At 63.8% G+C, this 452,380-nt stretch carries 429 protein-coding genes, 4 tRNA genes, 1 other RNA gene and 10 pseudogenes (1 of these 444 cut by a window edge); 229 read left to right on the top strand and 215 right to left on the bottom strand.

Translation table 11 applies throughout. The features are described from left to right. The 3 genes from L6639_RS07405 to L6639_RS07395 all read left to right on the top strand — a co-directional run. Positions 1-1,135, top strand: the 3' portion of a protein-coding gene (locus L6639_RS07405; protein WP_237860294.1) for an acyl-CoA carboxylase subunit beta. The gene continues 482 nt to the left of window position 1, outside the view; 1,135 of the gene's 1,617 nt are visible here — the last part of the coding sequence; its start codon lies off the left edge, out of view; its stop codon occupies positions 1,133-1,135. Continuing rightward, the gene (locus L6639_RS07400; protein ID WP_237860292.1) at positions 1,132-3,108 is read left to right on the top strand and encodes an acetyl/propionyl/methylcrotonyl-CoA carboxylase subunit alpha; all 1,977 of its coding nucleotides are present in this window, start codon (positions 1,132-1,134) and stop codon (positions 3,106-3,108) included. The genes L6639_RS07405 and L6639_RS07400 overlap by 4 nt, the downstream gene beginning before the upstream one ends. Positions 3,109-3,340: 232 nt before the next feature. Next, entirely contained in the window at positions 3,341-4,144 is an 804-nt protein-coding gene (locus tag L6639_RS07395) for a hypothetical protein (protein WP_237860289.1), read from the top strand. Here L6639_RS07395 and L6639_RS07390 read toward each other — a convergent pair. The 7 genes from L6639_RS07390 to L6639_RS07360 all read right to left on the bottom strand — a co-directional run bounded on the left by L6639_RS07390 (position 4,116) and on the right by L6639_RS07360 (position 12,667). Beyond that, on the bottom strand, positions 4,116-5,102 hold the full coding sequence (locus L6639_RS07390; RefSeq protein ID WP_237860287.1) for an ABC transporter ATP-binding protein: 987 nt from the start codon (positions 5,100-5,102) through the stop codon (positions 4,116-4,118). The two genes, L6639_RS07395 and L6639_RS07390, sit on opposite strands and share 29 nt — an antisense overlap. After that, the gene (locus tag L6639_RS07385; protein ID WP_237860284.1) at positions 5,099-6,106 is read right to left on the bottom strand and encodes an ABC transporter ATP-binding protein; all 1,008 of its coding nucleotides are present in this window, start codon (positions 6,104-6,106) and stop codon (positions 5,099-5,101) included. The genes L6639_RS07390 and L6639_RS07385 overlap by 4 nt, the downstream gene beginning before the upstream one ends. Beyond that, on the bottom strand, positions 6,106-6,999 hold the full coding sequence (locus L6639_RS07380) for an ABC transporter permease (protein WP_237860281.1): 894 nt from the start codon (positions 6,997-6,999) through the stop codon (positions 6,106-6,108). The genes L6639_RS07385 and L6639_RS07380 overlap by 1 nt, the downstream gene beginning before the upstream one ends. Positions 7,000-7,008: 9 nt before the next feature. Beyond that, positions 7,009-7,956: an ABC transporter permease gene (locus L6639_RS07375; protein ID WP_237860278.1), complete on the bottom strand. Its 948-nt coding sequence runs from the start codon at positions 7,954-7,956 to the stop codon at positions 7,009-7,011. Between the two features lie 42 nt (positions 7,957-7,998). Beyond that, positions 7,999-9,597 (bottom strand): ABC transporter substrate-binding protein, encoded by a 1,599-nt coding sequence (locus L6639_RS07370; protein ID WP_237860275.1) that lies wholly within the window; start codon positions 9,595-9,597, stop codon positions 7,999-8,001. Positions 9,598-9,942: 345 nt separating this feature from the next. Further along, positions 9,943-11,493: an AMP-binding protein gene (locus tag L6639_RS07365; RefSeq protein WP_237860274.1), complete on the bottom strand. Its 1,551-nt coding sequence runs from the start codon at positions 11,491-11,493 to the stop codon at positions 9,943-9,945. Between the two features lie 19 nt (positions 11,494-11,512). Beyond that, a complete protein-coding gene (locus tag L6639_RS07360; protein WP_237860272.1) occupies positions 11,513-12,667 on the bottom strand; it encodes an iron-containing alcohol dehydrogenase in 1,155 nt (384 codons plus the stop codon). 276 nt (positions 12,668-12,943) lie between these two features. Here L6639_RS07360 and L6639_RS07355 point away from each other — a divergent pair, with 276 nt between their 5' ends. The 3 genes from L6639_RS07355 to L6639_RS07345 all read left to right on the top strand — a co-directional run bounded on the left by L6639_RS07355 (position 12,944) and on the right by L6639_RS07345 (position 18,688). Next, on the top strand, positions 12,944-14,173 hold the full coding sequence (locus L6639_RS07355; protein WP_237860270.1) for an efflux RND transporter periplasmic adaptor subunit: 1,230 nt from the start codon (positions 12,944-12,946) through the stop codon (positions 14,171-14,173). Further along, a complete protein-coding gene (locus L6639_RS07350; protein ID WP_237860268.1) occupies positions 14,170-17,334 on the top strand; it encodes an efflux RND transporter permease subunit in 3,165 nt (1,054 codons plus the stop codon). The genes L6639_RS07355 and L6639_RS07350 overlap by 4 nt, the downstream gene beginning before the upstream one ends. Before the next feature lie 163 nt (positions 17,335-17,497). Next, a complete protein-coding gene (locus L6639_RS07345; RefSeq protein WP_237860266.1) occupies positions 17,498-18,688 on the top strand; it encodes an ABC transporter substrate-binding protein in 1,191 nt (396 codons plus the stop codon). Positions 18,689-18,791: 103 nt separating this feature from the next. Here the strand turns inward: L6639_RS07345 and L6639_RS07340 are convergent, their stop codons facing one another. Genes L6639_RS07340 through L6639_RS07325 form a run of 4 tightly spaced genes read right to left on the bottom strand, consistent with a single transcriptional unit; the run spans position 18,792 to position 23,391 of the window. Further along, positions 18,792-19,178, bottom strand: a complete 387-nt coding sequence (locus tag L6639_RS07340) for an MAPEG family protein (protein ID WP_237860265.1) — start codon at positions 19,176-19,178, stop codon at positions 18,792-18,794. A 28-nt stretch (positions 19,179-19,206) separates the two neighbouring features. After that, positions 19,207-20,289, bottom strand: coding sequence for a lipocalin-like domain-containing protein (locus L6639_RS07335; protein ID WP_237860261.1), 1,083 nt, complete (start codon positions 20,287-20,289; stop codon positions 19,207-19,209). Then, the gene (locus L6639_RS07330; protein WP_237860259.1) at positions 20,279-22,741 is read right to left on the bottom strand and encodes an ABC transporter permease; all 2,463 of its coding nucleotides are present in this window, start codon (positions 22,739-22,741) and stop codon (positions 20,279-20,281) included. Before L6639_RS07330 ends, L6639_RS07335 begins: the two co-directional genes overlap by 11 nt. Then, on the bottom strand, positions 22,738-23,391 hold the full coding sequence (locus L6639_RS07325; protein ID WP_237860257.1) for an ABC transporter ATP-binding protein: 654 nt from the start codon (positions 23,389-23,391) through the stop codon (positions 22,738-22,740). Before L6639_RS07325 ends, L6639_RS07330 begins: the two co-directional genes overlap by 4 nt. Before the next feature lie 144 nt (positions 23,392-23,535). On the opposite strand from L6639_RS07325, the gene L6639_RS07320 reads away from it, so the two are divergent. Then, entirely contained in the window at positions 23,536-24,885 is a 1,350-nt protein-coding gene (locus L6639_RS07320; RefSeq protein WP_237860255.1) for an MFS transporter, read from the top strand. Positions 24,886-25,073: 188 nt separating this feature from the next. On the opposite strand, the gene L6639_RS07315 is transcribed toward L6639_RS07320, so the two are convergent. From L6639_RS07315 to soxX, 11 genes are all read right to left on the bottom strand, one after another. After that, on the bottom strand, positions 25,074-26,789 hold the full coding sequence (locus tag L6639_RS07315) for an N-acyl-D-amino-acid deacylase family protein (protein WP_237860253.1): 1,716 nt from the start codon (positions 26,787-26,789) through the stop codon (positions 25,074-25,076). A gap of 70 nt (positions 26,790-26,859) precedes the next feature. Then, on the bottom strand, positions 26,860-28,068 hold the full coding sequence (locus L6639_RS07310; protein WP_237860251.1) for an MFS transporter: 1,209 nt from the start codon (positions 28,066-28,068) through the stop codon (positions 26,860-26,862). Between the two features lie 155 nt (positions 28,069-28,223). Beyond that, positions 28,224-28,385, bottom strand: a complete 162-nt coding sequence (locus tag L6639_RS07305; RefSeq protein WP_237860249.1) for a hypothetical protein — start codon at positions 28,383-28,385, stop codon at positions 28,224-28,226. Between the two features lie 88 nt (positions 28,386-28,473). Continuing rightward, positions 28,474-29,514 (bottom strand): MBL fold metallo-hydrolase, encoded by a 1,041-nt coding sequence (locus tag L6639_RS07300; RefSeq protein ID WP_237860247.1) that lies wholly within the window; start codon positions 29,512-29,514, stop codon positions 28,474-28,476. A 271-nt stretch (positions 29,515-29,785) separates the two neighbouring features. Further along, a complete protein-coding gene (locus tag L6639_RS07295) occupies positions 29,786-30,241 on the bottom strand; it encodes a DsrE family protein (protein WP_237860244.1) in 456 nt (151 codons plus the stop codon). A 5-nt stretch (positions 30,242-30,246) separates the two neighbouring features. Next, a complete protein-coding gene (soxB, locus tag L6639_RS07290) occupies positions 30,247-31,992 on the bottom strand; it encodes a thiosulfohydrolase SoxB (RefSeq protein ID WP_237860242.1) in 1,746 nt (581 codons plus the stop codon). Between the two features lie 105 nt (positions 31,993-32,097). Next, a complete protein-coding gene (locus tag L6639_RS07285) occupies positions 32,098-32,403 on the bottom strand; it encodes a hypothetical protein (protein ID WP_237860240.1) in 306 nt (101 codons plus the stop codon). A gap of 8 nt (positions 32,404-32,411) precedes the next feature. Further along, the gene (soxA, locus tag L6639_RS07280) at positions 32,412-33,275 is read right to left on the bottom strand and encodes a sulfur oxidation c-type cytochrome SoxA (protein ID WP_237860237.1); all 864 of its coding nucleotides are present in this window, start codon (positions 33,273-33,275) and stop codon (positions 32,412-32,414) included. After that, entirely contained in the window at positions 33,275-33,586 is a 312-nt protein-coding gene (soxZ, locus tag L6639_RS07275) for a thiosulfate oxidation carrier complex protein SoxZ (RefSeq protein ID WP_237860235.1), read from the bottom strand. The genes soxA and soxZ overlap by 1 nt, the downstream gene beginning before the upstream one ends. Positions 33,587-33,598: 12 nt before the next feature. Then, entirely contained in the window at positions 33,599-34,084 is a 486-nt protein-coding gene (gene soxY, locus L6639_RS07270; RefSeq protein ID WP_237860232.1) for a thiosulfate oxidation carrier protein SoxY, read from the bottom strand. Positions 34,085-34,106: 22 nt separating this feature from the next. Then, entirely contained in the window at positions 34,107-34,463 is a 357-nt protein-coding gene (soxX, locus tag L6639_RS07265) for a sulfur oxidation c-type cytochrome SoxX (protein WP_237860230.1), read from the bottom strand. A 225-nt stretch (positions 34,464-34,688) separates the two neighbouring features. On the opposite strand from soxX, the gene L6639_RS07260 reads away from it, so the two are divergent. Further along, complete coding sequence (locus L6639_RS07260) at positions 34,689-35,363, top strand: DUF938 domain-containing protein (protein ID WP_237860227.1); 675 nt, start codon at positions 34,689-34,691, stop codon at positions 35,361-35,363. A gap of 12 nt (positions 35,364-35,375) precedes the next feature. Here the strand turns inward: L6639_RS07260 and L6639_RS07255 are convergent, their stop codons facing one another. Then, on the bottom strand, positions 35,376-37,445 hold the full coding sequence (locus L6639_RS07255) for a prolyl oligopeptidase family serine peptidase (protein WP_237860223.1): 2,070 nt from the start codon (positions 37,443-37,445) through the stop codon (positions 35,376-35,378). A 187-nt stretch (positions 37,446-37,632) separates the two neighbouring features. Between L6639_RS07255 and L6639_RS07250 the strand changes: the two genes are divergently transcribed. After that, positions 37,633-38,880, top strand: coding sequence for an MFS transporter (locus tag L6639_RS07250; RefSeq protein WP_237860222.1), 1,248 nt, complete (start codon positions 37,633-37,635; stop codon positions 38,878-38,880). Between the two features lie 183 nt (positions 38,881-39,063). Continuing rightward, positions 39,064-40,299: an MFS transporter gene (locus L6639_RS07245; RefSeq protein WP_237860220.1), complete on the top strand. Its 1,236-nt coding sequence runs from the start codon at positions 39,064-39,066 to the stop codon at positions 40,297-40,299. 110 nt (positions 40,300-40,409) lie between these two features. Here L6639_RS07245 and L6639_RS07240 read toward each other — a convergent pair whose 3' ends face one another. Then, complete coding sequence (locus L6639_RS07240; RefSeq protein ID WP_237860218.1) at positions 40,410-40,904, bottom strand: VOC family protein; 495 nt, start codon at positions 40,902-40,904, stop codon at positions 40,410-40,412. A gap of 90 nt (positions 40,905-40,994) precedes the next feature. Next, a complete protein-coding gene (locus tag L6639_RS07235) occupies positions 40,995-41,540 on the bottom strand; it encodes a carboxymuconolactone decarboxylase family protein (RefSeq protein WP_237860216.1) in 546 nt (181 codons plus the stop codon). Positions 41,541-41,673: 133 nt separating this feature from the next. On the opposite strand from L6639_RS07235, the gene L6639_RS07230 reads away from it, so the two are divergent. Together L6639_RS07230 and L6639_RS07225 are read left to right on the top strand one after the other, a co-directional pair. Then, the gene (locus L6639_RS07230; RefSeq protein WP_377818584.1) at positions 41,674-42,873 is read left to right on the top strand and encodes an acyl-CoA dehydrogenase family protein; all 1,200 of its coding nucleotides are present in this window, start codon (positions 41,674-41,676) and stop codon (positions 42,871-42,873) included. Positions 42,874-43,020: 147 nt separating this feature from the next. Then, a complete protein-coding gene (locus L6639_RS07225) occupies positions 43,021-44,160 on the top strand; it encodes an acyl-CoA dehydrogenase family protein (RefSeq protein WP_237860212.1) in 1,140 nt (379 codons plus the stop codon). Positions 44,161-44,305: 145 nt separating this feature from the next. On the opposite strand, the gene L6639_RS07220 is transcribed toward L6639_RS07225, so the two are convergent. From L6639_RS07220 to L6639_RS07175, 10 genes are all read right to left on the bottom strand, one after another. After that, a complete protein-coding gene (locus L6639_RS07220; RefSeq protein ID WP_237861300.1) occupies positions 44,306-45,343 on the bottom strand; it encodes an amino acid ABC transporter substrate-binding protein in 1,038 nt (345 codons plus the stop codon). Positions 45,344-45,441: 98 nt separating this feature from the next. Then, positions 45,442-46,035, bottom strand: coding sequence for a L,D-transpeptidase family protein (locus L6639_RS07215; protein WP_237860210.1), 594 nt, complete (start codon positions 46,033-46,035; stop codon positions 45,442-45,444). A 197-nt stretch (positions 46,036-46,232) separates the two neighbouring features. Beyond that, complete coding sequence (locus L6639_RS07210; RefSeq protein ID WP_237860207.1) at positions 46,233-47,207, bottom strand: hypothetical protein; 975 nt, start codon at positions 47,205-47,207, stop codon at positions 46,233-46,235. Positions 47,208-47,292: 85 nt separating this feature from the next. Beyond that, the gene (locus L6639_RS07205) at positions 47,293-47,856 is read right to left on the bottom strand and encodes a thioredoxin family protein (RefSeq protein WP_237860204.1); all 564 of its coding nucleotides are present in this window, start codon (positions 47,854-47,856) and stop codon (positions 47,293-47,295) included. Between the two features lie 30 nt (positions 47,857-47,886). Then, positions 47,887-48,585, bottom strand: coding sequence for a cytochrome c biogenesis CcdA family protein (locus tag L6639_RS07200; RefSeq protein WP_237860201.1), 699 nt, complete (start codon positions 48,583-48,585; stop codon positions 47,887-47,889). 412 nt (positions 48,586-48,997) lie between these two features. Beyond that, the gene (locus L6639_RS07195; RefSeq protein ID WP_128954513.1) at positions 48,998-49,609 is read right to left on the bottom strand and encodes a sigma-70 family RNA polymerase sigma factor; all 612 of its coding nucleotides are present in this window, start codon (positions 49,607-49,609) and stop codon (positions 48,998-49,000) included. Between the two features lie 410 nt (positions 49,610-50,019). Then, entirely contained in the window at positions 50,020-50,757 is a 738-nt protein-coding gene (locus L6639_RS07190) for a response regulator (protein WP_194464964.1), read from the bottom strand. A gap of 23 nt (positions 50,758-50,780) precedes the next feature. Beyond that, a complete protein-coding gene (locus tag L6639_RS07185) occupies positions 50,781-52,526 on the bottom strand; it encodes an ATP-binding response regulator (RefSeq protein WP_237860198.1) in 1,746 nt (581 codons plus the stop codon). Continuing rightward, the gene (locus L6639_RS07180) at positions 52,496-54,526 is read right to left on the bottom strand and encodes a sensor histidine kinase (RefSeq protein WP_377803136.1); all 2,031 of its coding nucleotides are present in this window, start codon (positions 54,524-54,526) and stop codon (positions 52,496-52,498) included. Before L6639_RS07180 ends, L6639_RS07185 begins: the two co-directional genes overlap by 31 nt. A 54-nt stretch (positions 54,527-54,580) precedes the next feature. Further along, a complete protein-coding gene (locus L6639_RS07175) occupies positions 54,581-55,576 on the bottom strand; it encodes a TRAP transporter substrate-binding protein (RefSeq protein WP_237860194.1) in 996 nt (331 codons plus the stop codon). A gap of 199 nt (positions 55,577-55,775) precedes the next feature. Here L6639_RS07175 and ugpB point away from each other — a divergent pair, with 199 nt between their 5' ends. The 12 genes from ugpB to L6639_RS07115 all read left to right on the top strand — a co-directional run bounded on the left by ugpB (position 55,776) and on the right by L6639_RS07115 (position 68,127). Further along, complete coding sequence (gene ugpB, locus L6639_RS07170) at positions 55,776-57,101, top strand: sn-glycerol-3-phosphate ABC transporter substrate-binding protein UgpB (RefSeq protein WP_377807798.1); 1,326 nt, start codon at positions 55,776-55,778, stop codon at positions 57,099-57,101. Between the two features lie 231 nt (positions 57,102-57,332). After that, positions 57,333-58,364, top strand: a complete 1,032-nt coding sequence (locus L6639_RS07165; RefSeq protein WP_237860192.1) for a M4 family metallopeptidase — start codon at positions 57,333-57,335, stop codon at positions 58,362-58,364. Positions 58,365-58,395: 31 nt separating this feature from the next. Further along, positions 58,396-58,671, top strand: coding sequence for a protealysin inhibitor emfourin (locus tag L6639_RS07160; RefSeq protein ID WP_237860190.1), 276 nt, complete (start codon positions 58,396-58,398; stop codon positions 58,669-58,671). A gap of 24 nt (positions 58,672-58,695) precedes the next feature. Beyond that, complete coding sequence (locus L6639_RS07155) at positions 58,696-59,673, top strand: aminoglycoside phosphotransferase family protein (protein WP_237860188.1); 978 nt, start codon at positions 58,696-58,698, stop codon at positions 59,671-59,673. 352 nt (positions 59,674-60,025) lie between these two features. Next, positions 60,026-61,648 carry an ABC transporter substrate-binding protein gene (locus L6639_RS07150; protein WP_237860186.1) on the top strand — a complete coding sequence of 541 codons (1,623 nt, stop codon included), beginning with the start codon at positions 60,026-60,028 and terminating at the stop codon, positions 61,646-61,648. Between the two features lie 6 nt (positions 61,649-61,654). After that, positions 61,655-62,668, top strand: a complete 1,014-nt coding sequence (locus L6639_RS07145) for an ABC transporter permease (RefSeq protein WP_237860183.1) — start codon at positions 61,655-61,657, stop codon at positions 62,666-62,668. Between the two features lie 3 nt (positions 62,669-62,671). Next, a complete protein-coding gene (locus L6639_RS07140) occupies positions 62,672-63,571 on the top strand; it encodes an ABC transporter permease (RefSeq protein WP_237860182.1) in 900 nt (299 codons plus the stop codon). Positions 63,572-63,659: 88 nt separating this feature from the next. Next, positions 63,660-65,384 carry a dipeptide ABC transporter ATP-binding protein gene (locus L6639_RS07135; protein ID WP_237860181.1) on the top strand — a complete coding sequence of 575 codons (1,725 nt, stop codon included), beginning with the start codon at positions 63,660-63,662 and terminating at the stop codon, positions 65,382-65,384. Between the two features lie 29 nt (positions 65,385-65,413). Next, entirely contained in the window at positions 65,414-65,593 is a 180-nt protein-coding gene (locus tag L6639_RS07130; protein ID WP_128930863.1) for a DUF4089 domain-containing protein, read from the top strand. Between the two features lie 7 nt (positions 65,594-65,600). After that, positions 65,601-66,995 (top strand): AtzE family amidohydrolase, encoded by a 1,395-nt coding sequence (locus L6639_RS07125; RefSeq protein ID WP_237860180.1) that lies wholly within the window; start codon positions 65,601-65,603, stop codon positions 66,993-66,995. Positions 66,996-67,007: 12 nt separating this feature from the next. After that, complete coding sequence (gene hpxZ, locus L6639_RS07120; RefSeq protein ID WP_057747099.1) at positions 67,008-67,400, top strand: oxalurate catabolism protein HpxZ; 393 nt, start codon at positions 67,008-67,010, stop codon at positions 67,398-67,400. 4 nt (positions 67,401-67,404) lie between these two features. Then, a complete protein-coding gene (locus L6639_RS07115; protein ID WP_237860178.1) occupies positions 67,405-68,127 on the top strand; it encodes a GntR family transcriptional regulator in 723 nt (240 codons plus the stop codon). 8 nt (positions 68,128-68,135) lie between these two features. Here L6639_RS07115 and atzF read toward each other — a convergent pair whose 3' ends face one another. Together atzF and L6639_RS07105 are read right to left on the bottom strand one after the other, a co-directional pair. Further along, positions 68,136-69,956 carry an allophanate hydrolase gene (atzF, locus tag L6639_RS07110; RefSeq protein ID WP_237860177.1) on the bottom strand — a complete coding sequence of 607 codons (1,821 nt, stop codon included), beginning with the start codon at positions 69,954-69,956 and terminating at the stop codon, positions 68,136-68,138. 193 nt (positions 69,957-70,149) lie between these two features. Then, complete coding sequence (locus tag L6639_RS07105; RefSeq protein ID WP_237860175.1) at positions 70,150-70,644, bottom strand: MarR family winged helix-turn-helix transcriptional regulator; 495 nt, start codon at positions 70,642-70,644, stop codon at positions 70,150-70,152. Positions 70,645-70,793: 149 nt separating this feature from the next. Between L6639_RS07105 and L6639_RS07100 the strand changes: the two genes are divergently transcribed. Both L6639_RS07100 and L6639_RS07095 read left to right on the top strand, forming a co-directional pair. Beyond that, positions 70,794-72,644, top strand: coding sequence for a feruloyl-CoA synthase (locus L6639_RS07100; protein ID WP_237860173.1), 1,851 nt, complete (start codon positions 70,794-70,796; stop codon positions 72,642-72,644). 162 nt (positions 72,645-72,806) lie between these two features. Then, a complete protein-coding gene (locus tag L6639_RS07095; RefSeq protein ID WP_237860171.1) occupies positions 72,807-74,489 on the top strand; it encodes a tannase/feruloyl esterase family alpha/beta hydrolase in 1,683 nt (560 codons plus the stop codon). Positions 74,490-74,582: 93 nt separating this feature from the next. Here L6639_RS07095 and L6639_RS07090 read toward each other — a convergent pair whose 3' ends face one another. Further along, positions 74,583-75,380, bottom strand: a complete 798-nt coding sequence (locus L6639_RS07090) for a slipin family protein (RefSeq protein WP_237860169.1) — start codon at positions 75,378-75,380, stop codon at positions 74,583-74,585. Positions 75,381-75,495: 115 nt separating this feature from the next. Beyond that, the gene (locus L6639_RS07085) at positions 75,496-76,761 is read right to left on the bottom strand and encodes an NAD(P)/FAD-dependent oxidoreductase (protein WP_237860167.1); all 1,266 of its coding nucleotides are present in this window, start codon (positions 76,759-76,761) and stop codon (positions 75,496-75,498) included. Between the two features lie 314 nt (positions 76,762-77,075). Here L6639_RS07085 and L6639_RS07080 point away from each other — a divergent pair, with 314 nt between their 5' ends. Then, the gene (locus L6639_RS07080; protein ID WP_237860165.1) at positions 77,076-78,248 is read left to right on the top strand and encodes an ABC transporter substrate-binding protein; all 1,173 of its coding nucleotides are present in this window, start codon (positions 77,076-77,078) and stop codon (positions 78,246-78,248) included. A gap of 60 nt (positions 78,249-78,308) precedes the next feature. Here the strand turns inward: L6639_RS07080 and L6639_RS07075 are convergent, their stop codons facing one another. The 10 genes from L6639_RS07075 to L6639_RS07030 form a co-directional block, all read right to left on the bottom strand. Then, the gene (locus tag L6639_RS07075) at positions 78,309-80,180 is read right to left on the bottom strand and encodes a bifunctional sugar phosphate isomerase/epimerase/4-hydroxyphenylpyruvate dioxygenase family protein (RefSeq protein ID WP_237860163.1); all 1,872 of its coding nucleotides are present in this window, start codon (positions 80,178-80,180) and stop codon (positions 78,309-78,311) included. Continuing rightward, positions 80,177-81,235 carry a Gfo/Idh/MocA family protein gene (locus L6639_RS07070; protein ID WP_237860161.1) on the bottom strand — a complete coding sequence of 353 codons (1,059 nt, stop codon included), beginning with the start codon at positions 81,233-81,235 and terminating at the stop codon, positions 80,177-80,179. Before L6639_RS07070 ends, L6639_RS07075 begins: the two co-directional genes overlap by 4 nt. After that, positions 81,232-81,966 carry an ABC transporter ATP-binding protein gene (locus L6639_RS07065; protein WP_237860159.1) on the bottom strand — a complete coding sequence of 245 codons (735 nt, stop codon included), beginning with the start codon at positions 81,964-81,966 and terminating at the stop codon, positions 81,232-81,234. Before L6639_RS07065 ends, L6639_RS07070 begins: the two co-directional genes overlap by 4 nt. A 12-nt stretch (positions 81,967-81,978) precedes the next feature. Next, the gene (locus L6639_RS07060) at positions 81,979-82,722 is read right to left on the bottom strand and encodes an ABC transporter ATP-binding protein (RefSeq protein ID WP_237860157.1); all 744 of its coding nucleotides are present in this window, start codon (positions 82,720-82,722) and stop codon (positions 81,979-81,981) included. After that, on the bottom strand, positions 82,719-83,717 hold the full coding sequence (locus L6639_RS07055; RefSeq protein WP_237860155.1) for a branched-chain amino acid ABC transporter permease: 999 nt from the start codon (positions 83,715-83,717) through the stop codon (positions 82,719-82,721). The genes L6639_RS07060 and L6639_RS07055 overlap by 4 nt, the downstream gene beginning before the upstream one ends. After that, on the bottom strand, positions 83,714-84,589 hold the full coding sequence (locus L6639_RS07050) for a branched-chain amino acid ABC transporter permease (protein ID WP_194464941.1): 876 nt from the start codon (positions 84,587-84,589) through the stop codon (positions 83,714-83,716). The genes L6639_RS07055 and L6639_RS07050 overlap by 4 nt, the downstream gene beginning before the upstream one ends. Positions 84,590-84,682: 93 nt before the next feature. After that, entirely contained in the window at positions 84,683-85,813 is a 1,131-nt protein-coding gene (locus L6639_RS07045; protein WP_237860152.1) for an ABC transporter substrate-binding protein, read from the bottom strand. A 55-nt stretch (positions 85,814-85,868) separates the two neighbouring features. After that, positions 85,869-86,747 carry a shikimate dehydrogenase gene (locus L6639_RS07040; RefSeq protein ID WP_237860150.1) on the bottom strand — a complete coding sequence of 293 codons (879 nt, stop codon included), beginning with the start codon at positions 86,745-86,747 and terminating at the stop codon, positions 85,869-85,871. 155 nt (positions 86,748-86,902) lie between these two features. After that, positions 86,903-87,841: a LysR family transcriptional regulator gene (locus L6639_RS07035; protein ID WP_237860147.1), complete on the bottom strand. Its 939-nt coding sequence runs from the start codon at positions 87,839-87,841 to the stop codon at positions 86,903-86,905. Between the two features lie 247 nt (positions 87,842-88,088). Further along, complete coding sequence (locus tag L6639_RS07030) at positions 88,089-88,265, bottom strand: hypothetical protein (protein ID WP_237860145.1); 177 nt, start codon at positions 88,263-88,265, stop codon at positions 88,089-88,091. Positions 88,266-88,433: 168 nt separating this feature from the next. Here L6639_RS07030 and L6639_RS07025 point away from each other — a divergent pair, with 168 nt between their 5' ends. From L6639_RS07025 to L6639_RS06995, 7 genes are all read left to right on the top strand, one after another. Continuing rightward, the gene (locus L6639_RS07025) at positions 88,434-89,162 is read left to right on the top strand and encodes a helix-turn-helix transcriptional regulator (RefSeq protein ID WP_237860142.1); all 729 of its coding nucleotides are present in this window, start codon (positions 88,434-88,436) and stop codon (positions 89,160-89,162) included. Between the two features lie 82 nt (positions 89,163-89,244). Next, positions 89,245-89,904, top strand: coding sequence for an acyl-homoserine-lactone synthase (locus L6639_RS07020; protein ID WP_237860140.1), 660 nt, complete (start codon positions 89,245-89,247; stop codon positions 89,902-89,904). Between the two features lies 1 nt (position 89,905). Further along, complete coding sequence (locus L6639_RS07015) at positions 89,906-90,124, top strand: hypothetical protein (RefSeq protein ID WP_333909388.1); 219 nt, start codon at positions 89,906-89,908, stop codon at positions 90,122-90,124. 286 nt (positions 90,125-90,410) lie between these two features. Continuing rightward, complete coding sequence (locus tag L6639_RS07010) at positions 90,411-91,328, top strand: branched-chain amino acid ABC transporter permease (protein ID WP_092251677.1); 918 nt, start codon at positions 90,411-90,413, stop codon at positions 91,326-91,328. Then, positions 91,325-92,269 carry a branched-chain amino acid ABC transporter permease gene (locus tag L6639_RS07005; RefSeq protein WP_237860136.1) on the top strand — a complete coding sequence of 315 codons (945 nt, stop codon included), beginning with the start codon at positions 91,325-91,327 and terminating at the stop codon, positions 92,267-92,269. The genes L6639_RS07010 and L6639_RS07005 overlap by 4 nt, the downstream gene beginning before the upstream one ends. Continuing rightward, positions 92,262-93,029 (top strand): ABC transporter ATP-binding protein, encoded by a 768-nt coding sequence (locus L6639_RS07000; protein ID WP_237860134.1) that lies wholly within the window; start codon positions 92,262-92,264, stop codon positions 93,027-93,029. The genes L6639_RS07005 and L6639_RS07000 overlap by 8 nt, the downstream gene beginning before the upstream one ends. Next, positions 93,022-93,735: an ABC transporter ATP-binding protein gene (locus L6639_RS06995; RefSeq protein WP_237860132.1), complete on the top strand. Its 714-nt coding sequence runs from the start codon at positions 93,022-93,024 to the stop codon at positions 93,733-93,735. The genes L6639_RS07000 and L6639_RS06995 overlap by 8 nt, the downstream gene beginning before the upstream one ends. A gap of 146 nt (positions 93,736-93,881) precedes the next feature. Here the strand turns inward: L6639_RS06995 and L6639_RS06990 are convergent, their stop codons facing one another. After that, a complete protein-coding gene (locus L6639_RS06990; protein ID WP_237860130.1) occupies positions 93,882-94,316 on the bottom strand; it encodes a MarR family winged helix-turn-helix transcriptional regulator in 435 nt (144 codons plus the stop codon). Positions 94,317-94,495: 179 nt separating this feature from the next. Here L6639_RS06990 and L6639_RS06985 point away from each other — a divergent pair, with 179 nt between their 5' ends. The 7 genes from L6639_RS06985 (at position 94,496) to L6639_RS06955 (ending at position 101,968) form a co-directional block, all read left to right on the top strand. Continuing rightward, a complete protein-coding gene (locus L6639_RS06985) occupies positions 94,496-95,680 on the top strand; it encodes a substrate-binding domain-containing protein (protein ID WP_237860128.1) in 1,185 nt (394 codons plus the stop codon). 150 nt (positions 95,681-95,830) lie between these two features. Beyond that, entirely contained in the window at positions 95,831-97,345 is a 1,515-nt protein-coding gene (locus L6639_RS06980; RefSeq protein ID WP_237860126.1) for an amidase, read from the top strand. Positions 97,346-97,381: 36 nt separating this feature from the next. Further along, complete coding sequence (locus L6639_RS06975) at positions 97,382-98,239, top strand: branched-chain amino acid ABC transporter permease (RefSeq protein ID WP_237860124.1); 858 nt, start codon at positions 97,382-97,384, stop codon at positions 98,237-98,239. Between the two features lie 4 nt (positions 98,240-98,243). Then, complete coding sequence (locus L6639_RS06970; RefSeq protein ID WP_237860121.1) at positions 98,244-99,458, top strand: substrate-binding protein; 1,215 nt, start codon at positions 98,244-98,246, stop codon at positions 99,456-99,458. A gap of 6 nt (positions 99,459-99,464) precedes the next feature. Then, entirely contained in the window at positions 99,465-100,559 is a 1,095-nt protein-coding gene (locus L6639_RS06965) for a branched-chain amino acid ABC transporter permease (protein ID WP_237860119.1), read from the top strand. Then, positions 100,546-101,280 (top strand): ABC transporter ATP-binding protein, encoded by a 735-nt coding sequence (locus L6639_RS06960; RefSeq protein ID WP_237860117.1) that lies wholly within the window; start codon positions 100,546-100,548, stop codon positions 101,278-101,280. Before L6639_RS06965 ends, L6639_RS06960 begins: the two co-directional genes overlap by 14 nt. Further along, entirely contained in the window at positions 101,273-101,968 is a 696-nt protein-coding gene (locus tag L6639_RS06955) for an ABC transporter ATP-binding protein (RefSeq protein ID WP_237860116.1), read from the top strand. The genes L6639_RS06960 and L6639_RS06955 overlap by 8 nt, the downstream gene beginning before the upstream one ends. 140 nt (positions 101,969-102,108) lie before the next feature. Here the strand turns inward: L6639_RS06955 and L6639_RS06950 are convergent, their stop codons facing one another. The 4 genes from L6639_RS06950 to L6639_RS06935 all read right to left on the bottom strand — a co-directional run bounded on the left by L6639_RS06950 (position 102,109) and on the right by L6639_RS06935 (position 106,287). After that, entirely contained in the window at positions 102,109-103,620 is a 1,512-nt protein-coding gene (locus L6639_RS06950; protein WP_237860115.1) for a L,D-transpeptidase family protein, read from the bottom strand. A 386-nt stretch (positions 103,621-104,006) separates the two neighbouring features. After that, a complete protein-coding gene (locus tag L6639_RS06945; protein ID WP_128949359.1) occupies positions 104,007-104,969 on the bottom strand; it encodes an acetyl-CoA carboxylase carboxyltransferase subunit alpha in 963 nt (320 codons plus the stop codon). Between the two features lie 188 nt (positions 104,970-105,157). Then, the gene (gene xerD / locus L6639_RS06940; RefSeq protein ID WP_237860114.1) at positions 105,158-106,123 is read right to left on the bottom strand and encodes a site-specific tyrosine recombinase XerD; all 966 of its coding nucleotides are present in this window, start codon (positions 106,121-106,123) and stop codon (positions 105,158-105,160) included. A 17-nt stretch (positions 106,124-106,140) separates the two neighbouring features. Continuing rightward, positions 106,141-106,287: a hypothetical protein gene (locus L6639_RS06935; RefSeq protein WP_035669499.1), complete on the bottom strand. Its 147-nt coding sequence runs from the start codon at positions 106,285-106,287 to the stop codon at positions 106,141-106,143. A gap of 170 nt (positions 106,288-106,457) precedes the next feature. On the opposite strand from L6639_RS06935, the gene L6639_RS06930 reads away from it, so the two are divergent. From L6639_RS06930 to L6639_RS06920, 3 genes are all read left to right on the top strand, one after another. Further along, a complete protein-coding gene (locus L6639_RS06930; protein WP_237860112.1) occupies positions 106,458-107,069 on the top strand; it encodes a shikimate kinase in 612 nt (203 codons plus the stop codon). Next, positions 107,066-108,214 (top strand): 3-dehydroquinate synthase, encoded by a 1,149-nt coding sequence (aroB, locus tag L6639_RS06925; protein ID WP_237860109.1) that lies wholly within the window; start codon positions 107,066-107,068, stop codon positions 108,212-108,214. Before L6639_RS06930 ends, aroB begins: the two co-directional genes overlap by 4 nt. Positions 108,215-108,304: 90 nt before the next feature. Further along, positions 108,305-109,609, top strand: coding sequence for an HlyC/CorC family transporter (locus L6639_RS06920; protein ID WP_237860106.1), 1,305 nt, complete (start codon positions 108,305-108,307; stop codon positions 109,607-109,609). Positions 109,610-109,726: 117 nt separating this feature from the next. Here the strand turns inward: L6639_RS06920 and L6639_RS06915 are convergent, their stop codons facing one another. Continuing rightward, positions 109,727-109,996, bottom strand: a complete 270-nt coding sequence (locus tag L6639_RS06915; RefSeq protein ID WP_237860103.1) for a BolA family protein — start codon at positions 109,994-109,996, stop codon at positions 109,727-109,729. Positions 109,997-110,104: 108 nt separating this feature from the next. Here L6639_RS06915 and L6639_RS06910 point away from each other — a divergent pair, with 108 nt between their 5' ends. Continuing rightward, positions 110,105-110,737 (top strand): J domain-containing protein, encoded by a 633-nt coding sequence (locus tag L6639_RS06910; RefSeq protein WP_237860100.1) that lies wholly within the window; start codon positions 110,105-110,107, stop codon positions 110,735-110,737. 94 nt (positions 110,738-110,831) lie between these two features. Here the strand turns inward: L6639_RS06910 and L6639_RS06905 are convergent, their stop codons facing one another. Beyond that, a complete protein-coding gene (locus L6639_RS06905; RefSeq protein ID WP_237860097.1) occupies positions 110,832-111,935 on the bottom strand; it encodes a citrate synthase/methylcitrate synthase in 1,104 nt (367 codons plus the stop codon). Between the two features lie 83 nt (positions 111,936-112,018). Here L6639_RS06905 and L6639_RS06900 point away from each other — a divergent pair, with 83 nt between their 5' ends. Next, positions 112,019-113,287 carry a citrate synthase family protein gene (locus L6639_RS06900; protein ID WP_237860095.1) on the top strand — a complete coding sequence of 423 codons (1,269 nt, stop codon included), beginning with the start codon at positions 112,019-112,021 and terminating at the stop codon, positions 113,285-113,287. Between the two features lie 101 nt (positions 113,288-113,388). Here L6639_RS06900 and L6639_RS06895 read toward each other — a convergent pair whose 3' ends face one another. After that, entirely contained in the window at positions 113,389-114,048 is a 660-nt protein-coding gene (locus L6639_RS06895) for a DedA family protein (RefSeq protein ID WP_237860092.1), read from the bottom strand. Positions 114,049-114,345: 297 nt separating this feature from the next. On the opposite strand from L6639_RS06895, the gene cobS reads away from it, so the two are divergent. The 6 genes from cobS to L6639_RS06865 all read left to right on the top strand — a co-directional run bounded on the left by cobS (position 114,346) and on the right by L6639_RS06865 (position 121,104). Continuing rightward, positions 114,346-115,344, top strand: coding sequence for a cobaltochelatase subunit CobS (gene cobS / locus L6639_RS06890; protein WP_028175820.1), 999 nt, complete (start codon positions 114,346-114,348; stop codon positions 115,342-115,344). Between the two features lie 142 nt (positions 115,345-115,486). Continuing rightward, positions 115,487-117,391 (top strand): cobaltochelatase subunit CobT, encoded by a 1,905-nt coding sequence (gene cobT, locus L6639_RS06885; RefSeq protein WP_237860089.1) that lies wholly within the window; start codon positions 115,487-115,489, stop codon positions 117,389-117,391. After that, positions 117,388-118,449 (top strand): esterase-like activity of phytase family protein, encoded by a 1,062-nt coding sequence (locus L6639_RS06880; RefSeq protein ID WP_237860086.1) that lies wholly within the window; start codon positions 117,388-117,390, stop codon positions 118,447-118,449. Before cobT ends, L6639_RS06880 begins: the two co-directional genes overlap by 4 nt. Before the next feature lie 36 nt (positions 118,450-118,485). Beyond that, positions 118,486-119,181, top strand: coding sequence for a hypothetical protein (locus tag L6639_RS06875; RefSeq protein WP_237860084.1), 696 nt, complete (start codon positions 118,486-118,488; stop codon positions 119,179-119,181). A gap of 315 nt (positions 119,182-119,496) precedes the next feature. Beyond that, a complete protein-coding gene (locus L6639_RS06870; protein ID WP_237860082.1) occupies positions 119,497-120,609 on the top strand; it encodes an NADH:flavin oxidoreductase/NADH oxidase in 1,113 nt (370 codons plus the stop codon). 84 nt (positions 120,610-120,693) lie between these two features. Then, positions 120,694-121,104, top strand: coding sequence for a hypothetical protein (locus L6639_RS06865; protein ID WP_237860080.1), 411 nt, complete (start codon positions 120,694-120,696; stop codon positions 121,102-121,104). A gap of 119 nt (positions 121,105-121,223) precedes the next feature. On the opposite strand, the gene L6639_RS06860 is transcribed toward L6639_RS06865, so the two are convergent. Continuing rightward, a complete protein-coding gene (locus tag L6639_RS06860) occupies positions 121,224-121,475 on the bottom strand; it encodes a PilZ domain-containing protein (RefSeq protein WP_188108249.1) in 252 nt (83 codons plus the stop codon). A 477-nt stretch (positions 121,476-121,952) separates the two neighbouring features. Between L6639_RS06860 and L6639_RS43255 the strand changes: the two genes are divergently transcribed. Beyond that, positions 121,953-122,894 (top strand): IS110 family transposase, encoded by a 942-nt coding sequence (locus L6639_RS43255; RefSeq protein ID WP_237860078.1) that lies wholly within the window; start codon positions 121,953-121,955, stop codon positions 122,892-122,894. A 67-nt stretch (positions 122,895-122,961) separates the two neighbouring features. On the opposite strand, the gene L6639_RS06850 is transcribed toward L6639_RS43255, so the two are convergent. Beyond that, entirely contained in the window at positions 122,962-124,290 is a 1,329-nt protein-coding gene (locus L6639_RS06850) for a DUF2235 domain-containing protein (RefSeq protein WP_237860076.1), read from the bottom strand. A gap of 171 nt (positions 124,291-124,461) precedes the next feature. Continuing rightward, positions 124,462-124,809, bottom strand: coding sequence for a hypothetical protein (locus L6639_RS06845; RefSeq protein WP_237860073.1), 348 nt, complete (start codon positions 124,807-124,809; stop codon positions 124,462-124,464). Positions 124,810-125,358: 549 nt separating this feature from the next. On the opposite strand from L6639_RS06845, the gene L6639_RS06840 reads away from it, so the two are divergent. The 5 genes from L6639_RS06840 (at position 125,359) to L6639_RS06820 (ending at position 127,140) form a co-directional block, all read left to right on the top strand. Continuing rightward, complete coding sequence (locus tag L6639_RS06840) at positions 125,359-125,649, top strand: hypothetical protein (protein WP_237860071.1); 291 nt, start codon at positions 125,359-125,361, stop codon at positions 125,647-125,649. Then, the gene (locus tag L6639_RS06835) at positions 125,642-125,938 is read left to right on the top strand and encodes a hypothetical protein (protein WP_237860069.1); all 297 of its coding nucleotides are present in this window, start codon (positions 125,642-125,644) and stop codon (positions 125,936-125,938) included. Before L6639_RS06840 ends, L6639_RS06835 begins: the two co-directional genes overlap by 8 nt. A gap of 248 nt (positions 125,939-126,186) precedes the next feature. Further along, the gene (locus L6639_RS06830; protein ID WP_237860067.1) at positions 126,187-126,480 is read left to right on the top strand and encodes a hypothetical protein; all 294 of its coding nucleotides are present in this window, start codon (positions 126,187-126,189) and stop codon (positions 126,478-126,480) included. Continuing rightward, positions 126,477-126,773, top strand: a complete 297-nt coding sequence (locus tag L6639_RS06825; protein ID WP_237860065.1) for a hypothetical protein — start codon at positions 126,477-126,479, stop codon at positions 126,771-126,773. Before L6639_RS06830 ends, L6639_RS06825 begins: the two co-directional genes overlap by 4 nt. Before the next feature lie 88 nt (positions 126,774-126,861). Next, entirely contained in the window at positions 126,862-127,140 is a 279-nt protein-coding gene (locus L6639_RS06820; protein ID WP_237860064.1) for a DUF1488 family protein, read from the top strand. A 387-nt stretch (positions 127,141-127,527) separates the two neighbouring features. Here L6639_RS06820 and L6639_RS06815 read toward each other — a convergent pair whose 3' ends face one another. The 3 genes from L6639_RS06815 to rpmB all read right to left on the bottom strand — a co-directional run bounded on the left by L6639_RS06815 (position 127,528) and on the right by rpmB (position 128,932). Further along, on the bottom strand, positions 127,528-128,145 hold the full coding sequence (locus L6639_RS06815) for a phosphoribosyltransferase-like protein (RefSeq protein ID WP_237860062.1): 618 nt from the start codon (positions 128,143-128,145) through the stop codon (positions 127,528-127,530). Positions 128,146-128,151: 6 nt separating this feature from the next. Then, complete coding sequence (locus L6639_RS06810; RefSeq protein ID WP_237860059.1) at positions 128,152-128,445, bottom strand: P-loop NTPase family protein; 294 nt, start codon at positions 128,443-128,445, stop codon at positions 128,152-128,154. 175 nt (positions 128,446-128,620) lie between these two features. Next, positions 128,621-128,932 (bottom strand): 50S ribosomal protein L28, encoded by a 312-nt coding sequence (gene rpmB, locus L6639_RS06805; RefSeq protein ID WP_237860058.1) that lies wholly within the window; start codon positions 128,930-128,932, stop codon positions 128,621-128,623. A gap of 595 nt (positions 128,933-129,527) precedes the next feature. On the opposite strand from rpmB, the gene L6639_RS06800 reads away from it, so the two are divergent. The 5 genes and pseudogenes from L6639_RS06800 to L6639_RS06780 all read left to right on the top strand — a co-directional run bounded on the left by L6639_RS06800 (position 129,528) and on the right by L6639_RS06780 (position 136,347). Further along, positions 129,528-130,337 (top strand): DUF3108 domain-containing protein, encoded by an 810-nt coding sequence (locus L6639_RS06800; protein WP_237860055.1) that lies wholly within the window; start codon positions 129,528-129,530, stop codon positions 130,335-130,337. A 705-nt stretch (positions 130,338-131,042) separates the two neighbouring features. Then, entirely contained in the window at positions 131,043-134,435 is a 3,393-nt protein-coding gene (locus L6639_RS06795; protein WP_237860052.1) for a helicase-related protein, read from the top strand. Positions 134,436-134,444: 9 nt separating this feature from the next. Continuing rightward, a pseudogene (locus tag L6639_RS06790) lies at positions 134,445-134,714 on the top strand (RNA-binding S4 domain-containing protein); the annotation flags it as partial. Between the two features lie 132 nt (positions 134,715-134,846). Beyond that, positions 134,847-135,185: a ferredoxin FdxA gene (fdxA, locus tag L6639_RS06785; protein WP_128949385.1), complete on the top strand. Its 339-nt coding sequence runs from the start codon at positions 134,847-134,849 to the stop codon at positions 135,183-135,185. Positions 135,186-135,528: 343 nt separating this feature from the next. Continuing rightward, on the top strand, positions 135,529-136,347 hold the full coding sequence (locus L6639_RS06780; protein WP_237860047.1) for a CarD family transcriptional regulator: 819 nt from the start codon (positions 135,529-135,531) through the stop codon (positions 136,345-136,347). A 99-nt stretch (positions 136,348-136,446) separates the two neighbouring features. Here the strand turns inward: L6639_RS06780 and L6639_RS06775 are convergent, their stop codons facing one another. From L6639_RS06775 to cyoA, 8 genes are all read right to left on the bottom strand, one after another. Further along, positions 136,447-137,823, bottom strand: a complete 1,377-nt coding sequence (locus tag L6639_RS06775; RefSeq protein ID WP_237861297.1) for an adenylate/guanylate cyclase domain-containing protein — start codon at positions 137,821-137,823, stop codon at positions 136,447-136,449. A 137-nt stretch (positions 137,824-137,960) separates the two neighbouring features. After that, on the bottom strand, positions 137,961-138,494 hold the full coding sequence (locus tag L6639_RS06770) for a response regulator transcription factor (protein WP_092233395.1): 534 nt from the start codon (positions 138,492-138,494) through the stop codon (positions 137,961-137,963). Next, positions 138,484-139,869, bottom strand: a complete 1,386-nt coding sequence (locus L6639_RS06765) for an ATP-binding protein (RefSeq protein ID WP_237860045.1) — start codon at positions 139,867-139,869, stop codon at positions 138,484-138,486. The genes L6639_RS06770 and L6639_RS06765 overlap by 11 nt, the downstream gene beginning before the upstream one ends. After that, a complete protein-coding gene (locus tag L6639_RS06760) occupies positions 139,841-140,680 on the bottom strand; it encodes an SURF1 family protein (RefSeq protein ID WP_237860043.1) in 840 nt (279 codons plus the stop codon). Before L6639_RS06760 ends, L6639_RS06765 begins: the two co-directional genes overlap by 29 nt. 8 nt (positions 140,681-140,688) lie before the next feature. Then, a complete protein-coding gene (cyoD, locus tag L6639_RS06755; protein WP_237860041.1) occupies positions 140,689-141,069 on the bottom strand; it encodes a cytochrome o ubiquinol oxidase subunit IV in 381 nt (126 codons plus the stop codon). Then, positions 141,066-141,695 (bottom strand): cytochrome o ubiquinol oxidase subunit III, encoded by a 630-nt coding sequence (gene cyoC, locus L6639_RS06750; protein WP_237860040.1) that lies wholly within the window; start codon positions 141,693-141,695, stop codon positions 141,066-141,068. The genes cyoD and cyoC overlap by 4 nt, the downstream gene beginning before the upstream one ends. Then, the gene (gene cyoB / locus L6639_RS06745) at positions 141,696-143,693 is read right to left on the bottom strand and encodes a cytochrome o ubiquinol oxidase subunit I (RefSeq protein ID WP_237860038.1); all 1,998 of its coding nucleotides are present in this window, start codon (positions 143,691-143,693) and stop codon (positions 141,696-141,698) included. It lies immediately after the preceding gene. 11 nt (positions 143,694-143,704) lie between these two features. Then, on the bottom strand, positions 143,705-144,865 hold the full coding sequence (cyoA, locus tag L6639_RS06740; protein ID WP_237860036.1) for a ubiquinol oxidase subunit II: 1,161 nt from the start codon (positions 144,863-144,865) through the stop codon (positions 143,705-143,707). A 182-nt stretch (positions 144,866-145,047) separates the two neighbouring features. On the opposite strand from cyoA, the gene L6639_RS06735 reads away from it, so the two are divergent. Together L6639_RS06735 and L6639_RS06730 are read left to right on the top strand one after the other, a co-directional pair. Next, positions 145,048-146,385, top strand: a complete 1,338-nt coding sequence (locus L6639_RS06735) for an MFS transporter (RefSeq protein WP_237860034.1) — start codon at positions 145,048-145,050, stop codon at positions 146,383-146,385. Between the two features lie 56 nt (positions 146,386-146,441). Further along, positions 146,442-146,834, top strand: a complete 393-nt coding sequence (locus L6639_RS06730; RefSeq protein ID WP_237860031.1) for a c-type cytochrome — start codon at positions 146,442-146,444, stop codon at positions 146,832-146,834. 9 nt (positions 146,835-146,843) lie between these two features. On the opposite strand, the gene L6639_RS06725 is transcribed toward L6639_RS06730, so the two are convergent. Together L6639_RS06725 and L6639_RS06720 are read right to left on the bottom strand one after the other, a co-directional pair. Next, a complete protein-coding gene (locus L6639_RS06725; protein WP_465251686.1) occupies positions 146,844-148,343 on the bottom strand; it encodes a M48 family metalloprotease in 1,500 nt (499 codons plus the stop codon). A 27-nt stretch (positions 148,344-148,370) separates the two neighbouring features. Next, complete coding sequence (locus tag L6639_RS06720) at positions 148,371-149,222, bottom strand: thermonuclease family protein (protein WP_237860029.1); 852 nt, start codon at positions 149,220-149,222, stop codon at positions 148,371-148,373. 281 nt (positions 149,223-149,503) lie between these two features. Here L6639_RS06720 and L6639_RS06715 point away from each other — a divergent pair, with 281 nt between their 5' ends. From L6639_RS06715 to L6639_RS06705, 3 genes are all read left to right on the top strand, one after another. Continuing rightward, a complete protein-coding gene (locus tag L6639_RS06715) occupies positions 149,504-150,709 on the top strand; it encodes an ABC transporter substrate-binding protein (protein ID WP_237860027.1) in 1,206 nt (401 codons plus the stop codon). Between the two features lie 136 nt (positions 150,710-150,845). Beyond that, complete coding sequence (locus L6639_RS06710) at positions 150,846-151,634, top strand: enoyl-CoA hydratase (protein WP_237860025.1); 789 nt, start codon at positions 150,846-150,848, stop codon at positions 151,632-151,634. A gap of 2 nt (positions 151,635-151,636) precedes the next feature. Further along, on the top strand, positions 151,637-152,386 hold the full coding sequence (locus L6639_RS06705; protein WP_237860023.1) for a VOC family protein: 750 nt from the start codon (positions 151,637-151,639) through the stop codon (positions 152,384-152,386). Between the two features lie 172 nt (positions 152,387-152,558). Here the strand turns inward: L6639_RS06705 and L6639_RS06700 are convergent, their stop codons facing one another. The 3 genes from L6639_RS06700 to L6639_RS06690 are packed head-to-tail and all read right to left on the bottom strand — an operon-like array spanning position 152,559 to position 155,630. Next, positions 152,559-153,377: an enoyl-CoA hydratase/isomerase family protein gene (locus L6639_RS06700; protein WP_237860021.1), complete on the bottom strand. Its 819-nt coding sequence runs from the start codon at positions 153,375-153,377 to the stop codon at positions 152,559-152,561. A 15-nt stretch (positions 153,378-153,392) separates the two neighbouring features. Beyond that, positions 153,393-154,553, bottom strand: coding sequence for an acyl-CoA dehydrogenase family protein (locus L6639_RS06695; protein WP_237860018.1), 1,161 nt, complete (start codon positions 154,551-154,553; stop codon positions 153,393-153,395). A gap of 15 nt (positions 154,554-154,568) precedes the next feature. Next, on the bottom strand, positions 154,569-155,630 hold the full coding sequence (locus tag L6639_RS06690; protein ID WP_237860016.1) for an acyl-CoA dehydrogenase family protein: 1,062 nt from the start codon (positions 155,628-155,630) through the stop codon (positions 154,569-154,571). A gap of 245 nt (positions 155,631-155,875) precedes the next feature. Here L6639_RS06690 and L6639_RS06685 point away from each other — a divergent pair, with 245 nt between their 5' ends. Next, positions 155,876-156,661, top strand: coding sequence for an SDR family NAD(P)-dependent oxidoreductase (locus L6639_RS06685; protein ID WP_237860014.1), 786 nt, complete (start codon positions 155,876-155,878; stop codon positions 156,659-156,661). 103 nt (positions 156,662-156,764) lie between these two features. Here the strand turns inward: L6639_RS06685 and L6639_RS06680 are convergent, their stop codons facing one another. Both L6639_RS06680 and L6639_RS06675 read right to left on the bottom strand, forming a co-directional pair. Next, a complete protein-coding gene (locus tag L6639_RS06680) occupies positions 156,765-157,037 on the bottom strand; it encodes a GlsB/YeaQ/YmgE family stress response membrane protein (protein WP_206733196.1) in 273 nt (90 codons plus the stop codon). Positions 157,038-157,079: 42 nt separating this feature from the next. Beyond that, the gene (locus L6639_RS06675; protein ID WP_237860012.1) at positions 157,080-157,688 is read right to left on the bottom strand and encodes a YidB family protein; all 609 of its coding nucleotides are present in this window, start codon (positions 157,686-157,688) and stop codon (positions 157,080-157,082) included. Between the two features lie 183 nt (positions 157,689-157,871). Here L6639_RS06675 and L6639_RS06670 point away from each other — a divergent pair, with 183 nt between their 5' ends. Next, entirely contained in the window at positions 157,872-158,879 is a 1,008-nt protein-coding gene (locus tag L6639_RS06670; protein ID WP_237860010.1) for a 2-dehydropantoate 2-reductase, read from the top strand. A gap of 18 nt (positions 158,880-158,897) precedes the next feature. Further along, positions 158,898-159,113, top strand: a complete 216-nt coding sequence (locus L6639_RS06665) for a hypothetical protein (RefSeq protein WP_237860008.1) — start codon at positions 158,898-158,900, stop codon at positions 159,111-159,113. A 107-nt stretch (positions 159,114-159,220) separates the two neighbouring features. On the opposite strand, the gene L6639_RS06660 is transcribed toward L6639_RS06665, so the two are convergent. Beyond that, a complete protein-coding gene (locus L6639_RS06660; RefSeq protein ID WP_237860006.1) occupies positions 159,221-159,829 on the bottom strand; it encodes a hypothetical protein in 609 nt (202 codons plus the stop codon). A gap of 209 nt (positions 159,830-160,038) precedes the next feature. On the opposite strand from L6639_RS06660, the gene L6639_RS06655 reads away from it, so the two are divergent. The 4 genes and pseudogenes from L6639_RS06655 (at position 160,039) to L6639_RS06640 (ending at position 163,329) form a co-directional block, all read left to right on the top strand. Further along, a complete protein-coding gene (locus tag L6639_RS06655) occupies positions 160,039-161,058 on the top strand; it encodes an alpha/beta hydrolase (protein ID WP_237861295.1) in 1,020 nt (339 codons plus the stop codon). Positions 161,059-161,183: 125 nt separating this feature from the next. Then, entirely contained in the window at positions 161,184-162,701 is a 1,518-nt protein-coding gene (locus tag L6639_RS06650) for an AMP-binding protein (RefSeq protein ID WP_237860004.1), read from the top strand. 22 nt (positions 162,702-162,723) lie between these two features. After that, positions 162,724-163,160: pseudogene (locus L6639_RS06645) on the top strand (RraA family protein). A gap of 92 nt (positions 163,161-163,252) precedes the next feature. Continuing rightward, a tRNA-Arg gene (locus L6639_RS06640) sits at positions 163,253-163,329 on the top strand. Here the strand turns inward: L6639_RS06640 and L6639_RS43250 are convergent. Together L6639_RS43250 and L6639_RS43245 are read right to left on the bottom strand one after the other, a co-directional pair. Further along, positions 163,330-163,686, bottom strand: a complete 357-nt coding sequence (locus L6639_RS43250) for a hypothetical protein (RefSeq protein ID WP_338076527.1) — start codon at positions 163,684-163,686, stop codon at positions 163,330-163,332. It lies immediately after the preceding tRNA gene. After that, on the bottom strand, positions 163,683-164,156 hold the full coding sequence (locus L6639_RS43245; protein ID WP_338076526.1) for a dienelactone hydrolase family protein: 474 nt from the start codon (positions 164,154-164,156) through the stop codon (positions 163,683-163,685). Before L6639_RS43245 ends, L6639_RS43250 begins: the two co-directional genes overlap by 4 nt. A gap of 279 nt (positions 164,157-164,435) precedes the next feature. On the opposite strand from L6639_RS43245, the gene L6639_RS06630 reads away from it, so the two are divergent. Then, complete coding sequence (locus tag L6639_RS06630; RefSeq protein WP_237860002.1) at positions 164,436-165,575, top strand: amidohydrolase/deacetylase family metallohydrolase; 1,140 nt, start codon at positions 164,436-164,438, stop codon at positions 165,573-165,575. 9 nt (positions 165,576-165,584) lie between these two features. Here L6639_RS06630 and L6639_RS06625 read toward each other — a convergent pair whose 3' ends face one another. Further along, on the bottom strand, positions 165,585-166,310 hold the full coding sequence (locus tag L6639_RS06625; RefSeq protein WP_237859999.1) for an alpha/beta hydrolase: 726 nt from the start codon (positions 166,308-166,310) through the stop codon (positions 165,585-165,587). A 157-nt stretch (positions 166,311-166,467) separates the two neighbouring features. Here L6639_RS06625 and L6639_RS06620 point away from each other — a divergent pair, with 157 nt between their 5' ends. Then, positions 166,468-167,448 (top strand): helix-turn-helix domain-containing protein, encoded by a 981-nt coding sequence (locus L6639_RS06620; RefSeq protein WP_237859998.1) that lies wholly within the window; start codon positions 166,468-166,470, stop codon positions 167,446-167,448. A 3-nt stretch (positions 167,449-167,451) separates the two neighbouring features. Here L6639_RS06620 and L6639_RS06615 read toward each other — a convergent pair whose 3' ends face one another. Then, the gene (locus L6639_RS06615; RefSeq protein WP_237859996.1) at positions 167,452-168,597 is read right to left on the bottom strand and encodes an acyl-CoA dehydrogenase family protein; all 1,146 of its coding nucleotides are present in this window, start codon (positions 168,595-168,597) and stop codon (positions 167,452-167,454) included. 120 nt (positions 168,598-168,717) lie between these two features. Between L6639_RS06615 and L6639_RS06610 the strand changes: the two genes are divergently transcribed. After that, entirely contained in the window at positions 168,718-169,416 is a 699-nt protein-coding gene (locus L6639_RS06610) for an alpha/beta hydrolase family protein (protein ID WP_237861294.1), read from the top strand. 3 nt (positions 169,417-169,419) lie between these two features. Here L6639_RS06610 and L6639_RS06605 read toward each other — a convergent pair whose 3' ends face one another. Continuing rightward, on the bottom strand, positions 169,420-170,394 hold the full coding sequence (locus L6639_RS06605) for a ketopantoate reductase family protein (protein ID WP_237859995.1): 975 nt from the start codon (positions 170,392-170,394) through the stop codon (positions 169,420-169,422). A gap of 156 nt (positions 170,395-170,550) precedes the next feature. Here L6639_RS06605 and L6639_RS06600 point away from each other — a divergent pair, with 156 nt between their 5' ends. After that, positions 170,551-171,354, top strand: coding sequence for an enoyl-CoA hydratase-related protein (locus tag L6639_RS06600; RefSeq protein ID WP_237859993.1), 804 nt, complete (start codon positions 170,551-170,553; stop codon positions 171,352-171,354). 32 nt (positions 171,355-171,386) lie between these two features. On the opposite strand, the gene L6639_RS06595 is transcribed toward L6639_RS06600, so the two are convergent. After that, positions 171,387-172,271 carry a LysR family transcriptional regulator gene (locus L6639_RS06595; protein WP_237859991.1) on the bottom strand — a complete coding sequence of 295 codons (885 nt, stop codon included), beginning with the start codon at positions 172,269-172,271 and terminating at the stop codon, positions 171,387-171,389. A 110-nt stretch (positions 172,272-172,381) separates the two neighbouring features. On the opposite strand from L6639_RS06595, the gene L6639_RS06590 reads away from it, so the two are divergent. The 4 genes from L6639_RS06590 (at position 172,382) to L6639_RS06575 (ending at position 176,503) form a co-directional block, all read left to right on the top strand. Then, positions 172,382-173,746, top strand: coding sequence for an FAD-dependent oxidoreductase (locus L6639_RS06590; protein ID WP_237859988.1), 1,365 nt, complete (start codon positions 172,382-172,384; stop codon positions 173,744-173,746). Between the two features lie 35 nt (positions 173,747-173,781). Continuing rightward, positions 173,782-174,786, top strand: a complete 1,005-nt coding sequence (locus tag L6639_RS06585; RefSeq protein ID WP_237859987.1) for an ABC transporter substrate-binding protein — start codon at positions 173,782-173,784, stop codon at positions 174,784-174,786. 132 nt (positions 174,787-174,918) lie between these two features. Beyond that, the gene (locus L6639_RS06580) at positions 174,919-175,692 is read left to right on the top strand and encodes an ABC transporter ATP-binding protein (protein ID WP_237859985.1); all 774 of its coding nucleotides are present in this window, start codon (positions 174,919-174,921) and stop codon (positions 175,690-175,692) included. Beyond that, the gene (locus L6639_RS06575; RefSeq protein WP_237859983.1) at positions 175,685-176,503 is read left to right on the top strand and encodes an ABC transporter permease; all 819 of its coding nucleotides are present in this window, start codon (positions 175,685-175,687) and stop codon (positions 176,501-176,503) included. The genes L6639_RS06580 and L6639_RS06575 overlap by 8 nt, the downstream gene beginning before the upstream one ends. Positions 176,504-176,624: 121 nt before the next feature. On the opposite strand, the gene gtdA is transcribed toward L6639_RS06575, so the two are convergent. Further along, positions 176,625-177,665, bottom strand: a complete 1,041-nt coding sequence (gene gtdA / locus L6639_RS06570) for a gentisate 1,2-dioxygenase (RefSeq protein WP_237859980.1) — start codon at positions 177,663-177,665, stop codon at positions 176,625-176,627. 189 nt (positions 177,666-177,854) lie between these two features. Here gtdA and maiA point away from each other — a divergent pair, with 189 nt between their 5' ends. Beyond that, positions 177,855-178,487, top strand: coding sequence for a maleylacetoacetate isomerase (gene maiA, locus L6639_RS06565; RefSeq protein WP_237859977.1), 633 nt, complete (start codon positions 177,855-177,857; stop codon positions 178,485-178,487). Beyond that, entirely contained in the window at positions 178,477-178,992 is a 516-nt protein-coding gene (locus tag L6639_RS06560) for a MarR family winged helix-turn-helix transcriptional regulator (protein ID WP_237859974.1), read from the top strand. The genes maiA and L6639_RS06560 overlap by 11 nt, the downstream gene beginning before the upstream one ends. Positions 178,993-179,130: 138 nt before the next feature. Here L6639_RS06560 and L6639_RS06555 read toward each other — a convergent pair whose 3' ends face one another. From L6639_RS06555 to L6639_RS06535, 5 genes are all read right to left on the bottom strand, one after another. Continuing rightward, positions 179,131-180,744: a benzoate-CoA ligase family protein gene (locus L6639_RS06555; RefSeq protein WP_237859971.1), complete on the bottom strand. Its 1,614-nt coding sequence runs from the start codon at positions 180,742-180,744 to the stop codon at positions 179,131-179,133. Further along, complete coding sequence (locus L6639_RS06550; RefSeq protein WP_237859968.1) at positions 180,741-181,895, bottom strand: FAD-dependent monooxygenase; 1,155 nt, start codon at positions 181,893-181,895, stop codon at positions 180,741-180,743. The genes L6639_RS06555 and L6639_RS06550 overlap by 4 nt, the downstream gene beginning before the upstream one ends. Positions 181,896-182,088: 193 nt before the next feature. Further along, positions 182,089-182,304 carry a hypothetical protein gene (locus L6639_RS06545; protein ID WP_237859965.1) on the bottom strand — a complete coding sequence of 72 codons (216 nt, stop codon included), beginning with the start codon at positions 182,302-182,304 and terminating at the stop codon, positions 182,089-182,091. 120 nt (positions 182,305-182,424) lie between these two features. After that, positions 182,425-183,276, bottom strand: coding sequence for a cysteine rich repeat-containing protein (locus tag L6639_RS06540; protein WP_237859962.1), 852 nt, complete (start codon positions 183,274-183,276; stop codon positions 182,425-182,427). A gap of 215 nt (positions 183,277-183,491) precedes the next feature. Then, positions 183,492-184,493 (bottom strand): NADP-dependent oxidoreductase, encoded by a 1,002-nt coding sequence (locus tag L6639_RS06535; RefSeq protein WP_237859961.1) that lies wholly within the window; start codon positions 184,491-184,493, stop codon positions 183,492-183,494. Positions 184,494-184,703: 210 nt separating this feature from the next. Between L6639_RS06535 and L6639_RS06530 the strand changes: the two genes are divergently transcribed. Beyond that, positions 184,704-185,999: a dicarboxylate/amino acid:cation symporter gene (locus L6639_RS06530; RefSeq protein WP_237859959.1), complete on the top strand. Its 1,296-nt coding sequence runs from the start codon at positions 184,704-184,706 to the stop codon at positions 185,997-185,999. A 12-nt stretch (positions 186,000-186,011) separates the two neighbouring features. Next, positions 186,012-186,932 carry an amino acid ABC transporter substrate-binding protein gene (locus L6639_RS06525; RefSeq protein WP_237859957.1) on the top strand — a complete coding sequence of 307 codons (921 nt, stop codon included), beginning with the start codon at positions 186,012-186,014 and terminating at the stop codon, positions 186,930-186,932. Between the two features lie 143 nt (positions 186,933-187,075). Here the strand turns inward: L6639_RS06525 and L6639_RS06520 are convergent, their stop codons facing one another. Further along, entirely contained in the window at positions 187,076-187,906 is an 831-nt protein-coding gene (locus L6639_RS06520) for an ATP-grasp domain-containing protein (RefSeq protein WP_237859955.1), read from the bottom strand. A 372-nt stretch (positions 187,907-188,278) separates the two neighbouring features. Between L6639_RS06520 and L6639_RS06515 the strand changes: the two genes are divergently transcribed. The 3 genes from L6639_RS06515 (at position 188,279) to L6639_RS06505 (ending at position 191,477) form a co-directional block, all read left to right on the top strand. Then, positions 188,279-189,052 (top strand): ferredoxin--NADP reductase, encoded by a 774-nt coding sequence (locus tag L6639_RS06515; RefSeq protein ID WP_237859953.1) that lies wholly within the window; start codon positions 188,279-188,281, stop codon positions 189,050-189,052. 474 nt (positions 189,053-189,526) lie between these two features. Next, entirely contained in the window at positions 189,527-191,149 is a 1,623-nt protein-coding gene (locus L6639_RS06510; RefSeq protein ID WP_237859951.1) for an FMN-binding glutamate synthase family protein, read from the top strand. Positions 191,150-191,234: 85 nt separating this feature from the next. Continuing rightward, positions 191,235-191,477, top strand: a complete 243-nt coding sequence (locus L6639_RS06505) for a PilZ domain-containing protein (RefSeq protein WP_194465759.1) — start codon at positions 191,235-191,237, stop codon at positions 191,475-191,477. Positions 191,478-191,499: 22 nt separating this feature from the next. Here the strand turns inward: L6639_RS06505 and L6639_RS06500 are convergent, their stop codons facing one another. The 4 genes from L6639_RS06500 to L6639_RS06485 form a co-directional block, all read right to left on the bottom strand. Continuing rightward, positions 191,500-192,798, bottom strand: a complete 1,299-nt coding sequence (locus tag L6639_RS06500; RefSeq protein ID WP_237859949.1) for a hemolysin family protein — start codon at positions 192,796-192,798, stop codon at positions 191,500-191,502. Positions 192,799-192,927: 129 nt separating this feature from the next. After that, on the bottom strand, positions 192,928-194,859 hold the full coding sequence (locus L6639_RS06495) for a carbohydrate porin (RefSeq protein WP_237861293.1): 1,932 nt from the start codon (positions 194,857-194,859) through the stop codon (positions 192,928-192,930). Positions 194,860-195,289: 430 nt separating this feature from the next. Next, positions 195,290-195,553 carry a hypothetical protein gene (locus L6639_RS06490; RefSeq protein WP_237859947.1) on the bottom strand — a complete coding sequence of 88 codons (264 nt, stop codon included), beginning with the start codon at positions 195,551-195,553 and terminating at the stop codon, positions 195,290-195,292. A 139-nt stretch (positions 195,554-195,692) separates the two neighbouring features. Then, the gene (locus L6639_RS06485; protein ID WP_237859944.1) at positions 195,693-196,499 is read right to left on the bottom strand and encodes a creatininase family protein; all 807 of its coding nucleotides are present in this window, start codon (positions 196,497-196,499) and stop codon (positions 195,693-195,695) included. A gap of 139 nt (positions 196,500-196,638) precedes the next feature. Here L6639_RS06485 and L6639_RS06480 point away from each other — a divergent pair, with 139 nt between their 5' ends. The 7 genes from L6639_RS06480 (at position 196,639) to L6639_RS06450 (ending at position 202,835) form a co-directional block, all read left to right on the top strand. After that, positions 196,639-197,661: an ABC transporter substrate-binding protein gene (locus tag L6639_RS06480; RefSeq protein ID WP_237859940.1), complete on the top strand. Its 1,023-nt coding sequence runs from the start codon at positions 196,639-196,641 to the stop codon at positions 197,659-197,661. 11 nt (positions 197,662-197,672) lie between these two features. Next, on the top strand, positions 197,673-198,503 hold the full coding sequence (locus L6639_RS06475; RefSeq protein WP_237859938.1) for an ABC transporter ATP-binding protein: 831 nt from the start codon (positions 197,673-197,675) through the stop codon (positions 198,501-198,503). Continuing rightward, a complete protein-coding gene (locus L6639_RS06470; protein WP_237859937.1) occupies positions 198,500-199,318 on the top strand; it encodes an ABC transporter permease in 819 nt (272 codons plus the stop codon). Before L6639_RS06475 ends, L6639_RS06470 begins: the two co-directional genes overlap by 4 nt. After that, positions 199,318-200,307 carry a 2-hydroxyacid dehydrogenase gene (locus L6639_RS06465; protein WP_237859935.1) on the top strand — a complete coding sequence of 330 codons (990 nt, stop codon included), beginning with the start codon at positions 199,318-199,320 and terminating at the stop codon, positions 200,305-200,307. The genes L6639_RS06470 and L6639_RS06465 overlap by 1 nt, the downstream gene beginning before the upstream one ends. Beyond that, positions 200,307-200,999, top strand: coding sequence for a protease inhibitor Inh/omp19 family protein (locus L6639_RS06460; protein WP_237859933.1), 693 nt, complete (start codon positions 200,307-200,309; stop codon positions 200,997-200,999). Before L6639_RS06465 ends, L6639_RS06460 begins: the two co-directional genes overlap by 1 nt. A 125-nt stretch (positions 201,000-201,124) precedes the next feature. Beyond that, a complete protein-coding gene (locus tag L6639_RS06455) occupies positions 201,125-201,532 on the top strand; it encodes a YciI family protein (RefSeq protein ID WP_237859931.1) in 408 nt (135 codons plus the stop codon). 31 nt (positions 201,533-201,563) lie between these two features. Next, positions 201,564-202,835 carry an RNA polymerase sigma factor gene (locus L6639_RS06450; RefSeq protein ID WP_237859929.1) on the top strand — a complete coding sequence of 424 codons (1,272 nt, stop codon included), beginning with the start codon at positions 201,564-201,566 and terminating at the stop codon, positions 202,833-202,835. Positions 202,836-202,968: 133 nt separating this feature from the next. On the opposite strand, the gene L6639_RS06445 is transcribed toward L6639_RS06450, so the two are convergent. Further along, positions 202,969-204,369 (bottom strand): peptidoglycan-binding protein, encoded by a 1,401-nt coding sequence (locus L6639_RS06445; protein ID WP_237859928.1) that lies wholly within the window; start codon positions 204,367-204,369, stop codon positions 202,969-202,971. A 259-nt stretch (positions 204,370-204,628) separates the two neighbouring features. Between L6639_RS06445 and L6639_RS06440 the strand changes: the two genes are divergently transcribed. The 3 genes from L6639_RS06440 to L6639_RS06430 all read left to right on the top strand — a co-directional run bounded on the left by L6639_RS06440 (position 204,629) and on the right by L6639_RS06430 (position 205,867). Then, positions 204,629-205,003, top strand: coding sequence for a hypothetical protein (locus L6639_RS06440; protein WP_237859927.1), 375 nt, complete (start codon positions 204,629-204,631; stop codon positions 205,001-205,003). A 95-nt stretch (positions 205,004-205,098) separates the two neighbouring features. Further along, positions 205,099-205,419, top strand: a complete 321-nt coding sequence (locus L6639_RS06435) for a hypothetical protein (RefSeq protein WP_237859925.1) — start codon at positions 205,099-205,101, stop codon at positions 205,417-205,419. 142 nt (positions 205,420-205,561) lie between these two features. After that, positions 205,562-205,867 (top strand): hypothetical protein, encoded by a 306-nt coding sequence (locus L6639_RS06430; RefSeq protein WP_237859923.1) that lies wholly within the window; start codon positions 205,562-205,564, stop codon positions 205,865-205,867. Positions 205,868-205,944: 77 nt separating this feature from the next. On the opposite strand, the gene L6639_RS43040 is transcribed toward L6639_RS06430, so the two are convergent. Then, positions 205,945-206,076 carry a hypothetical protein gene (locus tag L6639_RS43040; RefSeq protein ID WP_271608057.1) on the bottom strand — a complete coding sequence of 44 codons (132 nt, stop codon included), beginning with the start codon at positions 206,074-206,076 and terminating at the stop codon, positions 205,945-205,947. Positions 206,077-206,215: 139 nt separating this feature from the next. Between L6639_RS43040 and L6639_RS06425 the strand changes: the two genes are divergently transcribed. Next, entirely contained in the window at positions 206,216-206,620 is a 405-nt protein-coding gene (locus tag L6639_RS06425) for a VOC family protein (protein WP_237859921.1), read from the top strand. Positions 206,621-206,645: 25 nt separating this feature from the next. Here the strand turns inward: L6639_RS06425 and L6639_RS06420 are convergent, their stop codons facing one another. Next, the gene (locus L6639_RS06420) at positions 206,646-206,783 is read right to left on the bottom strand and encodes a bestrophin-like domain (protein ID WP_237859919.1); all 138 of its coding nucleotides are present in this window, start codon (positions 206,781-206,783) and stop codon (positions 206,646-206,648) included. 22 nt (positions 206,784-206,805) lie between these two features. Further along, the gene (gene radC, locus L6639_RS06415) at positions 206,806-207,519 is read right to left on the bottom strand and encodes a RadC family protein (RefSeq protein WP_237859917.1); all 714 of its coding nucleotides are present in this window, start codon (positions 207,517-207,519) and stop codon (positions 206,806-206,808) included. Between the two features lie 236 nt (positions 207,520-207,755). On the opposite strand from radC, the gene L6639_RS06410 reads away from it, so the two are divergent. The 3 genes from L6639_RS06410 to L6639_RS06400 all read left to right on the top strand — a co-directional run bounded on the left by L6639_RS06410 (position 207,756) and on the right by L6639_RS06400 (position 210,525). Then, positions 207,756-209,000 carry a serine hydrolase domain-containing protein gene (locus L6639_RS06410; protein WP_237859915.1) on the top strand — a complete coding sequence of 415 codons (1,245 nt, stop codon included), beginning with the start codon at positions 207,756-207,758 and terminating at the stop codon, positions 208,998-209,000. Positions 209,001-209,101: 101 nt separating this feature from the next. After that, complete coding sequence (locus tag L6639_RS06405; protein ID WP_237859913.1) at positions 209,102-209,542, top strand: antibiotic biosynthesis monooxygenase family protein; 441 nt, start codon at positions 209,102-209,104, stop codon at positions 209,540-209,542. 62 nt (positions 209,543-209,604) lie between these two features. Continuing rightward, a complete protein-coding gene (locus L6639_RS06400) occupies positions 209,605-210,525 on the top strand; it encodes a sigma-70 family RNA polymerase sigma factor (protein ID WP_276575768.1) in 921 nt (306 codons plus the stop codon). 18 nt (positions 210,526-210,543) lie between these two features. Here L6639_RS06400 and map read toward each other — a convergent pair whose 3' ends face one another. Next, positions 210,544-211,362: a type I methionyl aminopeptidase gene (map, locus tag L6639_RS06395; RefSeq protein WP_237859911.1), complete on the bottom strand. Its 819-nt coding sequence runs from the start codon at positions 211,360-211,362 to the stop codon at positions 210,544-210,546. A gap of 121 nt (positions 211,363-211,483) precedes the next feature. After that, entirely contained in the window at positions 211,484-212,800 is a 1,317-nt protein-coding gene (locus L6639_RS06390; RefSeq protein WP_237859909.1) for a mechanosensitive ion channel family protein, read from the bottom strand. Between the two features lie 211 nt (positions 212,801-213,011). On the opposite strand from L6639_RS06390, the gene L6639_RS06385 reads away from it, so the two are divergent. Continuing rightward, positions 213,012-214,805, top strand: a complete 1,794-nt coding sequence (locus L6639_RS06385; RefSeq protein WP_237859907.1) for a potassium/proton antiporter — start codon at positions 213,012-213,014, stop codon at positions 214,803-214,805. A 167-nt stretch (positions 214,806-214,972) separates the two neighbouring features. Here the strand turns inward: L6639_RS06385 and modC are convergent, their stop codons facing one another. From modC to mepA, 5 genes are all read right to left on the bottom strand, one after another. Next, positions 214,973-215,635: a molybdenum ABC transporter ATP-binding protein gene (gene modC, locus L6639_RS06380; protein WP_237859905.1), complete on the bottom strand. Its 663-nt coding sequence runs from the start codon at positions 215,633-215,635 to the stop codon at positions 214,973-214,975. 2 nt (positions 215,636-215,637) lie between these two features. Then, complete coding sequence (gene modB / locus L6639_RS06375) at positions 215,638-216,333, bottom strand: molybdate ABC transporter permease subunit (RefSeq protein ID WP_237859902.1); 696 nt, start codon at positions 216,331-216,333, stop codon at positions 215,638-215,640. A 6-nt stretch (positions 216,334-216,339) separates the two neighbouring features. Further along, positions 216,340-217,119: a molybdate ABC transporter substrate-binding protein gene (gene modA, locus L6639_RS06370; protein WP_237859899.1), complete on the bottom strand. Its 780-nt coding sequence runs from the start codon at positions 217,117-217,119 to the stop codon at positions 216,340-216,342. Positions 217,120-217,310: 191 nt separating this feature from the next. Then, on the bottom strand, positions 217,311-217,817 hold the full coding sequence (locus L6639_RS06365; RefSeq protein WP_237859897.1) for a hypothetical protein: 507 nt from the start codon (positions 217,815-217,817) through the stop codon (positions 217,311-217,313). A gap of 237 nt (positions 217,818-218,054) precedes the next feature. Then, entirely contained in the window at positions 218,055-218,999 is a 945-nt protein-coding gene (gene mepA, locus L6639_RS06360; RefSeq protein ID WP_237859895.1) for a penicillin-insensitive murein endopeptidase, read from the bottom strand. A 466-nt stretch (positions 219,000-219,465) separates the two neighbouring features. Between mepA and L6639_RS06355 the strand changes: the two genes are divergently transcribed. Further along, the gene (locus L6639_RS06355) at positions 219,466-221,631 is read left to right on the top strand and encodes a putative bifunctional diguanylate cyclase/phosphodiesterase (protein WP_237859893.1); all 2,166 of its coding nucleotides are present in this window, start codon (positions 219,466-219,468) and stop codon (positions 221,629-221,631) included. A 190-nt stretch (positions 221,632-221,821) separates the two neighbouring features. Here the strand turns inward: L6639_RS06355 and L6639_RS06350 are convergent, their stop codons facing one another. The 3 genes from L6639_RS06350 to L6639_RS06340 form a co-directional block, all read right to left on the bottom strand. Continuing rightward, positions 221,822-222,304, bottom strand: a complete 483-nt coding sequence (locus L6639_RS06350) for a hypothetical protein (protein ID WP_237859891.1) — start codon at positions 222,302-222,304, stop codon at positions 221,822-221,824. Positions 222,305-222,426: 122 nt separating this feature from the next. Continuing rightward, a complete protein-coding gene (locus L6639_RS06345; RefSeq protein WP_237859889.1) occupies positions 222,427-224,391 on the bottom strand; it encodes a methyl-accepting chemotaxis protein in 1,965 nt (654 codons plus the stop codon). A 213-nt stretch (positions 224,392-224,604) separates the two neighbouring features. After that, positions 224,605-225,759: an acyl-CoA dehydrogenase family protein gene (locus L6639_RS06340; RefSeq protein WP_237859888.1), complete on the bottom strand. Its 1,155-nt coding sequence runs from the start codon at positions 225,757-225,759 to the stop codon at positions 224,605-224,607. A gap of 200 nt (positions 225,760-225,959) precedes the next feature. Between L6639_RS06340 and L6639_RS06335 the strand changes: the two genes are divergently transcribed. Then, positions 225,960-227,570 (top strand): amidase family protein, encoded by a 1,611-nt coding sequence (locus L6639_RS06335; protein WP_237859886.1) that lies wholly within the window; start codon positions 225,960-225,962, stop codon positions 227,568-227,570. Between the two features lie 30 nt (positions 227,571-227,600). Continuing rightward, a complete protein-coding gene (locus L6639_RS06330) occupies positions 227,601-228,347 on the top strand; it encodes a hypothetical protein (RefSeq protein WP_237859884.1) in 747 nt (248 codons plus the stop codon). A gap of 4 nt (positions 228,348-228,351) precedes the next feature. Here L6639_RS06330 and plsY read toward each other — a convergent pair whose 3' ends face one another. After that, on the bottom strand, positions 228,352-229,020 hold the full coding sequence (gene plsY, locus L6639_RS06325; RefSeq protein ID WP_237859880.1) for a glycerol-3-phosphate 1-O-acyltransferase PlsY: 669 nt from the start codon (positions 229,018-229,020) through the stop codon (positions 228,352-228,354). Positions 229,021-229,142: 122 nt separating this feature from the next. On the opposite strand from plsY, the gene L6639_RS06320 reads away from it, so the two are divergent. Continuing rightward, positions 229,143-230,498 carry a serine hydrolase domain-containing protein gene (locus L6639_RS06320; RefSeq protein WP_237859877.1) on the top strand — a complete coding sequence of 452 codons (1,356 nt, stop codon included), beginning with the start codon at positions 229,143-229,145 and terminating at the stop codon, positions 230,496-230,498. Positions 230,499-230,631: 133 nt separating this feature from the next. Next, a complete protein-coding gene (locus tag L6639_RS06315) occupies positions 230,632-231,657 on the top strand; it encodes a serine hydrolase domain-containing protein (RefSeq protein WP_237859875.1) in 1,026 nt (341 codons plus the stop codon). A 75-nt stretch (positions 231,658-231,732) separates the two neighbouring features. Here the strand turns inward: L6639_RS06315 and L6639_RS06310 are convergent, their stop codons facing one another. Next, positions 231,733-232,848 carry a hypothetical protein gene (locus tag L6639_RS06310; RefSeq protein WP_237859873.1) on the bottom strand — a complete coding sequence of 372 codons (1,116 nt, stop codon included), beginning with the start codon at positions 232,846-232,848 and terminating at the stop codon, positions 231,733-231,735. Between L6639_RS06310 and L6639_RS06305 the strand changes: the two genes are divergently transcribed. From L6639_RS06305 to L6639_RS43240, 5 genes are all read left to right on the top strand, one after another. Beyond that, positions 232,781-233,743 (top strand): tetratricopeptide repeat protein, encoded by a 963-nt coding sequence (locus tag L6639_RS06305; RefSeq protein ID WP_237859871.1) that lies wholly within the window; start codon positions 232,781-232,783, stop codon positions 233,741-233,743. The genes L6639_RS06310 and L6639_RS06305 overlap by 68 nt on opposite strands. 69 nt (positions 233,744-233,812) lie before the next feature. Beyond that, positions 233,813-234,343 (top strand): hypothetical protein, encoded by a 531-nt coding sequence (locus L6639_RS06300; protein ID WP_237859869.1) that lies wholly within the window; start codon positions 233,813-233,815, stop codon positions 234,341-234,343. A 191-nt stretch (positions 234,344-234,534) separates the two neighbouring features. Continuing rightward, positions 234,535-234,951, top strand: coding sequence for an SRPBCC family protein (locus L6639_RS06295; RefSeq protein ID WP_237859867.1), 417 nt, complete (start codon positions 234,535-234,537; stop codon positions 234,949-234,951). A gap of 280 nt (positions 234,952-235,231) precedes the next feature. Next, the gene (locus tag L6639_RS06290; protein WP_237859866.1) at positions 235,232-235,486 is read left to right on the top strand and encodes a DUF3551 domain-containing protein; all 255 of its coding nucleotides are present in this window, start codon (positions 235,232-235,234) and stop codon (positions 235,484-235,486) included. Further along, positions 235,393-235,803 carry a DUF3551 domain-containing protein gene (locus tag L6639_RS43240; RefSeq protein ID WP_338076525.1) on the top strand — a complete coding sequence of 137 codons (411 nt, stop codon included), beginning with the start codon at positions 235,393-235,395 and terminating at the stop codon, positions 235,801-235,803. The genes L6639_RS06290 and L6639_RS43240 overlap by 94 nt, the downstream gene beginning before the upstream one ends. 45 nt (positions 235,804-235,848) lie before the next feature. Here L6639_RS43240 and L6639_RS06280 read toward each other — a convergent pair whose 3' ends face one another. Together L6639_RS06280 and L6639_RS06275 are read right to left on the bottom strand one after the other, a co-directional pair. Next, positions 235,849-236,094: a hypothetical protein gene (locus L6639_RS06280; protein WP_237859864.1), complete on the bottom strand. Its 246-nt coding sequence runs from the start codon at positions 236,092-236,094 to the stop codon at positions 235,849-235,851. 130 nt (positions 236,095-236,224) lie between these two features. Next, on the bottom strand, positions 236,225-236,434 hold the full coding sequence (locus tag L6639_RS06275; protein ID WP_237859862.1) for a hypothetical protein: 210 nt from the start codon (positions 236,432-236,434) through the stop codon (positions 236,225-236,227). A gap of 189 nt (positions 236,435-236,623) precedes the next feature. Here L6639_RS06275 and L6639_RS06270 point away from each other — a divergent pair, with 189 nt between their 5' ends. Next, positions 236,624-237,316: an aspartate/glutamate racemase family protein gene (locus L6639_RS06270; RefSeq protein ID WP_237859859.1), complete on the top strand. Its 693-nt coding sequence runs from the start codon at positions 236,624-236,626 to the stop codon at positions 237,314-237,316. 273 nt (positions 237,317-237,589) lie between these two features. On the opposite strand, the gene L6639_RS06265 is transcribed toward L6639_RS06270, so the two are convergent. The 4 genes from L6639_RS06265 to lepA all read right to left on the bottom strand — a co-directional run bounded on the left by L6639_RS06265 (position 237,590) and on the right by lepA (position 240,598). Next, a complete protein-coding gene (locus L6639_RS06265) occupies positions 237,590-237,775 on the bottom strand; it encodes a hypothetical protein (protein WP_237859856.1) in 186 nt (61 codons plus the stop codon). Positions 237,776-237,815: 40 nt separating this feature from the next. Next, positions 237,816-237,989 (bottom strand): hypothetical protein, encoded by a 174-nt coding sequence (locus tag L6639_RS06260; RefSeq protein WP_237859855.1) that lies wholly within the window; start codon positions 237,987-237,989, stop codon positions 237,816-237,818. Between the two features lie 318 nt (positions 237,990-238,307). After that, positions 238,308-238,601 carry a hypothetical protein gene (locus L6639_RS06255; RefSeq protein WP_237859853.1) on the bottom strand — a complete coding sequence of 98 codons (294 nt, stop codon included), beginning with the start codon at positions 238,599-238,601 and terminating at the stop codon, positions 238,308-238,310. Between the two features lie 185 nt (positions 238,602-238,786). After that, a complete protein-coding gene (gene lepA / locus L6639_RS06250; RefSeq protein ID WP_237859851.1) occupies positions 238,787-240,598 on the bottom strand; it encodes a translation elongation factor 4 in 1,812 nt (603 codons plus the stop codon). Positions 240,599-240,711: 113 nt separating this feature from the next. Here lepA and L6639_RS06245 point away from each other — a divergent pair, with 113 nt between their 5' ends. Continuing rightward, on the top strand, positions 240,712-242,337 hold the full coding sequence (locus L6639_RS06245; RefSeq protein ID WP_237859849.1) for a glycosyltransferase family 39 protein: 1,626 nt from the start codon (positions 240,712-240,714) through the stop codon (positions 242,335-242,337). Positions 242,338-242,431: 94 nt separating this feature from the next. Here the strand turns inward: L6639_RS06245 and L6639_RS06240 are convergent, their stop codons facing one another. The 5 genes and pseudogenes from L6639_RS06240 to L6639_RS06220 form a co-directional block, all read right to left on the bottom strand. Then, positions 242,432-242,749: an HPr family phosphocarrier protein gene (locus tag L6639_RS06240; protein ID WP_237859847.1), complete on the bottom strand. Its 318-nt coding sequence runs from the start codon at positions 242,747-242,749 to the stop codon at positions 242,432-242,434. Further along, positions 242,746-243,147 carry a PTS sugar transporter subunit IIA gene (locus L6639_RS06235; RefSeq protein WP_007597752.1) on the bottom strand — a complete coding sequence of 134 codons (402 nt, stop codon included), beginning with the start codon at positions 243,145-243,147 and terminating at the stop codon, positions 242,746-242,748. Before L6639_RS06235 ends, L6639_RS06240 begins: the two co-directional genes overlap by 4 nt. 189 nt (positions 243,148-243,336) lie before the next feature. Continuing rightward, a pseudogene (locus L6639_RS06230) lies at positions 243,337-243,804 on the bottom strand (HPr kinase/phosphorylase). An 11-nt stretch (positions 243,805-243,815) separates the two neighbouring features. Continuing rightward, positions 243,816-245,606 carry a sensor histidine kinase gene (locus tag L6639_RS06225; protein ID WP_237859845.1) on the bottom strand — a complete coding sequence of 597 codons (1,791 nt, stop codon included), beginning with the start codon at positions 245,604-245,606 and terminating at the stop codon, positions 243,816-243,818. Between the two features lie 112 nt (positions 245,607-245,718). Then, positions 245,719-246,420 carry a response regulator transcription factor gene (locus L6639_RS06220; protein WP_027535781.1) on the bottom strand — a complete coding sequence of 234 codons (702 nt, stop codon included), beginning with the start codon at positions 246,418-246,420 and terminating at the stop codon, positions 245,719-245,721. A 240-nt stretch (positions 246,421-246,660) separates the two neighbouring features. Here L6639_RS06220 and L6639_RS06215 point away from each other — a divergent pair, with 240 nt between their 5' ends. The 3 genes from L6639_RS06215 to L6639_RS06205 all read left to right on the top strand — a co-directional run bounded on the left by L6639_RS06215 (position 246,661) and on the right by L6639_RS06205 (position 251,975). Beyond that, a complete protein-coding gene (locus L6639_RS06215; RefSeq protein WP_237859844.1) occupies positions 246,661-247,407 on the top strand; it encodes a HugZ family pyridoxamine 5'-phosphate oxidase in 747 nt (248 codons plus the stop codon). Positions 247,408-247,483: 76 nt separating this feature from the next. Next, positions 247,484-250,078: a CHAT domain-containing protein gene (locus L6639_RS06210; protein WP_237859841.1), complete on the top strand. Its 2,595-nt coding sequence runs from the start codon at positions 247,484-247,486 to the stop codon at positions 250,076-250,078. 280 nt (positions 250,079-250,358) lie between these two features. Beyond that, positions 250,359-251,975 carry a phosphoenolpyruvate carboxykinase gene (locus L6639_RS06205; protein ID WP_237859839.1) on the top strand — a complete coding sequence of 539 codons (1,617 nt, stop codon included), beginning with the start codon at positions 250,359-250,361 and terminating at the stop codon, positions 251,973-251,975. Between the two features lie 159 nt (positions 251,976-252,134). Here L6639_RS06205 and L6639_RS06200 read toward each other — a convergent pair whose 3' ends face one another. Then, on the bottom strand, positions 252,135-252,950 hold the full coding sequence (locus tag L6639_RS06200) for an acyl-CoA thioesterase (RefSeq protein WP_237859838.1): 816 nt from the start codon (positions 252,948-252,950) through the stop codon (positions 252,135-252,137). A 95-nt stretch (positions 252,951-253,045) separates the two neighbouring features. Then, positions 253,046-255,571: a glycogen/starch/alpha-glucan phosphorylase gene (locus tag L6639_RS06195; protein WP_237859836.1), complete on the bottom strand. Its 2,526-nt coding sequence runs from the start codon at positions 255,569-255,571 to the stop codon at positions 253,046-253,048. 225 nt (positions 255,572-255,796) lie between these two features. On the opposite strand from L6639_RS06195, the gene L6639_RS06190 reads away from it, so the two are divergent. Further along, positions 255,797-256,024, top strand: coding sequence for a hypothetical protein (locus tag L6639_RS06190; protein ID WP_237859834.1), 228 nt, complete (start codon positions 255,797-255,799; stop codon positions 256,022-256,024). Positions 256,025-256,099: 75 nt separating this feature from the next. Here the strand turns inward: L6639_RS06190 and L6639_RS06185 are convergent, their stop codons facing one another. Next, complete coding sequence (locus L6639_RS06185; RefSeq protein WP_271608031.1) at positions 256,100-256,252, bottom strand: RNA polymerase sigma factor region1.1 domain-containing protein; 153 nt, start codon at positions 256,250-256,252, stop codon at positions 256,100-256,102. 168 nt (positions 256,253-256,420) lie between these two features. Here L6639_RS06185 and L6639_RS06180 point away from each other — a divergent pair, with 168 nt between their 5' ends. Beyond that, positions 256,421-256,852, top strand: coding sequence for a hypothetical protein (locus tag L6639_RS06180; protein ID WP_237859829.1), 432 nt, complete (start codon positions 256,421-256,423; stop codon positions 256,850-256,852). A gap of 58 nt (positions 256,853-256,910) precedes the next feature. Here L6639_RS06180 and L6639_RS06175 read toward each other — a convergent pair whose 3' ends face one another. Together L6639_RS06175 and pyrE are read right to left on the bottom strand one after the other, a co-directional pair. Then, complete coding sequence (locus tag L6639_RS06175) at positions 256,911-257,690, bottom strand: DUF2865 domain-containing protein (protein ID WP_237861290.1); 780 nt, start codon at positions 257,688-257,690, stop codon at positions 256,911-256,913. A 153-nt stretch (positions 257,691-257,843) separates the two neighbouring features. Continuing rightward, positions 257,844-258,407, bottom strand: a complete 564-nt coding sequence (gene pyrE, locus L6639_RS06170) for an orotate phosphoribosyltransferase (RefSeq protein WP_237859827.1) — start codon at positions 258,405-258,407, stop codon at positions 257,844-257,846. 199 nt (positions 258,408-258,606) lie between these two features. On the opposite strand from pyrE, the gene L6639_RS06165 reads away from it, so the two are divergent. Beyond that, the gene (locus tag L6639_RS06165) at positions 258,607-259,233 is read left to right on the top strand and encodes a glutathione S-transferase family protein (RefSeq protein ID WP_237859824.1); all 627 of its coding nucleotides are present in this window, start codon (positions 258,607-258,609) and stop codon (positions 259,231-259,233) included. A 150-nt stretch (positions 259,234-259,383) separates the two neighbouring features. On the opposite strand, the gene L6639_RS06160 is transcribed toward L6639_RS06165, so the two are convergent. From L6639_RS06160 to L6639_RS06145, 4 genes are all read right to left on the bottom strand, one after another. After that, positions 259,384-260,019 carry a LysE family translocator gene (locus L6639_RS06160; RefSeq protein WP_237859822.1) on the bottom strand — a complete coding sequence of 212 codons (636 nt, stop codon included), beginning with the start codon at positions 260,017-260,019 and terminating at the stop codon, positions 259,384-259,386. A gap of 91 nt (positions 260,020-260,110) precedes the next feature. Then, positions 260,111-260,650, bottom strand: coding sequence for an NADPH-dependent FMN reductase (locus L6639_RS06155; protein ID WP_237859820.1), 540 nt, complete (start codon positions 260,648-260,650; stop codon positions 260,111-260,113). Positions 260,651-260,660: 10 nt separating this feature from the next. Next, positions 260,661-263,711: a DNA polymerase I gene (polA, locus tag L6639_RS06150; protein WP_237859819.1), complete on the bottom strand. Its 3,051-nt coding sequence runs from the start codon at positions 263,709-263,711 to the stop codon at positions 260,661-260,663. 81 nt (positions 263,712-263,792) lie between these two features. Then, positions 263,793-264,635: a LysR family transcriptional regulator gene (locus L6639_RS06145; RefSeq protein WP_237859817.1), complete on the bottom strand. Its 843-nt coding sequence runs from the start codon at positions 264,633-264,635 to the stop codon at positions 263,793-263,795. A 96-nt stretch (positions 264,636-264,731) separates the two neighbouring features. On the opposite strand from L6639_RS06145, the gene L6639_RS06140 reads away from it, so the two are divergent. Beyond that, the gene (locus L6639_RS06140) at positions 264,732-265,703 is read left to right on the top strand and encodes a quinone oxidoreductase family protein (protein WP_237859815.1); all 972 of its coding nucleotides are present in this window, start codon (positions 264,732-264,734) and stop codon (positions 265,701-265,703) included. 6 nt (positions 265,704-265,709) lie between these two features. Here the strand turns inward: L6639_RS06140 and L6639_RS06135 are convergent, their stop codons facing one another. Then, positions 265,710-266,777, bottom strand: coding sequence for an acyltransferase family protein (locus tag L6639_RS06135; RefSeq protein WP_237859813.1), 1,068 nt, complete (start codon positions 266,775-266,777; stop codon positions 265,710-265,712). Positions 266,778-266,971: 194 nt separating this feature from the next. Between L6639_RS06135 and L6639_RS06130 the strand changes: the two genes are divergently transcribed. The 4 genes from L6639_RS06130 (at position 266,972) to L6639_RS06115 (ending at position 273,144) form a co-directional block, all read left to right on the top strand. Further along, positions 266,972-268,288 carry a UDP-glucose dehydrogenase family protein gene (locus tag L6639_RS06130; protein WP_237859811.1) on the top strand — a complete coding sequence of 439 codons (1,317 nt, stop codon included), beginning with the start codon at positions 266,972-266,974 and terminating at the stop codon, positions 268,286-268,288. Positions 268,289-268,355: 67 nt separating this feature from the next. Beyond that, positions 268,356-270,830, top strand: a complete 2,475-nt coding sequence (gene hrpB, locus L6639_RS06125) for an ATP-dependent helicase HrpB (protein ID WP_237859809.1) — start codon at positions 268,356-268,358, stop codon at positions 270,828-270,830. 121 nt (positions 270,831-270,951) lie between these two features. Continuing rightward, the gene (locus L6639_RS06120) at positions 270,952-271,464 is read left to right on the top strand and encodes a TIGR02281 family clan AA aspartic protease (RefSeq protein ID WP_237859806.1); all 513 of its coding nucleotides are present in this window, start codon (positions 270,952-270,954) and stop codon (positions 271,462-271,464) included. Between the two features lie 180 nt (positions 271,465-271,644). After that, positions 271,645-273,144: a phosphomannomutase/phosphoglucomutase gene (locus L6639_RS06115; RefSeq protein ID WP_237859805.1), complete on the top strand. Its 1,500-nt coding sequence runs from the start codon at positions 271,645-271,647 to the stop codon at positions 273,142-273,144. A 160-nt stretch (positions 273,145-273,304) separates the two neighbouring features. Here L6639_RS06115 and L6639_RS06110 read toward each other — a convergent pair whose 3' ends face one another. The 5 genes from L6639_RS06110 to L6639_RS06090 all read right to left on the bottom strand — a co-directional run bounded on the left by L6639_RS06110 (position 273,305) and on the right by L6639_RS06090 (position 276,732). Next, the gene (locus L6639_RS06110; protein WP_237859804.1) at positions 273,305-274,774 is read right to left on the bottom strand and encodes a methyl-accepting chemotaxis protein; all 1,470 of its coding nucleotides are present in this window, start codon (positions 274,772-274,774) and stop codon (positions 273,305-273,307) included. A gap of 31 nt (positions 274,775-274,805) precedes the next feature. Continuing rightward, positions 274,806-275,093: a hypothetical protein gene (locus L6639_RS06105; RefSeq protein ID WP_333909391.1), complete on the bottom strand. Its 288-nt coding sequence runs from the start codon at positions 275,091-275,093 to the stop codon at positions 274,806-274,808. Positions 275,094-275,272: 179 nt separating this feature from the next. Next, positions 275,273-276,112 carry a sterol desaturase family protein gene (locus L6639_RS06100; RefSeq protein ID WP_237859802.1) on the bottom strand — a complete coding sequence of 280 codons (840 nt, stop codon included), beginning with the start codon at positions 276,110-276,112 and terminating at the stop codon, positions 275,273-275,275. 9 nt (positions 276,113-276,121) lie between these two features. Continuing rightward, the gene (locus tag L6639_RS06095) at positions 276,122-276,433 is read right to left on the bottom strand and encodes a cysteine rich repeat-containing protein (RefSeq protein ID WP_237859801.1); all 312 of its coding nucleotides are present in this window, start codon (positions 276,431-276,433) and stop codon (positions 276,122-276,124) included. Between the two features lie 77 nt (positions 276,434-276,510). Next, a complete protein-coding gene (locus tag L6639_RS06090; RefSeq protein WP_237859799.1) occupies positions 276,511-276,732 on the bottom strand; it encodes a hypothetical protein in 222 nt (73 codons plus the stop codon). Between the two features lie 182 nt (positions 276,733-276,914). Here L6639_RS06090 and L6639_RS06085 point away from each other — a divergent pair, with 182 nt between their 5' ends. Continuing rightward, positions 276,915-277,631 (top strand): response regulator, encoded by a 717-nt coding sequence (locus L6639_RS06085; RefSeq protein WP_237859797.1) that lies wholly within the window; start codon positions 276,915-276,917, stop codon positions 277,629-277,631. Then, positions 277,631-278,980 carry a sensor histidine kinase gene (locus L6639_RS06080; protein WP_237859795.1) on the top strand — a complete coding sequence of 450 codons (1,350 nt, stop codon included), beginning with the start codon at positions 277,631-277,633 and terminating at the stop codon, positions 278,978-278,980. Before L6639_RS06085 ends, L6639_RS06080 begins: the two co-directional genes overlap by 1 nt. Before the next feature lie 65 nt (positions 278,981-279,045). Here L6639_RS06080 and L6639_RS06075 read toward each other — a convergent pair whose 3' ends face one another. The 9 genes from L6639_RS06075 to L6639_RS06035 form a co-directional block, all read right to left on the bottom strand. Then, complete coding sequence (locus tag L6639_RS06075; RefSeq protein WP_063693182.1) at positions 279,046-279,555, bottom strand: Lrp/AsnC family transcriptional regulator; 510 nt, start codon at positions 279,553-279,555, stop codon at positions 279,046-279,048. Positions 279,556-279,652: 97 nt separating this feature from the next. Further along, positions 279,653-280,576, bottom strand: a complete 924-nt coding sequence (locus L6639_RS06070; RefSeq protein WP_237859793.1) for a sugar kinase — start codon at positions 280,574-280,576, stop codon at positions 279,653-279,655. 8 nt (positions 280,577-280,584) lie between these two features. Then, positions 280,585-281,523 (bottom strand): NAD(+) diphosphatase, encoded by a 939-nt coding sequence (nudC, locus tag L6639_RS06065; RefSeq protein ID WP_237859791.1) that lies wholly within the window; start codon positions 281,521-281,523, stop codon positions 280,585-280,587. Positions 281,524-281,534: 11 nt separating this feature from the next. Continuing rightward, the gene (locus L6639_RS06060; RefSeq protein ID WP_237859789.1) at positions 281,535-281,954 is read right to left on the bottom strand and encodes an HIT domain-containing protein; all 420 of its coding nucleotides are present in this window, start codon (positions 281,952-281,954) and stop codon (positions 281,535-281,537) included. A gap of 178 nt (positions 281,955-282,132) precedes the next feature. Beyond that, a complete protein-coding gene (locus L6639_RS06055; RefSeq protein WP_237859788.1) occupies positions 282,133-283,260 on the bottom strand; it encodes a muconate cycloisomerase family protein in 1,128 nt (375 codons plus the stop codon). Beyond that, complete coding sequence (locus L6639_RS06050; RefSeq protein WP_237859785.1) at positions 283,257-284,012, bottom strand: SDR family NAD(P)-dependent oxidoreductase; 756 nt, start codon at positions 284,010-284,012, stop codon at positions 283,257-283,259. The genes L6639_RS06055 and L6639_RS06050 overlap by 4 nt, the downstream gene beginning before the upstream one ends. Next, complete coding sequence (locus L6639_RS06045) at positions 284,012-284,818, bottom strand: amino acid ABC transporter ATP-binding protein (protein WP_237859783.1); 807 nt, start codon at positions 284,816-284,818, stop codon at positions 284,012-284,014. The genes L6639_RS06050 and L6639_RS06045 overlap by 1 nt, the downstream gene beginning before the upstream one ends. Next, the gene (locus tag L6639_RS06040; RefSeq protein ID WP_129275997.1) at positions 284,815-285,477 is read right to left on the bottom strand and encodes an amino acid ABC transporter permease; all 663 of its coding nucleotides are present in this window, start codon (positions 285,475-285,477) and stop codon (positions 284,815-284,817) included. Before L6639_RS06040 ends, L6639_RS06045 begins: the two co-directional genes overlap by 4 nt. Positions 285,478-285,602: 125 nt before the next feature. After that, positions 285,603-286,457 carry a transporter substrate-binding domain-containing protein gene (locus tag L6639_RS06035; protein WP_237859780.1) on the bottom strand — a complete coding sequence of 285 codons (855 nt, stop codon included), beginning with the start codon at positions 286,455-286,457 and terminating at the stop codon, positions 285,603-285,605. Between the two features lie 183 nt (positions 286,458-286,640). On the opposite strand from L6639_RS06035, the gene ffs reads away from it, so the two are divergent. From ffs to L6639_RS06010, 5 genes are all read left to right on the top strand, one after another. Next, an RNA gene (ffs, locus tag L6639_RS06030) (signal recognition particle sRNA small type) lies at positions 286,641-286,737 on the top strand. A 95-nt stretch (positions 286,738-286,832) separates the two neighbouring features. Then, positions 286,833-288,668 (top strand): DNA polymerase III subunit gamma/tau, encoded by a 1,836-nt coding sequence (locus L6639_RS06025; protein ID WP_237859778.1) that lies wholly within the window; start codon positions 286,833-286,835, stop codon positions 288,666-288,668. A 24-nt stretch (positions 288,669-288,692) separates the two neighbouring features. Continuing rightward, positions 288,693-289,013 (top strand): YbaB/EbfC family nucleoid-associated protein, encoded by a 321-nt coding sequence (locus L6639_RS06020; RefSeq protein WP_194465837.1) that lies wholly within the window; start codon positions 288,693-288,695, stop codon positions 289,011-289,013. Position 289,014: 1 nt separating this feature from the next. Then, positions 289,015-289,617: a recombination mediator RecR gene (recR, locus tag L6639_RS06015; RefSeq protein WP_027561562.1), complete on the top strand. Its 603-nt coding sequence runs from the start codon at positions 289,015-289,017 to the stop codon at positions 289,615-289,617. Positions 289,618-289,641: 24 nt separating this feature from the next. Next, on the top strand, positions 289,642-290,079 hold the full coding sequence (locus L6639_RS06010; protein WP_237859775.1) for a hypothetical protein: 438 nt from the start codon (positions 289,642-289,644) through the stop codon (positions 290,077-290,079). Positions 290,080-290,222: 143 nt separating this feature from the next. On the opposite strand, the gene L6639_RS06005 is transcribed toward L6639_RS06010, so the two are convergent. From L6639_RS06005 to L6639_RS05995, 3 genes are all read right to left on the bottom strand, one after another. After that, positions 290,223-291,587, bottom strand: a complete 1,365-nt coding sequence (locus L6639_RS06005) for an AmpG family muropeptide MFS transporter (RefSeq protein ID WP_237859773.1) — start codon at positions 291,585-291,587, stop codon at positions 290,223-290,225. 181 nt (positions 291,588-291,768) lie between these two features. Beyond that, positions 291,769-292,071, bottom strand: a complete 303-nt coding sequence (locus L6639_RS06000) for a GIY-YIG nuclease family protein (protein WP_237859771.1) — start codon at positions 292,069-292,071, stop codon at positions 291,769-291,771. A 128-nt stretch (positions 292,072-292,199) separates the two neighbouring features. After that, positions 292,200-293,399, bottom strand: coding sequence for a DNA recombination protein RmuC (locus tag L6639_RS05995; protein ID WP_237859769.1), 1,200 nt, complete (start codon positions 293,397-293,399; stop codon positions 292,200-292,202). Between the two features lie 170 nt (positions 293,400-293,569). Between L6639_RS05995 and def the strand changes: the two genes are divergently transcribed. Genes def through truA form a run of 3 tightly spaced genes read left to right on the top strand, consistent with a single transcriptional unit; the run spans position 293,570 to position 295,773 of the window. Next, entirely contained in the window at positions 293,570-294,094 is a 525-nt protein-coding gene (gene def, locus L6639_RS05990) for a peptide deformylase (protein WP_237859767.1), read from the top strand. 6 nt (positions 294,095-294,100) lie between these two features. Further along, the gene (gene fmt / locus L6639_RS05985) at positions 294,101-295,036 is read left to right on the top strand and encodes a methionyl-tRNA formyltransferase (RefSeq protein WP_237859765.1); all 936 of its coding nucleotides are present in this window, start codon (positions 294,101-294,103) and stop codon (positions 295,034-295,036) included. Next, a complete protein-coding gene (gene truA / locus L6639_RS05980; RefSeq protein WP_237859763.1) occupies positions 295,036-295,773 on the top strand; it encodes a tRNA pseudouridine(38-40) synthase TruA in 738 nt (245 codons plus the stop codon). The genes fmt and truA overlap by 1 nt, the downstream gene beginning before the upstream one ends. Before the next feature lies 1 nt (position 295,774). On the opposite strand, the gene dapE is transcribed toward truA, so the two are convergent. The 11 genes from dapE to rpmH form a co-directional block, all read right to left on the bottom strand. After that, positions 295,775-296,941, bottom strand: a complete 1,167-nt coding sequence (dapE, locus tag L6639_RS05975) for a succinyl-diaminopimelate desuccinylase (protein WP_237859761.1) — start codon at positions 296,939-296,941, stop codon at positions 295,775-295,777. Next, positions 296,938-297,561, bottom strand: a complete 624-nt coding sequence (locus L6639_RS05970; protein ID WP_237859759.1) for a DUF805 domain-containing protein — start codon at positions 297,559-297,561, stop codon at positions 296,938-296,940. The genes dapE and L6639_RS05970 overlap by 4 nt, the downstream gene beginning before the upstream one ends. Before the next feature lie 126 nt (positions 297,562-297,687). Continuing rightward, entirely contained in the window at positions 297,688-298,533 is an 846-nt protein-coding gene (gene dapD / locus L6639_RS05965) for a 2,3,4,5-tetrahydropyridine-2,6-dicarboxylate N-succinyltransferase (protein WP_237859756.1), read from the bottom strand. A gap of 187 nt (positions 298,534-298,720) precedes the next feature. Next, complete coding sequence (locus L6639_RS05960) at positions 298,721-299,416, bottom strand: pyrimidine 5'-nucleotidase (protein ID WP_237859754.1); 696 nt, start codon at positions 299,414-299,416, stop codon at positions 298,721-298,723. Between the two features lie 83 nt (positions 299,417-299,499). Next, positions 299,500-300,486 (bottom strand): DUF1036 domain-containing protein, encoded by a 987-nt coding sequence (locus L6639_RS05955; protein WP_237861288.1) that lies wholly within the window; start codon positions 300,484-300,486, stop codon positions 299,500-299,502. Positions 300,487-300,623: 137 nt separating this feature from the next. Next, positions 300,624-301,511, bottom strand: a complete 888-nt coding sequence (argB, locus tag L6639_RS05950) for an acetylglutamate kinase (protein WP_237859752.1) — start codon at positions 301,509-301,511, stop codon at positions 300,624-300,626. Positions 301,512-301,621: 110 nt separating this feature from the next. Continuing rightward, complete coding sequence (locus L6639_RS05945; protein ID WP_237859750.1) at positions 301,622-301,984, bottom strand: DUF423 domain-containing protein; 363 nt, start codon at positions 301,982-301,984, stop codon at positions 301,622-301,624. Next, on the bottom strand, positions 301,984-302,637 hold the full coding sequence (yihA, locus tag L6639_RS05940) for a ribosome biogenesis GTP-binding protein YihA/YsxC (protein WP_237859748.1): 654 nt from the start codon (positions 302,635-302,637) through the stop codon (positions 301,984-301,986). The genes L6639_RS05945 and yihA overlap by 1 nt, the downstream gene beginning before the upstream one ends. A 136-nt stretch (positions 302,638-302,773) precedes the next feature. Continuing rightward, entirely contained in the window at positions 302,774-304,630 is a 1,857-nt protein-coding gene (gene yidC / locus L6639_RS05935) for a membrane protein insertase YidC (protein ID WP_237859747.1), read from the bottom strand. Between the two features lie 16 nt (positions 304,631-304,646). Continuing rightward, positions 304,647-305,054: a ribonuclease P protein component gene (gene rnpA / locus L6639_RS05930; protein ID WP_237859745.1), complete on the bottom strand. Its 408-nt coding sequence runs from the start codon at positions 305,052-305,054 to the stop codon at positions 304,647-304,649. Positions 305,055-305,082: 28 nt separating this feature from the next. After that, positions 305,083-305,217: a 50S ribosomal protein L34 gene (gene rpmH, locus L6639_RS05925; RefSeq protein ID WP_008542748.1), complete on the bottom strand. Its 135-nt coding sequence runs from the start codon at positions 305,215-305,217 to the stop codon at positions 305,083-305,085. Positions 305,218-305,578: 361 nt separating this feature from the next. Between rpmH and L6639_RS05920 the strand changes: the two genes are divergently transcribed. The 3 genes from L6639_RS05920 to L6639_RS05910 all read left to right on the top strand — a co-directional run bounded on the left by L6639_RS05920 (position 305,579) and on the right by L6639_RS05910 (position 309,076). After that, positions 305,579-307,117, top strand: coding sequence for a sensor histidine kinase (locus L6639_RS05920; RefSeq protein ID WP_377802985.1), 1,539 nt, complete (start codon positions 305,579-305,581; stop codon positions 307,115-307,117). Positions 307,118-307,384: 267 nt separating this feature from the next. Beyond that, a tRNA-Arg gene (locus L6639_RS05915) sits at positions 307,385-307,461 on the top strand. 352 nt (positions 307,462-307,813) lie between these two features. Further along, a complete protein-coding gene (locus L6639_RS05910) occupies positions 307,814-309,076 on the top strand; it encodes an O-antigen ligase family protein (protein ID WP_237859743.1) in 1,263 nt (420 codons plus the stop codon). On the opposite strand, the gene L6639_RS05905 is transcribed toward L6639_RS05910, so the two are convergent. After that, positions 309,045-309,767 carry a glycosyltransferase family 25 protein gene (locus L6639_RS05905; protein ID WP_237859741.1) on the bottom strand — a complete coding sequence of 241 codons (723 nt, stop codon included), beginning with the start codon at positions 309,765-309,767 and terminating at the stop codon, positions 309,045-309,047. The two genes, L6639_RS05910 and L6639_RS05905, sit on opposite strands and share 32 nt — an antisense overlap. 589 nt (positions 309,768-310,356) lie before the next feature. Here L6639_RS05905 and L6639_RS05900 point away from each other — a divergent pair. Beyond that, positions 310,357-311,361 carry an SGNH/GDSL hydrolase family protein gene (locus tag L6639_RS05900; RefSeq protein WP_237859738.1) on the top strand — a complete coding sequence of 335 codons (1,005 nt, stop codon included), beginning with the start codon at positions 310,357-310,359 and terminating at the stop codon, positions 311,359-311,361. Positions 311,362-311,375: 14 nt separating this feature from the next. On the opposite strand, the gene L6639_RS05895 is transcribed toward L6639_RS05900, so the two are convergent. Then, a complete protein-coding gene (locus L6639_RS05895; protein WP_237859736.1) occupies positions 311,376-312,311 on the bottom strand; it encodes a sensor domain-containing diguanylate cyclase in 936 nt (311 codons plus the stop codon). Positions 312,312-312,467: 156 nt separating this feature from the next. Then, positions 312,468-314,237, bottom strand: a complete 1,770-nt coding sequence (locus tag L6639_RS05890; RefSeq protein ID WP_237859734.1) for a tetratricopeptide repeat protein — start codon at positions 314,235-314,237, stop codon at positions 312,468-312,470. 297 nt (positions 314,238-314,534) lie between these two features. Here L6639_RS05890 and L6639_RS05885 point away from each other — a divergent pair, with 297 nt between their 5' ends. Together L6639_RS05885 and L6639_RS05880 are read left to right on the top strand one after the other, a co-directional pair. Next, a complete protein-coding gene (locus tag L6639_RS05885; RefSeq protein WP_237859731.1) occupies positions 314,535-315,398 on the top strand; it encodes a copper chaperone PCu(A)C in 864 nt (287 codons plus the stop codon). A 24-nt stretch (positions 315,399-315,422) separates the two neighbouring features. Beyond that, positions 315,423-316,031 carry a DUF2478 domain-containing protein gene (locus tag L6639_RS05880; RefSeq protein WP_237859728.1) on the top strand — a complete coding sequence of 203 codons (609 nt, stop codon included), beginning with the start codon at positions 315,423-315,425 and terminating at the stop codon, positions 316,029-316,031. Here the strand turns inward: L6639_RS05880 and L6639_RS05875 are convergent. The 5 genes from L6639_RS05875 to L6639_RS05855 form a co-directional block, all read right to left on the bottom strand. After that, on the bottom strand, positions 316,021-319,119 hold the full coding sequence (locus L6639_RS05875) for an efflux RND transporter permease subunit (RefSeq protein WP_237859726.1): 3,099 nt from the start codon (positions 319,117-319,119) through the stop codon (positions 316,021-316,023). The genes L6639_RS05880 and L6639_RS05875 overlap by 11 nt on opposite strands. Then, on the bottom strand, positions 319,116-322,301 hold the full coding sequence (locus tag L6639_RS05870; protein WP_237859724.1) for an efflux RND transporter permease subunit: 3,186 nt from the start codon (positions 322,299-322,301) through the stop codon (positions 319,116-319,118). Before L6639_RS05870 ends, L6639_RS05875 begins: the two co-directional genes overlap by 4 nt. An 8-nt stretch (positions 322,302-322,309) precedes the next feature. Beyond that, entirely contained in the window at positions 322,310-323,542 is a 1,233-nt protein-coding gene (locus tag L6639_RS05865) for an efflux RND transporter periplasmic adaptor subunit (RefSeq protein WP_237861286.1), read from the bottom strand. Between the two features lie 203 nt (positions 323,543-323,745). Beyond that, positions 323,746-324,843, bottom strand: a complete 1,098-nt coding sequence (locus L6639_RS05860) for a glycoside hydrolase family 3 N-terminal domain-containing protein (RefSeq protein WP_237859722.1) — start codon at positions 324,841-324,843, stop codon at positions 323,746-323,748. 191 nt (positions 324,844-325,034) lie between these two features. Next, the gene (locus tag L6639_RS05855; protein WP_237859720.1) at positions 325,035-326,345 is read right to left on the bottom strand and encodes an MFS transporter; all 1,311 of its coding nucleotides are present in this window, start codon (positions 326,343-326,345) and stop codon (positions 325,035-325,037) included. Positions 326,346-326,432: 87 nt separating this feature from the next. Here L6639_RS05855 and L6639_RS05850 point away from each other — a divergent pair, with 87 nt between their 5' ends. The 3 genes from L6639_RS05850 to L6639_RS05840 all read left to right on the top strand — a co-directional run bounded on the left by L6639_RS05850 (position 326,433) and on the right by L6639_RS05840 (position 327,921). Next, positions 326,433-327,029, top strand: a complete 597-nt coding sequence (locus L6639_RS05850; protein ID WP_237859718.1) for a TetR/AcrR family transcriptional regulator — start codon at positions 326,433-326,435, stop codon at positions 327,027-327,029. 204 nt (positions 327,030-327,233) lie between these two features. Continuing rightward, the gene (locus L6639_RS05845; RefSeq protein WP_237861285.1) at positions 327,234-327,452 is read left to right on the top strand and encodes a hypothetical protein; all 219 of its coding nucleotides are present in this window, start codon (positions 327,234-327,236) and stop codon (positions 327,450-327,452) included. A gap of 10 nt (positions 327,453-327,462) precedes the next feature. Beyond that, positions 327,463-327,921, top strand: a complete 459-nt coding sequence (locus tag L6639_RS05840; RefSeq protein WP_237859716.1) for a hypothetical protein — start codon at positions 327,463-327,465, stop codon at positions 327,919-327,921. Between the two features lie 82 nt (positions 327,922-328,003). Here the strand turns inward: L6639_RS05840 and L6639_RS05835 are convergent, their stop codons facing one another. After that, positions 328,004-329,026 (bottom strand): LLM class flavin-dependent oxidoreductase, encoded by a 1,023-nt coding sequence (locus L6639_RS05835; protein WP_237859714.1) that lies wholly within the window; start codon positions 329,024-329,026, stop codon positions 328,004-328,006. Positions 329,027-329,056: 30 nt separating this feature from the next. Next, positions 329,057-329,980: a LysR family transcriptional regulator gene (locus L6639_RS05830; RefSeq protein WP_237859711.1), complete on the bottom strand. Its 924-nt coding sequence runs from the start codon at positions 329,978-329,980 to the stop codon at positions 329,057-329,059. A gap of 106 nt (positions 329,981-330,086) precedes the next feature. On the opposite strand from L6639_RS05830, the gene styA reads away from it, so the two are divergent. The 4 genes from styA (at position 330,087) to L6639_RS05810 (ending at position 334,186) form a co-directional block, all read left to right on the top strand. Beyond that, positions 330,087-331,337, top strand: coding sequence for a styrene monooxygenase subunit StyA (gene styA / locus L6639_RS05825; RefSeq protein ID WP_237859710.1), 1,251 nt, complete (start codon positions 330,087-330,089; stop codon positions 331,335-331,337). 12 nt (positions 331,338-331,349) lie between these two features. Then, entirely contained in the window at positions 331,350-331,835 is a 486-nt protein-coding gene (gene styB, locus L6639_RS05820; protein WP_237859708.1) for a styrene monooxygenase NADH-dependent flavin reductase subunit StyB, read from the top strand. Between the two features lie 633 nt (positions 331,836-332,468). After that, positions 332,469-332,945 carry a histidine phosphatase family protein gene (locus L6639_RS05815; RefSeq protein WP_237859706.1) on the top strand — a complete coding sequence of 159 codons (477 nt, stop codon included), beginning with the start codon at positions 332,469-332,471 and terminating at the stop codon, positions 332,943-332,945. 77 nt (positions 332,946-333,022) lie between these two features. After that, positions 333,023-334,186 carry a hypothetical protein gene (locus L6639_RS05810; protein ID WP_237859704.1) on the top strand — a complete coding sequence of 388 codons (1,164 nt, stop codon included), beginning with the start codon at positions 333,023-333,025 and terminating at the stop codon, positions 334,184-334,186. Between the two features lie 201 nt (positions 334,187-334,387). Here L6639_RS05810 and L6639_RS05805 read toward each other — a convergent pair whose 3' ends face one another. After that, positions 334,388-335,743: a hypothetical protein gene (locus tag L6639_RS05805; RefSeq protein WP_237859701.1), complete on the bottom strand. Its 1,356-nt coding sequence runs from the start codon at positions 335,741-335,743 to the stop codon at positions 334,388-334,390. Between the two features lie 136 nt (positions 335,744-335,879). Then, positions 335,880-336,557 carry a hypothetical protein gene (locus tag L6639_RS05800; RefSeq protein ID WP_237859699.1) on the bottom strand — a complete coding sequence of 226 codons (678 nt, stop codon included), beginning with the start codon at positions 336,555-336,557 and terminating at the stop codon, positions 335,880-335,882. Positions 336,558-336,912: 355 nt separating this feature from the next. On the opposite strand from L6639_RS05800, the gene L6639_RS05795 reads away from it, so the two are divergent. Together L6639_RS05795 and L6639_RS05790 are read left to right on the top strand one after the other, a co-directional pair. Then, complete coding sequence (locus L6639_RS05795; RefSeq protein WP_237859697.1) at positions 336,913-338,001, top strand: FAD-dependent oxidoreductase; 1,089 nt, start codon at positions 336,913-336,915, stop codon at positions 337,999-338,001. Between the two features lie 436 nt (positions 338,002-338,437). After that, complete coding sequence (locus tag L6639_RS05790; protein ID WP_237859693.1) at positions 338,438-338,731, top strand: DUF718 domain-containing protein; 294 nt, start codon at positions 338,438-338,440, stop codon at positions 338,729-338,731. Between the two features lie 17 nt (positions 338,732-338,748). Here L6639_RS05790 and L6639_RS05785 read toward each other — a convergent pair whose 3' ends face one another. Continuing rightward, a complete protein-coding gene (locus tag L6639_RS05785) occupies positions 338,749-340,770 on the bottom strand; it encodes a YgiQ family radical SAM protein (protein ID WP_237859690.1) in 2,022 nt (673 codons plus the stop codon). 210 nt (positions 340,771-340,980) lie between these two features. Here L6639_RS05785 and L6639_RS05780 point away from each other — a divergent pair, with 210 nt between their 5' ends. Then, positions 340,981-341,208, top strand: a complete 228-nt coding sequence (locus tag L6639_RS05780; RefSeq protein WP_237859686.1) for a hypothetical protein — start codon at positions 340,981-340,983, stop codon at positions 341,206-341,208. Between the two features lie 4 nt (positions 341,209-341,212). Here L6639_RS05780 and L6639_RS05775 read toward each other — a convergent pair whose 3' ends face one another. Together L6639_RS05775 and L6639_RS05770 are read right to left on the bottom strand one after the other, a co-directional pair. Next, positions 341,213-341,893 carry a GntR family transcriptional regulator gene (locus tag L6639_RS05775; RefSeq protein ID WP_237859684.1) on the bottom strand — a complete coding sequence of 227 codons (681 nt, stop codon included), beginning with the start codon at positions 341,891-341,893 and terminating at the stop codon, positions 341,213-341,215. A gap of 7 nt (positions 341,894-341,900) precedes the next feature. After that, the gene (locus L6639_RS05770) at positions 341,901-343,313 is read right to left on the bottom strand and encodes an FAD-binding oxidoreductase (RefSeq protein WP_237859682.1); all 1,413 of its coding nucleotides are present in this window, start codon (positions 343,311-343,313) and stop codon (positions 341,901-341,903) included. Between the two features lie 177 nt (positions 343,314-343,490). On the opposite strand from L6639_RS05770, the gene L6639_RS05765 reads away from it, so the two are divergent. After that, positions 343,491-344,375, top strand: coding sequence for a dihydrodipicolinate synthase family protein (locus L6639_RS05765; protein WP_237859680.1), 885 nt, complete (start codon positions 343,491-343,493; stop codon positions 344,373-344,375). Here the strand turns inward: L6639_RS05765 and L6639_RS05760 are convergent. Both L6639_RS05760 and L6639_RS05755 read right to left on the bottom strand, forming a co-directional pair. Beyond that, on the bottom strand, positions 344,372-345,613 hold the full coding sequence (locus tag L6639_RS05760) for an MFS transporter (protein WP_237859678.1): 1,242 nt from the start codon (positions 345,611-345,613) through the stop codon (positions 344,372-344,374). The genes L6639_RS05765 and L6639_RS05760 overlap by 4 nt on opposite strands. Continuing rightward, positions 345,610-345,939: a hypothetical protein gene (locus tag L6639_RS05755; RefSeq protein ID WP_237859676.1), complete on the bottom strand. Its 330-nt coding sequence runs from the start codon at positions 345,937-345,939 to the stop codon at positions 345,610-345,612. The genes L6639_RS05760 and L6639_RS05755 overlap by 4 nt, the downstream gene beginning before the upstream one ends. A 175-nt stretch (positions 345,940-346,114) precedes the next feature. Here L6639_RS05755 and L6639_RS05750 point away from each other — a divergent pair, with 175 nt between their 5' ends. The 8 genes from L6639_RS05750 (at position 346,115) to L6639_RS05715 (ending at position 358,103) form a co-directional block, all read left to right on the top strand. Next, complete coding sequence (locus L6639_RS05750; protein ID WP_237859674.1) at positions 346,115-348,439, top strand: TonB-dependent siderophore receptor; 2,325 nt, start codon at positions 346,115-346,117, stop codon at positions 348,437-348,439. A gap of 2 nt (positions 348,440-348,441) precedes the next feature. Further along, positions 348,442-349,632 carry a PepSY-associated TM helix domain-containing protein gene (locus L6639_RS05745; protein ID WP_237859673.1) on the top strand — a complete coding sequence of 397 codons (1,191 nt, stop codon included), beginning with the start codon at positions 348,442-348,444 and terminating at the stop codon, positions 349,630-349,632. 37 nt (positions 349,633-349,669) lie between these two features. Further along, positions 349,670-351,076: a DUF1963 domain-containing protein gene (locus tag L6639_RS05740; protein ID WP_237859671.1), complete on the top strand. Its 1,407-nt coding sequence runs from the start codon at positions 349,670-349,672 to the stop codon at positions 351,074-351,076. Between the two features lie 105 nt (positions 351,077-351,181). After that, the gene (locus tag L6639_RS05735; RefSeq protein WP_237859669.1) at positions 351,182-352,414 is read left to right on the top strand and encodes a rhodanese-like domain-containing protein; all 1,233 of its coding nucleotides are present in this window, start codon (positions 351,182-351,184) and stop codon (positions 352,412-352,414) included. A gap of 115 nt (positions 352,415-352,529) precedes the next feature. Then, a complete protein-coding gene (gene serA, locus L6639_RS05730; RefSeq protein ID WP_237859667.1) occupies positions 352,530-353,774 on the top strand; it encodes a phosphoglycerate dehydrogenase in 1,245 nt (414 codons plus the stop codon). 110 nt (positions 353,775-353,884) lie between these two features. Then, positions 353,885-354,904 (top strand): patatin-like phospholipase family protein, encoded by a 1,020-nt coding sequence (locus L6639_RS05725; protein ID WP_237859664.1) that lies wholly within the window; start codon positions 353,885-353,887, stop codon positions 354,902-354,904. A 3-nt stretch (positions 354,905-354,907) separates the two neighbouring features. Further along, positions 354,908-356,362 carry a GntP family permease gene (locus L6639_RS05720; RefSeq protein ID WP_237859662.1) on the top strand — a complete coding sequence of 485 codons (1,455 nt, stop codon included), beginning with the start codon at positions 354,908-354,910 and terminating at the stop codon, positions 356,360-356,362. 79 nt (positions 356,363-356,441) lie between these two features. Next, positions 356,442-358,103, top strand: coding sequence for a tannase/feruloyl esterase family alpha/beta hydrolase (locus tag L6639_RS05715; protein WP_237859660.1), 1,662 nt, complete (start codon positions 356,442-356,444; stop codon positions 358,101-358,103). 115 nt (positions 358,104-358,218) lie between these two features. On the opposite strand, the gene L6639_RS05710 is transcribed toward L6639_RS05715, so the two are convergent. Continuing rightward, on the bottom strand, positions 358,219-359,844 hold the full coding sequence (locus L6639_RS05710; RefSeq protein ID WP_276575747.1) for an MDR family MFS transporter: 1,626 nt from the start codon (positions 359,842-359,844) through the stop codon (positions 358,219-358,221). Beyond that, positions 359,786-361,048 carry an HlyD family secretion protein gene (locus L6639_RS05705; RefSeq protein WP_237859657.1) on the bottom strand — a complete coding sequence of 421 codons (1,263 nt, stop codon included), beginning with the start codon at positions 361,046-361,048 and terminating at the stop codon, positions 359,786-359,788. The genes L6639_RS05710 and L6639_RS05705 overlap by 59 nt, the downstream gene beginning before the upstream one ends. Positions 361,049-361,189: 141 nt before the next feature. On the opposite strand from L6639_RS05705, the gene L6639_RS05700 reads away from it, so the two are divergent. The 5 genes from L6639_RS05700 to L6639_RS05680 all read left to right on the top strand — a co-directional run bounded on the left by L6639_RS05700 (position 361,190) and on the right by L6639_RS05680 (position 366,360). Continuing rightward, positions 361,190-361,798: a TetR/AcrR family transcriptional regulator gene (locus L6639_RS05700; protein WP_237859655.1), complete on the top strand. Its 609-nt coding sequence runs from the start codon at positions 361,190-361,192 to the stop codon at positions 361,796-361,798. A gap of 47 nt (positions 361,799-361,845) precedes the next feature. Continuing rightward, positions 361,846-362,319 (top strand): MarR family winged helix-turn-helix transcriptional regulator, encoded by a 474-nt coding sequence (locus L6639_RS05695; protein ID WP_237859653.1) that lies wholly within the window; start codon positions 361,846-361,848, stop codon positions 362,317-362,319. Positions 362,320-362,331: 12 nt separating this feature from the next. Next, a complete protein-coding gene (locus tag L6639_RS05690) occupies positions 362,332-363,102 on the top strand; it encodes an enoyl-CoA hydratase (RefSeq protein WP_237859651.1) in 771 nt (256 codons plus the stop codon). 124 nt (positions 363,103-363,226) lie between these two features. After that, the gene (locus L6639_RS05685; RefSeq protein WP_237859650.1) at positions 363,227-365,308 is read left to right on the top strand and encodes a methyl-accepting chemotaxis protein; all 2,082 of its coding nucleotides are present in this window, start codon (positions 363,227-363,229) and stop codon (positions 365,306-365,308) included. A gap of 113 nt (positions 365,309-365,421) precedes the next feature. Further along, positions 365,422-366,360: a dihydrodipicolinate synthase family protein gene (locus tag L6639_RS05680; protein ID WP_237859649.1), complete on the top strand. Its 939-nt coding sequence runs from the start codon at positions 365,422-365,424 to the stop codon at positions 366,358-366,360. A 137-nt stretch (positions 366,361-366,497) separates the two neighbouring features. On the opposite strand, the gene L6639_RS05675 is transcribed toward L6639_RS05680, so the two are convergent. Genes L6639_RS05675 through L6639_RS05665 form a run of 3 tightly spaced genes read right to left on the bottom strand, consistent with a single transcriptional unit; the run spans position 366,498 to position 369,067 of the window. Then, on the bottom strand, positions 366,498-367,202 hold the full coding sequence (locus tag L6639_RS05675; protein WP_237859648.1) for a DUF1045 domain-containing protein: 705 nt from the start codon (positions 367,200-367,202) through the stop codon (positions 366,498-366,500). Positions 367,203-367,220: 18 nt separating this feature from the next. After that, positions 367,221-368,414 carry an alpha-D-ribose 1-methylphosphonate 5-triphosphate diphosphatase gene (locus L6639_RS05670; protein WP_237859647.1) on the bottom strand — a complete coding sequence of 398 codons (1,194 nt, stop codon included), beginning with the start codon at positions 368,412-368,414 and terminating at the stop codon, positions 367,221-367,223. After that, positions 368,411-369,067 carry an LbetaH domain-containing protein gene (locus L6639_RS05665; RefSeq protein ID WP_237859645.1) on the bottom strand — a complete coding sequence of 219 codons (657 nt, stop codon included), beginning with the start codon at positions 369,065-369,067 and terminating at the stop codon, positions 368,411-368,413. The genes L6639_RS05670 and L6639_RS05665 overlap by 4 nt, the downstream gene beginning before the upstream one ends. A gap of 175 nt (positions 369,068-369,242) precedes the next feature. On the opposite strand from L6639_RS05665, the gene phnC reads away from it, so the two are divergent. The 4 genes from phnC to phnE (L6639_RS05645) all read left to right on the top strand — a co-directional run bounded on the left by phnC (position 369,243) and on the right by phnE (L6639_RS05645) (position 372,837). After that, a complete protein-coding gene (gene phnC, locus L6639_RS05660; RefSeq protein WP_237859643.1) occupies positions 369,243-370,052 on the top strand; it encodes a phosphonate ABC transporter ATP-binding protein in 810 nt (269 codons plus the stop codon). 57 nt (positions 370,053-370,109) lie between these two features. Continuing rightward, a complete protein-coding gene (gene phnD / locus L6639_RS05655; protein ID WP_237859640.1) occupies positions 370,110-371,039 on the top strand; it encodes a phosphonate ABC transporter substrate-binding protein in 930 nt (309 codons plus the stop codon). Between the two features lie 71 nt (positions 371,040-371,110). Then, positions 371,111-371,995 (top strand): phosphonate ABC transporter, permease protein PhnE, encoded by an 885-nt coding sequence (gene phnE / locus L6639_RS05650; protein ID WP_237861283.1) that lies wholly within the window; start codon positions 371,111-371,113, stop codon positions 371,993-371,995. Further along, complete coding sequence (phnE, locus tag L6639_RS05645) at positions 371,992-372,837, top strand: phosphonate ABC transporter, permease protein PhnE (RefSeq protein ID WP_237859638.1); 846 nt, start codon at positions 371,992-371,994, stop codon at positions 372,835-372,837. The genes phnE (L6639_RS05650) and phnE (L6639_RS05645) overlap by 4 nt, the downstream gene beginning before the upstream one ends. A gap of 134 nt (positions 372,838-372,971) precedes the next feature. Here phnE (L6639_RS05645) and phnF read toward each other — a convergent pair whose 3' ends face one another. Then, a complete protein-coding gene (gene phnF, locus L6639_RS05640) occupies positions 372,972-373,700 on the bottom strand; it encodes a phosphonate metabolism transcriptional regulator PhnF (RefSeq protein WP_237859636.1) in 729 nt (242 codons plus the stop codon). Positions 373,701-373,859: 159 nt separating this feature from the next. Here phnF and phnG point away from each other — a divergent pair, with 159 nt between their 5' ends. The 9 genes from phnG to L6639_RS05595 are packed head-to-tail and all read left to right on the top strand — an operon-like array spanning position 373,860 to position 380,800. Further along, positions 373,860-374,273, top strand: a complete 414-nt coding sequence (phnG, locus tag L6639_RS05635) for a phosphonate C-P lyase system protein PhnG (protein ID WP_249798114.1) — start codon at positions 373,860-373,862, stop codon at positions 374,271-374,273. 4 nt (positions 374,274-374,277) lie between these two features. Beyond that, positions 374,278-374,886: a phosphonate C-P lyase system protein PhnH gene (phnH, locus tag L6639_RS05630; protein ID WP_237859632.1), complete on the top strand. Its 609-nt coding sequence runs from the start codon at positions 374,278-374,280 to the stop codon at positions 374,884-374,886. Positions 374,887-374,889: 3 nt separating this feature from the next. Continuing rightward, positions 374,890-376,005, top strand: a complete 1,116-nt coding sequence (locus L6639_RS05625; protein WP_237859630.1) for a carbon-phosphorus lyase complex subunit — start codon at positions 374,890-374,892, stop codon at positions 376,003-376,005. After that, positions 376,002-376,898 (top strand): alpha-D-ribose 1-methylphosphonate 5-phosphate C-P-lyase PhnJ, encoded by an 897-nt coding sequence (locus tag L6639_RS05620; protein WP_237859628.1) that lies wholly within the window; start codon positions 376,002-376,004, stop codon positions 376,896-376,898. The genes L6639_RS05625 and L6639_RS05620 overlap by 4 nt, the downstream gene beginning before the upstream one ends. Further along, entirely contained in the window at positions 376,891-377,688 is a 798-nt protein-coding gene (gene phnK / locus L6639_RS05615; protein ID WP_237859626.1) for a phosphonate C-P lyase system protein PhnK, read from the top strand. Before L6639_RS05620 ends, phnK begins: the two co-directional genes overlap by 8 nt. Positions 377,689-377,710: 22 nt before the next feature. After that, on the top strand, positions 377,711-378,409 hold the full coding sequence (gene phnL / locus L6639_RS05610) for a phosphonate C-P lyase system protein PhnL (protein WP_237859624.1): 699 nt from the start codon (positions 377,711-377,713) through the stop codon (positions 378,407-378,409). Between the two features lie 12 nt (positions 378,410-378,421). Then, entirely contained in the window at positions 378,422-379,573 is a 1,152-nt protein-coding gene (locus tag L6639_RS05605) for an alpha-D-ribose 1-methylphosphonate 5-triphosphate diphosphatase (RefSeq protein ID WP_237859622.1), read from the top strand. Beyond that, positions 379,570-380,166 carry a phosphonate metabolism protein/1,5-bisphosphokinase (PRPP-forming) PhnN gene (gene phnN, locus L6639_RS05600; RefSeq protein WP_237859619.1) on the top strand — a complete coding sequence of 199 codons (597 nt, stop codon included), beginning with the start codon at positions 379,570-379,572 and terminating at the stop codon, positions 380,164-380,166. The genes L6639_RS05605 and phnN overlap by 4 nt, the downstream gene beginning before the upstream one ends. Before the next feature lie 22 nt (positions 380,167-380,188). After that, the gene (locus L6639_RS05595) at positions 380,189-380,800 is read left to right on the top strand and encodes a pyridoxamine 5'-phosphate oxidase family protein (protein ID WP_237859617.1); all 612 of its coding nucleotides are present in this window, start codon (positions 380,189-380,191) and stop codon (positions 380,798-380,800) included. Positions 380,801-380,969: 169 nt separating this feature from the next. Here the strand turns inward: L6639_RS05595 and L6639_RS05590 are convergent, their stop codons facing one another. The 5 genes from L6639_RS05590 to L6639_RS05570 all read right to left on the bottom strand — a co-directional run bounded on the left by L6639_RS05590 (position 380,970) and on the right by L6639_RS05570 (position 384,975). Continuing rightward, positions 380,970-381,701, bottom strand: a complete 732-nt coding sequence (locus L6639_RS05590) for an SDR family NAD(P)-dependent oxidoreductase (RefSeq protein ID WP_237859614.1) — start codon at positions 381,699-381,701, stop codon at positions 380,970-380,972. A gap of 24 nt (positions 381,702-381,725) precedes the next feature. Then, positions 381,726-381,977, bottom strand: coding sequence for a hypothetical protein (locus L6639_RS05585; RefSeq protein WP_237859612.1), 252 nt, complete (start codon positions 381,975-381,977; stop codon positions 381,726-381,728). A 25-nt stretch (positions 381,978-382,002) separates the two neighbouring features. After that, positions 382,003-382,785 carry an alpha/beta fold hydrolase gene (locus L6639_RS05580; RefSeq protein ID WP_237859610.1) on the bottom strand — a complete coding sequence of 261 codons (783 nt, stop codon included), beginning with the start codon at positions 382,783-382,785 and terminating at the stop codon, positions 382,003-382,005. Between the two features lie 4 nt (positions 382,786-382,789). Further along, positions 382,790-384,085 (bottom strand): O-acetylhomoserine aminocarboxypropyltransferase, encoded by a 1,296-nt coding sequence (locus L6639_RS05575; RefSeq protein ID WP_237859608.1) that lies wholly within the window; start codon positions 384,083-384,085, stop codon positions 382,790-382,792. Between the two features lie 86 nt (positions 384,086-384,171). Further along, positions 384,172-384,975, bottom strand: coding sequence for an IclR family transcriptional regulator (locus L6639_RS05570; protein ID WP_237859606.1), 804 nt, complete (start codon positions 384,973-384,975; stop codon positions 384,172-384,174). A 128-nt stretch (positions 384,976-385,103) separates the two neighbouring features. Here L6639_RS05570 and L6639_RS05565 point away from each other — a divergent pair, with 128 nt between their 5' ends. The 5 genes from L6639_RS05565 (at position 385,104) to L6639_RS05545 (ending at position 389,001) form a co-directional block, all read left to right on the top strand. Beyond that, a complete protein-coding gene (locus L6639_RS05565; RefSeq protein WP_237859605.1) occupies positions 385,104-386,069 on the top strand; it encodes a Bug family tripartite tricarboxylate transporter substrate binding protein in 966 nt (321 codons plus the stop codon). Next, on the top strand, positions 386,069-386,686 hold the full coding sequence (locus L6639_RS05560) for a flavin reductase family protein (RefSeq protein WP_237859603.1): 618 nt from the start codon (positions 386,069-386,071) through the stop codon (positions 386,684-386,686). The genes L6639_RS05565 and L6639_RS05560 overlap by 1 nt, the downstream gene beginning before the upstream one ends. A gap of 54 nt (positions 386,687-386,740) precedes the next feature. Further along, positions 386,741-387,601, top strand: coding sequence for a fumarylacetoacetate hydrolase family protein (locus tag L6639_RS05555; protein ID WP_237859601.1), 861 nt, complete (start codon positions 386,741-386,743; stop codon positions 387,599-387,601). A 118-nt stretch (positions 387,602-387,719) separates the two neighbouring features. After that, positions 387,720-388,112, top strand: a complete 393-nt coding sequence (locus L6639_RS05550) for a RidA family protein (RefSeq protein WP_237859600.1) — start codon at positions 387,720-387,722, stop codon at positions 388,110-388,112. Between the two features lie 13 nt (positions 388,113-388,125). Continuing rightward, entirely contained in the window at positions 388,126-389,001 is an 876-nt protein-coding gene (locus tag L6639_RS05545; RefSeq protein ID WP_237859597.1) for an amidohydrolase family protein, read from the top strand. Between the two features lie 81 nt (positions 389,002-389,082). Here L6639_RS05545 and L6639_RS05540 read toward each other — a convergent pair whose 3' ends face one another. Together L6639_RS05540 and L6639_RS43235 are read right to left on the bottom strand one after the other, a co-directional pair. Beyond that, positions 389,083-390,087, bottom strand: a complete 1,005-nt coding sequence (locus tag L6639_RS05540; protein ID WP_237859593.1) for an LLM class flavin-dependent oxidoreductase — start codon at positions 390,085-390,087, stop codon at positions 389,083-389,085. A 92-nt stretch (positions 390,088-390,179) separates the two neighbouring features. After that, positions 390,180-391,085, bottom strand: coding sequence for an AraC family transcriptional regulator (locus L6639_RS43235; RefSeq protein ID WP_237859591.1), 906 nt, complete (start codon positions 391,083-391,085; stop codon positions 390,180-390,182). A 353-nt stretch (positions 391,086-391,438) separates the two neighbouring features. On the opposite strand from L6639_RS43235, the gene L6639_RS05530 reads away from it, so the two are divergent. The 4 genes from L6639_RS05530 to L6639_RS05515 all read left to right on the top strand — a co-directional run bounded on the left by L6639_RS05530 (position 391,439) and on the right by L6639_RS05515 (position 393,921). Then, a complete protein-coding gene (locus tag L6639_RS05530) occupies positions 391,439-391,795 on the top strand; it encodes a hypothetical protein (protein WP_237859590.1) in 357 nt (118 codons plus the stop codon). A gap of 158 nt (positions 391,796-391,953) precedes the next feature. Next, positions 391,954-392,457 (top strand): peptidase associated/transthyretin-like domain-containing protein, encoded by a 504-nt coding sequence (locus L6639_RS05525; protein ID WP_237859588.1) that lies wholly within the window; start codon positions 391,954-391,956, stop codon positions 392,455-392,457. 11 nt (positions 392,458-392,468) lie between these two features. Beyond that, a complete protein-coding gene (locus L6639_RS05520; protein WP_237859586.1) occupies positions 392,469-393,077 on the top strand; it encodes a ferric reductase-like transmembrane domain-containing protein in 609 nt (202 codons plus the stop codon). A gap of 367 nt (positions 393,078-393,444) precedes the next feature. After that, positions 393,445-393,921 (top strand): Crp/Fnr family transcriptional regulator, encoded by a 477-nt coding sequence (locus tag L6639_RS05515; protein ID WP_237859584.1) that lies wholly within the window; start codon positions 393,445-393,447, stop codon positions 393,919-393,921. Between the two features lie 250 nt (positions 393,922-394,171). On the opposite strand, the gene L6639_RS05510 is transcribed toward L6639_RS05515, so the two are convergent. Next, positions 394,172-394,921, bottom strand: coding sequence for an alpha/beta hydrolase family protein (locus L6639_RS05510; protein ID WP_237859581.1), 750 nt, complete (start codon positions 394,919-394,921; stop codon positions 394,172-394,174). Positions 394,922-395,724: 803 nt separating this feature from the next. Beyond that, positions 395,725-395,799: transfer RNA gene (locus L6639_RS05505), tRNA-Thr, on the bottom strand. 312 nt (positions 395,800-396,111) lie between these two features. On the opposite strand from L6639_RS05505, the gene L6639_RS05500 reads away from it, so the two are divergent. The 13 genes from L6639_RS05500 to L6639_RS05440 all read left to right on the top strand — a co-directional run bounded on the left by L6639_RS05500 (position 396,112) and on the right by L6639_RS05440 (position 404,736). Then, positions 396,112-396,294 (top strand): hypothetical protein, encoded by a 183-nt coding sequence (locus L6639_RS05500; protein ID WP_237859578.1) that lies wholly within the window; start codon positions 396,112-396,114, stop codon positions 396,292-396,294. Between the two features lie 87 nt (positions 396,295-396,381). Then, positions 396,382-398,046 carry an FAD-dependent oxidoreductase gene (locus tag L6639_RS05495; protein WP_237861281.1) on the top strand — a complete coding sequence of 555 codons (1,665 nt, stop codon included), beginning with the start codon at positions 396,382-396,384 and terminating at the stop codon, positions 398,044-398,046. A 122-nt stretch (positions 398,047-398,168) separates the two neighbouring features. Beyond that, positions 398,169-398,477, top strand: a complete 309-nt coding sequence (locus tag L6639_RS05490) for an EthD family reductase (protein WP_100175035.1) — start codon at positions 398,169-398,171, stop codon at positions 398,475-398,477. A gap of 195 nt (positions 398,478-398,672) precedes the next feature. Then, complete coding sequence (locus L6639_RS05485; RefSeq protein WP_237859577.1) at positions 398,673-399,182, top strand: hypothetical protein; 510 nt, start codon at positions 398,673-398,675, stop codon at positions 399,180-399,182. A gap of 27 nt (positions 399,183-399,209) precedes the next feature. Next, entirely contained in the window at positions 399,210-400,034 is an 825-nt protein-coding gene (locus L6639_RS05480; protein ID WP_237859575.1) for an alpha/beta fold hydrolase, read from the top strand. 160 nt (positions 400,035-400,194) lie between these two features. Next, complete coding sequence (locus L6639_RS05475; RefSeq protein WP_237859573.1) at positions 400,195-400,644, top strand: DUF2948 family protein; 450 nt, start codon at positions 400,195-400,197, stop codon at positions 400,642-400,644. A gap of 139 nt (positions 400,645-400,783) precedes the next feature. Beyond that, positions 400,784-402,079, top strand: a complete 1,296-nt coding sequence (gene hisD / locus L6639_RS05470) for a histidinol dehydrogenase (RefSeq protein ID WP_237859571.1) — start codon at positions 400,784-400,786, stop codon at positions 402,077-402,079. Then, positions 402,076-402,573: a UPF0262 family protein gene (locus L6639_RS05465; protein ID WP_057759780.1), complete on the top strand. Its 498-nt coding sequence runs from the start codon at positions 402,076-402,078 to the stop codon at positions 402,571-402,573. The genes hisD and L6639_RS05465 overlap by 4 nt, the downstream gene beginning before the upstream one ends. A 6-nt stretch (positions 402,574-402,579) precedes the next feature. Continuing rightward, entirely contained in the window at positions 402,580-403,047 is a 468-nt protein-coding gene (locus L6639_RS05460; protein ID WP_237859569.1) for an arsenate-mycothiol transferase ArsC, read from the top strand. A gap of 149 nt (positions 403,048-403,196) precedes the next feature. Next, positions 403,197-403,826 carry a Maf-like protein gene (locus L6639_RS05455; RefSeq protein ID WP_188098821.1) on the top strand — a complete coding sequence of 210 codons (630 nt, stop codon included), beginning with the start codon at positions 403,197-403,199 and terminating at the stop codon, positions 403,824-403,826. A 125-nt stretch (positions 403,827-403,951) separates the two neighbouring features. Further along, the gene (yacG, locus tag L6639_RS05450; protein WP_237859567.1) at positions 403,952-404,134 is read left to right on the top strand and encodes a DNA gyrase inhibitor YacG; all 183 of its coding nucleotides are present in this window, start codon (positions 403,952-403,954) and stop codon (positions 404,132-404,134) included. A gap of 174 nt (positions 404,135-404,308) precedes the next feature. Then, a tRNA-Phe gene (locus tag L6639_RS05445) sits at positions 404,309-404,384 on the top strand. Between the two features lie 25 nt (positions 404,385-404,409). Continuing rightward, entirely contained in the window at positions 404,410-404,736 is a 327-nt protein-coding gene (locus L6639_RS05440; protein WP_237859565.1) for a hypothetical protein, read from the top strand. A 153-nt stretch (positions 404,737-404,889) separates the two neighbouring features. Here L6639_RS05440 and L6639_RS43445 read toward each other — a convergent pair. From L6639_RS43445 to istA, 3 genes and pseudogenes are all read right to left on the bottom strand, one after another. Beyond that, positions 404,890-405,948, bottom strand: a pseudogene (locus L6639_RS43445) (recombinase family protein); the annotation flags it as partial. 539 nt (positions 405,949-406,487) lie between these two features. Beyond that, positions 406,488-407,351 (bottom strand): IS21-like element helper ATPase IstB, encoded by an 864-nt coding sequence (gene istB / locus L6639_RS05435; protein ID WP_194462901.1) that lies wholly within the window; start codon positions 407,349-407,351, stop codon positions 406,488-406,490. Then, a pseudogene (gene istA, locus L6639_RS05430) lies at positions 407,281-408,850 on the bottom strand (IS21 family transposase). Before istA ends, istB begins: the two are co-directional and overlap by 71 nt. Positions 408,851-408,958: 108 nt before the next feature. Here istA and trbE point away from each other — a divergent pair. The 8 genes from trbE to L6639_RS05390 all read left to right on the top strand — a co-directional run bounded on the left by trbE (position 408,959) and on the right by L6639_RS05390 (position 416,710). Further along, complete coding sequence (gene trbE / locus L6639_RS05425) at positions 408,959-411,142, top strand: conjugal transfer protein TrbE (RefSeq protein ID WP_237859562.1); 2,184 nt, start codon at positions 408,959-408,961, stop codon at positions 411,140-411,142. Further along, complete coding sequence (trbJ, locus tag L6639_RS05420; protein WP_237859560.1) at positions 411,139-411,867, top strand: P-type conjugative transfer protein TrbJ; 729 nt, start codon at positions 411,139-411,141, stop codon at positions 411,865-411,867. The genes trbE and trbJ overlap by 4 nt, the downstream gene beginning before the upstream one ends. Continuing rightward, a complete protein-coding gene (gene trbK-alt, locus L6639_RS05415) occupies positions 411,867-412,238 on the top strand; it encodes a putative entry exclusion protein TrbK-alt (protein WP_237859558.1) in 372 nt (123 codons plus the stop codon). Before trbJ ends, trbK-alt begins: the two co-directional genes overlap by 1 nt. Then, a complete protein-coding gene (gene trbL, locus L6639_RS05410) occupies positions 412,235-413,458 on the top strand; it encodes a P-type conjugative transfer protein TrbL (RefSeq protein ID WP_237859556.1) in 1,224 nt (407 codons plus the stop codon). The genes trbK-alt and trbL overlap by 4 nt, the downstream gene beginning before the upstream one ends. Before the next feature lie 79 nt (positions 413,459-413,537). Beyond that, on the top strand, positions 413,538-414,221 hold the full coding sequence (gene trbF / locus L6639_RS05405; RefSeq protein WP_237859554.1) for a conjugal transfer protein TrbF: 684 nt from the start codon (positions 413,538-413,540) through the stop codon (positions 414,219-414,221). Continuing rightward, positions 414,218-415,252, top strand: coding sequence for a P-type conjugative transfer protein TrbG (gene trbG / locus L6639_RS05400; protein WP_237859552.1), 1,035 nt, complete (start codon positions 414,218-414,220; stop codon positions 415,250-415,252). Before trbF ends, trbG begins: the two co-directional genes overlap by 4 nt. Next, positions 415,249-416,460, top strand: a complete 1,212-nt coding sequence (locus L6639_RS05395; protein WP_237859549.1) for a TraB/TrbI/VirB10 family type IV secretion system protein — start codon at positions 415,249-415,251, stop codon at positions 416,458-416,460. Before trbG ends, L6639_RS05395 begins: the two co-directional genes overlap by 4 nt. Before the next feature lie 4 nt (positions 416,461-416,464). Continuing rightward, the gene (locus L6639_RS05390; RefSeq protein ID WP_237859547.1) at positions 416,465-416,710 is read left to right on the top strand and encodes a DUF2274 domain-containing protein; all 246 of its coding nucleotides are present in this window, start codon (positions 416,465-416,467) and stop codon (positions 416,708-416,710) included. Here the strand turns inward: L6639_RS05390 and L6639_RS05385 are convergent. The 3 genes and pseudogenes from L6639_RS05385 to L6639_RS05375 all read right to left on the bottom strand — a co-directional run bounded on the left by L6639_RS05385 (position 416,677) and on the right by L6639_RS05375 (position 419,163). Then, positions 416,677-417,635: pseudogene (locus L6639_RS05385) on the bottom strand (LysR family transcriptional regulator). The gene L6639_RS05390 and the pseudogene L6639_RS05385 overlap by 34 nt on opposite strands. Before the next feature lie 82 nt (positions 417,636-417,717). Further along, positions 417,718-418,350: an acyl-homoserine-lactone synthase gene (locus L6639_RS05380; protein ID WP_237859545.1), complete on the bottom strand. Its 633-nt coding sequence runs from the start codon at positions 418,348-418,350 to the stop codon at positions 417,718-417,720. An 84-nt stretch (positions 418,351-418,434) separates the two neighbouring features. Then, the gene (locus tag L6639_RS05375; RefSeq protein WP_237861280.1) at positions 418,435-419,163 is read right to left on the bottom strand and encodes a LuxR family transcriptional regulator; all 729 of its coding nucleotides are present in this window, start codon (positions 419,161-419,163) and stop codon (positions 418,435-418,437) included. A gap of 311 nt (positions 419,164-419,474) precedes the next feature. Between L6639_RS05375 and L6639_RS05370 the strand changes: the two are divergent. After that, positions 419,475-419,723, top strand: a pseudogene (locus tag L6639_RS05370) (dihydrolipoyl dehydrogenase); the annotation flags it as partial. Between the two features lie 988 nt (positions 419,724-420,711). On the opposite strand, the gene L6639_RS05365 reads toward L6639_RS05370, so the two are convergent. From L6639_RS05365 to L6639_RS05355, 3 genes are all read right to left on the bottom strand, one after another. After that, a complete protein-coding gene (locus L6639_RS05365) occupies positions 420,712-420,876 on the bottom strand; it encodes an alpha/beta fold hydrolase (protein WP_237859543.1) in 165 nt (54 codons plus the stop codon). A gap of 60 nt (positions 420,877-420,936) precedes the next feature. After that, positions 420,937-421,332, bottom strand: coding sequence for a cupin domain-containing protein (locus tag L6639_RS05360; protein WP_237859541.1), 396 nt, complete (start codon positions 421,330-421,332; stop codon positions 420,937-420,939). 206 nt (positions 421,333-421,538) lie between these two features. Continuing rightward, positions 421,539-422,546 carry an NAD(P)H-dependent flavin oxidoreductase gene (locus L6639_RS05355; protein ID WP_237859539.1) on the bottom strand — a complete coding sequence of 336 codons (1,008 nt, stop codon included), beginning with the start codon at positions 422,544-422,546 and terminating at the stop codon, positions 421,539-421,541. A gap of 255 nt (positions 422,547-422,801) precedes the next feature. Between L6639_RS05355 and L6639_RS05350 the strand changes: the two genes are divergently transcribed. Together L6639_RS05350 and L6639_RS05345 are read left to right on the top strand one after the other, a co-directional pair. Continuing rightward, the gene (locus tag L6639_RS05350) at positions 422,802-423,563 is read left to right on the top strand and encodes a molybdate ABC transporter substrate-binding protein (protein WP_237859537.1); all 762 of its coding nucleotides are present in this window, start codon (positions 422,802-422,804) and stop codon (positions 423,561-423,563) included. Between the two features lie 409 nt (positions 423,564-423,972). Next, positions 423,973-425,303 (top strand): annotated as a pseudogene (locus tag L6639_RS05345) (transposase). Between the two features lie 758 nt (positions 425,304-426,061). Here L6639_RS05345 and L6639_RS05340 read toward each other — a convergent pair. Beyond that, a complete protein-coding gene (locus L6639_RS05340) occupies positions 426,062-427,597 on the bottom strand; it encodes a winged helix-turn-helix domain-containing tetratricopeptide repeat protein (protein ID WP_237859535.1) in 1,536 nt (511 codons plus the stop codon). A 121-nt stretch (positions 427,598-427,718) separates the two neighbouring features. Between L6639_RS05340 and L6639_RS05335 the strand changes: the two genes are divergently transcribed. After that, entirely contained in the window at positions 427,719-428,165 is a 447-nt protein-coding gene (locus L6639_RS05335; protein ID WP_237859533.1) for a cupin domain-containing protein, read from the top strand. A gap of 430 nt (positions 428,166-428,595) precedes the next feature. On the opposite strand, the gene L6639_RS05330 is transcribed toward L6639_RS05335, so the two are convergent. From L6639_RS05330 to L6639_RS05315, 4 genes are all read right to left on the bottom strand, one after another. Beyond that, positions 428,596-428,985: a response regulator gene (locus L6639_RS05330; protein ID WP_237859530.1), complete on the bottom strand. Its 390-nt coding sequence runs from the start codon at positions 428,983-428,985 to the stop codon at positions 428,596-428,598. Then, positions 428,982-432,128: a GAF domain-containing protein gene (locus L6639_RS05325; protein ID WP_237859528.1), complete on the bottom strand. Its 3,147-nt coding sequence runs from the start codon at positions 432,126-432,128 to the stop codon at positions 428,982-428,984. Before L6639_RS05325 ends, L6639_RS05330 begins: the two co-directional genes overlap by 4 nt. A gap of 139 nt (positions 432,129-432,267) precedes the next feature. Next, positions 432,268-433,767 (bottom strand): MmgE/PrpD family protein, encoded by a 1,500-nt coding sequence (locus L6639_RS05320; protein WP_237859526.1) that lies wholly within the window; start codon positions 433,765-433,767, stop codon positions 432,268-432,270. Positions 433,768-434,329: 562 nt separating this feature from the next. After that, positions 434,330-435,739: an alpha/beta fold hydrolase gene (locus L6639_RS05315; protein ID WP_338076522.1), complete on the bottom strand. Its 1,410-nt coding sequence runs from the start codon at positions 435,737-435,739 to the stop codon at positions 434,330-434,332. A 197-nt stretch (positions 435,740-435,936) separates the two neighbouring features. Between L6639_RS05315 and L6639_RS05310 the strand changes: the two are divergent. Both L6639_RS05310 and L6639_RS05305 read left to right on the top strand, forming a co-directional pair. Beyond that, positions 435,937-436,386, top strand: a pseudogene (locus tag L6639_RS05310) (ATP-dependent DNA ligase); the annotation flags it as partial. 113 nt (positions 436,387-436,499) lie between these two features. Next, positions 436,500-437,258: a glycosyltransferase family protein gene (locus tag L6639_RS05305; protein ID WP_237861322.1), complete on the top strand. Its 759-nt coding sequence runs from the start codon at positions 436,500-436,502 to the stop codon at positions 437,256-437,258. A gap of 81 nt (positions 437,259-437,339) precedes the next feature. On the opposite strand, the gene L6639_RS05300 is transcribed toward L6639_RS05305, so the two are convergent. Next, a complete protein-coding gene (locus L6639_RS05300; protein ID WP_237859525.1) occupies positions 437,340-438,290 on the bottom strand; it encodes an ABC transporter substrate-binding protein in 951 nt (316 codons plus the stop codon). A gap of 123 nt (positions 438,291-438,413) precedes the next feature. Between L6639_RS05300 and L6639_RS43030 the strand changes: the two genes are divergently transcribed. Then, the gene (locus tag L6639_RS43030; RefSeq protein ID WP_276576225.1) at positions 438,414-438,539 is read left to right on the top strand and encodes a hypothetical protein; all 126 of its coding nucleotides are present in this window, start codon (positions 438,414-438,416) and stop codon (positions 438,537-438,539) included. 420 nt (positions 438,540-438,959) lie between these two features. On the opposite strand, the gene L6639_RS05295 is transcribed toward L6639_RS43030, so the two are convergent. Further along, positions 438,960-439,934 (bottom strand): ABC transporter substrate-binding protein, encoded by a 975-nt coding sequence (locus L6639_RS05295; protein ID WP_237859523.1) that lies wholly within the window; start codon positions 439,932-439,934, stop codon positions 438,960-438,962. 209 nt (positions 439,935-440,143) lie between these two features. Here L6639_RS05295 and L6639_RS05290 point away from each other — a divergent pair, with 209 nt between their 5' ends. The 5 genes from L6639_RS05290 to L6639_RS05270 all read left to right on the top strand — a co-directional run bounded on the left by L6639_RS05290 (position 440,144) and on the right by L6639_RS05270 (position 443,407). Further along, positions 440,144-440,491 (top strand): DUF1236 domain-containing protein, encoded by a 348-nt coding sequence (locus L6639_RS05290; protein WP_237859521.1) that lies wholly within the window; start codon positions 440,144-440,146, stop codon positions 440,489-440,491. Between the two features lie 90 nt (positions 440,492-440,581). After that, on the top strand, positions 440,582-441,004 hold the full coding sequence (locus L6639_RS05285) for a hypothetical protein (protein WP_237859519.1): 423 nt from the start codon (positions 440,582-440,584) through the stop codon (positions 441,002-441,004). Positions 441,005-441,312: 308 nt separating this feature from the next. Further along, entirely contained in the window at positions 441,313-441,513 is a 201-nt protein-coding gene (locus L6639_RS05280; RefSeq protein WP_237859517.1) for a hypothetical protein, read from the top strand. Positions 441,514-441,529: 16 nt separating this feature from the next. Further along, a complete protein-coding gene (locus L6639_RS05275) occupies positions 441,530-441,937 on the top strand; it encodes a hypothetical protein (protein WP_237859515.1) in 408 nt (135 codons plus the stop codon). A 441-nt stretch (positions 441,938-442,378) separates the two neighbouring features. Beyond that, positions 442,379-443,407 (top strand): glycosyltransferase family 4 protein, encoded by a 1,029-nt coding sequence (locus L6639_RS05270; protein WP_237859513.1) that lies wholly within the window; start codon positions 442,379-442,381, stop codon positions 443,405-443,407. Positions 443,408-443,617: 210 nt separating this feature from the next. Here the strand turns inward: L6639_RS05270 and L6639_RS05265 are convergent, their stop codons facing one another. Continuing rightward, complete coding sequence (locus L6639_RS05265) at positions 443,618-443,845, bottom strand: hypothetical protein (RefSeq protein WP_038383553.1); 228 nt, start codon at positions 443,843-443,845, stop codon at positions 443,618-443,620. A 796-nt stretch (positions 443,846-444,641) separates the two neighbouring features. On the opposite strand from L6639_RS05265, the gene L6639_RS05260 reads away from it, so the two are divergent. From L6639_RS05260 to L6639_RS05250, 3 genes are all read left to right on the top strand, one after another. Continuing rightward, complete coding sequence (locus tag L6639_RS05260; protein ID WP_237859510.1) at positions 444,642-445,754, top strand: DUF1236 domain-containing protein; 1,113 nt, start codon at positions 444,642-444,644, stop codon at positions 445,752-445,754. Between the two features lie 24 nt (positions 445,755-445,778). Further along, positions 445,779-446,096 carry a hypothetical protein gene (locus L6639_RS05255; RefSeq protein WP_237859508.1) on the top strand — a complete coding sequence of 106 codons (318 nt, stop codon included), beginning with the start codon at positions 445,779-445,781 and terminating at the stop codon, positions 446,094-446,096. Between the two features lie 66 nt (positions 446,097-446,162). Next, positions 446,163-446,333 carry a hypothetical protein gene (locus tag L6639_RS05250; RefSeq protein WP_237859506.1) on the top strand — a complete coding sequence of 57 codons (171 nt, stop codon included), beginning with the start codon at positions 446,163-446,165 and terminating at the stop codon, positions 446,331-446,333. A gap of 139 nt (positions 446,334-446,472) precedes the next feature. On the opposite strand, the gene L6639_RS05245 is transcribed toward L6639_RS05250, so the two are convergent. Next, positions 446,473-446,922 carry a response regulator transcription factor gene (locus tag L6639_RS05245; RefSeq protein ID WP_237859504.1) on the bottom strand — a complete coding sequence of 150 codons (450 nt, stop codon included), beginning with the start codon at positions 446,920-446,922 and terminating at the stop codon, positions 446,473-446,475. 162 nt (positions 446,923-447,084) lie between these two features. Further along, positions 447,085-447,450, bottom strand: a complete 366-nt coding sequence (locus L6639_RS05240; protein ID WP_237859503.1) for a hypothetical protein — start codon at positions 447,448-447,450, stop codon at positions 447,085-447,087. A gap of 124 nt (positions 447,451-447,574) precedes the next feature. On the opposite strand from L6639_RS05240, the gene L6639_RS05235 reads away from it, so the two are divergent. Continuing rightward, a complete protein-coding gene (locus L6639_RS05235) occupies positions 447,575-448,018 on the top strand; it encodes a sensor histidine kinase (RefSeq protein ID WP_237859501.1) in 444 nt (147 codons plus the stop codon). Here the strand turns inward: L6639_RS05235 and L6639_RS05230 are convergent. Both L6639_RS05230 and L6639_RS05225 read right to left on the bottom strand, forming a co-directional pair. Beyond that, entirely contained in the window at positions 447,987-448,181 is a 195-nt protein-coding gene (locus tag L6639_RS05230) for a hypothetical protein (protein WP_237859499.1), read from the bottom strand. The two genes, L6639_RS05235 and L6639_RS05230, sit on opposite strands and share 32 nt — an antisense overlap. Positions 448,182-448,613: 432 nt before the next feature. After that, positions 448,614-449,423, bottom strand: coding sequence for an alpha/beta fold hydrolase (locus L6639_RS05225; RefSeq protein ID WP_237859497.1), 810 nt, complete (start codon positions 449,421-449,423; stop codon positions 448,614-448,616). A gap of 469 nt (positions 449,424-449,892) precedes the next feature. On the opposite strand from L6639_RS05225, the gene L6639_RS05220 reads away from it, so the two are divergent. Further along, positions 449,893-450,528, top strand: coding sequence for a class I SAM-dependent methyltransferase (locus L6639_RS05220; RefSeq protein ID WP_237859495.1), 636 nt, complete (start codon positions 449,893-449,895; stop codon positions 450,526-450,528). Positions 450,529-450,730: 202 nt separating this feature from the next. After that, positions 450,731-451,561, top strand: a complete 831-nt coding sequence (locus L6639_RS05215; protein ID WP_237859493.1) for a class I SAM-dependent methyltransferase — start codon at positions 450,731-450,733, stop codon at positions 451,559-451,561. Between the two features lie 5 nt (positions 451,562-451,566). Here the strand turns inward: L6639_RS05215 and L6639_RS05210 are convergent. Continuing rightward, positions 451,567-451,835: pseudogene (locus tag L6639_RS05210) on the bottom strand (hypothetical protein). Positions 451,836-452,380: the final 545 nt, after the last annotated feature.

Genomic DNA, 452,380 nt, shown 5'->3' with positions numbered 1-452,380 from the left:
TGTCCGCGGCGGCAACATCTTTCGTAATCTCGCGCGCCTTTCGGCGGCCGGCCTGCCCGTCGTCACCGTGACGCACGGCTCGTCCACAGCCGGCGGCGCCTACCAGACCGGCTTGTCCGATTACATCGTCATGGTGCGCGGCCGCACCCGTGCCTTCCTTGCGGGGCCGCCGCTGCTGAAGGCCGCGACCGGCGAGATCGCGACCGAGGAAGAGCTCGGCGGCGCCGAGATGCACACGCAAATCTCCGGTCTTGGCGACTATCTCGCCGAGGACGATCGCGACGCATTGCGCATCGCGCGCGAGATCATGGCCGCGCTGGAATGGGAGCGGCCGGGCAGGGCGGCTGCACAATTCAAGCCGCCGCGCTACGACCAGGACGATCTGCTCGGCATCATGCCGATGGACCACAAGCGTCCGGTCGACATGAAGCAGGTGATCGCGCGCATCATCGATGATTCCGATTTCACCGAGATGGCGCCGAATTACGGCCCGGCCACCGTCTGCGGCCATGCTCGCATCGAGGGCCAGGCGATCGGCATCATCACCAACAACGGCCCGCTCGATCCTGCCGGCGCCAACAAGGCGACGCATTTCATCCAGGCGTGCTGCCAGACCCGCACGCCGATCCTCTATCTCAACAACACCACCGGCTATATGGTCGGCAAGGCCTATGAAGAGGCCGGCATGATCAAGCACGGCTCGAAGATGATCCAGGCGGTGACGTCTGCGACGGTGCCGCAGATCACCATCTATTGCGGCGCCTCGTTCGGTGCCGGCAATTACGGCATGTGCGGCCGCGGTTTCCATCCGCGCTTCTGCTTCTCCTGGCCGAACGCCAAGACCGCGGTGATGGGCGGCGAGCAGGCTGCCGAGACCATGGCGATCGTGACGGAAGCCGCCGCCGCGCGACGTGGCAAGCCGGTCGAGAAGGAAAAGCTTGACGCCATGAAGGCGCAAATCGTCGGCGTGTTCGACGGCCAGATGGACGTATTCTCAACCAGCGCCCGCGTGCTCGACGACGGCGTGATCGATCCGCGCGACACCCGCGCGGTGCTGTCCGAAGTGCTCGCGATCTGTCGCGAGGGCGATGCACGCATGCCGCAGCGCATGCAGTTTTCAGTGGCCCGCCCATGAGGAACGGATCAGTGCAGCACCGGCCGTTCTTCAAGGTCTTGATCGCCAATCGTGGCGAGATCGCATTGCGCGTCATGCGCAGCGCGCGGCAGCTCGGTCTTGGTGTCGTCGCGGTGTATTCGGACGCGGATCGCGATGCGCTCCACGTCAAGCAGGCCGATCAGGCCGTGCGGATCGGCGAGGCCTTGCCGGCGCAATCCTACCTCAACATCCCCGCGATCATCGAAGCTGCCAAAGCGAGCGGCGCGGATGCCGTGCATCCCGGCTACGGCTTCCTTGCCGAGAACGAGGATTTTGCGCAAGCCTGCAGGGATGCCGGTCTCATCTTCATCGGCCCGTCGCCACAGGCGATCGAGGCGATGGGCAACAAGGCCGGCGCCAAGGAGATCATGAAAAAGGCCGGCGTGCCAATCGTGCCCGGCTACCAAGGCGCCGACCAGGGCGACGAAGTTATGCTTTCGGAGGCCAGAAAGATCGGCTTCCCCGTGATGATCAAGGCCGTCGCCGGCGGCGGCGGTCGCGGCATGCGGCTTGTCGTCGACGCAGCGTCGTTTCCGGATGCGCTGCGTAGCGCGCGGTCGGAAGCGAAGGCGGCTTTCGGTGATCCCACGGTCATCCTCGAGCGCGCGATTCAAAATCCCCGGCACATCGAGATCCAGGTGTTCGGCGACAGCCATGGCAACGCCATCCATCTCGGCGAACGCGATTGTTCGGTGCAGCGGCGACACCAGAAGCTGATCGAGGAGGCGCCGTCGCCAGCGGTGACACCGGAGCTGCGTGCGAAGATGGGCGAGGTCGCGGTCGCTGCCGTCAAGGCGCTGCGCTACGAGGGCGCCGGCACGCTGGAATTTCTGCTCGATACCAGCGGCGAATTCTATTTCATGGAGATGAACACGCGCCTCCAGGTCGAGCATCCCGTCACCGAGGCGATCACCGGTCTCGATCTCGTCGAGCTGCAATTGCGTGTCGCGCGCGGCGAAGCCTTGCCGGTGAAGCAGCAGGACATCAAATTCTCAGGTCACGCGATCGAGGTGCGGCTTTGCTCGGAAGATGCCGCGCGGGATTTCATGCCGCAATCCGGCCGTATGGCGCGCTGGCAGGTGCCTGATGGCATCCGCGTCGAGCATGCGCTGCAATCGGGGGCGGAGATCCCGCCGTTCTACGATTCCATGATTGCCAAGCTAGTCAGCCATGGTGCGACGCGCGAGGAGGCAAGGGGGCGGCTGATCGTCGGGCTGGAGCAGCTCACGGCGCTTGGCGTGACGACCAATCAGGCGTTCCTGATCTCGTGCCTGCGTCATCCCGGCTTTGCCAAAGGCGAGGCGACGACGGCTTTCATCGGTGCGCATCGCGACGAGCTGCTGGCGCCGCGTCCGGACGCTGCATTCAATGCGGCGCTGGCCGGCCTGTTGCTCTACGTCACCAATCCGCGCGCGCCGGCATGGCGAGCTGGCCGCAGCCTATCGGCGACGTTTCCTCTGCCCGCGATGATCGAGATCGCCGGTCACGCGCATGAGCTCGAGGTCACCCGCGAGCGCGATGGCAACTACATCGTCGCCACGGGGGCACGGCGGGACAGATTCGAGATCGCGCAGCTCGATTCGGAAATGATCCGCTTCCGTCATGATGGCGTGATGGACGGCGCAAAATTCCTGCGTGAGGGCGACCGATTTTACGTCCAGCATCGGGGCATCCCGGTCTCGGTGAATGATCTGACGCTCGCTGCGCCCAAAGCTGCAGCAAGCAACGGCGGCGACGGCAAGGTCCGCGCCGCCATGAACGGCCGCGTTGTCGCCGTGCTGGTCAAGCCGGGCGATCGCGTCACATCAGGTCAGCCGGTGCTGACGCTGGAAGCGATGAAGATGGAGCACGTCCATAAGGCCGGCATCGACGGTGTCGTCGCTGCGATCGACGTCGCCGAGGGCGAGCAGGTGACGACGGGCCGGATCGTTGCGGAGATCGGGGCACCATAGCGCGGCGAACGCAGTCTCGTTGGGTGGGCAAAGGCGCAAAGTGCCGTGCCGGCTTCGCTCTTCGAGCACGGCGGAAAGTCGCTTTGCCCATCCTGCGGGACCGCCTCCGTCTCGATCAGAGTGTAAATAATCTCAATAAGATAAAGCCGTATCAGGTTCGCGCGCGAATCCTATTGAACAATGTTCAATTTTGGTCTAGTAGTATTGAACTATGTTCAATTCGGAGGCCTGCATGCTGCGCCCAAGTGACCAAGCCCAAGCGACCGAGGCCCCGCTGCTGTCGATGCCTGGTCGGCTCCTGCCGACTGTCCGCGAAAAATATCTGCTCGCGGCGCTCTCTGTGCTCGGACTTGCGGCTTTCCTCGCCCCCGCGCTGCCGGCCGCCGGCTGGCACATCCCGCATTTCGTCGACACGCGCGCCTGGCTGGGTGTGCCCAACGCCGGCGACGTCCTGAGTAATCTCGCCTTCCTCGCGATGGGTGTCTGGGGCACGGAGCGGCTGCGCGGCAGCAATGACGCCCCCGTGGGTGCAAGCTGGTTCTTCGTGGGACTGATCCTCACATGCGTGGGTTCGGGCTTCTATCACCTCGACCCCGACATGCCGCAACGGCTCGTGGCCGATCGTCTCGGCATGGCGGTGGCGTTCGCTGGCTTTCTCGGCATTGCGGCCAGCGAGCGCATCGGCGTGCGCGCAGGCGAGGCCGTGCTGGTGCTGATGATGGTTGCCGGCCTGCCCGCGGCCTGGGTCGCGCGCGAGAACCTCACGCCATGGGTGGTCGTGCAGTACGGCGGCATGGCGCTGGCTGTGGGACTGGCGTTGACGCGGCCGCGGCCCGGCGCGATCGGCGTGCCGCTCGGCGGCGTGATTGTCTTCTATGTCCTGGCCAAGCTTTTCGAGCTGGGCGATGTGACCATATTCGAAGCGACCGGGCACCTTGTCTCGGGTCACACGCTCAAGCATCTGGCTGCTGCGTTGGCGGCCTGGCCGGTGATCCGGGCGTTGCGGCCTACTGGCTTCGGCCTGTCCCGTCATTGAGCAAGCACGCCACCTGGTGCCCATCACCCGCCTCCATCAGCACCGGACGCTCCGTCTTGCAACGCTCCATCGCAAACCGGCAGCGGGTGTGAAACGCGCAGCCGGGCGGCGGATTGACGGGACTAGGCACGTCGCCGTCCACCAGCGGCGCGAGCTTCTTCGCCAACGGATTGGCGATCGGCACCGAGGCGAGCAGCGCCTGCGTGTAAGGATGGCGGGGGTTACGGAACAGCTCATCCTTGTCGGCGATCTCGACGATGCGGCCGAGATACATCACCGCGACGCGATGGCTGATATGGGCGACTACGGCGAGATCGTGGGCGATGAAGAGATAGGAGAAGCCGTGCTGCTTCTGCAGGTCGATCAAGAGATTGATCACCTGCGCCTGGATCGATACGTCGAGCGCTGACACCGGCTCGTCGCAGACGATCAGGCGCGGCCCCAGCGCCAGCGCGCGCGCGATGCAGATGCGCTGGCGCTGACCGCCGGAGAATTGATGCGGGAAGTTGCGCATCTGGTCGGGCCGAAGGCCGACCTGCTCGAACAGCTTTGCAACGCGCGCCTCTAGTGCCTGGCCGGTCGCGAGCCCGTGGACCGCAATCGGCTCGCCGACGATATCGCCCGCGGTCATGCGCGGATTGAGCGAGGCGAACGGATCCTGGAATACGATCTGCATGGCGCGGCGATGCGGCCGCAGCGCCGTCTTGGACAGATGGGTAATGTCTTCGCCGTCGAGCCGGATCTGGCCTGACGTCGGCTCGATCAGCCGAAGCACGCTGCGCGCCACCGTCGACTTGCCACAGCCGGATTCGCCGACAAGGCCGAGCGTCTCGCCCGCACCAACGGAGAACGAGACGCCGTCGACCGAATGCACGGTGCCGACCTGCCGGCGCAGCACGCCGGCGCGCACCGGATAATATTTCTTGAGGTCGGTGACCTCGAGTAGAACCTCGCTCATGCCACCTCCGCCACGTCAGCTGCGCGCCAGCAGGCGGCGAGGTGGCCGCCGCCCCAATCGGCCAGCGGCGGATATTCGGCTTCGCAGCGCTTCACCGCGAGCTTGCAGCGTGGCGCGAAAGCGCAGCCTGCGGGTAGCCGCACCAGCGAGGGCACGGTCCCCGGAATTTCGTTCAGTCGCTCCTGCGCCGCGGCGCCGGACGCCGGCACAGCCGGGATCGAGGCCATCAGCCCGCGCGTGTAGGGATGCTTCGGCGCAGCGAACAGCGCCTCGACACTGGCTTCCTCGACTTTCCGTCCCGCATACATCACGATCACGCGCTGCGCGGTTTGCGCGACGACGCCGAGATCGTGCGTGATCAGCACGAGACCGGTACCAAGCTCTTTCTGCAGATCGAGGATCAGGGCCAGGATTTGCGCCTGGATGGTGACGTCGAGCGCGGTGGTCGGCTCGTCCGCGATCAGCAACGCCGGCCGGCATGCCAGCGCCATCGCGATCATCGCGCGCTGACGCATGCCGCCGGAGAGTTGATGCGGATATTCGCGCGCGCGCCGCGCCGGCTCGGGGATGCGCACCAGGTGCAGCATCTCGACCGCAATGTTACGCGCCTCCTTGGTCGACAAGTTCCGATGCAGCCGCACAGCTTCGACGATCTGATCGCCGATGCGGATGACAGGATTGAGCGATGTCATCGGCTCCTGGAAGATCATGGAGATGCGATTGCCGCGGATCTTGCGCATCGCCGCTTCGTCCAGCGCCAGCAGATCGGTGCCTTCGAGCATGATCGAGCCACCAACGATACGACCGGGCGGATCGGACACCAGCCGCATCAGGGACAGCGCGGTGACGCTCTTGCCGCAGCCGGATTCGCCGACGATGGCCAGCGTCTCACCGCGCTTCACGGTGAAGGAGACATCGTCGACGGCTTTGAAGAGGCCAGAATTGGTGAAGAACACGGTCTTCAGGTTCTTCACGTCAAGCACGAGATCGGAGGTATCAGCCATCAGCCGCGCTGCCGGGGATCGAGGATGTCGCGCAGGGCGTCGCCGAACAGGTTTGCACCGAATACGGCGAGGCTGATGGCGATGCCCGGGAAGATCACCAGCCACGGTGCGGTGCGGACATATTCGGCGGCGGACTCCGAGAGCATGCGGCCCCATGACGGATAAGGCTCGGGGATACCGAGGCCGAGGAAGGAGAGCGAGGCCTCGGTGAGGATCGTCGAGCCGAGCTGAGCGGTGGCGAGCACGATCAACGGTGCCAGCGTGTTCGGCAGCACGTGGCGCAGCGCGATGCGCACCTCGCTCATGCCGATCGATTTCGCGGCTTCCACGAATGGCTGCTCGCGCAGCGCCAGCGTGTTGGCGCGGGTGACGCGCGACACGGTCGGGATCAGCGGAATGGCAATCGCGAGAATGACATTCGGCAGCGACGGGCCGAGGGCGGCCGTCATGATCAGGGCCAGCACCAGCAGCGGTAGCGCCTGCAAGATGTCTGAGACGCGCTGGAAGATGAGATCGACCCAGCCAGAGAGATAGCCGGAGGTCAGCCCGACGATCACGCCGATCGTGCCGCCGAGCGCGGTCGAGCCGATCCCGACCGCGAGCGAGATCCGCGCGCCGTGGATGATGCGGCTGAAGACATCGCGGCCGAAGGAATCCGTGCCCATCCAGTGGGCAAGACTCGGGCGCGCCAGCGCGTGCGCGGCATCGACCGTCAGGGGATCGTAACGCGCGATGAAATCGGCAAAGATCGCGGTGAGCACGAACACCGCCATGATGGTCAGTCCGGCCGCGCCCAGCACGTGCCGCTGCGCCAGGAACAGCACGCGCCGCCAGCCGCCGGTCGCATGGGCGCCGGCCCGCCTCAGTTCAACGTCGAAGTCGATCGCGGCCAAGCTGATCTCCTAATCCGTGTACCGGATGCGTGGGTCGAACACCGCGTACAGCATGTCGACGATGAAATTCGCGCTCACCACCACGACGGCAATCAGCATCACGAGGTTCTGCACGATCGGATAATCGCGCCAGCGGATCGCCTCGACCAGGAAGCGGGCGACGCCCGGGATATTGAACACGGTCTCGGTGACAATGAGGCCGCCGATCAGGAACGCCGCCTCGATGCCGATCACGGTGATGACCGGCAGAATCGCGTTCTTCAGCGCATGGTGATAGTTCACCGCGGCGTCGGAGGCACCCTTGGCGCGGGCGGTGCGGATATAGTCCTGCCGCAGCACCTCAAGCATCGAGGATCGCGTGATCCGCATGGTCAGCGCTGAACTGCGGAAACCGACCACCATCGCAGGGATACAATAGGTTGCGAATGCCTCGCCAAGACTCTGCGGATTGGGATTGAAGATCGGCATCTGCCCAAACATGGCGACAGACGCGGTCAGAACCAGCAGGCCAAGCCAGAACGAGGGCAGCGACAATCCGCTCAGGCTCACCACGCGCAAGGCGTAGTCGATCCGTGAGCCCTGCTTGACCGCGCTGATGACGCCGAGCGGAATGCCGATCGAAGCCGAGAACAGCAATGCGAGGCCGGCGAGCCGCGCGGTGATCGGGATTCGCGGCAGGATCTCCTGCAGCGCCGGCTTCTCCGAGACATAGGAGTAACCGAGATCGCCATGCAGCAAGCCGCCGATCCAGTGCAGATATTGCACCACCAGCGGCTGGTCGATGCCGAGCTGCTTCTCGAGATCGACCTTGTCGGCGGGATCGACATAGCCGGCCGCGGCGAACAGGATGTCGACGATGTTGCCGGGAACGATGCGCAACAGGAAGAAGATGACGATCGAGATCCCAAACAGGGTCACGAGCATCAGCAACAGGCGCCGCACCAGATAGGCAAACATCCCGTGCTCTCCTGTCGAGCCGCTAGTCTTCAGCCTGTCGCACTATTTGTCGAGCCAAACGTCCTCGTAGCGAAATCCGTTATAGGAGCTGTTCGACATGATCGTGATCCCCTTGACGTAAGGCTGCCAGCAGGTGCCGGCCCGTGCGTGGAAGATGATCGGGCGGGCGACGTCCTCCTGCAGCTTCTTGTCGATGTCCCAGACCAGTTGCTTGCGCTTGTTCGTGTCGATCTCCTGCGACTGCACGTCGAACAGCTTCTCGATCTCCTTGTTGCAGTAATTGGTGTAGTTCCGCTCCGAACCGCAGGAATAGTTCTCGTAGAAGGACTGGTCCGGATCGTCGACGGAATTGCCGGTCAAATTGAGGCCGAGCATGTAGTCCTTGCGCGCGACCTTCGGGAACCAGTTCGCAGTCTCGACGACATCGAGTTCGCCGTCGATATAGATGCTCTTGAGCTGGTCGATCAGGATCACCGCAGGATCGCGATATTCCGCGAGATTGCGTGTCGAAACCTTTACGGCGAGATGCTTGTCGGGGCCGTAACCGGCCCTCTGCATCAGCTTCTTCGCTTCCTCGCGGTTCGCGTTCACGTCCGGACCGTAACCCGGAATGGTCTGGAGCTTGTCCTTGGGCATGCCCCAGATGCCTTGCGGCGGCGGCAGCATGGTGCCGCCGACGTCGGCCTGACCCTCGAACAGGATATCGACGAAGGCCTTCCGATCGAGTGCCAGCGACATCGCGCGGCGGATATCGATGTTGTCGAACGGCGCCGAGCTCGAATTGACGATGATGTTGGTCGAGACGTTGGTCGGCTCGACGACGCAGACCGCGTTCGGCGCCTGCGACTTGATGTCCTTGAGCAGCGGGATGGTGATATGCGTCGGGAAAGTCATGTCGAACTTGCCGGCGACGAAGGCGAGAATCGCCGTCGAGCGGTTCGGGATGATCGTGTATTCGATGCCGTCGAGATAGGGCAGGCCCTTCTTCCAGTAGTCCGGATTCCGCGTCAGCTTGATCGATTCATTGGCCTTGAACTCGACGAATTTGTACGGCCCGGTCCCGATCGGATGGGTGCGCATGTCCGCCGGCGAGACATGGCAGGGATAGATCGGCGTATAGCCGGAGGCGAGCATCGCCAGCAGCGAGGGCTGCGGCCGCTTCAGGTTGAAGGAGATCTCGAAGTCGCCGTTTGGCGTGACGTCGTCGACCTCGCTGTACCAGGCCTTGCGCGGATTCTGCCGAAGCTTCTGCTGCGACTTGCCCATGAGCAGATCGAATGTGCATTTGACGTCGGCCGACGTGAACGGCTTGCCGTCATGCCATTTGACGCCCTGGCGGAGCTTGAACGTCAGTTTCTTGTTGTCACTGCTCCAGGACCAGCTCTCGGCCAGCTCAGGCCTGAGTGTATCAGGACTGTTCTGCGCAATGTGCTGATCGTAGATGACGAGATTGTTGAACACGCCCATGAAGGGCACGTTGACCGAATAGGTCGCGCCCTCGAGGATCGACGCATTCGCCGGGCTGTCGCGGTGATACATCCGCAGGATTCCGCCCTGCTTGGGCTCGCCGGCGAATGTCGTGGTCGAAAACGCCAGCAAAGACAACGCCGCCGTCGCGGCGAGCGCCCACACGCTCCGCATCCTCGGTCCTCCCTGGACATTAGTCTCTTGGGCCGCTTTTGGCCTGTTTGACCGGACGATAGCCGAGCCGTGTGGAGGGAGGCAACCGGCAAGGGCTCGTACTGTCTTGGTAATTCGGATGACGAAAAGCCGCGGGGTGATTCTCTCACATTGTGAGAGTGCAGGTGCGAACGCACGGTTCCCGTGCAGATGTTGGAGGTCGCATCAACAAACTCCGCCGGAAAGCCAGGACCCGCTACCCCAGGGAGATGTTTGGCGAAGATTGGTCGTTTGGTACTGCTACCTTCTGCAAATCGACATATCACGGGTATGGGTCCTGGCTTTCGCCGGGACGACATCGGGGCCTCACACGATCCTTGACGTCTTGTTGCCCCAGTACCGGTCCCTCAGCAGACGCTTGTACAGTTTTCCCGTCGGCAGCCGCGGCAATTCCTTCTCGAAATCCACCGAGCGCGGCACTTTCTGCCGCGACAGCGATTTTGCGCAAAAGGCGATCAGCTCTTCGGCGAGCGCCTCGCCGGGCATTACGCCCGGCATCGGCTGCACCACGGCCTTCACCTCCTCGCCGAGATCGGCATTGGGCACGCCGAACACTGCGGCATCCGCGACCTTCGGATGGGTGATCAGCAAATTCTCGCATTCCTGTGGATAGATGTTCACGCCGCCGGAGATGATCATGAAGGTGGCGCGGTCGGTGAGATAGAGGAACCGGTCCTCGTCGACATAGCCGACGTCGCCGACCGTGCTCATGCTGCCGTCGGCCGAGCGCGCCTCCTTCGTCTTCTCCGGGTCGTTGAAATATTCGAACGGCGAGCCCGTCTTGAACCAGACCTGGCCGGGCGTGCCGGTCGGGCACGGCTGCATGTTCTCGTCGAGAATATGGAGATCGCCGAGCAGCACCTTGCCGACGGTGCCGCGATGGCTAAGCCATTCCTCGCTGTTGCAGGCGGTAAAGCCGAGGCCTTCGGTGGCGCCGTAATATTCGTGGATGATCGGGCCCCACCATTTGATGATGTCGTCCTTCACCAATGCGGGGCAGGGCGCGGCGGCATGGATCGCGATCTCGAGCGAGGATAGATCGTAGCGCTTGCGCACCTCTTCCGGCAGCTTCAGCATCCGCGAGAACATCGTCGGCACCAGCTGGGTGTGGGTGATGCCCCATTGTTGCACCAGCTGGAGGTAACGTTCAGGGTCGAAATGCTCCATGATGATCACGGTGCCGCCCATGCGGATCGTGAGATTCACGGCGGCCTGCGGCGCGGAGTGGTAGAGCGGCGCCGGCGACAGATAGACCATGCCCTCGCGGTAGTGCCAGAGCTTGGTGAGGAAATCGAACAGCGGCAGATTGTGCTTTGGAGGCTCCTCCGGGAGTGGCCGCAAGATTCCTTTTGGGCGTCCCGTCGTGCCGGAGGAATACAGCATCGCAGTGCCGAGCCATTCATCCGCGATCGGCGTCTTCGGCAGATCCGCGTTGACGTCGGCAAGGCCCACAATGCGATCGCTCTCGCCGGGGCCGTCGGCGACGATGCAGAGCTTGACGTCGGGGCAAGCCTGGATCGCCTCGCGCGCGATGTCGAGCTTCGCCACTGATGTGATCAGGATCTTCGACTGGCTGTTGACGAGGAGATAAGCGAGTTCGCCCGGCGTCAGGAAGGAGTTGATGCAGGTGTAGTACAGGCCGGACCGCTCGCCCGCGGCGCAGGCTTCGAGATACCGGGAGTTGTTCTCCATGAAGATCGAGTAGTGATCGAGCCGCTTCAGGCCATGCTTACGAAACAGATGCGCCAGGCGATTGCTGCGCGCATCGAGTTCGCGATAGGTGACCGCCTCGCCGGTCGCCGCCATGATGAAGGCGGGTTGCAGCGGGCGCAGGCGGGCATGCAGACCTGGGTACATCAGTCCTCCGGCTTGAAGATCATGCGGCGAGATCGAGGATTTCGCGAATCTGCGCCGGGCTCTCGATCTTGCGCGGATTGCGCGGGATCCAGTTCGTGCGCATGGCCTGTTCGGCGATGACGTCGAAATGCTCCGGCGAGACGCGGACATCGGCAAGGCGACGCGGCATGCCCAGCGAGCGGATGAAGGCATCGAGCACGTCGGCGGCGTTATGGCCGGGGAAGCCCATCGCGGCGGCGACGATCATCTGCTGCTCGGCATTGGCGCTCGCATTCCAGCGCATCACCGCCGGCAGCATGACGCAGGAGGTGTGGCCGTGGGGCACGTCGAAGGCCGCGCCCAAGACATAGCCGATGCCGTGGCTCGCGCCCATCGGCACACCGGCCGCGAGCGCGCCCATCGACAGCCAGGTGCCGATCTGCGCGTCCATCCGCGCGTCCAGATCTCGGGGGTCGGCCTTCACCCGCGGCAGCGCGTCGGCGAGCATGGCAAGGCCCTTCACCGACTGTGCGTCGGCATAGGGATGCGTCTCGTGCGAGCAGATCGCCTCGACGCAGTGATCGATGGCGCGGATGCCGGTGGAGAGAAACAGCCATTCCGGCGTGTGCACGGTGATGGCAGGGTCGAGGATGGTTGCGCGCGGCACCGCCAGCGGATGCCGCAGCATCTGCTTCACATGCGTGATGCGGTCGGTCACGCCGGCGATCGATGAAAACTCGCCGCCTGCAATCGTGGTCGGCACGCTGATCTGCCGCACGGTCGGTGCGGTCATCTCGGGCGCGATGCCCTTGTGCACACGGATGCGGTCGATGCCGGCGATATCGTCGATGCCATTGGCAAGGCAAAGCTGCACCGCCTTGGCGCCGTCGGTGATCGAGCCGCCGCCCACGGTGACGATCAGGTCAGCGTCGACCGCGCGCGCGGCATTGGTGGCCGCGACCACCGCCTCGCGCGGCGTGTGCGCCGGCATCGCATCGAACAGCCCGGCGCAGCGCGCACCGAGCGCCTTTACGATCTCAGTGATTTCGTCGGTCTCTCGGTTCAGCGTCCCCGAGACCATCAGGAAGGCGCGGCGGGTTCCCAGCCGGTCCATCTGCGCGACGATGGCCTCCGCCGCCGGATGGCCAAACACGACCTCCTCGATCGCACCATAAACGACACGTCCCTGATGCACGCCTGTCCTCCCCGGACAATTCGTCTTGTTTTGTAAGGGGTAGTCTAGCCAAGCCGGCCGCCTCAGTCATGTGCGAAGACGCTGGCGCTTCTTCTCCCTCTCCGCAGGCGGGAATAGGCGAAGAGAGCGCGTGTCAACTCGCCATCAGGCCAGGGCATCCTGCCGAGCATTGTGCGCGAGGTAGTCTTGAAGATTTCATCATCGCCACCCATCTTGTGGCGCCCGCGGGTAGAGGACTACCCTGCATTTTCCGCGGCTTTCATGCGAGGACCTGGGATGAGTGGACCGGACGGAAGCGAGCAATTTGTCAAAACGCACGATTTCGTTCAGCTCCGGCCTTATGCGCTAGCCGGTCTTCTTGCTGCGGCCGTCGCCCTCAGCGGTTGCGGACAACCGACCTCGCAAGCGGCCGCGCCGCCGCCTCCGCCCGTGACCGTTGCCCAGCCGGTCAAGCGCACCGTCACCGATTGGGACGAATACACCGGTCGCTTCGAGGCGGTCGAGGAGGTGCAGGTGCGCCCCCGCGTCGGCGGCTTCGTCAACTCGGTCGAGTTCCAGGATGGCGCGATCGTGCATCAGGGCGATCTGCTTTACGTCATCGACCCGCGGCCGTTCGAGGCGGTGGCCGAGCAGGCCGACGGCCAGCTATCCGACGCCCGCGCCAAGGTAGAACTTGCCAAGCGCGAGCTCGACCGCGGCCTGAATCTGGTGCAGACCAGCGCGGTCTCCGAGCAGGTCGTCGACCAGCGCCGCCAAGCCTTGCAGGCCGCGCACGCTGCCGAGACCCAGGCCGAGGGCGCGCTGAAGGCCGCCCGGCTCAACATCGAGTTCACCCATGTCACCGCGCCACTCACCGGCCGCGTCAGCCGCCATCTGGTCAGCCCCGGCAACCTCGTGCAGGGCAGCGACACCGGCACCTCGACGCTGCTGACCTCGATCGTCTCGCTCGACCCGATCTACATCTATTTCGACATGGATGAGACGACCTTCATCAAATACAGCAAGCTCTGGTTCGAGGGAAAACGCCCAAGTTCGCGCGACACCGCAAACCCCGTGCAGGTGACGCTCGCGGGCGAGACCAAGCCGTCGCATGATGGCGCCATCAACTTCCTCGACAACCGCCTCGATGTTTCCACCGGCACATTGCGCAGCCGCGCCGTGGTCAAGAACACTGACCTCTCGATCCTGCCCGGCCAGTTCGGTCGCGTCCGCCTGATCGGCAGCGCGCCGTACGAAGCGCTGCTGATCCCGGATACCGCAATCGCCACCGACCAGTCGCGCAAGATCGTCTTCGTGGTGAAGTCCGACGATACCGTCGAAGCGCGGCCCGTCGTGCTCGGACCGCTCGATGACGGCCTGCGCGTCATCCGCGAGGGGTTGAACGCGGATGACCGCGTCATTGTCAACGGCATCCAGCGCGCGCGTGTCGGCGCCAAGGTCGCCCCATCTCCTGCTCAAGCGCCGGCAGGTGGCAAGACCGGTGCGAAGGCTGGTGACAAGTCATGAATCTTGGCCGTCTGTCCATCAACCAGCCCATCCTGGCGATGGTGCTGTCGATCGTGCTCCTGATCGTCGGCACGCTCGCTTATTCGACGCTGCCGATCTCCGAATATCCGCAAGTGGTGCCACCGACCGTCGTCGTCACCACGCAATATCCCGGCGCCTCGGCGCAAACCGTGTCCGACACCGTCGCTGCTCCGATCGAGCAGCAGATTAACGGCGTCGAGGACATGCTGTATCTCTACAGCCAGGCCACCTCGAACGGCCAGCTCACCATCACCGTCACCTTCAAGCTTGGCACCGATCTCGACAAGGCGCAGGTGCTGGTTCAAAACCGGGTAGCGATCGCGCAGCCGCAGCTTCCGGATGAAGTGCAGCGCAACGGTGTCGTCACCCGCAAGAACTCGCCCGACATCCTGATGGTCGTGTTCATGCTGTCGCCGGACGACACGTTCGACCAGCTCTATATTTCCAACTATGCACTGCTGCAGGTCCGCGACCAGTTGCTCCGCATCGACGGTGTCGGCGACATCCAGATGTTTGGCGCGCGCGACTATTCGATGCGGCTGTGGCTCGACCCTGATCGTATCGCCAATCTTGGCCTGACCTCGACCGAGGTGCTGGCCGCGATCCGCGCCCAGAACGTGCAGATTGCCGGCGGCCAGATCGCCGAGCCGCCGATTGCCGACCGCGCCTTCCAGCCAAACCTCGTCTTCACCGGGCGGCTGAAAGACCAGAAACAGTTCGAGGACATCCTGATCAAGGCCGGCTCGGACGGCCGCACGGTGCGCCTGCGCGACGTCGCTCGCATCGAGCTCGGTGCGCTCGCTTATTCGACCAACAGCTTCCTGCTGCGTAAATCCGCGGTCGCCATGCTGGTGACGCAGCGGCCGGGATCGAATGCGCTCGCGACGGCCAAGAACATCTCCGACACGATGGCGAAGCTCAAGCAGGGCTTTCCGAAGGGCCTCGACTTCAACATCGGCTACAACCCGACCGAATTCATCGCGCAGTCCGTCCACGAGCTGATCAAGACCATCTACGAAGCCATGCTGCTCGTGGTGGTCGTCGTGCTGGTGTTCCTGCAGGGATGGCGGCCGGCGATCATCCCGATCATCGCCATTCCGGTGTCGCTGGTCGGCACCTTTGCAGTGATGGCGGCGCTCGGCTTCTCCATCAACAATCTGACGCTGTTCGGGCTCGTGCTTGCGGTCGGCATCGTGGTCGACGACGCCATCGTCGTGGTCGAGAATGTCGAGCGGCATCTCGAGCACGGGCTCAGCCGGCGCGACGCGGCGCTGAAGACGATGGAGGAGGTCGGCGGCGCGCTGGTCTCGATCGCCCTGGTGCTCTGCGCGGTGTTCGTGCCGACGGCGTTCCTCGGCGGCATCTCCGGGCAATTCTTCCAGCAATTCGCGGTGACCATCGCGGTTGCGACCGCGATCTCCTGCTTCTGCTCGCTGACGCTGTCGCCGGCATTGGCTTCGCTGATCCTCACGCCCCACGCCGAGAAGCGGCCGCCTGCCGCGTGGAATCTGTTCGCGCGCGGATGGAATGCCTTCACCGGCGTCTTCAACCGCGTATTCGACCGGCTCTCGCACGGCTATGCCGGCCTCGCCAATTTCGTCATCCGGCACTCCGTGGTGATGATCCTGATCTATGTCGTGCTCATCGGCAGCGCAGGCTGGCTGATCGGGACGACGTCGCAGGGCTTCATCCCCGCGCAGGATCGCGGCTATGTCATCATCTCGGCGCAGCTGCCGGGTGCGGCATCGCTGGCGCGGACCACCGAGATTGTCCGAGAGATCGAGCGGATCTCGCTGGATACGCCAGGTATCGTCCGCGTCGCGGCCTTCGCCGGCTTCTCCGGCGCGACGCGCACGCAGGCCGGCAATGCGGCGGCGCTCTTCCCTGTTTTCGATGAGCCCGAGGTGCGGCTGAAGAAGGGCTTGACGGCGAATGCCATCACAGCCGAGCTGCGCAAGCGATTGGCTGCGATCCAGGGCGCCTTCATCATCGTGATTCCGCCGCCGGCCGTGCCCGGCATCGGCACCGGCGGTGGCTTCACCATCCGCATCCAGGATCGGCAGGGGCGTGGACCGGAGCTGCTGGCGTCCGCAACCGATGAACTCGTCGCCGCGGCGCGCAAATCGCCAGCGCTCCTTGCCCCCACGGTGTTCTCGCCGTTCTCCGCCAATACGCCGCAGCTGTTCGTCGACATCGACCGCACCAAGGCGCAGAAGCTTGGCGTGCCCATCGCCAACATCAACGACACGATCCAGACCTATTTCGGATCGACCTATGTCAACGACTTCAATCTGTTCGGCCGTACCTATCACGTCACCGCGCAGGCTGACTTCCCGTTCCGGAAGGAGCCCAGCGATCTCGCGCGCCTGCGCACGCGCAACGCCTCCGGCGACATGGTGATGCTCGGCAGCGTGGTCGACTTCAGGGATGTCTCGGGACCCGATCGCGTGGCGCGCTACAATCTCTATGCGGCGTCGGAGCTTCAGGGCGAGCCGGCGCCGGGCACGAGCTCGACCACCGCGCTCAATGCCATCAAGAAGCTCGCCGACGACACTTTGCCGAGCGGCTTCACCTTCGAGTGGACCGACCTGTCCTATCAGCAGATCAACGGCGGCAATGCCGGCCTCTATGTGTTCCCGATCTGCGTGCTGTTCGTCTATCTCGTGCTTGCCGCGCAATATGGCAGCTGGACACTGCCGTTCGCGGTGATCCTGATCGTGCCGATGTGCCTGCTCGCTGCCACGATCGGCGTGCGCATCATGGGCCAGGACGTCAACATCCTCACCCAGATCGGCTTCGTCGTGCTGGTGGGGTTGGCGGCGAAAAACGCGATCCTGATCGTCGAGTTCGCGCGCGACATCGAGAAGGAGGGCAAGCCGCGGCTGGAGGCCGTGATCGAGGCCTGCCGCCTGCGCCTGCGGCCGATCCTGATGACATCCTTCGCATTCATCCTCGGCGTGTTGCCGCTGGTGATCTCGTCCGGCTCAGGTTCCGAAATGCGCCAGGCCGTCGGCGTTGCCGTGTTCTTCGGCATGATCGGCGTCACCCTGTTCGGGCTGCTGTTCACTCCGATCTTCTATGTCGTGGTGCGGAACCTGGCCGAGGGCCGGAACGAGAAGGGGGCGGTCTCGTCATCTTGACCACCAACGTATCCAAAATCTCGACGTCGTCCCGGCCTTCGCCGGGACGACAGTTTTTGCTTGGCGCCCCTGCCAACGATCAGCACGAAACCCATGGGCACGCCCCCCGTTCTTCACTAATATCCGCGCGATTTCAAAACAGAACACTGCTGGGAGATAACGAATGAAATCAGGACTTTTGGCCGCTGTCGCAACCTCGGCCCTTTTGCTGGCCGCGCCGGCTTTCGCGCAAGGCGTCAAGATCGGCATCCTCAACGATCAGTCCGGCGTTTATGCCGATTACGGCGGCAAGTACTCCGTCGAAGCAGCGAAGATGGCGATCGAGGATTTTGGCGGCGAGGTGCTCGGCCAGAAGATCGAGATGGTCACCGCCGATCACCAGAACAAGCCTGACCTCGCCACATCCATCGCGCGCCGCTGGTACGACGCCGAGAACGTCGACATGATCACCGAGCTGACGACCTCGTCGGTCGCGCTCGCAGTGCAGGAGCTGTCGAAGGAAAAGAAGAAGATCGACATCGTGGTCGGCGCGGCGACATCGGCCATAACAGGCGCTTCATGCGTGCCCTACGGCTTCCACTGGGCCTTCGATACCCACGCGCTTGCGGTCGGCACCGGCGGCGCGCTGACCAAGGCCGGCGGCGACACCTGGTTCTTCCTCACCGCTGATTACGCGTTCGGCTATGCGCTGGAGAAGGACACCAGCGAGATCGTCACGGCCAGCGGCGGCAAGGTGCTGGGCTCGGTCCGCGTGCCTCTCAACTCGTCGGACTTCTCGTCCTTCCTGCTGCAGGCGCAGAGTTCGAAGGCGAAGATCGTCGGCCTCGCCAATGCCGGTCAGGATACCACCAACTCGATCAAGCAGGCGGCTGAATTCGGCATCGTGCAGGGTGGCCAGAAACTTGCCGGCCTGCTGATGACGCTCGCCGAGGTGAACGGTCTTGGCTTGCAGGCGGCGCAGGGCCTGGTCCTGACCGAAGGCTTCTATTGGGATCATGATGATGCCTCGCGTGCCTTCTCCGAGCGTTTCTTCAAGCGCACCGGCCGGATGCCGAGCATGATCCATGCCGGCACCTATTCGGCGACGCTGAGCTATCTGAAGGCAGTGAAAGCCGCCGGCACCAAGGACACCGACGCGGTCGCCAAGAAGCTGAAGGAATTGCCGGTCGATGACGCCTTCGCCAAGGGCAAGGTGCTCGCCAACGGCCGCATGGTCCACGACATGTATCTGTTCGAGGTCAAGAAGCCCTCGGAATCGAAGAAGCCGTGGGACTATTACAAGCAGCTCGCCGTCGTCCCCGGCGACCAGGCGTTTTCGACAGCCAAGGACAGCGGCTGCCCTCTGACGAAGTGAGGGGTTGAGCTAGCGCTACAAGCCCCAATGTCGTCCCGGATCGGCGCGCGCCTAGGGGCGCGCTTGTCCGGGACGACGGCTGAGATTGAGGCGCGATCTTGCCTCACACCACCCTCAACACCACGACCCACAACGCCCCCGCCCACAGCGCGATCGCCGCGGTCGCCTGGATCGCAAATCCCGGGCCGCGCTTGGCGGCGGCTTGCGAATAGCCGATGAAATACACGATGCGGCCGATGATCCAGACCGCGCCGATTGCGGCTGCAATGGCATCGCTGATGTAGATCGCGAACAGCCACAGCGACGGCAGGAAGATCGGCATCCATTCCAGCGTATTCATCTGGATGCGGAAGGCGCGCTCAAAATCCGGATGGCCCGACATCGCCGGCACCTTCACGCCGGTCCTGGTCCGGGACCGCGAGACGTTGATGCAGGTGAAGAAATAAAACGCAAGCGCAAGCAGCGTGACGAGGGCGGTGAAATGATACATCGCAAGATCCCTTCAAACAGGTCGCGCTTCAATAGCCGGTCAGCTCGAGATAGCCAACGCCGTCATGCGTGCCGGTAAAGCTGATCGGTCCTTCCCAGTAAGAGAAGCCGGTCCCCATCCACGCCTTCGGATTGAGCGGCTTGCAGGAAATCGAGAACGAGTGCGACGGGATCGCGATCTGCCATTCCACCGGCAGCTTGCGGCCCGCCACGTCCGCCGTCGCCTTTGGCGTCATCTGGATGTCGCCTCCCGCAATCATCTGCGTCTCGCCGGCGGCGCTGATCCAGTTGCCGAACGGGTAATCCTTGCCGTCCTTCTGGCGCAGCCGGTACAGCATCAGCTTGTCGCCGGAGACGAGATGCAGCGACAGCCAGTCCCAGCCGGTCTGATCAGTGTCGAGCGGCTGGCTGCTCCATTCGCGGTCCATCCAGGCCTGGCCTGAGACCTCGATCGGCTTGTCGTCGATCGTGAGCGTGCCGCGCGCGCGGTAGAACGGCTGGCTGTAATAATAGGACGCCTGCCCGCGCTCGGATTTGCGGCTGTAGCCGCCGTCACCCTGCAGCACGACCGGACGATCGGTCTCCAGTGTCAGCGCGTAGCTGAAGTCGGTGCCCGAGGCTTTCAGAGTCACCGGCGACAAGGTCCGGTCGTCGGTGCGCTCGGACCCCTTCATCTCCCAATCATCGATCCACGAAGCAAACGGTTTTGCCTCGACGCCCGCCTGTCCGATGCCGCCGCGAGAAAACAGCTCGCTGAATCGATGCGTGTCGGCGCGCGTCACCGCGGCATGTGCCATCCAGATCTGCTGATTGGCCCAGCCTTCTCCTTGCGGTCCCGGCTTTGCAGCCTGGCGGAACAGCGTCCATTGCAGCCCGCATGCCGCGCCACTGACGTCGACGAGATTTGCGGTCAGATACCACCACTCGATGCGAAAGTCCGGATGCGGCCCGTGATCGGCAGGGAACGTGAACGTCTTTCCGGGCGTGACCTTTGCGAAGCCGTCGGCGGTCTCGCCGAGCCCGGCATAGCCTTGCGCGGCGGCGCGGCGCGCGAGAGCAAGGGCTGCGATACCGGCAGCGAACGCGCGCCGCGAGAGTTTGTCAGCGCTCATTGGCAAACACCTTGACGAGACTCGCCGGCTGCATCCGCGCCAGCCGCAACACCGGCAGCAGCGCGGCCAGCAGCGAGGCGACAAGCGCGACCGCGACCAACTCGATCAATTGCAGCGGAAACACATGGAACGGCAGCCGCCAGCCGAACGCCTTCACATTGACGATCGCGATCAGGCACCACGCCACCAGCAACCCAAGCGGCACCGCGAGCAGCGACGTGAACAGCGCGACCGACAGCGTCTTGGTCAGCTCGATCGCGGCGAGGCGCGGCCGGGTGATGCCGATCGCCCAGAGCGGCGCGAGCTGTGGCAGGCGCGAGTTTGCCAGCGTCAGCAGGCTGGTGAGGAGCGCGATGCCGGCGACGCCGAGCGTGAAGGCATTGAGCGCGGAGGTCACCGCAAAGGTGCGGTTGAAGATGCGGATCGATTCCGCCTTCACCGTGGCCTGGTCGGCCACCGCGCGGTCGTCGAGCGCGAACTGCTTCTGCAAGGCCGCGATCAGGCCGGGAATCTTGTCACGCGGGACAATCAGCCCGATCCGTGTCTGCGGCGTCTGCGGAAACTGCCGGATCAGCGCCGCGACGTTGACGGCAAGCTGCCCTTTGGGATTGCCGTAATCGGCATAGATGCCGACGATGTCGAGCTCCCAGGTTCCGCCTGGCGCTGGCACCTCGATGACGTCGCCAACGCGGATATTGAGGCGGCGGCTCAGCTGCTCGCTGATGAAGGCGGCATTGCCCGGGACCAACTGGGTCCAGGCGCGCGGCGCGGTCTCCAGCAGCGGCCAGCGCTCGCGATAGAGCGCGTGATCGGGCAGGCCGAGCAACTCCACCGGTTGGCCCTGAACCTGCGTCTCCGCGCGGCCGCCCGACAGGATCGCCTGTACCTCGCTGCGGTCCTTCAGCCAGTTGCGGATCGCGATGCTCTGCGCGTTGTCGGCAGCGCTGATGTAGACGTCGGCGGCGAGCCGTCCGTCGAGCCAGCCGACAAAGGTGCGGCTGAAGGTTTCTACCATGGTCGAGACGCCGACATTGACTGCCAGCGCGAGCAGCAGAGCCATCAGCGCCAGCGAGAGTCCCGAGAGCTGCTGCCGGCTGTCCGCCCAGAACCACAGCGCCAGCGGCCCGCGCGCAAGCCGCTGGCCGGCAAGCAGGAGGATCTCGAGGAGGGCCGGAAGGATCAGCGCCGCGCCGAGCATCAGCGCAGCCAGCAGGGCGAAGCCGGCGATCAAGGACTGTCCGTAATAGAGCAGCAGCAGCGCGACCGCGAACACGGCGCAGGCAGCGAAGCTTTGCAGGATCAGCCAGCGGCGCTGTCGCTGCTGCCAGGCCCGCGGCTGCGCGGTCGCCAGCACCGGCATCCTGATCGCCTTGATGAGGCTGGTCGCAGCCGCCACGATCGCGCCTAGAACGCTGATGCCGATGCCGGCGAGCCACCACTCGGGCCGCAGCGTCAGCTGCCCCGGAATCTGCGCACCATAGAGTCCGCGCAGCGACGCCGCGACGTCTGGTAGCAGCGCTGCTGCGATGACATAACCGCAGACGAGCCCGATCAGCCCCGCGACCAGCGCCAGCGCCACCAGCTCGACGACCAGGACGGAGTTGACCAGCCGTGCCGAGGCGCCGCAAGCGCGCAAGGTCCGCAGCATCGGCAGCCGCTGCTCGAAGGCGAGGCCGACGGCGGAATTGACGATGAACAGACCGACGAAGAACGACAGCAGGCCGAAGGCGGTGAGGTTGAGGTGGAAACTGTCGGTGAGTCGCTCCAGCTCCGTCTCCGCGGTCGGCTCTTTCAGCTTCAACTCCTCGCCGACGACGCTTTGCAGCGGTGCCGGCTTGCCTCTCGCCCTGCCGATCAGCAGACGCGAGACCTGATCCGGCTTGTTGAGGAGCCGCTGCGCCACGCCGATATCGACCACCAGCACATCAGGCACCAGCTGCGGCTGCACATGCAGCGGCGGCAGCTTTGCGCCGCTGCTGATCGACGGCGTCGTTCCTTCGCTCTCGTGCAAATCGCTCAGCGTCTCCCGCGCCACTAGCGTCTGTCCGGGCGCGGCGACGAAGCTGCTGAGGTCCGCGGCTCCGAGGCGCGGCGCATTGCCGACGTCAACTGGCAGCGTCACCGGCTCGATGCCAAGCAGCCGGATCGAGCGTCCGTTGATCTGGACCCGGCCTTCCAGCACCGGCGAGACCGGCCAGCCCGCGCGGCGAAGCTTTATGAAAAGCTCTTGCGGGAAGGTCGCCGTATTGGGCGAGATCAGCGTCGCCGTGCGCACGCCGCCAAACGTCGCCGCCGCACGGTCATAGGCCGTGCGGGCTTGCTGGTTGATCGCCTGCACGCCGCTCCACAGCGCGGTCGCAGCGATCAGCCCGATCAGCAGCGTTGCGAACTGCATCCTGTGCCGGCGCCAATGGCTCAGCAGCACCGCCAGCACCCAGAGCGCGCGCCTCATGCGATCCGTCCCGCATGGAGGACGATGTGGCGGTCGAGCGTGCCGGCCAGATGCAGGCTGTGCGTCACCATCAGGAAGCCGCAGCCGGTGCGCGCGACGAGGTCGCGCGTCAGCGCCAGCACGTCGTCGGCGGTGGCTTCATCCAGATTGCCGGTCGGCTCGTCCGCGAGCAGCAGCGACGGTTTTGTCGCCAGCGCCCGGCCGATTGCGACCCGCTGCTGCTGGCCGCCTGATAATTGCTCGGGATAACGCTTGAGCAGGCCGCCGAGGCCGAGCCGCTCGACCAGCTCCTTGGTCCAGGGCGCGTCGTGCCGACCGGCGATGCGGGCCTGGAAAGCGAGATTGTCGGCGACCGACAGGCTTGGGATCAAGTTGAACTGCTGAAACACGAGACCGATCCGGTCGCGCCGCAACTCGGCGCGGCCGGCGTCGGCAAGCTCAGTGATCTCGGTGTCCTCCAGGCGGATCGAGCCGCCATCGGCGGCATCCAGCCCTGCGATCAAATGCAGCAGCGTACTCTTGCCGCTGCCGGATTCGCCCGTGAGCGCGACGCGTTCGCCGGCTTTGAGGTCGAGGTCGACGCCGCGCAGCACATGCACGGGCTCGCCGGCCGAGGTGAAGGTTTTGGAGAGGTTTCGGATACTCAGCAAGGTCTGTTCGCCGGACGGAATTAACTCCGTGCTGCGTAGCACACTTGCCGCGGAAATGCCGGGGTTGCGTTGCCGTTCAAGCCGTTGTTAGCTCCCAAGACGGCCAAATCAAAAGTGCCGACAAGAAGACATACGGGGAGAATGATGAGCGCTCAGGGAACGCCGTCCGCGGCAGCCAGGATGGCAGGGACGTCCAAGCAAACGTCCACGGCGACGCCGAAGGGCGCCTGGACCATTGTTTTTCTCCTTTTTCTCCTGATGGTGGTGAACTTCGCGGACAAGATCGTCGTCGGCCTCGCCGGCGTGCCGATCATGACCGACTTGAAGCTCGAGCCTGCGCAATTCGGCCTGCTCGGCTCCTCGTTCTTCTTCCTGTTCTCGATCTCGGCCATCGTGGTCGGCTTCCTCGTCAACAAGGTGGCGACGCGCTATGTGTTGCTGACGCTCGCCGTGGTCTGGGCGCTGGCGCAGTTTCCGATGGTCGGCACCGTCAGCTTCAGCACGCTCTTGATCTGCCGCATCGTGCTCGGTGCGGGCGAAGGTCCGGCGGCTTCGGTCGCGACGCACGCAATCTACAAATGGTTCCCCGACGAGAAGCGCACGCTGCCGACCGCGGTCCTGACACAGGGCTCGGCCTTCGGGGTCATCCTGGCCGTGCCGGCGCTGAACTGGGTCATCGTCAATCACTCCTGGCACTATGCCTTCGGGGCGCTCGGCGTGGTCGGCCTGATCTGGGTCTGCGCCTGGCTGGCGCTGGGCAAGGAAGGCCCGCTCGAGGACACGCAGGCGCTCGCCGTCAGTGAGCCGAAAATTCCCTACATCCGCCTTCTGACCTCGCGCACCTTCCTCGGCTGCGTGATCGCAACCTTCGGCGCCTATTGGGCGCTGTCGCTCGGACTCACGTGGTTTACGTCCTTCATCGTCAAGGGACTTGGCTTTTCGCAGAGCGACGCCGGCTGGATCTCGATCCTGCCCTGGGTGTTCGGCGCCACCATCGTGATTCTGACCGGCTGGATCTCGCAGGTGATGATGGTGCGCGGCTACACCACGCGCATGTCGCGTGGCGTGCTGGGCTCGGTGCCGCTGATCATCGGCGGCCTCATTCTCACAACGATGCCTCACATGCAGGGTGCGGGCTTGCAGATCGCGCTCTTGGTGGTCGGTTCCGGTCTCTGCGGCGCGATCTATGTCGTCTGCCCGCCGATGCTCGGCGAGTTTACCCCGGCCTCGCAGCGCGGCGCGATCCTCGCGATCTACGGCGCACTCTATACGCTCTCGGGCATCATCGCGCCCTACGTGATGGGCAAGGTGATCGAGCGCGCCGGCAGCATGATCGACGGCTACATGACCGGATTTACCATCAACGCCGTGATCATGATCGGCTCCGGTGTGGTCGGGCTGCTGCTGCTCTGGCCGAACTCGGAAAAGGCGAGGCTGACGCGTGGTGCGGCGGTGCAGACGGCGCCGCTGAAGCGCGCAGTGTCGCCGACGTAGGTCTTCCAAAGCCTGCCACGAAACAAGTGTCGTCCCGGCGAAGGCCGGGACCCATACCCCCAGGGAGCAGTTTGGCGAAGACTCGGAGTGGGAGCCCTGCGCTCCAACTCCTTTTCGTGGTTATGGGTCCCGGCCTTCGCCGGGACGACGCCTACATTGCGGAAACATCGCGCTCAACATGCGCCCGCTTACTGCATCCCCTGCGCACCCCGAATCAGCTTCCCCGGCCTTCGCCCCGTCGCCTCGCCCTGCCGCCGCGTCACCACGCCCGAGACGATCGTGGCCTCATAGCCGTCGACATCCTGCAGCAGCCTGCGACCACCGACCGGCAGGTCGTAATGCACCTTGGGTGGATGCAGATGCAGGCGGTCGTAATCGATCACGTTGACGTCGGCCTTGCAGCCCGGCGCGATCAATCCGCGATCGGTCAGCCCCACCGACAACGCCGTCTTGCGCGACTGCGCTGCGACCACGAAGGGGATCGACAGCTTCTCGCCGCGCTTGCGGTCACGCGTCCAGTGCGTCAGCAGATAAGTCGGGAAGCTGGCATCGCAGATGATGCCGCAATGGGCGCCGCCGTCGGAAAGGCCGGGCACCGATTGCGGATCGATCAGCATCTCGCGCGTCGCGTCGAGATTGCCGTCGGAATAATTGAGGAACGGCACGTAGAGCATGCCGCGGCCCTCGTCCGACAGCATCGCATCATAAGCGAGCTCCTCCGGCTGGCGGTCCTGCTTGCGCGCCTGCGGCCCCAGCGCATTCTCCGGCGGCTGCTCGTAGTCGGGGGGATCGCCCAGCAGGAACATCTTGTCGTAGTTCGGGCGGAAGAACAGCGGATCGTCAGTCGCAGTCGCGCTCTCGCTCAGGATCGCCTTGCGCACATCGGCTTGGCGCAACCGCGCCAGCCGTTCCTTCAGAGGCAAATGCGCGATCGCCTTGTAGCTGGGATGGGTCTGGAACGGATTGCGTGACAGCTCGAGCCCGAGCAGCAGACCGACCGGGCGCGCCGCGATCTGCGCGGTGATGGACAGCCCGCGCTTCGCCGCCGCATTGATCTCGTCCAGCGTCTGGCGCCAGCGGTTGGGTGATCTGTCATTCTGCGTGATCGAGAACGAGATCGGGCACTTTGTGCTGTCGGCCACCCGCAGCATCATCGGCAGGTCTTCATGGATGGTGGAAAGATCGAGCACGAATTGCAGCACGCTGCGGCCCTGGCTGTGCATCGCGCCGGCAATCGCGGTGAGCTCGTCCTCGCCCGCTTTCAGCGTTGGCGTGAAATCGCCGGTCGAGGTGCGGTGGTTGAGCGTGCGCGAGGTCGAGAAGCCGAGCGCGCCGGATCGTACCGCTTCGCCCGCAAGCTTGGCCATCGCCGCATTGTCTTCCGCCGTCGAGGGATCGCGGCGGGCGCCGCGCTCGCCCATGACATAGACCCGCAATGCCGCATGCGGCAGCTGCGCGCCGACATCGATGTCGAAATCGCGCTTGGACAGCCAGTCCATGTAATCAGGGAAGCTCTCCCAGGCCCAGGGAATGCCGGCGCTCAGCACCGGCTCGGGAATGTCCTCGACGCCTTCCATCAGCTGGATCAGGCGGGTGTGATCGGCGGGCTTGCACGGTGCGAAGCCGACGCCGCAATTGCCCATGATCGCGGTGGTGACGCCGTTCTGCGACGACGGCGTGATGTCCTGGCTCCAGGTGACCTGCCCGTCGTAATGGGTGTGCACGTCGACGAAGCCCGGCGTCACCAGCTTTCCGCGCGCGTCGATTTCTTCTTTGCCCTTGGCCGCGACCTTGCCCACCTCGCTGATCTTGCCACCGGTGATGGCGACGTCAGCCTCGAACAGCTCGCCGCCGTGGCCGTCCGCGACGGTGCCGCCACGGATCACGAGATCAGGGGTGCTCATGGTGTTTCGTCCCGGTTTGTTTTGCTTCTTGTCGTCCCGGCCTTCGCCGGGACGACGGTAAAACTTCTCGCTAAGCCTTGGCTCGCGTCTTCCGCTCGGTGAACGGCGACAGCATCACGGTAGCGACCATGAAGATCACTGACGCCCCGAACACCCAGTGCGGCGCGCTTTGGTCCATGATCCAGCCGAACAGCAGCGGTGAGACGATGCCGCCGAGATTGAAGCCGGTGGAGACGATGCCGAACGCGCGGCCCGCGGCACCGGGAGGCGCGGCGTTGCGCACCAGCATGTCCCGCGACGGCGCGATCACGCCCGAGAGGAAGCCCGCGGTTGCCATCGTGGCAGTCAGGGCCCAGGCCGGCAACGTCACCAGCGCGATCAGCAGCACGATGGCGGCATTCGCGGCAAAGCAGGCGGCGGCGACATAGCCGTGGCGCTCGGTGTGGTCGGCGAGGAAGCCGCCCGCGAGCACGCCCGCGGCGCTTGAGCCGAGGAACGCGGTCAGCGCCACATTGGCCACGGAATAGGTTGCGCCGTAGCCGCTCATCAGCGCCACCACGCCGAAATTGTTGATGCCGGCCACCGACAGGCTCAGCAGCATGAACAGCGCGGTCAGCGTGATCAGCGCCGGCGTGATGACGGCCTGCTTCGGTGCATCGGCGTTTCCAGGCTTGGCCTTGTGCGCGCCGGCATCGGGAATGCTCATCATCACCAGCAGCAGCGCCACCAGCACGCCGATCGCGCCCGAGGCGAGCAGCGCACCGACGCCGCCGGACACCGTGATCAGTGCGGCGACGATCGCCGGAGCGACGGCGCCGCCGAAATAGCCGGCAAAGGTGTGGACCGAAAACGCGCGGCCCATCCGCGCCTCGTCCATGTGCTCGGCGAGAATCGCGTAATCGGCCGGATGATAGACGCTATTGGCGAGCCCGAGCAGCACGGCGCAGGCGATCAGCGAGGCGTAGCTCAGATGTAGCCCGAGCAAAACAAGCGCGAGGCCGCCGAGCGTCAGTCCGCCGAGCAAAATCTTGCGCGCACCAAAATGGTCGACGAGATAGCCGGTCGGTGCCTGCGTCAGACCGGAGACCACGGCCGACACGGTCAACGCGAAGCCGAGCTCGACATAGCCGACGCCGAGTTGAACTTTCAGGAATGGAAACAGCATCGGCAGGACCAGCAGATGAAAATGGCTGACCCAGTGCGCGATCGAGATCCCGGTCAGCGTGCGCAGCGCGCTGTCCGCCTTGCCTTGTTGCGGTGCGGCGAGAACATCGACCATTGCGGTTCCGTTTGACTCCCTGAGGGCGTGCAAACTATCGGGGTGTCCGGCTATTTGTCCATGATCGCAGGCGCATGGCAGGTAGTGCGGGTGGGGTGTGAGGGACGCCGGTATCCACATCGTCGTCCCGGCCTAGTTGTCAGCGCCATCACGCCTTACAACGGCTCGTCGTCATTCCCATAGCGATCGCGCTTCGGCGTGGCGATGTCGCCGTCTTCGTAATCGTCGTCGGTGTCGCGTGGCGGCGGTGGCTTCTTGGCCTTGTCGGCTGCGGTTTTGGTCTTCGGCGGTTCGCTCGGTTTGGCTGAATTGGCCATGGCTGGTCCAGGATGGTGAAGCGTCATCCGCTTCTAGCCGAAGAATCTATGCGGTTGCTGACTTATCTCAAGGCAGTTGACGCTGCCGTCAGGCTTGCACCACCGGCCCACCCGCCTTCTTCCAGGCATCGATGCCGCCGGCGATATGAGCCGTGTTGGAGAGGCCGGCCTGCTTGGCGGCAGCAACAGCCATGGCCGAGCGCTCGCCGAAGGCGCAGAAAAACACGACGCGGCGGCCGGTCGCGGCCGCAACCTCGCGCAGCATGCCGCCGGGCTTGAGACTTTCCTCGATGCTTGGATAGGGCGTGTGAAGCGCGCCCTCGAGCATGCCGTGCTTGATCCGCTCGTTGGCCTCGCGCAGATCGACCAAGAGGATGTCGGGCCGATGCAGCGAACGGATCGCCTCGACGGCGCTGAGCGCACGGCCCTCTTTCTCCAGCTCCTCCTGATGCAGGCCGACGCGCATGTTGGCGGGCACCGCCACGTCCATCATCTTCGGATTGGGCAGCTTCAAATTGGCCATCAGCTCGATATATTCGTCGACCGAACGCACCTGGAGCCTGGGATTGTAGCGCCTCTCCTCGCCGATGGTGGAGACGGTGTCGCCCTTGTAGTCATGCGCAGGGAACACCATCGTCTCGTCAGGCAGCTTGAGCAGGCGATTGAATATTGAATCGTACTGTGCGCGCGACGAGCCATTCTGGAAATCGGTGCGGCCGGTGCCGCGAATCAAAAGCGTGTCGCCAGTGAAGACGCGGTCGCCCATGAGATAGGAATAGGAATCGTCGGTATGGCCCGGCGTGTACATCACGTCGAGCGAGAGGCCTTCGATCGTCACCTTGTCGCCGTCGGCAACGCGCATCGCCACCACGTCGGCCTTGGTCTGGTCGCCCATCACGGTCATGCAATGGGTGCGGTCGCGCAGCTCCCCGAGGCCGGTGACATGGTCGGCGTGCAGATGAGTGTCGACCGCCTTGACCAGCTTGAGATCGAGCTCGCGCAATAGCTGGCAGTAGCGATCGACCTTCTCCAGCACGGGATCGAGGATCAGCGCCTCGCCGCCGGGGCGGCTGGCCAGCAGATAGCTGTAGGTTCCCGAAACGCTGTCGAAGAGCTGGCGGAAGATCATGGCAGGACCCGGCGTGGAGTGATTTCGAGGATTCTACTACGCCGGAGGGTAGAAGGAGAAGTAATGTGCTGTTGAAATAAGAAAATTTAGAAGATTTTTATTACGACGCGATGGCCGCCCCACCCTCTGCTGCCTTCGCCCGCGAAGGCGGGCGATCCAGTATTCCAGAGGCGATGAGGGGTACGGAGAGGCCGCGGCGTACTAGATTCCCCGCCTACGCGGGGAATGACGCTGAGTGAGGCGCCGCGGAGAGCCCAAACTTGGGACGTCCCTACGGCCGCACCAGCGTGTACCCATTCTCCGCCAGAAACAGGATCTGCCCCACGCCCACCTGCACCGGCGTCGCTGCGGGAATGAACTCCGGCCGCCTGCCGGTCTCCCGCTCGATCGTGTCGACGGTGTTGAGGCAGATGTCGAAGCGCACGCCTTGCGCGATCAGGCTCTCGACCTGCTTGCGGCGCTCGCTGCCGGACAGCAGCAGATCGATGCCGGGGCCGAAGGTGACGACCTCGACCGCAATCTTGTCGGGATCGTAGGCCTTCAGCAGATTGTTGGCGACGCTCAGCACCAGCGCCTGCTTCTTCGCGTCGCTATCCGAGAGTTGCAGCACGATCTTGTGCTCGGCGAACGGCTTGTCCTGCAACGGCACCTGTTGTGCAAACGTTGCTGGCACCGCGGCCCAGGCGAGCAGCGCCAGCATGATCGTGCGGAAAATTTGCGCCCGCATCGTCGCTATCCCGCGATGCCCGGATTGCCGTCGACGCCTTTCAGCGTGACGCCGCTGCCCAGCCGCTCCTGAAACATCCGGCCCGAGCGCAGATGTTTTGCGACGACGTCCCACACCGCCGCGCCCTGCTGGCCGTTGACCGAGGCCCAGCCTGCGACCTTGTAGCGATGGCTGGCGCTGATCGCCCTGCCATTGTCGAGCTTCAGATCGGAGATGCGGCTGCCGATCGCGCTGGCCGGGCTGCAGGCATAGCTCAGCCCGCCGGCGCGCACCATGTCGCCGCCCTGCTGATGATAGGGATCGGCGTTGAAGAGATTGTCGCAGATGTCTTCCAGTACGTCCTTGATCTCCGCGCCCGTCATCTCCTGCACATAGGTTTCGGGATAGGTGATCGCGGTCTCCGCGAGCACGTCTTCCATCGTGATCGGCTGGCCTGATAACGCGGTGACGCCCCAGCGGAAGCCGGGCGATAGCGCGATCTCGGCATCGAGCTCGTTGCGCAGCGCGGTACAGATCAACTCGTCGACGGGGCCGGCGAAATTGTCGCGGCGATAGAGCAGCCGGTCCGGCGTTGCGATCTTCTCCGACCAGTCGGTGACGTATGGCGCGCGCAGCTTTCCGATCAGCTCGGCCATGGCAGGATCGGGCTTCAAGAGCTCGGAATAAACCGGCAGCAGATGATATCTGACGTCGCTTACCTTGCCCTTGTCGAGCGCGAGATCGAGCACGGCAAGAAATTTCCCGTTGGAGCCGGCATTGGTGACGAGTGTGGTGCCACCGGGATTCTTCACCGCGATCGGCTGCGGCACGGCATCGTGGGTGTGTCCGCCGAGAATGACGTCGATGCCGGTGACACGGCTTGCGAGCTTGAGGTCGACATCCATGCCGTTATGCGAGAGCAGAATGATTGCATCGACCTTATCGGTGCCGCGCAAGGCATCGACATGCGTCTGCAGCTCTTCCTCGCGGATGCCAAAGGTCCAGTCCGGCGTAAAGCGCTTGGGATGCGCGATCGGCACGTAAGGAAAAGCCTGGCCGATGATCGCAACGCGATGGCCACTGAGCTCCTTGATGATTGACGGCTTGAACACGCGCCCGCTGGCCTTGTCGAAGGCCGGGGCGTCGTTGAACGCGGCCTCCTCGGTCAGGAAGACATTCTGCGCCAGAAACTCGCCCTTGAAGTGCTCGAGATTGTCGCGCAGCGCTTGCTCGCCATAGGTGAACTCCCAATGCCCGGTCATCGCCTCGATGCCCAGCAGATTGGCAACCTCGACCATGTCGCGGCCGTGCATGACGTTGGCAAGGCCCGTGCCCTGCCAGAGATCACCGCCGTCCACCAGCATGGCGCGCCTCTCGCCGACATCGTTACGCAAGCGGTCGATCAGTGTCTTCAAATGAGCGAAGCCGCCGAGCTTGCCGAACCGGCCGGCGGATTTCTCGAACTCGACTGAGGTGAAGGCATAGGCATCCGCGCTGTCGGGCCGGATCCCAAAGTGCTCCAGGAACGCGCGGGCGACCAGGTGCGGCGGTCGCCCCGCCATCTCGCCAATACCGATGTTGATACTGGGCTCGCGGAAATAGACTGGATTGAGCTGCGCATGCGTGTCGGTGGTGTGCAGGATCCGCGCATTGCCGAAGCGCTCGATGTCGTAAATGCTGGCGGCCTCGGCACCACGCGCAAGCCGCGGCAGCACGACAGACGCGGCAGCAACGGCTGAGCCCCTCAGGAAATCGCGGCGGCGGATCGCCATCACACATTCTCCGCGCCGGTTATCGGCAGTTCTGCGAGTATGATCAGGAAAAGTGTGTAGCCGTTTTCCGACAAGATCATGCTCAAACAATAGCTGGGATCTAGCTTAGCGGATTTCCATCGCCTTCCAGGCCTCTTTTTCAGAGGTCGCCTGGAAGACCGAAGCCTTCGCCAGCGCTTCGGCCTCTTTGGCTGCAGCCACGGCGCCATCGTAATCGCCGCCGTCGCCCGCCTTTTTGGCGGTCGCCAGCGTCGAGACGGTCGTGGTCCACTGGTTGCGCATGCCGGCCGCCTCCTTGGACGCAGCCTCCGCGGCGGCGTAGGCCGCCTTGTACTCTGCTTCATTTGACGCGCGCGCCGATGGCGCGAGGCTCAATGCAAGCAACATGGTCAAGGTAAGTGTCCGCTTCATGGCCGCGCTCATGGTCGTGCCCCCGGGCCCGAAATCGGCAGGCCGTTGGCGACGTAGGACAGGAAGTATTCGACGTCGCGATATTCATCCGACTGCGGCTCCAGCGGGACCGCGCGGGTCTGGCTGTTGCAGGTCATGAAGCGGCGGCTGATCGTGCCCATGCCGCTCCACTCGGAGCGGTAGATGGGCATCGCATTGAGGATGCCGAGCGCCGGCGCCAGCACCTCGGCGCGGATGCGCTCGCCCGGGCTCTGCACATGGCAACTGGCGCAGGAGAAGTTCAGCTGACCGCGGCGGGTGTAGAAATAGCGCTTGCCGCTTTCGAACGCCTCCAACGCGCGCGGATCATCGGGAATCTTGATGTCCATCGGCTTGCCGCGCGAGGTGAAGGCCATGTACGCCGTCAGCGAGGCCATCTCGTCCTTGACGTAGGAGTAGGGCTGTTCGCCATTGGCCTCGCGGCAGCGGTTGAGCGCGAGCTCCAGCGTGACGACCTTGCCCTCCTTGGTGTCGAAATAAGGATAGTTCTGGCGAATGCCGAGGCCGCCGTTCGGGAAGCAGTCGGCATAGGTCTTGCCGTTCTTGAACGGCGTCGCAAACATCTCCTTGCCGGCGTCGAGCGCGAACTCGTAAGGCGGGAATTCTTCCTTCTCCAGCCATTGCCGTTTCATGCCCTCGTTCAGGGAATAAGGACCGTTGACGAAATCCTCGTGCTTCACGTTGGGAAACTTCTGGAAGTAGAAGTTCTGGAAAGCCTTGGCGTCAGCGACGGGATCGACCTTGTCGGCCGCAACAACTGAGGGAGCGGTGAGCGCGAACGCGACAAGCGCGGCGCTCAACGAGGAGAGCAGGAGGGCGAAGCCGGGCTTCATCACGCGATCTTCGCGGTGGTCTGGTCGGAACCGCCCTTGTTGTCGGTCCAGGAGATCGCGAGGTCGTCGCCCTTCTTGGCGCCCCTGAAGCTGAACTTGATGTAGGGATCCTTGGAAATCGCGGTGCCCCAATTGGCGACGAAGACGTCCTTGCCGTTACATGCGAACTTCACTTCCTGGATGTAGTGCGCCGGGATCAATTCCCCCTTGGGGTCCTTGACGAGGCCGGTGTCCATGGGGTGCTGGATCAACGTCTGCACCTCGGTGATATCGCCATTGGATGTTGCGCGGACGCGAATGCTGGATGCCATCTCCGATCTCCTTTAGCCGCCGCAGCCGCCGACAGTGACCTTTACTTCCTTGGTCGCGCTGTAGAGCTTGCCGTCGGCTTCCACGATCGCGGTCACATTGCTGGTCTTCGCCATCTTCAGGCGGTTGGCGACAGCGGGGATCGTTCCCTCGGGAAGCTTGTAGCTTGCCGCCAGCGCGTTCGGATTCTCGGCGACGAAGAACGAGATCGAGGTCACCTTGTCGAGCGTCGTCGTCACCGACATCGGCACCACGCCGCCGTTCTCGGCGATCTCGGGCGCGTCGAGCTTGATCTTGTCCGACGGTTCGGCGGTCCTGCCATAGAGCGCCTTGATCGCATCCGCTTCGTTCTTCAGCTTGAACGCCTCTTCCGGATATTTGTCGTTGGCCGCGGCACGCGCCGGCACGAACGGCAGATTGCCGAGGCCGATCAGCGCGACCGAGGCCGCGCCCTGCAGGATCAGGCGCCGCGTCGGATGAGTTCCAGTGGTCGTGGTCATCGAAGGTCTCCTGGGCCCGCCATTACAGCGTCTGCAGGAAATCAACGATCGCGTTGATCTCCCGCTCCGTCAGTATGCGGTTGCGGCCGAATGGCGGCATCATGGTCTGCGGATTACGTTTGGTCTCGTCGAACAGGATCGCGGCCAGCTCGTTGCGATCAGGGTATTTTGCCTTGAGATCCCTAAGCTCGGGACCGATCGTGCCGGGCAGATCGCCGCCCTTGATAACGTGGCAGGTCAGGCAATTGCCCTTGCCGCGGTCGAAGGCGAGCTTTTGGCCCTCGGCAATCGCGGACTGCGCCCACGCCGGGGGCGCGGCGAGGCCCGTGAGGGCGACCAGCGCGAGGAGCAGGGCGGGCTTGCGGGGAAAGGCGGTCAAAGCAACGTTCCGAGGCTTATGATGTCTGCAAAAGATAGTGTTCAAAAGCACAAAGGACATGCCCTGACAATCAAGACTATGCAGGCCGCAAAATGGCGTTAATATCTTCCGCATTGCAACTGAAGGGATAGTTCGTTCATCAAGCCGGCATTGTCCGGCGCTGTTTTGGGGGCGTTTTGCCGTCGGTGCGTTTTCGACTGATTTCTCATTTTCCGGGGACATGAATTGGCTGAATATGTCGTTGAATTTGGCAGGGATGGCGGGCGGGTCGAGTCTGACGGCCGTCTCGATGCACCGGCCTTCCATCGCAATCACGAGCCGCTCTGGGCAGCGCTCGAAAAGCACCTCGCTGGCCGGTCCGGCGACGTCGTCGAGGTCGGCAGTGGAACCGGCCAGCACGTGGTTTATTTTGCCCGCCACGCGCCTGATCTCGTCTGGTGGCCGAGCGACCTCAACCAGCGCCATGTGAAGAGCATCGAGGCTTGGCGCGTGCATTCGGGCCTGACAAACATCCGCAGCCCGTTGCGAATCGATCTGTCTGATTCCGGCTGGTGTCCGGAGATGAAGAGCGGGCAGGGGCCGAAGGATCTCGCGGCCGTGTTCTGCGCCAATGTCATTCACATTGCGCCTTGGACCGTGGCCGAGGGCCTGTTCGCGGGCGCGGTGCGCTACTTGCGGCCCGATGGCGAGCTGTTCCTCTACGGCCCGTTCAAGCGTGACGGCAAGCACACCGCGCTGAGCAACGCGGTGTTCGACACGTCGCTCCGCGAAGGCAATCCCGAATGGGGCGTCCGCGATATCGGCGATGTCGAGACCCTCGCGCGCAGTGCGGGCCTTCGTCTGATCGACACGATCGAGATGCCCGCGAACAATCTGACGCTGGTGTTTGCGCACGGGTAAAGCGCGAGGCCGTCAGGCCTCGCCATCTACCCAGCCGATCTTCTGCTTCAGGAACTGAAATCCCAGCACCTGGAAGCCTGCGCGCTCCTTGTTATCTTTGCCGTAGCCGTGGCCGCCGGCGGCCGGCTCATAGAACCAGGCCTCATAGCCCATCGCCTGGAGCTTTGCCGCCATCTTGCGCGCGTGGCCGGGATGGACGCGGTCGTCGCGCCGCGTCGTCGCAATCAGGATCGGCGGATAGGGCTGACCCGGCTGTGCGTTGTGGTAGGCCGAGTAGGTCTTCAGCCACTCCCACTCCTCCGCCTTGTCGGGGTCGCCATATTCGGCGATCCAGCTCGCGCCCGCGAGCAGCTTGGTGTAGCGGCGCATGTCGATCAGCGGGATGGTGCAGAACAGCGCACCGAAGCGCTCGGGGTAGCGCACCAGCATGTTGGTGATGAGGATCCCGCCGTTCGATCCGCCCTGCGCGGCGATGCGCTTCGGCGTGGTCACGCCGCGGCGGACCAGGTCGGCGGCAACGGCGGCGAAATCGTCATGCGACAGCTTCTTGCCGGCATAACGGCCGGCATCGTGCCAGCGCGTGCCGAACTCGCCGCCGCCGCGCAAATTTGCCTGCACCGTGGTGCCGCCGCGCTCCAGCCAGAGCTTGCCGAGCGACGAATTGTATTCCGGCTTCACCGCGAGACCGAAGCCACCATAGGCGCTCATATAGACCGGCGCATCGCCTGACCCGCCGGCGGGGCCAGTCTGCACATAGGGAATGCGCTCGCCGTCGACAGAGATCGCCTCGTGCTGCGTCACCACGAGGCCTTCGGCGTTGAAGATCTTCGGCGCCTGCTTCAGCACGACAGGGCTTTCGACGCCGCGCTCGATCAGCATCAATGACGGCGGCGTCAGCGGGTCCTGCACATTGGCGAGCAGGTCGCCATTGCTTTGGGATTCGTGGCGGTCGAGGCTCCAGACATCGACGACGCCGATATCGGGCAACCCTTGCAGCCGCTGTTTGCTCCAGTTTGATGGCGATGGCGTGCAGATCTCGAAGATTGGCCGCAGTTCGTCGAGGATCGAAAGCACGAGCTTGCCGCCGGTCCAGAAGAAGCCCTGCAACGCCCGCCGTGACCCCGGTTCGAACAACAACGTGAAGTCGCGGCTTCCTGCGAGGAATGCGGACAGCGACATGCCGAGCATCGCGTCGGCGGCGTACGTGTGTCCCGCGACCGACCAGGTCTGGCGTGGCTTGACCGAGAGCCAGTCGCCATGAACCTGCATCCAGATGTTGCTGGGCAGCTCGAGCTTCGTGGTTGCACCGGATGCGGTGCCGAGCAAGGTGCTGAAATTGAAGAAGTCCGACTGGTCGATGAACCAGACGCGCTGTGTTGCCGCGGTGTCGTCGACATAACTGTAGGCCCGCATATGGTCGGCGGTCGTCTCGAAGATCACGGCGGCCTGCTCGACGCTGGTCCCGCGCCGCCACAGCCGCACCGTTCTCGCGTAGCCGGAATTTGTCGCCATGCCCTCGCCGAGCGCGCTCGACAGCAGCAGCGTGTCGGCATCCGCCCAATCGACGCTGCTCTTGGCTTCCGGCAGGACGAAACCATCGGCGATGAATTGCTTCGTCGCGATATCGAACTCGCGCAAGGTGACGGCATCGCTGCCGCCGCGCGACAGGCTCAGGATGACGCGCGTGCTTCCGGCTCGCGTGGATGCCCCACCGAAAAGCCAGTCCGCGCCATCGGTCGCGGCGAGCTGATCGATATCGAGCATGATCTCCCAGGCCGGTTCGGCCTTGCGAAACTCCGCGAGCGTGGTGCGTCGCCACAGGCCGCGCGGGTTCGCGGCGTCCTTCCAGAGATTGTAGAGATAACCGTCGCGCCGGGTGACATAGGGGATGTTGTCCGATCGGTCGTAGATCGCCGCGAGGATGGCGGTGTCGCGATCGAACGCGGCGCCGCCGAATTCCTGCAAGGTCAGGCGATTCTGTTTCTCGACGAAATCGAGCGCGCGGGCGCCGTCGATCTCCTCCAGCCAGAGCCAGGGATCGTCATCGGGAGCGCCGAGCGTGGGCCTGTCGTCGACGGACATTTACGAAACTCCCAAGACATCGCCGCGGATAGGATTTGATCGAGCGCAAGCCGTCAAGAGCGTGGGCCGGTATCATTGGCCCAATTGCGTCAGAGGCATGGCCTGCGCCCGTTTGCGCCGGTTGCCCGGCCCCTTCGGCCCCTCCATAGTGCCGGGAATCAACAAGGCCCTCTGGGCGGAAATGCCGATGATTGACGTGACTGCCAGCAACGAGATCGCCGATGATGCCCGCGCGCGTGCCAATGTGGTGCGCCTTGCCGCCGCGCAGGCCCTGACCGGCGCCAACTCGGCGGTGATCTTCGCTACCGGCTCGATCGTCGGCGCCACGCTTGCACCCGACATGTCGCTCGCGACCGTGCCGCTGTCGATGTACGTCGTGGGCCTCGCCGCCGGCACGCTGCCGATAGGCGCGATCTCGCGCCGTTTCGGCCGCCGCGCGGCTTTCATCACCGGCACCGGCCTCGGCGCGCTCACCGGTCTCACCGGCTCGTTCGCGATCCTGCACGGCTCGTTCGCGCTGTTTTGTCTCGCGACCTTTCTCGGCGGCCTCTACGGCTCGGTGGCGCAATCCTATCGCTTCGCCGCGGCCGACGGCGCCAGCGCGGCTTATCGACCCAAGGCTGTCTCGTGGGTGATGGCGGGCGGCGTGTTCGCCGGCGTGCTCGGTCCGCAGCTGGTGCAATGGACCATGGACGTGTGGTCGCCCTATCTGTTCGCCTTCAGCTTCCTGGTGCAGGCCGCGGTCGCGCTTGTCGCGATGGGCATCGTTGCCGGCGTCGATATGCCGAAGCCCGCGCCGGCCGATCTGCATGGCGGACGGCCGCTGCTCACCATCGTGAGCCAGCCGCGCTTCATCGCGGCCGCACTCTGCGGCGTCATCGCCTACCCCATGATGAATCTGGTGATGACCTCGGCGCCGCTGGCCATGAAGATGTGCGGCCTCAGCCTGTCCGATTCCAATTTCGGCATTCAATGGCACATCGTCGCCATGTACGGTCCGAGCTTCTTCACCGGTGCGCTGATCGCCCGCTTCGGCGCGCCGAAGATCGTCGCCGTCGGATTGCTGCTGGAAGCCGGCGCCGCCAGCATCGGGCTATCGGGCATCACCGCGATGCATTTCTGGGCGACGCTGATCGTGCTCGGCGTCGGCTGGAATTTCTCCTTCGTCGGCGCCTCCGCCTTGGTGCTGGAGACACACCGGCCGCAGGAACGCAACAAGGTGCAGGCCTTCAACGATTTCCTGGTGTTCGGGATGATGGCGATCGGCTCGTTCTCCTCGGGCCAGCTGCTCGCGAATTATGGCTGGTCCGCGGTGAACATGGTGGTGTTTCCGCCAGTTGCGCTCGGCCTCGTCGCGCTCTCGCTGGCGTCCTGGGCCCGCCGCCGCAAGGCGCGGATCGAGGCGGCCATGGGCGAGTTCCCGGACGCGATCTGAGCGCATGATCCGGAAAAGTGTGCAGCGGTTTTCCGACAAGGTCATGCGCACTAGAATGGCAGGAGGCTGTCAGCAGCGTCGATACTTCGATCCAGGTCGAAGTGATTTTCTGCTTCCACATCGATACATGATGGTCGTCATGGACAGACAATCACAACGCGGGAATGCGAAGGAGAAGCGCGAATGCTCGACAATCCTCAACACCGCATGATCGATGAATCCTCGCTCCGCTACGAAGGCTGGCGCATCGTCGCGGTCTGCTTCCTGCTCGCAACCTTCGGCTGGGGCCTCGGCTTCTATGGCCAGAGCATCTATGTCGCCGAGGTGCAGCGCGCGCGGGGCTGGCCGACATCGCTGGTCTCGTCGGGCACAACGTTCTTCTATCTGTTCGGCGCGCTGCTGGTCGTCTTCGTCGGCGAGGCCGTGCGAAAATATGGCCCGCGCCTCTGCCTGATATCGGGCACGCTGGCGATGGCCGCCGCCGGCGTCGCGATCGGCGCGGTGCGCGAGCCATGGCAGCTTTATCTCGCGGACGCTGTGCTCGCCTTCGGCTGGGCCGGCACAAGTCTGGCCATGATCACCAACACGATCAGCCTCTGGTTCGACCACAAGCGCGGCATGGCGATCAGTCTCGCGCTGAACGGTGCCAGTTTTGGCGGCATCGTCGGCGTGCCACTGCTGGTGGTGATGATCAGCCATATCGGGTTTGCGAACGCCATGTTCGCGACGTCAGGCGCGATGCTGGTGCTGCTTGTGCCGGTCATTCTCGTCGTTGTCGGGCGGCCGCCGGATCTTCACGGTTGGAAGGCGGCAGCAAAGACAAAACCGCAATCCTCGACGCAGATCCGTAGTTGGGCGCTGCGCGATGTCGGCTTCCTCACGGTGACGGTCGCGTTCGCGCTGGTGCTGTTCGCGCAGGTCGGCTTCATCGTGCACCTGATCTCGTTCCTCGATCCCGTGATCGGTCGTGAGCGCGCGGCCGTGGCGGTCGCGGTGCTCACCGCGATGGCGGTGGTCGGCCGCGTCCTCTTCTCGATGGTGATCGACCGGCTCAACCAGCGGCTGGCATCCGCGCTGTCGTTCCTCAGTCAGGCGGCCGCACTGTGCGTCGTGATTAACATACACAATGACTATGTGCTGATCGCGGCCTGTGCGGCGTTCGGCTTCTCCGTCGGCAATCTCATCACGCTGCCGTCGCTGATCGTGCAGCAGGAATTCGACAGTGCCGCGTTCGGCGTGCTGATCAGCCTCAACACCGCGATCAACCAGGTGACCTATGCGTTCGGCCCCGGCGTCGTCGGCTTCTTGCGCGATTGGTCCGGCGGTTACGCGCTGCCGTTCTATCTTTGCATCGCGCTGGAGGTGGCGGCGGCGGCGCTGATCATGGTGCGCGGGAGGCCAAGAACAAGACTCCCGTAGGGTGGGCAAAGGCGCAAAGCGCCGTGCCCACGCATCTGTCTCTACGTCGCGAGAATGCGTGGGCACGCTTCGCTTTGCCCACCCTACGAGACAACAAATTCACCGCGGCATCACGCCTCGCGTTGTCGCAAGAGTGCTTCAACATCCAACCGCTTGGTAAACATCGCGAGCTTCCCATCCGGCCCTGTTGGCCACTGCTCCCGCGGCTTGTCCCAGTACAGCTCGACGCCGTTCTGATCAGGGTCGCGCAAATACAGCGCCTCGGACACGCCATGATCGCTGGCGCCATCCAGCGCGATGCCCGCCGTCAGAACCCGGTGCAGCGCATCCGCCAGCGCCGGACGCGTCGGATAGAGGATCGCGGTGTGAAACAGCCCTGTCGTGCCGGGCGGCGGCGGCGAGCCGCCCTTGCTCTCCCAGGTGTTGAGCCCGATGTGGTGATGATAGCCGCCAGCCGAGATGAAGGCCGCGCCCGAGCCCATGCGCTGCATCAGCTCGAAGCCGAGCACGCCGCAATAGAAGCCGAGCGCACGATCGAGATCGGCGACCTTGAGATGGACATGGCCGATGCGCGTGCCGGCGGCGACGGGTGATGTTTGCGACATGTGGCTGCTCCGTTGATGTACGTCAGATAGGCCCGGCTTCGGGGCAGCGCCATTGGCCTATCCCGAAACCCATCGTTTCCGAATACGAAACTATGTCAGTTCCGGCACCTCGCCCTCCGGCAGCTCGAACTCGAACGTGTTCAGCGTCATCGACACCATGGTGTAATAGCCGCACAGTCCGATCACCTCGACCACGCCGCGCTCGCTGAGCAGCTTCACCGCCTCATCGTAGAGCCCCTTCTCGACGCCGTGCCCCTCATGCAGCGACTTCGCGAGGTCGTAGATCATCTTCCCTTTGGGATCGTCGAATTCGGGCGTGCGGCGATCGCGGATCGCGTCGATGATCTCAGGCTTCATGCCGCCCGCCAGCGCGAGCCGCTTGTGCGCATACCATTCGTAATGCGCGCTCCAGTGCCGCGCCGTCACCAGGATCGCGATCTCCGAGAGTTTTGCCGGGAAGATGGTGTCGTAGCGGAGCACTTCGCCGAGCCGCGTGGCGTGACGGGCCATGTCGGGGCTGTTGAGCCAGGCCATCATCGGCGCCGGTGGCTTGCCGCGTTTGCCGGCAATCGACTCGTCATAGGTCTGCCGCTGGCTCTCGTTCATTTCGCCAGGCGAAAGAAGCTTTAGGCGCATTCGCGTTTCCTCTTTGTTTTCAAGCACCGTCGCGCTGCGACTATAGCCGACAACGGACTGCGGAAGTGGTTGAATTCCGCGAGGGCTTGGCCCAGAGTCGCGCCCAACAAGTTTTTTGATGATGGAAACGACCATGAGCGAGTCTGAAACCGCAGATCTTGCGAAATTCCGCAGCGAGACGCGCACCTGGCTGGAGGCGAACTGCCCGCCGGAGATGCGCAAGCCCGCGACGTCGGATGCCGACGTGTTCTGGGGCGGGCGTAATGCAAAATTCTCGTCCGAACCGCAGCGCATCTGGTTCGAGCGCATGCGCGACAAGGGCTGGACCGTGCCTGACTGGCCGAAGGAATATGGCGGTGGCGGCCTCAGCGCTGCCGAGCACAAGGTGCTGCGCTCCGAAATGGCGAGGATGGGCGCGCGCCCGCCGCTGTCGAGCTTCGGCATCTGGATGCTCGGGCCGGCGCTTTTGAAGTACGGCAACGAGGCGCAGAAGAAGGAGCATCTGCCAAAGATCGCGGCGGGGCTGATCCGCTGGTGCCAGGGCTATTCCGAGCCGAACGCGGGCTCCGATCTCGCCTCGCTGCAGACCCGCGCCGAAAGCGACGGTGACGATTTCGTCATCACGGGGTCGAAGATCTGGACCTCTTATGCCAATTACGCCGACTGGATCTTCTGTCTGGTGCGCACCGATCCCACGGCCAAGAAACACGACGGCATCAGCTTCATCCTGTTCGACATGACCTCGAAGGGCGTGACGACCAAGCCGATCCTCCTGATCTCCGGATATTCGCCGTTCTGCGAAACCTTCTTCGACGGCGTCCGCGTGCCGAAGTCGCACGTGGTCGGCACCGTCAATCGCGGCTGGGACGTCGCCAAATATCTGCTGCAGCATGAGCGCGCGATGATCTCAGGCATGGGCGAGCGCGGCGTCGGCCGTCCTCTCGGCCAGATCGCGGCTGATTCCGTTGGTGCCGATGCGCAAGGCAAGCTCGACGATGCGATGCTGCGTGGCCGGATCGCGACCTTCGATGTCGATGAAGCAGCGCTTGCCGCTTGCGCCGAGCGCGCGGTCGATCTCGCCAAGGCAGGCCAGGCGCATCCGGCGTTCTCGTCGGCGATGAAATATTACGGCACCGAGCTCAACAAGCGCCGCTACGAGATCCTGATGTCGGCCGGCGGCGTCGATGCGCTGGAATGGGAGAGCGAGCGTTCGCGCCAGGGCGCCCGCCCACGCGCCTGGCTCCGCACCAAGGCCAACTCGATCGAGGGCGGCACGACCGAAGTCATGCTCGGCATCGTCGCCAAGCGCATCCTGGATCTGCCGGGGGCGTGAGGCTTCTGTCATTCCGGGGCGCGACGAAGTCGCGAGCCCGGAATCCATTCCTCCACCGACTCTGCCGCCCGATGGATTCCGGGCCTGGCCCTTTGGGCCATCCCGGAATGACCAAGGCAAAATAGATTTCGAATCGGAAACACATCCATGGCCCTCGTCCTCACCGAAGAACAATCAATGCTCCGCGATTCCGCGCGCGGGCTGATCAGCGACAAGGCGCCGGTGTCGCACCTGCGCGCCTTGCGCGACAGCAAGGATCCCACCGGCTTCTCCAAGGAGCTGTGGCATTCCTTCGCCGAGATGGGCTTTGCCGGCCTGCTCGTGCCGGAAGAATTCGGCGGCAGCGGTCTTGGTTTCATGGAAGCCGGTGTCGTCATGGAGGAAATCGGCCGCACCTTGATGCCGTCGCCGTTCCTCGCCACCTCTGTGGTCGCAGCCTCCGCGCTGAATCGGGGCGGCAATGCCGCGCAGAAGGCGGAATATCTGCCAAAGATCTCCAATGGCTCGCTGCTCGCAACGCTCGCAATCGACGAGGGCGCCAAGCACCGCCCGCTCCAGACCGCCTTGCAGGCCGTGCGTGCCGGCAACGGTTTTAAACTTTCCGGCGCCAAGGCGCTGGTGGTCGACGGTCACGTTGCTGACCTGTTCATCGTCGCCGCGCGCACTTCCGGTTCCGCCGGCGAGCGCGATGGTCTGACCTTGTTCCTGGTCAACCCGAAGGCCAAGGGCGTGTCGATCGAGCGCACCATCATGGTGGACGCGCACAACGCGGCGCGGATCGAGCTTGCCAATGTCGAGGTCAACGCCGACAGCGTGCTTGGCGAGGTCGACCAGGGCGCCGCTTTGCTCGATAGTGTGCTCGATATCGGCCGCGGCGCGGTCGCCGCCGAGATGGTCGGCCTCAGCGACGAGGTCTTCAGCCGCACCGTCGAATACCTCAAGAACAGAAAGCAGTTCGGCAAGCTGATCGGCGAATTTCAGGCGCTGCAGCACCGCGCCGCCGAGCTCTATGTCGACATCGAGATCACCCGCGCCGCCACGATGAAGGCGCTGCAGGCGCTGGATGCCGACGTTGTGAAGGCCACTTCAAGCGTCGCGGTCGCCAAGGCACGCGCCGGCACCACCGCCACCCGCGCGGTGCAGGAAGGCGTGCAGATGCACGGCGGCATGGGCATGACCGACCAGTTCGACATCGGCTTCTTCATGAAGCGCGCACGCGTGTGCGAAGAGTTGTTCGGCGACGCCAACTACCACACCGAGCAGCTGGCGCGCGCGCGGGGGTATTGAGGCGAACTGAGGCGCGAGGAGCCCGCCTCATACGCGGTGTCGTCGCCCGGCAAGCCGGGCGATGACAGTTGAGAGTGTTGGGAGCGCTTACCTCAAGCCCGTCATTGCTTCGCTTCGCTCGCAATGACGGCGGAGAGAGCTGACCCTACCTCATCGGCGGTGCATACTGCACGCCGCCCGCATTCCACAGCTGGTTCATGCCGCGCGGGATCTTCAGCTGCGACTTCTCGCCGATATTGCGCTCGTACATCTCGCCGTAATTGCCGACATGGCGGATGATGCGCACGGCCCAGTCCTTGGTGAGGCCGAGTTGTTCGCCGTAATTGCCCTCGGTGCCGACCAGACGCATCACTTCCGGCTTCTTCGACTTCAGGGCCTCGTCGATGTTCTGCGAGGTGACGCCGAGCTCCTCGGCGTTGATCATCGCGTAGAGCGTCCACTTCACGATCATCATCCAGTCGTCGTCGCGCTGGCGCACGACGGGGGCGAGTGGCTCCTTGGAGATCATGTCGGGCAGGATCATGTGATCGCCGGGCTTGGACAGGTTCAGCCTGAGCGCATAGAGCTGCGAGACGTCGGCGGTGAGCGTATCGCACTTGCCGGTGTCGTAGGCCTTCACCACGTCTTCCAGCTTGTCGAACTTCATCAGCTCATACTTCATGTTGTTGGCTTTGAAGTAGTCGGCGAGGTTGAGCAGCGTGGTGGTGCCTGATTGCACGCAGACCTTGCTGTCGGCGAGGTCGAGCGAGGTCTCCTTGGTGCGCGAGCGCGGCACCATGAAGCCTTCGCCGTCGTAATAGGCGACAGCAGGGAAATAGAGATCGTATTCGAGCTCGCGCGACATGCTCCAGGTGGAGTTGCGCGAGAGGATGTCGACCTTGCGGCTCTGCAATTCCTTGAAGCGCTCGCTGGCGTCGAGCGGGATGAACTTCGCCTTGCCCGGATCGTCGAAGATCGCCGACGCCACCGCGCGGCAGAAATCGACGTCGAAGCCGGTCCAATTGCCCTTGTCGTCGGGGATCGAGAAGCCCGGCAGGCCCTTGTTGACGCCGCACAGCACTTCGCCGCGGCGTACGGTGCGCTTCAAGGTGCGGGTGTCGTAGAACTCGTAGGTGATGGCCAAGGCAGCGACCACCACGGCGACCGCGAGCCCGATCAGCAGGCCGCCTCGAAATGTGCGCATCATGTTGCTCTCTCGAAAAAATCGGGAAAAGGAATTCTGGAAGCGGCGGGACGCATGATCCCAAGGAAATTCCAAGGGATCATGCTCGGAGCAAGAACTTAGAGTTCGGGCTTCTGACGGATGACCACTTTGGTCCCGACAGGGACGCGATCGTAGAGATCGGCGACGTCGTTGTTGACCAGGCGGAAGCAGCCCGAGGACACCTTGGTGCCGATCGTGTCGGGACGGTTGGTACCGTGGATGCGATAGACCGTCGTGCCCAGATACATGGCACGGGCGCCGAGCGGGTTGCCGGGGCCGCCCGCCATGAAGCGCGGCAGGTAAGGCTGGCGCTGGATCATCTCCGGTGGCGGCGTCCAGTCCGGCCATTCCTTCTTATTGGTGATCTGCACCAGGCCCTGCCACTGGAAGCCGTCGCGGCCGACGCCGATGCCGTAGCGGATCGCGCGCCCACCAGGCTGGATCAGATAGAGGTGGCGCTCGGCAGTCGAGATGATGATGGTGCCCGGCGCTTCGGTGGTGCGGTAGTACACGACCTGCTTCTGCCATTCCGGATCGAGCTCGTAGCTGTCGTCGGCGATCAGGCCGGGCTCGTCGCCGCGGTCGGGCTGCTGGGCGAAAGCTTGTGGCACGGACAGGACCAGGCCCATCGCAGCCAACAACGCCCCGGTCAGGCGACGAAAATCCGTCATTTCAAGCTCTCCCCGCTGCCACAGCGCAAATCGTTAGGGTCCATCTGAACTCAGGGGCAGCTTCGTGGCAAGTTCAAGGCGCGCCCGGTTGGTATGTCACGAGAATGCTTTGGTTTTTTGACGAGGATCAACACCATGAACAGGGTGGGTTGGCGCGAAAAGCCGCATCGGCCACCTCGCCTGTCGGTTGAGGTGTCCTAAATCTGGTTAGCCTCCGGCCCGATCCCCAGCCGCCGCACGATCTCGGCGCCCACCGCGCGGGCCTCGTTGCGCGAACCGATCCGGGGGCTGCGAAACCGCCGTCCCGAGCGGAGGCGGATCCTCACAATGCAATGCTCGTCCTCGGAGCGGCCGCGGCGATCGACCGTGATCGCTTTCACGTCGTGCCCTTCGATTTGATCCACGCGCGGCTGGCCGTTGCCCCAGAGGCGTTCGACACGAATATCGCCCTCGCGGATGACCCAGAACGCGCCGGTGACCAGATTGGCGAATCGGTAGACGCCGAACGCCGCGATCAGACCGAGCGGCAGCAGCAAGTAGTCGATCCATTGGGGCGGCAGGCCACGCCAGAGCCTGTAGGCATAGGGTGCGACACTCAGCGCGACGACGATCAAGGCCGCAATCCTGAGGTCTCGCTGCGAAAATGGCTCGACGGGATCGCCAAGACGCATCTCGGAATTGCTGGCATCGAGCGGATTGACGGGGGCCTCGACATCAGGGACGTCGAACTGCGTCGCGATCCGCGCCACGGTGTCATGAACATGGGTGACGTCGGACAGGGGCGGGGAGGTCAGGCGTTCGCCCGAGGCCAGCGTGAAGGCGAGTTGGAAGCGGGCCTTTGCGGTCTTGCTGCCGGGAACCTGTAATCCCGTGATGTCGTCCTTCGCGACGATTCGCGTCTGGAGCTTTCCGAACGGACGCTGCCGTCCGATCAGGATCTCATCCGGCGTGATGATCCACACCACCGCCGGCGTCAGCATGACCACGCCAACGAAGGCGGCCCCTGCCAGCAGCGCGACCACCGAGATGACGATCTCGAGGGCATCGTGGGTGAACAGCCCGGGCGTGAAGCAGAGCGCAACGGCCGCCGCCGAGCCGGCCACGACCAGCCGCTGCGCGATCGAGGAGCCCTCGCGAAGGCGGATGTCGTTGCTGGTGGTCGCGTCGTTCATTGCGGCGGCTGATTGCGTCGCGCGCGAAACTCCACGGACGGGTCCGTGGAGTCAAGCGGCAACGGCAAAGCCGCCGCAGGTTGGCCTAGCTGCTGGCGTTCAGCAACTTCGCGACGGTACGGTCGATCTCGTCGTAGCGGCCTTCGCCTTCGTGTTGGAACACGATCTTGCCGGTCTGGTCGATCAAATATTGAGCCGGCCAATACTGGTTGCGGTAGGCATCCCAGGTCTTGGAGTCATTGTCCTGTGCCACCGGATAGGTGATGCCGTGGCGCTTCAGCGCGGCCTGCACGTTGGACGCCGAGCGCTCGAACGGGAATTCCGGCGTGTGCACGCCGACCACGACGAGGCCCTTATCCTTGTACTTGGCATAGAGCTCGGTGACGTGCGGCAGCGTGTTGACGCAGTTGACGCAGCCATATGTCCAGAAGTCGACCAGCACGACCTTGCCGCGCAGGTCAGAGATGTTCAGCGGCTTCGAGTTGAACCAGTTGCTGATGCCGGCGAAGTCGGGCGCGGTCACCGCTTGGCTCGCTGCGACCTTGACCGGCACTGCGGGCGTGGCCTCGTCGCAGATGCCGGGGATCACAGCGCCGGTGACGGCGAAGCCGATCAGGGCGGCGGAGACGGCGAGCAGCTTGAAAGTCATGTTCATGTTCTCCGTTCGAGAGGTGAGGGATCACAGGCCGATCTGGCCGGTGGGATAGAAGCCGGTGAGCCACGCCACGATCAGCGTGTCGTATTGGAAGTAGGCCGCGAGCGCGAAAGCGATCACGACCACGCCAAAGCCCTGCTGCAGGCGCGGCGAGATGCGCGCCAGGCTGCGCACGCGCGTGGTCGCGGCCTGTCCGCCATAGGCGATCGCCAGCATCGGGATCGCTGCGCCAATCGCATAGGCGACCAGCAGCGTGCCGGCCCAGGCCAGATTCTTCGACGTCGCGACCAGCGTCAGAATCGAGCCGAGCACGGGGCCGGCGCAGGGTGTCCAGACGAGGCCGAGCGTGGTGCCGAGAACGAGCCCCCCGAGTGCGCCCTCGCGCTGTGCGCCGCCCACTGCGCCGAGATTGAGCCAGCCATTGAGCCGGATCGAGAGCCATTCGAACGGCGCCGGCCACAGCATCAACAGGCCAAAGCCGAGCAGCAGCACCGCCGCCGCCTCGCGCAGCACATTCGGATCGAAATCGAACAGTTTCGTCAGCGCACCGAGCAGCAGCGCCACCGCGGAGAACGAAACGACGAAGCCGAGCGCGATCAGCGCGGGGCGCGCACGCGAGGAATGCCCGATCGAGGCGCCAAGCAGGATTGGCAGCATCGGCAGCGTGCACGGCGCGGCGATGGTGAGGATGCCGGCGAGGATGGCGAAGAGAAGCTCGAGCATGACAGGCCACTCGTGAAAGAGGTCACGAGGGCAGTTCGCGATGGAGGCGTGGATCGTTACGCGGTGTCACGCGCTCGTGACGGGGGAGGAGAGCAACGGTGTCGGCGACAGCGGCAGTGCGCTCCCTCCCCCACAAGGGGGGAGGGAATGATGGAGCATTGGCCGCCTCACTGAGGAGCAGCCACGAACATCGCAACTTGGCCTCCCAAATACAAAACGACCCGGAGGGGGGCATCCCGTCCGGGTCGCTGGAGGTCTTGGGAGGGTTTAACGAAACCGTATGTGATCTTTATAGGGACGAAGTTTTTCCGCCTGATGTTGTGCTTTGTTTCATTTGTTTCGTCGGCGGTAACGCTTTCGTGTCCCGGGAAGGGACCGGAAATCCGGTCCTATCCCATTGAAATCATTGGCTTTAGGCGGCGAAACGGTCGACACCGCAAGTCTTAAGCAAATCGGCGAGTTGCTTGCGGGCGTAGAACATCCGGGTCTTCACCGTGCTCTGAGGGATGCCGATGATCTGTCCGACCTCCTCCACCGACTTCTCGTGGTAGTAGACGAGGTTGATGATCTCGCGATGCGCGGGTGAGAGCTTCTGGACGCAGGCGCGCAGGATGGCGCTGGTGTCGCTGCGGTCGAGCGAGGTCTCCGGCGTGTCGCAATCGTCGGGGATCTGGCGCACGTCCTCCTGGTCGATGTCCTCGAAGCGGCGCTGGCGCATCGCGGTCAGCGCCTTGAAACGGGCGATCGAGAGCAACCAGGTCGAGACCTGCGAGCGGCCCTGGAACTGGCCGGCGGTCCGCCACACGTCCAGAAACACCTGGCTGACGAGATCTTCGGCGGTGGTGGCGTCACGCACGATACGCAGGATGAAGCGATAGACCCGCACATTGTGACGGCAATAGAGGATGTGCATGGACGTCCGGTTGCCGTCGGCAATGCTTTCGAGAAGCATGTCGTCCGAGGTCGCCTGGGCAGCGATGATGCTCTGGCTGGCTTGGGCGTTGATGGCGATGACGTTCGGCATTGACTTGGCTCCCCGGTGACGCCGCAACCGAGCGGCGTTTCCTTGGACCAAAGTGTTAATCAGCCATCGTTTCGGGACGTCTGCACGAAAAGGGGAAAATGGTTTCGTGCGCCGCTAAATTGTTTCGTCGAAGAAATTGCGACGAAACATTCGGACCAAAAAAGCGTGGAATTTCAAGGCTTGGAAAATACGGTACTGCGGAATGGGACTGGGAGGAACGAATTTCCGGGCCTTGCGTTTGGTCGCGTTACACCCATCGGCGTCGTCACGACGCAGGTCCGGCTCCAAGCACCGTGCTGTGGGGTGGGCAAAGACGCCCTTCGCGCCGTGCCCACGATCTTTTTGTAATACTGCGAGAATGGTGGGCACGCTCCGCTTTGCCCACCCTACGGCACCTGACGAGGCGCGGTCTACGCCTTCTCGCCCTGCGGCGAGAACAAATAGCCGCCGCCGCGGATGGTGCGGATCACGGCGGGCTTGGTCGGGTCGGGCTCGATCTTGCGGCGGATGCGCATGATGCGCAGATCGACGGCGCGGTCGAAGGCTTCGGCGTCGCGCGCATTGGCGAGCTCCAGCAGGCGCTCGCGCGACAGCACGCGCTTCGGATTGGCTGCGAAGACCTTGAGCAGCCCGAACTCGGACGCGGTCAGCGGATGCTCATTGCCCTCGTCGTCGCGCAGGGCCTGGGCTTCGAGATCGAGCCACTTTGTCCCAAAGCGTACCAATTGATCCTTGTCCGATTTCGCCGGCGCTGCGTCGCTGCCTGCTGATTTCGCCGGCGTGCTCCGCCGCAGCACCGAGCGGATGCGCGCCATCAATTCTCTGAGCTCGCAGGGCTTTGCGACGTAATCGTCGGCGCCGAGCTCGAGGCCGACGACGCGATCGATCGGGCTCGCGGTTGCCGTCAGCATGATGACAGGCACGTTGATGCGGCTCTTGAGGTCGCGGATGATCGAGAGGCCGTCTTCCTCGGGCATGTTGAGGTCGAGCACGACGAGATCGGGCATGCTGCCGTCGATCGCGGCGCGCAAGGATTTGCCGCCGTCGCAGAGCGTCACGGTGAAGCCGTGCATCTTGAGGTAATCGCCGACCATCTCCCGGGCCGGGGCCTCGTCGTCGACGATCATGATGTGCTGGCTTTGTGTCATGTCACTCAGATCTCGTACTCAAATCACGGCATTTCGGTCGCGGGCAGGGTGATGGTGAAGGTCGAGCCCTTGCCCGGGCCGTCGCTGTCGGCGGTTACCTCGCCGCCATGCATGTCGATAATACGCTTGACGATGGACAACCCAAGCCCCGTCGAGCTCTCACCCGCCGTCGGCTTTGCGGAGAGCCGCTGGAACCGGCCGAACAGGCGGCCGAGATCCTCCGGCGACAGGCCGGCGCCCTCGTCGCTGACGCGGATGATGGTGTCGTTGCCCTCATGGCTGACCGCGACGGTGATCTTGCCCGCGATCGGTGAGTATTTGATGGCGTTGCTGATCAGATTGTCGATCGCCTCGCGGATGCGGTCGGTGTCGCACATGGTGACGATGTTGGCGGGCGCGCTGACGCTGATCGCCTGCTGCTTGTTGACCGCGAGCGGCTGGTTGGCCTCGGCGACCTCCTTCACCAGCGCGGCGACGTCGACCGGCTCGCGGCGGATGGTGATGTCGAAGGCATCGGCCATCGCGTCAGAGATCAGATGATCGACCATCGTGGTCAGGCGCTTGGTGGCGTCGCGGATATGATCGACCTGGGCGACCACGCCTGACGACGAGGCGCCGGTCGAGATCAGCTCCTTCAACATCTCGGTGCGGCCGAGGATGACGCCGAGCGGGTTCTTGAGATCGTGCGCGACGGTGCCCAGGATCTCGTTCTTGAAGCCGTTGGCGCGCTGCAGCCGCAGCCATTGCGCCGAGAGCCGGCGGTTGGCCTGCATCAGGGCGCGGGTGCGCTGCGCGACGCGGTCTTCCAGCTGCGTATTGGCGTCCTGGAGCTGCTGATACAGGATGACGTTGTCGAAGGCGATCGAGAGCCGGCTCGAGAAGATCTCCACCAGCGAGCGGTCGGTCTCGGACAAATCGCGCTCGGACTGCAGCAGCACCACGACCTCGCGCCCCGAGCCGGTGCGCAGATAGATCACGCTGCGGTGGTCGGCGAATTCGTTCTTGCGGCGCTGGAAGGCGTCCTCGACCAGCTGGCGCAGATCGGGGTCGAGTGCCTTCGACGAGGTCGTGCCGATAAAGCGGCTGTAGCAGCCGCTGCCGGCGAGCACCGAGAGCTCGGCATCGACGCCGCCATTGTCGCGCAACACGAGGATGCCGGCGCAGTCGACATTGAGCAGCGAGGCGAGCTGGGTCAGCACGCCCTCGGCGAGCCGCTGCATCGACTTGAAGTCGTACAGCGTCGAGGCCGCATCGATGATGATCTCGAGCCCGCGCCGCGTCTGCACCATGCGCTCGAGCTGCTGGTAGGAGCGCAGCGCCGCGGTCAGCGAGGTGAACAGCTTGTCGGCGGTGAGCTCGGTCTTGGCCTTGTAGTCGTTGATGTCGTACTGCACGATCACGCGCCGCTCCGGCGCCTGGCCGGGCTGGCCGGTGCGCAGGATGATGCGCACGGTCTCGTTCTTGAGCACGTTGCGGATGTATTCGACGAGCTCCAGGCCCGCGACGTCGGTCTCCATGATGACGTCGAGCAGCACCGCGGCGATGTCGCTGTGCTCCGCCATCAGCTTGCGACCTTCCGCCGCGGAATGGGCGGAGAGAATCTCCAGACCCTGGCCGTTCAGGCTGTAGTCCGAGAGCGCAAAACGGGTGCCGTCATGCACGGCCGGATCGTCGTCGATGACGGCGATTTTCCATTTCCGGGCATCCGTATCCTCCGACGCGGTACCGGTGTCGTCGATCAGGTGGAGGACATCGTCCTGTTCGGCCATTGAGAAGTCCCGTCACTTTCTGTGCTTTGCGCGCCGCCCTTGGCGATCCGCGGCATGATAATCCGAAAAGTAGTGCCTTGTCCCAGCTTGGATTCCAGCATCATCCGCCCGCCGAGCTGCTGGGTGACAAGGTTATAGACGATATGCAAGCCCAGTCCCGTGCCACCTTCATTGCGCCGGGTGGTAAAGAATGGGTCAAAGGCCTGGCGCTGCACGTCCGGGGTCATCCCGGCTCCGTCATCGGCGAAGATGATCTCGATATCCTCGGTGCCGCGCGGCCGGGCCGAGATCGCGATGGTGCCGGCACGCCCGTCGGCGAAGGCGTGGTTGGCCGCGTTGAGGAACAGATTGGTCAGGATCTGGCCATAGGAGCCGGGATAGCCGTCGAGCAGCAGCCCCTCGGGCACGTCGACCTGGAGCGTGATCGGCGAGCGCTTCAGCACCGGCCGCAAGCTCGCGATGATCTGGTCGGTCGCTTCGCTGAGTGAGAACTGCCGCCGCTCGGCATGGGAGCGGTCGACCGCGACCTGCTTGAACGACTGAATCAGCTCGCCGGCGCGGGTGAGGTTGGCGACGAGCTGCTGCGAGGCGTCGCGCGAGGATTGCACGAATTCCTCGAGCTGCGAGCGGCGCAGGCCGCCGTCACCCTTTAGCTGCGCCTCGAAAATCTCGGTGCGCCTCGCAAAGCTCGACGCCACCGTCAGGCTGATGCCGATCGGGTTGTTGACCTCGTGCGCGACGCCGGCGACGAGGCCGCCGAGCGCCGCGAGCCGTTCGGCGTCGATCAGATTCTGCTGCGCGGCGTTGAGCTCCAGCAGGGCGCTTTCGGCCTTTTCCTTGGACGCGCGCAGCTCGTCCTCGGTCTGGCGCTTGGCGATCGCGTTCTCGCGGAACACCTCCACCGCGCGCGCCATGGCGCCGACCTCGTCGCGCGCGCGCGTGCCCTGCACCTCGCGGCCGAGATCGCCGAGCGTGATCGCGCGCATCGCGGTCATGATCTGTTGCAGCGGCAGCCGGATCGACAGCGCGATCAGCACGCCGGCGGTAAGGATGATGCCGAGGAAGATCACCGCGATCGACAGCACCCGCCGCGAAATATCCGCCAGCGTGCGGTCGAACGTCTCCTGCGCCTTCTGCTCGCGCTGGCGCATCTTGGTCGAGAGATCGTCGATGGCGCCGATCGCCTCGGCCTGGCTGGCGTCGATGGTGTTGCGCAGCAGCTCGGTGCGGTTCGTCAGCTGCTCGGAGAGTTTGGCAAAGCCCTCGCGCAGCGCCGTGGTGCGGATTGCGAGCTTTTGCAGCGCCATCTTCTGCAAATCGTTGTCGGCGAGATCGATCATCACGGGAATGGTCTTCTCGATCGTCTCGGTGTGGCGGCGCGCGTCGTCAGCCGCATCGACCGATTGCGACAGATAGTAGGAATTGGCCGCAACCAGCATCGCGGTGAAGGCCTCGCGCGACTTGCCGAGCGAAGGCCAGATCAGCGCGTCGCGATGGCCGGTGGCGCCCTCGATGATGGAGTAGAGGCCGGCCATGTCCTTGGCGGGGCCCTGCACCTGCTCCTCATAGGTCTTGGCGATGGTGGCCTGAACGCTGCGCAGCTCGCCGAAGCCGTTGAGGAAGCGGTCGGTGGTGCGCTCCAGCTCCTCGACCGACCCTGACAGCATCGGGTCCTTGGCGGCGCGGTCGGTCAGCGTGCCCAGCACGGCCTCGCGCAGCAGCAGGATCTCGGCGAACAGGTCCGGGCTCGGCTGGTTGATGTAGCGGTGGATCAGGTTCTGCAGCCGCCCGGTCTCGCTCTCGAGCAGGGCCAGGATGCGGTCGGATTCGCGCACCTGCCGCACGTCGTCCCAGGCTGAGCTCAGCACCTGCGCGCCGTTCCAGATCATCGCCACCAGCACGATCACCACGGCGGAGTTCAGCGCCGCGATCGAGAGGATGCGCCAGCGGATCGGCACCGCCCGCAGCACGCCGACGAGGCGCGCGCGCAGCCGCCCGATCGGGCCGGCCGGCCGTTCTGCGCTCTCGCTGGTGCCGGGCGCGATCAAGTGGCGTCACTCCACCTTGCGAATGCGTTCGATCAGCGCGGCCGCAGCGGGATCCTGCGCGGCCTTGGCGTAAATCGGCGCCATCGCATCCTCGAACGGCTTGCGGTCGATATCCCTGGTCACGACGATGCCGGCGGCCTCCGCCTTGCGCTGCGACTGCTCCTCGAGGTCGCGCCATTTCTCGCGCATGTAGAGGCTAGAGCGCGCCGCGGCTTCCCTGAAGATGGTCTGGTCCTCGGCCGACAGGCTCTTCCAGGCCTTCAGCGAGATCACCAGCACCTCCGGGCTCATCGTGTGCTCGGTGAGGGTGTAGTAACCGGCGTGCTTGTAATGGTCTGTGGTCACGAAGGATGGCCAGTTGTTTTCGGCGCCGTCGATCAGATGGGTCGAGAGCCCCGTCAGGACCTGCCCATAGGGCAGCTCGACCGGCTCGGCGCCGAGCGCGCGGATCATGTCGCTCATCAACTCCGACTGCTGCACCCGGATCCGCAACCCCTTGAGGTCGGCGATGCTCTTGACCGGGCGAACGCTGTTGTAGATCGAGCGGGCCCCGGAATCGTAGAAGGCGAGCCCGACGAAGCCGTAGGGCTCGAAGCTGCCCAGGATTTCCTTGCCGATCGGCCCGTCCAGCACCTTCTGCATGTGCTCGATGGACCGGAACAGGAACGGCATGGCGAGCACGTTCATCGCCGGGACGAAATTGCCGATCAGGGCCACATTGGTCCGGTTGAGGTCGATCGCGCCGGCGCGGGTCTGCTCGATCGTCTCCTTCTCCTCGCCGAGCTGGCGGGAGTGAAACACCTTGATTTCGTGCCGGCCGCCGGTGCGCTCGGAGATCAGCGCGCCCATGTAGCGCAGCGCCTGGACGGTTGGGTAATCCTCGGCCTGGGTGTCGGCGGCGCGGAATTCGCGCGCAGCTGCGCTCGTCGCGCCGATGGCGAGCAGAAGCGCGACGAAAATCACCCCGGTCCGTGAGAGTTCGGCACGGTTTAACACTGGCACACTCAACCCCTCGGAGATGGAGTCTATGACGGGACCAAAAGGTTCAACGCAATCTACCAGATGGTAAAGGGAAGGCCATCCCGCCCGGGGGGCGGCGGATTGTGCGGTGCCGCCGCCGTCATTCCCGGTTGAAACCGCTTCTCGCGCGCCTTAAGCAGGGTGCGGTCGCCTTTTGCCGCGTCATACGGGAAGAGCCATCGTGACTTCAGCATTGCGCCTCTTGCAGGTCGCCGCCGCCACCTTGGCCCTTGCCTTGAGCTGCGAGGCGCGCGCCACCACCGACATCGCGCTGTGGCACGCCATGTCGGGCGAGCTTGGCAAGCAGCTCGAGAAGCTCACCTCGGACTTCAACGCCTCGCAGTCGGACTATCGCATCGTGCCTGCCTACAAGGGCAATTACACCGAGACGGTGACGGCCGCGATCTTTGCCTTCCGCTCGCGCAGCCAGCCTGCGATCGTGCAGGTCAACGAGGTCGCCACCGCGACCATGACCGCCGCCAAGGGCGCCATCTATCCCGTCTACAGCATGATGCGCGACATGGGCGAGCCGTTCTCGCTGAACGACTACCTTCCGGCGGTCTCCGGCTATTACACCGATGCCACGGGCAACCTGCTGTCCTTCCCGTTCAACTCGTCGACGCCCATCCTCTATTACAACAAGACCATGTTTCGCGACGCCGGCCTCGACCCGGAGACGCCGCCGAAGACCTGGCCCGAGCTTGGGCTGGCGGCAAAACGGCTGCGCGACCGCGGCGCCGTGTGCGGCTTCACCACGTCGTGGCCGTCCTGGATCCACATCGAGAATTTTTCGGCGTTTCACAATCTGCCGGTGGCCACGCGCGGGAATGGCTTTGCTGGCCTTGATGCGGAATTGACCATCAACAATCCGGTCGTGGTCAAGCACATCGCCCAGCTCGTTGAATGGCAAAAGACAAAGCTGTTCGACTATGGCGGCCGCGGGCAGGCGGCCGAGCCGCGTTTCCAGAACGGCGAATGCGGCATCTTCATCGGCTCGTCGGCGACGCGCGCCGACATCAAGGCGAATTCGAAATTCGAGATCGGCTACGGTATGATGCCGTACTGGCCGGATGTGAAGGGCGCACCGCAGAATTCCATCATCGGGGGCGCCACGCTGTGGGTGCTGCGTGACCGGCCGCGCCAGGAATACAAGGGCGTGGCGCGGTTCTTCGCCTATCTGTCGCAGCCCGGCGTGCAAGCCGCCTGGCACCAGAACACGGGCTATTTGCCTGTGACCCGCGCCGCCTTCGAGCTGACGCGCGCGCAAGGCTTCTATGAGCGCAATCCGGGCTCGGCGATCTCGTTCGAGGAGATCACGCTGCATCCGCCGACGGAGAATTCGAAGGGCATAAGGCTCGGCTCCTTCAACCTGATCCGCGGCACCATCGAGGAAGAGCTCGAGCGGGCATTTGCCGGCCAGAAAAGCGCGCAAGGTGCGCTCGATGCCGCGGTCGAACGCGGCAACAAGCTGCTGCGCCAGTTCGAGCGCGCCAGCCCCGAGCGATAGCGGTCGGCCTGCGCGCGGGGCGTGGGTCCGTTCACCGGCCAAGTCCCATCCGTCGCCACACAACCTGAAATATGTGCGCGAGTTCACACACACCGCGCCATGCACCTGCAATAATCGCAGACGGCCTGTCACCCAAGCTGGTGGCAACGCTTGTCGCCGCCGATCGGCGGCGATGAAACTTGTAGCTGTTTCGCCCTTTCATTTTTCAGAAAATCGCATTGGAGGCTATCAATGCCCTGCTCATGCTTCATCATCCCGAATGATGTTCTGACCAAGCTCTCCCAGGACAAGAAGCTCTCGGCTTCGGTCCGCAAGCGGATGGTCGACACGGTCCAGATCAGTCATGAACTGCGCGAATTGCGCAACCAGGCTGCGAGATTCACCAGCGTCGCTGCGACGCGTGCCGATGGGTTGGTCACGCTTGCCGCGGCACCATCAGTCACGGTCTACGACTGCAAGCACACGCAGACGCTGCCGGGCACCCCGATTCCGAAGCCGAAGACGTCGGCGGACGGATCCGTCAAGCGCAGCTTCAACCAGACCAGCAAGGTGGCAAAGTTCTACGAGCAGGTCTTCAACCGGAACTCGATCGACGATCATGGCATGACCATGATGTCGTCGGTTCATTTCGGCCAGAGCTACAACAACGCGATGTGGAACGGGTCGCAAATGCTCTATGGCGACGGTGACGGCAGCATCTTCGTCGATTTCACCAGAGGCAACGACGTCATCGGTCATGAGCTGACCCATGGTGTGACCCAGCATAGTCTGCAGCTGGCCTATAGCGGCGATGCCGGCGGCCTGAACGAGAGCATCTCGGATTGCTTCGGCTCGATGTTCCGGCAGTGGGAAGCCAACCAGAACGTCAAGAAGGCGGACTGGCTGATCGGGCGCGACATCATGGGGCCGGGTTCGAAGAAGAAAGGTTTCACCTGCCTGCGCGACATGGCCGATCCCGCAGCCAAGCACTGCCTGGCGCCGCAACCGACCAAGTACTCCCAGATCACGCCGGGCATGGATCCGCACTATTCGAGCGGGCCGCCCAATCTGGCTTTCTGCACGGCTTGCGTGACGCTGGGCGGTAATAGTTGGGGCCCGATCGGGCAAGTGTGGTATCGTTCGCTCACGGGGTTCGGCCCGACGCCGAACATGACGATGAAGGCATTTGCCGCCCGGACCCGTCAGGTGGCGCACACAATGTATCCGAGTACGGCTGCCGTCTCCGCCGCCGTCAACGCCGGGTGGACGAAGGTGGGGCTGTAATCGCTGCAGCACGCCGCGAAAGGATGAGAGCGTGGATCGTTTGAAGATCGAGCGCGTAGGTGGGGTCGCCGGCTTCGGCGGCCCTCACCTCAAGAGCCGGGGTGAATTGGCATTGTCGGATCTGTCGCCCGCCGATCAGAAGACGGTGGAGTCGCTCTTTGCCGATCCAAAGAAAGTTCCCGCCTCGCATCCAGGACAGGCTGACGCGTTCAGTTACCGGATCACCCGCGGTTCCCAGACGATCGAAGTGCCCGAACATGCGGTCCCCTCGACCATCAAGAGCAGCGTCAAGGATGTGCTGGAGTAGGGTCAGGCCGAGCCGGGGACTCTGATGGAAGAGACATTGTCGCCGGATGCGGCCGGCGCTTGGGGGCCGTCGGCTTCGACGAACCTTGCGGCCTATCGTGCCTTGCGTGCCGACCGGTCACGATGGCTGCCGATCGCGCTCGATATCGCTCGCAGCCACGGCATCGATGCCGGCGCGCCGCATGTGTTCTCGACCGGCACCAATCTTGTGGTTGGCCTCGGCGATCGCCTGATCCTGAAAATCTTCCCGCCGCTGCTGCAGGCGCAATTCGTCTCCGAACGCGGCTCGCTGATGCAGCTCGCGGGCCGGCTTCATTTGCCGATCCCCGAGATCGTCGCTGAGGGGGAGCGCGACGGCTGGCCCTATCTGATCATCACGCGGCTATCTGGCACGCTCGGATCGGAGGTCTGGCCATCCTTGCCGGAAGCGCAGAAAGAGCGCGTGCTGCGCCAGATCGGCGAGACCATCGCCGCCGTCCAGCGCGCGCCGCTCGGCCCGCTCGCAGGGCTCGAGCCGCGCTGGGATGTTTTCATGCGCGCGCAGATGCAGGGCTGCCGTATGAGGCACACGCGTCTTGGCCTCGCGCCGAAATTTCTTGCTGGCCTCGACGATCTCCTGCGCGACGCGGCGACGCTGATCCCGATGGACGCGCCGCCGGTCATCTTGATCGGCGAATACATTCCGGAAAATTTTCTGCTCGCCAGCCGCGACGATCAATGGTCGCTCGCCGGCCTGTTCGATTTCGGCGACGTGCGCGCGGGATGGCGCGACTACGATCTGCTCGGCCCCAGCGCCTTCATGTCGGCGGGCCGGCCGGGCAGGGTGTGCAGCCTGCTCGAAGGCTTTGGCTACGCGAAGCCTGATTTCGCGCTGAAGCGCCGCCTGATGGCATTGATGCTGCTGCACCACGCCAGCGACCTCAACAGCCACATCTGCATCGAGGGCTGGCAGGACAAGGTGAGCGATCTGGTCGAATTGCAGGAGCTGATCTGGGCGGAGTGATTATTTGGCTCCGTCCCTCTCCATCATTCCGGGGCGCCGCGAAGCGGCGAGCCCGGAATCCATTCTTCGGCATGTTCTGCGGCCCGATGGATTCCGGGCTCGATGCTGCGCATCGCCCCGGAATGACAGGCGTTGCCTATTGGGCGTGCCGGCCTCAAACTTGGCCTATTAAATAAGCAAATGTTTCTCTTTGCATGCAATGCTTGGAGCTTGAGCTTCGATCCCTCGTCCGTGTATTCGATAATAAACAAGTAATATCAAATATTTATTCTTGATTTGGCTTCCCCATAACCTTGGCATGAACCTTGCGAATCCGGTTCCAACCAGAAACTTCTGAGTTGGAGCACCCGCCATGAAGCGCCGCGATTTCCTCAAATCCGTCTCCGGATTGGCCGCTGGCGCGGCGCTTCCGGCCGCGCCCCAAATCATCTCCTCGGCCTATGCCGATGCCCGCTCCGAGACGCTGCTGATCGTCTCGGAAGGCGGTCCCAACAATCTCGACATCCATGGCGTCGGCACCAACGTGCCCGGCTATGAGGTGTCGTGGAATTGCTACGACCGCCTGATCAGCCACGAGATGAAGAGCGGTCCCGGCGGCGTGCCCTATTACGACCGCGACAAGTTCAAGGGCGAGCTCGCCGAGGAGTTCAAGATCGACGACATGTCGGTCACCTTCAAGCTGCGCAAGAACGCCAAATTCCACGATGGCGCGCCTGTCACGGCGAAGGACGTGAAGTGGTCGCTCGATCGCGCCGTCAGCGTCGGCGGCTTCCCGACCTTCCAGATGAGCGCGGGCTCGCTCACCAAGCCGGAGCAGTTCGTCGTCATCGACGACTACACCGTGCGTGTCGACTTCCTGAAGAAGGACAGGCTGACCGTTCCCGATCTCGCCGTCATCGTGCCCTGCATCGTCAACTCCGAACTGGTGAAGAAGAATGCCAGCGAGAAAGACCCCTGGGGCCTCGAGTTCACGAAGCAGCAGACCGCGGGCTCCGGCGCCTACAAGGTGACGAAGTGGACCGCCGGCACCGAAGTGATCATGGAGCGCAATGACGATTGGGTCTGCGGTCCGTTGCCGAAGATCAAGCGCGTGATCTGGCGCATGGTGCCGCAGGCCGGCAACCGCCGTGCGCTGCTGGAGCGCGGTGACGCCGACATCTCCTACGAGCTTCCGAACAAGGATTTTCAGGAGATGAAGGCCAACGGCAAGCTCAACGTCGTCTCGCTGCCGTTCTCCAACGGCATCCAGTATATCGGCATGAATGTCACCAAGCCGCCCTTCGACAATCCGAAGGTGCGCCAGGCCGTCGCCTACGCGCTGCCCTATCAGAAGATCATGGACGCCGTGATGTTCGGGCTCGCCAACCCCATGTTCGGCGCGCCGAAGGACAAGCCGACCGAAGTCGCCTGGCCGCAGCCGCACAAATACAACACCGACATCGAGAAGGCGAAGGCGCTGATGGCGGAAGCGGGCGTCGCCGGCGGCTTCGAGACCACGATCTCGTTTGACCTGAATTTTGCCGGCGTCAACGAGCCGCTCTGCGTGCTGGTGCAGGAGAGCCTCGCGCAGATCGGCATCAAGACCACCATCAACAAGGTGCCGGGTGCCAACTGGCGCACCGAGTTGAACAAGAAGGAGATGCCGCTCTTCACCAACGTGTTCTCGGGCTGGCTCGATTACCCCGAGTACTTCTTCTACTGGTGCTATCACGGCAACAATTCCGTCTTCAACACCATGAGCTACAAGTCGGCGGAGATGGACAAGCTGATCGACGGCGCGCGCACCGCCGCCGCGGCCGGTGACACCGCAACCTACGATGCCGACGTGAAGGGATTCGTCGATCTCGCCTTCACCGACATCCCGCGCATCCCGCTGTATCAGCCTTTCGTCAACGTCGCGATGCAGAAGAACATCTCGGGCTATCAGTACTGGTTCCACCGCAGGCTCGATTACCGCGCGATGGCGAAGGGGTGAGCCGTCATGCTCACCATGATCGGCAAGCGCCTGATGTTCGCGATTCCCTCGCTGATCGGCGTCGTCATCGTCACCTTCCTGCTGACGCGCGCGCTGCCCGGTGATCCCGCCGCGTATTTCGCCGGTCCCGCCGCGACCAAGGAGGCGGTCGAGCAGATCCGCAAGAAGCTCGGCCTCGACAAGCCGCTGATCGAGCAGTTCTTCCGCTACACCAACGATCTCGCCCATGGCGATTTCGGCAATTCGCTCACCACGGGACAGCCGGTCGCGACCGAGATCCGCAATCGCCTGCCGGCCTCCGCCGAGCTCACACTGCTCGGCCTCATCGTCTCCATCGTCATCGCCATTCCGCTCGGTGTGCTGGCGGCAACGCGGCCGGGCTCGTGGATCGACCATCTCTGTCGCATCACGACGACAGCGGGCGTGTCGCTACCCGTGTTCTTCACCGGCCTGATGCTGGTCTATCTCTTCTACTTCCAGCTCGGCTGGTCGCCCGCGCCGCTCGGCCGGCTCGACGTCTTCTACAGCGCGCCGCCGACGGTGACCGGGTTCTATCTGATCGACACGCTGATCGCGCGTGACTTCGAAGCGTTCCGCTCGGCGTTGAGCCAGCTCATCCTGCCGGCGACGACGCTTGCGATCTTCTCCCTGGCGCCGATCGCGCGCATGACCCGCGCCTCGATGCTGGCGGTGCTCGCCTCTGAGTTCGTCCGCACCGCGCGCGCCAGCGGACTGTCGCCGACGACCGTCATCGTCACCTACGCTTTCCGGAATGCGATGCTGCCCGTGATCACCACGCTCAGCATGGTGTTCTCGTTCCTGCTGGGCGCCAACGTGCTGGTCGAAAAAGTCTTCGCCTGGCCCGGCATCGGCTCCTACGCCGTGGAAGCGTTGATCTCCTCGGACTTCGCGCCGGTGCAGGGTTTCGTCCTCACCATGGCGGTGATGTACGTGCTGCTCAATCTCGTGATCGACATCCTCTACGGCGTGATCGATCCGCGCGTGCGGTTGGAGGGCTGAACCATGAGCTCTGTTGCGCCTGCTGTTGAGCCTGTTGGCCCCGCACGCACCTCGGGGCTGTCTGCGATCCTCGAACAGACTCGCTATGTGCTGGGCGAGAACAAGGTCACGGGCTTCGCTTTCGCTCTGCTGATCCTGATCCTGATCGCGGCGATCTTCGGTCCTTATGTCGTGCCCCACGATCCGCTCGCCTCCGACACTGCCACGGCGCTGAAGCCGCCGTCGGCCGCGCACTGGTTCGGCACCGATCAGCTCGGTCGCGACATCTTCAGCCGCGTCGTGGTAGCGACGCGGCTCGATACGTTCATCGCGGTCGCTTCCGTCGTGCTGGTGTTCCTGATGGGCGGCCTCGCCGGCATCGCGGCCGGTTATTTCGGCGGCTGGACCGACCGCATCGTCGGCCGCATCGCCGACACCATCATGGCCTTTCCGCTGTTCGTGCTGGCGATGGGCATCGTCGCCGCCCTCGGCAACACTGTACAGAACATCATCCTGGCCACGGCCATCGTGAACTTCCCGCTCTATGCTCGTGTCGCGCGCGCCGAAGCCAATGTCCGCCGCAACGCCGGCTTCGTGCAGGCCGCGCGGCTATCAGGCAACGGCGAATTCCGCATCCTGCTGGTGCATATCCTGCCGAACATCATGCCGATCATGATCGTGCAGATGTCGCTGACCATGGGCTACGCCATCCTGAATGCCGCGGGTCTTTCCTTCATCGGGCTTGGCGTTCGCCCGCCGACGGCCGAATGGGGCATCATGGTCGCCGAAGGGGCGGGCTTCATGGTCTCGGGCGAGTGGTGGATCGCGCTATTCCCCGGCCTCGCGCTGATGATCGCCGTGTTCTGCTTCAACCTGCTCGGCGACGGCCTCCGCGACATCGTCGACCCGCAGCGGAGGACGTGATGGTCTGGAAGAAATTCTCCAATGATTCCGGTGCCACTTCTACTGTGCATGGGGTTGTTTTCGACCTCTTGAGCGACGGGAGGCATTCGTGACCGCCCAGCCGCTGCTCGACGTCCAGGATCTCACGGTCGAATTCACCACCCGCCGCGGCATCGTCAAGGCCGTGCAGCACGTCAACATCTCCGTCGCCAAGGGCGAGACGCTCGCCATCGTCGGCGAGTCCGGCTCCGGCAAGTCCGTGACTTCCTATGCGGTGATGCGCATCCTCGACCGGGCGGGGCGGATCGCCGAGGGCTCGGTGATGTTCTCCGGCATCGACGTCAAGGCCGCGAGCGAAGACCAGATGCGCGACCTGCGCGGCCGCGAAGTCTCGATGATCTTCCAGAACCCGCGCGCCGCGCTGAACCCGATCCGCAAGGTGGGTGACCAGATCGAGGACGTGCTGCGCACCCATGTTCAGCAGGCCCAGGTTGCCGATCATGGCGAGAAGGCGATCGAGGCGCTGGAGCAGGTCAAGATTGTCCGCCCGCGCGAGCGCTATCATGCCTATCCGTTCGAGCTCTCAGGCGGCATGTGCCAGCGCGTCGTCATCGCGCTTGCGCTCGCCTGCAATCCGCAGCTGCTGATCGCGGACGAACCGACCACCGGCCTCGACGTCACCACGCAAAAGGCGGTGATGGATCTCATCGTCGAGCTGACCAAGCGCCGCGCGATGTCGACCATCCTGATCACCCACGACCTCGGTCTCGCCGCCGCCTATTGCGACCGTGTCGTGGTGATGGAAAAGGGCCGCGTGGTTGAGACCGCCAAGGCCGCCGATATCTTCGCGAACCCGCAGCACCCCTACACCAAGAAGCTGATGCGCGCGACGCCGCGGCTCGGCGTGAGCTTGCGCGATCTGCTGCCGGAGGAGGAGGGCGCCTTAGCCGCCGCGCCCGCGGAGGCCGCTCCGGCGCCGACTGCAAGTGCGGAGAAGCAGCCCCTTCTGCTCATCGAAAAGCTGGTCAAGGAATATCCCCGCCAGGGCGCCACGGCCACGCTTGGCAAATTGTTCGGCCGCAAGCCGCCCGTCGAGCCGGACGTGTTCCGCGCCGTCGACGGCATCAGCTTCTCGATCGGCCATGGCGAGAGCGTGGGCCTCGTCGGCGAATCCGGCTGCGGCAAATCGACCACGTCGATGATGGTGATGCGCCTGCTCGACCAGACCTCCGGCCTGATCCAGTTCGACGGCGAGGACATCGGCGGCATTCAGCCTGCCGCCTTTGCCCGGCTGCCGCAACGAAGCCGCATCCAGATGGTGTTCCAGGATCCGACCGACAGCCTCAACCCGCGCTTCACCGCGGTGCGCGCCATCGCCGATCCGATCATGCAGCTTGGCGACGTCAAGGGCCGCGATGCCCTCCGCGCCCGCTGCGAGGAACTGGCCACCATGGTCGGCCTGCCGCATAATCTGCTGGATCGTTTCCCGCACCAGCTTTCCGGCGGCCAGAAGGCCCGCGTCGGCATCGCCCGCGCCATCGCGCTGCATCCCAAGCTGGTGATCCTGGACGAGCCGACCGCGGCGCTCGACGTCTCGGTGCAGGCGGTCGTCCTGAACCTGCTTCAGGACCTCAAGGCGCGGCTAGGTATGAGCTATCTGTTCGTGTCGCATGATTTGAATGTAGTGCGCTTGTTGTGCGATCGTGTCATTGTGATGCGGACGGGGCGGATCGTCGAGGAAGGAGCTTCCGAGAAGGTCTTGAGCGATCCGCAGGACGACTACACCAAGGAGCTGCTGACGGCGATCCCGCATCCGCCGTTGCAGGTCCACTAAGAGTGCACTGAAATCAGCTTGAGAGAGTGATGGCCGAGCCGCTGGACGACTATATCGACGCCGTATCGAAAGCGCTGGCGCTGCCGGTCGAGGAGGCCTGGCGGCCTGCGGTGCGCGCCAATCTCGAGGTGTCGCTGCGGCTTGGCCGCCTGGTCGACGAATTCGCGCTGCCGGACGAGACCGAGCCGGCGCCAATCTTCACCGCCTGATGCTGCCATGACCTCCAAGCCAGAAATGACGGCCTCGGAAATCGCGGGCGCGGTTACGAGCCGGAAGGTGTCGGCCCTCGACGCCACCGAAGCGGCGCTTGCGCGCATCAAGCAGCGCGACACCATCCTCAACGCCTTCACCAACGTCACAGCCGATCGCGCCCGCGCCAAGGCACGCGCCATCGATGCCGATATCGCCGCTGGCAAGGCCGTCGGCCCGCTCGCCGGCGTGCCCTTTGCTGTGAAGAACCTTTTTGACGTTGCCGGGCTTCCGACCCGTGCCGGCTCGAAGATCAATCGCGACCTCGCACCCGCAAAGCGTGACGCGACCCTGATCGAGCGCATGGAGGCCGCCGGCGCCGTCCTCGTCGGCGCGCTCAACATGGGCGAATACGCCTATGACTTCACCGGCGAGAACATCCACGACGGTCCCTCGCGCAACCCGCATGACGCCACGCGGATGAGCGGCGGCTCCTCCGGTGGTTCCGGTAGCGCCGTTGGCGGCGCGCTGGTGCCCATTGCTTTGGGCTCCGACACCAACGGCTCGATCCGCGTGCCGTCGTCCTTCTGCGGCATCTTTGGCCTGAAGCCGACCTATGGCCGGCTGTCGCGAGCGCGCTCGTTCCCGTTCGTCGCGAGCCTTGATCATCTCGGCCCGTTCGCACGCTCGGTCACCGATCTCGCGCTCGCCTATGACGCGATGCAGGGCTCGGATGCCGACGATGGCGCTTGCACGACGCGCGGGCTGGAGCCGACCCTGCCGCTGATCGCCAATCCGGTGTCGGATCTGCGCATCGCGATCGCCGGCGGTCACTTCCAGAAGAACGTCTTTCCGGAAGCCGTCGAAGCCGTCAGCCGCGTTGCCAGGGCGCTGGGCGCGACTGACGTCGTGGACGTGCCCGAAGCCTCGCGCGCTCGCGCGGCAGCTTACGTCATCACCACCACCGAAGGTGCCTCGCTGCATCTCGATCGCTTGCGCAAGCGCCCGAACGATTTCGATCCGGCCGTGCGTGACCGGCTGATCGCCGGCGCGATGGTGCCGGCGGCGCTGGTCGACCGCGCGCAAAAATTCCGCCGCTGGTATCGCGCGCAGTTCGCCGAGATCTTCAAGTCGGTCGATGTGCTGCTCGCACCGGCGACGCCCTGCACGGCGCCAAAGCTCGGCCAGATCAATTTCAATCTCGACGGCGTCGAGCTGCCGGTGCGAGCCAATATCGGCATCCACACCCAGCCGATTTCCTTCATCGGCTTGCCGGTGGTTGCCGTGCCGGTGCCGCTCGAGCCGCTGCCGATCGGCGTGCAGATCATCTGCGCACCTTGGCGCGAGGACATCGCGCTGCGCGTCGCGTACGCATTGGAAAAGATGGGCGTGGCCGCCGCGCCAGCCCCAAGGGGACTTTAAGAGGTTTTTGAGATGGAGATCGATCTCCCCGACGTGATCGCGGAAGTCAAAGCCGCATTCGAGCGCTATGAGCAGGCCCTCGTCAGCAACGACGTCGCCGTGCTCGGCGAGCTGTTCCGCAACGATCCCCGTACACTGCGCTACGGCATCGGCGAGAACCTCTACGGCTACGAGGCGATCGCAGGCTTCCGCGCCGGCCGCTCGCCGGTCGGTCTCAACCGCCGCAGGGCGAAGACCGTCATCTCCAGCTATGGTCGCGACACGGCGGTTGCTTCCACCTTGTTCTATCGCGACACGGCTCCCGGCAAGGTCGGCCGCCAGATGCAGACCTGGATTCGCTTCCCGGAGGGCTGGCGCGTCGTCGCTGCCCATGTCAGCATCATCGACGAGTCGAAAGAGACCTGACCGTATGACGCTTGACGATTTTCCGCCCGGGACACTGCCGGCCGAACCGATGGTGCCGCGCGTCGACCGTGCCTCGCCGTCGGTGCAGAAGGTCACGCGCGCGGAGGAGCTGCGTCTCCAACTCGCCGACGAGATCGTGCGGGGAACTCTGGCCCCTGGCGCGCCACTGGACGAGACTGACATCGCGCGGCGCTTCAGCGTCTCGCGGACGCCGGTGCGCGAAGCGCTGCGTCAATTGGTCACGAGCGGCCTGGTCGAGGCGCGGCCCCATCGTGGTGCCGTGGTCGCGCAGCCGTCGATCGAGCGGCTCAAGAGCATGTTCGAGGCGATGGCGGAGCTTGAGGCATTGTGTGCCGGCCTTGCGGCCGAGCGCATGTCGGCCGCCGAGCGTCACGGTTTGGAGGCCATTCACGAAGAGCTGCGCGTTCTCAGCTACGCCGGCAATCCCGATCGCTTCCACGAGGTCAATGAGCGCTTCCACAACGCGATCTATGCGGGATCGCAGAACGGCTACATCGCCGAGATCACGCTGGCGACGCGCGTGCGCGTGCAGCCGTTCCGTCGCGCCCAGTTCCGCAATCTCGGCCGTCTCGCCAAGTCACAAGCCGAGCACGACCGCGTCGTCGTCGCCATCATGCGCGGTGACAAGCAGGGCGCCGCCGCCGCGATGCGCGCCCATATCGAACTGGTGCGCGGGGAGTATGAGATTTACGCGGTGTCGGTGTAGGGCGCCGCCTACGTCTTGGCGGCTTCCGCCATGAACTTTCGCCAGCCGCCATACGCCGTGATATCGCGCGCCTCGCCCAGCACCTCCGGCTCGACGAGAAACCCTTTCACGCTACGACCATCCGTTAGCCTGATCGTCCCGATCGCCATCGGCGCAGGAATCGCATTCACGAACTTGCCGAACGCAGACGACGACAACGTCCAGATTTCGAGCTCAATCGACGCGCCCTTGCCCGCCTCGACGCGCAACATGCCGGGCTTCGGCGGTGCGGTCGGAATCGCATAGAGCTTGTAGTCCGGTGCGGTCTTGGTCACCTCGATCAGCTTCGCATTCAGTGCCTTCAATTCCCCGTTCAGCGCCATGCCGGAGAGGTGTGCGCCGACGACGGCAATCGGAATCTCGTCGCTACTGTTCGTGGGAAGGGCCGCAAGCGGTGCCTGCGCCACGCCCTTCGCGCCAACGGTCAGTTTCGTATCTGCATGGAAGACGCGGCCGATGCTCGCGAGCATCCCATCGCGTCCTGCCGGCGCCAGCAGCGTGATGCCGAACGGAATGCCGTCCGCGCGCATCGATGCCGGCACAGCGAGGCCGCAGAGATCGAGCAGGTTGACGAAATTGGTGTAGGTGCCGAGCCGGCTGTTGAGCTCGATCGGATTGGCCAGCACCTGCGCGGTCGTATAGGCCGTCGGCGCCGTCGGTAGCACCAGCGCGTCGATGTTGGCAAACGTGCGCTCGGCGATCTTGCGCAGTCCCTGGAGACGATAAAGCGCCGAGAAGGTCTCGGCTGCCGTCAGCCGCGCGCCGGCCGCGGTGATCTCGCGCGTCACCGGATGAATCGAATCGGGCGCGGATGCCAGCAGATTCTTGATCACGAGATAGCGCTCTGCGACCCACGGGCCCTCATAGAGCAACCGGGCGGTCTCGTAGAACGGCTCGAGGTCGAATTCAACCAGCGTTGCCCCAAGTGCGGTCCAGCGCTTCAGCGCATCGGCGTAAGCGGCTTCCGATTTCTTGTCGCCAAAGAAGATCAGCTGCCCGTTGCGCGGCACGCCGAGGCGCAGCTTGGTCGGGAAGGCGGTGATTGGCTCAAATGGCCGGTCGCGCGAGAACGGATCGGCCTGGTCGGGGCCGGCCATCACCGAGAGCGCGAGCGCCGCATCATCCACCGTCAGTGCGAACACCGAGATGCAGTCGAGCGTGCGGCAGGCTGGCACCAGGCCCGCGGTCGAGATCATGCCGAGGCTCGGCTTCAGCCCGACAATGTTGTTGAGCATCGCTGGCACGCGGCCGCTGCCGGCCGTGTCGGTGCCGAGCGACAGCGGCACGAGCCCTGCGCCGACGGCCGTCGCCGAGCCCGAGCTCGAGCCGCCGGGGATTAGATCCTCGCGGATCGAATTCTTCGGGATGCCATAGGGCGAACGCACGCCGACGAGGCCGGTGGCGAACTGATCGAGATTGGTCTTGCCGATGATGATGGCACCGGCCGCACGCAGCCGCTCCACCGCGGTCGAGTCGTGCGTCGGCGTGTAGGAGAAAGCCGGGCAGGCTGCCGTGGTCGGAAAGCCCAAGGCGTCAATGTTGTCCTTCACCGCGACGGGAATGCCATAGAGCGGCAAGCTGGCGGCATCGGCGCGCGCCGCAAGCTTTTCGGTTTCGGCAAGCGCGTCCTTTTCGTCGCGCAGGCTGATGAAGATGGCGGGATCGTTGTGCTCGCGGATGCGCTGATAGGTCCGGGCCACCGTCTGCGCCGGCGTGAGCGTGCCCGCGCGATGTGCGGCCACAATCGCGGCGATCGTTTCAGGCTGCTCAGCCCCCAGTTCAGCCCCCATGGCGTCAAAACTCCGGCAACATGTCTTCACCCGGAATGAAGCAAGCGATGTGCCATTGTGTACAGAATCCGGGCAGGCCCGACGCTTCGGATACTATCGCGAGATCAGTAGGTTGTGGGATGTTTTGCCGATCGGTGGGGTCGCGGCCCCAAAGCCCCGGAACGGGCATCTGCCCAAATCGTGGGCAGTTGTGTCAGGTGAAGCCGGCAAGGATCTGAAGCAGCCGCTCCCGGTTAGCCTTGCCGATCTTCTCCTCGATATGCCGTTCGTGCTCGGCGGCGAGGCGCTTGAATCCTGCCAGCGCTGTCTCGCCCTGCGCGGTCAGGTGCAGCGCGTGCGATCGCCGGTCCGATTTCGATTTGACCCGCTTCAGCAGCTTCCGCTCTTCAAGGCTATCGAGCAGATGCACCAGCCGGGCGCGCTCGATGCCGAGGCGTTTTGCCACCGCCATCTGCGAGAGCCCCGGATTGGCGCCGATCACAGTCAGCACCGAATATTGCGTCGGCCGGATATCGACCTCTCGAAGCGTCTTGATGAAGTCCTGAAAGATCCAGATCTGGAAGCGCCGCACCGCGTAGCCGGCGTGGCCGATCAGCCCATCGAGGCCGATCTCGTCCGCGTCGATCCGCCGCGCCGCGCCGTTGCCGGTGCGTTTGCGAGGGGACGTCTGGGCTGCGCTGGCTGTCACGTGGGATCTCCTGCCGCGCGACCATAGCGGCTGGAGGCCACGAGCGGAAGATTGTTGTTGACGACAACAATCGTCCTGCCCAACATTATGATCAAAAGCGGCCCGAAACGAGGCTGCGACCGATCCCTGACGCGGGTGAGGAGGAAACCATGACGGCGGCCATTCGCGGTGACGCTTCGAGCCTGTTCGCAACGCCCAAGACCGTCGCCGAGCATCGCGCCGACGGCAGCATCGTGCTGCGCTCGCCAGAGCCCCTGTGCGATTGTGCGCGCTGTATCGGCGACTGGCTGGAGCATTTTGCGCGGGAGACGCCAGACAAAATCTTCCTCGCGGAGCGAGACAGCGCCGATACGCCGTGGGCCACCATGACCTACGCGGGCGCCTTGCGGCGGGTACGCGCGGCAGCGTCGTGGATTCTGGAGCAGGGGCTCAGCGCGCGGCGTCCCGTCGTCATTCTGTCCGACAACAGCATCGATCACGCGCTGCTCGCGCTTGCCGCCCAGCATGTCGGCGTGCCCTCGGCCGCGATCTCGCCGGCCTATTCGCTGATGTCGAGGGATTTCGACAAGCTGAAAAGCATGATCGCGCTGCTTGAGCCCGGCGCGATCTATGTTTCCGCCACAAAGCCGTTTGCCGCGGCGCTCGCAGCGATCAAGCCGCTGCACACAGCGCAGATCATCAGTGGCGTCACTGACGACGCCGATGCGCTTGCCTTCCGTGCCATCGCGGCAACGTCCGAGTCTCCCGACGTTGCAAAGGCCTTTGCCGCCGTGACGCCTGATACGATCGCAAAATTCCTGTTCACCTCGGGCTCAACAGGCACGCCGAAGGCCGTCATCAACACCCAGCGCATGCTGACCTCGAGCCAGCAGGCGAAGGCACAAACCTGGACCTTTCTCGAACAAGGCGATGATCTTGTCATCCTCGACTGGCTGCCCTGGAGCCACACGTTCGGCGCCAACCACAATTTCAATCTCGTGCTGCGCAATGGCGGCTCGCTCTATATCGACGGTGGCAAGCCCGCGCCCGGCCTCTTTTCAACATCGCTGGCCAATTTGAAAAGCGTGATGCCGACGGTCTATTTCAACGTGCCGCGCGGCTTCGATATGCTGATCGCGGCGCTGCGTGGCGACGAGGAACTGCGCCGGCGTTTCTTTGGCGAGGTGAAGTTCGCCTTCTATGCCGGTGCGGCCTTGCCGCAGAATCTCTGGGACGCGCTCGAGCAACTCTCCGTCGAGACCGGTGGCCGCGCACTACCGATGGTCTCGGCGTGGGGCTCGACGGAAACGTCGCCGCTGGCGACCGACTGTCATTTCCTCGCGGAGCGTTCCGGCAATATCGGCGTGCCGATTCCCGGCACCGAATTGAAGCTCGTGACCTCCGGCGACAAGCTGGAGGTGCGGGTGCGTGGCCCCAACGTCACGCCTGGCTATTGGAAAGCGCCGGAGCTGACGAAGCAAGCGTTTGACGAAGAGGGATTTTATCTCATCGGCGACGCCGTGAAGCTCGCGGATGCGAAACGGCCCGAACGTGGCTTGTTCTTTGATGGCCGTGTCGCTGAGGATTTCAAGCTCAACTCGGGCACCTGGGTCAGCGTCGGCACGTTGCGCGTCGCTGGTATCGCCGCCCTGGCGCCGCTTGCGCAGGACATCGTGGTCAGCGGCCATGGCGGCGACGAAGTACGGTTCCTGGTGTTCCCCAATATCGTTGCCTGTCGCGCTCAGGCCGGTTTGCCGGAGGCGGCGGGCGTGGGTGATGTGCTGGCGCACGAGAAGGTCAGGACGGCCATCGCGCAAGGCCTGGCAAAGCTGAAGCAGCAGGGCGCCCATTCCTCCGGTCACGCCACCCGTGCGCTGCTGCTCGCCGAGCCGCCGTCGGTCGATGGCGGCGAAATCACCGACAAGGGCTACATAAATCAACGTGCCGTGCTTACGCGGCGCGCCGACGCTTTGGCGCGGTTGAACGACGATGCGTCGGCCGAGTGGATCGGTTGCGGCTAGACTAACGGAGCCGAATACCGATTGGCCGCGTGCTGCGGCTTGGCGTCCCCCCCTATGCGGATGATGCTTCAAATCGCCGGCACATGCCGCGGTGCGGCGGCACTTGCCAAAATAAGAAATGGAAGTAATGATTATAATATATAACTAAATAGGGAGGTCCGCATGAGGACTGGCTTGATATCGACCGCCGCGCTGGCCGCGCTTCTGGGATCGACCGCCTTGGCTCGCGCCGACGGCGAGGCCTGCTCGCCGGTCACCACCGCGTCGCTCGGCATCTCCAGCATCGAGATAACCGGGTCCAAAACGCAGGACGCCGCTAACGGTCTCCCCAAGCATTGTATTTTGACGGGGCTTGCCAACCGGCGCACGGGAGTCGACGGGAAGCAGTATGCCATCGGGTTCGAATTGCGATTGCCGGCCGAGTGGAACGGCCGCTTCCTGCATCAGGTCAATGGCGGCAATGACGGCGTGGTCGTGCCCGCTCTTGGCAGCCTGCCCGAGGGCTTAGCCTCCGGTGGCACAGTGCCACTGGCGCGCGGTTTTGCCGTGCTGTCGTCGGACAGTGGTCATTCCGGCTCGGACCCCGCGAACAAGTCGCTGGGCCTGACTGCCGGCGCGGCGTTCGGCCTCGATCCGCAGGCGCGGCGCGACTATGGTTATGCCGCCGACATGACGCTGTCGCCGGTCGCAAAGCAAATCATTGCCCTTCACTACGGACGCAAGCCGGATCGCTCCTATATGGCGGGATGCTCGAACGGCGGGCGTCACACCATGGTCGCGGCGTCGCGCATGCCGGAAAATTACGACGGCTTCCTCGTCGGCAATCCTGGGTTCGATCTGCCGCGCGCTGCGATCCAGCACGCCTGGGACGTGCAGGCCTTCCTGAAAGCTGATCCCGATCTGCGCAAGTCCATCACCAAGGAGGACGCCCAGCTCGTTTCCTCGCGCATTACGGAGGCCTGCGATACGCTTGACGGCGTCAAGGATGGGCTGACGGCCAATCTCGCTGCCTGTCAGAAGGCGTTCGATTTCAAGAGTCTGGCCTGTGCTCCGGGGCAGAACAGCGCTTGCTTGTCCGAAGCCAAGGTCGACGCCCTGAAGATGAGCCTCGCCGGACCGAAGAATTCCAAAGGTGAGCCTCTCTATTCCGACTGGCCCCTCGATGGCGGCATCGGCACCGGCAATTGGCGCACCTGGAAGGTCGAGAGCCCCATCGCGCCCTGGAACAATTACCCGATCATCGCCACCATGGGCGCAGCGTCACTGAACTACATCTTCTCGACACCCCCGGTCGTGGTCGAGGGCAGCAACGAGAAGCTGGTCGAGGCACTGAAGGCCTATGATTTCGACAAGGACGCGCCCAGGATTTTCGCCAAGGACGCCACCTTCACGGAATCGGCCATGGACTTCATGACGCCGCCCGACATCGATGATCCAAAGCTCGCATCGCTCCAGAAGTCCGGCGGCAAGATGCTGATCTATCATGGCCAGGCCGATCCGGTATTCTCTGTGAACGACACCATCCGCTGGTACGACCGGCTGAACAAGAACCTGCAGGGGCATGCCGACAGCGTCGCGCGCCTGTTCACGATTCCCGGCGAAACGCATTGCGGTGGCGGTGTCACCCTCGACAAGTTCGATGCACTGACCGCGTTGACCGACTGGGTGGAAAAGGGCAAGGCACCCGAGCGCGTCATTGCGTCCGCCAACCCCGCTAACAAGGAAGTCCCTGCGTCCTGGAGTCCAGGCCGCACGCGGCCGCTGTGCCCCTATCCGAGCTACGCCGCGTATTCCGGGCAGGGCGACAGCGAGGACGCGGCGAATTTCGTCTGCAAGACGCCGTAGCTCGTCGGGTGTCGGCAACCTCGAGGTTCAAAATAAGGGAGGCTCGGCGGATGCGGGGGAAAGGTCAGATTGCATCGAAGATGCAATCTCTCCTCACCCCTTCGCGGCCATCACTTTGGCTGCATCCGAAATCCCTCGTGCCATCGAGACGAATTCGCTCGGCATCATCACCAGCGTCATGGTGTTCTGCTCGGCGCCGACTTCGGTGATCATCTGCATGCGGCGGAGTTCGAGGCCGGCGGGGTTCTGCATGATCACTTCGGCGGCCTGGCGCAGCTGCTCGGCGGCGTCGAGTTCGGCCTCGGCCTTGATCAGGCGTGCGCGCTTCTCGCGCAGGGCTTCGGCCTCCTGAGCCAAGGCGCGCTGCATGCTTGGCGGAATCTCCACGCTCTTCATCTGCACCAGCTCGACCTTGACCCCCCAAGGTTCGGTGGTGGCGTCGATCGCCCTTTGCATGACGTCGGCGATGGTATCTTGTGCCTTGAGGATCTCGTCCAGCGTGTGCTGTCCGAGTACGGCGCGCAGGGTCGTCAGCGAGACCTGTACGACGGCGTTGGAAACGGCCTTCACCTCGATCACGGCGCGCTCGGGATCGACGATGCGATACCAGACCACAGCGTCAACCTTGATCGGAACGTTGTCGCGCGTGATGCCTTCCTGCTGTTCGACGTTGGCGGTAATGGTGCGCAGGTCGAGCTTGTCCTGCCATTCGATCACGGGCCACACCAGATAGAGGCCTGGCCCGGCGGTGCGGTTGAACCTGCCGAGCCGGAATACGACGCTGCGTTCGTATTGATTGGCGACGCGAATGCTCATCAGCAGAAGGATCAGCGCCGCGAAGCCGGCGATCAACAGGAACGAAAGAGGCGCGAAAAAATCGACGACGGACATGGCCGACTCCAACATGGATCCAATGCGCCGCGGATTAAATAGCGGCCATCGTCGGGTTCAAGCTGGGCGGTCGATGATCGCAGGCAATATATTTTTTGGTCGAGGGACTTGACGTTTAGCCCACCACCTTGCTGCTGCCCTGCGTGATCAGCCGCGCCGCGCGCTGGTCTCGCGCGTAGATCCACAGCCAGCTCAGCGCGACGCTGAGGCGGTGGCGGAGGCCGATCAGGAAGTAGATGTGGGCGATGCCCCAGATCCACCATGCGATGGTACCGCGCAGTTTGACCTTGCCGAAATCGATCACCGCGAGCCGCTTGCCGATCTGCGCGAGGCTGCCGGCGTGCTTGTAGCGGAACGGGGTGGTCGGCGCGCCCTGCAGTCGCGCCTTGATGGTTGCGGCGACATGTTTGCCCTGCTGCTTCGCCGCAGGTGCGATGCCGGGCACGGGCTTGCCGTTCCAGGCGTTGATGTTGACGGTGTCGCCGATCGCGAAGATTTCGGGATGGCCGGGAATGGTGAGATCGTCGGCGATTTGCACGCGTCCGGCGCGATCGCTCGGTGCGCCCAGCCATTCGGCCGCGGGCGAAGCGCGTACGCCGGCGGCCCAGATTCGTGTCTTGGCCTCGAGCAGCTTGCCGCCGAAGACCACGCCATCACGGTTGATCTCGGTCACGGCCTGCCCGAGCACGACCTCGACGCCGATCTTTTCCAGCGAGGCCTGCGCGTAAGCCGAGAGATCGTCGGGAAAGCCCGCCAGCACGCGCGGGCCCGCCTCGATCAGCACGACGCGCGCCTTGTGGGTGTCGATGTTGCGGAAATCTGCCGGCAGTGTGTGATGTGCCATCTCGGCGATGGTGCCGGCGAGCTCGACGCCGGTCGGGCCGGCGCCGACGATCACGAAGGTCAATCGCGCCGCGCGCTTCGCGGGATCAGTCTCCCGCTCGGCGCGCTCGAACGCCACCAGGATGTGACGGCGCAGTGTGGTCGCGTCTTCCAGCGTCTTCAGTCCCGGCGCCCATGTCTCCCACTCGTCATGGCCGAAATAGGCGTGGCGCGCGCCGGTGGCGAGCACCAGCGTGTCGTAAGGCACCTCGCTGCCATCGTCGATCTGCACGCATCGCCTGTCGGCATCGACGCCGCTCACTGTGGCAAACAGCGTCGTCACCTCGCGGCGGTCGCGCATGAGATGACGGATCGGCCAGGCGATCTCGCTGGTCGCAAGCGAGGCGGTCGCGACCTGGTAAAGCAGCGGTTGAAACAGATGGTGGTTGCGGCGGTCGATCAGCGTGATCTCCACCGGCGCGCCGGCAAGCCGGTAAGTCGTCTCCAGCCCGCCGAAGCCGGCGCCGACGATGACGACACGATGGGGATTTGCGGCCATGATACACCCTCTGATCTCGCTGCTTCACTCACTTATTTAAGTGCGGATTGGGTGCCGTGGTCCAATAGCCGTCCTCAATGATGGAATAGGCTTGGCGTATCGATATTCCCGCGAAAAAGCGCCGCAGGCTCCGGACCGGCCTCGGCCGAAGTGAGTAGAATTATATTTCTTGCCATCTCCGTTTAGGGCGAAATATGGTGCAGGACGAGCCGCTGGGCCATTGGCGGCGCGACAGATTTTGCGTTCAATAGAGGCAGACCCGGGGCGGCGATCACCCCGTTTCCGGGGGCCAATAATTGGGAGGGGAGTGAGTTATGAGGACGGCATACTGGCTGGCGGGCGCAGCGGCGCTGGTGCTGGCAAATCCGGCATTCGCCGGCGACACCATCAAGATCGGTTTCGTCTCGACCTTCAGCGGCCCGACCGCCGTGATCGGCAACGACATGCGCAACTCGTTCGAGCTCGCGCTCGACCATCTCGGACGCAAGATGGGCGGCAAGCCGGTCGAGGTGATCTACGAGGACGATGGCCAGAAGCCTGATGTCGGCAAGCAGAAGACCGAGAAGCTGGTGCAGTCCGACAAGGTCGATTTCCTGGCCGGCTACATCTGGTCGAACGTGCTGCTCGCCTCGCTCAAGACCGCGGTGGACTCGCAGACCTTCCTGATCTCCGCCAATGCCGGCCCGTCGCAGCTCGCGGGCGAGCTGTGTAGCCCTTACGTGTTCTCGACCTCCTGGCAGAACGACCAGACGCCGGCCGCCATGGGCCTTTACATGAACGCGAACGCCGTCAAGAGCGTATTCCTGATCGGCCCGAACTACGCCGCGGGCAAGGATATGCTCGCGGGCCTGAAGAGCACCTTCAAGGGCGAGGTCAAGGGCGAGGAATACACGGTCTGGCCGAGCCAGCTCGACTTCTCCGCCGAGCTGGCGAAAGCTCGCGCCTCCGGCGCCGAATCGATCTTCGTGTTCTATCCCGGTGCGGCCGGCGCGCAGTTCCTCAATCAATATGTCCAGGCCGGCATGAAGAGCACCATGCCGCTCTACACCGCCTTCACCGTCGACGAGACGACGTTGCCGTTGCAGAAGGAGAATGCGTTCGGGGTGCCCGGCGCGCAGGAGTGGGTGAACGATCTGCCGAACGAGCAGAACAAGAAGTTCGTGGCCGACTACCGCGCAAAATATCCGAGCGCCCGGCCGAGCTATTACGGCGCGCAGGCCTATGACGCGGCGCAGCTCATCAACAGCGCGGTGGTCGCCGTCGGCGGCGACACGACCAAGAAGGACGCGATGAAGGCCGAGATGGAGAAGGCCAACTTCAAGTCGCTGCGCGGCGCGTTCAAATACGGCAACAACCACATCCCGATCCAGAACTTCTATCTGCAGGACGTGGTGAAGGGCGCCGGCGGCGAGCTCTCGCTGAAGACCGTCGCCACCATCGTCACCAACGATCAGGACCGCTTCCACGACAAGTGCCCGATGAAGTAAGGGCTTAGTTTCCCCCTCTCCCCGCGTGCGGGGAGAGGAGCCCGCGAGGGGAGAGGGTCATCACACCCGCGGCATGCTCGCGGGCCGCATCTCGCGCGCTTGCGCGGCGAGCCTGATGCCGGCATTGGGCGCGCCAAATCCCTGATAGCTCCGCCGCTCGACGATCTCGAAGAAGAAGCGCTCGTCGAAAATGTGGGTGTAGACCTGGAAGAATTCGCCGTCGCCCTCGCGGTCGTAGAGGATGTGGTTGGCGCGGAGCTTGGCCATGACATCGGGCGCGAGGTCGTATTTAGCTTCGATGTCGTCGTAGTAATTGTCAGGGATATCGAGGAAGCCGGCGCCGCGGGCGCGCATCGCGGCGACGGTCGCAAAGATGTCCTCGCACGCAAAGGCGACATGCTGCACGCCCGAGCCGAAAAACTCCGAGATGAAGCGGGCCGGCAGTGTGCGATTGGCCGAGGAGCCGTTGACGACGAAACGCAGGCTCTGGTCGCCATTGATGAGAGCCTGGCTCTGCACGAGGCCTCTGGGGTCGGCGATCTCCATCTGCGGCAGCCGCTTCAGGTCGAGGATGCCGGTGTAGAACAGCAGCCACGACAGCATCTCGTCATAAGGCATCGACTGCGCGATGTGATCGACCGCGATCAACGCATCCGCGCTTGCGTTGCTCGCGACGGGCTCGAAATCCGTGTCCCAGTTCTTGCCGGCCTGGTCGAGGAAGTACAGAAGGCTGCCGCCGACGCCGTGGATCGCGGGGATCTCCAGCTCGCCCGGCCCCACCGGTTGATAGAAGGTGCGCGCCTTCAGCGTCTCGGCCCGCTGCATGGCAAGGCCGGCATTGTCGATGTCGAGCGCGATGGCGCAGACGCCGGGACCATGGGTGACATAGTGCGAATGCGCAAAGCCGCCGGTCTCGGAGTTGATCACGAGCTCGACCTTGCCTTGCGACCAGCGCTCCACCGCCTTGCTGCGGTGCTTGCCCGTCTTGCGGAAGCCGAGCTGCGAGAACAATTGCGCGAGCTCGCCGGCCTTGGCCTCGTTGACGGCGAATTCGATGAAACCGGTGCCGCTGCTCTTGGGCTTAGGGGCCAGGGGCTCGCCGACGAGCTTTGGCCAGTCCGGGGCGAGGTGGTCCTGCAACAGGATCAGCGAGCGCAGGCCGTCGACCGCCGTCTGCGCCGCGGAGCCGGCGCGGAACTGGTCGTTGAAGATCTCCAGCGACCATGGCCCGGAATAACCGGTCGCCGCGATCGCCTGCATGAACTCGCCGACCGGCAGATCGCCCTGGCCGGGGAAGGAGCGGAAGTGCCGGCTCCACGATAGGATGTCGAGCTCGAGCTTGGGCGCGTCGGCGAGCTGCACCAGGAAGATCTTGTCGCCGGGGATCGAGGCCATGGCGCGAACCGGGAACCCCGGCGCCAGCGCGTGAAAAGAGTCGAGGATGACGCCGATCGCGGGATGATCGGCGCGCCGCACGATCTCCCAGGCGTCGCGATAGTCGTTGACGTGCCGGCCCCAGGCCAGCGCCTCATAGCCGACGCGCAGGCCCCGCTTGGCAGCGCGGTCGCCGAGCTCGCGAAAATCGTCGGCCGCGCGGTCGATGCCGCCGAGCGAGTGAGGGGACACGTTGGAGCAGATCAGCAAGAGATCAGTGCCGAGCTCCTGCATCAGATCGAACTTGCGCTCGGCGCGGGCAAAATTGCGCGCGCGCTGCGGCTCCGGCATGCCCTCGAAATCACGGAACGGCTGGAACGCGCAGATCTCGAGATTGAGGTCCTTGCAGAGCTTTGCGATCTCGCGCGGCTTTGAACCGAACGACAGCAGGTCGTTCTCAAAAATCTCCACCGCCTCGAAGCCTGCGGATGCGATGGCACGCAGCTTTTCGTCGAGGGCGCCAGAGAGGGAGACCGTTGCGATCGAGCGCTTGTTCATGCTGCCTGCTCCATGATGTGGCCCGGCGATATTTTCTGGCCCGTGCGCGCGGCCTCGCTGACGGCCTCGACGACCGCGAGCGTCCCCATCGCATCCTCCGCCGAGATCAGCGGCTGTTCGCGCCCCGCGATCACCGCGCAGAAATGCCGGAGCTGCTCGGCCAGCGGATCGACAGCCGCCGGCGCGATGCTCTCGCGCGCCAGCGGCGCGTACCAGCCAGACTGTTGCGCGTAGGACCAGAGTTCCATGTTCGGCACGGACAACGAGCCCACGGTGCCGGAGAAGATGTAACAGGGCTGGTCTTGCTTGGGATACGCGGGGTTCTCGCCGGAGGTGAGCTCCCAGCTCCACGGTGCCGGCGTTGCGTCCGACACGGCTACTGTTCCGAGCGCACCGCATTCGAAGCGTAGCAGCAATGCGGCGGTATCCTCGACGGCAAAGCCGCGAGCCTTGTTCGAGGTCAGTGCCTGCACCTCGGCGATCTCGCCGCAGATAAAGCGGAGATTGTCGATGTCGTGGATGAGGTTGATCAGCAGCGGGCCGCCGCCGTGCTCGCGCCGCCACGCGACATCAAAATAATCGTCGGGTTTCTTCAGCAACCACAGCCCGACCACGGCCGTGAGCTGGCCGAGCTTGCCTGATGTCACTGCCTCGCGCGCGGCCTTGATGATCGGATTGTGCCGGCGATGATGGCCGACCAGCATCGGCACGCCGGTCCGCCTGACCGCGGCGCACAGGCGCCGCGCGGCTGCGACGGTATCAGTCACCGGCTTCTCGATCAGCGCGGGTACGCGGGCCTCAGCGCAATCGAGCGCCATCTGGAAATGCAGTGCGTTCGGGGAGGCGATAATCAAACCGTCTGGCTTCTCGTCCGCAAGCAAAGCGCGATGATCTGCGTGCCAGGGCGTCTTGCGTGCTTGCGCAAACTCTTTCGCGTTGGGGGAGGGGTCAGCGATGCCGGCCAGCACGCAATCCGGCGAAGCGTCGATCAGTTCGACATGGCGGCGGCCGATCAGGCCGGCGCCGGCCACCGCGATGCGCATTTTCGCGCTCATGCCGCGCTCTCCTCCATGGCGCCGCCGAGGAAGAGCTGGCCGATGCGGGGATCGTTCAGAATGCGCTCCGCTTTGTCGACCATACGAGTCTGGCCGAGCTCGAGCACGATGCCGATGTCAGAAATCTCCAGCGCCGAGCGCGCGTTCTGCTCGATCATCAGGATAGTGACGCCGCGGTCACGCAAGGATTTGAGGATGTCGAAGGTCTGCTGCACCATCAGCGGCGACAGCCCGATCGAGGGCTCGTCGATCAGCACCAGCTTCGGCTCGAGCAGCAGCGAGCGGGCGATTTCGAGCTGTTTCTGCTCGCCGCCGGACAAGGTCGAGGCCTGCTGGGTCGATTTGCGCCGCAGCGCCGGAAACAGGTCGAGCGCGGCCTCGATTCGTGTCGGCAGGTCGATGCCCTTCGCCGCGACCCCGCCGAGCTCGATGTTGTGACGTACCGAAAGCTCGGGAAAGATGTTGCGGCCCTGCGGCACGTAGCAGATGCCGGCATTGAGCAGCGCGCGCTGGCTCAAGTTTGTGACGTCGCGGCCGGCAAAGCTGATCTTGCCCTCGCGGAGCTTCAAGAGACCGAAGATCGCCTTGAACACGGTGGACTTGCCGGCGCCGTTGGGGCCAATGATCGTGGTGATCGTCGCGGACGGCACCGAGAAGGTGGTGCCGTTCAGAATCGTCATCTTGCCGTAGCCGCCGAAGAGATTGTGAACCGAGAGGATCGGGTCGCTCATGGCTCGCGCTCCCTAATGTCCGAGATAGGCTTCGATCACGGCCGGGTTCTTCCGAACCTCGTCGGGCCGTCCCATCGCCAGCACCTTGCCTTCCGCCATCACCATCACGCGCGAGCACAGCGACATCACGAATTCCATGTTGTGCTCGATCACGACGAAGGTGGCATTCTTCTCGCGGTTGATCGCGACCAGCCGTTCCTTCAGGTCGGACAGCATGGTCGGATTGACGCCGCCGGCAGGCTCGTCGAGCAGCACCAGGCGTGGGCCGCCCATAAAGGCCATGGCGGCATCGAGCAGCTTTTGCTGGCCGTAGGAGAGGCCGCCGGCGGGTTCAGCCGCGAGATGATCGAGCTTGAAGAATCCGATCATCTGGTTGGCGGCGTCGGTCAATCCGGCATCGGAGCGGCCGACCAGGCGCGAGGCCATGTTGCCCTGATGCTCCTGACCCGCGAGGATCAGATTCTCGCGAACCGAAAGCTTTGGAAACACCTGCAGAAGCTGGAAGGTGCGACTGACGCCGAGTTTGTTCAGCTCGGAAGGGCGCAAGCCCGTGACGACCTTGCCGTCGAGCCTGACCTCACCGCCTGATGGCGTGAGCTGGCCGAGGATGCAGTTGAACAAGGTCGACTTGCCGCAGCCGTTCGGGCCGATCAGGCCGAGGATCTCGCCCTCGCGCACGTCGAAGGAGACGTCGTCGACCGCGGTGATGCCGCCGAAGCTCTTCTTGATATTGGTGACCTCGAGCACCGCACTCATTGCGCCGTCTCCAGGCGGGATTTGGCGACGGCGCGCAGTGCGGAGGCCGCCTTGGTGCGCCGTGCGGCCATATGGCGGTCGAGGATTCCCAGGATGCCTGTCGGCGACCAGATCAGCAGCCCCATCACCGCGATCGCGTAGAGCATCAGATAATAGCCTTCGGTGAAGCGCAGCCATTCCGGCAGCAGCACCGCGATCATCGCGCCAAGGAACGGGCCGAAATAGAAGCCGGCGCCGCCGACGATCACCATCATCAAGAGATCGAGCGAGAGCGACAGGTTGAAGGGAACGGGATCGATATATTGCGTCAACGGCGCATAGAGCGCGCCGGCGACGCCGCCGAGCGCCGAGCCGATCGCGAACGCCATCAGCGTGTAGCGGCGGGTATCGATGCCGAGTGATTGCGCGCGCAGGGGATTTTCGCGCAGTGCCATGAAGGCGCGTCCCCAGGGCGAGCGGATCAGCCACCACACCGCCAGCGAGACGATCGCAAGCGAGCCGAGACAGATATAGTAGAACGGCAGCGGTTTGTTGGTCGCAATGCCGAAAAAGTGCGGCCGCGGGATGCCGGAGATGCCGTAGATACCGCCGGTCAGCCAGCTCTCGTTGCGGAACACAAGGAAGGCGAGGGTGGAGAAGGCGAGCGTCACGAACGCGAGGTAATGGTGTTGCACGCGTAGCGCGGGATAGCCGAGCACCCAGCCGACTGCGAAGCTCAAGGCGATCGCGACTGCAATTGCCGCCGGCAGCGGCCAACCGTGGGTCGTCATGATCGCGGCGGCATAGGCGCCGATGCCGACGAAGGCGCCCTGCGCCAGCGACACCTGGCCGGCATAGCCGAGCGTGAGATTGAGCCCCATAGCGGCGATGGTCATCACCGCCCATTGGCTCAGGATGAACAGACCGTAGCGGTTGAAGTTCATGGGGATGACGATCAGGCCGGCGATGACGGCGAGGCCGAGCGCGATCTTCAGGGGTTTGGCATAGCCGCTCATACCGTGCGCTCCTCGGCGCGGCCGAGCAGGCCCTGCGGCCGGAACAGGATCACGGCGATGAGGAAGATCATCGGCACGGCGGCTCGATACTGCGTCGAGACATAGGCGGCCGCGAGATTGTCGAGCACGCCGATCAACAGGCCGCCGGCGATCGCGCCGCGGACCTGGTTGAAGCCGCCGACGATCGCGGCGATGAAGGCGGCCTGGCCCAGCACTTCACCGGAGGAGAACTTGGCGAGATAGATCGGCGTGATCAGCAGCGACGCCAGCGCGACCAGGAAGGCGTTGATCAGGAACGTCAGCAAGATCATGCGCTCGACAGGCACGCCGATGATGCGCGCGACCGTGGGGTTCTGCGCCGCCGCCTGCATCTGGTGACCGAGCGAGGTGCGGTTGAGCAGGGTGGTCAGCCCGAATACAGCCAGGATCGCGACGACCAGCACGCCGATGCTTTGCAGCGAGACGGCGTGGCCGAGGACGGAGATGTCGCCGGTCGGCACGATCGACGGAAACGGCGAGGCCTCGGCGCTGAAGAATTGCTTCACGGCTTCCTTGATGCCGATGGCCAGCGCCATGGTCGCGATCGCCAGCGGCAGCACGCCGTGGCGCATCATCGGGTCGACCAGCAGCATCTTGAAGGCGAGACCAAGCAGGATCATCGACAAGAGAATGCCGAGGATGATCGCGAGCCAGAACGGCGCGCCGACATGCATCGCCGCTAGCATCAAAAACGCCGGCAGCATCACGAACTCGCCTTGCGCAAAATTGATGGTTTGCGAGGTCTGCCACAGCAGCGTGAAGCCGACCGCGACCAGCGCGTAGATCGCGCCAGTGGCGAGGCCCGCGACCAGGAGATCGAACAGATTGGACATTTTCCCCTCTCGCCGCCTTATCTTCTCCCTCTCCCCGCATCCGCCTTCGCTAAAGCTCCGGCGAGACAGGCGCGGGGAGAGGTGAAGAACGCCTCACTTCAGCTTCGGCAATACCTGCTTCACTACCTGCTTGCCGTCGACCACCTCGACCAGGAAGCTTTGCCGATCGATGTCGCCATTCTGGTCGAAGGTGACGTCCATCAGAATGCCGGGCTCCTCAGAGGCCTTGATCGTCAGGCCGTGCAGCGTGTCGGCGAACGCCTTGGGGTCGACCTTGCCCATCTTCTCGGTGGTGGCCTTCACCATGTAGACGGCGAGGTAGCCCTTCAGGCCGTTATGATCAGGGACGTAATTGTACTTCTTCGAGAAGCGGTCGCGGAAACCCTTGATCAGCTCGACCGGCGCATCCGTGGTGAGGCCGACATGGCCGCGCGCGCCGTTGGCGGCATCGCCGGCGAGCTCGATCACCTTCTGGCCGATCAGCGTGGTCTCGCCCATCAGCGGCGCAGTGACGCCCTGGCGCTTCAGCTCCTTCAGGATGCGCGCGCTCTCTTCTTCGTTCAAATAGACAAACACGGCATCGGGATTGGCGGCCTTGATCTTGCCGACGTCGGCGGCGAAATCGGCCTGGCCCGCTTCAGTGGAGAGATCGGCGACGACCTTGGAGCCGAGACGCTCCAGCTCCTTGGTGACGACGTCGCGTCCGCCACGGCCGAAGTCGTTGTTGACCCAGACCACCGCGACCGACTTCGCCTTCATGTCGTCGTGGATGTACTTTGCGACCTTCGGCATCGAGGATTGCTGGCCGAACGAGGTGCGGAACAGGAATTTGTTGCCGGCCTGCGTCAACTCGGCGGCTTCGCCGCCCATGATCTGGGTGATGCCGGCTTCGGCGGCGAGCGGCGCGGTGACCTTCACCGAGCCGGAATAGCCGGGGCCGAGCAACACATAAGGCTCGGCGTCGAGCGCCTTCTGCACCTGCGCGCGCGCCACGCCCGGGTTCGATTGCGAGTCGGCGTGGGTGACCTCAAGCTTGCGGCCGAGAATGCCGCCCTTGGCATTGATCTCCTCGATCGCGAGGTCGATGCCGTTTTTCCAGTTGGTGCCGACGGTTGCGCCGCCGCCCGACAGCTCGGCGACGTCGGCGAGCTTGATCGTCTGTGCGAAGGCGCCCGTGGTCGTGATGGCAGTGAGCAGTGCGCCCACCAGTAGCGTTGATTTCATCGTCCTCTCCTCCCGTTTCAATTTTGCAAGCGGCCTTGTGTCCGGCCGCTTCGCCTCAAGCTGCCTGATAGGCGGCGCTGCGCGCTGCCATCACGGCGTCAAAAGCCTCTCCCATGACTTCAGTCGATGGGGCAAGGCCCGTGAACAATTCGAAGGCGTCGGCGGCCTGGTAGATCGCAAGCTCCCGCCCGGTCATGATCCGCGCGCCCTTCTCTCGCGCAGCGGCAAGCAACGGCGTGATCAGCGGCGAGTAAACGGCGTCGGCGACCCACAGGTTTTCGCGCAGCAGCGCCGGGGGGACCGGCGTGTCCCGGTTCGGCAGCATGCCGACCGGCGTGCCGTTGACGAGGCCGGTTGCGCCATGAAGCGCGTCCTCGACGCTTCGGGCGACCCGTGCGCCGCCGTGGTTGGCCAGCAGCGCGGCAAGCTTCTCGGCACGCGCCGGCTCGCTGTCGAAGATGCGCAGGTCAGTCACCTTCAGGCTCGCCAGTGCGAAGGCGATGGCCTTGCCGACACCGCCAGTGCCGATCACGGCCACTGCATTTCCGGCAGGCGCCAGCAGCGGCTTGACCGCGCGCGCAAAGCCTGTGGTGTCGGTGTTGTGGCCGATCAGTCTGTTATTCCTGACCACGACGGTGTTGACCGCGGCCATGGTCGCTGCCGTCGATGCCAGCTCATCAAGCAGCGGCACCACGGCTTCCTTGTAGGGGAAGGTGACGTTGACGCCGGCAAAGCCGAGCCGGCGCACGCCCTCGAGCATCATTCTCAACCCGGTCGCGTCCGCGCCGGCGACCTCGATGAGCTGGTAGTGGCCCCGCAGGCCCAGCGCCTCGGCGGCGCGCTCATGCATGGCAGGGGAGGCGGAATGAGCGATCGGCGCGCCGATCAGGCCGGTCAGGAGTTTTTTGGAGGCAGCGGGGCCGCGGCTAGACATGATCCACTATCGTCTCTTGATCGTCCCTCGATGGTCCTTGGGGCGCGCGTTGATGTTAGGCCATTAGCGGGGAAATCCGCGCAATTCCAAGAGGGACGATAGCCATTCCTCTGCCTAACACAATTACCCTTTCGTCCCGCAAACCTAACATAATGTTATTTCTTCCGCGTCCGCCCGGGCACGGCCTTGCCGTTGCCGCGGGACGGCTCGACCGCGCGCATCTCGGCACGCAGGGATTCGATGAAATATTCGACATGGAGCGACAGCGGCGCGCCGCGCTTCACCGCGATATAGGTGTCGAACCGCGTCGGCTCGGCGATCTTGATCAGCTCGATGCCGGGATAGCCGCCATGAGCCACCGTGAACTGATCGATGATGGCGATGCCGAGCCCTGCCTTCACCAGCGCGCAGACCGTGGTACCGAAGCGCGCGCGGATGGTGATGTTGTAGTCGAGCTTATGGCGCGCAAACATCTCGGCCATGATCCGGCCGTAGGGATCGTTGGGATCGATGCCGATCAGCGGATAGCGCGTCATCTCGGCCGCCGAGACCTGCTTGCGGCCGGCGAGCTCGTGGCCGGGCGGCACGATGCAATAGAGCTCGCCCGAGGCGAGCGGCAGGAAGTCGAGACCGGAATGCTCTAATCGGTAGCTCATCGCCACGCATTCGCCGCGGCCGAGCAGCAGATAGTCGATGGCTTCCTCGATCTTGAGGATGTTGATGTCGATGCCGAGATCCGGATAGCGGCGCCGGACACGCTCGATGGCGCGCGGCACCATCACCTGCGAGATGCTCGGCACCGAGCCGATACGCAGTTCCGACAAGCCGCCGCGGCCGATCTTGGAGATGATCTCGGAGAGGTCGTCGACCTTCTTGTAGACGCCGTTGATCTGCTCGAAGATGTTCTCGGCTTCCGGGGTCGGGAAGTAGCGGCCGTTCTGGCGCTGGAAGAAGCGGATGCCGAGCGAGCGCTCGGTATATTTGACCAGCCGGCTGATCCCCGGTGCCGATACGTTCAGCAGCTTGGCCGCGCCACCAATGGTGCCCGTCACCATCACGGCACGGATCACTTCAACCTGGCGCAGTGTCATCATGATCTTGGTATCCGAAAGACGATCGCGGCGGCGATCATCTCACGAGCGATGCAAGGTCATCCAGCGTCAAATACCTGGCGATGTGGATGGCGACGCGCCGGCTTTGTCCTCCCGGGAGGGGGGAGCTCATTCATGACGATACGAGCGGATCAGTTTCGCTGCCGGAATGTCCTGAAATCAGCGCGCTCAAATCGAAGGGCGTCGTCGCGCGATCCGTTGCGTCGGCGTCGTTTGCTGCAGCTGCGTCCTAGCTTGCCGGTCCCTCCGGCGACACGCTGCCGGGACGTTCCGCGCGTTCGCTCCGCAGCACGTCGCGGGCGAACTCGATGATCTTCTGCTTGTTCGCCGTATCGCGGACGGCGAAAAACACGCGGTTCAGTTCCAGGCCGAGCACGCTGTTGAGGGCGATGTTCTCGTCTTCCATCGTGGCTTTCCCGCTCTAGACGCCTGAGGTGTAACTGGAGGTCACTTCCTCCACAAGTAGATTAAATCTTCGATGCCGATGCCACCCCGGGGAATTACGGGCGCGAGTGAATTGAGGCAGTCCCCCAAGACGTGTTATACGGATGCGCGAGCGTCAGGGAACGCATCGATGACCGCCGTTGACTATGGCCGCGAGGCGCTGGACTTCATCGAAGGGCTGGGAGCCTATGACAGGGTCCCGGATGCCATGGACGCGCTCGAAACGGCGTTCGGTCGCTTCGGCTTCGAGACCATAATCGTGACCGGATTGCCGAATCCTGATCAGCGGTTCGCGCAGATGGTGCTCGCCAAGCGCTGGCCGGCGGGCTGGTTCAGTCTCTACACGCAAAACAATTACGATCGCGTCGATCCTGTGGTGCGCCTGTGCCGGCAATCGCTCAACCCATTCGAGTGGTCGGAAGCGCCGTATGATGCCGAGATCGAGCCGAATGCGGCAGAGGTGATGAATCGCGCCACCGATTTCCGGATGTCACGCGGCTTCATCGTTCCCATCCACGGGCTCACCGGCTACGAGGCCGCGGTGTCGCTCGGCGGCGTCCATCTCGATCTCAATCCGCGCAGCAAGCCGGCTCTGCATCTGATGGCGATGTACGGCTTCGACCACATTCGCCGTCTGCTCGATCCTGCACCGAGTCGCTCGGCGCGCCTGACCCCGCGTGAGCGCGAGGTGATCGCCTGGGCGTCGCAGGGCAAGTCCGCGTGGGAGATCGGTGAGATCCTCAACATCACGCAGCGCACCGCCGAGGAACATCTTGCAACCGCTGCGCGCAAGCTCGGAGCTGTCAACCGCACGCATGCGGTTGCACTCGCGATTCGCCACAAGATTATCAATCCGTAAGCAACGTACTGGGAAATTTCCCAATATCGACTCCGCGCCTTTTCGCGGAGGCTACCCCCATTGAGGCTGGATGGGGGTTTTCATGATTCACGCAATTTCCGCCGTCAATCGCCACCTATATGAAGACGTACTCGAGCAGCATTTCCGGCTGCGCCACGATATATTCGTCGAGGAACGGCACTGGGAGACACTTCGCAGGCCCGACGGTCGCGAGATCGATTCCTATGACAACGAGGACACCGTTTATCTGCTCGCATTGGAGGAGCGCCGCGTCGTCGGCGGTCACCGGCTTTATCCGACCACCAAGCCCTCGATGATGAGCGAGGTGTTTCCGCATCTGGCCGCCGTGCGCGGCTGGCCCGAGGATCCGCTGGTCTGGGAGTGGTCGCGCTATTTCGTCGTTCGCGATCGCCGCGATGGCGCGCTCAACCTGCAACTGATGGCGGCGGTGCAGGAGTTCTGTCTCGATCAGGGAATCGCGCGCGTCAGCGCGATCATGGAGACCTGGTGGCTGCCGCGTTTCCACGAGGCCGGCTTCGTCGTGACGCCGCTCGGCCTGCCCGCGCTGGTGGAGAATGCCTGGACCATGGCGGCGACCATCGACATTCGCCAGGAGACGGTCGATGCCCTGCATGATCGCATCGGCATGGCCTCGATCGTCCATCAGGACGGACCGCGTCTCGATTGCATCGCCCATGCCAACAATTGCGGCCGCACTGCCGCGCAACGAAAGAGCGCCTGAGATGTCGAATATGATGCGAGATAGCCAAATCATGGCGCAAACCAAGGACGAGAATCTCGGCTACATGTCCGACATGGCGCTCGAGCTGGCGCAGATGGCCGAAGATTCGGGGTTGGCGACGCTGGCCTACCTGTTTCGGATGGCGGCGCTGGAGGCCTCGACGGCCAATAGCGAGCTCAACGTGCCGGACGATTTCTCCCGCCAGGTCACGTCGCACTAGACGCCACCCCTCGTTCCGACCTCTCACGCCCTCTCCCCGGAAACGGGGGGAGGGCTATCGTTTGGGTGCGGCAGGCTGTCCTATCCTGCGCGGCGTTGCTGGACCGATGGAAGGTCGCATGCACCGGCATGCAACAAAGTGCATGTCTGGTGCGGAATCGCTCTTGCCTCGGAACGATACTGCCATTACCCATTTTTCTGCCTTGTAGAGGCAGGGGGAGCTCTTTCACTGATGGCGACTGTGTTCGAACATCGGCGCGCGTCCGCGTGCGCCTGAAAGAGTCTTGATGCTGCTCGTCGTCGAACAGTTCCTGAACGGATTGCAGTTCGGCCTGCTGCTGTTTCTGCTTGCCGCCGGCCTGACGCTGGTGTTCGGGATCATGGATCTCGTCAACCTCGCGCACGGCTCGCTCTACATGATGGGCGCCTATTTCGCTGCGACCTTCGCGGCGTGGACCGGCAGCTTCCTGCTCGGCGCGCTGCTGGCGCTCGGTGCGACGCTGGTGCTCGGCATCGTACTGGAAATGAGCGCGCTGCGACATCTCTACGGGCGCGACCATCTCGACCATGTGCTCGCGACCTTCGGCCTCATCCTGTTCTTCAACGAAGCCGTGCGCTTGATCTGGGGACCGGCGGGCCTTGCGCTGCCGCTGCCGGCCTGGCTCACGGTGCCGGTGCCGATCCTGCCCGGCATTCACTATCCGGCCTACCGCCTCGCCATCATCATCGTCGCGCTGCTGGTGGCGCTGCTGCTCTATCTCGGCGTGATGCGCACCCGCATCGGCATGCTGATCCGCGCCGGCGCCTCCAACCGCGAGATGATCGGTGCGCTCGGCATCAACATCAAGCTGCTCTACACGCTGGTGTTCGGCCTGGGCGCCGCACTCGCCGGCCTCGCAGGCCTGATGCAGGCGCCGATCCTCACCGTGCAGATCGGCATGGGCGAGAACATCCTGATCCTCGCCTTCGTCATCATCGTGATCGGCGGCATCGGTTCGATCCGCGGCGCATTCCTGGCCGCGATCTTCGTCGGCATGATCGATACGCTCGGCCGTGCCTTCCTGCCCAATCTGCTGCGGCAGGTGCTGAGCGGCGCCGCTGCCTCCACCGCCGCGCCTGCGCTGTCATCCATGCTGATCTATCTCCTGATGGCGATCGTGCTGGTGGTGCGGCCGGAGGGGCTGTTTCCGGCCAACCGTCGATGAAGGGTTTGAGCGTGAGCAAGGCCGTCACGGCCCTGATGCTGGCGGGCCTCGTGCTGCTGCCGCTCTATTCCTCCCTGTCCGGCAACATCTTCATCCTGACGCTGTTCACGCGCATCGTCATCCTGGCGCTTGCGGCCGCGAGCCTAAACCTGATCATGGGTTTTGGCGGCATGATGAGCTTCGGTCACGCCGCCTATCTCGGCATCGGCGGCTATGCGGTCGGCATGCTCGCGCAGGAAGGCGTGGGAAGCGGCTTCGCCCAATTCCCGGTCGCGCTTGCGGCGTCCGCGATCTACGCGCTGGTGATCGGCGCGCTGTCTTTGCGTACCCGCGGCGTCTATTTCATCATGATCACGCTGGCTTTCGCGCAGATGGCCTATTACGTCGCCTCGGGCCTCGCGCGCTATGGCGGCGATGACGGCCTCACCGTTTACAAGCGCAGCGATTTCTCCGGTCTGATCAACCTGTCGAACCGCACGCAGTTCTATTATCTCTGTCTCGCCTGCCTGTTCGGCGTGATCTTCCTGATCTGGCGCATCGTCAATTCGCGCTTCGGCCTCGTCGTGCAGGGCCTGCGCTCCAACGAGCAGCGCATGCAGGCGATTGGCTTCCCGGCAAAACGCTATCAGCTCGTCTGCTTCGTCATCTCAGGCACGATGTGCGGTCTCGCCGGCGCGCTGCTCGCCAACAACACAGATTTCGTCAGTCCTGCCGTGATGTACTGGACCCGTTCCGGCGACCTCATGGTGATGGTGATTCTGGGGGGCATGGGCACGCTGTTCGGCCCCGTCATGGGTGCGGTGGTCTATCTGCTGCTGGAAGAGTTCCTGTCGCAGATCACTGAATATTGGGCGCTGATCATGGGCCCGCTGCTGCTGTTGATCGTGCTGTTCGGCCGCGGCGGCATCATGGGCCTGCTCGGGAGGATCGGCCGTGGCTGAACCGCTGCTCCGCGTCGAAAAGCTGGTGCGCCGCTTCGGCGGTATCGTCGCGACCGATCACGTCTCGCTCGATGTCGCGGCGGGCGAGCTGCACGCCATCATCGGCCCGAACGGCGCCGGCAAGACCACGCTGATCAGCCAGCTCACTGGGCATCTCGCGCCGCATTCCGGCAGCGTCTCGCTTGGAGGGCGCGATATCACTTACTTGCCGGCCTATCGCCGCTGCGCGCTGGGCCTCGCACGCTCGTTCCAGATCACTTCGCTCCTGCTCGACTTCACCGCTGCCGACAATGTCGCGCTGGCGGCGCAGGCGCACGCCGGCACCTCGTTCCGCTTCTTCGCCAATGCCCGCAAGGAGAAGGGCTTGCGCGACGCCGCGTACGCCGCGCTCGACCGCGTCGGCCTTGCCCACCGCGCCGACGTCCAGGTGTCGAAGCTGAGTCATGGCGAGCGGCGCCAGATCGAGCTTGCCGTCGCGCTCGCGAGCAAACCGAAATTGCTGTTGCTCGACGAGCCCATGGCCGGTCTCGGCGTCACCGAATCTCAGGGCATGGTCAAACTGCTCCAGGAGCTGCGCAAAGAGGTCTCGATCGTGCTGGTCGAGCACGACATGCCCGCGGTGTTCGCGCTCGCGGACCGCATCTCGGTGCTGGTCTATGGCCGCGTCATCGCCTCCGGCGATCCCGACGTGATCCGTGCCAATGAAGACGTCAAGCGCGCCTATCTCGGCGACCAGCATGTGGTGACGCATCATGGCTGACACGCTGCTCGACGTCGAAGGCATCGAGACTTGCTACGGCCTCAGCCAGGTGCTGTTCGGCCTGTCGCTGTCGATCAAGCCGGGCGAGATGGTATCGCTGATGGGCCGCAACGGCATGGGCAAGACCACAACGATCCGTTCCATCATGGGCCTGACGCCGGCACGATCGGGCGCGATCCGCTTTGCGGGCACTGACGTGCGGACGCAGCCGTCCTATCGGATCGCGAAGCTTGGCGTCGGGTTGGTCCCCGAAGGACGCCAGATCTTCCCCAACCTCACCGTCCGCGAAAATCTTGTCGCGGCCGCGGCCGATCGCTTTGGCAGCGCCAATCCCTGGACGCTCGCCGCGATCTATGTGCTGTTCCCGCGGCTCGCCGAGCGCGCCGCCAACATGGGCAACCAGCTTTCCGGCGGTGAGCAGCAGATGCTGGCCATCGGCCGTGCGTTGATGACCAACCCAAAGCTCCTGATCCTGGACGAAGCGACCGAGGGTCTTGCGCCATTGATCCGTGACGAGATCTGGAATTGCCTGTCGATGCTGAAGAGCCGGGGCCAGTCGATCCTGGTCGTCGACAAGAACGTCGACCATCTCGCCCGCATATGCGACCGCCATTACATCATCGAACGCGGCAAGACGGTCTGGTCCGGGACGTCGGACGAGCTGATGGCCGAGCCGGACCTGCAGCACAAGTACTTGGGAATTTAGTTGCGGGTGACGCGCGCGGTCTCGCGTCATATTCACTGGCGTCCCGGCCTAGTGCGCAATTGCGCACGGGGGGCCGGGACCCATACCGCGGAATCTATCGAGTGCGCGCGGATCTGCGCTTCGCTTGTCCAGGACGATGAAGCAACTCAATTCGAGCTATCGATCAAGTTCTCCAGCAGCCGCTTCAACTCGCTCGTCGATTTGTCGCCGTAGCTCTCCAGGATGTGCTCCTCCTGGTCCACCGCGAGTGAGTTGAGCTTCTTGCACAGCACCTTGCCGCGGTCGGAGATGAACATCAGCACCTTGCGGCGGTCGTTGGGGTCCTGCAGGCGATAGACCAGCGTGTCGGAGACCATGCGGTCGATCATCTTGGTCAGCGTCGGATGGTTGAGCAGCACCGCGTCGGCAAGCTCGCCCATCGAGTGGCCGTCGCCGTCCGACAGCACTTTCAGGATGCGCCACTGCTCGACGGGAACTCCCTCCTTGCTGAGGCGCAGTTCCAGCTGCCGGTTGATCTCCCGGTTGGCTTGCGCGAGCAGGTAGGCGAGGTGTTCGGTGATGGGAGCGTTCGATTTTGCCACGGCTAAGACTTCGTCTTGACCCAAATGAGTGAATGTCTTGCAATCAATGCTGCATCTATATGCACTTCAATTGTTGAATATTCAATATTTTCAAAATAGGATCATTGCCCAACAAAAGGGCGGAAGCCGCGGCCGCCTGCTCAATGTGCTTTCAGGTCTGGTGCCAGACAGGAGTTGGCGTGCGCGCGACGGTAAACTTCCCGGCTCACGGCGGTCCGGCGTTGCCGCCGTCTTTGCTGTTCAGGAATCTGTCGTCATCGGCGGCTGATGGCGCGCTGTCGCCGCGCGATCACGCCCTCTTCAAGCGGCGCGGCACCAACAGGCTGCGTGTCGGCGGCTTCATCTGCTGCACGGGATCCCCGGGCGTCTGGGGTCCCTGCGCGACCAATTCCGCGCAGCTCGCCGTTGCCGAGATCAACAAGCGCGGCGGCATCCTCGGTCGCGAGATCGAGTTTTCCGTCTACGATGCCGGCGGTCCGCTGGACGAGGTGCTGAACCGCGCCGAGCAGGCGATCGCCTTCGACGAGCTCGATCTCATCGTCGGCCTGCACACCAGTGCGGTCCGCGTCGCCTTGCGCGATATCACCACAAGGCATCGCATCCCCTATATCTACACACCGGTCTACGAAGGCGGCGAGCGCACGCCGGGCGTGATGGCGATCGGCGAGACGCCGCGCTGGCAGAGCCGGCCGTCGATCCACTGGCTCGCTGACGTCAAGAAGGCGAAGCGCTGGTACCTGATCGGCAGCGATTACGTCTGGCCCTGGCAGTCGCACCGCGCGGTGAAGAACTACATCAAGGAAACCGGCGGCCACGTCGTCGGCGAGGAGTTCGTCCCGCTCGGCGAGGACAATCACGAGCCGCATCTGGCGCGCATCCGCGCCGCGCGGCCGGACGTGGTGCTGATCTCGCTGATCGGCACCGACAGCAGCGCCTTCAACCGTGCCTTCGGCGAATGCGGCCTGGGGGCCACCACGCTGCGGCTCGCCGGCGCCATGGACGATACCGTGCTGCTCGGCATCGGCGCCGACAACAGCGAGAACATGTTCTGCGCCTCCGGCTATTTCACCGGCACCGGCGCGCGCGCCAATGACGACTTCCAGGGCCGCTATCGCGCGATGTTCGGCCCGAACGCGCCGCCGATCGGCTCGGTCGGTCAGTCCGGTTACGAAGGCATGCGCTTTCTCGAAGCGGTCGCCAACAAGGCGGGCTCATTGGCGATGGGCCCGATGCTCAAAGCCGGCCGCAACATCGTCTACAGCGGCGCGCGCGGAACGGTCACCGTTCGCGACGGGCGCGCGCGGATGCCGATGCATCTCGCCGAGGCCGATGGTCTCGATTTCAAGCTGATCAAGCCGATCTGACCGGCGCGCGACAATTCGCAGGGCGCCTGAGCGCAAAATAATACTTGAGAAGGAAAATATTTCCGTTTTGAATGTTTCCGCGAGGCCGATGGTGCGTCGCGCCGGGGCGGCCACGCCCATCTTCGTTTCAAGAAACTTCAGGAGAGCGCCGTGACAGTTGTCCTTCCCACGCCAGCCCAGCTTCGCAGCGTCGCCGAGCAGTGCGGCCTTTCACTGACCGACGACGACGTCGCCTCGTTCCGCGGTCTGATGCAGGGCTCGATCGAGGCCTACAATCTCGTCGCCGCGATGCCCGACGAGGTGCCCGAGGTGAAATACCCGCGCACGCCGGGCTACCGGCCCTCAGCAGAGGAGAACCCTCGCAATGCCTGGTATCGCAAATCGACGGTGAAGGGTGCGGCCAGCGGCAAGCTCAAGGGCAAGACGGTGGCCTTGAAGGACAACATCATGCTGGCCGGCGTGCCCATGACCAATGGCTCGTCGACCCTGGAAGGCTATATGCCCGATTTCGACGCCACCATTGTCACGCGCATGCTGGATGCCGGCGCCGAGATCGTCGGCAAAACGCATTGCGAGCACTTCTGCCTGTCCGGCGGCAGCCACACCGGCTCCTACGGCCCGGTGCATAATCCGCACAAGATGGGCTACTCCGCCGGCGGCTCGTCGTCGGGCTCGGGCGTCGTGGTTGCGCTCGGCGAGGTCGACATGGCGATCGGCGGCGATCAGGGTGGCTCGATCCGCATGCCGTCCTCGTTCTGCGGCATCTACGGCATGAAGCCGACCTGGGGCCTCGTGCCCTACACCGGGATCATGCCGATCGAGATCTATGTCGATCATACCGGCCCGATGACCGCGACGGTCGCCGACAATGCGCTGCTGCTCGAAGTGCTCGCCGGCGACGACGGCTACGATCCGCGCATCAAGGCACCGAAGGTCGAGGAGTACACCAAAGCGCTCGGCCAGGGCGTCAAGGGCATGAAGATCGGTATCGTCAAGGAAGGCTTCGAGCAGCCGGGCGCAGAGGCCGTGGTGAATGAAAGTGTTCGCGAGGCGGCGAAACGCTTTAAGGATCTTGGCGCCAGCGTGGAGACGGTGTCGATCCCGATGCATCTCCTGGGCGGCGCAATCTGGACACCCATCGGCACAGAAGGTCTGACGCAGACCATGATGTTCGGCGATGGCTACGGGCTCAGCCGCGGCGATCTCTATTCGACCTCGCTGATGGATTTCCATCGCGGCTGGCGCCGCCAGGCCGATTCGCTGTCCGAGACCACCAAGCTGTTCATGATGCTCGGTACCTACATCAACAATAATTTCGGCCCACGCTTCTACGGCAAGGCGCTCAATATCTCGCGGCGGCTGACCGCGGCCTACGACAAGGCGCTCGGTGATTATGACCTGCTGCTGATGCCGACCACGCCGATGAACGCGACCAAGCTGCCGGAGCCCAATGCCAGCCGTGAGGACTACGTCGCCCGCGCGCTGGAGATGATCTCCAACACCGCGCCGTTCGACATCACCCACCATCCCGCAATGTCGCTGCCCTGCGGCATGGTCGACGGATTGCCGGTCGGCCTGATGCTGGTCGGCCGCATGTTCGAGGAATCCACCATCTACCGCGCCGCGCATGCCTTCGAGCAGGTCGGCGACTGGAAGAAGATGTGAGGGGCGCGCTGGTGCAGGCGGGGTGGATCGCATCCTATGGCTAACGCGTTCGTCGCGGCGTTCGAAATCCTGAGCTTTGGCGCGATCATCGTCCTGATCGTGCTGGGGCTCGGGATCATCGCCAGCATGATGGGCATCTTCAACTTCGCGCAGGGCGAGTTCGTCCTGCTCGGGGCCTACATCACCTATCTCGCCTATGCCAAGGGCCTGCCGATCTGGGCCGGCATGGTTGCCGCGCCCTTCCTGGTCGGCGCGCTCGGCTTCGTGCTGGAGGCGCTGATCATCCGCCGCTTCTATGCCGCGCCGATCGTGGCGATGCTCGGCACCTACGCGCTCGGACTGATCATCCGCGAATCCGTGCGCGGGCTGATCGGCGGCTTCTATCTCACGGTGCCCGAGCCGATCGGCGGCTCGATCGACATCGGCACCATGCACATCTCGGCGTGGCGCTTCACCATCATCGTCATCACGCTCCTGGTGATGGTCGGCTGCTATCTGCTGCTGTCGCGCACCAGCTTCGGCCTGCGCATGCGGGCCACGCTGGAGAATCCGTCGCTGGCGCGTGCGTCAGGCATTTCCACGCCGCTGATGTACGGCGCCACCTTCGCCTTTGGGTCGGCGCTCGCCGGCCTTGCCGGCGCGCTGATCGTGCCGGTGTTCAGCCTCTACGCCGATCTCGGCATCCGCTTCCTGATTCAGGGCTTTGTCGCCGTCATGGTCGGCGGTGTCGGGTCCTTCATTGGCCCGGTCGCCGGTGCCGGCGTCATCGGCACGCTTAGCGCCGCGCTGCCGTGGATCATGGCGCCCGTGGTCGCCGATGTCCTCGTCTTCGTTCTCGCCATTGCTTTCATCAAATTCCGCCCGCAGGGCCTCATCGCTGGAAAAGGGGTTTAGTCATATGTTCGATCGTCAACTCTCGCGTCGCCGCTTCCTGTCCAATTTTGCCTTCGCCTCCGGTGCCGTCGCGACCGGCGTCGGCAGCTGGGTGATCCCGGCGCCCTGGGCCAATGCGGCCGAAGCTCCCATCAAGGTCGGCATCGCGACCGACCTCACCGGCCCGATCGCCTACGCCGGCAATGCCGACGCCAACGTCGCCAAGATGGTGATCAAGGACATCAACACCGCGGGCGGCCTGCTCGGCCGTCCGCTCGAGCTCTACATCGAGGACACCGCGTCGAATGAATCGGTCGCGGTCGGCAACGTGCGGAAACTGATCCAGCGCGACAAGGTCGACATGGTGCTGGGCGGCATCACCTCGTCGATGCGCAATGCGATCAAGGACCCCATCGTGGCGCGCGGCAAGACGCTCTACATCTACCCGCAGCTCTACGAAGGCAAGGAGTGCACGCCCTTTCTATTCTGCACCGGCCCGACGCCGGCGCAGCAATGCGACGAGTTCATTCCCTGGCTGATCAAGAACGGCGGCAAGAAGTTCGCGCTGCCGAGCGCCAACTATGTCTGGCCGCACACGCTCAACGTCTATGCTCGCAAGGTGATCGAATCCAACGGCGGCGAGGTCGTGTTCGAGGAATACTATCCGCTCGACCAGATCGACTTCTCCTCGACCGTCAACCGCATTATCTCCAACAAGGTTGACGTCGTCTTCAACACCGTCATCCCGCCGGGTGTCGGCCCGTTCTTCAAGCAGCTTTATGAAGCGGGCTTCCTCAAGAATGGCGGTCGTCTTGCCTGCGTCTACTATGACGAGAACACGCTGAACATCAATCAGGCCAACGAGATCGAGGGCCTTGCGAGCTGCCTCGACTATTTCAAGGTGCTGACCAAGGAGAACCCGTTCGACGCCAAGATCCAGGCGGCCTACGAGAAGGATTTCCCGGGCAACTTCCTGTTCGCCGCCGGAAGCGCGGCGACCGGCACCTATCGTGGCCTGAAGCTGTGGGAAGCTGCGGTGAAGGAGGCCGGCAAGATTGACCGCGAATCGGTCGCCGCCGCGCTCGATCACGCCAAGATCGCCGAAGGTCCGGGCGGGCCGGCCGAGATGGTGCCGGGCAAGCGGCACTGCAAGATGAAGATGTACACCGCGGTCGCCAAGGGCGGGAATTACGAGATCGTCGGACGCAGCGATGGTCTCGTCGATCCCAAGGAATGCTAAGCTCGTATGTCGAAGTCGATGAGCGCAGTGAAACAGGCGATCCCCGCCGAGCTCGGCGGGGAGACGGATGTCGCAATGACTGAACGCGTAGCGACCGCCCAGGCTGTCGCCGGTCGAAAAGTCCTGCCGGTCGTGGAGGGCGTGGTGCTCGTCGCCGCGCTGCTCGCGCCGCTGGTGCTGCAGGATTACCTCACGGTGTTCGCGACGCGCGTGGTCATCCTGGCGCTGTTCGCGCTGTCGTTTGACCTGGTCTGGGGCTATGCCGGCATCATGAGCTTCGGCCAGGCCCTGTTCTTCGGTTCGGCTGGGTATGGCGTCGCGCTGCTCGCGCGCGACCTCGACATCACCAACATCTTCCTGGTGCTGCCGGCAGGCACGCTGATCGGCCTCACCTTCGCGCTGCTGCTCGGCGGCTTTCTGCTGCTGGGCCGGCATCCCTCCAGCGTGATCTTCGTGTCACTCGGCACTCTCACGGGCTCCTACGCCGCCGACCGGCTCGCGCGCGGCTGGTATTATCTCGGCGGCCAGAACGGCATCCCCTCGATTTCATCGATGACGCTTGGTGGCTACGAATTCTCTGAAGGCCCGGCGTTCTATTACCTCGTTCTCGGCATCCTCATCGTCGTCTATCTGCTCTGCCGCTTCCTGGTGCGCTCGCAGTTTGGCCTGGCGCTCGCGGGCTTGCGCGAGAACGAGCAGCGCATCGCTTTCTTCGGCTACAAGGCGCAGCACCTCAAGGCAATCATCTTCGCGATCGGCGGCGCCATCGCCGGACTTGCCGGCAGCCTCTATGCCTTCCACGAAGGCTTTGTCTGGCCCAATATGGTCGGTGTCGTCGTCTCGACGCAGGTCGTGCTTTACGTGCTGTTCGGCGGCTCCGGCACGCTGATCGGCGCCGTCATCGGCACCGTCATCGTCGAGGGCGTCAGCTTCTGGCTATCGGATAATTATCGCGACATCTGGCCGATCATTCTGGGTGTGTTGTTGCTGCTGGTGATCCTGTTCCGGCCGCTCGGGCTGATCAGCTTTGTGCTGGGCGAGCGCGAGCGGGTCGGCAGCTTCAGTGCCAAGCGGAAGGAGAAGCGAAATGCCGCTCCTTGAAGCCGCGGGCATCTCAAAGATCTTCGGCAAGCTCACTGCGCTCGACGGCGCCGCGCTCACCGTCGACGAGAACGAGTTTCATGGCCTGATCGGCCCGAACGGCTCCGGCAAGAGCACGCTGATGAAGTGCATCGCCGGCGCGGAAGTCCCGACGCAGGGCAAGGTGAGCTTCGTCAACACCGACATCACCGCGTTCACGCCGACCGAGCGTGCGCGCGCCGGCATGAGCCTGAAATTCCAGATCACCTCAGTCCTGCCGTCGCTGACGCTGTACGACAACATCCTGCTCGCGCTGCAGGCGCAGTCCTCGCTGCTCGATCTCGTGTTCTCGCGCACGCGCGGCGCGCTGCATGATCAGGTCATGACCATGCTGACGCAATTCCGCCTTGCCGACCGCGCCTTCGACGCGGCGGCCGCGCTGTCGCACGGCCAGCAGCAATGGCTCGAGATCGCGATGGCGCTCGCGGGCAAGCCGAAACTTCTGCTGCTCGACGAGCCGACCGGCGGCATGAGCCTGGAGGAGCGCCGCGTCACCGGCGAATTGCTGCAGCCGATCAAAAAACATTGCTCGCTCGTCATCGTCGAGCACGACCTCGACTTCATCCGCGACATCTGTGATCGGTTGACCGTGCTCGACCAGGGCAAGGTGCTGGCTTCAGGCACCGTGCCGGAGATCCAGGCCAACACATCCGTCCAGGAGATTTATCTGCGCCGTGCCTGAATTTTTGGACATCAAGCATCTCGACGCCGGCTATGGCCGCAGCCAGGTCCTGTTCGACGTCAACCTCGGCATTCCCTGGCGCGGCGGCGTCGCCGTGCTCGGTCGCAACGGCGCGGGCAAGACCACGCTGATGAAGACCATCGTCGGCGAGCTGCCGGCGTGGAAGGGCGAGATCGGCTTCGACGGCCGCGACATCAGCCGCCGCCGGCCGGAGGAGCGCGTCCGCGCCGGCATCGGCTATGTGCCGCAGGAGCACTCGGTGTTCGCGCGCCTGTCGGTGCGCGACAATCTCGCGGTCGGCTCGCTCTTCAACAAGGATGTCAGCGCGGTCGACCGCGTGCTGGCGATCTTTCCGAAGCTCGGCCAGCGCCTCGACCAACCCGCCGGCACGCTCTCCGGCGGCGAGCGCAAGATGCTCGCCATCGGCCGCGCCATGTTAGGGGATCCAAAGCTGCTGCTGCTGGACGAGCCGACCGAGGGCGTCTGGATCGGCGTGATCGAGGAGATCACCGAGCGCCTGATCGAGCTCGCCAAGAGCATCGCCGTCATCATCGTCGAGCAGCATCTCGACCTCGCGCTGCGCGTCGCCGACTACGCCTACGTGCTGGATCGCGGAAGAGTCGCGCTGCAAGGCGCAGCGGGCGAGGTGCGGGGCGATCCGGAGCTGATGCGGTACCTGGCACCGTAGGGTTGGGCGAGGCGCGCCGCTCTCGCCCAGAACTCAGTACGCCGCGGCTTATCGGTTCAAAAACTGCTGTCTCTGGAATACTGGATCGCCCGCTTTCGCGGGCGATGACGGCGGAGTTCGTTTCGAGAGCGAAGCCGCCCTTATTTCAACGCGCCAAAGCGGCTGTCGAACGAGTTGGACGACACCACGGGTGCAGCGCCGGCCATCTGGCCGCTGTCACCATCGTTCACCGACGGCTTCAGCGCGGGCCGCGTTGCGGCGACCTTGGTCTCCGCGGGCTTTGCCGGCTCGGCGGGCTTGGCGGCAACGGCCGGCTTATCCTTTGGGGTATCGCGATGGACGAGATGGGTCACCGCGGCCTTCAGCTTGGAGGCCGTGCTCGGCGCTGCGGGGGCCGGGGTCACGGAGGCGGTCGCTTGCGGCGGCGGCGTGGTCGCCGTGGTGTCGGCGGTGCTGAAGCCCATCTTGCGGCCGATATTGGAGAAGAAGCCGCCGGATTTTTCGGCAGGCTGAACCGAGGCGACGCGTGTGTTGGTCGCGGGCGCGCTGACGGCGACGACCGGCTCTTCCTGCGGCGCGGAGGCGGCCGGCTCGAGGTTCGGCTTCGGCGGGTTGACGGTGCCGGGGATTGTGCCCGGCGCCTTCGACATCGCCAGCATCTGCAGCGTATTGCCTTCGGCGCCTTCCGACAGGCCGGTCGAGCCTTCCGGAATCTTGGCTGCGAAGACCTTGTTCATGCCGCCGTCGATGCCGGTGTTCATGCGCGCCACCGGCGTGCCCTTGGCGACGAGCTTGCTGTACTCGGCCTCGTCGCGCTGCTCCTTCTCGCGCACGGCGCTGGCGATGTCTTCGGGGATCACGTAGGCCGGGCACTTGGCGGAGGCATCGAACACGGGATCGCGCTTGGCGTCGGGCGCCTTGGCCGCGTCGAACACGTACTTCTTCTCGCAGAAGTCGACCTTCGGCTCCTGCCGCGTCACCTCGAAATGATCATAGCCCTCCTTGATCATCTTCCAGAAGGCCATGTTCGGATTGTTGCGGTGCTTGGCCATGTTCACCGGCGTCATCCTGAAAGGATAGGCCTGGAACTGGAACGCCTTCTGGCCGCCGAAGAATGACTCGCGCCCGAGCGAATAGATTTCGGCGATCTGCTCGTCCGTCATGGCGTAGCAGCCGCGTGACGAACAATCGCCATGCACCATCAACTGCGAGCCGGTGCGCCCCAAGGCGCGGTCGAACGCGTTGGGGAAGCCGGTGTTGAACGAGAGGTAATAGGCCGACTGCGGATTCATCTGGCTTGGATTGATCGAGTAGAATCCTTCCGGCGCCTGGCGGTCGCCTTCCCGCACCTTCGGTCCGAGATCGCCCGACCAGCGGCAGATCGGATAGGTCTTGAGCAGCGCAAACTGGCCTGATCGGGTCTGCTTCCAGATCTCGAGCTCGGCTTCCTGTTTGAACAGGCGGATCAGGATCGGCGAATTCAGATCCATATCTTTCTCGCCCATCGCGGCGATGAGCTTGGGCGAGACCGGCTGATTGGCCTTGGCGTTGGTCGCCAGCGACACCTGATCGGTATCGCAGCCGGCGAGCACGATGCTGACGGCAAGCGCAACCGAAGCCAAGAGCGCGCGAGCAAGCGAACGAGAATTCAAGATGGACCCCACAACGTGCCGGGCGGAAGCGCGAACCCCGATTTGTGGAGCTTGGCCTGACCGGACAGCCGGACTTTTTCAGACCAAACCCCAGCGCTTATGCCCTGAAGCCATTGATTAAAATTCTAACCTCCGCCCCTTGAGGTCGCAACCCGACCGGGGATCACGAGCCCGTTGGCGCGGCGGCGTGGTCAACAGAGACTTAAACTGGGCCGGAACTTGGACTTTGCAGTCGAACCGGTACTGAGATCGCCGATTTGGGCAAAAAAAGGGTTAATGCGGGGTTACCGGGCCACCAAACCGTCATTCCGGGGCGCCCGAAGGGCGAACCCGGAATCTCGAGATTCCGGGTTCGATGCTGCGCATCGCCCCGGAATGACGATGAATCAGCCCAGTTTCCGGCCGATATCGAGGAATTTCTGCCGGCGCTGCTTGCGGATGGCCTCGCCGTCCATGCCGCGGAGCTCGTCGAAGGCCTTGGCGATGGCGTCTCCGGTGGTGGCGATCATGGCGGCGGGGTCGCGATGGGCGCCGCCGACCGGCTCCTTCAGGATGCTGTCGATCACCCCGAAGCGCAGCATGTCCTGGGCGGTGATCTTCATGTTGTTGGCGGCTTCCTGCGCCTTGGAGCCGTCGCGCCAGAGGATCGAGGAGGCGGCTTCCGGCGAGATCACGCTGTAGATCGCGTGCTCAAGCATCAAGACCTTGTTGGCGGTGGTGATGGCGATGGCGCCGCCCGACATGCCTTCGCCGGTGATGATGGCAACGTTCGGCACTGTCAGCGCCATGCAGGCATCGGTCGAGCGTGCGATCGCTTCAGCCTGGCCGCGCTCTTCGGCGCCGATGCCGGGATAGGCGCCGGCGGAATCGGCCAGCGACAGCACCGGCAGGCCGAACCGCTCGGCCATCTCCATCAGCCGCACGCATTTTCGATAGCCCTCGGGGCGCGCCATGCCGAAATTGTGCTTGATGCGGCTCTCGGTGGAATCGCCCTTTTCCTGGCCCATCACGCAGATGGCTTCGCCGCGGAAGCGGCCGAAGCCCGCGACCAGTGCCTCGTCCTCGCCGAACTTGCGGTCGCCGGCGAGCGGGGTGAATTCGGTGATCAGGCCCTTGATGAAGTCGTTGAAATGCGGCCGCTGCGGATGCCGCGCCACCAGCGTCTTCTGCCAGGGCGTCAGGTTTTGATAGAGGTCGGCCAGCGCCTGCGCGGCCTTGTCCTCGATCCGGCCGATCTCCTCGGCGATGTCGGTGCCGGAGGCAGCGAGCGTCCTGAGCTCATCGACCTTGGAGTCGAGCTCGGCGACGGGCTTTTCGAAGTCGAGATAGCTGCGCATCTGGTCTGGCATCGTTTCAATATAGGGGGACGGGACGACGAGGCGAAGCGAGGCTGGCTTCAGGAAAAGAAGTTTAGCTTCTTCAAGGGGTTGACCTGTGCGCTCTCGGGAGCGCGCCAAATCAAGGATAAGGCCACGGCTCTTTCTGCGGAGATGTGGCCGAAGTCAAGGCGGATTAGCCCTCCGCGGAGCGGTGGCGGCTACTTCTCCGCCAGCGGATGCAGGTCGCGCACCAGGCTCTTCAGCCGTTCCTCGACCACGTGGGTGTAGATCTGGGTGGTCGAGATGTCGGTATGGCCAAGCAGGGTCTGCACGATGCGCAAGTCGGCGCCGTTGTGCAGCAGGTGGCTCGCGAACGCGTGCCGCAGCACGTGCGGAGAGACCAGCCGTGCTTGCAGTCCCGAAGCGACCGCGAGCTCCTTGAGGTCGCGGGCGAAATGCTGCCGCGTCAGATGCCCGCTCTCGCCGAAGGAGGGAAACAGCCATTTCGTAGCGGCGAGGCTGCCCTTCTTCTCGCCCTTGGAGGCTTCCGTCGCACCGAGATAATCCGCCATCGCCTGCCGCGAGGCCTCGTTGAGCGGCACCAACCGTTCCTTGTCGCCCTTGCCGCGCACCACGATCATGCGGGCGTCGCGCTTGGCCGCCGTGCGTGGCAGCGACACCAGCTCGGAGACGCGCAGGCCCGTGGCGTAGAGCACCTCGAGCAGACAATAGAGCCGCAACGCCCGCAGCCGCTGCGAGGGCGAAGCGTCCGCCGCCTCGCTCATCTCCTTGGCGCGGCGGAGCATGCGGTCGACATCCGAGATCGACAGCACCTTCGGCAGGCCGCGGCCGCGCTTGGGGCCAGACAGGATCGCCGCGGGATCTTCGGTTCGGATGCGCTCGTTCAGCAGGAAGCGGAACAGGTGCCGCATCGCCGACAGCCGCCGCGCGACGCTGGAGGATTTGAAGCCGCGCGCATCGAGGTCGCCAAGATAATCGCGCAACGTCTGCGTCTCGGCGTCCACAAAGCTGTGGCCAGCTCGGGTCAGAAACTCGGAAAAATCGGTGAGGTCGCGCCTGTAAGCATCGAGCGTGTTGGGCCCGGCACCCTGTTCCGCCGCGAGCATGTCGAGGAACAGGCCGGTGAGCTTGGCGTCGGAGGGCTTGGCGGAGGATTTGCGCATGCCCTTCAGGCTAGCTCCTATTTCTTGAGAAACTTATCCGGCGGGATCGTCACCGTCATTTCCCGCGGCTTCGGATTGACGAAGTTGGCCAGCGCGAACACCACGCCATAGACGATGCCGGCGATCACGGCGACGACCGTCAGGAAGCGGAACAGGCTGGGCATCGGGCAAGGTCTCGATACGGGTCTTGAACGGGCAAATTAACCAATGAAATCATCCAACATGTTCGCCGGGTCATAGCAAGAGTCCTCTGGCGAGGGCCCCGAGGGGGTCGTATAGGTGGCCGGGATGCCGCCTTTGGCGGCAGTTTGAGCGAGATCCAATCGAGCCAATAATGTCCGACGCCGAGTTGCCAGTACAAGCGAGCCCTGAGGCCGACATCCTGTCGGCACTGGGCGGGCGTTCGATCGTGCTGGTCGGCATGATGGGCGTCGGCAAATCGACCATCGGTCGCCGCCTGGCGGCGCGGCTCAAGCTCACTTTTGTCGATGCGGATACCGAGATCGAGGCGGCGGCCGGCATGACCATACCGGAGATTTTCGAGCGCCACGGCGAGCAGCATTTCCGCGACGGCGAAGCGCGGGTGATCGCGCGCCTGCTGGAGGGCGGGCCGCTGGTGCTGGCGACCGGCGGCGGCGCCTTCATGCGCGAGGAGACGCGGAGCCGCATCGCGGCGAAGGCGATCTCGATCTGGCTCAGGGCGGACCATGACGTCATCATGCGGCGGGTGCGCCGCCGCGCGGACCGTCCGCTGCTGCAGACCCCCGATCCCGAAGGCACCGTGACGCGCCTGCTCACCGAGCGCGAGCCTGTTTACGGCAAGGCCGACCTCACCATCGCCTCGCGTGAGGTGCCGCATGACAAGATCGTCGAGGAATGCATCGAGACGCTGCACGCGTATCTCTGTGGTCCACCATCAGCCGATATCGCGAGTGCCGTTCGATGACCGCGCCTTTGAAACATTCCGATCCCGTCAATGTCGACGTCGCGCTCGGCGATCGCGCCTATGACATCGTCATCGGCCGCGGCGTGCTGTCTTCGCTCGGTGAGCGGGTCGCGGCTTTGCGTCCCGGTGTGCGCACGGCCATCGTCACCGACCGCACTGTCGCAAAATACTGGCTCGAGCCCACGGAAGCCTCGCTCGCCGCCGCCGGCATTCCGACCTCGCACGTCATCGTCGAGGAAGGCGAGATCTCCAAGACCTATGCCGGCCTGGAAAAAGTCAGCGAAGCCCTGATCGCCGCCAAGATCGAGCGCAACGATCTCGTCATCGCGCTCGGCGGCGGCGTCGTCGGCGATCTCGCCGGCTTTGCCGCTGCGATCCTGCGCCGTGGCGTCGATTTCGTGCAGGTGCCGACCTCGCTGCTGGCGCAGGTCGATTCCTCCGTCGGCGGCAAGACCGGCATCAACTCGCCGCAGGGCAAGAATTTGCTCGGCGCCTTCCACCAGCCGGTGCTTGTCATCGCCGACACGGCCGTGCTCGACACGCTGTCGCCGCGGCAATTCCGCGCCGGCTATGCCGAGGTCGCAAAATACGGCGTGCTCGGCGACGAGGCCTTCTTCACCTGGCTGGAGAAGAATCACGCTGACATCTTCAAGGGCGGCTCCGCGCGCGAGCATGCGATCGCGACCTCCTGCCGCGCCAAGGCCGGCGTCGTTTCGCGTGACGAGCGCGAGACCGGCGAGCGCGCGCTGCTCAATCTCGGTCACACTTTCGGCCACGCGCTGGAGGCCGCGACGGGTTTTTCCGACCGCCTGTTCCACGGCGAGGGCGTTGCGATCGGCATGACGCTGGCGGCGCAGTTCTCGACCAGGCTCGGCATGATCGGCGAGGCTGATGCGGCCCGCGTCGAACGCCACCTGATCGAAGCCGGCTTGCCGACGCGCTTGCAGGACATCGCCGGCTTTGCGCAGGAGGGGCTCGCCGATGCCGACGCGCTGATGGCGCTGATGGCGCAGGACAAGAAGGTCAAGCGCGGCAGGCTCACCTTCATCCTGCTGCAGGCCGTCGGGCGCGCCGTCATTGCCAAGGACGTCGAGCCGACCCCGGTGCGCGACTTCCTGAAGGACAAGCTCGCGCAAAAGGCTTGATGCGCGGCGGAACGATCAAAGCGTTTTCGAGCGAAGTGGATACCGGTTCGCGTCAAGAAAACGCGTCAAAAGAAGAGCTTTGAGAGTCTCATGGATTGGCTCGGCTTCACCATCGTCATCATCTGCCTGCTGGTCTCGGGCTTCTTTGCCGCGAGCGAGACCGCGCTGACCGGCGCCTCGCGCGCCAGCATGCTGCGGCTCTCCAAGCAGGGCAATCGCGACGCCGACGTGGTCTCGCGGCTGCTCGACATGCGCGAGCGCCTGATCGGCGCGCTGCTGCTCGGCAACAACATCGCCAATATCACCGCATCGGCGCTGGCGACCTCCATCTTCACCGCCTGGTTCGGCGATGTCGGCGTGCTCTATGCCACCGGCGTGATGACGGCGCTGGTCGTGATCTTCGCCGAAGTGCTGCCCAAGACCATCGCCATCAATGCGCCGGACCGCATGGCGCTCGCGGTCGCGCGCCCGATGCGGCTGACGATGTATGTGCTGGGTCCGTTGCTGCGGGTCGTCGAAATCATCGTGCGCATGTTGATGCGCGGCTTCGGCCTCGCCGGCGAGCATCAGGCGATCCTGTCGCCGACCGAGCGCCTGCGCGGTGCGGTCGACCTGTTGCATCACGAGGGCAAGGTCGAGAAGCAGGACCGCGACATGCTCGGCGGCCTGCTGGATTTGCGCGAGCTCCAGGTCTCCGACGTCATGATCCATCGCACCGAGATGATGATGATCAACGCCGATCTGCCGCCGGAGGAGCTGGTGCGTGAGGTGCTGGCGACCGAATACACCCGCATCCCGCTCTGGCGCGAGAAGCCGGAAAACATCATCGGCGTGCTCCACGCCAAGGATCTCCTGCGCGCGATCCGCGCCTCCGACGGCGACACTTCGCGCATCGACGTCTCCACCATCGCGCTGCCGCCCTGGTTCGTGCCGGAGATGCGCCCCGTGTCCGAGCAGCTCAAGGCATTCCGCCGCCGCAAGACCCATTTCGCGCTCGTCGTCGACGAATATGGCGAAGTCGAAGGTCTCGTGACGCTGGAAGACATTCTGGAAGAGATCGTCGGCGACATCTCAGACGAGCACGACGTCGTCGTCGCCGGCGTGCGCGCCCAGCCGGACGGCTCCGTCGTGGTCGACGGATCGGTGCCGATCCGTGACCTCAACCGTGCCATGGACTGGCGCCTGCCGGATGGCGAGGCAACCACGGTCGCAGGCCTCGTCATTCACGAGGCGCGCTCGATCCCCGACCGTGGCCAGAGTTTTACGTTCCACGGCTTCCGCTTCCGCGTGCTCCGCCGCGAACGCAACCGCATCACCGCGCTCCGTATTTCACCGGTCCCGCGCGAGGCCGAGATGGAAGAGGCAAAGCCGAGACGGGCGGGGACGTCGTTCTGATGCATGGTCGGTGTCATCGCCCGCGAAAGCGGGCGATCCAGTACGCCGCGGCAGCTCGATTCTAGCCGCGCCGTCTCGGAGTACTGGATGCCCCGCTTTCGCGGGGCATGACAGCGGTTAGCCTTCCCCCGGCGCCTGCGCGTGGATCGCCAGCGCATGCACGCCGCCGGAAAGTTCCGCAGCCAGCGCCGCATTTATCATGCGATGACGGTCGACCCGGCTCTTCCCTTTGAAGGCTCCAGACACAATATAAACGCGAAAGTGCGTCTCGCCGCTCGGCCGATGGCCGGCATGGCCCTCATGCAAATGTGACTCGTCGACGACTTGCAGGCTTTCCGGCGTGAAAGCTTCCTGCAACTTGTTGCTGATAATGTCGCTCATAGCCATGTGTGTGTGCCATTCAGGTGCAGAGACGCACTCCGTTATTTGCCGGGTTCGCAGCTAATTGCAATGTCAAGACTTGAAGGTTTTTGCATTGCGTAGTCAAAGTCAGCCATGCCGATCGATTCATCAAAGTTCTTCGACTCCATCCGCGTGAAGCCGCGGGGCAAGCAGGCCGAAGTGAAGCCGCGGGACACCGCGGTCGGTTGCGAGTGGGCCGGGTGTCAGAACAAGGGCGCGCACCGCGCGCCGAAGGGCCGTGATAACCAGCGCGAGTACTGGCACTTCTGCCTGGACCACGTCCGCGAGTACAATCAGAACTACAATTTCTTCTCCGGCATGAATGCCGACGCCGTCGCGCGCTATCAGAAGGATGCGCTGACCGGCCATCGCCCGACCTGGAAGATGGGCGCCAATGGCGGCAAGAAGGGCGCGGAAGCCGAGATCGATATGGCGTCCGATCCGTTCAGCATGTTCAGCGAGATCAACGGCCGCGCCAACTGGCGCAAGGGGCCGGAGGCCGAGCCGAAGGCCGAAACGCGCAAGGTCATGAATGCCGAGCGCAAGGCGCTCCAGGTCATGGGCCTCGGCCCGAATTCCAAGCTCGCCGACGTCAAGGCCAAGTACAAGGCCCTGGTCAAGCAGCACCACCCCGACGCCAATGGCGGCGACCGCTCCACCGAGGATCGCCTGATCGAGATCATCAAGGCGTATAATTATCTCAAGACGGTGGTGCGGGAGGCCTGAGCCTCCCGGCATTCTCTGGCGTCGTCCCGGCTTTCGCCCCATGGAATCTACGATTTCGGAATGCTGAGCACCATCGCGTCTCAGCCATCCGTCATCACGCCACAAACGCCTCCGGCATTGCCCCCACATAAGACGAGCTCGGCCGGATCAACCGTCCCGTCCGCTGCTGCTCGCGTGCATGGGCGGTCCACCCTGCCGCGCGCGCCACCGCGAAGATCGGCGTGAAGGCCTGCCGCGGGATTGCCAGCGCATCGAGCAGGATCGCGGTGAAGAACTCCACATTGGTCTCCAGAGGCCGCTCCGGGTTCTTCTTGCGCAGCGCTGCGCGGATATAGGCTTCGACCTCGCCGGCAAACGGCAGATCGGTGCCGTTGGAGGCGAGCGCCTCGACCGCGGTCTTTAGCACATCCGCGCGCGGATCTCGCACGCGATAGACACGGTGACCGAAACCCATCATCCGCTCGCCGCGCGCCAGCGCGGCATCGACCCAGGGCTGGATGCGCTCGCGCGTGCCGATCGCATCCAGCATTTCCAGCACCGGCTCCGGTGCGCCGCCGTGCAGCGGACCGGTCAGCGCGCAGTAGCCGGCGGTGACGGCCGCGAACAGATTGGCTTGCGTTGAGGCCACGACGCGCGCGGTAAAGGTCGAGGCGTTCATGCCGTGGTCGCTGGCGGTGACGAGATAAGCATCCAGCGCAGTCACCTCGCGAGCCGCGGGCGAGCGTCCATGCAGCATGCGCAGCGTGTCGGCGGCGTGGCTGACGGTCGGATCAGGCGCGATCGGCTCCAATCCCTTGGCGCGCCGGACCAGCGCGCCCGCGATCACCGGGAAGGCGCCGACGATGGTCGCCTCGTGCTCGAGCCCGTGCTCGGCGCGCAAGCCGGCGACCGCCGCACGAAAACCGTCGATGATGCCCATGCCGCGCGTTGCCGGCAGCAATTCGTCCAGCCGCGCGAATGCCCGCTCGCGCGCCGCACCGAGGCTCGCCCGGACATTGGCTTCGGTGAGGGTGGTTTTGCTCGCGCCGTTCCAGAGCCGGGCGGTGACGCCCTCGAAGCTCGAGACGGCGGCGAGGCGGCCGACATGCTCGCCGGCGATGATCAACTCACCGCGCTCGCCGTCGACGTGGCTCAGCACGGTTTCGGCCGCGGGGACGCCGTCCAGACCGATCTGGCTTTTGGTGAGGTGGATGTTCATGGACCAAATCTCCCTTTTTGCACTGCACCAGGAGAAAATCGGCCCTCTCGACAGATTGATCAATCTTGATTACATAAATCAATATGAATATTTCCGAGGAGCTCTACCTCTCTGCCCGGGAAGCCGCCGCCGAGCTCGCGATCTCACCGGCCACCCTCTACGCCTATGTCAGCCGCGGCCTGATCCGCTCCGAGCCGACGCCGGACTCGCGCAAGAACCGCTATCGCGCCGAGGACGTGCGCGCCCTGAAGGAGCGCCGGGTGCCATCGCCGGAGCCGCGCGGCCTGCGCAGCTTCGACGCGGACCTGCCTGTCATGGACACGGAGATCTCGACCATCACGGAGGAGGGCGCGATCTATCGCGGTGTGAACTGCATCGATCTCGCCGAGAACGACACGCTGGAGCACACCGCAACGCTGCTCTGGGATGTCTCCGACGTCGATCCCTTCGCTCCTGACAATCAGCCAAAGATCTCCGACGAGATGCGCGCGATCGCGCAAGCCGCGCGCCGCGCCGCGCCGATCGACCGCGCCATTGCCGTGCTCGCGCTCGCGACCGGCGCCGATTCCCGTGCCTTCACCCGCGCACCCGATGGCCGCGCGCTGGTCGGCGCGCGCATCGTTCGGCTCCTTGTTGCCACGATGCTGAATTCCGAGCCGTCATCCGATCCGCTGCATCAGCAGATCGCGCGCGCCTGGGCGCCCGACAACAAGCACGCGCCTGATTTGATCCGCCGCGCGCTGGTGCTGCTCGCCGACCACGAATTGAACGCGTCGACCTTCACCGCGCGTTGCGCAGCCTCGACCGGACTCAATCTCTACGATGCCGTGATCGCCGGTCTCGCTGCGCTGAAAGGCCCGAAGCACGGCGGCGCCGGCGTGCTGGCCTCGCAACTCGTCAAGACGCTGGTCGACCGCGATGTCGAGCCGATGGTGCGCGAGCGCGTGGCGCTCGGCGAGCGCTTTCCGGGCTTCGGCCACGGCGTCTACAAGCGCGGCGATCCCCGCGCGCAATCGCTGCTGAACGCGCTGGCCCGCGCCGGCGCGCCCCGCAAATTCACCAAAGAGGTGCCGGAGCGGATCGCGGAGGCGACCGGCGAGTTCGTCAACATCGACTATGTGCTGGCTGTGCTCGTCCACGCGCTGCGCTTGCCTGCAGGCAGCGAGCTAGCATTGTTCGCGATGGCCCGCAGCGTCGGCTGGATCGCCCATTCCAGCGAGCAATTGCAGTTCGGCAAGTTGATCAGGCCGCGGGCGAGGTATGTGGGACCGGCGCCGGGGCGGCGGACGACAAATCCAGGGGCCGTCGTCCCGGACCAGCGAGCAAAGCGAGCGCCCATTCAGGACCCATAGTCCCAGGGTGGTTTGGCGAAGGCTCGGGATTGCCAATTTCGCCACACCATTCCCGGGAGCAATGAAGCCTGGTCTTCGCCACGACGACGGATGTGGGCGCCTTACCCCCGCGCCTTCGCTGCCGCCACGCCGCCACCGTGCCTTCTCCGGATGGTCCAGATCGCCAATCCCACCACGATCGCAACACCGATCACGCTGAACATCCAGATGTGCTTGCCGATATGCTCATGGTGCGGCAGCCCGGCATATTCATGCAGGGCCGACACCGCCAGTACACCCGGCAGCACATGGGCGGGCGCCCAGACCAGGATCGCCGGGATATTGACCGCGTAGAATTTCGCCGGCGTCATCCCGAGCGCACCGGCTGTGATGGGTACGAAGGCGCGGATCGGCGGCACGAAGCGGGCGAAGAACACCGCCCAGGTGCCGAAGCGATGGAAGAAGGTCTCGCTCTCCTCGACCACACGCGGATATCTGGTCAGCGGCCAGGTGTTGAGGATCCCGCGCTGCTGCCGGTGCCCGATCCAGTAGGCCGAACCGTCGCCGATCACGGCGCCGACGGCCGCCGCGAGCAGCACCCATTGCAGTTTCAACTCGCCGCCCGGGATGAGGGCGCTCAGAGCCAGGATGATGGTCGAGCCCGGGATGACCGATCCCACCACCGGGACAGCTTCGAGAAGCGCCGCCAGGAACAGGGTCAGATAGGCCAGCCACGCGTGGACTGAGACGAAGGATATCAGCGGATCAAGGAAAGAAGTCACGAGGTCTCTGTAGCGGGCTGGAGCATTCGGGTTCAGACCCTTACACAAGTAAGCAGAGGCGACGAAAGTGCCATTCGCTTGGGCAGGGCGCCTGCCCGGCGCGAAATTTGGGCGAGATTTGCATTGCAGCCTTCCAAAAATCGCGTTCCTTGCCTATCTAAATGAAAAGACAACGGAACTTTGATTGTGGGGCGGGCTTCTGCCGGCACGTTGTCTCTGATAGGTTCGCAGCCGCACCCAGCCGCAGCCAACGTGCAAATAACTGGTCTCGGGATCGCCCGGGACCTCGGAGGATTGATGACGACCGCCGCGATGTCCAAAGTTGAGGAAGTTTCCGGTTTGCCCGACATGAAGGTGTCGGTGCGCCAGGTGTTCGGGATCGACAGTGATCTCGAAGTGCCGGCCTATTCCGAAGTCGATCCTCACGTTCCTGAAGTCGATTCCGACTACCGTTTCGACCGCGCCACCACGCTTGCCATTCTCGCCGGCTTCGCTCGCAACCGCCGCGTGATGGTCACCGGCTATCACGGCACCGGCAAATCCACCCATATCGAGCAGGTCGCCGCCCGCCTGAACTGGCCCTGCGTGCGCGTCAACCTCGACAGCCACATCAGCCGTATCGATCTCGTCGGTAAGGACTCCATCGTGGTCCGTGACGGCAAGCAGGTCACCGAGTTCCGCGACGGCATCCTGCCCTGGGCGCTGCAGCACAACGTCGCGCTGGTGTTCGACGAATACGACGCCGGCCGCCCGGACGTGATGTTCGTGATCCAGCGCGTGCTCGAAGTCTCCGGCCGCCTGACGCTGCTCGACCAAAACAAGGTGATCAAGCCGCACCCGTCGTTCCGCCTGTTTGCGACCGCCAACACGGTCGGCCTCGGCGACACTTCGGGCCTCTATCACGGCACCCAGCAGATCAACCAGGGCCAGATGGACCGCTGGTCGATCGTCACCACGCTGAATTACCTTAGCCACGACGAGGAAGTGGAGATCGTGCTGGCGAAGGCCAAGCACTATCGCACCCAGGAGGGCCGCGACATCGTCAACAAGATGGTTCGCCTCGCGGATCTCACCCGCAACGCCTTCGCCAATGGCGATCTGTCGACGGTGATGAGCCCGCGCACAGTGATCACATGGGCTGAGAACGCCGATATCTTCGGCGATATCGGTTTCGCCTTCCGCGTGACCTTCCTCAACAAGTGCGACGAGCTCGAGCGTCCCCTGGTCGCCGAGTTCTACCAGCGCTGCTTCAACGCGGAACTGCCGGAATCGGCCGTCAACGTGGCGCTCAGCTGATATCTCTCGCGGCATGTCGTCCCGAAGGCCGGGACCCATACCGCGAGGTCTCTCGATGAAGCGATGCTGATAGTTTTCCCTGACGCACCAACCGTCGGTGGCTATGGGTCCCGGCCTTCGCCGGGACGACGGTGAGATCGAGATGAGCACGCCCTCCAACTCCAAATTCCGCAACACCAAGGAAGCGCCGACCGAGCCGTTCAAGCGTTCGGTCGCGTCCTGCCTGAAGGCGATCGCGAAGTCGCCCGAGCTCGACGTCTCCTTCGCGGCCGAGCGTCCGGGCCTTGCGCCGGGCAAGGCGCGGCTGCCGGAGCCGGCGCGCAAGATGACCAAGCGCGATGCTGCGATCGTGCGCGGCCACGCCGATTCCATCGCGCTCAAGATCGCCTGTCACGACGCCAAGCTGCATCGCAAGCTGATGCCTGGCAATCCGCAGGCACGCGGCGTGTTCGAGGCGGTGGAGCAGGCCAGGGTCGAGGCCATCGGTGCGCGCCGCATGGCGGGCGTTGCCAAGAATCTCACCGCGATGCTCGATGACCATTTCCATCGCGGCAAGTTCGACGAGATCACCGACCGTGCCGATGCACCGCTCGCCGATGCCTTGGCGATGCTGGTGCGCGAGCGCCTGACGGGCCTGGCGCCGCCCACGGCCGCAAAGAAGATGGTCGATCTCTGGCGTCCGATTCTCGAAGACAAGATCGGCAAGCGGCTCGACCGGCTCGATGGTGTGGTCGAGGACCAGACCAAGTTCGGCGATGCCGTGCATGATTTGCTGACCGCGCTCGAGCTCGGCGACGAGCGCAGCGCCGACAGTGAGGACAACGAAGACGACGACGAGAACCAGGACGGCGACAACGATCAGTCCGGCGCCGAGGGCTCGCCCGATTCCGACGCCGCGCAGGAGATGAGCGCCGACCAGGCGCAGGCCTCGTCCGAGGAGATGAGCGAGAGCGCGATGGAAAGCGCGCAGGCCTCTACATCAGATACCTTCGACGACGGCGAGCTTGGCGACGACGAGACGCCCGGCGAGGCGACGCGTCCGAACCAGCACGGCAAGAACGAGCCGCGCGGGCCGGAATATTACGCCTTCGCGCCGAAATTCGACGAGGTCATCGCCGCCGAGGACCTCTGCGACCATGACGAGCTGGAGCGCCTGCGCGCCTATCTCGACAAGCAGCTCGCGCATCTGCAGGGCATCGTCGCCCGCCTCGCCAACCGCCTCCAGAGGCGTTTGATGGCGCAGCAGAACCGCGCCTGGGAGTTCGACCTCGAAGAGGGCATCCTCGATCCCGCGCGCCTGTCGCGCGTGGTGACCGATCCCTATCATCCGCTGTCCTTCATGCACGAGAAGGAGGCGACGTTCCGCGACACGGTCGTGACGCTGCTGCTCGACAATTCCGGCTCGATGCGCGGACGCCCGATCACGGTCGCCGCCACCTGCGCCGACATCCTCGCGCGCACGCTGGAGCGTTGCGGCGTCAAGGTCGAGATTCTGGGCTTCACCACGCGCGCCTGGAAGGGCGGGCAATCGCGTGAAGCGTGGCTAGCCGCCGGCAAGCCGGCCAATCCCGGCCGTCTCAACGATCTCCGCCACATCATCTACAAATCCGCCGATGCCCCCTGGCGCCGTGCGCGCAAGAATCTCGGCCTGATGATGCGCGAGGGGCTGCTGAAGGAGAACATCGACGGCGAGGCGCTGGACTGGGCGCACAAGCGCCTGCTCGGCCGGCCCGAGCAGCGCAAGATCCTGATGATGATCTCGGACGGCGCGCCGGTCGACGATTCCACGCTGTCGGTCAATCCCGGCAATTATCTCGAGCGGCATCTGCGCCACATCATCGAGGAGATCGAGACCCGCTCTCCGGTCGAGCTGATCGCGATCGGCATCGGCCATGACGTGACGCGCTACTACCGCCGCGCGGTGACGATCGTGGACGCCGAAGAACTCGGCGGTGCCATCACCGAAAAGCTCGCCGAGCTCTTCAGCGAGACCAACACCGCGCCCACCCAGCCGGCCGGTCGCCCGCGACGCAAATTGCATTCGTGAGCACACATCGATCCCGCCGCAGCTTTATAGGCCACGCGGCGGCGGGATTTTCCACTCTCGCATCGTCCCGGCTCGTGCAGGCGCAGGCCGTGCCCAAGCCGGCGCAGCCCGAGCACGCCGTCGACGCGCCCGTCAGCATCGAAGTCAACGCGCGGCCGATTCCCAGTTTTGAACCGCGCGATCGCGCGCGCGTGCGCTTCGGTTCGTTGCAATATCGCAGCGGGCTCGTCTTGACCTCGCCGCATCGTGGCTTCGGCGGCCTCTCAGGCTTTCGCTTCCTCGATGACAAGGGCGAGCGCTTCCTCGCGCTCTCGGATCAAGGCACCTGGTTCACCGGCGCCGTCCGCTATGACGGCAGCAAGATGGCCGGGCTCGACGGCGTCGAGGCCGCGCCGATGCTCAACGCCGAGGGGCGGCCGATTACGGAGAAGCGGCTCTGGTACGACACCGAGTCGCTCGCGCGCGACGGCTCGCTCGTCTATGTCGGGCTGGAGCGCGTCAACCAGATCATGCGCTTCGACTTCGCCAAGGGCGGCACGCGCGCCCGCGGCGAGGTGATCGCCTCGCCGGCTGCGATCCGCAAGCTGCCGGTCAACAAGGGGCTCGAGGCTTTGGTGTTCGTGCCGAAAGGCCAACCACTTGCCGGCACGCTGATTGCGTTCTCCGAGCGCGGGCTGGATGCCGACGGCAACCTGGTCGCCTTCCTGATCGGCGGCCCGTCGCCCGGCCAGTTCGCCGTGCGCCGCACCGACAAGTTCGACATCAGCGACGCCGTGCTGCTGGCCTCCGGTGAGGTCCTGATCCTCGAGCGCAAATTCTCCTGGTTCACCGGCATCGACATCCGCATCCGCGCGATCCCCCTGAAATCGATCGCGCCGGGCGCGCTGGTCGACGGCGGCGAGCTGTTTCGCGCCGATCTCGGCGATGAGGTCGACAACATGGAAGGCATCGACGCTCACGTCACGGCCGATGGCGAGACCGTGCTGACCATGGTGTCGGACGACAATTTCTCCATGCTCCAGCGCACGCTGCTGCTGCAATTCACGCTGGTGGAGTAGGTTGAACGTCGGCGGCCCCTTCGCCGACATACAATCATGCCCCACCGCCGCGCCGTCATCGCCATGCTTCTCGCCCTAGCCGCATCGCCGGCTTTGGCGACATCAGAGCATCAATACGGCAAGAATGAATACGCCATCATCCTCGGCGGCAAGGCGCCGAACGGAAAGTTGTCCGTTGCCGCCCATGGCGGCGGCGAATCCGGCAGCGACGGTTTTCGCATCTACCTGATGGCGGAGCCGGCGCATCGCAAGCTGATGACGCTCGACGACATCAACGACGACAACATCCTCGACAGCGCGCCGGATGCCTTCCACGCGGCGTGGTCGGCGGATTCGCGCGACGTCGCGGTGTCGTTCCGCAGCGAGCGCCACATCGTCACGCTGAACATCTATTCGGTCGACGGCGCGCGCGCGAAGCTGCTCGACGGCCCTGACCTGTTCCGCGACGTCACCGGCCGCACAGTCGATCGCGTCAACGATGCCGACATGCGTACGTCAGTGCCTGATTTCACCTGGGCGGCCCCGCGCCGCTTCCATCTCACCGACTACCGCGTCTTCACGGCCGACGACACCGCGCTCGCCGACAAGCTCGGCCCGCTCGGCAAGGCCAGCAAGCGCGACGGCGGCGGCAACACGATCCAGTTTTCCGCGCAGGCGGACGGCGAGATCCTGCCCAACGGCAGGATCCGCATGGGCAAGCCGATTCCGGGAAAGTTCGAGGATTTGCCGTAGCGTGATGGGGCGGGCGTAGGCCGCGCCACAAACTCCGCCGTCGTCCCGGGGCGCGCAGCGAGCCCGGGACCCATACGCCGCAGCAGGAGTTTTGCGAAGACTCGGAGTGACCAGCCTTCGCCAAACCCAATCCTGTGGTTATGGATCCCGGGCTCACGCTTCGCGTGCCCCGGGATGACAGCGGGGTTCTTGGCACCGCCCCCGCAATGCATGGCCCCGCCACCCGCCATGCCGCCCGCGCATCTCGCAATTCGCGAAGGGGCCACTAAACTTCATGCAATCGCTTCCTTCCCTCTCGTATCCGGATCCTCCCGCATGAGCGCCCTGTTTTCCCCGATCAAGCTGCGCGGCCTGACCTTGAAGAACCGCCTGGTGGTGTCGCCGATGTGCCAATATTCGGCCGAAGACGGCGTTCCCACCGACTGGCATTTCACCCACATCAACAATCTCGCGCTGTCGGGCGCTGCGATGTTCTGCATCGAGGCGACCCATGTCGAGGCGATCGGCCGCATCACGCCGGGCTGTCTCGGCCTCTACAGCGATGCCTCCGAGGCTGCGCTGAAGCAGATCATCGCCTCGGTGCGCAAGCATTCGCACACGGCTGTCGCGATGCAGCTCGCCCATGCCGGCCGCAAGGCGTCGAGCGCGCGGCCCTGGGACGGCGGCCAGCTCATTCCGCCTGACCAAGGCGGCTGGCAGACCGTGGCGCCGTCGGCGATCCCGCACAAGGAGGGCGAGGCCGCGCCCGTCGCGCTCGATGCGAGCGGCCTGAAGCGCATCCGCGAGGCCTTCGTCGACAGCGCGAAGCGCGCGGAGCGCATCGGCATCGATGCGATCGAGCTGCATGGCGCGCACGGCTATCTCATGCATCAGTTCCTGTCGCCGATCTCGAACAAGCGCACCGACGAATATGGCGGTTCGCTCGAGAACCGCATGCGCTTCCCGCTCGAAATCTACGACGCCGTGCGCGCCGTGTTCCCGCACGACAAGCCCGTGGGCATGCGCGTGTCGTCGACCGATTGGGTCGAGGGCGGCTGGGATCTGGCGCAGACCATCGAATTCGCCAAAGCGTTGAAGGCGCGCGGCGTCGATTGGATCGATGCCTCCTCCGGCGGCGTCTCTGCCTTGCAGAAGATCACGCTCGGTCCCGGCTATCAGGTGCAATTCGCCGAGGCCATCAAGCGCGAGACCGGCTTGCCGACCATTGCGGTCGGCCTGATCACCGAAGCGAAGCACGCCGAGGAGATCGTGGCCTCAGGCAAAGCCGACATGGTCGCGCTCGCCCGCGGCATGCTTTACGACCCCCGCTGGGGCTGGCACGCCGCTGCCGAAGTCGGCGGCGAAGTCGAGGCCCCGCCGCAATATTGGCGCTCGCAGCCCTCGACGCAGAAGGCGCTGTTCGGCAAGACCACGTTCGGGGCGCGGTGATTTCCTCACGCATCCGTAACTCCCCTTAGCTTTCGCACCGGCCCAAACTGGCCTAACCTCCGCGCATCCTCACGGAGGTCCGCCATGCGTTTTCGTGTTCGCAAGACTGCCCATTTGTTCGAGCGATTGGGCCTCGCGATGGCTGGCGCTGCGTGCGGGCTGTTCGTCGGCGCCTATGTCGGATCGGCTATACCCGTGCTCACCACGCAGGGCTTCCTGCTGCTGATGATGCTGCTCGGCGTCGTCGGCTTCTATCTCGGCATCGACACGCCGCAGCTGCCGTTCGACGACGCCCACAGCCATATCGATGCCGCCGAGCTGTTGAGCTCCGCCGGCACGCTCTGCGCCACGCTCACGGCGCTGGTCTCGGTCGCCGTCATCGTGCTCCGCCTCGAGCCGCACGACGCGCTGACCTGGCTGGTGCTGTTGGGCTGGATCGGCGGCGTGACGATGCAGATCGTCGCAGGCGCAAAGGCCAGGATGCGGAAGGCGTGAGCGATTATTGTTGCGAGAGATCGTGCCACACGCACGCTGCGTTCCCTCCCCCACAAGGGGGGAGGGAACAGAGCAGCGTGCCCGGCGAGTAGATTGAACGATGTCAGCGCAACAGCGCCCTAAAACACCACGCCCACCCGCGTGCCGCGCTTCCAGGCGATGCGGCAGCGCTTCTTGGTGTTCACGTGCAGCAGCTCGAATCTGTCGGGGATCTTCACCTGTCCGCCGAGATCGACGCACGCCCCGCCGGGCGAATAGTCGATCAGCGTGCACGGGATCACCGGCGCGCGCGGGTCTGTGATGATCTTGGCCTGGCGGGACACCAGGCCGGCGGGCTTCACACGGGCAAACTTTCTCGGAAATTGTGGCACGTGTCCTCCTGCTCCGCTGTTCTTGCGGAGGTCTCGGGAACAATGATGCCGACGATGTGATGCGATCACGCTAAAGCGAGGACGAGAATTTTAATGAAAAGTAGCGGCGATGGGAGAATGCGGAGGTAGCGGGGTGGGGGAGGAGACAAGAGAGTCAGTGAGGTACTCCACTGCGGCCACAAATTCAGTTGTCGTCCCGGCCTAGTGCGCAATTGCGCACGGGGGCCGGGATCCATACCGCGTGATTTCTCGGTGACGTAAGGTCGAAGTACTAACGACGAATCTTCGCCAAACCACTCCCTTTGGTTATGGGTCCCTGTGTCTGGAAAGTCTGTCATGATGATGGTGGGCGGGAAGCCGTTGGGTCCTTGGCGCTTGACGCCGTGATCCGGCCCGGTCTCCCGCCCGTTCCATCTATCAACCTGAACAGTTGCACGAGGCTGCGCCAACAGACCTCGCATCACAGGGACAGGCACCGTGATCATACCCCTTCGTTGCGTCGGAATCGACGTCTCCAAACATCATCTCGATATCTTTGATGAGGCCATCGGTGCATCGGAACGCATCGACAACGCGACACAGGCCATCACACAGCTGGTGGCGCGTTGGCGATGCGATGCGCTGGTCGTCTTTGAGGCCACGGGGGTCTACGACCTCGAGCTTCGCGAGGCGCTACGTCAGGCCGGGGTTCGTTTTGCCCGGATCAATCCGGCTCGCGCCCGCGACTTTGCCCGCGCTAGCGGCCAGCTCGCCAAGACCGACCCAATCGACGCGCGGATGCTGGCAGCCTTTGCCCGTGCCATGAAGCCCGCCACCGAGCAGGCCACGACACCCGCCCGCAATGCGTTGGCAAGGCTGGCAAAACGGCGCGATCAACTGGTCAGCATGCGAGTTCAAGAGAAAAACCGCCGCAGTGAGGCCGAGGACTGCGCCATGGCTGAACGTATCGGCCGCCTCATCGAGGTTCTCGACGATGAGATTGCCAAGATCGAGGCCGAGATCAGTGCGCTCATCAAAGCAGAGCAGGAGATCGCCGAAGATGCGCAGTTGATGCGCTCGCTTCCCGGCATCGGTCCGGTGGCCTGCATGCAGCTCCTCGCGCAGATGCCCGAACTCGGGCATCTCGGCCCCAAGCAGGTTGCGGCACTGGCCGGCCTGGCGCCCTTCAACGTCGATAGCGGCGCCTACCGTGGCAAGCGCAAGATCGGCGGCGGTCGAAAGCGCATCCGAGACGCCCTCTACATGGCCGCTCTCAACGCGGTTCGCCGCGCCGACCCGTTCAAAGCCTTCTACGAACGACTGCGAAAGGCCGGCAAACCCGCGAAACTCGCCCTCATTGCTGTCGCCAGGAAACTCCTCACCGTCCTCAACGCAATGATGCGCGACCGAAAACCTTATAAGATCGCGCCGTCAACATAACAGTTGCCGGCCTTCGCCGGGACGACGGCGGAGGATGTAGCGCGAGCCTGCCTCCTCACGCCCTCCATCACCCCGTCACAACCGCCTCCGCCCCCGCCGCCAGATCCACCCCCGGCGGCACCGGCATCGGCACCGTCACATACGCCTTCGGCAAATTCACCGGCCGATAGCCAGGCTCCACGTCCATCCGCTTCAGCACGCTCTCATGCACATGCGCGCCCTCGGGGATCAGCCGCGGCTCGGCATCAGGGATGTAGAACCCCAACACCACCTTCCGCTCAGGCCACTCCCGGTACTTCGCGCTCTTCGGAAAATACTCCAGCACGCGCCAGGCCGAGCTCATCGAATCGTGCAAGCTCCCCGCCTTGCCGGTGACCGCGGGCGGGACATACTGGAACGGCGAGTTCTTGCGCTGGATGCCCCAGGCGAGCTGGTTCACGGTTCGCCTGTTGAAGTTCAGCCCGGCCTTCTCCGCCTCGTCGATCATCCACACCAGCGGATATTTCGACTCGCCGCTTTCCGTCTCCGGATAGCCGCCGCCGACGTCGCAATGCACGCCGGAGAACCACACCTGCAAAATGTCCTGCGCCACCTTCTTCTCGTCGGGCACGTAGCGGTTGCTCCAGTACTCCTGCGGCTCCTCATACGGCTTCAGGCGGAACATGCGCCGCCGCTCGTCGATCGCGATCGCCTGGCGGAAGATGTTGACGCTGGGATTGCGCCTGACGAAGGCGAGCTCCTCCAAGGTGAACACGAGGAAGAAGACGTCGCGCCGCGGCACGATCACGCTCGCCACCGTGTCCCACACGCCGATGAAGTGGATGGTCGGCCAGCGCGTCGAGGTGATGCGCGCGAACTGCGCGGCGAGGTCGAACTCGTCCTTCGGCAGCGGCCCCTGGTCGTCGACGACGATATCCTTGAGATCCTCGACGTCGTTGCCGCGCCCGGTGCCGGAATATTGCTTGTAGGCGACGAGGCCCGAGCCTGCGAGGTTCGCCTGCTCCGGCGAGATCAGTCCGACCTTGTGGATCAGCCCCGACAGCACGCGCACCGTGTAGGCGCCGCGCGAAAAGCCGAACAGATAGATGCGGTCGCCGGGCGCGTAATGCTCGATCAGGAAGCAATAGGCTGACAGCACGTTGTCATCGAGCCCGTAGCCGGTGGCGAGCCCCAGCACCAGATTGATGTTGGCCTTCCACCTGTTCCAGGTCGACGGCTCCGTCACCGTGCCGACGCCGGGATCGTAGAACACCATCTGCCGCGGCTGCGTCTTGTCGGTCTTGCGCAGGCAGCGATAGAGCTTCAGCACGTTGGAGATGTTTTCGGAGATCTCGTTGCCGGTGCCGTCGCAGCAGATGACGAGGTTTTTCGGCTCAAGCTTGTGATCGTGCTCCACAGGTCGGCCCCTCCAGGTGATGCTACCGGGGCGAGTATAGCGCAAATGCGCGACGACGAGGAGACGAGCGGGAGGAGATTGAGCCCGCGCTGTGACTGCGCGCACAACTGCGCTCCCTCCCCCCTTGCGTTGTGAGGTCGCTCCCCTACCGCGGGCGTCGTCCTGCCTGCCCTACTTCTTCTTCCCCGGTCCGAAATCCGGCTGCCATGCGACGTCCTTGCGGCTCGGCGCCGCGGCGATCACCTTGGCTTTCTCCTTCTTCGGCTTCTTGGTTTCGCGGTTGCCGCGTTGCTGTCCCTTGGCCATGGCATCAATCTCCTTTGCGGGTTTCAGTTCGTCCAGTTCGTCCGATTGCAGCACGCGGCCGCGCGGCGTGCAGACGCGCACGTCCATGAAGCCGTCGCGCAGCAGCTTGCGCGCCAGCCGCAGCGCCACGGTGGCGTTGCTGCGGCCGTGATTGGCGCTGCCATATTCGCCGGTCGCCCAGATCAGATAGGGTACGCGCACGGGCTTAGCCATGGAACAGGGCCGCCGCGCCGACGAGAAGCAGCAGGAACAATGCCACATCGACCCGTGGAACGATCCATTCCGAGGCACGAAAACGCGGCATCGCATGCTCCTGCGCGAGCACGAACACGTCGTGCTTCAGCGACTGGTTTCTCGGCGGGAGCGCGCGTGACCCTCAGTCACCGGTCGATGCCGTCTAGGAGATGCGGTGATGCGGCCGAGCCTACGCCTGCATCGGACCAATAGCGAGGACTAAAACGCTGCGTGCGCAGCGGAAGGTGCTTCACCTCTCCCGGAGGGAGAGGTCGGATCGCCCCCGGCGATGCGAAGCATCGTCCGGCGCGATCCGGGTGAGGGGGCACGGTCTCACCGTATGCCGCGGCCCCCTCACCCGGATTACTCAGGCGCGCAATTGCGCGCGTGAGTAATCCGACCTCTCCCCGCTGGGGAGAGGTGACACTGAGCACAACGACGATAGCGCTGGCTATTGCCCCGCATTGAGCGCATGGTCGTAACGAGCTGGCGTCGGCTGGGGCCGCTGTCGCAGGAAGGCAGGCGTGCATGACCACCCGTACGCGGCGGGAAACCGTCACGTTCAGGCATCCGTTCCGCATCCACGGTATCGATCGGCTGCTGCCTGCAGGCAGCTATCAGGTTCTCGCCGACGAGGAGACGATCCTGGCTGAGACCGTCTCGGCTTGGCGCCGTGTCGGCACGTCGATCATCCTGCCCAAGGAAGACGTGATGGACGGCGTGCTCGGCTCCAAGGAAATGCGCAAGGACATGCGCTCGATCCGCGCCGTCGACCTTGCGGACGCGCGTCGCATCGATGCGAGTGTCGCTCATGACTGATGTTCCCGTCGATCTCGACAAGCACCGCGGCATGGCCGCGCAGAAGGCGACCGACCTGCGCCGCGCGCTGGCCGAAGTCGAGAGCAATGTCCGCCAGCTCCGCGAGCGCGAGGCCGATCTCGAAAACCGCCTGATGACCGTGCCCGCCGCCTCCTGGGCCGAGGCCGCCGTGAAGGCGCGCTATCTTCTCAATCTCTACGCCGCAAGCCTGCCGGTCGAGGACACCCGCCACCGCGCGCTGGTGGCCGCCCTGTTCGACGATTTCGCAAGGCTCGGCGAAGACAGCTGAAACGCCCCACCCGCTGAGCGCGGAACCGTGGCGATAAAGCATGATCCGGAAAAGTGCGAAGCGGTTTTTCCTCGCGACAAACGCGGAACGCGTTTGCGCGGAGATCATGCTCAAACAACAACCTGAAGCGCGATGACGATTCATCCTAATCTCATCGCGCTTTAGTGCTGGCTATTGCCGCGCGATGCGCCCATGCTCGGCCGCAGCAGCGTCGGTTGGGGCTCCCCTCTCTCGAAAGGCAGGCCACCATGTCCATCCGCTCGCGACGCGAGACCATCACATTCAACCATCCGTTCCGCATCCGCGGCATCGATCGCATGCTGCCGGCGGGCGCCTATGAGGTCGTCACCGACGAGGAGATGATCGAGGGCCTGTCGTTCGCGTCCTGGCGCCGCATCGCCACCATGATCACGGTGCCGGCCGAAGGCGCGCGCGGCGTGACGGAGATGCTGTCGATCGGCTCGGTCGACCTTGCCGACGCGCAGGCCCAAGATGCGCAAGCCAAAGACGCGCAAGCCGCTGATGCGAGCGTCACGCCATGAAGGACATCCCGGTCGACCTCGACAGGCATCGCGGCATGGCCGCGCAGAAGGCGACCGATTTGCGCCGGGCGATCGCCGTCGTCGAGGCCCATGTCAGGGAGCTGCGCGAGCGCGAGACCGATCTCGAAAACCGCATGATGACGGCGCCCTCCGCCTCGTGGCCCGAGGCCGCGGTGAAGACGCGCCACCTGCTCAACCTCTACACCGCGAGCCTGCCCAGCGAGGACGCGCGCCACCACGCGCTGGTGACGGCGCTGTTCGACGATTTTACAAGGCTCGGCGGCGATGCCTGAAGCGCCGCGAGCGCGTGCGTCCCGCGATGCCCTGCGCATGGAAACAGGTGTGCGCATTGAAAACAGGCGCACAATGAAGGAGTCCCCCATGAAGCTCACCCCCGGCCGCTATATCGGCCACGAACAGGACCGCGGCATCGTCCAGTTCTCGATGCAGGACGGCCCCCACGAGATCGCCTGCGCGATCTCGACCTCAGCGCTCGACGACCTCGAGCGCGGCATGCGCACCAAGCCCGATGAGCGCGAAGCCCAGTTCATCCGCCTGCGCGAGCAGATCGAAGCCTGCGCGGGCCGGAAGTATCAGGCCACGGAGTTCGAGGGCTCGCCGCCGGGCATCGTGCTGCGGAGCATTGATTTTCGGGGGTAGGGGGAGGGGCGGGCTACTGCAGTTCGGCCCTGATCGTCCTGCGCAGGCAGCGATAGAGCTTCAGGACGTTGGAAATGCTCCGAGATCTTCTTGCCGGTGCCTTACAGCAGATGACGAGGTTCTTCGGCTCGGGTTTTGCTGAGTGCTCCACAGGATACGCCTCCGGGTGATGCTACCGGGGCGAGTATAGCGGAAATGCGCGACGGCGAGGAGACGGCCGTGCTTGCCTCGAGCGCCGGTGCGCTCCCTCGGCCCGCTTGCGGGGAGAGGGGGGAGACCCGCTTCGGCGAGGTCGGGACGCATCGCAAACCGCATCTCGGCAGCTCTAAAATTGAGACCAATAGGCTCCAGTCGTTTCAATTATGGGAAATGCGGGGAGCCGACAAGTTAGCTGTAAACCAAATGCCTGCGATAACCCCGCCTTAAAAACAGTGGCACCCAAGCTTCACCATCAACGATGCCGGGACACCAGAACGCGGTAAGAGTGTGGGAAGGAACGTTGAACGGAGTAACCATAATTGAAGCTACTCCACCGTAGCCCAGCGCGTCGGCCCGCAATCTTGCGATCTCTTCTGCGGTCGGGGTATGACCTGCCGGATACCGGATTCTCGCCAACAGCTCTTGCCCAATTTCTTCTAACCGAACGCGCAGCTCTTTGGTCATCTCCACAGAAACGGGATTCAGTTCGTTCGCAAATTTGGCCGTTATGCCTGAGAGGCCAAGGAGAGATGCTGCGCCTTCTATTCTTTTCTTGCCGGCCATCGTTCCGTAGACAAACTGAAATTCAACAGGTCCATTCTCAAAGAGATTTTTCACCGCAGGCGGCAATGGCGTAAGATCGATGTTCTGCTCGCCCCGGATTTCCGGAGGCCAATCTTCTCTAGGACGTCCGGACCAATAGAAAAGTTGAGCTTCCGCCTGTCCGCATCGACCGCCGCGCCCGAGATAATGTTTGCTAACCCCGGGAAACGCGGATCGTGAGGAATGCCTCCTATGAAGGAACATACCTCCTCAAGCACTGCTCGCCCGCCCGCTGCGAGGGCGGTATTTTTGGATCACTGCACCGATGAACTTCGCGTGCGGTTCTGGAAATGGATAATCGGCCTTGATCAACGCTTCAATGCCATGCGCAGTTGTCGCCCAAGCGTTCCAGCGCGGCAGTGTCGCAGCCAAGGAGTCGAGTGCCATCGACGAGAAGTAGTCGGGATGCAGCGGAACGATGAAGAAGTCGCACGTCGTCAAAAGGTTCTGGTTTAGCGGCCCGACACCACCCTTGTGATTGAAGAGACAGATTATCTTGGACATTGATTGGCCGCGAGGCGAGAGGTTGAATTCGATTCCCGCTAAAAGTGTAGGGCGGCGCCGGTATCGAGCACAACAAAAAACGGCCAGGTCTTCCGACCCGGCCGCAACGCAAAACGCTACTGGCTAAGCCTACGCCACGCGACGCAACTTAGCCCCCGCCCAACTCTGAAATTCTTTAGCTGGCCTTCTTCTCCGGCGCAGGCGTCGGGCCGACCTTCTTCTGGATGGCGCGCTTCAGCTCGAGGGCGCGCGGCGACAGGGCGTCGGCCTTGGCCTTGAGCAGGAAGGCGTCGAGGCCGCCATTGTGGTCGACGCTCTTCACCGCGTTGGTGGAGACGCGCAGGCGCACGTTGCGCTCCAGGGCTTCGCTGATGAAGGTCACGTTGACCAGGTTCGGCAGGAAGCGGCGCTTGGTCTTGATGTTCGAGTGGCTGACCTTGTGGCCGACGAGGGGGCCCTTGGCCGTCAGTTCGCAGCGGCGAGACATGGCAAAAATCCTTCCGTCTAAACCCCCAATGATTGCGGCCGCCATTCGGGGCGCCACGGGGGCAAATTCTCTGTCCTTGCAGGGAGCGGGCGGACGTATAGGGGGTGAGGGCCGGGACGTCAAGGTTTTGGGCGGGGATAGTGCCCCGAAACAGGTGTCATCGCCCGGCTCGCCGCCTCCGCCAAGGCTTCGGCGGGCCGAGCACCCCCTGGGCCTCGGCGTAGCCTTGGCGGAGCCGGGACCGGGCGATCCAGTATTCCAGAGGCCGGCGTTTGAGAGCCCGGCCTCACCAGATCCGTCTCGGCGTACTGGATACCTCGCCTTCGCGGGGTATGACAGCAGAATGGGCGGGGGGAGGTGTGCGTCCCTGACGCATCGCTAATCACCAAAACGGCAATGTTTAAAACGCCTTACCATCACATAAAGGGCGCAATCGCCGCCGCATAGTCCAGTGAGTTCCCGGCTTATCGCCCTAGGGATACATTGCTTGCGGCCGTAACAGGCTTAAGTAACAACCTCGCTTCCCCGATTGGATCGCCTCGTGCACACGTTCTCCCTCTCATCGCCCCGGCTGCGGTCGGCCGGCAGGCTGGCCTTGGCCGCTATTGCCGGGCTGGCTTTGGCGTGGGCGGCGGAGCCCGCGGCGGCGCAGGGCAAGCTCGAAGCGCAGTACGAGGCGAGCCTATCAGGCATTCCGGTCGGCCGCGGCGCCTGGAACATCGATATCCAGGACGACGTATTCTCCGCGGCGGCCTCCGGCGGCACCACCGGCATTTTGAAATCCTTCGCGGGCGGGTCCGGCACCGGCGCCTCGCAGGGGCGCGTCGTCAATGGCGCGCTGGTTGCCACGGCCTACCAGGCCTCCACCACCACCTCGAAGAAGACCGAAGAGATCCACATCACCCTCGACAAGGGCAATGTGAAGGATTTCGGCATCATCCCGGAGCCGCCCGTCGATGCCGATCGCATCGTCGTCACCGAGGCGCATCGGCGCGGCGTGTTCGATCCGATGACGGCCTCGCTGGTGCGCGTGCCTGGCACCGGCGATCCCCTGTCGCCGGAAGCCTGCCACGGCTCGGCGCCCGTGTTCGACGGCCGCATGCGCTACGAGCTCAAGCTCGATTTCAAGCGCATGGAGACCGTGAAGGCGGAGAAGGGCTATCACGGCCCGGTCGTGGTCTGCGCGCTCTATTTCGTGCCTGTGGCCGGCTACATCCCCGACCGCCCCGTGATCAAATATCTCGCCGCCCAGCGCAACATCGAGATCGCGCTCGCGCCCGTCGCGGGCACCCGGGTCCTGGTTCCATTCTGGCTGAAGATTCCGACGCCCCTGGGGCCGGCGATGCTGGAAGCCACCAGCTTCATCACCACGGCCCAGCCGCCGCGGGTGGCGAAGACGCAGTAGGCTGCTGCGCGCCCCACCAACAGCCGTCATTCCGGGGCGCGCCTCTTTGGCGCGAACCCGGAATCCATCGCTCCGCGGCGACTGTCTCACGATGGATTCCGGGCTCGTCGCTGCGCGACGCCCCGGAATGACTGATATCAATGACTTACCTACTGTGCATGGGGTTGTTTCAATCACATGCCTCGCAGCGCCACCATTCGCCGGGAATCCATTTGACTCCGCCCCGATTCTGATTCGACTCCGCGCCATCCCCAACTTAAGGAAATCCGACACCAAATCGTCGCTTGTGCGGCACCCCAAAACTCCATCTAGTGCACACGCAAAACGAGTCCCACGACACCTTGCGTGAACGGAACAGGACTCACAGGGGAGTCAGCGATTCGGCCGCGATTCGTTCTAGAGTCGTTCCGAAGCTTAAAGGATGAGGAAAAAGCGTCGCAAAGTGAGACAGTTGCGCGAGGTTTGGGGAAGCTGCTCCCACACACCAGGTGTCATCGCCCGGCTTGACCGGGCGATCCAGTACGCCGAGGCGGTTGTGGTTGAGCGGATGGGCCGCGGCGTACTGGATGCCCCGGTCAAGCCGGGGCATGACAGTCGTATGCTTGGCCACGTGCAGCATTCGGAGACATAGCCGACACCTCAGCACCACCCCGCCTTATCAAGCCCTGACATTCCCCCAATCAGCCATTACCTAATCCGGCAGACATGGCCTTTCCTCCCTCCTCCTTTGCTTCCGAGCGCGTGCCCGGCGCTGGCGTCACTGCGGTGCTCGGGCCGACCAACACCGGCAAGACCCATCTCGCCATCGAACGGATGCTCGCGCATTCCTCGGGGCTGATCGGCCTGCCGCTGCGCCTGCTCGCGCGCGAGGTCTATAACAAGATCGTCGCCCGCGTCGGCCCAGAGGCTGTCGCGCTGGTGACGGGCGAGGAGAAGATCAAGCCGAAGAGCCCGCGCTATTGGGTCTCGACCGTCGAGGCGATGCCGCGCGATTTGGACGTCTCCTTCCTCGCCGTCGACGAGATCCAGATCGCCTCCGACCTCGAACGCGGCCACGTCTTCACCGACCGCATCCTCAACCGCCGCGGCCGCGACGAGACGCTGCTGCTGGGTGCTGCGACGATGCGCCCGATCATCGAGCGGCTGTTGCCCGGCGTCTCCATGATCACGCGGCCGCGCCTGTCGCAGCTCGAATTCGCCGGCGATCGCAAGATCACGCGTCAGCCACGCCGCACCGCCATCGTCGCCTTCTCCGCCGACGAGGTCTACGCCATCGCCGAGCTGATCAAGCGCCAGCATGGCGGCGCCGCCGTGGTGCTGGGCTCGCTCTCGCCGCGCACACGCAATGCGCAGGTCGAGATGTTCCAGAACGGCGACGTCGATTATCTCGTCGCCACCGACGCCGTCGGCATGGGCCTCAATCTCGACGTCGACCACGTTGCCTTCGCCTCCGACCGCAAGTTCGACGGCTTTCAGTTCCGAAGGCTGACGCCGGCCGAGTTCGCGCAAGTCGCCGGCCGCGCCGGCCGTGCCACGCGCAACGGCACGTTCGGTACGACGGGCCGCTGCGGCCCGTTCGAGCCCGAGCTCGTGAACGCGCTCCAGAACCACATCTTCGATCCCGTGAAGATGCTGCAATGGCGCAACTCGAAGCTGGATTTCTCCTCCCTCGGCGCGCTCCAGGTCTCGCTGAACCTCGCCCCCGGCCACGAGACGCTGACGCGGGCGCCGATCGCCGAGGACATGCGCGTGCTCGACCACGCCGCCCGCGACGTCGAGGTGCGCGATATCGCGCATGGCAAGGCAGCCGTCGAGCGGCTGTGGGAGGCCTGCCAGGTCCCGGACTACCGGAAACTGTCGCCGGCCGCCCATGCCGAGCTGGTGACGACGCTCTACGGCTTCCTGATGCGGAAGGGCTGTATCCCCGATTCCTGGTTCGCGGCCCAAATCGACCAGGCCGACCGTATCGACGGCGACATCGACACGCTGTCGGCCAGAATCGCGCAGATCCGCACCTGGACCTTCGTCGCCAACCGCCCGGACTGGCTGAAAGACCCCGAACGCTGGCAGGGGACCGCGCGGGATGTCGAAAATAAATTATCGGATGCGCTCCACGAACGCTTGACTGAGCGTTTCGTTGATCGCCGGACCAGTGTATTGATGCGCCGCCTGCGGGAGAACACGAGCTTGAATACGGAAATCGGCAAGACCGGCGAAGTTATCGTCGAAGGCCATGTCATCGGCCGCCTCGATGGCTTCACCTTTGCACCGGATGCGGCGGAAGCCGGCTCCGATGCGAAAGCCTTGCAGGCTGCCGCGCAAGCGGTGCTCGCCGGCGAGATCAATGCGCGCGCCGAAAAACTGGGCAACGCGCCGGACGACCAGTTCGTGCTGACCTCCGACGGCACCATCCGCTGGACCGGCGATGCTGTCGCGCGTCTGACAGCCGCAGAGGAGGCGCTGCATCCGCGCATCCGCATCATCTCGGATGAGCGCCTGACGGGCGGTCCCCGCGACAAGGTGCAGGCGCGGCTCGACCTCTGGCTCAAGACGCATATCGAAAAGCTGCTCGGGCCGATGTTCGAGCTGTCGAAGGCCGAAGACGTCACCGGTATCGCCCGCGGCATCGCCTATCAGCTGGTCGAGGCGCTGGGCGTGCTCGAGCGTCCGAAGATCGCCAACGAGCTGAAGGATCTCGACCAGCCCTCGCGCGCGACGCTGCGTAAGTACGGCGTCCGTTTCGGCGCCTATCACATCTATTTCCCCGGCATCCTCAAGCCCGCCGCGCGTGCGCTCGCTGCGCTCTTGTGGGCGCTGAAGCAGGACAATGTCGATCTCTCGGCGCTGTCGGGCGCCCAGCATCTGGCTTCATCCGGCCGTACTTCGTTCCCGGTCGACAAGAGCTTGCCGCGCGATGCCTATCGCGTGCTCGGCTACAAGCAGGCCGGCGAGCGCGCCGTCCGCGTCGACATTCTGGAGCGCCTTGCGGACCTGATCCGTCCGGCACTCGCTTGGCGCGAGAATTCGCCGGGCGAAAAGCCCGGCGGCGCATTCGATGGCCGCGGCTTTGTGGTGACGCAGGCGATGACCTCGCTCACCGGCTCGGCGGGTGAGGATTTTGCTTCCGTGCTGCGCGCGCTCGGCTATCGCATGGAAAAGCGCGCGCCGCTGCCGCCGAAGCCGGCCGCGCCTGTTGCTGCGGAAACGCCGGCGGCTGAGGCCTCCACCGAGGCGCCTGCGACCGAAGAGGCGGCTGCGCCCGCGGATGCTGCGATCGAGGCCGTCACCGTCGAAGACGCGCCCGGCATGGAGCAGCATGACGAGCCCGCGCACGAAGAGCCGGCGCTCGAAGCCTCGCCCGAAGCGCCCGTCACGCCCGAAGATGCGCCCGGCATCGCGCCGCCGGCGGAAGAGACCGCTGCGCCGGCAGAGGCTGCCGCAGAAACCGCTCCCGCCGAGACCGCCGCAACGGAAGCCGCCGCATCTCCCGACGCTGCCGCGCCTGTCGAGGCGGCGCCGGCTGAAGCTGTCGCTGCGCCCGCCGAGCCCGAGCTCGTCGAAGTCTGGCGTCCCGGTGGCCGTCACGAGGATCGCAAGCCGCGTCACGAGCGTCATCGCCATCAGCGTCACCACAATCAGCGGCCGCAGCACGCGACCGCTGAGGCTGGTGCTGAAGGCGCCACGGCCGCGCCGGGCGAAGCCGCCGAAGGCGCGAAGCCGGGTGAGCGTCGTCACGGTGGTCATCGTCGCGACGGCGGCAGGGACTTCCGCAAGCCGCGCGAAGGTGGCGCCGAGGGCGCACCGCGTCAGGAAGGGCGCGACGACAGGAATCGCAGCTTCCAGGGTAAGGACCGCGACAAGGATCGCGATCGCAACCGCGACAGCAAGAAGTTCGGCGGCGATCGTGACAAAGGCCGCGACAATCGTGGCCGCGACCGTGACAAGGGCAGGGATCGCCGCGACCGCGAGTCCGGTCCGTCGCTGCGGCCCTACGCCTCGAGCGCTGCCCCGCGGGAGCGCGATCGTCCCGCCGACCCGAACTCGCCTTTCGCCAAGCTCGCTGCGCTGAAAGAGCAGCTTTCCGGTCGCAAGGAGTGATCCACGACCGAGCGGCAGCGCCTCGACAAATGGCTGTGGCACGCGCGGGTGGTGAAGGCGCGGACCTCGGCGGCTGAGCTCGTCGAGTCCGGCCACGTCCGCATCAATGGCACGCGCGAGACATCGCCCGGCCATGCGATCAAGATCGGCGACGTCATCACCGTCGCACTCGATCGCACCGTGCGCGTGCTGAAGGTGACCGGCTTCAACGAGCGCCGCGGCGACGCCGCCTCGGCGCGCGTGCTTTACGAGGAGCTCGGCGACGTAAAGCGCAATTAATTGCGCTCTTCGTTCATTTCTTGGTCGATCAACCACATAAAGCCGTCATGATCGGGGCTTCCCGACCTTGCAGCGCGGGGCCATCCGCGCTACGCAAGCCGCGACTTTTAAGAGAGCTTTTCGGAGCGTTGGATGACTTACGTCGTCACTGAAAACTGCATCAAGTGCAAGTACACCGACTGCGTCGAGGTCTGCCCCGTCGACTGTTTCTACGAGGGCGAGAACATGCTGGTCATCCATCCTGACGAATGCATCGATTGCGGCGTGTGCGAGCCGGAATGCCCCGCGGACGCCATCAAGCCGGACACCGAGCCGGGTCTGGAAAAGTGGCTCGAGGTGAACTCCGAATACGCCAAGAGCTGGCCGAATATCACCCAGAAGAAAGAATCACCTGCCGACGCCGAGGAGTTCGACGGGCAGGCGGGCAAGTTCGAGAAATATTTTTCTAAGAACCCCGGCTCCGGAGACTAAAATCCGGCGCAAACTTAACCCTAATACCTTCGTCAGCGCCGAAAACCAGCCCCCAAGACCCCTAAATCATTGATTTTTGCGGGAAATGTGCTATATTGGGCACATTAAGCCGAACCCCGTCAGCCCCGTTGGCCCCTCTGGGTTCCCGTGAAACCAAATGTCGAAACAGGGGCGTGGCAGTTTCCGCGCGCAGGCTGTGTCACAGAAAACGCGTAAAAAGAGTACTTCAGCGAGGGCTTCCCATAAGGAGGCCAAAAAAGTCGCCGCGGCCAGCCGTAGCGCATCCAAGGGTCGGACCGCGACTAAGGCGCCGGCTGCAAAGTCCTCGAAGAAAAGAAGTGCAATGCCTAACAAGACTGCCAAACCGGCCGCGAAAGCGACCGTTGCCAAGCCTGCTGCTGCCAAGCCTGCTGTTGCCAAGGCTCCCGCTGCCAAGCCCGTTGCTCCGAAGGCTCCTGTTGCTGCCGCCCCTGCCAAGGCCCCCGTTGCTGCTGCCAAGCCGGCCGTGAAGGCTGCTGCACCTGCGCCGAAGGTCGAGGAAAAGAAGGTCGTGACCCAGCGTCAGGGCTTCAAGGCCAATGAATTCGTCGTCTATCCCGCTCACGGCGTCGGCCAGATCCTGGCCATCGAGGAGCAGGAGATCGCCGGTGCGAAGCTCGAGCTGTTCGTCATCAACTTCATCAAGGACAAGATGACGCTGCGCGTTCCGACCGCCAAGGTCGCCAATGTTGGCATGCGCAAGCTGTCCGAGCCGGCGCTGGTGAAGAAGGCGCTGGAGACCCTCAAGGGCCGCGCCCGCGTCAAGCGCACCATGTGGTCGCGCCGCGCCCAGGAATACGAAGCGAAGATCAACTCGGGCGACATCGTCGCGATCGCGGAAGTCGTGCGCGACCTCTATCGCTCGGAGTCGCAGCCGGAGCAGTCCTACAGCGAACGCCAGCTCTATGAAGCGGCGCTCGATCGCCTCTCCCGCGAGATCGCGGTGGTGCAGCACTCGACCGAGACCGAAGCGGTCAAGGAAATCGAGGCCCAGCTCGCCAAGAGCCCGCGCCGTGCCAATGCCAAGGCGGAAGCCGCCGATGGCGAAGGCGAGGCGGATGCCGAGGGCGATACCGACGATACCGATGGCGACGACACCACGGTCGCCGACGAGGCCGCGTAAGCATCTCGTCGCATCGATCGCAACAGATCAAAAGCCCGGCCGCTCGGCCGGGCTTTTTGTTTGGGTGCGTGATCCAACGGCGGCCGAGCCTCGCCTTGGTCACGCCCGCGGCTGGGTCCAGATCGCGATCGGCCGCTCGAGCCCGCGGATCGCCTGGGGATCGCGGGCGATCAACGATGCAAAGGCGTCGGCGGTGCTGCCGAGCTCCAGCTTGGCGCGACTGACGAGGTCGTTGCTCGCCACCAGCGCGCAGTCGAGCGCGCGCGTCAGCCCCTCCAGTCGGCTTGCGGCATTGACGGTCGCACCGATCACGGCAAATTCCAGACAGGTGTGCCCGATATCGCCGAGCACCACCGGTCCGTAATGCAGGCCGAAGCTGACACGCATTGGCGGCTCACCCGATGCCGTTCGCTGCGCGCTCCATCGGTCCGCTGCCGCGATCATGGCCTGGGCACAGCGCAACGCGTTGCTGGCGTCGCGCGGGCCTGCGAAGGGGGTGCCGAATGTCGCCATCAATCCATCGCCCAGATATTTGTCCAGCGTGCCCTCGTGGCGGAAAACCTCCTGCTCCATCAATCCGTGGAACTCGCGCAACGTCCGCACCACTTCGTCCGGAGAGCGCACATCGGCAAAGGCCGTGAAGCCGACGATGTCCACGAACAGCACCGCGATGTCCTGGGTGCGCACCTGCTTCAACGGCTCGTCGTGCTTCGATAATTCCGTGACGACATTGGGCGAGAAGTAGCGCGCAAGGTTGCCGCGTTCCCGCTCCACCGCGGCGTGTCTGATCAATAGATCATTGCTGCGGCGAACCGCGAGCGCCAGCGTTACGGCCACGATCAGGAAGACGACGATTTCCTGGATGCGGAGGCCGAATCCGATCGCAGTGGGTGAGATCAGCGCGAGCAGCCTGTGATCGCCGCCCACCGCCTCTGCAATGCGGGCGGTCAGCGCGGGATCGCGATCAGGTTGCCACCACACCCAGGCCGCGCCGATCGTCCAAAGCGCTGCCGTCCATGTTCCGACTGCAACCACGGTTCGCCAGGAATAGGCCAGCGTGGCGCCCGCGAGCAGCACGAAGAAGTAGATGAAGTTGCCGAAATGGTATTGCATCGCCACCGGCCAGTGCGTCGTGCCGAAGGGGTTCGGGACGACGATGACGAATGTGAGCAGCGCCAGATCGCAGAACAGAAGCGCCAATTCCGATCGCGATACGCCGACCCTGACCTGCGCCCAGCCGATCAGCGCGAACAGGCTGAGCAACGCCACGTAATAGAGCTGGTCCCATGCCGGGTTGATGGCTAGCAGCAGGCAGGCGATGACGGCCAGCGCGACATAGCGCGCTCGCACGGCGAGTTGCAGGCCCTCCCTCTTGCCGGCCTCGAGCGCTGCCTGTGCAAACTGAACGGTTTCGGTGTCGCGCTGGCTGCGCGCAAGCGACGGCGCGGCGGACGAGCCGAGGCGCTCGACGAGCATTGTCACGGGGCGGTCTCCTCGCTTGGGCCGTTGCAGCACAGCGGCGGCCGTCAGCCACCGCATCGGGCACTCTAGTGATGCATGGCCGCGAGGTCATCAGCTCGCGCGAGTGTTTTCCTCCCCGCGCGGCGAACCGCTCACTTCACCGGCCGCTTCTCGAGCTTCCTCGCCAGCGTGCGCCGGTGCATGCCCAGGCGCCTTGCCGCTTCCGAGATGTTGAAATCCGTCTCGATCAGCGTCTGGTGAATCCGCTCCCATTCCAGCGTCTTGATCGAGGTCGGCCGCACGTCCAGCGCGACCTCGGCGTTGCCTTCGGCCTTGGTGAAGGCGGCTTCGATGTCGTCGGTGTTGGAGGGCTTTGCGAGGTAATGGCAGGCGCCAAGCTTGATGGCCTCGACGGCGGTCGAGATGCTGGCGAAGCCCGTCAGCACCACGATCAGCATCTCCTCATCGTGGGTATGCAGCAGCTCGACGCAGGCAAGCCCAGAGGCACCGCCGAGCTTGAGGTCGACCACGGCGTAGCCGAACGATCGGTCCTCAAGAACCTTCCGGACGTCCTCGATCGAAGCAGCGAGCACGACCTCGTAGCCGCGGCGCTCGAACGAGCGCTTCAACGTGCGCGCAAAGCCTTCGTCGTCCTCGACGACGATGAGCGAACGGTCAGGCGTCAAAGCTGCCTCCGATCGCGAGCGTGGCGAGCGGCAGGGTCAGGCGTACGGTGGCGCCACGTTTCCTGTGGTTCTCCGCGGTCACGCTGCCCCCCAGCTTACGCACCACGTTGACCACCAGGAACAGGCCGAGCCCGCCGCCGGCGCGGCCCTTGCTCGACTGATAGGGCTTTCCGAGCTGGGCCAGCATTTCCGGCGCGAAGCCCGGGCCGCGGTCGCTGATCGAGAGCACCAGATTGTCGCCTTCGCGCTCGGCGAGCAGTTCCACCCATTCGCGCGAGACTTCATAGGCATTGTCGAGCACGTTGAAGATCACCTGCTTCAGCGCGACGTCCGAGACGATCGCGACATCCTCACCAAAGGTGTTGGTGAAATAGAGCGTCCGCGCCGAGCGGGCGTCGCGCCATTCCTCGACCAGCGCGGTGACGAAGGCGGTCACGGTCGTCGGCGAGGATCCTTCGCCGCGCGCCTCGCCGGCCGATACCAGAATCCCCGTTACGATGCTTTTGCAGCGTTGCAGGGAGGTCTCCATCTCCGTGAGATCTTCTGCGAGCTCCTGATCGGCGGCGAGATCGGGCATGCGGCGCCAGTCGCTGAGGATGACGGAGAGCGAGGCGAGCGGCGTGCCGAGCTCATGTGCCGCGCCGGAGGCGAGCAGGCCCATGCGGACGATGTGGTCCTGCTCGGCGGCATGCTGGCGCAGCGCCGCCAGATGCGCGTCGCGCTGGCGCAAATTCCTGTTGATGCGGGTGACGAACACGACCAGCAGCACGGCGTTGAGAACGAAGCCCAGCAGCATGCCGGTGACGGTGAGCGTGTAGGTCTCGCTGAGGGGATTTGGCGGCAGGTCGAGCGGTCGGTAGGCCATGGTCAGCCACACGAAGCTCGCGCAGCTCAGTGCCACCAGCGACCAGGTCGAGCGGGCATCGAGCAGCACCGCGCCGAGCGTGACCTGGAGCAGGAACAGCGAGGTGAAGGGATTGGTCGCGCCGCCGCTGAGATAGAGCTGTGCAGTCAGCGCCGCGACGTCGAGCATCAGCGCGACCAGCAGCTCGTTGTTGGTGATCGCGGCGCGATGGCGCACCCAGACCAGGCTTGAGACGTTGAGCAGCACCAACGCGCCGATCACCGCGCCCATGCGGGTCAGGGGCAGGGGAATGCCAAGCCAAAAATGCGCGCCGCCGATGGTCACGATCTGGCCGACCACCGCGGTCCAGCGCAGCTGGATCAGCAGCGCCATGTTCTTGCGGTTGGTCTCATCGTCGGTGGGGGCAGCGCCGATCAGCTCGCTGCGCGCGTCCGCCTGCGATTGCAGCGTGACAGCCAGCTCGCCCAAACTAGTCCCGTCGTCAGGTCGGTTCGACGATCGTTCCAGCATCTGATCCCGTCCTGCGGGCGGAGGCGTCTGGGCCGCCGGCCGGTTCGTGGACGAAGCGTTGGCGGCGGAACAGCCCGCCGCGAAATGTGACGAAAAGTCTGCCAGCCAGCATGAAAGCCAGGGCAAACCACGTCAGCGCGTAGATCAGGTGGTTATTGGGAAAGCGGATCACGGTCAATCCGCCGATGGGACCGCCAGCGGATTGTGATCCGGCGTCCGCATCGATGAAAAAGGGCGCCACATTCTGGAGATCGCGGGCCGCCGCAATCGCGGCGACATCCCGCGAATACCAGCGGTTGTGCTGAGGCACGTTGTCCCTGAGGAATCCGCCCTTCGGCTCGGTGACGCGCAAGAGGCCTGCGACCACGACCTGGCCGTCCGGATTGCCGCCCTGGCGCGTCGATGGGTCACGTCGCTCCGACGGCACGAAGCCGCGGTTGATCAGGACAGTGGTGCCGTCATCGCGCTGGAGCGGCGTCAGCACCCAATAGCCAGGGCCTTCCTCGGTGACGGCCTGAACGAGGGTCTCGCGGTCGTGCAGGAAGCGGCCGGAGACGTCGACATGCCGGTATTCGTCGTTTGCGGCACTGATGGTCGGCCATGAAGTCCGCGAGGGGAGCGGCTGCGCCGGGGCGTGGACGCGCTGCTCGACCCGGTCGATCAGCGCCAGCTTCCAGGCGCGGCGCTCGACCTGCCAGACGCCGAGGGCCATCAAAACGACGAAAGCGATGAGCGAGAGGACCGTGAGCCACAAGGAGGGGCGATGCGCTGCGCTTGCGGGGCTGCGCGGTTCGTTATCCCTCTGGCTCACGGGATCGCTCACTTCATTCCCGTCATCTCGTGGATCGGCATCATGTTGCTGTTGAGGTGGTTCATCACCCACAGCGAACCCGACAGCGCGATCACCACCATGACGATGGTGAAGATCAACGCCATCATGCTCCAGCCGTTCTCGGACTTGGGGCTCATGTGCAGGAAGTAGATCATGTGCACGACGATCTGCACGACCGCGAAGGCCATGATGACCAGCGCGGTGATCTGCTTGCTCGGCAGCGTGCCGCTCATCACCAGCCAGAACGGGATCGCGGTCAGCACCACCGAGAGCACGAAGCCGAGCATGTAGCCCGAGAAGGTGCTTTGGGCGTGGCCGTCGTCGTGGTGATGGTCGCCCGCGTGCGCGGCGTGGGTATCGGTGCTCATCGCAGAACTCCCAGGAGATAGACGAAGGTGAAGACGCCGATCCAGACCACGTCGAGGAAATGCCAGAACATCGACAGGCACATCAGGCGGCGGCGGTTGGCCTCGATCAGGCCGAAGCGCCAGACCTGCACTATGAGGGTCACCAGCCAGATCAGGCCGCAGGAGACGTGCAGGCCGTGGGTGCCGACCAGGGTGAAGAAGGCGGACAGGAAGGCGCTGCGCTGGGGCGTTGCGCCCTCATGGATCATGTGGGCGAACTCGGTGAGCTCGATGCCGATGAAGGCGGCGCCGAACAGGCCGGTGATCAGGAGCCACATCTGCGTCTGCGCGATCTTGTTCTGCTGCATCGTCAGCATGGCAAAACCGTAGGTGATCGACGACAGCAGCAGCATCGAGGTGTTCACTGCGACCAGGTTGAGGTCGAACAGGTCCTTCGGCGCGGGGCCGGCGGCGTAGTTGGCGCCGAGTACGCCGAAGGCGGCGAACAGCATCGCGAAGATGAGACAGTCGCTCATCAGGTAGATCCAGAAGCCGAGCGAGGTGCTGTAGCCTTCCGGATGCGGATGTTCGTCGGCGAGGTAGAAGACCGGTTCGCCGGTCTGGGCGGGATTGACAGCGACAGTCATTTACTTGGCTCCGGCGAGCAGTTTGGTGCGCGAGTCCTCGGTCCGGATGACGTCATCAGCCGGAATGTCGAAGTCGCGGTGATAGTTGAAGGTGTGACCGATCCCGACGGCGAGCATCGCGACGAAGCTCAAGGCGGCCAGCCACCACATGTACCAGATCAGACCAAAACCCATCGCGGTGGCGAAGCCGGCGAGGATGATGCCGGTGCCGGTGCTGCGGGGCATGTGGATCGATTTGAATCCCATGAGCGGACGCTGATAGCCGCGCTTCTTCATGTCCCACCAGGCATCATTGTCGTGAACGACGGGGGTAAAGGCGAAGTTGTAGTCCGGCGGCGGCGAGGAGGTCGCCCATTCCAGCGTGCGCGCATCCCAGGGATCGCCGGTTACGTCCTTGAGCTGCTCGCGCTTGAGGAAGGAGACCGCGAACTGCATCAGCATCGAGAGAATGCCGAGGAAGACGAGGCCGGCGCCGATCGCGGCGATGACAAACCAGATCTGAAGCGAGGGATCGTCGAAAACGCGCAGGCGGCGGGTCACGCCCATCAGGCCGAGCACGTAGAGCGGCATGAAGGCCATGTAGAAGCCGGTGACCCAGAACCAGAACGACATCTTGCCCCAGAACGGATCGAGCTTGAAGCCGAATGCCTTCGGGAACCAGTAGTTGATGCCGGCGAACGCTCCGAACACCACGCCGCCGATGATCACGTTGTGGAAGTGCGCGATCAGGAACAGGCTGTTGTGCAGCACGAAGTCGGCCGGCGGCACCGCGAGCAGAACGCCGGTCATGCCGCCGATCACGAAGGTCAGCATGAAGGCAATCGTCCACATCATCGGCAGCTCGTAGCGGATGCGGCCGCGATACATCGTGAACAGCCAGTTGAACATCTTCGCGCCCGTCGGGATCGAGATGATCATCGTGGTGATGCCAAAGAACGAGTTGACGCTGGCACCCGAGCCCATCGTGAAGAAGTGGTGCAGCCACACCAGGTACGACAGGATGGTGATGACGACCGTGGCGTAGACCATCGAGGTGTAGCCGAACAGCCGCTTGCCGGAGAAGGTCGAGGTGACTTCCGAGAAGATGCCGAAGGCGGGCAGAACCAGGATGTAGACCTCAGGGTGACCCCAGATCCAGATCAGGTTCACGTACATCATCGGGCTGCCGCCGAAATCGTTGGTGAAGAAGTTGGTGCCGACATAGCGATCGAGCGAGAGCAGCGCGAGCACGACGGTCAGGACGGGGAAGGAGGCGACGATCAGGATGTTGGTGCAGAGCGAGGTCCAGGTGAACACCGGCATCCGCATCATGGTCATGCCGGGGCAGCGCAGCTTGACGATGGTGCAGATCAGGTTGATGCCCGACAAGGTCGTTCCGACGCCGGCGACCTGCAGCGCCCAGATGTAATAGTCGACGCCGACATCAGGACTGTAGCCGATGTTCGACAGCGGCGGATAAGCCAGCCACCCAGTGCGGGCGAATTCGCCGATGAACAGCGAGGCCATCACCAGCACCGCGCCGCCGACCGTCATCCAGAAGCTGAAATTGTTCAGGAACGGGAACGACACGTCGCGGGCGCCGATCTGGAGCGGCACGACATAGTTCATCAGCCCGGTCACCAGCGGCATCGCCACGAAGAAGATCATGATCACGCCGTGGGCTGTGAAGACCTGGTCGTAGTGATGGGCGGGCAGGAAGCCTTCCGAGCCGTTGAATGCGAGTGCCTGCTGCGCGCGCATCATCAGGGCGTCGGCGAAGCCGCGCAGCAGCATCACGATGCCGAGGATCATGTACATGATGCCGATGCGCTTGTGGTCCACCGTGGTGAACCACTCGCGCCACAGATAGCCCCAGAGGCGGAAATAGGTGAGGCCGGCGAGCAGCGTGACGCCGCCGAGCGCGACCATCACGAAGGTGCCGACGAGGATCGGCTCGTGGAACGGCAGCGAATCGATGCCGAGACGGCCGAAGATGAACTTGAGAAGATCAGGAGACATGCTGGATCTCTTTAGGAGTCTGACTTCGGACGCTGTCCGATGAAGAAGGACGAGGACTTCAGCGGCGCAAAAGTCGGCCGCTTCAGGCCGGCGCCGGCGAGCGGCGCGGTGTCGAGCGGCGCCTTGATCGACGCCGTGGTCTGGCCTTGCGGCGCCTCCGGCGTGCAGGTGCCGGCGACGAACACAGGCTCGGGACCGAGCACGGTGCCGCGGCGCGCGTACTTGTCGTAGGAGAGCGGCAGGGTGTTGTTCAGGCCCTCATGGCCGTTGCCGCCCTTGGCGTCGATCGCCATCATCTCGCTCTGGCACATCTTGCCGGTCTCGACGCACATGTTGAGGATCAGGCGATAGAGATCGGCATCGACCGTGCCCCAGCGGCGCACTGGCTCGTTCTCGCTGGGCTTCTCGAGCTGGAGATATTCGGCGCGGCCGAGCGAGCCGCCGGCCGATTTGGCTTGCGCGACCCAGGCGTCAAATCCCTTGTCGTCAAGTCCGTGGAAGTTGAAGTGCATGCCGGAGAAGCCGGCGCCGCTGTAGTTCGCCGAAAAACCCCTGTAAGTGCCGGCGTGGTTGATCACAGCGTGGAGCGATGTCTCCATGCCCGGCATCGCATAGATCTGTCCGGCGAGCGCTGGAATGTAGAACGAGTTCATCACCGATGACGCGGTGATGTGGAAATTGATCGGGCGGTCAACCGGCGCTGCGAGCTCGTTGACGGTGGCGATGCCGTAGTCGGGGTAGATAAAGAGCCACTTCCAGTCGAGCGCGACGACATCGACGTCGAGCGGAGCCTTGGACTGGTCGACGGCACGCTCCGCATGGATGCGGCCGATGTTGCGGTAGGGGTCGAGCAGATGCGTGCCCATCCAGGTCAGCGCGCCCAGGCAAACGATGATCAGTAGCGGCGCCGACCAGATCACCAGCTCGAGCTTGGTCGAGTGGTCCCAATCCGGCTCGTAGCGGGCGGATGTGTTGGACTGGCGGTAGCGCCAGGCGAACAGCACCGTCAGCGCCATCACGGGGACGACGATCAGGAGCATCAGGACGGTGGAGATGATGACGAGGTCGCGCTGTTGCGCCGCGATATCGCCGGCTGGCGCCAGCACGATGTAGTTGCAGCCGCTGAGCGCGGCTGCCAGGGGTAGCAGCGCCAGGATCTTGAGACGGGGCACGGGCCGAGCCTTATGAGAATGAGTTTCCTTTGCGGGGCCAATGGGTAGCTGCGGCGCAGCAATCCGGACATTGGACAATTTGTCCAATGTTGCACTGCGGGATGTTGGGTCAAACAGGGCGAGATTGGCTGGCGTTTCGCCGGGCGGTCGGCTTTGGTTTTCAGGACGTTAAGGGCGCACGCATGGCGACGGCACAGACCCCCGCAATGGCGGATATCCACTCGGGCGAGCACGGCCACGACCAGGCCAGTCCCGGCGAGATCGCCATCGGCGTCATCATCGGCCGCACCTCGGAGTTCTTCGACTTCTTCGTCTACGCCATCGCCTCGGTGATCGTGTTCCCGCGCCTGGTGTTCCCGTTCACGAGCGAGCTGACCGGCACCCTCTATTCCTTCATGATCTTCGCGCTGGCCTTCATCGCCCGGCCGATCGGGACCGTCATTTTCATGACGGTCGACCGCGAATACGGCAAGACGGCCAAGCTGGTCTCGGCGCTGTTCCTGCTCGGCACCGCCACCGTTGCGCTGGCGTTCCTGCCCGGCTATTCCGAGATCGGCGCGGCCGCGATCTGGCTGCTGGCGCTGGCGCGTCTCGCGCAGGGTCTGGCCTGGGGCGGCGCCTGGGACGGCATGGCCTCGCTGCTGGCGCTGAATGCGCCGGCCTCCCAGCGCGGCTGGTACGCGATGGTGCCGCAGCTCGGCGCGCCGCTCGGGCTGATCGTGGCGAGCGCGCTGTTTGCCTATTTCGCCGGCAACCTCTCGGCCGATGATTTCTTCGACTGGGGCTGGCGCTATCCGTTCTTCGTCGCTTTCGCCATCAACGTCGTGGCGCTGTTCGCGCGCCTGCGCATGGTGACGACTGAGGAATATGCCTCGCTGTTCGAGACCCGCGAACTGCAGCCCTCGCGCATCTCCGACACCGTTGCCCGTGAAGGTCACAACATCATGCTTGGCGCGTTCGCGCCGCTGGCGAGCTTCGCGCTGTTTCACATGGTCACGGTGTTCCCGCTGTCCTGGGTGTTCCTGTTCACCCGCGAAAGCCCGGTGCGCTTTCTGATCATCGAGATCGTCGCCGCCGTGTTCGGCGTAGCCGCAATCGTGGCATCCGGCATCATCGCCGACCGCGTCGGCCGCAAATCGCTGCTGATGGGATCGGCGATCGCAATCGCGATTTACAGCGGCTTTGCCCCACAACTGCTCGATGCCGGTGCGTTCGGCGAGACCATCTACATGGTGATCGGCTTCATCCTGCTCGGCCTCTCCTTTGGCCAGTCCTCGGGCGCGATCGCCTCGAACTTCAAGCAGATGTATCGCTACACGGCCTCCGCCCTGACCTCCGACATGGCCTGGCTGTTCGGCGCCGGCTTCGCGCCGCTGGTCGCGCTGCTGCTCGCCACCAATCTCGGCGTCATCGCCTCGGGCGCGTACCTGCTGTCCGGCGCGTTCTGGACCCTGCTCGCGCTCTGGCTCAGTGGCCAGCGGGAGGCGGGCGACATGGACGCGGGCGAATCGTCGAACTGACGGGAATAAAGTTCGAGCCGGACGATCCTGTTTGCGGACCGCAAGCAGGAGATCACATGAACGTCTGGTCGAATTCCGCCCCTAAGCGAAGCACTGCAAGCCTGGCTATTGCAATCGCGCTTCTGGGCGCTAGCGGCCCCGCTGGCGCGACCGGCAATGCCGCGCGAGGGCAGACACTCTACAAGGGCTGCGCCGACTGCCACTCGATCAACGAGAACGGCGTCGGGCCGATGCACAAGGGCGTGGTCGGGCGCAAGGCGGGCAGCGTCGCCGGCTACGATTACTCGCCCGATCTGAAGAACTCCGGCATCGTCTGGACCGAGGAAAACCTCGATAAATGGCTGACCGGGCCGCAGGCCATGGTGCCTGAGACCAAGATGTTCTTCGACGTGCCGGATGCGCAGGATCGCGCCGATATCATCGCGTATTTGAAGGAGAAGGCGAAGTAGAGCGGCGCCTCAGTCCGTCACGATCTTCACGCGGTCGCGGACCTTCACCTGCGCGGTGCGGTCGAGCCCGTTCAGCACGCGGAAGCGTTCGGCGGGATGATCGACGCCGGCCATGCGGTGGGACAGCGATTCCACGGTGTCGCCAGGCTGCACGGTGATCACCTTGATACGCAGCGGACGTGCGGCCTGGATCTCCTCGAGGGTCAGGCGGCGGAATGAATTGACGGTCTCGCGCGCATTGCGCTCGCTCTCGGTCGACTTCTGCCGCGTGGCGAAGATGAAGCGATAGACGTCGCTGCCGAAGCGCAGCGCATAGACCTTGAACTGCCACTGGTCGCCCTTGGCGGTGGCGGACGCGGCCGGGAATCCGTTGATGGTCAGGTCTTCGGTGGAGGCCTTCTCGACGCCTTCCATCCAGCCGGAATTCAGATAGTCGCCGAGCGACTGTTCGGCCGGCACGCGCACGACGTCGAAGCGCATCGCCTGCGAGCCGCCCTCGCGCACGCCGATCACCGCCTGTGCGGTGTTGTCGAGCGTGAAATTATCAGGCGCCTGAAAGGTGAAGCCGAGCTTCGGATGCAGGAAACGCCGGCCGCGGACAAAGCCCTCGCTGGGGTCTTCGCCATAGACCAGGTTGTCGATCGCGGCGAGATAGCTCTCGCGGTCGCGCTCGGCGCCCTCGGGCGCCACATATTGCCGTGCGATCATCTGCGCGTTCTGCACGCGTTCGGGCGTTGCCGGATGGGACGAGGTGAAATCCTGCGCGCGCGGATCGAGCGAGCTCTTGCCGGCTTTGAGTTCGGCATTGCGCTCCATCGCCGAGAGGAAGCGGGCCGCACCATAGGGATCGAAATGCGCCTTGGCGGAGATGCCGACGCCGATGCCGTCAGCCTCGAATTCCTGATTGCGCGAAAAGCTCGCCATGGTGAGCTTGGTCTTGGCGAGCGCGAGCGCGGTCAGATCAGGGTCGGTGCTCATGTCGGTGACGACACGGGTGACGATCGCGGCCTGGCGGGCCTGGTCCTCGCGCATCGCGGCGTGCTTGGACAGCACATGCGCCATCTCGTGGCTGAGCACGGAGGACAATTCGGAGGTGTCACTGGCCAGCGCCAGCAGGCCGCGGGTTACGTAGAGCTGGCCGTTCGGCAGCGCGAAGGCGTTCACAGCGCCGGAATTGAGGATGGTGACCTTGTAGCCCTGATCAGGGCGATCGGAGGCGGCAACGAGGCGGTCGACAGTCTTGCTGACCAGTGATTCGAGCCGGGGGTCGTCGTAAGTGCCGCCATAGCTCGCCAGGATGCGCTCGTGTTCCTTTTCGGTAGCGGGGGTCTGGGCGACAGCCGGTTTCGGCTTGGGCATCGCCACGGTTGCCGGGGTCGCTGCCGTCTGGAACCGGCCCATATCGCCACAACCGGCCAGGCCCGTGCCCAGCAGCAGGCAAAGCGCTGCCGGCGCAGCCCGAAGGCGGCGTGCTTCGCCCTTCTTGTGCTGTTCTAGCACCCCATTCACGTCGCTTAACCCGTGCCCGGCCCTATCTTAAGGCCTTACCCCAATAGGCTCGTTTGCGCCCAGCAATTCAACCTGTCCCAAGAGACGTACGTCGATACGCGGCCCCACAGTCCCCTCAACCCAGCCCCGAACGCGGATACGACGATTTTCCAGGGACTTAAGGGTCATTCCGGCGTTTTCGAACGCCGGCAGATTGCGCTTTGAAATAGTCGCCGCAAAGCCGTGTGTCCAGTTCCGTCCGAAGTTGAGGTAGGTCATTGCCCCAGCTTGCCGGACCGACAGGACTTTGCCCTCGACCACCATAAAGCGCCCGATCCCGGCCAAAATATCGTCCGGACTTTCCGCGTTTTTTATGGCCGACGGGTCAGCCCAGCTGCCCTTTTTTTGGCGCCGCGCCTCAGCCTCCGACGCCATCAGGGCAGCAGCACAATCCTTGTCGGAGATTTCGGCCGAGACGAGGGCATCGCCCTGGGCGAGAAGCATCGATTGAACCGAGATGTCGCTCTCGCCGATGAATACCAATGCGTCCTGGCGACCATAGCGGTCGGGTGTGTCATCGGTGCCGCGCAGGACGACATCGCGGCCGACGAGCAGCGAGGTCAGCGCCTGCCTGGTCGTTGCCGTCGCCTCGACGCCGGTGAGACGGACTTCGCGGCCGTCATCGAGACGCACGCTGTGAGCATCGGTGACCGCCGCGACCCGGCCCTCGCCTTGTGCTTCGAATTGGCACGGCGTCGCGAACGCGGGGTGACCGGCGAAGAGAAACAATCCGACGATAAGGTGAAGCCGTTGCGTCACGAGACCCGGAGAGGTTGCGTTGTGCTCTAGCTTTACCCCAAGTGTATTGGGTCGCGAAGACGTTTCCTCACCCTCCGTCATTGCGAGGAGCGAAGCGACGAAGCAATCCAGAGTCTCTCCGCGGTGGGATTCTGGATTGCTTCGCTTCCGCCGTCGCTCTTCGAGCTATGGACAAGGCGCTCGCAATGACGTGGAGACATTTGTTCGCATCCCACCATTCCGCTTTGCGGAAAACACGCGCGCCAATCGTGCTCTCGTGACGCGCCTCGCGCTTGCTGCGCTCTCGCGCATGCGGCATGATTGCGGGAATAGCAAGATCAAGCCGCCATTCAGAGCAAGGCGATCAAGGGAGGTTGTTTTCAATGAAGTCGATTTTGTCGGGCATTTTTGCCGCCGCGTTTGCCCTCAGCGCGAGCGCTGTGCAGGCCCAGGACAAGCCTCCCCTCAAGATCGGCGGCATCCTCGACATGTCGAGCCTCTATGCCGACATCACCGGCCCCGGCAGCGAGACCGCAGCCAAGATGGCGGTGAAAGATTTCGGCGGCGAGGTGCTCGGACGCAAGATCCAGGTGCTGGCGGCCGACCATCAGAACAAGGCCGACCTCTCCGCCAACATCGCGCGCGACATGCTCGACAATCAGGGCGTCGAGATGATCTACGACGTCGCGGCCTCCGCGACCGCGCTTGCCGCTGGTGAGATCGCGAAGGCGCGTAACAAGATCATCATCTTCAACGGCCCGGGCTCGATCCGTCTCAGCAACGAGGCCTGCGGGCCCACCACGATCCACTACGTGTTCGACACCTATGGGCAGGCCAATGTGACCGGCCTCGCAGCCGTGAAGTCGGGCCTCGACACCTGGTTCTTCCTCACCGCCGACTATGCCTTCGGCCAGGATCTGGAGAAGGACACCAGCGCCGTCGTCACCAAGACCGGCGGCAAGGTGCTCGGAAGCGTGCGCCATCCGCTCAACACGTCGGATTTCTCGTCGTTCCTGCTTCAGGCGCAGGCCTCGAAGGCCAAGGTGATCGGGCTCGCCAATGCCGGCGGCGACACCGTCAATGCCATCAAGCAGTCGGCCGAGTTCGGCATCATGAAGGGCGGCCAGAAGGTCTCGCCGCTGCTGGCCTTCGTCACTGACATCGACTCGATCGGGCTTGAGACCGCGCAGGGCCTGCTACTGGCCGAAGCCTTCTACTGGGACATGAACGACGAGACGCGCGCCTTCTCGAAGCGCTTTCAGGAGCGCGTCAAGCGGCCGCCGACCTCGGCGCAGGCCGGCGTCTATTCCTCCGTCATGCACTATCTGAAGGCGGTGAAGACGGCGGGCACGACGGATGCGGCCGCGGTGATGAAGGTGATGAAGGACACGCCGATCAACGACTTCTTCGCTCATAACGGCAAGATCCGCGAGGACGGCCGCATGGTGCACGACATGTACCTGTTCGAGGTCAAGAAGCCGTCGGAATCGAAAGGCCGCTGGGACGACTACAAGCTGCTCGCCACCGTGCCCGGCAGCGAAGCGTTCCAGTCGCTGGAGCAATCGCGCTGTCCGCTGGTGAAGAAATAGTCACCGTCATTGCGAGGAGCGCAGCGACGAAGCAATCCAGACTGCCTCCGCAGAAGCATTCCTGGATTGCTTCGCTTCGCTCGCAATGACGAGTGTGGTAACAGCCCGGTCAAACAAACAACAAGGGAGACGCCCCATGAACGACATGGTCCTGCAAAAGCTCGAAGGCGCGCTGCTCACCATCACCATGAACCGGCCGGAGCGGAAGAATGCGCTCAATCCCGAGATGGTCGCAGGGCTGGTCGAGGCGGCGCGGCACGCGGCCGACGATCCCGAGGTGCGCGCGGTGCTGTTCAAGGGCGCTGGCGGTTCGTTCTGCGTCGGCGGTGACGTCAAGTCGATGGCGGCCGGCCGCGCACCCCTGCCGTTCGAGCAGAAGCTTGCGAATCTCCGCCGCGGCATGGAGGTCTCGCGCATTTTGCACCAGATGCCGAAGCCTGTGGTGGCGCAGCTCGACGGCGCCGCGGCCGGCGCCGGTCTGTCGATGGCGCTGTCGTGCGATCTGCGTGTTGCCTCCGAATCCTGCAAGATCACGACCGCCTTCGCCAAGGTCGGCTTCTCCGGCGATTACGGCGGCACGTATTTCCTGACCCAGCTGCTCGGCAGCGCGCGGGCGCGCGAGCTCTATCTGACCTCGCCAGTGCTGACCGCCAGGGAAGCGCATGCGATCGGCATGGTGACCAGGGTCGTGCCCGACGCCGAGATCGACACTGCCGCGCACGAGCTCGCGATGTCGCTGGCGCAGGGGCCGTCGATCGCGCTCGGCTTCATCAAGCGTAACATCAACAACGCGGAGCATCTTCCGCTGGAGGATTGCTTCGACGGCGAGGCGATCCACCACACCCGCTGCAGCGACACCGAGGATCACAAGGAGGCCGCGAAGGCTTTCGTCGAGAAGCGCAAGCCGGCTTTCAAGGGCGCTTGACGATGGCGCCCTATATGCGGCTGCGGCAGATTTGTCTGGTCGCGCCGCAGCTCGCGCCTGTCATCTCAGATATTTCCGAGATCATGGGCCTTTCCGTCTGTTATCGCGACGGCAATGTCGCCAAATACGGCCTGGAGAACGCGCTGCTCCCGGTCGATACGATCCTGCTGGAGGTGGTCGCGCCGTTCAAGGACGGCACCACGGCCGGTCGCTTTATCGAGAAGACCGGCGGCCGCGGCGGCTACATGGCGATCTTCTGCTGCAACGATCCGGATGAGCGCGGCCGCAACGCCAACGCGCTTGGCGTGCGCACCGCCAACGTGATCGACCACGCGCCCTATCACGGCGTCCAGCTCCACCCCCGCGATTGCCGCGCGGCCTTTATCGAGTTCAACCACACCGAGGGCAGCGACGACATTTTGGGTGCCTATCCGCCGGCCGGGCCCGACTGGCAAGACTACATCCGCAAGGATGTGACGCAGGCGTTGACGGCGGTGGAGATGCAGAGCCCCGACCCTCACGGCCTGGCGACGCATTGGGGTAAGATCATCGGGGTTGCAGTTAGCGGCGACGCCGAATTGAAGCTGCCTAACGCAACCTTCCGTTTCGTGAAGGGCGCCAGCGAGATCATGAGCGCGCTGGAGTTTCGGGTCGCTGACGTCGCGGGCGTGCTGCATGCAGCCAGGGAAAAGGGGCTCGCAGTTGCGGGCAACGAATTCCTGCTGGGCGGCGTGACGTTCCGCGTTGGTTGATTTCAGGAATCCGTCACCCTGAGGTGCTCGCCTCTGCGGCGAGCCTCGAAGGGCGACGGCCACCAGGCCGGGCCGTTCATCCTTCGAGGCTTCCAGCACGGTGCTGTGCACCGCGCTGCTCGCACCTAGGATGACGGGTTGAGCTAGCCGCGAAGAGCCGTAGAGAGCGCAATCACCGCCCCTTAAAATTCGCCACGCGACGTTCTTCTGTCGCCTTCACGCCTTCCTTGAAATCCTCAGTCGCCCGCAGGCGGGTCTGTTCGGCGAGCTCGTGATTGGTCGCGGCCATCACGCGGTCAGCGAGGCCTGCGCGCATCGTGGCACGGGTGGAGAGCAGGCCGAGGGGCGAGCATTCTGCAATCTCGCCGGCGAGCTTCATCGCGGCCGCTTTGACCTGATCCTGCGGCACCAGCTCGTTGGCGAGGCCCCACTTGTAGGCCTCTTCGCCGGTGACGCGGCGGCTGGTGTAGAACATCAGCTCGGCGTTGTTCTTGCCGATCAGCTCAGGCAGCGTCGTCGTCAGGCCGAAGCCGGGATGGAAACCGAGCTTGGTGAAGTTCGCGGAGAAGCGCGCTTCGGGGCAGGTGACGCGGAAGTCCGCTGAAACGGCAAGCCCGAGGCCGCCCCCAATGGCCGCGCCCTGCACGGCGGCAACGATCGGTTTCTTGGCGCGGAAGATGCGCACGGCCTGGATGTAGAGATGGTTGATCGGGCCGAGACTGTCGGCCGGGTCGCCCTTGGCCTTTTTCTCGGCCTCCTGCGCTTCCTGCGCCTGCCGCGCGGGATCGCCAAAATTGGCGCCGGCACAGAACGCCTTGCCTTGCGCGGAGAGAACGGAGGCTCGGATCTCGATATCGCGGTCGAACTCATCGAGCGCATCGGCAATCTGGTTGATCAGCGAGATGTCGAAGAAGTTCAGCGGCGGGCGGCGGATTTCGATGGTGCCGACGTGCCCGACCTTCTCGACGCCGATATCTTTGTAGGTGCTCATGATGTCCTCGAAGGTTTAGCGCAGGCCCAATCCGCGGGCGATGATGCCGCGTAGCACCTCGGTGGTGCCGCCCTGGATGGTGAGTTTCGGTGCGGTCTTGATGGCGAAATCGAGCTGCCGCTCCAGCGTCTCGCGATTGGTCGCAGTCTCCTCGACGAAGGCGGCGAGATCACGCACGCGGTGCGGAAGTTGCTGCTCCCAGACCGTGCCAATGTCCTTGACGATGGAAGCCTCGACCACTGGCTCCTTGCCGGCTTGCAGCATGCCCGCAACGGACACCGACATGCGCCGCATGGTGTGGAGCTGCGCCACGAGCCGGCCGATGCCTTCGGCGCTGCGCGTGTCCGGATTGGGGCCGACCGCGCGGACCAGCTCGGTCAGCACGTAATAGGTTTCGAGGAAGCGCTCCGGACCCGAACGCTCATAGGCGAGCTCCGATGTCGCCTGCTTCCAGGCGCCGTCGACCTCACCGAGCACGTGATCGTCTGGGACGAAGAAGTCGGTGAAGACCACCTCGTTGAACTCGTACTGGCCGGTGATCTGGCCGATCGGGTTCACCTTGATGCCCGGCTGCTTCATCTTGACCAGAAACTGGGTCAGGCCGTGGCGGCGATTTTCCTTGGTCGGCGGCGAGGTGCGGAAGATCGCGATCATGTAGTCGGCGATGTGCGCCGACGAGGTCCAGATCTTGGTGCCGTTGATGAGGTAGCCGCCGTCGGTCTTTGTCGCGCGCGTCTTCGCAGCGAACAGGTCCGAGCCGGAGTTGGGCTCGCTCATGCCAATCGCAAAGCAGATCTCGCCGCGGCAGATGCGCGGAAGGATGTCCATCTTGATATGTTCAGGCGCGTATTTCAGCAGCACCGGCCCGCTCTGGCGGTCGGCGACGAAGAAGCGCCGCGTCGGCGCATTGGCGACGCGCATCTCCTCGGTCACCACGTAGCGCTCGAGGAAGGAGCGCTCCTGGCCGCCATATTTCTTCGGCCAGGTCATGCCGAGCCAGCCCCTGGCGCCGACCTTGCGGGAAAATTCCGGCACGTCGGTGTCTTCGCGGTTGGGCTTGTGCGGATCGAAGGTGCCGGCGGCGATCTCCTCTGCGAGGAAGGCGCGCACTTCCTTGCGCAACTGCTCGCACTTCTCGGGCAAGCGGATCGGATCGAAACGAAGCGCAGCGGTCATGTGTCTCGGTCCTTGTTAGCGCGAAGCCACGAGCGGCCACAATTCGTCGGCGCCACGGCTCGCGACCAGCTTGCCGAGCTCGACGGCCCAGTAGCTTTCCGAGCCGAAATCGTCGCGCCAAGCCAGCGCACGTAGCGAAAAGCGGTGCAGGATGTGCTCGATGGTGAAGCCGATCGCGCCGTGGACCTGGTGCGCGATGCCCCCGCCCTTTTCCGCAGCTTCCGCGCAGCGGATCTTTGCCGCGGCGGCTTCGAGATAGACTTCGTCGTCGAAGCTCTTCGCGTTCGCGATGGCGTCGGCCGCCGATGTCGCGGCAGCAAGCGCAGCGGCTGATTCGCCGGCGAGACGCGCGAGATTGTGCTGCACCGCCTGGAATTTCGAGATCTTCTTCTCGAAGGCGACGCGTTCGTTGGAATAGCGCACGGAGATATCGAGCATCGATTCCAGCGCGCCCGCAATCTGCAGGCTGCGCACGACGCCGCCCATCAGCATCAGATTGGTCTGGTCGACGCCAGACGCGGCCTTGATGGTGATAGGCTGGACCTTGTCGAGCGTCACGGTATCGCTGTGGTCGTAGCCGACATTGAGGCCGGACTCTGTTCGCGCCTTGCTCGCATCCACAAGTGCAACCGCGACACCGTCCTTGCCATGCGCCAGCACCGCAAAATGCTTGGCTGCTTTCGCAAAGGGCACGCCGCGGCAGCGGCCCGAGAGCGCGCCGTCGGCATCAACGGTGATGCGATCCTTCGGCGAGGCCGGCAGCACCGTCATCTCGCCTTCGGGCGAGGCAATCTTCGCCTGCGTCAGCAGCCAGCCCGCGAGCATGGTTTCTGCCAGGGGAACCGCGACAGCGAAGCGGCCGGCGGCGTTCAACAAGGCAAAACCGTCGGCGAGGCTGGCGCCGGAGCCGCCGAGATCGTCGGGCACCCAGGACAGAGGCAAACCGGCTTCGCTGAGCGCCTGCCACAGCGGCGCCTGCCATGAGCCCTTCTTGTCGTTGTTGATGGTCTGCGGATCGGCGAGATCGGCGAAGATTTTTTCCGCGGTCTCGACGACGATGTTGTCACTCTCCGCCACAGCGTTCCCCGTGTTTTGCCATTGGCGCGTCCTGCCCAAGGGGGCGGCGCGCGATCTCTTCTTGCGCCCGATGATCCGAAAAAGCCATGGCCCTGACAAGCGTTGATCGCAGGCCTATCTGCGGCGCCGGCATAGGCAAAAGGATCGATCTGGACTAATTCCGCTTAGCGGAGTTTGCTCGATTTGCAGCGCGCGGCAAACTCGCTAAACAAGGCGCCAGATTCAACACGGGGAAGGAAATCCGGATGGCCAAGGACAGTTTGTGCGCAATCGTGACAGGGTCCGCATCCGGCCTTGGTGCTGCGACCGCGGAAATTCTCGCAGCGACCGGAGCGCGGCTCGTCATCAACTATTCCTCGAGCCAGAAGGAAGCCGAGGCCACGGCGGAAGCGTGCCGCAAGGCCGGCGCTGCGGAAGTGCTGGTTGCGCAGGGCGATGTCTCGAAGGATGACGATTGCCGCGGAATCGTCGCGGCCGCGAGCGGCTGGGGCAAGCTCGACATCCTCGTCAACAATGCCGGCACCACCAAGCACGTCGCCCATGGCAATCTCGAAGGGCTCTCGGCGGAAGATTTCCAGCGGCTCTACGGCGTCAACACCATCGGCCCGTTCCAGATGGTGCGTGCGGCGCGCAGCCTGCTCGAGGCCGCTGCAAACGCGTCGGGGCGCCCATCGGCTGTAGTGAACATTTCCTCCGTCGCCGGCATCAGCGGCGTCGGCTCGTCGATCGCGTATGCTGCGAGCAAGGGCGCGCTCAACACGATGACGCTGTCGCTCTCGCGTGCGCTGGCGCCCTTGATCCGCGTCAACACGGTGTGCCCCGGCTATATCGACACGCCCTGGTTCACGAAAGGCCGCGGCGAGGAGCAGGCAAAACAGGTGCGCGACAGCGTGATCGCAAAGGTGCCGCTGAAGGTCGCCTCTTCAGCCGAGAACATCGCGCAGCTCGTCTGCTTCCTGGCGATGCCGGCCTCCAGCAACATGACCGGCGAGGTCGTGCGCATGGATGCGGGGATGCATTTGGTTACGTGATTGCGCACTCCGCTTGCGCCACCAACACAGTCGTCGTCCCGGCGCAGGCCGGGACGACGACGGAGTGTCAGGCGGTAGCGCGCCTCTTCCCCGCGCTCAAGCACTACCCCTTGATCACGCCGCTCGCGACCAGCCGGTGCCAGATGAACAGCACCACCACCGCGCCGATGGTGGCCATGATGAATCCTGCGCCCTGATCCGGGCCGTAATGGCCGATGGCCTGGCCAATGAAGGTCGCCAGAAACGCGCCGACGATGCCGAGGATGGTGGTGAGGATGAAACCGCTCGGGTTGTTCGGTCCCGGCGCCAGGAAACGCGCGATGAGGCCGGCGATGAAGCCGACGATGATGATCCACAACAGGCCGCCCATGCTCATGTCAGTGCTCCCCTTGCCGCGTAGGCGTCGATTCAACTTCAGCTAAATTCGTCCTGACAGCTCGTTCTCGGTCGGCAGCCGTCCGTCCGGCGTCAAATGATCGACCACCTGCGGCAGGTACTGGCTGAGGCCGGAGAGCAGTTCGTCGCGTGACAGGCCGCTTTGCGCCGACAGGCTCTGGATCTGGTCAGCGCCGAGCGCATTGGCGAGATCGCCGGGTGCGATCGGCTTGTTCTCGCCCTTGCCGACCCAGGTATTCGCGGTTTCGCCATGGCCGCCCTGCTGGAGCTGGTTGAGGAGATCGCCGAGGCCGCCGCTGAGCACGGAGCCGGCCGCGCCGCCCGCGAGCAGGCCGCCGAGGCCGCCCTTGAGGACATCACCGAGGCCACCGCCGCCGCCGAGAGCACCGCCAAGACCTCCGCCAAGACCACCACCAGGTCCCGCATTCACGGGCGGGGGCACGGGAGTCGGTGCCGATTGTGGTGCTGCGTTCGGCTGGCCTGCGGTCATATGCTTGAATGCCTTCCAGGCGAGCAGGCCGAGGATCGCCATGGTCATCGGTGACATGCCGCCGGAGGATGATTGTGAGCTCGGCGTGCTCGGGCCGCGCGGTCCGTTCTGCATGCCGTTGAGGACATCGAGTAGACCCATGGTGCTCTCCTTTGGCGTTCTCGTTCAGCGAGCTCTCGCCGCTGACAGCGCCCCCGGAGCGAAAACATATGGGGCTCTGATGACGGTTACAAGGCAGATGCTCCTTGGCTGCAATGGGCAGGCGGCCTCGCCTGCGCTTGCCGGCTCTGCTATCGAAAGCCGGTCATTCAGGGAGCAAGTCAGGTGGGGACGGATCGACCGATCGTGGTGGCAGGCGCGGGCGCCATCGGCTGTTTTGTCGGCGGCATGCTGGCGGCTGCCGATCGCCGGGTCGCGCTGCTGGTGCGACCACGGGTGAAGACCGAGATCGAGCGGTTCGGCCTGCGGCTGACGGATTTCGACGGCGCCGAGACGAAGCTGGGTGCCGGCCGGGTAGCGCTGTCGGAGGATCCTGCGATCTTCCACAGCGCGGGCATCGTGCTTGTCACGGTCAAGAGCGCCGACACGGCTGATATCGCGGATCAGATCGCGCAGCACGCGCCGCAGGATGCCGTGATCGTGTCGTTGCAGAATGGCGTCGGCAACGTTGCCATTTTGAACGAGCGTCTCGGCGGACGGCGTGTGCTCGCCGGCATGGTGCCGTTCAACGTGGTCGCGATGGGCGAGGGGCGTTTCCACCGCTCGACCTCGGGCGACATCATTGTCGGCGAAGACGTGGAGAACACGGCGGCGGCGCTCTCGGTATCCGGTCTCACAATGCGTGGCAGCCGCGACATCACAGGCGTGCAATGGGGCAAGCTGATCATCAATCTGAACAACGCGCTCAGCGCGCTGTCCGACATGCCGCTCGCGGCCCAACTGGCAAGCCGTGACTGGCGACGGCTGTTCGCGGACCAGATGGCTGAGGGCCTCGCCGTGCTCAAGGCCGCCGGCATCACGCCGGCCTCGGCGACACCGATCCCGCCGAACTGGATGCCGACCTTGCTGCGATTGCCCGACATGGTCTTCAACGCAATCCTGGGGCGCACGATGAAGATCGATCCGCAGGCGCGCTCCTCGATGTGGCAGGATCTGAAGCAGGGCCGCAAGACCGAGATCGACTATCTCCAGGGCGCGGTCATCGCGCTCGCCGAGCAGAACAACGTCAATGTGCCGCTGATGCGCCGCATTGTTGCGCTGATCAAGGAGGTGGAAACGTCAGGCAAAGGCCCGCCGCGCCTTTCGCCGCAGCAAATTCGCGGTGTGGCTTGACCGCAGATGGAGGAACCGATGAGGCGTTGTCTTTTAATGGGGCTTGCGCTGGTCTCGCTCTGCGAGGCGTCGACGCTCGCTCACGCGAGGCCGCCGACTGTCATGAACTCTCCTGGCTATGACGCGCGCCTGCAGGAGAGCCGCAAGGCGCTCGAGAATTCACAGACGCCGACAACACCCACGACTGCCCCAGCCGCTGCACCGAAGCGCAGCAAGAAGAAGCACGCGAACTGAAGCAGCGCACTCCATTGTCGCCCTGAATCGGCGCTCCGCCCCGGACAACGCTACGCGTTGCCAAGGCTCGCATGTCCGGGATGACAGCGCAGTGCGCGGTGGCTATCTCAGCCCTTCTTCGCCGGCTTGCTGGGTGTCGGGTTGAACAGCTTCTTCAACTCGCTCAAACCTTCCGACAGGCGTGGCCATTCGCAGGAGAACGAGCCCTTGGTGCAGGGCGCGCCTTTCTGTCGCAACACTTTCGGCCGCTCGACAGGAACGGGCACGCGCTCGACCTCGGTTCGCAGCGCGACTTGCTGAAGCTGCTGCGCTTGCTGTTCCTGCTGCTCGCGCTGCTGTCGCGCCGTCGCCTGTGCCGCTTCATTGCTGCGGCGCTGATCGGCGAGATAGGCGGTGTAGGACTCGTCGATCTTCTTCTGCTCTTCCGGCGTCGGATTGGGGCCTGCGATGTCGAAGCTGCGGTCCTGGAGGAAGTCGTAATAGGTGTAGCCGCCGCCTGCCTTGCGCCGGCCCGCGAACTTTGCATTGCAGTCGGCAAGTGCTGCGGTCTTTTCGGCCTTGCTTGCGGATTTTTCGGCGGCGTCGGCGCATTCCTCGAAATCGACAGGCGCGCGCTTCCACCATTGCGCGTGGGCATGCGGCAACGCCAGCAGAAAAACTCCTGCTGCGGCAACGAGGAACGGCGCCGCGCGACGCGATGCAACCACAATCGACATTCTACGAGAGCATTCCTTGCAAAACTCAACCCAAACTGAGTCGTGGCCGATTTTTGCCTCTTTCTCGCCGGCTTGTCACCCATGGAACCGGGGAATTTCATGGCTGGGCTGCTGACATTTTTTGCTTGACGTGGCTCGGGAGTCACAGCCGCCCGGCACATGATGCGCATAGAATTTTATCGGTTTGATGCGACAGGGACATGTTCGCCATGAGAGCGCTGAGCTGGATGGCCGCAATCGCTTTGGTGATGGTTTGCGGCCGCGCGCCGGCCGCGGAGGACGAGGTCCCTAACGACAAGCCGGTAAAGGTCGTGGCCGATGCGCGGCTCTCGGTTGGCGGCCAGGGACTACTGCCGCTTTATCTCTCCAGCGACTGGTCGATGCCGCTGCCTGCGATCTCGCGCGCCGTCATCGTGCTGCATGGCCGCCTGCGCAATGCGGACGAATATTACATCTCTGCCCATGCCGCGCAGGTCGCTGCCGGCGACGACGGCAGGAGTGCGCTCATGATCGTGCCGCAGTTCCTGGCGCAGGTCGATATCGACGCGCACAAGCTGCCCGCCGACATGCTGCGCTGGTCGCTGGCGGGATGGGAGGGCGGCGATGCCGCGCTCGCGCCGCATCCGGTTTCTTCCTTCGATGCGCTCGATGCGATCCTGGCAACACTCGCCGACCGGCGCATCTTCCCGAACCTGAAGCAGGTCGTGATTTCAGGCCATTCCGGCGGCGGCCAGGTCGCGCAACGCTACGCCATCGCCGGTAAGGGCGAGGCGGCACTATCGCGTCAGCATATCGACGTTCGCTACGTCGTCGCCAATCCGTCGTCCTATGCTTATTTCAGCGGCGAACGGCCGGTGCCGGCGATTGCCGCGTCCTGCCAGGGCTACAATGTCTGGAAATACGGCATGGACGGGCGGCCGCCTTATCTGGCGGACGCGACTCCGGCCGCGCTGGAGCAGCGCTATGTCGAGCGTGACGTCATCTATCTGCTCGGCGCGCTCGACACCAAGCCCGCGGCGGACAAGAGCTGCATGGGCGAGGCGCAAGGCCCCAATCGCTACGCCCGCGGTCATGCCTATGCCGATGCGATGGCCAAGCGCGGTCACGGCACGCCCAATCACAGGGTGTGGGACGTCGCCGGCGTCGGGCATGACGGCGACAAGATGCTGACCTCCAAATGCGGCCTCGCCGCGCTGTTCGATATCCCGGGCTGCGGCGCAGAGCGTTGATCTGGACGTCTTGAAGGCAGATGCTTGAAGGCGGATGCTTGAAGGGTGGCCTCCGGCTGTTACTCTTCGTTTTGCGACGCGCTTCGCTCTGAGGCGACGCCAAGAACACGAAGTGGAAACGCCCGATGCTGCTGCCCCTATCCGATGTGCCGCGCTGGTATGCGCAACGCAAACCAGAGGGCACGATCGCCGTCCAGCATGGGCAGGACAGGCTGACATGGGACCAACTCGAGCGCGGTGCCAACAGGCGCGCGCGGGCGTTTGCAGCCAAGGGCGTCAAGCCCGGCGACTTTGTCGCGATCGGATTGCCAAACGGCAACGCTTTTTTCGAGACCACGTTTGCGGTGTGGAAATGCGGGGCAACGCCGACCTCGCTGTCATGGCGGCTGCCGCGCGGCGAAGCCGCAGCCGTGCTCGACATCCTGAAGCCGGCGCTGGTGGTCGGCGGCGAAGCCGACTGGAACGCACCGAACCGGCTGCCCGCGGAATTCGCGCCGGACGGTTTCTCCGACGAGCAGATCGATCCGCCGGTGGCGCGCTACTGGAAGGCCATGACCTCAGGCGGCTCGACCGGCCGCCCAAAGGTGATCCTCGATCACAATCCTGCGGTGACCGACACGGCGGCAGCGCCGGCGCTCAACATGCCGTTCGGCGCCTCACTGCTTAATCCGGGCCCGCTCTATCACAATGCGCCATTCATCGTATCGCACTATGCGCTGTTCGGCGGCGGCAAGCTCACCGGCCTCGTCAAGTTCGACGCCGAGGAGACGCTGCGGCAGATTGAACGCGAGCGCGTGCAATGGGTCAATTTCGTCCCGACCATGATGCACCGGATCTGGGCGCTGCCGGAGAGCGTGCGCAATGCCTATGACGTGTCGAGCCTTCAGACCGTGTTTCACATGGCAGCTCCCATGCCGCCTTGGCTGAAGGAGAACTGGATCGCCTGGCTTGGGCCGGAGAGGGTGTGGGAGCTCTATGGCGGCACCGAGCGGCAGGGCGCCTGCATCATATCAGGCACGGAATGGCTGACGCACAAGGGCTCGGTCGGCAAGATCGGCGAGACGGCGAAGCTCCGCATTATCGGCGAGGACGGCAACGACGTCGCGACGGGCGAGACCGGCGAGATCTACTTCCTCAACAATGACGGCAAGGATGCCACCTATCACTATCTCGGCGCCGAGCCGAAGCGTCGCGCCGACGGCTGGGAATCGCTCGGCGATATCGGTCGGCTGGACGCCGAGGGCTATCTCTATCTCGGCGACCGTCTCGCCGACATGGTGCTGCGCGGCGGCGCCAATATCTATCCGGCCGAGGTCGAGGCCGCCGTTTCCGAATGTCCGGGCGTGCGCTCCTGCGTGGTGGTGGGCTTGCCAGATCCGGAGCTCGGCCAACGCGTCCATGCGATCATCGAGCCGGAGGGGAGCGCGGATGGCCAGGCCATTGCGGACGGCATGGCGGACTTTTTGAAAGATCGGCTCAGCCGCTACAAGCACCCGGAGAGCTTTGAGGTCGTCGACGCACCGCCGCGAGACGATTCCGGCAAGGTCCGCCGCACGCTGTTGCGCGACGAGCGCGCGGCGTGGATGAAGGAAGGGCGCGCCTTCCGCATCATGCCGGCAAAGGCGCGGGCGCACGCCGAATAAGACATCACAAGGGCCAAACTCCATGGCGATTACGATCGCAGCGAACAGCGTGCCGAAACCGCCCGCCGATATCATCGAGGGCTTTCGGAATGCGCCGACCTCGATCATTTCCGACAATCTCAGCCGGCTGCCGGGCGCGGTCGGGTTCAAGCCCTATCCTCGCAGCGGCAAGCTGGTGGGCGCGGCCTTCACGGTGCGCACCCGGCCCGGTGGCAATCTCGCCATCCACCGCGCGCTCGAGCTGGTCGGCCCCGGCGAGATCAACGTGCCCGTGACCGTCGGCGGCAGCGTGATCTCGCCCGGCGACATCGTGGTCGGCGACGGGGACGGCGTGGTGTCGTTTCCCGCCGCCGGCGCCGCGACCCTGCTGGAGGCGGTGCGTGTCCAGTCAAGCGCGAGGACGACACACTGAAGGCGATCCGCGAGGGCCGTTATCAGGGGGCTTACGGGAAGTCCTGATCGGCAGCTTGTTGTTGAGCGGAGGGCTTCCGATTCGGCCCTCGCTTTGATATGTACACCTCCAGGCAACCTGCCTTATCGGTGGGTTCCGCGGTCCCGTAGCTCAGCCGGATAGAGCGGCGGTTTCCTAAACCGTAGGTCGCATGTTCGAGTCATGCCGGGATCGCCATTACGGCTTCAGGACGCTTGTGAGAAAGCGTGATGTCGCCTCATGCACGTCAGGCCGATTGAGGATGGTGTGCACGTTTGCGTCCACGACGAGGACCGCTGCGTGCGGATTTCCCTTCAGCGCACCACCGCAGTCGCCAGTGACGGCGTAGTCCTTGTTCCAGGGATTGCTCGGCGAGAAATAGGGATCACGCGCAGAGATCGCGTTGAAGACCGGCTCCTCGGGGCCGAAGCCCGGACGTGGACGATCGACAAAGTAGTTTGCCTCGCACGACCACGAATAGATGAGTCGCGCCGTGCTGACTGGACCTGCATAGCGGCTCACTGCGACCGAACCCTCGCTGGTGCCGGCGATCACGATCCGGGCGGGTCCACCCAGGCCCACGATTTGGAGGCGTTCAGCGCATACTCGAGTTCGGCAAGGCGTAGCGTGTGAACGCGTTCATAAATATCGACCGAGACCGGCGACGTGTAGGTCAGCCGATCTGGAATCGCCAGGCTGTCGGGTGCAACCGAGGCGAGCCCGAGCGCGTCGGCAAGCCAGATCTGGAAATCCTTGATGGCAGGTGCGACGCCGCTCGATCCATGCAACAGCACGACCAACGGCGCCTTACCAGCGACCTCGGGAGCCGTTGAGGCGAGGCCCTGCCAGCGGTGGCCGCCAGCCATTGCCGCCGGCAGGACGAGGCTGGCTCCTGCCCAAGTGGCCGCAAGATTTTCCGGGGTCGGTTCGAGCGTCTTGCCCTTGATGTCTCCCGGCTGGTCAGCAGCGAGTGCCGCCGCTGCTGTTAGAACTGATGCGAGGCAGGCGACCAGGCCCTGCCACATGGTGCCTCTCCCGATTGAAACCATCTCGAAGCTTAGCCCCTCATCGTGAACCGCTTTGACTCGTGATCCCAGCGGGAAATGATAGCGGTCCAGGTGCGTGTACGAAAGCTGGACCTCATGGCCTTCCTCTTCGCGCGAGGCGCCGAAGGCGGATCGCAGAACGAACGGGCACTAAGCGCAGTTGATTTGCTTCGCCGGTGTGAAAATTGCTAACAGAGGCGACCGGGCTGGAAGTGCACCTCTCAGCCCGGTCGATGTTTGCCTGATCCGGAGATGACGATGCCTTTCGATTTGATCCTGCGCGGCGGGCGGGTGATCGACCCCTCCCAGAAGCTCGATGCCGTGACGGATGTCGCATTTTCGGGTGGCAAGGTCGCCGCGGTCGGCTCCGGGCTTAAGGCGGATCCAGCGACCGAAGTACGCGACGTCTCGCAGTTCATCGTGACCCCCGGGCTGATCGATCTCCACACCCATGTCTATTGGGGCGGCACCTCGCTCGGCATCGATGCCGAAGAGTTCTGCCGTAAATCCGGCGTCACAACGTCGGTCGACACCGGCAGCGCCGGTCCCGGCAATTTTGCAGGCTTCCGTAAGCATGTGATCGAGCCGAGCCAGGTCCGCATTCTCGCGTATTTGCACGTCTCCCATGCCGGCATTTTCGGCTTCTCGCACCGGATCATGGTCGGCGAGAGCGAGGAATTGCGGCTGATGAACCCGATCGAAGCGGCCAAGGTGGCGGACGCGAACCGCGACGTCATCGTCGGCATCAAGGTGCGGGTAGGGCTGCATTCCTCGGGCACCTCGGGTGCTGTGCCGCTCGATATCGCGGTTCAGGTTGCCGATGAGGTCGGCATGCCCCTGATGGCGCATATCGACCATCCGCCGCCGACCTATGAAGAGGTGCTCGCCCGCCTGCGTCCGGGCGATGTGCTCACCCATGCATTCCGGCCTTTCCCGAATTCGCCGGCGACTGCGCAGGGTACGGTGAAGAAGGCGGTGCTGGACGCGCGCGAGCGCGGCGTGCTGTTCGACATCGGCCACGGCAAGGGCTCGTTCGCGTTCAAGACCGCGCGTGCCATGCTCGCCAACGGCTTCTATCCTGATACCATCTCCTCCGACATCCATCAGCTCTGTATCGACGGCCCGGCCTTCGACCAGGTGACGACCATGTCGAAATTCCTGTGCATGGGCATGTCGCTGTCGGAGGTGATCAAGGCGTCGACCGAGAATGCCGCGATGGCGCTGCGGCGGCCCGAGCTCGGCAGCCTCAAGCCCGGCAGCGTCGGCGATGCCACGCTGATTTCGGTGAAGCAAGGCCAGTTCGACTATGAGGACGTCGTCGGCGAGCATCTCATCGGCGACAGGAAGATTGTCTCCGAAGGCGTCGTCATCGGCGGCCGCTGGTGGCATCCGAACTGAGCGCGCGCATCAGTCGCGTCCCGCCTCCATGATCGCCTTCGCGAGGCGCGCCGGATCGGAGAAGCACAGCTCGTGGCTGCCCGCCACCTGCACCAGGCGGAACAGGCCGAGCTTTTCCGAAAGCCGCGGATGCCAGCCATGGCTGTGCGGCAGCGCGGTGTCCTCGGTGCAGTTGATATAGGACTTCGCCAGCTGCATCTCGGCCGGATTCGCCTTCAGTGCGATCTTGTCGCTGAAGGTCGCAAGCGGGTGCGGATTGAGAATGTCATAGGCTTTTTGTGCCAGCGCGAGATCGGCATCGTTGATGAATGCCTCGCGCCAGATCGGGAACGGCAGCACCACCGAGCCATCGCCGCGTTCGGCCGCGATGGCATCGAACAGCCCGACATAGTGCGGCGGCACCATGTCGTTGAGGCTTTCGCCGTTGTTGGGCACGAAGGCATTCCAGTAGACCAGCCGCCGGATGCGATCGGCGGCGAGGTCTGCAACTCCGGTGATGACCATGCCCCCATAGGAATGGCCGACCAGAATGACGTCCTTGAGGTTGTTTTCGGCAAGGTAATCGGCGATCGACTGGATCGCCTCCTTCAGCCCCGTCGTCTTGGCGTCGCCCGGGCGGTTGCCTTTGATGGTGGGCGTGTAGACCTGATGGCCATGGGCGCGGATCGGCGCTGCGACGGGCTCGAACTCGACACCGGTGTGCCAGGCGCCATGGACGAGAACGTAGGTCGACATGTTGTAGCTCCCTCGGAAGACTGGTTAGATCGGTACGAGCTGGGTCTTTTGCGGCGCTCGCGAGACGCGGCGTACAATTTTTGTTGTGCGAAGTGTGAACCGGCGGACCATTTCCCGCTTGTCTGACGCTGAACCGGATTGGTCTTGGAGCGAACTGATGGCGCAGCTCACTTCCGAAAGTCGGCCCCGGCATCTGGTCTGGGACACCGGGGCAACGCGGCCGGAGGAGCAGTTCTCCTACTATCGCGAGGCGATCTGCCAGGCGTTCATGAACCTGACGCCGGAATCGGCAACGACCTCACGTTTTCCGGCCAAGGTCGAGGCGATCAAGATCGGCAATGGCGCGATCAACCGCGTGGTCTTTCCCGAGCATACCGTGCATCGCTCGCGTGCGGATATCGCGGCATCGACCGAAAGCTGCTTCTATCTGAACTTCAAGCTCGCCGGCCGCTGCCGCGTAGTTCAGGGCGGTCGCGACGTCAGCCTGTCGCGTGGCCAGGTCGGCATCTGCGACAGCGACCGTGAAGTGAAGCTTCTGCATGATCGCGGGCCGAGGCTGGAGGTTGCATCCTTCTGGGTGCCTTCGCGCGAGCTACGCGACCGGCTGCCGCCGTCCTTCGACTTCAGGGTCGAGCGCGTGTCGGACGACCCCTTCGTCGGCCACCTCATCGTCGAGACGGCGCGATCGCTGAATGCCGGCGCGCTGCGGATGACGGAAGGCGAAGCCGCCAGGCTGTTCGGCGTGCTGCTGGACCTCGTCGCGTTGAGCCTTTCCCGCCGCTCGCGCGCGCAGACCGCGGAGGCCGCCGGCTTTGCCGACGCGACGGCGCTCGCGCTTCGCCGCGCCGTGCATGAGCGTCTCTCCGAGCAGGGGCTGACTGTGGCCGAAGTCGCCGGCGCCGTCGGCATCAGCGAGCGCTACGTGCATAAGCTGTTCGAGCGCGCGGGCACCACGTTCTCGGACTATGTCATGGACCGCAGGCTGGACGGTGCAGCACGGGACTTGAACGATCCCGCGAAAGCGGGCCACGCGATCGGCTCCATCGCCTTCGACTGGGGCTTTTCGGACCTCTCCCATTTCACGCGGCGCTTCAAGCAGCGCTTCGGCTGTCGCCCGCGCGACTGGAGAGCGCGGTAGGCGCTACAGCGACCGCGCGATCAACAGTTTCATGATTTCGTTGGTGCCGCCATAGATCTTCTGGATCCGGGAATCGATGAAGATGCGCGAGATCGGATATTCCTGCATGTAGCCGTAGCCGCCGAACAGCTGGAGGCATTCGTCGGCGGTCTGCACCTGCTTGTCCGAGCACCAATATTTCGCCATCGACGCGGTGACGGTGTCGAGGTCCTTGGCGACAAGGCGCTCGATGCACCAGTCGACGAAGACGCGCGCGATCATCGCTTCCGTCTTGCGTTCGGCGAGCGTGAAGGCGGTGTTCTGGAAATCCATCAGCGGCTTGCCGAAGGCCTTCCGCTCCTTGGTGTATTCGGTGGTGAGCTTGACGGCGCGCTCCATCGAGGCGACGGCGCCGACCGCGAGCGCGAGGCGCTCCTGCGGCAGTTGCTGCATCAGCTGGACAAAGCCCTGGCCCTCCTCCTTACCGAGCAGGTTTTCCGGCGGCACGGTGACGTTGTCGAAGAACAGCTCCGAGGTGTCGGAGGCATGCAGGCCGATCTTGTCGAGGTTGCGGCCACGCTTGTACCCCTCGGCACCTTCGGTCTCGACCACGATCAGTGAGATCCCCTTGGCGCCGGCTTCGCCGGTGCGTGCGACCACGACGACGAGATCGGCGGCCTGACCGTTGGTGATGAACGTCTTCTGGCCGTTGATGACGTAGGAATTGCCCTGCTTCTTCGCCGTCGTCTTGACGGCTTGCAGATCGGAGCCGGTGCCGGGCTCGGTCATGGCGATGGCGCCGACCATCTCGCCTGACGCCATCTTCGGCAGCCAGCGCTTCTTCTGCTCCTCCGAGCCGTAGTTGAGGATGTAATGGGCGACGATGGCGCTGTGCACGGAGACGCCCGTCGTCAGCTCCGGCACCGTGCTCTCGAGATCGTCAAGCACTGCCGCGTCGTAGGCAAAGGTCGCGCCCAGCCCGCCATATTCCTCCGGCACGCTTGCCAGCAGCGCACCCATCTCGCCGAGACCGCGCCAGGCGGAGCGGTCGACCATCTTCTGCTCACGCCATTTCTCGGCATGCGGCGCCAGGTCCTTGGCGAGATATTTCCGGAACTGGTCGCGGAAGATTTCGAGCTCTTCGGTCATCCAGGAGGAGCGGTAGGACATGATTATCCTCGGTTGATGCGGCTTCCCGGTTGGTAGGCCAGTGGGCCGCCGCAATTATTGTGTTTTCAGGCTGCGCCGGTGACGCTACCAAGGCGACCGTAGCAGCGTCTGTTGGGATGGTTGATTGTGGCTGTCAAAACCCAAGCCGTCAAAATCAAAGAGCTCAAGCTCGACATCGAACGCATCGGCCCAGTCTCGGCGATCCTGATGCAGCCGGACAATGCGCGCGCCTGCTGCGTGCTGGCGCACGGCGCCGGGACAGACATGCGGCATGCGTCGATGGACAAGATTGCAGTGGGCCTCGCAGAGCGCGGCATCGCGACGCTCCGCTTCAATTTTCCCTATACGGAGAACAAGCAGGGCCGTCCCGATCAGCCGGCGGTCGCGCATGCCACCATCCGCGCGGCGGTGGAGGAGGCTGCGCGACTGTGCCCGCGATTGAAGCTCGTCGCCGGCGGAAAGTCGTTCGGCGGCCGTATGACATCGCAGGCGCAGTCGAAGGCGGCTCTTCCAGGTGTCAGAGGGCTCGCTTTCCTCGGCTTTCCCCTGCATGCCGACAAGAAGCCGTCGACGGAGCGCGCCCAACATCTCGCCCATGTCGAGATCCCCATGCTGTTCCTGCAAGGTACGCGCGATGGGCTGGCCGATCTCGGCCTGCTCAGGCCAGTCGTTGCAGCGCTCGGGGCGAAGGCGACACTGCATGAGATCGAAGGCGGCGATCACTCCTTCGCGGTGCTGAAGAAGTCCGGTCGCACCAATGACGAGGCGCTTGCCGAGGTGCTCGACACGCTCGCGGGCTGGATCGACAAACTCGGCTGACACTCAGGCCGAGTACAGCCCCTTGTCGCGCGCCTTCTGGATCGCGAGCGCGGCGATCAGATCGAGCGTCGGCGTCGACAGGCCGGCGGTGCGCGCGAAGGCGGCGGGCGCCCTCACCAGCACGTCGATCTCCATGGCGCGGCCGAGCTCGTAATCCTGCAGCAGCGACGGCTTGTGATTGGGGGCGGGCCCGCTGCGCGTGGCGCGCTTGACCTCGGGGATGAAGTGCTGGGCGATGTCGTTGGCCTCGTTCAGCATGCGCGGGATGACTTCAGTGAAGGCCGGATCGTCGCGGACGCCGCGCGCGGTCTGGCCTGTCAGCAGGCACAGCACCGACAGCGACATGTTGGTCAGCAACTTTGACCAGATCGCCTCTCGGATCTCGGCCACGGGCGGCGATTCCAGCCGCGCATCGTTGAAGACGCCGCGGAGCTTTGTGATTCGGTCGCAATTGCGGTCGTCGCATTCGCCGATCAAGAGGCGATTGCGGTCCGGAGTGAGGTTCTGCACCACGCCGGGCGCGGTCACCTCGTTCGAGGAGAAGATGACGCCGCCGATGATCCTCTCCTTCGGGATGCAGGCGCGCAAGCGTCCGCCGGGATCAAGGAAGCTGATATCCGGCGGTGTCGGGTGCCGCGGCGGCAGGCCGATACCGTACCACCAGGGAATTCCGTTCTGCGCGAACACGATGGCAGTGTCGTCCTGGAGCAGAGGCTTGATGTTGGAGACGAGCCCGGTCAACGCCGTGGCCTTCAGCGTCGAGATCACGACGTCCTGTGGGCCGAGCTGGGCCGAATCGCCAGAGGCGTTCACCTTGGCCGAAACCTCGGAATCACCGACGCGCAGCTTCAGGCCGTTGGCCCGCACCGCCTCCAGATGCGCGCCCCTCATGACGCACGAGACCTCGTGGCCGGCGCGGGCGAGCCTGACCGCGAGATGGCTTCCGACGGCGCCCGCGCCGAAAATGCAGATGCGCATATGATGTCCCGTCCCTGATCTCTTTGGTCTCGCCCGGCGCCAGCATGACACAAGCCGCCATGCGATGGGCGCGACCGCCCCACGCTGGAAAGATATGGATCGGAATGCGTTGCCTCGGCCATAGTGCGCGCCATCAGAATGACCGGAGGATCGCCGATGACTGCCAGCCCCGTCCTGTGGACCCTTGATGAGCGTGGGGTTGCGACCGTCACGTTGAACCGGCCGGAGGTGAACAACGCCTATGACGGCGCCCTGATATCAGGCGTGCTCGTGGCCATGGACGATCTGGGCAAGAAGCCGAATCTTCGCGTCGTCGTGCTCAAGGGCAATGGCAAGCATTTCCAGGCCGGCGCCGACCTCAAATGGATCAACGGCGTGCGGCCACAATCGCCTGAGGCCAACGAAGCGGCATCGCGGGCGACGTTCGAGGCCGTGCAGCGGCTCAACACCTTGCCGATCCCGACCGTGGCCCTGGTGCAGGGCGGCTGCTTCGGTGGCGGCACCGGCGTGATTGCCGCCTGCGACGTCGTGATCGCCGCCGACAACGCCCTGTTTTCCATCACCGAGGTACGCTGGGGCTTGACTGCCGCGATCATCATCCCACAGCTCTGCGACGCCATTGGTGTGCGGCAAGTCCGCCGTTACGCGCTGACCGGCGAACGCTTTGGCGCCGAGGACGCCCGTCGCATCGGCCTCGTCCACGAGGTGGTGCCGCTGGCCGATCTCGAAGCCGCGGGCAGCAAGGTGGTCGAGCAACTGCTCGCCAACGGGCCGGAAGCGTTGGCCGAGACCAAGCGGCTGGCACTGGAGAGCTCGTTCGGTGGCATGGCGGTGGACGATGCGGCCTATACGCGGCTCGTCCAGCTGCATTCGCTCAAGCGCCAGAGCGCCGAGGCGGCGGAGGGACTGGCCTCGTTCGCCGAGAAGCGGGCGGCGACGTGGGGAGGCGGCAAAGGCTGAGCTTCGCTCGATGCGGGCTACGGCGCAGCAATTCACAGCGACGGCGCGAGTGACGTTTTGAGCAGCGTGAGCAGCGCCTGCACCGCGGCGGCGTTGCGCCGGCGTTCGGGAATGGCGGCTTTCACCCACAATTCCGGAATCGGAAAGTCACGCAGCACCGGTTTCAGCGTGCCGTCGCGCAAGGCGTCTGCGACGAGATAATGAGACATCAGCGCGATGCCGTTGCCGGCGATCGCGCTGCGCGCCAGCACATGTCCCTCGTTGGACGAAAGCAGTGGGCTGACCTGGATGGTGATGCGGCCGCGCGGCCCGTCAAACACCCATTCGGGGCCCGTCGGCATGAAGCTGAGGCAACGATGCTCGACGAGGTCGCGCGGATGTTTTGGCGCGCCGTGCTTCCTTAAGTAAGCGGGCGAAGCACAGAGCAATCGCTTCAACGGCACCAGCGGCTCGTCGACCACGCCGCCGAAGGAGTGCGGGAAAGCGCCGATCGCGATGTCAAAACCCTCGCTGACGGGATCGACCGGGCGATCGATCAGCACGATCTCGAGCTTCAGTCGCGGGTTTTGCGTCTGGAATGCACTGAAGGCATCGGCAAGCCGCGCCACCGTCATCGAGGTCGGCGCCTTGATGCGGAGGTGATCGACGAGGTCGTGGCCCTTCTCGCCCATGCGCGAGAGCAGGTCGGTGGCATCAGTGACGACGCCGCGGGCGCGATGCACGTAGCGTTGCCCGGCTTCGGTCAGCCGCAATTGCCGGGTCGAGCGGTGGAACAGCGGCGTGCCGATCCGCGATTCGAGCTGCGTGACGCGTTTTGCCACCACTGACGTTGAGACATTGAGCTTTCGCGCGGCGGCCGAGAAGCCTGACGCGTCAGCGGTGGCGAGGAAGGCCTGAAGGTTCACCAGGATGTCCATGTCGACCTTTCGCGAATCGAGAAAGCTGATCGCATGTATTGGTGGATTGTAGCCCTCTGCGCGTTAATTCATAGTCGTCCCCAAGCAAGCGATTTTGGGAAGGACGCGCCATGCGGGCCATGACGATCAATGAACCGGCACGGCAGGTGCCGCTCTATGGCGAGTACGAGATCGTCGTGCTCGGCGGTGGCCCGGCCGGCATTGTCGCTGCGGCCTCAGCCGCGCGCGCCGGTCGAAAGACGCTACTGATCGAGCGCTACGGCTTTCTCGGCGGCATGGGCACCGCGGCCGGCGTCACCAATTTCTGTGGCCTGCACGGCAATGTCTACGGCGAAGCCGTCCGGCTGGTGCAGGGCATGGCGTCCGATCTGCTGGCGCGGATCGACCATCTGAACGGCCTCAATGCGCCGCATTTGATCCTCGGCAAGGTCTTTGCGCAGGCCTATGACACCGCGGCCTACAAGATCGCGGCGGACGAATTGCTCGCCGGCCACAAGGTGCACATGCTCTTCCATGCGCTCGGCGCTGGCGTTGTGATGGGTGCTGATCGCCGCATCGAAGCGCTGATGGTCGAGACCAAGGCCGGCCGGCGGGCGGTGCGCGCGGAAATCTTCATCGATTGCTCCGGCGACGGCGATCTCGCGGTCTGGGCCGGCGCGCCGTTCGAGATCGGCGACGAGCATGGTCATCCCATGTATCCGTCAATGATGGTCCGTCTCAACGGCATCGATCCCGCAAGGGCGGGCGATGCCTGGCGGACGATCCCGCAATTGATGGAAGCGGCGACCGCCGCCGGCACCCACAAATTCCCGCGCAAGAGCGCGATCGTGCGGCCTCAGAAATCCGGCATCGAATGGCGGGTCAATTTTACGCAAGTCGCGCGTGAAGATGGCCATGCCATCAACGGTGTCGAGCCCGATGATCTCACCCGCGGTGAGATCGAGGGCCGCAAGCAGGCGCTCGCCGCCTTTGAGTTCTTGCGCACGGTGCCCGGCTTTGAAAAGTCCTACATCGTCGACCTGCCGCCGCAGCTCGGCATCCGCGAGACGCGCCGCATCAAGGGTGGTTACCAGCTCAGCGGCGAGGATGTGCTCGGCTGTGCCTCGTTCGAGGATTCCATCGGCGTCAATGGCTGGCCGATCGAGGCCCATGTGCCGGGTGATGTCGTCTTCACCTTCCCGCCGATCCCGGAATCGCGCGGCTACAACGAATTGCCGTATCGCATGCTGGTGCCTGAGGGCGTAGACAATCTGCTGGTCGCCGGCCGCTGCGCCTCCATGACCCATGAGGGCCAGTCGGCGGCGCGTGTCTCCGGCGCCTGCTTCGTGATGGGGGAGGCGGCCGGTTCCGCGGCCGCGCTGGCCTTGTCCGGAAACCGGATCCCGCGTGACATACCGGTTGAAAAATTGCAGGAAACGTTGAAACAACAGGGCGCCTTTATCGGACGGGATGAGCCCGTGCCAAAGGGCCTGTAACGGACTGCAAAAAGAGAAATATTGGAGGAAGCGGGATGATCGGGATTGCGCGGGTCGCGGCACTTAGTCTTTTGGCTATGATGGCGATGGGCACGGCCAGGGCGGAGGATGCGCTGAAGGCCAAGGTCGGCGTGCTCCGCCTGTCGTCCTCTGCGCCCGTCTTCATCGCTCAGGACAAGGGCTATTTCCGCGAGGCCGGCCTCGACATCGAGCTGAAGTTTTTCGACGCGGCGCAGCCGATCGCTGTTGCCACCACCTCGGGCGACGTCGATTTCGGCGTCACGGCCTTCACCGCGGGCCTCTACAATCTCGCCGGCAAGGGCGTGCTGAAGGTGATCGGCGGCATGAGCCGCGAGAGGGCCGGCTATCCCCTGATCGGCTATTTCGCCAGCAACAACGCCTACGCTGCTGGCCTGAAGACGCCGAAGGATCTTGCAGGCAAGCGCATCGCGATGACCCAGGTCGGATCATCCTTCCATTATTCGCTAGGCCTGCTCGCCGACAAATACGGCTTCAAGCTTTCTGACGTGAAGATCGTGCCGCTGCAATCGCTGTCGAACGCAGCGGCGGCGCTGAAGGGCGAGACCGTCGATGCGGCGCTGCTGCCGATCTCGACGGCGCGCAAGCTGATGGACGATGGCGGCGCGAAGTTTTTGGGTTGGGTCGGCGACGAGACGCCGTGGCAGCTCGGCGCAGTGTTCGCCTCGCCGAAGACGCTGACCAACAAGGTTCTGGTGACGAAATTCCTCGGCGTGCTCGCCAAGGCCGATCGCGAATATCACGACGTGATCCTGGCTTCGATGAAGGACGGCAAAGCTCCGATCAACGACAAGACCAAGCCGCTGCTGGAGATCATCGCGAAGTACACCAATTTGCCGGTCGAGCAGGTGGTCGGCAACTGCGCCTATATCGACCCTGACGGCAAGCTCGACGTGAAGAACGTCGACAACCAGATCAAATGGCTCCAGGAGCAGGGATTTGCCGACAAGGGCTATGATGCGGATGCGATCATCGCCAAGGAATATGTGAAGGCGGATTGATGCTGCGCGCACTTCTCTCACCCTGTCATCCTGAGGTGCTGGGCTTGCGGCCTTCCGCAAGGCTCCCATTGCGGTGCGTTCGCACCGCAATGCTCGCGCCTCAGGATGACGGTTCGAGAAGGAGAGCGTGAGATGGACCTGATCGCCAATCACATCAGTCATCGCTTCGGCGATCTCGCCGTGCTCGACGACATCTCGTTCACGGTGAGCGCTGGCGAGGTGGTGGCGATCGTCGGTCCTTCCGGCTGCGGCAAGAGTACCCTGTTGTCGATCCTTGGCGGGCTTTTGCAGCCGACCTCGGGCGCGCCCGAACTGCGGGGAGCGCCGCCGGCGGACAGTCTCAATCCGCTCACCTTCGTGTTCCAGGACTTTGCGCTGCTGCCCTGGGCCACGGTGGAGCAAAACGTCGAATTCCCGCTGCTGCACACCCAGCTCTCGGCCGCGCAGCGCCGCGCGCTGGTTGAGGATGCCTTGCGTCGGACGGGGCTGACTGATTTTCGCAAGACCTATCCGAAGCAGCTCTCCGGCGGTATGCGCCAGCGCGTCGGCATCTCGCGCGCGCTCGCGGTGAAGCCGGCCATTCTCCTCATGGACGAACCGCTGTCGGCGCTGGATTCGCAGACGCGCGAACTCTTGATGGAAGATTTCGTGCGCCTGCTCGCCGATGGTGGCATGGGCGCGGTCTATGTCACGCACAATCTCGAAGAGGCCGCGCGGCTTGCCGACCGCATTGTGGTGCTGTCACGGCGACCAGGCCGTATTCGCGAGGTCGTTGCCGTGCCGATGACACGGGCGGCGCGGGGTGAAGCTGCTGCGCGCGAAAAACTGCTCGCGCTCCAGAACCAGATCTGGTCGTTGATCCGCAACGAGGCGATAGATGCCGAGCGCGAGGTCCAGCATGCTTGATCGCGCGACCGAGACGTCAGCCAACGAAACGACGCGGCGCGTCCGCTTCCGCGGTGCGGGCTTCGTCCCCGCCAGCAGCCGGTTTGGCGGCTGGATTGCGCTCGCGCTTGTCATCGCGATCTGGCAGGCGGCCGGCAGTGCCAGGCTTGTCAATCCGCTATTCCTGCCGGCACCCTCGGCCATCGTGCGCGCGATCTATGAGCTCGCGATGTCGGGCGCGCTCTGGCAGCATCTTTCGGCCTCGCTGCTGCGCATCGGCGTCGGCTGGCTGCTGGGCACGGCGGCCGGTGTCGTGGTCGGTTTTGCCATCGGCCTGTCGCGCCTGGCGCGTAGCGTCGGCATCACCTTCATCTCGGCGCTGTTTCCGATTCCCAAGATCGCGCTGCTGCCGCTCTTGATCCTCTGGCTCGGCATCGGCGAAGAGCCGAAGATCGCGACCATTGCGCTCGGCGTGTTCTTCTCGACCGCAATCTCGGTCTATAGCGGTGTCGACGCCGTGCCGCGCAATCTCATTCGCATGGCACAGAGCTTCAACGTTCCGTTTGCCACCATCGTGCGCAAGGTGGTCTGGCCCGGCGCGCTGCCCGCGATCCTCGCCGGCTTCCGCATCACGGCGTCGGTCGCGCTGCTGCTTGTCGTCAGCGCGGAGATGATCGGCGCCCAATACGGCATCGGCGCCTTCGTGCTCCAGGCCGGCAATCTGATGCAGACGGATCAACTGCTTGCGGGCGTGGTGATCCTGTCGGTGTTCGGGCTTGTCGTGGGGAAGGTGATCAATCTTCTCGAAATCAAGCTGCTGCACTGGCGCTAGCCAGAGTCACCGCAGCCGTAGGGTGGGCAAGGCGCAAGCGTGCCCACCATTTCTTCATGAGTCGCGAAGACGTGGGCACGGCGCAAGGGCGCCTTTGCCCACCCTACGAGACCGGTGAACGTCAAGCGTTGCCGCGATCCTCGCGAAACAAATCCAGCTTCTGCTGCACCGGGCGATCCGAGAAACTAAACAGCACGGCGTCCTCGTCCGCCTCGTGCGTCACCCATTGCCAGCTCGGCACTACGAACAGATCCCGCGGGCCCCATTCGAACACGGCATCGCCGATGCGGCTGCGACCCTTGCCCTCGATCGGACAGAACACCGTCGCATCCGTTGAGCGATAGCGCGCAGTCTTGAAACCCTTCGGGAGCAGCTGGATGAACGTCCCTATGGTCGGCATCGCGAAATCGCCGGTCTCGGGGTTGCTGAATTTCAGCTTCAGACCGTGGCAGGCGTCCCACTCCTGGCTGGTCCTGGCCTTCTCCAGGGCCTCACGGGTGTAGGCGTAGGGATAGCTGAAGATCGGCGAGGTCTTCGATGACCGCTTCACATCGACCGGCAAGAGATTGTGGCCATAGCGCGCAAAGCTGTCGCCTGCGGGTTTTGTAATCTTCTGCTGATCTTCCTTCGATCCTTCCGCAAAGGAGCAGTCGAAGAACTGCACCAGCGGAATGTCGAGACCGTCGAGCCAAAACATCGGCTCGTCGGTCTCGTTGGAATGATCGTGCCAGGTCATCGACGGCGTGATGATGAAATCGCCGGGCTCCATCGCGGTGCGCTCGCCATCGACCGCGGTGTGGGCGCCCTTGCCCTCGAGCACGAAGCGCAGCGCCGACTGGCTATGCCGGTGCGCGGGCGCGACGTCGCCGGGCACCACCATCTGGACGCCGGCATAGAGTGAGGTCGTGATCTTCGACTGACCGCGAAGGCCCGGGTTCTCCAGCACCAGCACGCGCCGTTCGGCTTCCTTGGCGGTAATGAGCTTGCCGGCCTCCGTCATGTAGTCGCGGATGATGTCGAACTTCCAGAGATGCGGCCGGCAGGCGCTCTTCGGCTCGGGCGTGATCAGATCGCTCATCACGGTCCAAAGCGCGGTGAGATTCTCGCCGTCGATCTTCTTGTAGAACGCCTCGCGTTCCGGCGTCTTGGTCACGGCTTCCATGCTGAGCCTCCCTCGTCTTGGTGATTGACAGTATACTTACAATCTAGGTAGCGTCAACTTGACGAGCGACGTACAAGGTCGTTGTCATTCCGGGGCTCGCGAAGCGAGAACCCGGAATCTCGAGATTCCGGGTTCGGTCATGCGGACCGCCCCGGAATGACGGGCAAGAAACTTTACGGGAGGGTCTTGATGAAGCTGCACGGCTATTTCCGCTCCAGCGCCGCCTATCGCGTCCGGATCGCGCTCAACCTCAAGGGCCTCGGCGCCGAGCATCTGCCGCATCATCTACGCAAGGGCGAGCAACGCGCGCCCGCTTATCTTGCGATTAATCCGCAGGGCCTGGTGCCCGCGCTGGAGAACGACGCGGGAGCGGTGCTGACCCAATCTGTCGCGATCATCGAGTGGCTCGATGAGACGCATCCCAACCCGCCGCTGCTGCCGAAGGATGCGCTGCAGCGCGCCAAGGTGCGGGCGTTCGCGTTGGCGATCGCCTGCGACACTCATCCCGTGCAAAATTTGAAGGTGCTGGCGCGCTTGCGCGAGTTGGGCCTGCCGGAGGAGAAAGTCCAGGACTGGGCCGCCTGGGTCAATCGCGAGGGGCTGTCGGCCTGCGAGACGCTGATCAGGGACGAGCCGGGTCCATTTTGTTTTGGCGCTGCCCCGACGCTTGCCGATCTCTGCCTGGTGCCGCAGCTCGCCAATGCGCGCCGCTTCGGCGTCGATGTTTCCGCCTATCCGCGCCTGCTCAAGGCCGAGGCCGCCGCCAAGGCGCTGCCGGCCTTCGCCAACGCCGCACCGGAGAAGCAGCCCGATGCCGAGTAAGCCGCCGCTGCCTCCGATCACGATGGAAGCGGTCTATGCGGCGCCGGGTTATCTGTTCCGGCGCATGCAGCAGATCGCGGTCTCGATCTTCATGGAGGAGTGCAAGGCGTTCGACCTCACGCCGGTGCAATATGCGGCGTTGATCGCGATCCACACCCATCCCGGCATCGACGCGACGCGGCTGTCGGCGGTGATCGCGTTCGACCGCTCGACGCTGGGCAGCGTGATCGAACGTCTCCAGGCCAAGGACTTTGTCGAGCGCAAGCCGGCGCCCGAAGACAAGCGCATCAAGCTGCTCTATCTGACCAGGCAAGGCGCCGCGATCCTGCGCGAGATCATCCCCGCCGTCGAACGCGCCCAGGCGCGCATGTTGGAGCCGCTCAAGCCCACCGAGCGCAAGGCGCTGATGGGACTGATGTCGCAGCTCGTCGATCTCAACAACGAAGCCTCGCGCGTGCCGCTGCGGGCCGAGGATGCGCTGGAGCACCTGGGCAAGGCGGGGTAAAATTCTCCGCTGTCATTCCCCGCGAAAGCGGGGAATCCAGTACGCTGGCGGCCTCTCGGTTCAATCACGACTGCCTCTGAATATTGGATCGCCCGCTTTCGCGGGCGATGACACCGAGAGGTGGCGACATCGCCGGCCTCACATCCGCAACAACGCCTGCCGATCGATCTTCCCCGTGCCCGTCTTCGGCAGTTCGTCGATAAAGATCACCTCGCGCGGATATTTGTACGGCAGCAGCTTGCCCTTGACGTAATCCTGCAACCGCCGCGTCGCCTCGCTCTGGTCGGTCGCGCGGTTGTTCATCACCACCACCGCCTTCAGCGTCATGCGGCGATCCGGCAGCTCGGCGGCGAACACCGCGCATTCGCGGATGTCGGGGTGGTCGGCGAGGCACAGCTCGACCTCGAGCGGGTAGACCCACTGGCCCGAGATCTTGATGAGATCATCGGCGCGGCCGCGGAAGAAGTGGAAGCCGTCGCTGTCGCGGACGAAGCGATCGCCGGTGTAGATCCAGCCACCCTCGCGGATGGTCTCGGCGGATTTGTCCGGCCTGTTCCAATACAGCGGCGTGTTGGAATCGCCGCGCACCCACAGAATGCCTTCCTCGTTGTCGCCGACGTCGCGCCCCTCCTTGTCGCGCAGCGCGACCTCGTAGCCGGGCACGCGCAAGCCCGCGGCGCCGAGCTTCTTCTGCTCGGGTCGGTTGGAGAGATAGATGTGCAGCACCTCGGTCGAGCCGAGGCCTTCGACGATTTCGAGCCCGGTGAGCGACTTCCAGCCGTTGAAGACTTCGGCCGAGAGCACTTCCGCGGCTGACAGTGCCATGCGCAGGGACGAGAAATTTGTTCCGGCTGCGCCCTCAGCCTTGGTCAGCGAGGTGTAGAGCGTCGGCAGGCCGAAGAACACCGTCGGCTTGTATTGCTCGATCGCCGCAAAGATCGCAGCCGGCTTCGGCTGGCTCGGCAGCAGCAGCGTCGCTGCACCTGACGAGAACGGAAAGGTGATGGAATTGCCAAAGCCATAAGCGAAGAAGATCTTTGGCACCGAGAAGCAGATGTCGTCAGGCGTCAGCTTCAGCACGCTCTGCGCAAAAGCAAGCTCGCTATAGGCCATGTCGTGCTGAAGATGCACGATGCCCTTGGGTCGGCCGGTCGAGCCGGAGGAGTACATCCAGAACGCCATCTCGTTGCGATCGGTCTCAGCTTCCGCCAGCTCCGCCGGAAACTGCGATAGCCAATCCGCGGCTTCTATCGCCTTCGGCGCAGCGTGGTCGCCGATCGCGCCATTGACGACGATCAGTGTATGCAGGCTGGTGTCCTTGCAGGCCTCGGCATTGAAGCGCGCGCAGAATTCGGCATCCGCCACCGCAACAGCCGCGCCGGAATCGGCGAGATAGAATTGCAAGAGATCGGGCGGCGTCAGCGTATTGATCAGCAACGGTACGAAGCCGGCGCGCACGGCGCCGAAAAAGGCGGCCGGATAAGCCGGCGTATCGTCGAGGAACAGCAGCACGCGATCGCCGCGCGTCAGGCCGAGTGAGGCAAGGCCGTTGCCCCAACGGCAAGCCTCCGCGCAAAGCTCGGCATAGCTCCGCGTGCCCGCCGGGCCAATCAGCGCGAGCTTGTGGCCGCGCCCCTTGGCGAGATTGTCGAACAGCACGCGGCTGGCATTGTAAATCTCGGGAACGGCAAAGCCGATCTCGCGGGCGCCCGCGCTGTCCGCGGGCACCTGGTCCTGTATCGCGTTGGTCATGCCGTCGCCTCGCCTGCCTCGTCTCCGCTGCTCTTCTCGGCCTCGTAGCGCGCCATGAAGGCTGGTGACATCGCGCGCAGTCGGGAATCGTCGATGCGGCCGGAGCGGGTGATATAGCTATAGGCGAAGTCCATCAGGCCAAGCTGCATGTGCTGGGCGAAATGCTCGTACCAGAACGCGCTGGTGCGTGCGGCATTGACGAGCTTCTGCACCACGGGCTTGCGCGCGGCCTGGTAGCGATGCAGCGCGGTCGACAGATGGGCGTCCGATTCCAGCGCCTTGACCAGCGCGATCGCGTCCTCGATCGCGAGCCTCGTGCCTGAGCCGATGGAGAAATGCGCCGAGTGCAGCGCGTCCCCAATCAGCACCATGTTCTTGAACGACCAGTGCTCGTTCCAGACCCAGGGGAAATTGCGCCAGACCGATTTGTTGGAGACCAGGCAGTGGCCGCCGAGCGTGTCGGCGAACACCTCCTCGCACACGCCCTTGGACTGCTCGACGTCCTTGTAGGCGAAGCCGTAGGCCTGCCAGGTCGCGTGATCGCACTCGACCAGGAAGGTGCTCATGTTCGGCGAATAACGATAATGATGCGCGTTGAACGCGCCGCGGTCGGTCTTCACGAAGGTCTGCGACAGTGTGTCGAAACGCTTCGAGGTTCCGTACCAGACGAATTTGTTGGAGGAGTAGGACAGCGAGGTGCCGAAATCGCCCTCATAGGCGCGGCGCACGAGCGAGTTGAGGCCGTCGGCGGCGACGATCAGATCGTGGCCGTTGAGTTGGTCGATCGCCTGGATCTGGGTGTCGAAGCGCGGGGTGACGCCGACATCGAGCGCGCGTTGCTGCAGGAATTGCAGGAGTTCCAGCCGGCCAATCGAGGAGAAGCCGACACCGTCGATGGCGACGCTGTCGCCGCCGAGATTCAGCGTAATGTTCTCCCAGCTCTCCATATGCGGCGCGATTGCATCGACCGTCTCGGGGTCGTCGGCGCGCAAGAATTCAAGCGCCTGGTCGGAGAACACGACGCCAAAGCCCCAGGTCGCGTCGGCCGGGTTCTGTTCGAACAGGTCGACTTGATCCTCGGGGTGACGCTTCTTCCAGAGATAGGCGAAGTAGAGCCCGCCGGGCCCCCCGCCAATCACGGCGATCCGCAAATCCTGCCTCCCTAATTGACAGTATACTTACTATCTCAGGGTAGACTAATGGGCTCCGGTCTCCCACGCCAGCGGAATTATTGGCAAGGCGAGGTGCGCCGCAGCACGGCCGTGGGCACGCGCGTCGCGCGTGCCCAAACCCGTCAATTGCGAATCATAGCCAAACCGCGCCGGATTGACCACCCGGGGGGCGTCAGACGCAGCGCTTCACGTAGACCCCGTTCACCAGCACCCTGGTACAGCGAACCACTGGCACCGGGTGGCGAACCACGACGGCGCCGTTCGGTCCGGCGCAACCGGCGCGGTAGACCCCGCGGGCGCACACCACCGCATTGGCGTCGGAGGATTCGAAGGTCATCGTCGTCGCGAAGGCGAGTAGCGCGGACGCAATCAGCAGAAGTACACGCATGTCGTTTCTCCCGGTCTTGTCGTGATTGAAATCTGATATCGGCGAATGATTAGTCGCGAGGAGCGCGCGAAAATTCACGCGCGCCGCCCAAGATTGATGGCGCCGCGAGTTGCGTGCGGCTTATCGCGCAGCGAATGGTGCAAGCACGTCCTTGCAGGCCGGCGACAGCGACGCCGCATTACTGGCGATGCATTGCACGATGCGGCCGCCACCCGGCGCGACGCCGCCACAGAGCGAGCGAATGTCGGCGCCGCAAGCCGAGCGCACAATGAACAGCTCTTCGCGCGGCCGCAGCGGGCGCAGAACGATCACGGCGGGCGCGGCCGCCGGTGCTGCTCCGGCAGCGGGAGCAGCGGTGCCAGTTGCCGGCGCTGATGTCGCCGCTGCGCCGCCACCGGCCGCAGCAGTCACCGCTTTCGCGCAGGCCGCCGAAACCCTGGCCTTGTTTTTCTCGAGGCATTCCAGCGCGGGAGCGCCGCCTGGCGGCACGCTGGCGCAGACCTTGGGATAATCGGCGCGGCATGCGCTCTTGACGGCAGCGACCTGAGCGCCGCCCGGTTGCTTTGCCGCAGCACCCTTCGGTGCAGCTTCGGCGGCCGGCTTCGCCGCGGGTTCGGCGGCGGGAGCCGCTTCGGTCTTGGCTGGTTCGGATTTGGCAGGTTCAGATTTGGCCGGTTCGGATTTTGCCGGCGCAGCTTCGGTCTTGGGCGCTGCTGCCGGCTCGACCGCGCGAACCGCGGTCTGGCATCCCGCCGACAGGCTCGACATGTGGCTCTGCAAACACTGATATGCCTCGACGCCGCCCGGCGTCACGCTCGCGCAGTGCGCCATGAAATCCGAGCGGCATGCGGAGCGGATAGCGCTCTTCTGGGCCTCGGTCGGCGCTTGCGCGAATGCGCTTGTTGCAGTTGCGAAGAGTGCTGCGGCGAGCAACGCGTGACGCGTTGATGCGTGTTTCAACGTGTTGAACATTTGAGTGAATTCCTGCCCTGTCGGTAACGCCGACGATTTTCTAAATGTGTAATGCAATTGCAATCGTCGCGAGTGATGCCTCGCGAGCGATATCTTGGCCGCTTTGACCACTACCGCAAGTAGATAATGCCGGTGGAATTGCGACGTAACTTAGAGCATGATCCGGAAAAGTGTGCAGCGGTTTTCCGAAAGGATCATGCTCAGACGATACGTCGTCAGAGCCTGACCATGCGCTTGCCGCGGTTCTCGCCGGCAAGCAGTCCGATCAGCGCCTTCGGCGTGTTCTGCAATCCGTCGATAATGTCTTCCTGCACCTTCAGCTTGCCGGATTTCACCCAGGCCTGCAGATCGGCGAGCGCGCGCTGGCTGTCCTTCATGTAGTCCATCACGATGAAGCCCTGCATCACAAGCCGCTTCACCACGATCAGGCCGGGCACGCCGCGCGGGCCGTGCGCCGACGGCGCGCCGTCATATTGCGAGATCGCGCCGCAGCAGGCGATGCGGCCGTGATTGTTCATCTGCGGCAGGCAGGCTTCCAGAATGTCGCCGCCGACATTGTCGAAATAGACGTCGATGCCTTTGGGCGCCGCTGCGCGCAGCGCCTTGAACACCGCACCGTCCTTGTAGTCGACGGCGGCATCGAAGCCGAGCTCTGACGTCAGCCACTGGCACTTGTCCGCGCCACCGGCGATGCCGATGACGCGGCATCCTTTGATTTTGGCGATCTGTCCGACGATCGAGCCGACCGAGCCCGCGGCGGCGGAGACCACGACCGTCTCGCCCTCCCTGGGCTTGCCGACCTCAAGCAGGCCGAAATAGGCGGTGAGGCCGGCGATGCCGAACACGCTGAGCAGATGCGTCATCGGCTCGAGCTTCGGCATTTTCGTCAATTGCTTTGCGGGCACTGTAGCAAACTCCTGCCAACCGGTGTCGCCGAACACGATGTCGCCGGGCGCAAGCTCAGGCGCCTTCGAGCTGACCACCTCTGCAATGCCGCCGCCGGCCATCACGCTGTTGGCTTCGACCGCCGAGCGATAGGTCGCGCCGTGCATCCAGGCGCGGTTGGCAGCGTCGAGCGAGATGTAACGCACGCGCAGCAGGGCCTCGCCGTCCTTCGGTTCCGGCAGTGTGCCATCGACCATCTTGAAGTGCTCGGGGCCGAGCTTTCCGCTCGGCTTCTCCACCAGAAGAATTTGGCGATTGACGCTTCCAGTCATGGCGTTCCCTCTCTGATTGTTTGATGTTTATTGAAGCACTTGCCGCAAACAAAACGTGCAAGCCGCATTCGTTGTGCGCTGCATGAAGGCTAGATCGCCGCGTGCAGTTTCGCAACGGGAACATCCGGATCGAGCGACCGCACGCAAAGCGTGTTGCGTCGCTGTCATATCTGCGACATCATGAAGCGGCCGGTGTAGCGGGGGTCATTGATGTCGAACAGGTTTACGCAATACATTTTAGGCGCGATGGTGCTCGGCATCGTCATGGGCTCGGCGATCTACAATTTCCTGCCCGACACGCGGGGCGACTGGGCCTCCTCCATCAACCTCGTCGCCGTGATCTTCCTGCGCCTGATCAAGATGATCATCGCGCCGCTGGTGTTCGCGACCCTGGTCGGCGGCATCGCCCACATGGGATCGGGCTCCAAGCTCGGCCGCATCTTCGCCAAGACCATGGGCTGGTTCATCAGCGCATCCTTCGTCTCGCTGATGCTCGGCCTCGTGATGGTCAATCTGCTCCAGCCCGGCGCCAACTTCCCCGGTACGTTGCCGGACAAGGGACAGTCGACCGGCCTGGCGGTCTCCGCCTTCTCGCTAGAAAAATTCCTGACCCATTTGATCCCGACCTCGATCGCGGATGCGATGGCGCAGAATGAGATCCTTCAGATCGTGATCTTCGCGGTGTTCTTCTCGGTTGCGATGGGTGCATTGCCTGAGCGCTCCAAGCAGATCCTGTCGCTGATCGACGACCTCGGCCACATCATGCTGAAGGTGACGAGCTATGTGATGATGTTCGCGCCGTTTGCGGTCTGGGCCGCCATCACCGCCACCGTTGCCAAGAACGGCCTGCTGGTACTCTGGAAGCTCATCGTGTTCATGGGCGGCTTCTATCTCTCGCTGTTCATCCTCTGGGGCATCCTGGTGGCCGTCGGCTTCATCGTGATCGGGCCGCGCTACAGCCATTTGCTCCGCCTGATCCGCGAGCCGCTGATGATCGCGTTCTCCACCGCGAGCTCGGAAGCGGCCTACCCGAAGACGCTCGAAGGGCTCAACCGCTTCGGCGCCTCGTCGCGGATCTCGAGCTTCGTGCTGCCGCTCGGCTATTCGTTCAACCTCGACGGAACGATGATGTACTGCACCTTCGCGAGCATCTTCATCGCGCAGAGCTATCACATCGACATGCCGCTCGGCACGCAGCTCGCGATGCTGGCGACGTTGATGATCACCTCGAAGGGCGTCGCCGGCGTGCCGCGCGCCTCTCTCGTCGTGATCGCCTCGACGCTGTCGCAGTTCAACATCCCCGAGGCGGGCCTGCTCATGATCATGGGCATCGACACCTTCCTCGACATGGGCCGCAGCGCCACCAACGTGATCGGCAACACGCTGGCGACCTCGGTCGTGGCGAAGTGGGAAGGCGAGCTCGGGCCCGAGCATGCGATGGGACCGGGCGATGTCGTGCCTGAGGACATGGTGCCGGGCGAAGTGCCCGCGATGGCCGGTCATTGACGGGAGTGCGTCATGCGCCCTTTGACGGCGATTTCGAGCGGCCTGTTGCTGGCAGCGTGTCTGCTGGCGACGGGTGCCTCTGCCCAGAGCGGCGGCAGCGAAGGGCTTAGCCCGACGCTGTCGGCCATCAAGAACGCGCACGCCGTGCGGCTCGGCTATCGCGAGAGCTCGCCGCCGTTCTCGTTCCTCGACCAGGCTAACAGGCCGATCGGCTACAGCCTCGAGCTCTGCGAGGCCATCGTCGAGGAGATCGGCGTCGAGGTCGACGATCCCAATCTCAGAATCGACTACGTCAAGGTCACCTCGGACGATCGCATCGACGCGGTGCTCCAGAACAAGATCGATCTGGAATGCGGCTCGACCACGGCCAATTCCGAGCGCGGCAAGCGCGTCGCCTTCTCGCCGCTGATGTTCGTCGCCGGCACCAAGCTGATGGTGCCGAAGGCCTCCAGCGTCCAACAGCTGACCGACCTGAAGGGCAAGACCATCGTGGTGACGAAAGGCACCACCAACGAGCAGGCGGTGCAGGCGGCCGACAAGAAGCTTTCGCTGGGCCTCAACATCGCTGTCGGCGCCGACCATGAGCAGTCCTACCAGATGCTGGTTGACGGCAAGGCCGACGCCTTCGCGACCGACGACATCCTGCTCTCGGGCCTGATCGTCCGCCACAAGTCGCAGGACAAGTTCCGCGTAACAGGCGATTATCTGTCCTATGATCCCTACGGCATCATGTTCCGCAAGGGTGAGCCGCAACTGGCCGCCGTGGTCGAGCGCACCTTCCGCAAGCTCGGCTCCAACCACGATCTCGTGCCGCTCTACAACAAATGGTTCATCGCACGCATGCCGACCGGCGAGAAAATGAACGTGCCGATCTCGCTGCAGCTGGAGGAAGCGTTCAAGGCGATGGACGATTCTGCCAGCGCGAATAACTAGCGGCGGTCGGTTCTCTTTCCGTCATCCTGAGGTGCGAGGCCCGCGATGCGAATGCATCGCGGGTTGAGCCTCGAAGGATGAGCGGCCGTGATGCTGCTACAGCCGGGCCGTCCCCTTCGAGGGCCGCTGAAGAAGCGGCCACCTCAGGGTGACGGTGATGGATTGGTGCTCGCGGAAACATCCCCGAACATCCGATCCAGCGCCGCGTCATACGTCGCCTGCACCAGCTCCGGATGCAGCTTTGCAAGCGCCTCCATCATCACGCCGGAATTGATTTCCAGCACGCGCCAGTCGCCATCCACGCGCACCACGTCGATCGACGCAAAGGTGATGCCGATGGCGCGCGCCGCATCGATCGCGAGCTTCACGCAGGCCGTGCGCGCCTCGCCGTCCTCCAGCAACACCGGTTTGGCGCCGGCATCCAGATTGTGCCGCCAGTCCGCGCCACGCCGCTTGCTGTAGATAACGAGGGGCGCATCATCGAGCAGGATCACACGGACCTCTTCCTCGATCGCGACATAAGGCGAGATCACGAGCCCGGTGCTCATCGAAAAGACCTCGCCCGCCGCGTGGTCGAGCTCTGCCGCGATCGTCACCTTGAACACCGAGCGCCCCGATGTCCCTTCATTCGGCTTCACGACCACGCCTTGCGGATGGGCGCGAAGCAGCTCGAGCATTGCATCTCGCCAGTCGGGGCCGACGACATTCCTGCCCAGCTTCGGGTTGAGGAAGAGATGGTGGGGAATGCACGGCACGCAAGCGAGCGACAGCGCCTCTGATGTCGCCGATTTGTCGCTCGCGAGCCGATGCGCGATCGCGCTGTTGAGGCCGATGTCGTAGCCGAAGGCAAAGCGGCGCATCTCGCCGCGGCGCATTGCGATCAGCCAGCCGTCGGCGCGAACGTCCACGTCGATGCCATGGCGCGCGCCATAGCGTCTGATCGCCTGGACGAAGATTCGCTCGCTGGTCGCCATATCCTGATCGTTCCGGGCGCCAAAAGCCGCAGAAATGCGGGAAATCGCGCCAACGCGGGGTGAAAGTCAGAGCTATTCTTAATGAAATTCTCGCGAGCGCGATGGAAATTAAGTGCTGCTTTCGCGCCCGGAAGGGAAAAGAAATTGCCCTTTGCGCGGCCCCGACAGCAGATCCGTTAATGATGTCACCATTTCCGCCGCAAATGCCGGTTTGACCGGCATCAATTGCATCCGGAACGAGGTTGATTATTGGTCTCAATGGCGTAGATCACACACGCGAAATCCTCCGCCATGGCAATGGTGTCCGCCCGTTTTCAGGGCCGGGCAACGCTTTTGCCCGAAAACCGCAAGACATTCGGAATATCGAAAATCATGAGCGCGTTTTACCGAGAGAAGGTTCTTTCCGTCCAGCACTGGACCGACACACTGTTCAGCTTCCGCGCCACGCGCGACACCGGCTTCCGCTTCCAGAACGGCCAGTTCGCCATGATCGGCCTCGAGGTCGACGGCCGTCCGCTGCTGCGGGCCTACAGCATGGCCAGCGCCAACCACGAGGAAGAGCTCGAGTTCTTCTCGATCAAGGTGCAGGACGGTCCGCTGACCTCGCGCCTGCAGAAGATCAAGGAAGGCGACACCATCCTGGTCGGCCGCAAGGCGACCGGCACGCTGATCACCGACAACCTCATCCCCGGCAAGCGGCTGATGCTGCTCTCGACCGGCACCGGCCTTGCGCCCTTCGCCAGTCTGATCAAGGACCCCGAGGTCTATGAGCAGTTTGAGAGCATCGTGCTGGTGCACGGCTGCCGCCAGGTCTCCGAGCTCGCTTACGGCGAGAAGCTGGTCGCGAATTTGCGCGAGGACGAGCTGTTCGGCGAGCTGCTCGCCGACAAGCTGATCTATTATCCGACCGTGACCCGCGAGCCCTTCAAGAACCGTGGCCGCATCACCGACCTCATCAACTCCGAACAGATCTTCAACGATATCGGCCAAGGCCCGCTCAACATCGAGACCGACCGCATCATGATGTGCGGCAGCCCGGCGATGCTCGAGGAGCTGAAGGTGATGTTCGAGAGCCGCGACTTCGTCGAGGGAAGCGGCAACAAGCCCGGTCATTTCGTGATCGAGAAGGCATTCGTCGAGCGCTAAGCCCGGCACTTGTCGTGCCGGGCTACCAGCCCTAAAACTCCGCCGTCGTCCCGGGCAAGCGCGCCCAAAGCGCGCGCCGATCCGGGACCGCCGCGCAAGCCCTTCGCTCGTCGCGCATAGCCACAGGGAGCCGCTATGCGAAGACCCGGAGTGACACCTTACTTCCAACCACAAAATCCTGTGGTTATGGACCCCGGGTCTGCGCTTACGCTTGCCCGGGGATGACGGCTCCGTTGTGGCTGGTGCCGCGACCCCTCCCATGCCGCTACTGCTGCAGTGCAACAGGCCTAACCTCTCGGTGGATTGATTTATCCCGACCGAATTCGCTAGCCTGAAACAAGCGCTGCGTCATATCCGTATGACAGGTGCGGGCGTATCGTACCGCCTGATGCTGGCGAGAGGGTGGGAATCGTGGCCGACAACAACAAGACGCAGGAATCGCCCAAACGTTTGCCGTTGGCGGAAGAGGGGATCATGGAAACCCTTCTGCTTCCGTTCTCGCCGCGCTTCATCGTCCTGACGATCTGCGCGGTCGTCACGGCACTCCTGATTGGCATCGCCATCGCCGACCGCAGGATTTTCGACATCCTGCTGGTCCCGATCTGCATCTTCGGCGCGCTCACGCTGCTCGGCGTCCGCGACCTCATGCAGAAGAGCCATGCGGTGCTGCGGAACTACCCGATATCGGCGCACATCCGTTTCCTCCTGGAGGAAATCCGTCCGGAGATGCGGCAGTACTTCTTCGAGAGCGAGAAGGACGGCATGCCGTTCTCGCGCGACACCCGCGCGGTGGTCTATCAGCGCGCCAAGATGCAGCTCGACAAGCGTCCGTTCGGCACCCAGGAGGATGTCTACCGCGAGGGCTATGAGTGGATGCATCACTCGGTGTCGCCGAAGGCGCACGCCGAGGAGAAGTTTCGCGTCACCATCGGCGGGCCGGATTGTGCGAAGCCCTATTCGGCCTCGGTGTTCAACATCTCGGCCATGAGCTTTGGCGCGCTCAGCCCGAATGCGGTGCGCGCGCTCAATGCCGGTGCCAGGAAGGGCGGCTTCGCCCATGACACCGGCGAGGGCGGCTTCAGTCCCTATCACGCCGAGATGGGCGGTGACGTCATCTGGGAGATCGGCTCCGGCTATTTCGGCTGCCGCCATCTCGACGGCACCTTCGATCCGGAGGCATTCGCGCGCGTTGCGAGCCAGGACCAGATCAAGATGGTCGAGCTCAAGATTAGCCAGGGCGCCAAGCCCGGCCATGGCGGCGTGCTGCCGGCGGCGAAAGTCTCGGAAGAAATCTCCAAGATCCGCGGCGTCGCGATGGGCGAGGACTGCATTTCGCCGGCCTCGCATCGCGCCTTCTCGACTCCCACGGGCATGATGCAGTTCGTCGCCGAGATGCGCAGGCTTTCAGGTGGCAAGCCGGCCGGCTTCAAGCTCTGTATCGGCCATCCCTGGGAGTTTCTGGCGATCTGCAAGGCGATGCTGGAGACCGGCATCTACCCCGACTTTATCGTGGTCGACGGCAATGAAGGCGGCACTGGTGCTGCGCCGCTCGAATTCATGGACCATCTGGGCATGCCGATGCGCGAGGGCGTCAATTTCGTCCACAACGCGCTGATCGGCATCAATGCGCGCGACCGCATCAAGCTCGGCGCGTCAGGCAAGATCGCGACTGCCTTCGACATGGCGCGCGCGATGGCAATCGGCGCCGACTGGTGCAATTCGGCGCGCGGCTTCATGTTCTCGCTCGGCTGCATCCAGTCGCTGAGCTGCCACACCGACCGCTGCCCAACCGGCGTTGCGACCCAGGATCCGACCCGGGCGCGCGCGCTCTATGTGCCGCTCAAGATCGACCGCGTGCACAATTATCACCACGCCACGCTGCACTCGCTGACCGAGCTGATCGCCGCGGCCGGCCTCGAGCATCCGCAGCAGCTGCGCCCGATCCATTTCAGCCAGCGGACGTCGACGACCAAGGTGCAGTCCTTCGCGCAGCTCTACCCAGAGCTACGTCCGGGCGAACTGCTCGAAGGCACGGAGGACCCGCGGTTCCGCGACGCCTGGCGGATGGCCCAGGCGGCATCGTTCCAGCCGTTGTGAGGGTTCCCGCATCCGTAGCGGCGTAAATTCGCCTGCATCAGGGTTGTTTTAACCTTCGTGTCAGCTTGGGGTGTAAAATGTCCCGATGGACGAAGAGCGCCGCAACAAGGCCAGGCACCGCGTATTGAAGGCCGGAACCATTGAGTTCGGCGGCGGCGCGATCGATTGCACCGTCCGCAATTTCTCCGACACCGGCGCCGCCCTCGACGTCACCAGCCCGGTCGGCATTCCCGAGCATTTCACCCTGAACATCAAGGCCGAGGGTGTGCACCTGCCCTGCACGGTGGTGTGGCGCAAGGAAAAGCGGATAGGGGTGCGGTTCGGGTGAGGCTGGCGGCGCGAGCTCGTGCTCACCCCGTCTCTACCTCACCCCGCCGGCTCGCCAGAATCTTGTCGATCCGCCGGCCATCGAGATCGACCACCTCGATATGCCAGCCGGCGAAGTCGAAGGCGTCGCCGACGTTGGGCAGCACGGTGAATTGTTGCAGCACGAGGCCCGCAACCGTGTTGTAGCGGTGATGCGGCGGCAGCTCGACGCTCAGGAGCTCGCCGAACTCGTCAACCGGCATCCAGCCTGAGACAAGCAGCGAGCCGTCTGCGCGCCTGACATAGGCCGGCTCCGGTGGGCCTTCCTCCGAATGGAAGGCGCCGACGATCGATTCCAGAATATCAGCCGTCGTCACCACGCCTTCGAAGGCACCATATTCGTCGTAGACGAAACCGACGTGAACCGGCGCAACCCTCAGGATTGCCAGCACATCGCGGGCATCGGCTGATGCGGGAATGCTCGGCGCTTCGCGGACGAGTGCCCGCAGATCCGGCGTGCGCTCATTCATGTACGCGACCAGCAGATCCTTTGCCTGAAGCACGCCGATGGGTGTGTCGCGATCGCCGTCGGAGACGGGAAAGCGCGAATGCGGGCTCTTGGCGATGATCGCTTGAATTGCTTCCGGAGCATCATTCAGGTCGATCTCGTCGACCTCCGTGCGCGGCGTCATCACCGCGCCGACCGGGCGGTCGCCGAGCCGCATCACGCCCGCGATCATTTCCTTCTCGCCGGGCTCGAGCACACCGGCGCTTTCGGCCTCGTTGACGAGATGATGGATCTCGTCCTCCGAGACTTTCTCTTCGGCCTTGCCGCCGCGACCGAGCAGGGTGAGGATCAGCTTGCCGGAAAGGTCGAGCAGAAACACCAGCGGCAGCGAGACGCGCGCCAGCACATGCATCGCCGGCGCGACCTTGACCGCGATGCTTTCGGGATCGCGCAGCGCCACCTGCTTCGGCACCAGCTCGCCGACGATCAGTGTCGCATAGGTGATGATGGTGACGACGATGCCGACACCGACGATATCGGCAATGCCTGACGACATGCCGAGCTCGACCAGCCATTGCGCCAGCCGCTGCCCGAGCGTCGCGCCGGAGAAGGCGCCGGAGAGCACGCCGACCAGCGTGATGCCGATCTGCACGGTCGAAAGGAACTTTCCGGGATCGGCGGCGAGCGACAGCGCGCGCTCGGCACCGCGCACGCCCTTGGCCGCCAGCAGCGATAGCCGCGCCGGGCGCGATGAAACCACGGCCAGCTCCGACATGGAGAGTAGCCCGTTGATGACGATCAGGACGACGACGATGATGAGTTCGACGGATAACATTGCGCGCAAGGGGGAAAGGCCGATGAGCCCGGCGGACACCGGACCAAGCCCGTTATATATGAACCCGAGGCGCGCTTTGCCCGGTTCCGACCAAATTGTCGCACCGGGCAGGAATGATCACTGCCGTGCTCAGAATTCGCCGTGCAGCCGTCCTGAGAACACCGAGACCGGCCCACGATCGGCATTGTAGGCAGGATTGACGATGAGCTGGTAGTCGGCGGTAAATGTCAGCGCCTTGTTCAGCGCGTAGGCGTAATAGGTTTCCAGCACGCGCTCCTTCCTGTAGTTGAGCGCGCCGTCGCCGATCAGCGGACCGAGACCGCCGGCGGCGAGGAAGTCGCGATGGTCCTGCGAGAGGCCGTTGACGGCGCCGGCAATGGCGACGACGTCGTCCGGTCGGCCCCATTTGGTGCCCTTCACAGAGACGCCACCGGATAGGCTGCGGTCGATGTCGGTGAAGGCCATGATCTCGTTGCGGCCGTCGTTCCAGCTCCAGCGGCCGAACACGCCGATGTCATCGGTAACGGCCTGCTCGAGGTTGAGCGCGTAGCCGTATTTGATGCGGCCGCGGCGGGTCTGGCTGATGTCGAGATTGAGCGCGGGATTATCCAGCGTCTCGCGATAGCTGCCCGAGAAGTCGCTATTGACGAAGCCGAGCGTGCGCAGCTTGCCGGGCTGACCGAACAGCGAATAGCGTGTTTCAAGTTCCGCGACATATTCGCCGCGGCGGCCGACATTCATGTCGAAATTGTTCGAGTTCGACGTGGCGTCCATCAGGAAGTAGCCGCCGCGCAGCGCCCATTGCTTCTGGTTCAATTCGGCGGTGGCGCCATAGCCGAGGCCGAGCTTGTCGGCGGCATAGTCGAAGGCGCCCGAGGCCCAGATCGACCAGTTCATGAAATCCTTGCGCGGATCGTGCGCGTAGGAATTGCCGTCGAATACGTCAACGACGGAGAATTTGCCGACCTGCAAGGTGAGGCGCGAGATGTCGGCCTTGCCGGCGAGTTGGAGCTGGCCGCTGGCAAGCTCTTCCTGTTCGCCGCCGAAGCCGAAAGTTTGGCGGACGAACAGCCGCGAGGCATTGAAGTGCGGATAGGGGAAGCCGGATTTCTGCGCTTCGCCATTGGGGAAACCCGCTGCGCCGGTGGTGTTGTTGAAGCCAAAACCCTGCAACAGCTCGGGATTGAAATAGACCTCGCCGCCATCCCACAGCCGCGCATTGAGATAGAGCGAGTTGCTCCACGTCTCTTGTAAATCCGGCGACGTCGTCAGGCTGTTCGGCCCGGTATAGGGCGCGCTGAAGGATGGATGTCCCTGCGCCAGGAAGGTCGACTGACCGTGGATTTCCCATCGGCTCGATTCGGTGTCGGTGATATCGGACTTGGGATTGTAGCTCGGTATCCCCGGCCAATCGATCTTGCGATTGAGCCCGATCCGAAGGCTCTGGAAATCCATCGTGGACGAATATTGCCCGCCCGACGGGAAGGTGACGTTGGCGTTCTCGAACTTGCTGTAGAGATATTCGAGCCGCGCGCTCCAATGCGGCGCGAAGGCATATTCGACGCCACCGCCGGCGGTCCAGCCGAACCGGGTGTTCAGCACCTTCTCTTCGTTGCCGCCCGTCGGCGTCGAGAGAAATCGTTCGCCGGCAAAGGCTGCGCCGCCAGTCGCATAGAACAGCCAATTGCCAGTGGTGTAACCGAGACGGGCGCGCAGACTCGCAACGTAGTCCCAGCGTTCCTCCACGCCGGACAGCGCCGTCGCAGCCGATGACACCACGTGGTTGGAGGGCAGATAGTTCGGAAAGGAAATGTCGCCTTCAACACCGAGCAGCAGGCCAGAGTTGAAGCGCCAATTGTAACCGGCTTGCACGCCCCCGGTCGCGCCGTTGAAGACGTTGTTGTCGGTGGCGACCGTGGGATCGGTCAGAGTTGCCGAGGAGGTGCCGCGGGTGAGGCCGGCATGCGCGCCGATATAGAGGCCGGTCCAGTCGTAGACAGCCTTTGGTGCCGGTGCCTTCAGTGGCAGGTCAGCAGCACGGGAGGCCCCGGGAAGAGCCATCACGCCGGCGGTGATTGCCGCCGCCGTCCGCAGCAACTGATATCGATGACCTCTCAACGTCAAAACACACGCCCCCAAGACGCAAATTTACCCCAGCCGCTCCGACATCCCTGCCGATTCGCGGCGATCCTGTCATCAGGGTCTTGGCTGTTTACGCGATCAAACGAGATGAACTCGTTTCGACGCGATTTCATCCCGCCCTGCGCTCGTTCGGAGCTTATTGCTAATAGTTCGCAATAGCAACTCGTCCAGAATGTCGCAGCGGATGGTTGGCATCCTTATGTGACGGTATTGCTACAAATTCCCGGCGCGGAAAAAGGATGACCCCGCCCGGGGGGACAGCCGGGCGGGGTCGGGGGCACGACACGGGGTGGATGAGGCGCCCGTGTCGGACGCAGGATCCACGTAAGATTGGCCTCAAATACTCAGATCAGTAGCAAGTACGAACGCGGCCGACGTACTGGCCGAAGGCGTTGTACTGGGCGACCCAGCCGCAGCGGTGATAGCCGTAGTAATAGGGTTCGTTGCTGGCGGCGATCGCGGTGCCGACGATGGCGGCAGTGGCGATGCCGGCGCCGACACCCCAGCCCCAGCCGAGCGGCTTGGCCTGAGCGGTCGAGGTCGTTGACGCGACACCAGCGGTGACGGTGAGGGCTGCGAGAGCGACGGCGGCAATCTTGGTCTTGATCGACATGTGAAATTCCATCCGGGTTGAGGCGGTCCGTTGTGGTCCGCGTGCCCAATTGGACGAAGGCTTGCCGGATCAGGTTCGAGCGCGCGCGCCGCGACTCGCCGCTCCGGCTCTTTCTCGAACGATTTCAGGTGGATGAGAGCTAGCCGAGGGGACCCTTGGCGAGCCTGTTCACGTCGAAGTTATCGACCTCAGTCAGCAGCTCGCAAAAGGCGCGTGCGCCCTGGTCGAGCAGCTGCTCGCCCTTCGCCGGCACCGCCAGCGTCGCATTGCCGATCGCGCCGCTCGGGTGCAGATCCTGCGCCTGCCAGGCAAAGGGCGCGGGCCGCTGCGTCGAGAGCCAGCGATATTGTTGCTCCATCGCGATGCTGCTCGCGGGAAAATCCGCGATCGCGTTGGCGCGCACCTGGTCGGGATAGCGCGCCAGCATGATCGAGGTCTCGACCGCACCACCATGAATGCCGTGGCGCACTTCATCTGATGGGAACAGCTTGTCCGCAGCCGACAGCCGCGACCACGACGTCGTCACCACGAACAGCTTTTGATGCGCACGAAGATCCTGCGCCACCAGCATCATCGCCGCGCTGTTGCCGCCGTGGCTGGTGATGATGACGAGCTTTTTCACGCCGCGTCGTGCGATGTCCTCGCCGATTCCCGTCCAGCGCCTCAGCGCCACCTCGGTCGGCAGCGTCTGCGTGCCCGGATAGTCGATATGCTCGGTGGAGATGCCGACGGGTTCAACGGGCAGGAACGTCACCGGAAGAGACTCGGGCAGCAGCTCGTGCACGCGCGCCAGATAGGCCTCGCCGATCAGCACGTCAGTCTCGTATGGCAGATGCGGGCCGTGCTGCTCGGTCGCCGCCAGCGGCAGCACCGCGATCCAGCGCGACGCTTCCGTCGGACCAATGTCGGTCCAGCGGATCTCGGTCCAGTCGCGGGAAGGCGTCATCAAGGTTTCTTTGCCCGAATTTGTCACGTAGTTTGGGGTTATCAGGGGACGCGGGCCCGGCCGGCTCGCGTCCCCTGATGTGTTGCGGTTCTATCGTGTTGTTGTCACATCGGCTAGAAGCGATCGACGGAGTGCATTCATGAGCCCCTCTCATCTGCGGCGAGCGTTAATGGCGGGCTTGCTGGCCTCTGTGGTATCGATCCTGCCGGCGCGCAGCGAGACCCTGGACAAGGTCACCTTCGGCACCAATTGGGTCGCCGAGGCCGAGCATGGCGGCTTCTTCCAGGCGGTCGCAGACGGCACCTACAAGAAGTACGGGCTCGATGTCAGCATCGTGCCGGGCGGGCCGAACGAGAACAACCGGATGCTGTTGGTCGCCGGCAAGATCGATTTCTTCATGGCTGCGAACACGCTGATGTCGTTCGACGCGGTCGCCAACAACGTTCCCGTGGTGACGATCGCCGCGATGTTCCAGAAGGACCCGCAGGTGCTGCTGTCGCAGCCCGACGCGAAGGTCGCCAAGCTTGAGGACCTCAAGCCGCTGACGCTGTTCGTTTCCAAGGAGGGCATGTCCAGCTATTTCCAGTGGCTCAAGTCCGAATACGGCTTCAGCGAGAAGAACGTCCGCCCCTATAATTTCAATCCGCAGCCCTTCATCGCCAATCCCAAGAGCGCGATGCAGGGCTACGTTACATCAGAGCCCTTCGCGGTCGAGAAAGCCGGCGGCTTCAAGCCCAACGTCATCCTGCTCGCCGATGCAGGCTTCAACACCTATTCGACGCTGATCGAGACCCGCCGCGACATCGTCGAGAAGAAGCCGGACCTGGTGCAGCGCTTCGTCGATGCCTCGATCGTCGGCTGGTACAATTACATCTATGGCGACAATTCCGCCGGCAATGCCATGATCAAGAAGCTCAATCCTGAAATGACCGACGATCTGCTCGCCTATTCCGTCGCCAAGATGAAGGAGTACGGCATCGTCGATTCCGGCGACAGCGTGAAGGGCGGCATCGGCGCGATGAGCGACGAGCGCTACACGTCCTTCTTCAACAAGATGGTGAAGGCCGGCGTGGTGAAGGGCGATCTCGACTTCCGCAAGTCCTACACGTTGCGCTTCGTCAACAAGGGCGTCGGCGTCGAGCTGCGCCCCGCCAAGCCGTAACGCCAGCGTTGATGTCGTCAGCCAAGCCTTCATCCACGGTCGAGGCCAGCCTGACGGCGCTTGCCGTCAGCCTGCGCGGCGTGACGAAGGTCTACGACACCGGCGTCATGGCGCTCGGTCCGCTCGATCTCGCGGTCCGCAAAGGCGAGTTCATCTCGCTGCTCGGGCCCTCGGGCTGCGGCAAATCGACGGCGCTGCGGCTGATTGCAGGGCTCAGCCAAGCATCATCGGGCACAGTGCGGGTGTCGCGCCACGAGGGCGAGGTGCAAATTGGCCATATTCGTCAAGGTCATGGCATCGGCTTCGTGTTCCAGGAGCCGACCCTGATGCCGTGGAGTAGCGTGCGCGAGAACGTGCGGCTGCCGCTGAAGCTTGGCGGCATCGCGAAGGCCGAAGGGCGGGCACGCGCCGATGCGGCGCTCGCGAGCGTCGGGCTTGCCGACTTCGCCGATGCGTTTCCGCGCGAATTGTCCGGCGGCATGAAGATGCGGGTCTCGCTCGCCCGCGCGCTCGTCACCGATCCTGACATCCTGCTCATGGATGAGCCGTTCGCCGCGCTCGACGAAATCACGCGCTTCCGCCTCAACAACGATCTGCTGGCGCTGTGGCGCAGCCTTGGCAAGACCGTCATCTTCGTCACCCATTCGGTGTTCGAATCCGTCTACCTGTCGCAGCGCGTCGTGGTCATGACGGCGCGGCCCGGCCGCATCCAGGCCGATATCCGCATCGAAACGGTCGAGCCGCGCGGCGAGGAGTTTCGCACCTCGGCGGCGTACTCGGATTATTGCCGGCGCGTCTCGGCCGCGCTCGCGCCGTCTTATTCAGGGCAGTCGACGCTGTGAACGCGCAAGCCCCGGTCCCCGCAAAGCCGTCGGGCGCGCAAAGCGCGGTGCGCTTCGTGCTGCCCATCATCGTGTTCGCGGCGGGCCTTGCCGTCTGGGAGCTCGTGGTTCGCATCAGGGAGATTCCGCCTTACGTGTTGCCGGCGCCGTCAGCGATCTTCCTGACGCTGATCAAGGACTGGGCGGTGTTGTCACAATCGCTCGCCGCCACGCTGCTGACGACGCTGGAAGGTTTTGTCGCCGCAAGCATCGGCGGCATCGCGCTGGCGCTGTTGTTCAACCAGTCGAAATGGGTGGAATATTCGCTGTTCCCCTATGCCGTCGTGCTGCAGGTGACGCCTGTCATCGCGATCGCGCCGCTGCTGCTGATCTATCTGGAGCAGCAGACTGCCGTCGTCGTCTGCGCCTTCATCGTCGCCTTCTTCCCGGTGCTGTCCAACACCACGCTCGGGCTCAATTCGGTTGACCGCAATCTCGCCGGCCTGTTCCAGCTTTATGGCGCATCCAAGCCCCAAACCCTGCGTTTCCTGAAACTGCCCGCAGCATTGCCCTATATTTTGGGCGGCCTGCGCATCGCTGGCGGCTTGTCGTTGATCGGCGCCGTCGTCGCCGAGATCGCTGCGGGAACGGCGGGTGCCGGCTCGGGCCTTGCCTACAGGATCGCCGAGTCGGGCTATCGCTTGAACATACCCCGCATGTTCGCAGCGCTGCTGTTGTTGTCGCTGGCCGGGATTGTCATCTATGGGGTGCTGGCGCTAATTTCCCACCTCGTTTTACGGCGCTGGCATGAGAGCGCGCTTGGAAAGGAAAACTGATGTCTACCGGTTCGATTTCGTCCGACAAGATCGATCTTTTGATCTATGGGCCGGCGCGGCCGATCCTCGAGAACGGGTTTTCCGATCATTTCGTCGTGCACAAGGCCGAGACGCGCGGTGACCTCGAGCGGCTGACGCCGGCGATCCGCGACAAGATCCGCGGCGTCGCCGTGACCTATCACACCGTCCGCGCCGACAAGGATTCGCTGTCGCAGCTGCCCAAGATCGAGATGGTGGCGAGCTTCGGCGTCGGCTACGACCATATCGACGCCAAATACGCGGCCGAGCACAACATCATCGTCACCAACACGCCCGACGTGCTGACCGAGGAAGTCGCCGACGTCGCGATGGGCCTTCTGATCTCCACTGTGCGCGAATTCATCAAGGCCGATCGCTATGTGCGCTCGGGTCTCTGGCAGACGCAGAACTATCCGCTCAGCGTCGGCTCGCTGCGCGACCGCAAGGTCGGCATCGTCGGCATGGGCCGGATCGGGCAGGCCATCGCGCGCCGGCTCGATGCCTCGCTGGTGCCGGTGGTCTATCACTCCCGCAATCCGTCCAAGGACGTCTCCTACAAGCACTACCCTGACCTGATCGAAATGGCGAAGGCCGTGGACACGCTTGTCGTGATCGTGCCCGGCGGCGCTGCTACCGACAAGATGATCAATGCGGAGGTGCTGAAGGCGCTCGGCCCGCGCGGCGTGCTGGTCAACGTCGCCCGCGGTTCCGTCGTCGACGAGCAGGCACTGGTCCAGGCGCTGAAATCAGGCACCATCCTCGCCGCCGGTCTCGATGTATTTGCCGCCGAGCCGAACGTGCCTGACGAGCTCAAGGCCATGCAGAACGTCGTGTTGCTGCCGCATATCGGTTCGGCCTCGGTGGTGACGCGCAACGCCATGGACCAGCTCGTGGTCGACAACCTCAAATCATGGTTCTCCGGCAAGCCGCCGCTGACGCCGGTGGCCGAGACGCCGTTCAAGGGGCGCTGATGCAAATTCTCAGGGTCGTTGCATTCGCCGTCGCGGCCGGCATGGCCGCGATCGGCATCGCGCATGCGCAGGACGCGACGACCCTGAAAAAGGAGATGGTCGGGCAGTGGGAGCTCTCGACCACCGAACGCAGCAAGACCTGCGTCGTCACGATGAAGGGCGACGCCGCGGGACAGGGGTTCAAGCTCGAGCTTGAGCCGGCCTGCAAGGCCGCGCTGCCCTTCACCAAGGACATCGTCGCCTGGAGCGTCAAGGGCCTGGATATCGTCCGCTTGCAGGATGCATCAGGTGAATCCGTGATCGACTTCACCGAGGTCGAGGCCGGTATCTTCGAAGGGCTCCGACAGGGCGAGGGCGTCTACATCCTGCAGGACCTCGCTGCCGCCCGCTCCATGGCCAAGTCGATGGACCAGATGATCGGCGACTGGGCGATGGTCCGGGGCAATGGCCAGCCGATCTGCGGGATAACGCTGACCAACACGGAAGCCGACCAGGACAATTTCCAGGTTTTCCTCAAGCCGAAATGCGACGCGGCCATCACCCAGTTCAATCCGACGCAATGGCGGCTCGAGCGCGGCCAGATCATCCTGATGTCGAAATCAGGCGAGGTCTGGCAGTTCGAGGCCGACGACAATGCACAATGGCGGCGGGTTCCCGATACGGCCGACCCCTTGATCATGCTGCGCCAATAGGGGCCCGTCCGGTCCCGCAATTTTTCTGGGGCTCATGTCGATCCGGCACCGGCTGGATCGTCATCTGGATAGCGAGCTGATCGCGCGGCCGGCCCGGCCGTGTCTCGCCTTATCAGGAGTTTTGCATGCGGTTCATGTACATCGTCACCTCCAGTCAGCCCATGAAAGGCCCGAGCCCCGCGCTGATGGAGGCCATGCAGAAAATATCCGAGCGGGAAATCAAGGCCGGCCGGATGATCGACAATGGCGGGCTGATGCCGCTTGCGACCGGCGCCCGCGTGCGCATCGTCGACGGCGAGCTCAGCGTGATCGATGGCCCTTTTATCGAGGCCAAGGAAGTGATCGGCGGCTACGCCATTTTCGAGCTGCGCGACAAGGCGGAGGCCCTGGCCATGGCCAAGGAATTCATGCAGCTGCACCTCGATCACATGCCGGGCTGGGACGGGACCTGCGAATTGCGGGCGTTCGCCACGCCGGGCGTGGACGGGGCCTGCGAGGTTGATGCCAAATCGGCCGTAGCCGCTCACGCCTGATGGCCACCTGCGCGCCACCCGGTCGGCGGCGATGACGGCCGCCGACATCGATCAAGCCGTCCGTGCCACGATTCACGCAACCTGGCGCATCGTGCAGCCGCGGCTGATCGCGACGCTGTCGCGGATGTTGCGCGACGTGCCGCTTGCTGAAGAGCTGACCCAGGACGCGCTGGTGGCGGCGCTGGAAGCGTGGCCCGCCACCGGTGTCCCGGATAATCCCGGCGCCTGGCTGATGACGACCGCGAGGCGCCGTGCGCTCGATCATCTGCGCCGCGGCAGGATGCTGAGCGACAAGCACGACATGCTGGCGCGGGACATGTTGCAGGAGCAGGGGATCGTGCCCGATTTCGATGCCGCGCTCGACGACGACATCGGCGATGAGTTGCTGCGGCTGATCTTCACGGCTTGTCATCCGATCCTGTCGCGCGAGGCGCGCGCGGCACTGGCGCTGCGCATGATCTGCGGCTTGACCACGTCCGAGATCGCGCGCGCCTATCTCGTGCCCGAAGCCACCATCTCCCAGCGTATCCTTCGCGCCAAGCGGTCGCTGTCGAATTCCGGTCTCGCCTATGAGACGCCATCAGGTGAGGCTCTCTCGGAGCGTCTCGCCTCGGTGCTCGAGGTCGTCTACCTGATCTTCAACGAGGGCTATCTCGCGGCGCATGGCGAGGAATGGCTGCGTCCGCAGCTCTGCGACGAGGCGCTGCGCATGGGGCGGGTGCTCGCGGGTCTCGCCCCGGACGAGCCGGAGGTGCACGGCCTTGTCGCCCTGATGGATTTGAATGCCTCGCGGGCCCGTGCGCGGACCGATGCGAACGGTGATCCCGTTCTGCTGATGGATCAGGATCGCGCGCTCTGGGACTGGTTGCAGATCCGCAGCGGCCTGCATTCGCTCGAACGCGCCGGCGACCTCGGAGGCGCCGGTGGATTCTACGCGCTCCAGGCCGCGATTGCGGCGTGCCACGCCAGAGCGGAGACTGCCGCAGCGACCAACTGGCAGCGCATTGCACAGCTTTACGCCGAGCTGGCACTGCTGGTGCGCTCGCCGATCATTGAGCTCAACCGTGCGGTTGCGGTCGGCATGGCCGAGGGGCCGCAAGCCGGCCTCGACCTGCTGGACGCAGTCGCTGGCGAGCCGGCGCTGGCGACCTATCATCATCTGCCGGCGGTTCGCGGCGACCTGCTGCAAAAGCTTGGACGGCTCGCAGAAGCGCGGCAGGCTTTCGAAGCCGCCGCGCATCTTGCGACCAACGGACGCGAGCGTGTGCTGATGCGGCGCCGCGCCGCCGCCCTCGACGCTTAGACTATCCAGAGCATGATCCGGAAAAGTGCGCAGCGGTTTTCCCTCGCGACAAACGCGGAACGCGTTTGCGCGGAGATCATGCTTGAACAACAACCCAAAGCGCGACGACGATTCATCCCAATCTCATCGCGCTTCAGGTCGTCACCTTGGGCGGCGGCGCGGTGCCCTGGGCCCATTTCTCCATCTTGCCGAGCACGCCCCACGCGGTCAGCGCGAGCGAGATCGGGAGCGCGAATTGGCTCAGGCCCGGCACCGCACTCGCGATCGTTCCCAACAGCCCCGCAAGACCTCCCGCATTGGGGCTTGCGGTCACCGCGGAAAGCAGCGCGGTGATGAGCGAGCCGCCGATACCGAGCGCCGTCTTCTTGCCGTCGAGCATCTTGCCGATGGTCTCGCCAAGCGCACCGTTGACCTGGCCGAGCACGGGCTTGCCGTCCTTGTTGAGAAGGGTGCTCAGCAGGTCGACGATCGGTTTCAGTTGATCGGCAGGTGCGGGTGCAGGGGCGCCTGGTGTGGTTGGTCCAGTCGTCGGGACTGCGTTGTTGGCGAGAGCCAGAAGCCGTTCGAGCAGGCCGATCGGATCGTTGGCCACTGTCGTCCCTCCGGATATGACATTTCCTGACGTCGTGCCTCCCTTGGTCGCGCCTCCGCCTTGCAGCAATTGCCCAAGACTCTCCAGGCGCGACAGGATCTGGGACAGATCGACGGTGGGCATCTGGACCGGTTGTATCCCTGCGCGCGTGACGGCTGCGATCGTGGTCCCGTCGAGCAAGCCGGTGTCCTGCAGGCCGTTCTGCTGCTGGAACAGCGAAACCGCCGCCTTGGTCTTCGGTCCGCTGATACCGTCTTCGACCAGGGGCGGCTTGGCGCCGAGCCTGTTGAGGGTCTGCTGCATCAGCAGCACCGACGACGTCTCGTCCTCGTCGGGCTCGGAATGCGGGGCAATGGACGGGCTGTCGTCGAAATTGATCGAGGAATCCTGCGACATCATCGCGTGCAGGATGACCGCGGTGCCGAGCTGGGAATCGATATGGTTGGGATCGAAAACGTGGTCGGCCACGAATTTGCCGGCCCTCGCCTCGGGCTGCCCGTACAGGGTCGAGCCGCCGTAGAGGTAAGGCGAGTTGACGCCCTTGGCGTGATAGCCAAGGCCGTTGAAGCATTCGAGCCGGTACAGGGTGCGCGCGATGCACCAGTCCTGCGCGCCGACGAAGTTCTGGATCCTCAGCGCATCCACGGCGCCTTCGACAAACGAGGCGAACGGGCCGCGCCCTTTCGGAACGAGGCTTGTCACGCGATGCAGCGACTCGCCGTTGCCGAGATAGGTATCGAAATCGAAATTGGATTCGCGATAGTGGCAGAGCGCGACGAAGCACCAGGGCACGCCGGTCAGCCGCTCGACCTGCTGGTAGGTCGCCTTGCCGCTGATGGCCTTGCGTGCCGTTGCCTTGGCCTCGGCAAGTCGTGCGGGCCGGATCTGGAGATTGGCCCAGTTGCTCTCATACCCGCTCTTCAGGCTCTCGTATGACACCATTTCCTGCTCCCGCGAGTTGATGAAATATCGGTTCGTTGTGCAAATCAGGCGTGAGCCGCGTGCTGCCGTCGGGCGGGCACGTCCTCTGGGTGTGGTTCGGCAAATGTGGCAGGCCATCGCCGGAGTGCGTGTGAAATGACTTACAGATGCGGCGCGAAAGGTTGCGGTCAAAGGACGCAATCGTCCCCACACGCAACGCGGGAACCGGCCGAGCGGCCGTCCGTTAGCAATCAGGATGGTCCAGCTCGAGAATCTAGCAATGGCCAAGCGAATCCTTGCGATCGGCATCGAACCCGGCAGTGCGGATTACAGCGCCTTTCCGCAGCTCACGCCCGCGCTCGTGCGCAACTATATCGAAGCGCAGCTCCTGCGCCTGCGCGGCCTCGGCTACGAGGTCACAAGCTGTCTGATTGATCTCGATGCGACCGCTGAAGCTGCGGTGACGGCGGCGCTGCGCGACGAGCGCTTCGACTGCGTCGTCATCGGCGCGGGCCTGCGCGAGCCGAAGGAGCGGCTACGGCTGTTCGAGAAAGTGCTCAACCTCGTCCATCAGCTGGCGCCGCAGGCTGCGATCTGCTTCAACACGACGCCCGCCGACACCGCCGAAGCCGTGCAGCGCTGGGTCGATCCGTGATCGCGGCAAGCGCCTCTTTCCGGTGGTGCGCGGATCATGTTGCATGATAGGATTCATGCAACCATTCCTAGAGCATAATTTTGCCGGATCCTGCGATGCTCAGAGCCGTCGTCATCGTCGTTGTCGCCCTTGCGTTGTCCGCCTGCGATGTCGTCGCCGTCGTGAAGGACGGCATGCGTCAGGCCGCGGCGGTCGAAGGCGATCTCGAGCAGTTGACCGGCGTCAAGCCGCAGGTCGGCTTTAACTGGCACAATGGACGCCTCACATCGGTGACCGTCCTGTTTCCGAAGCTTTATGACACCAAGCCCCTGGGGGATCTCGCCGGCCTCGTGCGCGCGGCGGTAATCAAGGAATTCAAGCAGACGCCGGACGCGATCGTGCTCTCATTTACACTCGACAAAGGGCCCTCGATCTGAGGCGGTGCAAAGGTCGTCGATGGGTGTCGCGACAGGCAGGCGCTTTGGCGCGAGGATCGGGGGTGTGCCGAATCCAGGCGAAATTTCTAGCCCGGGATCGCTTCAAACGCTATGACTGACCCGATCAAATGGAGGATTCGGAATGCTTCGACGCCTTGGAATTGCAGTATGTTTCTCGGTTGCGATGGCCGTCCCGGTCCATGACGCGATGGCGCAGGACGCCGTCGGCGGCGCCATCATCGGCGGCGTGGGCGGGGCGATTGTGGGCGGCGCGCTTGGCGGTGGCCGCGGTGCGGCCATCGGTGCCGTCGTCGGCGCCGGCACCGGAGCCGCAATCGCCGCCGAAGGCGAACGCCGCCGCTCCGGCTATTATGCCTATCAGCGCGGCTGCTACATGCAGCGCCGGGACGGCCGTTACGTCCCGGTCGATCCCAGGTACTGCTACTGAGGCGATCTCGCGCCGGCGCTGTCTCGCACGCGCCGGCTTGCCATGTCTGATCTGATCGTTGTGTCTGATCGCGCTGCTTAAGCGGCGCTGGCCCGTGTGACTGCGTCGCCAAGCACGGCATTGGTGTAGGCCTTGCCGCCGATGCCCCACAGGCCGTCCACCGCATAGAACCATGTTGACGACAATCCGCTTGCGCGGCTTGCGACCATATCACGATCGTTATATAACGATCGTGATTGCGATCGCACGGCGCGGGCGACGCCGTCAATAAAGAGGCCGCGCGCGCATGATCGCGGCTGCCGGCCGTGGCTTCCGCCGCCGGGGCAATTCAAGCGAGGAGTGCGAGATATGCGCCTGTCGAACTATCTCTTTTTCACGACCCAGTGTGAACCGGCGCTTGCCTTCTACGCGGCGTGCGGTCTCGGCAACGTCACCGAGATCATGCGTCATGGCCAGCCCGGCATGCCGCTCCGGAATCCCGCGATGCGGGGCAAGATCATGCACGCGAAGTTCGAAGGCCCCGGCATCTGTTTCTATGCATCGGACAACGACGACGCCGAGCCGATGCGCGGCTCCGCTCATATCCTGATCATGGATGATCAGGAGGCAACCACAGATCTGTTCGCGCGTCTTGCCGAGGGCGGCACGATCACCACGCCGCTCGGCATCCAGCCCTGGGGTGACTATTACGGCAAGCTCACCGATCGCTTCGGTGTGCAATGGATGTTGAACTGCGCGTTGGCGCGCGCTTAGGGCGAGAGCCTGGCGCCCGTCGCAATCAATTTCGCGCCGCCGGCGCTTCCGGCATGATCTGTCGCAGCGGCTCCGGCGAGATCGATATCTGGCCGGTGAACGGACGGTCGTGTGCCGCGATCAGCAGCACCGAGGTGGCGACGCCGGTCGCGAACAGGCCCATCGCGATCGCCGATCCCAGATATTCAGATCAGCCGCATTCCGCGCAAGCTCGCATGCCCGCTCTTGCCGACGATGATGTGGTCGTGCACCGAAATCCCGAGCGGCTTGGCGATCTCGATGATTGCCTTGGTCATCTGGATGTCGGCTTGCGATGGCGAGGGGTCGCCGCTGGGATGATTGTGCACCAAAATTAGCGCAGTCGCCGACAGCTCCAGTGCGCGCTTGATCACCTCGCGCGGATAGACCGGGGTGTGGTCGACGGTGCCGGTCTGCTGCACCTCGTCGGCGATGAGCTGGTTGCGCTTGTCGAGAAAGAGCAGGCGAAACTGCTCCTTGTCGGCGAAGGCCATGCTGGTGCGGCAATAGGCGATCACCTCGTTCCAGGACGATAGCGCGTTGCGGCTGTTGACCTCGCCCTTGGCGACGCGATGCGCGGCCGCCGCGATCAGCTTGAGCTGGTTGATCGCGGCCTCGCCGACGCCGTCGACCTCGCGCAGCCGTGCCACCGGCGCATGCACGACCTCGGCGAATGAGCCGAACACCTTGATCAGCGTCTTCGCCAAGGGCTTGGTGTCGCGTCGCGGCAGCGCCGGAAACAGCGCCATCTCCAACAGCTCATAGTCGCTGAGCGCGTCCGCGCCGGCGCTGTAGAAGCGCTCGCGCAGCCGCTCGCGATGGCCGAGATAGTGCGGCGTGTCGTCGGGCTTGCTCTTGTCGGCGTCGGTCTTGGTGGGCATCGCGCGCCAGCATTGCCGCGGATCATCGCTTTTGCAACCGTCAATTGCGGCGGTTTCGGCCGCGCGTGGCGAAGAGAGGTCCTTTCGCGGCCGGTGATAGGCGCCTCACGCGCTTCACAAAAAAATTCGACTTCACCGTTTCCAGCCGGCCGGCCCATTCGTCTTGCTATCTGTGAGCTCCCCATATTCCGCGCGCCCTCCGGCGGGCAGGTCGAGCTCCTGATGGAGATCAATCGATGTGGCCGTTCCGAAGTCTTTCACGCCGCACAGTTCTTGCGCGGAGTGCCGTCGCGACCCTTGCCGTGGCCGCGCCGACCCTCAGCCGGCCTGCGAAATCAGAGACCGACGAACGCAAGGCTCGCCTCGACCGGGTGATCGATCGCGCTATAGCCGCGCGGCGCATCGTCGGCAGCGTCGTCTTGGTGATGCGGGATGGCGACTTCGTCTATCGCCGTGCTGCTGGTTTTGCGGATCGCGAGGCCGCGTCGCCGATGCGCGAGGACGCCATGTTCCGCCTTGCCTCACTGTCGAAGCCGATCGTCTCGGCCGCCGCCATGATGCTGGTCGAGCGCGGCGTGCTGGATCCGCAGGACCCCGTCACCAAATGGCTGCCGGATTTCCGGCCGCAGACCGCGGATGGAAGAATCCCGGAGATCACCATCCATCATCTGCTCACTCATACCGCCGGCCTCTCCTATGGATTCCTGCAGCCGCCTGATAGCCCCTATCAGCGTGCCGGAATCTCCGACGGCCTCGACCGGTCCGACATCACGCTCGACGAGGAGATCCGCCGTATCGCCGCCGCGCCGCTGCTCTACCAGCCGGGCACGCGATGGGGCTATTCGCTCGCGACCGACGTGCTCGGCGCCGTCATCGCGAAGGCGACCGGCGAGCCCCTGCCGGACGCTGTCCGCCGCCTGGTCACGACGCCGCTTGCGATGCGTGACACGACCTTCGTCGTCGAGGACGGAGCGCGGCTCGCGGTGCCCTACGTCGACGGCAAGCCGGGGCCGGCGCGGATGGCAGACCCGCATCTTGTGCCCTTCCGGGGCCCCGGGATCATTCATGCCTCGCCCTCGCGCGCGCTCGATCATCAGGCCTTTCCGTCGGGCGGCGCCGGCCTTGTCAGCACGGCCGGCGATTATGCCCGCCTTGCCGAGGCGCTCCGCCTCGGTGGCGCGCCGGTCCTGAAAGCGTCGACGGTACAGCGGATGACGACCAGCCGGATCGGCGAACTGACGCCGACGGGACTTCCCGCCTGGGGTTTTGGCTACGGGGCTTTCGTGCTGAAGGACAGCGCATTGGCGAAATCGCCGCAAGGGGCGGGAACATGGACCTTCAACTGCGCCTATGGCCAGAGCTTTTTCGTCGATCCCGTCGCAAGGCTGACCGTCATCGCCTTCACCAATACCGGGCTTGAGGGCGGTTTTGGTGCTTTCCCGGTCGAAATTCGTGACGCGGTCTATGGGCAGGGCAGCTGAGCGAAAAAAATCTGCACCGACCGTTTCCTTTTCACCTCCCGTTCGTCTCAGCGGTATGGGCCTCGCCGAGCGGCCAGAACAATCTTCGAAGGAGAACCTCGATGCCAGAGATCAAAACCAGGCCATCGCGACGAGTCGTCGTTGCCACCGGCCTTGGTGCCGGCGCACTGCTCGCCGCCCAGATCGTCCCGTCCCACAGCCAGACCAGGAGTTCCAACATGGAAGCCACCATCCGCACCGGCAGCGACATCACCACCCTCGTCAACGTCTTCACGGTCGAGCCTGACAACCAGCAGAAGCTGGTCCAGCTCCTGAAAGAGGGCACGGAGACTTTCTTCAGCAAGCAGCCCGGCTTCATCTCGTCCAGCGTGCACGCCGGCAAGGAGGGCGGCCGCGCCATCAACTATTCGCAGTGGCGGAACGCCGAGGATATCGAGAATTTCCGCAAGGATCCGAAATTCGCGCCTTACATCCAGCGCCTCGCCGCGATTGCGAAGGCCGAGACCATCCTGTGCGAGGTCGTCGAGGTCAATCACGCCTGACCTGCGTGTGGCGCTGCGATCTCGGTTGACGTATCACGCGTACGGATGACGGGAGGCCTGGCTTGGCAGACGATGTGACCGGCAATGGTGCGGGGGCGGTCCGACAAACCGCCCTTCAGGCTCTCGAACGCCTTGCAGTGGAGATGCGGCCGCAGCTGCATCGTTACTGCGCGCGCATGACGGGCTCCGTTATCGACGGCGAGGACGTGCTTCAGGAGGCGCTGCTCAAGGCGTTCGAGGCCGCACCGGGGACCGAGCCGCTGGACAATCCGGAAGGCTGGCTGTTCCGCATCGCCCATAATTCGGCGCTGGATTTCCTGCGCCGGCGCGCCCGCTACAACGCTGCTCACGCCGATGAAGATCTGGACATGATCCCCGCTTTGACCAGCCCCGTGACCGAACGCGAGACCGTCACCGCGAGCCTCGGGACCTTCATGCGCCTGCCGGTGGCGCAGCGCAGCGCGGTCATCCTGCGCGACGTGCTCGGATATTCCGTCGACGAGGTCTGCAGCATCATGTGCGGGAGCGTTGCGGCCACCAAGGGCGCACTGCAACGCGGCCGCGTTCGCCTGCGTGAACTCGCGGCGGAGCCCGACGACGTCAGGCCTCCTGAACTCGAGACCGCCGAACGCGCCCGCCTGACACACTATGTCGAGCGCTTCAACGCGCGCGATTTCGAGTCCTTGCGCGACATGCTGGCCGACGATGTGCGGCTGGAGATGGTCAACCGGACGCGCCGGGCCGGCCGCCGCGACGTCAGCGAATATTTCGGGCGCTATGCCGAGACCAGCCCCTGGCATTGCGTCCCGGGCTTCGTCGATCGGCGCCCTGCGATCATCATGTTCGATCCGCAGGATCCCTCAGGTCCGCCGCGCTACTTCGTCCTCCTCGATTGGGAAAACGGCAGCATCGTCAACATCAGGGATTTTCTGTTCGCGCATTACGCAATCGAAGGCGCAGAGCTGTTCACGCTGGACCGATGAAGTCGAGGTGGAAGCAGATCAGCCGATCTGCTTCTCGCCATGCCGCTCCGAGAGCGTGAAGATCTCGACGCCGGTGGCGGTGACGCCGACCGAGTGCTCGAACTGCGCCGACAGCGAGCGATCGCGCGTCACAGCGGTCCAGCCGTCGGACAGGATCTTCACATGCGGCTTGCCGAGATTGATCATCGGCTCGATGGTGAAGAACATGCCGGGCTTGAGCTGCACGCCTTCGCCGGGCCGGCCGATATGGATGATGTTCGGCTCGTCGTGGAACATGCGGCCGAGACCATGGCCGCAGAAATCGCGCACCACGCTCATGCCCTGCGGCTCGACGAAGCTCTGGATAGCGTGGCCGATGTCGCCGGTGGTGGCGCCGGGCTTCACGGCGGCGATGCCGCGCATCATCGCTTCATAGGTCACTTCGATCAGCCGCTCGGCCTTGCGCGCGATCGGGCCGACCGCATACATCCGGCTGGAATCGCCGTACCAGCCGTCGACGATGAAGGTGACATCGATGTTGACGATGTCGCCTTCCTTCAGCGGACGGTCGCCGGGCATGCCGTGGCAGACCACGTGGTTGAGCGAGGTGCAGGTTGAATAGCGATAGCCGCGATACATCAGCGTCGCCGGATAGGCGCCGTGGCTGAAGGCGAAGTCGCGCACGAACTCGTCGATACGGTCGGTCGGCACGCCCGGGCCGACGATGTCGGTGAGCTCGTCGAGGCACTTCGCCACCAGAGCACCCGCCTTGCGCATGCCGGCAAAGGCGGCCGGCCCATGCAGCTTGATCTGTCCGGTCTTGCGCAGGGAGGTATCGGTGGCTTCGACGTAGCTCATGCGGGCTGGTTCTTCTGGCTCGGGCCCGTTACGGGCGGAAAGGCTTGATTTCAGGCCCTAATTTAATGATTGCGGGCCTTGGTGCAAGCTTGGCTTACCCGCCATGCGCCCGAAAGCAGGCTCAATTCGGGACTTCTACGGTGGTTTCGACCGGCAGCGCCCCGCCGCGGACGCGGATTTCGCGGACGGGGTAGGGAACCCGGATGCCCTCGCGCTTGAAGGCATCCCACAGCGCCAGCATCACGTCGCTCTTGACGGCATCCATGCCGTCGGGGTCCGCAAGCCAGAGCGTCAGCGAGAACTTCATGCCGGCCTCCGCGAACTCGGTCAGCAGGCAGTTCGGCGGCTTGCCCTTTTGCGCGCGCGGATGGGCGGAGGCGGTCTCGATCGCGAGCCTGCAGACCAGCTTGGGGTCGGCGTCGTAATTGGTGCCGAAGGTGATCTTCACCAGCGTGTTCTTGTCGGTATAGGTCCAGTTGACGACCTTCTGCGTCACCAGGTCCTCGTTCGGCACCAGGAATTCGCGGCCGTCGCCGGCGGCGACGGAAATATAGCGCGTCTTCATCGCGCTGATGCGGCCGGTATTGTCGCCGATGGTGACGAGGTCCCCCGGCTTCACCGATTTGTCGGCGAGCAGGATGATGCCGGAGATGAAGTTGGCGACGATCTTCTGCAGGCCGATACCGATACCGACACCGACCGCGCCGGAGAACACCGCAAGCGCCGAGAGGTCGATGCCGACAGTGCCGAGCGCGATCACGATCGCGACCGCAAGCAGCCCGATGCGGATGATCTTGATCAGCAGCACCTGGACCGATGGCGTCAGATCGGTCGTCGAGTTGATCTTGCTCTCGGCGAAATTGCTGGCGATGTTGGTGAGCCAGAGCGCGAAAATCAGCAGTGCGCCGGCCTTGAGTAGCAGCAGCGGCGTCAGCCTGAGTCCGCCGAGCACGATGGCGTAGGAGTCGAGCAGGTCGACCGTGCTGTCGAGCTGGCCGAGGATGGACAGCGCGGCGACGAACCAGGCCACGATCGACACCAGCCTGACGAAGAAGGCATTGCGCAGCACCGAGGTGACGAGCCGGATCGCGAGCCAGGCGAGCCCCAGCTTGGCGGCGACCATCAGGAGATAGGAGCGGCTCGGCCAGGTCGCGTGATACATCACCACCCGCGAGATGATCACCAGCAGCGTGAACACCGCCGTCGAGGCGCTCGAGACCATCACGCGGGCGAAGTGCCGGAGCGGCAGCGGCCAGCGGTTCGCCACCGAGCTCATGTCGACGCGGTTGTGAACGCCGGCGTCCGCCGCATAGGCGATCCCGGCCGCCGCCAGGATCAGCCCGAATTGCAGGTAGAACCAGGGCGAGGAGATCTCCGCTCCCACGCTGCGCGCAGTCGTCTGCACGAACTCCATGAGGTCTTTGAGGTCCATGTCCATTTGGTGGTCTCGGGGAAGCGGTCGGGCGGGTTTGATTCGAAGGCGCTGCAGAATCCCACAAAGGCTGCAGCCGAGCCATCGATACACCGTGAAGTGAAGCGCGTTAAGGCCGCAAAATACGGGCAGATTGCCGCGAGCAGCGAAAATGGGTTGGCGCAGGAGTGTGGCGACGATAAGGATGCAATTCCAGCGATTTGTACCCGGAAGGTGGATGGCCTCCCTCGACTCTTTCAGCATCGCCATTCTGCTCGGCGCCGTCCTCGTCATGGCCGGCATCCTGTCGAGCCTGCTCGCGCTGCGCTTCGGTGCGCCGCTGCTGCTTGTCTTCCTCGCGATCGGCATGCTGGCGGGTGATGCAGGTCCCGGCCAGCTCCAGTTCAACGATGTCGGCACCACCTATCTGGTCGGATCGGTGGCGCTCGCGCTGATCCTGTTCGACGGCGGGTTGAAGACGCGCTTTGCCAGCATCCGCACCGTGCTCGCACCCTCCGTGGTGCTCGCGACCGTCGGCGTGCTGCTGACCGCGCTGATCACGGCGCCGTTTGCGAAATACGCGCTCGACCTCAACTGGACGGAGTCGCTGCTGGTCGGCGCGGTGGTGGCCTCGACCGACGCGGCCGCGGTGTTCCTGCTGGTGCACACCCAGGGGCTGCGCCTGCGCCCGCGCGTCGGCGCGACACTGGAGGCGGAATCCGGCACCAACGATCCCTTCGCGATCTTCCTGACGCTCATGCTGGTCGAATACATCTCGCTGGGGTCGAGCAGCCCAGGCCATGTGGTGATGGAGTTTGTCCAGGAGGCGTTGCTCGGCGCCGTCGTCGGCGTGATAGGCGGACGCCTCGTCGTCATCGGGCTCAACAAGGTCGCGCTGCCGCAGGGCCTGCACGCCCCGTTCGTGACCACGGCTGCGCTGGTCATCTTCGGCGGCTCGCAAATCATGCACGCCTCGGGATTCCTTGCCGTCTATCTCGCCGGCATCATCATCGGCAACCGGCCGACACGCGCGCACAATTCGGTGGTGGCGTTCCTGGATGCCGCGACCTGGCTGGCGCAGATCGTGATGTTCGTGTTGCTGGGCCTGTTGGTGTCGCCGAGCCGGCTGGGCTCCAGCGTGCTGCCGGCGATTGCCGTCTCGCTGGTGCTGATGCTGGTGGCGCGGCCGATCGCGGTGTTCGTGTGCCTTGCGCCATTCCGCTTCAACTGGCGCGAAAAGATATTCATCGCCTGGACGGGCCTGCGCGGCGCGGTCGCGATTTTCCTGGCGTCGATCCCGATGCTGGTCGGCCTGTCCAAGGCCTATCTCTATTTCGACGTCGCCTTCGTCGTCGTGATCATCTCGCTGCTGCTGCAGGGCTGGACGCTGGCGCCCGCCGCGCGCAAGCTGCACGTGGCGCTGCCGCGCGCCGAGCGCGGGCCGCGTCGTGTCGAGCTGGATCTGCCGGGCCAGCTCGAGCAGCAGCTCGTCGGCTATCCGGTGCGGCCGAAGAGCCTGTATTTCCGCCGCGGCCTGATTCCATCCTGGTCGAAGCCGACGCTGGTGATCCGCAACGAGCACATCCTCACGCCCGCGGAAGCCGAGCCGGTCGCGCCCGGCGACTACATCTACCTGCTGGCGCCGCCAGAGAAGGCCGAGGCGCTCGACCGCTTCTTCGTCGACATGCAGCCGAGCACGGCACCCGATCCGCATCTGCTCGGCGACTTCGTGGTCTCGGGCGAGCACACGCTCGCCGAGCTCGCCGAGATCTACGGCGTGAAGGTGACCGAGGACGAGGGCAAGCTCACGCTTGCCGATTATTTCGACGTCCATCTCGACCGCGCGCCGAAGGAAGGCGCGGAGCTGCCGCTCGACGAGATCGTGCTGGTCGCACGTAGCATCTCCGGCGGCCGTGTCAATGTCGTCGGTCTGCGCCTGCCGGAAGACGACGAGACGCCGGCGCCACTGACGCGGCGGCAGGCGCTGCGGAAGAAGCTCGCGGAGATCTGGTCGTCGGTGGCGGGGGTTTAGGCCGCTCTCGTTTTTGGCGAACCGCTTCCACACCCTCGCTGTCATTGTCCGCGAAGGCGGGCAATCCAGTATTCCAGAGGCCGTGCTGGGACACGGAGAGGCCGCGGCGTACTGGATGCCCCGGTCAAGCCGGGGCATGACAGCGGTGAGTGGGGCTGCTGGTGCCTCTACGTCAGCACCTTCACCCCGCCGAACGACGTCACGCGGCCCTGCCTCAGCATCACGATCTGCGTCGCGAGCTGGCGCAATTCGGCGACGTCATGGCTGACATAGACCATGGGGATATTGGCCTCGTCCCGCAGCCGCACCAGGTAGGGCAAAATCTCGAGCTTGCGGGCCTCGTCGAGCGCGCCGAGCGGCTCGTCGAGCAGCAACAGGCGCGGCTTTGACAACAGCGCGCGGCCGAGCGCCACGCGCTGGCGCTCGCCGCCGGAAAGTTTTCCGGGACGACGGTCGAGCAGCGCGCCGATGTCGAGCAGCTCGATCACGCGCGTGTGCTGGGCAGCATCGGGCGCGAGGCGGTTCATCCGCCTTCCATAGTCAAGATTTTGCGCGACGTTGAGATGCGGAAACAGCCGCGCATCTTGGAAGACGTAGCCGATGCGGCGGCGCCAGGTCGGCACATGAATGCCGGCCGCGGTGTCGTCGACCGTCTCGCCGTCGATGATGATGGTGCCGCGGTCGGGCCGCAAGAGGCCGGCGATCATGTTGATCAGCGAGGTCTTGCCGGCGCCGGACGCGCCGAACAGGCCGGTGACGCGGCCCTCGCTGGCGAAGGTCGCGTGCAGCGAGAACTCGCCAAGCTGCTTTTCGACGTCGACACGCAGCATGGTCAATTCCCGTGCAGGCGCGCGGTGGCGCGGCGGGCGAACCATTCGGCGCCGATGAGCGCGCCGAGCGCGAGCACGATCGAGACGATGACAAGGCGGCCCGCCGCCGCATCGCCGTCAGGCGTCTGGATCAGCGAATAGATTGCCGACGAAATCGTCTGGGTCTCGCCGGGAATGTTGGAGACGAAGGTGATGGTGGCACCGAACTCGCCGATCGCCTTGGCAAAGCCGAGCACCATGCCGGCGAGCACGCCGGGCAGCGCCAGCGGCAGCGTCACCGTGAAGAACACTTTGAACGGCGCGGCGCCGAGCGTCTCGGCGGCCTGCTCGAGCTTGCGGTCGATCGCCTCGATCGACAGCCGCATCGGCCGCACCAGCAGCGGAAACGACATCACGCCGCAAGCGAGTGCTGCTCCAGTCCAACGGAAGGCGAAGACGATGCCGAGATGATCGGCGAGGAAGGCGCCGACAAGGCCGCGACGGCCGAAGGTGAGCAGCAGCAGGTAGCCGGTGACGACAGGCGGCAGCACCAGAGGCAGATGCACGATCGCATCGAGCACCGACTTGCCCCAAAAATCCCTGCGGGCGAGCAGCCACGCCAAGGCAATGCCGAATGGCGTTGCCACCAGCGTCGCGATGATTGCGACCCTGAGCGAGAGCAGGATCGCCGTCCATTCAGCGGGAGAGATGTCGAGCACGAAAAATCAGGTCGTCGGGCTGATCAGGAATTTAAAGCCGTATTTTTCAAGAATGGTCTTGGCCGCCGACGTCCGCAGGAAGGCGAGATAGTCGTTCGTCTCCTGCTTCGCGGTGGTGGTTGCCGCGACGGGATAGATGATCGCGGGATGCGAATCCGCCGGGAAGGTGCCGACGATCTTCACGCCGGGCTCGACCTTGGCGTCGGTGGAATAGACGATGCCGAGATTGGCTTCGCCGCGGGCCACCAGCGTCAGCGCGGCGCGCACGCTCTCGGCCATGGCGAATTTCGGCTCAGCGGCCTGCCAGGCCCCCAGCTTCTCCAGCGCGGCCTTGGCGTATTTCCCGACTGGCACGGATTTCACATCGCCGGTCGCGATCCTGCCGTCGCCGGCGAGTTTTGCGAGGTCGAAGCCTTGCGCGATGGTGACGTTGTCGATCTTGGAATCCTTCGGCGCGATCAGCACGATGCTGTTGCCGAGCAGGTTGACCCTGGAAGCCTCGTTGATGGTCTTCCTGGAGGCGGCGTAGTCCATCCAGTCGGTGTCGGCGGAGACGAATACATCGGCCGGCGCGCCTTGCTCGATCTGCTTGGCCAGCACGGAGCTTGCGGCATAGCTGACACTGAACTTGATGCCGGTCTTGGCGGTGTAGGCGGCGTCGATTTCGTCGAGCGCGTTCTTCATCGAGGCGGCAGCGAAGACCGTGATGGTCTTGTCCTCGGCGCTCGCAGGCGCGAGGCTCGCGAGCATGACGAAGGCGGTGAAAAGTCCGGCGATACGATACATGGATGGCGCTCCGTGCGAGCCCGCGCGCGCAAACGTACGCGCAATTCTGGCGTTGGGTGGATGAGGCGACGGGCGGAAGCGCTGTTCCCGCGTCCCCGCAACGGCTTACGGCCGGCGGGGATATCGCAGCTCTCGAAGATAGCAGGTGAAGGCCTCACGTCAAAGCCGACGGTTTGTCTGACCAGACCCGCTTATTGGGCGGCCGGCAGGATCGAAATCGACAGCGAATTGTCCTTGGCGCCGCTGATCTGGAGCACGAACGGCTTGTCCGACAGCTCGTATTTCATGGTCTTGCGGATGCCGTCGCAATCGGTCGCGCCGCTAAAGGCCACAGGCTTGAGGAAATGCCCGTCCTGGACCAGATCGACCCAGGCGCCCGAGGACAGGCTGATCGCGTAGAGCCCGGCTTTCGCCGCCTTGATGCTGGTGAAGCCGGCAAAGGTGCCATCCTTCGGCGCGCGCTCGGGCGGCGAGGGCAGCTTTGCGTCCTGCGGCGCGACCAGCCCCAGCGTGACCGCCGAGGACGGCACCGCCGCCTGCTCGGCTCCCGAGGCGAGCTTGGCACGGTCAGGTGCGGTCAGTGCGGCCCGGTCGCGCTCGATCGGCCATTTGAACTTGTCGCAGCCGCTGGGCTCCTCCGCGGCGAAGGCGGAGGTCGCGCCGATCGAGAGCACGGCAAGGAGAGTGAGGACGCGCATGGCAAATTCTCATCGTTGGCCACGCGTGGGCGCGGCTTGCGGTCAGGTTTTGTCGGAGGCGGGATGCGCATCCCGAAAATGCCGCGGACTTACGGCCGCGCGGCGAGTGCCGATATTAGCGCATTTGAATGGTGCGTACCAACCAACTCATCGTCATCCCGGATCTGCGCGCGCCTGCGGCGCGCTTGTCCGGGACGACGGCGGCGGGTGAGGCGGGACGCTGCCTCCCCACACGCCCTACGGCTTCGCATCGGCCGCGTGCAGCACGGCTTTGCAGGCCGCCGGCATCTGCGCCAGCGTCATCGGCGGTTTCGGCTTCGGCGGCTCCGGCGGCGGCTTGGGGTGCAGCACGCCCTCGCTGAACCAAAACGCGAAGTCGGAGGGCTTGCAGCCCTCGTCCTCGGATTGCGACGGCTGGCCGTGGCAGTCGCTGGCGCCCGCCGGGCAGCGCATGCGGATGTGGAAATGATAGTCGTGGCCCCACCACGGCCGGATCTTCGACAGCCAGGAGCGGTCGCCCTTGGCCTCGCGGCACAGCGCCTTCTTGATTGCGGGATTGACGAAGATGCGCTGCACCGCCGGCTCCTGCGCGGCATCGCGCAGCACCAGCACATGGGCGGGCGTGAACACTTTCGGATCGATGTCGAGGCGATCCTCGCGCACCATCATCACCGCGGACATCTCCTCGCGCTCCTCGCGCGAGAGACGGTGGTCCGGCATCGGCGTCAGCCAGATGTCGGCGTCCAGCCCGATCTGATGGCTGGCATGACCCGACAATGCCGGGCCGCCGCGCGGCTGGCCGATGTCGCCGACCAGAATGCCCGGCCAGCCCGCATCCTTGTGCGCCTTGGCGGCCAGGCGCTTGATCAGCGCGATCATATCAGGGTGGCCGTAGTTCCGATTGCGCGACAGCCGCATCACCTGCCAGGTGTCGCCGTTGAGCGGCATCTGCTCGGCGCCGCCGATGCAGCCCTTCACATAAGAGCCGATCACGTGCGCCGGCCCTTTCGAGGGCAGCAGCTTTCGCGCGAACAGCTCCTTGGCGCCGATCTTGGGATCGTTGGGATTGGCAAGCGGCGGCAGCGGCTTCGGGTTCACGCTGCCCTTGTCCTGGGCCAGCGCGCCGTTGGCGGCCAGGAGCGTCATCACAAGCAGGAGAGGGGCGATGCGGCGGGGACTCATGCTGCATCCTTATAACCCAACGCGGAGCCGATGCCGCATGCGGCGACGCGCCCAACACGACATTTAATTTTCCAATCGGATCATCCCAAAGTCGCATGCCGGGCCGTTCTTTAACGGTGCGATAACGCTATCCTGCATTGACCAAAATTCGTGCGCTGCTCGAGATGCATTTGCGTCCTGCATGCAAGCAGCGTCTGTTCCGGAATTGATTCATGGAGACTGCGCGTTTTTGCAGCTCGGCTCTCGCCGATGGCGAGGCGGAAGCAGGTTCGACGCGCCTGACGACGCTTCTCACGCCTCGCAAACAGGCAAAGCGGTCCTGCGCCAGGCCGCGCCGTCGGTGCCGCCGCTGGCCAAGATTACTTTTCTTTCAGACACTTGGAGCAAGAGTTGCGGCCGCTGGGCGCGGTTAAGGCGTGTGAAGTTGAGTTTGGGGTCCAAAAAAACAAGAAAGCGAAAGCAGGCCGTGATCGCGGGACGACAACCGCGCAAGCCGCGCTTTGCGCGCGCGACTCATCCTTCCGGCGCGCGTGACCAGCTCGTGCAAAGCCGCGCGGAAACTGAAGCCGCCATCGCGGAAGCCCGCAGGTCGCATGAGCGGCTGCGCCAGGCCGTCGATCTCCTGCCGCAAGGCATCGTCATCCTCGATCCCGAAGGCCGCTACGTTCTCTGGAACAAGCAGTATGCCGAGATCTACAGCAAGACCGCCGACCTATTCCGGGAAGGCGCGCGGCTGGAAGACACGCTGCGTGTCGGCGTTGCCCGCGGCGACTATCCAGAAGCGGCCGGTCACGAGGACGAATGGATCGCGGCGCGGCTAAAGAAGCTCTACGAGCCCGGCAAGCGCCACGAGCAGACGTTGTCCGACGGCCGCGTCATCCTGATCGAAGAACGCCGCACCGATGACGGGGGCGTGGTCGGTCTGCGCGTCGACATCACCGAATTGAAGCAGCGCGAGGCCTCGTTCCGCCTGCTGTTCGACGGCAATCCCGTCCCCATGATCGTCTGCGCGCTGGATGACGAGCGCATCCTCGGCGTCAACGACGCCGCGATCGTGCATTATGGCTACAGCCGCGCCGAATTCGAGAAGCTGAAGATCCGCTCGTTGCAGGCCTTCGACAGCGAGCCGCCCTGGACCACCGACGGGTCCAGCGACGAGCAGGCCGCGCGCACGTGGAAGCACGTCAAGGCCGACGGCGCGCTGATCGATCTTGCGATCTATTCCCGCGAATTGACCTATGCCGACCAGCCCGCGGTGCTGCTGGCGCTGATGGACATCACGGAGCGCAAGCGCGCCGAGGCGCGGCTCGCCTTCATGGCCCAGCATGACGCCCTGACCGGCCTGCCCAACCGCAACCTGCTGCGTCAGACCGTGGACGAAATGCTGCTGCACACGCGCCGCAGTCCCGAGAAGGTCGCAGTGCTGATGCTCGGGCTCGACAATTTCAAGTCGGTCAACGACACGCTGGGTCATGCGGTCGGCGACAAGCTGTTGCGCGGCGTCGCCAAGCGGCTGCGCTCGACCCTGCGCGAGGAAGACGCGTTGGCGCGGCTCAATTCCGACGAGTTCGCGATTGTCCAGAGCGGCCTGACGCGGCCCGAGGACGCGGTCGGCCTCGCAAAACGCCTGCTCGAGGCCATCGCCGATCCCTATCTGCTCGATGGCCATTCCGTGGTGATCCGCGCCTCCATCGGCATCGCGATGGCGCCGGGTGACGGCGATGAGTCCGAAAAGCTGCTCAAGAGTGCCGGCATGGCGCTGTCGCGCGCTAAGCTGGACGCGCGCGGCAGCTTCGCCTTCTTCGAGGCCGCACTCGATGCCAAGGCGCAGAGTCGCCGCAAGATCGAGGTCGAGCTGCGCGATGCCATCCAGCACGACGTGCTGCGGCCCTATTACCAGCCGCTGATCGATCTCCAGAGCGGCCGCATCACCGGCTTCGAGGCGCTGGTGCGCTGGCCGCATGCCGAGCGCGGCATGGTCTCGCCGGCCGAGTTCATTCCGGTCGCCGAAGAGACGGGGCTGATTAATCCGCTCGGTGGGCTGATGCTGCGCCGGGCCTGCCTGGATGCTGCGACCTGGCCGGACGACGTCCGCGTCGCCGTCAATCTGTCGCCGCTGCAGTTTCGCAGCGGCAACCTGCTCTCGATGGTGACCGACGCGCTGAAACACTCCGGCCTGCCGCCGCGAAGGCTCGAGCTCGAGATCACCGAGACGCTGCTGCTGGAGAAGAGCGCACAGGTGCTGGCGACGCTGCATGCGCTGCGGGCGCTCGGCGTGCGCATCTCGATGGACGATTTCGGTACCGGCTATTCCAGCCTCAGCTATTTGCGTAGCTTTCCCTTCGACAAGATCAAGATCGACCAGTCCTTCGTGCGCGATCTCGGCGCCAACCGCGAGGCGCAGGCGATCATCCGCTCCATCGTCAGCCTCGGCAAAGGCCTTGGGGTCATCATCACCGCCGAAGGCGTCGAGACCGAAGCAGAGCTGAGCTGCCTCCGCGCCGAGGGCTGCGACGAGGGGCAGGGTTTCCTGTTCAGCAAGGCGCGGCCCAACGCCGAGATCATCAGCCTCCTGGCCGCGCAGCGCGGCATCGACGCCACGGACGAGGAGGACGCCGCGCTGGTGGCGTGAGTTCACCTCTCCCCGCTTGCGGGGAGAGGTCGAATTCGATCGGAGATCGAATTCAGGTGAGGGGGTACAGGTCTCTCGACGATCTCGCGTGGAGAGAGAGGCCCCTCACCCCAACCCTCTCCCCGTAAGAACGGGGCGAGGGAGCGCACCTCTCACGCGGCTGCTATCTCAGCCGACATCATGCAGGCGTCTAGTAGCCGGAGTAGGGGCCGGAGGGCAGGCAGGAATCGTCGACGTAGCGGTAGCCGCCGCCATAACCGTAGCCGCCGCCATAGCCGTAGTACGGCTCAGAGCTGTACGCGGGATAGCCGCCGCCATAGTACCCGCCACCATAATAGCCGCTTCCGTAATAGGCGCTCGCAATTCCGGCGCCGACGACGGCGCCTGCGACACCGTAACCGAGGCGACGGTAGCCATAGCCGCGATAGCCCCAGCCACCGCGATAGGCGAGGCCACCACGATAGCCATAGCCACCGCGATATCCCAACCCGACGCCGCGATAGCCGTAACCGCCGCGGTAGCCGTAGCCCCAGCGCACTTCGGTGGTGGCGGGATCGACCATCGATTTGATCGTCGCCACTGAGGTCGGCATCGGGCCGGCCTGAGCACCCGTGGCGAGCAGGGCACCGGTCGCGGCGAGAACGGCAATACGCAGAGAGTTCGAAAACCTCATGACCATCTCCGTGCTGTGCGGCGGCGCTCTGGCGCGGCCATCGACAGCCTATTCAGAGATAGGCGTGCTGTCGTGTGCTTGATTTAGGTCAAATAGATCGAGGCCGGCTCGCGCGGGCCGCCTTACGCCGCACGAAGCCCGGCCAGGAAAATATCTACGCTCTTTATCAGCACCGAAGCGTGCTGGCCAAGCTCGCCCGAGGCGACCATGACATTGCCGGCGAGCGCCCGCGACTGATCGGCGGCCTGGCTCGCACCGGCGACGTTGGCCGAGACCTCGGTCGTGCCTGTGGAGGCCTGCTGCACGCTGCGGGCGATCTCCCGCGTCGCCGAGCCCTGCTCCTCGACGGCGGCGGCGATCGTGGTGGCGATGCCGCTGATCTCGCGGATGGTGCCACTGATGTCCGAGATCGCGGTGACGCAACTGCCGGTCGCGGCCTGGATCGCGTTGACCTGGGCGGCGATCTCGTCGGTCGCCTTCGCGGTCTGGCTCGCCAGCTCCTTCACCTCGGAGGCGACCACGGCAAAGCCGCGGCCGGCCTCGCCGGCGCGGGCCGCTTCGATGGTGGCATTGAGCGCCAGAAGATTGGTCTGGCTCGCGATCTCGCTGATCAGGCGCAAGACGTCGCCGATGCGCTCGGCGGAAGCCGCAAGGCTCGTGACCATCTCGGTGGTCTCGGTGGCCTTGACCACTGCACCGCTCGCGACCTGGCTGGAATGGGTGACCTGGCGGCCGATCTCGGTGACGGACGAGGCGAGCTCCTCGGTCGCAGCCGCGACCGCATTGACGCTGGTGGAAGCTTCTTCCGATGCGCTCGCTGCGGCGGAGGCGCGCTGCGAGGTGCCGTTGACGCTGGATGTGATCTCGCCGGCGACATGCTGCATGCCCTCGGTCGCCTTGGCGACGGCGGCGACCACGCCCTTGACGTCGGCCTCGAAGCGGTCGGCCATCTGCCGTTGCAGCGCCTGCTTCTCGATCGCGGCCCGGGCCTTGTCGGCCTCCTGCGCCTCGCGTAGCGAGCCTGCCTCGAGCATGCTCTGGCGGAACGTTTCGACCGCCTTCGCCATGGTGCCGAGCTCGTCCGGCCGTTCGCTGCCGGGAATGGTGACGCTGGTGTCGCCGCTCGACAGCCGGTTCATGATCGCGGTGATCGCAGTGAGCGGCCGCGACAGGCCGCGTCCGAGCAGGAACGCCAGCACGATGGCGGCGGCTAGGATTGCGACCGTGCCGAGGATCAGATGGCGCTCGGAGGCCGCGAAGGCGGCCTCATACTCGGTCGTGTCCTTGATGATTTCGAGCACGCCGACCGGTTGCCCGGCATAGTTCTTGATCGGCCCGACATAGACCTCGGCCGGATGGCCGTCGAGCTCGGCCTCGCGCAGCAGCGGCGCGCCTGATATCACGGCCTTCAACTCGTCCGGCTTGGCGACGGCGTTCTCGCCAAAGGTCGAGGACAGCTTGTTGAGCGAGCCGCCGTCGACGGAATAGACCGCAAGGTCGATGCCGAAGCGCTTCTTGGCGCGGTCGACGAACTCCTTGCCGAAGGCGGCGCCGATATCGACATTGGCGATGTTCTTGCCGTCGCGCACGATCGGCGTCATGCCGAAGATGCCGAGCGCTTCGCGGCCCGGCTCGACGCCGACGATCTGGCGGCCGGTCTTGAGCGCCTCGACCACGGTGGCGCGGCGCACGGAGACGTCGTCGCCGAAGGTCTTGGGCGCGTGGACGCGATAGAACGAGATCGCCGGTGGAAGCTGAAAGGTGATCAGCGGGATGCCTTGGGCTTTCAGCGCCTTGTTGGCGTCGCCGAGCAGGGCGCCGAGAGCGTCGCGGTCGCCCCGAGCGATGGAGTCGCCCACTGGCGGCAGCGCCGCGATCACGGCGGAGACGGCGAGTGCCGAACGTCCCTCATAGTCGATGGCTGCGATCACGCTCTCGTATTGCAGCTTGAGCTGCTGATCGAGCGCCATTCGCGTCAGCGCCCGCTGCTGGGTAATCGAGAAGCCGGAGAGGATGGCGCAGGCCACTGCAACGGTCAGTGCAATGGCGAGAATCAGGCGGGCCGCAATCGACTTGAGCTTCAGCATCGAGAATTCCCGGGCATTCCAAAAGATTGATTCTTGGTCTTGCCGAGACGGTCCCAGAAATTGCTTAACAACAATGGCGGTGTGCGTCCGTGTTTCGGCGGAGCCGCCAGCACGCTTTTGCATGACTCATCGCCATGAGCGGACGGAAGTTGCGAAAGCGCTCGGCCTGCATGGTTTGAGATGCCCTGGAACGAGACAAGGCGCCGCAGGCTGCTAGCGATTTTCGGCGAGGATCATCTTACCGACATCCTCAAAATGCGTGTCGCGCGCCTGGATCTGCTGGGTGATGGCGTGCATGTCACGAAACCGTCGCTCGAACGGATGGCTGCGGAAGACGGCGGTGGCGCCGGCCATGCGATAGGCGGTGTCGACCACCGCCGCTGATTGCTGGATGGTCCAGGTTGCGGCGAGCCTGACAGCGCTGCGATGCGCCGGGCTGAAGACGCCAGTCGCCGAGAGGTCGCGCCACATCGCATGCGCTGTCCCGTAGAGATAGGCGCGCGCGGCGCGCAAGTCGCCCTCGGTGCGGCCGATCAGGCCCTGGATCGCCTGGTTGTCGCGCATTGCGCTGGCGGCCAATGACTGATGCTTGGCGCGCGCCAGCGCAATCGCTGCATCCAGCGTCGCGCGCGCGACGCCGAGCGAGACCGCGGCAAAGCCGAGGCTGTAGGTCGAGCCGGTCGGCAGCCGGTAGAGCGGGCCCGGCTCCCGCAGGGCGTCCGGCACGTCGCGGAGCGCGGCGAAGCGATCGGGAATGAAGAGGTCTTTCACCTCGTAGGAATTGGTGCCGGTGCCGGCGAGGCCGATCGCCTGCCAGACGTCGTGCATCACGGCGCTCGCCAGCGGAAACAGCAGGGTGCGCAGCTCCGGCGACCCATCTGCAGTTTTCCGAGGCGTGCCGTCGGCATTGACGATGCGGACATGCGCGCCCAGCCAGCTTGCCTGCGGCGAGCCCGAGGCAAAGTCCCACCGCCCAGTGACGCGGTAGCCGCCCTCGACCGCGCGCGCCTCATGCGCCACCGCGCCCCAGGCGAGAATGCCGGGCGCGGTGTTGAAGATCTCGTTCGCGGTGTCGTGGTCGAGCGCGGCTGCGATCATCGCGCAGACGCTGTTTTGGCCGAGGCACCAGGCGGTGGACGCATCGGCCTTCGCGATCTCCTCAAGCATCTCCATGAAGATCTCGGGCGACGCCTCCGATCCGCCCAGGCTCTGCGGCAGCAGCGCGCGGTAGAGCCCGTTCCCGATCAGCGCGCCCACGACGTCAGGCGTCAACCGTCGCGTCCGCTCGATCTCGTTGGCCTCATCGGCAATCAGCGGCGCGATGGCCCGCGCCCGGGCGACGAGATCGACTTCGACAGTTCCATCCATATCAGCGTTTCCTCGCCCATTCTGCTGTGAGCGGTGAAACCCGATGGTGGTCTATCTGGTGGAGAGGATCAAGGTGGCTCGTGTCCTTCGGCCCCGCGCATAGAGATGAACGACCCGATCTGCTGCCTTGCTGATCAGCTTGTCGCGTGATCAGGATTAATGCTACGTTTTGTAGCATATAAAAGCCCAAGAGGCACGTCATGAAGAAGCCGACCCGCGGCAATGCCGTGCCGCCCGAACTGAGGCTCGAGGACGCGCCGATGAGCGATATCATCGAGGCCCTGGCCGGCGGGCGCGTCACCGCGACGGCGCTCACAAAAGCCTATCTCGCGCGCATCGCGGCCTATGACCGTGGCGGACCGGCGCTGAACTCCGTTCGCGCGCTCAATCCGGACGCGCTCGCAATCGCCAGCGCGCTCGACGGCAGCAGGCCGTCCGTCAAACGGCCGCTGGCCGGCGTGCCGATCCTGGTGAAGGACAACATCGCGACATCGGACAAGCAGCCGACCACGGCGGGCTCGCTGGCGCTGGAGGGCGCGCGTGCGAGGCGCGATGCCACCGTCATCAAGCTGCTGCGCAAGGCCGGCGCGGTGATCCTCGGCAAGGCGAATTTGACCGAGTTCGCCAACATCCTCGCGGTCGAGATGCCCTCGGGCTACTCGTCGCTGGGCGGCCAGGTGAAGAATCCTTTCGTGCCTGATCTGGTGGACGAGCGCGGCATTCCGATCGTGGACCCGGGCGGCTCGAGCTCGGGGTCGGCGGTCGCCGTGGCAGCAGGCCTGTGCGCGGCCTCGGTCGGCACCGAGACCTCGGGTTCGCTGCTGCATCCCGCCAGCCGCAACGGCATCGTCACCGTGAAGCCGACCGTCGGGCTGATCAGCCGCGCCGGCATCGTGCCGATCGCGCACAGCCAGGACACCGCCGGGCCGATGACGCGCTCCGTGCGCGATGCAGCGGTCCTCCTGAACGTTCTGGCCGCCAAGGATCCGCTCGACCCGGCGACGGAGCGGCAGCGTAGGCCGGCCGATTACACCGCCGATCTTACGCGCGATGCGATGAAAGGCGCGCGCATCGGCGTGCCGAGCGATCCCGCCGATCCCTTGAACGATTGCTACTACGGCAAGCTGCCGACTGACGGGGCCAAGCTGATGGCCGAAGCCATCGAGGTGATGGAGGATCTCGGCGCCGTCATCGTGCGCGCCAACATGCCGACGCGCGGCTGGCTTGCCGGCCCTGGCACCAACATGGCCGTGCTCAACCGCAATCCGCTGAGTCCCAACAAGGGCAATCCAACCGGTGCGCCGATCGTGTTCCTCTACGAGCTGAAATACGGCCTCAATCTCTATCTCAGGGATTGGGCGACCAAGACAGACATCAAGACCATGGCCGATGTCATCGCCTTCAACGCCGCGAACCCAGAGAAGGCCTTGCGCTTTGGCCAGGATCTGTTTCTCGCCGCCGACCTCACCAAAGGCGACCTGAGCGAGCGCGAGTACAAATCCGCGCGTGCCATGGATTTGCTCGCGGCCAAGAGGCACGGCATGGATGCCTATATGGACCAGCACAAGGTGGACGCCGTCCTGTTTCCCGGTGCGACTGGCGCTGCAATTGCAGCCAAGGCGGGCTATCCCAGCGTCATGGTGCCCGCAGGCCTCGTCGCGGGCGCCGGCGGCAAGGACACGCCCGATTATCCGCTCGGCATCAGTTTTGCGGGCCGTGCCTGGAGCGAGCACAAGCTGTTGCGGCTCGCCTATGCCTATGAGCAGGCGTCGAATGCGCGGAAGCCGCCGCCGGGCCTGCCGGCGCTGTGAACCTCGGCGGCGGGCGCGCGACCAATGGTGATGCCGATCGTCAGAATTCTCCTGGTCCTGCTCGCATTCGCTTCGCCAGCCTTCGCGCAGGATGGCATCCACGAGCTGAATGCCGCGCGCGATGCCGCCAAGACTTTCAAGGTCTATATCGACGGGATCGCGAAAAAGGGCCAGCGGCCCGACCTGACCCGGCCTGATGTCGGCGCCATGCTCGGCCACATCTACGACCTGGAAGCGCTCGCCGCGCTGCCGCCCCCGGAGGCGAGCGACATGAACTGGCTGCCGGATTGGTTCGACGCTGCCAACACAACCCACAAGCTCTTCATCTTCTACGGCGCAAAGCCGGGACCGCAGCCTGATCTGGCCGCGCTTCAGCGCAACATGATCGAGTATGGCGACCAGTACGCGACCGCGATCAGCTTCATGATCCGCGCCATGGCCCGAGAGGCGGTTGCGATGCCGATGTTCTGGAACGAGCTCCCGCCGGAGCATCGCACCCGCATCCGCGAAGAGGGCATTACGGGCGTTCGCAAGAATAGCGCCCTCTTCATCCTGACCACGGTCTGCGCGGCGATCCAGGGCGCCAGCAAGCCCGCCAACGCCCGCCTGGTCGCGGCTTCGCTGCGCGACACGCGCGAGATTTGGGCGGATTTTCTGTTGCCGGAGGACCGGGCCCGTGTGATCGCCGAACTGGCCGATCTTCCGAAATGGGCGCCGGATGAAATCGCCCGCGCCGATCTCGCCAAATTCACAGCTGCGCTTCAGGCGGTGAATTAGGCGCTCACGAAACCGGGCTGCTCTGCCCGAGGCGCGGCTCCGTGCCTGCCAGCAGCCGCTGAATGTTGGCGCGATGGCGAACGATCACGTAGAGGCTGCCGGCGATCACCAGCAGCCGATAGGGCAGCGGGTGGTCGAAACCGCAGACGAGAGCGATGGCGGTGAATGCCGCGAGCATCGAGCTCAAGGAGACGATCCGCGACAGCGCCAGCGCGATGCCGAAGACTGCCGCTGCCCCCAGTCCCACCGGCCACGACATCGCCAGCAAGACTCCGAGACCGGTCGCCGCGGATTTGCCGCCGGTGAAATTCAGCCAGATCGAGCGGCCATGGCCCAGCAACGCGGCGATGCCGGCGAGGCTCACCGCCCATGGCACCCAGGCTTGCAGATCGGCCGCTGTCGGTGCGCTCGGAGACAGCACGCCATACAGCCAGGGACAGAACGTGCGGGCCACGAAGATCGCCGCCACGCCCTTCAGCACATCGACGACGAGCACCGCCAGGGCGGGCCATTTGCCGAGGGTCCGCAGCACATTCGTCGCGCCAGTCGATCTGGAGCCGTGCTCTCTGATGTCGATACCCCCAAGCAGTTTTCCGGCCAGATAGCCGGTGGGTATCGAGCCGAGCAGATAGGCGATCACCAATCCGGCTGCGCTCGCGATCCAGAAAGTCATAGAGATGTGTCCAATGTCCCGTGAGACCAGTCTATCGCGGACTTCGCTTGATCGCCATGGGGTAGGACCTTGGAGCCACCTTCGCGTTGTAGTAGAAAGCGCCGTGGTTGAGGTGGAAGCTCATGCGTCGCCCGCTCAGGATTTTCGGTGTCGTCGTCGGCCTTTTGGCGCTGACGATCGTGGGGTTAGGCGCCTGGATCGTCATCGCCCGCCAGGACATCTTGCAGCTCGTTACCGCTGGTACGGCGAAGACCGTCTGCTCGAATGTCTTCATGGCCGGGCGCGAGGTGGACGCGATCGTGCAAACCGACCTGCTGGCCCTCGGCTATCGGATCTTTCATCTGGTGAAGGTCGACGTCAGCCCCGCTGAACACCGCGTCGATGCCGCCCTTCTCGGGTTCATCGCCAGGCGTCACGCCCAATATGTCGAGGGCCGGGGTTGCACCAACGTCATGGACGACCAGTCCTGGAAGCGCCCTGCGGCACAGCCGCTTCCGCCCAGGGCGAGCGCGGATGCGCTCTGGCCCGCCGGCGAGAAGGTGGAGCTGTCCGAGAACACACGCTTGCAAGCGGCGGTGAACGATCCGGCCCTGCAAGGCCCGGGCATGCGCGCCATCGTCGTCGTGCAGGACGGGCGTATCATCGCCGAAACCTATGGCGAGGGATTTGGCGCGACAACGCCGCTGCACGGCTGGTCGATGACCAAGAGCGTCACCGCGGCTCTGGTCGGCATGGCCATCAAGGATGGAAAACTGTCGCTCGAGCAGAAGCATCTATTTCCGCAATGGGCCGGAGACGGACGCGCGGAGATCTCGATCGCCGATCTGATGGCCATGACCGCCGGGCTGAAATGGAGCGAAGCCGAGGGCCGCGTCACCGATCCCGGGCGCATGGAATTTCTGGTGCGGGATACCGCAGCTTTCGCGCGGGGGCTTCCGCTGGATACGCCGCCGGGAACGCGATTCAACTATTCCGGCGCCCAGACCGTCCTGCTGACGCGGCTCTGGCAGGACGCGGTCGGCGAGGGCGCTCCCTCCTATCCGCGCGAGCGGTTGTTCAATCCGTTGGGCATGACCAGCGCCGTGCTCGAGGCTGACGAAACAGGCACGTTTCGTGGCGAAGGTTTTCTCTTTGCCACCGCGCGCGATTGGGCGCGATACGGCGAATTTTTGCGCTTGGGCGGGGAATGGAACGGCCAGCAGCTTCTTCCCGTGGGCTTCGTCGACTATATGCGGTCACCCTCTCCCGTATCCGACGAGGGCCACGGCCCGGCCTACGGCCGCGGACAGATCTGGCTGGCCAAGGGCCTGGGCTATGATCTCCCCGCCGACACCTTCATGATGGAAGGGCATCTCCGCCAGGTGATCGCCATCATCCCCTCACGCAAGCTGGTGATCCTGCGCATGGGGATGACGCGCGAGGACATCGGCTTCAGCAACGCCAGACTGCTGCGCGCAATCGTGGCCGCGACCCGCTAGCGCGTGCTGACGGACCGTGTTGCATTCAGCGTCTGCCTGAAATGAAGGCTCTTCCCAAGCCTGCAACGCCGCAAAACGGTCACACAGAACGGCATCCTTGCGACGTCGTCGTGGGGAATGATGGGGGCCTGACATGCGGACATGGACCAGCGTCGTTGCAGCCGTGTGTGCCGTGATCTTCAGCCCCGTCAGAGCCGAGCCTGCACCGGCTTGCGGCATTCCGCACGAAATCCACGATGGATGGACGATGACCGTGCCGGAGAAGCAGGGGCTGAACGCGGCGCTGCTGTGCGCGATGGATGAGGGCATTCGCGGCGGCAAGCTCGCCAATGTCGACGACATCGTCGTCATCAGGCACGGCGTGCTCGTCTACGAGAGCTACTATGACTATCCGCATCAGCTCAATTACGACGCGACCACGCGGCACAACGGCTATTCCATGACCAAGAGCGTGGTCTCGCTGCTGGTCGGCATCGCCATGGATCGCGGTTTGATCAAGGATCTGGACGCTCCGATCGCGTCGTATCTTCCCGACTACAAAGGCTTCCGTGAAGCGGACAAGGATCGCGTCACGCTCCGCCATCTTCTAACGATGTCGGCGGGCTTGGGCACTGACCGGGCGCTCGGCGTCAGGTTCGAGTACAACAGCGTCGAGACGGAATTGGTTGGCACGATCCTGAAGAAGGTCACCGGGAAGGGCGTCGACGTGCTGGCGCAGGAGAATATCTTCGCGCCGCTCGGGATCGAGGATGTCGCCTGGTACAAGGATCCCGTCAGCGGCCTTCCAACGTCGTCCCGCGGGCTGAGCCTGCGTCCTCGCGACTGGGCGAAGATCGGCCAGCTTGTTCTCAATCGGGGCGCCTGGGACGGCAGGCAGATTGTTTCGGCGTCCTGGATCGATCAATCGACGGCCGAGCACATCAAGACGGACAAGGCCGCGTTCAGCTATGGCTATCAATGGTGGATAGGGCATTCGTCGGACACGAGCGGCTCCCTGCAATGGGCCGCTGCACTCGGCTTCAATTCCCAGAAGACCATCGTCATCCCCGCGCTCGACATGGTCGTCGTCTTCAACGCCGGGCGGGAATCCAGGAACATGGTCGCGCCCGAGCTCGACCTGCTGGATCGCTACATCCTGCCGGCGACCTCGCGGGATTGATCGGGGTGCGGCGGCGGTCCAATCGGCGGCTTCTTCGCGTGATCGCAGGGCGCGAGCGGATCGGCCAGGCCGCGATCATTTGCGCCGCCATGATTCGACCAAGGCCGCGAGCCGCGCGTCGAGCGTCTCGTCACCGTCTGCCAGGTCGCCTTGGTATTCGAACCAACGGCTGCCCACGTGCGCGCTGTGCGTGCAGAACTTGCCGTTGTCGAGCCGGCACTCGACGAGCCGCGTGAGCTCTCCGTTCGAATTCATGCGTACGAAGTAATGCTGGATTTGCCCAGGCCCGTCGGCTTGCACCCTGTAGCTCTGGTCGAAGGATTGATACCCGTCGTAGTCCGAGCCGGGTCTCATTTGAGACCGGTGCTCGCGCCATGCTTTCAGGCCGAGATCAGCGTCGACTGGCTCCTTGGAGAGAACACGGAGCTGTTGAAAGAGGCTGCAGTCAGGGTCGGTACGCCCATGAAGGTTGGAGAAGCAGAGATAGGCAATGAAGCCATCTTCGCTTGATACTTCGAGCGGAGAGCCCCCAAAGCCAACATCGACATACTTCCAAGGCACCAGGAAGGTCTCCGCGCCGACATGCCGCTCGTAGTAGTCGGGTCCGGGTTTGACAAAGGAGCGAGCGACCTGGTTGCCGGCGATGATCGTGGGCCAAGTCACGATTACCAGCAGGGATGCAGTGGCTCGGAATTTCAAGGCAAGTACAATCGATGAAGTCACGGCAGCAAGGGCGCCGACAGCAAGAGTGACGTATGACGCTCTGATATCGTACGCGTCCAATGTCGCCTGCGGGTGTGCCGGGAAGTAAAACTTGTTGAAACCGGCCAACGCGGCGATGCCGAGGTATACCGGGACCGACACCACAAAGAAGATCCAGCCGATGACGACGAACGTCTTGGCGCGCCTCCAAAGAATTCCCACGACCTTGCCGGCATCCAAAAGTTGCAGATAGATTTCGCGCAATCCTAGCCGAGACTGCCGGCGAATAGCCAGTCGTGCCCCAGAGCCTTGGCAAAAGGCGGTTACTACGCCATTGAAACCCTCCGGGATTTGAACCTGCCCGGCCTCCAGACGCACCAAACCGCTGAAGTCCCTGACATCTGCGGCGAAGGAGCGCGCGATGAAAGCCCTGAAAGCATCGATTTGTGTTGCCGTTGCCGCGCTCGCGCTGAGCTTGTCGCTGGGCACGCCGTCTTATGCGGACGAGGATGAGGCGGGCACGCTCACCCGGCAGATGAAAGAGCTCTATCAGGCCGGCAAGTATAGCCAAGCGCTGCCGCTCGCCCAGAAGGCCTTGGCTCTTCGCGAAAAGGAGTTCGGCACCGATGATGCCATGGTCGCGATGCCGCTGAACGATCTGGGCACCATCCACTACAATCTGGGCCAATACCCTGTTGCCGAGCTGCTGTACAAGCGTTCACTGGCCATCAGGGAGAGGACGCTCGGTCCGAATTCCACGGAAGTCGCAACCGTCTTGAACAATCTGGGCGAGCTCTATCGGGCGGAAGAGCACTACACGGAAGCCGAGCCGCTGCTCAAGCGGTCGATCGCCATTCGCCAGAAAACGCTCGGTCCCAACGATCCCTCGATCGTGATGGCGATGAGCAACCTTGCTGCGGTCTACAGCAGTCAGGGCCGCTACGACCAATCCGAGCCGCTGTTCAAGCGTGGGCTTGCCATTCTCCAGAAGGCGAACGGCCCCGACGATCCCGAGGCCACTGTCTTGATGAGCAATCTCGCCGACGCCTACATCCACCGGCGTCGCTACGCCGATGCCGAGCGGCTGCTGAAGCGCGCGATAGCGGTGACCGAGAAGGCGTATGGGCCCGACCATCCCGACATCGCGCAGGCGCAGAACAATCTGGCGACGCTCTATGCGCGGCAGGGGCGTAACGCCGATGCGGAGCGATTCTACAAGCAGTCGGTGGCGACCTTCGAGAAGACCCTCGGTCCCGACCATCCCGATCTTGCCGACATTCTCAACAACCTGGCCGCGTTCTACAAGGATCAGGGTCGCTACGCCGATGCCCAGCAACTGTTCAAGCGGTCGGCCGCTATTCGCGGGAAGACCGGGCCGATCTGAACGGGCCTGTCGAGACGTCCCTGTCTGAGGATTATCGCGGATCGCGTTGAGAGGTTGCCAGAGGTTGCCATGACGACGCCTGCAAGACTGCTCGGACTTGTCGTTGCCCTGTCGTGGCTCGGATTGTCTACCGCAACGGCGGCCGGCGGCCCGTCGAAGGACGTCATGGGCGGCGCATGGACGCTCGAGATGGACCGCTACGATCGGCCATGGCTCACCTTCAACGATACGAACCACAAGACCGTGTTTCGCTTCGGCTGCGGGACGCATTACGAGCTCGATGCGGTCTATCCGGGCGAAGCGCCGAAGCAGGACCACACCGAAGCCACGATCACGATCGGCAACGGCAAGACGCAAATGGATTTTGCCGGCTTCACCTACGCCGCCCCCGAAAACTTCCCGCCGAATACCTCGTGGTTCAACCAGGCCGATCTCGGCCATCCCGAGCTCACCGATGACAAAAGGGGTGCGCTGGAAGATCAATTCCTGGATCTTCTGGCCTCCGGCCAACCCCTGACGGTCTCGGCCGAGGGCAAGAGCTACGTTCTGCCGCCGACCAAGGCGTCGCGCTGGCGCGCACGCTTCCAGAAGGTCTGCTGACGTGCCGGCCGCAAGCAGGCCGGTCTTCCCGACGGCACATTTTCGTATTTTTTATCACGACCGTGTCGGCATGGTCGGGTCTCCACCGTCCTTGGGTGGACACGTCGCGGCAGTGCTGTAAACGAATCCCGCGCATGGGCCGCGATGTCGTCACCTCGAGCCGTCAAATATCGAACTGGAGCAATACCCCCATGAGAATCTCCGTCGAAACCAGCGTCGCCGCCCCGATCGATCAGGTCTGGCGTGCCTACACGACGCCTGCCGACATCGTGAAGTGGAACGCCGCATCGGACGACTGGCATACGACCAAGGCGACGGTCGATTTGCGCGAAGGCGGCCTGTTCTCGTCCCGCATGGAAGCCAAGGACGGCAGCATGGGTTTTGACTTCGCGGGCACCTACACGAAGATCCTCGAGCACAGGCGGATCGAATATGCCTTCGGCGATCGCAAGGCCGAAGTCGATTTCGTGCCGGGCCCCAAGGGCGTTGTCGTCCGCGTTGCCTTCGATGGCGAAACCACCCACTCGGTCGAGCAGCAGCAAGCCGGCTGGCAGGCGATTCTTGACAGCTTTGCGCGATACGTCGAAGCAAAGCAGAAGGCGTCGTAAGGGCCAAGACAACAAATAAGATAACAAATAAGTCAGAAAAGAAGACACGAAAGAGGCTGCCGAGCACGGCTCAGCAGCCTCTTTTTTCCGTCAGATCGCGCATGCGGACGTTCCTAAACCGATAGTGATCCCCGGTGATAGGTGAGGAACGATGTCGTGCGCCGCAGGATTGATGCTTGCCCTTTTAGGGAACAATTCGTAAGCCATGTGCAGCCGACCGGCGACCTCGTCAGGCTCCAGCATCTGGCGGCGCGGTTCGGCTGACGTGATGGAGGATCTCATGCGAATCGCCATTCTGGTTGTCGTCATGGTGGTGGGGCTTTCTTCCGCAGCGCGCGCTGACCGTGACTATCCCTGGTGCGTCATGGGCGGAGAGCTCGGCTATTCCGGCGACTGCATGTATGAGACGCGAGAGCAGTGCCTGGCCTCGGCATCCGGACGATGGAACCTCTATTGCGACATCAACCCGCGTGTGAGGTTCAAACAACAACAGCAGCAGGTCCAGCCTCCGCGCCGGACGCAGAGATCACAGTAAGTCCGGCAAGCGGTAGTCCGCCGCTGCAAGCCGGATTCGAAAATCCCTGGAGTGACATGATGCGCGTGCTTCTCTTCATCCTCATGGCCTGGATCGCAGTGTCTGCGACCACTCCAGCCTCGGCCCAGCGGTTCAGCGGCAATTATCCGGTGTGCCTTCAGACATGGGAGTGGGGCGGCGGCACCTACATCTCATGCCAGTATAGTTCGTGGGAGGAGTGCAAGGCGGCCGCTGCAGGCCTTTCCGCCATGTGCTTGACGAACCCTTACGTGCAGCAGCGGCCGTCTCAGCCGGTCGGCGGTCCGCGTCCCCGATAGGTGCGGTTGCGGCGGCCGCGGCCGGCGGCATGCGCTTCAGTCCAATCAGCACCCGCGGCAAATGCCGCTGGTCTTGCGATCGATGATCGCATCCTCCTGATCGAGGAAATCCAGCGGTCCCATGCTCGTTGCGGGAACGTCTGATATGTGCGGCTGGCGGTGCCCGACCGGTGCCGTCCACGGTCTGGTGGTCGTTTCCTTGCCGATTGCCGATGGGTGGAAGGATTGCGCCGACACGGCGCCCATCGTCGATACCAGCGCGAGCGCAACCAGCAGCTTCGAGGTGATCATGAACGCCTCCAAATGCCATCCCGCGCGCGATGCGCGGTTCTGACATCAGGATTTGCGTCGAGCATCTGCTATTCCGCCGATAGCGGAGGCGTGATGTCGCAGTCGCGAAGGCCTTGCGGAATGAGGTTTGTCAGGCCGGCGCTTTGCGGCCGATCAGGCCGAACGCGATCATCGCGAGGCTGATGCCGCCGACGACGCCGGAGACTTCGCCGACAGTCCGCATCAAGGCGACGGGATCATTGGACCACAGCGTCATGTCGCGCATCGACAGGAAGAACAGCACGGCCAGCACCAGCAGCACCGTGCCCACCGCGATCAAGCGCCAGTTCCGTCGTCGCATGCGAAATCCTCCCCGTATCGCCCGCGGACGGGCAGGTCGTTCCTCTGCTGGGGATAGTGTCGTCGTATCAGGATCGGGTTCGATCGGAGCGGCGGTCTTTCCAGCAGATACCGGCCCATCAGTTGTTGTGATGACCGGTGTCCGCGTTTTCGTCTACGATCCGGATCGTTCATATTGAAAGGCTCGAGAATGCAAACCATTGGCTTGATCGGAGGCATGAGCTGGGAGAGCACCGCGCTCTACTACAAGCTCATCAACGAGCGCGTCCGTGATCGCATGGGCAAGCTGCATTCGGCTCCGCTGCTGATGTATTCCTACGACTTCCAGGGCATCAAGGAGATGCAATATGCCGGCCGCTGGACGGAGGCCGCGGCAAGCCTGGCGGAGGTAGCCAAGCTGCTCGAAAGCGCCGGCGCCCGCGCGATCGTTCTGTGCACGAACACGATGCACAAGCTGGCGCCCGACATCATCGCGAAAATGACCATTCCGTTCATTCACATCGGCGACGCAACGGCGCGGCGCATTCGGGCCAAGGGATATCGTCGGGTCGGGCTGCTCGGCACGATCTTCACGATGGAGGAGGATTTCTACATCGACCGGCTGCGCGCGCATGATCTCGATGTCCTCATTCCGTCCGCCGGCGAGCGCGCCGACGTGAACCGCATCATCTACGATGAGCTATGCCTCGGAATCGTCGCCGACGCCTCGCGCCGCCGCTATCAGGAGGTGATGGCCGCGCTGGTCGCGCGAGGCGCCGACTGCATCATCCTCGGCTGCACCGAGATCACGATGCTGGTGGGGGCCGCCGATACGTCGGTCGAGACGTTCGACACCACGGCGATTCACGCCGAGACTGCGGCGGATTTCGCGATCGGGTCTTGATGAGGATTTTGCGTTGACGCGTAGAATGGGTCGAGCAAATTGTCCGCTGTAGCTCGCAGAGCGAAGGTGGAAGCGAAATCCACCTTCATTCGGTGTCCGACGAAAGCTCCAAGAATGATGCTCGTAACCAAGAATAGCGGTGCAGCCGATGCGCTGACGGGATCGACCCTTTGCACGCAGCTATTCCTGCGGTGTCTGTTGTTGAGGACCTCGATGCATTCGCCGGCGGCATGATGAATGACGGTCGCGGTCAGTTCCTCCCGCCGGCGCTCACTACGGTGTACACACGACGGTTGCGCCGCCCATTATTAGTCCTGCTTCTATGCCTCTCGTGAAGGCATGCCAGGCTTCCGTCTGATTGTTCCGATATCCGCCACTCACGGCATCCAAGTCCTCAGCCATCAATTCCCGCGGCGTGATTTCGCTCGCATCGCTGATTTCGTTGTTGCGCCTAGCCATCTCCGTCTCCTCCGTTGGTGGGGCCGCCTAACGACCCTCGTTATGATAAATGTGTCCAACAACCGATGCCGCCTTGTTCCGCAAAGCCTTTCGCCATCCCGAGTTGGAACCAGGCCCATGCTTCGGTCTGATTGTTCTTAAGCCCACTGCTGACGCTATCCAGCTCTTCGGCCGTGAGCTCGAACTCATTGATTTCAGTCTGGTCTCTTTCCATGTCCGCTGCCTGCTGGGCTTGGAGGGACCATTCCCTCCCAATCTGTAAGTGCAGGATTACGCGATCCGGTCCCTGATCGCCGTGATCCTCATCACACTTTAAATGGGACCACGGCGCATCCATTTGGACGTGTGTGCTGGGTTCTCTCGGCGCGGTCTAGGCGGGCCTTAGTGTTCCGGCTTAATGTTCAGACATGTCGCTCACCAGTCCGATCAAGCCCGTATGACCCGATGTGGCAGCAACAATACGCGGCAGAAGAGGCGCGTTGGCGCCGAGATCGGATGCTTGCGGTCTCTGGAACGCTTGCTGTGAGGCCCGTCAAACGTCTGACATCGGAAGCATCTCGAGCTTGGCAGACGATCTTTCCAGCATCCAGGCTTGAGCCGTTCGTCGCGGATCAATCCGATATCGCTGGAAGTCCGCGTCGGATGCGAAGCTGACGATGTGGATTTCGATCGTGCCGTCGGAGTTGCGAAGCCGTCGCTCCAGACGCCCGTTGAACTCGGGCAAGAGCGGGAGCACGGCATCCTCGTAGGCTGTGAAGTCCGCAACGCCCGCTGCGGGTATTCGGGCGATGAGCGCAAACGTGACGGGGATGGCTTGATAGGACATCGTCGCTTGCCGGCTGCACCACTGCCATGATGCCACCATATCCCTGTTTTGCCCGACGGAGCAAGTCAAATTCGTGAAAATCGAAAAAGCGCAGCGCCGCCGACGCGTCGGCTACTGTGCATGGGGTTGTTTTCGAGATTTGCGTCGTTCGGCTCCGAGAATTTCGGACCGGAGCCTGGACGGCCTCAGCTGTCGACCTTCAGCGCGGCAATGAAGGCTTCCTGCGGGATGTCGACCTTGCCGAACTGCCGCATCTTCTTCTTGCCTTCCTTCTGCTTCTCCAGAAGCTTGCGCTTGCGCGTGATGTCGCCGCCGTAGCACTTCGCGGTGACGTCCTTGCGCAGCGCGCGCACCGTCTCGCGCGCGATCACCTTGCCGCCGATCGCCGCCTGGATCGGGATCTGGAACATGTGCGGCGGGATCAGCTCCTTCATCTTCTCGACCATGGCGCGGCCGCGCCCTTCCGCGCGGGTGCGGTGGACCAGCATGGAGAGCGCATCGACCGGCTCGGCATTGACCAGGATCTGCATCTTGACGAGATCGGCCGGCTTGTAATCGGTCAGATGATAGTCGAACGAGGCGTAGCCCTTGGAGACCGACTTGAGGCGGTCGTAGAAGTCGAACACGACCTCGTTGAGCGGCAAATCGTATTTCACCATCGCGCGGGCGCCGACGTAAGTCAGCTCCTTCTGCGAGCCGCGGCGGTCCTGGCACAGCTTCAGCACGCTGCCGAGATATTCGTCGGGGGTGAGGATCGTCGCCTCGATCCAGGGCTCCTGGATCTCCTCGATCTTCACGACGTCAGGCATGTCGACGGGATTGTGGATCTCGAGCTCGGTGCCGTCGGTGAGCTTCATCTTGTAGATGACGCTCGGCGCGGTCGCGATCAGATTGAGGTCGAACTCGCGCGACAGCCGCTCCTGGATGATTTCGAGGTGGAGCAGGCCGAGAAAGCCGCAGCGGAAGCCGAAGCCGAGCGCGGCCGAGGTCTCCATCTCGAAGGAGAAGCTGGCGTCGTTCAGCCTTAGCTTGCCCATCGCGGCGCGCAGCGTCTCGAAGTCGTCGGCGTCGACAGGGAACAGGCCGCAGAACACCACGGGGATCGCCGGCTTGAAGCCCGGCAGCATCTCGGTAACCGGCTTGCGGTCGTCGGTGATGGTGTCGCCGACGCGGGTGTCGGCGACTTCCTTGATCGCGGCGGTGATGAAGCCGATCTCGCCGGGGCCGAGCTCGTCGACCTGCTGCATCTTCGGCGTGAAGAAGCCGACGCGCTCGACGTCGTAGGCCGCGCCGGTGCCCATCATGCGCACGCGGCTACCCTTCTTCATGACGCCGTCGACGACGCGGATCAGAACCACGACGCCGAGATAGACGTCGTACCAGCTGTCGACCAGCAGCGCCTTCAGCGTGGCGTCACGATCGCCCTTCGGCGGCGGCAGGCGGGTGACGATGGCTTCCAGCACATCAGGGATGCCGAGGCCGGTCTTGGCCGAGATCATCACCGCGTCCGACGCATCGATGCCGATGACGTCCTCGATCTGCTGCTTGACCTTCTCGGGTTCGGCCGCGGGAAGGTCGACCTTGTTCAGGACCGGAACGATCTCGTGATTGTTGTCGAGCGCCTGGTAGACGTTGGCGAGCGTCTGCGCCTCGACGCCCTGGCTGGCGTCGACCACCAGCAGGGAACCTTCGCACGCCGCCAGCGACCGCGAGACCTCGTAGGCGAAGTCGACATGGCCGGGCGTGTCCATCAGGTTGAACACGTAATCCTTGCCGTCCTTGGCGTGGTACTGCAGGCGCACCGTCTGCGCCTTGATGGTGATGCCGCGCTCGCGCTCGATGTCCATGGAATCGAGCACCTGCTCCTTGCCCGCCATTTCGCGGTCGGTGAGGCCGCCGGTCATCTGGATCAGGCGGTCGGCCAGCGTCGATTTGCCATGGTCGATATGGGCGACGATGGAGAAATTGCGGATGTTGGAAATGGGGACGGTCGTCATGGGCGCGGGATACCACTCACATCCCCGTGCGGCAACCATATTGCTGTATTTTCAGGGCCTTTCTTCACGCCAAGCTGATTCCACGGCGGCCCAAAACGCGCTACGCAACGGCCATGTCAACGACCTCGATCCCCTCTGCCCGAACGCGCGTAAAATCCCGGGTCAGCTTTGACCGTTTCCGGGCCTGGCTGGTCGCCTACGCGACCGACCCCTCGGCCCGGCTCTGGCTGGTGATCCAGCTCGCCATCCTGCACGCGGTGATCTGGACCTTCATCCTGATCAATCTCAAGGCAGCGCAGGACGTTCACATGGACGTCGCAGAAGCCTGGGGCTGGGGCCAGAAATTCCTGTGGGGTTATGGCAAGCACCCGCCGCTGTCAGGCTGGATTGCCGGGCTCTGGTTCAAGGTCTTTCCCGCGACGGACTGGGCGACCTATGCGCTGGCGATGGCGACCGTCAGTGTCGGCATGGTGATCTGCTGGCTGGTGGCAATGCGTGTGGTCGATCCACGCCGCGCGTTTCTGGTCGTGGTGATGGTCGCGCTCTATCCGATCTTCAATTTCAAGGGTTTCAAGTACAACCCCGATCTGCTTCAGCTCGTCACCCTCCCGCTCGTCGTGCTCGCTTATCTCGACGCGTTCGAGAAACGGAGCTGGCTATCAGGCATCTGGCTGGGGCTCGCCGGTGCGTTGGCGCTGATGACCAAATACTGGGTGCTGACCATGTTCGGCGCCATCGGCCTCGCCGCGCTGATCCATCCGGAGCGGATGAGGTTCCTGCTGTCGCCGGCACCCTGGGTCGCAATCGCGACGATGGCCGTTGCAATGATTCCGCACATCATCTGGCTGGCGGATTCGCATTTCGTGCCGTTGGCCTATGCCGGCGATACTTATAGCGTCGACGACGCCGGTCTCGTGCATCAGCTCGTGCTCGGTTACGTCCTGCACAATGCCGGACTGCTGGCTCTCCCCGTCGCGCTCGCAGCACTCGCGATGGCGCTGGTGCCGCCGTGGCGGACCCTGCTGTTGCGCGCGCCCTCGCGCATCGTCACGCGGGCCTGGGCGCGCGGCGTCAATCCCGGCGTCAATGTTTCGCAGGCGCTGAACGTCTGGATCATCCAGACCATCGTTGCAGCCGGACCGCCGCTCGGCGCGCTCGCCTTCAGCATCTATTTGAAGACCGACTGGGGCATTTCGCTGTTCTTCCTGGTGCCGCTCGCGCTGGTCGCGATTCCGGCGCTGCGGGTGCAGAGCGCGGTGCTGTTCAACATCGTAGCGATCTGGCTCGTGCTCAGCGTCGCGACGCTTGTCGCCTCGCCCTGGATCGCCGCGCGCGAGATGGCGGCGAACAGGGACAACACGGCGACCTACGGCGCGCGCTCCGAGCTCGCGCGCGAGCTGACGCAAGCCTGGCACTCCCGCTTCGCCTCGCGCTGGGCGATCGTCACCGGCACGATGGACTCGATCCAGCCGATGGTGTTCTACAGCCCCGACCATCCGGTTGCGTTCATCCCGAACGAGGCCTGGAGCTCCGGACTGACGACACTCGATGAGGTCAAGAAGGACGGCTTCATCGGCGTGTTCGATCCGACTGACGGCCGTCTGCCGGCGTTCGAGAAATGGGTGTCGGAGATCGCGCCCAACGCTGAGCGCATAGTGATGACCACGCGCCGCTTCACCCACGGCAAGGCCGGGCCGGCGATGACCTGGAATATCTACATCGCGCCGCCGGCCAAGTGAGGCTTTCGTCGTTCCGGGGCGTGCGAAGCGTGACCCGGAACCTCGAGAATCCGGGTTCGATGCTGCGCATCGCCCCGGAATGACGGATGGAGGGTTAAACCCCCTCTTCGTTGAACTTGCTTTCGACGAGCTCGGTGATCGCTTCAATCGCGGCTTCGGCATCAGTGCCGGCCGCCGCGACCGTGATCGTCGTGCCGGGTCCTGCAGCTAACATCATCAGGCCCATGATCGAGGTGCCGCCGACGGTCTCGCCGCCACGCGTCACCCACACCTGCGCGTTGAAACGCTCGACCGCCTGGACGAATTTCGCCGAGGCGCGGGCGTGCAGGCCGCGCTTGTTGATGATCAGGAGCTCCTTGGAGATCGCGCCTGCCGGCACGCCAGCCCCGGCTTGTGGCGCGTCGTCGCTCATTTGCCGGCGAGCACGCGACTGGCAATGGTGACGTATTTGCGGCCCGCTTCCTGAGCCATCGCGATCGCGTCCGGCAGCGGGCGCTCCTCGCGGACCTTGGCGAGCTTCACCAGCATGGGCAGGTTGATGCCCGCGAGCACTTCGACCTTGGGCCGGCTCATGCAGGAAATCGCAAGATTCGACGGCGTGCCGCCGAACATGTCGGTGAGGATCGCGACGCCATCGCCGGAATCGACGCGGTTAACCGCCTCGATGATGTCGCTTCGACAGAGATCGGAATCATCTTCAGCGCCGATCGTAATCGCTTCGATTTGCTTTTGTGGACCCATCACGTGCTCAAGCGCCGCCTTGAATTCGTCGGCAAGGCGCCCGTGGGTCACAAGTACTAGACCAATCATCGGAAAACTCCCGCGGGCGCTTTTGGTGCGCCGCACGAACGCGCCACTTTGACCATCCAGAGCCCCCGCGCAAGAGGGGATGTTGCGCATCTCCCTGAATCTAGACGGATGGATGAGGGGAGCTGCGCCGGTCTACTCGGTCGCGAGTGTGTGGCTCATATGGTTACCATTTCCCTTCAAACAATCGCCTCAGGCGTTAGCCGAAGGTTAACTCTTGGTAGTGGTCAAGGCCGCGACAACCAAGGGGAGGGGCGAATAGTCGCGGCCAACAGGGATTCGCGGTATTTCGACACCGAAAACCAGGGTTTTCAACGATTCCAGCGGCGGCAGGCGTTCGGCGTCGTCGGCGTCCAGATCGACCACGAGGCCGACCGTCGCACGCTCCACGAAGTCGCAGCGGCGGATCCCCAGCCCCCGAATCTCGATCAGGCCGGCGAGGACAGGCACGGGGCGCACCTCAATTTCATGGCCGACTGTCGCCAGATGGACACGGTCGTCGCCGACCAAAACGGCGCTTTCGAGCATCCCCGCGCGGCCCGCCATGATTAAATCGAAGGCAAGGCGCGATTTGCCGGCGCCCGACGGCCCGCGGATCAACACCGCCAGGGATCCGACCTTCACCGCTGATGCGTGAACGCTCGGCCGGCCGTCGTTCAACCTGCCTTGGCTCATAGCGCCGGCAGCCTCACCACGAAGCGCGCGCCGGCAACCGTCGGTGCGCCGTCTTCGTCAGTGGGGCCAGCGCGGTTCTCGGCCCAGATGCGCCCGCCATGGGCGTCGACGATCTGCTTGGAGATCGAGAGGCCAAGCCCCGAGTTCTGGCCGAAGCCCTGATGCGGCCGGTCCGTATAGAAGCGCTCGAAGATGCGCTCCAGCGCGTCGTCGCGGATGCCGGGGCCGTCATCGTCGACGACGATCTCGATCTCGCCGCGGGTCCGGCGGCAGGTCAGGCGCACCTTGGCTCCGGCTTCCGAGAAGGATTGGGCGTTGGAGAGCAGGTTGGAAACCACCTGCCCGAGCCGCGAATCATGGCCCGTCACCGAGAACGTGTCGGTCGGACTGCGGCCCTCGAAGCGCGCCTCGACGGCGACGTCGTGGCCGAGCTTGGTTTCATTGGCGACCGCAACCAGCGTTCCGAGCAGCCGCTTGAGATCGACCGGGATCGCATCCTGCCGCTGCAATTCGGCATCGAGCCGGCTTGCGTCGGAGATGTCGGAGATCAGCCGGTCGAGCCGCTTGACGTCATGCTCGATCACCTCGAGCAGGCGGGCGCGGCTGTTCTCGTTGCGCGCCAGCGGCATGGTCTCGACCGCGGAGCGCAGCGAGGTCAGCGGGTTCTTCAGCTCGTGGGCGACGTCGGCGGCGAACATCTCGATCGCCTCGATCCGCTTGTAGAGCGCGTTGGTCATGTCGCGCAACGCGCCGGAGAGGTGGCCGATCTCGTCGCGGCGACGCGTGAAGTCGGGAATCTCGACGCGGGTCTTGATGCGGCGGCGGACGCGTTCGGCGCTGTCTGCGAGCCGGCGCACCGGGCCCGCGATCGTGCTTGCCAGCAGCAGCGACAGCATGATCATGACAGCTGCGGCGACGCCGCCGACCTTGAGGATCGCGAGGCGCTCGGCCGTGACCATCTGGTCGATCTCGTCGCCCTGGGTCGACAGCATCAGCGCGCCGTGAATCGCGCGTGAACGCTGCACGGGGACGGCAACCGAGACGATCACCTCGCCGCGCGAATTGACCCGCACCATCGAGCGCTTCTGGCCCTGCAGCGCATCGGCGACTTCGACATAGCCATTGCCGTTTTCGCGCCCGAGTTCGCGATAGAGCGGCAGGTCGCCGCGGTTCAGCCAGGTGCGCACCGCGGACTTGACGCGCTCGACCACGCCCGGCTTTTCCGACAGCGGCGGCAGCGGAATGCCCCGCACGATATCGAGATCACGGCTGTCGAGCAGCACGCTCCCGTTGGGATCGAAAATCCGCGCGCGGGTCTTGGTTGGCGAGATCAGCGTGCTCAGCACCGGCGCCACGCGCTCCGGATTGATCGGAAAATCCAGCGAATCATCCACTCCGCCGTAGCTCTCGCCCAGCTTCAGGTCGAGCAGCCGTTCCGGATCGACGGTGATCGCATTGGTCTGCACCGTTGCGGATGCGCCGATGGCGCCGGCAATGATCTCGGCCTGCACCAGGAGGCTCTGCGCGCGCGCGTCGATCAGGCCGGCGCGGAACTGCGACAGATACAGGATGCTCGCGACCAGCGCGACGAGGCCGGCAAGGTTGAGCGAGACGATGCGGCGAGTCAGGCTCGAGAACGACAGCGCGAAAAAGAACTGTCCGGCGCGCTTGAGCCAGTTCAGCGGCCCCCAGCCTCTTGCAACCGGCTTGTCCTCATGGTCCGAGGCGCCGTGGGATGCGATGTCCTCGGCGTTCGAACTCGAATCAGGCTGCGTTCGGTCAAGCAATGCTTACGCCCGCGTTAGGACAGCTCGTTGCGACGGTCCCGCATCCTAGAGCATGCCCGGTTCTGATGGAATCAGAACCGGGCTTGAGCTCTTTGTGAAGGCGCGTCGCGCCTCAGGCTTCCTTGAAGCGGTAGCCGACGCCGTAGAGCGTCTCGATCATCTCGAAATCGTTGTCGACCACCTTGAACTTCTTGCGCAGCCGCTTGATGTGGCTGTCGATGGTGCGGTCGTCGACATAGACCTGGTCGTCATAGGCCGCGTCCATCAGCGCGTTGCGGCTCTTGACCACGCCGGGCCGGGTCGCCAGCGCCTGGAGGATCAGGAATTCGGTGACCGTCAGGGTCACCGGCTCGTTCTTCCAGGTGCAGGTATGCCGTTCCGGATCCATGCGCAGCAGGCCGCGGTCGAGTGCCTTGGCATCGTTCTCCTTCGGTGCGACGGTCGGATCCTTCGGCGCCGAGCGCCGCAGCACGGCCTTGACGCGTTCCACCAGGAGGCGCTGCGAGAACGGTTTGCGGATGAAATCGTCCGCGCCCATCTTGAGGCCGAACAGCTCGTCGATCTCCTCGTCCTTGGAGGTCAGGAAGATCACCGGCAGGTCGGACTTTTGCCTGAGGCGGCGCAGCGTCTCCATGCCGTCCATGCGCGGCATCTTGATGTCGAGGATGGCGAGATCAGGCTGGGTGGTGCGGAAGCCGTCCAGCGCCGAGGCGCCGTCGGTATAAGTCATGATGCGATAGCCTTCGGCTTCCAGCGCGATCGAGACGGATGTGAGAATGTTGCGGTCGTCGTCGACCAAAGCGATTGTGGGCATGAGCCTCTGCTTTCTGCTTTCCGTTTGGGTCGTGGCTTAAAACGGCGAGCAATCCAGTGATGCGCCGCATACATGGGTGCCGAATTGGCGTTCGAACCTTGTCACCGAGCAATGCAAGCTGGGCTGAAGTGTGACCAAGTTCCACGAAACACGGCGGATTCGCCGCATATCGACCCATAACCGGGTTCGGGTTTACCCGAAAAAAGGCCCGCCTTGCAACCACCTGAGCCGAGAAAGCCCATGCAACCGACCCCCGATTTTGTTCCCCAAAAGCTCGCCAAATCGCTGCTCAGGCGCTCACGGCAGGGTGCGCTGGCAACTCTCATGGCTGGCAGCGGCGATCCCTATTGTTCCCTGGTCAATCTGGCCAGCCACCCCGACGGTTCGCCGATTCTGCTGATCTCGCGGCTGGCGGTCCACACCAGGAATATCCTCAGCGACTGCCGGGTCTCCCTGATGCTGGACGAGCGCGCCCCGGGCGATCCGCTGGAAGGTGGCCGGATCATGCTGTCCGGCCGGGCCGAGCAGGCCGAGGGTGAGAAGGATTTGCTCCAGCGGCGGTATCTCAATGCTCATCCTTCGGCGGAAGCCTTTGTTTCATTTAAGGATTTTTCGTTCTTCCGGATCATCCCTTCGGGAACCCATCTGGTCGCCGGTTTCGGCCGGATTGTCGATCTCAAGCCGGAGCAGTTCCTCACGGACCTGGCCGGCGCCGACGACCTGCTGGCGGCGGAGGAGGGCGCTATTGAGCATATGAATGCCGACCACCGCGAGGCCATGGCCCTTTATGCAGCGAAGCTGCTGGGTGCGGCTGAGGGCGATTGGCGCTGCACCGGCTGCGACCCCGAAGGCCTCGACATGCAGGACGGCCAGACCGCGCTGCGCCTCGATTTTCCGGAGCGGGTCACCACCGGTCAGGCGCTGCGCAAGATGCTGGTACGTCTGGTGGGCGAAGCGCGCGCCAAGGTGAACCAAAAAGCGGACTAGCTACGACACATTGAACGTCGCCTCCCATCGCTGCGACCCAAGATCGTGATCGGTCCGAGGTTGGCAGCGAGGGTTCATGGCACGTCGTCGTTTGGCATTGGTCGCTGGCCTTGCGCTTGCGATCACGGCATCTCATGCCACGCTCGGCCTCGCCCAGACGGGCGGCCTTGCCGCGCAGAGCGCGCGCATCAATGCGCTGAGAACCGCCGGCAAATATTCCGAAGCCTTGCCGCTGGCGCAGGCCATGGTGGCCGCGCTCGAGAAGACCAGCAACAACCGCGATCTCGCCGCCGCACTCAACAATCTCGCGCAGATCTATGCCGACCAGGGACACGACGATCAGGCCGAGCCGATCTACAAGCGCGCCATCGCGCTGATGGAGAAGGGGACGGGCCTCGACAGCGTCGAGATTGCGCCGGTGCTGAACAATCTCGCCGCGCTCGATCAGCGGCAGGGCCGCTTCGCGGATGCCGAGCCGCTGTTCAAGCGCGCGCTGGCCGTCCGCGAGAAGGCACTGTCGCGCGAGCATCCCGATGTCGGCCAGTCCCTCAACAATCTCGCCACGCTCTATGTGAAGCAGGAGCGCTTTGCGGAGGCCGAGCCGCTTTTCCAGCGGGCGCTCGCGATCTTTCAGAAGGTCGGCGGTCCCGAGCACCCCGCGGTCGCGACGCTCTTGAACAATATCGGCCAGCTTGATCGCGATCTCGGTCGTGATGCAGAGGCCGAGGCCCCGATCAAGCGGTCGCTCGCGATCCGCGAGAAGGTGTTGGGAGCGGATCATCCCGACGTCGCGCGCTCTCTCAACAATCTCGCCGGACTTTACGAGCACGAGCGGCGCTATGCCGATGCCGAGCCGCTGTATCGCCGCGCGCTTGCCATCCGCGAGCGTGCACTTGGGCCCGATCATCCTGATGTCGCGACATCGACCAGCAATCTCGCTTATTTCCTCTACGTGTCCGGGCGAATTGCGGACGCGTTGCCGCTCGCGGAAAAAACCTTTGCGGGTGATCGCGCGCAGCTGCGTGTGGTGTTGCCGATCCTGTTTGCTGCGCGTCAGCAATCCCTGCTGCCTGATGACAAGGCGCTGGACAAGGCGCTCGCCGCGATCCAGCGTGGCACCCAATCTTCCGCAGCCTCGGCCGTGAACAAGCTTGCCGTAAGGCTCGCTGCAGGCACCGACCGGCTCGCCGAGCTGGTGCGCAAGGACCAGGATCTCGCGGCTGAATCCGACGCGCTCGACAAGGCGATCATCGCGGCCGTGTCGAAGTCATCGGCGCAACGCGACGTCGCCTCCGAGCAGCGGAGTCGGGCGCGGATCGCGGCGATCGCAAGCGAGCGCACCGCGTTGCAGAAGACGCTCGCCGTCGAGTTTCCCGACTACGCCTCGCTCTCCAACCCGCTGCCTTTGACGGTGAAGGATGTGCAGTCTCTCCTGTCGGCCGACGAGGCGATGGTGCTCCATTCCGTCGTCGACAAGCGAAGCTATGTCATCGCCATCACGCGCGAGAGCGCGGACTGGAAAGAAATCCCGCTTGGCGCGGACGCGCTGGCGCAGAAGGTGACCGCATTCCGCAGAGGTCTCGATGTCGGCAAGGCCCGCGATGGCTCCGGCAAATCAGGCCGCTTTGATCTCGCGCTCGCCAACGAGCTCTACGTCACGCTGCTCGGCCCGGTCGAGGCGCTGATCAAGGACAAACGCAGTCTGCTCACGGTGCCATCTGGCGCCCTGACCGCGCTGCCGTTTCACTTGCTCGTCACGGAGACACCGCCGGCTGCGATTCCGGACACGCTTGAAGGCTATCGCAGTGCGGCCTGGCTGCTGCGGCGACAGGCCATCTCGGTGCTGCCATCGGTCGTCAGCCTGAAGTCGCTGCGGGCCTTCGCGCGCAGGGACGAGGGCGTCAAGCCGATGACAGGCTTCGGCGACCCAGTTTTCAATCCCGCCGAGGGCGGCCCTTCCGACCGGCGCGCAGCAGCCGGAAAAGTCGCCGCGCGCAATATCGCTACATCAGCCTATACCGATTTCTGGCGCGGCGCAGGCGTCGATCGCGCGCGGCTCGCGCAGGCGCTGCCGCAGCTTCCCGACACCGCAGACGAATTGAATGCTGTAGCGAAAGACGTCGGCGCGGCTGATGCCGACATCCATCTCGGCCGCGATGCCAGTGAAGCGACGCTCAAGCGTGCACCGCTTGCTCAATACGGCATCATCTACTTTGCGACTCATGGCCTCGTTGCCGGCGATATCAAGGGTGTGGGCGAGCCGTCGCTTGCGCTCTCGATACCCGATCAGCCGTCCGAGCTCGACGACGGTCTGCTCACAGCGAGCGAGGTTGCGCAGCTCAAGCTCAATGCAGGCTGGGTCGTGCTGTCGGCCTGCAACACGATCGCCGGCGACAAGCCTGGCGCCGAAGCGCTGTCCGGACTGGCGCGCGCCTTCTTCTATGCCGGCGCACGCGCGCTGTTGGTTTCGCATTGGGCAGTGGATTCAGAGGCTGCCACCCGCTTGACCACTTCGACTTTCGATTTGCTCAAAAACGAACCAGGAATCGGCAGAGCCGAAGCCCTTCGGCGCGCGATGTTAACGTATGCTGATGACACCTCGTCGCCCCGCAATGCGTATCCCGCAATGTGGGGGCCGTTCGCGCTCATCGGCGAAGGCGCGGTACGATAGAACGGCGCGCCATTGTGCGTCGCAAAACATTCGATAACGCCGAAAGCTGCGTTTGGTTGCGCGATCATTGGTGATTTTCGATGCGCGCGTTCAGAGCTGACATGCGCGACGTTTGGCGCGGTCCTTGAATAAACCAAAACCTGCGGGATCAGCTTGGCAACGCCAGCGTTCATCAGTATTAGGTCATCCAGCCGAGGCCAACCGGCCTGTAATTCACGGTGACTGCGATGGCGCCAAAGCTTGGTCGCGCTTGATGTCGCGGGTTCTAGGAGGATTCTTCGTGCAAGAGACGGGCGTGCGAAACGGTGCCTTCGGCGCCGACAAATTCGGCTTAAAGAATCTCAAGCAGGTTCACTGGAATCTCGGCGCGCCGCAACTCTATCAATACGCGCTCTCCGCGGGCGAAGCGGTGCTGTCCGCTGACGGTTCGCTCTGCGCTGATACCGGTGAGTTCACCGGTCGCAGCCCGAAGGACAAGTTCACGGTGCGTGACGCCACCACCGACAAGAAGATGTGGTGGGCCGGCAATCAGTCGATCACTGCTGAGCAGTTCGAGACGCTCTATCAGGACTTCCTCAAGCATGCCGAAGGCAAGAGGCTGTTCGCGCAGGATCTCTATGGCGGCGCCGATCCGGCCTACCGCATCAAGACGCGTGTCTTCACCGAGCTCGCCTGGCACTCGCTGTTCATCCGCACGCTGCTGATCCGCCCCGAGGCGATCGAGCTGTCGACCTTCGTGCCCGAACTTACCATCATCGACATGCCGAGCTTCCGCGCAGATCCCAAGCGCCATGGCTGCAGGTCGGAGAACGTCGTCGCGATCGACTTCGCCCGCAAGATCGTGCTGATCGGTGGCTCCTACTATGCCGGCGAGATGAAGAAGTCGGTCTTCACTACGCTGAACTATTACCTGCCCGAGCGCGGCGTGATGCCGATGCACTGCTCGGCGAACGTTGGCGCCAATGGCGACACCGCGATCTTCTTCGGACTGTCGGGGACGGGCAAGACCACGCTCTCGGCCGATCCGAACCGCACGCTGATCGGCGACGACGAGCACGGCTGGGGCCCGAACGGCGTCTTCAATTTCGAGGGCGGCTGCTACGCCAAGTGCATCAAGCTCTCGAAGGAGGCCGAGCCGGAGATCTACGCGGCGTCGACCCGCTTCGGCGCGGTGCTCGAGAACTGCGTGCTCGACGAAGACACCCGCGTGGTCGATTTCGACGACGGCTCCAAGACCGAGAACACGCGTTCGGCCTATCCGCTCGACTTCATCCCGAACGCGTCGCGCACCGGTCGCGCGCCGCAGCCGAAGAACGTGGTGATGCTCGCCGCCGACGCTTTCGGCGTGCTGCCGCCGATCGCAAAACTCTCGCCGGCGCAGGCGATGTATCACTTCCTCTCCGGCTACACCGCGAAGGTCGCCGGCACCGAGCGCGGCCTCGGCAACGAGCCGCAGCCGGAATTCTCGACCTGCTTCGGCTCGCCCTTCCTGCCGCTCGATCCATCCGTCTACGGCAACATGCTGCGTGATCTCATCGCCCAGCACAATGTCGACTGCTGGCTGGTCAACACCGGCTGGACCGGCGGCAAGTATGGCACCGGTTCGCGCATGCCGATCAAGGTGACGCGCGCGCTGCTCACCGCCGCGCTCGACGGTTCGCTTCGCAACGTCGAATTCCGCACCGACAGATATTTCGGCTTCGCGGTCCCGACAGCGCTGCCGGGCGTGCCGAGCGAGATCCTCAACCCGGTCAACACCTGGAAGGACAAGGACGAGTTCGACAAGACCGCGCGCGCGCTGGTCGGCATGTTCCAGAAGAACTTTGCCAAGTTCGAAGCGCAGGTGGATGCAGAGGTGCGTGCGGCGGCTCCGGACGTGAAGCTCGCGGCGGAGTAAACGCTCTGTCTTCAATGCAAAAGGGCGGCCGCGAGGCCGCCCTTTTTGTTTGTGGCACGATCTCTCCCCTCGTCATTGCGAGCGCAGCGAAGCAATCCAGGCTGTCTCCGCGGACAGACTCTGGATTGCTTCGCTGCGCTCGCAATGACGGGGAAGCAACTACGCCTTGAAATACGCAATCTGCGTCGTGGTCGCGAGCAGCCGTCCGTTCGGCGACCACAGCTCGGCGTTCTGGTCGGCGTAGCTCTTGTGCATGATTTTCGAGTCGGCCGTCGCCAGCACGCGCGTGACGTCCTCAGCCGCGAGCTCTTCGCTGTCCGTATGGAAATACGTCGTCAGCGACACCGTGCCGAACGGCACCAGCTCGCGCCGGACATGGAAGATGCGACCGAAGAAGGCGTCCGACATCGACGTCAGCGACAGCATGTCGAGCTTGCGCGGTTCGCGATCGCGGATCCAGATTTTCGAGTAGGTGCTGGCGAGCTCGGCCTGCGGCGGGCCGAGCCGCATCTCGCCCTCGACGAAGCGGAATTCGTACTGATTGGCCCAGGATGCCTGGATCTTCGGGAATGGCAGCGTCTGCTCGAACGGCTTTGCATCAGGGTATTGCGCGACCCTGTGCTCCCAGGACGGCCGGCGCTCGGCGAACACTGCGGTGGCGAGCGTTGCGACCTCGCCGCCGCCCTGCGACAGTTCGACGCTCCAGTGCTGGCTGGAGCGGTTGGCCTTCACCAGGCGGATATCGAGGTCGAACGGGCCTTTGGCAATCGGCGCGCAGTAGTTGACGGTCAGCGCCAGCGGATCGCCGGCGGCTTGCGGATGCTCGATCAGCGCGCGCAGGATGGTCGCGGCGGTGGCGCCGCCGAATGGACCGACGAAGGCCCAGTAGTCGTCGCTGGTGTGCCCCTGCCAGCTCGAGTCACCGGCGGTGATGCGGGTCGCGTCATCGAAAGGGTGTGGGAGCTTGGCGTGCATGGTGATGTCCGGCGTTCAATGACGAACGTCATATCACGTCCATCGCCGGCTTGCGCAATTACCTCAGACGTAGCCGCTTCCACGCCGCGGAAATATCAGCCGGTTGCGTCGCGCCGATCTTCGGCTGTCTGGAATGGCGGCGTGATCGGATTGACCGGCACGTTCCAGATCTCCTCGGCATATTCGCGGATGGTACGATCGGACGAGAACCAGGCCATGCGCGCGACATTGAGGATGGAGGCTCTCGTCCAGGCCGGCGCCACCTGCCAGCGCGCGTCGACAGCGCGCTGCGTCTCGTAATAGGAATCGAAATCGGCGCTGACCATGTAATGGTCGAGATAGCGCAGCGCATGCGCGATCGATTCGAAGCGGCCGGGATCGCCGGGCGAGAACTCGCCGGCGCCGATCGCGTTGATGGCGCGCTGCAGCTTCGGCGAATTGCGGATCACGTCCGAGGCGTCCAGCCCCTGCTTGCGACGGATCATGACGTCGCCGGCTTCCATGCCGAAGATCGCGATGTTCTCCACGCCGACCTGGTCGCGAATCTCGATATTGGCGCCGTCGAGCGTGCCGATGGTGATGGCGCCGTTGAGCGCCAGCTTCATGTTGCCGGTGCCGGAGGCTTCCATGCCGGCGGTGGAGATCTGTTCGGACAGGTCGGCCGCGGGAATGATCACTTCGGCGAGGCTGACATTATAGTCGGGCAGGAAGACGACCTTCAGCTTGCCGCCGATCGTGGAATCGTTGTTGACGACTTCGGCGACGTCGTTGATCAGCTTGATGATCAGTTTTGCGTAGCGGTAGCTTGCCGCCGCCTTGCCGGCAAAGATCTTCACCCGCGGCACCCAATTGCCGTTGGGATCGTCCTTGATCGACTGGTACAGCGCGACCGTCTCGATGATGTTCAGGAGCTGACGCTTGTATTCGTGGATGCGCTTAATCTGCACGTCGAACAAAGCGGTCGGGTCCACCTTGATGCCGAGCCGCTCGCCGATCAGGCGGGCCAGCGCCGTCTTGTTGTGGAGCTTGACGCTGCGGAATTTCTTCTGGAATTCGGCGTCGCTGGCGCGCGCCTCGATCAGCGAGAGCTGGGTCGGGTCGTCGAGCACGGCTTCGCCGCAGGTCTCGCGCAAGAGATCGGTCAGCCTCGGGTTCGCCAGCATCAGCCAGCGGCGGAAGGTGATGCCGTTGGTCTTGTTGGTGATGCGGCCGGGATAGAGATGGTTGAGATCGTGGAACACGGTCTCGCGCATCAGGTCCGAATGCATCGCCGAGACGCCGTTGATGCGGTGCGAGCCGACGAAGGCGAGCTGGCCCATGCGCACGCGGCGGCCGCTCCTCTCGTCGATCAGCGAGACCGAGGCACGGAAGTCGATGTCGCCGGGCGCGCGCGCTTCGGCAAGCGCGAGATGCTGCACGTTGATGCGGTAGATAATCTCGAGATGGCGCGGCAAGAGCCGCTCGAACAGCTCGACCGGCCAGGTCTCCAGCGCTTCGGGCAGCAGCGTGTGGTTGGTGTAGGACAGCGTCGCGACGGTGATCTTCCAGGCCTCGTCCCAGCGGAAATTATGGAGGTCGACGAGGATGCGCATCAGCTCGGTGACGGCAAGGCTCGGATGGGTGTCGTTGAGCTGCACTGCGACCTTGGCCGACAGGCTGCGCAGCTGGCCATCGGATGACAGGTGCCGCTTGATCAGATCCTGCAGCGAGGCCGAGACGAAGAAATATTCCTGCCGCAGCCGCAGCTCGCGGCCCGCCGGGCTCTCGTCGTTCGGATAGAGGAATTTGCAGATCGCCTCCGCGCGCGATTGCTCGGCGCTGGCGCTGACATAGTCGCCCATGTTGAAGGCATCGAGCTTGAGCGGATCGGGCGAGCGCGCCGACCACAGCCGCAGCGCATTGACGTGCTGGCCGCGCCAGCCGACGATCGGCGTGTCATAGGCTATCGCTTGCACGGTCTCGCCCGGATGCCAGATCGCGCGGTCGCGGCCCTTGTCGTCGACATGCTCGACGCCGCCGCCGAAATTGACGTCGTAGATCACTTCCGGCCGCTGCAATTCCCAGGGATTGCCGAAGCCGAGCCATTCGTCCGGATATTCCTGCTGCCAGCCTTGATTGATGATCTGGCGAAACAGACCGTAATCGTAGCGGATGCCGTAGCCGATCGCGGGGATCGACAGCGTCGCCATGCTCTCCATGAAGCAGGCGGCGAGACGGCCGAGGCCGCCATTGCCGAGCGCCGCATCCGGCTCGCATTTGCGCAGCTCGGGCAGCGAAACGCCGAGATCGCCGAGCGCGACCTCGAAGATCTTCAAGAGCCCCATGTTGTTGAGTGCGTCGGTGAAGAGACGGCCGATCAGGAATTCGAGCGAGAGATAATAGACGCGCTTGCGGCCCGCGTCGTAGCTGCGCTTCTCGGCCGAGAGCCAGCGGTGCACGATACGGTCGCGCAGCGCCAGTGCCGCGGCCTGGTACCAGTCGTGCCTGGTTGCCATGCCCGCGTCCTTGCCGATGGCAAGGCGCAGCTTCGCCAGGATCGCGCCCTTGATCTCCGCCAGCGCGAGCTCGTCGATGGGCTGACCGGGGGCTGGGAAACTTGACTGGAACGATTGATCTTGCAAGGCCGTCACTTCCTGGTCGACTGAAACACCACTAAACCCTACGCGTCTTGTAACTCTAAAGGTCTTGCCCCTGCACCGGAACCATCGCTGGCGCGGCAGTGCACTGCGCTGGCGTAAAATTATGCAAGGAACGGGCCGCTTTGGGAACCCGGACCAGCACGGAGAAACGCTGATTTGGTGCTACAGTGAGCGCAGATTCAGCCATCACTGTGGAGGAGACGCCTCATGAGACTGCTGATCGAAATCGCGGCCGCAGCGCTTCTCGTCATCTGCATCGCCAGTTCGAGCGCCGCCTTCGCCGCCGGCAAGCGCAGCGCTGATGGCCTCAGCTGCGGCTTCTCCCTCCCGCAAAACGCCACGCCTGCGCAGCGCTGCGCCGCCATCAAGCGCCAATGCGGCGGCAAGTTTTACGCCAGCGCGTGCGGGGACAGGTTGATGTCGGCGGCGAATTGAGGCGAGCTGGGGCGAAGCGAACTGCCGCCCATCGTCGTCCTGGCGAACCCTATGACGGGTCACTTTCGACGAGGTCTATTCTTCGTCGCTAGGCGCCTGCATGACCGCTTCGATGTCTTCGGGGGTCATGGTGGTTGTTGGCAACAAGTCGTTGAGTTGATCGAATGTGATGATACCCATCGGACGGCCTAGTTCGAGTGCCATTCGGATTGCATCCTGTCGTCTCACGTGTAGGTCCTCCAACAAGCTCTTCTACAAAGAGAAAAGACCTTCGACTTCGTATTGCCATTCCCTTGGAACAAATTAAGAACACTTTAGCAAGTCTTTGATATATCATTGTGATTCGGCGCATTGCCGACACAATATCTAGGGTCTGACAGCCGTCGCGAGGACTACATGTCCACCATTGCCTTCGATCAGTTTGCACTCACCCGGATCGCCGATTTCGCGCGGTCGCTGTCGCGGCTGCACCAGGCGGCGCGGCGTCATGCGGTCGACGACGACCAGTTCGACCGCGAGTTCAACGCGGTGTGCCAGTCGATCTGGGGCTACACCATCGACGACATCAGCGACGATCTGTTCGCGCCCGAGGATCATCATTTCCTCGACACGCTGGACGAAGCCCATGCGCGCATCTTCGCAGCCGAGCAGGGCTATGACCTCGTCGGCGAGACCGGCATGCTGACCGATTGGTGGGGCTTCTGCTGGATGATTTTGGCCGAGAAGCGCGGCCTGCTGACGGCCGAAAATCGCGCCGCCGCGCGCGCTGCGATCGAGGAGAAATATCTGGCCGCGCCGAATGTGATCGGGGTGATCATCGGGCGGTAGTGCGACCACCGTCATCGCTTCGCTACGTTCGCAATGACGGTGTGGAAACAGTCGGGCCTTAATCCAGCCCCGCCCGCTTCGCCGATTTCGCCGTTGCCTTCGGCACGGCCGTCACGTCAGGCAGCGTCTCGCGTACGATCTCGGCGGCCGGGGCATCGGCCGCCACTGTCTCCGCGCGCACCGGCGCCACCTTCATCTCGCCGAGGCGAGCGCGAACCTGTGCGGTGAGGCCGGGATAGGACGCGACCGGAGTGAACTCCGCGGTCTGCTCCTGGCCGAGGCGGATGCCGGTATAGGCAACGAGACCATCGGTGGTGGCGATGACATCGCCGGCCTTCAGCGAACCGTCGAGCGTCAGATCGACCGGTGCCAGCCCGGCCGGCTCGCGGCCGTTGCAGGTGCAGTCCGCGCGCAGCGCCTTGCGGTAGGCGAAGGCGTTCTCGCTGTCGGCGTAGCGCTCGCCGGTCTGTGAATAAGCGCCGTCGATCGAGGAGCCGAAATACACTTTTGTCGCGGTGGCAGGGCAGAAGGCCTGACACATCTGCGCCGGCGAAGCGAGGCCGCGCATCAGCGGAAAATATTTGCCGTCGCAGCTACGCACGCAGAACGCAGGGCCGGAGCCGCCCGCCGCCGCCGTGCGTGTCGGTGGCACATATTGGGGCTGGCCTTGGGTCTGCTGACTGGCGAAGGGATCGACGAAGGAGCTCGCCTGCGGCGGCACGTCGCGCTGGGGCCGCTGCTGCTGTAGTCCGCCGAAGAAGAAGTCGAACAGGCCCTCGGCTGAAACCGGGGCGGGGGCTGCAAGCAGCGGGCCTGCGAGAATGGCGGCCACAAGCATCGCGCGACGCCGCCGGCGCGCATGGGACACAATGGTACGCAACGCTTACTCCACCCGACGCTACTGAACCGGCCGGGACCGTCAGGTCTCAGCACATGATTCACCATAAAGCGGGATGGTAAATGAGCGGTTGAGGGGGCGCAGCGCGGCCGCTTAGGCCTTCAGGAATTCCGACGCCTTGTACAGCGAGCGGAACGGCAGGCCGGCTGCGCCAAAGGTGTCGGTGGCGCCTTCCTCGCGGTCGACCATGGTCAGCACCAGCACGACTTCGGCACCGGTCTCGCGCACGGATTCCACGGCCTTCATGGCCGAGCCGCCTGTCGTGGTGACGTCCTCGACGATCACGACGCGCTTGCCGGCGAGCGTCTCGCCTTTGGGCAGGCCTTCGATCGCCAGCTTGGCGCCATGCTCCTTCGGCTTCTTGCGCACGAAGAAGGCCGCGATCGGGTGGCCCTTGATCCAGGAGATCTGCGCCAGCGCACCGGCGAGCGGCACCGCGCCCATCTCGAGCCCGCCGATGAAATCGAGATTGTCGTCCTTCAGCGTCTCATAGGTGAGCTCGGCGAGCAGCGTCGCGCCCTCGGGGTCGAGCATGGTCGGCTTGAGGTTGAAATAGAAATCGCTCTTGCGGCCCGACGCGAGCGTCACCTCGCCCCGGCCGAAGGAGCGGCGGCGGATGATTTCGAACAGGCGGGCACGGGAGGCAGATTTCGACACGGTGGTCCCTCGAACAGCGTTTTTGAGAGGTGGCGGAATTTATCCGCGACCGCCACGACATTCCAGTGGGGGTGTCTACCGTCAACAGGGATCGGCCATCCCGCTCCGCCGGTTGTGGGGGTGCAAGCTCCTGGAGTAGGTGGATGCCCGATATCGCGGGCAAGAAACTGGGCAAGAAACCGGGTAAGGAAACAGGCAAATGACCATCGAGCTGCACACCTGGAACACGCCGAACGGCCGCAAAATCTCGGTCGCGCTGGAGGAAATGGGGCTGCCCTACAAGGTGGTTCCGGTGAACATCACCAAGGGCGAGCAGATGGCGCCCGGGTTCCTCAAACTGTCCCCCAACAACAAGATCCCCGCGATCCTCGACCCGGAGGGCCCGGACGGCAAGCCGGTCAGCATCTTCGAATCCGGCGCGATCCTGCTCTATCTCGGCGAAAAGACCGGCAAATTCCTGCCCAAATCGCTTGGCGAGCGCATTCCGGTCTACGAATGGCTGATGTGGCAGATGGGCGGCTTTGGCCCGATGCCCGGCCAGGTGCATCATTTCATTGCGCTCGAGAACGAGCAGGACCGCGCCTATGGGCTCAAGCGCTACATGGCGGAGACCCGCCGGCTTTACGGCGTGCTCGACCGTCGCCTCGATAGCCGCGAGTTCGTCGCCGGCAACCTCTCGGTCGCCGATTTCGCCATCCTCGGGTGGGCCTGGCGCCATCCCCGCCACAAGGTGGATCTGGCCGATTTCCCCAACGTCAAGCGCTGGTACGAGACGCTGATGGCGCGTCCGGCCGTGAAGCGGGGGATGGAGGCGAAGCTGGATTGAGGCTTCTCTTCTCTCTCTCCCCGTTGTTACGGGGAGAGGGTTGGGGTGTGGGGGCCTGTCTCCGCAGATGAGATGCCCGTGAGACCTGTGCCCCCTCACCCGGATTGCTCCGCAATCCGACCTCTCCCCGCAGGCGGGGAGAGGTGAAGATCACACCTTCTTCGCTTCCACGGCCATCCGCACGGCAAGGCCCGCCAGCACGGTGCCCATCAGCCAGCGCTGGACCAGCATCCAGCTCGGCCGGCTCGCCAGGAACAGCGCGATCGATCCGGCCGCGAGCGCGATGATCGCATTGACGCTGACGCTGATCGCGATCTGGATCGCGCCCAGCGCCACCGACTGGGTCAGCACGCTGCCGGCCGTGGGGTCGATGAACTGTGGCAGCAGAGCGAGATACAGCATCGCGATCTTCGGATTGAGCAGATTGGTGACGAGCCCCATCGTGAACAATTTGGGCGGGCTGTCGATCGCGAGCTGCTTCACCTGGAACGGCGAGCGGCCGCCCGGCTTCACCGCCTGCCAGGCCAGCCAGAGCATGTAGCCGGCGCCGGCAAAGCGCAGCGCGTCATAGGCGAAGGGAATGGCGAGCAACAGCGCCGTAATGCCGAACGCCGCACACAGCATGTAGAACACGAAGCCCAGCGCAACGCCGCCGAGCGAGACGATGCCGGCCGCCGGTCCCTGCGTGATCGAGCGCGAGATCAGATAGATCATGTTCGGCCCAGGCGTGAGCACGAGACCGAGGCAGACGAGGGCGAAGCCGAGCAGAGCGGAGGTGTGGGGCATGGCTGAACCGGTGCGGGAGATGCAGCGGTTCTAATAGGCGCGGGACCGCGCGGCCATCGCGCAATTGCACGGAGGACAATTCGGTTCGGTTCTACGTCCCCGCCTGCGCGGTGCGGATAAACGCAGCGAAGCGCTCCACCGCCAAACGTAAAGGCTCCGCGAGGACAGGATCGGCGGCGATGCCATGTTCGTCCCAGGCGCCGCCCAGCAGCGGCAGGGTCACGCAGGCCTCCGTGGCGAGCCGCGCCGACATCGTCTCCAGCGTCAGCGTCAGGGCGGCCAGCGCGTGCGTTGCGCGCGGTGAGGTGTTGATCAGCGCGACGGGCTTGTCAGGGAATTCATGACTCCCCACCAGCCAGTCGAGCGCGTTCTTCAATACGCCCGCGACGCCGCGGGCATATTCGGGACTCGAGATCAGGAGCCCGTCGACGCGTCCGATCAGCTCCCGCATCGCGCCGACAGGCGCAGGCACATCGTCGCCATCGAGATCCGGATTGAAGAAAGGCAGGCCGGCAATTCCCTCGAACAGGATCACCTCGACGCCAGCAGGGGCAAGCTGCGCGGCTGCGCGCAACACGGCTGTATTGCTCGAACCGGCCCGCAGGCTTCCGGAGATGGCTGCGATCTTCATGGGATGGCCGTCAGTGCGCCTCGTCCCAGTTCTTCGCCGCGCGCGCGTCCACATGCAGCGGCACCGACAGCAGCACGGCCGGGAACGGCGCGTCCTGCATCACGTGCTGGACGACGGGAAGCGTCTTCTCGACCTCCGCGTCCGGCACCTCGAAGATCAATTCGTCATGCACCTGGAGCAGCATCTGCGCCGAGAGCTTCTTCTCGGCGAGCGCGTCCTCGACGCGCGTCATGGCGCGGCGAATGATGTCGGCGGCGGTGCCTTGAAGCCGGGCGTTGATCGCCGCGCGCTCATTGAAGGCGCGCACCGAGGCGTTGGACGCCTTGATATCAGGGTAGTGGCACTTGCGGCCGAACAGCGTGGTGACGTAGCCGTGGCTTCGGCAGAAGTCGCGCGTCTCGTCCATATAGGCGCGGATGCCGGGGAAGCGCTCAAAATACTTCTTGATGTAGGCCGAAGCCTCTTCGCGGGCGATGCCGAGCTGGTTGGCGAGGCCGAACGCGGAGATGCCGTAGATGATGCCGAAATTGATCGCCTTGGCGCGGCGGCGGATTTCGCTCGGCATGCCCTTGATCGGCACGCCGAACATTTCCGACGCCGTCATCGCGTGGATGTCGAGGCCGTCCTTGAATGCCTGCTTCAGCACGGGAATGTCCGCGATCTCCGCCAGCAGGCGCAATTCGATCTGCGAATAGTCGGCGGAGACCAGCTTGTGTCCGGGTGTCGCAATGAAGGCGCGGCGAATTTTTCGGCCGTCCTCGGTGCGTACAGGGATGTTCTGAAGGTTCGGCTCGTTCGACGACAGCCGGCCCGTGGTGGTCGCGGCCAGCGCGTAGGTCGTGTGCACGCGATGGGTCTGCGGATTGACATAGGTCGGCAGTGCATCGGTATAGGTCGATTTCAGCTTCGAGACCTGGCGCCACTCCAAGATCTTCCGCGGAAAATCATGGCCCTGCTCGGCGAGCTCGTCGAGCACCTGCGCCGTGGTCGACCACGCGCCGGTCTTGGTCTTGGTGCCACCTGGCAGGCCCATCTTGCCGAACAGGATGTCGCCGATCTGCTTGGGGCTGCCGACATTGACGGGCTCGCCGGCGATCTCCTGGATCTCGGCCTCGACGCGCGCGGCAGTCTGGGCAAAGTCGCCTGATAGACGCGACAGCACCTGGCGGTCGATCGAGATGCCGCGACGCTCCATGCGTGCGAGCACCGAGACCAGCGGCCGCTCCAGCGTTTCGTAAACCGTGTTCATGTGTTCTGCGACGAGGCGCGGCTTCAGCACGCGCCAGACCCGCAAGGCGATGTCGGCGCCCTCTGCCGACAGCGGCGCTGCCTTGTCGATCGGCACCTGATCGAAGGTGATCTTGCTCTTGCCGCCGCCGAGCAGCTCGCTCTCCTTCAGCATGGCGTGGCCGAACCAGCGCTCGGACAGCGATTCCAGCGCGTGCGAGCCGCGGCCGGCATCGAGAACATAGGAGATCAACTGCGCATCGTCGGCGTTGCGCAGGGTGATGCCGTGCTGCGCCAGCATCACGGCGGCGAATTTGACGTCGAAGCCGATCTTGATGATGCCGGCTGATTCAAGCACCGGTCGCAGCGCCTCGATTGCATCGGTGTGCTTGACCTGATCCGGCGCGAGGCCGGCGTCGAACAGTCCGGCGCCGCCGCCGGACTGCTTGTGTGCCAGCGGCACATAGCAGGCCTCGTTCGGTGCCAGCGCCAGCGCCACGCCGCAGAGATCGGCCTGCATGGGATCGATCGAATTGGCCTTGATCTCGATCGCGACATGGCCGGAATCATGGATGCGTGCGATGAAGGCGTTGAGCTCTTTCAGCGATTTGATCGTTTCGTACTTGGCTCGGTCAACCGGAAGCTTGCGCAGCGCTTCCTCGCGCGAGGCGGCGAGCGAGATCGGTGCGCCCTTGAGGCTCGCCGATTTGTCGCCCTTGTCGCCGCCCTTTGCGATGGCAACTGGAGCTGCGAACAGATCGCCGGAGGTTTCGCTCGGTTTAGCCTTCGCTGCGTCGCCACCTCTCGCGCCGCTGCTGTTCGAGGCATCAGCATCGATATTGGCGGGATCGATCTGCGAATAGTCGGCGACGCGGCGCGTCAGCGTCGTGAATTCCATGGCCTTCAGGAAGGCGATCAGCTTGCGCGCATCGGGCTCGTGGACGGCGAGGTCGTCGAGCGGCACCTCAAGGTCGACCTTGTCGTCGAGCAGGACGAGTTGGCGCGAGATCCGCGCCTTGTCGGCATTCTCGATCAGCGCTTCGCGGCGCTTCGGCTGCTTGATCTCGGTGGCGCGGAACAGGAGCTGTTCGAGATCGCCATATTCGACGATCAGCTGCGCCGCGGTCTTGATACCGATGCCGGGCACGCCGGGCACGTTGTCGGTGGAATCGCCGGCCAGCGCCTGAACTTCAACCACCTTCTCCGGCGGCACGCCGAATTTCTCGATCACTTCAGGGATGCCGATGCGACGATCCTTCATGGTGTCGTACATGACGATCTTGTCGTTCACGAGCTGCATCAGATCCTTGTCGGAGGACACGATGGTCGTGGTGGCGCCGCGTTCGCTCGCCTGCCGCGCATAAGTGGCGATCAGGTCGTCCGCCTCGAAGCCGCCTTGTTCCAGGCAGGGGAGGTCGAAGGCGCGCACGGCCTCGCGGATCAGGGCAAATTGCGGGATCAGATCGTCAGGCGCCGGCGGCCGGTGCGCCTTGTACTCGGGATAGATCTTGTTGCGGAAGGTGACTTCCGACTTGTCGAACACGATCGCCAGATGCGTCGGCCGGTTGTCGGCCGGCATGTCACGCAAAAGCTTCCACAGCATGTTGCAGAAGCCGAGCACGGCATTGACCTGCAAGCCGTCGGACTTGCGGTTCAGCGGCGGCAATGCGTGATAGGCGCGGAAGATGTAGCCGGAACCATCGACCAGGAAGATATGGTCGCCTTTGCCGGCCGCCTTGGCCGCGACCGGTTTGGCAGCAGCTGTCGCAGCAGTGGGCTTGGTGTCGGCTTTGGCGGAGGTCTTCGGGGATGTCGTTTGGGAGCTCTTGGGCATGGCCGCAATGTATGAATTTTTGCGGCAAAAGACAGCCTCGGCGGATCGCTATTTTGCCGACTCGCACAGCAAATCGTGGCCTCAGGCCAGGCAGTCCTCGATGAAACCTGCAACAGCGCGTATCGTGGGCGTGCGGCGCAGGTCGCGATGGACAACCAGCCAGACCTCGCGCCCGACGGGACGGCCGCCGACGTCATAACGTTCCAGCTGCGGATCCGCCTCGCCGAGGAATTTCGGCAAGGCCGCCAGACCCATTCCCGTCCTTGCGGCCGCCGCCTGGTTCTCCAGATCGCTGGTGCGAAGCACGATCTCGCGCGATGCCGCGAAGCGCATCAGCCATCGCTGCTGAGGCGCTTCGTCCATGCTGGAATCGTAGGCGACGAATGCGAAAGCATGCGGTGGCGTCCTCTTCAGATAGTCCGGCGAGCCATAGAGGGCGAACTCGAAATAGCCGATCTTGCGCGCGATCAGCCCTGGTTCCGTCGGACGCGACAGCCGAAGCGCGAGATCCGCCTCGCGACGGTTGAGCGAGGCCGTGCGCTTCTCGCCGATCAGCTTGATTCTGATGCCGGGATGCTGTTGTCGCAGCCGGATCAGCTTCGGCGCGATCAGGACGTTGGCCAGCGAAGGTGGCGCGCTGATCGTGATCTCGCCGCCGATCCCGGACTTCGAAGCCTGCACGGCGCGCTCAACCGCAAATGCCGTCTCGGCCATCGGAGCTCCGATCTTGGCGATGCGCTTGCCGTTCTCTGTGAGTTCATAGCTGCGCGGCCTGCGGTCAACGAGCTTGAGCGACAAGGATGCTTCCAGGGCAGCGACGCGGCGGGCCACGGTGACATGGTCGACGTTGAGGCTCCTCGCCGCGGCGGACAGGGTGCCCTCGCGTGCGAGTGCCAGGAAATGCTGCAGGTCGGTCCAGTCCATTTGTGCGAATTCTCACATCAGGATCTCAATCTTGGGCAGTTTCGCAGATTGTGGCGTCATTCCATAGTCCCTCCGTCATCGACAGGAGGACCCGATATGGCCGTGTTCGTGAGATTGAAGAGCCCCGGCGGCGTAGACCAGCTCGAGCTGGTGAGCGCAGACCTGCCGCCGCCAGGCCGCGGCGAAATCCGGTTGCAGCAGACCGCAATCGGTGTGAATTCCATCGACATTTATCAGTGCAAGGGTCTCTACGCGCTTCCACCCGAGCGCATTCCAGGCGTTGAGGCGGTGGGCGTCATTGCGGCGCTGGGGCCGGAAGTGACCGGTCTCGAGGTGGGCGACCGCATCGCCTATGCGGGTGCGCCGGTCGGCGCCTACGCGTCCGAGCGCAATTTGCCGGCCTGGCGCTGTGTGAAGCTTCCCGCCGGCATTCCGGATGAGGCGGTCGCCTCTGCGTTCGTCAAGGGCATCACGGCCGACATGCTGCTCAATCGTGTTTTCCCGGTTGGCGGCGGCACGACAATTCTCGTCCATAGCGCCGCAGGAGGGCTCGGACAGCTTCTGACGCGCTGGGCCAGCGTAACAGGGGCGATCGTGATCGGGACCGTCGGATCACAGGCCAAGGCCGAGATCGCCCGCGCTGCCGGTGCGTCTCATGTGATCATTGGGCGGGATGCCGATTTTGCCGCAGCCATCGCCGATGTCACCGCCGGGCGCGGCGTCGATGTCGCCTATGACGGCGTCGGCGGGACGACGCTGCAGAAGACGCTTGGCTGCGTGCGGCCCTTCGGCGTCGTGGCCAGTATTGGCCAGTCGGCCGGGCCGATCCCATCGGTCGATGTTCACGATCTCGGGCCGCGGCGGAGCCTGATGCTGGCGCGGCCGAGCGTCATGGCGCACATGAACGATGCCGATGCGTATCGCCGTTCTGCCGAGCGGGTGCTTGCCGCGATCACCGATGGTGTGCTGCAAGTGGGCGGCACAGCCTACAGCTTGCAGGACGCGGCGCGGGCTCAGGCCGACCTCGAGGCCGGGCGGACGACGGGCGCTTTGTATCTGCGCCCCTGAAGCGGTCTATTCCGCCGCCTGCAACACCGGTCCGACCTTCTTTGGCGCGATCCAGAATGCGTCGGGTCGCTCGAACAGGAAGTCGGCGTGCAGTCGCAGCGCGATCTGCCAGATCGCGAGCGATCCGAGCACGCCGACGATGGTGACGATCAGCGACATCGCGCCGATATCGGGAATGATGCCTGTGTGCAGCAGCAGCGTTCGCGTCGCCGCCATCGGCAGGAAGAAGGCGAGATAGATCACGATCGAATGCTCGCCGCAGAACCGCAGGAAATTGCACCATCCAGCGCGCGCCAGCAGCGTGCCTGATGTGATGATGGCGCAGGCGCCGGCGAAGCCGAGCAGGAGCGAGACGATCTTCCACTCGCTGGCGCCTGATGCGACGATGCCGGCATTGACCAGCGCCCAGGTCGCGAGCGCCGCGAGTGCAAGCGCGGGATGGCTTCTTGCGCGGTCCGACAGTGCAAACACGTAGGGCGCGAACAGATAACCGGAATAGAAATAGACGAAGCGCGCGCAGAACTCGTCGATCGCGGTCCAGCCTGTCGTGATGCGGGCCGTCTCCAGCGCTGCTGCGACGATCCAGATCGCGGCCGAGGGGATTCGCCGTGTCAGTTTTGTGACAACGAAGAAGACCGGCAGCAGATAGATGAACCAGAGCGTGCCGAACGGCTCGATGAAAGATTCCAGATACAGCAGGCCGACGTCGCGCCAGCCGGTTTCGGCCGCGAAGGCGGGGGCCTTGAAGCCGAACTGGATTGTCACCCAGACGACATAAAAATAGGCGAAATGCACCACCTTGCGGTCGAGATAGGTTCGCCAGTCCCGATCGATCACCAGTGGCAGGAACAGACCAGATATCAGGAAGAAGTCCGGCATCCGGAATGGCTTTGCGAAGGCCACGAGCAGATGCATGAACCCGGGTTCACCGGCGGCGAGCTCGACCCCCAGCACCGAATGCATCATCACGACCATGATGATGCAGATACCCTTGGCGTAGTCGACCCAGTCGACACGCGCGGCGGGCGAGGCGCTAGGTCCCCGGCTCGCGGCTGATGTGCCTGGTGATGCCATGGTGTCCCTTTTCGAGGCGTATTCCGCCCGGTTCTGTACGGGCGTGGGGCAGTGTGCAGCCCCGTGGCTTAGGATTTCTTTACTTCTACAATTCGCATGCCGGTTTTCGCGTCCGGACGGTTTCCTTCTGTCGAGAAAATGCTAAACCGCCCTATATCCGGGGTTTCGTTAACCAAGCCAGAGCAGGGATTTTCATGCGAATCGCGATGATCGGAACAGGCTACGTCGGACTGGTGTCTGGGGCCTGCTTTGCGGATTTCGGTCACGACGTCACCTGCGTCGACAAGGACGAGAAGAAGATCGCAGCGCTGCATCGTGGCGAGATCCCGATCTACGAGCCGGGCCTGGACGAGCTGGTCGCCAACAACGTCAAGGCCAAGCGGCTCGGCTTCACCACCGACCTGTCCAAGCCGGTTGCGGATGCCGACGCCGTGTTCATCGCGGTCGGCACGCCGTCGCGCCGCGGTGACGGTCATGCCGATCTCTCCTATGTCTACGCCGCCGCGAAAGAGATCGCGCAGTCGCTCTCCGGCTTCACCGTCGTGGTGACGAAGTCGACCGTGCCTGTCGGCACCGGCGACGAGGTCGAGCGCATCATCCGCGAGACCAATCCGTCGGCGGATGTGGTCGTCGCATCGAATCCTGAGTTTCTGCGCGAGGGCGCTGCGATCCGCGACTTCAAGTTTCCCGATCGCGTCGTCGTCGGCACCTCCGACGAGCGCGGCCGCAAGGTGATGGGCGACATTTACCGACCGCTGTCGTTGAACCAGGCGCCGCTGATGTTCACCGCGCGCCGCACCGCCGAAATGATCAAATACGCGGCGAACGCGTTCCTCGCGACCAAGATCACCTTCATCAACGAGATCGCGGATCTTTCCGAGAAAGTTGGCGCCAATGTGCAGGAGGTTGCCCGCGGCATTGGCCTCGACAACCGCATCGGCACAAAATTCCTGCACGCCGGTCCCGGCTTCGGCGGCTCCTGCTTCCCGAAGGACACCAAGGCGCTGATCAAGATCGCGCAGGACTACGACGTCAACTTGCGCATCGTTGAATCCGTGCTCGCGGTCAACGAGAACCGCAAGCGCGCGATGGCACGTAAAGTGAGCCAGGCGCTCGGCGGCTCCTTGCGCGGCAAGACCATCGCGGTGCTCGGCCTGACTTTCAAGCCCGACACCGACGACATGCGCGATGCGCCGTCGATTCCGCTCGTCACCGGTCTGCTCGACATGGGCGCGAAGGTGAAGGCCTTCGATCCCGTCGGCATGGAGCAGGCCAAGGGCGAGCTGCCCGGCATCACCTATTGCGAAGATGCCTATTCCTGCGCGCAAGGTGCCGATGCGGTCGTCGTCGTCACCGAATGGACGCAGTTTCGCGGCCTCGATCTCGACCGGCTGAAGGCGACCATGGCCCAACCCGTCGTCATCGACCTCCGCAACATCTTCCGCCCCGAGGACATGGCTGCCGCCGGCTTCACCTATGAGAGCGTCGGCCGCCCGCCTGTGCAGGGTTGACCATTGACCACTGCGCATAATTCCGTCATGGCCGGGACGAGCCCTGGGCATGACGAGTGGATAGGCCTTGCCCCGCACTTTCGATACGCCCCTCCCGATCGATGCCGTGCTCGGCGATTTGTCGCGCACCATGGAGGCGCACAACGCAGCCGTACTGGTGGCGCCGCCCGGGGCCGGCAAGACCACGCGCGTGCCGCTGGCGCTGCTCGATGCGCCCTGGGCCAAGGGCAAGAAGATCATCGTGCTGGAGCCCCGGCGCATCGCGGCACGGGCCAGCGCCGACCGCATGGCCAAGTCGCTCGGCGAGCGCGCGGGTGAGACCGTCGGCTACCGCGTTCGCTTCGGCTCGAAAATCTCCCGTGCAACGCGCATCGAGGTCGTGACCGAAGGCATTTTTACCCGCCAGATCCTCGACGACCCTGAACTGTCAGGCGTTGCCGCCATCCTGTTCGACGAATTCCACGAGCGCTCGCTCGATGCCGATCTCGGCCTTGCGCTGGCGCGCGACGCGCAACTGGGCTTGCGTGAGGATCTGCGGATCCTGGTGATGTCGGCGACGCTCGATGGCGCACGTGTCGCAAGGTTGCTCGGCGAAGCGCCGGTCGTCGAGAGCGAGGGGCGGGCGTTTCCGGTCGAGACCCGCTATCTCGGCCGCAAGGCGGATGCACCGGTCGAGCGGCAAATGGCGGATGCGATTGCCTCGGCGCTCCGAGCCGACAGTGGCTCGGTGCTGGCGTTCCTGCCGGGCGCCGCCGAAATCCGTCGTACGCAGAATTTCCTGGCCGAGCGCGTGCAAGACGCTTCCACCGAGATCGTGCCGCTGTTCGGCGCGCTCGATGCCGCCGTGCAGGATCGCGCCATTTCTCCCGCACCCAGGGGCATGCGCAAGGTCGTGCTCGCGACCTCGATCGCGGAGACCTCGCTCACCATCGAAGGCGTGCGCATCGTCGTCGATTCCGGTCTTGCCCGCGTGCCACGCTACGAGCCCGATATCGGCCTGACGCGGCTCGAGACCGTGCGTGCTTCGCGCGCTGCGGTCGACCAGCGCCGCGGTCGCGCCGGCCGTACCGAGCCTGGCATCTGCTACAGGCTCTGGGACGAACCGCAGACGGCGTCGCTGGCGCCCTATACGCAGCCGGAAATTCTCAGCGCCGATCTCTCCTCGCTGGTGCTCGATCTTGCACAATGGGGCGTCGCCGATCCGGCCGCGCTGTCGTTCCTCGATCCGCCGCCGCAGCCGGCCTGGAAGGAAGCCAAAAGCCTGCTCACCGAGCTCAACGCGCTCGACAGCGACGGCCGCATCACCGCTGAGGGCAAGAGCCTGCGCGCGCTGGCGCTGCCGCCGCGGCTGGCGCGCATGATCGTGGATTCGCATCGCGCGGGGTGCGGCGAGGAAGCGGCCGAGATCGCAGCTGTTATCACCGAGCGCGGGCTCGGCGGCGACAGCGCGGATCTCGAGCTCCGGCGCGACCAGTTCCGCCGCGACCGTTCGCCGCGGGCCGCGAGCGCGCGCGATATGGCGCGACGCTGGGCCTCGCAGGTGGCAGCCTCCGAGAAGCCGGGTCAGCAGGAGGATCTCTCGACCGGCCTGATGCTCGCTTATGCTTTCCCGGACCGTGTCGCGCGCAACCGCGGCAATGGCAGCTTCGTGCTCGCCAACGGTCGTGGCGCCGCAGTGGAGCAAACCTCGTCGCTCGCTCGCGCACCCTACATCGCGATCGGCGAGATGACCGGCACAGCTGCGAGCGGCCGCATCCTGCTCGCCGCGCCAATCGCCGAAGCTGACATCGAGCGGCACTTTGCCGAGCACATCGAGAGCGTCGACGAGATCTCCTTCGACCGCGGCGCGATGTCGCTGCGCGCACGGCGCAAGCGCGTGCTGCAAGCGATCACGCTGTCCGAGGTCACGCTTTCGGTGTCACCCTCGGAAGACACTGCGCGCATCTTCGCTGACGGACTGATCGCTGTGGGCCTCGACCGGTTGCCCTGGTCGAAGGCCGCCAAGCAATGGCGCGACCGCGTGATGTTTTTGCGCAAGGCCGAGGGCGAGAGCTGGCCTGATCTGTCGGACGACGGATTGATCGCGCGGCGCGACGATTGGCTGGTGCCGGCGCTCTACGACAAAATCGCGTTCAAGGACATTTCCGCCGGCGATCTCTCCGATGCGCTGATGGCGCTGTTGCCATGGGAGATGCGCGCGCGGCTCGATCGCGAGGCGCCGACCCATTTCGAGGCGCCGACGGGAAGCGTGCTGGCAATCGATTACGAGGCCGAGCAGGGGCCGACCATCGCCGTGCGGCTGCAGGAATTGTTCGGTCTCAACACCCATCCGTCGATCGCCGCCGGCAAGGTGCCCTTGGTGCTTGAGCTGCTGTCGCCGGCGCAGCGCCCGGTGCAGGTGACGCGCGATCTCCCCGGCTTCTGGCGCGGCAGCTACGCCGCCGTCCGCTCCGACCTGCGCGGCCGCTACCCGCGCCATCCCTGGCCGGACGATCCGGCGACCGCACTGCCGACCCGCCGGGCCAAGCCGCGCGGGACGTGAAGCCGTATTATTAACCGTCCGCTCATCCTTTTCGTCAAAATAGCACCGGCGTTGCTGCGACCTCGCTCGCAGCAGGGCGCGTCGCGTGGTGAAATCGCGCGTTCGGCTCGGAAGTGGTGTGATGCGTAACATTATGATCTTCGCGGCCGTGATGATCGGTCTCGGTACATTCATGGCGCAGATGGCGGACAGGATGAGCTCCGCCTCCGCCACGTCGGCGCCGCACACGACGGTCGCAGTTGCGACCGCCGCGCCGGCCGGCAGCCGCAGCCTCAACATCCCCCGCGACATCCGCGGTCATTTCCAGACAGAGGGCCGCATCGACGGCCAGCGCATCGGTTTCATGGTCGACACCGGCGCCTCCGTGGTGGCGCTGAACGAGACCTCGGCCGCCCGCTTCGGATTGCGTCCCTCGCGCAGCGAGTACAACGCCACGGTCACCACCGCGAACGGCACCATCAAGGCCGCGCGCACCCGCATTGCCATGCTGGATGTCGGCGGCCTCGTCGTGCGCGACGTCGATGCCATGGTGCTGCCGGACGCCGCGCTGTCCGAGAACCTGCTCGGCCTCTCCTTCCTGTCCCGCCTGAAGCGCTTTGAGTACGCCAACGGCCAGATGGTGCTGGAGCAGTAAAAGGGGCCGCATTTCAGCCTCATGATTTCGAAACTGCCCTGAGCGAGCCTGCGGCCGGTAACGCTTTTCCGTTACCAAACTGCCGCAATTATCCGCCATAAGCCTTCATTCCCGCCTTCCGCTGCGCCCTGGCATTCGCTAAGGCTGCATCAATCCCGCCATTTTCACGAGACCGCCTCAATGTTCCCCAAGCCGAAATCCGTCTTGTTGCCCAACACCTACGCCTTCGAATCCGAGCCGATGGTGAAGCCCACGGGTTTCCGCGAATACGACGCGCGGTGGTTGTTCCAGAAGGAAATCAACCTGATGGGGATACAGGCGCTCGGCATGGGCCTCGGCGCGCTGATCGCCGAGCTCGGCGTCAAGCAAGAGATCGTCACCGGCCACGATTTCCGCGGCTATTCGGCCTCGATCAAATATGCGCTGATCTCCGGCTTGATGGCGGCGGGCTGCAAGGTCCACGACATCGGCCTTGCGGTGACGCCGATGGCCTATTTCGCGCAATTCGACCTCGACGTGCCCGCTGTCGCCATGGTCACGGCCTCGCATAACGACAATGGCTGGACCGGCGTGAAGATGGGCGCCAACCGTCCGCTGACCTTCGGCCCTGACGAGATGACACGGCTGAAGGAGATCGTGCTGGGCGCCGAGTTCAAGAACAAGGCCGGCGGCTCCTACCAGTTCCACGAGAACTATCCGGCGCGCTACATCGCCGACCTCACCAATCGCCCAAAGCTCAAGCGCAAGCTCAAGGTCGTCGCGGCCTGCGGCAACGGCACGGCTGGTGCGTTCTCGCCCCAGGTGCTGGAGGCGATCGGCTGCGAGGTGATCCCACTCGACACCGAGCTCGACCACACCTTCCCGAAATACAATCCGAATCCTGAGGACATGGAGATGCTGCACGCGATCCGCGACGCGGTGCTGCATCACAAGGCCGATGTCGGTCTCGGCTTCGACGGCGATGGCGACCGCTGCGGCGTCGTCGACAACACCGGCGAGGAGATCTTTGCCGACAAGGTCGGCGTGATGCTGGCGCGCGACATGTCGGCGATCCACAAGGACGCGCAGTTCATCGTCGACGTGAAGTCGACCGGTCTGTTCATCACCGATCCCGTCTTGCAGAAGCAGGGCGCCAGGACCGCCTATTGGAAGACCGGCCATTCCTACATGAAGCGCCGCACCAACGAGACCGGTGCGCTCGCGGGCTTCGAGAAGTCCGGCCACTTCTTCTTCAACAAGCCGTATGGCCGCGGCTATGACGACGGCCTCGTTTCGGCGATCGCGATCTGCGACATGCTCGACCGTGCGCCCGGCAAGTCGATGGCCGATCTGAAGAATGCGCTGCCGAAGACCTGGTCGTCGCCGACCATGTCGCCGCATTGTGCCGACGAGGTGAAGTACGGTGTCATCGACCAGGTCGTGAAGCATTTCGAAGGCTTGCAGGCGCAGGGCGCCAAGATCGGCGGCCAGTCGATCCGCGATCTCGTCACCGTCAACGGCGTGCGCGTCACGGTCGAGGACGGCAGCTGGGGCTTGGTGCGTGCTTCGTCAAACAAGCCCGAACTGGTCGTCGTGGTCGAGAGCCCGGTCTCCGAGCAGCGCATGCACGACATGTTCGAGATGGTGAACAGCGTGCTGCGTAACCATCCCGAGGTCGGCGAGTACAATCAGAAGATCTGATCTGGCTGCCGCGGTGCACTTACGCCCACCGCATTCATCGCTGTCATCACCCGCGAAAGCGGGTGATCCAGTATTCCAGAGAAGCTAGTGAGATACGGAGACGCCGCGGCGTACTGGAGCGCCCGGTCAAGCCGGGCGATGACAGCTTCCCCGCGGGGCCCTACGCCGTCCGCAGCGATCCCAGGAAGCCATCCACTTCGGCCTTGAGACGGTCGGACTGCGAGGACAGTCCCGCGGCGGCCTGATGCATCTTCGAGGCGGCGGTACCTGCCTCATCGGACGCCTTGCTGACGCTGGCGATGTTGTCGTTCACTTCACGGGTGCCGGTGGCAGCCTGCTGGAGGCTGCCGGCGATCTCGCGGGTTGCGAGACCCTGCTGATCGACCGCAGTCGAGATCTGGCCGGAGATTTCGTCGATCTCGGCGATGGTCGCGCCGATCGCCTGGATGGCGTTGACGGCGTCGCCCGTGGCGCTCTGGATGGTCTGCACCTGGGCCGAGATTTCCTCGGTGGCCTTGGCGGTCTGGTTTGCCAGCGCCTTCACTTCACTCGCGACCACGGCAAAACCCTTGCCGTGCTCACCGGCGCGGGCAGCCTCGATGGTGGCGTTCAAGGCCAGGAGATTGGTCTGGCTTGCGATGTTCTGGATCAGCGTGACGACCTCGCCGATCTTCTGCGTGCCGCTGGCAAGGCCTTCGACCACCTGATTGGTGCGGCGGGCTTCGTCCGCGGCACGGGCGGCGATCTCGGCGGAGCGTGCGACCTGCTGCGTGATGCTGGTGACCGATGCGGTGAGCTCCTCGGTCGCGGCGGCCACCGTCTCGACATTGCCGGAGGCCCGGTTCGAGGCCGCAGCCGCGGCCGCAGTCTGACGCGCGGTATCGGCGCTGTTGTTGCTCATCGCGGACGACAGCTGCTGCACCTCGCCGGCGGCAATCGCTACCGCCTCGACGATACCGCCGATGCTGCGTTCGAAATTGCTCGCAAGCCGCTGTTTGGCCGCCTCTCGGTCCTGCTCGGCGCGCTGCTCGACCTCATGACGCTCGCTGTTGGCGCGCGCTTCGGCCGCCATCGCCGTCTGGGCCTCGGCAGTCTTCACTGCCGTCGTCTCGAACAGCTCCTGGAGCTTATGCGCGAGCGCGATCAGAACACCGGCCTCGATCAGCAGGATGACCGCATGCAGCACGACGCGACCGAAATCGGAGCCGCCGGTATAGATCGCCGCGGGGAGCAGGAAGTTCAGCGCGATATGATGCAGCGCGACCGCGACCGTCGCCGCGACGATCGGCCGGTAGTCGCAATAGGCGACCGTGCAGGCCAGCGCCGCGAAGAAGTACATGTGCATGTCGATCTGCCAGGGATGTCCCTCGAACTGCCAGGTGAACATCGACACGCCGCTCATGAGAGCAACCGCGAACACGAGGCGGGTGGAGAGGCCATTGCCGGACATGCGCCAGGACAGGGTCGCGGCGAGTGCGAAGATCGTCATGAAGATTGCAGGGGTGAGCCAGGCCTTGCCGAGCGCAAGCCCTATGGTCATGCTGATCGGCACGTGCAGCCAGAGCATCGCGACGAGAATCTTGCTGGTGGTTTGCCGCAGCGATTCCAGTCCGTCGTTCTCGACAACCATTTCATCCTCTCCAGGACTACGTGCCAAATGGCTACCCGCCATCTGGCAATCCACCAAAACATGCTGAGACCGCTTGCGCGTCCATCACGAACCATGCGCCGGCATCATGCAGGCGAGTCAGTCCGTCATGGTCATCCGGGCGGACGACGAGAAGAGTGGGAAGGGCGGTCGCCCTCACGATCGACGCTTGCGCCGATCCCGCAGCCTGAAAGACCTGCTGCGTGCTCCACCAGGGTGGAAACGCAACCGCGACGACCGTCGCGCCCGGACGAACCTGTAAGGTGAGGATGGCCAATGCGATCCAGCCTGCGAGCAGCAATGCAGTCGCATTCGCCCAGGCAGGCCACCGCCGGGACGGAATCGCCGTTCTCCCCTCCATGGCGCGAAGATAGGCGAACGAAACTAACTCTCGGTAAATGCCCGGTTAGGGTCGGTTCCGCTGCACGATTGCCGCCGCTCGCGCGATGGTCGCAGAAATTCAACTGTGGGTGGGCGGTTCTAGCCGCCCGGCGGGCCGAACAGTGCGCGCAGCTTTGCGCCCGCACCGTGCGCCTCCCAGGCATCGGCGAGCATCGCGATCCATTCGCCGAGCGCGATCCGGATCGGGTTGAAGGAGGGCGCACCGCCGACGAGGCCGAAGCGGAGCGGCTGGTCCGTGGGCCGCTCGGCGAAGGTGCCGAACAGGCGGTCGAAGACGATGAGGATGCCGCCATAGTTCTTGTCGAGGCACGCCTCGTTGCAGGCGTGGTGCACGCGATGATGGCTCGGTGTGTTGAGTATCCATTCGAGCGCACCGAGCTTCGGTGCAAAGTCGCTGTGGATGAAGAACTGGTAGAGCAGGTTGATCCCGAGCATCGTCACGATGGCGAAGGGATGGAATCCAATCCAGGCGAGCGGCAGGAAGAAAAGGAAATTGCCCGAAATGTTGCCGGTCCAGCCGAGTCGAATCGCCGCCGTCAGGTTCAGCCGTGTGGTCGAGTGATGCACCGCATGCGTCGCCCACATCCAGCGGATACGGTGCGAGGCGCGGTGCTGCCAATAGTACATAAACTCGCTGCCGACGAACAATCCCGCGAGCGCGAGCGGACCGGATTGCTCGAAGTCGAACAGGCGGTGCTTGTAGAGGAAGGCGAACGGCACGGCGAGTATTCCCGCCTCAACCGCGCGCAGTACGTTCTGCCCCAGCGCGACGCCGAATGACGCAACGCTTTCGCGCCAATCGTGGGTCTCGCGGTGAGCCAATCGGCCAATGCCGTATTCGAGCAGCATCAGGCCAAGCGCGGTCGCCAGGATCAAGCGACGGAGCGTGGGATCGAGCAGGAGTGATGCCGTACTCATCGTGTCCTCCTATTTCGGGGCGACGCCCGCGGTGATCGCGCGCTCTCGCAGCGATTGCGCGCGTGGCATCACTTGCGCGCAAGCGGCGCTGAGCTGGTCGGCATGAGACTTCAGGCAGGCGAGGATGCGTCCGCCACCCGGCGTGACGCTGCTGCACAGGCGGTCATAGTCGGCGCTACATGCGCGCAGCAACAACATTGCCTCGCTCCGCATATCGGCGGGCACCTGGGTCTGCGCGAAACCGGGCGTGGCCATTGCGACCATCAGTGCAGATATGATTGCGATGCGTGCTGGCGAGATGAGGTGAGAGTAGGTGGACATGTCGTTCTCCTGGGCTTTCGAGGGTGCGAGCCGCCGCCGCGCGGGGCAGGCGCGACGACGGCCCGGCCCGGCCTCGCTCAGCGCGAGATCGTGCCGGTGCGGGTGTAGGTGTTGCCGGCGGGGCCGGTGCGGGTGACGTTGCGGCTGCAGCTTCCATTGGCGCAGCTTCCAGTCGCGGTGACGCTGGAGGTACCGCGCGGACCGGTGCCGGTCGCCGATCGCGTCCAGGCATTGGCGTCCGCAGCGGCCGCAACCGACAGGGTGCCGATGACGAGGGTGGTGAGGAAGAGCTTGGTCATGCTCGTCGTCTCCTTGTGGGGCTGCCGTAAGCGGGAGCCGTGCAGGGGAGACTGAGCGGGCGATGTCTGCGCCGCATTGCCGGGACGAAACGATTGTTATGGCAATGTCGGGCGCGTGTAACACTATGTAACAACGCTGCCCGCGCCCTTGCGCGAGCCGTGATGTCATCCACAATGCGGCGATGAATGCGCATCCAGCCACGATTCTCATGGTGGAGGACGATCCCGAGATCAGCCGTCTCGTCGCCGATTTCATGCGGCGCGAGGGGTTCGAGGTCGCCTGTGTCGGCGACGGCAAGGCGATGGATGCGATGCTTCAGCGGTTGCGGCCTGACATCGTGATCCTCGACCTGATGCTGCCGGGCGAGGACGGGCTTTCGATCTGTCGCCGCTTGCGCGCAGACGATTCCGTCCCGATCCTGATGCTGACCGCCAAGAGCGACGAGATCGATCGCGTGGTCGGCCTGGAGATGGGTGCCGACGATTATCTCGCAAAGCCGTTCGGTCCGCGCGAGTTGCTGGCGCGGGTCCGAGCCATCCTCCGCCGCAGCAATGGCATCATCGCAAAGCCGCTGGTCCGGCGATTTGCGTTCGACCGCTTCGTGATTGATCTCGATGCGCGCAGCGTCGAGGCGATTGAGGCCGAGGCGCTGCAATTGACCAGCGCCGAATTCGACCTGCTCGGCTGCTTCGTGCAGCGGCCGCGCCGGGTACTGACCCGCGACCAGATCCTCGACTGGACGCGGGGACGTTCGGCCGAGCCGTTCGACCACACCGTCGACATGCTGATCTCGCGGCTTCGCAGGAAGCTCGACGGTGCCAGCCCCGGCTCCAATCTCATCACGACGGTGCGAAACGGCGGCTATCTGTTCACCGCGACCGTCAGGCAGGTGTCGTGATGCTGCGCGTCACGCTGGCGGCGCGGCTGGCCCTGATCGGCTTGATCGGCTTTAGCGTAGTGGTCACCGTCGTCGTGGCGATCTTCTATCGCACCACCGTTCATGAGAACGAGCTGACCCGGCCGACGCCCGAACGCCTCGATGCGCTGGCTTCGCTGCTCGAGCGCACGGCCATTGCCTCGCGGCAGTCCGTGCTGGATGCCGTGTCCTCACCACAATTCATGGTGCGGGTCATGCCGTCGGCTACACCGGTCGATGGCGAGACGCCGGAGCAGCAGCAAAAGCTGCGCGAGACCTATGCCGCCGGCCTGTCGGGACGCTCGGTCGAGATCGTGTCGCCACCCGACCACCGTGTCGCGCGCATGTTTCCCCGCATCGCGCGGCTGATGGCCAATGCCATCGAATTCCGGATCGGCCTGCACAGCGGCGAGCTCCTGATCATCGATGCCTATACCCGCCTGCCGGTCACCCCGCTCGGCCTGCCCGTCGGTTTCGGCGCGGGTCTGTTCGGCTCGATCGTGGCCCTGCTGGCGCTGCTGGTCATGCAGCGCGAGACGCGGCCATTGGCGCAACTCGCCGCCGCCGTCGATCGCGTCGATCTGTCGGCCGATCCGCCACCGCTGCCGGATGCGCGCCGCAGCGCGCCCGAAATACGCGCCGTCATTGCCGCGTTCAACCGCTTGCAGGGGCGGCTCGCGGAGATGCTGCGCGCGCGCATGACGCTGGTTGGCGGCATCGCCCATGATGTCAGGACGTTCGCGACCAGGCTGCGGTTGCGCGTCGAGCACATCCCCGATGATGCCGAGCGGCAGCGGGCGGTTGCCGATATCGACGACATGATCCGGCTGCTCGACGACGCGCTGCTGTCGACGCGGGCCGGCGCCGGTGGCCTGTCGCAGGAGATGGTCGAGTTCGTTGCGCTGATCGCCGCCGAAGTGCACGATCGCCGCGCGCAGGGAGCCCCGGTCGATTTGGTGACGGACGCGCATGCGCGGGATACGATCGTGCTCGGGGATCGACTGGCGCTGCGGCGGATCCTCGCCAACATTATCGACAACGCACTCGCCTACGGTCATGCCGCACAGGTTCGCGCGGCGCTGAAGGACGGCGCCATTGTCGTGTCGATCGACGACGAGGGGCCGGGCATTCCGGCCGATCAGCGGCAGGCGGTGCTGGAGCCGTTCCACCGGCTGGAAAAGTCGCGCAATCGCGCGACCGGCGGCGCCGGCCTTGGCCTTGCCGTGGCGCGCAGCCTCGTCGAGGCGCATGGCGGCACGATCGATATCGCCGCGGCTCCGAGCGGGGGCACGCGGGTAACTGTCGCGCTGCCGATGTTTCAGCCAGCCTAAAGCGTTTTCAAGCGAAGTGGATACCGGTTCGCGCGAAGAAAACGCGTCAAAATAAGAATTAAGTGTCAGGCCGCGACCACCGCCGGGATCGGCAGCGCCGTCACCGACTTGATCTTCTCCATCGCGAATCGCGAGGTGACGTTCTTGAGCGGCACGGCGCTGATCAGCTTCTTGTAGAAGATGTCATAGGCCTGCATGTCCGCGACCACGACGCGCAGCATGTAATCGACGTCACCGGCCATGCGGTAGAATTCCATCACTTCGGGCATGGCGCTGACGGCTTCGGCGAATTTCTTCAGCCAGGCGTCGGAATGATCGGAGCTCTCAACCGAGACGAATACGGAGATGCCGAGCCCGATCTTGTTCTGGTCGACCAGCGCCACGCGCTTCAGGATCACGCCGTCGGCCTCGAGGCGCTGGATGCGCTTCCAGCAGGGGGTCGAGGACAGTCCGACACGGTCGCCGATTTCGGCAACGGACAGTGAGGCGTCCTCCTGGAGGACCATCAGGATCTTTCGATCGATGGCGTCGAGCCGGCGGCTGGTCTCGGGGATCTGGACAGCAACATCAGTCATTTGAAGAACTTTGTTCCAATTTAAGGGCCGATTTCCCTGATATAGAGAAAATCTTTCTATAGCAAGTCCATAATCGTAGCGTGTCCCCGCAATAGGGCTAACGCCTATCCTGCAAAAACGCTTCAACTTCAATACGTTGCGGTGCGGCCATGCCACCACCATGGCGCGTGCATTTCAGCGCCGCAGCGGCCGCGGCGAATCGCAGCGCCTCGCGCACGCTGCCACGCTCGGCGAGGCGAAGCGTGAAGGCGCCATGGAAGACATCGCCGGCGCCGAGCGTGTCCACTGCCTCGACCGGAAAAGCTGGCGTCTCCTCCAGCTGGCCGACCTCGTCCAGCCAGATCGTGCCACGCGGGCCGCGGGTGGCGGCGAGGAAAGCTGGCGTGAGTTTGGCGAGCCGCCTCAGCGCTTCGCTGTCGTCTTCGACGCTGGCGGTCTCCTGCGCCTGCTCGCTGGCAAACAGCAGATGTGAGGCGACCGTAAGCAAGCCGTCCGTCAGCTCCATCGCGCGATCGACGCCGACGACGACAGGAATGCCGCGACGGCGCGCCTCGGTGCAGAGATCGATGCAGAAGGCGCCGCAGCGGCTCTCGACGAGCACTGCCTGGCAACCCGCGAGCAGTTCGTCGGCATCGGATAGCTTTACGCTCCACAGCGCGGGATCGCGGTAGATCGTCAGCGTTCGTTCGCCAGACGCGTCGATGATGATCGCCGAGACGGGCGTGGTCGCGCCAGGGATGCGCACGATGTGCCCGGTCTCGATCCCCTCGGCAGCCATCCGCTCGAGAATGAAGCCGCTCGACGTCTCCAGCGCATCGCCCATCGGCCCCGCAAACGCGACGCGGCCGCCGAGCCGCGCCATCGCGATCGCGGCGTTGAGCGCGTTGCCGCCGCAGATCTCAGCAAGATGCGTCGCGTTCGCCTTGCTGCCGCGCTCCGGCACGGCCTCCACCCGGAAGGTGAGGTCGCGCACGGGAATGCCGATGCACAGGATGCGCGGCGCGATCGCAGAGTGCGCCATCGGCCGCCTCAGATCTTGTCGTGCACCCAGCGACCGAGCAGGTGATGCGCGATCGCAAACGGATGCGGTCCGGCAAGTCCGTCCGGATGCGTCCGTTTCAGCATCAGCGCCGCCTCTTCGCGCGTGAACCAGCGTGCGTCCTCCAGCTCGGAATGGTCGACCACGATGTCCTCGTTCAGCGCCCGCGCGCTGCAGCCGATCATCAGCGACGACGGATAGGGCCAGGGCTGCGTCATGTAATACTGCACGTCCGTGCAGCGAATGCCTGACTCCTCCAGGATTTCGCGACGCACCGCATCCTCGATGGTTTCGGCGGCCTCGACGAAGCCGGCGAGGCACGAAAACATGCCCGGCGGAAACTGCTTCTGGCGGCCGAGCAGGCATTTGTCGCCCGAGGCGACGTGCATGATCACGACCGGGTCGGTGCGGGGAAAATGCTCGGCCTTGCACGCCGGGCATTCGCGCTTCCAGCCGCCTTCTTTCATCGCGCTGCGGGTGCCGCAATTGGCGCAATAGCCGTGGCGCTGGTGCCAGCCGACCATCGACTTTGCCATCGCAATCGCCGACAGCTCGTCGGGCGGGATCGCGCCCTGCATCGCCATGCCGCGCAGCTCGGTGACGGTGTAGTCCTCGCGGCCGATGAGTTTCTCGGCAGCGGCCTGTGCCAGGCCCATGCCGAAGATCGCCGCGCCGTCGCGCAAGCCCAGAAAGATCGTGCCCGGGTTGGCGCCGCATTTCAGCGCTTCGTCGATCGACAGCAGCGCACGCGCCTTGTCGCCCTCGCGCTTCACCAGCAGCGAGTCGCGGTAGACGACATAGGCGCGCGACGACGACTTCTGCTCCATCGCGAACAGCTTTTCGTCGTCGCGGCGCAGATGCGCGGCGCGATCGAGGATGTTGGTGACGAAGGCCGGCTGCCCCAGCGGAAACGAGTCAAATGCTGACATTTCTTGTTCTTTCAACCCAACCAGATTTTCTTGCGAAGCGCGCTGATGAAATTCTGTACCTCGGTGGCATCGTGCGCCAGCGGCTTCATCACGCCCCAGACCGGCCGCGGCCAGGCGGCATCGCTGGTGCGGCGTGCGATGATGTGAATGTGAAGCTGCGGCACGAGATTGCCGAGCGCCGCGACATTGAGCTTGTCGCATTTGGTGATCTCCTTCAGCGCGCGCGAGACGCGGGAGATCTCCGTCATCAGCTGTGCCTGCTGTACCTCGTCGAGATCGATGATCTCGACCGCATCGGCGCGTCGCGGCACCAGCAGCAGCCAGGGATAATGCGCGTCCTTGATGACCAGCACCTTCGACAGCGGCAGATCGCCAATGTCGATGGTGTCCTCTTTCAGGCGGGAGTGCAGCGACCAGGCAGGTTCGGGCATGGAGGTTTCCGGATGGCCCGATGGGGTCGGGCGTGCTGGGTCGGACCATACGATAGGGAGTTGGCGAGGGGAAGGATTGGGCTCCGCTCTTGCTGCATACACGCTCGTCGTCCCGGACAAGCGCGCCCAAAGAGCGCGCCGGGACGACGACCGAGTTTTTGCCGTGCCGGTGGCTGCCTTACGCCTCCGCCAGAACCCGCGCGTTGCCTCGAATCGAGGCCTCGCTCACGCGAATCCCGAGACCCGGCCCATCGGGCACGACGACGTGACCTCCGCGGTTGGCCACGCGCTCTTCCAGCACGTCCTCGGTCAACACGTGGTGCGGCATGTAGAATTCGCAGCCGAGCGAGATGCCCGGTGTTGCCGCGATCAGCTGTGTCCCGGCGGCAAGACCAATGCCGCCTTCCCATAGCGTGCCGCCATAGCCGGGCAGGCCGGCGATGTCGGCGATCGCCATGATCGCCTGCGCCTCGAACAGGCCACCGGCCTTCATCAGCTTGATGGAGACGGCATCGGCCGCCTCGCGGCGCGCCACCTCCATCATGTCGCGGCGGTCGAAGCAGCTTTCATCTGCGAGCACGGGCGTTTCCAGCGCCGCGGTAAGCTGCGCCATCACGTCGAGGAATTTGCGCGGCACCGGCTGCTCGATGAAGGTCGGCGCGAATTCCTCGACATCGCGCAGGATCTTGATCGCGCCGAACGGCGCCAGCGCCTGGTTGTAGTCGACGCGCAGATCGACCTTGTCACCAAATTCCTTCCGGATCGCCTCGAGATGACCGAGGTCCTCGCGATGCGGCTTCACGCCGGTCTTGACCTTGTAGATGACATTGCCTTCAGGAACCATCTTTCGCATGCGTTCGAGATCGGCGGCGAAATCCGGATCGGCGATCGAAAAGGAAAGGGGGATGGTATCGCGCACCCGGCCGCCAAGGAGATCGGCGACCGACAGCCCCGACGATTTGCCGACGATGTCGAGCAGCGCCATCTCGATCGCGACTTTTGCTTCGGCATGGCCGACCAGTGCGCGATCGAGCTCCGCCATCAGCGCGCGGACGCGCCGTACGGGTTTGCCGAGCAGGATCGGCCGCAGATAAATGTCGAGCGCCGAGAACGCCGCTTCAGGCGTTCCCGTAAAGACCTCCCACGGCGCCGCCTCGCCCCAGCCGACCACGCCGTCGCTGGAGGTCAGCTCGATCAACACGCGCTTCACCGTGCCCTTGACGTTGCCGACGCCCTGCAGGCGCGCCATCTTGATCGGGCTTTCGATCAGGAACAGGCGGAGGTGTTGGATGGTTGCTTCGGTCAAGTCAGGCCTCCATTGACGTGCCAGACCTGGCCGGTGACGTAGGATGCTTTCGGGGATGCCAGGAAGGCGACGATCTCGGCGACCTCGTCCGGCCGCCCGCGGCGGCGCATCGGGATCAGCGCTTCCGTTGCGGCAATCTGCTCGGGCGACAGCCGGCTCTCGCTCGGCTTGTCCTTGACGATCAGGCCGGGGGCCACCGCATTGACGGTGATGCCGTCCGTCGCGAGCTCGACTGCGGCGAGCCGCACCAGCGCTTCGAGCGCGGAGCGGCTCGCGGCCGTTGCCGCAAACGGCGCGAATTCAGGCCGGATGGCGTGTGCCACGAAGGACGATACCGCCACGATCCGTGCATCTTGGCCGGCGCGTAACAGAGGAAGTGCGGCTCCGACCATCCGCGTGAACGCGAGCGCCGATTCGTCCATCGCTTTCCGGAAATGGTCCGCGGGCGTGCCGATGGCGCTGCCGCGGCGGGCGTGGCCGCCGATGAGAACCAGTCCATCGAGCCGGCCGAAGGCGGTTTGCGTGGCGGCGATGGCATCGGTCGCGGCTGTTTCCTCGGCAAGATCGCCAAGGCATTTGGCGACCGCGGCGCCCTTTGCTTCGGCTTCCGCTGCGGTGGCATCGAGTCCCGTGGCGTTCGAGCGCGTGTGCAGCAGCAGCGCCGTGCCGGGTGCGGCAAGCAGCTTTGCGGTGGCGCGGCCGATGCCGCTGGCGGCACCGGTGACGAGATAGACGCGAGTGATCTCGGACATCACAGTGTCGCGTTCGCCGGCGGCAGCGCGCCGGTGCGGTGGAAATGGCTGAGGAAGGCGCGCGTCGCGGCTTCGCTGGGATTGTCGATCACCTGCCGCGCTGGGCCTTCCTCGACCACGACACCGTCGCGCATGAAGATGAGGCGGTCGGCGACCTCGCGGGCAAAGGCAATCTCGTGGGTCACGATCACCATGGTCATGCCTTCGGAAGCCAGCTGCTGGATCACGCTTAGCACCTCGCCGACGAGCTCCGGATCGAGCGCCGACGTCGCCTCGTCGAACAGCATCACATCAGGCTCCATCGCAAGCGCGCGCGCGATCGCGACGCGCTGCTTCTGGCCGCCGGACAGCGTTGCCGGATATTGGTCCGCCTTCTCCGCAAGGCCAACTTTGGCAAGCTGCGCGCGTGCGAGCTTTTCGGCGTCGGCCTTGGCCATGCGCCGGACCGTGACGGGCCCCTCCATCACGTTCTGAAGCGTCGTCATGTGCGGGAACAGATTGAAGTGCTGGAATACCATGCCGGTGGTGGCGCGGAATTTTGCGAGCGTCCTCACATCGGGAAGCTTCGAACCGTCGCCGAACGCGAAGCGCGTGTCGCCGACGCGGACGCTGCCGCCGTCGGGCACGACCAGGAGATTGATGCAGCGGAGCAGAGTCGATTTGCCCGAGCCTGATGGCCCGATCAACGCCACGACGCCACCCTTGGCGACGTCGAGACTAATGTTCTTCAGGACTTCGTTGCTGCCAAAGCTTTTGCGAAGGCCACGAATCTCGATTTTCGAAATGGTCTTGGACGTGTCGCTCATTCGCTGACCGCCAGTCGCTTCTCGCCGCGGCGGACGATGATGGTGAGCGGGATCAGGATCGCCGCATAGGCGACCGCAACCGCCGTGTAGGTCTCCAGCGGCCGGTAGCTGTCATGCGCTGCAACCTGGCTTTGATAAACCAGATCCGGCACGGCCAGCACCGAGACCAGCGAGGTGTTCTTGAACTGGATGATCGACTGGTTCATCAGCGCCGGGATCATGCGCTTGATCGCCTGCGGCAGCACGATGCGTCGCATGCTCTGGCCCGGTGTCATGCCGAGCGCGGCGCCGGCTTCCGACTGGCCCTTGTCGATCGAGATGATGCCGCCGCGGATGATCTCCGAATAGAACGAGCCGCCATAGAGCGACAGCGCCAGCGCCGACGCGGTGATCGGCGTCATCTCGACGCCGGCCAGGATCGGCAGTGCGTAGTAGAACCAGATCAGCTGCACCAGGATCGGCGTGCAGCGGAACGCCTCGATGAAGGTGAGGGCGGTGAGGCGTACCGCCTTGAAGCGCGACAGGCTGCCGAACGCCCCGAACAGGCCGAAGACGAGGCCAAGCACCACGATCACCACGGTGAAGCCGACGGTGACGCCAAGCCCGTTGAGAAAGAGCCAGCGATAGCTCCAGAGGATGCCGAAGTCCCACTGATACATGCGTGTTTAACTCGTCGTACGCCTAGTCGCTGGCATTGTCGTTCCGGGGCTCGCGTCGCGAGAACCCGGAACCTCGAGATTCCGGGTTCGATGCTTCGCATCGCCCCGGAATGACGGTGGAAAGCTTACAACGAAACGCCCGGCGGAATGTCCGCCTCGGTCACGCCCACCAGCTCCATGTTGGTGATGATGGCGTTGCGGATGAAGCCGAGGCCCTTGTTGAAGTCGATCCAGGTGTTGACGTAGTCGCGCCAGGTCTTGTCGTTCTCGCGCCGGAAGCCGGCATTCGACGTCGTCGCGAAGATCGGCGTCGGCAGCACGAACTGGCCGAGCGAGGGGTTCTTCTTCAGCACGGTCAGCGACAGCATGGTGATGAGGCACTGCGCGTCGACACGGCCGGTCTGCAGCGCGGCGGTGGCATCGTCGGCGGTCTTCAGGCGCGAGATCTGCGCCTTCGGCGTCAGGCGGCTGACGACCTGGTCGTGCGAGGAGCCCTGGTCGACCGCGATCTTGATATCGGGCGAGTTCAGCTCGGCCCAGCTCTTCGGCTTGAAGTCCTTCTTGCAGAGGATGCCGAAGGCGTTGTTGAAAACAGGCACCGAGAAGTCGATCACCAGCGCGCGCTTCGGGGTCGGATTGAGGCCGAAGAAGATGTCGATCTTGTTGGACTGCAGATCGAGCACCGAATTGCCCCAGGTGGTCTCGGTGATCTCGAGCTCCGCCTCCATGTCGTCGGCCAGCCCCTTGGCGATGTCGATGTAGAAGCCCTTCCACTGGCCGCTGGAAAGATCCTTCATATAATAGGGCGCGCCGCCGCCGACCGCACCGATCCGCATCTTCTTGGTGCGGCGGATGCGGGCGAAGGTCGATTCGTTGGGATCAGCCGCCTGGGCCACGGCCGGAGAGGCCAGCGCGCTCGCGGTCGCCGCGCCGATGGCGCCAAGTCCGACAATCGATGCAACATCACGACGTGTAACCATTGGGATCAATCGCTTTTCTGGTTAGGTGGAATTCCGGCAGCGTTCTTACCAAGGCGGCCTTGGTAGCGGAAGCACAGCCTATCGGCTGGGCAGACCCGGAATTGCCCGGATGCTAGGCAAGATCAAGTGGGCCAATGTGATACCCGCTTGCTTTCCGCTCCCTTTGGCCCCAAATAGGGGCCGGGAGATTGGCGGTGGACGAGCCACTCGCCAACCGGGTCAGGTCCGGAAGGAAGCAGCCCTAACGAGGTCCGGATCGGGTCGCTCGTCAGTCTCCTACCTGTTTTTTCGAGCGAATTGCGCTGGCGGGGCCTCCCGCTGGCGCGCTCATGTCCGCAAAAGCCAGCCGAGAGACATTCCATTGCGGATTGACCGATGACCGACGCTGGCGCCCCTCCACCTCCTGATCGCGCCGGCCCGGCCGGCAACGCGCCTTATCGGGTGCTGGCGCGGAAATACCGCCCCTCAAGCTTCGACGATCTGATCGGCCAGGAGGCCGTGGTCCGCACCGTCTCCAATGCCTTCGAGACCGGGCGGATTCCGCAGGCCTGGATCCTCACCGGCGTCCGCGGTGTCGGCAAGACCACCACTGCGCGCATCCTTGCCCGTGCACTCAACTACGAGATGCCGGATGGCTCGGTGAAAGGCCCGACCATCCACATGCCGACGCTAGGCGTGCATTGCCAGGCGATCATGGAAAGCCGGCACATGGACGTGCTGGAGATGGACGCCGCCTCGCATACCGGCGTCGACGACGTCCGTCAGATCAATGACAGCGTGCGCTACGCGCCGGCCAGTGCCCGCTACAAAGTCTACATCATCGACGAAGTCCACATGCTGTCGACGGCGGCGTTCAACGCCTTCCTGAAGACGCTGGAGGAGCCGCCGGAACACGCCAAATTCGTGTTCGCGACGACCGAGATCCGCAAGGTCCCGGTCACGGTGCTGTCGCGCTGCCAGCGCTTCGACCTGCGCCGTGTCGAGGCCGACGTGCTGATGAAGCACCTCGCCAACATTGCCGCCAAGGAAAATGTCGAGATCGAGCCCGAGGCACTCGGCATCATCGCGCGCGCGGCCGAAGGCTCGGTGCGCGATTCGCTGTCGCTGCTCGACCAGGCGATCGCGCATGCGGCCGGCGCCGTGAAGGCGGACGCGGTCAGGCAGATGCTGGGCCTTGCGGACCGCACCCGCGTCATCGATCTCTTCGAGTCGCTGGCGCGCGGCGATATCGCCGCTGCGTTCAAGGAGTTCCGCGATCAGTACGACGTCGGCGCCGATCCGATCGTCGTGCTCTCCGACCTCGCCGAGTTCGTCAATTTCGTCACTCGCGTGAAAATCATTCCGGCGACCGCCGACAACGTCGCCTATGGCGAGACCGAGCGCGTGCGTGCGAAGGACTTCGCCTCCAAGATCTCGATGCGCGTGCTGTCGCGGATGTGGCAGATGCTGCTCAAGGGCATCACCGAGGTGCAGGGCGCGACGCGTCCGGCTGCTGCTGCCGAGATGGTGCTGGTGCGCATCGCCTATGTCGCCGATTTGCCGACGCCGGACGAAGCGATCCGGATGCTGGAGCAGAACGGCGGCGGCTCGCAGATTGTGAGCGGCAGTGCCGCGCGCAGCAGCGCGCCGGCTGCGCCGACGGCCTCCGCCGCGCCCGCCCCGCCAGCCGCGCCGGTTCGCATGCCGATGTCATCGCCATCAACGTTCGGCGGCGGGGCCCGGCCGCAGATGGCGGCGCCCGCGCCGGATCCGCAAGGCGCAACACCTCAGCTGCGTGTCACCAGCTTCACCCAGCTCGTCGCACTCGCGGGTCAGAAGCGCGACCTCATGACCAAGAGCGCGCTCGAAGGCGACATGCGCCTCGTTCGTTTCGAGGAAGGCCGACTGGAGGTCGCGCTCGAGCCGAACGCCTCCAAGACCATGATCTCCGAGCTCGCGCGCAAGTTCGAGCTGTGGACCGGTCGGCGCTGGACCATCATTGTTTCCAATGAGCAAGGCCAGGCGACGCTGCGTTCGGTGAGCCAGGCCGCCAAGCAGGAACATGCGCGCAATGCCGAGGCTGACCCGCGCGTGCAGGAGGTGCTGTCGCGCTTCCCCGGTACCAAGGTCGTCGAGGTCCGCAGGCTTGCCCCCGAGGCGCCGGAATCCAATGATAACGCCGACTACGGCTCTGACGATCTGCCCGACGGTTCCGACGCCGACGATCTCTGAGCCAATCTTTGAGGACGAAAACCCATGGCTGATTTTCTCGGCATGATGAAGCAGGCGGCGCAGCTGCAATCCAAGATGCAGGAGATGCAGGAGCAGCTCGGCAATGTGGAGGTCGAGGGCATTTCCGGCGGCGGTCTCGTCGCCGTGCGCATGACCGCCAAGATGGACGTCAAGGGCGTCAAGATCGATCCCTCGCTGATGAAGGCGGAAGAACGCGAGGTTCTGGAAGATCTGCTCGTGACTGCCCTCAGTGATGCTCGCCGCAAGGCGGAGGCCGCGATGCAGGAGAAGATGCAGTCGCTGACCGGCGGGCTCGGCCTGCCGCCGGGGCTGTTCGGCCAGTAACATGGGCGCGGTTGCAGGTCCTGAAATCGAGCGGCTGGTTCAGCTTCTCGCACGGCTGCCGGGTTTGGGTCCGCGCTCCGCGCGGCGCGCGGCGCTGCATCTGATCAAGAAGCGCGAAGCGCTGATGATGCCGCTGTCGTCGGCCTTGCAGGTTGCGCTGGACAAGGTCCAGGTCTGCAAGACCTGCGGCAATATCGACACGCAAAATCCCTGCACGGTCTGCACCGATCCGAAGCGCGATCCCGCCATCATCGTCGTCGTCGCCGATGTCGCCGATCTCTGGGCGCTGGAGCGTGCCAATGCGACGCAAGGGCGCTATCACGTGCTCGGCGCGACGCTGTCACCGCTCGATGGCGTCGGTCCGCAGGATCTCACCATCGACGCGCTGGTGGCGCGCGCGCATGCGGCCGAGGTGCACGAGATCATTCTGGCGCTGAATGCAACTGTCGACGGCCAGACCACCGCGCACTACATCACCGACCTGCTTCAGGACGCCAACGTCAAGGTCACCCGGCTGGCCCATGGGGTGCCCGTCGGCGGCGAGCTTGATTATCTCGATGAGGGCACGCTATCGGCCGCGATGCGGCAGCGGACCCTGTTCTAGCCACAGACCTACGGAACGGACGACATGACGAAACGATTCGCCACACGATCGGCTTTGGCCGCGACGATGCTGCTGCTCGTGACACCGGCCATCGGCGCCGCGCAGGAGGACGATGGTGCGCCGCCGCCCTCGAAGCCCGGCAAGCCGATCAGTGCCGGCGAGGTGCTGTCGGGCGAGCTCAACGCCATGAAGATTCGCGACGTCAAGAACGCCGGCAAGCGTGTTGCGATGTACCAGATCACCTCAGAGCCGCGCCGCCTGCCGGCGCCGAACGGGCTGTGCGATCTGGAGACCGGACCTGAGACGTTCCAGCTCGTCACCTCCAGCGACGCGCAGGCCTCGCAGCTGAAATCCTTCGTCGGCAAGGAGATCTCGGTGAAGGTGGATGAGGTCGCCTGCGCCAGCGATCCCGGCCAGATGAGTGAAGCCGTGGTGACGAAGTGGAGTTTGGTGAAGAAGTAAGGGCGGCGAGACGCTTTCGCCACGTTTTCGGTGTCATCGCCCGCGAGGGCGGGCGATCCAGTACGCCGCGGCTTCTCGGTCAATCACAACTGTCTCGGAGTACTGGATGCCCCGCCTTCGCGGGGCATGACAATGAGTGGTGATTATACCCTCACCGGCCCCAGCGCATCGAAATGTCCGCGCCTCTGTAGCCAGACCAGCAGCACCAGGCTCGGGATAGCCACCAGCACGCAGATCACGAAGAACAGCGGCCAGCCGGTTGCGGCAGCCACGAAGCCGGCGCCTGACGAGAGATAGGTTCGCCCCACCGCCGCGAGCGCGGTGAGCAGCGCATATTGCGTCGCCGTGTGCAGCGGGTTCTGGCAGAGCGCGGAGAGATAGGCGACGAAGATCACGGTGCCGATGGCGCTGGTGAAATTCTCGGCGCAGATGGCGAGCGCCAGCGCCCATTGACTGGTGCCGACCACAGCGAGCCAGGAGAAGGTGAGGTTGGCCAGCGCCTGCACCACGCCGCCGATGCAGAGCGAAGTTGCCAGCGAATAGCGTCGCGCAACGAAACCGCCGGCAAAGCCGCCGATCAGCGTCGCGGCGAGGCCGACGCCTTTCACGATCGCCGCATAGTCGTTGCGGGTGAAGCCGAGGTCGATCACGAACGGCGCCGTCATGGTGCCGGAGAATGCGTCGGTGAACTTGAACAGCACCACGAAGGCGAGCGCTGCGATCGCATCCTTGCGCGACAGGAACTCCGAGAAGGCACCGATCGCCGCATGCAGCACGCGCGTGAACGCGGTCTCTTCGTGCGTCGCGGCTTCGGCCCTTTCCGATTGCTCGGGCTCGGTGGCAACGAGCGCCGTGATCGTCCCGATCAGCACCATCGACGCCATCACTACATAGCCCCACATCCAGGCCGCGCTGCGGGTGATACCGGTGCTCTCGAAACCGGAGACGATGAACAGCGCCCCCGCGGTCGAGACCAGCATGCCGATGCGATAGGCCGCGACATAGGCCGCCATGCCGGCGGCCTGCTCGCTCTCGGGCAGGCTCTCGACGCGAAAGGCGTCGACCACGATGTCCTGCGTCGACGACGTCGTCGCCACCAGCAGCGCGCCGAGCGCGACGTAGAACGGCGAGCGTGCCGGATCGGTCATCGCCAGCAGCAGGATCGCGACGATCAGCAGTATCTGCGAAAACAGCAGCCAGCCGCGGCGCCGGCCGAAGGCTCGGGTGAACAGCGGCACATGCAACGCATCCACCAGCGGCGCCCACAGGAACTTCAGCGTATAGGGCGTGCCGACCAGCGCGAACAGCCCGATGGTCTTGAGGTCGACGCCGGCTTCGCGCATCCACACCAGCAGCGTCGAGCCCGATAGCGCCAGCGGTAGCCCTGAGGAGAAACCGAGGAACAGCACAATCAGCACCCGCGGTTGCAGATAAACAGCCAGGCTGTCGCGCCATGAGGTCGCGGGAGCATCGGTGCCGGCGGAGGAGGTCGCGTCGGGTGCGGTCATGTGGAGGTGTTAGCAGATTCTGGGCGAAAAAACTCCCACGGCAGTAGTGAGGCGGAAGTCCTCAACGCACCCTCAGTGTCATCGTCCGCGAAGGCGGACGATCCAGTAATCACCAGCGTTTCGGTTCAATCGCCACCGTCGCGGCGTACTCGATACCCGGCCTTCGCGCGGTATGACGCCATCATGGTGGCCCGGCTATAGCGGGATAAAGATCATCCCAATTCGGGTTGTCTTTCTCGATCAATCGGACCTTCCAGGCCCGATTCCATTTCTTGAGCCGCTTCTCTCGTTTGATCGCGTTCTCTGGATCGTCGAACTGCTCGAAATAGACGAGCCTTGCTACGTCGTACTTTTCCGTGAAGCTCTCGATGAGTTTTGACTTGTGCTCAGCCACGCGGCGGATGAGATCATTCGTTACGCCAATGTAGAGCGTGCCGCCGATCTTGCTGGCGAGAATGTAGACGTAGTAGGAGCGTGCGCCCATCTGCCGTCTCTCCTGTCTTCGTCCGCGAAGGCGGACGATCCAGTACCCACCAGCGTCTCGGTTCAATCGCAACCGACGCGGCGTACTGGATGCCCCGCCTTCGCGGGGCATGACAGTGTGCCGTAAATCTACTCCCCCGCCTGGAGCTTCCTCGGGAACAGCTCCGGCGTCCCTGTCGCCACCAGCCGCGGGCCTTCGGGCGCGTCCGTCTTGCTGAAATCCAGCTCCTCGATCCTTCCGGCCCGCTTCTCGATCTTGTCGGCGGAGATCAGGATCTGGCGGACGTCTTCGTTGGCATCGGCAAAGTGCTTCTGCAATTTAAGCACGCGGTCGCGCAGGCGGCCCAGATCGTCGCCGAGCTTGATCACCTCGGTCTGGATCTGGTCGGCGGCATCGCGCATGCGCGCGTCCTTCATGATCTGCTGCATGACCTGGATCGCAAGCATCAAGAGCGACGGCGACACCAGCACCACGCGGGCGCGATAGGCCTTCTGGATCACGTCGTCGAAACCGTCGTGGATCTCGGCGTAGACCGATTCCGACGGCACGAACATCAGCGCCATCTCCTGGGTCTCGCCGGTGACGAGGTATTTTTCCGCGATGTCGCTGACATGCTTCATCACGTCGCCGCGCAGCCGCTGCGTGGCGAGGCGCTTCTCCTCGTCCGTGCGGGCATCGTGCAGCGCGGTCATCGCCTCCAGCGGGAATTTCGCGTCGATGCAGAGCGGGCGCTGGTCGGGCAGGAACACCACGCAGTCGGGCCGTTTTCCGGTCGAGAGCGTGAACTGGAATTCGTAAGCACCCTTCGGCAGGCCGTCCTGGACGATCGCCTCCATCCGCGCCTGGCCAAACGCGCCGCGCGACTGCTTGTTGGCGAGCACGTCGCGCAGGGTGGTCACTTGCGTGGTGAGGTCGGTGAGGTTCTTGTGCGCGTTGTCGATGATACCGAGCCGCTCGTGCAGCGCGCGCAGGCTCTCCATGGTGTTGCGGGTGGAGTGTTCCATGGACTGGCCGACCCGATGGGTCACCGAATCCAGCCGTTCGTTGACCGCGCGCGCCATCTCGGCCTGGCGGCCGGCCAGCGCCTGGGTCATGGCGTCGGCGCGGCCGGCGGCCTCGCTCTGGGCGTGCAGGACCTGGCTGAGGCGCTCCTCGAGCTCGTCGGCCCGGATCGCGTGCGCCATCGCCAGTTCCGCCCCGCGCCGCCCGGAGCGCGCGATCACGACCGCAATGACGATCAGTAGGATGAGAACCAGCGCGCCGAAGCCGATCAGCGCATCGATTCCGCGCACCGGCCAGTCGCCCAGCATGAAAATGATCTCGTTCATGCTGCCCTTCTATCCGATTCGCCAGGGTGCACGAACGAATAGCGAACATTTATAGTTAATCCATCCCTAATTTTTATGGTTAACGAAACCCGAAGTTTTATGGTTAGCGGACCGTTAACGCGTTCCCGGCCGCATTGACCGCTTGTCGCGCGCAGCTTAAATCGCCCGCCATGGCCCTCAGAGAAATCATCATCCTGCCCGACAAGCAGCTGCGCCTCGTCTCCAAGCCGATCGAGAAGGTCACGCCGGAGATCCGCAGGCTAGCCGACGACATGTTCGAAACCATGTACGACGCGCCCGGCATTGGCCTCGCCGCGATCCAGATCGCGCAGCCGCTGCGGCTGATCACCATGGACCTCGCCAAGCCCAACCAGGACGGCGAGACCAAGCCGGAGCCGCGCGTCTTCATCAATCCGGAGATCCTCGCCTCCTCCGAGGAGCTGTCCACTTACGAGGAAGGCTGCCTGTCGATCCCCGAATATTACGAGGAGGTCGAACGCCCGGCGAAGGTGCGCGTGCGCTTCATCGATCTCGACGGCAAGGTGCATGAAGAGGACGCCGAAGGCCTCTACGCCACCTGCATCCAGCACGAGATCGACCATCTCAACGGCGTGCTGTTCGTCGACTATCTGTCGAAGCTCAAGCGCGACCGCGTCATCAAGAAGTTCGAGAAAGCCGCCAAGCGCGCGGAGTAAGGTCCGATGCCCCTCCGCCTGATCTTCATGGGCACGCCCGATTTCTCCGTGCCGACGCTGCTTGAGCTCGTCGCGCATGGCCACGAGATCGTGGCCGTCTACACCCGCGCGCCGAAGCCGGGCGGGCGGCGCGGGCTGCAATTGCAGCCGACGCCCGTGGAAGAGGCTGCGCGAAAGCTCGGCGTGCCGGTGCTGACGCCGAAGACGCTGAAGACGCCGGAGGCGCTGGAGGAGTTTCGCGCGTTCGATGCCGATGCCGCCGTCGTCGTCGCCTATGGGATGATCCTGCCGCAGGCGATCCTCGATGCGCCAAAGCTCGGCTGTTACAACCTTCACGCCTCTCTGCTGCCGCGCTGGCGCGGTGCAGCGCCGATCAACCGCGCGATCATGGCAGGCGATGCCGAGAGCGGCGTCATGGTGATGAAGATGGATGTCGGCCTCGATACCGGCGACGTCGCCATGGCCGAGCGTCTGCCGATATCAGACAACATGACCGCGGTCGATCTGCATGATCGCCTCTCCCGCCTCGGCGCCGATCTGATGGTGCGCGCGATGGCGGCGCTCGACCGCGGCGGGCTCCAGCTCAAGAAGCAGAGCGAGGAAGGCGTCACCTACGCCGCCAAGATCGACAAGGCCGAGGCGCGGATCGACTGGAGCAAGCCCGCACACGCGGTGTTACGCCACATCCACGGCCTGTCGCCGTTTCCCGGTGCCTGGGCCGAGCTTGCCGACGTCAGCGAGAACGCGCGCGTGAAAATCCTGCGTTGCGAGCTTGCCAAAGGCTCCGGCGCGCCGGGTGCGGTGCTCGACGATCAACTCACCATTGCCTGCGGCGAGGGCGCAATTCGCATCCTCGAGCTGCAGCGCGAAGGCAAGGCGCGGATGCCAGCGGCGGACTTCTTGCGCGGCGTGAAGGTCGAGCCGCCGATGCGGCTCGCCTGATGCCCCGCTACAAGCTCACCATCGAATATGACGGCGCGCCGTTCTTTGGGTGGCAGATCCAGGATACGCTGCCCTCGGTGCAGGGCGCGCTGGAAGCGGCGGTGAAGGCGATGACCGGCGCCGATTTGCGCGTGCATGGGGCCGGCCGCACCGATGCCGGTGTGCACGCGCGCGGCCAGGTCGCGCATGTCGATGTCGAGAAACAGTTTCCGCCGGGCCGTTTTCGCGACGGGTTGAATGCGCATCTGCGCCCGCATCCGATCGCGGTGCTCGAGGCCGAGATCGTGGCTGATACGTTCGAGGCACGCTTCTCGGCCATCAAGCGCCACTATCGCTACCGCGTCATCAACACCCGCGCCAATCTCGCGCTCGATGTCGGCCATGCCTGGCGCGTGCCGCGCCGGCTCGACGCCGACGCCATGCATGCGGCAGCCCAGCGCCTGCTCGGCAAGCACGATTTCACGACGTTTCGCGATACCGAGTGCCAGGCCAAATCGCCGGAGAAAACGCTCGACCAGCTCGACGTCACGCGCGACGGCCGTGAGATCATCATCGTCACCTCGGCGCGCTCGTTCCTGCACAGCCAGGTGCGTTCGATGGTCGGTTCGCTGGTCTGGGTCGGCGAAGGCCGCTGGACCGCCGACGATCTTTCCGCAGCGCTAGAGGCCCGCAACCGTGCCGCCTGCGGCATCGTCGCGCCGCCGGAGGGGCTGTATCTGATGAAGGTGGATTATTAGGCTAGGCGAAATACCGCGTCAAAATCCCGCGATAGACCTTCGTCAGCTTCTCCAGATCCACCACCGGCACGCGCTCGTTGACCTGGTGCATGGTCTGCCCGACCAGGCCGAATTCGATCACTGGGCAATAGCTCGAGATGAAGCGCGCGTCCGAGGTGCCGCCTGAGGTCGACAGCTCCGGCTTGCGGCCCGTCACCTCTTCGATTGCCGAGACGGCGAGATCGGTGAACGGGCCCGGCTTGGTCACGAACACATTCGAGTTCGACGGCTCCCAGACGATGCGGGCCTTGATGCGGTTGCCGCAGGCCTTTGTCAGCCGCGTCTCGACCAGCTCGCGCAAGGATGCCTGCGTGTGGTTGTCGTTGTAGCGGATGTTGAACTTGGCGCGGGCCTCGCCGGGGATGACGTTGAAGGCCTTGTTGCCGACGTCGACCGAGACGAATTCGAGATTGGAGGCCTGGAATTGCGCGCTGCCATGATCGAGCGGCTCGTCGCTGATGGCGACGATCAGCCGCGAAATATCGGGCACCGGATTGGAGGCGCGATGCGGATAGGCGACGTGGCCCTGCACGCCGTCGACGACGAGCGTGCCGGATTGCGAGCCGCGGCGGCCGACCTTGATGGTATCGCCGAGCGTCTCGACATTGGAGGGCTCGCCGAGCACGCAATGATCGAACTTCTCCCCGCGCTCCGCCGCCCATTTGAGCAGCTTGATGGTGCCGTTGATGGAGACGTCTTCCTCGTCGCCGGTGATCAGGAACGAGATCGAACCTTTTCCGTCGGAGCGCGCCTTGCCGCTGTTGGCGGCGAGATGCTCCAGCACCGCTGCGACCGAGCAGGCGATGCCGCCCTTCATGTCGACCGCGCCGCGACCGTGCAGGAAACCGTCCTTCACCTCGCCGGAGAACGCGCCGACGCTCCAGGCGCTCTCGTCGCCGGGCGGCACCACGTCGGTGTGGCCGGCGAAGGTAATGTGCGGGCCTTCAGTGCCGATCCGCGCATAGAGATTGTCGACGTCGGCGGTGCCGTCCTCGCTGAACGTCACGCGGTGGCAGGTGAAGCCGGCTGCGTTCAGTGCCTTCTCAAGCACGCCAAGCGCGCCGGCGTCTTCAGGGGTTACCGAGGGGCAGCGGATGAGGTCGCGGGCAATGGAGAGAGCATCGGTCATGAGCCCCGCTTAACATGCATGCCGCCGGGTGGGCTAGCGCTGGGAGGCACGAATTCGAGCTCGCGGCTCTGGTCCCAGCTTTTCGCAGGGGAGGCGGAATCGTCAGCGGCCTCAGCCTCCGGGTCCGGACCGAACCTGTTGGGCCCGATGGTGCCGCGCAGAAAGCCGGTCTCGACAAAGACGCAGAGCGTGAGGAGGGCGCTCGCCAATGCGAGCGGCAGCACCCAGTAGCTGTCCGGAAGTCGCTCCTCGAACTGCTTGTAGAGGCCCGGCAGCACGAAATACGCGAGCAGCCACCACGCGCTCTTGTCGCGGTCGTGCAGGCGCTTCACCACGATCGCGAGATAGATCCAGAGCAACAGTCCGGTCGCGACCAGCTTGAGCAGCAGCAGCGGCAGATGGTCCAGCAGCGACCATCGATAGGCTGTGGGATCGACGATCTTGAAAATGTCGTCGGCATCCAGGCTGAACGATGCAATCTTGCCGCTGAAGGCGACCATGATGCCCGCGCAGAGGAAGAGCAGCAGGATCATGCCGCAAAAGACAAAGATCAGGCTGCACCAGAAGCCGGCGCGGCCAGTGCGGCCGTCGAAGCGGAAGAGGTACCAGGTCCAGTCCATGCGAGAGGCTCCGGGCGGGAGGAGCCGCCCGGAAATTGGTCGCGATGGAGGGGGAGGGGGTTCGATCGCTCCTCGGCGTTGTCCCGGCCTTCGCCGGGACGAAAATGGAGAGGCGGTGTGCGTCGATCAATCCCGCAGCAGCTCGTTGATGCTGGTCTTCGAGCGCGTACGCTCGTCGACGCGCTTGACGATCACGGCGCAGGCCGTGCTCGGGCCGATCTGGCCGTTCTTCATCGGCTTGCCGGGCAGCGCGCCGGGCACCACGACGGAATACTCAGGCACCTCGCCCATGAAGATCTCGCCGGTCTCGCGATCGACGATCTTGGTCGAGGCGCCCAGGAACACGCCCATCGACAGCACCGCGCCCTTGCGCACGATCACGCCCTCGGCGACCTCGCTGCGCGCGCCGATGAAGCAATCGTCCTCGATGATCACAGGCTCGGCCTGCAGCGGCTCGAGCACGCCGCCGATGCCGGCGCCGCCGGAGATGTGCACGCGCTTGCCGATCTGCGCGCAGGAGCCGACGGTGGCCCAGGTGTCGACCATGGTGCTCTCATCGACGTAAGCACCGAGATTGACGAAGGAGGGCATCAGTACGACGTTCTTGGCGATGAAGGCCGAGCGGCGCACCACGGCGCCCGGCACCGCGCGAAAGCCGGCATCGCGAAAACGGTTCGGGCCCCAGCCTTCGAACTTCGAGGGCACTTTGTCCCACCAGTTGGCCTGGCCCGGGCCGCCGGGAATGACGTCCATGTCGTTGAGGCGGAAGGAGAGCAGCACGGCCTTCTTCAGCCACTGGTTGACCTTCCACTTGCCGTCGGCCCCGCGTTCGGCAACGCGCGCCTCGCCCTTGTCCAAGGTCTCCAGTGCCTGGTTCACGGCCTCGCGGACTTCACCCTTGGTCGAGGTCGAGATGCCGTCGCGCGCCTCGAAAGCGCTGTTGATGGTGGATTCCAGGGCGGACAGGGACATCGGGATTTCCTCAGAGGCAGACGGGGATTTTGATGGATTGGGAGGCTTTTTCGGGATTTGGAGAGGTGGAGTCAAGCTTGGTTCGCTGTCATCACCCGCGAAAGCGGGTGATCCAGTACGCCGGGCAGTCGTGATAAATCGGGATGGCGGTGATTACTGGATACCCCGCCTTCGCGGGGTATGACGGCTACTTGGTATGGGACAGCTTGCCCAAAAAACCCGCCAGGTCATCCGTGACGTGATCGACATGATCCGCATCGCGGCCCTCCAGTTCCCAATCCTCGCGCACCACGTCCTTGGTGCCGTCAGGCACCACCAGCACCGTGGTCATGCCGAGCTGATGCGGGACGGTGAGGTTGCGGGCGAGGTCCTCGAACATGGCCGATTTGGTCGGATCGACCGCGTGCAGATCGAGGAATTTCCGATAGGTCTGTGCTGCCGGTTTCGGCTCGAACTCGGCGGCGATGATGTCGAACACGCCGTCGAAATGCGTGGCAAGGCCGAGCCGCGCCAGCACCGCATCGACATGGTCGACCGACCCGTTGGTCAGGATCAGTTTCCGTCCCGGCAGCTTTGCGATCGCCGCGCCCAGCTGTGGGTTCGGCTCCAGCGGCGAATGGTCGATCTTGTGCACGTAAGCCAGATAATCGTCGGCGCGCACGCCATGCAGGGTCATCATGCCGCGCATGGTGGTGCCGAAGCGTCGGTAATAATCCTTCTGGATATTGCGCGCTTCCTCCGGGCCGACATTCAGCCAGTTGCAGACGAACTCGCCGATCCGCGCGTCGACCTGCTGCCACAGATTGACGTGATGCGGGTAGAGCGTGTTGTCGAGGTCGAACACCCAGGTGTCGACATGGCTGAAGTCGCGGGGTTGGGTCATTTCAACTCTCTATCCGGTAAGTGCAAGCGCTGCTCCACTCTCCGCCGTCGCCGGGCCGACACCGGTGTTTGTGGTCGCCACCATCACGGCACCGCAAACCGCAGCGTCCTGCCGCCACTGCTCATGTCCACCACGCCAAACCCCGTCGCCGCAAACCCGCGCGCGCCGCAATCGGTCTGCTCGTTGGTTTCGAACTTGGTCTCGCGGGTGCAGAGCTGCTTGTCGCCGCCCCAGTTCAGTGGCTTGTCCTTCAGCTTGATAGCACGGTTGTCGCTATCCACGGCTTCCGCGAAGCTGAAGATCTGCTTGGGCTGGCCGGTCACGTCAGGGTGCAGGCAGGTCTTGGGATCGATGCGATACCAGCCGCGGCTGGTCACGGACTTGCCGTCGTCGGTCGCGATTGCAGCCATCACCTTGTGCGGGGTGTCGTTGCACCAGGTGAGGCCGCTGGTGGACGGCGTCTGCGCCGCATCGACCATGGTCTTGAAGAAGTTTGGCGAGGAGACCAATTCGGACGACAGCCCGCGGCTCTTCAGAAACGCAGCGAGGGCGGCTTGCGTCTTCGGCCCGTCGACGCCGTCGATGGCACCGATGTCGTAGCCTGCGATCACCAGGAGGCGCTGGATGCCGGCAAGCCGCGCCTGCTCGTCGTCATATTCGGAATCCTCAGCGAGATAGGCGACGAGATTGCCGTCGTCGGCCTGCGTTGGCGTCACTTGCGTGAACGCCGCCTGCGTCTGGCCGCTGCGGCATTGCCGCGCAGCGGCGATGACGAAATTGTCCTGCGCCACGCACAGCATGTCATTGCCGTTCTGCGGGATCGGCGAGGCGCCGTAAACGCCGAGCGCGCGGGCGTTGAGCAGGATGCGGTCGGCAGTGAGCGTGCCCTGCACCACCACACGGCAGGTGGCGGGATCGATCCTGAACCAGCCGCGCGTCGCCGTCGCCGCCTTGTCGTCGATGCCGATCGCGGCCTCGACGACATAGGACATGCGGTTGCAGATCTTCAGATCGGCGAAAGCAGGCGCGGAGGAGAAGAACAACGAGACGGCGGCGGCCGGCAATGTCATCAGGAAGCGGGTGAAGGGGGAGCGGTGGCGCAGCGTCAGTCCCGTCATTCCGGGGCGATGCGAAGCATCGAACCCGGAATCTCGAGATTCCGGGTTCGCCCTTCGGGCGCCCCGGAATGACTGCTCCAGTTCTTTCCTCACTTGTGGATCAGCGTTCCCGTGCCCTGGTTGGTAAAGAGTTCGAGCAGCACGGCATGCTGCATCTTGCCGTCGATGATGACGACGCCCTCGACGCCTTGCTCGAGCGCGTAGATGCAGGTCTCGACCTTCGGGATCATGCCGCCGGAAATGGTGCCGTCGGCGATCAGTTTTCGCGCGTCCTTCACCGAGAGCTGCGGAATCAGCTTCTTCGACTTGTCGAGCACGCCGGGCACGTCGGTGAGCAGCAGCAGGCGTTTTGCTTTTAGCGCGCCGGCGACAGCGCCCGCAAAGGTGTCGGCGTTGACGTTCAGTGTCTGGCCTTCCTTGGAGGTCGCCAGCGGCGCCAGCACCGGGATCAGCTCGTAACCGATCAACTGGTTGAGCAGAGTCAGGTCGACCTTTTCAGGGTCGCCGACGAAGCCGAGATCGATCGCCTTCTCGATGTTCGAGCCCGGATCGATGATGGTGCGCGTCGTCTTCGACGCCTTCACCATGTTGCCGTCCTTGCCTGAGAGGCCCACGGCCTTGCCGCCGGCTTCGTTGATGTAGCCGACGATCTGCTTGTTGACGGAGCCCGCGAGCACCATCTCGACGATCTCGATGGTGGCAGCGTCAGTGATGCGCAGGCCGGCTGCGAATTCCGAGACGATGCCGAGGCGCTTGAGCATGGTCGCGATCTGCGGCCCGCCGCCATGCACCACGACAGGATTGATCGCGGTCTGTTCGAGCAGCACGATGTCGCGGGCAAAATTCTTCGCGGTCTCCTCGTCGCCCATGGCGTGGCCGCCATATTTGATGACGATGGTTTCCTCGTCGTACTGCTGCATATGCGGCAGCGCTTCGGACAGGATGCGGGCCTGGTCGAGCGGGGAGATTTCGGTCATGAGGCGGATCTCGCTGGCGGGACTAACGCGGCCTGCGTTCTATCTGATTGGCGGGCGAGGCGCAAAGTGGCGTTCTTCCCCTCTCCCACAAGGGGAGAAGGAAGAAGAGGTCACTCTTTTCCCGCCATCACGGCCGCCAGCGTCACCGCCAGCCAGCTCAAAATCATTGTCGTTCCACCCGTCGGTGCGGCCATCGGAAACAGTGAATGGCCGGCATATTGCCGCAAGGTGAGGTCGCCCGCGAACAACACCGCGCCGATCACGAAACCGAATGCTGCGATCAGGCCAATTCCGCCGTGCAGAAGGCCGCGCGCGAGCAAGGCGACCGCTGCCAATATGGCAGTTGCATGAAACAGCAGCATGGCGCTGGCAGAGGCAAGCCGGCTGGCGTCGCTGCCGTGGGCGGCGGCCGCGGCCAGCGCGACGCCGGCGGCGCCCATCAGGCCGGCAAGGGCAATCAGCAGGCGGGGCATCACTTGGTCCGCTCTTCCAGCAGTTTCGCCATGGCAGCACGCAATTCAGCCATGCCCGAGGCGTTGCGCGACGAGGTCGCGATCACGTTCGGGAACGCGGCCGGATGCTTGGCAAGGGCGGCTTCCGTCTCGGCGATGCGCGATTGCAGCTCAGAGGCCTTCACCTGGTCGGCTTTGGTCAGCACGACCTGGTAACTGACGGCGGAGCGGTCCAGCGTCTTGAGCACTTCGAGATCGACATCCTTCAAGCCGTGCCGCGCGTCGATCAGCACATAGACGCGCGCGAGCGAGGCCCGCCCCAGCAGGAACGTGTGGATCAGCTCGGTCCAGGATGCGACCTGGCTCTTCGGCGCCTTGGCGTAGCCATAGCCGGGCATATCGACGAGCCGCAGGTCGCTCTTCCCGGGGACCTCGAAGAAGATCAGCTCCTGGGTGCGGCCCGGCGTATGCGAGGTGCGCGCCAGCGCGTTGCGCCCCGTGAGCGCGTTGATCAGGCTCGACTTGCCGACATTGGAGCGCCCGGCAAAGGCGATCTCCAGCCCCGCCATCGGCGGCAGCGTCTGGATCGAGGGCGACGCCCAGATGAACTGCCAGTCGCGCGCGAACAGCTTTCGCCCGGCCTCGATCAGCTTCGCATCTTTGTCGTCGGTCATGCGAAGCTCTTTGTTGCACCGTCATTCCGGGATGGTCGGAAGGACCAGACCACAGGTGCGCAATTTTGCGCACCGGGGCATCTCGAGATTCCGGGTTCGATGCCTCGCATCGCCCCGGAATGACAGAGGGGGAAGGCTACGTCGCCTCAGTCGTCACTTTTTTTTTGAACACGTTTCTGATGTTGTCGAACAACTCCACCTTCACGCCGTTGCGGCGCATGATGAAGCTCTGCTGGAGCACCGAAAGCGTGTTGTTCCAGGCCCAGTAGATCACGAGACCCGCGGGGAAGCCCGCCAGCATGAAGGTGAAGATCAGCGGCATCCAGTTGAAGATGATCTGCTGCGTCGGATCCGGCGGCGTCGGGTTCAGCTTCATCTGGAACCACATCGTGATGCCCATGATGAGCGGCCAGATGCCGAGATGCAGATAGTGTCCGAACAGGGGAAGGGTGGTCGGATCGAACGGGATCAGGCCGAACAGCGTGAAGATATTGGTCGGATCCGGCGACGAGAGATCCTTGATCCAGCCGAAGAACGGCGCGTGCCGCATTTCGATGGTGACGAACAGCACCTTGTACAGCGAGAAGAACACCGGGATCTGGATCACCACGGGAAGACAGCCGGCGACCGGATTGATCTTCTCCTTGCGGTAGATCTCCATCATCTCCTGCTGCTGCTTCACCTTGTCGTCGGGATAGCGCTCCTTCAGCGCCTGAAGCTGCGGCTGGATCGACTTCATCTTCGCCATCGAGGCGTAGGACTTGTTCGCCAGCGGGAAGAACAACAGCTTCACGATCACGGTCACGAGCAGGATCGAGATGCCGAAATTGCCGAAGAACCGGTAGAAGAAGTCGAGGCCGAGGAACATCGGCTTGGTGATGAAGTAGAACCAGCCCCAATCGATCAACAGATCGAAATGGTTGAGGCCGAGTGCCTTGTTGTAGCCGCCGAGCCCGGCGAACGGGAACACGCCGACCACGCCGGCTTCCTTGGCGCCGGCGAACAGCCGCGCATTCGCGGTCGCAGTGCCGCCGATCGCGACGGTGACGGGGTCGAGCAGATAGTCGGTCTGGTAGGTGTGGACGTTGCCGTTGAGGTTCGAGGAGAACCGCGCCTGTAGCTGCGCACTGGTGTCGGGCAGCAGCGCCGAAGCCCAGTATTTGTCGGTCATACCGAGCCAGCCATTGGTGGCCTTGAAGCTCACCGACTTGGCTTCGTCGATCTTCTTGTAGGCATATTCCTGCAAGCCATCGAGATAGCCGATTAGACCTTCATGCAGGATGTAATAGCCGGAGACCTGCGGCGTGCCGTGGCGCGAGATCAGCGCGAACGGATACAGCGTGACAGGCGCGTTGCCGACATTGCTCACGTCGTCCTTGATGGTGAAGAGATAGTGGTCGTCGACCGAGATGGTGCGGCGGAAGGTGAGACCTTCGCCATTGTCCCATTTCAGCACCACGGGCGTGGCCGGCGTCAGGCTGCCGCTGCCGTCCTGCTGCCAGACGGTCTGGGCATCAGGCATCTTCGACGTCACGCCCGTCGCCGCCACCCAGCCGAACTCGGCGTAATAGGGCTCTGCGGTGCCGGAGGGCGAATAGAGGATGATCGGCGGCGATTTCGGGTCGACGGTCTCGCGGAATTGCAGCAGCGCGAGGTCGTCGATGCGGCCGCCCTTCAGCGAGATGCTGCCGGCGAGGCGCGGGGTGTCGATCTTGACGCGCGGCGAGGCCGCAATGGCGGCGTCGCGGCTGACGGTCGGCTGGGCCTGCTGGTTCGCGCCCGGCGCGGTGGTCGGCGTCGTGCTGCCCGCCTGCGGCGTGGCGCCCGGCGTCGCGGAGGCCGTCGGCTGCGGATTGGCCTTCTGCAGCTCGGTCTGCGCCTGCTGCTGGGCGCGCTGCTTCTCCATCGCCGGCACGTTGTAGAAGTACTGCCAGGCGATCAGCACCAGGCCGGACAGAATGACGGCGAGGATGGTATTGCGATTGTCAGTCATCACTATGGTCTCGTCATCAATCCGGTTTGCGGCTGGCGGCGGGGCTGGGCTTGGCCCCGCGTCCCCTGTGAGATTCCTTGGCCGTATGCCGCGCGGGCTTCGTGAACGCTATGCGCAGATCGTCGAGCATGGTCGTGAAGTCGCGCGAGAGCGCGTCTCTGCGGCCGACCAGCACGTAATCATGATGGGGTTGCATCGATACCGGATCGAGCCGCTTCACCAATTCGCGAAGCCGGCGCCGGATGCGATTGCGTTCGGGGGCGTTGCCGTTCTTTTTGGTAACGGTGAAGCCGATCCGGACAGGACCGAGGTCGTCGCGACCAAGACTTCGGCGGTCAAGGCTTTGCAGGACGAACGCGGGACTGTTCACCCGCGCGCCATTGGCAACGGCGAGGAAATCCGCTCGCTGCCTCAGCCGATCCATAATGAAATCCCGGAAAAGGGGGTCCGGCTCAGGCGCTCAGACGCTTGCGGCCGCGGGCGCGGCGGGCGGCAAGAACCTTGCGGCCGCCGGCAGTGGCGAGACGAGCACGGAAACCGTGACGGCGCTTGCGCACCAGTTTGCTGGGTTGATAAGTCCGCTTCACGGGTTTTTCTCCGCTGACCGGGCAATTTGCCTGTAGAATTGATGATAAAGTCCGGAAGATGCGGCTCAAAACGGGCCGTTTCCGGCCCCAGAAGAGCCGCTCCCGGTGTCGCACCGGGTCATCGCGGACAATTTGCGCGGCTTATAAGGTAGCGTCTTGTTTTCGTCAACGCCGCAGGACCGCACAGTTCCGGTGAATATCGCTGTTTCCTTGGGGTTTTTAACCCTTGAGGTGGCGGATGGCGATATCAGCGCCTACATCCCACCTCGGCAGATTAGCGATCTGTAATTTGACCGCCCCCAGGGGCGGTCGCATCTTCCATCAGCGAAGCTCTCTCAGAAGGCCAGCAGGGGCGAATTTCGTGGCAGCGACGGACCTTCAGCAGCCGACACAAGGCCTGGATCAAAATCTTGATCCGGATCTGGATCGGCCAGAGGACCAGCCGGATTCTCCGGCGACGCGGTCCCGTGGCCCGGGAGGGCTCGGCCTGTCAGGCAAGCTGCTGCTGCTGACCGTCCCGCTGGTGATGATCGCGGCCGTGCTGCTTTATGTGCCCGCGATCGCCAACTTCTGGGTCAATCGCCTCAACGATCGCGTCGCCGCCGCCAATACCGCGGCGCTGGTGCTCGACGCGGCGCCGCTCGGCATGGTGCCGGATTCGCTGTCGCGGGAAATCCTCAAAAGCATCAATGCGCGCGCCGTCGCGATCAAGATGGGCCAGCAGCGCCGGCTGCTTGCCAGCGACAATCTGCCCTCGGCGATCGAGCATGACGTCGATTTGCGCGACATGACCGTGTGGGAGGCGATCACCGGTTCGTTCCAGATGATGTTGGAGACCGGCAACCAGCCGATCCGCATCGTTGGTCCCGGTGTCGGCAACGCTCAGTTCGTCGAGATCGTCACCGACGAGCAGCCGCTGCGGCAGTCGATGTACCGCTTCTCCCGCAACGTCGTGGTGGTCGCGCTGATCATCGGCGTGTTGACCGCGGGCCTCGTCTATCTCGCCCTGCATTATCTCTTCGTGCGGCCGATGCGGCGGCTGACCGCGAGCCTGGTCGGTTTCCACGAGAATCCGGAAAGCTCGGCGCGGATCATCGTGCCGAGCCAGCGCAGCGACGAGATCGGCGTCGCCGAGCGCGAATTGTCCGACATGCAGCGCGACCTGATGTCGATGCTGCATCAGAAGAGCCGGCTCGCCGCGCTCGGCCTTGCCGTCTCCAAGATCAACCATGATCTGCGCAATCTCTTGGCCTCGGCACAGCTGCTGTCGGATCAGCTCGCCAGCGTGCCAGATCCCAGGGTGCAGCGCTTCGCGCCGAAGCTGGTGCGTTCGCTCGAGCGCGCCATCGCCTTCTGCCAGTCGACGCTCTCCTACGGCCGCGCCCAGGAGGCCGCGCCCGACCGCCGCATGATGCTGATCGAGCCTGTCGTGCTCGAGGTGCGAGAGACCGCGGGCCTTGCCAATGACGTTTCGATCGCCTGGGTCTCCGCGATCGAGCGCGGCCTTTCGGTCGATGCCGATCCCGACCAGCTGTTCCGCGTGCTGCTCAACCTCGTGCGCAACGCCGCGCAGGCGCTGGAGAGCCATGCCTCCGGCGACGGCGGCCCGCAGCAGATCCGGATCACGGGCAAACGCGAGGGCGCAGTCGCCATCCTGGAGGTCTCAGACACCGGCCCCGGCGTGCCCCAGAAGACCCGGGAGCATCTGTTCGAGGCGTTCCAGACCTCCGGCCGCCCCGGCGGCAGTGGGCTGGGCCTCGCCATCGCCGCCGAGCTGGTCCGCGCCCATGGCGGCGACATCCATCTGGTCGAAGGCACCATCGGCGCCACCTTCAGGATCGTCATCCCCGACCGCCCCGTGGAACTCCTCTCCATCCGCAACGAGCGGCAGCGGGCGTAGGTCGGCCAGCGGCCCTAGTCGCTCGTGATTCCGGGGCGGCGCTGCGCGCCGAACCCGGAATCCAGAGGTCTTGGCGCGAGATTCCGGGTTCTCGCGTCGCGAGCCCCGGAATGACGGTGGGGAGGCTGTCATCCCCCTGCAAAAATCTCCCCATCCCGGACCTTGCCAACGCCGGCAAGAGCGGTTAGTCAGAGCGCTCTTTCGCACCCCTTCCGGCGCTGTCCGGAGGCTGCGTGCGGGCTTAGGCTCGCACGTCCTGCGAAAAACGCGCCCGTAGCTCAGCTGGATAGAGCATCAGACTACGAATCTGAGGGTCGGACGTTCGAATCGTTCCGGGCGCGCCATTTCGCAATTTTCGCTTCCGACTACATACTGGATTGATGCCGTATCTCTGAGCAGGCGCGGGTTCGGCTTGTCACCCCGACGCCACAGGCAGCGAAATAAGCCGTGTCTCAACCGCGTAACGCTGTCGCAGCAATTGATCTTCCCCACGCGCTGCGATTGCATGGTTTCAATTTGAGATCAGGGGATTTCATGGGGCGGGGTTTGTTATCGCGGCTCACCGCGAATTCGCTCTCCCGGATGTCGTTGCCAACGACCGCCGCGGCGGATCGCGAATTAAGTGCACTGTCACCGTAATTCCGTAATTCCGTAATTCGAAGTGTTGAAGGCGAACGCGAGAAAGCTGCTGGGCCTATGACGAAGGAGAAGGTTTCGCGCAATCTCTTGATTGCGCGGCAAGTCGTGGCCGTTGCGACGGCCTTCTTTCTGCCGCTCTCCACCTCCGGCGAGGCGATCGCCGCATCGACCTTCATGGTGCTCGCGATCGCAACCCTCGACCTCCAGCGCTTCACCGCAACGGCACGTAGCCCGGCCGCATGGCTTCCGGCCGCGCTGTTCGCGTTGATCCTCATTGGCGTGACCTGGTCGAGCGAACCCCTCCCCGTCGCATTCAAATGGGTTGGCCCTTACGTCAAGCTGCTGCTCATTCCGATCGTGATGGCGACCGCCTTCAGCCGCAAGGATGGCATTCAGATCGCCTTCGGGTTTCTCGCCGCCTGCACGATCCTGCTGATACTGTCATGGGCTTCGGTGATCTGGCCAAGCGGACCATGGGGGTGGTTCAAGATGCAGGGCGTACCGGTCAAGGACAACGCCGTGCAGAGCGGCGAATTCGCGCTGTGCGCCTTTGGTCTCGCCTATGCGGGCCTGCTGCTTTGGGGTGAAAATCGCACGCGCGCCATCCTGGCCTTGTCACTTGCCGCGTTGTTCTTCACCAACGTCATGATCATCTTCGTCTCCAAGACCGGCATCCTGATGGCCACCGCGCTGCTCGCGTTGCTGCTGCTGGAAACCCAGGGGTGGCGACGCGGCCTACTGTTCGCCGTTCCGGCGGCGCTCGTCATCGTGATCGCGCTTTCGTTCTCTCCCTCCGCCCAACTCCGGTTCAAGCAATTCCTCGCCGGCGCAGAGCCTTTGCACGAGGACCACGATAATTTCTCGACCGTGGCGCGGCTCTATTTCTGGAAGCAGTCGAGACAACTCATTGCGAGCGCGCCCGTTCTCGGCCACGGCACCGGCAGCATCGCGGGGCTGTACCGGAACCTCGACCAGTCGAAGACGTTTGGCGACATTCCGGACCCGCACAATCAGTTTCTGCACACCACGTTGCAAACCGGCCTCGTCGGAGGCGCCCTCCTCATCGCAATGTGGGTGGCGCATCTCGCGCTGTTCTGGGGAAGCGGTCCACTCCGGGCGATGGGATTGGCGATCGTCGTCCAGAACGTCCTGGGGTCTCTGTTCAACAGCCATCTTTCAACCGTGACGCAGGGCACGCTCTACTGCCTCGGTGTCGGCCTGGTCGGCGCGTTGATCCTGGGCGCGCGGCTGCCCGTCTCCCCCGCGAAGCACGCCACCGATGGCGTCGTCACGAAATCCATCGGTGCAGCCAGCGCTTGAGGTGACGCCTCGAGAATTTCTGAAGCGTGAACTGGATCCGCAGCCGGGCCTGGCTGTGATTCTTGCACGCGAGCGAGCTTCTGAAGGCACCGTTGAGGCTGCCCTGCTCGGCCAGCGGCGGTTCGGGCCAGAGAATCGTAATACCCATCGCGGGGTCGCCGCGATTGAAGGCAATGTCGATCGGCTCGTGCATTGGGTGCCGGGCGATCCAATCGAGACGCGCGGCAGCCTCTGGCGCGCCCAGGACGTAAGCCTCCATGTTGCGGACGCGATTGCCGGCATAGACGCTCTGGTCTGGTTTTAACTGTGCGGCGGGCGTGTAGAAATTGGTGGCCGCACCAAGGTGAAGAATGTGCGGCCGGGGCCAGCGTTCGGCCTCCGCCAACACCCTCCGAAGGCGCGCGATGAAATCGGGGACAAGCTGCGCATCATCTTCGAAGATCACAGCGAGATCGTGCTGCTGCGCACATATCCGCTGCATTGCGACAATGTGTTTTAGCGCGCAGGATTTCTGCCGGATCGAGAGCGGAGCTCCCTTCGCAAAATAGAGCGCGTCGACCGCGGGTGTGATCTCGTCGACCTCAAAGTCCAAAATCCATTCGAATGGGATTCCAACACGGTCGAGCTCGCGCCGAATATGTCCGGCGCGCTCGGGCAACGACTTCGAATGAACAACATACGCAGGCAGCATGGAAATCCGAAGCGGCCTAAGCTGAAATAATTCCAGGTTATCAAATGATCCAATAACGGATCAACCATCGTGTTCGACCCCGCTAGAACGTCCATGACCCCAGGCGGTGCCGAGTCACTGAGCTTGCGCTACCCGGCTACGGCAGATCATCGCGGAGATCTCGTCGATAGGACGGATCTGAATCTCAAAACCACATCATTCGGAAGGCTTTGCCCCGGCCAGGACGCTAGAATGTTCAGAATGGCTTTTTGCGCCATTGCATTGATTTTCGCGCCCACGGCCGAGCGCACGTTATTGCGGTGCTATTGTGCTGCCGCACGTCCGCTCCTGGGAATTCCAGCCTTGCTTCTGGCGTCGTGAGTCGGATTCCCGCCGCCGTCGCCTGCGAAAGGACAATGTCCCCCGCCCGGCAGGGTCTGTTAGACAGCGCGCTCACCAAGTAAGAAGCGGCCAGCAGGAAACAATCGGCGTTGACCGGAGGGTGCGTGCAACTGCTTCCCGAGGCAGGACGACCAGTCGCCCTTGCTGCGGCTTGATCACAAGAACAGGTTCGAGCTTGACTGAAGCGAGCCACGAGGTGGAGCGTCGTATGATGGGAGTGAAGGTCCGGAATGGTCTGCGGTCGCTCGGCGCCGTCGCGATCGTGACGATCGTGACCCTGGCCCTGCTCGAAATCGCTCTTCGCGTGGCCGATTTCCGCGAGTTGCGGGACGGCGTCAGCGAGCGCTCGCTGAGCTACCGATACGATGCCGAACTCGGTTGGATGCCGGTCCCCGGCCTGAGCGCGGACGTGACCAACGCCCGCACGGTCCACGTCAAGCACAACAGCCTCGGCCTGCGCGACGACGAGTTCGTGCTCGACGGCAAGCCGACCATCATGTTCCTCGGCGATTCCTTCGTGTGGGGCCTGGATGCCGAGGCGGACGAGCGGTTCACCGAGTTGCTGAAGCCACGCATCGCGAACGACAAGATTCTTGCCGCAGGCGTGTCCGGCTTCGGCACGGACCAGGAATATCTGCTGCTGCAGAAGCTATGGCCGAAGGTCAAGCCGGCAGTCGTCGTCCTGATCGTCTGCACAGGCAACGATCGCGACGACAACAGCACGAACATCGTCTACGAGGGCTACCAAAAGCCCTATTTCGTGACGACGGCGGACGGCTCGCTCGCATTGCGGGGGCAGCCGGTCCCCAAGTCCCGCCTGCAGGCCATCAAGGAGGATTGGTGGGTTCGCAATTCCTGGCTGGTCCGGCTTGCGAATGCCGTCTATCTGAAGTTTCGGCATCCGAAGATCACCGTGCCCGATCCGACGGATCGGCTGGTCGACATGATCCGCGACTATGTCGAATCGCACGGGGCCAAATTCCTCGTCGGCATGCAGACCACGGACGCTGACCTCGTCCATCATCTGGAAGCCGTGCACGTCCCGTTCGTGACCTTCGACGGGGCCGGGGCTTATCCGGGCCTGGGCATAGGCGGACACTGGACGCCGGAAGGACACAAACTCGTCGCCGAGCGGCTCTTGGGCCTGTTGCAGGCCAATCATGTGATCGAGCAGGCGCCGGCCGCCACGGGTTCGGCAGGGGCGCGTCCCTAAGCTACCTGCCTGCGCTAAGCCGCCAGGCCCCGCTTCTCATCCCCGACCAGATGGACCCGGTTGCGGCCGGCGGCCTTGGCGTCATAGAGCGCGATGTCGGCTTCGGCGAACAATTCGGCGATCGGCCGGCGGTGCGGGCGGCCGATCAGGGCTGCACCGATCGAGGCGCCGACTTCGAGGCGAAGGCCGTTCCAGAACAGCGGGCGGCTCAGCATCATGACGGTCTTCTGCAGCACGCGTGCGATCCGCGCAGGGTCGGTCGGCGCGCGCAGGACGATCGCGAATTCGTCGCCGCCGAGCCGGCCGACCAGGCCGGCATTGTGGAAGGCCCGCCGCAAACGCTGCGCGACCTCGCACAGGCATGCGTCTCCGGCCAGATGGCCGAATTTATCGTTGAGCTGCTTGAAGCCATCGAGGTCGATCAGCACCAGCGCTGAAGCGGATCCATGATTCAGGCTGTCATTGACCACCTCGCGATAGCGGGCCTGGAAAACGGAACGATTGGCGAGCCCGGTCAGCGGATCGGTTTCGGCTTGCTGCCGCAGGGTCTCGATCGCCAGCCGGTCGGAGGTGACGTCCTGTTTGCTGCCGAAGATCCGCACCGGCCGTCCGCCCTCTCGCACCGCATTGATCGAGAGCCGCATCCAGCGCTTTTCGCCGCGCCAGGTTCTGATCTCGGCATCGAGAGTCACAGGCGAGCCGCTCCGGATCACCTCGGCTCGGGCAAGCTCCATGTGGCGCCTGGATTCATCGATGTAGAGGTCAACGATGTCAGCGCGCCGCAACGGGTTGCTCTCGGGATAGCCGAAGATGTCGTAGACGCCCTGGGTCCAGCTCAGGCGCTCGGTCTCGAGCACGCACTCCCACGCTCCGATGCGCGCGGCGTTCAGGGCCTGATCGTAGAGTCGTACGCGAACCTCGTCCGGCAAGGTCGCATGGTCTTCTGTCATCGACGGTCCGGCAGCATGTCGCGATTTCGCCCAAGAGCTTAAAAGAGTGCTTAAAGGCTAGGGCTGGTGCGTTAACGAATTCTGTACGTCCAAGCGAGCAGGCGTAGGGAACCACAAGCGTTCGCCGGCCGGCGATGCTGGCTGCTTATGCCGGCCTCAAGCTCCGAATGCGGCGGCGAGGACCCGCAATTCGTCCCTGACGCGATCAAGCACGCTTTCATAGTCACGCGTCTCGATCTGACGGAACAGCCGCACGCTCGGATACCAGGGGCTGTCGGCGCGATCGAGCAGCCAGCGGTAGTCGGGCGTCCATGGCAACAGGATCCAGGTCGGACGCCCAAGGGCGCCGGCGAGATGGGCCACGCTGGTGTCGACGGTGATCACGAGATCAAGACAGCGGATCAAGGCGGCGGTCTCGGCGAAGTCGGTGAGGTCGGCGGTCAGATCGACAATGTCGTTCCTTTCGCGCAGCACCGCCGCATCGCTCGGGCGCGGCGCCTTTTGCAGGCTGACGAAGGTGGCGTCGACATCGAGGATGCGCGTCAGCGTTCGCAATGGAATCGAGCGCGTCTCATCATTCACGTGCGAGGGATCGCCGGACCAGACCAGGCCCACCCGGAGTCGCGTGCGAGGACCAAGTCTGCTGTCCCAGGCCCGAACGCGGCTGTCGGGAGGGGAGGGCAGATATGGTCCGGACGGGATCGTGTCGAGACGGGTCTTGAAGGCGAGCGGAAGACTGGAGATCGGGCAGTGCAGATCGAAATCAGGCAGCGTGCCCATCGCCGACATCGGCACACAGACGGATGCGCCGTCGAGATCAGACATCAGCCGATGCAGCGGGTCCTGGACGGCCAGGAGAACGCGCGCACCGCGCGCGGCAAGCAGGGGGATGTAGCGGGCGAAGTGAATCGTGTCGCCCAACCCCTCGTCCGCAGCGATCAGGATCGTCCTGCCTTCAACGCTCTCGCCACCAAGCCACATCGGTTGCGGAAACCGGGGATATTTTGACGACGGCAGTTTCGACCGCGTCTGGTGCCCAAGCCAACCGGCTTCGAAATTGCCGGTCAGAAGCTGGGCCAGGGACACATTCCACGCGGTCACCTCGTTGCTCAGCCCGAGCGACGCCATGCGATCGGACAATGCGAACAGCTCGTCAAAACGATGGAGGTGAAAAAGCGCGACCAGTCTGTTGTCGAAGGCATCGGCAAAGCGCGGCTGAAGAGCGATGGCCTTTTCGAACCAGGCCAGCGCCTCTTCGTTGCGGCGAAGCCGCCTCAGCGCAAGACCGAGATTGTTGCAGATGTCGGCATTGCCAGGGTCGAGCCGGTGCGCCCGCGCGCCTTCGGTTGCGGATTCCTCGTACCGCTTCAGGCCGTAGAGAACCCACGCGCGCGTCCGCAGCGTGGGAGCATGGTCAGGGAACCGCCTGTCGCTCTCATCAAGGCGCGCAAGTGCCTCCTCGATGCGTCCGAGCTTATGCAGGAGAATCCCGCTCTTGTAGAGCGCGTCGTGATGATGGGGATTGAGCTTGAGCGCCTGCTGAAAGCTCGGCAGGGCTTGATCGAGCCGCGCCAGCTGAATCAGGATATCGCCGCGCTGGCACCACAAGCCGGAATCATCCCGCCGAAGTTGGATCGCCTTGTCCAGGACATTGAGCGCCTCGTCACAGCGTCCATGCTGCTGCAGCACGGTTGCGAAGCTCGCGAGATATTCCGGCTTGGGTGCGCGCCGGATCGCGCGGACGATCCATTCCAGGGCGTCGTTGTATTGCCGGGCCTCAAGATGCAGCAGCCCCATGAGATGCTGGGCGTCGGTGTGCTCCGCATCGATTCCGAGGGCCTTTTGGTAGCAGGCTTTCGCGTCGAGATGGCGCCCTGCCTGGAAATGCGCAAGGCCCGCTTCGCAGAAGGCGGCGGCTGTGCTCATCGCTGCTGATCCCGTTCATGGTGAGCATCCACCTCAGGGGCGGCAACGGTCCGTCCATTTCAGCAAGGGGAGCTTGCGCGGGGCTTGCGGCCTATCCGGTCAGCGCTGACTGCCTCACGTCGAATAAACTTCGGCACGACGGGCGCTCTTTGTCGGAGATCAAGGAGGCCCGCAAATGACCCGGTAGTTTGTGTCCCGACAAAGAGCTGTTGCCTGCCATGGTCTACGGTGAGGCCAGCTCAACAGCCATGGCAACAATGCGGACGCATTGCGCCTCTGCGAGGGTTGGAGATCGTCATGCTCGAGAAATTCGGAACCGTTGCCGTGATCCTCGCGGCCGCCCTCACATTCGTCGGATCTGCACCTACGCTGGCCGATCATTCCGACATCGTCGTCAGCCAGGCCTGGAGCCGGGCCACCCCGAAGGGGGCAAAGGTCGCAGGCGGTTATCTCACCATCGAGAATCGCGGCACTTCGCCGGACCGGCTGCTCTCAGCCTCCAGTCCGGCCGCTGCCAAAGTCGAAGTCCATCAGATGACGATGCAGGACGGCATCATGACGATGCGCCCGCTCGAGGAGGGGCTGGCGATTCCGCCGGATGGCATCGTCACCCTTGCGCCGGGTGGCAACCACATCATGTTCGTCGGACTGACGGCGCCGCTCGAGGAGGGCCAGCGCATCCCGGTGTCACTGAACTTCCAGCGTGCAGGCACGATCGAAGCGACCTTTGACGTCGGTAGCGTCGGCGCCAAAGGCCCTCGGCTCCAGATCGCCTCGACCGAAGCCGCGTCACCGGCAGCACCTCCGGCGCTGAAGGCGAATGCGACCTCAGCCACCAACGAACCGTTCTTTACGCATCTCTGCGGCACCCGCGTGATGGCCGACATAACTGTTACGCCTGGCCACAGCGGACCGGTTGAAGTGCTGGTTCAGCTCTATGATGGCGAAGAACGGCCGCTGAATGTCGATGCGCTTTCGGTGACGCTGGCCAATCCCGATAAGGGCATCCCGCCCGCGACTGCATCGGCGACACGGGTTGCCGCCGACAAATGGCGCGTCAGCATGATGACCGCGGCCAGCGGAAAATGGTCGCTTGCGCTTGGCATCGACATGACGAAGGACGACCGCATCAACATCGCTGCGCCGATCCTGATCGAGTAACCCCTACGCTGGGATCAATTCACGATGCCTGCTTCTCTCTCTGTTCCCAAGTTCGATATTCCCAAGTTCGATAGTCCCAAGTCCGATAGTCCCAAGTCCGATCCGGTGCCGCGGCCTGCTTCACCGCTGACCGCGTTCGTCTATCCCCAGAACAGCTATCCTGCATCGGTGTTCGAGGCGCTCGTGGCCGCCTGTCGAGGGCGCGGCCTCATGCTTGCCGGTGTGCTGCAGCACGTCGTTGACGCCACGCCGGAGCGGCGCTGCGATGTGGTGCTTGAGGACCTCGCAACCGGACGCCGGACGCCGATCTTCGAAGATCGCGGCGCTGGCGCTGCCGGTTGTCGGCTCGATGAGGGAGCTCTCGCTGAGGTCGCGGTGAACATCGCAAAAAGCCTTGAAACGTTGCCTGACGTCCTCGTCCTCAACAAGTTCGGCAAGGCCGAGTGCGATGGAGGAGGGCTGCTCGAGCTGATTGCCTCGGCCATCGAGCGGAACATCGTCGTGGTGATCGGCGTGCCCCAGGGCAATCTGCAGGCGTGGCGCAGCTTCGCCGGCGGTCTCGGAACAGAGCTGCGGGCCGATACCGGCGAGGTCGAACGATGGGCGCAAAGCGTGGCCCGTCTTAGCCGTTGAGATCGGGAAGAGGCGCGCTGCCGGCAGCGAGCATCTGACCTGCCGTCGCTTTCTTCCGCCGCCTCAACCCGTCCAGGATCAGGTACATCGCCGGCGTCGAGTACAGCGTGAAGAGCTGCGCGACGACGAGCCCGCCCATGATGGTGATGCCGAGCGGCTGGCGGATCTCGAAGCCGGGGCCGGTGCCGAGGGCGATCGGGGCAGCGCTGAGGAAAGCGGCCAGCATCGTCATGGTGATGGGCCGGGCCCGCAGCCGTGCGGCGAGCAGGATGGCCTGCCTGGCATCGAGGCCGCGGTGCCGCTCGGCATCGAGCGCGTAGTCGACCATCATGATGGCGTTCTTCATCACCATGCCGACCAGCAGGATGCAGGCAATGGTGGTCACCAGCGTGAACTGTGTTCCGGTCGCCCACAGCGCGACCAGCGCCCCGAAGGCGGTCGGCGGCAAGGTCGACAGAATCGTCAGCGGATGGACGTAGCTCTCGTAGAGCATGCCGAGCGCGAGGTAGATCGCGACCAGGGCCGCCGCGAACAGCGCCGCCTGCTTGACGATCGATTTGTCCGCCTCCTTGGCCTCGCCGCGGAACTCCGCCTTGATGTCGTCGGGCAGCTTGGCTGTGGCCTCCTCCTTGCGGATCGAGGCGATGGCGTCGCCGATCGACGTACCGGGCTTGATGTCGAAAAAGATCGTCGCGGCCGGAAACTGGGCGCTGTGACGGGCCCACATCGCGGCGTGCGCGCGCTGCGGCCGGGTCAGGGCCGTCAGCGGCACCGCTTTGCCGCTGGCACTCGGCACATAGATCTGGCTGATGGAATCGGGGCCGGTTGCCGCCTGCGGCTCGACCTCGAAGATCACGCGCGAATAATTGGTCGGGAAAAACAACAGATTGACCTGTCGCTGGCCGAAGGCGTCATTGAGCGTGTTGTCGATCGCAACCGGCGTGACGCCGAGCATCGCGGCGCGAATGCGGTCGATCGTCAGCCCGGCCTGCAAGCCGCCGGTTTCCCAGCTCGGGATGATGTCGATGATTTGAGGAATGCCGCGGACACGGCGGATCATGTTTTCTGCGGCGCGTATCACCTCGTTTTCGTCGATGCCCCACAGCGTATATTGATAACGCGAGCCGCTGGCCTGAACGCCGAGATTGAGATCCTGCAGCGGCACGAAGAAGACCCTGACGCCGTCGATTTGGTTCATGCGCTCGCGCAACCGGGCGATCACCTGCTGGATCGACAGCTTGCGCACATCGGGCGGCTTGAGCGCGACCAGCATCTGCCCGATGCTGAGCGCGTTGCCGTTGCCCTCGCCGATGAAGGACGTCAGGCCTGATATCGCGGGATCCTGCAGGATCGCCTCGCCGACGGCGCGCTGTCGGTCCTCCATGGACAGGAACGAGATGTTGGAAGGGGCCACGGTCCGCACGAACATCACGCCGGTGTCCTGGGTCGGCATGAAACCTTTCGGCAGTTTCAGATAGAGCCAGACGCTGGCCCCGGTCAGGGCGGTGATGACAAGGACGGTGAGAATACGATGACGTAGCGTCCAGTCGAGGCTGCGCGCATAGAAGGTGCGTCGCGCTGGGATCGCATCGGGATTGTGCAGCCGCTGCCGGCCACGATCGAGCAGATGACCGCACATCATCGGTGTCAGTGTCAGCGAGATCACCGCCGAGGACACGATGGCGGCCACCAGCGTCACGCCGAACTCGCGGAAATAGCGCCCGACCACGTCAGGCATGAACAGGATCGGGATCAGCGCCGCGATCAAGGCGACGGTGATGGCGACGACCGTGAACACCATCTGCCTGGTACCGTTGATGGCGGCCTGCAGCGCCGGCTCGCCCTCGGACATGCGGCGGATGATGTTCTCGATCATGACGATGGCGTCGTCGACGACGAAGCCGGCGGCGATGGTCAGGGCCATCAGCGACAGATTGTCCAGGCTGAATCCGCACAGGCTCATCACGAACAAGGTCGCGGCGAGCGAGACCGGAATGGTCACGCTCGGGATCACGGTCGCCCAGAAGCGCCTCAGGAATAGCGCGATGACCAGCACGACCAGCGCCGAGGCGACCACGAGCGTGAGCTTGACGTCGTTCACGGCGGCCCGGATCAGCGTGGTGCGGTCATAGACCGTGTGCAGCTTGATCCCGGGCGGCAGCCAGAGCTGGATTTCCGGCAGCTCGGCCTTGATCGCATCGACGGTCTCGACGATGTTGGCGTCCGACTGCTTGTAGACGAACAGGACGATGCCGCGCTCGGTGCCATACCAACCAGCGAGGCGGTTGTTGATGACGCTGTCGGTCACGGCTGCGACGTCGCCGAGCCGAACAGGGGCGCCGTTGCGCCAGGCCAGCACGATGTCCCGATAGTCGGAGGCCTGAAGCAACTGGTCGTTGGCCTCGATGGTCAGGCGCTGGCCGTCGACCGAGACCGCGCCCTTCGGCAGGTTCTGCGATGCGTTGAGGACGGCGACGCGCGCCGCCTCCAGCGACAGGTTCATGGCCGCGAGCCGGGTCGGCGACACCTGGATGCGGACCGCGCTTCGCTCGGCGCCGCTGACGACGATCCGGGCCACGCCCGGCAGTTGCGACAGCTTTGGCGAGATCACGCCGTCGGCGAGGCTGTAGACCTCGCCTGATGTGAACACGTCGCTCGTCAATGCGAGCGCCACGACCGCGGCGCCTGCGGGGTTCGCCTTCCAATAGGTCGGCGGCCACGGGCCCTTCGGCAGGTTCGGGCCCGCCGCGTTGATGGCGGCCTGGACTGCGCCGGCGGCGGCGTCGAGATCGACCGAGAGTTCGAACTGCACGGTGATGCTGGTGCCGCCCATGGCGCTGAACGAGGTGATTTCGTTGACTCCGGGGATCAGCGCGAGCGTTGTCTCGAGCGGCTGCGACAGCGCGTTCGCAACCGTTGCCGGGCTTGCTCCGGGAAACGGTGCGTAGATCCCGATCGTGGGCCGCTCGACCGCCGGCACCGAAGCGATCGGCAGGCGGAAATAAGCGACGCAACCGAGCAGAAACACGCCGATCATCAGCAGCGTCGTCGCCACCGGCCGCAGCACGAATTGTGCGGTGATGCTCACGGCGTCGGCCGCTCCGCCTGCGGCAGCGCCGCCGAATCACCGGCGGGTGCGGATCGCCATCCGAACCGGGTGCGCAGCGAAGCGAACGCCAGATAGACCACCGGGGTCGTATAGAGCGTGAGCACCTGGGAGACGATCAGTCCGCCCACGATGGAAATGCCGAGCGGCTGGCGCAATTCGGAGCCGGTGCCCGAGCCGATCGCGAGCGGCAGCGCGCCGAACAGCGCCGCCATCGTCGTCATCATGATCGGGCGGAAGCGCAGGATGCAGGCCTGCCTGATGGCGTCGAACGAGGATGCGCCGTCCTCACGCTCGGCTGCGAGCGCGAAGTCCACCATCATGATGGCGTTCTTCTTGACGATGCCGATCAGGAGGATGATGCCGATCAGCGAGATCAGGTTGAGATCCTGCCGGTACAGCATCAAGGCCAGCAACGCGCCGATGCCGGCCGACGGCAAGGTCGACAGGATCGTGATCGGGTGGATGTAGCTCTCATAGAGCATGCCGAGGATCAGATAGACGGTCACGATCGCGGCCAGCAGCAGCCATTTCTCGTCGCTGAGCGAATTGGCGAACTCGGCGGCGGTTCCGATCAGCTTGGTCGTGACCGCGTCCGGCAGTCCGATCTCTCGTTCGGTCCGGCGCAGTGCCGCCGTCGCCTGGCTCAGCGACACGCCGTCGGCCAGATTGAACGAAATCGTCGTGGCCGGAAACAGGCCCTGATGCGAGATCAGCAGCGGGGCGTGCTGCCGCTCGATCCGCGCGAAGGCCGACAGCGGCACCGGCGCGGACGCCTTGCTGAAGGCGGCGCTGAAGCCGCCGGTCTGCTGATCGATCGTGCTGGCCTGGGCCGCGGCCGCAGTCAGATAGATCTTGCCGAGGATATCAGGATCGTTGCGCAGCGCCGGGTCGACCTCGATGATCACGTGGTACTGCGTCAGCGGTCCGAATACCGTCGCGATCTGGCGCTGGCCGAATGCGTCATACAGCGTCTGGTCGATCGTGTTCAGGCTGACGCCGTAGCTCGCCGCCAGCGGGCGGTCGATGGTGACGGACATCTGCAGGCCTTCGTCCTGGCGGTCGTCGGCGACGTCGGCGAGCTCCGGCCGCTTGCGTAAGCCATCGACCAGCCGGCGGCTCCAGAGCCGAAGCTCGTCCTCGTCGAGATCCTGCAGCGCATATTGGTATTGCGTGCGCGAGACACGCGTTTCGATCTGCAGATCCTGCGCCGGCTGCAGATGCAGCGTGATGCCATGAACGCCCTCGACCGCATGTTGCAGCCGCGCCATCACCGCTGCCGCCGACGATTTCCGCGCGTCGGGGCTGCCGATGTCGATATAGAGCCGGCCGCTGTTCAAGGTGGTGTTGACCGAGCCGATGCCGACGAAACTGCCGACGGTGACGACATCGCCATCGCGCGCGATCACGGCCGCCAGCTGCTGCTGCCGCTCGGCCATCGCCGCAAAGGAGATATCCTGGGCCGCGTCCGTGGTGCCGATCAAGAGACCCGTGTCCTGCAGGGGCAGGAATCCCTTCGGGATCGCGACATAAAGCATTCCGGTGGCGATCAGCGTGAGCACGGTGAAGACCAGCGTGAGGTTGCGATGCTTCAGCACCCAGTCGAGCCCCCACAGATAGAAGCCTGCGGAGGCGTCGAAGCCGCGCTCGCTGATACGGTACAGCAAGCCGTGCGGCGCATTGGGATCCTCGTGCCGCAACAGCTGCGCGCACATCATCGGCGTCAGTGTCAGCGAAACGAGGCCTGAGATGACGACGGCAAAGGACAGCGTGATGGCGAATTCCCGGAACAGCCGGCCGACCACGCCACCCATCAGCAGCAGCGGGATGAACACGGCGATCAGCGACACCGTCAGCGACACGATGGTGAAGCCGATCTGCCGCGCGCCCTTCAGGGCTGCTTGAAGCGGATCCTCGCCGTCCTCGACATAGCGTGCGATGTTCTCGATCATCACGATGGCGTCGTCGACGACGAAGCCTGAAGCAATCGTCAGCGCCATCAGCGAAAGATTGTCGAGGCTGAAGCCGCACAGCGCCATGACGCCGAAGGTCGCGATCAGCGACACCGGCAGCGTGACGCTCGGAATCACCGTCGCCCACAGCTTGCGCAGGAAGATGAAGATCACCAGCACCACCAGCGCCACCGTCAGCACCAGTGTGAACTGCACGTCGTGGATCGCGGCGCGGATCGTCGTGGTGCGGTCGCTGACCACGGAAATCTTCAGCGCCGCGGGGAGAGAGTCCTGCAGCTTCGGCAAAATGCTCTTGATGGCGTCCACGACCTCGATGGTGTTGGCGCCGGGCTGCCGCTGGATGTCCAGCAGCACGGCGCGCTCGCCTTGGAACCAGGCCGCCTGCTCGGAATCCTCGACGCTGTCGATGGCGGTGCCGACATCGCGCAGCAGCACCGGCGCGCCATTGCGATAGGCGATCACCGCGTCCTGATAGGCCTCCGCGGTGAATAGCTGGTCATTGGTGTCGACGTGAAATGCCTGCCTCGGACCATCGAGCGAGCCCTTCGGATTGTCGGCGGTGGTGGCGGCGATGCCGCGGCGGACGTCGTCGAGCGAGAGGCCGAGCCCGGCCAGCCGCGTCGGGTTCATTTGCAGCCGCACCGCCCGGGTCTGCCCGCCCTCGATGCTGACGGCGCCGACGCCAGGGATCTGCGACAGTTTCGGCACCAGAATGGTCGCAGCGTGATCGTTGGCCTCGTGCAGCGGCATCGTCTTCGAGGTCAGCGCCAGGATCAGCACCGGCGTATCGGCCGGATTGACCATGCGATAGGTCGGCGGGCTCGGCAGCTGCTCGACCGGTATCCACCCTGCGGCCGCATTGATCCGCGCCTGCACGTCCTGCGCGGCCGCATCGATCTTGCGCGAGAGGTCGAACTGCAGCGTGATCTGGCTGTTGCCGTACGAGCTGGTCGAGCTCATGTCGGTCAGCCCCGAAATCGTGCCGAAATAATGCTCCAGCGGCGCGGTGATCGAGGTTGCGACGACGGTTGCCGAAGCGCCCGGATAGCGCGTCACCACCTGGATGGTGGGAAAGTCGACATTCGGCAGCGGTGCGATCGGGAGTTCACGATAGCCGAGCATGCCCAGCAGCACGACCGCGACGATCATCAGCGTCGTTGCGATCGGCCGGAGGATGAAGGGCGCGGACATGGCGGGCCTCAGTCAACGCGGGACTCGGAGCGCGGCTGAGTGGTGGACTGCGCCTTGGCGGTCGGCGTCTGGCCCTCGATGGTGATGCGGGCGCCATTCTCGAGCCGGTAATAGCCGTCGGTGACGACGCGCTCGCCCTTGGCGAGGCCCTTGTCGATCAGCGCGCGTCCGTCAAAAATCTGCCCGACCGTGACGGGGCGGAACGCGGCCGTATCGTCCGCCTTCGCGACCCAGACGAAATCCCCGCGCGGCCCGTGCCGCACGGCGATGGCCGGCGCGGTGATCGCGTTCTTGCGCGTGTCCACCGTGATCCGCCCGTTGGCAAAATTGCCCGGCCAGAGTTTCAGCGCCTTGTTGGGAAAGCTCGCCTTCAGCTTGATCGTGCCGCTGGCCTGGTCGACCTGGTTGTCGACCAGCGTGATCGTGCCCTTGTCGAGCTCGGTCGAATTGTCGGCGGTGAGCGCGACCACTGGCGCCTCGGCCTGGCCGAGGCTGAGCCGGGTCTGGCCGACCGCGACCGCCGCGAGCGTGTAGATCACCGAGATCGGCTGCAATTGCGTCACGGTGACGATGGTCGTCGGCGACACCGCGCGCACGTAATTGCCCTGGTCGACCAGGCGGATGCCGAGCCGACCGCCGATCGGCGCGCGGATGTTGGTGAAGCCGAGCTGCGTGCGCGCATATTCGATCTGGGCGTCGTCGTTGCGGATCTGCGCCTTGTATTGCTCGACCAGTGCATGCTGCTGGTCCACGATCTGCCGCGAGATCGCGGCGGTCTTGATCAGCGCGTCATAGCGCTCCATGTCGATCTGGGCGCCATCGAGCAGCGCCTGGTCCTTCTGCCTGACCGCGATCTGCTGATCGAACTGGGCCTGGAACGGGCGCGGATCGATCACCGCGAGGATGTCGCCCTGCTTGACGTCCTGTCCTTCCTGGAAAAGGATCTGGACGATCTCGCCGTCGACTCGGCTCTGCACGTTGACGGTGTTGGAAGCCTGGATGGTGCCGATGCCGGTCAGGTAGATCGGCACGTCCTCCGCCTTCGCGGCGGCGACCTTCACGGCGACCGGCGGCCGCGGTGGAGGCATCCCGGCGGGACCTTGCTCGGCTTCCGCCGCCTGCATGAAGGGCAGCGCGAACGGGAGCTTGAGGCTCTTGATATCATCTCTGAAATGATAGGCCGCATAGCCTGCCGGCAGCACGACCAGCGCGCCGATGAGGAGTTTTGCTGCGCGTTTCACGTTCAAACCCACCACCTGAGCTGATCGCCGACGCCAGGCCTGACGTGCCCGGGGCGGGATCTCCCTAGCACGAAGCAACCTGAAGTTGCTATCGGCAGGATCCATGTGCTACCATCAGTAACATTAGCACGCGTAGCATATCGAGATCAACGGCGCTGGCGTCGATGAACGGTTGGTTGGCGGATGGACTGGGGGCGCGGGCGCTAGACGACTTCGACGGTCGCCGCCTCGAATTGAGTGCCGGCTCCGCGATGGCGGGCGAGCACCTCGTCTGACAACTCCGACACCTGATTTTGCGCGGTGCTGTCGAGCATCGCGCGGACGCGCTGGCTCGAAGCCGCCAGCACCGCCGGATCGAGCTTGCCGGCGTCGACGCCGTTGATGATCGATTGGGCGAGGAAGCGGGCGCGTTCGGTGTCGGTGAGGTGCGAGCAGATCATCAGCATGTCGTTGCCGGCGGCCATGAAGCGGGCGCCGGAGTCCGGCGCGTCGAGCCGGCCCGCCATCGCGCGCATGCCGACGTCGTCGGACACGATCACGCCGTCGAACTTCATCGCCTCGCGCAACAGCCCGTGCGTGATCGTGCGCGACAGCGTCACGGGATCGTTGGGATCGAGCTTCCGGTACAGGATGTGCGACGTCATCATCATCCCGATGCCGCCGGCGATCGCCGCGGCAAACGGCTTGAGCTCGCGCGCCTTGATCTGCTCGAGATCGAGATCGAGCACCGGCAATTCGTGATGCGAATCCACCTGCGTGTCGCCATGGCCGGGAAAATGCTTGCCACAGGCCCGCACGCCCTGGCGCTCCATCGCCCTGGCGAACGGCAGCATCGCCTTGATGACATCGTCGGCCGTGCGGCCGAGGGCGCGCTCGCCGATCACGGGGTTGGCGGGGTTGCTGTGAATGTCCAGCACCGGCGCGAAATTGAGGTTGCAGCCGAGCGACGCAAGCTCGGCGCCCATGGCGTCGCCGACCTGCTCCGCGGTGCCGGCCCATCGCGCCGCGTAGGAAAAGCGCGTGATCGGGGCTGGCGTGCGGCAGACGCGTCCGCCTTCGTGATCGATCGCGATGAACTGCTTGTCGCGCTGCGAGGCATCGCGGATCGCATCGATCAGATCCCGGTGGACCGAGAGCCAGTCCCGGTAAGGCAGGTCGTGGCGGAAATTGCTCTTGTAGAGGATGACGCCGGCGGGCCGGAGATCGCGCAGCAGCGCGCGGTCGCGGTCATCGAGGACGCTGGTCGGCTTCAAGCCAATGAAGAAATGGTCGCCAACCGTTGCAAGAAGGGAATCGCTCATCTGCCGGGACCGCCACAGATTGTCAGGGTTGATTGAGATGGAGCCGGACGCAACGCGAACTCTCAGCTCCTGCGCGAGCCAGCGCGCGGCTCGCATCGTGGCAATGTATTTCAAATTTCCTTAACAAAATCAATATTCAAATCGCTGGTCGACGCCTGGCGCCGACCAGCCGTAATGGTGATTGCCGTCGCCTAAGCCGCAGCCAGCTGCGGCTGCACCGGCCGCCGGCCGATCATCAGCGACAGCACGGCCGCGACGATGCCGGTTGCGCCGGCGATCATGAAGGCCTGCAGATAATCGCCCTGCGACGAGCGCATGAAGCCGGCGAAGAACGCGGCGCAGGCCGCGCCGAGTTGATGGCCGGCGACCACCCAGCCGAAGATCAGCGGCGCGTTCTTGTCGCCGAAGGCTTCGTTGGCGATGCGCACGGTCGGCGGCACGGTCGCGATCCAGTCGAGGCCGTAGAACACGGCGAACACGGAGAGGCTGACGAAGGAGAAATCCGAGTAGGGCAGGTAGATCAGCGACAGCCCGCGCAGGCCGTAATAGAAGAACAAGAGCTTGCGCGGATCGAAGCGATCGGTGAGCCAGCCCGACAGCGTGGTGCCGAACAGGTCGAAGAAGCCCATCAGCGCCAGAAGGCTTGCGGCCTGCACCTCGAAGATGCCGTGATCGCCGCAGAACGCGATCAGATGGGTGCCGACAAGGCCGTTGGTGGTGAAGCCGCAGATGAAGAAGGTCGCGAACAGGAACCAGAAGGTCTGCGTCTTCGCGGCGCGGATGAGGTTGCCGATTGCCGCGACGAACGGATTGCCTTGCACCGGCGCGGCGGGTTGATCCTCATGCGTGCTGCCATAGGAGCGCAGGCCGATCGCAGAGGGGCGCTCCGGCACCAGAAAATACACCAGCGGGATCAGGGCCGCGCAGCATGCGGCCACCGTCAGCACGACGGGCTTCCAGCCGCCATATTCGACCAGCGATGCCAGGCCCGGCATGAAGATCAGCGTGCCGGTCGCGGTGCTCGCCGTCAAAAGTCCCATGACGAGGCCGCGATTGGTGGTGAACCAGCGATTGACGATGGTCGCGCCGAGCACGTTGGCGACCGCGCCCGAGCCGATGCCGGAGAGCAGTCCCCAGCTCATGAACAGTTGCCATGGCGCGGTCATGAAATAGCTGATGGCCGTCGAGACCGACATCAGCATGAGCGCGCCGAGCACGGTTCGGCGGATGCCGAAGCGCTGCATCACGGCCGCGGCGAAGGGACCGGCGAGGCCGTAGAGGAAGATGCCGACGGCGGCCGACGACGAGATCACGCTGACGTCCCAGCCGAAGGCTTTCTGCAGCGGCAGCATCAGCACGCCCGGCGTCGCGCGCAGGCCGGCCGAGGCCAGCAGCGCCAGGAAGATCACGGCAATGACGACGAAGGCGTAGTTTGGGCCGAACGGCCGCCGGGAGATGGCGGAGGATTGAAGGGAGGCAGGTTGAACGGGGGATGAGGGCATGTTACTTACCGGTACGTATTGGGCTGCGGTATTAGTACGTACCGGTCAGTAACATTGTCAAGCCTGTCTTGGAGGCTTCGGAGCCAGATGACGAAAAAAGCCGAAAAGCCCACCGAGGCGCCGCTCCGCGCCGCCGACCGCATCCGCGCCTCCGCCAGCGAGCTGTTCTACCGCGAGGGCATCCGCGCCGTCGGCGTCGACGAGGTCGTGGACCGCGCCGGCGTCACCAAGCCGAGCCTCTATCGCAGCTTCGCCTCCAAGGACGATCTCGCCGCCGCCTATTTGCGCGACTACGATCTGAACTTCTGGGAGAATTTCGAGCGGCCCGGCGGCAAGGCCTACGGCAATGCGCGCGATCATGTGCTCGCTTATATCGGTCAGCTTGCCTCCCGCGCGGTCGCCAGGGGCTATCGCGGCTGCGGCCTCAGCAACGCCGCGGTGGAGTATCCCTCGCGGGACAATCCGGCCCGGCAAGTCGCCGAAGCGCACAAGAAGGTGTTCCGCAAGCGCCTGCGCGAGCTCGCCGCCCAAATGGGCGCGCGCCAGCCGAACGTGCTGGGTGATGCGCTTCTCCTCCTGATCGAAGGCATCTACGTCACCGGCCAGCAATCCGAAGACGGCCCCGCGCAGTCGGCGCTCGCGGCCGCGAAGCTGCTGATCGATGCGAGCGTGAAGGCGGGGTGAGCGGGCTTCGCGATCTCATGTGAGAAGATCGTGGCGCGAAGCGCGCCTGCGGCAATGTCGAAGGATGGCGCAATTGCCCTGGTGATTGGCGCGAAGGCCTCACGCGCGTCAACTCGGCTTGATGGACTGGATCAGGTGCCGCAGGAACCTCCAGTTTTTCCCGACGTTAGATCGGCGGCTCGCACCAGCGGCCGGCTTCGCGAGATGAAGAACTTTGCCAACGCAGAATTTTCCCCGGAGGTGATCGATCTCATGACCATCGCCCTGGAAGCTGCGGTCGCGACCCTGCCGGAGCCCGTGCATTCCTCGCACGTCAATGCGCTCGCCGAATCCATCCTGCGCACCGCAGGCGCGGGCGAACGCGACATCCTGAACCTGCAAAGGATTGCCTTGATGGAACTGCAACTGGCAACGCGCAACTGAAGAGGTCGACATGAACACTTCTGCTGCCATCGTCGTTGCGCTGGCGATCACATCGTCCGCCGCCCGGGCCGACGACTGGACCACCTATCGCATTCCCCAGTCCGGAACGTCGGTCGAGATTCCCACCTCGATCTTTACCGAGCAGGCCGGCAAGCCCGACGGATTTGGCCAGCAATTTCGCACATCCGACGGTGCCGCCGACCTCACCGTGCAGGCCGTTCCCCGCCAGCCCGGAATTTCGCCCGCCGCATTCCTCGCCACGAAGCAGCCACCGTCGGGGATCGTCTACAAGCGGATCGCACCGGACTTCTTCGTCGTCTCCAGCATCAAGCGCGACAAGATCTGGTACGACCGCTGCAACTTCAAGAGCCGTTACGTGCATTGCGTGCTGATCAATTATCCCGCGGCCGAGAAGCGGCAATGGGACGGCGTCGTCACGCGCATCAGTCACAGCCTGGATGGCGGCTGACCGAGCTGAGCAAAAAGGGCTGCCCGATCAAATCGACGCGGAAGATCATCCATTCGATCTTCGAGCCCTACGCGGCGGCTCCTCATCGCCACCCCAGCGCCGGCGCCACATGCTTCAGGATCGCCTCGAGCGCATGCGCGCAATAGTCGACGCCGAGCTGATTCGGAATCGTCAGCAGCAGCGTGTCGGCCGCGGCGATTGCCTCGTCCTGTCTGAGTTGCTCGATCAGCGCGTCAGGCTCGGCGGCGTAGGAGCGGCCGAAGATCGCCCGCGTCTGTGGGTCGATGAAGCCGATCTGGTCCTCGCCGCCGCGCTCGCGGCCGAAATAGGCGCGGTCGCGATCGTCCATCAGCGCGAAGATGCTGCGGCTGACGGAGACACGGGGCTCTCTGGTGTGGCCGGCCTCTTTCCATGCCGCGCGATAGGCGCGGATCTGCGCGGCCTGCTGCACGTGAAAGGCTTCGCCTGTTTCGTCGTTCTTCAGAGTCGAGCTCTGCAGATTCATGCCGAGCTTTGCGGCCCACACCGCGGTGGCGTTCGAGCCGGCGCCCCACCAGATCCGTTCGCGCAGGCCGGCCGAATGCGGCTCCAGGCGCAACAGCCCCGGCGGGTTCGGAAACATCGGCTGCGGATTGGGCTCGGCGAACCCTTGGCCGCGCAGCAGGTCGAGAAAGACTTCCGCGTGGCGGCGGCCCATGTCGGCATCGCTCTGGCCCTCGGCCGGGCGATAACCGAAGTAGCGCCAGCCGTCGATCACCTGCTCGGGCGAGCCGCGGCTGATGCCGAGCTGCAGCCGCCCGCCGGCGATCAGATCGGCGCTTCCTGCGTCCTCCACCATGTAGAGCGGGTTCTCGTAGCGCATGTCGATCACGGCCGTGCCGATCTCGATCGTGCTGGTCCTGGCGCCGACGGCCGCGAGCAGCGGGAAGGGCGAGGCAAGCTGCCGCGCGAAATGGTGCACGCGATAATAGGCGCCATCGGCGCCGAGCTGTTCGGCAGCAACGGCAAGCTCGATCGATTGCAGCAGCGTGTCTGCCGCCGAGCGCGTCTGCGATTGCGGCGAGGGTGTCCAATGTCCGAAGGACAGGAATCCGATCTTTTTCATGAGCGTCATTTAATGCCGGAAGAAGCGGCGTCAACCGCTAGCGGGTTGGGTATGCGGTGACGGTAGCACAAAGTGCCCGGCGCGCTCGACCAGGAGATCCAGGAAGCTGCGTGCACGCAGCGACATCCACTGCGTCTCGGGATAGACCGCGTGCAATGGCAGCGCGGCGATGCTGTAGTCCGGCAGCACATGCTCGAGCTCGCCGCTGCGAAGACCCTCCGCGGCATTCCATTCGGGCAAAATGGCGATGCCAAGATGGTGCATCGTCGCCTCCTGCATCGCATCGGCGTCGTCGACGTGAATGGGGCCGTTGATCGATGCGACGTGACGGCCGTGCTCGGATTCGAACGCCCATTGCTGCGCCGGTGACATCCTGGAATAGACGATGCACTGGTGCGAGCTGAGATCGTCGGGCGTTCGCGGCAGCGGCCGGCCATGCAGATAGGTCGGCGTCGCGACCAGATAGCGCTGCACGGTGCCGAGCCGGCGCGCGATCAATGTACTGGCCTCCAGATTTCCGATCCGCAACGCCAGCTCGATGCCCTCTTCCACCAGGTTCACGAGCCGCTCGCTGAAGCGGATATCGACCCGCACCTCCGGATAATTCCGCACATATTCGGCGATGACAGGCATCATGTAGCGCCGCCCGAACGACGACGGCACGCCGATCCGCAAGCTCCCGGTGGGGCGGGGCGCTGCGTGCTCGACACTCGATCGCGCCATGTCGAAGCTGTCGAGAATCTGACGTGCGAGATCGTAGATGCGGTGCGCCTCGGCGGTCGGCTTCAGCGTACGTGTCGTGCGCGAAAACAGCTGCGTGCCGAACTCGCTCTCCAGCATCGCGATGCGCTTGCTGATCGCGGGCTGACCGATGCCGAGCTCCTTGGCCGCGGCCGAGAAGCTGCCCCCCTCGAGGGTGCGAACGAAGGCGCGCAGGCAATCGATCCGGTCCATAATTCATTCCAGTCTGGAATAAATTATATCCCATCTATTCCGTAGCGGGCAATACGGCGGATCGCTAGGCTTCCTCAAAACAAGCAATCACAGGGGAGGGATCAACATGGGACGCCATATCGGAATCGTCGGCGCCGGCATCGCCGGCCTGCATCTCGCGCTGTATCTGCAAAAGCACGGCGTGGATGCGACGATAATCACGGACCGCCCGCCGGAGGAGTATCGCGACCTCAGGCTGCTCAACACCGTCGCCCATCACCACGTCACGATCGCACGCGAGGACTATCTCGGCGTCAATCACTGGACCGACCCGAAGGACCATTATTACTACCACGACCACGTCTTCAACTTCCCGCAGCCGCTCAGCTTCCGCGGCGACTTCTCGAAAGCGAGCCGCGCCGTCGATTACAGGCTCTATCTTCCTGCCCTGATGCAGGACTTCATGAAGCGCGGCGGCAAGATCGAGTACAACAGGATCGAGGAGCGCGACATCGCTCCGCTGGTCGCGCGCTTCGACCTGCTCGTCGTCTCCACAGGCAAGGGGCCGCTCGGCCAGCTCTTCACCTATCGTCCCGAGCACTCGCCCTATCAGCAGCCGCAGCGGCGCCTCTGCGTCGGGCTCTACACCGGCGTGCGGCAGCCCGATCCCATGAACGTCACGCTCTCGGTGTCGCCGGGCCATGGCGAGATGATCGTGATCCCGACCGTCACCTTCGGCGGCATCGCCAACGCGCTGTTGATGGAGAACGTGCCCGGCGGCGACATGGAGGAGCTGGCGACGCTCAGCTACGAGGACAATCCAAAGCACTTCCTGCAGGTGCTCCTGGGCAAGCTGGAGAAGCATCATCCCACCACCTACGATCGCATCGACACCCTCAGGTTCGATCTGGCGCAGCCGCAGGATCTCTTGCAAGGCGGCGTGGTCCCGACCGTGCGCAACACGATGGTCGAGTTCGACGACGGCAAATGCGCGATCGCGCTCGGCGACGTCCACGCCATCGTCGACCCCATGATGGGGCAGGGCGCCAATGTCGCCTCCTACGCGGCCTTCGTGCTCGGCGAGGAGATCGTCAACGCCGACGCGCTCGATGCGCGCCTCTGCGAGAAGATCGATTTGAAGCGGCAGGACCGCGTGCTGGCGGCCTCGCGCTGGACCAATGTGATGCTGCAACCGCCGACGGAAGCGCTCGGCATGCTGATCGGCGCGATGAGCCAGAACCCGGCGCTCGCCAACGAGTTCACCGAGAATTTCAACTATCCGGACCGGCAGTGGGACCGCATCTCGACGCCGCAGCGCATCCGGGCCTGGATCGAACGCATGTCGGCGCCGTCAGAGCCCGTCAGGGCGATCGCGTGAGCGAAGAGTAAGATGCAGCGCGCCAATCCCGCATCGTTCCGCGAAGCCGCATCACGCTTCGCGACCGGCGTCGCGGTGCTGACCGCGCTCGACGAGCACGGCAGCGTTTGCGGCATGACCGCGAACAGTTTTGTCACCGTCAGCCTGTCGCCGCCGACCGTGCTGGTCTCCGTCATGCCGGGCCGCATGCACCGCGCGATCTCCGCCACCGGCCGCTATTGCGTCAACGTCCTGCCCGACCACGGCCGCGACCTGTCGCGGCATTTCGCCAGCCAGCCGAACACCGGCGCTGCTCCGGATTACGACATCGTCGATGGCCTGCCGCGCCTGCAGGGATGCATCGCCTGGTTCGCCTGCGAGGTCACCCGCCTCGTCGACGTCAGCGACCACACCCTGATCATCGCCGAAGTCTCGGCCTGCGACCATCGCGACACCACGCCACTGGTGTTCTTTTCCAGCCGGTATCATCGCGGGGCGGGGGTGCCGGTGGAGAGATGAGGCCGCGGGCAATCGCAAATGAGCGATCTACGCACGATCAATCTCCTACCTCAGGTATTCTGGTTTCCTTCCATGGATTTTTTGCGCGCTTGAGCTTCTTTGCGAGACCTGCACCCCTCTTAAGCCTTTTAAGAAGGTGCTCCACCAAATCCTCCCGCTCTGATTTCCTCTCGAGCGAGTAATGCTTGATGGTGATTTCCAGGCGATCGCGTTTGGGATGGTATTCATGTTGAATGGATGGCCTTTTCGACATTGTTGACCCTCTTGGTTCGTCTAAGCTGTCGTGCAATCCAATTCCACCGCAGAGAAGCAGGCCAATCGGGGAATACGCCATAAAGTGGCATTCGGCCTAACCATTTCATTGCAGCCGAAGTCCGCGACGGGAAATGAGCGCCCGGTATGCTTGAGTGTACGATCGACCTCCCGATCGGCACTGTGATTTAGCTTACATTTGGTCGAGCGAAGTCCTGCTACACAAGACCTGCTGGAAAACAGTGCCGGTCATCGAGCTTGGGCTGCGCTTGGCAGTCATCAGCGGCCACGCAAGCTGAAAAGGCAAGAAACGAAATCGCGGAACGTCAGTGTAGAAATTCTGTTGCTTGACCGCAGACGGCAATAGGGAGCATTTCTATCATGACCGCTAAGGTGATTTTGGTAATGCGACACGGCGAAAAGTCGGACGATCCGCTTGATCCCGACCTCACTCCCGCCGGCAAAGCTCGCGCGCAACGGCTGGCTCAATACATTCCAGCGACGTTCGGAAAGCCGAAGTGGCTATTTGCGACCGCTGCTTCGAAGCACAGTCGGCGTCCAATTCAGACGCTGGAGCCTCTTGCCAGGCAATGTCACCTGACAATCGATGAAACCTACGCCGATCAGGATTACGGCGCGCTGGCTCACCACCTTCGCAAGAGCGATGCTTTTGATGGCGCGCTCGTCGTCGTCTGTTGGCATCACGGAAATGTTCCGCCAATGATGCATGCGCTGAAGGCATCGGCGGGCGATTATCCGGATCCTTGGAAAGGCGATGTTTTCGATCTCATTCTTCAAGTCAAGTTTGCGAAGGATCGCGAAACACCCGAGGTTACGAAAGTGCGGGAGCCGTTCTGACGTCGTGTCTGAAGGTCGCTGGTCGATCGACCGTCGCGGTGAAAAATTCCGAGAGGAAACAATTTCGAGAGGAAACAATGGATCGGTTGCCGAAGGAGCGAACATCCGTTCTGGTGACAGGAACGTTTTTTCTGGCGGCTTTGGCTGCGGCATTTGTGCCGGCTCCCTTGCGCGCCGCGCCGCCCGGTTACGAGATCCAGAGTTTTCCAGTGCCGGAAGCGCTCCAGTCGCAGGGCCAATCGCTTTCAGCTGACAGCAAGGATTGGATGAAGAAGTGGAAGGGAATGAACCTTGAGGATAGCTCCAGCTATACATTCAAGGAGTTGTCCGGTTCGACCTCGATCAATATGAAGATCGAGAAGATCGATACGTCGGATCCGAAGGGCTATAAGTCGCGCGGATCCTTCGTCCCACGGAACAGCTCAGCCAATCCCGACGTCGAGATAGCGGCTTTCAATCTCAGTACCATCCTTGGATACGACCGGATATATCGCCCCGCCGCGCGCTACGAGCTTGGTCCGATCGCGAGCCAAGCGTTCAGATCTCTTATCGGAAAGTACAGCATTCACGGGTCTGCACGGTTGGCCAACAAGGCCCGGATATTGAAGGCCATACAATCCGGGCCGCCCTTGAAGGGATGTGTCAAGGCCAAGAAGGATGAGACGGGCGTCGCGTTCGACGCGATCGCCAATACCCACGCCGCGTCGAATGGCGCGCCGAACGCCGGTCATCCAATCATTCGGTTCCTGCAGGCCGCGAATGAGAAACCGATGGCAGGCAAGAGCCTGACTTTGAAAACCGGCTATGACGGCGACGAACTCGAGCTCGCGCGGGAATATTCGGTCATCATGACGATCGACGCCATCACCCAGCAGTGGGACCGGTACAGCGGCGGCAACGTGGCGATCCGGAAAGACGATCAAGGCCGCGCTCATTTCTACATGACTGATAACGGCGGTGCAGATCTCAGCGACAGTTGGAACGCGCATAATCTGACCTGGTTCAGCCGCTTCGATCGCGGCGTCATCCAGAAACTGGCTGATCTGAAACGATTCCTTGACACCCCCGCGACCGGCTATCTCGGATATTCCGATCCTGAAGTATTCGTCACCGACCTCGGTCTCTATTCCCAGAACAGCGCGGCTATCAATGTTCAGCGGCTCAGAAGGAACTTAGGGCTTGTGCTGGACTATGTCCGAGCTACCGAAACCAAGTTCGGCGATAAAGCCTACTTTGACTGAGTCTGCGAGACGCAATGAAATGGCGCGGCTATCGTACTCGCCCGCAGCAAAGTGCTCCGCCATCGGTTGAATGCTGTTTCACTCACTTCGGGCCGAGCAGTCCTGGGGCATTCCCAGCCGATCCAGGAATGGCTTCGCTCATGCGTCTCTTGACGACAAGCAGATCAGGATACAGCTGCCGCGGCATCGGAGTGATCGCTCTCACGGCTCGCAACTCGTGACTTTGACTGTTTGGTTCGAGAAGTGGGCCTGCAGATTCAAGTCGAGCTTCAGGCCGCCTTTTAGACATGCTTGATGCAGCTTGGTCGCAAGGTCCTTCAGATTCTTTCGGATGTTGGCGTAATCGTCGGCAGTAAAAACCAGTTCTCGGACGAAGAAATCCTTCATTTCAGGGGAATCGGCAACAGCGTCAAGTTGCTGAAGAAGGAGGTAGGTCCTTGGATCGATGTGCGCAATACGACCGGCCAGGCCGACTTGATTTGCAACATTCTCCTTTGCGACCCCGCAGTCATTGTCTTTCAGGAGCATCTTCTTGAGTTGAACGGCTCCCAGTTTCGCAGCCTCTTCGGGCGTCAAGTTCTTGCTCGACTTCAGCTTCGGGCTGCCATCCGCGTCCAGATCGGCAGCGTCGATGTAGTAATAGGTCATAAGATAGTGGATGTTGCCGAAGCGATCCTGCTGGTTCATCAGCGTGTCGATCACGATCAAGTCCGCGGCATCCTTGAGCTGTACCATCTTCTGAACGTTTTCGGTTGTGAAACTTCGTCCCACCAACGTACTGATGTCCGCGTTATGGGCCAGCATTTGCACGATCGGGTTCTTGTCGCGGAAGTTCGACGCGCGGGCTACGTTGTTGGCTCCGCCGTTGAAGAACTCCTTATAGAAGCTTTCGTGCTTTGGATTTTCGCTAAGGGCGCCATACGATTGGGTGAAGTCGGTGGTTAACAGAGAATCCCGCCTCTTGCCATTCGCGCCTGCCGTCAATTGCGCCATCAGGCTTGCCCAAGTCTGATGAATAAGACTGTTCGAGGCGGTCTCCGCCAGAGCCGCGCGACCGAGGGCAATATGATTTTGCAGGTCAAACGTGCGCAGAACTGCCGGAGGTACGTCAGCGATGCCACCGAGCATGCGCGACAGATGGTAGTAGCCGAGGATGGATGGCGTGTAGCTGCAGCTGGAGCTCAGCTTGTATTTGGCTATCTTGTGGGCGCCGGCAGTGTTGCAACGAGCGGCCTCGACCTGTTGGGGAGTGCCTCCTTGGGGGAGTGAATAGAGGTCAAGACCCGGATTGGTGCTGTTGAGTTTCGGACAAACAGCGGAATTCTGATGCTCGTCGATATTGCAAAGCCGACTCTCGATCTCGATGTCCTTGTCGAAATATCTCCCTGCGGCGAGGTGCTTGGGGACGACGCAAATCTCGGCATTTCTGCCGGGCACCGGAATCTGCATGGTCTGTTCGCCGCGCGCAGGGTCGACCGACAAGCCGGCATGGGCGTATGCCGAACCCAGGAGCTGCAGCGGCAGCAGTAGAAGCTGAGTGAAACGCACTGGTCTCATCGCGTGTCCTCCCAGTCTCGTTTGGCACGTGGAGGAAAACCCGCTGGCGCGAGTTCTCCGATTGGTTTGCATTCGCTACTTCCATCCGCCGCGCCGACCGCGGCGACTGGCTGCGGTTCAGCGCAGAGCGCTTGCCTCAATGGTATTGCGGACAGACGCGAGCCGCGTCCTGCTCGGAAATTTGCAGCTCTGGATCGGTGAACCGTACGAAATTCGCGACTTGGTCGTGCTCTTTTGGATAACGGATCTTGGGCGGGATCACGCTATCCCAATAGTCGGCCGCTTTGTGGGAATCCCATCCCGCTGGAGCGCAAAATTGAGCGAGGGCCGCGGCCGAGATAAAACCGGAAGCGTGCAGGCCATACCAGCAATGGACGTACATCGCCCCCTTGCCTTGAGTGATGATGTCATGGAGCTTGACGAACACCGTTCTCAAGGCCGCGCGGTTGTCCCACTGGTGATAGTCATATTGGAGCGAATTAGCAGCGCAGCTGACATTCTCGGTTCCGTTCCATCCGGTTCGATACGCGTACACCGCCTGCGAGAAGCCGGCTTTGCAAAGTGCCTGAAGAGATTGATTTTGCAGCGGTCGGCGTGGACCGTCGACACCAGCGCGAGAACCTTCGGTGCCGCCGCGATACAGGACCCCGGGCATGACGACTCGAAAATGCGTGAGTCCTGTTCCGTTGCCGACTGGAAAGAGCTTCTCTTTCTTCATATCGGCGTCGTCGGTTCCCGCAGGCTGCGCAAGAGCGCTCGCTGCAACTGACAGTCCCAAAAGCAGAACCGAACAAAATCCAGGGATTTTGGACATGGCGTCTCCTCACCGAAGATAGTCAGTCTTGATGTCGCGTCGGACCTTGCTTGCCTCCTGAAAGCGAGAAGAGCGAGGTGGCTCCAGCGCTCCCGGCCGGTTGAGCAGATCCCGTCAGAGCATGATCCGCAAAGGTGTGAAGCGGTTTTCCGAACAGATCATGCTCAAACAAGGAGCTAAAGCGCGATGACGATTCAAACCAATCTCATCGTGCTTTAGTCTGCAACGTTAGAGCAGGCTGCGACCGAAGGTTGTGAACCACTTCACATGGCCGAAAAATGCGATTGGGCTAAAGTTGCAATCTGACACCAAGTCCGCTTGGTGCAGACGTTCATGGGTTTCGCGAGGACCGGACATGCCAGCAACGCCCAATTTGCCGACGCCCGATTTCACCTTCGATGCCGACCAGCCCGGCGCATGTATCGCCGGCGTACGGCCGTATCGCAACGGATCCTACCGTCTCGACGCCGAGACGATCTCGAGTAAATTCTTCGTCCACAACTACGGGCATGGCGGTGCCGGTATTACGTTGAGCTGGGGCTGCGCCTCCAAGGTGCGGGATATCGTCAGGAGCCATCTGGTTGGCTCGCCCAATAGGAAAGTGGCCGTCCTGGGTGCAGGGGTGATGGGCTTGACCGCCGCCACGCTGCTTGCCGATCTCGGTCTGACGGTCACGATCTATTCGGACCGCGCGCCGCTGCAGACTACGTCATCCAAGGCCGGCGGCCAGTGGGCCGTGTCGGTGGTGGAATTCGCGGGCAAGCAACAGGAACTCACGGACATCATCAGGTTCGCATACACGACCTTCAAGGCGAGCATCGGCCAGGGCTTTGGCGTCAGCGAGCGGCCGAACTATTCGGCCACGCCGTCGCATAATCTGGATGTCGTGATCCAGCTGGCGCCCGGTCTCATCAAGCCGAGGGAATCGCTTCCAAGGGAGCCGTTCGAGGGCCATACCAAGCCTGGCTTCGTCTACCAGACCTTGCTGATCGAACCGCCGATCTTTCTTGCGAAGCTCGAAGCAGATCTGCGGGCGCGCGGCACGACGTTCGTGAACAAGAAATTCGTCAACAGGTCGGATATCATCGCGTCGGTGCCGGAAACGATCGTCGTCAATTGCACCGGGCTCGGCTCGATGACGTTGATGAGCGATCCGAAGATGGTCCCGATCAAGGGCCAGTTGGCGATGTTGCCCCCGCAGCCCGCGTTGCAATATTTGTATGGTCAGGATGGATACATGTTCCCGCGTGCCGATCACGTCGTCATCGGCGGGACGTTCGAGGTCGGTGTGAACAATGAGACGGCAGATAAATCCGTGTGCCAGGGCCTCGTTAGTCACATTGCCTCTCAGTTTGGCAAGGCGTCGGCGAAGCCTCTTCCGGACATCCATATCCACAACCCCGACCACGCGCCGATCGTCAATCCGCAAATCCCGGAGGTCTGAGGTGCTGTCCAAAATTTGTCGCGCTCTGACCGGATCGGGTTGAGTTCACTCGCCGTCATGTCGAAGGTCTCTCAGATGGTGTCGTGCGGCATGCGGCTCATCACCCATTTGCCGATTGGATCTGGCGAGCAGATGCGTGTCGAGCTGTGACGGGAGCGGGCACTTGCCACAGGCCGCGATGATTCCATCCTACACCTGTTTTGCCCGACGCCTCAAGCGATTTTCGGTTTTACGGAAATTTTTCGCGCGAACGCCCGCTCAAGCGCGATGACCGCTCGACTCGGCCTCGTAGCAGTTCAAGCCCTTGATTTCGCACTCGCGGGCTACTGTGCATGGGGTTGTTTTCGACTTTTTGCTTCCAGGGTGCAAAACTATCGGTCCGAGCCCGACCCGTCCGGCGCTCGCCTTTCATCAATCCATTTTCAGGAGACGCACCATGCAGGTTTACAATGTGGTGAAGTTCAAGGTGAAGCAGGGTGAGGAGGCCGCCTTCCTCGACGCGCACCGGAACGGCAAGGCGAAATGGCCGGGCCTTGAACATGGCGTCATCATCAAGACCGGCGAGCAGACCTTTTGCCTGATCGGCCAATGGTCCAGTCAGGACGCAATGGTTGCGGCGCGATCGGCGATGATCAAGACGCTCGACAGTTTCAGGTCGGTGCTCGAGGACCAGGGCCAGGGGCGCGGCGTCACCGATGCCGTGTCGGGGGCGGTGGTGCTCGATCTCTAGCAGGCGAGCGTCGCCCGCTACTTCATCAGCCGTATGCCCTTGGTCGTGAACTTCTGCGTCTTGCCGCCTGGGCGAAGGGGGCGCCTGGTGCCGGCGGCCTTGCCGGTGCCGGGCGGCTGGTGCGCGGGGACGAGCTGGTGGGGCTGCGAGCCGATCAGGTCGCGGCGGCCCATCTCGATCAGGGCCTCGCGCAGCACCGGCCAGTTATCAGGGTCGTGATAGCGCAGGAACGCCTTGTGCAGGCGGCGCTGGCGCAGGCCCTTGATCGCCTCGACCCTGTCGCTGCCGCCGTGGCGCACGCCGCGCAAGGGATTGACGCCGGTGTGGTACATCGCGGTGGCCGTCGCCATCGGCGATGGCAGGAAGGTCTGCACTTGATCGGCGCGATAGCGGTTCTTCTTCAGCCACAGCGCGAGGTTCATCATGTCCTCGTCGGTCGTGCCCGGATGCGCCGCGATGAAATAGGGGATCAGGTAATATTTCTTGCCGGCCTGCTCTGCGGCTTCGTCGAACATCCGCTTGAACTTGTCGTAGGCGCCGATGCCGGGCTTCATCATCTTGTCGAGCGGGCCGCGCTCGGTATGCTCAGGGGCGATCTTGAGATAGCCGCCGACGTGATGGGTGACGAGCTCCTTGATGTATTCGGGGCTCTCGACCGCGAGGTCGTAGCGCACGCCCGAGGCAACCATCACCTTCTTGATGCCCTTGGTCTCGCGCACCTTGCGATAGAGGCGGATGAGATCGTCATGCGAGGTGTTGAGGTTCGGGCAGATCTCGGGGAAGACGCAGGACGGCCGCCGGCACGCGGCCTCGACCTTCGGGTCCTTGCAGGCCATCCGGTACATGTTGGCGGTGGGGCCGCCGATGTCGGAGATCACGCCGGTGAAGCCCGGCGTCTTGTCGCGGATCTTTTCGATCTCGCGCAGGATCGATCCTTCCGAGCGGTTCTGGATGATGCGGCCCTCATGCTCGGTGATCGAGCAGAAGGTGCAGCCGCCGAAGCAGCCGCGCATGATCGTCACCGAGAACTTGATCATGTCCCAGGCCGGGATCTTCGCCTCGCCGTATGACGGATGCGGCGCGCGGGCGTAGGGCAGATCGTAGACCGCGTCCATCTCCTCTGAGGTCAGCGGGATCGGCGGCGGGTTGAGCCAGAGATCGCGGTCGCCGTGACGCTGCACCAGAGGCCGCGCATTGCCGGGATTGCTCTCCCGGTGCAGCACGCGTGAGGCGCGGGCGTAGGCTTCCTTGTCCTGCTCGACCTGCTCCAGCGCCGGCAGGCGGATCACGGTTGCGCCCTTCTGGCGCGTGGCGCCTTCGTCGGCGGAATCGAGATCGTCGGCGTGCAGCTCGGCATAGTCTTCGGGCACCCGGCGGAACAGCGCGACGCCCCTGATATCATCGAGCTCGCGCGGCGCATCGCCGGCGGCGAGACGGTGCGCCACTTCGACGACGGCGCGCTCGGCATTGCCGTAGAGCAGCAGGTCAGCCTTGGCGTCGGCCAGCACCGAGCGGCGCACCTTGTCCGACCAGTAATCGTAATGCGCGATCCGGCGCAGCGAGGCCTCGATGCCGCCGAGCACGATCGGCACGTCCTTGAACGCCTCGCGGCAACGCTGGGCGTAGACGATGGTGCAGCGGTCCGGCCGCTTGCCGCCTTCGCCGCCGGCGGTGTAGGCGTCGTCGCTGCGGATGCGGCGGTCCGCGGTGTAGCGATTCACCATGGAGTCCATGTTGCCGCCGGTAACGCCGAAGAACACCTTTGGCTTGCCGAGTGCCTTGAACGGCTCGGCCGAGTGCCAGTCCGGCTGGGCGATGATGCCGACGCGGAATCCTTGCGCCTCCAGCAGCCGGCCGATGATGGCCATGCCGAAGCTCGGATGGTCGACATAGGCGTCCCCGGTCACCAGCACGATGTCGCATTCGTCCCAGCCGAGCGCGTCCATCTCGGCGCGGCTCATGGGGAGGAACGGCGCCGGCTTGCGCGGGCGCGCCTGTGCCATCAGGGGCTTGTCGGCGGTGATGATCTGGGTGTCCATGGGGCCTACGCATAGGACTCCGGACGCGCGAATACAACCGACGGGAGCGTGAAAGATGCCGGTTCCGTCCTCGTTCGGGCGCATTAGCCCTTCGCGAGCGCCGGCTGGACCTCGGCCGTCGTGGCCGGCTCACCACCCGCGCAGTGGTTCATTTGCAGGAACGATCCGGGTCCGCCCACATTCTGACTTAGGGGCCGTGGCGAGCCCGGCTTGCGCGCGCCCGTGCCCACGATCCGGATTGCCTCGATATTCGCCTCGGGCGATGGGGGAGCTGTGAGTACAGTCATAGAGAATTTGCTGTCGCGGAAGCAGAAGCTTGTCGAACAGCTCGAGAAGGCGCCGTCGGTCGAGGACCGCGACAAAATTGAGCACCAGCTCGAACAGATCAACACGGCGCTGGATTTTCTCGACAGGCCGGGACCACGGGGCGGGGAATAGCCGCTCAATTCGCCGCCGGCGTCTCCACCTTCAAGGCTTTGGCGTAGACTACGCCCGAATTGGTGATGTGCGTGGTCATCGCCGCTTCGAACGCCGCAAACTCCCCGCGCGCGAACAGATCGAGCAGCTTGCGATGCTCGTCGAACGACGAGCGGGTGCGCACGTCGATCGGTGAGGTCAGGTTGGTGCGGAGCGCCGCCACGCGCCCCGAGACGAGTTGGTAGGATTCGGCGAGATAGCGATTGCCGCAATGCGCGAACAGGCCTTCGTGAAAGGCGGCGTCGGCGCGGCCATAGGCGATGTTGTCCTTGGCCTCAACCGCCGGCTCCATCGCCGCGATCGCCTCGCTCAGGGTCGCGATGGCGCCGTCGCGGTCGTGGCGAAAGGCGAGTTCGGCGGCTTTGGGCTCGAGCGCGATGCGGAAGGTGCAGAGCGCGGTGATGTCCTCGGCGCTGGGCGTGAACACGAAGCTGCCGACCTGCGGCCGGATCACCACCAGCCCCTGAGCCTGCAACTGGCCCATCGCCTCCCGCACCGGCGTGCGGCTGACGCCGAATGAGTTCGCCACCATCTCCTCCGAGATGGCGGCACCGAGCGCGAACTCGCCGTCGATAATGGCCTGCCGCAGCCGCAGCATCACCCGCTGCGACAGCGATTTCGGCGCATCGAGCTTGAGCGATCGCATTGTCCCCTCAGATCACCTTGCCGGGGTTGAGCAGATGATCAGGATCGAGCGCGGCCTTCAGCGTCCGCATCAGCGCGATCTCCGCCTCGCTACGGGCATGTCCCAGCCACTTCTTCTTCAGCGTGCCGATGCCGTGCTCGGCGGACACGCTGCCGCCCATGTCACGCACGAGGCCATAGATGATGGTGTCCATCTCCTCCTTGGGCTGCTGCTCGACGGGAAGGCCCGTGACCCAGGAGACGAGGTGCAGATTGCCGTCGCCGACATGGCCGTAATAGACGCTTTCGCAGCCCTTGATGCCGGAAGCCAGCGCCGCCTTGCAGCGCGTGGCGAACGCGTCCATCCGCGCCACCGCAAGACCGATGTCGTAGGAGATGTGCGGCCCCAGCACCTGGCCGAACTCGGCGCAGATGTCGCGCACGCGCCAGAACGCTTGCGTCTGCGCCAGCGATTGCGCCACGGCCGCGTCGACTAGCAGGCCCCGCTCCATCAGCTCCTCGAGCCAGGCCTGGAAACGCGGCGCATCGACGCTCTCGTCGGTGCCCTGCGCCTCGACCAGCACATAGAGACCCTGACCTGCGGCGACCGGCGGCTTGACGCCTGCGCGATTCGTGATCACGTCCCAATAATCCGGCCACATCACTTCGAAGGCCGACAGCAACGGGCCGAGCCCGCTGCGGGCGGCATCGAGCAGCGCGATCACAGCGGCATAGTCCTTCAATGCGCAGAGCGCGGCCATGGTCGAGCGCGGTTTCGGGAACAGTCTCAGCACCACGCGGGTGATGATGCCGAGCGTGCCTTCCGAGCCGATGAAGAGGTGCTTCAGATCGTAGCCGGCGTTGTTCTTCATCAGCTTGTTGAGGCTGGTGATGATGGTGCCGTCGGGCAGCACAACTTCGAGGCCGAGCACCAACTCGCGCGTCATGCCGTAGCGGATGACGCGGTTGCCGCCGGCATTGGTCGAGAGATTGCCGCCGATGGCGCAGGAGCCGCGCGAGCCGAGGTCAAGCGGAAAGAACAAGCCGGCCTCGTCGGCGGCCTTCTGGATCGTCTCCAGCGGCGTTCCTGACTTCACCGTCATCGTCATCGAGGCGCGATCGATCTCCTCGATGCCGGTCATGCGCTCCAGCGAGATCGCGATCCAGCCCGCTTCGGGCGCGGCGCCGCGGCAGAGCCCGGTCAAGCCGCCCTGCGGCACGAAGGGCAGGCGCGCCTGTCGGCAGGCCGCAATCGCATCGGCAACACCCTGCGCATCAAGCGGTCGGATCACCGCCAGCGGCGTTTGCGGCAGGCTCGCGCTCCAGTCGTTGCAATTGCGCGCGGGCACGTCGCTGCCGGTGAGCACGGCCGCAGCGCCGAGCTTATCGCGCAAGGCGGCGAGCAGTGGCTCGGGATATCCGACAGGGGTCACCATGTTCATGCGAGACCTCCTCTAAATTTGGCTGCGCCTCATGCGCGTTGAGCCGGCGGAAAGCGTTTGCGCCTGTCTTGTATGTAAGGTACAAGATAAAAAGTAAAGCAAAAACAAGGTCCGGTCGCCCCCGAAGATCGTTATCGATCAGGGGTTTGTTCCGGAGCCGTAACGATGGGTGGTGCTATGACGGAGGCAATTCGCGGATTCTGGGTGGCGTCGGCGACGCCGCTGGCGCCGGACGGCAGCGTGGATTCCACCAAGCTCGCCGCTCACGCCAAGCAGCTGTTCGGCAAGGGCGTCGACGGCGTCGTGTTGTTCGGCACCACAGGCGAGGGCACCTCTTTCAATGTCAACGAACGCATCGCGACCATCGAAGCCGTCCTCAAGGCGGGCGTGCCGGCGGAGCGCATCGGCATCGGCGGCGGCTTTCCCGCCATCAGCGACAGCATAGCGCTGGCGCGCGCCGTGCTCGGCCTCGGCCTGCGACACGTTCTGATCCTGCCGCCTTATTTCGATCGCAGCGCCACGCCTGAGGGCATCGAGGATGCCTTCGCCGCTGTCATTGACGGCGTCGCCGATGATCGCCTGCGCGCCTACCTCTATCACATCCCGCAGATCTCAGGCGTCGCGATCCCGACCAGTGTCGCCGCGAATTTGCGCAAGCGTTACGGCAAAACGGTTGCGGGCCTGAAGGACTCCAGCGGCGACTTCAAGCAATTCCAGGCGTTCCGTGCAGCGGCACCCGAGCTTGCCATCACCGTCGGCAACGAAACCGATATCGCGCGCGCGATCGCCGGTGGCGGTGCCGGCACCATCTGCGGCATGGCCAATATCGCGCCGGAGCTGGTCAAGGCGATGATCGATGACAAGGACGTCGAGGCGCGCATGCAGGCCGCTGTCGATATCGTGGTGAAGTCGCCGTCCTTCCTGACGACGCTGAAGGCCATCCTCGCTGCGCAGACCGGCGATGCCGGCTGGCTCCGCGTGCGCCCGCCGCTTCGCGCATTGTCCGACGGCGCCGCGCTCAAGGCGAAGCTCGACGAGCTGACCAACCCGGCGATCGCCTAAGCGCGCGTTTGATCGCTGTGATCGTCCGCGGCGCGCGCTGACATGGCGCGCACCGCGACGAGCGCGGCGGCAAAACCTGCCGCCGCTCCCACGCCGAGCGCCCAGCGCGGGCCGAGATGATCCGCCACCCATCCGACAATCGGTGCGCCGATCGGCGTGCCGCCCAGCGCGACGCCGAGCCGCAATGCCATGACGCGCCCCCTCATCCGCGGTTCTGTGGAGAGCTGCATCATGGCGTTCGAGGTGTTGGTGACCGTGAGCGCGGCAACGCCGATCAAAACCAGCGTGCCTCCGAACAGCCAATAGCTCGGCGCAAGCGCGGCCAGCGTGCATCCGGCGCCAAACGTTGCGGCTCCCATTAGCAGCGAGATGAATTTCGGCTGCGCTCGCCCGGCAGCCAGCAGCGCGCCCGAGATCGTGCCGACCGCCATCGTCGACGATAACAGGCCAAAGCCGCGCGCGTCGGTGTGGAAGACGCTGACCGCCATGGTCGAGATGAAGATCGGGAAGTTCAGTCCGAACGTCCCGATCAGGAACAGCATGATCATGATCGCCCTGAGATCCCTGCGCGACCACACGTAGCGAAAACCTTCCGTCATGCCGCCCGGTGCTCGGTGCGCTCGTGCATTCGGGCGAAGCTCCGACGTGCGCAGCAGTGCGAGCGAGCAGAGCACCGCCACGAAGGATGCAGCGTTGAGCAGGAAGGCCCAGCCGGTGCCGATCGAGGCGATGACGATTCCCGCGATCGCGGGCCCGACCATCCGCGCGGCATTGAAGGACGTCGAGTTCAGCGCGATCGCGTTGGAGAGTTCCCCGTCGCCGACCAGCTCGGCCACGAAAGTCTGGCGCACCGGAGCGTCGAAGGCCGCGGCGCAGCCGAACAGGAAGGCGAACACATAGACGTGCCAGAGCTGCACAAGGCCGGTGACCGTGAGAAGGCCAAGCACCAGCGCCAGCAGTCCCATCGTCGCCTGGGTCGCGACCAGAAGCCGCCGTTGATTGAAATGATCGGCGGCAAATCCGGTCCACGGCATCAGCAGGAGCTGCGGTCCGAACTGGAGCGCCATTACGATGCCGACGGCCTGCGCATTGTGTCGTGTCAGCTCGGTGAGAACGAGCCAGTCCTGCGCGGCGCGCTGCATCCACGTCCCGGTGTTGGACACCAGCGCTCCCGCAGCCCAAACACGGTAATTGTAGTTCCGCAGTGAGCGAAATGTGCCCGCGCCTGGCACGCTCATGACCCCGTGGGCGTGTTGCCGCCGTGGAATTGGCCGAACCGCCGCGCGAGGAAAAGGCCGAGGATCAGCGCGCCGAGCCCGAGCGCGACGACATCGGCCGTATCAAGCAGGGCGAACTCCCCGACTCGGCAGACGAGGAGATATCCGACGGTCACATTGAAGAAACCCCAGAGCACGTTGACCGTCGACGAAGACAGACCTTCTCCCCGCGGCGTCGCAAACGGCGTCTGGAACGGTTCGCCGCGCAGGCCGCTGACAAGATGTGGAGTGGCGTTCGCCAGAAATGCGCCGCCCCAAAAATAGGAAACGAGATGAAGCCAGTTCATTTCTGCGCGCTCCGTGTGGTCAATTCGGCGATGATTGCCTGCATTATCATGCGATCGTTCCTGTTGTTAGAACGTTTCAACACTAGAGCTATTCAAGTCCACCTATAGTTCTCTTCATTCGCAGTCGCTGCTAGATGCGCCAGCGTCAATGCCGTGACTTGGAAGTGAATTGAAAGTGCGTGCCCCTGTGGATGGCCCTCGCGTCAGAGGTCATCGAAATCGCGCCGGCAAGAGCCGTGCAAGTCTTCTCATCGGTGCGGCCGTGTTGCTCGCCGAATACAACTCCAGCACGACCGTCGCGAAGGCGCAAACGGCGCTGCCGCCGGTGAATGTGGAAGCACCGACGCAGCGGCCGAAACCGTCGCGCGCGTCGCAGCAGTCTCAACGGCGGACACAGGCGGTCCTGCGCCGTAGCCCAACGGCCGTTCCATCCGCATCTCTGATGTTCTCCGAACGCGCCGCGGCGGACGCCGCCGCACAACAGGCCGCAAAGCTCGGCTATCGCGCGATGCCAAGCGCGACCACGTTGCGCTCGGGCGCATCGCCGCTCGATACCTCGCAGTCCGTCAATGTCGTGCCTGCGCAGGTCCTGAAGGACCAGCTGCCGCGCAACATCGACGATGCGCTGGTCAACATCAGCGGCATCACCCAGACCAATACGCTCGCCGGCACCCAGGACGCGGTGATCCGCCGCGGCTTCGGCGACAACCGCGACGGCTCGATCATGCGCAACGGCATGCCGCTGGTGCAGGGACGCAGCCTGAACGCTGCGGTCGACAGTGTCGAGGTGCTGAAGGGGCCGGCCTCGCTGCTCTATGGCATTATGGATCCCGGCGGCATCGTCAACACCATCAGCAAGCGTCCGGAACTGTACCAGCACGGCGCGGTCTCGCTGCTGGGCTCGACCTACGCGAACAATCGCAACGGTGCCGACGGCACACTCGATGTCACCGGCCCAATCGGCGATGGCGGGCTCGCTTATCGCTTCATCGGTTACGGCGTCAGCGAGGACTACTGGCGCAATTTCGGCCGTCACCGGGAGATGCTGGTGAACCCGTCGCTCGCCTGGTACGGCGAGGCCACGACGGTCCAGCTCACCTATGAGCACCGGGAATTCATCACGCCATTCGACCGCGGCACTGCCTTCGTCAACGGCGCCCCGCTGGCGATCTCGAAGACGCGGCGGCTCGACGAGCCATTCAACAACATGTGGGGCACGCCCGATCTGGTGCAGGGCTCGGTCGAGCAGAAGCTCGACGACACCTGGAAGGTCACGGCGGCCTACAGCTATAACACCGAGACGTACAGCGCCAACCAGCTCCGCGTCATCGGCGTCAACGCCAAGACCGGCGTCGAGACCCGCAGCAATGACGGCACCCAGAACTCACTGAGCAACGCCAGTTACGGCACGTCCTATATGCAGGGTGATGTCTGGGCCGGCGGCTTCCGCAACGAGATCCTGTTCGGCGGCGAGGCGCTGTATCGTACGATCGATCGCCACGATTTGATCCGTCAGGCGACGCCGAGCTTCAATTTCTACAACCCGGTCTACGGGCTCGTCACGCCGGGCACGACAATCTCGCCAACCGACAGCGAGCAGACCGACAAGCTCGGCACGCGCGGCTTCTTCGCCCAGGACACGTTCCATCTCACCAACTGGCTGTCCATGGTTGGCGGCGTGCGCTGGATGCAATATGAGCAACTCGCCGGAAAAGGCCGGCCTGTCTTCATCACCAACACGAACCTTTCGGGCGACAAGGTGCTGCCGCTCGGCGGGCTCATCGTCAAGCTGAATGAGCAGCTCTCCTATTATGTGAGCTACACGCAATCGCTGAAGCCGACCTCGACCATCGCGGCTTTCACCAGCGGCTTCGTCGTTGACTCCACCATTGCGCCTGAGGAGGGAACGCAGTGGGAGACCGGTTTGAAGTTCGACGTCAACAAGCGGCTGTCGGGCACTTTGGCGGTCTACGATATCCAGAAAAAGAATGTGCTGGTGCTGGATGACCTCGGCAACGGCAAGTCGACAGGGCGCGCCTCCGGTGCGGCGCGGTCGCGCGGTGTCGAACTGGACGTCACCGGCCGGCTGACTGACGAATGGAGCATGATCGGCAGCTACGGCTATACCGATGCGCGCCTGATCAACGATCCCGTCGTCGGCAACGCAAAATTGCTGAACGCCGCGATGAACACGGCGTCGCTCTATCTCGTCTACGATTTCGGCGACCGGTTGCCCGGACGCCTGCGGCTCGGTGGCGGCGCACACTATGTCGGCGACCGGCCGGGCGACGCCGCCAACACGTTCTTCCTGCCCGCCTACACCGTCGCAGACATCTTCGTGACCTACGACGCCAAGGTCGACAACGTGCCCGTGACTTATCAGTTCAACGTCAAGAACCTGTTCGACAAGGTCTACTACACCTCCACCACCGGAAACGCGTTGAACGTCGCGATGGGCGATGGCCGCCGCATCTCGCTGTCGGCAACGGTGAAGTTCTAGCCATGGCGATACAACATCAGGTCGGGCGCAAGATCAGGGCGGCACTGCTCCAGCTTCACTCCATTGCCGGCCTCGTGCTCGCACTGCTGCTCTCCTTGATCGCGCTGACCGGCGTGACCATGAGCTTCGAGGACGAGATCGTCGACCACCTGAATGCCGGCATCATGCAGGTCGTCCCGCGGACGACACCGGCTCTGTTGCCGGATGAGCTGGTGTCGCGTCTGAAGGCCGTACCTGACGCCGGCAAGGTCGCGGGCATCACGTTGTCGAGCAATCCTTCGGCGGCCGTTCATATCCGCTTCGCACGCGACGAGCAGGGCGGGCGGCCGTCATCGCTCTATGTAGATCCTTATGACGGCAGGGTGCTCGGCGTCCCGCGCGGCGAGGATTTTTTTGCGATGGTGCGTCGGCTGCACCGCTGGTTGCTGATATCTGGCGATGCCAGGGGCTGGGGTCGCCAGATCACCGGCATCGCCGCGCTCGGCCTCATCGCGATGCTGGTCTCGGGCCTCGTGCTGCGCTGGCCGCGTCGGGCGAGCAGCGTGAAGATGTGGCTGAAGCCGAACCTCACCCTCAGCGGCCGCGGCCTGCATCGTTCGCTGCATGCCGTCGTCGGCACCTGGGTGCTGCTGGTCTATCTGGTGATGGCGATCACCGGGCTGTGGTACTCGTTCGACTGGTACAAGGACAGCGTCGTCTGGTTGCTGGCTCGGCCTCATGTGGCGGCCGTGAAGATGCAGCTGAAGCAGCCGCGCCTATCCGGTCGTTCCGAGCCGGCTCAGCCGGTCTGGTTCGATCGTGCGTGGTCGACTCTCCTGCGTGAGGAGAGCGGCGGCTTTGCCAGGGTGCAACTCACGCTTCCTGCAGGTCCTGGCACAGTGATGCGGATCCGGTCGTGGCCAAAGGACGCCACGCTCGAAAGCGAGCGTAACGAATTCCGCATCGATGCAGTTACCGGCCAGCTCATCTCTGCTGAGCGCTATGCCGACAAAACCCTGGGCGAAAAGGCCATTGCGAGCGTGCTCGACATCCATCGCGGCGCGATCCTGGGCTGGCCGGGCAAGCTTGCGTTCATGATAGCCGCAGCGCTGATGCCGCTGTTCGCGATCACCGGCGTGCTCTTGTACGCCTCGCGCCGCAAGTTGCAGCGTTCGGCGCAGCCGCTGCACGGGCGGCTCGTTCCGGGCGAGTGATCGCAACGCTCCCTGCTGACGGCTCATCGAGCGCGCGATGATCGGTCGCTCCGGTGTCGCCAAGGTCGTCCCACGTCTTGGACAAGAAACGCTTGTCCAAGGCTTCGCGACATGGTTCGATCCGACTTCTGCACGCGTAAGTCGTGGTGGCTTAATGGCACGATCCGAACGAGATGAACTTGAAGAGGCAGCGCTGCCGGCAGTGCTCGTCAGACGGAACGATTTGCCCGTGCCGCTTGCACATCCGGCGAGAAGTTTCTTTGGCGGACTTCCCAAGCTTCCGCCGCAGTTCGAGTGGCCTGTGGCGGAAGTCACGGCGAATGAGACGCCAGAGACGGTAGCTCTCACCTTTGTCGCTCAGATTGACTTGGCTGAAGTGCCTGGTTCAGGTTGGTCGCCACTTCCGAAGCGAGGCACGCTCTTCTTCTTTTGCAGCTCGGTATTCGTCGGTGAAGGGAATCCTCCTTGCCGTGTCCTCTATAGTCCGACCGGCGGTGGCGCGCATCCTGGCCGCTCGCCACCACCCAATCTCATGCCGCTGGCAGGGACTGACGGAGACGCTCAAGTCAGATGGCTCGATCCGGCGCTCGATTTTCATTCCAAAGTCGAATTCAAGTACCCGCTTTCGTTCCTGCCGTTTCGCGACGTCTATTCCGATCAGGATGCCGCTGGGGGCGAATTCATGATCGAGGAATTGTGCAGGGTGTTAGGCCCGGGTGAGCCGCGGGCGCCGGATCTCCTTCAGTCTAGAAGGGCGCGCGACTATGAGAAAGACGAGGATTGGCCCTTCAACTGGCTTCTGATCAACTATGTGGTTCGCTCAATCTTGTCGCGTGTCCAGCGTGATCTGACACCTGGATCTTACTACAAGCCGATTACCGACGAGGTGGCTACAGAGCTCAAGCGTCTACGCGTCGGCGCGATCGGATGGCTTGAACGTTGCCGGGCACTGACCCCAATGGACGAGGTCGATGCGGATACGAAGACGGCCTTCAGGTCGTGGTGGCTCGACGTCGTGCAGGCCTACGAGAGGATAGACAGGCAGGTACGCACATATGCGGGGCAAATTGCGGAGGATCTGGGCTACGCCATCAACCACACGATCCGTTGTATGGCGACCCAGGGCGATGACGCTTGCGACGACGCTCCTTTCGAGTATGTCGCGAACCTCGAGCGACAGAATCATTGGAAAGCGCCGACCGTGGAAGAGGGGCAGCGCCGTCATTTTGGAACAGCGCTCCATCAGATGCTGGGATACGGCAGCGGTCCGCAAGATGCGACGGAGGTCCATCTGGAAGATATGCTGTTGCTCCAAGTGCAGGGTGATGCTGCCTTCTTCGATTGGCACTCCAACATCGGCTGTGTGCTTCATTTTTGGATTGACCGGGATGCACTCACGCAACTCGACTTTTCGGGCGTCGCCGCCACATACGAATGTGACTAGTGCGATACGTGTGGCAAACTGGCGATTGCCCGATTTTCTGATCTGACTAGCCAACATCACGGCAATGGTTCAAAAGCTTCTGGTCTTCCTTTCAGGGTCCACGCCATGAAGCTTTCGACCGTCACTCCCGCCGATGTCCGTCGCGCGCTGCTGCTGCGTGAGGAGATCGCACTGCTCGATCTCCGGTTTGAGTCGGCCTTCGCCACCGGCCATCCGCTGTTCGCGGCGAACATGGCCGTGGACCGGATCGCGGTTGAGGCCGCGGTGAGGCTGCCGCGCAAGGACGCGCGGATCGTGCTCTATGATGATGGCGAGGGGCTGGTCGCTGATGGCGCCGAACGTCTTGCCGCGCTCGGCTACAGCAATGTCCGCGCGCTCGATGGCGGGCTGAAAGCCTGGCGCGCGGCGGGCTACGAGCTGTTCGAGGACGTCAATTCCTATTCAAAGGCGTTCGGCGAGCTGGTTGAGGCGCGCCGCCACACACCCTCGTTCAGCGCCGACGAGGTGGCAAAACTGATCGCGGACAAGGCCAACATTGCCATTCTCGACGTTCGTCGCTTCGACGAATATGCGACCATGAACATTCCGGGCTCGGTGAGCGTGCCCGGTGCGGAGCTGGTGTTGCGCGCCGGCCAGGCCGCGCCCGATCCAGACACCACCATCATCGTCAATTGCGCCGGCCGCACCCGCTCGATCATCGGCACCCAGTCGCTGATCAATGCCGGCGTGCCCAACAAGGTGCGGGCGCTGCGCAACGGCACGATCGGCTGGACGCTGGCGCGGCACACGCTCAATCGCGGTGCTGACCGGCGGGGCGCGATTGGCTCATTTGAAGGGGGCCCGGCCAATGCGCGCGATGTCGCCTATCGCGCCGGCGTCCGTCATATCGGCGAGAACGAGATGGCGGCGCTGGTCGCAGCGACCGGTCGCACGCTCTATCGCTTCGACGTGCGCGATGCCGAGGAATATGCCGCCGGTCATCTCCCGGGTTTTCGCCACTATCCCGGCGGCCAGCTCGTGCAGGAAACCGACATGGCAGCGCCGGTGCGTGGCGCGCGCCTCCTCTTGACCGACGACAGGGGCGTGCGCGCCGATATGACGGCGTCCTGGCTCGCGCAGATGGGCTGGGAGGTCTACGTCCTCGAAGGCGGCTATGGCGGCCCACTCGAGGTCGGCCCGCCCCTCGTCCTGCCGAAGCCAGACCCCGCGCATCGCTACCGTCGCCCCTATGAGGGCACTGATGTTGCGGAGAAGGCAATGCAGGCCTATCTCGACTGGGAATATGGCCTCGTCGAGCAGCTCCGCCGCGACGGCACGCACGGGTTCTACGTGATCTGACTACCGCCAAATCTGACTACCGCCAGGTCAGGATATCCCCGTATCCAAACCCTATTGTGCTCGGCCTCGTCCGCGGTCTAAGAGCTGCGGCAAAGCCGTCATTTCAGGAGATTCCATGCCAGCCCCAGGCCAAAGCCCTGAGCGGAGCGCGAAGGCGCTGCTGCTTGAAGGTGTCAACGATAGCGCCGTGGATCTGTTCAAGGGCGCAGGCTTCACCAATGTCGAGCGTCTGACCAAGGCGCTGGATGGCGATGCCCTGCGCCAGGCGCTCAAGGGAGTGTCGCTGCTCGGCATCCGCTCCCGCACCCAGATCACCGACGAGGTGCTGGAAGCCGCCGACGGGCTGCTCGCGGTCGGCTGCTTCAGCGTCGGCACCAACCAGGTCGATCTCCTGGCGGCGCGCAAGCGCGGCATTCCCGTGTTCAACGCGCCGTTCTCCAACACGCGTAGCGTCGCCGAGCTCGTGATCGGCGAGATCGTGATGCTGCTGCGGCAGATCTTCCCGCGCTCGGTGTCGGCGCATGAGGGCGGCTGGGACAAGTCCGCGGCCGGTAGCCGCGAAGTCCGCGGCCGCACGCTCGGCATCATCGGCTATGGCAATATCGGCTCGCAGCTCTCGACGCTCGCCGAAGCCATGGGCATGCGGGTGATCTATTACGACCGCACCGACAAGCTTCGCCACGGCAACACCGAGCCGGTGGAGAAGCTGGAAGAGCTGCTGGCGCAGAGCGACGTGGTCAGCCTGCACGTGCCGGAGACGCCGGAGACCGCGGGCATGATCGGCGAGAAGGAGCTGCGGGCGATGAAGCCGGGCTCGTTCCTGATCAACAACAGCCGCGGCACGGTGGTCGATCTCGACGCGCTCGCGGGCGCCTTGCGCGATGGCCACATTGCGGGCGCGGCCATCGATGTGTTCCCGGTCGAGCCGTCGTCGAACTCGGAGCGCTTCAAGAGCCCGGTGCAGGGCCTCAATAACGTCATCCTCACTCCGCATATCGGAGGCTCGACCGAGGAGGCGCAGGAGCGCATCGGCGGCGAGGTCGCGCGCAAGCTGGTCGACTTTTTCATCACCGGCTCGACCATGGGCGCGGTGAATTTCCCGGAGGTGCAGCTGCATCTGCGCCCGTCCGGCGCCCGTTTCAGCCATGTCCATCGCAACGTGCCGGGCATGCTGCGCCGGCTGAACGAGGTTTTCCTCCAGCGCGACATCAACATTGCCGCGCAATATCTGGAGACCGCCGGCGACCTCGGCTACGTCGTGCTCGATGCCGACCTCGGTGGCCAGGACTCAGGCGCGCTGCTGGCGCAGATTCGTGCACTCGAAGGCACGGTTGGCGCGCGGCTGGTGTTCGAGCACTAGCGCGCCGTCACGTTCCGGTTGCATTGTCCGGCTTAAACTCTCTAAACTGTATCGTCTTCGACGTGTTCCAATCACGTCGAATTTGAGCCTCAGTTGCGTGAGTGTCCGCCATGGAACGCGACGCCGTACTGATCGATCTCGCACTTCAAGGCGGCGGCTCGCACGGCGCTTTCTCCTGGGGCGTGCTCGACCGCCTGCTGGAGGAGAAGTGGCTCACCATCGCCGCGATCTCCGGCACATCGGCTGGCGCAATGAATGCGGCGGTGCTGGCTGATGGATGGACGGCTGGTGGAGCAGAGGGCGCGCGCGAGGCGCTGGAACGATATTGGCGCCGTGTCTCGAAGGCTGCTGCCTTCAGCCCATTGCAGCGCTCACCGTTCGACAGGCTGATGGGACGCTGGACGCTCGATACCTCGCCCTTCTACATCTTCACCGACCTGATGTCGCGGGTGCTGTCGCCCTACGATCTCAATCCGACCGGTTACAATCCGCTGCGCGCAGTGCTGGCCGAGAGTATCGATTTCAAACGGCTGGCGCGCTCGCCGATCCAGCTCTTCATCACGGCGACGCGGGTGCGCACCGGGCGCGGACGAATCTTTCGCAACGCCGAGATCACGGCAGACGTGCTGCTCGCATCGGCCTGCCTGCCTACCATGTTTCGCGCGATCGAGATCGACGGCGAGCCTTACTGGGACGGCGGCTTCGCCGGCAACCCCACCATCACGCCGCTGGTCCGCGAGAGTGATGCGCACGACACCATACTCGTCCAGATCAATCCGACCGAACGGCTGGAGGAGCCACGCACCGCGGCGGAGATCCTCAATCGCGTCAACGAAATCTCCTTCAACTCGCCGCTGATGAAGGAGCTGCGCATGATCGCGCTGCTACGCCAAGCGGCCGATCCCGGCAGCGGCGAGGGTTCGCGCTGGGCGAAGATGCGGACGCACCGGGTCAAGAGCGACATGCTGGCGAAGTTTGGCGCCTCGTCGAAGCTCAATGCAGAATGGGAGTTCGTCTCGATGCTCCGAGCCGAGGGTCGCCTGGCCGCGGATGCGTTTCTCCGCGAGCACGGCGCCGATGTCGGCCGGCAATCGACCGCCGATCTTGACGTTCTCCTGGCGGAGTGTTGAGGCATGGGTCTCCTCGGCCTGCTCGTCGGGCTCGGCCTGCTGGTGCTGTTCGCGTTTCGCGGCTGGAGCGTGCTTTTGCTCGCACCGTTCGCTGCGTTGGTGGCCGCGTTGTTTGGCGGCGAGCCGTTGCTGGCGAACCTCACCCAGGTCTTCATGACGAATGCAGCGGCATTTCTGGCGCAGTTCTTTCCGATCTTCCTGCTGGGCGCCGTGTTCGGCAAGCTGATGGATGACAGCGGCGCGGTAACGTCCGTTGCCGCGTTCATGGCGAAGCGTCTCGGCGAGCGCCGCGTAATCCTTGCGGTCGTGTTGGCCGGCGCCGCGGTGACTTACGGTGGCGTGAGCCTGTTCGTCGCGTTCTTCGTCATCGTGCCGATGGCCCGCTCGCTGTTTCGTGCGGCTGAAATTCCGCGGCGTCTGATTCCGGCTGCAATCGTGCTGGGGACGTCGACCTTCACCATGTCGGCCTTGCCCGGCACGCCGTCGATCCAGAATGCGATCCCGATGCCGTTCTTCGGCACGACGCCCTTTGCCGCACCGGGCCTCGGGATTGTCGCTTCCCTGATCATGCTCGGCACAGGCTTGTGGTGGCTGCATCGCGCGGAAGCCAAGGCGCGGCGCGCTGGGGAGGGCTATGGTGACGAAGTCGAGGATGTGACCGAGCGCGCTGCGTCCGACGAGCTCGTGCGCGAACGTGCGACCACGGCGCGGGAGTTTGATCCAGCGGAGCTGCAACATGGCCATCGCAGCGACCAAGCGTCGCCGGTTCTGAATGCTGTCCTGCCGTTGATCGTCGTCGTGGCCGTCAATCTCCTGATGTCGCTCGTGGTCCTGCCTCGGCTCGATGTCAGCTACCTTGCCGAGCAGCGTTTTGGCGGGACGTCGCTCGCTGCCGTTGCGGGCGTGTGGTCGGTCGCGGTGGCGCTGACCGCCGCCATCGTCACGACCATCGTGCTGAACTGGTCCCGTCTGCCGGCGTTGCGGCAGACCATGGACGCCGGAGCCAACGCCTCGGTGCTGCCCGCCTTCAGCGTCGCGAGTCTGGTCGGGTTCGGCGCGGTCGTTGCCGCACTGCCGGCATTCACGACCGTGCGCGACTGGGTGCTCGCGATCGAAGGCGGCCCGCTGGTCTCGCTGGCGGTCGCGACCAACATCCTGGCCGCGCTGACCGGCTCTGCGTCAGGCGGCCTGACCATTGCTCTCGATGCGCTCGGCGACACTTATGTCGATCTCGCCGCACGGACCGGCATCGACCTTGCCCTGATGCATCGCGTTGCGGTGATCGGTTCGGGAACGCTCGATATCCTGCCGCACAACGGTGCGGTGGTGAGCTTGCTCGCGATCTGCGGCCTGACGCATCGCGACAGCTATTTCGATATCGTGATGGTCGGCATCGTGACGTCGCTGCTCGCACTGGTGGCCGTGATCGCCTTGGGCAGTGTGCTGGGATCGTTCTAAGACGATTGACGCAGTCGCGAAGGTTGCGTTGAATGCAGCCGACTGTCGGACACAAAACAAAGAAGACCGGGTGGAAACGATGACGCGAAAGAGCGCGAAGCTGTGTGCAATGTTCGTGGGTGCGACAGCTGCGCTGGGTGCGACCAGCGCATTCGCGGTAACGCTGGCGGAGGATGCAGACAACGTCTGTAAGAGCCTCGTCGGCGGTGGCGATGCCGTCAAGATCGACTCCGCGGCGCTGCAGTCGCCGTCGCAACTGGCCGTTGCCGAACGCGGCCCGACGCCGGCCGGCCGCATCGCGCCGGCCAATCCTGCCTTCTGCAAGGTACTCGGCCATATCGAGTCCGTTGATCCCAAGGCGCCCCCGGTCAAATTCCAGGTCAATCTGCCTGTCGAATGGAACGGGCGCTCGGTGCAATATGGCGGCGGCGGCTTCAACGGCGTGCTGATCACCGGCCTCGGGTTGCCGCCGGCCTATCCCTTCGACAAGCCGTCGCCGCTGGCGCGTGGCTTCGCCACCTACGGCACCGATTCCGGCCATGAGTCCAAGCCCGGCGAGCCGCCGCAGCTGTTCGCGCTCAATGACGAAGCGTTCGAGAATTTTGCCCACCGCGCCTACAAGAAGGTGCGCGACGCCGCGGTGGCGCTGATGCAGCGCGCCTATGGCAAGAAGCCGGACAAGATGTACTTCATGGGCTCGTCCGAAGGCGGGCGCGAAGCGCTCACCATGGCGCAGCGCTACCCCGATGATTTCGACGGCATTTTCGCACGCGTGCCCGTCATCAACTGGGTCGGCTTGCAGCATGCGGGCACCCGCTCCGGCCTCGTCACCATGGGCGGGGGCTGGATCAATCCGGCGCAGGTGAAGCTGGTCGGTGACGCCGTGCGGGCCGCTTGCGACAAGGCCGATGGTTCCGACGACGCGCTCGTGCAGGATCCTGTCGGCTGCAAGACGGCGTTCAAGGTCGAGACGCTACGTTGCACCGAGGGCAAGAGCGGCGATCAATGTCTCACCGACGCCCAGATCAAGGCAATCGATACGCTGCACGCGACTTACAAATTCCCGTTCACGCTGGCCAACGGCCTCGACGACTATCCCGGCTGGGGCGTGTCGGGCGAGGATACACCGGCGATCGGGCCGACCGGCGGCTGGATGGCGTGGTGGCTCGGCACCGCACCGCCGGCGCAGCCGCCTGCGCCGAACAACGGCATCGCCTGGATTTACGGCGCCGGCGGCATTCAATATGTGTTCGCGCGCGATCCGAAGCTCGACGTCACCACCTACAAGGTCGAGGACCACAAGGCGCGGCTGCTGGAAGTCTCCAGCCTGATGGATTCGACCGATCCCGATCTCAGCCGCTTCCGCGCTCGCGGCGGCCGGCTGATCATGCTCGAGCACTTGGCCGACTACGCGCAGAGCCCCTATGCCGGCATCCGCTATTTCGAGAGCGTCGAGCGCAAGCTCGGCAAGGCTGAGACCGCGGAATTTGCCCGACTCTACACCGCGCCCGGTGTCGATCATGTCGGCTCCGGCGCGCCGGCCAATGTCGACATGCTGACCGCGCTGGTCGATTGGGTCGAGAAGGGCACGGCGCCGGGCGATCTGGAGGTCACCGAGCAGAAAGTCGAAGCGCCGTCATTTGCGGTTACGCGCGCGATGCCGCTGTGCCGCTGGCCGGCCTGGCCGCATTACAAGTCGGGCCCTGTGACCGCGGCTGCGAGCTTCACCTGCGCGCCGTAGGGCGCCGACAATCTCCACAGCGTCGTGGCCGGGCATGTCCCCGGCCATCCACGCTTTGCCACGCAGCACTGAGAATGTGGATGCCCGGGACAAGCCCGGGCACGACCATCTCTTGCTAGTGTGCCCCACCCCCTCCGCCCGCCGCCTTCACCCGCCGCGTCAGTAGCACCGCGATCACAGCCAGCACCAGCACGACGCCGATCACGGCAAAGGTGTCGGAGAAGCCCATCACCAGCGCCTGGCGCTTCACTGTCTTACCGAGTGCGATGATGGCCTGCTCGCGGGCGGCGTTGGGGTCGGGCACGCCGTGGGCGATGAAGTAATCCGTCATCTGCGCGATGCGGGTGCGGACCTCTTCGCGGCCGAGCGTCACGGAATGGCCGATGATGTTGGAGTGGAATTGCTCGCGCTTGGTGACGATGGTCGCGAGCACCGCAGTGCCGATGGCGCCGCCGAGGTTGCGCATCATGTTGGAGATACCGGAGGCCGCAGGCGCATCCTGCGGCGCGACGCTGCCGAGGCTGAGCGCCGACAGCGGCGCCAGCGTCAGGGCCTGGCCGACGGCGCGGACGACATTCGGAATGAAGAACTGATCGCCGGAATAGTCGACCGACATCATGATGTTCATGAACGAGCTGGCGGCGAACAGCAGCAGGCCGACGGCAGCGATGTAGCGGGTGTCGAAACGCTGCATCAGCTTCGGCACCAGCGGGATCAACAGCAGCTGCGGCAGGCCCGTCCAGGCCAGCACATTGCCGATCTGCTCGGCATTGTAGCCCTGCACCTGGCCGAGATAGGCCGGCAGCAGATAGACCGAGCCGAACAGCGCGAAGCCGAGGAACACCGCAGCGATAGTGCCGACGCCGAAATTCCACTGTGTCAGCAGGCGGAGGCGGAGCAGCGGCTTCTCGACCACGAGCTCGATGGTGATGAACAGCGACAGGCTGATCGCGGCGATGATTGCAAGCCGCACGATGAAGGGTGAGCCGAACCAGTCGTTCTTGTTACCTTCCTCGAGCACGGCCTGCAGCGAGGCCAGGCCAACTGCCATCGTGGCGATGCCAAACCAGTCGCCTTCACGCAGCAATCCGAGATTCAGGGGAGCACGTTCCAGGGTGAGGAACAGAATGCTCACCATGACCGCAGTCGGCAGCAGGTTGACGAAAAAGATGGTCTGCCAGCCGTAATTCTCGGTCAGATAGCCGCCGATGGTCGGACCGATCGCGGGCGCGAACGTTACGGCCAGCGAGAACATGGCGAGGCCGATCGGCTGCTGACCCTTCGGCAGCTTGGTGAAGACGAGCGTGAAGGCCATCGGGATCAGCACGCCGCCGAAGAAGCCCTGGAAGCCGCGCATCGCGATCATCGAGGGAAGGTCGTGCGTGAAGGCACAGGCAACGGAAAACGCCGCAAACAGCGAGGCAAAGCTCAGCATGATGTTGCGGAACGAGAACACCCGCGACAGATAGTCGGTCAGCGGGATCACGATGATCTCGCCGATCAGATACGACGTCGAGATCCAGGATCCGTTGTCGACACCGGTGCCGATGCCGCCCTCGATGTTGAGCAGCGAGGCATTGGTGATCTGGATGTTCAGGATCGCCATGAAGGCGCCGATCATCGCGGCGAAGACGGCGATCCAGACCGTAGCACTTGCTCTGTTAGGATCGGCGGCGGCGCGATTAGGCGTCGCGGCCGATATGGCTGGTGCTGGCGTCGAGATTGAGAGGCTGTTTGACATGGCACGACCCTCCGGAAACAAGCTTGGCTTTGGGCTTCGTTGAGGGCGTCGTTGCCGCTTGCGCGGTCGGCGCTGAACGGGTTGCGATCGTCGGGATGACGGACATGCCGGGCCGCAGCTCGATCGCAGGCGCGGTCTCGGCGTCCAGCGCGATCTTCACGGGAATGCGCTGCACGATCTTGGTGAAGTTGCCGGTGGCGTTGTCGGGCGGCAGCAGGGCGAACTCCTGGCCGCTGGCCGGCGCGATGGAATCGACATGACCGTGCACCACCTGGCCCGGGAACGTATCGACCTCGATCTCGACCTCTTGTCCGGCGTGGACATGGGTGAGCTGGGTCTCCTTGAAATTGGCAACGACATAGGCGCCCTCGGCGGGCACGATCGACATCAGCTGCGTACCGGCCTGCACGAGCTGGCCGACACGGAGCGTGCGGTTGCCGATGACGCCGTCGATCGGCGCGACGATCGTGGTGTAGCCGAGATTGAGTTCGGCTTGATGCTGAAGCGCGGCGGCGCGGGCGGCCGCGGCGTTGGCCTGCGCGATCTCGGCCTTCAGCAGCTCGACCTGCTTCAGCGCCGAGGCGAGGTTGGCGGTGTCGCGCTGGATCGCAGCTTCGGCGCCGGCGTTGCGTGATTGCGCCTGCTGCGCATTCTGCACGCTGCCATAACCAGTCGCGGCGAGATCGGTGTAACGCTTGTTCTCCTGCTGCGCAAAAGTCTTTGCGGCGGTGTCGACATCGATGGTCGCCCTGGCTGCGGCGATCACCGCATCCTGAACGTCGAGCTGCGCCTGCTTGCTGGCGATCGTCGCATTCGCTGCGGCGACGTCGGCCTTGGCCTGGTCGAGCGCGACGCGGAAGTCGCGGTCGTCGATCCGCGCCAGCACCTGGCCGGCCTTCACATGCTCGTTATCGCCGACCAGAACGCGGTCGAGATAGCCGCTGACCTTCGGCGCGATGGTGGTGTTGTCGGCCTTCACATAGGCGTCATCGGTGGAGACGAGGAAGCGGCCGATGGTCCAGTAATCGTAGCCATACCAGCTGGCACCGGTGAGGGCGGCGAGCGCCACTCCCGCAAGCAACAGCTTACGAAAGCTCAGCTTTTGGCGGGGCGCGGGTTTCTGCGTGACAGGCAAAACACCTTCTGGTGCAGGTGTTGGAACCACGGCGGCATCGGACTTGGTCGGGTTGGTATGGACGGTCATCGCCGCCTCCCTGAATTAGGAAACTTGACGATTTCCAAAATAGGATTAGCGTTGGGACTGTCAATCGAATGACAGGCATCATTTAAAAACATGGCTCAGGCAAAACCGTCATCAGAGTGTCGTCCGCGCGGGCGGCCGCCGGTGCGCAGCGACGAAGAGACGAAGCGGATCGTCATCGAGGCCGCGCGGCACGCCTTCGCGGTCGACGGCTACGCAGCAACCAGCACCGAAGAGCTGGCGCGCGGCGCCGGCATCTCCACCAAGACTCTCTACCGGCTGTTTCCCGGCAAGGCGGCGCTGTTCGAAGCCATGTGCGCTGACAGGCTCGAGCGGTTGCTCTCCGACGTCAATCTCCAGGCCAACAACCAGGCCGACATCGAAACCAGCCTGGCTGCCGTGCTGGTCGCCTGTGCCGATCTCGCACTCGATCCGGAGGTCGTGTCGCTGCAGCGCATGGTGCTGCAGCAATCGGCGACGTTCCCCGACCTTGCTGCGAATTTTTACCGGGATGGCATCGCGCGTACCGCGGCGGCGCTGGCGGGTTGGCTGCGCGATCAAGTCAAGAAGAAGCGCCTCGCGCTTGATAATGTCGATGAAGCCGCCGGCATGATGATCGGCATGATGGTGTCGGCGCCGCAGCGCGCGGCGATCTACGCCTGCCTGACGCTGCCCTCGCGCAAGGAAATCGAGAAGCGGGCACGGGTATGCGCCGCAACTCTTCTCGACGGCTGCCGCGGGGCGTCGCGCTAGCGACGACAGGCTTTGACAACAGGCCGTCGTCCCAATATATGTTTCGCATGCGAAAGAAATTGCCTGAGGCCAGGCATCACCGGCTGATCTACCTCCTGAGCGTCGCGCAACGGCGATTGCAGCGCTGGATGGCGGCGCAGCCGCAAAACGAGGTGACGCCGGCGCAGGCAGGGCTGTTGTTCATCCTCGGCAAGCAGGACGGCGTCCTGATGGGCGAGGCGGGTGCGGCGCTTGATCTCGGCCCGGCCGGCATTTCGGGCCTGGTCGATCGCAGCGCCGCGGCAAAGCTGGTTGAGCGGCGCGCTGATCACGACGACGGCCGCGCCTGGCGCGTGTGGCTGACGCCGAAAGGGCGCCATGTACTGGCGCAGGCGAAAGCCGATACGGCCGCGATCAATGCCGCGCTGACGGAAGGATTTACCAGCGCCGAGATCGATGTCGTCGCGCGTTGGCTGACCAGCATTCAGGACAAGTTTCCAAGAGACTCCATAAGAGACGTGACAAGAGACCCAGATGAATAAGAGGAGATACTCATGACCGAGCATGTGCGAGTTGAAAACAACAACGGAATTCTCACGCTCACTTTGGCGCGCTCCGACAAGAAGAACGCGTTGACGGATGCGATGTACGGCAAGCTTGCCGACGCCATCGAAGCCGCCGAGTCCGACCCGTCCGTGCGCGTGTTGCTGATCCGCGGCGAGGGCGACATGTTCACCGCGGGCAACGACGTCGGCGAATTCGCCGCCGTCGCGTCAGGCAAGTCCGAAGGCAGCCGCAATGTCGGACGCTTCATCCAGTCGCTGGCGCGTTGCACGCGGCCCCTTGTTGCCGCCGTGCAGGGCCGTGCCGTCGGCGTCGGCACCACGATGCTCCTGCATTGCGATCTGGTCGTGCTTGCCGAGAATACGCAGTTGTCGACGCCCTTCGTCAGCTTGGCGCTGGTGCCGGAAGCCGCCTCCAGCCTCCTGATGCCGGCGCGGATCGGCTATGCCCGCGCCTATGAGATGTTTGCACTTGGCGAGACCGTGCCGGCCAAGTCCGCGCTGGAATGGGGCCTCGTCAACCGCGTGGTGCCGCTCGACAAGCTCGATACCGAGGCGCTTGCGCTCGCCCAGCGTCTGGCCCGGCAGCCGGCCGGCGCGCTCATCGCGACCAAGAAGCTGATGCGCAACGGCGAGGCGCTGGTGGCGCAAATGCAGGCCGAGGGCGAGCAGTTCGCGAAGCGTCTGCGCACGGCCGAGGCGCGCGAGGCGTTTACGGCGTTCGCCGAGCGGCGTCCGCCTGATTTCACGAAGGTTTCTTGACGATGCGGACCTGACAAAAGGTTTGGCAAATCGCGAACGACCTGCATTTGACTAAACCCTTAACGGAACATTGGCATGTCGCGATGCAAGGTGGCCTCTCCTGGAAGTAGGCCCCTTGTGACCCATGGCAATGTTTAAGAAATCGGTAAGCTCGCTCCTCCTGACCTTGATGGCCCTGCTGGCGGCCGGCGCGCTCGCCTCTACGGCGATCCAGATGGTCGGGGCCTTCGGCCGCTACAACGACAGTCTCGAGACGGCGCGGCTCGCCGCCGCCGACAAGGCGATCTTCCACGGCGTGCTGTCCCTGCGCAACAATCGCGGCGATGCCCAGAGCGCGATCCTCGGCGACGACGATCCGCGCGCAAAGCTCGCCGAGGCAGAGAAGGCGGAGCAGGGCGGCTATGAGGGCATCAGCGCCGCCCTCGCCACGATCGATTTTGCCCGCCGCGATGAACTGGCAAGCAAGCTGAAGCAGGGCTGGGGTGAGGCCGCGCCGCAATTCCAGCTGTTCTATGATGAAGCCAAGCGTCCGCGCGCCGAGCGCAAGATCGAGCGGACCAACTCCTGGTACGATGCCGTCACCAAGGTGATCGACACCGCAAATCTCGCCTCGACCGCAGTGTCGAACCGGGCCTGGATGAACGATCCCTTCATCGCCCGCATGATCCAGGTCCGCCGCCTCGCCTGGCAGGTGCGCGACCGCTATGGCATCCATTGCTCGGTGCTGCGTTCGAACGTCAACAGCAGCAAGCCGCTTGACGACACCCAGAAGCGCTCGCTGGCGCAATGGGACGGCACCATCGCCTCCGGCTGGGCCGGCATGACCGAGTTGCTGGCCGCGCCAGATGTGACCGCGGAACTGGCCACTTCGGCCAAGGAGGCGAAGGCCAAAACCGACGGCGTTCTCAAGCAGATCGGCGATCTCACCAAGAACTTTGACGGCAGCGGCAAGCCGGCGATGGCGGCGGCGGATTGGAATGCGCTGTGCCAGTCGCCGTTCCCGCTCATTGTCGGTGTCGCGACCAAGGCGCTCGACCAGTCGATCGCGCGAGCCGAGACCGTTCAGGCCAAGGCGCTGACCAATCTCATCGTGCAGTCGCTGGCGTTCCTGGCGGCGCTCGCCGTGACGCTGGCCGGCGTCTATGTCGTGCGCAATCGCCTGATGCGTCCGGTCCGCGCCATTCTCGACGCGATCGCCCGGATCAGCGCACGCGACTACGCGACGCCGGTTCCGCAATCCCGCTATCCCGACGAGTTCGGCACCATGGCCGCCGCGCTTGAAAGCCTGCGCGAGAGCGCGGCCACCGCGGAACGTCTCGGCCAGGAACGCGAATCGCAGCAGGCGCTGCAGCTGGCCCGCTCTGGCACCGTCGACGAGGCGTGCCGGAGCTTCGACGACACCGTGCAGGCGGTGATCCAGAGCGTCGCGGCATCGGCCAAGGAACTCGATGCCACGGCGACCGACGTGCGCACGCTGGTGTCGGAATCGAGCAGCCAGACGGCCGCGGTCTCCTCCGCCGCCGAGCAGGCCACCAACAATCTTGAAAGCATCGCGGCCGCGACCGAGGAGCTCTCGGCCTCCGTCGGCGAAATCTCCGCGCAGGTGCAGTCCAGCGCACGCGATGCGCGCGAAGCGGTGTCGCAGGTCGAGCAGACCAACGCGACGGTCGAAATCCTCGACCAGACCGCCGGCCGTATCAGCGAAGTCGTGAAGATGATCCACGCCATTGCCGGCCAGACCAATCTGCTCGCCTTGAACGCCACCATCGAGGCGGCCCGCGCCGGCGAAGCCGGCCGCGGCTTTGCTGTGGTTGCCGGCGAGGTCAAGAGCCTAGCGTCGCAGACCGCGACCGCGACGGAAGAAATCTCGCGCCAGGTCGAGGAGATTCAGGGCGCGACCGGCCAGGCCGTCGCCGCCATCCGTTCGATCGGGGGCGCCATCAGCGGCATCGACGAGAAGATGACGGCCATTGCCGCCGCGGTCGAACAGCAGCGCGCGGCTACCACGGAGATCTCGCGCAACTTCCAGCATGCCGCCCAGGGCACCCGCGAGGTCACCGACACCATCGGCAGCGTGGCCCAGCTCAACCAGGAGACGGGCAATGCCGGCACGGTGCTGTTCCAGTCCGTGACCAAGATGTCGGCCGACGCCGACCGCCTGCGCGTCGCGGTGGAAGGCTTCCTCGGCGCCGTAAAGTCCGCTTAAGGCCTCATTCCCGGCTCAACGGAACGCGGTTCGGCATTGCCGCGCCTGCCTGCGACCTGTAAATGGTAGCGGTACCAAGCTCTAACGGACGGGACTACAGGGAGATAATTTCGATGCCGGTCACCCCACATAAGGCCCAGCGCCCCTATCGCGGCGTGTTTCCGGTCGCACCCACCATCTTCGACGAGCGCGGCGAGCTCGATCTCGAGGGCCAGCGCCGCTGCATCGACTTCATGATCGATGCCGGCTCGCATGGCATCTGCATCCTTGCCAATTTCTCCGAGCAGTTCGTGCTGACCGATGCCGAGCGCGAGAGCGTCATGCATGCGGTGCTGGAGCAAGTCGCCGGCCGCGTGCCCGTCATCGTCACCACCACTCATTTCAGCTCGGCGGTGTGCGCGGCGCGCAGCAAGCAGGCGGAGGCCGCCGGTGCCGCCATGGTGATGGTGATGCCGCCCTATCACGGCGCCACCTTCCGCGTGCCGGAGAAGGGCATCGTCGAATTCTTCAAGGTGCTCTCGGGCGCGATCGACATCCCGATCATGATCCAGGATGCGCCGGTTGCGGGCACGCCGCTGTCGGTCGAGCTGCTGGCGCGGCTGGCGCGCGAATTCTCCAACATCCGCTATTTCAAGATCGAAGTGCCCGGCGCGGCCGCGAAGCTCCGCAGCCTGATCGAGGTGGGCGGCAAGGAGATCGAGGGCCCCTGGGATGGCGAGGAAGCGATCACGCTGATGGCCGATCTCGACGCGGGCGCGACCGGTGCGATGACCGGCGGCGGCTATCCCGACGGTATCAGGCAGATCATCGATCCTTATTTCGCGGGCGATCGAGAGAAGGCGAAGGCCGCCTATGAACGCTGGCTGCCGCTGATCAACTACGAGAACCGCCAATGCGGCCTGATCGCTTGCAAAGCGATGATGCAGGCTGGGGGCGTGATCAAGTCGGATATGGTCCGCCATCCGCTGCAACCGCTGCATCCGGCGACGAGGGCGGGATTGCTGGAGCTCGCCAAGGAGCGCGACGCGCTGGCGCTGCGGTGGGGGAAGTAGAGCCACGCGCTCAGCCCTTGTAGGGTGGGCAAAGCGGCTTGTCCGCCGTAGCTCGAAAAGCGGAGCGGAAGCGTGCCCACGACCTGCGTATTTTTGAAAAAAGAACGTGGGTACAGCGCTTTGCGCCTTTGCCCGCCCTACGAGACCGGTGCCAGCGTCCACTCGCTGATGATGCGGAAGCACGCCTTCGCATCATCCTGCTTGAACAGCGCAATGCGATCGATCTCCAGCGTATCGAGACCAAGCCCCGCAAATCTCGCTCGCAGCATCTCCAGGATCGGGCCGCGGCGCTCCGCATCGAGCCGTCCGGTCAGGGTCATGTGGAAGCGGAATTCTTCCATCACGTAAGGGTAGCCCCAGCGGTCAAGATGCTCACGCTGCCGCTCGCTGAGCTTTTCGGGTCGGCGACGCGCGCGGTCTTCCGCCGTGAGGATAGGGCGGAAGCAATCAAAATCGCGGGTGCAATCGGCGGCGAGCTGTTGAAGCGCGTCGCCCGGCTCGGCCGGAATGACGGCAATGAAGCCGCTGATGGAATCGACGATTGGGCGGATCACCGGGATCGGGCGCGCCTTGCCGGCGAATGTCGCACAGGCCGCCACGAGTTCGGCCTCGGTCTTGCCTGAGGCCAGCGCCATCGGCGCCTTCAGCGTGCCGTGAAAACCGTATTTGCGGGGATCGGCGGTGACGTCGTGCCAGTCGGCGGCGACGCGCAGGGCGTCGCCGGGAAAGGGCACTTCGTCACCCGTGTAGGCATCATAGCCCAGCAGCTCGGCGCCGAAGCGCGAGAGCGCGTTGTCGGCGCCGGCGGCAAAATAGATCGCGTAGCGGGGGAAGCCTGTCATCCGCAAAGCATAGCCAATTTATGCCGCAACGACAGTCTCGCGCGATGTTGCCGCCATGCCAGCCAGCCGCGCCGCATCGGTGAGATGGACGAGTTTGCCGGCCGCGATGACCGCGACCAGCCGCGGACGCATCGGCGTGCTGTCGTCGACGAGCAGGATGTCGGCGCGACGGCCGGCAGCGAGCGTGCCGCGATCGGTCAGGCCGGTGGCCTCTGCTGGCGCCGACGAGATCAGCTTCCAGGCTTCGTTAAGCGGTAGCACGCCGTCGGCGGCAAGCCGGAATGCGGCGAGCAACGGCGCCGGATAATAATAGTCCGAGGCCAGCACTGTGCAGAGTCCCTTGGCGACCATGTCGGACGCCTTGGTCCAGCCGGTGTGGCTGCCGCCGCGCACGACGTTCGGTGCGCCGTAGACGATGGCATCGCCATGACAAGCGGCCTCGCGCGCCGTCTCCTCGTTGACCGGAAACTCGGCGAGCCTCACGCCCATGTCGCGAAAATTCCGGCGCATCTCCGGCGTCTGATCGTCATGCGAGAGCATCCGCACCTCAGCCGCGCGCGCCGCTGCTGCGAGCCGGGTGATCGAGGCCGGAACATCGGCCGCGCGCGAGACGATATGCGCGACGAGCTGGTCGAAATCCTCGCTCGACAGGCCAGTGCGCTCCACCATGCGGTTGCGCTTGCGTGGATTCGAGATGTCGGCAACGACCCCGTCCATGTGGTCGTTGAAGGCGAACAGGTCGACGCGGCCCTCGGCCAGCCACTGTCTTATCTCGGCCTCCGCATCGAGATTGTAGGTCTCGTGCCGCAGATGGAAACGGGTGTCGGCGGCGAAGTGAGGACGCTGCCGCTCGATCGCCTCGAGTAGGCGCCTGGCATTGTCGCCGCTGCGCAGGCCCGGCTCCCACGACCAGGTGGTGGCATGGAAGACTGTGGTGATGCCGTTGCCGATGACCTGGCGGTCGGTATCGGCTAGCGCGACGTCGATCGGGAAATCGACGCCGGCGCGCGGCATCATCTGCCGCTCGAAGGCATCGCCATGCAGGTCGACGATGCCGGGCAGCACCAGCAAATTGCGCGCGTCGATCGCCATGAGCGCGCGGCCGCGAGGTGCATCGATCTGCGCAATATCGGTTCCGAATGTGGTGAGCGATGTTTCGGCAAGCTCGGAGCCAATCAGGGTCCGGCCACCCTCGATGAAAATGTCTGTCACGCGACCGCGCTTCGTTTGCTGGAAGAGGAACTTGCTTCTGCTTCGTATGCCGACAGGAAATCTTCAATTGCGAGCTTGCGGAAATTGGGCAGCGCGTCACGCAATTTGTCGTGATCCCAATCCCACCATGCCAGCTTGGCGAGCCGTCCGGCAACCTCCTCCGAGAACCGTCGCCGCAAGATGCGCGCCGGATTGCCGGCGACAATGGTATAGGCCGGCACGTCCTTGGTGACGATGGCACCGGCCGCGATGACCGCGCCGGTGCCGATGTTGCGGCCCGGCAGCACCACCGCCCCATGGCCGATCCAGACGTCGTGGCCGATGTGAACGTGATGCTGGCGCCGCCAGTCGAAGAACTCGTGGTCGTCGCTCTCGCCCGGAAAATAGGCACTGGAGCGGTAGGTGAAATGTGCCTGCGTGGCGCGGTGCATCGGGTGGTTGCCGGGATTGATGCGCGTCATCGCCGCGATCGAGCAGAACTTTCCGATGGTGGTGTAGGTGATCTGCGCGTCGTTGACGACGTAGGAGTAATCCCCCATCACCACCTCGTGAAGGATGGTGCGCGCTCCGACCTCGGTATAGGCGCCGAGCCTGACCACGTGCAGCTTCGCCGAAGGATCGATGGTCGGCTCGACCGATAGCACCTTGGCCATGTTGCATCCGGACGTTCGAGGGCGGGGCGCTCGTCTTCGAGTGGCTTGATGACATCATCATGACGATGCGATGACAGGGGATGAAGTGTGTAGGATCGCCGCACCGCATTGTGCATGTCACACAAGTGTCAACCGCCGAGGATAGCGGTGGGCTCCAGCTACTCTGGAGCCCTGCATGCTGGTGGTTGAAGGTCTGACGTGCTGCTTCGGCGCAAAAGCCGCGGTGGACGAGGCTTCGTTTCAAATCTCCCCCGGCGGCTTCGTCGGCGTGATCGGGCGCTCCGGCGCCGGCAAGTCGACGCTATTGCGAACCATCAATCGTCTGGTGACGCCGACGCAAGGCCGCATCCTGTTCGACGGCCTCGACGTGACGGCGCTGCGCGGCAAGGAGTTGCGGCAGTGGCGGGCGCGATCGGCGATGATCTTTCAACAGTTCAATCTGGTCGGCCGGCTGGACGTGCTGACTAATGTGCTGATGGGACGCCTCGCCACCATGCCGGCCTGGCGTTCCCTGTCGCAGATCTGGCCCGAGCAGGACAAGGCGCTCGCCATGTCGGCCCTCGAACAGTTCGATATCGCCGCGCTGGCCGCCCAGCGCGCCGACCAGCTCTCCGGCGGCCAGCAACAGCGCGTCGCGATCGCGCGGGCGCTGGTACAGCAGCCCGACATTATCCTCGCCGATGAACCGATTGCCTCGCTCGATCCGCGCAACACCAAGATCGTCATGGATGCGCTGCTGCGCATCAACAAGCATTTCGGCATCACCGTGCTTTGCAACCTGCATTCGCTCGACCTGGCGCGCAGCTATTGCGATCGCCTGATCGGTATGGCAGCGGGCCGGGTGGTGTTCGACGGCGCGCCGTCCGCGCTGACTGACCTTGTCGCGCGTGAGCTCTACGACCTCGAAGCCGCCGATGTCATGGGCGGCACATCCGCCCCGGCGCCCGAGGCCGTCCCGGCACTCGGAACGGCAGCGGCGGCCTGAGCGGCTCCGCATCGCTACTTTCGCTTCAACCGACCTCAACCTGGGAAGAGGACTAATATGATCACTCGCAGACTCATTCTTGCCGGCGCCGCCGCACTGACCTTTGCCGGATCCGCTTCCGCCGAAGACTGGAAGACGAAATATCCGGAGATCACCTTCGCCGCCATTCCGGCCGAGAACGGCTCGGGCGTGACCGAGCGTTATGGCCCCTTCATCAACTATCTGTCGAAGGAGCTCGGCGTGAAGGTGACGCTGCGCGTCGCCAATGACTACGCCGCCCTCATCGAAGGCCAGCGCGCCGGCAACATCCACATCGGCTATTACGGTCCGGCTTCCTTCGCGCGTGCCCGTCTCACCGGCGTCAAGACCGACGCTTTCGTCATCGACGTCAACTCTGACGGCTCGAAGGGTTACTACTCGGTATTCTACGTGCTGGCGAAGTCTCCGTACCAGAAGATCGAGGATCTCAAGGGCAAGAATCTCGGCCTGGTCGACCCGAACTCGACCTCGGGCAACAACATGCCCCGCTTCAAGCTGAACGCGATGGGGATCGATCCGGACGCTTACTTCTCCAAGGTCGTCTTCACCGGCAGCCACGAGAACGCGGTTCTTGCTCTCGCCCAGGGCACCGTCGACGTCGCCGCCAATTGGTGGAACGCCGACGATGATTCCAACCTGACTCGCATGCTCAACAAGGGCATGGTGAAGTCGCCCGATGGCGCCGTGATGAAGAAGGAGGACTTCCGCATCATCGTGAAGTCCGACCTCATCATCAACTCGCCCTATGCCTATCTCAGCGATCTGCCTGAAGACATGAAGGCAGCGATCAAGAAGGCCTTCATCGACGCGGCGACCAAGGACCCCGAGGCGTTCAAGAAGCTCTCCGACGGCAAGAACAAGCCGTGGGAGCCGGTCGCCAACGACGATTACAACAAGACCATCGAGCTGATTAAGTTCGTCGACAATCTGCGTAAGAAGGCGTCCTGAGCTCGTCGGGACGACGCACTGGAGCCGGGGCGATGGACCCGGCTCTTTTTCTTGATGGACCCGTATTCTCGATGACGGTTGCGGTTTCGATCCTTCCCGAGCAGCAACTCGCTGCCCTGAACGCCGCGTATAGCAAGGCGCTCGCGCGCAAGCGCTTGCGCCTGCTGGCGGGCTTCGCCGTCTTCGTTGCCGCGCTGATCGTGGCGTCGATCGGCGCCGAAGTGAACTTGCGTACTTTCTTCACTTATTTCGGCAACTTCATCAGCTATTTCGACCGTATCCTCACCCTCGACAGCGGCCAGCGGGTCTGGACCAATTTTGGCGAATGGTTCTGGGGCCTGCGCAAATGGCTGAAGCTGCTCGGCGAGACGCTGCTGATCTCCTATGTCGGGACGCTGATCGGCGCCGTTCTCGCCTTCCTGCTGAATTTCTTCTCCGCTGAGAACACCTCGCCCGCGCCCTGGTTGCGCTTCACCGTCCGGCGCCTGCTGGAATTCGCCCGCACGGTGCCAGGTATCGTCTTCGCGCTGATCTTCGTCATGGCCTTCGGCCTCGGTCCGGTGGCGGGCGTGCTCGCGATCGCGATCCACTCCACCGGCGCTCTCGGCAAGCAGTTTTCCGAGATCGTCGAGAACGCCGACATGAAGCCGGTCGAAGGCATCCGCTCGACCGGCGCGAGCTGGATCTCCTGCATGCGCTTTGCGATCCTGCCGCAGGTCTCCGCGGGCTATGCCAGCTACGCGCTGCTGCGTTTCGAGATCAATGTGCGCGAGGCCTCGGTGATGGGCTTTGTCGGCGCCGGCGGCATCGGGCAGGAGCTGATCGTCGCTATCAGAAAATTCTACTACTCCGACGTCAGCGCCATCCTTGTGACCATCATCGTCACGGTCTTCCTGATCGACATCACCACCGGCTGGGTGCGCGCCCACCTGTTCGGCAAGGAGGCGCGGAATTGAGCAAGCCGCAGGACGTCGACACCGCGGAGCTCCGCGCGCGCTATCCCGATGTCTTCAACCGTCCGGCATCGGCGCGCCTGGCGACGCCGTCGATGCTCGTCGCGGCGCTTGCGATCTTCGTGTTCGGCCTGGTCGATCTCGATTTCTCGCCGTCGCGTTTCATCACGGGGCTGAGCCAGCTCGGCTGGATCAGCATGATGATGATGCCGCCTGATCCCGGCTCGTCGCTGCCGCTCTATCTGCAGGCGCTGGGCGAGACGCTCTCTATCGCGTTGCTCGGCACCACGCTTGCCGCCCTCCTCGCGCTGCCGGTCAGCCTGCTGGCCGCCCGCAATATCGTGCCTCACATCGTCCGCTTTCCAGTGCGGCGGTTCCTTGATTCGATCCGCGGCGTCGACACGTTGATCTGGGCGCTGGTCTGGATCAACGTCGTCGGGCTCGGTCCGTTCGCCGGCGTGCTCGCCATCGCGGTGTCGGATTTCGGCGCATTCGGAAAACTGTTCTCGGAAGCGATCGAAGGCGCCGACCAGAGGCAGGTCGAGGGGATCCGTGCCTCCGGCGGCAGCGCGCTGCACGAGATCCGTTTCGGACTGCTGCCGCAGGTGCTGCCTGTCATCGCCGGCCAGGTGCTGTATTTCATCGAGTCGAACACGCGCTCGGCCACCATCATCGGCATCGTCGGCGCCGGCGGCATCGGCCTCCAGCTCGCTGAGCAGATTCGCGTGCTGGAATGGCAGAAGGTGTCGTTCCTGATCCTGATGATCCTGGTCGCCGTTGCCGCGATCGATTTCATCTCGGGCAAGCTGCGGTTTGCGATCATTGGACGAAGGGCCGTCGCCTAAGCGCAGGTGCCGTAGGGTGGGCAAAGCGGAGCGTGCCCACCACTTCTCTCGAATCATGGAAAGATCGTGGGCACCGGCGCAAGAGCGCCTTTGCCCAGCCTGCGGCACCGTTTTCGTGGAGAGAGCGGCCGGCCCTACGGCTCGACCAGAAACTCTACCCGCTCCGCCGCAAAGCGCGAATGCTTCGTCACCAGCGGCTTGCCCTCGAGATCGAGGTCCGTCGCGTCGACCACCAGGATCGGCCGCCCGAGCGGCAGGTCGAGCCGCGCGGCATCGGTCGCATCGATGATGCCGGCGGTGATCCTGGTCGCACCGCGGCGATAGTCGCGGATCCCGTAATGCTCGAGCATCTTCGTCATCGAGCGCGTGGCTGAAAACACCGTGCCGGCGCCTGGAAACCGCTCCGCCGACAGCCAGGTCGTGGAGACGCAGATCGGCGTGCGATCGGCGAGGCGGATGGCCTCGATCCGCACCAGCGGCGCGCCGGTCTTCAAACCCAGTTCGCGCGCCAGTTCGCGGGTTGCGACATCCTCTGACGCCTCAATCAGGCGGCCATGCGGCTCGCGGCCTTCGGCGCCGACGATCTCCGAGAAGCGCGTGCGCGAGCGCAAGGGATAGGCGAGCTTCTGCGCCTCGACATAGGTTCCGCTGCCGCGCTCGGCGCGCACGATGCCGCGCTCGGCAAGGGCTGCGAGCGCGCGCCGCACGGTGTGCCTGTTGACGCGATAAGTTTCCGCGATCTCCATCTCGCCCGGCAATTTGTCGCCGGCGGCAAAACGGCCGTCGGCGATGCCGCGCTCGATGCCGTCGGCAACGAGGCGCCACAGCGCGACGCCTGAAGAGGCGGTGTCCTGCATACTCATGTCGGCGGCCAGCCTAGCCCGGAAATCACACGTTTGTCACGAAACAGTCATGGCGCTTCCGTATCAAGTTGTCTATTATCATAGACAACTTGAGTTCGACAAGAGTCGGTGGATTCGGTGAGCCAACACAACACCCAGCAAGCCCAGCGCAAGGCCGCCATGGCCGTGCTGGCGCACGCGGAGGCGGGCGAGATCGCCGCCCGTCTCCGCACAATCTCCTTGCCTGGTCATCAGGATTTACGCGAACCGGAGAATGGTCTGGTGATGCTGCGCGGCCGGGTCGGCGGCGATGGCGCGCCTTTCAATCTCGGTGAGGCCACGGTGTCCCGCGCAGCGGTGCGGCTTGCGAGCGGCGAGGTTGGTTTCGGCTACACGCTTGGGCGAAATAGCGAGAAGGCGCGGCTGATCGCCCTGTGCGACGCATTGGTGCAGTCGCGCGACTTCGGCGCCGCCGTCGAACGCGACGTAATCGCACCGTTGCGCGAGCAGCTTATGGTCAGACGCAAGCAGCAGGCCGAAGAGACCGCTGCGACGAAGGTTGATTTCTACACCATGGTGCGCGGTGAAGGGTGAGGCCATGACAACGATTGCGGAACTGCCGCCGGGGTTCGTCGACAAGGTGTTGTCGGCGCAATCGACCTTTCGCTCGGTCATGGACGCGATGGCGCGGCCGGGTGCGGTCCAGCGCATCGTGCCGATGGCGGGAACACCTGAAACGATGATGCGCGGCACTGCCGCGATCGCGCTGACCCTGTTCGATCACGACACCCCGCTCTGGCTCGATGCGCGCATGGCTGAGAGCACTGACGTCCTGAAGTGGCTCAAATTCCACACCGGTGCGCCGGTGATCCATGATTGCTCCATCGTGGCTTTCGCGCTGATCAGCGACGGCGTGTTGCTGCCCAATCTCGAGCGTTTCGCGCTGGGCACCAACGAATATCCAGACCGTTCGACCACCGTCATCCTTCAGGTCGAGAGCCTGGATTCGGGGCAAAACTTCGAGCTCCGCGGCCCCGGCATCGACGGCGTCGCGACGCTCCAGGCCGCGTTCAAGCCTTTCGATTTGTTCGAGCAGCTGCGCTTCAATGAGACTCTGTTTCCGCGCGGCATCGACGTGGTGCTGGTCGCCGACGATGCCGTGGTTGCGATCCCGCGCACCACGCGTGTCATGAGCAAGGGAGGCTGATGCATGTATGTCGCAGTCAAAGGCGGCGAACGCGCCATCGAGAACGCCCATCGCCTGCTCGCCAATGCCAGGCGCGGCGACCAAAGCGTTGCGGAAGTCTCGCTCGACCAGATCTCGGAACAGCTTGGGCTCGCCGTCGACCGCGTCATGAGCGAAGGTTCGCTCTATGACCGCGAGCTCGCGGCGCTCGCGATCAAGCAGGCACGCGGCGATCTGATCGAGGCGATCTTCCTGGTCCGCGCCTTCCGCGCCACCCTGCCGCGCTTTGGCGCCAGCGAGCCGGTCGACACCGGCGCGATGCGGGTGCAGCGGCGGGTGTCCTCGACCTTCAAGGACATTCCGGGCGGCCAGATCCTCGGGCCCACCTTCGACTATACCCATCGCCTGCTCGATCCCTCGCTCGCCCAGGGCTTTGTGCCGGAAGCGCCGGCCGTGGCCGAAGCATCCACGGCGCCGACGCCGCGCGTGACCGACATTCTCGGCCGCGACGGGCTGATCGAATCATCGCCGCAGGCCGAAGACGGCGCCAGCGTCGGCGATCTCACGCGAGAGCCGCTGAACTTTCCGGCGGACCGCGACCTGCGCCTGCAAAATCTCGCCCGTGGCGACGAAGGCTTTCTGCTGGCGATGGGCTACTCCACCCAGCGCGGCTACGGCCGCAACCATCCCTTCGCCGGCGAGATCCGCTTCGGCGAGGTCGAGGTGGAGTTCGCTGCCGAAGACGTTGGCTTCGCCGTGCCTCTCGGTTCTATCGAGCTGACCGAGTGCCAGATGGTCAACCAGTTCAAGGGCTCGGCCACGGAAGCACCGTGCTTCACCCGCGGCTATGGCCTTGCCTTCGGCCAGAGCGAGCGCAAGACCATGTCGATGGCACTGGTCGACCGGGCGCTGCGTGCCCGCGAGCTCGGTGAAGAGGCCTTGGCCCCTGCGCAAGATGAAGAATTCGTGTTGTCGCATTCGGACAACGTGCAGGCGACCGGCTTCGTCGAGCACCTCAAGCTGCCGCACTATGTCGACTTCCAGTCCGAGCTCGGCCTTTTGCGCAAGCTGCGCAAGGAATTTGCCGAAGCCTCTCCCGATGCCGACGCGCCCGATGCCATGAAGGAGGCCGCGGAATGAACGCGCCCGCCTACAACTTCGCCTACTTGGACGAACAGACCAAGCGGATGATCCGCCGCGCCATCCTGAAAGCGATCGCGATCCCCGGTTACCAGGTCCCGTTCGCCAGCCGCGAAATGCCGATGCCGTATGGCTGGGGCACCGGCGGCGTGCAGGTGACAGCTGCGATCCTGGGACCGCGGGACGTGCTGAAGGTGATCGATCAGGGGTCTGACGACACCACCAACGCGATCTCGATCCGCAAATTCTTCGCCAAGACCGCCGGCGTCGCCACGACGACGTCGACCGACGAGGCGACCGTGATCCAGACGCGCCACCGCATCCCGGAAGCGTCGCTGCACCAAAGCCAGGTGCTGGTCTATCAGGTGCCGATCCCCGAACCGTTACGCTTCCTCGAGCCGCGCGAGACCGAGACGCGGCGCATGCATGCGCTTGCCGAATACGGCCTGATGCATGTGAAGCTCTACGAGGACATCGCCCGCTTCGGCCACATCGCGACCGCCTACGCCTATCCGGTGAAGGTGAACGCGCGCTACGTGATGGATCCGTCGCCGACGCCGAAATTCGATAATCCCAAGATGGATAATTGCCCGGCATTGCAATTGTTCGGCGCCGGCCGCGAGAAACGCATCTATGCGATCCCGCCTTATACCCAAGTGGTGTCGCTCGATTTCGAGGATCACCCGTTCGAGCCGTACCGCTTCAACGCGCCCTGCGCGCTGTGCGGCGCCGAAAATTCCTACCTCGACGAGATCGTCACCGACGACAAGGGCAGTCGCATGTTCGTCTGCTCGGACACCGACTATTGCGAGGGACGTCAGGCCGCCGGCCATCACGGTGCGCTGAGTGCTGCGCCGTACAAGGACAAGGCGCGGGGAGAAGCAAATGGCTGATCAGGACCTTCTTGAAACCGATCAGCCGCTGCTGATCGCCGATCGCCTCAGCAAGTCCTACGGCCGCATCGTCGCCTGCCGTGATGTGTCGTTTGCGCTCTATCCCGGCGAGGTGCTGGCGATCGTCGGCGAATCCGGGTCCGGCAAGTCGACGCTGTTGCAGATGCTATCGGGCCAGCTCGCGGCGAGCGGCGGTGGTGTGTCCTATCGGATGCGCGACGGCGTCACCCGCGATCTCGCCGCGCTCGGCGAGGCCGAGCGGCGCCTGCTGTTCCGCACCGATTGGGGCTTTGTGCACCAGGATCCGGCACAGGGCCTGCGCATGGCGGTCTCGGCCGGCGCCAATGTCGGGGAGCGGCTGATGGCCGTGGGCTGGAACCATTACGGCCGCATTCGCGAGAGCGCTTCCGACTGGCTCACGCGCGTCGAGATCGACGTCGCGCGTATCGACGATGCACCGCGCACCTATTCCGGCGGCATGCGTCAGCGTCTGCAGATCGCCCGCAACCTCGTCACCGGCCCGCGGCTGGTGTTCATGGACGAGCCGACCGGCGGGCTGGATGTTTCTGTGCAGGCGCGTCTGCTTGATCTCCTGCGCAATCTCGTCGCCGAATTGCATCTCGCTGTGGTCATCGTCACCCACGATCTCGCGGTCGCACGGCTGTTGTCGCATCGCGTGATGGTGATGAAGGGCGGCTGCGTCATCGAGACAGGTCTCACCGACCAGGTGCTCGACGACCCGCGCGAGCCCTACACCCAGCTCCTCGTTTCCTCGATTCTGCCGCCATGAACTTTGCAACATGAGTCTTCCGATGACCGCCATGATCGACATCGCCGACGCTTCCAAGACCTTTACGATGCACCTGCAAGGTGGCATCGAACTGCCCGTCGTGCGCGGCGTGACCTTTCAGGTCCCGCCGGGCGAGTGCGTCGTGCTGTCGGGGCCGTCAGGCGCCGGAAAATCGTCGATCCTGAAGATGATCTTCGGCAATTATCGCTGCGACTCCGGCCGCATCGGCATCCGCCATCGCGGCGATGTGATGGATCTTGCCACCGCCGAGCCGCGGCAAGTGCTCAACGTCCGGCGTTCCACAATCGGCTATGTCAGCCAGTTTTTGCGGGCGGTGCCGCGGGTTGCTACCATCGACGTCGTCGCCGAGCCGCTGATCGCCGGCGGCATGACCCGCGCGGATGCGCAGGCGCGTGCCGGTGAGCTGTTGCATCGTCTCAACATCCCCGAGCGACTCTGGCAGCTTCCGCCCGCGACCTTCTCCGGTGGCGAGCAGCAGCGCGTCAACATTGCGCGCGGCTTTATTTCGGATCTGCCGATCCTGCTGCTGGACGAGCCGACCGCCTCGCTCGACGCCGCCAACCGCGCCGTCGTGGTCGCGCTGGTCGCCGAGAAGAAACGTAGTGGCGTCGCCATGGTCGCCATTGTCCATGACGACGAAATCCGCCATTTGATTGCCGACCGCATCGTCGACGTCACCAGTTTTGCCGCCGCGGCCTGAAGGACAAGGGACATGAAGCCGAAGGAATCAATCATCGCCAACGCCAGGATCGTGCTGGCTGACAGGGTGATCGAACAGGGCTGGCTTGCTCTTGCCGATGGACGCATTGCCGGGATCGGCGAGGGCAGGGCCCCCGCGGGCGCAGAGGACGCCGGCGGCGATCTCGTGATGCCCGGCTTGATCGAACTCCACACCGATCATCTCGAAGCGCATTACGTGCCGCGCCCCAAAGTGTTCTGGAATCCGGTCGCGGCCGTCATCTCCTATGACGGCCAGCTCGCGACCTCAGGCATCACCACTGTGTTCGACTCGCTCCGGGTCTGGCGCGAGGACGGCGCCGAGGAGGTCGATGGCCGCGCTGGCGTGCTTGCCGCCGCGATCACGACCGCGCGCGATGGCAATCTGCTGCGCGCCGACCACTTTCTGCATCTGCGCTGCGAAATCCCGATGCCGAGCGTGGTGGAAGAGGCCAAGGAGCTGATCGACCGGCCCGACGTCAAGCTGATGTCGCTGATGGACCATACCCCCGGCCAGCGCCAGTTCCGCGACGAGGTCAAGCTGCGCGACTATTATCGTGGCAAGGGCGGCGGCATGACGGATGCCGAGCTCGACGAACTGTTCACAAGGCGCTTCGACTATCAGAAGAGATATGCTGCGGCCAACATGCGCGAGATCGTGGCGCTGGCGCATGAGTACAAGATCCCCTTGGCGAGCCATGACGACACCACGGAGGAGAACGTCGCCGATGCCGTGCGCGACGGCGTCGCAGTGGCGGAATTCCCGACCACGCTCGAGGCCGCGCGCGGCCTGCACCAGGCCGGGATTGACATTTTGATGGGCGCGCCGAACGTGGTGCGCGGCGGCTCGCATTCCGGCAACATCGCCGCGATCGATCTCGCCCGCGAAGGCCTGCTCGACATCCTGTCGTCGGACTACATTCCGTCGAGCCTCTTGATGGGCGCACTGCAATTGCCCGAGCATGCGCCGTCGATCAGCCTGCCGGCCGCGGTTCGGACCGTGACCAAGGCGCCCGCCGATGCGGTCGGCCTCACCGATCGTGGCGAGATCGCAATCGGCAAGCGCGCCGACCTGATCCGGGTGCATGTTGCCGGCAGTGTTCCCGTGGTGCGCAGCGTCTGGCGCGAAGGGGGCCGCGTCGCATGAGCGAGGTCGCGGCCATGGCGCAGGGTAAGGCGGGTGCGATTGGTCCCGGCCGCCTCGTGCTCGTGGTCGGGCCGAGCGGCGCCGGCAAGGACACGCTGCTGCGGTTGGCGCAGGCGGCCTGTGCCGACGACCACGACATTGTCTTCCCGCGCCGCGTCGTGACGCGTGCATCGTCCGCTGACGAGGATAATGTCGCAGTGAGCCCCGACGAATTCACCCGCGCCCGCGAGCGCGGCGATTTTGCCGTGCACTGGAACGCGCATGGCCATTCCTATGCGCTGCAGCTGGAAATCAACGACGACATCCGCGCCGGGCGCGTCGTCGTCGTCAACGTCTCGCGCACCGTAATCGCCGCCTTGCGCCAGGCCTATGCCAATGTCATCGTGGTCGCGATCACGGCGCCGCCGGACGTGTTGGCGCAGCGGCTCGCCGCGCGGGCGCGGAACAGCGATGGCAATATCGCCAACCGGCTCGCGCGCAACGTTGACGACGCCTCGGCCAGTGCCGATGTCACGATCCTCAACGCCGGCAGCGCGGAGGATCACAGCCGCCAGCTCGTGGGCGTGATCAGGAACGAAGGCTGGCACGATTAGCCCGCACAACAAGGAGACTGGAATGTCGGTGATAGAGACGGTCGAACAGCTGGAAGCCATCTACGGCACCACCAACGACGCCTCGACTGTGAAAGTTGCCGATCACGTCACCCCGCTCTACCGTGTCTTCATCGAGAAGGCGCCTTTTGCGGCACTCGCCACCATCGGGCCTGAGGGCATCGATTGCTCGCCGCGCGGCGATCTGCCCGGATTCGTCCGTATCCACGATCCCAAGACGCTGATGCTGCCGGATCGCCGCGGCAACAACCGGGTCGACTCCTTGCGCAACATCGTGCGTGACTCTCGCGTGTCGCTGATGTTCCTGATCCCTGGCTCCGGTAACGCCGTCCGCGCCAACGGCCGGGCGCATCTCTCTGTTGATCCCGAGCTGCTTGAATCGTTCAAGGTCGAAGGCAAGGCGCCCCGCAGCGTCATGGTGATAAACGTGGAAGAGATCTATTTCCAATGCGCCCGCGCCATCGTCCGCTCCGACCTCTGGAATCCCGACAAGCGCGTCGATCCGAAGATGTTGCCGACGCCGGGGCAGATTCTGGCGGAGATGAGCCAGAACAAGGTCGGCGGCGCGGAGTATGACCGCATCTGGCCGGAGCGAGCGGCTGCGACGATGTGGTAGTTGTTTCTTCCGTCCCCCCTTGTGGGAGAGGGTGGCTCGCCGCGAAGCGGCGAGACGGGTGAGGGGGCTCTTCTCACGAAAGGCGTTGCGTGTGGAACGAACCCCTCATCCGGCGCTTCGCGCCACCTTCTTCCGCAAGGGGAGAAGGAAGAACGGCACCTCTATCCCATCAATTAAACGCCATCCCTCCACTCAACGCGATCGTCTGCCCGGTCATATACGCATTGTCCACCAGCAGCATCACTGCTTTTGCCACCTCGTCCGCCGTGCCGAAGCGGCCGAGTGGGATGCGGCTGATGAGTTGCGGCTGGCCGATCATCATGTCGGTCTCGATCAGCGACGGCGCCACGGCATTGACGGTGATGCCTTCCTTCACCAGCCGTGCGGCATAGCCACGCGTGAGGCCCTCCATGCCGGCCTTGGAGGCATTGTAGTGCGGACCGATCGAGCCGGCGCCGCGCGCGGCACCCGAGGAGATGTTGACGATGCGGCCCCATTTTCGCGCGCGCATCGATGGCAGCACGGCCTGGGTGCACAGGAACACGGATTTCAGATTGACCAGAATGGTACGGTCGAAATCATCCTCGGTGAGATCGTCGACGCCGCGGGTGATGGCGATGCCGGCATTGTTGACGAGAATGTCGATGGGCCCGAGCCCCGCCGTGACGCGCGCGACCATATCGGCCACGGCGTCCCGCTGAGAAACATCGGCGGCAGCGACGATGGTGTGTCGGCCCTGCCGCGCGATCTCGTCGGCCAGCTTATCGGCCTGACCGATCTGCTCGCGGCAGTTGATCGCCACGGCTGCGCCTGAGGCGGCGAGGGCGCGACAGACGGCCGCGCCAATTCCGCGCGAGCCACCGGTGACAAGCGCCACGCGCCCTTGCAGATCATTTGCCATCTCCGGGCCTCCCGTTGTTCTTCTTTATGGTCGCGCGAAGCGTATCACGCCGGTCGATGGGCGGTGTTGAATTGGTCGCGAGATGAATCCGCCTGCCGGTGCGCGCACGTGGAGAAGTGCCCCAGCGCGCCCGTCGCAAATATGGATAGCCATTTCATTGATGGCCTGCTTCGTCGAGCGTGCGCCGTGCTTGCCCTTCCTGATCTTGTCGATCTCGTCCTTGACGAATTCGCCGGCTTGCGTGCTGGCCGATTTACCGGCGCGCTTGTCCTGCAACGCGCCGACGCGACAATTGATCCTATCAGCCCTTCAAGGCGGCGAGCAGTTCGTCCGGCCGCTCGGCCATGATCATGTGGCCGGCGCCCGGCACCACGACGGTCTTGGCGTGCGGGATCGCAGCCGCAAGCGCCTTGCCGGCTTTCGCGGGGGTCATCATGTCCCGCTCGCCAAGGATCAGGGTTGTCGGCACCTTCACGCTCGCAGCAGCAGCAAGCGCATTCGCATAGGCATTGCAGGCCGACAAATCCCTGAACAGCACGCCCGGCTCGCAAGCCTGCAGCACCGCCTGCGCGCCGCCATGCATCCAAAGGCCGGGAGCGAGGCTGCCGCCGAGCTCGGCGTTGAAGCCGAGGCCCCAGATCGAGACCATGTCGTTGGCATCCTGCGAATTGGCTTCGGCGGCCTTCAGCAGATCCGGCCCGACCGTCATGGTCGCCGCCGTGCCGATCAGGCTCAGCGCCGAGACTTTGTCGGGGTGGCGCGCCGCGGTCTCCAGCGAGATCAGCGATCCCATGGAATGACCAATGAGATGGGCCTTCGTTGCGCCCGCCGCTTCGAGCAGCGCTGCGGTCCAGTCCGCCATCTCGGAGATGCTTCCGAGCGAGGGGCCGGCCGAGCGGCCGTGGCCGGGCAGGTCAGGCGCCAGCACGCCAAAACCGTGATGGGCGAACCAGCGCGTATGCAGCGCCCAGGTCGAATGATCGAAGCCCGCACCATGGAGGAAGACGACCGTTGGCAGGGATTTGTTGAATTCGCGGCCGCCGGTTGCGGCAAAGACCTCGGCGCCGTTGACTGAAAGCTTCATGATGTCAGACCTTCTGCGAGATGCGTAGCGCCTGCGCGAGATCGTCGATGATGTCGCTGGCCGTCTCGATGCCGACCGAGAGCCGCACCAGCTCCTCGCCGATGCCGGCGGCGTTGAGCTGCTCGGCATCCATCTGCTGATGCGTCGTCGAGGCCGGGTGGATCACCAGCGTCTTGGCGTCGCCGACATTGGCGAGATGGCTGATCATGCGCAGCTGCTCGATGAATTTCCGACCGGCGGCCCGGCCGCCCTTGATGCCGAAGGAGATGATCGAGCCCGCACCACGCGGCAGCAGCGTCTTCGCAGGCTGATAGTCGGGGTGATTTTCCAGCGAGGGATGCAGCACCCAGTCGACGGCCTTGTTGGACTTCAGCGCCTCCAGCACCAGATGCGTGTTCTGCATGTGCCGGTCCATGCGCACGCCCAGCGTCTCGACGCCCTGCAGCAGCTGAAACGCGTTGGTCGGCGAAAGGCAGGCGCCGAAATCTCGCAGACCTTCGGTGCGCGCGCGCATGATGAAGGCCGCGGTGCCGAACTGCTCGTCGAAGACGATGCCGTGGTAGCCGCCATAGGGCTCGGTCAGCACGCCGAACTTGCCGGAGCCGCGCCAGTCGAACCGGCCGCCATCGACGATGGCGCCGCCGATCGCGATGCCGTGGCCGCCGATCCATTTGGTCGCCGAATGCATGACGATGTCCGCGCCCAGCTCGATCGGGCGGCTGAGATAGGGCGTCGCAAACGTATTGTCGATCAGCAGCGGAATCTTGGCCTCGTGCGCGATCGCAGCGACCTTGGGGATGTCGAGCACTTCCAGCCCCGGGTTGCCGATGGTTTCGCCGATCACAAGTTTTGTGTTCGGCTTGATCGCGGCGCGGAACGCATCGAGATCGCGCGGCTTGACGAAGGTGGTCGTGATGCCGAAGCGCGGCAGCGTGTGTGCCAGCAGATTGATGGTGCCGCCATAGAGCGAGCTCGACGCCACGATGTGGTCGCCGGCGTTCAGCAGCGTCGCGATGGCCAGATGCAATGCGGCCATGCCGCTGGCAGTGCAGATCGCGCCGACGCCGCCTTCCAGCGCCGCAAGCCGCTCCTCCAGCACGCCCGTGGTGGGGTTGGAGATGCGCGTGTAGATGTGGCCGGCGCGCTCCAGATTGAACAGCGCCGCGGCGTGGTCGGAATCCTGGAACACGTAGGACGTGGTCTGGTAGATCGGCACCGCGCGGGCGCCGGTCGCGGGATCCGGATGCTGGCCCGCATGCAGGCTCAGGGTCTCGAAGGCGGGCGGTTTTGGCGCGGGCATGCGTGGCCTCGTTGGTCGGTCGCGGAGGCGGCCCTTGTGCCACAAAAACGAGCGGCACGTCAGCCCATTGACAGCGCCGCGTGAGTTCACGCACTCGCGCGAATGGCCTGCTCGATCACGCGCGTCTCGCGCAACAAGATCTCCGCAACCTCCTGCTCGCGGCGCGGGCCAAGCCTCGTTCGAACGGCGGAGACGGTCATTGCAGCGGCGGGGCGGCCGTCCGGGGTCTTGATCCATGTCGAGATCGATTTGGTGCCCTGGATGAGACCGATCTCCCTCATGCCGTATCCCAGCCGTCTGGCTGCGGCGATTTCGCCGAGCACCGTCGCGACGTCGGTCCGGTAGGCTTCGAACCGCGCCTCATTCGCCGTGACAATTTTGCGCGCGTCCTGCGCCGGCAGCGCGGCGAGGATGGCGACGCCGGCGCTGGAGACACCGAGCGGTCGGCGCGCGCCGACCTCGATCGATAGCACCTGGATCGGATAGGCGCCGATCCTGCGATCGACGCACAGCGTGTCGTTGCCGGTCCGCACCGTCAGGAACAGCGTGTCGCCGATCTCGGCGGAGGCGCGGCGCAGCGAAGGACACGCGGCGACCAAAAGCGGCGAGGGGCGGGGACGTGCCAGCGCCAGCTCCGGCACCTGGTTGCCGATCGCGTAACGGCCGGTCTTGTCGTGCCGTTCGACAATGCTTTCCTCGATCAGTACGTGGACGATCCGATGCACGGTCGGCCGCGTCAGGCCGGTGGCCCGCACGACCTCGGCCAACGGCACACCGTCCTCGCGCCCGGCGGCAAGAATACGCAGCACCGACAGCGCGCGCCGGATCGCCTGCGCGCCTTGTCGCGGCTCCGTGGCGCGCGTGGAACTTCTGGGGGATGTTCTGTCCATAATATGGACAAGAACGCCACAATTCGCTCGACAGGTAAAGGGTGCATCTGAAGATGGCGCTTTCGTCAGGGATGCCGTGCGCGATGTCACGGCGCCCGAGCCGGAGTTGGAGACGCTGGGAGGTTGGGATGAGATCGCTCTGGATAGCGGTAGCCGCAGTGGCCGCGATGCTGACGGGGCCCGCCTCTGGCCAGCAATGGCCGGCGCGCAGCGTCAAGCTGATCGTGCCCTATCCGGCCGGCGGCAACGTCGACAGCGCCGCGCGCATCATTGCCGACAAGCTGCAGGAAAAGCTCGGCCAGTCCTTCATCATCGAGAACAAGGCCGGCGCCGGCGGCATGATCGCGGGCGAGGCCTTCGCGAAATCAGCGCCTGATGGTTACACGCTGTTCGTCGGCGCCAACGGCCCCGTGTTGTTCGCCCCCGAAATCAACAAGCGCGACGCCTATGTCTGGAAGAAGGACTTCCTGCCGATCTCCACCATCTCGATGACGCCGCTGGTGCTCGAGGTGCATCCGTCGGTGCAGGTCACGACCTTCAAGGAGTTCATCGATCTCGCCAAGCGCGAGCCCGGCAAGCTCACCATGGCCTCGCCCGGCCCCGGCACCACCAACCATCTGCTCAGCGAGCTGATGCAGTCGAGCCTCGATCTGCAATGGGTCACCGCGCATTACCGCGGCAATGCGCCAGCGATCAACGATCTGCTCGGCGGCCAGGTGCAGTTCGCGTTCGACCAGCTCACGGTCAGCCTCCAGCACATCAAGGCCGGCTTGTTCCGCGCGCTTGCCGTCACCAGTCCGCACCGGCTGAAGTCGCTGCCTGACGTGCCGACCTTCACTGAACTCGGTTACAAGGACTTTGACGCCCAGACCTTCACCGGCCTGTTCGCGCCGGCGGGCACGCCGGCCCCTGTTGTCGACAAGCTGCAGGAGACGCTGACCGCGATCCTCAGGGATCCCGGCGTGATCGACAAGTTCGACAAGTTAGGAGCGGACGCCACGGCGATGACGCCTGACGAGTTCAAAGCCTATCTCGAGCGCGAGGATGCCAAATGGATTCCGATCGTGCGCAAGGCCAACATCAAGGCTGAGTGATGCGGATCGATCCCACCGAGCTTGGCGCGGAACGTATCTACCGGCTGATGACCGGCATCGTGGTGCCGCGCCCGATCGCCTGGGTGACCAGCCTGTCGCGGTCAGGCGTGCTCAATCTCGCGCCGTTCAGCGCCTTCACCTTCGTCTCGCAGAAGCCGCCGATGCTCGCCATCAGCGTCGGCCGCAAGGGCGCCGATTACAAGGACACAGCGCACAACATCCTCGACACCGAGGAATATGTCATCCACATCGCCGATATGCCGCTGATGTCGGCGGTGCACGACAGCTCCGTCGAGCATCCGCCTGAAATCAGCGAGGTCGAGCATCTTGGCCTCGAGACGCTGGATTGCGAGCGCGTCAGGGTGCGCCGGCTCGCGGCCGCGCCCGTCGCGATGGAGTGCCGCCTCTGCCAGTGCCTCGAATTCGGCGACGCCCGCAGCCGCCTGATCGTCGGCGAGGTCGTCATGTTCCACATCCGCGACGGCCTCGTGAATGACGGCAAGGTCGAGACCAAGGCGCTCGATCCGATCGCCCGCATCGGCGGTCCCCGCTATGCCCGCCTTGGCGAGATCGTGACGCTGAACACCGTGTTCCAGACGCCAAAATCAAGAGACTGAGCGCGCCAGCCGCTCGCCGGCCAAGTCGTCTCGAGATCATTGGAGGAAATGATAATGCGACTCCTGAGCTATCTCCTGGGCGGAGAGCCGCGCTACGGCGCAGCCGTTGCAGGCGGTGTGGTCGATCTGAGCAAACGGATCGGTCGCGACCATCCCGACGTCAAGGCACTGATTGCCGCCAACGCGCTCGCCGATGCGCAGAGGGCGGTCACCGGCCAGAAGCCGGACTACCCGCTGGAAAACCTCGCCCTGCTGCCGCCGGTGCTGGCGCCGGAAAAGCTCTGGTGCATCGGCGTCAACTACGCCGAGCGCAACGCGGAATATAAGGACAATTCGGACCTGCCCAAATATCCGAGCCTGTTCGTGCGCAACATGTCGTCGATGACGGGTTCCGGCCAGCCGTTAGAGAAGCCGCACGTATCAGATCAGCTCGACTACGAGGGCGAGCTCGTCATCGTGATCGGTCAGGGCGGTCGCCATATCAGCCGCGAAAACGCATGGTCGTACATCTTCGGCATGACGCTGTGCAACGAAGGCACGATCCGCGACTGGCTGCGCCACGGCAAGTTCAACGTCACGCAAGGCAAGAATTTCGACCGCTCCGGCAGCATCGGTCCCTGGATCGTCACGGCGGACGAGCTCGACCCGCGTGGACCCCACGACATCATCACGCGCGTCAACGGCGAGGTGCGGCAGCAGGACACGACCGAGCGGCTGATGTTCCCGTTCGATTTCCTGATCTCCTATCTTTCGACCTTCGCGACGCTGAAGTCAGGGGACATGATCGTGACGGGCACGCCAACGGGAGCAGGCGCCCGCTTCGATCCGCCGCGCTGGCTCAAGGTCGGCGACGTCGTCGAGGTCGAATCCAGCCGCATCGGCGTGCTGCGTAACACCGTGGCTGCGGAGCAGTAGACCATGCTGGATCCTGCGACGATCGAGCGCAAAGGGCGACACCTTTCATACCGACTACGGCGCTTTCGGCTCCGTGTCGTGCCAGTTCGTCTGAACCAACAATAAGAGGAAACGCAGAATGACGAGCCACTCGCGGCGCAGGAGCATTCATATCGGCGGCTTCAAGCACGCCAACCCGATTCCGAACGCCTGCCGTATCGGCAATCTCATGATGTCGGGCGTCATTCTCGGCCGTGACGCGGCCGGCGTAATGCCCGAGAGCCTGGATGCGCAATGCGCCAACATGTTCGCGCATATGAAGGCGACGGTAGAGGCCGCCGGTGGCACCACCGACGACATCATCAAGATGACGGTGTGGCTGAAGGATCGCACGCAGCGCGGCCCCGTCAACGTCGAATGGCTGAAAATGTTTCCGGACGAGCATTCGCGGCCGGCGCGGCACGCGCTGCCGATGGACGTCATGGACGGCGGCGCGCTGGTGCAGTGCGACTTCACCGCCGTGATCGACTGAAGGAGTTTTGCGCATGCCGACCTATCTGCCGTTCGACCCGAACCCACGCCGCCCGAGCAAGGCGCCGCCGCCAAAGACCATCGACAGCCAGTTTCACGTGCTCGGTCCCGTGGACAAATATCCGGAGCGTCCGGGGGCGGCCTACCGGATGCCATCAGCGACCTGGGAAGCTGCGCTGCGCATGCACAGAGCGCTCGGCATCGAGCGCGGCATCATCGTGCAGACCACGACTTACGGCGCCGACCATTCCGTCGTGCTCGACGGTCTCGCCGCGATGGGTCCGAACTATCGCGGTTGCGCCAACGCGCTGGTGTTTGCGGAAGCGAACGATGCCTATCTCGCCAAGCTACATGACGCGGGCGTGCGCGGCGCCCGCTTCAGCTTCCGCCAGGAGCTCGGCGCCGTGCTGTCGGACGCCGATTTCGCCCGCGCGATCGCGCGCATTCGCGAGCTCGGTTGGTATGTGAAGATCCAGCCGGAGAAGGACGGCATTGTCTCCAGCGTGGCGAAATACGAAAATCTCGACGTGCCCGTGCTGATCGACCACATGGCGCGGCCGCTGCCCTCGAATGGCAAGGACGATCCCAACCTGCGCAAGATGCTGGAGCTCCTCAAGAAGGGCAATTTCTGGGTCATGCTCTCGCTCGGCGAGAAGACCTCGCAGACCGGTGCTCCTTACGACGACGTGATCCCGATCGCGCGCGCCTATATCGAGGCAGCGGTCGATCGCTGCGTCTGGGCCAGCGACTGGCCGCATCCGGTCTCCGTCAAGCAACCGCCGAACGATGCGGATCTGCTCGAACTGATGTATCGCTACGCGCCGGATCAGACCGAACTCGAGAAGATTCTCGTGCACAATCCGGCGAAGCTGTTCGGCTATGCGGACTAGAGCGATCGAGGCTCGTCGTGATGACCGGTGTGTTCCCTCCCCGAGGGACCGCATCTTTATCGTCGCGTCAACCGGGGCCGATCACACCGTCCGTCCCGCCAGCCGGTCGCGTACCTCGGCCGCGATCTCGAACGAGCGCAGCCGCGCGGCGTGGTCGTAGATCTGGCCCGTGGTCATCAGCTCGTCCGCCGCGGTGTCGGCGATCAGCGCCTTCAGCTTCTCCTCGACCAATGCGGGCGAGCCGACGGCGGAAATCGCCAGCGACTGCGCGACGCCGGCTTTCTCGGCCGGCGACCACAGCGTATCCATGTCGTCGACCGGCGGCGGCAGCTGGCCGGGCGTGCCGCGGCGTAAGTTGATGAATTGCTGCTGCAGCGAGCTGAACAAGCGCTGCGCCTCGGCATCGCTGTCGGCGGCAAACACATTGACGGCGACCATGGCATAGGGCTTTTCCAACTGCGCCGAGGGCTCGAACCGGGCGCGGTATTCGCGCAGCGCCGGCATCAGCATCTGCGGCGCGAAATGCGAGGCAAACGCAAAGGGCAGGCCGAGCATCGCCGCGAGTTGCGCGCCGAACATGCTCGAGCCGAGAATCCAGAGCGGCACCTTTGTCCCCATCCCCGGCACGGCGCGGATGGCCTGGTTCGGTTGCACATCGCCGAGCAGCGCCTGCAGTTCCAGCACGTCATGCGGAAAGTTTTCGGCCGCCGTCGCAAGGTCGCGCCGCATCGCCCGCGCGGTGAGTTGGTCGGTGCCCGGCGCGCGTCCGAGCCCAAGATCGATCCGGCCGGGATAGAGCGACTCCAGCGTGCCGAACTGCTCGGCGATGACAAGCGGCGAATGGTTCGGCAGCATCACGCCGCCGGACCCGACGCGGATCGACTTGGTGCCGCCTGCGACATGGGCGATCACCACGGAGGTTGCGGCACTGGCAATCCCCATCATGTTGTGATGCTCGGCGAGCCAGAACCGCTTGAAGCCCCACCGTTCCGCATGCCTGGCAAGATCGAGCGAGTTACGAAAAGCCTGCGCGGCGTCGGCGCCCTGCTTGATGGGCGCGAGGTCGAGCACGGAGAAGGGGATCATGGGCGGCACCGGATGAAGGCGCGGGAGGCGCGCCGGGGCCCCAGATGTGGGGACCGTCCCCAAGGATTCCAGCCCCCGCTACCGCATGACTGTCACGCCAGCAGGCGGCGTGCGTTCGCGAGTGTCTGCGAAGGGAGCTCTCCAATCATGTCGTGATAGAGCTTTGAGAAATCGCCCATGTGCCAGAAGCCGTGCGCGTAGGCACTGGCCTTGATCGTCAGCCCGGGCGTGCCGTTCCGCAATTGCCGCCGCACGGCCCAGAGCCGGTTGAGCTGGCTGTAGCGGAGCGGGCTGGTGCCGCAGACGGCGTGAACCGCGTTTTGCATCGTTCGCGCTGAAATGCCGATCTCTTTGGCGAGAGTGTCACAGTAGATGTTGGTGGTCTGGTTCGACGTCACGACACGCTCGATCTGGTCCACGATCGTCTTGTAGCGTGAGCGTGTGTTGCTCCGGTCCACGTGCCCGGCAGACATGGCCTCCTGGAATGCCGAGAACAAAGCCGTCTCGATCGTTTCCGGTGCGCCCTCCGCGCGGATGGCTTCCGGATGCGCGGCGGCGGTCTCGAGGATGCCCCGAACGTGCATTCGCAGCCGGTCCAATGCCAGCTCCGGTAATCGCAGCAAAAGGTGGCCGTCGTCCAAAGCTAACCAGTTCTCCGCGAGCGCATCCCGTTTGATCGACAGGATGGCAACAAGGCGTGCTTCCGGTTCGTAGACCGTGCAGTTGGCGTCGCCCTTAAAGACGATCAGCGACCGGCCGACATCCTTGCCATTGACACGGGTCGAGCCGATCTCGTCCATCGGAACGACGATGACGAGCCGCCCGGCAAAATCGTACCCCTTGATGATGCGCGGAAAGGTTCGTACCAGCGACAGGGTGCTGGCGTGCAGGGCGAGACTGGCGCGCAGGACCGAGAATTGTCCGCTCCTGAGAGGGACGCTCTCCGCACGGGCATACCGCTCGCTCACGCGAAACTGGTCGATGTCCGCGTAACGCACCAGCTCCAGGGATGTCGAGGATTGAAGATTTCTGAAAAGCATCGGATTCGAAACAATGATATGAGATGCGTCATACTACCATCGGTATCGCTCGGGAAGAAGGAATATTTGCCGTAGCCCGGTCGAGTCTCCGTAGAATCGCGGAGCACACGCTCGTCTCGCCCTATCGAAATTCGGCAGCGCGTGAAACGCGCCGGTAACGGGACGATGGATCGGACCACGGCGCGATGTTGCGCGTTCGGATTTGCTGAAGAAGAACTTACGGAATTTCGATACGGAAGTTTGTTGCCGCGTTGGATGACTTCCAACATACTAAACGCGAAAACTCCAAAGACTGGGACGAGGGCACGCTGATGTCGAATGTTGCGGCATTCCCGGCGCAATCGAGCGCGTCCGCCTCAAAGGCGGTGCATCGGCTGAACGAGATCTGGACGTCCGTCGAGACCTTCACGCGGCAGGTCGAGTATGATCGGGTGACGCCAGTCGACATGCTGCGGATCCTCAGGATCTTCAACACGGCGAACAGCTGCATTCGCATCGTCTTGTCGGACTTCAAGGATGATCCCGCGATCGATCAGCTCGTCAGCTATTCTTGCGGGATCACCGGGATGATCGAACAGGCCCGACAAAAGGTCGCCGGCCTGATCGACGGAAGCCGGGAGCGGGTCCCAATTCCCAAACCCTTTCCAGCCGGGCGCCTCGGCGACTGAACTCTGCCGCTCCGAGCCTGCGATCGGCGCGAGTTGTCCGACGAGGCTGCCGCCTTCACAACCCTGTTATTGCGACCCATGGCGCCCTTCGTCTCAACTGGGCGTTTCGCGCCTAATGTTGTACCCTCGGCTGCGCCACCGTCGCCAGGAGGACACACATGACCCTTGTCGTACTCAATCGCCGCAACCTCCTCATTGCCGGCGGTACCGTCCTCGCATCGGGCGTCTTGGCAGCGGGAACGTCAGGCCTCCTGCTGCCTGCCCGCGCGGAAGGTCTCGCGCCGACGGAATCGATGACCGGCGGTGCCAACAACTACCGCAAGGGCGCGCCGATCGTGGAGCGGATCGGCAAGGGCGGCTTCGTGATGAGCGGCACCGTACGCCGCGCCGGCGACGGCGCGCCGCTGGCCGGGCAGCGCATCCAGATCTGGGCGCACACGGTCGAAGGGCAGGAGCACGAGCCGCAGAGCCATGGCGCCACGCTCACCGACAAGGACGGCGCCTTCCGGCTCGAGATGCCGCAGATCATTCCGATCTTCGGCCAGCCGCATGGCCACCTCGCCTATGACAGCGGTGAGTTCAAGACCGTCTTCCTGCGGCCGATCATGCGGAGCGCAAAGGACACCAGCCTCGAGGCGCATTTCGTGCTTCAACCGGCCTGATCGCGTCGCAAATGAAGGGGTCGAGATCCCTGATCTGGGCGGCCCTTGGCTTGGCCCTTGGCGTGCCGATCGCGCTCGCCGCGACGAGCGAGCAGCTTGCATGGCGCGGCCCGGTCTACATCCTCGCCGGCTTCGCCGGCATCATCGCCCTCGGTCTGGTGCTGGTTCAGCCCCTGCTGATCGGCGGGTATCTGCCGGGCCCGTCGGCTTATCGCGCAAGGTGCGCTCATTATTGGATCGGCGGCGGGCTCGCCCTGGCCGTGGTGATCCACGTCGCTGGCCTCTGGTTCACCAGCCCGCCCGACATGATCGACGCATTGACCTTCTCGTCGCCGACACCGTTCTCCCCCTTTGGCGTGATCGCCATGTGGGCGATCTTCGCGGTGGCGCTTCTGGCAGGCTTGCGCCGACGGCTGGGCCTGCGGCTGCGCACCTGGCGCATCGTCCATATCCCGCTCGCGATCGTCATCGTCATGTGCGGCGTGGTCCATTGCCTGCTGATCGAGGGAACGATGGAGACCATCTCGAAGGCGGCGCTATGTGCGCTTGTCGTCGCCGCAACAGTCAAGGTCATGGTCGACCTCTGGCGAAAGCGGGCGCTGCGCGGCGAGAGCGCATAGGGCAGAAGGCGTAGGTTGAACCAAGGCGGAACCCCATGCGTCTGCTTCTGCATTTGCTGGTCGGGCTGCTCAGCGCCTTCTGCGTGATTGCTGCAAGTGTATTCAGTCGCGAGGTGATGCCGCCTGTTTTCTCGATCGTCTGGACTCCGGCCATGTGGCTGGTTCGTCTGTCGGACGTACTTTGCCCACCGCAAGGTGTAAGATGCTTTCCGGGGTCGGTCAGCCAGGGCTCACATCACCTGTGGTTTGGGCTCTGCCTTCTTGGCTTTTGGTGGATTGTCATGTCATTCTTAACATGGCTACTCTTTCGCTTGCGCCGTTCGTCTCCGCCCGAAGTCCTTCCGGGCAGTGGGCTGGGTGAATCGCGATGACCGTCAGCTCCCCCGATCTGCAAGCATTCCTGCTCGCGACGCCGTTCTTCGGCGGCCTCTCGGACGCGAGTCTCGACTTGCTGATTTCGATGCTGGTCGAGTGCCGCTTCGATGCCGGCGCAACCGTGGTGGCGGAGGGCGAGCCGGGACGCTCGATGTTCATCGTCAAATCCGGCCGGCTCGCGGTCAGCAAGCGCAGGGATTCAGGGACCGCCGTCCCGATCTCCGCTCTGGAGCGTGGTGATTTCTTCGGCGAGATGACGCTGATCGAAATGCAAAACCGCTCCGCCACCGTGGTTGCGGAGAGCGAGACCGTCCTCTACGAGCTGACCGCGCAAAAGCTCTACGCCTGCTACAAGGCCGACATCCACGCCTATGTGATCGTCCTGCAGAACATCAATCGCGAGCTGTGCCGGCGGCTAAGGCGCGCCGATAATCGCATTACGGGACATCAGGCGGGCGACGACATCTGACGGGGGCGCCGGTTCGCGGCTGCGGCTATAGCAGCGCCAACGAGTGCAGCGAGTTTCTATGAAGGCCAAAGGCAACCAGGCCGGAGAGAAGCAATGCAGTCCCAGTCACGATCAGGCAAAACGCAAACACTATCGAAGCCCCTCGTTCGTCTTGAATGCGAGGAACGATAATAGATAAAATTTTACCGACAATCGAAAGAAAGAATTAACCTTACTTGGGCGGTCGAAGAGAGCGTGCGTGGCAAGGTCGCTAGCTCAAATGACGGCCAAAGAAGTCGATCAGCTGTTCGTTGTGCTGGTTCTCGATATCGCTGTTCACGCTGTGCCCTTCCCCTTCATAGAGGTGGACTTCCGGAGCGCGGCCATGACGTTTCAGCCGGTCCCGTAGCCGGTACGTCATCTCGACGGACCACGTGGCGTCCTTGGTGCCGTGACTCAGGAAGATCGGACCATTGAAACGTTCGATTTCGATCGGCGTCGTTGGAAGGAGCTCATTCGACGATCCGCGCCAGCTCCAGGCACGATCCGCCGGGTCCCAAGGGCGCCAACCTTGATCCCCGGCGTCTCTCCACATCCTCGAGTTAAATGCTCCACAAATGACATCAGGTGGAGTGTGCACAGCAATCGCGTCAGGAAGTCCGGCGACGCCATCTCTCGACATCAGCGACGCCAGCAAGAGAGCATGTTCAGCACCGCGCGAAATTCCGGAGAGTCCGACCTTCGTTCCGACGATCGACCACGCACGCAGGCTGGAAAGGGCCTCCGCCGTGCTGTCGAGGGACACCTCTATGATGTCGCCGCTGTTCTTGCCGTTTGAATAGGGAAACGCCATCGCGAGAAAACCATGCGCGGCCAGAACAGCGGCGGTCCTGTAGATCATCCCCGACCGACTGCCTTCCGAACCGTGCAAGAGCACGATCGCCGGAAATGGACCTTCACCGGGAGGACCATACCCCCAACCCCAGTTCGGCAACGAGCGGCGAAGGATCTTGAGCGGCATGGCGAATCCTGTGAGGGAGCACTCTTCGGAAGTGAACACGCGATGAGCAGAGCCAAGGTTCGATTGTCGTCGACCACACTTCGCTTAGTAAGCAAAGCAGCGCTTGTACGTGCTCGCCAGTCTAAACCGTCGGGCAAAACACCTCGCCTCCCGCCAAATCCCTGTCCGCAAAAATATTCCACTTTACCGAAATTCGGTTTTGCGGCATTCTCTCGACCATCCCGACCCGATGGAGAGGGGCGATCTTACGTCGTCACGAACGTGGGTTGGGGAAGCGGTGGACGCGGCGGGCCGGCGCGGATGTGAGGGCAGGGCGGGCGGAGGATTGAGCCGAAACCCGTGAGCCCGGCACAAGCGGTGTCGTACGAACGGCGCCTGTATCCGATGACGCTTTGGGCCGAAGCCGGCTGCGTCCAGCGAAGCCCCTTGGCGAAGCGGGAGCGCTGCGTACTGCAAAACCGTGTGGTCCTGGCCGTCGTCGCTATGGTCAAGCCTTTGCGGAGGCGGCACTGGCGTCAACCGGCGCGGTGTCGGTGAATTCCGCGAGGCGACGGTGACAACAAGAATTCGTCGCCGGGGAGAGCACGGCATAAGCCGTCCAACCATCGCGCAGGGAAGGCCGAGTGTTCGGCGCCACCTGCGGTCTCCTTGCGCTACACTTTCGCGCAGCGGACCGCGGGTGCCCGTCGGCACCCGGTCTTCCCTGCACCTTCTTCAAGGGAGGAGGGCAACGGAAACGAGCAAAACTCGGGCGTTTCCTGCCGCCAGAATGCCTGTTCACGCTCATTTTCGAAGATGAAGAATGGTGCTGCCAGACAGGATTGAACTGTCGACCTCTCCATTACCAATGGAGTGCTCTACCACTGAGCTACGGCAGCATGTGCTGGGATCAGAATCGGCCGCCCGAGGGGCCTACCAAGCGGGCCGATATCTGCCACAGGCCTCCCCGCTGTGCAAGCTTGCATGACCCGTCCGAACGAGAAAATCGGGGCGATACCGGGGGTATTACGGCTGTTTCCGCTCGAAACGACCGACTTTCGGCCGATTTCGGTTCCGATCCCCGCCAACTGGCCAGTTGGCCGGCGCGGTGGATTCGGCCCATTTTGGATTTCGCACGATCGGGACATCAGGGCCTCTTGAGCTGCCGCATTCTCCGGGCATGTTATCGCCACAGGCTGGATGGACCCGTGATGGCTGACGAGATCGACAGGAACGCAGGACAAGACCGCACATCGCGCGACGACCGGCTGAAATCGGCGCTGCGGGAGAATCTGAAGCGCCGCAAAGCGCAGGCGCGCGAACGCGCCGCAAGCGTCGACCCCTCGCAAGATGGCGATGGGTCCCTAGATGAGGGGACCGCCGGCGAGACCTGAGTTGGGACACGAGCGGCTGGATATTTTGGAGTGCATGCAGTGGCCACGGGGCAAGACGAATCACAATCAACCGATCGCAATGCGCAGATGGCGCGCTTCACCCGGCCCGAGCAGACGTTTCCGACGTTGACGTCCGCCGAGATCGAACGTCTCAGGCATTTTGGCGAGCTTCGCACCTATAAAGACGGCGAGCTGCTGTTCGAGACCGGCAAGCCGGGTCCGGGCATGTTCGTCGTGCTCAAGGGCCATGTCGCCATCACCCAGCGCGATGGCCTCGGCAATATCAGCCCCTTGATCGACCAAGGTCCCGGCCAATTCCTCGCCGAGCTCGGCCAGCTGTCCGGACGCCCGGCGCTGGTCGATGGCCGCGCCGAAGGCGACGTTGAAACGCTGCTGTTGCCGCCGGAGCGCCTGCGCGCGCTGCTGGTCGCCGAGGCCGAGCTCGGCGAGCGCATCATGCGCGCGCTGATCCTGCGCCGGGTCAATCTGCTCCAGGCCGGCGTCGGCGGCATCGTGCTGATCGGTCCCTCGCATTCAGTCGGCGTGGTGCGCTTGCAGGGTTTTCTCACCCGTAACGGCCAGCCGCATCATCTGCTCGATCCCGACAGGGACCGCGATGCCGCCGAGGTAATCGCGCGCTATTCGCCCAAGCCTGAGGATTGGCCGCTGGTCGTCACGCCAGACGGCGCGGTGCTGCGCAACCCCGGTGAGACCGAGCTTGCGCGCGCGATCGGCATGATCGGCGGCCCGCGCAATGATCGCATCTACGACGTCGCGATCGTCGGCTGCGGCCCGGCGGGGCTCGCGACCGCCGTGTACGCGGCCTCCGAAGGCCTGTCGGTGGCCGTGCTAGACACCCGCGCCTTCGGCGGCCAGGCCGGCGCCAGCGCGCGCATCGAAAACTATCTGGGTTTTCCGACCGGCATTTCCGGCCTGGCGCTCACGGCGCGCGCCTTCAACCAGGCGCAGAAGTTCGGCGCCGACATCATGATCCCTGTCACGGTGAAGTCGCTCGATTGCGCGCGCAAGGACGGGGCATTCTCCGTCGCTCTCGACGGCAGCGATCCCCTGCGCTCGCGTTCGGTGGTGGTCGCAAGCGGCGCGCGCTATCGCCGGCCTGAGATCGCCAACCTCGACAAGTTCGAGGGCCGCGGCGTCTGGTACTGGGCCTCTCCGGTCGAAGCAAAACTGTGTGCCGGCGAGGAGGTGGCGCTGGTCGGCGCCGGCAATTCGGCGGGACAGGCGGCGGTGTTCCTGTCGGGACATGCCAGACGCGTCTTGATGATCATCCGCGGCGGAGGCTTAGGGGCCAGCATGTCGCGCTATCTCATCGAGCGGATCGAGGCGACGCCGAATATCGAGCTGCTGTTCAACACCGAGATCACGGCGCTCGAAGGCGATGAGGCCTCGCTGCTGCGGCGGATCCGCTGGAAGAGCCGGCTGTCCGATGACGAGGATTCCGCCGACATCAAGAATATGTTCTTGTTCGTCGGTGCCGATCCCGCCACCGGCTGGCTCGACGGCTGCGGCGTGACGCTCGATCGCGGCGGCTTCGTCGTCACAGGCGCGCAATCCGAGCTGAACCAGGGCAGGCCCGTGGCGCCGCTCGAGACCTCCGTGCCCGGCGTCTACGCCGTCGGCGACGTCCGCTCCGGCTCGGTCAAGCGCGTCGGCGGCGCCATCGGCGAAGGCGCGCAGGTCGTGGCCTCCCTGCACGGCTATCTCGGCGACGCCGCAAAACCGGCGCTTTAGTCAAGCAGAAGACAAGCAGACGGCAAGTCGATTGTGGCTTGCCATCTTGCCGTGTCCCACAGACACTCGCCGCGTCGCGACCAATCGCGCGTGGAAGAACAAATATTCAACGGGAGGACTCAATGGCCGAACTCGTCGTGCTCTACAAGACGCCCAAGGACGCTGCAGCTTTCGACAAGCATTATGCCGAGACCCACATTCCGCTCGCCAAGAAACTTCCCGGCCTGAAGAAATACGCCGTCAGCACCGGCGCAGTCGGCTCGCCCGCAGGTCCTTCGGGCATTCACCTCGTTGCCATCCTCACTTTCGACAGCGTGGGCGACATCCAGAAAGCGTTTGGAAGCGAAGCCGGCAAGGCGGCGGCCGGCGACGTGCCGAAATTCGCCAGCGGCGGCGCCGACCTCTTGATCTTCGACACCAAGGAAGTCTGATCGCGACGATCGACTCAACTTTCGTCGAAAGCTGCTGTCGTTCGTGACAGCGCTGCAAAAATTCAGCCATGCGTTTGTCGATTCGCACGATGACGCATGGCTGCGCGCGCATATGTGACGTCGGCGCAGGTGGCAATCCGATGAGGAGCGTAATATCAATCCTCTGATCTCAATGCAGAGACGAGGAGAGATGTCATGGTTCTCGGGATGAGCCTGCAAGCCTTCACACTGGTCCATGTCATCATCAGCCTGATCGCCATCGCCGCGGGCCTGATCGTGATGTTCGGGCTGCTCGGCTCGAAGCCGATGCCGGGCCTCACTGCGATCTTCCTGCTCTTCACCATCCTGACCAACGCCACGGGCTTTTTGTTTCCGTTCAAGGAACTGCTGCCCTCTTACATCATCGCAGGCATCTCGCTGGTGCTGCTCGCGATCGCCTGCATCGCGCTCTATGGCATGAAGCTCAAAAGCGTGTGGCGGCCGGTCTATATCGTGACCGCGATGATCTCGCTCTACTTCAACGTCTTCGTTCTGATCATCCAGTCGTTCCTGAAGATCCCGGCGCTGGCCGCGCTCGCGCCCGCTGTGCCGCCGGCGCCGCCGTCCGGGCCCGTGTTCGCCGTGGTGCAGGGCCTCGTGCTGGTGTTCTTCGTGGTGCTGACCATCGGCGCCTGGCGCCGCTTCAAGCCGATGGCGTTCGCCTGATCGTTTCTGATTACAAGGAGTCCTCCAATGCCCACCATCACCACCAAAGACGGCGTCGAGATTTTCTACAAGGATTGGGGCTCGGGCCAACCGATCGTGTTCAGCCATGGCTGGCCGCTGTCGTCGGACGACTGGGATGCGCAGATGATGTTCTTCGTCACCCGCGGCTATCGCGTCATCGCCCATGACCGCCGCGGCCATGGCCGCTCGGCGCAGGTCGCCGATGGCCACGACATGGATCATTACGCCGACGATCTCGCGGTGCTGACCGCGCATCTCGACCTCAAGAATGCCATCCATGTCGGCCATTCCACTGGCGGCGGCGAGGTCGTGCACTACATCGCGCGCCATGGCGAATCTCGCGTGGCGAAGGCCGCGATTCTCTCCGCGGTGCCGCCGTTGATGGTGAAGACGGACGCCAATCCGGGCGGTCTGCCTAAGAGCGTGTTCGATAGTCTCCAGGCCGCACTCGCCGCCAGCCGCACGCAATTCTACCGCGACCTCCCCACAGGGCCCTTCTACGGCTACAACCGCCCCGGCGCAAAACCGTCGGAAGCGGTGATCCAGAACTGGTGGCGCCAGGGCATGATGGGCGGCGCGAAGGCGCATTACGACGGCATCGTTGCGTTCTCGCAGACCGATTTCACCGAGGATCTGAAGAAGATCAACGTGCCCGTGCTGGTGATGCATGGCGACGACGACCAGATCGTGCCCTACGCCGATTCCGCGCCGCTGTCGGCCAAGCTGCTCAAGAACGGCACGCTGAAGACCTACAAGGGTTTTCCGCACGGCATGCCGACCACGGAAGCCGAAACCATCAACGCGGACCTGCTGGCGTTCTTCAAGAGCTGAGCGGATCGCTCTGCTTAGGGGCGAGGGTGGGATGTCTCAGCGCCGCTGACGGTGTATCCTTCGACGAGTTCGCAGCCCCCGTATCGGCTGCGAGCTTTGGATACTTCAGCGCCGGCGTGCGTTGAATCCCGTTCGGTCCCCTCGAGGAGAAGTGTCGGTGATGTCTCCCCAGCTCAAACTGATCGCGCTCGACGCCGATGATCTCGCCGTCATCTCGACCCATGTGCAGGACGCGCGCGTCCAGCCCGCCGATATCATCTGGCGCCAGGCGGAGAAGCGCCTCGTGGTTGGCATGAGCCGGTTGGATTGGGAGCAGACGCTGGCGGGCGAGACCGAGCCGCGCCGGCTGGTGTCGGCGCTCCGCTTCGATCGCGTGCTCGCCTGCAAATCGCGCAATATCGATCTGGCCACGCCCGAAGCGGTTCTGGACCTCGTCGGAATCGAGTTTCATCCCCAAGACGGCCGCGACGAGGAGCCCGGCGGCAGCGCCCTTCTGCTGTTCGCCCAGGGCGGTGCCATACGGCTAGACGTCGAATGCCTGGAATGCCAGCTGACCGATCTGGGCGCGGACGAACTGGGCACCGGACTGGGGCTCGAGGGGGAGGGGTGAGGCGGCCTGTATACCAGCCGAGGCAGCTCAGGTTGCCGCCGAGCCTTCCAAGGGTTGACGCAGCTTCCCCGCCGCGCCATTGAGCAGGGGGCCGGTAAGCCAAACTGCGCCCCCTAAAACCAGCAGAAGCCAAGCCAAAATGCCCGTTCGTCTCGACCGCAGCAGTGCCGATTTTGACCAGCGATTCGCGGCCTTCCTCGCCGCCAAGCGCGAGGTCTCGGCCGATGTCGAGACCGCTGTGCGCGCCATTGTCGACGATGTGGCCAGGCGCGGCGACGCCGCCCTGCTCGAGGCCACCGCCAAGTTCGATCGGCTGGCACTGGATGCATCCGGTCTTCGCGTCTCGGCCGCCGAGATCGAAGCCGCGACCAAGGCCTGCGATGCCGCGACGCTGGATGCGCTCAAGCTCGCGCGCGACCGCATCGAGACTTATCACCGCCGCCAGCTGCCGAAGGACGAGCGCTTCACCGACCCGCTCGGCGTCGAGCTCGGCTGGCGCTACACCGCGATCGAATCCGCCGGCCTTTACGTCCCCGGTGGCACCGCGGCCTATCCGTCCTCGGTGCTGATGAATGCAATGCCGGCGAGGGTTGCGGGCGTCTCGCGCCTCGTGATGGTGGTCCCCTCGCCCGACGGCAAGCTCAATCCGCTGGTGCTGGCGGCTGCCTCGCTTGGTGGTGTCACGGAAATCTACCGTGTCGGCGGGGCGCAGGCTGTCGCCGCGCTTGCCTACGGCACCGCGACGATCGCGCCTGTTGCCAAGATCGTCGGCCCCGGCAATGCCTATGTTGCCGCGGCCAAGCGCCTGGTGTTCGGCAAGGTCGGCATCGACATGATCGCCGGCCCCTCCGAGGTGCTGGTGATGGCCGACGACACCGGCAATGCCGACTGGATCGCCGCTGACTTGCTGGCGCAGGCCGAACACGATGCCAGCGCGCAGTCGATCCTGATCACCGACTCCACGCGCCTTGCCGCCGATGTCGAGAGAGCGGTCGAAGCGCAGCTGAAGACGCTGCCGCGCGCCGCGATTGCCGGCAAGTCCTGGGCTGATTTTGGCGCCATCATCATGGTGAAGAGCCTCACTGAGGCCATTCCGCTCGCGGACGCGATCGCCGCCGAGCATCTCGAGATCATGACCGCGGATCCGGATGCGCTCGCCGCAAAGATCCGTAACGCCGGCGCTGTGTTCCTCGGGGCGCATACGCCGGAGGCGATCGGCGATTATGTCGGCGGTTCCAACCACGTGCTGCCGACGGCGCGCTCGGCGCGATTCTCCTCAGGACTCGGGGTTGCCGATTTCATGAAGCGGACCTCGATCCTGAAATGCGGCCCGGACCAGCTGCGCGCGCTTGGACCGGCCGCGATGACGCTAGGACAAGCGGAGGGGCTGGATGCCCATTCGCGCTCGATTGGATTGCGCCTCAATCTGTCATGACAAAGCCGCCCGAACAGGACGACTCGACCAATCGCATCGTCGCGGTCACCCTCGACGAGGACTCGATCGGCCGTTCCGGGCCGGACATCGAGCATGAGCGTGCGATCGCGATCTACGATCTGATCGAGCAGAACCTGTTCGCGCCTGATGGTGCCGAAGGAAAGGGCCCGTTCACGCTGCACATCGGCATCAGCGGCAACCGGCTGATGTTCGACATCCGCCGCGAGGACGGCACGCCCGTCGTGGCGCACCTGCTGTCACTGACGCCGTTCCGGCGGATCGTGAAGGACTATTTCATGATCTGCGACAGCTACTACCAGGCGATCCGGACCGCGACCCCCGACAAGATCGAGGCCATCGACATGGGCCGCCGCGGCATCCATGACGAGGGATCGCGTACGCTGCAGGAGCGGTTGAAGGGCAAGGTGCGGGTCGATTTCGAGACGTCGCGCCGGCTGTTCACGCTCATCACTGTTCTTCACTGGAAGGGCTAAACGCGGATGGCTGCGCCCGCACGCGCACGCGATCCGCAATCGGTGCTGTTTGCCTGCGCGATGAACAGCGTGCGCTCGCCGATGGCCGCGAGCCTGCTCCAGCACATGTTTCCGCAAGGCCTGTACGTAAAGTCCGCCGGTGCCAGGAAGGGCGAGCTCGATCCGTTCGCCGTCAGTGTGATGGCCGAGCTCGGCCAGGACATCTCGACCCACAAGCCGCAGACCTTCGAGGAGCTGGAGGATTGGGAGGGGCTCAATTTCGACCTCATCATCACGCTCTCGCCGGAGGCGCATCACAAGGCCCTGGAGCTGACCCGGACGCTCGCCGCCGACGTCGAATACTGGCCGACGCACGATCCGACCACGATGGAAGGCAGCCGCGACCAGAAGCTCGCCGCCTACCGCGAGGTCTGCGACCAGCTGCTGATGCGGATCCGCCGACGGTTCGCGAAAGTGGGCGCTGCGAGCGGGTAGCTGCCGTAACACCTGCGTCACAGATTGAGGGCACACGCATGTCGGAAACCTCGAATCAGCAAAGTCAGGGTTCCCGGGTTGTGAAATCAGCCCCCTTCCGATAGGTTCCGCGCGCAATTCACCCCCTGCCTGATCCCCCAAATCACCTGATGCTCGGCCGCCCCAAATTCGTTCTTGCCTCCGGTTCGCCGCGGCGCCTGTCGCTGCTCAACCAGGCCGGCATCGACCCGGACGCGCTCCGGCCGGCCGACGTCGACGAGACGCCGCGGCGGGGCGAGCTGCCGCGCGCCTGCGCCAACCGCCTTGCGCGGGCCAAGGCCGATGCGGCGCTCAAATCCGTGCAGCTGGATGACGAGTTGCGCGGCGCCTTCATCCTGTCCGCCGATACGGTGGTGGCGGTCGGCCGCCGCATCCTGCCCAAGGCCAATCTGGTGGACGAAGCCGCGCAGTGCCTGCGGCTGCTGTCGGGCCGCAACCACCGCGTCTACACCGCGATCTGCCTGGTGACGCCGCGCGAGGCCTTCCGCCAGCGCCTGGTCGAGACCCGCGTCCGCTTCAAGCGGCTCTCGGAGGACGACATCCAAGCCTATATCGGCTCCGGCGAATGGCGCGGCAAAGCCGGCGGCTATGCCGTGCAGGGCATCGCCGGCTCCTTCGTGGTGAAGATGGTCGGCTCCTACACCAACGTGGTCGGCCTGCCGCTCTACGAGACCACGACGCTGCTCGGCGGCGAAGGCTTTCCGATCCGCTTCGGCTGGCTCAACGCCACCGCGGTCTGACAAATTCTCGAAAACAACCCCATGCACAGTAGAATCCCCTGGCGGGGTTTCTGCGCCGTGACCTGAGAAACCTGTTTGCCCGCGGGCCCTTGAATGCCCCGACCTCGTGTACAGCTATCCCGACCATGGACGACCAGATCAAAAAGCCCGCCGCGCCGCTCAAAACCTGCCCGATCTGCGGTAAGCCGCAGGCGCAGGCCACCCGTCCGTTCTGCTCCTCGCGCTGCCGCGATGTCGATCTGAACCGTTGGCTGAAAGGCTCTTACGTCATCCCCGGCCGGGATGATGAGGTCGATGATATCGAATAATTAGAGATATCAATGGCTTATAAGGCCGGCCTGCACGCTGCGGCAAGCCCGCCCAAGCTTGTACACAGCTGGGGCGCACCCCGCGAAGCCGAAGGCGAAGCGTGGGTGGACAGGCCGCTCCGAGCCCACTATAAACCGCCCGCTCGATGGGCTTTGGCCCCTCTCTTGGAGCACGCCCAGGTAGCTCAGTTGGTAGAGCATGCGACTGAAAATCGCAGTGTCGGTGGTTCGATTCCGCCCCTGGGCACCAACGCTCCCACCGACACTTTGCCGGGATGGGGCTGCGTCAGGGCGGCAAGGCGCCCGCGAACCTCAAAATGGATCGGATCGCCGGGCTTGACGCGCGGCGCGACGACGATGCAGTCGATGAGTTCACGCAGTTTGAGGCATGCAGCCTTGGCATCGCTGGCCGAGAGCGCTTTCGCGAGTTGCTCCACTGCATCGAGATAAACGGCGATAGTAGCCGGATGCAGGGCGACCACGTTCGCCTCGGTTACCCGAGTGAGGCGCGCCTCCTGGCGATCAATTTCGGCCTCGAGTTCGGCGAGCCTGGCGGTGACCATGCGTCCGGTCATCTCGCCCTTGGCGACTGCGTCGACTAGGCGCGCGGCCTCGCGACGCGTATCCTGTAGCTTGCGCTCGGCTGCGGCGCTCTCGCGCGATCTCTCCTTCGAGAGCCGCGCCCATTCCTCGGCAAAGCCCCGGCGGGCGGCCTCGATTACGGCGGGGTTCTTGAGCTCCTCGCGCAGGCCCGCGAGCACCGCCTCCTCGATCAGGTCAAGTCGGCATTGGCGACTATTGGTGCAATCCCCCGACTCGATTGAGCGGGAGCACCGTGCCATCGGCCGCCCACGCTGCGAGCCGGCCGAGACGAGGCTTGAACCGCACGTCCCACAACGCAGGAGACCCGACAGGATGCGACGAGGTGGAACAACGCCCTTCCAGCCACAATTCGCGTTTCTCGCCTGGGCAAGGCGAGCAGCCGTCTCCTGCCAAAGCTCCTCCGGAACGATGCGCAGGTGCGGCGCCTCGATCCGCTGCCACTCACTGCGCGGGTTGATGCGGGGTACCTTGCGGCCTGTCTGCGGATTGCGGACCTTGCCGACGCGGTTCCAAACGATGACGCCGCGATAAATCTCGTTGCAGATCATTCCGGAGGCTCGCTTCGCGGATCCGTGAATGGTTGACGCGTTCCAGGCGCGGCCACGGAATGGCTTGACGCCTTCGCGGTTGAGAGCGGCCGCGATCTCACGGCAACTGTAGCCGCCGGCATAGTCGCGAAAGATGCGCAGCACCACCGCAGCCTGGTCACGGTCAATCTCGTGCTCGCCGGGTCGGCCAACGATTGGCCGATAGCCGTACGGCAAGCCGCCGGCGCGTTGGCCCTGCGCAAGCTTGCCGGCAAGTCCGCGGCGCGTCTTCGATGCGAGGTCCGTAAGGTATAGTGCGCCAACGAGACCGCGGACGCCGATCGAAATCTCGCTCGCACGTCCGTCGTCGACGGCCATAAGCTCACAGCCACAGAAGCGCAGCATCTCCCAGACCTGGGGCAGCTCCGATTGCGAGCGCGCAACGCGATCGAAGCTTTCGACGACGACGACGTCGAATTGGCGCTCAACAGCGCCGGCGATCAGAGACTTGAGACCGGATCGGCCATGGATGGAAGCGCCAGAAAGGGCTGCATCGGAAAATGTTGCGACGACCCCATGGCCTTCGCGCTCGCACCAGCGGCGGCACAGAGCCACTTGATCATCAATCGAGCGAGGGTTCTGCAAGTCCGATGAGTAGCGGGCGTAAATCGCAGCTCTCGCCATGGTCGCCCTCTTCGTCCCTCTGGCGGCGCTTCGCTGTCTGCCCAATCCTCGCGAACTCCCGCCGCGCCAGCATGCGGCCGAGTTCCTCGGCAAAAGCGATGATGGCTGGATCAGGCGGGTCCTGCAAGGGATTTTGACAGCGGCTCATTTCGCTTGAGTCTAGACGCGCGCCGTATAGTGGGGCGCTGCCTGATCGCCTTCGGGCCGTGTTAGGTGCTTCGGCGCGCAACATCGATGCGTTTCGACAGCACCCGCTGGTGCGGCAAGCTTGCGACTCGATTGGGAGATATCGAAATGCATAAAATCGGCTTTCGGCAGCTTCTGCAGCTATCATGCGCTGTGACAGGCCGAGCATGCCGAACCGAGAAATCAACTGAAAGGAAACTCAAAGGTAAGTAGTAGAAACGGCGACGATGGCGGACAATTGGAAATGAACCGTGCCGTGTCTCTCCAATTGGCGCTTTGCCTGCCGTCAACCTTTTTCAACGGGATCGACAGCTTGCAATCGTTCCGCTTCAAATCCAAGAGAACGCAATATGTCAATCGGCTTGCAAATTTGACCCCTCATCGGCGTCCAATTTTGACCCCTTCGTGCGGCGGGTTTTGCTGGTAGCGCTCGTCTCGTCGGAGCTGGCCGGGATAGCGGAGGCGAGACGAGCGCGGGTGGCGTGATCGTCGTCTCGGCTCTTGAATCGCCAGCTATCGTTGCCGGTCTCGACAATGTCGCAGTGATGGGTCAGTCGGTCGAGCAGCGCCGTGGTCATTTTGGCGTCGCCGAACACGCTCGGCCATTCGCCGAAGGCGAGATTGGTGGTGACGATGACGGAGGCGCGCTCATAGAGCCGGCTGACGAGGTGGAAGAGGAGCTGGCCACCGGACTGGGCAAAAGGCAGATAGCCGAGTTCGTCCAGGACGATGAAGTCCATTCGGGTCAGATGCTCGGCAAGCCGTCCTTGCCGTCCGTTGCGGGTCTCGGTCTCGAGGCGATTGACGAGGTCGACGACGTTGAAGAAGCGGCCGCGGGCACCGGATCGGATGCAGCTTCTGGCGATGGCAATGGCCAGGTGGGTTTTGCCTGTGCCGGTGCCGCCAACCAGCACGACGTTGCGTTGTTGGGCGATGAAGCCGCCGCCAGCGAGATCATTGACGAGAGTCTGATTGATCGGCGTGCCATCGAACTGGAAGTCAGCGATGTCCTTTGCAAGCGGCAACTTTGCAATGGTGAGCTGGTATTTGATCGAGCGGGCCTGCTTCTCGTTGATCTCAGCGTTGAGGAGGTCGCCGACAATGCGCTGAGGCTCGTGCTGGCGCTTGACCGCAGTCGCCATGATCTCATCGAAGGCGGCCTTCATGCCGTAGAGCTTGAGTTCGCCCATAAGATCGAAGATTTGGGTTCGTTCCATCAGTTGGTCCTCCGGAGGTTGTCGTAGCGGGCACAATCGGCGATCGGTGCATGACGGAGCGTCAGTGCGGCCGGCGTCATGATGTTGGCCGGTGGAGCGGGTTCACGTTGACGGGCCAGGATATTGAGAACGACATCGGCGGAATGGACGCTGTGACTGAGCGCTTCGGCACAGGCCGCTTCCACCGCTGGCAGACCGTCAGTCAGCACCGCGTTGAGGATGTCGACCATCTGCCGATTGCCATCGTCGGTGCTGGCAAGCTTGCGTCGGATCCGCTCGATCGCGGCTGGCAGCACCCAGTCTTTGAAGGGAGCACCGTTGCGCAAGGCGCCGGGTTTGCGGGCCAGCACCGGCACATAATGCCAGGGGTCGTAGACGGTCTCGCCCCGGCCAAAGGATCGCGGGTGCTCGGCAACGATGCGTCCATCCTGACGGATCACGATGCGATCGGCATAGGCTTGAACCTCGACCGGTCGTCCGACTGCGCTGGCTGCGACCGAGTACTTGTTATTGTCGAAGCGCACCAGACAGGTCTTCGAGACCGACGCCGTCACCGCGTGGAAGCCGTCGAAGCGGCCGGCATAGGGAACGAGTTTGGGGCGTTCGGCTTCGAACACGTCCCAGATCGTCTGATCGACCAGCTCCGGATGGCGATGAGCTTTGGCGTAGGCGATGCATTTGTCGAGCAGCCAGGCGTTTAACTCGTCGAGGTTTTTGAACCGCAGCCGCGGCGTGAAGAAGCGTTCCCTGACCAGCCCGACTTGGTTCTCGACCTGTCCCTTCTCCCAGCCCGACGCCGGCGTGCAGGCGACCGGATCGACCAGATAGTGGCTGCACATCTGCAGGAAGCGGCGATTGTAGAGACGCCCTTTACCGACGAAGATCGTCTCTACGGCGGTCTTCATGTTGTCGTAGATGCCGCGGGTGCAAGTGCCTTTGAACAGGGCGAACGCCCGGTCGTGGGCGTCGAACACCATCTCCTGCGTCTCCCGCGGATAGGCCCGCACGAACAGCATGCGGCTGTGACAGAGCCGGACATGGGCGGCCTTCACCATCACCGTGGTGCCGCTCAACAGGACCACCTCGTGGCTCCAGTCGAACTGATAGGCTTCGCCCGGTGCAAAGCTCAGCGGGACATAGGCCGCCGCGGTCGATTGCCCGCGTTCTTTGCTCCACCGCCTGGCGTAACGCCGCACTGCATCGTAGCCGCCGTCATAGCCGCGGCCGCGCAGCTCTTCGAAGATCCGGATCAACGTCAGCTGTTCACGAGCCGATTTAGCCGCGTTCGCCGCCAGCAGCCCATCAAGCTCTACTGCCCATCGTCCCAGCTTTGGCCGCGGCTGCACCTGCCGCTCGTACTCGAAGGAGGTCTCCCCCGACCTCAGCACCTTCCGGACCGTGTTCCGCGACACCTTCAGGTCACGGGCGATCTCCTTAATCGTCTTGCCCTTGATGAAGTGCTCGCGCCGGATCCGGGCAATCGTCTCCACGATCAGCATCCCCCACCGCCTGCTTCGTTCCAAAGCAGGCAGCGCAACAGACCAATCTGTAGGGGGTCAATTTTGGACGCCGATCCCCCGGCTTAGGGGGTCAATATTGCAGGCCGAATGACACCTAACTCCTTTCCGGATGTCGCGTCTGCGCTGGTTGACGCGGAACGCAGGGCGCAGTTCGAGGAGGCGGGTGCCCATTATGAGTCCAGCTACTTCCTGACCTTACTCTATCTGCCTCCAGAGGAGGGGGCCGCCAGGGCAGAGCAACTACTTTACGAAGGTCGCGACCGCACCGTCGGAGCCGACGCGCGCGAGGTGCTTCGCGGGTTTATCGACCAAACAAACCGTGTGCTTCAACTCGTCGAAGGGTTCATGCCGGAATGCACCTGGCTCGATGATCAGGACACGCTGACTTATCTGCACTCGACGATCTCGACCAAGCGTCATCGCGTTCGGGTGCCCGAAGTTCCCATGTACATCGACGCACTCTTGGCCGACCAGCCGTTGACCGGAGGGCTCGAGCCGATGTTGGGTTCAGCGAACGTGCGGGTTCTGACGATCGTCGGCTTTCCGGGCGCGACGACCCCGGGAATTCTGGACGACCTGAATCGCCTGGCGTTTTCGTATCGCTGGTCGACCCGCGCGATCATGCTCGACAAGGCCGACGCCACCAAGCTGCTGACCAAAATCCGCCGCCAGTGGTTCGCCAAGAGAAAGTCCATCGGCGCCATCCTCAAGGAAGTCGTGACCAACGAGGCATCGACGCTGCTCGATACCGACGCTCACAACAAGGCGATAGATGCCGACGCGGCTTTGCAGAAACTGGGGTCGGATCAGATCGGACAGGCCTTTGTCACGGCGACCATCACCGTGTGGGACGGCGATCCCGGTGCAGCCGACGAAACGCTGAGGCTGGTCGAGAAGGTCATTCAGGGCCGCGATTTCACCTGCATGATCGAGACGGTGAACGCCGTCGAAGCCTGGCTTGGCAGCCTGCCGGGGCATGTCTATGCGAACGTGCGGCAGCCACCGGTATCGACCCTCAACCTCGCTCATATGATTCCGATGTCGGCCGTATGGGCGGGTGAGGCGCGGGACCTTCACTTCAAGGGGCCGCCGCTTTTGTTCGGCAAGACCGAGGGATCGACGCCGTTCCGGTTTTCACTCCACGTCGGCGACGTCGGTCATACCCTTGTGGTGGGGCCGACAGGCGCTGGCAAGTCGGTGCTGCTCGCGCTGATGGCGCTGCAGTTCCGCCGTTACCCGAACTCTCAGATCTTTGCGTTCGATTTCGGCGGTTCGATCCGGGCGGCCGCGCTCGCCATGGGTGGCGACTGGCACGATTTGGGTGGTGCCTTGTCAGACGGGGACGAAAACCCCGTTGCCCTGCAGCCGCTGGCTTGGATCGACGATCCTTCAGAGCGCGGATGGGCGACGGAATGGATCGGCGCGATCCTGACACGGGAAATGGTCGAGATCACCCCGGAGGTCAAGGATCATCTGTGGTCGGCGCTGACATCTCTCGCTTCGGCGCCGAGGGAGGAGCGCACCCTCACGGGCCTGTCAGTCCTGCTCCAATCCAACTCTTTGAAACGCGCCTTGCAACCATACTGCCTCGGCGGTCCGTCCGGGCGCTTGCTTGATGCCGAATTCGAACGTCTCGGCGAGGCGTCGGTCCAGGCGTTTGAGACCGAAGGCTTGATCGGAACGAGCGCGGCCCCGGCCGTGCTAGCCTATCTGTTCCATCGTATTGGGGATCGTCTCGACGGCCGGCCCACGCTTCTGATTGTCGATGAAGGTTGGCTTGCGCTCGAGGATGAAGATTTTGCCGGTCAGCTCCGGGAATGGCTGAAGACGCTCCGGAAGAAGAACGCGTCCGTCATCTTCGCCACCCAGTCACTGTCGGACATCGACGGCTCCGCGATTGCGCCGGCGATCATCGAAAGCTGCCCAACACGCTTGCTGCTGCCGAACGAACGGGCGATCGAACCGCAGATCACTGCCATCTATCGTCGCTTCGGTCTCAACGACCGCCAGATCGAGCTTCTGAGCCGGGCCACGCCAAAGCGCGACTACTACTGCCAGTCCCGTCGCGGCAACCGGATGTTCGAACTTGGCCTTGGTGAGGTTGCGCTCGCGTTCACCGCAGCCTCTTCCAAAACAGATCAGGCCGCCATCACGCAACTCATCGCCGAACATGGACCCGGCGGCTTTGTGCCTGCCTGGCTCCAGCATCGTGGCGCCGCCTGGGCGACAGATCTGATCCCCAATCTCGTCAATCTGGAGAAGTCGCTATGAGACCTCTTGGCCTATTGGCGACCACGACCGCCTTCGCGCTGCTGCTTGGCGTTACGCTGCCCGCACGGGCGCTGATCGTCTTTGATCCCACCAACTATGTCCAGAATGTCCTGACGGCTGCGCGGGAGCTCCAGCAGATTAATAATCAGATCACCTCGTTGCAGAACGAGGCACAGATGCTGATCAATCAGGCAAGGAATCTGGCAAACCTGCCGTATTCGTCGCTGCAGCAACTGCAATCGTCGATACAGCGCACCCAGCAACTTCTGGCCCAGGCCCAGCGCATTGCCTACGACGTGCAGCAGATCGATCGCGCGTTCTCGACCGACTACGCGCCAGCGACAAGCAGCCAGTCGAACCAGTTGCTGATCTCCAATGCTCAATCGCGTTGGCAGAATTCCTATGCCGCAACGCAAGACGCGCTTCGTGTCCAGGCCGGCATCGTTAGCAACCTCGACACCAACCGCGTCCAGACCTCCGCGCTCGTTAGCTCAAGCCAAGGCGCTAGCGGTGCCTTGCAGGCAACACAAGCCGGCAATCAGATTCTGGCATTGAACGCGCAGCAGCTCGCCGACCTCACGGCTGTCGTGACGGCGCAGGGCAGGGCGCAAAGCCTTGAAGCCGCGCAACGCGCGGCGGCCCAGGACCAGGGCCGCGAACAGCTCCGGCGCTTCCTGACACCGGGGCAGGGCTATCAATCATTCAACGTGCAGATGTTCCACTAATGACCGACATCAGGGCTTTCAGGGCGTTGTCGCTGCTTACGACAGTCGGTGTGTTGGTCGTCACTGCCTGCACAATTCAGCTTCGCGGTGGTGTCGAGTCGCCCGCGCCGCCGAAAGCGGAGCAGATGACAGACGCAACCAGCTCAGACCTCGCGCGCTGCCGCAGCGTCGCTGCGGAGCAAGCAGAGGGTTTTGAGCGTTGCAAGCAAGTTTGGGCCGAAAACCGCCGTCGCTTCTTTGGCAAGAACGACCGTGCCGCAACTCCTGTTCACGACGCTTCCGCCCCCGGCGTGGCGCTATTTCCAAAGGACCAAAGCCGGATCCCGCTGGGATATCCAAAACTGGTGGCGCCTGAGGTGAGCAAACCATGACCGGTACGGGGATCATCGACCAGTTCCTGGAAACGTTCACGCGTTACATCGACAACGGCTTCGGGCTGCTGGGGAGCGATGTCGGATATCTCGCAACGACCCTCGCTGCGATCGACATTACGCTCGCAGCGTTGTTCTGGAGTTGGGGAACTGATGAGGACATCATCGCGCGTCTCGTCAAGAAGACGCTGTTCGTAGGGGTCTTCGCCTACCTCATCGGTAACTGGAACAGTCTGGCGCGCATCGTCTTCGAGAGCTTTGCCGGTCTTGGCCTGAAAGCATCAGGCGCAAGCCTCTCCGCATCGGATTTCCTGCGGCCCGGAAAGATCGCTCAAGTCGGCCTTGATGCCGGCCGACCATTGCTTGATTCGATCTCCAACCTGATGGGCTATATCAGTTTCTTCGAGAATTTCGTCCAGATCGTCGTTCTCCTGTTCGCGTGGGTCGTGGTGCTGCTCGCCTTCTTTATTCTGGCGATCCAGCTCTTTGTCACCCTGATCGAATTCAAGCTCACGACACTGGCCGGCTTCGTGCTCATTCCCTTCGGGCTGTTTGGCAAGACCGCCTTCGCGGCGGAGCGCGTTCTGGGCAACGTCATATCTTCCGGCATCAAGATCCTGGCCCTGGCCGTCATCGTCGGCATCGGCTCCACCCTGTTCTCGCAGTTCACCGCAGGTTTCGGCGGTGCACAGCCGACCATCGAAGACGCGATGACGCTGGTGCTCGCGGCGCTTTCCTTGCTCGGCCTCGGCATCTTCGGTCCGGGTATCGCAAACGGCCTGGTGTCGGGCGGACCTCAACTCGGCGCCGGCGCCGCGATTGGAACAGGCCTTGCTGCTGGCGGCATTGTTGCGGCTGGCGCGGGTCTTGCCGCCGGCGGTGTTGGTCTCGCTGGAGGCGCGATTGCTGGGGCCGCGCGCGGCGGGGGCGCCGTCTTGAGTGGAGCGTCCGCCACCTATCGAAGCGAAGGCAGCGCTGGCGTTGCCGAAGCCTCGGCTGCCATGAGCCCGTTGCGTCGTGCAGCCGCCGCACTCGGCGGAGGTGGAGAAACCGGTGCGTCGGCCGCGAGCACTTCGGCCGAAGGGCAACCCGATTGGGCGCGACGCATGAAGCGTGCCGAGACTATTCGGCACGGTGCATCAGCAGCCGGCCAAGCGGTTCGCTCAGGCGATCATAGTGGCAGCGGCTCATCCGTCGATTTGTCTGAAGGAGAGCGCTGACACCTCACCAGGCAGCGCCTCAAAATCCGAGCCACCGCACGACTTGAAACCGATCACTCGATACCAGGGGCAACCATCGATGTTCAAACGATCATCAGTACACTACGGGCGAATGCCCGAGCCGACTACGCCTTATCAAAAGGCAGCTCAGGTTTGGGACGAACGCATCGGATCGGCGCGAGTGCAAGCGAAGAACTGGCGCCTGATGGCATTCGGTTGCTTGATGCTTTCAGTCGGTCTCGCGGGTGGGTTCGTCTGGCAATCAAATCAAGGCTCGATCACGCCGTGGGTGGTTGAGGTCGATCATCTTGGACAGGCCCAAAGGGTTGCGCCAGCTAACATCGACTATCAGCCGACTGATGCGCAGATTGCCTACCATCTGGCGCGCTTTATCGAGGATGTCAGGAGCCTACCTGCCGACGGAATCGTTCTGCGCCAAAACTGGCTTCGGGCCTATGAGTTTACAACCGATCGCGGCGCGGCTGCGCTCAACGACTTCGCGCGCAACAACGACCCGTTCGCAAAGCTCGGCAAGGCGCAAATCTCCGTCGAAGTCTCGAGCGTCATTCGCGCCTCTTCGGAGAGCTTTCGGGTGGCTTGGACCCAGCGCACCTACGACAACGGTTCGTTGAGCTCGACTGAGCGCTGGACTGCAATTCTCTCGATCGTCATCGAGACGCCCCGCGATGCCGAACGCCTGCGCAAGAATCCCCTCGGCGTCTACGTCCGTGCCATCAACTGGTCGAAGGAGTTGAGTCAGTGACCAAGATGCCCCCTGACGTTCATTCGAAATGTTTCCTTCTGCACAGCAGGTTCATTTCGGCTTGGCCCGAGTTCGTGATCTCGAAACGGGCATTCCTGTCCGCTCTTCTGCTCTGCTCGTCGGCGCTTGGAGGGTGCGCGACCTACATCCCACCGGAGATCAGCTATGACGCTGAAGTCCCTCCCTTGCCGGCGCCTCCAGTAGCCCTCGACGACGGATCGCGACCGCTTCACGTTCCACCCCTCTGGAAGCCCGCTCTCGGCGGCAAGTCGGGAGGGGAGGAAGACCCTGAACCCGTGAGCCGGGTTGAGACCGCGAACAGCGCAGCCCGGGTCGAACCGCGCAAGCGGGGGTATTTCAACGCGGCGCAAGTCTACGCCTACAGTCCCGGGGCGCTCTATCAGATTTACGCCGCGCCGGGGCAGATCACGGATATCGCGCTCGAGGAGGGAGAACAGTTGACGGGATCAGGGCCGATCGCGGCCGGAGATACCGTCCGCTGGGTCGTCGGCGACACCGAAAGCGGAAGCGGCGACACACGGCGGGTCCATATCCTGGTCAAGCCGACCCGAGCCTCGATCGAGACCAACCTGGTGGTCAATACCGATCGGCGTACCTACCTGATCGAACTCCGCTCCCGCGAACGGCCATACATGCCGTCTGTTGCCTGGTACTATCCAGAAACTACACGGGAACGATCGCGCTCGGTCGCTCTGAAGCCCGTTCTTCCGGATCCGGCGCAGCGCATCTCCCGCTATGCCATCGAAGGGGACAGTCCTCCTTGGCGGCCGCTCGCCGCATATGATGATGGCCGCAAGGTCTACATCGAATTCCCGGCGGGGATCGTGCAAGGCGAGATGCCTCCGCTTTTCGTCATTGGTCCAGACGGCAAGACCGAATTCGTCAACTATCGCGCCTACGGCAACGTGTTGATCGTCGATCGGCTGTTTGCGGCCGCCGAACTGCGGCTTGGTCGTGAACACCAGCAGAAGGTTAGGATTGTCAGGACCGACGGGAGGCCGTCGTCATGAATACCCGGAACGAAGCCGATCACCAGCAAGGTACTCCGCCGGCTACACCGGAGGAACAGTCCAGGAGCTTCCGCTTGAGAGCAGAGCATCCGCGCGTGACACGGCTGTCGCGGAAGGTCTTGGCCGGCGGGAGCGCGGTTGCCCTGCTTGTAATCGGCGGAGCGGTCTTGTGGTCGCTGCAGGGCAATCGTTCCCGAAGCCAGGCGGCCGATGAGCTTTACAGCACTGACCATCACAATGTCGCCGATGGCATTACGACGCTGCCGAAGGACTACGCTGGCGTTCCGCGCCAGCCGATTGCGCAGCTTGGTCCGCCGCTCCCCGGGGACCTCGGTCGACCGATCCTAGCTGCTCAGGGGCAGTTGCCGACGAGCGGCGCTGATCCGGACCAGCAGCGGCGGGATCAAGAGACCGAAGCAGCCCGCATCAGCCATCTGTTCGCTTCGACCAATGGACGAGAAGTGCGTCCGTCCTCCGCTGCGGCTGTTGGCAGCGAGCGCGTCGTGTCGCCGAGCGTAACGAGCACTAGCGACGATGGATCTGCGCAAAGCGGTCAGGACCACAAGCTTGCCTTCGTAAACGCCTCCGTGGACCGTCGCACGGTAAGCCCTGACCGCGTCACCAAGCCCGCTTCACCCTACATCGTGCAGGCTGGAACGGTCATTCCAGGGGCGCTGATCACTGGGATCCGATCGGACCTGCCAGGCCAAATTACCGCGCAAGTTACCGAGAATGTTTTCGATACGCCGACCGGCCGCTTCCTGCTTGTGCCTCAGGGAGCGCGTCTGGTTGGCATCTACGACAGCCAGGTCGCTTTCGGGCAGTCCCGAGTCCTGCTCGTCTGGACCCGGGTGATCATGCCGAACGGACGTTCAATCGTTCTCGAGCGGCAGCCTGGCGCCGACACTGCCGGGTATGCCGGTCTTGAGGACCAAGTCGACAATCACTGGGGCGAGCTGTTCAAGGCTGCGGCGCTATCGACGTTCTTGGCAGTCGGGACGGAACTGGGAGCAGGTTCCGATACCAATAGCAACGACAGCACCATCATCCAGGCATTGCGACACGGCGCCTCGGACTCGCTGAATCAAACCGGACAACAGGTGGTTCGGCGCAGTCTCAACGTCCAGCCTACTCTGACCGTGCGACCTGGTTTTCCAGTTCGCGTTCTCGTCAATCGTGACCTCATACTTGTGCCATACGGAGGGTAACGCCATGCCCAAGCTTAGAATAGGAGCGCTGCCCGACGACAAGCCGGTCAAGGTCGCCACTGAGCTTCCAGCGTCAGTGCATCGAGATCTCGTCGCCTATGCAGAGGCCTTGGCGCGCGAAAGTGGGCAGCGTATCGACCCGGCAAAGCTGATCGCGCCCATGCTGGCGCGCTTTATGGCCACGGACCGTGGATTTGCAAAAGCGAAACGATCTGGTCATTCCCCAAGAGCCGGCGAGGGTGAGGGATAGCGTTCTGCCAACAGATTGAGGAAACGCTTCAGAGCCGGATTCTCATTGTCGTCGCGCCAATGCGCATAGAAGTCCACCCGGCTTGGTCCCGCTCCGTCCTGCAACTCCCGGTACACAAGGCCAGCGAAGCTTGCACCAATATCCGATTCCATAGCCAGACTAAGTCCCATGCCCATACTCGTCAGACTCTTGATAATGCCACGGCTTACGTCATGGCGTTCTACCTTGGGCCGATCGTCGGCCAATACCAGCTTCGAAATCAAGAGATCCTCGAGCTCTCGTCCTGGATCATATTCACTTAGAAGGATCTTTTCGTTACGCAAATCGGTCCAATAGATGATCTCGCGTGTTGCAAGGCAGTGATCCTGCGGCAACGAGATCAGGATGCGTTCGCTCCAGAGCAATAGTGATCTTGTGTCCTTTGAAGGTAAACGTCCAGGGCTAACGACAACGTCGACAGTTCCGCTACGGAGGGCAGTCATCAGACGGAAGTGTGAGCGTTCCATCGTTGCCAGTTCAAGCCCGGGAACAGCTTCTTAAACTCACCTATCGTCGCTCGCAAATTGCCGGTGGACATGGATGTGAAGAAGCCTACGACAAGATGCCCAGTATCGCCGCGACCACCGGACCTTCCGGTGTCAACGAGCATATCGACCTGCTCCAGAATCAGTCGTGCAATGCGCAAAACTGCGCGGCCGGTCAACGTAGGCTTGATTCCCCCACTTGAACGCTCAAACAGTGAAGCTCCCACGAGGTGCTCAAGTTGGACGATAGCACGGCTGAACGCGGTATGTTTGATTGAAAGCGCCTCTGCGGCTCGTCGAAAACTTCCATGGTCAGAAGCGGCAACCGCAAGTCGAAGCTGTTGCAGGTCAACAGCTCTCGCCGCGTTCCGCTGACCGTTCCTAGTTTCAATTTCCGTCATGTTTATAGCTCGGTAGCGAACCGCAAGACGCGGCGTCCCCGCTCTAGGCGGGAACGGGCATATCGTACTGGCCTGCATTGTTCTACGCGGCCGCGAAAATTACTGGCGTCCAAAGGGCCGGTGTCGAAAGCCCGCCGGCTCTACGAAGGGTGACCAGGGTATCGCGCGAGATCTCGAGGTAACCCGCCACGGCTAAGGTGTTGCCAATTGCGGAAGGATTGCCAATGCGCCGCAGGGGCCAACCCGCTCGTCTAAGGATTCGCTCCATACGGACGTCTGTGACGGTAACGATGTCAGTGAGTTGTCTTGAGAGCCCGAACTCTACCATTCCCGCAAATAGCTCGTAAACAGCACGAGTAAGACCGTGATCACCCTTGGGGGCATCGGCAGCAACATCGATCGCGAATCTACTACTTTCCCAAACGAGAGGAGTTGACGGCGCAGGTTGACCTTCGAGAAGCGTAGGGAAGGTGTCGCAAAGCATGGTCGGGCCAAGTGTCGGGAGGAGGCGTACGGAGCCTTGCACCTGCCCGTTGTCACATAGCTGGACTAGGTAAGCGGGATGCAGTGCATCGAAATCGTCGATCTCCATGTCGCCGCTGGTTTGAACGTCCCATGCCATGCGAAGTTTGAAAACGCGATACCGTAACCGATGCATTTCGGCAAGTGTCTCGGCGAACTGTCCATATAAGGACGGTGTGATTAGCTGAATCATAGTCCCTCCAACGGTGTACATCGTCACCTTTGGAGCGGATCACGCGTCTTAAGTCAGTACCTGTAGTTGTAGGGGGCTGCGCCCCTAATTTTGCTGTTTTATTTTCACAGCGGCTAAGCGGGCTACCGCTTGCACAATCGTCCGAACACCAAGCTTTTTCTTCGCGCCTTCTAGGTAGAAGGCAACTGTGTTGCGCGAGATGCCGAGAATGCAACCAATCTCCCAAGCGCTCTTGCCCCGAGCTGCCCACTCCAAGCATTCGAACTCACGCGGTGATAGGCGTACCCCCTCTATATCGTCTACGTTCACCAGCTTTCGGCGGGTATGAGCATGGAAATACATCGCCATAAGCTGAAGAACGCGTTCATGCGATTCAATGAACCGTTCGAATTGCGGGCGGTTCTGGTCCACGGCAAAGGTCAATGCAGCGATGGGGCCGTGGCCGTCGTGAATGGGCACCGTAAAGCCAAATCGGATTCCGAATTCCGCGGCCTCTTCGAAAAGCCGATGCTGTGCTTTCGATGTGAACTTCGAGTTGAAATTAACCCCCCACCGAAAGGGCTCGGGGTTTCGAAGAGCTTCTCCGATGACGGGATCAAGCACTTGATAATTATTTCGTAGATAGTGTGCTACCCACCGCGATGGATATGTAGAGATTAGGCGCGGTTTGACTTTGCTTGAGTGCTGGAGGGCTAGATAGGCAAAACACGATAGGTCCAAAGCGGTCGCTGTGTCCGCCATGGCTTTGGAGAAGTCTTGGAGATCTTCTGCGGTCGCTAGGAGATCAATGAAATTTTGAAAGATGCGGTGCATCGCTGCCAAGCAAGCCGTGCATGGTGCGAGAGCAGAGATCTCGCCCAATTCGTTGATTGTGCCCACAACAAGTGACCAAAGAGCCGCGCTTCGCGGCCGGTGAAGTCAAGGCAAAACCCTCTTGTACGAAACACCACAACGTCGTGCCTCGTACATTTTGTCTTTGCCTATTCTCATAACGCCCCCGGCATTTTGTGCCGAAATCGCAGCCGTCACCCCCAAAGCGCCGAATGTGATGCGGCTATGCAACTGGCCAGGAGCCTGCATCTGTCGGGACACTGCGTTGACCGGCCAGAAAGGCCAGTTTGCCGACCAAGCTAATCATCGACCAAGAGACTCACCGGATCATCGGCGGTGTGATTGTTGGCCCGCAGGCTGGCGACATGATCGGAGAACCTGTCCGGCGATCGAGATGGGCGCCGATGCAATCGATATCAGCAAAACCATTCATCCGCATCCGACGTTCGGAGAAACAATAGGCCTAGCTGCCGAAGTACGAAGGTGTTTGCACGGATGTGTTGCCGGGTGCGAAGAGGTTGACCAAGCGCGCGAGCCACTAGAAATTCAAAACATGAACTGCATCAGGTGTCTCGCTGCCGATCGTTCATATGGGACCCGAATATGGCGGGAACTCCTCGGAGGGAGGTCAAGGTACCTTTGAGCGTTCAGGAGGAGGAATTTGCCGCGGCATGTCGATACGTCGTTCTGGAGAGAAGACCTGATCTAGCAGCATCCATCGTCATTGTAGACAGCCAGCTCAGGATTGGGAATGACCGCATGTTCGGTCGCATTTGTAGAACTCGGTCTTGCCAGATTGGTGCGAGTTCTACATCTCGCAATCGAAGGCAAGGCGATGGCGCTGGAAAAAGTGCCTAGGCTCCTGTTCGACCTGTCGAGTTTCAGAAGAAAGACGCTCCGCGCGCTAAGTAGAGACGATCGAGGACAGCACCCCGGGAAATAGGCGCGATTTCGTCAGCGCGCGATTTAAAGGAATGGACACTCATCATCGCAACGCGAACCCAGGCAGTAATCCTCGGCAGAACCCTCGGCGATTGGGAACTCTGAATTGCAAAAGCAGGTATGGCGGCGCGGGCATTGCGAGATCTGAGCCGGGCGATGAAATGAGCTGTTCTGGACGTGCGGAGCCTGGTGATCGGGACCCTTCAAGTTTCGCGCGCGCTTTTTGGTGCAGTCGAAATCGTACCTCGCGTCAAATGCCGAAAATGGCGCTGAGAGCTGCGGACTTCAGCACAAAATGCGGTCTGATGTGCACGACAGTATTGCTGCTGGATGTCGTTCGTTAGATTTCCGCGATCGAATTCCGCACTCGGCGTTTGCGAAAGATATCCGATCTTCGTTTCCTCCCTCTACTTGGCCCGGCGCGATCGGCGGGCCCTTTATCATGGTCTGGCTACATCTGGTGCCGCGGCGAAACGGCGTTATTTCGACTCGCTATCCACGAACGCGATCTGAACCCCCGAGTCGGGATCCTCTAGCAACTTCAGGTTATCAAGCGCACCTTCGGTTGCGCGCAGCTCCAAGTTCACCTTACGCGATGGCGCGATAATGCCGTGCGAACTTTGGAAGCTGCTCAGTCCACATGCGATAATCTTGCAATCCGCCGTGAACGAAAACAACTGGCTCTCCCTGACCCTGCTCGACGTAAGCAAGCTTGTAGCCGTTGATTGATACCCGCTTAATTTCATCAGCCATCGTAGCCGCCGTGCTAAACGCCATAACAAACATCGCAAAACAGGATAGGAAAACGCTTTGCTACGCATCGACAAAAATTGTGCTGGATGGACCTTCGAACTGAAGTTGTACGATGGCTTCTTCGTCCATGGTCCATACGAAGTGCGCTTGACCCGCAGGCACGACGGCGAATGTACCGGCCTTTCCGATTGCAGGGTTTGAGGTGTCGAATTGTTCGCCTTCGCCGTAGTAAACTTTACCGCTCAGAATTGTTGTGTATTCAGCGTATGGATGCCTGTGCGGACGTGTCTGTCGATTTGGTGGGAATTTAAAGCGCAGGACAACTGTTCCAGCCTTGGTAGGATCGCCGAACAGTACCGCAGCTTTTCCGCCCGCTACGAGGGGCACATCGAACCATTTCAATTGATCTTCGTGAACCGAATACGAATTGACTATCGGAGACTTAGTACTCGCCATGAATTCCCATCCAAATGATCAATCAAGAACGCTCGCTGCCACTATCGTACAAATAATGCGACACGGAAACGGATAATTGGCCGTTATGGGTCAAACTGCGAAGAACTCAGCTTGGGCAAATCTAGTCCGCTCTGGCGCGACGAGCGGACCTCCGTTAGACGCGGCGTAACTTCGCAGGTGGGCCAATAGCAGTCATACCGTTACGTCTACGTGGCGCTACGAGCCAATATCTCGCTGGCTTCACGCACAACGTCTGTGACGATTTCCGACGCCGGCCGAATATTATGCACCAGCCCTACGGATTGGCCAGCCCAAATAACAAAATCATCGATGGATCCAGTGCCGCCGCTGAGCTTACTCGCGATCGCATACCGTCGAACGACATTGCCCTCTGGTGTGCGACCAATTTCATCGCCCTCTCCGGGACGCGATCCGGACTTCGGCCGACCCGCATCCTCCCAGAGTTGGACAGTTCGATTGCGCAGCGCGCGACCCGGCGCATTCGGCCACCCGCCATCGAACAGCACGCTCTCAACCGTATCGGTGGCAGCTGCCTCGACGAGGCGCTGCTTGTAGTCTGCATGATACGCGGCTTCCGGCGAAGCCAGAAAACGGGTGCCTATCCAGGCGCCGGAAGCGCCAAGCACGAGGGCCGCCGCCAGCCCGCGTCCATCAGCAATTCCACCAGCGGCGAGCACTGGCGTCCCGCCTGCCGCATCAACAACAAGCGGCACCAGGACCATGGTCGAGACCCGACTCCAGACGTGGCCGCCTGCCTCATTGCCTTGGGCGACAATCGCATCGACGCCAAGTTCGACCGCTCTGCGCGCCTCATCCGGCGTTCCGACGCCATGTATCACCATCGCGCCAGCTGCCTTCGCGCGATCTATATATCGCGCTGGATCGCCCCAGAAGAATGAGACAATACGAGCTCCTGCAGACAGGGCAGCATCCAGCCGTTCGTGCTGATCCCATTCGAGCACAAAGTTCGCCAAGAAAGGTCCATCGTTCGTCAATTGCCGCGTCTTGGTAACCAGCTCAACGATCCGTTGCGGACTATCCCAAGTAAGCCCCAAGCCGCCGAGACCGCCAGCATTCGTCACGGCGGCAACCAATTCTGGTGGGGCCGCCCGCCCCATGGGAGCTGAAACGATTGGGTGCCGAATACCAAAAAGCCGGGTGAATGGTGTACTGAGCGACGCGCCAGCAAGCATAACGCTCTCCAACAAGCAATGAAATGTGCGAAACATTATATAGCGTTTTTCGCGACAGGCTTGGGTCAACTGCTCCCTTCGGCGAGCTTGGCATTCCTTTCCGTTCTATCCCAGGAAGCGGACGATCTCGGGTCCAACAGCGCTTCGCGTTCGGGCCATTTCCGGCCCTCCGGGCGACTCGCTGCATGCACGCAGGCAATTGGCGCTGATCAGTCGGAACTGCTAAGCTGCGTGAACTCGTGTGGGGAGCACATCATGACTGTGTTGAGTTTTGCGCGCGCGGCATTCCTCGCGTCAATCTTTCTTACATTTCTGGGCGAGAAGGGTCAGGCAGCCGAGCTGCGCGTTCTGGCGGGCGGCGCGATGACCGCGGTGTGGGCCGAGGTGAAACCAAAGTTCGAACAGGCCTCTGGACACAAGCTCGACATTTTCTTCGGCACCACCCCAAATTTGATCAAGGAGGCGACGTCGGGAAAGGCGTTCGACGTCGGCGTCGTGCCGGTCGAGGTGATGCAGGACGCAGGAGCACGTGCAAAGTTCGCCGCCGGCACTACATCCGATGTTGCGCGCGTCGGCCTCGGTGTTGCGGTGCGAGCTGGCGCTCCGAAGCCCGACATCGGCACACCTGACGCTTTTAAGGCTGCGCTGCTCGAAGCACGGTCGATTGCGACACTGCCGGCAAGCGCTGCAGGCGCGCAAGTAACGAAAGCATTCGAGCGACTTGGTCTGACCGACGCAATCAAGGGCAAGCTTCAAGCAAAAGCGGCACCAGCCGAAATCATTGCGGCAGTTGAAAAGGGCGAAGCTGAGCTGGGCGTGTTCTTGCTAAATGTGCTCACCGCCCCCGGACTAGAGGTCGTCGGCCCATTCCCTGCGGACCTGCAGCAAGAAGTTGTCTTTACGGGTGCTGCTGCCGCGGACACAAAGCAAGGAGATGCCGCAAAAGCGCTGCTCGGGTATCTCAAGTCGCCAGAAGCAAGCGCCATCATCAAAGCGAAGGGAATGACGCCGGGCTGAAAGCATTGGACGTCAGGAGAGGGGTGCTCGCGGCAGCGCACGCTCTACGGACCCATTGCACGGCGCGACCGTCTTTACATGTGCTTGTTGCATCGCGCTGTCGAAAACAAAAAATGGCCTTGGGAACCCTCCGAGATTGAGGTTCGCAAACCCAAAGCGAAATTGGTGAGGAACCATGGCAGGCGGCCCGAGAAGGTCCGGTGTGGGTCAGCAACGTCGTTTTGACCAGCGGTGGGAGCTTCCGCTTTACCCCGACCCCGGACAATCTCGCCGCAACGCTCTAATGCAGCGAAGGGCCGATTTTGTTGCAGAACTGCTTGAGCGGCGCACCGAACCATGATTCCGTTGTTCTGAGGGGCCATCGACGGAGCAGTTCGATGATGGGCGTCGCAAGAGTGAGCAGAGCCAACTGTTCTATGCGTTCGATCTCGAGGCCGTAGTGCCGGACGACCACCAGGTCCGACAGATCGCTGCCGTGCTAGATCTGTCCTGGGCTCGAACAGAACTCGCCCCGTATTACTCGCATACGTGACCACCTTCGGTCGATCCGGAACTGATCATCCGGATGCTCATCCTCGGGTACGTGTTCGCCATTCGCTCCGAGCGCGCGCTTTGCCGCGAGGTCCAGCTCAATCTCGCCTATCGCTGGTTCTGCGGCCTCGGGATCGAAGGTAAGATTCCCGATCACTCGGCTTTCACACGCGCCCGGAACGAGCGCTTCCGGCAGCACGACGTGTTTCGCCGCGTGTTCGAGCGCGTCGTCGTAGCCTGCATCCGAGCTGATCTTGTTGGCGGCAGCGGCGCGCGGTCGATGCCAGCCTGATTGCCGCGGACGCCAACAAGTGCCGTTCGACGCCCGGCAGCAAATGGAGCCGCGACCTCGACCCGGCGACGGCAAGACGGGCCGTGCAGGACTATCTTGCCAGCCTCGACGATCCGGCGTGGGGCGCTGCGACCGACGTCATGCCGAAGTTCGTGGCTCCTGCCGATCCGGCAGCGCAATGGACCGGTGCGTTGAGCAATGCTTACGCCGACATACCTCATCGACGTGAAGTTCGGCATCATCATGGATGTGAAGGCATCCCGGGCAATCCGGCAGGCGGAAGTCGGCGCGTCACAGGCCATGATTGAGCGTACCCAGGCGACGTTCGGGATCAAACCGGACTGGATCGTCGCCGATACGGCCTACGGCTCGGCGCCCAACCTTCACTTTCTGGTCGATGAGAAGGGCATCGCACCGCATGTACCGGTCATTGACAAGTCGAAACGCGATGATAGCACGTTCAGCCGGGAGGACTTCATCTACGACAACGGGCAAGATTCTTACGTCTGCCCCAATGGCAAGATCGCGTCGAGGTCAAACAGAAAGCGCAAAGCTCGCGGCGACAACATGGTCTCGTACTTCTCACGCGTCACTGATTGCCGCTCTTGTCCGCTCAAGCCGAGGTGCTGTCCGAAATCACCGAGCCGCAAGATCACGCGGCATATTCACGAGGCGGCGCGCGACAACGCTCGTGCCATTGCCAAGACCGCCGCCTATGAGCAGACGCGCCGCGACCGAAAGAAAATGGAGATGCTCTTTGCCCATCTGAGCGGATCCTTCGGATGGGCCGACTGAGACTGAGGGGGCCGGCAGGCGCCCAGTTCGAGTTCACGCTCGCGGCGATCGCTCAGAACCTGCGCCGCCTCGCCAAGCTGACGATCCAACCGCCGGATAAATCCCCGTTGCGGGTTGCGTAGCGTCTCGTTGCTTTGTGTATCAGGCGTTAGTGCCGATGCATTGTCGCCGCCCTGTCGGAAAGGCGGCCAGAGCATACGAGGCCAATTTCAGAAATTAGCACCGACTAACAAGGCAGCGATTACCTGCCCGGAGTGAGTGCAGCTCACAATCCCTCTGGCTCGGGATGATCACGCTTCCGGCCGGGCAGCGAACGCGGGCCCATGTGCACGAGTGTACACGAAACCGCGCTCTACATGCTCAGCGGCGATGAGATGGAATTGTGGACCGGCGACCAACTTCCTTCAGCATCGCGACATCGTACGTCGGGGAGATTACATCTTCATTCCCGCAAACATGCTGCAAATTGCTGTGAACCGAAGCGCACAACCGGCCGTGTTCATTGGCTCACGCAACGAAGCGACAAGCAAGTCGGGAAAGCGATCTGGCGCGACCGATTAATCAACATCGGATCGTCATCGCCAATGCCGCCATCACGGTAACATTCGCAGATGCGGCAATACGGGGGGCAAACCGTACGCCGATTAACACTTAATGCCATCACGCTTTAGGCAGGGAGGTCGCAGCCTTTCGACCTCGCTCTTCTAAAGGTTAGGTTCTGCCTCAAAAAGCCGCTAGATCCAAAGTGGCTAGGGTGCTCGGTAGTCGCTTGGGGGAGCGCTGGGGAAGCCACCTCAACTTCTTAGCCAATCATAGCGCGGCTAATTACGTCGATTGAGCAATGTGTCTGGCCAGAACTTAGGCCGACTGCACGCCGCGGCTACTCGCTAGCTTTTAGCAGGATATCGCTCATTTGCCCTGTCCAGCTCGGATTCTTCGCCCTTAGAACGGCCAGGACATCCCCCGGTTGCTTGTCGACTTTCCTCATATTGCGGGCGCAGTCGCGTGCTTCGTCCCATCTATCCAGCTTGGCATAACAACAAATGAGAATCTCCAAAGTGGTCCACCAGTCCGGTCGAACCTGAAGAGCTCGGATTGCAGCCTCAAGCGCCCCTTCTGGCCTTCCGGCAAAAAGACGGGCCAAAGCAAGCATATTAAACCATACGAAGTTTTGCGGATCGTAAGGGCTAAGTCGCAGCCCGTGTTCCAGGGGAGAGATCGCCTCTGACGCGCGTCCGCTAAAAAGGAGGGCCATTCCCAAACCGAGATGCCCGAGCGCAAAGCTCGGACTGATTTCGATGGCCTTGCGAGCTGCTCGGATCGCTTGCTCGAGCTGTCCTGAGAAGATGCTGACGATTGCAAAGGCGTAATGCGCGTAGGGATTGCGCTCATCGAGATAGATAGCCTTGAGCGCGGCCTGCAACCCCTCCTGCAGCTCAAGGCCAGGATTTTCCGCCCAACCATAAGGAACGACGCCGCCACTGACACGGGCGAGCCAGATATGCGCCTCCGGCAGCTCGGGATCGAGCCTGCAGGCCTCGCGAAACAGTTCCCGTGCTCTGAGATGGTTCTCGCGCGTGACCTGATGGAAATGCCAGGTGCCGCGACGCACCAGATGCCAAGCCGTCATATTGCCCGTGTGACGAGCGGCGGCCTGGACTCCTTCGGTTTTGAGTAGCTCCGGTTCGATCGCGCCCGCGACACGCTCTGCGATCTCATCCTGAATGGCGAAAAGCTCTGTTAATTCAAGGTCGTATCGTTCCGCCCAGATATGACTGCCCGTCGTAGCATCGACCAACTGCGCGGAAATCCGCACGCGCGGGCCTGATTTGCGGATGCTTCCTTCGAGGACGTATCGGACGCCAAGCTCACGTGCGACCTGCCTTATGTCGACCGATCTCTCTTTGTAGGCAAAGCTGGAATTGCGCGCGATCACGAAGAACCACCGAAAGCGCGTTAACGCGGTGATGATATCTTCGGTAATGCCGTCCGCGAGATATTCTTGTTCTTTATCGCCACCCAGATTGCTGAATGGCAATGCCACGATTGATGGGCGGTGCTCCTGCTCGGTCGTCGGCGCATTGTCCCCATCGGTGCCGGCTTGTGCAGTAATGCTGCCGATGAACCGATATCCGACACGCGGGATCGTTGCGATCCAGTCCCCTCCATCAGGCGACGGACCCAGTTGTTTCCTAAGCGCTGCAATCTGAACTGAGAGATTGCTTTCCTCGACCGCAGCATCTGACCAGGCGGCCCGCATCAGATCGGCTTTGGATATCACCTGCCCGGGGGCTCGAAGAAGCGTTAGTAACAGCTGCAGGCCCTTGCTGCTAAGGGCAATTGGACGGCCTTCACGGACAAGCGTTCCGCGATCCACGTCGAGGACGAACGGACCAAAGGCGATCTTGGTAGACATTCGCGCAGCTTAGCTAAGTTCGCAAGATTTCGGAAGTTTTCGGCTGTCCATTCAAGACTTTTGGTGAGCGGCTCAGCGATCCTGTGCTCGTTGTTTTCATGACACCGAACAGGAGGATTTCATGACATCGGTAAGCGAAATCACCAGGTTTGAGGACATGCGGGTCGGAGCCGCCCAAAAGGCCTCCGTGGTCAGGGCCAGTGCCAAATACACGTCGGAACAAGGGTCGGACTATGAACCGGGCGTCAGCGCAGAGACGGTCGGCTCGAAGGTCCTGTTTCTCGGGATCGTGACTCTTCCTGCAGGTGTGCGAACGAAGGCACACGTGCATGAGCGTCACGACACTGCTCTCTACCTGCTCAGCGGCGAAATCGAGATGTGGACCGGAGATCAGCTGCAGCATCGGGAGCTGGTGCGGCCCGGCGACTACATCTACATTCCGGCAAATGTGCTGCATGTTGCCGTAAACCGGGGAGAGAAACCGGCGGTCTGTATCGGTACCCGCAACGAACCCACTGCACAGGAAAGTGTGGTTCTGTATCCCGAAATGGACGCCAGAGTACCGTGAACCGCCCGCCGATGGGCGTTAGTCGAAGTGCCAACTCCCGTCGAGCAGCTCGACGGGAGTGCGTTCGATTAGCCATTCAACGCGCAAGCGGATTAAACTTCAGGTGGGTGGGGAAATATGATTCTTCGCGCTTTGATTTTTGAGTTCTTACGCAGCCAGGGTCAAATTGCGAAAAACTGAGTGATGGGAGTCGCTTGCGGAGTGCCGATCTCGGGCGGATAGTGGCCATAATCCGGATGCATCGTCGCCGGGGCGGAATGACAGCTGAGATCCGCTATCTGGCTGACTGGTGAAAAGCTAGGCTTGATCTTTCCTTACGCGAACCTGATGCCGCCTGTGACCAATTCGTTCTTCAAACACCGGTGACACTATATGAAGTATGTCGAAGCCCTCTGCAGAGGTTGGGTGGCCTAGGGGGGCAACTGCCACACTAAGTCCGGCATTCTAAGCGACGCTCGATTTCCAAGTGCAGCAGGCTGAAGTCGATGGGCTTCGGGATCACCCCGGCTGCTCCAAGCTCAGTCGCTCGTATTCTGGTCGCGTCGTCGCCGTAGGCAGTGATCATGATGATAGGCACGCTGGGACGTTCCGCCTTCATTTTCGGAAGCATCTCAAGCCCGGTCATGCCAGGCATATTGATGTCTGATAGGATCAGGATCAGTGAATGGTCTGGGATCATCTTCACCCGCTCTAGGGCGGCTGGCGCGGACAAAGCAAACTCCATCACGAATCGACCCGATCGCAGATCCCGCCGAAAATGCTGGCGAAACATGCTTTCGACATCCGGCTCATCGTCGACCACAATGATGTAGATGCTCACCTCGTATCCTCGGACGACTGTGCTGAACCCTTTCGTGGAAGTCTAATAGTGATTTCGGTGAACGCACCGGGCTCACTCACGACGTGGATTATTCCGCCGTGCTGTTTCACGACGATGTCGTGGCTTATGGACAGACCAAGCCCTGTACCTTCCCCTGCCGGCTTTGTGGTGAAAAACGGGTTGAACATTTTGTCCTTCACCTCGGGGAGGATACCAATGCCGTTGTCGCGGATCCGGATCTCGACGTAATCGCCAGCGTCGCGCGTGCTGGCGAGGATGGTCGGATCGAATTCGCCACAGCCGTTGTCGGCTTTACGCTGCTCCACTGCATAGAAGGCGTTGGCAATCAAGTTGAGCAGTACGCGGGTTATTTCCTGGGGGAACAGCTCGACCAGACCGGCTCTCGGATCGAAGTCGCGCTGCAGCACGAGGTTGAACTGCGGCTTTTCGGCGCGCGCGCCGTGGTACGCCAAACTGAGGCTCTCTTCGACGAGGGTGTTTACGTCGGTCTGCCGGTGTTCGCCGCTGCCTTCGCGCGAATGCAACAGCATGTTCTTGACAATGGAATCGGCGCGTCTGCCGTGCTGGACGATCTTCTGGAGATTGTCCTTCAAAAGGGCTGTCACTTCGTCGACCTCATCGCGGACATTATTGGCGAGACTGGCGGACTTCAGAATATCGTTGAGCTCGTTGGTCAGGTCCGACGATAGCTCGGCGAAGTTGTTGACGAAATTGAGCGGGTTCTTGATCTCGTGCGCAATGCCGGCGGTAAGCTGGCCGAGGGAGGCGAGCTTTTCGGTTTGGATCAGCCGGTCTTGCGCGGCGCGGAGATCGTAGAGTGAGGCGGCTAGTTCCAGGGTGCGGGACTGCACTTCCTCGAAAAGTCGCACATTCTCGATCGCGATGACTGCCTGGTCGGCGAAGCTCGCAACGAGTTCAATCTGCTTTTGGTTGAAGGGCCGCACTTCACGACGGGCGAGAACAATGGCGCCGACCGGGCTGCCTTCGCGCAGCAAGGGCACACCAAGAAAACTGCGCGGATTACCGCTCAGTTCCTGGCCTTCAAAGCAATAGTCTGAGTCTTCGAGCACGTCGGTGACATGGACCACCTTGTCACCGAGCAGGGTGCGGCCCGTGATAGTGCGCTTGTCCGGCCGGACGGGGATATCCCTTACATATTCGGTAAATTCCGTTGGGAAACCGAAGGAGCCCGCCCGGAAATAGACATCGCCGGTTTTGCGGGTAATCGCCGCCATATCCGCCTCGCATAGCCGTGCCGCCGATTCAACTAGCGTATCGAGCACGGACTGAAGATCGAAAGCCGAGCGACTGATCACCTTGAGCACATCCGCGGTCGCCGTCTGTTGTTGGAGCGATTCGCTCAAATCTTCGGTTCGCTCGCGCAATTCCCTGAGCAACCGGGTGTTCTCGATCGCGATGACTGCCTGGGCAGCAAATTGCTGCAGGAGCGCGATCTGCTTCTTGGAAAAACGTCGGTTCTCCTGCCGAAAGATCATGACGTTGCCGACCACCCGCTCGTCCCTGACCAACGGCACTGCCAGCAGGCAGCGAGCGCCGCCAAGATCGACCAGTGCCCGGCGGTTGGAGTCTCCGCTGCGATACGCGTCAGACTCGAGCAGATCGGCAATTTCGACGAACGCTTCACCTTTCAATAGTCGCGCGGGCGCGGTGGCGGGACCATAATTGAGGGGTTGTTTGCGCCGGAACTCATCGTAAGCGGTGGGCAGACCGTAGGTCGCTGCTGTATGGAATCGCACGCCATCGTAGGTGTTGAGCACGCCAAAACTGGCCCCGCATAGTTGCATGGCCTTGCTCAGCATAGTGTCGAACACCGGGGCTAGATCTCCGGCCGATCGACTGATAACCCCCAACACTTCCGATGTCGCGGTCTGCTGCTCCAGAGATTCGGTCAACTCTTGGGTTCTCGCTCGAACCTCCTCGAATAACCGGACGTTACCAATGGCAATTACCGCCTGATCGGCGAAGGTTTGTAGTAAGACGATCTGCTTGTCGCTGAAGGGATTGACCTCCGCCCGACGAAGCACGATCGCGCCGATGCTCTCGCCATCACGTAACAGCGGCGCACCAAGCAGTGTGTGGCAGCCATCGACACGTGACATTTCTCGTGCAATCGCAAAGTCCGTGCCTTCATCGGAAAGCACGTCGTGCACATGCACCGAACGCCTGTCGGCCATGGCGCACCCCGAGATCGAGGCCCGATCGTTGGACCAGCGCTGCTGACTCATGGAAATCGGGCCATAGTGGGCACCAAGGCACAGTTCGCCTGCGTCTTTCAGCACGATCACGGCGTCATAGGCCCCACAGAGCGCACAAGCACTTTCGACAATCGCGCTGAGCACCGGCCCGACGTCGGTCGGGGAAGAGGCAATGACGCGGAGGATGTCGGCGCTGCCTGTCTGATATCGCAGCGCTTCGCTGAGATCGCTCGTGCGTTGGCGCAATTCCTTCAGCAGCCTTGCGTTCTCGATCGCAATGACGGCTTGAGCCGCAAAATTCCGGACCAATTCGATCTGCTTGCTGCCGAAGGGCCGAACCTCCCGGCGATAGATGGCAAAGGCACCGATCAGTTTGTCATCCTTGAGCATTGGTACAAGGAGAAGAGTGCGCGCACCGGCGATGTCGACAAGCTCGGAGAATCGTGGGTCGCGATCGATGTAGCTTTGTTCATTTCTGACGTCACCGATGTGAACAATCTCTTTCGTCCGAATGACGCGATTTAAGGGAACATCCGGATGGGGGTGACGGACTACCCCGCCATGGCGTCGCGCCTCAGCATAGGCCGGCGGAGCGCCGTGCAGCGCAGCCGTAGCAAACTCTTTGCCGTCATAGAGAAACAAATTGCCGAACTCGGCTTGACAGAGCCGAAGTGCGTTTTCGACCATCGCGTTGAATACCGGCTCTAGATCGCCAGCCGATGAATTGATGACCTGCAGGACTTCGGCGGTAGCTTTCTCTCGTTCAAGCGCCTCATCGCGCTCGCGCAGCAAGCGTCGTTGCTGAGCCATCGTTGCTAGACGATCACCGCGCTTCGTCTTGGAATTTGTCGCGCTGTCGCTCGCCGGTTTACCGGATTTGCAGTCCGCGCTTAAGCGTCGCTTCATCCTCTTACTCGGTGCCCCCTGGTAAGTTGTCGTAGCCGCTTCGGGCCAGGCCAGCCTGCCGTAAGTCGTGGACGCAATCCTGCAAATCCTACCCACTCGGTTCCTAGCCAAATTCGAAAACCGATTGTGCCCTTCAGAATCACGACGGATTTTGCTTTCCCATTCCTTTCAACTGCAGGGTCAACTCCTGAACGTTCTTTAGGTCTTCGATACCGTCGACAAGTGACATGACGTGCTGTCCAACGGCTTTGCCGACGACTGGCACGGCAAAGTTCATGAACTTCCTTTCGAGTGAGGCTCGCGAGAGTGGGCGTAGCGCATCCCCTTCGGGAATTTCCACTGTCTCGCGCCAAGTCTGACCATCTGCCAGAACAATCTCGACGCTTGCGCCCCGGCCCTTTGGCAGTTTTGCAATGAGTGATTCTCCAGGCTTAACTGAAGTCTTCTCCACCAGCGCCACCACGTCCTGCCCTCGCCAGCGGTCTTTCTCGAATTGCGGGACTGTCACATCACCGTCGAGAAGAGCCATCGCGAGGCACACGGGAAGACTGTGATCAGCGGTACCCTTGGTCTGCGGCCGGAATTTCGCAGGATCTGCAACGCGCTCGATGATTCCGGGATAGGTCTCAACAGTGATGGTTCGTATGTCTTGGGTTCGACCTTTAATCTTAGCGGAAAGTATCGCGCCCGCCTCCGCCACAGCCTGCAACTCAATCTGAACGGGGAAGCGTTTGAATGCCACGCGGGGCAACCGGTATCGCGCGACTTCGAGATCGACGGCAAAGCCTTCCTTGGCAGGTTTCATCTTTGACGCAAACCATTCCAGGGTGCCGGATGGGCCAGTAAAGCCCTGTGCGGCAAGCCGTGTCGCGAATACGCCGTCAATCGCAGTTGCCGCCAGGCCCATCGCCTTCATCATGCTGATCGCGCCGCTATTGACGACAAAACTCGTGAATCCGCGAGCGCCAGATATCCCGACTGCGTTTGCGAGCGCTTCCTTCGGTAGTCCCCAAACCTTGCCCGCGATTAGAGGAACGCCGTAAGCGGCTGCGCATAATGGATGGAAGCCCCGCTCAAGAAACGAGATAGCATCATTGACGCGTGTGCTGGCCTCATAACCAACGACTATCGCTTCGATCAGGTCGCGACCACTTCGCCCCTGGTCTTCGCAGAGCGCAAGGGCCGTCGGAATCACCTCACTTGGATGAAGCGGCTCGGTGCCGATGTAGGTGTCATTCATGTCAAGAGAGCGGACGAGGACACCGTTTACAAACAGAGCACCTTCTACAGTCGCGGATCGCGGATAACCGATCACGGTTGCCGTATTGCCCTCGCCGAAAGTCTTTCGGATCGTTGTCTCGGCTATATTTGCGGGCTCCGAGCCGACCGACCCAAACGCACAGCCGAGCGTATCGAGAAGGACGCGCTTGGCCGAGGCGACAACGTTTGCCGGAAGATCTTCATATCGGACAGCAAGTGCAAACTCTGCAAATTTCTGTTCGAGAGGCGCTTTCTGATCACCACTGTTTCCGTCGCCAAGAGCCGATCCGATCAAACGATAACGATCTGGCCAAATGCTGCCAACGAGACTTGCCGAAACGGCAATTGTCGTTCGCTTCAGGAAATCACGGCGCTTCATAAATGCCTCCATTATGAAATTGCAGGCTATTGCGACGAGCAGAATATGCCGATTTTTTTGCGGAGAATCGGACGATACAAAAAAGTCCTATGCTGGCAATGCACCTCCCCTGCGGTCTAGGTTGAGAAAGTGGAATGGCTTTGAAAAGCTATATATTCCCATGTTGGATCGATGGCGGCAGTAAGACAAGGCCCCGATTCACGATGCAAGCGTCCGACCCGCTTGATCCTCGCGTCCTGCTCGGCGCGGTCAACGCGCGGGCCTGGCAACGCCGAAGCCAGCCGCGAGCTAAGGGCAACCGCCGGCCTTGACCGTCCTGCGCGAGGCGCGTCCGACGTTCTGCGGGCCGGGACGAAGAATTGGCCCGCTCAGAAAAGGAACTACGAAGTAGTAGGAAGCAAGGCTAGGACGTAATCCTATTAGCAAGTTTCAGCCGATTCTGGGAGAGTACGAGGAAGATGGAGGTCAGTCTTCGGAGAGCGTGCGAACACGGGTGACCCGAATAGCCCGATCTGTACGCCAACAAACTGCCGAGTTGCTGCGGTACCGAGCCGGCAGCAAGCTAGAGTAGAAAATTGCGCACTTCCTCCTGGAAAATCGGTGCGCCAGGATCCTGCGATAGCAGCATATGATTTTGACCAGGCAGCGCGACAAATCTGGCGCCGGGAATTTCCGCGGCCATATCTCGGCCCAAAGAGATTGGAACCCTGCGGTCGTCTCGAACATGCATCACGAGTGTAGGGGCCTTAATTTGCTTGAGAAGGGGTCGGACGTCGAAATTGGCTACTGTTTCGAGGTAACGTACCGCAGACTCCGCCGAGGCGCTGAGACGTTGGAGTTCATTGAAGGCGTCGACCTGCTCCTTTGTGGCGCTTGGTAACATCGAGGATGTAAAGAGCTGCCGGAAGGTTGGCTCATCTGCGCCCCAACCCAGCTTCATCAGTGTTTTCATTGCCGCAAACCGCTCCCGGTCGGCGGTCGAAAGATTGGGATTTTTGTTGGCGCCGACAGCAAACCCGCCATACAGGATCAGGTGCGACACGCGCTCCGGATGCCGGACCGCAAACGCAATCGAAACTGCGCAGCCCTGCGAGAATCCGAGAAGGGGAAACCTGTCGAGGCCGGCCGCGTCGGCCACGCTTTCCATGTCCTTGACCCAGGCGTCCAGCGAGAGCTCGCCGACGTCCCAGTCCGAGAGGCCGTTCCCGCGAGCATCGTACCGGACGAGGGTGAATGACGAGGCAAGTCCGAGCAGAAAATCACGATGGAGTGGAAGGTCCCAGTCATATTCAAGGTGGCCAAGCCAATGCGCCGATCTCAATAAGCCTGGCCCACTTCCGACCGTCGCATAGGCCAACCGCACGCCGTCCGTGGCCCTGCAATAACGGATGTCCTGTTTGAGATTAGCGGCCGACAGGACACGCGCTGCGGGCGATCCGTCCTTGCCCAGATCGATGGCATAGACTTCGATTGGTCGGGCGATGTTCTTGAGGTTCTGCCGGCCTAGTTCACGAAAGGGAAGCTTCAGCTTGCCATCGATCTGATCGAGGACCTGCCGGGAAATGCAGATACCGCCGCGGATAGCCATGCCTTCGAGCCGCGCGGCGACGTTGACGCCGTCTCCGAAGATATCGCCCTCATCTTCGATGATGTCCCCGACATTAATGCCCACGCGGAATTCAATACGTCGATCGGGAGGGATGCTCGCGTTCCTCGTGACCATCCCGCGCTGAACTTCGACTGCACACTTCACCGCTTCCACGGCGCTCGAAAACTCCACGAGCATTCCGTCACCGGTCGTTTTGATAAGACGCCCGCGATGGGACTTGAGCTTGTGATCGACCAGCTCCCTACGGTGCGCCTTCAATTCGGCAAGAGTGCCTTCTTCGTCATCGCCCATAAGTCGTGAATAGCCGGCTACGTCAGCCGCCAAAATTGCCGCCAGCCGGCGCTCGACGCGGGCGTAAACCACGAAGTGTCCTCCGTCACCTCACCCAAGCAAATCACATGCAGTAAAACGGCGCTAGTAAAAACCCTCATTAGCCGCCGGCCGGCGGGCCTATCCGCTTGGCCGTTAATTGCGTCGAGCATCACGTTGTTCGGTAGCGTCCGGTTTCCCTTGGCAAGGGACGGGCTAACGAAGGTCGAGCCTCCTTCGTCGAACCGGCCCTGGCATCCTCAACCGAGAAGGTGCCGTCCGGCGCGCGATTCACGAGATCAAGTTCGACGGCTACCGCGTCCAGGTCCACCTGGCCAACGAAGCGGTCACGATCTTCACCCGCTGGGGGCATGACTGGACCCACCGATTCAAAAAGGTCGCCCACGACGCCTGGCACAGCAAAACCGGCTCGGCGATCATCGACGGCGAGGTCGTGGTGCCGGCCGCCGACGGCAGCACCGACTTATCGGTGCTGAAGAACGAACTCAAGGGCAAGTCGACCAGCCTGCGCGCAGCGGGAGACGCTGACCATCGCGGGCTTCGCCTTCGATGAAGGCAAGTGGGACGGCATCTATCTCGGCCGGCGCAAGGGCGGCGACTTGGTCTACGCCGGCAAGGTCGATCACGGCCTCGACAAAGCCTCGGCCGCCGACCTGCAGGAGAGGCTCAAGCCGCTCGTCCCAAATTGCTACCTGCATCGGCAACAAGCGCCCGGTTTGTTTGAACGCGAAGTTACTCCACGGCCGCTCCCAAGGGCTTCTCGCTGTTCCCGACCTGGCCAGCCCAGGATCCCGTGCTCGCCATTTGGGTGTTCGTCGCCACGATGGGACTGCTGCTGTTGCCGAAGCTGCTCAGCCTGCTGCTCGTCTGGGTACGCCGCTCGGAGCGACGCCAATTCGGCGGGGCATTGCGAGCCTTGGCCGGCGTTTTCGCAGAGATCATCGTCTCGGCGTTGATGGCGCCGGTGATGATGATCTTTCAGTCGATCGCGGTCGTCGAGATTCTGGTCGGCCGCGATGCGGGCTGGCAGACGCAAAGACGCGACGACGGCACGGTGGAGCGCCGCGAGCTCTATCGGAAGTACGGCGCTCCGACCTTGTGCGGGGTCGCGATGGCCGGAAGCGCCTACGCCGTTTCGTTACCACTTCTGCTCTGGATGGCGCCGGTGATCGTGGGGCTGCTGTTCGCTGTCCCGATCGGCGCGCTGACGGCCGGGCCCGCGCCCGGCAAACTGTTCGCCACCCCTGAAGACCGAGAGCCGCCTTCGGTCCTGCGCCGGGCCAACGAATTGAGCGCTGCGGCGGAGGTCGGCATCAAACCCGCTCTGGTGGCGCTGCGCGAAGACCCCGAGCTGCTGGCCTTCCACCTCGCCCAGCTGCCGCCTCCTCGCTTTGTCCGGCCCGGCACCGTCGACGTACATCTGGCGGTCGGCCGTGCCAGGGCGGATGCGAGCGAGACGTTCGAGGAGACCGCCGCGCACCTGTCTTCGCGGGAGGTCTTCTCGATCTTGAACGACGGCTCGGCGCTCTCGACGGTGTTGCAGAAGCGATGAGGGGTTGGCCTGGGGACCGGTTCGAAGCAGCGAGAGGATCGGCTCACAGAGGCGATTATTCGATCAGTTCGTCCGCTTCGATCAAAATGGATGGAGGTACGGCGAGACCGAGTGTTTGGCCGTTTTTGTGTTGATGACCAATTCGAACTTCGTCGGGCGCGAAACCGGAAGCTCGTCGGGTTTCGCGCCTCTAAGGATCTTGCCGGCGTACGCGCCCAACTGGCGATACGTGTCGGAGAGGCTGGCGCCATAGCTCATGAGACCGCCTCCAGCCGGGAATTCCCGAATATGGAAGATGCCCGGCAGACGGTCCCGAGACGAGAGAGCCAAGATTTGCTTGCGCCGGCTGTCGAAGAACGGATCATTCTGCACGATGAGACCCGAGATCCCTGCATTGACCAGCTCCGCAAAACTGGAGTCGATTTCGGCATCGGTGCTCGCTTGCTGAACCCGGAGCTCGCGTCCAAGTGTGCGGGCGGCGGCTGCGATGGATCGCTTGTGTTCTTCGGCCGCCTCGGCGCCGAAGCGCGGGTTCACAAGTAGTCCGAGCATACGGGCCGTAGGGACCATCGAGCAGAGGAGCGCAAGTCGCTTTCCTCCCAAATCGCCGGTAAAGAAGTTGACGCCGGTCGCCATTCCGGGGCGGTTCATGCTCGTCACGAGGCCGGCTTGCACGGGATCTTCGCCGACCACGAAGACCATCGGGACCGGGAAGTTCGCCGCCTTCGCGGCCTTCGCCGCGGGGTCGCCGGCCGCCACCACCAACGAAGGCCGCCGATCGCGGAGATCGGCGGCGAGCGCGGACAACAGGCCGTAATCGCCCTTCGCCCAGCGATACTCGACGACGACGTTGCGGCCCTCGAGGTACCCCATCTCTTCGAGCCCCCGCCGAAACGCATTCGTGTGCGTTTTGGCTTCCTCCGGCGAGCGAGTGCTGAGGAATCCGACGACGGGTTGACCCTGCTGTGCACGCGCGACCGCCGGCATGCCGGCTGCGATCGCAAGCCCTTGGATGAAATCGCGCCTTCGCACTGTTCCCTCCGTTCTTCGAGTTAAACTGCACATTCTGCATGTCGCGCGCAGAGATTTCGGATGCCAGCGAGACCGGCGACAGCGACCACCGCGAAATAACTCGCGCGACGGGAGCGAAGCCGCGTGATCGACTGCAAGGTGTTGTCACTGTTCCAGAGCGCCGAAGCACAGCAGACCGACACTGGCGGCGGTGATCGGGCTTGGGTGGCCACCAAGCGCTGGGAACAAATCCTGTCACGGTCGGCTTGATGCCGGGCGCAATCTCGCGCGGGAGGATTGTCGGTGAAGAAGCTCGGATGGACGATGGCAGTATTGACTGTAGCGATGTTCGGCGGCGCGCATGTCGCTTCGGCAAGATTGGGCATGGCACCCATAGCGACGCAGGACGACAGCATGATCCAGGTGAAGGGCGGGCATGGTCATGGTCACGGAGGAGGTCACCGCGGTTGGCACGGCAACCGCGGGCACCACTACGGTTGGTACATCGGTCGCGGCAACCGGCGGCACCACCATTGAGGTCGGCTGATGGCATCCGCCGGTACTCCGGCGGGTGCCCACGGCCCCTCCGCCACTGCGCCAGCGATTTGCAATTACCGCGTCTCGTCCGCCCTACCTTTTCGAATCGAACTTTGCAGGGAAGGTGGGAAGCGGGTGGGCGCGACGATGCGCTCATTCGATCAGCTCGTCGGCGGAGGCGAGCATGGAATCCGGAACGGTCAATCCGAGCCTTTTTGCCGACCGTACGTTGACCACGGTCTCGAATTTGGTCGGCCGCTCGATCGGCAACTGCGTCGTCGGCGTCCCCTTGAGTACCCGGTCAACGTAGTACGCCAATCTACGATAGCTTTCGGAGAGCTTGGGTCCATACGTGCAGATGGCACCGCTCTTCGCGAACACCTGCCAGCCCGAGATGAGGGGCGCGCGGCGCTCTAGTCCGAAATCGATGATCCGTTGACGGTACTGAATGGCGAAGCCGTCGGAGAAGAGCGATATAGCCTGCGGAGGATCTTTATCCATGGTCGCTAACGCTCCTGCGAGCTGGCTCTCCGTGCCCGTCCCGTAAAATTCCAGCGCGAGACCGAGTTTCTTTGCGGCCTCTTCGGAATAGGCGCGCTCGATTTGGGACCCCGGATGTTCGGGATTTGCGACGATGGCGACGCGCTTCAGTTCGGGCAGGATATCCCGCAGCATCTCGAGACGTTTGGAGTTCAGTTCGGCCGCCATGAAGGTCAGGCCGGTCATGCTGCCGCGCGGATGCGAGAGACTGTCGGCGAGGCCCGCGACGACCGGATCTCCGCTGAAGGCGTAGATGGATGGCGTGGAGAGTTTCAAGCCGAACACGATCGGGACGGCGGCCCCTTGGACCACCAGCAGATCGACGGGAAGACGGGTAAGCTCGGCGGCCAGCGGTCCGACGTGTGATGGGTCGTCATCGCCGTACCGATATTCGATCTTCAGATTCTCCCCGTCTCGATAGCCGAGTTCGGCAAGTCCCTCCCGGAAAGCTGCCAGGAAGGGAGTCAGGCTGGCCTCCCGCTGGGCCGTGAGCCAGCCTATCCGAAAGACCTTGGAGGCCGCACGCACTTGCCTTCGGGCCAGGATCGCCGAGGCCGCCGCGGACGCGATGAAGGTGCGACGTTTCACTGATCTCTCCACCGCTGCTGCACCAAGTCCAGCATCGGTCCATATCGGCTGGTGCTGGAGGGGTCCATCTTCGGGATTATGCGCCGAGATTAGGCCGACTCGGCTTTGGCTGTCGCCGGGAAAAGTCGGCAATTATCCCGCCGCAGCTGCGGAACCTTGCCATCATCCGCGGGTTCTCGCAGGCCGCATGCTGCGGACAGGAGATTTCGATGAAGAAGCTGATGCTGACGTGCGCGACCGCCGCGCTGATCTCGACGGGCGCCATGGCGCAGTCCACTGTCCTCACGACCACCACCGGTGCCGGCCATGCAGCCGCCGTGCAGATCGAGCCGGAATACCGCACCAAGATCCGCACCTACGTCACTGAGCACAAGATTCGTCCTGTGGAGAGCCGCGAGAAGATCGTCGTCGGTCAGCCGGTGCCGCGCGAAGTTGAGCTCGAGGCGGTGCCTGCCGATTGGGGTCCGTCCCTCACCAAGTATCGCTATGTCTACTCGGGCGAACGCGTGATGCTGGTCGATCCGTCGACCCGCACGGTTGTCCAGGAGATCGACTAAGCCTTCCTGGCGGGTCGCTGAAAGCAGCGGCCCGCCACCCCATCCGGCCCTCCGCCGATACCCGGTTTCATCGTTTGCCAGCGGCCGTCCATGCCGATCATTCGTTATTTCGTCTTCGTCGGCGCCCTGCTGCTGGTCCTGCTCTTCGCTGCCGACCGGTATCTGCCAGCGCCGGTCGAGCAGGCCGGCCCATCCGAGCCGGACAGGACCATCATCCGGATCGCCTCAGCGAGGAGCCTTCCGAAGAAGATCGTGTTCGACACGCGGCCGCGTGCCGACTTGCCGACAATTGCGCAGGCCGATCCGCTCCCTGAAGAATCCCGGCAACAAGTGCGCGAAGCCATGGCCGCAATGCCTGTAGCTCCGGCCGCTGAGGCGAAGAAGGAGACGCCTGTGCGCGCGACCGCAGCGGCTCGCCCGCATTCGAAGCGCTCGGCAAAGCTGCAGAAAAGTACACCAGACCGGCGTCTCGCCTTCGAGCGGGCCGATCCGTTTGCCGGCGGATTGTGGTGACGGGAGTATGCTGAAGGAAAGGCCGCGCTTTCCATGGCCCGGCCTTGCTGCATGCGGATCGACGACTCTCACTAGTACCGGCAGTGCCGGGCCCCGGCAGCGAGTGGGTGATGGATACTCCGGCGCCAGGGCTGCTTCACTCCGAAGCATCGAGCGTGGACCACACACGAAGCCTCAGGTTGGGTTCAGTTCATGCTGCGCCGCGGAAGTTCGAGAAATTTCGCTCGCCTATGGAGTGACGGTAACATCGTCGAATTCGCCGCGAAGCGTTCCGCAGTAAGCTCACTTTTCTCGCGTTGGGGGTTCCCATGTTCGATACGACCACGACCGCGCTCTTGCGCGCCGTTTTCGACGAGGTCTGCGAAGACGTCTCGCGCTATGATACGGGAGCACGCACCCACGTGGCCTCAAAAATTCTGGAAGCGGCTACAAACGGGCACACCTCGCCTGAGAGGCTGAAGCAGGTTGGACGCGAAGCCCTTCAAGAAGTTCCGACGATGTGGCGGTAGGTGGAGGAGGGCGGGGGTGAACTTCCAGGTCACTGTGCTCAAGATCCTGGTGAGCTATCCCGACGGGTTTGCCGTCATGGCAGATCTCAAGCGAGATATGGCGATTCTGGCGACGAGCGGACGCGACTGGGCCGAGCGGACCAAGCGCCTCGCCGCTCGCATGCCCGACCTCGACATCTTCTCGAAAGGATTGATCGAGCGCCTGAACGGCGGATGGCGCATCACCGAGAAGGGCCGTGACGCGCTCGAATTGATGGAAGCAAGACCTGCCGAAATGGGGTCGGAGAGCGCTGCATCCGCAGCTGAGCCTTCGACTTCAGCCCTCGCGCCGTCGTCGCTTCTTGCCGCCAGGCGCTCTGGCAGAAGCCAGCGCCTGCAGCGCCGCCGCGCGGCACGCGAGCGAGCCCGCGCCAAAGCGTGCTGAGTGCGCTTTCTCCGACTCACTCGGTCGATCGGGAAAAACCGGAAACTTTGCCGACCGTGTTGAGTTGCCAGCGATCGGATCGGTCGCGGGAAGCTCAAAGATGGTCGACGATGTCGTCTTGAAGAATGCCACGGAGACCGCCTGGACAGTTTATCGCGCGCGGCGCCCTGACGTTGGCCCGCACGACAGTCGGCGCTGTCTCCTCGATCGCCACCTGCAGAAAAGAGGGGAGGAGCGAGAGAGCGATACCCAAGAACTCGCCGGCTTCGGGATTGCCTATCTGCACCGACTCCCGCCAGACGAATGTTGACGAGCATCAAAATGCTCGTTTCGCGCGTAGCTCGCGGAAGCACGAGGCCCTTTTTGACGCTGCTCGCGATCTCGTTTCTCATCTCCGCGGTCGTCGTGATCGGCTTGCGGGTCGTTTTTGGTGATTGAACGATGCGCATCGCCCAGCTTGCCCCCTTGGCCGAGAGCGTTCCTCCCAAGCTTTACGGCGGGACGGAGCGCGTGATCGCCTGGCTGGTCGACGAACTGGTTGGCCTCGGGCACGAGGTAACCCTGTTCGCAAGCGGAGACTCGACGACCAAAGCCAATCTACATGCCGTATGGCCGCGCGCGCTGCGCCTGGGAGGGAGGGGCGTCGATCCGAACGCAGCCTGCGCGCTCCTGATTGAGGCCATCGCCGAGCGCGCACGCGAATTCGACGTCATTCATTCCCACGTAGACTGGCTGCCGCTGCCGGTGCTGTGTCGGACCGGCGTGTCGTTTCTGACGACGATGCACGGCCGGCTCGACCTTCCTGGCTTGTCCGACGTGATCGGGACGTTCGCCGACGCCCCTTTCGTCTCCATTTCCGACAACCAGCGCCGTCCGCTTCAGGGTGCCAACTGGATCGCGACGATTCAGCACGGATTGCCCCAGGACCTGTTTCGCCCCTCCTACGAAGCCGGGTCGTACCTGGCCTTTCTCGGGCGGCTGACGGCGGAGAAAGGGCCGGAAGCTGCGATGCGCATCGCCCGCGCCGTCCGAATGCCGCTCCGGATCGCGGCCAAGATTCCTCGCGCGGAGACGGCCTACTTCAAGAAGAAGCTCGAGCCTGAGATCGACGGCGAGAGCATCCAGCTGGTCGGCGAGGTTGACGAAGTCCGCAAACAACCGTTTCTCGCGGGCGCCGCCGCGTTGCTCTTTCCGATCGATTGGCCCGAGCCCTTCGGCCTGGTGATGATCGAGGCGATGGCATGCGGGACGCCCGTGATCGCCTACCGCTCCGGATCGGTGCCGGAGGTCGTGGAGGACGGCGTCACTGGCTTCATCGTGGACGGCGAGGAGCAGGCGATCGAAGCGATCGAGAAGGTCGTCTGTTTGGACCGAAGAAAGGTCCGCGCCCGATTCGAGGAGCGCTTCGTCGCGAGCCGGATGGCGAGGGAGTATGAAGACCTGTATCGCGAACTGGTCGCTCGTAAGTGACGACGGTCGAAGAACTTGCTCGTGGGACGGCTAAGACGAAAGCGGCCCGCTCGGCGTGCCGGACGGGCCGTTCGTAAAAATCGATTCGCTCAGTGCATGTCAACCAGGAAATAGCTGACGTCGCCGACAAGGAGAACGGCGGGAACGGCCCACAAAATCAGGATGGGCATTTTCGCCTCCAGTAGCTTGTCGGCTAGAGCCTCCGAGCGGCTACTGCTCAGTGCAGACCTTGGTGGTCTTCACGGCGGACTCGGCTTCCGTCTTGGTCTTGTAGACGCCGTCGCCCACAACCGTCGTGGTGGTGGTCGTCGGCTTGGTATCGACAACGGTGCACTTCTTGGTGGTCGCGTCGCGAACGATGTAGAACTCGGCGGCGCTCGCGGCCTGGGTGCCGAGTGCGAAGGCGGCAAGAGCGCCGCATACGATGAGCTTCTTCATGGTGTCCTCCTCAAACAGCCGTAAGTAGTCTGCTAACGAGGGGGGCTCGATCGAAGTTCCACTTATTCCCGGCGGCCAACCGATGGATTTCTCTCAGACCGACGGACGACGGGCTTTCTACTTTTCACCATCGATTATTCGAAAGCGCGGGCCAGGTTGCTTGTCGGGCGGCGCGCTGACTGGGGTCAAATTCGTGTCCTGCCGTTGGGCGCGCTTGCAGTTCGGGCAGACGAAGAGATGGGCGATCGTCGTCCTGGGATTGTCCCGCACGAGTTCGGATCGAAACCACTTCATGGCTATGCGACAGTTGGGGCAGCTCGGATTGTCGAGCTGGTCCAAGGAATCCTTTAACTGCTTCATTGGCCGTCCCCACCCTCTTGTCCTCGAAGTGTAACAGATCACCTAGGTCCGGAAAGTACGAAATGATACGCAGTCCGCTGCAGTGCCGAAAAGATCTGGAGACGCCGGCGTGCGAGCGCGGAGGGGCCGATGGTCCCTTCGGCCCGGCAGCGGAAGCAGAATCTAACGCAGAACTAGGAAGACTTATTTCTATCCCGGTTCGAAGCCGGGCCGTGTCCCCAATTCTTTCGCCCGCCTGCTTGCGGGGCTGCTGACATTTTTTAGCGACGTTCTGCATGGTCCACACCGCGCTGGTCGCGTCATTCGCAGAAGCAGCAATTCTCTGGCTTGGCTGCCGAATAAATCGTCTCGATCCGACAGCTTTTGCCGGTTTTTCCCGAAAGGAACGACCCGCCGCGTCGAGGGTTGATCGACGTCCACATTTGGGAGTTTTCCGATGAACAAGCGTTTATTCCTGGCAACGACCGCTGCCCTCGCCATCGCGACTTCGGCGTTCGCTCAATCTTCCCCGAGCACGTCGAGTTCCAGCCCGTCTGCCACGCAGCGGCAGCAGGATTCCACGTCGACGACCTTGCCGTCCTCTTCCGCATCGACGCCGGCATCTAACCCGTCTTCGGGATCCGCGCAGTCCAATCCTTCGACGAATTCGGCCCAGACGCAGTCTCCGTCGTCGGGTGGTCAGACCGCTGCAGGCCAGTCGTCCAATTCGGGTACGGGCACCAACACCACGCAAGCGCCTGCCTCGAACAACTCGACCAACCAGGCCCAAACCAATCAACCGTCTAATCGGACCACGACGCCTTCCAACCAGGCGCAGAGCAATTCCCCTTCGAATACCAACACCCAGACTCAGAGCGCCAATCCGTCCGCCTCGGGCACCAACCAGGCGCAGTCGCCGACGGGTACCAATACGGCTCAGCAGCCAAACAGCCAGCAGAACACGGCCGATCGCTCGTCGAGCACCAACGTGAATGCGTCGGTGAACATCAATGATCAGCAGCGGACGCGGATCAGCACGTCGATTTCGCACCTGAATGTGCACCCCCTGACCAACGTGAACTTTTCGCTGTCGGTGGGCACGGTCGTACCGCGCGACGTCCGCTTGCAGCCGCTGCCGGCCGAGGTCGTCGAGATCGTGCCGCAATACCGCGGTTACGACTTCGTCCTGGTGAAGGACGAGATCGTTATCGTGGAGCCGTCGACCTACAAGATCGTGACGGTCCTGCCGTACTCCAGCCGCTCGACGGCCTCGGCCCCGGCGCGCACGGAGCAGCGCAAGGTCACCTTCAGCGATCGCGACCGCGAGGTGATCCGCAAGCACGCTAAGGCGCGCCCGGTCGAACGGGAGAAGCAGGTGACCACCGGCAGCACGGTCCGGACCGAGATCCGGACCGGGGAGCGCGTGCCGGAGGGCGTGGAGATCGAGGCCTTCCCGGAGGAGGTCTATCGGGATGCTCCGACCCTTCGCGAGTACCGGTACATCAACCGGGACAGCCGCACCTACATCGTCGAACCCCGTGAACGTCGCGTCATCGAAGAGATCGATTGATCTCGCAACTAAAGGAGAAGATCCATGAAGACCATTGTGCTGGGAGCGCTTACGGCGACCCTGATGGCGGCGTCCGCGAATGCCGCCCCGCTCGCCCCTGCGGCAGTCGCGTCCGCCGAGCTTGGCGGCGTCGAGCAGGTCCGCCTCGTCTGCGACGAGTACGGCCGCTGCTATCGGACCCGCGGCCCCCGCTATGTCCAGCGCTACTACGGCGACGACGACGCTTACGTCGTGCGTCGCAGCTATGGGTACTACGGCGGGCCCGGCTACTACGACCGCGGCTACGGCTACTACGGCGGCGGGCCGAGCATCGGTTTCAGCTTCGGCACCCGAAGCTGGTAACTCCCAGAAGGGGCCGCTCTCCGAGCGGCCCCTTCGACGTCATGCTCGCTTTCGCGGAGAGAGAGATTGTCTGCTGTTGCGAAGCTCCTGAATCAGAAGGAGCAGCTGCTCGCGCGCCTCGACAATGATCCGGGCCCGAACGAGCGCGCCGAAATCCAGGCGTTGCTTGCGAAGATCGAAACGGCGCTGAAGTTGCTGGGCAGCCCGGACTCCGCTGCTGCCGCGACCGACGAATAGCGCTCCGCGAGCGATTTCCCTCCTCTCTTCCCTAGGATCTACCGAGGATAAAGGCCCCAGCTCTGGGGGCTAGGGGGGTGTGAGCTGGGGCCAGTACGGGGTTCGCCCCTGGGGCAGGGGCATTGGGAAAACTTGGCACTTACGCCTTCGTTCCTGCGCAGGAAAGTTTGATCTGCGCGCATCGCCCCTGTTGAATCGGTGAAAGCACGGCACCCGGTAAAACGCTAAGCCGAGGGCGTCCTTTCGTCTGGTCGAGCTCCTCTACTATTCGAATTATCTCTTCTGGCCGAAAGGGTTTCTGAACAATGCGGCTGCCGGGGACGGGACGTGGCGGGACGGGTGAGAAGCCAGTCGCGTAGATGACCGGCAAATTGGGAGACTGCTCCCGATAGCGTTCCGCGATCTGCCATCCATCGACTTGCCCGGGCAACCTGACATCAGTCACCAGGACATCCGCGACGCGGCGGTTGCACCATGCCAGCGCCTCTTCGCCGGTGCTCGCGTGGATCACGTGATAGCCCGCCTCGCGAAGCGCCTCGACGACGAACTCGCGGATCAGAGGGTCGTCTTCTACAAGGAGTATGCTCACTGCCGGCTCTTGAATATGGGTCTCGCATCGAACGGCGCAGCGGCTCGGTCGTTCCCGGCGTCAATGGCTCTTGCGGACGAGCACGGCCTTCTAGAATTGGATCCCGCCAAGGAACAGCTGTCCGCGGCAGGTAGTTTTCAATTCATGAACAGGCTCTCCCCGCTAGTTCTGGAGCACCAACTTCCGACCTTCGCCCGGTACGCCATCTCCGCGAGCATCATGCTCGCCTGCGCCGTCTTGCAGATGGCACTGCAGATGCAGACGGGCTCGCCGGGCTATCTTCTGCTGCTCCCGGGCGTGTTTCTCTCGGGCCTGATCTTCGACCGCGGCTCTGGAATATTCGCGGCCATCATCGCCTTCGCCGTCGGCGCCTACGTTAGCTATGCCGGCAGCATGTGTATCGACTATTTCGCGACGAATGCGCTCTTTGCGATCACCGCCGCCGGGACGGCCGCCATCGCCGAATTCCAGCGTGCCGAACTGCGCCGGGTCGTCATGGCAGACAAGACGAAGGCCTTGCTGCTGCAAGAGACGGCTCACCGGACCAAGAACAATCTGACGATCCTCGGCGGCATGATCAGGCTGGAGGCGCGGGCATGGAGGTCCGGAGGTCGCGACTGCGCTCGAGGCTACCGCGCGCCGGCTGCAGGTGATGGCGGAGGTCTACGACCATCTATCGCCGAAGCGGGACTCGCGCTCCGTGAACATGCGCTATTTCCTGAACGACGTGGTCGAGAAGGTCTTTCAGTCCTTGGCGCCTTCCGGACCGATCGCGTTTCAGGTGGTCTGCGAGGACATCGACCTCGCCAGCAACCATGCACTCGCAATCGGCATGATCACGAACGAACTGGTGACGAACTCGCTGAAATACGCATTTCCTAGCGACAGGCCTGGTCACATCGCGGTCGCGTTTTCGAGCGCAAGCGGCATCGAGCTCTCGGTGTCCGACAATGGCGTGGGTCTCAGTGAGGGGGCGGCGCCGGAGGGATTGGGGTCGCGGATCGTTCAGCTGCTGGCGCAACAGCTCGAAGGCGAAACTTCTTACGAACGGCTGGATCCTGGCCTCAGGGTTCGAGTGCGAGCGCACCCGCGATAGCTGCGGTTCGTCGGCGCCCACGCACGATCCAGCTGGCTGTTCTTGTCTGCCGGCGGTCGCGGGTAAATTGCTTCAGCCAGTCGAGAAGATCCACGGTTCGACGATGCTGGGCGTCGTAAAGGACTCGATCCAGATCCTGGAATTGGTTGGTTTGGTCCTGCATGGCTTTCTCCCGTTCGGAGAGAAGCGTCTCAGCGATTCTGTGCAAAACGAGATACGGGCTTCTTTGGATGGTCTGCGGCCGGTTGCCCCATGATGACCCATATCGCGATGCCGATCGCGAATGCCGACAAAGGGGCGACACGATCGGGTAGCTCCTCACGTAGCTCATGCCTCCCATGAATGGCAAGTCGGGCTTCGACAATGATCAGGATAGCTTGAGCGATCAAAACTTACGTACCCTCGGACGGCAGGCTCCTCGCCAGCCTATCCGGTGCTGGCCCGTTTGAGGCATGCCGACCGGCTCTGATTATGTCCGCCTATCGGGTGGGACCGAAGTGACCGGCGGACGACCAAACTGACGCGCTTGACCCTGGATCGCGGACATAGCGCACTTCGGGTGATCTCTGCACCTTACGCTATGGGGAGGCCGATCTCACGCGGCTTGCAGTATCAACTCGCTCAAACGGTCTGGTGCATCGAGCATAACCATGTGCCCGACGTCCGGCAGTTCGAATGTGGTCCAAGACTTGTCGCTCTTGCAGTCTGCTAGTGCCTTATCAAAGGGCGGCTGTGGAAATTTTGGGAGGCGGATGTATGTCTTCTTCGCCACCTTTTGGAGCGCCCCGGACACCTTGATCGGCTGGAGATAGGTGCCGACTGGATGTGGAGTAACCTTAGACTCGGCGAATGCCCGATCGCGTTCGGCAACAACACTGGCCGGATAATGCGCCGATCCGCGGACGCCCGCCTCGCCCTTGTCGATGGCCGCTTGGATGCCTTTGCGAACCACCTCGGCCGCAGTGTCCGCCCCTCTTTGTCCGTCGGCGGGAATGAAGGCATCAAGCCATACAACCGATGAGACGCGATCGCCGATGCTTTCAAGTGCACCCGAGCCTACATAGCCGGCAAAGGACCACGCCACGAGGCAGACGTTCTCAAGACTCTCCCATCTGATCAGGTTGACGACGTCGGCGATGTGGGTGTCCAGATTGATGTCCCTGCTCAGTAAATGCGAGCGATCGGCCAAACCCGTGAGTGACGGAGCGAAGACTTTGTGCCCCTCATGTTCGAGCCGGTCGGTGACACGGCGCCATATCCAACCTCCACAAAAAGCTCCGCTAATAAAGACGAAGGTCCTTCGTGCCGATTGCGCATGCACCCTAACGGTGGGCGCTGCAGCCACGAAACCAGCGGTCGTGGCACTGCAAAGTATGTGGCGGCGGGTAATATCACTTTTCGTCATGACAAAAGCTCCTTTGATTCAAGGAAACTCCGACCATCAGTCTGAATACGGCCACGAGTATACATGAACGTCGGATACAACCAAGGTGCGCTTAGGCCCTGAGGCGAAGACCATGGTCGCGCTCGGCAGGTCGGCAGTTGAGGTCGAACCGAACGTGCCCAGATCGGGCCAGATCTATGCGAATGACCTCGCAGTCGTGTGCAATCACCTCTCAGTTGGCTTGCGCCGGACGCCTCGCATCACCAAAAATTGGCAGCAATAGGATAATGCTGGCGATATTCTGCTCCGAAGGACGATGGCACGAAAGGGTGGCGGAAATGGATGGACGCGAGGGGAATGGTGAGGATGTCGCCTATGACCGCGCGCTGCTTCTGCATGGCGCGAAACGTAACGAGGTACTGACCTTGGAGGAGGTCCGACGATATGGCGGCGACAGCTTCGGCACGCCGATTACGTCAAGATCTATGGGATGCCGCCCGCGCAATGGTACGGTCGCGGCATTCGATTGCTCGGCCGAACAGCGGTGGAGTGCACGCGCGACGCGCTCGCGGATCTCATCGGCAGCGATGCCGCATCTCTTGCCGCGAAGATGCCCTTGACCTCTAGCTTCACCGTCATCGACCCGTTCGCAGGGTCTTGCAACACACTCTATTGGATCCTCAGGCATCTCATCCAAGCCGAAGGCATTGCCTTCGAGCTAGATCCTCTCGTCTATGCGCTGAGCAATCGCAACATCGCGGTTCTCGACCGGAAGATCGAGTTGGTGCAGGGCGATTACCAGACGCTGCTGGAGAACAGCAAGATCCCGGCGGATCGTGGCGTCGTCGTTTTTGTCGCGCCGCCCTGGGGCACCGCGCTGGATGAGCGTGTCGGGTTGGATCTGCGACGGACGACGCCCCCAATAGGCGAGGTCGTCAGCCGCATCGGGCGCACATTCTCGGGTCAGCCGCTTCTGTTCGCGACGCAGGTCTACGAAAAGGTAAATCCCGCGTCTCTTGCCGAGCTTCGCGCGCTGGTGGATTGGTCGGAGCTTCGCATCTACCGCCTGAACGACGAGGGCAGAAACCACGGCATCTTGCTCGCCACCAAGGGGTGGACTCCGTAGGCCTCTGGCAACTTCGCATGTGTCGATGTGTGCCTCCCCGAAAAGCCCCGCGAAGCTGAAGTCGAACAGGACGGGCGCTTGGAGCGAATGGGGCGCCCCCGTCCGCACTTGCTCGTTCCCGGTTGGGTAGCAGGTCGGGGTGGCTGCGCCCTCCTTGGGCGCTTATGCTATACCGAGCCGGACCGAAGCTGGAGGGAATGCGATGTCCGGTCTTTCCCATTGGCAACTCGACGGCAGCGCGCCGGAGCTCTACGAACGCTATCTTGTGCCCGCGATCACCGCCAAATGGGCGGCCGATCTCGTCGAACGCGCCGGGGTGCGGGCCGAGGAGAAGGTCCTCGACGTGGCTTGCGGCACGGGGATCGTCGCCCGCCTCGCGAGCCATCGGACCGGGCCCGGCCGGGTCACCGGGCTCGATTTGAACAAAGGGATGCTGGCCGTGGCACGCACGGTTTCCGGCGGCGATGGTACGATTGAATTCATCGAAGGAAGCGCCTTGGATCTGCCGTTCGCGGCGGGCGCTTTCGATGTCGTGCTTTGTCAATTGGGTCTGCAGTTCTTTCCCGACCAGAAGAAGGCTCTGCGCGAGATGCGTCGCGTTCTGTTGCCGGGCGGGCGCCTAGCGGTGAGCGTCTACAGCCCGATCGAAAAGACTCCCGGTGCCCACGCCTTCGTGCAAGCGCTCGATCACGTCTTCGGGAGCGAGGCCTCAAGGATCAAGCGCGGCGAGCATTCGTTCGGCGCCGCGCGCGATCTGGAGGAGCTCCTGCGTGACGCAGCGTTCGAGAACGTCAAGGTCGATACCGTCGTCCAGCGGATCGCTTTCCCGTCCGTTCTCGACTACGTGCGCTTCCAGCTTCTCGCGACGCCTATGGCAGCGCTGCTTGGTGGTCGTCCGGCGTCCGAACGTCAGGCGCTGATCGACGAGGTCGCATCGCAAGTCGAGGGCATGTCCGATCCTACGATGCTACAAGGCGGCGAATTCTCCTTCCCGCAGGAGGCCTACGTCGGAACGGTTTCGGCTGCGGGCTGAGCGATTCAACAATCTCCGTTCGGACACTCCGGGCAGGTATCGCCGATCGAATTCAGGACGTCGCGTACCTCCGCGACGGCGTCCGCCGGCGAGACCCCGGGCGGTGGTTCGCGGCGGCCCAAATCGAAGGCGCGCTCCGGGCATGGGGATCGGCGCGGTCCTGCATCCAGCCGTGCTCCTCGCATTCGTGGATGGCGCCGGCCTCCTGCAGCACGTTGATCGCCCACCCGCGCAGCGTCCGGATCGCCGGCCGTCGTTTCTTCGTCATCAGCATCGAAATTGCTTCTGCCGGGAGGAATCCTTCCGCCCTCCTGCTCGTTCCGAGCGGTTAGCACGGAGCAGGGATTCGCTATCGGCAGAGCTCCAGCTTGTCCACCTGTTCCGTATGGCCACCGCGGACGTTGGCGCTGCAGCAACCGAGTTGCCCATCGAGACCCTGCGTTGCCCGAGTCTTGTCGTGACCATGCGCGGCGCATGGCGCTTGGGCTAACGATCCCATCTGCAGTTCTGCGGCGCGCGGGCCGAGTAATGCAGTAGCTTGAAGAGTCGGTGCAATCCCATGGCCCATCGTGGCACATTGCGCTGCCGCTCTGCTGTAGGGTCAAAGCGGACTTACTTTTCGTTGAATCACGCTGCGAGTTTTATGGGTAGACGGCCTCGGTCCGCTCAACGAGGCATTACCCCAAGGGGTGCGCAACTTCGAGCTTGTCCGCCTTAGCGCTCGCGTTCCCATTCTAGTGTTCCCACGACTTTCTTGCCCGGATAGACGGCGCTGATTTGTTCGGCCGTTCTGAGGCTCAGCTTGTCCCCTTCGAGCTT

The organism is Bradyrhizobium zhengyangense, assembly GCF_022012555.1.
GTDB classification, from domain to species: domain Bacteria; phylum Pseudomonadota; class Alphaproteobacteria; order Rhizobiales; family Xanthobacteraceae; genus Bradyrhizobium; species Bradyrhizobium zhengyangense.
This window is presented reverse-complemented; position numbering and strand designations above follow the sequence as displayed.

Bases quoted from the DNA above. Each gene is read 5' to 3' on its own strand.
- L6639_RS07375 (WP_237860278.1), bottom strand. From the start codon at position 7,956: ATGTTTGCCTATCTGGTGCGGCGCCTGTTGCTGATGCTCGTGACCCTG.
- L6639_RS06705 (WP_237860023.1), top strand. From the start codon at position 151,637: ATGGCGCCCTATATGCGGCTGCGGCAGATTTGTCTGGTCGCGCCGCAG.
- L6639_RS06765 (WP_237860045.1), bottom strand. From the start codon at position 139,869: ATGCTGGAACGATCGTCGAACCGACCTGACGACGGGACTAGTTTGGGC.
- L6639_RS05680 (WP_237859649.1), top strand. From the start codon at position 365,422: ATGCCGGTCACCCCACATAAGGCCCAGCGCCCCTATCGCGGCGTGTTT.
- L6639_RS07235 (WP_237860216.1), bottom strand. From the start codon at position 41,540: ATGCGCCTAAAGCTTCTTTCGCCTGGCGAAATGAACGAGAGCCAGCGG.
- L6639_RS06295 (WP_237859867.1), top strand. From the start codon at position 234,535: ATGAGAATCTCCGTCGAAACCAGCGTCGCCGCCCCGATCGATCAGGTC.
- L6639_RS05455 (WP_188098821.1), top strand. From the start codon at position 403,197: ATGCTCGGCCGCCCCAAATTCGTTCTTGCCTCCGGTTCGCCGCGGCGC.
- L6639_RS06875 (WP_237860084.1), top strand. From the start codon at position 118,486: ATGCCCCACCGCCGCGCCGTCATCGCCATGCTTCTCGCCCTAGCCGCA.
- soxY (WP_237860232.1), bottom strand. From the start codon at position 34,084: ATGACCACGACCACTGGAACTCATCCGACGCGGCGCCTGATCCTGCAG.
- L6639_RS06500 (WP_237859949.1), bottom strand. From the start codon at position 192,798: ATGTTATCCGTCGAACTCATCATCGTCGTCGTCCTGATCGTCATCAAC.
- L6639_RS06100 (WP_237859802.1), bottom strand. From the start codon at position 276,112: ATGAGTACGGCATCACTCCTGCTCGATCCCACGCTCCGTCGCTTGATC.
- phnL (WP_237859624.1), top strand. From the start codon at position 377,711: ATGACCGCCATGATCGACATCGCCGACGCTTCCAAGACCTTTACGATG.
- L6639_RS06845 (WP_237860073.1), bottom strand. From the start codon at position 124,809: ATGGCTAAGCCCGTGCGCGTACCCTATCTGATCTGGGCGACCGGCGAA.
- L6639_RS05520 (WP_237859586.1), top strand. From the start codon at position 392,469: ATGAAGGGGTCGAGATCCCTGATCTGGGCGGCCCTTGGCTTGGCCCTT.
- L6639_RS06420 (WP_237859919.1), bottom strand. From the start codon at position 206,783: ATGGGCCTGTTCGCGACCGGCGTCGCCACCTCGGTGCTGCTGATCGCG.
- L6639_RS06220 (WP_027535781.1), bottom strand. From the start codon at position 246,420: ATGCCCACAATCGCTTTGGTCGACGACGACCGCAACATTCTCACATCC.
- L6639_RS05395 (WP_237859549.1), top strand. From the start codon at position 415,249: ATGAATACCCGGAACGAAGCCGATCACCAGCAAGGTACTCCGCCGGCT.
- L6639_RS06810 (WP_237860059.1), bottom strand. From the start codon at position 128,445: ATGTCCAAGATAATCTGTCTCTTCAATCACAAGGGTGGTGTCGGGCCG.
- trbK-alt (WP_237859558.1), top strand. From the start codon at position 411,867: ATGACCGACATCAGGGCTTTCAGGGCGTTGTCGCTGCTTACGACAGTC.
- L6639_RS06410 (WP_237859915.1), top strand. From the start codon at position 207,756: ATGTGGCCGTTCCGAAGTCTTTCACGCCGCACAGTTCTTGCGCGGAGT.
- L6639_RS05755 (WP_237859676.1), bottom strand. From the start codon at position 345,939: ATGAACTGGCTTCATCTCGTTTCCTATTTTTGGGGCGGCGCATTTCTG.
- L6639_RS06555 (WP_237859971.1), bottom strand. From the start codon at position 180,744: ATGACCAACGCGATACAGGACCAGGTGCCCGCGGACAGCGCGGGCGCC.
- L6639_RS06480 (WP_237859940.1), top strand. From the start codon at position 196,639: ATGAGCCCCTCTCATCTGCGGCGAGCGTTAATGGCGGGCTTGCTGGCC.
- L6639_RS06040 (WP_129275997.1), bottom strand. From the start codon at position 285,477: ATGTATCAGTGGGACTTCGGCATCCTCTGGAGCTATCGCTGGCTCTTT.
- L6639_RS07185 (WP_237860198.1), bottom strand. From the start codon at position 52,526: ATGGCCGAACAGGACGATGTCCTCCACCTGATCGACGACACCGGTACC.
- L6639_RS07295 (WP_237860244.1), bottom strand. From the start codon at position 30,241: ATGCGGGCGCAAATTTTCCGCACGATCATGCTGGCGCTGCTCGCCTGG.
- L6639_RS07240 (WP_237860218.1), bottom strand. From the start codon at position 40,904: ATGTCGCAAACATCACCCGTCGCCGCCGGCACGCGCATCGGCCATGTC.
- L6639_RS07005 (WP_237860136.1), top strand. From the start codon at position 91,325: ATGAAGGGTTTGAGCGTGAGCAAGGCCGTCACGGCCCTGATGCTGGCG.
- L6639_RS06165 (WP_237859824.1), top strand. From the start codon at position 258,607: ATGACCATCGAGCTGCACACCTGGAACACGCCGAACGGCCGCAAAATC.
- L6639_RS05355 (WP_237859539.1), bottom strand. From the start codon at position 422,546: ATGCTTGCTGGCGCGTCGCTCAGTACACCATTCACCCGGCTTTTTGGT.
- L6639_RS06160 (WP_237859822.1), bottom strand. From the start codon at position 260,019: ATGCCCCACACCTCCGCTCTGCTCGGCTTCGCCCTCGTCTGCCTCGGT.
- L6639_RS07190 (WP_194464964.1), bottom strand. From the start codon at position 50,757: ATGACACAAAGCCAGCACATCATGATCGTCGACGACGAGGCCCCGGCC.
- L6639_RS07355 (WP_237860270.1), top strand. From the start codon at position 12,944: ATGAGTGGACCGGACGGAAGCGAGCAATTTGTCAAAACGCACGATTTC.
- L6639_RS06245 (WP_237859849.1), top strand. From the start codon at position 240,712: ATGTCAACGACCTCGATCCCCTCTGCCCGAACGCGCGTAAAATCCCGG.
- L6639_RS05540 (WP_237859593.1), bottom strand. From the start codon at position 390,087: ATGATCCCCTTCTCCGTGCTCGACCTCGCGCCCATCAAGCAGGGCGCC.
- L6639_RS07130 (WP_128930863.1), top strand. From the start codon at position 65,414: ATGGCCGAGCCGCTGGACGACTATATCGACGCCGTATCGAAAGCGCTG.
- L6639_RS06405 (WP_237859913.1), top strand. From the start codon at position 209,102: ATGCCAGAGATCAAAACCAGGCCATCGCGACGAGTCGTCGTTGCCACC.
- L6639_RS06190 (WP_237859834.1), top strand. From the start codon at position 255,797: ATGAGACTGCTGATCGAAATCGCGGCCGCAGCGCTTCTCGTCATCTGC.
- phnN (WP_237859619.1), top strand. From the start codon at position 379,570: ATGAGCGAGGTCGCGGCCATGGCGCAGGGTAAGGCGGGTGCGATTGGT.
- L6639_RS06175 (WP_237861290.1), bottom strand. From the start codon at position 257,690: ATGCTTGTGGCCGCCATTCTCGCAGGCCCGCTGCTTGCAGCCCCCGCC.
- L6639_RS43245 (WP_338076526.1), bottom strand. From the start codon at position 164,156: ATGTGGCAGGGCCTGGTCGCCTGCCTCGCATCAGTTCTAACAGCAGCG.
- L6639_RS06340 (WP_237859888.1), bottom strand. From the start codon at position 225,759: ATGGATGGAACTGTCGAAGTCGATCTCGTCGCCCGGGCGCGGGCCATC.
- L6639_RS06200 (WP_237859838.1), bottom strand. From the start codon at position 252,950: ATGCACGCCAAGCTCCCACACCCTTTCGATGACGCGACCCGCATCACC.
- L6639_RS06075 (WP_063693182.1), bottom strand. From the start codon at position 279,555: ATGACTGATGTTGCTGTCCAGATCCCCGAGACCAGCCGCCGGCTCGAC.
- L6639_RS05775 (WP_237859684.1), bottom strand. From the start codon at position 341,893: ATGCGATCGCTCAAGCTCGATGCGCCGAAATCGCTGTCGCAGCGGGTG.
- L6639_RS05805 (WP_237859701.1), bottom strand. From the start codon at position 335,743: ATGAGACCAGTGCGTTTCACTCAGCTTCTACTGCTGCCGCTGCAGCTC.
- L6639_RS06535 (WP_237859961.1), bottom strand. From the start codon at position 184,493: ATGACTGGAAGCGTCAATCGCCAAATTCTTCTGGTGGAGAAGCCGAGC.
- L6639_RS06265 (WP_237859856.1), bottom strand. From the start codon at position 237,775: ATGGCTAGGCGCAACAACGAAATCAGCGATGCGAGCGAAATCACGCCG.
- L6639_RS05550 (WP_237859600.1), top strand. From the start codon at position 387,720: ATGACGAGCCACTCGCGGCGCAGGAGCATTCATATCGGCGGCTTCAAG.
- serA (WP_237859667.1), top strand. From the start codon at position 352,530: ATGCCAGCCCCAGGCCAAAGCCCTGAGCGGAGCGCGAAGGCGCTGCTG.
- L6639_RS06515 (WP_237859953.1), top strand. From the start codon at position 188,279: ATGAGCGCGTTTTACCGAGAGAAGGTTCTTTCCGTCCAGCACTGGACC.
- L6639_RS05225 (WP_237859497.1), bottom strand. From the start codon at position 449,423: ATGACGAAAAGTGATATTACCCGCCGCCACATACTTTGCAGTGCCACG.
- phnE (WP_237861283.1), top strand. From the start codon at position 371,111: ATGACGGTTGCGGTTTCGATCCTTCCCGAGCAGCAACTCGCTGCCCTG.
- L6639_RS05945 (WP_237859750.1), bottom strand. From the start codon at position 301,984: ATGCCCCGCCTGCTGATTGCCCTTGCCGGCCTGATGGGCGCCGCCGGC.
- L6639_RS05265 (WP_038383553.1), bottom strand. From the start codon at position 443,845: ATGAAGAAGCTCATCGTATGCGGCGCTCTTGCCGCCTTCGCACTCGGC.
- L6639_RS05845 (WP_237861285.1), top strand. From the start codon at position 327,234: ATGAAGAACTTTGCCAACGCAGAATTTTCCCCGGAGGTGATCGATCTC.
- L6639_RS05770 (WP_237859682.1), bottom strand. From the start codon at position 343,313: ATGAACATGGTGACCCCTGTCGGATATCCCGAGCCACTGCTCGCCGCC.
- L6639_RS06025 (WP_237859778.1), top strand. From the start codon at position 286,833: ATGACCGACGCTGGCGCCCCTCCACCTCCTGATCGCGCCGGCCCGGCC.
- L6639_RS07065 (WP_237860159.1), bottom strand. From the start codon at position 81,966: ATGAGCGACCCGATCCTCTCGGTTCACAATCTCTTCGGCGGCTACGGC.
- L6639_RS06620 (WP_237859998.1), top strand. From the start codon at position 166,468: ATGGCGCAGCTCACTTCCGAAAGTCGGCCCCGGCATCTGGTCTGGGAC.
- L6639_RS05665 (WP_237859645.1), bottom strand. From the start codon at position 369,067: ATGGCCAAGGTGCTATCGGTCGAGCCGACCATCGATCCTTCGGCGAAG.
- trbF (WP_237859554.1), top strand. From the start codon at position 413,538: ATGTTCAAACGATCATCAGTACACTACGGGCGAATGCCCGAGCCGACT.
- L6639_RS06255 (WP_237859853.1), bottom strand. From the start codon at position 238,601: ATGTCCTATCAAGCCATCCCCGTCACGTTTGCGCTCATCGCCCGAATA.
- L6639_RS06510 (WP_237859951.1), top strand. From the start codon at position 189,527: ATGGAAACCCTTCTGCTTCCGTTCTCGCCGCGCTTCATCGTCCTGACG.
- L6639_RS05830 (WP_237859711.1), bottom strand. From the start codon at position 329,980: ATGGACCGGATCGATTGCCTGCGCGCCTTCGTTCGCACCCTCGAGGGG.
- L6639_RS06010 (WP_237859775.1), top strand. From the start codon at position 289,642: ATGACGAAACGATTCGCCACACGATCGGCTTTGGCCGCGACGATGCTG.
- L6639_RS06140 (WP_237859815.1), top strand. From the start codon at position 264,732: ATGGCCGTGTTCGTGAGATTGAAGAGCCCCGGCGGCGTAGACCAGCTC.
- L6639_RS05720 (WP_237859662.1), top strand. From the start codon at position 354,908: ATGGGTCTCCTCGGCCTGCTCGTCGGGCTCGGCCTGCTGGTGCTGTTC.
- L6639_RS05870 (WP_237859724.1), bottom strand. From the start codon at position 322,301: ATGTCCGCGCCCTTCATCCTCCGGCCGATCGCAACGACGCTGATGATC.
- L6639_RS07350 (WP_237860268.1), top strand. From the start codon at position 14,170: ATGAATCTTGGCCGTCTGTCCATCAACCAGCCCATCCTGGCGATGGTG.
- L6639_RS06440 (WP_237859927.1), top strand. From the start codon at position 204,629: ATGGCCAAGCGAATCCTTGCGATCGGCATCGAACCCGGCAGTGCGGAT.
- L6639_RS43240 (WP_338076525.1), top strand. From the start codon at position 235,393: ATGGAACCTCTATTGCGACATCAACCCGCGTGTGAGGTTCAAACAACA.
- L6639_RS05760 (WP_237859678.1), bottom strand. From the start codon at position 345,613: ATGAGCGTGCCAGGCGCGGGCACATTTCGCTCACTGCGGAACTACAAT.
- L6639_RS05560 (WP_237859603.1), top strand. From the start codon at position 386,069: ATGCGGATCGATCCCACCGAGCTTGGCGCGGAACGTATCTACCGGCTG.
- L6639_RS05350 (WP_237859537.1), top strand. From the start codon at position 422,802: ATGACTGTGTTGAGTTTTGCGCGCGCGGCATTCCTCGCGTCAATCTTT.
- L6639_RS05380 (WP_237859545.1), bottom strand. From the start codon at position 418,350: ATGATTCAGCTAATCACACCGTCCTTATATGGACAGTTCGCCGAGACA.
- L6639_RS06115 (WP_237859805.1), top strand. From the start codon at position 271,645: ATGTTCCCCAAGCCGAAATCCGTCTTGTTGCCCAACACCTACGCCTTC.
- L6639_RS05465 (WP_057759780.1), top strand. From the start codon at position 402,076: ATGACAAAGCCGCCCGAACAGGACGACTCGACCAATCGCATCGTCGCG.
- L6639_RS06345 (WP_237859889.1), bottom strand. From the start codon at position 224,391: ATGCTGAAGCTCAAGTCGATTGCGGCCCGCCTGATTCTCGCCATTGCA.
- L6639_RS05340 (WP_237859535.1), bottom strand. From the start codon at position 427,597: ATGTCTACCAAGATCGCCTTTGGTCCGTTCGTCCTCGACGTGGATCGC.
- L6639_RS05525 (WP_237859588.1), top strand. From the start codon at position 391,954: ATGACCCTTGTCGTACTCAATCGCCGCAACCTCCTCATTGCCGGCGGT.
- L6639_RS06330 (WP_237859884.1), top strand. From the start codon at position 227,601: ATGCCGATCGTCAGAATTCTCCTGGTCCTGCTCGCATTCGCTTCGCCA.
- L6639_RS06490 (WP_237859947.1), bottom strand. From the start codon at position 195,553: ATGTCGATCAAGACCAAGATTGCCGCCGTCGCTCTCGCAGCCCTCACC.
- L6639_RS07125 (WP_237860180.1), top strand. From the start codon at position 65,601: ATGACCTCCAAGCCAGAAATGACGGCCTCGGAAATCGCGGGCGCGGTT.
- phnG (WP_249798114.1), top strand. From the start codon at position 373,860: ATGGCCGTGCTGGCGCACGCGGAGGCGGGCGAGATCGCCGCCCGTCTC.
- L6639_RS06695 (WP_237860018.1), bottom strand. From the start codon at position 154,553: ATGACCGCTGCGCTTCGTTTCGATCCGATCCGCTTGCCCGAGAAGTGC.
- L6639_RS07315 (WP_237860253.1), bottom strand. From the start codon at position 26,789: ATGAGCACCCCTGATCTCGTGATCCGTGGCGGCACCGTCGCGGACGGC.
- cobS (WP_028175820.1), top strand. From the start codon at position 114,346: ATGACGACCGCCGCGATGTCCAAAGTTGAGGAAGTTTCCGGTTTGCCC.
- L6639_RS07400 (WP_237860292.1), top strand. From the start codon at position 1,132: ATGAGGAACGGATCAGTGCAGCACCGGCCGTTCTTCAAGGTCTTGATC.
- L6639_RS06130 (WP_237859811.1), top strand. From the start codon at position 266,972: ATGCGAATCGCGATGATCGGAACAGGCTACGTCGGACTGGTGTCTGGG.
- cyoC (WP_237860040.1), bottom strand. From the start codon at position 141,695: ATGACTGTCGCTGTCAATCCCGCCCAGACCGGCGAACCGGTCTTCTAC.
- L6639_RS06275 (WP_237859862.1), bottom strand. From the start codon at position 236,434: ATGCGACGACGGAACTGGCGCTTGATCGCGGTGGGCACGGTGCTGCTG.
- L6639_RS06365 (WP_237859897.1), bottom strand. From the start codon at position 217,817: ATGCGCGTCCTCACTCTCCTTGCCGTGCTCTCGATCGGCGCGACCTCC.
- L6639_RS06605 (WP_237859995.1), bottom strand. From the start codon at position 170,394: ATGCGCATCTGCATTTTCGGCGCGGGCGCCGTCGGAAGCCATCTCGCG.
- L6639_RS06865 (WP_237860080.1), top strand. From the start codon at position 120,694: ATGCGTTTTCGTGTTCGCAAGACTGCCCATTTGTTCGAGCGATTGGGC.
- L6639_RS05910 (WP_237859743.1), top strand. From the start codon at position 307,814: ATGACGAAGGAGAAGGTTTCGCGCAATCTCTTGATTGCGCGGCAAGTC.
- L6639_RS07365 (WP_237860274.1), bottom strand. From the start codon at position 11,493: ATGTACCCAGGTCTGCATGCCCGCCTGCGCCCGCTGCAACCCGCCTTC.
- L6639_RS05390 (WP_237859547.1), top strand. From the start codon at position 416,465: ATGCCCAAGCTTAGAATAGGAGCGCTGCCCGACGACAAGCCGGTCAAG.
- L6639_RS07205 (WP_237860204.1), bottom strand. From the start codon at position 47,856: ATGACTTTCAAGCTGCTCGCCGTCTCCGCCGCCCTGATCGGCTTCGCC.
- L6639_RS06730 (WP_237860031.1), top strand. From the start codon at position 146,442: ATGAACGTCTGGTCGAATTCCGCCCCTAAGCGAAGCACTGCAAGCCTG.
- L6639_RS05460 (WP_237859569.1), top strand. From the start codon at position 402,580: ATGGCTGCGCCCGCACGCGCACGCGATCCGCAATCGGTGCTGTTTGCC.
- L6639_RS06530 (WP_237859959.1), top strand. From the start codon at position 184,704: ATGTCGAACAGGTTTACGCAATACATTTTAGGCGCGATGGTGCTCGGC.
- L6639_RS07335 (WP_237860261.1), bottom strand. From the start codon at position 20,289: ATGAGCGCTGACAAACTCTCGCGGCGCGCGTTCGCTGCCGGTATCGCA.
- L6639_RS06005 (WP_237859773.1), bottom strand. From the start codon at position 291,587: ATGACCGCACCCGACGCGACCTCCTCCGCCGGCACCGATGCTCCCGCG.
- L6639_RS06920 (WP_237860106.1), top strand. From the start codon at position 108,305: ATGGATTGGCTCGGCTTCACCATCGTCATCATCTGCCTGCTGGTCTCG.
- maiA (WP_237859977.1), top strand. From the start codon at position 177,855: ATGAAGCTGCACGGCTATTTCCGCTCCAGCGCCGCCTATCGCGTCCGG.
- L6639_RS07165 (WP_237860192.1), top strand. From the start codon at position 57,333: ATGCCCTGCTCATGCTTCATCATCCCGAATGATGTTCTGACCAAGCTC.
- L6639_RS06660 (WP_237860006.1), bottom strand. From the start codon at position 159,829: ATGTCGATTGTGGTTGCATCGCGTCGCGCGGCGCCGTTCCTCGTTGCC.
- L6639_RS06655 (WP_237861295.1), top strand. From the start codon at position 160,039: ATGAGAGCGCTGAGCTGGATGGCCGCAATCGCTTTGGTGATGGTTTGC.
- L6639_RS05220 (WP_237859495.1), top strand. From the start codon at position 449,893: ATGCCGCCCGCGCAATGGTACGGTCGCGGCATTCGATTGCTCGGCCGA.
- L6639_RS07250 (WP_237860222.1), top strand. From the start codon at position 37,633: ATGATTGACGTGACTGCCAGCAACGAGATCGCCGATGATGCCCGCGCG.
- L6639_RS07095 (WP_237860171.1), top strand. From the start codon at position 72,807: ATGAGGACTGGCTTGATATCGACCGCCGCGCTGGCCGCGCTTCTGGGA.
- L6639_RS07245 (WP_237860220.1), top strand. From the start codon at position 39,064: ATGCTCGACAATCCTCAACACCGCATGATCGATGAATCCTCGCTCCGC.
- L6639_RS06600 (WP_237859993.1), top strand. From the start codon at position 170,551: ATGACTGCCAGCCCCGTCCTGTGGACCCTTGATGAGCGTGGGGTTGCG.
- L6639_RS05575 (WP_237859608.1), bottom strand. From the start codon at position 384,085: ATGCCCGCGCCAAAACCGCCCGCCTTCGAGACCCTGAGCCTGCATGCG.
- L6639_RS05480 (WP_237859575.1), top strand. From the start codon at position 399,210: ATGCCCACCATCACCACCAAAGACGGCGTCGAGATTTTCTACAAGGAT.
- L6639_RS06585 (WP_237859987.1), top strand. From the start codon at position 173,782: ATGATCGGGATTGCGCGGGTCGCGGCACTTAGTCTTTTGGCTATGATG.
- L6639_RS07140 (WP_237860182.1), top strand. From the start codon at position 62,672: ATGAGCTCTGTTGCGCCTGCTGTTGAGCCTGTTGGCCCCGCACGCACC.
- L6639_RS07015 (WP_333909388.1), top strand. From the start codon at position 89,906: ATGTCGAATATGATGCGAGATAGCCAAATCATGGCGCAAACCAAGGAC.
- modA (WP_237859899.1), bottom strand. From the start codon at position 217,119: ATGTATCGTATCGCCGGACTTTTCACCGCCTTCGTCATGCTCGCGAGC.
- L6639_RS05880 (WP_237859728.1), top strand. From the start codon at position 315,423: ATGCCTGCTTCTCTCTCTGTTCCCAAGTTCGATATTCCCAAGTTCGAT.
- fmt (WP_237859765.1), top strand. From the start codon at position 294,101: ATGCCCCTCCGCCTGATCTTCATGGGCACGCCCGATTTCTCCGTGCCG.
- L6639_RS05440 (WP_237859565.1), top strand. From the start codon at position 404,410: ATGGGGCTGCGTCAGGGCGGCAAGGCGCCCGCGAACCTCAAAATGGAT.
- L6639_RS07215 (WP_237860210.1), bottom strand. From the start codon at position 46,035: ATGACGGATTTTCGTCGCCTGACCGGGGCGTTGTTGGCTGCGATGGGC.
- trbE (WP_237859562.1), top strand. From the start codon at position 408,959: ATGACACCTAACTCCTTTCCGGATGTCGCGTCTGCGCTGGTTGACGCG.
- yacG (WP_237859567.1), top strand. From the start codon at position 403,952: ATGGACGACCAGATCAAAAAGCCCGCCGCGCCGCTCAAAACCTGCCCG.
- L6639_RS05955 (WP_237861288.1), bottom strand. From the start codon at position 300,486: ATGACATTGCCGGCCGCCGCCGTCTCGTTGTTCTTCTCCTCCGCGCCT.
- L6639_RS06240 (WP_237859847.1), bottom strand. From the start codon at position 242,749: ATGAGCGACGACGCGCCACAAGCCGGGGCTGGCGTGCCGGCAGGCGCG.
- L6639_RS07090 (WP_237860169.1), bottom strand. From the start codon at position 75,380: ATGTCCGTCGTCGATTTTTTCGCGCCTCTTTCGTTCCTGTTGATCGCC.
- L6639_RS06320 (WP_237859877.1), top strand. From the start codon at position 229,143: ATGCGTCGCCCGCTCAGGATTTTCGGTGTCGTCGTCGGCCTTTTGGCG.
- L6639_RS05885 (WP_237859731.1), top strand. From the start codon at position 314,535: ATGCTCGAGAAATTCGGAACCGTTGCCGTGATCCTCGCGGCCGCCCTC.
- L6639_RS06795 (WP_237860052.1), top strand. From the start codon at position 131,043: ATGGCCTTTCCTCCCTCCTCCTTTGCTTCCGAGCGCGTGCCCGGCGCT.
- L6639_RS05895 (WP_237859736.1), bottom strand. From the start codon at position 312,311: ATGACAGAAGACCATGCGACCTTGCCGGACGAGGTTCGCGTACGACTC.
- L6639_RS05815 (WP_237859706.1), top strand. From the start codon at position 332,469: ATGACCGCTAAGGTGATTTTGGTAATGCGACACGGCGAAAAGTCGGAC.
- L6639_RS06590 (WP_237859988.1), top strand. From the start codon at position 172,382: ATGCGGGCCATGACGATCAATGAACCGGCACGGCAGGTGCCGCTCTAT.
- L6639_RS05490 (WP_100175035.1), top strand. From the start codon at position 398,169: ATGGCCGAACTCGTCGTGCTCTACAAGACGCCCAAGGACGCTGCAGCT.
- L6639_RS06135 (WP_237859813.1), bottom strand. From the start codon at position 266,777: ATGGCATCACCAGGCACATCAGCCGCGAGCCGGGGACCTAGCGCCTCG.
- L6639_RS06715 (WP_237860027.1), top strand. From the start codon at position 149,504: ATGAAGTCGATTTTGTCGGGCATTTTTGCCGCCGCGTTTGCCCTCAGC.
- aroB (WP_237860109.1), top strand. From the start codon at position 107,066: ATGACCGCGCCTTTGAAACATTCCGATCCCGTCAATGTCGACGTCGCG.
- L6639_RS05235 (WP_237859501.1), top strand. From the start codon at position 447,575: ATGGCGGAGGTCTACGACCATCTATCGCCGAAGCGGGACTCGCGCTCC.
- atzF (WP_237860177.1), bottom strand. From the start codon at position 69,956: ATGGGGGCTGAACTGGGGGCTGAGCAGCCTGAAACGATCGCCGCGATT.
- L6639_RS06650 (WP_237860004.1), top strand. From the start codon at position 161,184: ATGCTGCTGCCCCTATCCGATGTGCCGCGCTGGTATGCGCAACGCAAA.
- L6639_RS05215 (WP_237859493.1), top strand. From the start codon at position 450,731: ATGTCCGGTCTTTCCCATTGGCAACTCGACGGCAGCGCGCCGGAGCTC.
- L6639_RS06560 (WP_237859974.1), top strand. From the start codon at position 178,477: ATGCCGAGTAAGCCGCCGCTGCCTCCGATCACGATGGAAGCGGTCTAT.
- L6639_RS05510 (WP_237859581.1), bottom strand. From the start codon at position 394,921: ATGCCGCTCAAGATCCTTCGCCGCTCGTTGCCGAACTGGGGTTGGGGG.
- L6639_RS07210 (WP_237860207.1), bottom strand. From the start codon at position 47,207: ATGAACGACGCGACCACCAGCAACGACATCCGCCTTCGCGAGGGCTCC.
- L6639_RS06665 (WP_237860008.1), top strand. From the start codon at position 158,898: ATGAGGCGTTGTCTTTTAATGGGGCTTGCGCTGGTCTCGCTCTGCGAG.
- L6639_RS06180 (WP_237859829.1), top strand. From the start codon at position 256,421: ATGTCCACCATTGCCTTCGATCAGTTTGCACTCACCCGGATCGCCGAT.
- L6639_RS05740 (WP_237859671.1), top strand. From the start codon at position 349,670: ATGATCGGTCGCTCCGGTGTCGCCAAGGTCGTCCCACGTCTTGGACAA.
- L6639_RS05495 (WP_237861281.1), top strand. From the start codon at position 396,382: ATGGCGCGCTTCACCCGGCCCGAGCAGACGTTTCCGACGTTGACGTCC.
- L6639_RS05260 (WP_237859510.1), top strand. From the start codon at position 444,642: ATGAACAAGCGTTTATTCCTGGCAACGACCGCTGCCCTCGCCATCGCG.
- L6639_RS05715 (WP_237859660.1), top strand. From the start codon at position 356,442: ATGACGCGAAAGAGCGCGAAGCTGTGTGCAATGTTCGTGGGTGCGACA.
- def (WP_237859767.1), top strand. From the start codon at position 293,570: ATGGCCCTCAGAGAAATCATCATCCTGCCCGACAAGCAGCTGCGCCTC.
- L6639_RS06835 (WP_237860069.1), top strand. From the start codon at position 125,642: ATGACTGATGTTCCCGTCGATCTCGACAAGCACCGCGGCATGGCCGCG.
- L6639_RS06050 (WP_237859785.1), bottom strand. From the start codon at position 284,012: ATGTCCGAGATCACTCGCGTCTATCTCGTCACCGGTGCCGCCAGCGGC.
- L6639_RS06155 (WP_237859820.1), bottom strand. From the start codon at position 260,650: ATGAAGATCGCAGCCATCTCCGGAAGCCTGCGGGCCGGTTCGAGCAAT.
- L6639_RS07340 (WP_237860265.1), bottom strand. From the start codon at position 19,178: ATGTATCATTTCACCGCCCTCGTCACGCTGCTTGCGCTTGCGTTTTAT.
- L6639_RS06350 (WP_237859891.1), bottom strand. From the start codon at position 222,304: ATGAGGTTTTCGAACTCTCTGCGTATTGCCGTTCTCGCCGCGACCGGT.
- gtdA (WP_237859980.1), bottom strand. From the start codon at position 177,665: ATGGAAGCCGTGACCAAGACGCCGGAACGCGAGGCGTTCTACAAGAAG.
- nudC (WP_237859791.1), bottom strand. From the start codon at position 281,523: ATGTCAGCATTTGACTCGTTTCCGCTGGGGCAGCCGGCCTTCGTCACC.
- L6639_RS06035 (WP_237859780.1), bottom strand. From the start codon at position 286,457: ATGGTTACACGTCGTGATGTTGCATCGATTGTCGGACTTGGCGCCATC.
- L6639_RS05970 (WP_237859759.1), bottom strand. From the start codon at position 297,561: ATGGACTGGACCTGGTACCTCTTCCGCTTCGACGGCCGCACTGGCCGC.
- L6639_RS43040 (WP_271608057.1), bottom strand. From the start codon at position 206,076: ATGGTCGCAAGCCGCGCAAGCGGATTGTCGTCAACATGGTTCTATGCG.
- soxA (WP_237860237.1), bottom strand. From the start codon at position 33,275: ATGAAGCCCGGCTTCGCCCTCCTGCTCTCCTCGTTGAGCGCCGCGCTT.
- L6639_RS06455 (WP_237859931.1), top strand. From the start codon at position 201,125: ATGCGGTTCATGTACATCGTCACCTCCAGTCAGCCCATGAAAGGCCCG.
- L6639_RS07075 (WP_237860163.1), bottom strand. From the start codon at position 80,180: ATGAACAAGCGCTCGATCGCAACGGTCTCCCTCTCTGGCGCCCTCGAC.
- hpxZ (WP_057747099.1), top strand. From the start codon at position 67,008: ATGGAGATCGATCTCCCCGACGTGATCGCGGAAGTCAAAGCCGCATTC.
- L6639_RS05900 (WP_237859738.1), top strand. From the start codon at position 310,357: ATGATGGGAGTGAAGGTCCGGAATGGTCTGCGGTCGCTCGGCGCCGTC.
- L6639_RS07225 (WP_237860212.1), top strand. From the start codon at position 43,021: ATGGCCCTCGTCCTCACCGAAGAACAATCAATGCTCCGCGATTCCGCG.
- L6639_RS05320 (WP_237859526.1), bottom strand. From the start codon at position 433,767: ATGAAGCGCCGTGATTTCCTGAAGCGAACGACAATTGCCGTTTCGGCA.
- L6639_RS05280 (WP_237859517.1), top strand. From the start codon at position 441,313: ATGTTCGATACGACCACGACCGCGCTCTTGCGCGCCGTTTTCGACGAG.
- L6639_RS06505 (WP_194465759.1), top strand. From the start codon at position 191,235: ATGGACGAAGAGCGCCGCAACAAGGCCAGGCACCGCGTATTGAAGGCC.
- L6639_RS06335 (WP_237859886.1), top strand. From the start codon at position 225,960: ATGAAGAAGCCGACCCGCGGCAATGCCGTGCCGCCCGAACTGAGGCTC.
- L6639_RS05270 (WP_237859513.1), top strand. From the start codon at position 442,379: ATGCGCATCGCCCAGCTTGCCCCCTTGGCCGAGAGCGTTCCTCCCAAG.
- L6639_RS06905 (WP_237860097.1), bottom strand. From the start codon at position 111,935: ATGAACATCCACCTCACCAAAAGCCAGATCGGTCTGGACGGCGTCCCC.
- L6639_RS06910 (WP_237860100.1), top strand. From the start codon at position 110,105: ATGCCGATCGATTCATCAAAGTTCTTCGACTCCATCCGCGTGAAGCCG.
- L6639_RS05795 (WP_237859697.1), top strand. From the start codon at position 336,913: ATGCCAGCAACGCCCAATTTGCCGACGCCCGATTTCACCTTCGATGCC.
- L6639_RS06960 (WP_237860117.1), top strand. From the start codon at position 100,546: ATGCCGCTCCTTGAAGCCGCGGGCATCTCAAAGATCTTCGGCAAGCTC.
- L6639_RS06680 (WP_206733196.1), bottom strand. From the start codon at position 157,037: ATGAGCATGGGCGGCCTGTTGTGGATCATCATCGTCGGCTTCATCGCC.
- dapD (WP_237859756.1), bottom strand. From the start codon at position 298,533: ATGTCCCTGTCCGCCCTGGAATCCACCATCAACAGCGCTTTCGAGGCG.
- L6639_RS05515 (WP_237859584.1), top strand. From the start codon at position 393,445: ATGACCGTCAGCTCCCCCGATCTGCAAGCATTCCTGCTCGCGACGCCG.
- L6639_RS07050 (WP_194464941.1), bottom strand. From the start codon at position 84,589: ATGTCCAATCTGTTCGATCTCCTGGTCGCGGGCCTCGCCACTGGCGCG.
- L6639_RS06625 (WP_237859999.1), bottom strand. From the start codon at position 166,310: ATGTCGACCTACGTTCTCGTCCATGGCGCCTGGCACACCGGTGTCGAG.
- L6639_RS06735 (WP_237860034.1), top strand. From the start codon at position 145,048: ATGGCGACGGCACAGACCCCCGCAATGGCGGATATCCACTCGGGCGAG.
- L6639_RS05625 (WP_237859630.1), top strand. From the start codon at position 374,890: ATGTATGTCGCAGTCAAAGGCGGCGAACGCGCCATCGAGAACGCCCAT.
- L6639_RS05530 (WP_237859590.1), top strand. From the start codon at position 391,439: ATGTCGAATGTTGCGGCATTCCCGGCGCAATCGAGCGCGTCCGCCTCA.
- soxB (WP_237860242.1), bottom strand. From the start codon at position 31,992: ATGGCGATCCGCCGCCGCGATTTCCTGAGGGGCTCAGCCGTTGCTGCC.
- L6639_RS05620 (WP_237859628.1), top strand. From the start codon at position 376,002: ATGAACGCGCCCGCCTACAACTTCGCCTACTTGGACGAACAGACCAAG.
- cyoB (WP_237860038.1), bottom strand. From the start codon at position 143,693: ATGTCTCCTGATCTTCTCAAGTTCATCTTCGGCCGTCTCGGCATCGAT.
- L6639_RS07115 (WP_237860178.1), top strand. From the start codon at position 67,405: ATGACGCTTGACGATTTTCCGCCCGGGACACTGCCGGCCGAACCGATG.
- rnpA (WP_237859745.1), bottom strand. From the start codon at position 305,054: ATGGATCGGCTGAGGCAGCGAGCGGATTTCCTCGCCGTTGCCAATGGC.
- L6639_RS06685 (WP_237860014.1), top strand. From the start codon at position 155,876: ATGGCCAAGGACAGTTTGTGCGCAATCGTGACAGGGTCCGCATCCGGC.
- L6639_RS07080 (WP_237860165.1), top strand. From the start codon at position 77,076: ATGAGGACGGCATACTGGCTGGCGGGCGCAGCGGCGCTGGTGCTGGCA.
- L6639_RS06215 (WP_237859844.1), top strand. From the start codon at position 246,661: ATGCAACCGACCCCCGATTTTGTTCCCCAAAAGCTCGCCAAATCGCTG.
- L6639_RS05565 (WP_237859605.1), top strand. From the start codon at position 385,104: ATGAGATCGCTCTGGATAGCGGTAGCCGCAGTGGCCGCGATGCTGACG.
- L6639_RS07150 (WP_237860186.1), top strand. From the start codon at position 60,026: ATGAAGCGCCGCGATTTCCTCAAATCCGTCTCCGGATTGGCCGCTGGC.
- L6639_RS05695 (WP_237859653.1), top strand. From the start codon at position 361,846: ATGCGAAAGAAATTGCCTGAGGCCAGGCATCACCGGCTGATCTACCTC.
- plsY (WP_237859880.1), bottom strand. From the start codon at position 229,020: ATGACTTTCTGGATCGCGAGCGCAGCCGGATTGGTGATCGCCTATCTG.
- L6639_RS06430 (WP_237859923.1), top strand. From the start codon at position 205,562: ATGCTTCGACGCCTTGGAATTGCAGTATGTTTCTCGGTTGCGATGGCC.
- L6639_RS05685 (WP_237859650.1), top strand. From the start codon at position 363,227: ATGGCAATGTTTAAGAAATCGGTAAGCTCGCTCCTCCTGACCTTGATG.
- L6639_RS05745 (WP_237859673.1), top strand. From the start codon at position 348,442: ATGGCGATACAACATCAGGTCGGGCGCAAGATCAGGGCGGCACTGCTC.
- L6639_RS06465 (WP_237859935.1), top strand. From the start codon at position 199,318: ATGTCTACCGGTTCGATTTCGTCCGACAAGATCGATCTTTTGATCTAT.
- L6639_RS05690 (WP_237859651.1), top strand. From the start codon at position 362,332: ATGACCGAGCATGTGCGAGTTGAAAACAACAACGGAATTCTCACGCTC.
- L6639_RS05810 (WP_237859704.1), top strand. From the start codon at position 333,023: ATGGATCGGTTGCCGAAGGAGCGAACATCCGTTCTGGTGACAGGAACG.
- L6639_RS05500 (WP_237859578.1), top strand. From the start codon at position 396,112: ATGGCTGACGAGATCGACAGGAACGCAGGACAAGACCGCACATCGCGC.
- L6639_RS05325 (WP_237859528.1), bottom strand. From the start codon at position 432,128: ATGAAGCGACGCTTAAGCGCGGACTGCAAATCCGGTAAACCGGCGAGC.
- L6639_RS06020 (WP_194465837.1), top strand. From the start codon at position 288,693: ATGGCTGATTTTCTCGGCATGATGAAGCAGGCGGCGCAGCTGCAATCC.
- L6639_RS06615 (WP_237859996.1), bottom strand. From the start codon at position 168,597: ATGTCCTACCGCTCCTCCTGGATGACCGAAGAGCTCGAAATCTTCCGC.
- L6639_RS06070 (WP_237859793.1), bottom strand. From the start codon at position 280,576: ATGGCGCACTCTGCGATCGCGCCGCGCATCCTGTGCATCGGCATTCCC.
- L6639_RS07285 (WP_237860240.1), bottom strand. From the start codon at position 32,403: ATGAAGCGGACACTTACCTTGACCATGTTGCTTGCATTGAGCCTCGCG.
- L6639_RS05735 (WP_237859669.1), top strand. From the start codon at position 351,182: ATGAAGCTTTCGACCGTCACTCCCGCCGATGTCCGTCGCGCGCTGCTG.
- L6639_RS06540 (WP_237859962.1), bottom strand. From the start codon at position 183,276: ATGTTCAACACGTTGAAACACGCATCAACGCGTCACGCGTTGCTCGCC.
- L6639_RS06460 (WP_237859933.1), top strand. From the start codon at position 200,307: ATGCAAATTCTCAGGGTCGTTGCATTCGCCGTCGCGGCCGGCATGGCC.
- L6639_RS06435 (WP_237859925.1), top strand. From the start codon at position 205,099: ATGCTCAGAGCCGTCGTCATCGTCGTTGTCGCCCTTGCGTTGTCCGCC.
- L6639_RS06120 (WP_237859806.1), top strand. From the start codon at position 270,952: ATGCGTAACATTATGATCTTCGCGGCCGTGATGATCGGTCTCGGTACA.
- L6639_RS06975 (WP_237860124.1), top strand. From the start codon at position 97,382: ATGGCTAACGCGTTCGTCGCGGCGTTCGAAATCCTGAGCTTTGGCGCG.
- radC (WP_237859917.1), bottom strand. From the start codon at position 207,519: ATGCCCACCAAGACCGACGCCGACAAGAGCAAGCCCGACGACACGCCG.
- L6639_RS05890 (WP_237859734.1), bottom strand. From the start codon at position 314,237: ATGAGCACAGCCGCCGCCTTCTGCGAAGCGGGCCTTGCGCATTTCCAG.
- istB (WP_194462901.1), bottom strand. From the start codon at position 407,351: ATGGAACGAACCCAAATCTTCGATCTTATGGGCGAACTCAAGCTCTAC.
- polA (WP_237859819.1), bottom strand. From the start codon at position 263,711: ATGCCCAAGAGCTCCCAAACGACATCCCCGAAGACCTCCGCCAAAGCC.
- L6639_RS05335 (WP_237859533.1), top strand. From the start codon at position 427,719: ATGACATCGGTAAGCGAAATCACCAGGTTTGAGGACATGCGGGTCGGA.
- L6639_RS05995 (WP_237859769.1), bottom strand. From the start codon at position 293,399: ATGAACGAGATCATTTTCATGCTGGGCGACTGGCCGGTGCGCGGAATC.
- L6639_RS06815 (WP_237860062.1), bottom strand. From the start codon at position 128,145: ATGTTCCTTCATAGGAGGCATTCCTCACGATCCGCGTTTCCCGGGGTT.
- L6639_RS05475 (WP_237859573.1), top strand. From the start codon at position 400,195: ATGTCTCCCCAGCTCAAACTGATCGCGCTCGACGCCGATGATCTCGCC.
- xerD (WP_237860114.1), bottom strand. From the start codon at position 106,123: ATGCGCAAATCCTCCGCCAAGCCCTCCGACGCCAAGCTCACCGGCCTG.
- L6639_RS05485 (WP_237859577.1), top strand. From the start codon at position 398,673: ATGGTTCTCGGGATGAGCCTGCAAGCCTTCACACTGGTCCATGTCATC.
- L6639_RS06720 (WP_237860029.1), bottom strand. From the start codon at position 149,222: ATGACGGAGGGTGAGGAAACGTCTTCGCGACCCAATACACTTGGGGTA.
- L6639_RS05365 (WP_237859543.1), bottom strand. From the start codon at position 420,876: ATGGCTGATGAAATTAAGCGGGTATCAATCAACGGCTACAAGCTTGCT.
- L6639_RS06935 (WP_035669499.1), bottom strand. From the start codon at position 106,287: ATGCCCAGCCTGTTCCGCTTCCTGACGGTCGTCGCCGTGATCGCCGGC.
- L6639_RS06110 (WP_237859804.1), bottom strand. From the start codon at position 274,774: ATGGTTGTCGAGAACGACGGACTGGAATCGCTGCGGCAAACCACCAGC.
- L6639_RS07310 (WP_237860251.1), bottom strand. From the start codon at position 28,068: ATGGTCGATGTTCTCGCCGCACCGCAACAAGGCAAGGCGGACAGCGCG.
- L6639_RS07370 (WP_237860275.1), bottom strand. From the start codon at position 9,597: ATGCGGAGCGTGTGGGCGCTCGCCGCGACGGCGGCGTTGTCTTTGCTG.
- mepA (WP_237859895.1), bottom strand. From the start codon at position 218,999: ATGAGTCCCCGCCGCATCGCCCCTCTCCTGCTTGTGATGACGCTCCTG.
- L6639_RS06315 (WP_237859875.1), top strand. From the start codon at position 230,632: ATGCGGACATGGACCAGCGTCGTTGCAGCCGTGTGTGCCGTGATCTTC.
- L6639_RS05285 (WP_237859519.1), top strand. From the start codon at position 440,582: ATGCCGATCATTCGTTATTTCGTCTTCGTCGGCGCCCTGCTGCTGGTC.
- trbL (WP_237859556.1), top strand. From the start codon at position 412,235: ATGACCGGTACGGGGATCATCGACCAGTTCCTGGAAACGTTCACGCGT.
- L6639_RS06545 (WP_237859965.1), bottom strand. From the start codon at position 182,304: ATGCGTGTACTTCTGCTGATTGCGTCCGCGCTACTCGCCTTCGCGACG.
- L6639_RS07390 (WP_237860287.1), bottom strand. From the start codon at position 5,102: ATGAGCGAGGTTCTACTCGAGGTCACCGACCTCAAGAAATATTATCCG.
- phnD (WP_237859640.1), top strand. From the start codon at position 370,110: ATGATCACTCGCAGACTCATTCTTGCCGGCGCCGCCGCACTGACCTTT.
- L6639_RS07220 (WP_237861300.1), bottom strand. From the start codon at position 45,343: ATGCGCACATTTCGAGGCGGCCTGCTGATCGGGCTCGCGGTCGCCGTG.
- styB (WP_237859708.1), top strand. From the start codon at position 331,350: ATGCAGCGCGCCAATCCCGCATCGTTCCGCGAAGCCGCATCACGCTTC.
- phnC (WP_237859643.1), top strand. From the start codon at position 369,243: ATGCTGGTGGTTGAAGGTCTGACGTGCTGCTTCGGCGCAAAAGCCGCG.
- L6639_RS05605 (WP_237859622.1), top strand. From the start codon at position 378,422: ATGAAGCCGAAGGAATCAATCATCGCCAACGCCAGGATCGTGCTGGCT.
- L6639_RS07055 (WP_237860155.1), bottom strand. From the start codon at position 83,717: ATGAGCGGCTATGCCAAACCCCTGAAGATCGCGCTCGGCCTCGCCGTC.
- L6639_RS05725 (WP_237859664.1), top strand. From the start codon at position 353,885: ATGGAACGCGACGCCGTACTGATCGATCTCGCACTTCAAGGCGGCGGC.
- L6639_RS05840 (WP_237859716.1), top strand. From the start codon at position 327,463: ATGAACACTTCTGCTGCCATCGTCGTTGCGCTGGCGATCACATCGTCC.
- L6639_RS05375 (WP_237861280.1), bottom strand. From the start codon at position 419,163: ATGCACCGCATCTTTCAAAATTTCATTGATCTCCTAGCGACCGCAGAA.
- L6639_RS05255 (WP_237859508.1), top strand. From the start codon at position 445,779: ATGAAGACCATTGTGCTGGGAGCGCTTACGGCGACCCTGATGGCGGCG.
- L6639_RS07060 (WP_237860157.1), bottom strand. From the start codon at position 82,722: ATGAGTGCGGTGCTCGAGGTCACCAATATCAAGAAGAGCTTCGGCGGC.
- L6639_RS07020 (WP_237860140.1), top strand. From the start codon at position 89,245: ATGATTCACGCAATTTCCGCCGTCAATCGCCACCTATATGAAGACGTA.
- L6639_RS06580 (WP_237859985.1), top strand. From the start codon at position 174,919: ATGGACCTGATCGCCAATCACATCAGTCATCGCTTCGGCGATCTCGCC.
- L6639_RS06280 (WP_237859864.1), bottom strand. From the start codon at position 236,094: ATGATCACCTCGAAGCTGCTGGTTGCGCTCGCGCTGGTATCGACGATG.
- L6639_RS06425 (WP_237859921.1), top strand. From the start codon at position 206,216: ATGCGCCTGTCGAACTATCTCTTTTTCACGACCCAGTGTGAACCGGCG.
- L6639_RS07070 (WP_237860161.1), bottom strand. From the start codon at position 81,235: ATGAGCGCGAAAATGCGCATCGCGGTGGCCGGCGCCGGCCTGATCGGC.
- L6639_RS07230 (WP_377818584.1), top strand. From the start codon at position 41,674: ATGAGCGAGTCTGAAACCGCAGATCTTGCGAAATTCCGCAGCGAGACG.
- L6639_RS06085 (WP_237859797.1), top strand. From the start codon at position 276,915: ATGAATGCGCATCCAGCCACGATTCTCATGGTGGAGGACGATCCCGAG.
- L6639_RS07305 (WP_237860249.1), bottom strand. From the start codon at position 28,385: ATGGCCAATTCAGCCAAACCGAGCGAACCGCCGAAGACCAAAACCGCA.
- L6639_RS06495 (WP_237861293.1), bottom strand. From the start codon at position 194,859: ATGGCTCTTCCCGGGGCCTCCCGTGCTGCTGACCTGCCACTGAAGGCA.
- L6639_RS06390 (WP_237859909.1), bottom strand. From the start codon at position 212,800: ATGGACATGGACCTCAAAGACCTCATGGAGTTCGTGCAGACGACTGCG.
- L6639_RS06000 (WP_237859771.1), bottom strand. From the start codon at position 292,071: ATGGGCGCACGCTCCTACTACGTCTACATTCTCGCCAGCAAGATCGGC.
- L6639_RS06080 (WP_237859795.1), top strand. From the start codon at position 277,631: ATGCTGCGCGTCACGCTGGCGGCGCGGCTGGCCCTGATCGGCTTGATC.
- L6639_RS07155 (WP_237860188.1), top strand. From the start codon at position 58,696: ATGGAAGAGACATTGTCGCCGGATGCGGCCGGCGCTTGGGGGCCGTCG.
- L6639_RS06450 (WP_237859929.1), top strand. From the start codon at position 201,564: ATGACGGCCGCCGACATCGATCAAGCCGTCCGTGCCACGATTCACGCA.
- L6639_RS06045 (WP_237859783.1), bottom strand. From the start codon at position 284,818: ATGAGCGACACGTCCAAGACCATTTCGAAAATCGAGATTCGTGGCCTT.
- fdxA (WP_128949385.1), top strand. From the start codon at position 134,847: ATGACTTACGTCGTCACTGAAAACTGCATCAAGTGCAAGTACACCGAC.
- L6639_RS06060 (WP_237859789.1), bottom strand. From the start codon at position 281,954: ATGCCCGAACCTGCCTGGTCGCTGCACTCCCGCCTGAAAGAGGACACC.
- L6639_RS05790 (WP_237859693.1), top strand. From the start codon at position 338,438: ATGCAGGTTTACAATGTGGTGAAGTTCAAGGTGAAGCAGGGTGAGGAG.
- L6639_RS05595 (WP_237859617.1), top strand. From the start codon at position 380,189: ATGTCGGTGATAGAGACGGTCGAACAGCTGGAAGCCATCTACGGCACC.
- L6639_RS05290 (WP_237859521.1), top strand. From the start codon at position 440,144: ATGAAGAAGCTGATGCTGACGTGCGCGACCGCCGCGCTGATCTCGACG.
- hisD (WP_237859571.1), top strand. From the start codon at position 400,784: ATGCCCGTTCGTCTCGACCGCAGCAGTGCCGATTTTGACCAGCGATTC.
- map (WP_237859911.1), bottom strand. From the start codon at position 211,362: ATGAGCTACGTCGAAGCCACCGATACCTCCCTGCGCAAGACCGGACAG.
- lepA (WP_237859851.1), bottom strand. From the start codon at position 240,598: ATGACGACCGTCCCCATTTCCAACATCCGCAATTTCTCCATCGTCGCC.
- L6639_RS06520 (WP_237859955.1), bottom strand. From the start codon at position 187,906: ATGGCGACCAGCGAGCGAATCTTCGTCCAGGCGATCAGACGCTATGGC.
- L6639_RS07395 (WP_237860289.1), top strand. From the start codon at position 3,341: ATGCTGCGCCCAAGTGACCAAGCCCAAGCGACCGAGGCCCCGCTGCTG.
- cobT (WP_237860089.1), top strand. From the start codon at position 115,487: ATGAGCACGCCCTCCAACTCCAAATTCCGCAACACCAAGGAAGCGCCG.
- L6639_RS06235 (WP_007597752.1), bottom strand. From the start codon at position 243,147: ATGATTGGTCTAGTACTTGTGACCCACGGGCGCCTTGCCGACGAATTC.
- L6639_RS05860 (WP_237859722.1), bottom strand. From the start codon at position 324,843: ATGAGCGATTCCCTTCTTGCAACGGTTGGCGACCATTTCTTCATTGGC.
- L6639_RS06775 (WP_237861297.1), bottom strand. From the start codon at position 137,823: ATGCTCGTCGAGCGCCTCGGCTCGTCCGCCGCGCCGTCGCTTGCGCGC.
- L6639_RS05545 (WP_237859597.1), top strand. From the start codon at position 388,126: ATGCCGACCTATCTGCCGTTCGACCCGAACCCACGCCGCCCGAGCAAG.
- L6639_RS05785 (WP_237859690.1), bottom strand. From the start codon at position 340,770: ATGGACACCCAGATCATCACCGCCGACAAGCCCCTGATGGCACAGGCG.
- L6639_RS05675 (WP_237859648.1), bottom strand. From the start codon at position 367,202: ATGACAGGCTTCCCCCGCTACGCGATCTATTTTGCCGCCGGCGCCGAC.
- phnF (WP_237859636.1), bottom strand. From the start codon at position 373,700: ATGAGTATGCAGGACACCGCCTCTTCAGGCGTCGCGCTGTGGCGCCTC.
- L6639_RS07100 (WP_237860173.1), top strand. From the start codon at position 70,794: ATGACGGCGGCCATTCGCGGTGACGCTTCGAGCCTGTTCGCAACGCCC.
- L6639_RS07300 (WP_237860247.1), bottom strand. From the start codon at position 29,514: ATGATCTTCCGCCAGCTCTTCGACAGCGTTTCGGGAACCTACAGCTAT.
- L6639_RS06970 (WP_237860121.1), top strand. From the start codon at position 98,244: ATGTTCGATCGTCAACTCTCGCGTCGCCGCTTCCTGTCCAATTTTGCC.
- modC (WP_237859905.1), bottom strand. From the start codon at position 215,635: ATGCTGCGTGTCGACGTCGAAAAGCAGCTTGGCGAGTTCTCGCTGCAC.
- soxZ (WP_237860235.1), bottom strand. From the start codon at position 33,586: ATGGCATCCAGCATTCGCGTCCGCGCAACATCCAATGGCGATATCACC.
- L6639_RS06270 (WP_237859859.1), top strand. From the start codon at position 236,624: ATGCAAACCATTGGCTTGATCGGAGGCATGAGCTGGGAGAGCACCGCG.
- L6639_RS06840 (WP_237860071.1), top strand. From the start codon at position 125,359: ATGACCACCCGTACGCGGCGGGAAACCGTCACGTTCAGGCATCCGTTC.
- L6639_RS05850 (WP_237859718.1), top strand. From the start codon at position 326,433: ATGACGAAAAAAGCCGAAAAGCCCACCGAGGCGCCGCTCCGCGCCGCC.
- L6639_RS05855 (WP_237859720.1), bottom strand. From the start codon at position 326,345: ATGCCCTCATCCCCCGTTCAACCTGCCTCCCTTCAATCCTCCGCCATC.
- L6639_RS05360 (WP_237859541.1), bottom strand. From the start codon at position 421,332: ATGGCGAGTACTAAGTCTCCGATAGTCAATTCGTATTCGGTTCACGAA.
- L6639_RS06825 (WP_237860065.1), top strand. From the start codon at position 126,477: ATGAAGGACATCCCGGTCGACCTCGACAGGCATCGCGGCATGGCCGCG.
- yidC (WP_237859747.1), bottom strand. From the start codon at position 304,630: ATGACTGACAATCGCAATACCATCCTCGCCGTCATTCTGTCCGGCCTG.
- L6639_RS07145 (WP_237860183.1), top strand. From the start codon at position 61,655: ATGCTCACCATGATCGGCAAGCGCCTGATGTTCGCGATTCCCTCGCTG.
- L6639_RS06820 (WP_237860064.1), top strand. From the start codon at position 126,862: ATGAAGCTCACCCCCGGCCGCTATATCGGCCACGAACAGGACCGCGGC.
- L6639_RS06780 (WP_237860047.1), top strand. From the start codon at position 135,529: ATGCCTAACAAGACTGCCAAACCGGCCGCGAAAGCGACCGTTGCCAAG.
- L6639_RS06995 (WP_237860132.1), top strand. From the start codon at position 93,022: ATGGCTGACACGCTGCTCGACGTCGAAGGCATCGAGACTTGCTACGGC.
- L6639_RS06475 (WP_237859938.1), top strand. From the start codon at position 197,673: ATGTCGTCAGCCAAGCCTTCATCCACGGTCGAGGCCAGCCTGACGGCG.
- L6639_RS07035 (WP_237860147.1), bottom strand. From the start codon at position 87,841: ATGATGACACTGCGCCAGGTTGAAGTGATCCGTGCCGTGATGGTGACG.
- L6639_RS05230 (WP_237859499.1), bottom strand. From the start codon at position 448,181: ATGCAGGACCAAACCAACCAATTCCAGGATCTGGATCGAGTCCTTTAC.
- L6639_RS06090 (WP_237859799.1), bottom strand. From the start codon at position 276,732: ATGACCAAGCTCTTCCTCACCACCCTCGTCATCGGCACCCTGTCGGTT.
- L6639_RS06145 (WP_237859817.1), bottom strand. From the start codon at position 264,635: ATGGACTGGACCGACCTGCAGCATTTCCTGGCACTCGCACGCGAGGGC.
- L6639_RS06945 (WP_128949359.1), bottom strand. From the start codon at position 104,969: ATGCCAGACCAGATGCGCAGCTATCTCGACTTCGAAAAGCCCGTCGCC.
- L6639_RS06900 (WP_237860095.1), top strand. From the start codon at position 112,019: ATGAATATTTCCGAGGAGCTCTACCTCTCTGCCCGGGAAGCCGCCGCC.
- L6639_RS06290 (WP_237859866.1), top strand. From the start codon at position 235,232: ATGCGAATCGCCATTCTGGTTGTCGTCATGGTGGTGGGGCTTTCTTCC.
- L6639_RS05710 (WP_276575747.1), bottom strand. From the start codon at position 359,844: ATGTCAAACAGCCTCTCAATCTCGACGCCAGCACCAGCCATATCGGCC.
- L6639_RS06575 (WP_237859983.1), top strand. From the start codon at position 175,685: ATGCTTGATCGCGCGACCGAGACGTCAGCCAACGAAACGACGCGGCGC.
- L6639_RS07195 (WP_128954513.1), bottom strand. From the start codon at position 49,609: ATGCCGAACGTCATCGCCATCAACGCCCAAGCCAGCCAGAGCATCATC.
- L6639_RS05765 (WP_237859680.1), top strand. From the start codon at position 343,491: ATGACGGAGGCAATTCGCGGATTCTGGGTGGCGTCGGCGACGCCGCTG.
- rpmB (WP_237860058.1), bottom strand. From the start codon at position 128,932: ATGTCTCGCCGCTGCGAACTGACGGCCAAGGGCCCCCTCGTCGGCCAC.
- L6639_RS05800 (WP_237859699.1), bottom strand. From the start codon at position 336,557: ATGTCCAAAATCCCTGGATTTTGTTCGGTTCTGCTTTTGGGACTGTCA.
- L6639_RS07085 (WP_237860167.1), bottom strand. From the start codon at position 76,761: ATGGCCGCAAATCCCCATCGTGTCGTCATCGTCGGCGCCGGCTTCGGC.
- L6639_RS07010 (WP_092251677.1), top strand. From the start codon at position 90,411: ATGCTGCTCGTCGTCGAACAGTTCCTGAACGGATTGCAGTTCGGCCTG.
- L6639_RS05905 (WP_237859741.1), bottom strand. From the start codon at position 309,767: ATGCTGCCTGCGTATGTTGTTCATTCGAAGTCGTTGCCCGAGCGCGCC.
- L6639_RS06675 (WP_237860012.1), bottom strand. From the start codon at position 157,688: ATGGGTCTACTCGATGTCCTCAACGGCATGCAGAACGGACCGCGCGGC.
- L6639_RS06525 (WP_237859957.1), top strand. From the start codon at position 186,012: ATGCGCCCTTTGACGGCGATTTCGAGCGGCCTGTTGCTGGCAGCGTGT.
- L6639_RS06870 (WP_237860082.1), top strand. From the start codon at position 119,497: ATGAGCGCCCTGTTTTCCCCGATCAAGCTGCGCGGCCTGACCTTGAAG.
- L6639_RS05570 (WP_237859606.1), bottom strand. From the start codon at position 384,975: ATGGACAGAACATCCCCCAGAAGTTCCACGCGCGCCACGGAGCCGCGA.
- L6639_RS07320 (WP_237860255.1), top strand. From the start codon at position 23,536: ATGAGCGCTCAGGGAACGCCGTCCGCGGCAGCCAGGATGGCAGGGACG.
- L6639_RS07045 (WP_237860152.1), bottom strand. From the start codon at position 85,813: ATGAAATCAACGCTACTGGTGGGCGCACTGCTCACTGCCATCACGACC.
- L6639_RS06385 (WP_237859907.1), top strand. From the start codon at position 213,012: ATGGCCTCCCTCGACTCTTTCAGCATCGCCATTCTGCTCGGCGCCGTC.
- L6639_RS06300 (WP_237859869.1), top strand. From the start codon at position 233,813: ATGACGACGCCTGCAAGACTGCTCGGACTTGTCGTTGCCCTGTCGTGG.
- L6639_RS06930 (WP_237860112.1), top strand. From the start codon at position 106,458: ATGTCCGACGCCGAGTTGCCAGTACAAGCGAGCCCTGAGGCCGACATC.
- L6639_RS07040 (WP_237860150.1), bottom strand. From the start codon at position 86,747: ATGTCTAGCCGCGGCCCCGCTGCCTCCAAAAAACTCCTGACCGGCCTG.
- L6639_RS07025 (WP_237860142.1), top strand. From the start codon at position 88,434: ATGACCGCCGTTGACTATGGCCGCGAGGCGCTGGACTTCATCGAAGGG.
- styA (WP_237859710.1), top strand. From the start codon at position 330,087: ATGGGACGCCATATCGGAATCGTCGGCGCCGGCATCGCCGGCCTGCAT.
- phnK (WP_237859626.1), top strand. From the start codon at position 376,891: ATGGCTGATCAGGACCTTCTTGAAACCGATCAGCCGCTGCTGATCGCC.
- L6639_RS07330 (WP_237860259.1), bottom strand. From the start codon at position 22,741: ATGAGGCGCGCGCTCTGGGTGCTGGCGGTGCTGCTGAGCCATTGGCGC.
- L6639_RS05590 (WP_237859614.1), bottom strand. From the start codon at position 381,701: ATGGCAAATGATCTGCAAGGGCGCGTGGCGCTTGTCACCGGTGGCTCG.
- argB (WP_237859752.1), bottom strand. From the start codon at position 301,511: ATGACCGAAATCTCCCCGCTCGACCAGGCCCGCATCCTGTCCGAAGCG.
- L6639_RS06630 (WP_237860002.1), top strand. From the start codon at position 164,436: ATGCCTTTCGATTTGATCCTGCGCGGCGGGCGGGTGATCGACCCCTCC.
- L6639_RS06485 (WP_237859944.1), bottom strand. From the start codon at position 196,499: ATGACGCCTTCCCGCGACTGGACCGAGATCCGCTGGACCGACATTGGT.
- L6639_RS05555 (WP_237859601.1), top strand. From the start codon at position 386,741: ATGCGACTCCTGAGCTATCTCCTGGGCGGAGAGCCGCGCTACGGCGCA.
- L6639_RS07345 (WP_237860266.1), top strand. From the start codon at position 17,498: ATGAAATCAGGACTTTTGGCCGCTGTCGCAACCTCGGCCCTTTTGCTG.
- L6639_RS07030 (WP_237860145.1), bottom strand. From the start codon at position 88,265: ATGGAAGACGAGAACATCGCCCTCAACAGCGTGCTCGGCCTGGAACTG.
- L6639_RS06700 (WP_237860021.1), bottom strand. From the start codon at position 153,377: ATGAGCACCTACAAAGATATCGGCGTCGAGAAGGTCGGGCACGTCGGC.
- L6639_RS06260 (WP_237859855.1), bottom strand. From the start codon at position 237,989: ATGGAAAGAGACCAGACTGAAATCAATGAGTTCGAGCTCACGGCCGAA.
- L6639_RS06595 (WP_237859991.1), bottom strand. From the start codon at position 172,271: ATGGACATCCTGGTGAACCTTCAGGCCTTCCTCGCCACCGCTGACGCG.
- yihA (WP_237859748.1), bottom strand. From the start codon at position 302,637: ATGACCGACGACAAAGATGCGAAGCTGATCGAGGCCGGGCGAAAGCTG.
- L6639_RS06710 (WP_237860025.1), top strand. From the start codon at position 150,846: ATGAACGACATGGTCCTGCAAAAGCTCGAAGGCGCGCTGCTCACCATC.
- truA (WP_237859763.1), top strand. From the start codon at position 295,036: ATGCCCCGCTACAAGCTCACCATCGAATATGACGGCGCGCCGTTCTTT.
- L6639_RS06305 (WP_237859871.1), top strand. From the start codon at position 232,781: ATGAAAGCCCTGAAAGCATCGATTTGTGTTGCCGTTGCCGCGCTCGCG.
- L6639_RS05835 (WP_237859714.1), bottom strand. From the start codon at position 329,026: ATGAAAAAGATCGGATTCCTGTCCTTCGGACATTGGACACCCTCGCCG.
- L6639_RS07200 (WP_237860201.1), bottom strand. From the start codon at position 48,585: ATGCTCGAGCTTCTCTTCGCCATCCTCGCCGGCATCCTCACCATCGCC.
- L6639_RS07255 (WP_237860223.1), bottom strand. From the start codon at position 37,445: ATGTCCGTCGACGACAGGCCCACGCTCGGCGCTCCCGATGACGATCCC.
- L6639_RS07385 (WP_237860284.1), bottom strand. From the start codon at position 6,106: ATGGCTGATACCTCCGATCTCGTGCTTGACGTGAAGAACCTGAAGACC.
- L6639_RS06965 (WP_237860119.1), top strand. From the start codon at position 99,465: ATGTCGAAGTCGATGAGCGCAGTGAAACAGGCGATCCCCGCCGAGCTC.
- L6639_RS05580 (WP_237859610.1), bottom strand. From the start codon at position 382,785: ATGAAGCTTTCAGTCAACGGCGCCGAGGTCTTTGCCGCAACCGGCGGC.
- dapE (WP_237859761.1), bottom strand. From the start codon at position 296,941: ATGACCGATGCTCTCTCCATTGCCCGCGACCTCATCCGCTGCCCCTCG.
- L6639_RS06445 (WP_237859928.1), bottom strand. From the start codon at position 204,369: ATGGTGTCATACGAGAGCCTGAAGAGCGGGTATGAGAGCAACTGGGCC.
- phnH (WP_237859632.1), top strand. From the start codon at position 374,278: ATGACAACGATTGCGGAACTGCCGCCGGGGTTCGTCGACAAGGTGTTG.
- cyoD (WP_237860041.1), bottom strand. From the start codon at position 141,069: ATGAGCACCGATACCCACGCCGCGCACGCGGGCGACCATCACCACGAC.
- L6639_RS06095 (WP_237859801.1), bottom strand. From the start codon at position 276,433: ATGTCCACCTACTCTCACCTCATCTCGCCAGCACGCATCGCAATCATA.
- L6639_RS05705 (WP_237859657.1), bottom strand. From the start codon at position 361,048: ATGACCGTCCATACCAACCCGACCAAGTCCGATGCCGCCGTGGTTCCA.
- L6639_RS06830 (WP_237860067.1), top strand. From the start codon at position 126,187: ATGTCCATCCGCTCGCGACGCGAGACCATCACATTCAACCATCCGTTC.
- recR (WP_027561562.1), top strand. From the start codon at position 289,015: ATGGGCGCGGTTGCAGGTCCTGAAATCGAGCGGCTGGTTCAGCTTCTC.
- trbJ (WP_237859560.1), top strand. From the start codon at position 411,139: ATGAGACCTCTTGGCCTATTGGCGACCACGACCGCCTTCGCGCTGCTG.
- L6639_RS06915 (WP_237860103.1), bottom strand. From the start codon at position 109,996: ATGGCTATGAGCGACATTATCAGCAACAAGTTGCAGGAAGCTTTCACG.
- L6639_RS05960 (WP_237859754.1), bottom strand. From the start codon at position 299,416: ATGACCCAACCCCGCGACTTCAGCCATGTCGACACCTGGGTGTTCGAC.
- L6639_RS06210 (WP_237859841.1), top strand. From the start codon at position 247,484: ATGGCACGTCGTCGTTTGGCATTGGTCGCTGGCCTTGCGCTTGCGATC.